The sequence below is a fragment of the Scandinavium tedordense genome (genome assembly GCF_024764965.1).
GTDB lineage: Bacteria > Pseudomonadota > Gammaproteobacteria > Enterobacterales > Enterobacteriaceae > Scandinavium > Scandinavium tedordense.
In genome coordinates this window covers 1-433482 of the sequence record NZ_JALIGG010000054.1, presented here as the reverse complement: position 1 = coordinate 433482, position 433482 = coordinate 1, and the positions used below count along the sequence as shown (strand labels likewise).

373 protein-coding genes, 7 tRNA genes, 2 rRNA genes, 1 other RNA gene and 1 pseudogene are annotated in these 433482 nt (G+C 54.0%); 231 read left to right on the top strand and 153 right to left on the bottom strand.

Features of this window, described 5'->3' with window-relative positions; all coding sequences use genetic code 11:
- The 3 genes from MUU46_RS10965 to MUU46_RS10955 form a co-directional block, all read left to right on the top strand.
- Positions 1 to 1171: ribosomal RNA gene (locus MUU46_RS10965) — 23S ribosomal RNA — on the top strand; the annotation flags it as partial.
- 95 nt (positions 1172 to 1266) lie between these two features.
- A 5S ribosomal RNA gene (gene rrf / locus MUU46_RS10960) occupies positions 1267 to 1382 on the top strand.
- Between the two features lie 443 nt (positions 1383 to 1825).
- The gene (locus MUU46_RS10955; protein ID WP_258965534.1) at positions 1826 to 3124 is read left to right on the top strand and encodes an MFS family transporter; all 1299 of its coding nucleotides are present in this window, start codon (positions 1826 to 1828) and stop codon (positions 3122 to 3124) included.
- A 4-nt stretch (positions 3125 to 3128) separates the two neighbouring features.
- Here the strand turns inward: MUU46_RS10955 and MUU46_RS10950 are convergent, their stop codons facing one another.
- The 5 genes from MUU46_RS10950 to trxC form a co-directional block, all read right to left on the bottom strand.
- Positions 3129 to 3449 carry a YfiM family lipoprotein gene (locus MUU46_RS10950; protein ID WP_159760839.1) on the bottom strand — a complete coding sequence of 107 codons (321 nt, stop codon included), beginning with the start codon at positions 3447 to 3449 and terminating at the stop codon, positions 3129 to 3131.
- Between the two features lie 45 nt (positions 3450 to 3494).
- Positions 3495 to 4850, bottom strand: a complete 1356-nt coding sequence (gene pssA, locus MUU46_RS10945) for a CDP-diacylglycerol--serine O-phosphatidyltransferase (RefSeq protein WP_258965533.1) — start codon at positions 4848 to 4850, stop codon at positions 3495 to 3497.
- Positions 4851 to 4964: 114 nt separating this feature from the next.
- On the bottom strand, positions 4965 to 7622 hold the full coding sequence (locus MUU46_RS10940) for a bifunctional acetate--CoA ligase family protein/GNAT family N-acetyltransferase (protein WP_258965532.1): 2658 nt from the start codon (positions 7620 to 7622) through the stop codon (positions 4965 to 4967).
- A 35-nt stretch (positions 7623 to 7657) separates the two neighbouring features.
- Positions 7658 to 8356 (bottom strand): tRNA-uridine aminocarboxypropyltransferase, encoded by a 699-nt coding sequence (gene tapT, locus MUU46_RS10935; protein ID WP_159760825.1) that lies wholly within the window; start codon positions 8354 to 8356, stop codon positions 7658 to 7660.
- Positions 8357 to 8425: 69 nt separating this feature from the next.
- A complete protein-coding gene (gene trxC / locus MUU46_RS10930) occupies positions 8426 to 8851 on the bottom strand; it encodes a thioredoxin TrxC (protein ID WP_159760823.1) in 426 nt (141 codons plus the stop codon).
- Positions 8852 to 9059: 208 nt separating this feature from the next.
- On the opposite strand from trxC, the gene MUU46_RS10925 reads away from it, so the two are divergent.
- On the top strand, positions 9060 to 10151 hold the full coding sequence (locus MUU46_RS10925) for a tRNA/rRNA methyltransferase (RefSeq protein WP_159760821.1): 1092 nt from the start codon (positions 9060 to 9062) through the stop codon (positions 10149 to 10151).
- Positions 10152 to 10200: 49 nt separating this feature from the next.
- On the opposite strand, the gene ung is transcribed toward MUU46_RS10925, so the two are convergent.
- Positions 10201 to 10890, bottom strand: coding sequence for a uracil-DNA glycosylase (ung, locus tag MUU46_RS10920; RefSeq protein WP_258965531.1), 690 nt, complete (start codon positions 10888 to 10890; stop codon positions 10201 to 10203).
- Positions 10891 to 11208: 318 nt separating this feature from the next.
- Here ung and grcA point away from each other — a divergent pair, with 318 nt between their 5' ends.
- Positions 11209 to 11592, top strand: coding sequence for an autonomous glycyl radical cofactor GrcA (gene grcA, locus MUU46_RS10915; RefSeq protein WP_110508829.1), 384 nt, complete (start codon positions 11209 to 11211; stop codon positions 11590 to 11592).
- 190 nt (positions 11593 to 11782) lie between these two features.
- Here the strand turns inward: grcA and srmB are convergent, their stop codons facing one another.
- Positions 11783 to 13123, bottom strand: coding sequence for an ATP-dependent RNA helicase SrmB (gene srmB, locus MUU46_RS10910; protein WP_258965530.1), 1341 nt, complete (start codon positions 13121 to 13123; stop codon positions 11783 to 11785).
- A gap of 134 nt (positions 13124 to 13257) precedes the next feature.
- Here srmB and trmN point away from each other — a divergent pair, with 134 nt between their 5' ends.
- Entirely contained in the window at positions 13258 to 13995 is a 738-nt protein-coding gene (trmN, locus tag MUU46_RS10905; protein ID WP_159760863.1) for a tRNA(1)(Val) (adenine(37)-N(6))-methyltransferase TrmN, read from the top strand.
- On the opposite strand, the gene nadB is transcribed toward trmN, so the two are convergent.
- Entirely contained in the window at positions 13980 to 15599 is a 1620-nt protein-coding gene (nadB, locus tag MUU46_RS10900; RefSeq protein WP_258965529.1) for an L-aspartate oxidase, read from the bottom strand. The genes trmN and nadB overlap by 16 nt on opposite strands.
- Positions 15600 to 16022: 423 nt before the next feature.
- On the opposite strand from nadB, the gene rpoE reads away from it, so the two are divergent.
- The 11 genes from rpoE to acpS all read left to right on the top strand — a co-directional run bounded on the left by rpoE (position 16023) and on the right by acpS (position 25366).
- A complete protein-coding gene (rpoE, locus tag MUU46_RS10895) occupies positions 16023 to 16598 on the top strand; it encodes an RNA polymerase sigma factor RpoE (RefSeq protein WP_159760813.1) in 576 nt (191 codons plus the stop codon).
- A gap of 31 nt (positions 16599 to 16629) precedes the next feature.
- Positions 16630 to 17289, top strand: a complete 660-nt coding sequence (rseA, locus tag MUU46_RS10890; RefSeq protein ID WP_159760811.1) for an anti-sigma-E factor RseA — start codon at positions 16630 to 16632, stop codon at positions 17287 to 17289.
- Entirely contained in the window at positions 17289 to 18242 is a 954-nt protein-coding gene (gene rseB / locus MUU46_RS10885; protein WP_159776346.1) for a sigma-E factor regulatory protein RseB, read from the top strand. Before rseA ends, rseB begins: the two co-directional genes overlap by 1 nt.
- Positions 18239 to 18718, top strand: coding sequence for a SoxR-reducing system protein RseC (gene rseC, locus MUU46_RS10880; RefSeq protein WP_159760807.1), 480 nt, complete (start codon positions 18239 to 18241; stop codon positions 18716 to 18718). Before rseB ends, rseC begins: the two co-directional genes overlap by 4 nt.
- A 185-nt stretch (positions 18719 to 18903) precedes the next feature.
- Positions 18904 to 20703, top strand: a complete 1800-nt coding sequence (lepA, locus tag MUU46_RS10875; RefSeq protein ID WP_159760805.1) for a translation elongation factor 4 — start codon at positions 18904 to 18906, stop codon at positions 20701 to 20703.
- Between the two features lie 17 nt (positions 20704 to 20720).
- Positions 20721 to 21695 (top strand): signal peptidase I, encoded by a 975-nt coding sequence (gene lepB, locus MUU46_RS10870; protein ID WP_159760803.1) that lies wholly within the window; start codon positions 20721 to 20723, stop codon positions 21693 to 21695.
- 223 nt (positions 21696 to 21918) lie between these two features.
- A complete protein-coding gene (rnc, locus tag MUU46_RS10865; protein ID WP_159760801.1) occupies positions 21919 to 22599 on the top strand; it encodes a ribonuclease III in 681 nt (226 codons plus the stop codon).
- Positions 22596 to 23501, top strand: coding sequence for a GTPase Era (gene era / locus MUU46_RS10860; RefSeq protein ID WP_159760799.1), 906 nt, complete (start codon positions 22596 to 22598; stop codon positions 23499 to 23501). The genes rnc and era overlap by 4 nt, the downstream gene beginning before the upstream one ends.
- A gap of 10 nt (positions 23502 to 23511) precedes the next feature.
- Entirely contained in the window at positions 23512 to 24228 is a 717-nt protein-coding gene (gene recO / locus MUU46_RS10855; protein ID WP_159760797.1) for a DNA repair protein RecO, read from the top strand.
- Between the two features lie 26 nt (positions 24229 to 24254).
- Positions 24255 to 24986, top strand: coding sequence for a pyridoxine 5'-phosphate synthase (gene pdxJ, locus MUU46_RS10850; protein ID WP_258965528.1), 732 nt, complete (start codon positions 24255 to 24257; stop codon positions 24984 to 24986).
- Positions 24986 to 25366, top strand: a complete 381-nt coding sequence (acpS, locus tag MUU46_RS10845; RefSeq protein ID WP_159760793.1) for a holo-ACP synthase — start codon at positions 24986 to 24988, stop codon at positions 25364 to 25366. The genes pdxJ and acpS overlap by 1 nt, the downstream gene beginning before the upstream one ends.
- Here the strand turns inward: acpS and MUU46_RS10840 are convergent.
- Both MUU46_RS10840 and MUU46_RS10835 read right to left on the bottom strand, forming a co-directional pair.
- Complete coding sequence (locus tag MUU46_RS10840; protein WP_159760791.1) at positions 25363 to 25623, bottom strand: YfhL family 4Fe-4S dicluster ferredoxin; 261 nt, start codon at positions 25621 to 25623, stop codon at positions 25363 to 25365. The two genes, acpS and MUU46_RS10840, sit on opposite strands and share 4 nt — an antisense overlap.
- A gap of 56 nt (positions 25624 to 25679) precedes the next feature.
- A complete protein-coding gene (locus MUU46_RS10835) occupies positions 25680 to 26528 on the bottom strand; it encodes a MurR/RpiR family transcriptional regulator (RefSeq protein ID WP_159760789.1) in 849 nt (282 codons plus the stop codon).
- Positions 26529 to 26786: 258 nt separating this feature from the next.
- Between MUU46_RS10835 and yfhb the strand changes: the two genes are divergently transcribed.
- Positions 26787 to 27422 carry a phosphatidylglycerophosphatase C gene (gene yfhb / locus MUU46_RS10830; RefSeq protein ID WP_258965527.1) on the top strand — a complete coding sequence of 212 codons (636 nt, stop codon included), beginning with the start codon at positions 26787 to 26789 and terminating at the stop codon, positions 27420 to 27422.
- Between the two features lie 54 nt (positions 27423 to 27476).
- Positions 27477 to 27983, top strand: coding sequence for a tRNA adenosine(34) deaminase TadA (gene tadA, locus MUU46_RS10825; protein ID WP_258965526.1), 507 nt, complete (start codon positions 27477 to 27479; stop codon positions 27981 to 27983).
- Here the strand turns inward: tadA and mltF are convergent.
- Positions 27970 to 29520: a membrane-bound lytic murein transglycosylase MltF gene (mltF, locus tag MUU46_RS10820; protein ID WP_258965525.1), complete on the bottom strand. Its 1551-nt coding sequence runs from the start codon at positions 29518 to 29520 to the stop codon at positions 27970 to 27972. The two genes, tadA and mltF, sit on opposite strands and share 14 nt — an antisense overlap.
- 256 nt (positions 29521 to 29776) lie before the next feature.
- Between mltF and purL the strand changes: the two genes are divergently transcribed.
- A complete protein-coding gene (purL, locus tag MUU46_RS10815) occupies positions 29777 to 33664 on the top strand; it encodes a phosphoribosylformylglycinamidine synthase (RefSeq protein ID WP_258965524.1) in 3888 nt (1295 codons plus the stop codon).
- Positions 33665 to 33779: 115 nt separating this feature from the next.
- Here the strand turns inward: purL and MUU46_RS10810 are convergent, their stop codons facing one another.
- Positions 33780 to 34427 carry a YopT-type cysteine protease domain-containing protein gene (locus MUU46_RS10810; protein WP_258965523.1) on the bottom strand — a complete coding sequence of 216 codons (648 nt, stop codon included), beginning with the start codon at positions 34425 to 34427 and terminating at the stop codon, positions 33780 to 33782.
- 727 nt (positions 34428 to 35154) lie between these two features.
- On the opposite strand from MUU46_RS10810, the gene qseE reads away from it, so the two are divergent.
- The 4 genes from qseE to glnB all read left to right on the top strand — a co-directional run bounded on the left by qseE (position 35155) and on the right by glnB (position 39041).
- Positions 35155 to 36591, top strand: a complete 1437-nt coding sequence (gene qseE / locus MUU46_RS10805; protein ID WP_258965522.1) for a two component system sensor histidine kinase QseE/GlrK — start codon at positions 35155 to 35157, stop codon at positions 36589 to 36591.
- Positions 36588 to 37304, top strand: coding sequence for a two-component system QseEF-associated lipoprotein QseG (gene qseG / locus MUU46_RS10800; protein ID WP_258965521.1), 717 nt, complete (start codon positions 36588 to 36590; stop codon positions 37302 to 37304). The genes qseE and qseG overlap by 4 nt, the downstream gene beginning before the upstream one ends.
- A complete protein-coding gene (gene glrR, locus MUU46_RS10795) occupies positions 37301 to 38638 on the top strand; it encodes a two-component system response regulator GlrR (RefSeq protein ID WP_159760773.1) in 1338 nt (445 codons plus the stop codon). The genes qseG and glrR overlap by 4 nt, the downstream gene beginning before the upstream one ends.
- Positions 38639 to 38702: 64 nt before the next feature.
- Positions 38703 to 39041 carry a nitrogen regulatory protein P-II gene (gene glnB, locus MUU46_RS10790; RefSeq protein WP_002914032.1) on the top strand — a complete coding sequence of 113 codons (339 nt, stop codon included), beginning with the start codon at positions 38703 to 38705 and terminating at the stop codon, positions 39039 to 39041.
- 68 nt (positions 39042 to 39109) lie between these two features.
- Here glnB and dtpD read toward each other — a convergent pair whose 3' ends face one another.
- The 5 genes from dtpD to hmpA all read right to left on the bottom strand — a co-directional run bounded on the left by dtpD (position 39110) and on the right by hmpA (position 47457).
- The gene (gene dtpD, locus MUU46_RS10785; protein WP_258965520.1) at positions 39110 to 40576 is read right to left on the bottom strand and encodes a dipeptide permease DtpD; all 1467 of its coding nucleotides are present in this window, start codon (positions 40574 to 40576) and stop codon (positions 39110 to 39112) included.
- A gap of 61 nt (positions 40577 to 40637) precedes the next feature.
- Positions 40638 to 42779, bottom strand: a complete 2142-nt coding sequence (gene cadA / locus MUU46_RS10780) for a lysine decarboxylase CadA (protein ID WP_258965519.1) — start codon at positions 42777 to 42779, stop codon at positions 40638 to 40640.
- A gap of 81 nt (positions 42780 to 42860) precedes the next feature.
- On the bottom strand, positions 42861 to 44186 hold the full coding sequence (gene cadB / locus MUU46_RS10775; RefSeq protein ID WP_159760767.1) for a cadaverine/lysine antiporter: 1326 nt from the start codon (positions 44184 to 44186) through the stop codon (positions 42861 to 42863).
- A 377-nt stretch (positions 44187 to 44563) separates the two neighbouring features.
- Complete coding sequence (gene cadC / locus MUU46_RS10770; RefSeq protein WP_258965518.1) at positions 44564 to 46099, bottom strand: lysine decarboxylation/transport transcriptional activator CadC; 1536 nt, start codon at positions 46097 to 46099, stop codon at positions 44564 to 44566.
- 179 nt (positions 46100 to 46278) lie between these two features.
- Positions 46279 to 47457, bottom strand: a complete 1179-nt coding sequence (gene hmpA / locus MUU46_RS10765) for an NO-inducible flavohemoprotein (RefSeq protein WP_258965517.1) — start codon at positions 47455 to 47457, stop codon at positions 46279 to 46281.
- A 313-nt stretch (positions 47458 to 47770) separates the two neighbouring features.
- Between hmpA and glyA the strand changes: the two genes are divergently transcribed.
- Together glyA and MUU46_RS10755 are read left to right on the top strand one after the other, a co-directional pair.
- A complete protein-coding gene (gene glyA / locus MUU46_RS10760; RefSeq protein WP_159760761.1) occupies positions 47771 to 49024 on the top strand; it encodes a serine hydroxymethyltransferase in 1254 nt (417 codons plus the stop codon).
- Positions 49025 to 49545: 521 nt separating this feature from the next.
- Positions 49546 to 50277, top strand: a complete 732-nt coding sequence (locus MUU46_RS10755) for a hypothetical protein (protein WP_258965516.1) — start codon at positions 49546 to 49548, stop codon at positions 50275 to 50277.
- A gap of 125 nt (positions 50278 to 50402) precedes the next feature.
- Here MUU46_RS10755 and MUU46_RS10750 read toward each other — a convergent pair whose 3' ends face one another.
- On the bottom strand, positions 50403 to 50825 hold the full coding sequence (locus MUU46_RS10750) for a DoxX family protein (protein ID WP_258965515.1): 423 nt from the start codon (positions 50823 to 50825) through the stop codon (positions 50403 to 50405).
- 81 nt (positions 50826 to 50906) lie between these two features.
- The gene (locus tag MUU46_RS10745; protein ID WP_258965514.1) at positions 50907 to 52112 is read right to left on the bottom strand and encodes an ROK family protein; all 1206 of its coding nucleotides are present in this window, start codon (positions 52110 to 52112) and stop codon (positions 50907 to 50909) included.
- A 116-nt stretch (positions 52113 to 52228) separates the two neighbouring features.
- Between MUU46_RS10745 and MUU46_RS10740 the strand changes: the two genes are divergently transcribed.
- The 8 genes from MUU46_RS10740 to MUU46_RS10705 all read left to right on the top strand — a co-directional run bounded on the left by MUU46_RS10740 (position 52229) and on the right by MUU46_RS10705 (position 64126).
- Entirely contained in the window at positions 52229 to 55510 is a 3282-nt protein-coding gene (locus tag MUU46_RS10740; RefSeq protein ID WP_258965513.1) for a DUF5107 domain-containing protein, read from the top strand.
- A gap of 27 nt (positions 55511 to 55537) precedes the next feature.
- Positions 55538 to 56521 carry a substrate-binding domain-containing protein gene (locus MUU46_RS10735; protein WP_258965512.1) on the top strand — a complete coding sequence of 328 codons (984 nt, stop codon included), beginning with the start codon at positions 55538 to 55540 and terminating at the stop codon, positions 56519 to 56521.
- Positions 56522 to 56548: 27 nt separating this feature from the next.
- Complete coding sequence (locus tag MUU46_RS10730; protein ID WP_258965511.1) at positions 56549 to 58066, top strand: sugar ABC transporter ATP-binding protein; 1518 nt, start codon at positions 56549 to 56551, stop codon at positions 58064 to 58066.
- A 26-nt stretch (positions 58067 to 58092) separates the two neighbouring features.
- A complete protein-coding gene (locus tag MUU46_RS10725; RefSeq protein ID WP_258965510.1) occupies positions 58093 to 59091 on the top strand; it encodes an ABC transporter permease in 999 nt (332 codons plus the stop codon).
- 65 nt (positions 59092 to 59156) lie between these two features.
- Positions 59157 to 60218: a zinc-dependent alcohol dehydrogenase family protein gene (locus tag MUU46_RS10720; protein WP_258965509.1), complete on the top strand. Its 1062-nt coding sequence runs from the start codon at positions 59157 to 59159 to the stop codon at positions 60216 to 60218.
- Positions 60219 to 60229: 11 nt separating this feature from the next.
- On the top strand, positions 60230 to 61105 hold the full coding sequence (locus MUU46_RS10715; RefSeq protein ID WP_258965508.1) for an aldose 1-epimerase: 876 nt from the start codon (positions 60230 to 60232) through the stop codon (positions 61103 to 61105).
- A gap of 160 nt (positions 61106 to 61265) precedes the next feature.
- Complete coding sequence (locus tag MUU46_RS10710; RefSeq protein ID WP_258965507.1) at positions 61266 to 62705, top strand: sugar porter family MFS transporter; 1440 nt, start codon at positions 61266 to 61268, stop codon at positions 62703 to 62705.
- A 263-nt stretch (positions 62706 to 62968) separates the two neighbouring features.
- The gene (locus MUU46_RS10705) at positions 62969 to 64126 is read left to right on the top strand and encodes a 3-phenylpropionate MFS transporter (protein WP_258965506.1); all 1158 of its coding nucleotides are present in this window, start codon (positions 62969 to 62971) and stop codon (positions 64124 to 64126) included.
- On the opposite strand, the gene csiE is transcribed toward MUU46_RS10705, so the two are convergent.
- Positions 64102 to 65385, bottom strand: coding sequence for a stationary phase inducible protein CsiE (gene csiE, locus MUU46_RS10700; protein ID WP_159760737.1), 1284 nt, complete (start codon positions 65383 to 65385; stop codon positions 64102 to 64104). The two genes, MUU46_RS10705 and csiE, sit on opposite strands and share 25 nt — an antisense overlap.
- 122 nt (positions 65386 to 65507) lie before the next feature.
- On the opposite strand from csiE, the gene MUU46_RS10695 reads away from it, so the two are divergent.
- Positions 65508 to 66146, top strand: a complete 639-nt coding sequence (locus MUU46_RS10695) for a DUF1007 family protein (RefSeq protein ID WP_374685003.1) — start codon at positions 65508 to 65510, stop codon at positions 66144 to 66146.
- A complete protein-coding gene (locus MUU46_RS10690; RefSeq protein ID WP_159760733.1) occupies positions 66137 to 67117 on the top strand; it encodes a nickel/cobalt transporter in 981 nt (326 codons plus the stop codon). Before MUU46_RS10695 ends, MUU46_RS10690 begins: the two co-directional genes overlap by 10 nt.
- A gap of 115 nt (positions 67118 to 67232) precedes the next feature.
- On the opposite strand, the gene suhB is transcribed toward MUU46_RS10690, so the two are convergent.
- On the bottom strand, positions 67233 to 68039 hold the full coding sequence (gene suhB / locus MUU46_RS10685; RefSeq protein WP_110508899.1) for an inositol-1-monophosphatase: 807 nt from the start codon (positions 68037 to 68039) through the stop codon (positions 67233 to 67235).
- Positions 68040 to 68158: 119 nt separating this feature from the next.
- Here suhB and trmJ point away from each other — a divergent pair, with 119 nt between their 5' ends.
- The 11 genes from trmJ (at position 68159) to sseB (ending at position 76849) form a co-directional block, all read left to right on the top strand.
- A complete protein-coding gene (gene trmJ, locus MUU46_RS10680) occupies positions 68159 to 68896 on the top strand; it encodes a tRNA (cytosine(32)/uridine(32)-2'-O)-methyltransferase TrmJ (RefSeq protein ID WP_159760731.1) in 738 nt (245 codons plus the stop codon).
- A gap of 177 nt (positions 68897 to 69073) precedes the next feature.
- A complete protein-coding gene (gene iscR / locus MUU46_RS10675) occupies positions 69074 to 69565 on the top strand; it encodes a Fe-S cluster assembly transcriptional regulator IscR (protein WP_159760729.1) in 492 nt (163 codons plus the stop codon).
- 110 nt (positions 69566 to 69675) lie between these two features.
- Entirely contained in the window at positions 69676 to 70890 is a 1215-nt protein-coding gene (locus tag MUU46_RS10670) for an IscS subfamily cysteine desulfurase (RefSeq protein WP_258965505.1), read from the top strand.
- Between the two features lie 26 nt (positions 70891 to 70916).
- On the top strand, positions 70917 to 71303 hold the full coding sequence (gene iscU / locus MUU46_RS10665) for a Fe-S cluster assembly scaffold IscU (protein WP_015703172.1): 387 nt from the start codon (positions 70917 to 70919) through the stop codon (positions 71301 to 71303).
- Positions 71304 to 71318: 15 nt separating this feature from the next.
- Positions 71319 to 71642, top strand: a complete 324-nt coding sequence (iscA, locus tag MUU46_RS10660; RefSeq protein ID WP_110508907.1) for an iron-sulfur cluster assembly protein IscA — start codon at positions 71319 to 71321, stop codon at positions 71640 to 71642.
- Between the two features lie 64 nt (positions 71643 to 71706).
- Positions 71707 to 72222: a co-chaperone HscB gene (hscB, locus tag MUU46_RS10655; RefSeq protein WP_159760725.1), complete on the top strand. Its 516-nt coding sequence runs from the start codon at positions 71707 to 71709 to the stop codon at positions 72220 to 72222.
- A gap of 18 nt (positions 72223 to 72240) precedes the next feature.
- Positions 72241 to 74091, top strand: a complete 1851-nt coding sequence (gene hscA, locus MUU46_RS10650) for a Fe-S protein assembly chaperone HscA (RefSeq protein WP_159760723.1) — start codon at positions 72241 to 72243, stop codon at positions 74089 to 74091.
- 1 nt (position 74092) lies between these two features.
- A complete protein-coding gene (gene fdx, locus MUU46_RS10645; RefSeq protein WP_258965504.1) occupies positions 74093 to 74428 on the top strand; it encodes an ISC system 2Fe-2S type ferredoxin in 336 nt (111 codons plus the stop codon).
- A 2-nt stretch (positions 74429 to 74430) separates the two neighbouring features.
- Positions 74431 to 74631 (top strand): Fe-S cluster assembly protein IscX, encoded by a 201-nt coding sequence (gene iscX, locus MUU46_RS10640; protein WP_110508915.1) that lies wholly within the window; start codon positions 74431 to 74433, stop codon positions 74629 to 74631.
- Between the two features lie 52 nt (positions 74632 to 74683).
- The gene (gene pepB, locus MUU46_RS10635) at positions 74684 to 75970 is read left to right on the top strand and encodes an aminopeptidase PepB (RefSeq protein ID WP_258965503.1); all 1287 of its coding nucleotides are present in this window, start codon (positions 74684 to 74686) and stop codon (positions 75968 to 75970) included.
- A 99-nt stretch (positions 75971 to 76069) separates the two neighbouring features.
- Positions 76070 to 76849 carry an enhanced serine sensitivity protein SseB gene (gene sseB / locus MUU46_RS10630; RefSeq protein WP_258965502.1) on the top strand — a complete coding sequence of 260 codons (780 nt, stop codon included), beginning with the start codon at positions 76070 to 76072 and terminating at the stop codon, positions 76847 to 76849.
- Positions 76850 to 76896: 47 nt separating this feature from the next.
- Here the strand turns inward: sseB and sseA are convergent, their stop codons facing one another.
- Positions 76897 to 77742 carry a 3-mercaptopyruvate sulfurtransferase gene (gene sseA / locus MUU46_RS10625; RefSeq protein ID WP_258965501.1) on the bottom strand — a complete coding sequence of 282 codons (846 nt, stop codon included), beginning with the start codon at positions 77740 to 77742 and terminating at the stop codon, positions 76897 to 76899.
- Between the two features lie 177 nt (positions 77743 to 77919).
- Here sseA and MUU46_RS10620 point away from each other — a divergent pair, with 177 nt between their 5' ends.
- From MUU46_RS10620 to MUU46_RS10565, 12 genes are all read left to right on the top strand, one after another.
- Complete coding sequence (locus MUU46_RS10620; RefSeq protein WP_258965500.1) at positions 77920 to 82875, top strand: alpha-2-macroglobulin family protein; 4956 nt, start codon at positions 77920 to 77922, stop codon at positions 82873 to 82875.
- 1 nt (position 82876) lies between these two features.
- The gene (gene pbpC, locus MUU46_RS10615; protein WP_258965499.1) at positions 82877 to 85201 is read left to right on the top strand and encodes a peptidoglycan glycosyltransferase PbpC; all 2325 of its coding nucleotides are present in this window, start codon (positions 82877 to 82879) and stop codon (positions 85199 to 85201) included.
- Between the two features lie 157 nt (positions 85202 to 85358).
- Positions 85359 to 85790, top strand: a complete 432-nt coding sequence (ndk, locus tag MUU46_RS10610) for a nucleoside-diphosphate kinase (protein ID WP_159760709.1) — start codon at positions 85359 to 85361, stop codon at positions 85788 to 85790.
- 149 nt (positions 85791 to 85939) lie between these two features.
- Positions 85940 to 87106, top strand: coding sequence for a dual-specificity RNA methyltransferase RlmN (gene rlmN / locus MUU46_RS10605; protein ID WP_159760707.1), 1167 nt, complete (start codon positions 85940 to 85942; stop codon positions 87104 to 87106).
- A gap of 264 nt (positions 87107 to 87370) precedes the next feature.
- Positions 87371 to 88384, top strand: coding sequence for a cytoskeleton protein RodZ (gene rodZ / locus MUU46_RS10600; RefSeq protein WP_258965498.1), 1014 nt, complete (start codon positions 87371 to 87373; stop codon positions 88382 to 88384).
- Positions 88385 to 88410: 26 nt separating this feature from the next.
- Positions 88411 to 89532 carry a flavodoxin-dependent (E)-4-hydroxy-3-methylbut-2-enyl-diphosphate synthase gene (ispG, locus tag MUU46_RS10595; RefSeq protein WP_159760703.1) on the top strand — a complete coding sequence of 374 codons (1122 nt, stop codon included), beginning with the start codon at positions 88411 to 88413 and terminating at the stop codon, positions 89530 to 89532.
- Between the two features lie 93 nt (positions 89533 to 89625).
- Complete coding sequence (hisS, locus tag MUU46_RS10590) at positions 89626 to 90900, top strand: histidine--tRNA ligase (protein ID WP_258965497.1); 1275 nt, start codon at positions 89626 to 89628, stop codon at positions 90898 to 90900.
- 33 nt (positions 90901 to 90933) lie between these two features.
- Positions 90934 to 91554: a YfgM family protein gene (locus MUU46_RS10585; protein ID WP_159760699.1), complete on the top strand. Its 621-nt coding sequence runs from the start codon at positions 90934 to 90936 to the stop codon at positions 91552 to 91554.
- 10 nt (positions 91555 to 91564) lie between these two features.
- Positions 91565 to 92743 carry an outer membrane protein assembly factor BamB gene (gene bamB, locus MUU46_RS10580; RefSeq protein WP_159760697.1) on the top strand — a complete coding sequence of 393 codons (1179 nt, stop codon included), beginning with the start codon at positions 91565 to 91567 and terminating at the stop codon, positions 92741 to 92743.
- Positions 92744 to 92826: 83 nt separating this feature from the next.
- A complete protein-coding gene (gene der, locus MUU46_RS10575) occupies positions 92827 to 94305 on the top strand; it encodes a ribosome biogenesis GTPase Der (RefSeq protein ID WP_159760695.1) in 1479 nt (492 codons plus the stop codon).
- A 74-nt stretch (positions 94306 to 94379) separates the two neighbouring features.
- Positions 94380 to 95471: a Gfo/Idh/MocA family oxidoreductase gene (locus MUU46_RS10570; protein WP_258965546.1), complete on the top strand. Its 1092-nt coding sequence runs from the start codon at positions 94380 to 94382 to the stop codon at positions 95469 to 95471.
- Between the two features lie 50 nt (positions 95472 to 95521).
- Entirely contained in the window at positions 95522 to 95743 is a 222-nt protein-coding gene (locus tag MUU46_RS10565; protein WP_258965496.1) for a zinc ribbon domain-containing protein, read from the top strand.
- 45 nt (positions 95744 to 95788) lie between these two features.
- Here MUU46_RS10565 and xseA read toward each other — a convergent pair whose 3' ends face one another.
- Positions 95789 to 97171: an exodeoxyribonuclease VII large subunit gene (gene xseA / locus MUU46_RS10560; protein WP_258965495.1), complete on the bottom strand. Its 1383-nt coding sequence runs from the start codon at positions 97169 to 97171 to the stop codon at positions 95789 to 95791.
- 159 nt (positions 97172 to 97330) lie between these two features.
- On the opposite strand from xseA, the gene guaB reads away from it, so the two are divergent.
- Both guaB and guaA read left to right on the top strand, forming a co-directional pair.
- Positions 97331 to 98797, top strand: a complete 1467-nt coding sequence (gene guaB / locus MUU46_RS10555) for an IMP dehydrogenase (protein ID WP_159464390.1) — start codon at positions 97331 to 97333, stop codon at positions 98795 to 98797.
- A gap of 67 nt (positions 98798 to 98864) precedes the next feature.
- Positions 98865 to 100442 (top strand): glutamine-hydrolyzing GMP synthase, encoded by a 1578-nt coding sequence (guaA, locus tag MUU46_RS10550; RefSeq protein ID WP_159760689.1) that lies wholly within the window; start codon positions 98865 to 98867, stop codon positions 100440 to 100442.
- Positions 100443 to 100498: 56 nt separating this feature from the next.
- Here the strand turns inward: guaA and MUU46_RS10545 are convergent, their stop codons facing one another.
- Positions 100499 to 101680 carry an MFS transporter gene (locus tag MUU46_RS10545; RefSeq protein WP_374685002.1) on the bottom strand — a complete coding sequence of 394 codons (1182 nt, stop codon included), beginning with the start codon at positions 101678 to 101680 and terminating at the stop codon, positions 100499 to 100501.
- A gap of 119 nt (positions 101681 to 101799) precedes the next feature.
- Between MUU46_RS10545 and MUU46_RS10540 the strand changes: the two genes are divergently transcribed.
- Positions 101800 to 102246, top strand: coding sequence for a winged helix-turn-helix transcriptional regulator (locus MUU46_RS10540; RefSeq protein WP_258965493.1), 447 nt, complete (start codon positions 101800 to 101802; stop codon positions 102244 to 102246).
- Positions 102247 to 102269: 23 nt separating this feature from the next.
- Here MUU46_RS10540 and MUU46_RS10535 read toward each other — a convergent pair whose 3' ends face one another.
- Positions 102270 to 103187 (bottom strand): LysR family transcriptional regulator, encoded by a 918-nt coding sequence (locus MUU46_RS10535; RefSeq protein ID WP_258965492.1) that lies wholly within the window; start codon positions 103185 to 103187, stop codon positions 102270 to 102272.
- A gap of 101 nt (positions 103188 to 103288) precedes the next feature.
- Here MUU46_RS10535 and MUU46_RS10530 point away from each other — a divergent pair, with 101 nt between their 5' ends.
- Positions 103289 to 104203, top strand: coding sequence for a DMT family transporter (locus MUU46_RS10530; protein WP_258965491.1), 915 nt, complete (start codon positions 103289 to 103291; stop codon positions 104201 to 104203).
- A 19-nt stretch (positions 104204 to 104222) separates the two neighbouring features.
- Here MUU46_RS10530 and MUU46_RS10525 read toward each other — a convergent pair whose 3' ends face one another.
- Together MUU46_RS10525 and MUU46_RS10520 are read right to left on the bottom strand one after the other, a co-directional pair.
- Positions 104223 to 105569, bottom strand: a complete 1347-nt coding sequence (locus MUU46_RS10525; RefSeq protein ID WP_258965490.1) for an MFS transporter — start codon at positions 105567 to 105569, stop codon at positions 104223 to 104225.
- A 110-nt stretch (positions 105570 to 105679) separates the two neighbouring features.
- Positions 105680 to 105880: a YfgG family protein gene (locus tag MUU46_RS10520; protein WP_159760677.1), complete on the bottom strand. Its 201-nt coding sequence runs from the start codon at positions 105878 to 105880 to the stop codon at positions 105680 to 105682.
- Positions 105881 to 106193: 313 nt separating this feature from the next.
- Between MUU46_RS10520 and MUU46_RS10515 the strand changes: the two genes are divergently transcribed.
- Positions 106194 to 108449, top strand: coding sequence for an EAL domain-containing protein (locus tag MUU46_RS10515; protein ID WP_258965489.1), 2256 nt, complete (start codon positions 106194 to 106196; stop codon positions 108447 to 108449).
- Here MUU46_RS10515 and ppx read toward each other — a convergent pair.
- From ppx to purM, 4 genes are all read right to left on the bottom strand, one after another.
- On the bottom strand, positions 108429 to 109970 hold the full coding sequence (ppx, locus tag MUU46_RS10510) for an exopolyphosphatase (protein ID WP_258965488.1): 1542 nt from the start codon (positions 109968 to 109970) through the stop codon (positions 108429 to 108431). The two genes, MUU46_RS10515 and ppx, sit on opposite strands and share 21 nt — an antisense overlap.
- Positions 109971 to 109973: 3 nt before the next feature.
- Entirely contained in the window at positions 109974 to 112034 is a 2061-nt protein-coding gene (ppk1, locus tag MUU46_RS10505) for a polyphosphate kinase 1 (RefSeq protein WP_159760671.1), read from the bottom strand.
- 192 nt (positions 112035 to 112226) lie between these two features.
- On the bottom strand, positions 112227 to 112868 hold the full coding sequence (gene purN, locus MUU46_RS10500) for a phosphoribosylglycinamide formyltransferase (RefSeq protein ID WP_159760669.1): 642 nt from the start codon (positions 112866 to 112868) through the stop codon (positions 112227 to 112229).
- On the bottom strand, positions 112868 to 113905 hold the full coding sequence (gene purM / locus MUU46_RS10495) for a phosphoribosylformylglycinamidine cyclo-ligase (RefSeq protein WP_159760667.1): 1038 nt from the start codon (positions 113903 to 113905) through the stop codon (positions 112868 to 112870). Before purM ends, purN begins: the two co-directional genes overlap by 1 nt.
- Positions 113906 to 114159: 254 nt before the next feature.
- On the opposite strand from purM, the gene bglK reads away from it, so the two are divergent.
- The 5 genes from bglK (at position 114160) to MUU46_RS10470 (ending at position 119480) form a co-directional block, all read left to right on the top strand.
- Positions 114160 to 115035: a beta-glucoside kinase BglK gene (bglK, locus tag MUU46_RS10490; RefSeq protein ID WP_258965545.1), complete on the top strand. Its 876-nt coding sequence runs from the start codon at positions 114160 to 114162 to the stop codon at positions 115033 to 115035.
- Positions 115036 to 115048: 13 nt separating this feature from the next.
- Positions 115049 to 116479: a 6-phospho-beta-glucosidase gene (locus MUU46_RS10485; RefSeq protein ID WP_258965487.1), complete on the top strand. Its 1431-nt coding sequence runs from the start codon at positions 115049 to 115051 to the stop codon at positions 116477 to 116479.
- 193 nt (positions 116480 to 116672) lie between these two features.
- Positions 116673 to 117299, top strand: coding sequence for a uracil phosphoribosyltransferase (gene upp, locus MUU46_RS10480; protein ID WP_159760663.1), 627 nt, complete (start codon positions 116673 to 116675; stop codon positions 117297 to 117299).
- Positions 117300 to 117393: 94 nt separating this feature from the next.
- Entirely contained in the window at positions 117394 to 118680 is a 1287-nt protein-coding gene (gene uraA, locus MUU46_RS10475) for a uracil permease (protein ID WP_258965486.1), read from the top strand.
- 98 nt (positions 118681 to 118778) lie between these two features.
- Complete coding sequence (locus tag MUU46_RS10470; RefSeq protein ID WP_159760857.1) at positions 118779 to 119480, top strand: DnaA inactivator Hda; 702 nt, start codon at positions 118779 to 118781, stop codon at positions 119478 to 119480.
- Between the two features lie 103 nt (positions 119481 to 119583).
- On the opposite strand, the gene MUU46_RS10465 is transcribed toward MUU46_RS10470, so the two are convergent.
- The 3 genes from MUU46_RS10465 to celB are packed head-to-tail and all read right to left on the bottom strand — an operon-like array spanning position 119584 to position 123302.
- Positions 119584 to 121026 (bottom strand): leucyl aminopeptidase family protein, encoded by a 1443-nt coding sequence (locus MUU46_RS10465; protein ID WP_258965544.1) that lies wholly within the window; start codon positions 121024 to 121026, stop codon positions 119584 to 119586.
- Positions 121027 to 121980, bottom strand: a complete 954-nt coding sequence (locus MUU46_RS10460; protein WP_258965485.1) for a glycosylasparaginase — start codon at positions 121978 to 121980, stop codon at positions 121027 to 121029.
- Between the two features lie 2 nt (positions 121981 to 121982).
- A complete protein-coding gene (celB, locus tag MUU46_RS10455) occupies positions 121983 to 123302 on the bottom strand; it encodes a PTS cellobiose transporter subunit IIC (protein WP_159760655.1) in 1320 nt (439 codons plus the stop codon).
- 156 nt (positions 123303 to 123458) lie between these two features.
- Here celB and MUU46_RS10450 point away from each other — a divergent pair, with 156 nt between their 5' ends.
- Entirely contained in the window at positions 123459 to 124289 is an 831-nt protein-coding gene (locus MUU46_RS10450) for a helix-turn-helix domain-containing protein (RefSeq protein ID WP_258965484.1), read from the top strand.
- Here MUU46_RS10450 and arsC read toward each other — a convergent pair.
- On the bottom strand, positions 124282 to 124638 hold the full coding sequence (gene arsC / locus MUU46_RS10445; RefSeq protein WP_159760651.1) for an arsenate reductase (glutaredoxin): 357 nt from the start codon (positions 124636 to 124638) through the stop codon (positions 124282 to 124284). The genes MUU46_RS10450 and arsC overlap by 8 nt on opposite strands.
- Before the next feature lie 9 nt (positions 124639 to 124647).
- A complete protein-coding gene (gene bepA, locus MUU46_RS10440; RefSeq protein ID WP_258965483.1) occupies positions 124648 to 126111 on the bottom strand; it encodes a beta-barrel assembly-enhancing protease in 1464 nt (487 codons plus the stop codon).
- 223 nt (positions 126112 to 126334) lie between these two features.
- On the opposite strand from bepA, the gene MUU46_RS10435 reads away from it, so the two are divergent.
- From MUU46_RS10435 to MUU46_RS10420, 4 genes are all read left to right on the top strand, one after another.
- Positions 126335 to 127405, top strand: coding sequence for an AI-2E family transporter (locus tag MUU46_RS10435; protein ID WP_159760647.1), 1071 nt, complete (start codon positions 126335 to 126337; stop codon positions 127403 to 127405).
- A gap of 261 nt (positions 127406 to 127666) precedes the next feature.
- Positions 127667 to 128848 carry a sugar diacid recognition domain-containing protein gene (locus tag MUU46_RS10430; RefSeq protein WP_159760645.1) on the top strand — a complete coding sequence of 394 codons (1182 nt, stop codon included), beginning with the start codon at positions 127667 to 127669 and terminating at the stop codon, positions 128846 to 128848.
- 65 nt (positions 128849 to 128913) lie between these two features.
- Positions 128914 to 130182 (top strand): GntP family permease, encoded by a 1269-nt coding sequence (locus MUU46_RS10425; protein ID WP_258965482.1) that lies wholly within the window; start codon positions 128914 to 128916, stop codon positions 130180 to 130182.
- Positions 130183 to 130187: 5 nt separating this feature from the next.
- Positions 130188 to 131330 carry a glycerate kinase gene (locus MUU46_RS10420; protein WP_258965481.1) on the top strand — a complete coding sequence of 381 codons (1143 nt, stop codon included), beginning with the start codon at positions 130188 to 130190 and terminating at the stop codon, positions 131328 to 131330.
- Positions 131331 to 131381: 51 nt separating this feature from the next.
- Here MUU46_RS10420 and bcp read toward each other — a convergent pair whose 3' ends face one another.
- Both bcp and MUU46_RS10410 read right to left on the bottom strand, forming a co-directional pair.
- Positions 131382 to 131852, bottom strand: coding sequence for a thioredoxin-dependent thiol peroxidase (gene bcp / locus MUU46_RS10415; RefSeq protein WP_159760639.1), 471 nt, complete (start codon positions 131850 to 131852; stop codon positions 131382 to 131384).
- A complete protein-coding gene (locus MUU46_RS10410; RefSeq protein WP_258965480.1) occupies positions 131852 to 132424 on the bottom strand; it encodes a glycine cleavage system transcriptional repressor in 573 nt (190 codons plus the stop codon). The genes bcp and MUU46_RS10410 overlap by 1 nt, the downstream gene beginning before the upstream one ends.
- A 154-nt stretch (positions 132425 to 132578) precedes the next feature.
- Between MUU46_RS10410 and dapA the strand changes: the two genes are divergently transcribed.
- The 7 genes from dapA to cspE all read left to right on the top strand — a co-directional run bounded on the left by dapA (position 132579) and on the right by cspE (position 139701).
- Positions 132579 to 133457, top strand: a complete 879-nt coding sequence (gene dapA / locus MUU46_RS10405) for a 4-hydroxy-tetrahydrodipicolinate synthase (RefSeq protein ID WP_159760635.1) — start codon at positions 132579 to 132581, stop codon at positions 133455 to 133457.
- 16 nt (positions 133458 to 133473) lie between these two features.
- Positions 133474 to 134505 carry an outer membrane protein assembly factor BamC gene (gene bamC, locus MUU46_RS10400; protein ID WP_258965479.1) on the top strand — a complete coding sequence of 344 codons (1032 nt, stop codon included), beginning with the start codon at positions 133474 to 133476 and terminating at the stop codon, positions 134503 to 134505.
- Positions 134506 to 134617: 112 nt separating this feature from the next.
- Positions 134618 to 135331 carry a phosphoribosylaminoimidazolesuccinocarboxamide synthase gene (gene purC / locus MUU46_RS10395; protein ID WP_159760631.1) on the top strand — a complete coding sequence of 238 codons (714 nt, stop codon included), beginning with the start codon at positions 134618 to 134620 and terminating at the stop codon, positions 135329 to 135331.
- A 162-nt stretch (positions 135332 to 135493) separates the two neighbouring features.
- On the top strand, positions 135494 to 136375 hold the full coding sequence (gene ypfJ, locus MUU46_RS10390; RefSeq protein WP_258965478.1) for a KPN_02809 family neutral zinc metallopeptidase: 882 nt from the start codon (positions 135494 to 135496) through the stop codon (positions 136373 to 136375).
- Positions 136376 to 136387: 12 nt separating this feature from the next.
- Complete coding sequence (locus MUU46_RS10385) at positions 136388 to 138382, top strand: tRNA(Met) cytidine acetyltransferase TmcA (protein WP_309582939.1); 1995 nt, start codon at positions 136388 to 136390, stop codon at positions 138380 to 138382.
- 78 nt (positions 138383 to 138460) lie between these two features.
- Positions 138461 to 139156 carry an esterase gene (gene ypfH, locus MUU46_RS10380; RefSeq protein WP_258965476.1) on the top strand — a complete coding sequence of 232 codons (696 nt, stop codon included), beginning with the start codon at positions 138461 to 138463 and terminating at the stop codon, positions 139154 to 139156.
- Positions 139157 to 139488: 332 nt separating this feature from the next.
- Positions 139489 to 139701, top strand: a complete 213-nt coding sequence (cspE, locus tag MUU46_RS10375) for a transcription antiterminator/RNA stability regulator CspE (RefSeq protein WP_022647355.1) — start codon at positions 139489 to 139491, stop codon at positions 139699 to 139701.
- Positions 139702 to 139935: 234 nt separating this feature from the next.
- Here cspE and MUU46_RS10370 read toward each other — a convergent pair whose 3' ends face one another.
- Genes MUU46_RS10370 through MUU46_RS10360 form a run of 3 tightly spaced genes read right to left on the bottom strand, consistent with a single transcriptional unit; the run spans position 139936 to position 141638 of the window.
- The gene (locus MUU46_RS10370; RefSeq protein ID WP_110509031.1) at positions 139936 to 140127 is read right to left on the bottom strand and encodes a YpfN family protein; all 192 of its coding nucleotides are present in this window, start codon (positions 140125 to 140127) and stop codon (positions 139936 to 139938) included.
- A gap of 26 nt (positions 140128 to 140153) precedes the next feature.
- Positions 140154 to 141281: a succinyl-diaminopimelate desuccinylase gene (gene dapE, locus MUU46_RS10365; RefSeq protein WP_258965475.1), complete on the bottom strand. Its 1128-nt coding sequence runs from the start codon at positions 141279 to 141281 to the stop codon at positions 140154 to 140156.
- A gap of 3 nt (positions 141282 to 141284) precedes the next feature.
- Positions 141285 to 141638: an ArsC family reductase gene (locus tag MUU46_RS10360; RefSeq protein WP_258965474.1), complete on the bottom strand. Its 354-nt coding sequence runs from the start codon at positions 141636 to 141638 to the stop codon at positions 141285 to 141287.
- Positions 141639 to 141992: 354 nt separating this feature from the next.
- Between MUU46_RS10360 and ypfM the strand changes: the two genes are divergently transcribed.
- Positions 141993 to 142052, top strand: a complete 60-nt coding sequence (gene ypfM / locus MUU46_RS10355) for a protein YpfM (RefSeq protein WP_087867655.1) — start codon at positions 141993 to 141995, stop codon at positions 142050 to 142052.
- Positions 142053 to 142155: 103 nt separating this feature from the next.
- Here ypfM and acrD read toward each other — a convergent pair whose 3' ends face one another.
- Positions 142156 to 145269, bottom strand: coding sequence for a multidrug efflux RND transporter permease AcrD (gene acrD / locus MUU46_RS10350; protein ID WP_258965473.1), 3114 nt, complete (start codon positions 145267 to 145269; stop codon positions 142156 to 142158).
- A 218-nt stretch (positions 145270 to 145487) separates the two neighbouring features.
- On the opposite strand from acrD, the gene nudK reads away from it, so the two are divergent.
- Together nudK and MUU46_RS10340 are read left to right on the top strand one after the other, a co-directional pair.
- Positions 145488 to 146063, top strand: a complete 576-nt coding sequence (gene nudK / locus MUU46_RS10345) for a GDP-mannose pyrophosphatase NudK (protein WP_159760617.1) — start codon at positions 145488 to 145490, stop codon at positions 146061 to 146063.
- A 75-nt stretch (positions 146064 to 146138) separates the two neighbouring features.
- Complete coding sequence (locus MUU46_RS10340) at positions 146139 to 147185, top strand: DUF1176 domain-containing protein (protein WP_258965472.1); 1047 nt, start codon at positions 146139 to 146141, stop codon at positions 147183 to 147185.
- A 128-nt stretch (positions 147186 to 147313) separates the two neighbouring features.
- Here the strand turns inward: MUU46_RS10340 and tkt are convergent, their stop codons facing one another.
- Together tkt and tal are read right to left on the bottom strand one after the other, a co-directional pair.
- Complete coding sequence (tkt, locus tag MUU46_RS10335) at positions 147314 to 149314, bottom strand: transketolase (protein ID WP_159760613.1); 2001 nt, start codon at positions 149312 to 149314, stop codon at positions 147314 to 147316.
- A 20-nt stretch (positions 149315 to 149334) separates the two neighbouring features.
- On the bottom strand, positions 149335 to 150285 hold the full coding sequence (gene tal, locus MUU46_RS10330; RefSeq protein ID WP_159760611.1) for a transaldolase: 951 nt from the start codon (positions 150283 to 150285) through the stop codon (positions 149335 to 149337).
- 275 nt (positions 150286 to 150560) lie between these two features.
- Here tal and maeB point away from each other — a divergent pair, with 275 nt between their 5' ends.
- Positions 150561 to 152840, top strand: a complete 2280-nt coding sequence (maeB, locus tag MUU46_RS10325; protein ID WP_258965471.1) for an NADP-dependent oxaloacetate-decarboxylating malate dehydrogenase — start codon at positions 150561 to 150563, stop codon at positions 152838 to 152840.
- A 300-nt stretch (positions 152841 to 153140) separates the two neighbouring features.
- Here the strand turns inward: maeB and hemF are convergent, their stop codons facing one another.
- On the bottom strand, positions 153141 to 154040 hold the full coding sequence (hemF, locus tag MUU46_RS10320) for an oxygen-dependent coproporphyrinogen oxidase (protein ID WP_258965470.1): 900 nt from the start codon (positions 154038 to 154040) through the stop codon (positions 153141 to 153143).
- Entirely contained in the window at positions 154040 to 154909 is an 870-nt protein-coding gene (gene amiA, locus MUU46_RS10315) for an N-acetylmuramoyl-L-alanine amidase AmiA (protein ID WP_258965469.1), read from the bottom strand. The genes hemF and amiA overlap by 1 nt, the downstream gene beginning before the upstream one ends.
- Positions 154910 to 155122: 213 nt before the next feature.
- Here amiA and MUU46_RS10310 point away from each other — a divergent pair, with 213 nt between their 5' ends.
- The 4 genes from MUU46_RS10310 to MUU46_RS10295 all read left to right on the top strand — a co-directional run bounded on the left by MUU46_RS10310 (position 155123) and on the right by MUU46_RS10295 (position 157641).
- Positions 155123 to 155548 (top strand): GNAT family acetyltransferase, encoded by a 426-nt coding sequence (locus MUU46_RS10310; protein ID WP_159760603.1) that lies wholly within the window; start codon positions 155123 to 155125, stop codon positions 155546 to 155548.
- Complete coding sequence (locus tag MUU46_RS10305; protein ID WP_258965468.1) at positions 155535 to 155984, top strand: DUF2919 domain-containing protein; 450 nt, start codon at positions 155535 to 155537, stop codon at positions 155982 to 155984. Before MUU46_RS10310 ends, MUU46_RS10305 begins: the two co-directional genes overlap by 14 nt.
- 62 nt (positions 155985 to 156046) lie before the next feature.
- Positions 156047 to 156634, top strand: coding sequence for an RpoE-regulated lipoprotein (locus MUU46_RS10300; protein WP_258965467.1), 588 nt, complete (start codon positions 156047 to 156049; stop codon positions 156632 to 156634).
- Positions 156635 to 156741: 107 nt separating this feature from the next.
- A complete protein-coding gene (locus MUU46_RS10295; protein ID WP_258965466.1) occupies positions 156742 to 157641 on the top strand; it encodes a Dyp-type peroxidase in 900 nt (299 codons plus the stop codon).
- An 86-nt stretch (positions 157642 to 157727) separates the two neighbouring features.
- Here MUU46_RS10295 and nudI read toward each other — a convergent pair whose 3' ends face one another.
- Positions 157728 to 158153, bottom strand: a complete 426-nt coding sequence (nudI, locus tag MUU46_RS10290) for a nucleoside triphosphatase NudI (RefSeq protein ID WP_159760591.1) — start codon at positions 158151 to 158153, stop codon at positions 157728 to 157730.
- A gap of 181 nt (positions 158154 to 158334) precedes the next feature.
- On the opposite strand from nudI, the gene cysP reads away from it, so the two are divergent.
- From cysP to pdxK, 9 genes are all read left to right on the top strand, one after another.
- Complete coding sequence (cysP, locus tag MUU46_RS10285; protein WP_258965465.1) at positions 158335 to 159351, top strand: thiosulfate ABC transporter substrate-binding protein CysP; 1017 nt, start codon at positions 158335 to 158337, stop codon at positions 159349 to 159351.
- Positions 159351 to 160184: a sulfate/thiosulfate ABC transporter permease CysT gene (cysT, locus tag MUU46_RS10280; protein WP_159760587.1), complete on the top strand. Its 834-nt coding sequence runs from the start codon at positions 159351 to 159353 to the stop codon at positions 160182 to 160184. Before cysP ends, cysT begins: the two co-directional genes overlap by 1 nt.
- Entirely contained in the window at positions 160184 to 161059 is an 876-nt protein-coding gene (gene cysW / locus MUU46_RS10275; protein ID WP_159760585.1) for a sulfate/thiosulfate ABC transporter permease CysW, read from the top strand. The genes cysT and cysW overlap by 1 nt, the downstream gene beginning before the upstream one ends.
- On the top strand, positions 161049 to 162149 hold the full coding sequence (cysA, locus tag MUU46_RS10270; protein WP_159760583.1) for a sulfate/thiosulfate ABC transporter ATP-binding protein CysA: 1101 nt from the start codon (positions 161049 to 161051) through the stop codon (positions 162147 to 162149). The genes cysW and cysA overlap by 11 nt, the downstream gene beginning before the upstream one ends.
- 300 nt (positions 162150 to 162449) lie before the next feature.
- The gene (locus MUU46_RS10265; RefSeq protein ID WP_258965543.1) at positions 162450 to 163250 is read left to right on the top strand and encodes a helix-turn-helix domain-containing protein; all 801 of its coding nucleotides are present in this window, start codon (positions 162450 to 162452) and stop codon (positions 163248 to 163250) included.
- Between the two features lie 151 nt (positions 163251 to 163401).
- A complete protein-coding gene (locus MUU46_RS10260) occupies positions 163402 to 164706 on the top strand; it encodes an MFS transporter (RefSeq protein WP_258965464.1) in 1305 nt (434 codons plus the stop codon).
- Positions 164707 to 164733: 27 nt separating this feature from the next.
- Positions 164734 to 167415 carry a glycoside hydrolase family 78 protein gene (locus MUU46_RS10255; protein WP_258965463.1) on the top strand — a complete coding sequence of 894 codons (2682 nt, stop codon included), beginning with the start codon at positions 164734 to 164736 and terminating at the stop codon, positions 167413 to 167415.
- A 71-nt stretch (positions 167416 to 167486) separates the two neighbouring features.
- On the top strand, positions 167487 to 168398 hold the full coding sequence (gene cysM / locus MUU46_RS10250; protein WP_159760575.1) for a cysteine synthase CysM: 912 nt from the start codon (positions 167487 to 167489) through the stop codon (positions 168396 to 168398).
- 5 nt (positions 168399 to 168403) lie between these two features.
- On the top strand, positions 168404 to 169240 hold the full coding sequence (gene pdxK / locus MUU46_RS10245) for a pyridoxine/pyridoxal/pyridoxamine kinase (RefSeq protein WP_159760573.1): 837 nt from the start codon (positions 168404 to 168406) through the stop codon (positions 169238 to 169240).
- Positions 169241 to 169303: 63 nt separating this feature from the next.
- On the opposite strand, the gene crr is transcribed toward pdxK, so the two are convergent.
- From crr to cysZ, 5 genes are all read right to left on the bottom strand, one after another.
- Positions 169304 to 169813: a PTS glucose transporter subunit IIA gene (crr, locus tag MUU46_RS10240; protein WP_110509079.1), complete on the bottom strand. Its 510-nt coding sequence runs from the start codon at positions 169811 to 169813 to the stop codon at positions 169304 to 169306.
- A gap of 40 nt (positions 169814 to 169853) precedes the next feature.
- Complete coding sequence (gene ptsI / locus MUU46_RS10235; protein ID WP_159760571.1) at positions 169854 to 171581, bottom strand: phosphoenolpyruvate-protein phosphotransferase PtsI; 1728 nt, start codon at positions 171579 to 171581, stop codon at positions 169854 to 169856.
- A 44-nt stretch (positions 171582 to 171625) separates the two neighbouring features.
- Positions 171626 to 171883 carry a phosphocarrier protein Hpr gene (gene ptsH / locus MUU46_RS10230; protein WP_110509083.1) on the bottom strand — a complete coding sequence of 86 codons (258 nt, stop codon included), beginning with the start codon at positions 171881 to 171883 and terminating at the stop codon, positions 171626 to 171628.
- Positions 171884 to 172262: 379 nt separating this feature from the next.
- Positions 172263 to 173234, bottom strand: a complete 972-nt coding sequence (gene cysK, locus MUU46_RS10225) for a cysteine synthase A (RefSeq protein WP_159760569.1) — start codon at positions 173232 to 173234, stop codon at positions 172263 to 172265.
- A gap of 172 nt (positions 173235 to 173406) precedes the next feature.
- A complete protein-coding gene (gene cysZ, locus MUU46_RS10220; protein ID WP_159760567.1) occupies positions 173407 to 174162 on the bottom strand; it encodes a sulfate transporter CysZ in 756 nt (251 codons plus the stop codon).
- A 230-nt stretch (positions 174163 to 174392) separates the two neighbouring features.
- Here cysZ and zipA point away from each other — a divergent pair, with 230 nt between their 5' ends.
- From zipA to MUU46_RS10205, 3 genes are all read left to right on the top strand, one after another.
- Complete coding sequence (zipA, locus tag MUU46_RS10215; protein ID WP_258965462.1) at positions 174393 to 175433, top strand: cell division protein ZipA; 1041 nt, start codon at positions 174393 to 174395, stop codon at positions 175431 to 175433.
- Between the two features lie 69 nt (positions 175434 to 175502).
- On the top strand, positions 175503 to 177518 hold the full coding sequence (ligA, locus tag MUU46_RS10210; RefSeq protein WP_258965461.1) for an NAD-dependent DNA ligase LigA: 2016 nt from the start codon (positions 175503 to 175505) through the stop codon (positions 177516 to 177518).
- Between the two features lies 1 nt (position 177519).
- Positions 177520 to 177738, top strand: coding sequence for a DUF3820 family protein (locus tag MUU46_RS10205; RefSeq protein ID WP_125353576.1), 219 nt, complete (start codon positions 177520 to 177522; stop codon positions 177736 to 177738).
- Here MUU46_RS10205 and MUU46_RS10200 read toward each other — a convergent pair.
- Positions 177735 to 178733 carry a bile acid:sodium symporter family protein gene (locus MUU46_RS10200; protein ID WP_258965460.1) on the bottom strand — a complete coding sequence of 333 codons (999 nt, stop codon included), beginning with the start codon at positions 178731 to 178733 and terminating at the stop codon, positions 177735 to 177737. The genes MUU46_RS10205 and MUU46_RS10200 overlap by 4 nt on opposite strands.
- Before the next feature lie 89 nt (positions 178734 to 178822).
- Between MUU46_RS10200 and MUU46_RS10195 the strand changes: the two genes are divergently transcribed.
- Positions 178823 to 179749: a LysR family transcriptional regulator gene (locus tag MUU46_RS10195; RefSeq protein WP_258965459.1), complete on the top strand. Its 927-nt coding sequence runs from the start codon at positions 178823 to 178825 to the stop codon at positions 179747 to 179749.
- Here MUU46_RS10195 and MUU46_RS10190 read toward each other — a convergent pair.
- The 6 genes from MUU46_RS10190 to MUU46_RS10165 all read right to left on the bottom strand — a co-directional run bounded on the left by MUU46_RS10190 (position 179740) and on the right by MUU46_RS10165 (position 180745).
- Positions 179740 to 180084 (bottom strand): FlxA-like family protein, encoded by a 345-nt coding sequence (locus tag MUU46_RS10190; RefSeq protein WP_258965542.1) that lies wholly within the window; start codon positions 180082 to 180084, stop codon positions 179740 to 179742. The two genes, MUU46_RS10195 and MUU46_RS10190, sit on opposite strands and share 10 nt — an antisense overlap.
- A gap of 82 nt (positions 180085 to 180166) precedes the next feature.
- Positions 180167 to 180303: non-coding RNA, RtT sRNA (locus tag MUU46_RS10185), on the bottom strand.
- Between the two features lie 42 nt (positions 180304 to 180345).
- A tRNA-Lys gene (locus MUU46_RS10180) sits at positions 180346 to 180421 on the bottom strand.
- 4 nt (positions 180422 to 180425) lie between these two features.
- A tRNA-Val gene (locus tag MUU46_RS10175) sits at positions 180426 to 180501 on the bottom strand.
- A 39-nt stretch (positions 180502 to 180540) separates the two neighbouring features.
- Positions 180541 to 180616, bottom strand: a tRNA-Val gene (locus MUU46_RS10170).
- Positions 180617 to 180669: 53 nt separating this feature from the next.
- Positions 180670 to 180745, bottom strand: a tRNA-Val gene (locus MUU46_RS10165).
- A gap of 257 nt (positions 180746 to 181002) precedes the next feature.
- Between MUU46_RS10165 and gltX the strand changes: the two genes are divergently transcribed.
- Positions 181003 to 182418: a glutamate--tRNA ligase gene (gene gltX / locus MUU46_RS10160; RefSeq protein WP_159760559.1), complete on the top strand. Its 1416-nt coding sequence runs from the start codon at positions 181003 to 181005 to the stop codon at positions 182416 to 182418.
- Between the two features lie 42 nt (positions 182419 to 182460).
- Here the strand turns inward: gltX and MUU46_RS10155 are convergent, their stop codons facing one another.
- Together MUU46_RS10155 and MUU46_RS10150 are read right to left on the bottom strand one after the other, a co-directional pair.
- The gene (locus tag MUU46_RS10155; RefSeq protein WP_258965458.1) at positions 182461 to 182856 is read right to left on the bottom strand and encodes a YfeC-like transcriptional regulator; all 396 of its coding nucleotides are present in this window, start codon (positions 182854 to 182856) and stop codon (positions 182461 to 182463) included.
- Positions 182856 to 183218, bottom strand: a complete 363-nt coding sequence (locus MUU46_RS10150; RefSeq protein WP_258965457.1) for a YfeC-like transcriptional regulator — start codon at positions 183216 to 183218, stop codon at positions 182856 to 182858. Before MUU46_RS10150 ends, MUU46_RS10155 begins: the two co-directional genes overlap by 1 nt.
- A 219-nt stretch (positions 183219 to 183437) precedes the next feature.
- Here MUU46_RS10150 and MUU46_RS10145 point away from each other — a divergent pair.
- The 3 genes from MUU46_RS10145 (at position 183438) to MUU46_RS10135 (ending at position 186023) form a co-directional block, all read left to right on the top strand.
- A tRNA-Ala gene (locus tag MUU46_RS10145) sits at positions 183438 to 183513 on the top strand.
- A gap of 42 nt (positions 183514 to 183555) precedes the next feature.
- A tRNA-Ala gene (locus tag MUU46_RS10140) sits at positions 183556 to 183631 on the top strand.
- A 211-nt stretch (positions 183632 to 183842) separates the two neighbouring features.
- Positions 183843 to 186023: a sensor domain-containing phosphodiesterase gene (locus MUU46_RS10135; protein ID WP_258965456.1), complete on the top strand. Its 2181-nt coding sequence runs from the start codon at positions 183843 to 183845 to the stop codon at positions 186021 to 186023.
- Positions 186024 to 186078: 55 nt separating this feature from the next.
- Here the strand turns inward: MUU46_RS10135 and MUU46_RS10130 are convergent, their stop codons facing one another.
- On the bottom strand, positions 186079 to 187281 hold the full coding sequence (locus MUU46_RS10130; RefSeq protein WP_159760551.1) for a NupC/NupG family nucleoside CNT transporter: 1203 nt from the start codon (positions 187279 to 187281) through the stop codon (positions 186079 to 186081).
- 353 nt (positions 187282 to 187634) lie between these two features.
- Here MUU46_RS10130 and MUU46_RS10125 point away from each other — a divergent pair, with 353 nt between their 5' ends.
- Complete coding sequence (locus tag MUU46_RS10125) at positions 187635 to 188873, top strand: Nramp family divalent metal transporter (protein ID WP_159760549.1); 1239 nt, start codon at positions 187635 to 187637, stop codon at positions 188871 to 188873.
- A 47-nt stretch (positions 188874 to 188920) separates the two neighbouring features.
- Here the strand turns inward: MUU46_RS10125 and MUU46_RS10120 are convergent, their stop codons facing one another.
- Positions 188921 to 189274, bottom strand: a complete 354-nt coding sequence (locus tag MUU46_RS10120; RefSeq protein ID WP_159760547.1) for a DUF2502 domain-containing protein — start codon at positions 189272 to 189274, stop codon at positions 188921 to 188923.
- Between the two features lie 124 nt (positions 189275 to 189398).
- A complete protein-coding gene (gene mgrA / locus MUU46_RS10115) occupies positions 189399 to 190397 on the bottom strand; it encodes an L-glyceraldehyde 3-phosphate reductase (RefSeq protein ID WP_258965455.1) in 999 nt (332 codons plus the stop codon).
- 174 nt (positions 190398 to 190571) lie between these two features.
- Here mgrA and MUU46_RS10110 point away from each other — a divergent pair, with 174 nt between their 5' ends.
- Positions 190572 to 192233, top strand: coding sequence for an alpha-keto acid decarboxylase family protein (locus MUU46_RS10110; protein WP_258965454.1), 1662 nt, complete (start codon positions 190572 to 190574; stop codon positions 192231 to 192233).
- A gap of 6 nt (positions 192234 to 192239) precedes the next feature.
- Here MUU46_RS10110 and MUU46_RS10105 read toward each other — a convergent pair whose 3' ends face one another.
- Positions 192240 to 193472 (bottom strand): ion channel protein, encoded by a 1233-nt coding sequence (locus MUU46_RS10105; RefSeq protein ID WP_258965453.1) that lies wholly within the window; start codon positions 193470 to 193472, stop codon positions 192240 to 192242.
- Positions 193473 to 193676: 204 nt separating this feature from the next.
- Here MUU46_RS10105 and glk point away from each other — a divergent pair, with 204 nt between their 5' ends.
- Positions 193677 to 194642 carry a glucokinase gene (gene glk, locus MUU46_RS10100; protein ID WP_258965452.1) on the top strand — a complete coding sequence of 322 codons (966 nt, stop codon included), beginning with the start codon at positions 193677 to 193679 and terminating at the stop codon, positions 194640 to 194642.
- 43 nt (positions 194643 to 194685) lie between these two features.
- Here the strand turns inward: glk and MUU46_RS10095 are convergent, their stop codons facing one another.
- Both MUU46_RS10095 and MUU46_RS10090 read right to left on the bottom strand, forming a co-directional pair.
- A complete protein-coding gene (locus MUU46_RS10095) occupies positions 194686 to 195420 on the bottom strand; it encodes a LytR/AlgR family response regulator transcription factor (protein ID WP_258965451.1) in 735 nt (244 codons plus the stop codon).
- A gap of 9 nt (positions 195421 to 195429) precedes the next feature.
- The gene (locus MUU46_RS10090) at positions 195430 to 197127 is read right to left on the bottom strand and encodes a sensor histidine kinase (RefSeq protein WP_258965450.1); all 1698 of its coding nucleotides are present in this window, start codon (positions 197125 to 197127) and stop codon (positions 195430 to 195432) included.
- A 385-nt stretch (positions 197128 to 197512) separates the two neighbouring features.
- Here MUU46_RS10090 and alaC point away from each other — a divergent pair, with 385 nt between their 5' ends.
- Positions 197513 to 198751: an alanine transaminase gene (gene alaC / locus MUU46_RS10085; RefSeq protein WP_159760533.1), complete on the top strand. Its 1239-nt coding sequence runs from the start codon at positions 197513 to 197515 to the stop codon at positions 198749 to 198751.
- Positions 198752 to 198821: 70 nt separating this feature from the next.
- Here alaC and ypdK read toward each other — a convergent pair whose 3' ends face one another.
- From ypdK to MUU46_RS10070, 3 genes are all read right to left on the bottom strand, one after another.
- Positions 198822 to 198893: a membrane protein YpdK gene (gene ypdK, locus MUU46_RS10080; protein ID WP_110509655.1), complete on the bottom strand. Its 72-nt coding sequence runs from the start codon at positions 198891 to 198893 to the stop codon at positions 198822 to 198824.
- Between the two features lie 429 nt (positions 198894 to 199322).
- A complete protein-coding gene (locus MUU46_RS10075) occupies positions 199323 to 200123 on the bottom strand; it encodes a hypothetical protein (RefSeq protein ID WP_258965449.1) in 801 nt (266 codons plus the stop codon).
- 298 nt (positions 200124 to 200421) lie between these two features.
- The gene (locus MUU46_RS10070) at positions 200422 to 201627 is read right to left on the bottom strand and encodes a CDP-glycerol glycerophosphotransferase family protein (protein ID WP_258965448.1); all 1206 of its coding nucleotides are present in this window, start codon (positions 201625 to 201627) and stop codon (positions 200422 to 200424) included.
- 206 nt (positions 201628 to 201833) lie between these two features.
- Here MUU46_RS10070 and MUU46_RS10065 point away from each other — a divergent pair, with 206 nt between their 5' ends.
- Positions 201834 to 202169: a DUF1294 domain-containing protein gene (locus MUU46_RS10065; protein ID WP_258965541.1), complete on the top strand. Its 336-nt coding sequence runs from the start codon at positions 201834 to 201836 to the stop codon at positions 202167 to 202169.
- Between the two features lie 16 nt (positions 202170 to 202185).
- Here the strand turns inward: MUU46_RS10065 and MUU46_RS10060 are convergent.
- Positions 202186 to 202260: transfer RNA gene (locus MUU46_RS10060), tRNA-Arg, on the bottom strand.
- Between the two features lie 81 nt (positions 202261 to 202341).
- Positions 202342 to 203268: a formate/nitrite transporter family protein gene (locus MUU46_RS10055; RefSeq protein WP_258965447.1), complete on the bottom strand. Its 927-nt coding sequence runs from the start codon at positions 203266 to 203268 to the stop codon at positions 202342 to 202344.
- Between the two features lie 170 nt (positions 203269 to 203438).
- Between MUU46_RS10055 and mlaA the strand changes: the two genes are divergently transcribed.
- Positions 203439 to 204194, top strand: a complete 756-nt coding sequence (mlaA, locus tag MUU46_RS10050; RefSeq protein WP_159760503.1) for a phospholipid-binding lipoprotein MlaA — start codon at positions 203439 to 203441, stop codon at positions 204192 to 204194.
- Between the two features lie 64 nt (positions 204195 to 204258).
- Here mlaA and fadL read toward each other — a convergent pair whose 3' ends face one another.
- Positions 204259 to 205590: a long-chain fatty acid transporter FadL gene (fadL, locus tag MUU46_RS10045; RefSeq protein ID WP_509908881.1), complete on the bottom strand. Its 1332-nt coding sequence runs from the start codon at positions 205588 to 205590 to the stop codon at positions 204259 to 204261.
- A 367-nt stretch (positions 205591 to 205957) separates the two neighbouring features.
- On the opposite strand from fadL, the gene MUU46_RS10040 reads away from it, so the two are divergent.
- The 4 genes from MUU46_RS10040 to sixA all read left to right on the top strand — a co-directional run bounded on the left by MUU46_RS10040 (position 205958) and on the right by sixA (position 210552).
- On the top strand, positions 205958 to 206242 hold the full coding sequence (locus MUU46_RS10040) for a YfcZ/YiiS family protein (RefSeq protein ID WP_258965445.1): 285 nt from the start codon (positions 205958 to 205960) through the stop codon (positions 206240 to 206242).
- Between the two features lie 160 nt (positions 206243 to 206402).
- Positions 206403 to 207713 (top strand): acetyl-CoA C-acyltransferase FadI, encoded by a 1311-nt coding sequence (fadI, locus tag MUU46_RS10035; RefSeq protein ID WP_258965444.1) that lies wholly within the window; start codon positions 206403 to 206405, stop codon positions 207711 to 207713.
- Positions 207713 to 209860, top strand: coding sequence for a fatty acid oxidation complex subunit alpha FadJ (gene fadJ / locus MUU46_RS10030; protein ID WP_258965443.1), 2148 nt, complete (start codon positions 207713 to 207715; stop codon positions 209858 to 209860). Before fadI ends, fadJ begins: the two co-directional genes overlap by 1 nt.
- A gap of 206 nt (positions 209861 to 210066) precedes the next feature.
- Positions 210067 to 210552, top strand: coding sequence for a phosphohistidine phosphatase SixA (sixA, locus tag MUU46_RS10025; protein ID WP_159760476.1), 486 nt, complete (start codon positions 210067 to 210069; stop codon positions 210550 to 210552).
- A 153-nt stretch (positions 210553 to 210705) separates the two neighbouring features.
- On the opposite strand, the gene smrB is transcribed toward sixA, so the two are convergent.
- Complete coding sequence (smrB, locus tag MUU46_RS10020) at positions 210706 to 211257, bottom strand: endonuclease SmrB (RefSeq protein ID WP_258965442.1); 552 nt, start codon at positions 211255 to 211257, stop codon at positions 210706 to 210708.
- A gap of 164 nt (positions 211258 to 211421) precedes the next feature.
- On the opposite strand from smrB, the gene prmB reads away from it, so the two are divergent.
- Genes prmB through MUU46_RS09990 form a run of 6 tightly spaced genes read left to right on the top strand, consistent with a single transcriptional unit; the run spans position 211422 to position 215952 of the window.
- Complete coding sequence (gene prmB, locus MUU46_RS10015) at positions 211422 to 212354, top strand: 50S ribosomal protein L3 N(5)-glutamine methyltransferase (protein ID WP_159760474.1); 933 nt, start codon at positions 211422 to 211424, stop codon at positions 212352 to 212354.
- A gap of 21 nt (positions 212355 to 212375) precedes the next feature.
- The gene (aroC, locus tag MUU46_RS10010) at positions 212376 to 213461 is read left to right on the top strand and encodes a chorismate synthase (protein WP_159760472.1); all 1086 of its coding nucleotides are present in this window, start codon (positions 212376 to 212378) and stop codon (positions 213459 to 213461) included.
- A gap of 24 nt (positions 213462 to 213485) precedes the next feature.
- The gene (gene mepA / locus MUU46_RS10005; protein WP_258965441.1) at positions 213486 to 214310 is read left to right on the top strand and encodes a penicillin-insensitive murein endopeptidase; all 825 of its coding nucleotides are present in this window, start codon (positions 213486 to 213488) and stop codon (positions 214308 to 214310) included.
- Positions 214310 to 215119, top strand: a complete 810-nt coding sequence (locus tag MUU46_RS10000; RefSeq protein ID WP_159760468.1) for a sulfite exporter TauE/SafE family protein — start codon at positions 214310 to 214312, stop codon at positions 215117 to 215119. Before mepA ends, MUU46_RS10000 begins: the two co-directional genes overlap by 1 nt.
- Positions 215119 to 215664, top strand: a complete 546-nt coding sequence (locus tag MUU46_RS09995; RefSeq protein WP_159760466.1) for an elongation factor P hydroxylase — start codon at positions 215119 to 215121, stop codon at positions 215662 to 215664. Before MUU46_RS10000 ends, MUU46_RS09995 begins: the two co-directional genes overlap by 1 nt.
- A 9-nt stretch (positions 215665 to 215673) precedes the next feature.
- On the top strand, positions 215674 to 215952 hold the full coding sequence (locus tag MUU46_RS09990; RefSeq protein WP_159760464.1) for a YfcL family protein: 279 nt from the start codon (positions 215674 to 215676) through the stop codon (positions 215950 to 215952).
- Between the two features lie 134 nt (positions 215953 to 216086).
- Here the strand turns inward: MUU46_RS09990 and MUU46_RS09985 are convergent, their stop codons facing one another.
- From MUU46_RS09985 to MUU46_RS09975, 3 genes are read right to left on the bottom strand one after another with little or no spacing between them, the layout of a single operon-like run.
- A complete protein-coding gene (locus MUU46_RS09985; protein WP_159760462.1) occupies positions 216087 to 217277 on the bottom strand; it encodes a glycoside hydrolase family 88 protein in 1191 nt (396 codons plus the stop codon).
- A gap of 9 nt (positions 217278 to 217286) precedes the next feature.
- Positions 217287 to 218567, bottom strand: coding sequence for an oligosaccharide MFS transporter (locus MUU46_RS09980; protein ID WP_258965440.1), 1281 nt, complete (start codon positions 218565 to 218567; stop codon positions 217287 to 217289).
- Between the two features lie 16 nt (positions 218568 to 218583).
- Positions 218584 to 220416, bottom strand: a complete 1833-nt coding sequence (locus MUU46_RS09975) for a DUF2264 domain-containing protein (protein ID WP_258965439.1) — start codon at positions 220414 to 220416, stop codon at positions 218584 to 218586.
- A gap of 227 nt (positions 220417 to 220643) precedes the next feature.
- Here MUU46_RS09975 and MUU46_RS09970 point away from each other — a divergent pair, with 227 nt between their 5' ends.
- Complete coding sequence (locus MUU46_RS09970; RefSeq protein ID WP_258965438.1) at positions 220644 to 221501, top strand: AraC family transcriptional regulator; 858 nt, start codon at positions 220644 to 220646, stop codon at positions 221499 to 221501.
- Here the strand turns inward: MUU46_RS09970 and mnmC are convergent.
- A complete protein-coding gene (mnmC, locus tag MUU46_RS09965) occupies positions 221488 to 223497 on the bottom strand; it encodes a bifunctional tRNA (5-methylaminomethyl-2-thiouridine)(34)-methyltransferase MnmC2/FAD-dependent 5-carboxymethylaminomethyl-2-thiouridine(34) oxidoreductase MnmC1 (protein ID WP_258965437.1) in 2010 nt (669 codons plus the stop codon). The genes MUU46_RS09970 and mnmC overlap by 14 nt on opposite strands.
- A 160-nt stretch (positions 223498 to 223657) precedes the next feature.
- Here mnmC and fabB point away from each other — a divergent pair, with 160 nt between their 5' ends.
- Positions 223658 to 224875, top strand: a complete 1218-nt coding sequence (gene fabB, locus MUU46_RS09960) for a beta-ketoacyl-ACP synthase I (protein WP_159760454.1) — start codon at positions 223658 to 223660, stop codon at positions 224873 to 224875.
- 217 nt (positions 224876 to 225092) lie between these two features.
- The gene (locus MUU46_RS09955) at positions 225093 to 226271 is read left to right on the top strand and encodes an MFS transporter (RefSeq protein ID WP_258965436.1); all 1179 of its coding nucleotides are present in this window, start codon (positions 225093 to 225095) and stop codon (positions 226269 to 226271) included.
- Here MUU46_RS09955 and flk read toward each other — a convergent pair.
- Positions 226268 to 227269 carry a flagella biosynthesis regulator Flk gene (flk, locus tag MUU46_RS09950; RefSeq protein ID WP_159760450.1) on the bottom strand — a complete coding sequence of 334 codons (1002 nt, stop codon included), beginning with the start codon at positions 227267 to 227269 and terminating at the stop codon, positions 226268 to 226270. The genes MUU46_RS09955 and flk overlap by 4 nt on opposite strands.
- Before the next feature lie 105 nt (positions 227270 to 227374).
- Here flk and pdxB point away from each other — a divergent pair, with 105 nt between their 5' ends.
- The 15 genes from pdxB (at position 227375) to hisP (ending at position 241601) form a co-directional block, all read left to right on the top strand.
- Positions 227375 to 228511 (top strand): 4-phosphoerythronate dehydrogenase PdxB, encoded by a 1137-nt coding sequence (gene pdxB / locus MUU46_RS09945; protein WP_258965435.1) that lies wholly within the window; start codon positions 227375 to 227377, stop codon positions 228509 to 228511.
- 68 nt (positions 228512 to 228579) lie between these two features.
- Positions 228580 to 229593, top strand: coding sequence for an aspartate-semialdehyde dehydrogenase (locus MUU46_RS09940; protein WP_159770137.1), 1014 nt, complete (start codon positions 228580 to 228582; stop codon positions 229591 to 229593).
- Complete coding sequence (gene truA / locus MUU46_RS09935; protein WP_159760444.1) at positions 229593 to 230405, top strand: tRNA pseudouridine(38-40) synthase TruA; 813 nt, start codon at positions 229593 to 229595, stop codon at positions 230403 to 230405. The genes MUU46_RS09940 and truA overlap by 1 nt, the downstream gene beginning before the upstream one ends.
- A gap of 26 nt (positions 230406 to 230431) precedes the next feature.
- Complete coding sequence (locus tag MUU46_RS09930) at positions 230432 to 231091, top strand: DedA family protein (RefSeq protein WP_159760442.1); 660 nt, start codon at positions 230432 to 230434, stop codon at positions 231089 to 231091.
- Between the two features lie 177 nt (positions 231092 to 231268).
- Positions 231269 to 232183, top strand: a complete 915-nt coding sequence (gene accD, locus MUU46_RS09925) for an acetyl-CoA carboxylase, carboxyltransferase subunit beta (protein ID WP_185153775.1) — start codon at positions 231269 to 231271, stop codon at positions 232181 to 232183.
- Positions 232184 to 232254: 71 nt separating this feature from the next.
- Positions 232255 to 233523 carry a bifunctional tetrahydrofolate synthase/dihydrofolate synthase gene (gene folC, locus MUU46_RS09920; protein ID WP_258965434.1) on the top strand — a complete coding sequence of 423 codons (1269 nt, stop codon included), beginning with the start codon at positions 232255 to 232257 and terminating at the stop codon, positions 233521 to 233523.
- Positions 233513 to 234214 (top strand): cell division protein DedD, encoded by a 702-nt coding sequence (gene dedD, locus MUU46_RS09915; RefSeq protein ID WP_159760438.1) that lies wholly within the window; start codon positions 233513 to 233515, stop codon positions 234212 to 234214. The genes folC and dedD overlap by 11 nt, the downstream gene beginning before the upstream one ends.
- A 317-nt stretch (positions 234215 to 234531) precedes the next feature.
- Positions 234532 to 235020 carry a colicin V production protein gene (cvpA, locus tag MUU46_RS09910; protein WP_097161729.1) on the top strand — a complete coding sequence of 163 codons (489 nt, stop codon included), beginning with the start codon at positions 234532 to 234534 and terminating at the stop codon, positions 235018 to 235020.
- A 33-nt stretch (positions 235021 to 235053) separates the two neighbouring features.
- Positions 235054 to 236571, top strand: a complete 1518-nt coding sequence (purF, locus tag MUU46_RS09905) for an amidophosphoribosyltransferase (RefSeq protein WP_258965433.1) — start codon at positions 235054 to 235056, stop codon at positions 236569 to 236571.
- A gap of 97 nt (positions 236572 to 236668) precedes the next feature.
- On the top strand, positions 236669 to 237241 hold the full coding sequence (locus MUU46_RS09900) for a UbiX family flavin prenyltransferase (RefSeq protein ID WP_258965432.1): 573 nt from the start codon (positions 236669 to 236671) through the stop codon (positions 237239 to 237241).
- 292 nt (positions 237242 to 237533) lie between these two features.
- Positions 237534 to 238316 carry a lysine/arginine/ornithine ABC transporter substrate-binding protein ArgT gene (gene argT / locus MUU46_RS09895; RefSeq protein WP_258965431.1) on the top strand — a complete coding sequence of 261 codons (783 nt, stop codon included), beginning with the start codon at positions 237534 to 237536 and terminating at the stop codon, positions 238314 to 238316.
- A gap of 255 nt (positions 238317 to 238571) precedes the next feature.
- Complete coding sequence (hisJ, locus tag MUU46_RS09890) at positions 238572 to 239354, top strand: histidine ABC transporter substrate-binding protein HisJ (protein ID WP_159760430.1); 783 nt, start codon at positions 238572 to 238574, stop codon at positions 239352 to 239354.
- A 66-nt stretch (positions 239355 to 239420) separates the two neighbouring features.
- Positions 239421 to 240107, top strand: coding sequence for a histidine ABC transporter permease HisQ (locus MUU46_RS09885; protein ID WP_159760428.1), 687 nt, complete (start codon positions 239421 to 239423; stop codon positions 240105 to 240107).
- Positions 240104 to 240820 carry an ABC transporter permease gene (locus MUU46_RS09880; RefSeq protein WP_159760426.1) on the top strand — a complete coding sequence of 239 codons (717 nt, stop codon included), beginning with the start codon at positions 240104 to 240106 and terminating at the stop codon, positions 240818 to 240820. Before MUU46_RS09885 ends, MUU46_RS09880 begins: the two co-directional genes overlap by 4 nt.
- Before the next feature lie 7 nt (positions 240821 to 240827).
- Positions 240828 to 241601, top strand: a complete 774-nt coding sequence (gene hisP / locus MUU46_RS09875; protein WP_110509208.1) for a histidine ABC transporter ATP-binding protein HisP — start codon at positions 240828 to 240830, stop codon at positions 241599 to 241601.
- 37 nt (positions 241602 to 241638) lie between these two features.
- Here hisP and MUU46_RS09870 read toward each other — a convergent pair whose 3' ends face one another.
- The 6 genes from MUU46_RS09870 to yfcG all read right to left on the bottom strand — a co-directional run bounded on the left by MUU46_RS09870 (position 241639) and on the right by yfcG (position 245159).
- The gene (locus tag MUU46_RS09870) at positions 241639 to 242133 is read right to left on the bottom strand and encodes a GNAT family N-acetyltransferase (RefSeq protein ID WP_258965430.1); all 495 of its coding nucleotides are present in this window, start codon (positions 242131 to 242133) and stop codon (positions 241639 to 241641) included.
- Between the two features lie 12 nt (positions 242134 to 242145).
- Positions 242146 to 242706 carry a DNA-binding protein gene (locus MUU46_RS09865; protein ID WP_258965429.1) on the bottom strand — a complete coding sequence of 187 codons (561 nt, stop codon included), beginning with the start codon at positions 242704 to 242706 and terminating at the stop codon, positions 242146 to 242148.
- Between the two features lie 20 nt (positions 242707 to 242726).
- A complete protein-coding gene (locus MUU46_RS09860; RefSeq protein WP_258965540.1) occupies positions 242727 to 242975 on the bottom strand; it encodes a hypothetical protein in 249 nt (82 codons plus the stop codon).
- 229 nt (positions 242976 to 243204) lie between these two features.
- Entirely contained in the window at positions 243205 to 244098 is an 894-nt protein-coding gene (locus tag MUU46_RS09855) for a TIGR01777 family oxidoreductase (protein WP_258965428.1), read from the bottom strand.
- Positions 244099 to 244116: 18 nt separating this feature from the next.
- Complete coding sequence (gene folX / locus MUU46_RS09850) at positions 244117 to 244479, bottom strand: dihydroneopterin triphosphate 2'-epimerase (protein WP_159760418.1); 363 nt, start codon at positions 244477 to 244479, stop codon at positions 244117 to 244119.
- Positions 244480 to 244529: 50 nt separating this feature from the next.
- Positions 244530 to 245159: a GSH-dependent disulfide bond oxidoreductase gene (gene yfcG / locus MUU46_RS09845; RefSeq protein ID WP_159760416.1), complete on the bottom strand. Its 630-nt coding sequence runs from the start codon at positions 245157 to 245159 to the stop codon at positions 244530 to 244532.
- Between the two features lie 138 nt (positions 245160 to 245297).
- On the opposite strand from yfcG, the gene yfcF reads away from it, so the two are divergent.
- The 3 genes from yfcF to yfcD are packed head-to-tail and all read left to right on the top strand — an operon-like array spanning position 245298 to position 247169.
- Positions 245298 to 245942 (top strand): glutathione transferase, encoded by a 645-nt coding sequence (gene yfcF / locus MUU46_RS09840; RefSeq protein WP_258965427.1) that lies wholly within the window; start codon positions 245298 to 245300, stop codon positions 245940 to 245942.
- Positions 245943 to 245995: 53 nt separating this feature from the next.
- Entirely contained in the window at positions 245996 to 246547 is a 552-nt protein-coding gene (gene yfcE, locus MUU46_RS09835; RefSeq protein ID WP_258965426.1) for a phosphodiesterase, read from the top strand.
- A 55-nt stretch (positions 246548 to 246602) separates the two neighbouring features.
- The gene (gene yfcD, locus MUU46_RS09830; RefSeq protein ID WP_258965425.1) at positions 246603 to 247169 is read left to right on the top strand and encodes an NUDIX hydrolase YfcD; all 567 of its coding nucleotides are present in this window, start codon (positions 246603 to 246605) and stop codon (positions 247167 to 247169) included.
- Between the two features lie 4 nt (positions 247170 to 247173).
- Here the strand turns inward: yfcD and MUU46_RS09825 are convergent, their stop codons facing one another.
- A complete protein-coding gene (locus MUU46_RS09825; RefSeq protein WP_159760410.1) occupies positions 247174 to 248193 on the bottom strand; it encodes a LacI family DNA-binding transcriptional regulator in 1020 nt (339 codons plus the stop codon).
- A 217-nt stretch (positions 248194 to 248410) separates the two neighbouring features.
- On the opposite strand from MUU46_RS09825, the gene MUU46_RS09820 reads away from it, so the two are divergent.
- The 5 genes from MUU46_RS09820 to MUU46_RS09800 all read left to right on the top strand — a co-directional run bounded on the left by MUU46_RS09820 (position 248411) and on the right by MUU46_RS09800 (position 252410).
- Entirely contained in the window at positions 248411 to 248854 is a 444-nt protein-coding gene (locus MUU46_RS09820; RefSeq protein ID WP_258965424.1) for a PTS sugar transporter subunit IIA, read from the top strand.
- An 84-nt stretch (positions 248855 to 248938) separates the two neighbouring features.
- A complete protein-coding gene (locus MUU46_RS09815; protein WP_258965423.1) occupies positions 248939 to 249211 on the top strand; it encodes a PTS sugar transporter subunit IIB in 273 nt (90 codons plus the stop codon).
- Positions 249212 to 249242: 31 nt separating this feature from the next.
- Entirely contained in the window at positions 249243 to 250631 is a 1389-nt protein-coding gene (locus tag MUU46_RS09810; protein WP_159760404.1) for a PTS ascorbate transporter subunit IIC, read from the top strand.
- Positions 250631 to 251464, top strand: coding sequence for a transketolase (locus tag MUU46_RS09805; RefSeq protein WP_258965539.1), 834 nt, complete (start codon positions 250631 to 250633; stop codon positions 251462 to 251464). Before MUU46_RS09810 ends, MUU46_RS09805 begins: the two co-directional genes overlap by 1 nt.
- Positions 251457 to 252410 (top strand): transketolase family protein, encoded by a 954-nt coding sequence (locus MUU46_RS09800; RefSeq protein ID WP_159760402.1) that lies wholly within the window; start codon positions 251457 to 251459, stop codon positions 252408 to 252410. The genes MUU46_RS09805 and MUU46_RS09800 overlap by 8 nt, the downstream gene beginning before the upstream one ends.
- A gap of 59 nt (positions 252411 to 252469) precedes the next feature.
- On the opposite strand, the gene pta is transcribed toward MUU46_RS09800, so the two are convergent.
- Positions 252470 to 254611, bottom strand: a complete 2142-nt coding sequence (gene pta / locus MUU46_RS09795) for a phosphate acetyltransferase (RefSeq protein WP_159760400.1) — start codon at positions 254609 to 254611, stop codon at positions 252470 to 252472.
- A gap of 76 nt (positions 254612 to 254687) precedes the next feature.
- On the bottom strand, positions 254688 to 255890 hold the full coding sequence (ackA, locus tag MUU46_RS09790; RefSeq protein WP_159760398.1) for an acetate kinase: 1203 nt from the start codon (positions 255888 to 255890) through the stop codon (positions 254688 to 254690).
- A gap of 60 nt (positions 255891 to 255950) precedes the next feature.
- Between ackA and MUU46_RS09785 the strand changes: the two genes are divergently transcribed.
- From MUU46_RS09785 to MUU46_RS09765, 5 genes are all read left to right on the top strand, one after another.
- Complete coding sequence (locus MUU46_RS09785) at positions 255951 to 256160, top strand: hypothetical protein (RefSeq protein ID WP_159760396.1); 210 nt, start codon at positions 255951 to 255953, stop codon at positions 256158 to 256160.
- A gap of 69 nt (positions 256161 to 256229) precedes the next feature.
- A complete protein-coding gene (gene yfbV, locus MUU46_RS09780; RefSeq protein ID WP_159760394.1) occupies positions 256230 to 256685 on the top strand; it encodes a terminus macrodomain insulation protein YfbV in 456 nt (151 codons plus the stop codon).
- A gap of 83 nt (positions 256686 to 256768) precedes the next feature.
- Positions 256769 to 257263: a YfbU family protein gene (locus MUU46_RS09775; RefSeq protein ID WP_159760392.1), complete on the top strand. Its 495-nt coding sequence runs from the start codon at positions 256769 to 256771 to the stop codon at positions 257261 to 257263.
- An 11-nt stretch (positions 257264 to 257274) separates the two neighbouring features.
- A complete protein-coding gene (locus MUU46_RS09770) occupies positions 257275 to 257934 on the top strand; it encodes a sugar phosphatase (RefSeq protein ID WP_258965422.1) in 660 nt (219 codons plus the stop codon).
- 92 nt (positions 257935 to 258026) lie between these two features.
- On the top strand, positions 258027 to 259853 hold the full coding sequence (locus MUU46_RS09765) for an SLC13 family permease (RefSeq protein WP_258965421.1): 1827 nt from the start codon (positions 258027 to 258029) through the stop codon (positions 259851 to 259853).
- A 109-nt stretch (positions 259854 to 259962) separates the two neighbouring features.
- Here the strand turns inward: MUU46_RS09765 and yfbR are convergent, their stop codons facing one another.
- The gene (yfbR, locus tag MUU46_RS09760; protein WP_110509238.1) at positions 259963 to 260562 is read right to left on the bottom strand and encodes a 5'-deoxynucleotidase; all 600 of its coding nucleotides are present in this window, start codon (positions 260560 to 260562) and stop codon (positions 259963 to 259965) included.
- An 81-nt stretch (positions 260563 to 260643) separates the two neighbouring features.
- Positions 260644 to 261861, bottom strand: a complete 1218-nt coding sequence (alaA, locus tag MUU46_RS09755) for an alanine transaminase AlaA (RefSeq protein ID WP_159761993.1) — start codon at positions 261859 to 261861, stop codon at positions 260644 to 260646.
- Between the two features lie 940 nt (positions 261862 to 262801).
- Here alaA and lrhA point away from each other — a divergent pair.
- From lrhA to nuoN, 14 genes are all read left to right on the top strand, one after another.
- Entirely contained in the window at positions 262802 to 263743 is a 942-nt protein-coding gene (gene lrhA, locus MUU46_RS09750; RefSeq protein WP_258965420.1) for a transcriptional regulator LrhA, read from the top strand.
- Between the two features lie 627 nt (positions 263744 to 264370).
- Positions 264371 to 264817, top strand: coding sequence for an NADH-quinone oxidoreductase subunit NuoA (nuoA, locus tag MUU46_RS09745; RefSeq protein WP_159761991.1), 447 nt, complete (start codon positions 264371 to 264373; stop codon positions 264815 to 264817).
- Between the two features lie 15 nt (positions 264818 to 264832).
- Complete coding sequence (gene nuoB, locus MUU46_RS09740) at positions 264833 to 265507, top strand: NADH-quinone oxidoreductase subunit NuoB (protein WP_097161758.1); 675 nt, start codon at positions 264833 to 264835, stop codon at positions 265505 to 265507.
- A gap of 89 nt (positions 265508 to 265596) precedes the next feature.
- Complete coding sequence (gene nuoC / locus MUU46_RS09735) at positions 265597 to 267402, top strand: NADH-quinone oxidoreductase subunit C/D (protein WP_159761990.1); 1806 nt, start codon at positions 265597 to 265599, stop codon at positions 267400 to 267402.
- A gap of 2 nt (positions 267403 to 267404) precedes the next feature.
- The gene (gene nuoE / locus MUU46_RS09730) at positions 267405 to 267905 is read left to right on the top strand and encodes an NADH-quinone oxidoreductase subunit NuoE (protein WP_110509249.1); all 501 of its coding nucleotides are present in this window, start codon (positions 267405 to 267407) and stop codon (positions 267903 to 267905) included.
- Positions 267902 to 269239: an NADH-quinone oxidoreductase subunit NuoF gene (gene nuoF / locus MUU46_RS09725; protein ID WP_159761989.1), complete on the top strand. Its 1338-nt coding sequence runs from the start codon at positions 267902 to 267904 to the stop codon at positions 269237 to 269239. Before nuoE ends, nuoF begins: the two co-directional genes overlap by 4 nt.
- A gap of 107 nt (positions 269240 to 269346) precedes the next feature.
- Positions 269347 to 272073, top strand: coding sequence for an NADH-quinone oxidoreductase subunit NuoG (gene nuoG, locus MUU46_RS09720; RefSeq protein WP_159761988.1), 2727 nt, complete (start codon positions 269347 to 269349; stop codon positions 272071 to 272073).
- Positions 272070 to 273047, top strand: a complete 978-nt coding sequence (gene nuoH / locus MUU46_RS09715) for an NADH-quinone oxidoreductase subunit NuoH (RefSeq protein WP_110509255.1) — start codon at positions 272070 to 272072, stop codon at positions 273045 to 273047. Before nuoG ends, nuoH begins: the two co-directional genes overlap by 4 nt.
- A 14-nt stretch (positions 273048 to 273061) precedes the next feature.
- Entirely contained in the window at positions 273062 to 273604 is a 543-nt protein-coding gene (gene nuoI, locus MUU46_RS09710) for an NADH-quinone oxidoreductase subunit NuoI (protein ID WP_110509257.1), read from the top strand.
- 11 nt (positions 273605 to 273615) lie between these two features.
- The gene (gene nuoJ / locus MUU46_RS09705) at positions 273616 to 274170 is read left to right on the top strand and encodes an NADH-quinone oxidoreductase subunit J (RefSeq protein ID WP_110509259.1); all 555 of its coding nucleotides are present in this window, start codon (positions 273616 to 273618) and stop codon (positions 274168 to 274170) included.
- Positions 274167 to 274469 (top strand): NADH-quinone oxidoreductase subunit NuoK, encoded by a 303-nt coding sequence (nuoK, locus tag MUU46_RS09700; RefSeq protein ID WP_097161765.1) that lies wholly within the window; start codon positions 274167 to 274169, stop codon positions 274467 to 274469. Before nuoJ ends, nuoK begins: the two co-directional genes overlap by 4 nt.
- Positions 274466 to 276307 carry an NADH-quinone oxidoreductase subunit L gene (gene nuoL / locus MUU46_RS09695; RefSeq protein WP_110509261.1) on the top strand — a complete coding sequence of 614 codons (1842 nt, stop codon included), beginning with the start codon at positions 274466 to 274468 and terminating at the stop codon, positions 276305 to 276307. The genes nuoK and nuoL overlap by 4 nt, the downstream gene beginning before the upstream one ends.
- Before the next feature lie 27 nt (positions 276308 to 276334).
- Positions 276335 to 277864, top strand: a complete 1530-nt coding sequence (gene nuoM / locus MUU46_RS09690; protein WP_159761986.1) for an NADH-quinone oxidoreductase subunit M — start codon at positions 276335 to 276337, stop codon at positions 277862 to 277864.
- Between the two features lie 6 nt (positions 277865 to 277870).
- The gene (nuoN, locus tag MUU46_RS09685) at positions 277871 to 279328 is read left to right on the top strand and encodes an NADH-quinone oxidoreductase subunit NuoN (RefSeq protein ID WP_159761985.1); all 1458 of its coding nucleotides are present in this window, start codon (positions 277871 to 277873) and stop codon (positions 279326 to 279328) included.
- 46 nt (positions 279329 to 279374) lie between these two features.
- On the opposite strand, the gene MUU46_RS09680 is transcribed toward nuoN, so the two are convergent.
- Positions 279375 to 280379, bottom strand: coding sequence for a chemotaxis protein (locus MUU46_RS09680; protein ID WP_258965419.1), 1005 nt, complete (start codon positions 280377 to 280379; stop codon positions 279375 to 279377).
- Between the two features lie 64 nt (positions 280380 to 280443).
- Positions 280444 to 281364, bottom strand: a complete 921-nt coding sequence (gene rnz, locus MUU46_RS09675; RefSeq protein ID WP_258965418.1) for a ribonuclease Z — start codon at positions 281362 to 281364, stop codon at positions 280444 to 280446.
- A 53-nt stretch (positions 281365 to 281417) separates the two neighbouring features.
- On the opposite strand from rnz, the gene MUU46_RS09670 reads away from it, so the two are divergent.
- The 8 genes from MUU46_RS09670 (at position 281418) to menE (ending at position 289458) form a co-directional block, all read left to right on the top strand.
- Entirely contained in the window at positions 281418 to 281876 is a 459-nt protein-coding gene (locus tag MUU46_RS09670; protein WP_159761982.1) for a GNAT family N-acetyltransferase, read from the top strand.
- A 46-nt stretch (positions 281877 to 281922) separates the two neighbouring features.
- Positions 281923 to 282228 carry a stress response protein ElaB gene (gene elaB, locus MUU46_RS09665; protein WP_258965417.1) on the top strand — a complete coding sequence of 102 codons (306 nt, stop codon included), beginning with the start codon at positions 281923 to 281925 and terminating at the stop codon, positions 282226 to 282228.
- A gap of 227 nt (positions 282229 to 282455) precedes the next feature.
- Positions 282456 to 283742, top strand: a complete 1287-nt coding sequence (gene menF, locus MUU46_RS09660) for an isochorismate synthase MenF (protein WP_258965416.1) — start codon at positions 282456 to 282458, stop codon at positions 283740 to 283742.
- A gap of 71 nt (positions 283743 to 283813) precedes the next feature.
- Entirely contained in the window at positions 283814 to 285484 is a 1671-nt protein-coding gene (gene menD / locus MUU46_RS09655) for a 2-succinyl-5-enolpyruvyl-6-hydroxy-3-cyclohexene-1-carboxylic-acid synthase (protein WP_258965415.1), read from the top strand.
- Positions 285481 to 286257 (top strand): 2-succinyl-6-hydroxy-2,4-cyclohexadiene-1-carboxylate synthase, encoded by a 777-nt coding sequence (gene menH, locus MUU46_RS09650; protein ID WP_258965414.1) that lies wholly within the window; start codon positions 285481 to 285483, stop codon positions 286255 to 286257. Before menD ends, menH begins: the two co-directional genes overlap by 4 nt.
- 14 nt (positions 286258 to 286271) lie before the next feature.
- A complete protein-coding gene (gene menB, locus MUU46_RS09645; protein WP_159761977.1) occupies positions 286272 to 287129 on the top strand; it encodes a 1,4-dihydroxy-2-naphthoyl-CoA synthase in 858 nt (285 codons plus the stop codon).
- Positions 287129 to 288094, top strand: coding sequence for an o-succinylbenzoate synthase (menC, locus tag MUU46_RS09640; protein WP_258965413.1), 966 nt, complete (start codon positions 287129 to 287131; stop codon positions 288092 to 288094). The genes menB and menC overlap by 1 nt, the downstream gene beginning before the upstream one ends.
- A complete protein-coding gene (gene menE, locus MUU46_RS09635; RefSeq protein ID WP_258965412.1) occupies positions 288091 to 289458 on the top strand; it encodes an o-succinylbenzoate--CoA ligase in 1368 nt (455 codons plus the stop codon). Before menC ends, menE begins: the two co-directional genes overlap by 4 nt.
- On the opposite strand, the gene MUU46_RS09630 is transcribed toward menE, so the two are convergent.
- From MUU46_RS09630 to MUU46_RS09620, 3 genes are read right to left on the bottom strand one after another with little or no spacing between them, the layout of a single operon-like run.
- Positions 289455 to 290969, bottom strand: a complete 1515-nt coding sequence (locus MUU46_RS09630; protein WP_159761974.1) for a tripartite tricarboxylate transporter permease — start codon at positions 290967 to 290969, stop codon at positions 289455 to 289457. The two genes, menE and MUU46_RS09630, sit on opposite strands and share 4 nt — an antisense overlap.
- 11 nt (positions 290970 to 290980) lie before the next feature.
- Positions 290981 to 291412, bottom strand: a complete 432-nt coding sequence (locus MUU46_RS09625) for a tripartite tricarboxylate transporter TctB family protein (RefSeq protein ID WP_159761973.1) — start codon at positions 291410 to 291412, stop codon at positions 290981 to 290983.
- 13 nt (positions 291413 to 291425) lie between these two features.
- Positions 291426 to 292406, bottom strand: coding sequence for a Bug family tripartite tricarboxylate transporter substrate binding protein (locus MUU46_RS09620; RefSeq protein ID WP_159761972.1), 981 nt, complete (start codon positions 292404 to 292406; stop codon positions 291426 to 291428).
- A 150-nt stretch (positions 292407 to 292556) separates the two neighbouring features.
- Between MUU46_RS09620 and tctD the strand changes: the two genes are divergently transcribed.
- The 4 genes from tctD (at position 292557) to MUU46_RS09600 (ending at position 296607) form a co-directional block, all read left to right on the top strand.
- A complete protein-coding gene (gene tctD / locus MUU46_RS09615) occupies positions 292557 to 293231 on the top strand; it encodes a transcriptional regulator TctD (protein ID WP_159752765.1) in 675 nt (224 codons plus the stop codon).
- Complete coding sequence (locus MUU46_RS09610; protein WP_258965411.1) at positions 293218 to 294627, top strand: sensor histidine kinase; 1410 nt, start codon at positions 293218 to 293220, stop codon at positions 294625 to 294627. The genes tctD and MUU46_RS09610 overlap by 14 nt, the downstream gene beginning before the upstream one ends.
- Before the next feature lie 146 nt (positions 294628 to 294773).
- On the top strand, positions 294774 to 295316 hold the full coding sequence (locus MUU46_RS09605; RefSeq protein ID WP_159752769.1) for a YfaZ family outer membrane protein: 543 nt from the start codon (positions 294774 to 294776) through the stop codon (positions 295314 to 295316).
- An 88-nt stretch (positions 295317 to 295404) separates the two neighbouring features.
- Positions 295405 to 296607 (top strand): nicotinamide mononucleotide deamidase-related protein YfaY, encoded by a 1203-nt coding sequence (locus MUU46_RS09600; RefSeq protein WP_258965410.1) that lies wholly within the window; start codon positions 295405 to 295407, stop codon positions 296605 to 296607.
- 36 nt (positions 296608 to 296643) lie between these two features.
- Here the strand turns inward: MUU46_RS09600 and glpC are convergent, their stop codons facing one another.
- The 3 genes from glpC to glpA are packed head-to-tail and all read right to left on the bottom strand — an operon-like array spanning position 296644 to position 300696.
- A complete protein-coding gene (gene glpC, locus MUU46_RS09595; RefSeq protein WP_258965409.1) occupies positions 296644 to 297834 on the bottom strand; it encodes an anaerobic glycerol-3-phosphate dehydrogenase subunit GlpC in 1191 nt (396 codons plus the stop codon).
- Positions 297831 to 299078, bottom strand: coding sequence for a glycerol-3-phosphate dehydrogenase subunit GlpB (gene glpB, locus MUU46_RS09590; RefSeq protein WP_258965408.1), 1248 nt, complete (start codon positions 299076 to 299078; stop codon positions 297831 to 297833). Before glpB ends, glpC begins: the two co-directional genes overlap by 4 nt.
- The gene (gene glpA, locus MUU46_RS09585; protein WP_258965407.1) at positions 299068 to 300696 is read right to left on the bottom strand and encodes an anaerobic glycerol-3-phosphate dehydrogenase subunit A; all 1629 of its coding nucleotides are present in this window, start codon (positions 300694 to 300696) and stop codon (positions 299068 to 299070) included. The genes glpB and glpA overlap by 11 nt, the downstream gene beginning before the upstream one ends.
- Positions 300697 to 300956: 260 nt before the next feature.
- On the opposite strand from glpA, the gene glpT reads away from it, so the two are divergent.
- Both glpT and glpQ read left to right on the top strand, forming a co-directional pair.
- Positions 300957 to 302306, top strand: a complete 1350-nt coding sequence (gene glpT, locus MUU46_RS09580) for a glycerol-3-phosphate transporter (protein ID WP_159752779.1) — start codon at positions 300957 to 300959, stop codon at positions 302304 to 302306.
- A gap of 14 nt (positions 302307 to 302320) precedes the next feature.
- Positions 302321 to 303388: pseudogene (gene glpQ, locus MUU46_RS09575) on the top strand (glycerophosphodiester phosphodiesterase).
- 34 nt (positions 303389 to 303422) lie between these two features.
- On the opposite strand, the gene yfaE reads toward glpQ, so the two are convergent.
- From yfaE to ubiG, 4 genes are all read right to left on the bottom strand, one after another.
- A complete protein-coding gene (gene yfaE / locus MUU46_RS09570; RefSeq protein ID WP_110509310.1) occupies positions 303423 to 303677 on the bottom strand; it encodes a class I ribonucleotide reductase maintenance protein YfaE in 255 nt (84 codons plus the stop codon).
- Entirely contained in the window at positions 303677 to 304807 is a 1131-nt protein-coding gene (nrdB, locus tag MUU46_RS09565) for a class Ia ribonucleoside-diphosphate reductase subunit beta (protein ID WP_159752781.1), read from the bottom strand. The genes yfaE and nrdB overlap by 1 nt, the downstream gene beginning before the upstream one ends.
- Positions 304808 to 304905: 98 nt before the next feature.
- On the bottom strand, positions 304906 to 307191 hold the full coding sequence (gene nrdA / locus MUU46_RS09560) for a class 1a ribonucleoside-diphosphate reductase subunit alpha (RefSeq protein WP_258965406.1): 2286 nt from the start codon (positions 307189 to 307191) through the stop codon (positions 304906 to 304908).
- 348 nt (positions 307192 to 307539) lie between these two features.
- Positions 307540 to 308265 carry a bifunctional 2-polyprenyl-6-hydroxyphenol methylase/3-demethylubiquinol 3-O-methyltransferase UbiG gene (gene ubiG, locus MUU46_RS09555; protein WP_258965405.1) on the bottom strand — a complete coding sequence of 242 codons (726 nt, stop codon included), beginning with the start codon at positions 308263 to 308265 and terminating at the stop codon, positions 307540 to 307542.
- A 156-nt stretch (positions 308266 to 308421) separates the two neighbouring features.
- Between ubiG and gyrA the strand changes: the two genes are divergently transcribed.
- On the top strand, positions 308422 to 311088 hold the full coding sequence (gene gyrA, locus MUU46_RS09550) for a DNA topoisomerase (ATP-hydrolyzing) subunit A (RefSeq protein WP_159752787.1): 2667 nt from the start codon (positions 308422 to 308424) through the stop codon (positions 311086 to 311088).
- A gap of 129 nt (positions 311089 to 311217) precedes the next feature.
- A complete protein-coding gene (gene rcsC, locus MUU46_RS09545; RefSeq protein WP_159752789.1) occupies positions 311218 to 314064 on the top strand; it encodes a two-component system sensor histidine kinase RcsC in 2847 nt (948 codons plus the stop codon).
- 36 nt (positions 314065 to 314100) lie between these two features.
- Here rcsC and rcsB read toward each other — a convergent pair whose 3' ends face one another.
- A complete protein-coding gene (gene rcsB / locus MUU46_RS09540; protein ID WP_159752791.1) occupies positions 314101 to 314751 on the bottom strand; it encodes a response regulator transcription factor RcsB in 651 nt (216 codons plus the stop codon).
- A gap of 16 nt (positions 314752 to 314767) precedes the next feature.
- Entirely contained in the window at positions 314768 to 317443 is a 2676-nt protein-coding gene (gene rcsD, locus MUU46_RS09535) for a phosphotransferase RcsD (RefSeq protein WP_258965404.1), read from the bottom strand.
- 804 nt (positions 317444 to 318247) lie between these two features.
- Here rcsD and MUU46_RS09530 point away from each other — a divergent pair.
- From MUU46_RS09530 to mgtE, 6 genes are all read left to right on the top strand, one after another.
- Positions 318248 to 319345 carry a porin OmpC gene (locus MUU46_RS09530; RefSeq protein WP_159752795.1) on the top strand — a complete coding sequence of 366 codons (1098 nt, stop codon included), beginning with the start codon at positions 318248 to 318250 and terminating at the stop codon, positions 319343 to 319345.
- A 102-nt stretch (positions 319346 to 319447) separates the two neighbouring features.
- Positions 319448 to 320503 (top strand): FAD:protein FMN transferase ApbE, encoded by a 1056-nt coding sequence (apbE, locus tag MUU46_RS09525; RefSeq protein ID WP_258965403.1) that lies wholly within the window; start codon positions 319448 to 319450, stop codon positions 320501 to 320503.
- A gap of 76 nt (positions 320504 to 320579) precedes the next feature.
- Positions 320580 to 321641, top strand: coding sequence for a bifunctional DNA-binding transcriptional regulator/O6-methylguanine-DNA methyltransferase Ada (gene ada / locus MUU46_RS09520; RefSeq protein ID WP_258965402.1), 1062 nt, complete (start codon positions 320580 to 320582; stop codon positions 321639 to 321641).
- Positions 321642 to 321643: 2 nt separating this feature from the next.
- Positions 321644 to 322282, top strand: a complete 639-nt coding sequence (alkB, locus tag MUU46_RS09515; protein ID WP_258965401.1) for a DNA oxidative demethylase AlkB — start codon at positions 321644 to 321646, stop codon at positions 322280 to 322282.
- Positions 322283 to 322368: 86 nt separating this feature from the next.
- Positions 322369 to 324012: a multidrug ABC transporter permease/ATP-binding protein gene (locus MUU46_RS09510; protein WP_258965400.1), complete on the top strand. Its 1644-nt coding sequence runs from the start codon at positions 322369 to 322371 to the stop codon at positions 324010 to 324012.
- 132 nt (positions 324013 to 324144) lie between these two features.
- Positions 324145 to 325581 (top strand): magnesium transporter, encoded by a 1437-nt coding sequence (gene mgtE / locus MUU46_RS09505; protein WP_159752805.1) that lies wholly within the window; start codon positions 324145 to 324147, stop codon positions 325579 to 325581.
- Here the strand turns inward: mgtE and MUU46_RS09500 are convergent.
- On the bottom strand, positions 325544 to 326791 hold the full coding sequence (locus tag MUU46_RS09500) for a SulP family inorganic anion transporter (protein WP_258965399.1): 1248 nt from the start codon (positions 326789 to 326791) through the stop codon (positions 325544 to 325546). The two genes, mgtE and MUU46_RS09500, sit on opposite strands and share 38 nt — an antisense overlap.
- A 275-nt stretch (positions 326792 to 327066) precedes the next feature.
- On the opposite strand from MUU46_RS09500, the gene mqo reads away from it, so the two are divergent.
- A complete protein-coding gene (mqo, locus tag MUU46_RS09495; RefSeq protein ID WP_159752809.1) occupies positions 327067 to 328719 on the top strand; it encodes a malate dehydrogenase (quinone) in 1653 nt (550 codons plus the stop codon).
- Positions 328720 to 328759: 40 nt separating this feature from the next.
- Here mqo and eco read toward each other — a convergent pair whose 3' ends face one another.
- Together eco and MUU46_RS09485 are read right to left on the bottom strand one after the other, a co-directional pair.
- Positions 328760 to 329251: a serine protease inhibitor ecotin gene (eco, locus tag MUU46_RS09490; protein ID WP_159752811.1), complete on the bottom strand. Its 492-nt coding sequence runs from the start codon at positions 329249 to 329251 to the stop codon at positions 328760 to 328762.
- A gap of 125 nt (positions 329252 to 329376) precedes the next feature.
- Positions 329377 to 329475, bottom strand: a complete 99-nt coding sequence (locus tag MUU46_RS09485; protein WP_146220051.1) for a YoaK family small membrane protein — start codon at positions 329473 to 329475, stop codon at positions 329377 to 329379.
- A 981-nt stretch (positions 329476 to 330456) separates the two neighbouring features.
- On the opposite strand from MUU46_RS09485, the gene MUU46_RS09480 reads away from it, so the two are divergent.
- The 3 genes from MUU46_RS09480 to MUU46_RS09470 all read left to right on the top strand — a co-directional run bounded on the left by MUU46_RS09480 (position 330457) and on the right by MUU46_RS09470 (position 337009).
- Positions 330457 to 332934 (top strand): bifunctional diguanylate cyclase/phosphodiesterase, encoded by a 2478-nt coding sequence (locus tag MUU46_RS09480; protein WP_258965398.1) that lies wholly within the window; start codon positions 330457 to 330459, stop codon positions 332932 to 332934.
- Positions 332934 to 335477 (top strand): EAL domain-containing protein, encoded by a 2544-nt coding sequence (locus tag MUU46_RS09475; RefSeq protein WP_258965397.1) that lies wholly within the window; start codon positions 332934 to 332936, stop codon positions 335475 to 335477. Before MUU46_RS09480 ends, MUU46_RS09475 begins: the two co-directional genes overlap by 1 nt.
- A gap of 71 nt (positions 335478 to 335548) precedes the next feature.
- Positions 335549 to 337009, top strand: a complete 1461-nt coding sequence (locus MUU46_RS09470; protein ID WP_258965396.1) for a GGDEF domain-containing protein — start codon at positions 335549 to 335551, stop codon at positions 337007 to 337009.
- Positions 337010 to 337257: 248 nt separating this feature from the next.
- Here the strand turns inward: MUU46_RS09470 and yejM are convergent, their stop codons facing one another.
- The gene (gene yejM / locus MUU46_RS09465; protein ID WP_258965395.1) at positions 337258 to 339018 is read right to left on the bottom strand and encodes an LPS biosynthesis-modulating metalloenzyme YejM; all 1761 of its coding nucleotides are present in this window, start codon (positions 339016 to 339018) and stop codon (positions 337258 to 337260) included.
- A 27-nt stretch (positions 339019 to 339045) separates the two neighbouring features.
- The gene (locus MUU46_RS09460; RefSeq protein WP_159752830.1) at positions 339046 to 339273 is read right to left on the bottom strand and encodes a YejL family protein; all 228 of its coding nucleotides are present in this window, start codon (positions 339271 to 339273) and stop codon (positions 339046 to 339048) included.
- 133 nt (positions 339274 to 339406) lie between these two features.
- Here MUU46_RS09460 and yejK point away from each other — a divergent pair, with 133 nt between their 5' ends.
- On the top strand, positions 339407 to 340411 hold the full coding sequence (gene yejK, locus MUU46_RS09455; RefSeq protein WP_258965394.1) for a nucleoid-associated protein YejK: 1005 nt from the start codon (positions 339407 to 339409) through the stop codon (positions 340409 to 340411).
- Positions 340412 to 340470: 59 nt separating this feature from the next.
- Here the strand turns inward: yejK and rplY are convergent, their stop codons facing one another.
- The 5 genes from rplY to radD all read right to left on the bottom strand — a co-directional run bounded on the left by rplY (position 340471) and on the right by radD (position 344646).
- Positions 340471 to 340758 carry a 50S ribosomal protein L25 gene (rplY, locus tag MUU46_RS09450; RefSeq protein ID WP_125353642.1) on the bottom strand — a complete coding sequence of 96 codons (288 nt, stop codon included), beginning with the start codon at positions 340756 to 340758 and terminating at the stop codon, positions 340471 to 340473.
- Positions 340759 to 340925: 167 nt separating this feature from the next.
- A complete protein-coding gene (locus MUU46_RS09445; RefSeq protein WP_159752834.1) occupies positions 340926 to 341603 on the bottom strand; it encodes an anti-sigma factor in 678 nt (225 codons plus the stop codon).
- Complete coding sequence (locus MUU46_RS09440) at positions 341600 to 342148, bottom strand: sigma-70 family RNA polymerase sigma factor (RefSeq protein WP_159752836.1); 549 nt, start codon at positions 342146 to 342148, stop codon at positions 341600 to 341602. Before MUU46_RS09440 ends, MUU46_RS09445 begins: the two co-directional genes overlap by 4 nt.
- A 60-nt stretch (positions 342149 to 342208) precedes the next feature.
- Positions 342209 to 342769, bottom strand: a complete 561-nt coding sequence (locus MUU46_RS09435; RefSeq protein WP_258965393.1) for a fasciclin domain-containing protein — start codon at positions 342767 to 342769, stop codon at positions 342209 to 342211.
- 119 nt (positions 342770 to 342888) lie between these two features.
- Positions 342889 to 344646: a DNA repair helicase RadD gene (gene radD / locus MUU46_RS09430; RefSeq protein ID WP_258965392.1), complete on the bottom strand. Its 1758-nt coding sequence runs from the start codon at positions 344644 to 344646 to the stop codon at positions 342889 to 342891.
- Positions 344647 to 344794: 148 nt separating this feature from the next.
- Between radD and rsuA the strand changes: the two genes are divergently transcribed.
- The 3 genes from rsuA to MUU46_RS09415 all read left to right on the top strand — a co-directional run bounded on the left by rsuA (position 344795) and on the right by MUU46_RS09415 (position 347371).
- Positions 344795 to 345502 (top strand): 16S rRNA pseudouridine(516) synthase RsuA, encoded by a 708-nt coding sequence (gene rsuA, locus MUU46_RS09425; protein WP_159752842.1) that lies wholly within the window; start codon positions 344795 to 344797, stop codon positions 345500 to 345502.
- Positions 345503 to 345518: 16 nt separating this feature from the next.
- Positions 345519 to 346715, top strand: coding sequence for a Bcr/CflA family multidrug efflux MFS transporter (locus MUU46_RS09420; RefSeq protein ID WP_258965391.1), 1197 nt, complete (start codon positions 345519 to 345521; stop codon positions 346713 to 346715).
- Positions 346716 to 347026: 311 nt separating this feature from the next.
- The gene (locus tag MUU46_RS09415) at positions 347027 to 347371 is read left to right on the top strand and encodes a YejG family protein (protein ID WP_159752846.1); all 345 of its coding nucleotides are present in this window, start codon (positions 347027 to 347029) and stop codon (positions 347369 to 347371) included.
- 3 nt (positions 347372 to 347374) lie between these two features.
- Here the strand turns inward: MUU46_RS09415 and yejF are convergent, their stop codons facing one another.
- The 9 genes from yejF to MUU46_RS09370 all read right to left on the bottom strand — a co-directional run bounded on the left by yejF (position 347375) and on the right by MUU46_RS09370 (position 359038).
- Entirely contained in the window at positions 347375 to 348964 is a 1590-nt protein-coding gene (gene yejF, locus MUU46_RS09410) for a microcin C ABC transporter ATP-binding protein YejF (protein ID WP_258965390.1), read from the bottom strand.
- 1 nt (position 348965) lies between these two features.
- Positions 348966 to 349991 (bottom strand): microcin C ABC transporter permease, encoded by a 1026-nt coding sequence (locus tag MUU46_RS09405; protein ID WP_159752850.1) that lies wholly within the window; start codon positions 349989 to 349991, stop codon positions 348966 to 348968.
- Entirely contained in the window at positions 349991 to 351085 is a 1095-nt protein-coding gene (locus tag MUU46_RS09400; protein ID WP_258965389.1) for a microcin C ABC transporter permease YejB, read from the bottom strand. The genes MUU46_RS09405 and MUU46_RS09400 overlap by 1 nt, the downstream gene beginning before the upstream one ends.
- Positions 351086 to 351094: 9 nt before the next feature.
- On the bottom strand, positions 351095 to 352906 hold the full coding sequence (locus MUU46_RS09395; RefSeq protein WP_258965538.1) for an extracellular solute-binding protein: 1812 nt from the start codon (positions 352904 to 352906) through the stop codon (positions 351095 to 351097).
- Positions 352907 to 352973: 67 nt separating this feature from the next.
- Positions 352974 to 354536 carry a cyclic di-3',5'-guanosine monophosphate phosphodiesterase PdeN gene (gene pdeN, locus MUU46_RS09390; protein WP_258965388.1) on the bottom strand — a complete coding sequence of 521 codons (1563 nt, stop codon included), beginning with the start codon at positions 354534 to 354536 and terminating at the stop codon, positions 352974 to 352976.
- A 189-nt stretch (positions 354537 to 354725) separates the two neighbouring features.
- Positions 354726 to 355295 carry a bifunctional murein DD-endopeptidase/murein LD-carboxypeptidase gene (mepS, locus tag MUU46_RS09385; RefSeq protein ID WP_159752856.1) on the bottom strand — a complete coding sequence of 190 codons (570 nt, stop codon included), beginning with the start codon at positions 355293 to 355295 and terminating at the stop codon, positions 354726 to 354728.
- Between the two features lie 413 nt (positions 355296 to 355708).
- Positions 355709 to 356425 (bottom strand): phosphatase PAP2 family protein, encoded by a 717-nt coding sequence (locus MUU46_RS09380; protein WP_258965387.1) that lies wholly within the window; start codon positions 356423 to 356425, stop codon positions 355709 to 355711.
- A gap of 44 nt (positions 356426 to 356469) precedes the next feature.
- Positions 356470 to 357447, bottom strand: coding sequence for a CobW family GTP-binding protein (locus MUU46_RS09375; protein WP_159752860.1), 978 nt, complete (start codon positions 357445 to 357447; stop codon positions 356470 to 356472).
- A gap of 124 nt (positions 357448 to 357571) precedes the next feature.
- Positions 357572 to 359038 carry a mannitol dehydrogenase family protein gene (locus MUU46_RS09370; protein ID WP_258965386.1) on the bottom strand — a complete coding sequence of 489 codons (1467 nt, stop codon included), beginning with the start codon at positions 359036 to 359038 and terminating at the stop codon, positions 357572 to 357574.
- A 206-nt stretch (positions 359039 to 359244) separates the two neighbouring features.
- Between MUU46_RS09370 and uxuA the strand changes: the two genes are divergently transcribed.
- The gene (gene uxuA / locus MUU46_RS09365) at positions 359245 to 360435 is read left to right on the top strand and encodes a mannonate dehydratase (RefSeq protein WP_159752864.1); all 1191 of its coding nucleotides are present in this window, start codon (positions 359245 to 359247) and stop codon (positions 360433 to 360435) included.
- Positions 360436 to 360519: 84 nt separating this feature from the next.
- On the opposite strand, the gene yeiP is transcribed toward uxuA, so the two are convergent.
- Positions 360520 to 361092 carry an elongation factor P-like protein YeiP gene (yeiP, locus tag MUU46_RS09360; protein WP_159752866.1) on the bottom strand — a complete coding sequence of 191 codons (573 nt, stop codon included), beginning with the start codon at positions 361090 to 361092 and terminating at the stop codon, positions 360520 to 360522.
- 134 nt (positions 361093 to 361226) lie between these two features.
- Here yeiP and MUU46_RS09355 point away from each other — a divergent pair, with 134 nt between their 5' ends.
- Positions 361227 to 361481 carry a YkgJ family cysteine cluster protein gene (locus MUU46_RS09355; protein ID WP_258965385.1) on the top strand — a complete coding sequence of 85 codons (255 nt, stop codon included), beginning with the start codon at positions 361227 to 361229 and terminating at the stop codon, positions 361479 to 361481.
- On the opposite strand, the gene setB is transcribed toward MUU46_RS09355, so the two are convergent.
- Positions 361478 to 362659 (bottom strand): sugar efflux transporter SetB, encoded by a 1182-nt coding sequence (gene setB / locus MUU46_RS09350; RefSeq protein WP_258965384.1) that lies wholly within the window; start codon positions 362657 to 362659, stop codon positions 361478 to 361480. The genes MUU46_RS09355 and setB overlap by 4 nt on opposite strands.
- A gap of 369 nt (positions 362660 to 363028) precedes the next feature.
- Between setB and fruB the strand changes: the two genes are divergently transcribed.
- Genes fruB through fruA form a run of 3 tightly spaced genes read left to right on the top strand, consistent with a single transcriptional unit; the run spans position 363029 to position 366799 of the window.
- Positions 363029 to 364159: a fused PTS fructose transporter subunit IIA/HPr protein gene (gene fruB, locus MUU46_RS09345; RefSeq protein WP_159752872.1), complete on the top strand. Its 1131-nt coding sequence runs from the start codon at positions 363029 to 363031 to the stop codon at positions 364157 to 364159.
- Positions 364159 to 365097 (top strand): 1-phosphofructokinase, encoded by a 939-nt coding sequence (gene fruK, locus MUU46_RS09340; RefSeq protein ID WP_110509390.1) that lies wholly within the window; start codon positions 364159 to 364161, stop codon positions 365095 to 365097. The genes fruB and fruK overlap by 1 nt, the downstream gene beginning before the upstream one ends.
- Before the next feature lie 16 nt (positions 365098 to 365113).
- A complete protein-coding gene (gene fruA / locus MUU46_RS09335; protein WP_258965383.1) occupies positions 365114 to 366799 on the top strand; it encodes a PTS fructose transporter subunit IIBC in 1686 nt (561 codons plus the stop codon).
- 50 nt (positions 366800 to 366849) lie between these two features.
- Here the strand turns inward: fruA and nfo are convergent, their stop codons facing one another.
- Both nfo and MUU46_RS09325 read right to left on the bottom strand, forming a co-directional pair.
- Positions 366850 to 367707, bottom strand: coding sequence for a deoxyribonuclease IV (gene nfo / locus MUU46_RS09330; protein WP_258965382.1), 858 nt, complete (start codon positions 367705 to 367707; stop codon positions 366850 to 366852).
- An 84-nt stretch (positions 367708 to 367791) separates the two neighbouring features.
- Positions 367792 to 368841, bottom strand: coding sequence for a YeiH family protein (locus MUU46_RS09325; RefSeq protein WP_258965381.1), 1050 nt, complete (start codon positions 368839 to 368841; stop codon positions 367792 to 367794).
- A gap of 286 nt (positions 368842 to 369127) precedes the next feature.
- On the opposite strand from MUU46_RS09325, the gene yieE reads away from it, so the two are divergent.
- The 3 genes from yieE (at position 369128) to cirA (ending at position 373911) form a co-directional block, all read left to right on the top strand.
- Entirely contained in the window at positions 369128 to 369994 is an 867-nt protein-coding gene (gene yieE, locus MUU46_RS09320; RefSeq protein WP_159752880.1) for a DNA-binding transcriptional regulator YeiE, read from the top strand.
- Positions 369995 to 370140: 146 nt separating this feature from the next.
- Positions 370141 to 371610 carry an amino acid permease gene (locus MUU46_RS09315; RefSeq protein WP_159752882.1) on the top strand — a complete coding sequence of 490 codons (1470 nt, stop codon included), beginning with the start codon at positions 370141 to 370143 and terminating at the stop codon, positions 371608 to 371610.
- Between the two features lie 336 nt (positions 371611 to 371946).
- Positions 371947 to 373911 carry a catecholate siderophore receptor CirA gene (cirA, locus tag MUU46_RS09310; protein ID WP_159752884.1) on the top strand — a complete coding sequence of 655 codons (1965 nt, stop codon included), beginning with the start codon at positions 371947 to 371949 and terminating at the stop codon, positions 373909 to 373911.
- A gap of 66 nt (positions 373912 to 373977) precedes the next feature.
- Here the strand turns inward: cirA and MUU46_RS09305 are convergent, their stop codons facing one another.
- Together MUU46_RS09305 and fghA are read right to left on the bottom strand one after the other, a co-directional pair.
- Entirely contained in the window at positions 373978 to 374541 is a 564-nt protein-coding gene (locus MUU46_RS09305; RefSeq protein ID WP_159752886.1) for a YagU family protein, read from the bottom strand.
- A 178-nt stretch (positions 374542 to 374719) separates the two neighbouring features.
- Positions 374720 to 375556 (bottom strand): S-formylglutathione hydrolase, encoded by an 837-nt coding sequence (gene fghA, locus MUU46_RS09300; protein ID WP_258965380.1) that lies wholly within the window; start codon positions 375554 to 375556, stop codon positions 374720 to 374722.
- A 138-nt stretch (positions 375557 to 375694) separates the two neighbouring features.
- Here fghA and MUU46_RS09295 point away from each other — a divergent pair, with 138 nt between their 5' ends.
- The 8 genes from MUU46_RS09295 (at position 375695) to MUU46_RS09260 (ending at position 385518) form a co-directional block, all read left to right on the top strand.
- Positions 375695 to 376843 (top strand): YbfB/YjiJ family MFS transporter, encoded by a 1149-nt coding sequence (locus MUU46_RS09295; RefSeq protein ID WP_258965379.1) that lies wholly within the window; start codon positions 375695 to 375697, stop codon positions 376841 to 376843.
- Between the two features lie 101 nt (positions 376844 to 376944).
- Complete coding sequence (gene folE, locus MUU46_RS09290) at positions 376945 to 377610, top strand: GTP cyclohydrolase I FolE (RefSeq protein ID WP_159752891.1); 666 nt, start codon at positions 376945 to 376947, stop codon at positions 377608 to 377610.
- 19 nt (positions 377611 to 377629) lie between these two features.
- On the top strand, positions 377630 to 378787 hold the full coding sequence (yeiB, locus tag MUU46_RS09285; RefSeq protein WP_258965378.1) for a DUF418 domain-containing protein YeiB: 1158 nt from the start codon (positions 377630 to 377632) through the stop codon (positions 378785 to 378787).
- A gap of 155 nt (positions 378788 to 378942) precedes the next feature.
- Entirely contained in the window at positions 378943 to 379968 is a 1026-nt protein-coding gene (galS, locus tag MUU46_RS09280) for an HTH-type transcriptional regulator GalS (RefSeq protein WP_159752895.1), read from the top strand.
- 283 nt (positions 379969 to 380251) lie between these two features.
- Positions 380252 to 381250, top strand: coding sequence for a galactose/glucose ABC transporter substrate-binding protein MglB (gene mglB / locus MUU46_RS09275; protein ID WP_159752897.1), 999 nt, complete (start codon positions 380252 to 380254; stop codon positions 381248 to 381250).
- 99 nt (positions 381251 to 381349) lie between these two features.
- The gene (gene mglA, locus MUU46_RS09270) at positions 381350 to 382870 is read left to right on the top strand and encodes a galactose/methyl galactoside ABC transporter ATP-binding protein MglA (RefSeq protein WP_159752899.1); all 1521 of its coding nucleotides are present in this window, start codon (positions 381350 to 381352) and stop codon (positions 382868 to 382870) included.
- Between the two features lie 15 nt (positions 382871 to 382885).
- Positions 382886 to 383896, top strand: coding sequence for a galactose/methyl galactoside ABC transporter permease MglC (gene mglC / locus MUU46_RS09265; RefSeq protein ID WP_110509419.1), 1011 nt, complete (start codon positions 382886 to 382888; stop codon positions 383894 to 383896).
- Positions 383897 to 384222: 326 nt separating this feature from the next.
- Positions 384223 to 385518, top strand: coding sequence for a GGDEF domain-containing protein (locus tag MUU46_RS09260; protein WP_258965537.1), 1296 nt, complete (start codon positions 384223 to 384225; stop codon positions 385516 to 385518).
- Between the two features lie 32 nt (positions 385519 to 385550).
- Here the strand turns inward: MUU46_RS09260 and sanA are convergent, their stop codons facing one another.
- The 4 genes from sanA to MUU46_RS09240 form a co-directional block, all read right to left on the bottom strand.
- Positions 385551 to 386270, bottom strand: a complete 720-nt coding sequence (sanA, locus tag MUU46_RS09255; RefSeq protein WP_159752903.1) for an outer membrane permeability protein SanA — start codon at positions 386268 to 386270, stop codon at positions 385551 to 385553.
- 123 nt (positions 386271 to 386393) lie between these two features.
- A complete protein-coding gene (gene cdd, locus MUU46_RS09250) occupies positions 386394 to 387278 on the bottom strand; it encodes a cytidine deaminase (protein ID WP_159752905.1) in 885 nt (294 codons plus the stop codon).
- A 125-nt stretch (positions 387279 to 387403) separates the two neighbouring features.
- Positions 387404 to 388099 carry a CidB/LrgB family autolysis modulator gene (locus tag MUU46_RS09245; RefSeq protein WP_159752907.1) on the bottom strand — a complete coding sequence of 232 codons (696 nt, stop codon included), beginning with the start codon at positions 388097 to 388099 and terminating at the stop codon, positions 387404 to 387406.
- Positions 388096 to 388497: a CidA/LrgA family protein gene (locus MUU46_RS09240; protein WP_159752908.1), complete on the bottom strand. Its 402-nt coding sequence runs from the start codon at positions 388495 to 388497 to the stop codon at positions 388096 to 388098. Before MUU46_RS09240 ends, MUU46_RS09245 begins: the two co-directional genes overlap by 4 nt.
- Positions 388498 to 388719: 222 nt before the next feature.
- On the opposite strand from MUU46_RS09240, the gene dusC reads away from it, so the two are divergent.
- On the top strand, positions 388720 to 389667 hold the full coding sequence (dusC, locus tag MUU46_RS09235) for a tRNA dihydrouridine(16) synthase DusC (protein WP_159752910.1): 948 nt from the start codon (positions 388720 to 388722) through the stop codon (positions 389665 to 389667).
- A gap of 1 nt (position 389668) precedes the next feature.
- Here dusC and MUU46_RS09230 read toward each other — a convergent pair whose 3' ends face one another.
- The gene (locus tag MUU46_RS09230) at positions 389669 to 390403 is read right to left on the bottom strand and encodes a class I SAM-dependent methyltransferase (RefSeq protein WP_258965377.1); all 735 of its coding nucleotides are present in this window, start codon (positions 390401 to 390403) and stop codon (positions 389669 to 389671) included.
- Between the two features lie 250 nt (positions 390404 to 390653).
- Between MUU46_RS09230 and mdtQ the strand changes: the two genes are divergently transcribed.
- Positions 390654 to 392087, top strand: a complete 1434-nt coding sequence (mdtQ, locus tag MUU46_RS09225; protein ID WP_159752914.1) for a multidrug resistance outer membrane protein MdtQ — start codon at positions 390654 to 390656, stop codon at positions 392085 to 392087.
- A gap of 57 nt (positions 392088 to 392144) precedes the next feature.
- On the top strand, positions 392145 to 392918 hold the full coding sequence (locus MUU46_RS09220) for an SDR family oxidoreductase (protein ID WP_258965376.1): 774 nt from the start codon (positions 392145 to 392147) through the stop codon (positions 392916 to 392918).
- Between the two features lie 25 nt (positions 392919 to 392943).
- Here MUU46_RS09220 and MUU46_RS09215 read toward each other — a convergent pair whose 3' ends face one another.
- Positions 392944 to 393528: a DedA family protein gene (locus MUU46_RS09215; protein WP_159752918.1), complete on the bottom strand. Its 585-nt coding sequence runs from the start codon at positions 393526 to 393528 to the stop codon at positions 392944 to 392946.
- Between the two features lie 173 nt (positions 393529 to 393701).
- Here MUU46_RS09215 and MUU46_RS09210 point away from each other — a divergent pair, with 173 nt between their 5' ends.
- Both MUU46_RS09210 and pbpG read left to right on the top strand, forming a co-directional pair.
- Entirely contained in the window at positions 393702 to 394289 is a 588-nt protein-coding gene (locus MUU46_RS09210) for a Yip1 family protein (protein ID WP_159770566.1), read from the top strand.
- A gap of 177 nt (positions 394290 to 394466) precedes the next feature.
- A complete protein-coding gene (gene pbpG / locus MUU46_RS09205) occupies positions 394467 to 395414 on the top strand; it encodes a D-alanyl-D-alanine endopeptidase (protein ID WP_258965375.1) in 948 nt (315 codons plus the stop codon).
- 32 nt (positions 395415 to 395446) lie between these two features.
- On the opposite strand, the gene MUU46_RS09200 is transcribed toward pbpG, so the two are convergent.
- Positions 395447 to 396001 (bottom strand): GNAT family N-acetyltransferase, encoded by a 555-nt coding sequence (locus MUU46_RS09200; RefSeq protein WP_258965374.1) that lies wholly within the window; start codon positions 395999 to 396001, stop codon positions 395447 to 395449.
- A gap of 234 nt (positions 396002 to 396235) precedes the next feature.
- A complete protein-coding gene (dld, locus tag MUU46_RS09195) occupies positions 396236 to 397999 on the bottom strand; it encodes a D-lactate dehydrogenase (RefSeq protein ID WP_258965373.1) in 1764 nt (587 codons plus the stop codon).
- Positions 398000 to 398210: 211 nt separating this feature from the next.
- Here dld and bglX point away from each other — a divergent pair, with 211 nt between their 5' ends.
- Positions 398211 to 400508, top strand: coding sequence for a beta-glucosidase BglX (gene bglX / locus MUU46_RS09190; RefSeq protein WP_258965372.1), 2298 nt, complete (start codon positions 398211 to 398213; stop codon positions 400506 to 400508).
- Positions 400509 to 400574: 66 nt separating this feature from the next.
- Here the strand turns inward: bglX and MUU46_RS09185 are convergent, their stop codons facing one another.
- The 6 genes from MUU46_RS09185 to MUU46_RS09160 all read right to left on the bottom strand — a co-directional run bounded on the left by MUU46_RS09185 (position 400575) and on the right by MUU46_RS09160 (position 407757).
- Positions 400575 to 401306: a fimbrial assembly chaperone gene (locus MUU46_RS09185; protein ID WP_258965371.1), complete on the bottom strand. Its 732-nt coding sequence runs from the start codon at positions 401304 to 401306 to the stop codon at positions 400575 to 400577.
- Positions 401272 to 402600, bottom strand: coding sequence for a fimbrial usher protein StbD (stbD, locus tag MUU46_RS09180; RefSeq protein WP_258965370.1), 1329 nt, complete (start codon positions 402598 to 402600; stop codon positions 401272 to 401274). Before stbD ends, MUU46_RS09185 begins: the two co-directional genes overlap by 35 nt.
- Before the next feature lie 4 nt (positions 402601 to 402604).
- Complete coding sequence (locus MUU46_RS09175) at positions 402605 to 405163, bottom strand: fimbrial outer membrane usher protein (RefSeq protein WP_258965369.1); 2559 nt, start codon at positions 405161 to 405163, stop codon at positions 402605 to 402607.
- On the bottom strand, positions 405144 to 405902 hold the full coding sequence (locus MUU46_RS09170) for a fimbria/pilus periplasmic chaperone (RefSeq protein WP_374685004.1): 759 nt from the start codon (positions 405900 to 405902) through the stop codon (positions 405144 to 405146). Before MUU46_RS09170 ends, MUU46_RS09175 begins: the two co-directional genes overlap by 20 nt.
- Before the next feature lie 67 nt (positions 405903 to 405969).
- Positions 405970 to 406506: a fimbrial protein gene (locus MUU46_RS09165; protein ID WP_159752938.1), complete on the bottom strand. Its 537-nt coding sequence runs from the start codon at positions 406504 to 406506 to the stop codon at positions 405970 to 405972.
- Positions 406507 to 406935: 429 nt separating this feature from the next.
- On the bottom strand, positions 406936 to 407757 hold the full coding sequence (locus tag MUU46_RS09160) for a winged helix-turn-helix domain-containing protein (protein ID WP_258965368.1): 822 nt from the start codon (positions 407755 to 407757) through the stop codon (positions 406936 to 406938).
- A 406-nt stretch (positions 407758 to 408163) separates the two neighbouring features.
- Between MUU46_RS09160 and osmF the strand changes: the two genes are divergently transcribed.
- Genes osmF through MUU46_RS09140 form a run of 4 tightly spaced genes read left to right on the top strand, consistent with a single transcriptional unit; the run spans position 408164 to position 411904 of the window.
- Complete coding sequence (osmF, locus tag MUU46_RS09155) at positions 408164 to 409081, top strand: glycine betaine ABC transporter substrate-binding protein OsmF (protein ID WP_159752942.1); 918 nt, start codon at positions 408164 to 408166, stop codon at positions 409079 to 409081.
- A 4-nt stretch (positions 409082 to 409085) separates the two neighbouring features.
- A complete protein-coding gene (locus tag MUU46_RS09150; RefSeq protein WP_258965367.1) occupies positions 409086 to 410243 on the top strand; it encodes an ABC transporter permease in 1158 nt (385 codons plus the stop codon).
- The gene (locus tag MUU46_RS09145) at positions 410236 to 411183 is read left to right on the top strand and encodes an ABC transporter ATP-binding protein (RefSeq protein ID WP_258965366.1); all 948 of its coding nucleotides are present in this window, start codon (positions 410236 to 410238) and stop codon (positions 411181 to 411183) included. Before MUU46_RS09150 ends, MUU46_RS09145 begins: the two co-directional genes overlap by 8 nt.
- On the top strand, positions 411167 to 411904 hold the full coding sequence (locus MUU46_RS09140; RefSeq protein WP_159752948.1) for an ABC transporter permease: 738 nt from the start codon (positions 411167 to 411169) through the stop codon (positions 411902 to 411904). Before MUU46_RS09145 ends, MUU46_RS09140 begins: the two co-directional genes overlap by 17 nt.
- Here MUU46_RS09140 and MUU46_RS09135 read toward each other — a convergent pair.
- Both MUU46_RS09135 and mlrA read right to left on the bottom strand, forming a co-directional pair.
- Complete coding sequence (locus MUU46_RS09135) at positions 411879 to 411992, bottom strand: protein YohO (RefSeq protein WP_159753519.1); 114 nt, start codon at positions 411990 to 411992, stop codon at positions 411879 to 411881. The two genes, MUU46_RS09140 and MUU46_RS09135, sit on opposite strands and share 26 nt — an antisense overlap.
- Before the next feature lie 59 nt (positions 411993 to 412051).
- A complete protein-coding gene (mlrA, locus tag MUU46_RS09130; protein WP_159752950.1) occupies positions 412052 to 412783 on the bottom strand; it encodes an HTH-type transcriptional regulator MlrA in 732 nt (243 codons plus the stop codon).
- 211 nt (positions 412784 to 412994) lie between these two features.
- Between mlrA and MUU46_RS09125 the strand changes: the two genes are divergently transcribed.
- From MUU46_RS09125 to MUU46_RS09115, 3 genes are read left to right on the top strand one after another with little or no spacing between them, the layout of a single operon-like run.
- Positions 412995 to 414683 carry a sensor histidine kinase gene (locus MUU46_RS09125; RefSeq protein WP_258965365.1) on the top strand — a complete coding sequence of 563 codons (1689 nt, stop codon included), beginning with the start codon at positions 412995 to 412997 and terminating at the stop codon, positions 414681 to 414683.
- Positions 414677 to 415396, top strand: a complete 720-nt coding sequence (gene btsR, locus MUU46_RS09120; RefSeq protein ID WP_159752954.1) for a two-component system response regulator BtsR — start codon at positions 414677 to 414679, stop codon at positions 415394 to 415396. The genes MUU46_RS09125 and btsR overlap by 7 nt, the downstream gene beginning before the upstream one ends.
- 44 nt (positions 415397 to 415440) lie before the next feature.
- On the top strand, positions 415441 to 415920 hold the full coding sequence (locus tag MUU46_RS09115) for a YehS family protein (protein ID WP_159752956.1): 480 nt from the start codon (positions 415441 to 415443) through the stop codon (positions 415918 to 415920).
- A gap of 43 nt (positions 415921 to 415963) precedes the next feature.
- Here the strand turns inward: MUU46_RS09115 and metG are convergent, their stop codons facing one another.
- Positions 415964 to 417997, bottom strand: coding sequence for a methionine--tRNA ligase (metG, locus tag MUU46_RS09110; protein WP_258965364.1), 2034 nt, complete (start codon positions 417995 to 417997; stop codon positions 415964 to 415966).
- A 164-nt stretch (positions 417998 to 418161) separates the two neighbouring features.
- Between metG and apbC the strand changes: the two genes are divergently transcribed.
- Positions 418162 to 419271, top strand: coding sequence for an iron-sulfur cluster carrier protein ApbC (gene apbC / locus MUU46_RS09105; RefSeq protein WP_258965363.1), 1110 nt, complete (start codon positions 418162 to 418164; stop codon positions 419269 to 419271).
- A gap of 56 nt (positions 419272 to 419327) precedes the next feature.
- Here the strand turns inward: apbC and MUU46_RS09100 are convergent, their stop codons facing one another.
- The 3 genes from MUU46_RS09100 to MUU46_RS09090 all read right to left on the bottom strand — a co-directional run bounded on the left by MUU46_RS09100 (position 419328) and on the right by MUU46_RS09090 (position 420733).
- Entirely contained in the window at positions 419328 to 419777 is a 450-nt protein-coding gene (locus MUU46_RS09100; protein WP_258965362.1) for a hypothetical protein, read from the bottom strand.
- Positions 419778 to 419912: 135 nt separating this feature from the next.
- Positions 419913 to 420338, bottom strand: a complete 426-nt coding sequence (locus MUU46_RS09095; RefSeq protein WP_258965535.1) for a GNAT family N-acetyltransferase — start codon at positions 420336 to 420338, stop codon at positions 419913 to 419915.
- A gap of 65 nt (positions 420339 to 420403) precedes the next feature.
- The gene (locus tag MUU46_RS09090) at positions 420404 to 420733 is read right to left on the bottom strand and encodes an RcnB family protein (protein WP_159752964.1); all 330 of its coding nucleotides are present in this window, start codon (positions 420731 to 420733) and stop codon (positions 420404 to 420406) included.
- Between the two features lie 223 nt (positions 420734 to 420956).
- Between MUU46_RS09090 and MUU46_RS09085 the strand changes: the two genes are divergently transcribed.
- The 4 genes from MUU46_RS09085 (at position 420957) to MUU46_RS09070 (ending at position 428690) form a co-directional block, all read left to right on the top strand.
- Positions 420957 to 421871 (top strand): LysR family transcriptional regulator, encoded by a 915-nt coding sequence (locus MUU46_RS09085; protein WP_258965361.1) that lies wholly within the window; start codon positions 420957 to 420959, stop codon positions 421869 to 421871.
- A 216-nt stretch (positions 421872 to 422087) separates the two neighbouring features.
- Complete coding sequence (locus MUU46_RS09080; protein ID WP_258965360.1) at positions 422088 to 423518, top strand: GGDEF domain-containing protein; 1431 nt, start codon at positions 422088 to 422090, stop codon at positions 423516 to 423518.
- A gap of 63 nt (positions 423519 to 423581) precedes the next feature.
- Complete coding sequence (locus MUU46_RS09075) at positions 423582 to 426065, top strand: bifunctional diguanylate cyclase/phosphodiesterase (RefSeq protein WP_258965359.1); 2484 nt, start codon at positions 423582 to 423584, stop codon at positions 426063 to 426065.
- A gap of 27 nt (positions 426066 to 426092) precedes the next feature.
- A complete protein-coding gene (locus tag MUU46_RS09070; RefSeq protein ID WP_258965358.1) occupies positions 426093 to 428690 on the top strand; it encodes a bifunctional diguanylate cyclase/phosphodiesterase in 2598 nt (865 codons plus the stop codon).
- Positions 428691 to 428792: 102 nt separating this feature from the next.
- On the opposite strand, the gene MUU46_RS09065 is transcribed toward MUU46_RS09070, so the two are convergent.
- The 4 genes from MUU46_RS09065 to MUU46_RS09050 form a co-directional block, all read right to left on the bottom strand.
- Positions 428793 to 429293 carry an Hcp family type VI secretion system effector gene (locus MUU46_RS09065; protein WP_258965357.1) on the bottom strand — a complete coding sequence of 167 codons (501 nt, stop codon included), beginning with the start codon at positions 429291 to 429293 and terminating at the stop codon, positions 428793 to 428795.
- On the bottom strand, positions 429293 to 429640 hold the full coding sequence (locus MUU46_RS09060; RefSeq protein WP_258965356.1) for a putative T6SS immunity periplasmic lipoprotein: 348 nt from the start codon (positions 429638 to 429640) through the stop codon (positions 429293 to 429295). Before MUU46_RS09060 ends, MUU46_RS09065 begins: the two co-directional genes overlap by 1 nt.
- Positions 429637 to 430197 carry a type IV secretion protein Rhs gene (locus MUU46_RS09055; protein ID WP_159752978.1) on the bottom strand — a complete coding sequence of 187 codons (561 nt, stop codon included), beginning with the start codon at positions 430195 to 430197 and terminating at the stop codon, positions 429637 to 429639. The genes MUU46_RS09060 and MUU46_RS09055 overlap by 4 nt, the downstream gene beginning before the upstream one ends.
- Before the next feature lie 241 nt (positions 430198 to 430438).
- Positions 430439 to 432856, bottom strand: coding sequence for a DUF3772 domain-containing protein (locus MUU46_RS09050; protein ID WP_258965355.1), 2418 nt, complete (start codon positions 432854 to 432856; stop codon positions 430439 to 430441).
- Between the last annotated feature and the right edge of the window lie 626 nt (positions 432857 to 433482).

Genomic DNA, 433482 nt, shown 5'->3' with positions numbered 1-433482 from the left:
TGGAGCTGAAATCAGTCGAAGATACCAGCTGGCTGCAACTGTTTATTAAAAACACAGCACTGTGCAAACACGAAAGTGGACGTATACGGTGTGACGCCTGCCCGGTGCCGGAAGGTTAATTGATGGGGTTATCCTTAGGGAGAAGCTCTTGATCGAAGCCCCGGTAAACGGCGGCCGTAACTATAACGGTCCTAAGGTAGCGAAATTCCTTGTCGGGTAAGTTCCGACCTGCACGAATGGCGTAATGATGGCCAGGCTGTCTCCACCCGAGACTCAGTGAAATTGAACTCGCTGTGAAGATGCAGTGTACCCGCGGCAAGACGGAAAGACCCCGTGAACCTTTACTATAGCTTGACACTGAACACTGGTCCTTGATGTGTAGGATAGGTGGGAGGCTTTGAAGCGAGGACGCCAGTTCTTGTGGAGCCAACCTTGAAATACCACCCTTTAATGGCTGGTGTTCTAACGTAGACCCGTAATCCGGGTTGCGGACAGTGTCTGGTGGGTAGTTTGACTGGGGCGGTCTCCTCCCAAAGAGTAACGGAGGAGCACGAAGGTTAGCTAATCCTGGTCGGACATCAGGAGGTTAGTGCAATGGCATAAGCTAGCTTGACTGCGAGAGTGACGGCTCGAGCAGGTGCGAAAGCAGGTCATAGTGATCCGGTGGTTCTGAATGGAAGGGCCATCGCTCAACGGATAAAAGGTACTCCGGGGATAACAGGCTGATACCGCCCAAGAGTTCATATCGACGGCGGTGTTTGGCACCTCGATGTCGGCTCATCACATCCTGGGGCTGAAGTAGGTCCCAAGGGTATGGCTGTTCGCCATTTAAAGTGGTACGCGAGCTGGGTTTAGAACGTCGTGAGACAGTTCGGTCCCTATCTGCCGTGGGCGCTGGAGAATTGAGGGGGGCTGCTCCTAGTACGAGAGGACCGGAGTGGACGCATCACTGGTGTTCGGGTTGTCATGCCAATGGCATTGCCCGGTAGCTAAATGCGGAAAAGATAAGTGCTGAAAGCATCTAAGCACGAAACTTGCCCCGAGATGAGTTCTCCCTGACTCCTTGAGAGTCCTGAAGGAACGTTGAAGACTACGACGTTGATAGGCTGGGTGTGTAAGCGTAGCGATACGTTGAGCTAACCAGTACTAATGAACCGTGAGGCTTAACCTTACAACGCCGAAGCTGTTTTGGCGTAAGAGACGACAATTTTTAGCTTGATAACAGATTAACTGGAGTGCTTTTAAGCGTTCCGGAAACAGAATTTGCCTGGCGGCAACAGCGCGGTGGTCCCACCTGACCCCATGCCGAACTCAGAAGTGAAACGCCGTAGCGCCGATGGTAGTGTGGGGTCTCCCCATGCGAGAGTAGGGAACTGCCAGGCATCAAATAAGCGGAAAAGCTCCACACGAAAGTGTGGGGCTTTTTTGTTTACATAATATCTGGTGGATATCACTTCACGCGCATGCATATGCGACAAAATTGTCGGGAACAATTTTGAACGCCGCTGGCGGCGGCCCTATAGGGGCGAGTATCAGGATGATACGAGTATTGTGGGAACGGCCAGGCATCAAATAAGCAACAAAGCCCTGTGTGAAAACACAGGGCTTTGTTGCGTTTATACGTCATAACATCCACCCAGCAATGCACCCACCTTAATCTCTTGCGACAATTCCTGATTACTGATCCTGCTAACTGAATTTGTGCTTTTGATCACAAAGCATGTTATAACAATTATGTAACATTTAAATTGCTAATTGTTCTGCCTGAGCGATGCTCAATATCAGCGTCAGGTGCAGACTGGTTTTTTGCTGGAGTATAATAACAATGACCGAGAATACGTATTCATCCCGAGAATCCCTGATGGGCAGTGATTCGCGGCGTCGGATCTGGGCTATCGTGGGTGCTTCATCTGGTAACCTTGTTGAGTGGTTTGATTTTTACGTCTATTCGTTTTGCTCACTCTATTTTGCACATATCTTCTTCCCCTCGGACAATACCACCACACAGCTACTGCAAACCGCCGGCATTTTTGCTGCTGGTTTTTTGATGCGACCGATTGGCGGCTGGCTGTTTGGACGAATTGCCGATCGCCACGGGCGGAAAAAGTCGATGTTGGTTTCTGTCTGCATGATGTGTTTTGGCTCGTTGGTGATTGCCTGTCTGCCGGGATACGCGGCGATTGGAACCTGGGCTCCGGCATTGCTGCTGCTGGCAAGATTGTTCCAGGGGCTTTCCGTCGGGGGAGAATATGGCACCAGCGCAACCTACATGAGTGAAGTCGCTATCGAAGGTCGGAAGGGGTTCTTTGCCTCATTCCAGTACGTAACACTGATCGGCGGCCAGCTTTTGGCTTTGCTTGTGGTCGTTGTTCTTCAGCAAGTGCTGAGCAGCGAGGATTTGCATACATGGGGCTGGCGTATTCCCTTTGCGCTGGGTGCTGTACTGGCATTAGTTGCGCTTTGGTTGCGCCGTCAGCTGGATGAAACGTCACAGCAGGAAACGCGCGCCTTGAAGGAAGCCGGATCGCTCAAAGGCCTGTGGCGCAATCGCAAAGCGTTTTTGATGGTACTCGGCTTCACCGCCGGTGGCTCTTTGGTGTTTTATACCTTTACAACCTATATGCAAAAGTATCTGGTGAATACGACGGGTATGAGCGCCAGCGTGGCCAGCATCGTGATGACGGCTGCGCTTTTTTGCTATATGGCGGTGCAGCCTTTGTTCGGTGCTCTGTCCGACATAATTGGTCGTCGTACGTCGATGCTGTGTTTTGGTGGACTGGCTACACTGTTTACCGTCCCGATTCTCAGCGCACTCCAGCATGTGCATTCACCGTATGCCGCGTTTGCATTAGTGATGTGCGCCTTGCTGATCGCCAGTTTTTACACGTCGATAAGCGGGATCCTGAAAGCTGAAATGTTCCCCGCTCAGGTGCGTGCGCTTGGCGTTGGGTTATCTTACGCCGTCGCCAACGCGCTGTTCGGTGGCTCGGCAGAGTATGTCGCCTTGTCGCTGAAATCTATAGGCTTTGAGAGTGCGTTTTTCTGGTATGTCACTCTGCTGAGTGCGGTGGCATTTGTCGTGTCGCTGATGTTGCACAGCAAAGGGAAGGGGTTACGTCTGTAGTTTATTAATGCGCCATATGCCACACCGCATAGCCGGTTGTGGCCCCGGCGACATCCCATGCAAAATCTTTCCAACTCCAGCCGCTGCCTGATGGGCGGCTGTCCCATCCTTCCTTCCCTGCACCAAGACTGAGAGAGAACATCAGGCCATAGGCTGCACTTCTGTCCTGACTGAATCCTTGATGCTGGGCGTATTCGTTGCCTGCGGCGGAGAGAATGGCGGACGCAATAAAGTGTTGTGCCTTGTCTTGTCCGGTCCAGGCATCATTGGCCATATGGCTGCAACCGCAAAGCCACAGTGAAGACAGCAGAACCAGAATACGCATAGCAGGCTCCCTGTAAAAAAGCCCCGACGATGCGGGGCTTGAGGATCACAGAATGCGGCTGATGAGTCTGTCGATTCGAATTCGACGTAGACGGCGAATCAGCTTACGGACTTTAACCGGATAGTCGGCGATACTTTGCAGATCGCGATAATGATTCACTACGGTGGTATGTTTGCGGATCAGTTCCAGCTCTTTATCCCGGGACTCGGCCAACTGCTGTTTTGGATCGTGAATGAGAATTGCGTTCTCTAGATCCAGTCGCCATGCGCGTGGGTTCAGGTTGTTGCCGGTCAGCAGCATCCATTCATCATCGACCCACATGCCTTTCAGATGGTAGCTGTTGTCTTCATCTTTCCACAGGCGAACCACCAACTGATCTGTATTCACATAATACTGCAGGCGGCTAAGGAAACGGCGCAGATTGATTTCATACAAATAAGGCAGCGCACCAATGATCTTAAACGGCTGATCTTCTGGAATATAAAAGTCATTGGCCGTTTTATCACCAACAATGATTTCAACCTTTTTCCCTTGGCGCAGCAGATGGATAATGTTTCGCACTAATACTGCAGGGAGGTTGAAATAAGGCGTGCAGATAGTCAATTTATCTTCGGCGCACGGCATCAAATGGAAAATCGTCTTATTGAGCACGCTCGATTTTCCGAGCCCAACCAATGGGGTGACGGAGAGCTGCTCGTTATCAGCATCGCCCTGGAAATGATAACCGGTGTCACGCAGTTCCTGGCGATAGAGACGAATATCGTTTTTGATCTCCGGGCTTTTCGGGCGCTCGTTGTCATCGAGACGATTTACGCCGCGGCCCTGCACCAGATTCTGAACCACCCAGTCAAACATGATATCGGCCATCTGCGCATTACCAATCGCCTGGTAGCGATCATAGCGATATTTATCATGCTGATGCAGGTAAACGTCGTTGATGCTCGCGCCGCTGTAGAGCACGCAGTCATCGATAATAAAGCCTTTATAGTGCAGAACACCTAACGCCTCGCGGGTATTAACCGGCACGCCGAAAACAGGCACATCCACGCCAGGGTTTTCCTGAGCCATGCGGGTGTACCAATCGGCGTTGGTGTTTGATGCAGCGGCACCAATGCGTCCGCGCTGGGCACGGTGCCAGTCTACCAGGATTCGGACATCGAGTTCAGGGCGCTGACGCTTGGCGTCATAAATAGCCTGCAAAACCGCTTTACCGCCATCATCTTGTTCCAGATAAAGGGCGATAATGCAGATGCGGCGAGTCGCGTTGGCGATTTTAGCCAACAGCGCTTGCCGAAAATCCGCAGGGGCGTAAAAGAACTCGACATCATCAACTGACTGAGAAAGCTTAGGTAGTTGAGCAAGGTGTTGTTGATGCTTGTTGCGCTTAAATTTTGACAACATCACAGTGCGATTCTTCTCTGATTAATCAAGGGGCCTCTGTACCATGCAGACGACAGAAGCGAGCAATAATACCATCAGTGCCAGCTAAAGTGGTCAACATTTCCAGCAGCTTAGTTACGATGACGATGAGGATAGTCTTAATGTCAACCCGACAATGCCATCTTCAAGCTGGATATCGACGTCAAAACCCAGCTTACGGGCCAGCGCAATCATTCCCTGATTATTGGGCATGGTAATACCATTTAAGCGCGATAGCCCATGTTCACGCGTATAGTTGATGAGTTTTTCCAGTAGACGACGCCCCAGGCCAAGGCCTTTTAAATCGGATCGCACCAGTACGGCAAACTCAGCATCAATATTGTCCGGGTCCGAAATCGCCCGCGTAACGCCCAGGATCTCAATCCCTGTCTCCGTGGAATGCACGGCGACAAAAGCCATTTCACGATCGTAGTCGATCTGCGTCATATTGGCTAAATCGTCATGGGTAAATTCATTGATTTCACTGAAGTAGCGGTAATAGAGATCTTCTTTTGTGACTTGGGCGATAAACTTCTGCAACAGCGGCTCATCCTCCGGCAGGATAGGGCGAAACAGGCAGCGTTCACCGTTCTTCAGCTCGACCCACTCTTCAAATTGCTGTGGATACGGACGCACCGTTAAACGGCTTTCGCTATCCCCTTCAAACGGTCCGATCTCAAGCGTCACATCCAGCGCGGTGAATTCGTTCCCGGAAGCCAGCAAAGGATGAATATCCAGGCGTTGGATCTCCGGACAGTCGACAATCAGATTCGAAACCTGGACTAGCACCTGGCTGAGCCCAACGACATCCAGTGGACGCAGCGCGCTTCTGCCACGGATCTTTTTACTTTTAATCGCCTGAATCACCAAATATCGGGCGAGATTCATGTTCAGCGGTGGCAACGCCACGGCGACCTGATCTTCTGCGCGCCACTCAATGCCGCCTTCACCCAGCATGATGAGCGGGCCAAACAGCGGATCGTGTTCGACGACGATCCGCAGCTCCTGAGCACCCGCGCGGTTCGCCATACTCTGAACTAACAACCCGTGGATCCGCGCCTGAGGCCAGGTCATTTTCACGCGATCGAGGATAGCATCAGCCGCCAGCTGCACTTCTGCGGGGGTGCGCAGATACAACATCACGCCCTGAACTTCTGACTTATGCGGGATATCAGGCGAACGCAGTTTCAACGCCACCGGATAGCCAATCTGTTCAGCGATATGCACCGCTTCGGCACTGTCTGCCGCTATCCACGTCGGCAACGTATGCATGCCGTAAGCCTGGAGGATTGGCTGCACTTCGTGAGTGTCGAGCGATGTGGCACCTTCCGCAATGGCGTGTTGGAGCAACGCGTGGGCGTCGGTGGTATTGGCGGTCAGGTTGTCCGGTAATACCGGGGTTTCACGCAGCTGCTTCTGGTTGCGGCGGTATTCCACCATATGCATAAATGCGGTGATGGTACCTTCCGGTGTGCGGTAAGTGGGAATACCGGCATCGCTAAATAAGCGGCGTGCTTCCTGTGAGGAATATTCCCCGCACCAGTTGGTTAACACGGTGACGTATTTGCCACGGGCGTGATGACTGAGGGTATCAATTAACGCCTGGGCGCTTTCTGTTCCCGGCGCGGCTGCGCTCGGGGAATGGATGACCAACAGGGCATCATAATCCTGGCTGTCGAGCAGAATACTCAGCGCTTTTTGATAGTGGTCACTGCAGGCGTCATCGCGCAGGTCGAGCGGGTTCGCCGCCTCTACGCTACCCGGCAGCGCACCTCGAAGACGGCTCAGCGTCTCGTCGCTGAGCGTTGCCAGTTTTCCATTGCGAAGCCAGAGTTCGTCCAGTGCCAGTGCCGCCGGGGCTGCGCCGTTGCTGACAATCATCAGGCGCTCACCGCGCAACGGCCGCATATGGCTCAGCGTTTCGACGGCGGAAAACAGTTCATGCGTATCCTGCACGCGCAATAAACCAGCTCGCTGAATGGCGGCATCCCAGGCCGGATCCATCCCTGAATTCACATGCAGCAGACGTTGGGCTGCCGGACTACGTCCACTCTTAATGACCAGAATCGGTTTATTGCGCGAGGCGCTACGGGCAGCCGAAACGAAACGCCGGGCGTCGCTGAGGTGCTCCAGATAGAGCAGAATGGCGCTGGTTTTGCTGTCGCGGGCGAGAAAGTCGAGTAGGTCATCAACGTCAATATCGAGACTGTCACCCAAGGCGATAAAATAGGAAAAGCCCATTTCGCGCTGTTGCGCCCAGTCAAGAATGGTATTAGACACCGCCGCAGATTGCGAAATGAAAGCCAGCTTTCCGCGACGGATCGGTACAGGCGAGAAACTGGCGTTTAGCCCTTGCCAAGGGGCTAATAATCCAAGGCTATTGGGGCCGAGAAGGCGCATCTGATAACGGGCGGCGCAGGTTTTCAGTTCGCTGAACTGTTCCGGCGGAGCGGAAAGAATGATGCAAGTTTTACAGCCTTTCTGACCGAGCGCTTCCAGCAGTTCCAGATTGCGTTTCGCATGGGTGCAGATAACGGCCAGGTCCGGCGTGAACGGCAGGCTGTCGATATCAGGCCAGGCCAGCACCCCCAGCACCGCTTTCCAGGCAGGCGTCACCGGCAAAACCGGCCCGCTAAAACCGCCTGCCAGTAGATTGCGCATCATCAGATAGCCCGCACGTTGCGGCTTCATTGATGCGCCAATGACGGCTATTGATTTGGGTCTCAGTAACGCTTCCAGTCCCCGTTGGCTCATCGCACTCTCTCCTGGACGATCGTTCCTGAATGATTTTAAACGCTTTCTGGCTCCGTCACTGTGATGTTTCCCTTATGCTGAGGTTTTCCTGCCAGATAACGGGTGCGAAAACACTGAAAATGGTTGCCCAGTGCGCCAGCGGCTTCGGTGTCATTCGCTAAATCTAGCAGTGCGATCGCCACTTCTGCTGTGCAGTACTGACCTTCAGCATGCGCTTCCCGCAGCTGATAGGCAGAAACGCGTGATAAATCGACAGAAATCACTGGCAGGCCATCGAGATAAGGGCTTTTGCGGAACATCTTCCGCGCTTCGGCCCAAGTGCCATCGAGCATAATAAACAGCGGCGGTTTACCTGACGGGGGCGCGGTAATGACTTCACGTTCAGCCCCGGCATAAGACGCCGGAAAGACAACCATCGGCAGATAATCCGGATTGCGGACTAAATCGAGTAGCGCCTGAGGCGGCTCGGTGCGCGACCATTGAAAGGCTTCGGTATCGGGAAGAATATCGGCAATCAGGCGGCCAGTATTGCTCGGCTTCATCGGCTCGGTATCAAACATCACCAGACAAAAACGACTCCGGGCAGCAGAGGGCATGAGGGTTTCGCACAGGCACTGTTTCAGCGGTAAAAGACAGCGCTGGCATCGGCGAATACGATTTCCACGGGCAAGAAATGGGCGAGTGGCGCGGGTGAGGCGTTCGGCGCGCAGGCGGAGGACGGCGTTTTCAGTCATTTGGCGTTGTGCTGGAAAAACGCCATTGTCGCAGAGGGGAAAGCGGGGCACAAGACGTGCCCCGGCAGATCAGGCTTCGATAGCTTCGTTCAGCCAGCTGTCGAACGGAGCTTTGGGCACTGCACCGTTGAGCATGTCCAGCACTTCGCCTTTATGGAAAATCATAATGGTTGGGATGCTGCGAATACGGAAACGTGCGCTAAGTTCACGCTCAACTTCGGTATTTACTTTCACGAAACGCATTTGACCGCTGCGCTCTTCCGCGACGTCTTCGAAAATTGGCGCAAAGTTACGACATGGGCCGCACCACGGGGCCCAGAAATCAACCACGACAGGCAAATCGTCTTTCAACAATTTATCCAGCATTTCACCGGTAGCATTGATGACATCGCCATCAAACAGCTCGTGACCGCAGCGACCACACTTAGCGGAGTCGTTAATACGATCGTCGGGGATACGGTTAAGCGCCTGGCAACTGGCACAAACGGTATTCATAGCTAACCTCTGGGTAATCAGGTTGAGTCAATGGCCTGAGTGGCCGAAATGTTTCTTTAATGTTACGTATTATCGATGAGACTGTTTTAAAGGACAATGTGATTTATTCGATGAATATAATAGTCGCAGTCTTTGGTACGAAATCATGGCGAAGCTCGGACACATCGGGTAATCTTCGCGCTTCGCGCAGCGCAGGTGGAGAAAAAAGATGAACGACGAACTGAAAAATAAAAGCGGCAAGGTCAAAGTGATGTACGTCCGCAGTGATGATGACTCGGATAAACGCACGGAAAACCCGCGCACCGGTAAAGGCGCAGGTCGCAGCGGCCCGTCCCGTACCGAAGGTGGTCGTCGTCCTGCGCGCGATAGTCGTGATGGAAAGTCTCGCGATAGCAAACCGCGTGGCGGTGACCGGTTCCGCGATCGTGATAACTCACGTGACAGCGGACCGCGCGACGATAACCCATGGCGCACCGTTTCTCGCGCACCGGGCGCAGTCGTTGCAGACAAACCCGATCACGGTGGGATCAGCGGCAAGAGCTTTGTTGACCCAGAAGTTATCCGTCGTCAGCGCGCAGAAGAAACCCGTGTTTACGGTGAAAATGCCTGTCAGGCGTTGTTCCTGAGCCGTCCGGACTGCATCGTTCGCGCCTGGTTCATTCAGAGCGTGACCCCACGTTTCAAAGAAGCCCTGCGCTGGATGGCGGCAAACCGTAAAGCCTATCACGTGGTAGACGAAGCGGAGCTGGAGAAAGCTTCTGGCACCGAACACCACGGTGGCGTTTGCTTCCTGATTAAAAAGCGTAATGGCACCAGCGTTAAGCAGTGGGTAAGTGAAGCTGCTGCTGAAGACTGCGTACTGGCACTGGAAGATGTGGGTAACCCACACAACCTCGGCGCAATTATGCGTAGCTGCGCGCACTTCGGTGTGAAAGGTGTCGTGGTTCAGGATGCGGCAGTACTTGAATCCGGTGCTGCAATCCGTACCGCAGAAGGTGGCGCAGAGCACGTGCAGCCGATCACCGCTGACAGCTTTATTGACGCGTTGGATCAGTTCCGCAAAGCGGGCTACGCGATTGTGACCACTTCCAGCCATACAGGCACTCCGCTGTTCAAAGCGACAATGCCGAAGAAAATGGTACTGGTACTGGGTCAGGAACGTGATGGTTTGTCCGATGCCGCTCTTGAGTCTTCCGACCTGAGCGTCGCTATCAACGGAACCGGCAATGTAGAAAGCCTGAACGTTTCCGTCGCAACCGGCGTTCTGCTGGCCGAATGGTGGCGCCAGAACAAAGGCTGATGCTTCGGCCTTGCTAAAATGAAAATGCCAGCGTGATGCTGGCATTTTTTTATTCGCTTTCAGCCGGCAGCACCGGCATCCAGTCAATTGGCGGCTCGCCGCGTTGCGCCAGCCATTCGTTGGCCTGCACAAAGTGATTTGAGCCAAAGAAGCCACGATGGGCTGACAGCGGCGAAGGATGCGGTGCTTTCAGCACGTAATGACGCTCGCGGTCGATAATCGCGCCTTTCTTCTGCGCATGCGCACCCCACAGTAAAAAGACCACGCCTTCGCAATGTTCATTGATAAGGGCAATCACTTTATCGGTAAAGGTTTCCCAACCAAGGCTGGCGTGCGAATGTGCCTGGCCTGCGCGAACTGTCAGTACCGTGTTGAGCAACAGCACGCCCTGGTGCGCCCAGCTTTCCAGATAACCATGCGTCGGGCGAGTAAAGCCCGGAATGGTACCTTCCAGCTCTTTGTACATGTTTAACAAAGAAGGTGGCGTTGCAACACCTGGGAGAACGGAAAATGCCAGTCCATGTGCCTGGCCCGGGCCGTGATACGGATCCTGTCCGAGGATCACAACCTTCACATCTCGCAGTTCGGTATAGCGAAACGCATTGAACACATCTTTTTGCGCTGGATAAATTGTGGTTCCTGCCTGACGTTCCTCGGCAACGGTTGCCAGGGTATTGATGAAGTAGGGCAGTTCTTTTTCACTGGCTAGCACGTCGTGCCAGGTTAAAGGCGTGGTCATCTCGCTCTCCTGCGAATATCGTTGGCGATAGCTTAACGGCTTCTTTGTATGGAACAAAATTTTGTCAGCGGGAAAGTTTGCGCGATCTCAAATAAAGTTGAATGTTTACAAGCATAATTGTGTTTTACAGGTCTTGAAAATTGACTTAAAACAACAAAATTCATGGATGTACTCAGTACACACACTAATTCTATTGATTTAAATCAATGATTGCCGGGTGTCAGACTGATATATATACACTCAAGCAACAATGGTTTTACCAATTGGCCAGTGTCTGGCTAATGCAAAAACGAATAAATGAGCCTAGGGAGGCATCAAATGATTACTGGTATCCAGATTACTAAAGCTGCAAACGACGACCTGCTCAACTCTTTCTGGCTGCTCGACAGCGAGAAAGGCGAAGCGCGCTGCCTGGTAGCTAAAGGCGGTTTCACTGAAGATCAGGTTGTTGCGGTTAACGCACTGGGCGAAATCGAATACCGTGAAATTCCGGTGGACGTTCAGCCAGAAGTCCGCGTTGAAGGTGGTCAGCATCTGAACGTGAACGTTCTGCGTCGCGAAACTCTGATGGACGCCGTTGAGCATCCAGAAAAATACCCACAGTTGACCATCCGTGTTTCTGGTTACGCGGTGCGTTTCAACTCACTGACTCCAGAACAGCAGCGCGACGTTATCGCACGTACTTTCACCGAAAGCCTGTAATTTCTCAGGGGTGGGAAGTGACGGCGATCGGCTAAGTTAACGAAAGCCAAAACGCTCAGCACAGAACGGAGAATGACTCAGTCATTCTCCGTTTTTTTATGCGTGTTTCGGGATGGTGTCAGGCAAGAAGAGTGAGAAAAGGTGATGTAGGAAGGACAGAAAAAAGCCGGGAAATTTCCCGGCTCGCTTTTTACTCTTTAGTTTTCTTTGGCTCGGTCGCCGCGGCAGCGTCTGCACTTGGCTTACGGCGCTTACCGATGTTTTTGGCATCGCGATGGCGATTCTTCACGCGCGGTTTTTCTTTTTCCGCTTTTTTCTTCTCTTCGCGTTTAGCCATCACTTTCTTCGACGGCTTGCCTTGCAGTTTCTCGCTTGGGACACGAGTTTGCGGGCGCATTTCATCAACCACGCGAGCTTTCAGTGGTTCTTCAATGTAGCGGCCGATTTTGCTCAGCAGCAGATGGTCATGCGCTTCGACTAACGAAATAGCGATACCTTTACGTCCGGCACGGCCCGTACGGCCGATACGGTGCAGATAGGTATCACCGCTGCGTGGCATGTCGAAGTTGAAGACGTGGCTCACATCCGGAATGTCGATCCCGCGCGCAGCAACGTCGGTGGCAACCAGGACATTCACTCGGCCGTCGGTCAGGCGTAAAATAGCTTCGTTACGTTTGGCCTGAACCATCTCACCTTCGAGATAGCAGTTGTTGATGCCTTTCTCACGCAGCCAGCCTGCCAGCTCATGCACACGCTCACGTTTACGCACAAATACGATTGAACGTGTCGCGTCTTCTTGCTGAAGCAGGTGGATCAGCAGCGCCGTTTTATGCTGAACGTCATCGGCACGGTAGTACCACTGGTGGATTTTCTTACGTTCGCGGGTAGACGGCGTCGCAGACACTTCTACCGGATCTTGCAGCAGACGCTCGGAGAAGTTCTTGATGGCATCGCCTTCCAGCGTGGCAGAGAACAGCATGGTCTGCTTACGCCAGCGCGTTTCCGCAGCGATGGTTTCGATATCCTGGGCAAAGCCCATGTCCAGCATGCGGTCCGCTTCATCGAGGATCAGCGTTTCAACCGCGCGGCAGTCAAAGTTTTCTTCTTTGATGTACTGCAGCAGACGTCCGGTGGTGGCCACCACGATGTCCTGGTTTTCACTGAACACTTCAGCGTGGTTCATATAGGCCACGCCGCCGGTGATGGTAGCGATGTCTAAATGGGTATTTTTAGCCAGTTCGCGAGCATGGTCGGCAACCTGCATCGCCAGTTCGCGAGTTGGGGTCACAATCAGGATACGCGGCGGGCCGGATTTTTTGCGCGGGAAGTCGAGCAGGTGCTGCAACGCTGGCAGCAGATACGCCGCCGTTTTACCGGTGCCTGTCGGCGCAGAACCGAGGACATCACGGCCATCGAGCGCAGGCGGGATCGCAGCGGCCTGAATGGCGGTCGGGCGTGTGAAGCCTTTTTCCTGGAGCGCATCCAGAAGGCTATCGTCGAGTTCTAGTTCGGAAAAAGTCGTTACAGTCATGTTCTACCTCAGTATGGGCCGCCGATTATAGACGTTATGGCCGTAATCTTCATCTGTTTGTATGGCTATCTGTTCTCGGGTATTGTGCAGTACCCGATGCTCAGGGGATTTTATCAGGAAAAAGGTTGTTGATGATGAGTCAGTCTTCATCCGTGCTTCGTCGCAATGGATTTACGTTTAAGCAATTTTTTGTCGCTCACGATCGCTGTGCCATGAAGGTCGGGACGGACGGTATCCTGCTCGGTGCCTGGGCTCCTATTGCCCGGGTCAAACGGATCCTCGACATGGGGACCGGCAGTGGACTGCTGGCGTTAATGTTAGCGCAGCGTACGGAAAACACGGTGATGATTGATGCCGTTGAACTCGACGCCGACGCCGCTCTGCAAGCTGCGGAAAACGTCGCCGAGTCGCCGTGGGGGGATCGTATTCATATTCATACCGCCGATGTACAGCGGTGGCTGGTGGAAGAAAACAGCCGCTATGACCTGATTATCAGCAATCCTCCGTATTACGAGCAGGGCGTGGAATGTGCCACGCCTCAGCGCGAGCAGGCACGATATACCACCACCCTCGATCACGCGGCATTGCTGAACTGTGCGGCCAATGCGATTACCGAAGACGGTTTTTTCTGTGTGGTGTTGCCAGAGAATATCGGTAATGCATTTACCGAACGCGCGCTGTCGATGGGCTGGCATTTGCGTCTGCGAACCGACGTAGCAGAAACCGAACTGCGTCTGCCGCATCGCGCGCTGCTGGCCTTCTCGCCTCAGGCGGGCGAGTGTTTCAGCGACAGGCTGGTTATCCGGGGGCCAGAGCAGCAATATTCCGAGGGCTATACTGCGCTGACCCAGGCGTTTTACTTATTTATGTGAGTCAACGGAGAGAGTACCGACGGCCCTGAGTTTTCCTGCAATTCCGGATAATCCAGAGTGTAATGCAGGCCGCGACTCTCTTTACGCATCAGAGCGCAGCGCACGATTAGCTCCGCCACTTGCACCAAGTTTCGCAATTCAAGCAGGTTATTCGACACGCGGAAACGGGAGTAGTACTCGTCCAGTTCCTGCTGCAATAAGGTAATGCGACGCAGCGCGCGCTCCAGACGTTTGGTGGTGCGCACAATGCCGACATAGTCCCACATAAACAGCCGCAGTTCGTGCCAGTTATGCTGAATAACCACCAGTTCATCCGGATTATCTACCCGACTTTCATCCCAGGCAGGCAGCGAACTGACTTCTCGGGCATAAGGCATCCGTTTCTTGATATCTTCTGCCGCCGACCAGCCATACACCAGACACTCAAGCAGTGAATTTGACGCCATGCGATTGGCGCCATGCAGTCCGGTGTAGCTGACTTCGCCGATGGCATAAAGCCCGTCAACGTCAGTCCGACCAAAATCATCTACCATCACGCCGCCGCAGGTGTAATGCGCGGCGGGAACGATCGGCACCGGCTCTTTCGTCAGATCGATACCAAGACTCAGCAGTTTTTCGTGGATCATCGGGAAATGCTGACGGACAAATGCTTCCGGTTTGTGGCTGATGTCAAGATACATACAGTCCGCTCCGAGGCGTTTCATCTCATGATCAATTGCACGGGCGACAATATCACGCGGCGCCAGCTCTTCACGCTCGTCGAAGTCCGGCATAAAGCGCGAACCGTCCGGGCGTTTGAGCAGAGCACCTTCACCGCGCAGGGCTTCGGTCAGCAAGAAATTGCGCGCCTGCGGATGGTAAAGTGCGGTCGGGTGGAACTGATTGAACTCAAGATTCGCCACCCGGCAGCCCGCACGCCAGGCCATCGCAATTCCATCGCCGGAGGAAATATCCGGATTGGTGGTGTACTGATACACCTTCGAGGCGCCGCCGGTTGCCAGCACCACGGATTTTGCCGCGCAGGTTTCCACCGCTTCTTTATTGCGATTCCAGATCCATGCGCCAACGACTCTTCGCGTGCCGGGCAGGCCAATTTTGTCAGAGACGATCAGGTCCACGGCATTGCTGCGCTCAATCACCTGAATATTTGGGTGATTTAACGCTTTTCCAACAAGCGTTGTTTCGACCTCTTTCCCTGTAGCATCAGCGGCATGAAGTATACGGCGATGGCTGTGCCCGCCTTCGCGTGTCAGATGATAACTGGCTTCGCCATTGGCCTGGACTTCCGTATCAAACAGCACGCCCTGGTCAATAAGCCACTGGACGCACGGGCGCGCATTGCTGGCGACAAACGACACCGCGTGACGGTCGCAAAGCCCGGCCCCGGCAATCAGCGTATCGTCGACATGAGATTCAATGCTGTCCGTTTCGTCGAACACGGCGGCAATCCCGCCTTGGGCGTAAAACGTCGAACCTTCGCTGATGGGCCCTTTACTGAGTACGATGACTGAACTGTGCTCGGCGAGGCGCAGCGCAAGGGATAAACCGGCAGCACCGCTACCGACAATGAGCACATCACAGGAGAGATCGGGAGTCGTTGTCATGGTTTGTGTTTAATTTACTAAACAAGGTTCAGGCAATGTAGCACCAGAATCCCGCTTTTAGCACGATTATTTTTCTGTGTCGTTGTAATGGCTAAACAGGTAGGTTGGGTGGGAAAGTTTGTAAATCAAAGAAAATTATTGCGAAGCAGGTCGTTACCTTCAGATTTTATGATGAAAAAAAGGTGGCGTTACGGTACTCTGCAGACAGATTTCAGACGTTTATTGTGCGCCTGACACTTCATTTAGCAGTGGTAGACTTATAATGAGTGATAATGAACTGTCTATCCGCAGTCACAAAAAGCAAAGGCGTAACTGAACTTTACGATAATAGCCCACTCTAAGCTGTTGCTTGCTCATAGTGCAGTATGTGGAGTGGCGTTTTGATTACGCATGGGAATAAGGTTTGAGGAGACATTACCTCGGATGAGCGAGCAGTTAACGGATCAGGTCCTTGTCGAGCGGGTCCAAAAGGGAGATCAGAAGGCCTTCAACATGCTGGTGATACGCTATCAGCATAAAATGGCAAACCTGGTTTCCCGATACGTACCGTCTGGCGATGTGCCTGACGTAGTACAAGAGTCTTTTATAAAGGCCTATCGTGCGCTGGATTCGTTCCGGGGGGATAGTGCTTTCTATACATGGCTGTACCGAATCGCCGTGAACACGGCAAAAAATTACCTGGTTGCTCAGGGGAGACGCCCGCCAGCAAGTGATGTTGACGCGATTGAAGCAGAAAATTACGAAAGTGGCGGTGCGCTGAAAGAAATTTCGAACCCTGAGAACTTAATGTTGTCAGAAGAACTGAGACAAATAGTGTTCCGTACCATTGAGTCTCTCCCGGAAGATTTACGCATGGCAATCACGTTACGGGAGTTGGATGGCCTGAGCTATGAAGAGATAGCCGCTATCATGGATTGTCCAGTGGGTACGGTTCGCTCGCGCATTTTCCGTGCACGAGAAGCTATTGATAATAAAGTTCAACCGCTAATCAGGCGTTGACGATAGCGGAATACTGGAAAAGGTATTAGGCATGCAGAAAGAAAAACTTTCCGCCTTAATGGATGGTGAAACGCTGGATAACGAGTTGCTCAATGAGTTGACCCGTTCATCTGAGATGCAAAAAGCATGGGAGAGCTACCATCTTATCCGCGATACAATGCGTGGTGAGACGGCGCAGACTCTCAATTTTGATATTTCAGCCCGCGTTATGGCCGCTATTGAGAATGAACCTGTACGTCTGGCGACGCCGCTCATTCCTGAAGCCCAACCCGCACCGCACCAGTGGCAGAAAATGCCTTTCTGGAAAAAAGTGCGTCCGTGGGCCAGCTCCCTTACCCAAATGGGCGTTGCAGCTTGCGTATCACTTGCGGTGATCGTGGGCGTTCAGCACTACAACGGGCAATCCAATTCGACTGACCAACCTGAAACGCCAGTGTTTAACACGCTGCCGATGATGGGCAAAGCAAGCCCGGTCAGTCTTGGTGTTCCTGCCGATGCCAGCGCGAGCAGTAATGCGGGTACCGGTCAGCAGCAAGTCCAGGAACAGCGCCGCCGTATTAACGCGATGCTTCAGGACTACGAATTGCAGCGTCGTCTGCACTCCGAACAGCTTCAGTTTGAACAAGCCCAGACTCAGCAAGCCGCTGTTCAGGTGCCTGGATATCAAACGTTAGGAACGCAATCGCAGTAATGAAGCAACTTTGGTGTGCCATGTCTTTAATGGCTGGTAGCCTGTTCTTCTCCGCCAACGCCTCGGCAGATGTCTCGTCCGGGGCGTTGTTGCAGCAGATGAATCTGGCCAGCCAGTCGCTCAACTATGAGCTGTCGTTTGTCAGCATCAATAAGCAGGGCGTAGAGTCACTACGCTATCGTCACGCGCGTCTGAATAATCAGGCCCTGGCGCAGCTGCTGCAGATGGACGGTCCGCGCCGTGAAGTCGTCCAGCGCGGAAATGAAATCAGCTATTTCGAACCCGGTCTCGATCCCTTTACACTGAACGGCGATTACATCGTCGATTCACTGCCATCACTGGTCTATACCGACTTCAAACGCCTCGCACCATACTACGACTTCATCTCCGTGGGCCGCACCCGCATTGCCGACAGGCTGTGTGAGGTCATCCGCGTGGTGGCGCGTGACGGGACGCGCTACAGCTATATCGTGTGGCTGGATTCGGAAACCAAACTGCCGATGCGCGTCGACTTGCTGGACAGAGACGGTGAAACGCTCGAACAGTTCCGCGTTGTGGCGTTTAACGTCAGTGAGCAGGTGAGCAGCAATATGCAGACCCTCTCCACCGCGAGCCTGCCGCCGCTGCTGTCCGTGCCGGTTGGCGATAAAGTGAAATTCAGCTGGCTGCCGAGCTGGCTGCCGCAAGGGTTTGTTGAGGTTGCCGGAAGCCGTAGAACGTTGCCGACAATTGATACGCCGGTCGAGTCACGTCTTTATTCCGACGGGCTGTTTAGCTTCTCGGTGAACGTGAATCACGCCAATGCTAACAGCAGCGAGCAGGTCTTGCGTACCGGACGCCGTACCGTCAGTACGTCCGTTCGCGACAACTCTGAAATCACCATTGTAGGTGAGTTGCCACCGCAGACGGCGAAACGCATCGCGGACAGCATCAAATTTAAGGCGGCGCCATGATTAAAGAGTGGGCCACGGTTATCTCCTGGGGCGACGGCGTCGCGAAGGTGAGCTGTGACGTCAAATCCTCCTGTAGCAGTTGCTCTTCGCGAGCCGGGTGTGGCAGTAGGGTGCTCAACAAACTCGGACCCCAAACGGAACACACCATTACCGTACCCAGCGCTGAGCCGCTGATGGTGGGACAGAAAGTAGAGCTTGGCATCAGCGAGGGTAGCCTTTTGAGCTCCGCGGTGCTGGTCTACATGACTCCGCTACTGGGTCTTTTCGTCATGGCTGCGGTGTTCCAGCTGTTATTTGGCAGTGATTTAGCCGCGTTTGCAGGTGGTGTTTTAGGTGGTGTGGGGGGCTTTTTGGTTGCCCGTGGCCTTTCCCCAAAACTGGCTTCTCGTGAATCGTGGCAGCCGGTCATTATCAGCGTAGGTCTGCCGCCAAATATACTGCGCGTCGACGCCTCATCCTCTGAACTGAGCCAGTAATTACGCTGGCTTTTATCTTTATTTACATCTCCAGCAGGATCTCCCCACAACTAACCGCTAAGCTTGCCGGAAGAGCATTTCCTGGCGACGGAGATGTAGTGTAGAATGCGGCGTTTTCGAACGATCAAACGTCAGGCGCAGACCCGCGGCCTCCAGGAATTCGTAAGGCATAACTAACTCTAACTATGAAGAATATACGTAACTTTTCGATCATTGCTCACATCGACCACGGTAAATCGACGTTGTCTGACCGTATTATCCAGATTTGCGGTGGTCTTTCCGATCGTGAAATGGCGGCGCAGGTTCTTGATTCCATGGATCTGGAACGTGAACGCGGCATCACCATCAAAGCGCAGAGCGTGACCCTGGATTACAAAGCGACGGATGGTGAAACCTACCAGCTTAACTTCATCGATACCCCGGGCCACGTTGACTTCTCCTATGAAGTATCCCGTTCTTTGGCTGCCTGTGAAGGTGCACTGCTGGTGGTTGACGCCGGGCAGGGCGTAGAAGCACAGACGCTGGCCAACTGCTACACCGCGATGGAAATGAACCTGGAAGTGGTTCCCGTTCTTAACAAAATTGACCTGCCAGCGGCCGATCCGGAGCGCGTGGCGGAAGAAATTGAAGATATCGTCGGCATCGACGCCGCAGACGCTGTGCGCTGCTCGGCGAAAACCGGTGTGGGCGTGCCAGAAGTCTTAGAACGTCTGGTGCGTGATATCCCTGCACCTCAGGGCGATCCGGAAGCACCGCTGCAAGCGCTGATCATCGACTCCTGGTTTGATAACTACCTTGGCGTTGTATCGCTTATCCGTGTGAAAAACGGCACCCTGCGCAAAGGCGACAAAGTCAAAGTCATTAGTACTGGGCAGGTCTACAACGCAGACCGTCTGGGTATCTTCACCCCGAAACAGGTTGACCGTACCCAACTGAACTGCGGCGAAGTAGGCTGGCTGGTTTGTGCGATCAAAGACATCTTGGGCGCGCCAGTTGGCGATACTCTGACGCTGTCCCGTAATCCGGCTGACAAAGCGCTGCCGGGCTTCAAGAAAGTCAAACCTCAGGTTTACGCGGGCCTGTTCCCGGTCAGTTCCGATGATTACGAGAACTTCCGTGACGCGCTGGGCAAATTGAGCCTCAACGATGCTTCTCTGTTCTACGAGCCAGAAAGCTCAACGGCGCTGGGCTTCGGCTTCCGCTGTGGCTTCCTCGGCCTGCTGCACATGGAAATCATCCAGGAGCGTCTGGAGCGTGAATACGACCTGGATCTGATCACCACCGCGCCGACGGTAGTGTATGAGGTGCAAAACACCAATAATGAAATTATCTACGTCGACAGCCCGTCTAAGCTGCCGCCGCTGAATAACATTGAAGAGCTGCGCGAGCCTATCGCTGAGTGTCACATGCTGCTGCCGCAGGAATATCTCGGCAACGTCATGACTCTGTGCGTGGAGAAACGTGGCGTGCAGACCAACATGGTTTACCACGGTAACCAGGTTGCTCTGACCTATGAGATCCCAATGGCTGAAGTGGTACTCGATTTCTTCGACCGTCTGAAGTCCACCTCCCGTGGCTATGCGTCACTGGATTACAACTTCAAACGCTTCCAGGCGTCCAACATGGTGCGTGTTGATGTGCTGATCAACGGCGAGCGTGTTGATGCCCTGGCGCTGATCACCCATAACGACAATGCACCGTATCGCGGTCGTGAACTGGTTGAAAAGATGAAAGAACTGATCCCACGTCAGCAGTTTGATATCGCGATCCAGGCGGCGATCGGCAACCACATCATTGCGCGTTCTACTGTGAAACAGCTGCGTAAAAACGTTCTGGCTAAATGCTACGGCGGCGACGTCAGCCGTAAGAAAAAGCTGCTGCAGAAACAGAAAGACGGTAAAAAACGTATGAAACAGGTTGGTAACGTTGAGCTGCCACAGGAAGCGTTCCTCGCCATTCTGCATGTCGGAAAAGACGGTAAATAACCAATAAAGGAGTTGGCATGGCGAACATGTTTGCCCTGATCCTGGTCATTGCGACCCTGGTGACAGGGATTTTATGGTGCCTGGATAAGTTTATTTTTGCACCAAAACGCCGTGAACGTCAGGCCGCTGCGCAGGTTGCAGCGGGTGATACGCTGGATAAAAAGACGTTGAAGAAAGTTGGCCCGAAACCGGGCTGGCTGGAAACGGGCGCATCGGTATTCCCGGTGCTGGCTATCGTGCTGATTGTGCGCTCATTTATTTATGAGCCATTCCAGATCCCGTCAGGATCCATGATGCCAACGCTGCTAATCGGTGACTTTATTCTGGTGGAGAAATTCGCCTACGGAATCAAAGACCCGATTTATCAGAATACGTTAATTGAAACCGGTCATCCGAAACGGGGTGATGTCGTGGTGTTCAAATATCCGGAAGATCCGCGTCTTGATTATATTAAGCGCGCTGTTGGTCTGCCGGGTGACAAAGTGACGTACGATCCTATCGCCAAAGAAGTCACCATTCAGCCAAACTGCAGTTCGGGTCAGGCGTGTGGTAACGCACTGCCGGTGACGTACTCCGATGTTGAGCCGAGCGATTTCGTACAGACCTTTGCTCGTCGTAACGGCGGCGAAGCGACTAGCGGTTTCTGGCAGTTGCCGAAAGGTGAGAACAAAGACAACGGCGTGCGTCTGAGCGAGCGCAAGGAAACGCTCGGTGATGTCACACACCGTATTCTGACTGTGCCAATCGCGCAGGACCAGCTGGGTATGTACTACCAACAGCAGGGCCAGCAGCTGGCGACCTGGGTTGTTCCACCGGGACACTACTTCATGATGGGTGACAACCGAGATAACAGCGCAGACAGCCGTTACTGGGGCTTTGTCCCGGAAGCGAATCTGGTCGGCAAAGCGGTTGGCATCTGGATGAGTTTCGAAAAACAGGAAGGTGAATGGCCGACGGGCGTACGCTTAAGTCGTATCGGCGGTATTCATTAATTTCTGACTTTTGTTCATGCTGCCATGATTATCGTGGCAGCATGAATTATTTCGAATATAAATACCTTCCAGCTAACGACATCCCTACGCGTTGCGTATAGAATGTCCCCCCGAAGTTTTAGGTTGGTACCCATCAGGGATCCACGGCACACGAAACCGCGTTGGCTTTTTCAGGTCGGTTTCGTGTGCTGCATTATTGACGCATTCATCTATTTGGTAACGCATGAACCCCATCGTAATTAATCGGCTTCAACGGAAGCTGGGCTACACTTTTCAACATCAGGATCTGTTGCAGCAGGCTTTAACCCATCGAAGCGCGAGCAGTAAGCATAATGAACGCCTCGAATTCCTGGGTGACTCTATTTTAAGTTACGTCATCGCCAACGCGTTGTATCACCGTTTTCCGCGCGTAGACGAAGGTGATATGAGCCGTATGCGTGCCACGCTTGTGCGTGGAAATACGCTGGCCGAAATCGCCCGTGAATTTGAACTGGGTGAGTGCCTGCGTCTTGGTCCGGGTGAGCTGAAAAGCGGAGGCTTCCGCCGTGAATCTATTCTGGCTGATACCGTTGAAGCGCTGATCGGCGGCGTGTTCCTCGACAGCGATATTCAAAATGTCGAAAGGCTGATCCTGAGCTGGTATCAAACCCGCCTGGATGAAATCAGCCCAGGTGATAAGCAAAAAGATCCGAAAACACGTTTGCAGGAATATTTACAGGGTCGTCACTTGCCACTGCCTTCCTATCTGGTTGTGCAGGTGCGTGGCGAAGCCCACGATCAGGAATTTACTATCCACTGCCAGGTCAGCGGCCTGAGTGAACCGGTAGTTGGCACAGGTTCCAGTCGCCGCAAGGCGGAGCAGGCTGCCGCCGAACAGGCGCTGAAAAAACTGGAGCTGGAATGAGCGACGAAAAGAGTTACTGCGGGTTTATTGCCATCGTTGGACGTCCCAACGTCGGCAAATCCACGCTGCTGAACAATCTGCTTGGGCAGAAGATATCCATTACCTCACGCAAAGCGCAAACCACGCGCCACCGCATCGTCGGTATCCATACCGAAGGGGCTTATCAGGCGATTTACGTCGATACCCCGGGTCTGCATATTGAAGAGAAGCGTGCCATCAACCGTCTGATGAACAAAGCTGCGAGCAGCTCTATCGGTGACGTTGAGCTGATTATCTTCGTGGTGGAAGGCACTCGCTGGACTGCCGACGATGAAATGGTGCTGAACAAGCTCCGTGGCGGTCGTGCGCCGGTTATTCTGGCTATCAACAAAGTGGATAACGTACAGGAAAAAGCTGACCTGCTGCCGCATCTGCAGTTCCTCGGTAAGCAGATGAACTTCCTGGATATCGTGCCTATCTCTGCGGAAACCGGCTTCAACGTCGATACCATGGCAGGCATCGTGCGTAAGCATCTGCCGGAAGCGATACATCACTTCCCTGAAGATTACATCACTGACCGTTCCCAGCGTTTCATGGCTTCTGAAATCATCCGTGAAAAACTGATGCGTTTCCTGGGTGCCGAACTGCCGTACTCCGTCACGGTAGAAATCGAGCGTTTCCAGACTAACGAACGCGGTGGGTATGACATTCACGGTTTGATCCTGGTGGAACGTGAAGGCCAGAAAAAGATGGTGATTGGCAACAAAGGTTCCAAAATCAAAACCATCGGAATCGAAGCCCGCAAAGATATGCAGGAGATGTTCGAATCCCCTGTACACCTTGAACTGTGGGTGAAAGTGAAATCTGGCTGGGCCGATGACGAGCGTGCACTGCGTAGTCTCGGTTATGTCGACGATCTTTAAGTAAACCCCGATGGAAGGCTGGCAGCGCGCATTCGTTCTGCATAGTCGTCCCTGGAGCGAAACCAGTCTTATTCTGGACGTCTTCACGGAAGAGTCGGGCCGCGTGCGCCTTGTTGCTAAAGGTGCACGTTCCAAACGTTCAAATCTTAAAGGTGCGCTTCAGCCCTTTACTCCCTTGCTGGTTCGTTTTGGTGGCCGCGGTGATGTCAAAACGCTGCGCAGTGCCGAAGCTGTCTCTCTCGCACTTCCTCTCAGCGGTATCGCGCTTTATAGCGGTTTATACGTCAACGAACTCATCTCTCGCGTGCTGGAAAACGAAACCCGTTTCTCCGAGCTCTTTTTCGATTATCTGCACTGTATTCAGGCGCTGGCCGGGGTGACCGGTACGCCGGAGCCTGTGCTGCGTCGCTTTGAGCTGGCGCTGCTGGCGCATCTTGGATATGGCGTGGATTTCCTGCATTGTGCGGGCAGCGGTGAGGCAGTGGAAGACACCATGACCTACCGTTATCGTGAAGAAAAAGGTTTTATCGCAAGCGTAGTGATTGATAACAACACGTTTACCGGGCACCATTTGAAGGCTCTCGCCAACCGCGAATTCCCCGATGTGGATGCATTGCGGGCGGCGAAGCGCTTCACCCGTATGGCACTCAAGCCGTATCTGGGAGGAAAGCCGCTCAAAAGCCGCGAACTGTTCCGACAGTTTGTGCCAAAGCGTCAGGAACCGTAGAACCAAAATCAAAAACGAGGATTGTCATGGCTGAATTACTGTTAGGCGTCAACATTGACCATATCGCTACGCTGCGTAACGCACGCGGCACCGCGTATCCGGACCCGGTTCAGGCTGCGTTTATCGCCGAGCAGGCGGGTGCCGATGGCATCACGGTACATCTGCGTGAAGACCGTCGCCACATCACCGACCGCGACGTGCGTATTCTGCGCCAGACCCTCGATACCCGCATGAACCTCGAAATGGCCGTTACCGAAGAAATGCTGACGATTGCCTGTGAAACCAAACCGCATTTCTGCTGCCTGGTGCCGGAAAAGCGTCAGGAAGTGACCACCGAAGGCGGGCTGGACGTTGCCGGGCAGCTCGACAAAATGCGCGACGCCTGCAAACGTCTGGCGGATGCCGGGATCCTGGTGTCACTGTTTATCGACGCCGACCGCGCACAAATTAAAGCCGCTGCCGACGTGGGTGCGCCGTACATTGAAATCCACACTGGTTGTTATGCCGACGCGGAAAGTGAAGCGCAGCAGGTAAAAGAGCTGGAACGTATCGCCAGTGCGGCGACCTACGCGGCGGGCCTCGGCTTGAAAGTCAACGCCGGGCATGGCCTGACCTATCACAACGTCAAAGCCATTGCCGCGCTGCCGGAAATGCACGAACTGAATATCGGTCACGCGATTATCGGCCGTGCGGTAATGAGCGGCCTGAAAGAAGCTGTTTCAGAAATGAAGCGTCTGATGCAGGAAGCGCGTCGCTAATGGCGATCGTCGGTATCGGCACCGATATCGTTGAAATTACCCGTATTGAAGCGGTGATCGCTCGCAGCGGCGATCGCCTTGCTCGGCGGGTGCTCAGCGAAGGTGAATGGAAAATCTGGGAAACGCATCAGCAGCCGGTGCGCTTTCTCGCCAAGCGGTTCGCGGTGAAAGAGGCTGCATCAAAAGCGCTCGGCACCGGTATCCGTAACGGACTGGCGTTTGAACAGTTTGAAGTTTACAACGATGAGCTGGGCAAACCGAAGCTGCGACTCTGGGGCGCAGCCAGCGAGCTGGCCGTTCAGCTGGGCGTGGCCCATATTCACGTCACGCTGGCGGACGAACGTCATTACGCCTGCGCAACGGTGATAATGGAGAGTTAGATTTTATCCGCGTGGTGCAGCTGGACGAACTTATCCCACAGCTGCTCTTCGTTTTCAACGTGCTCAGGATTGACGATGATGGTGTTGGGGATAGGGCACACTTTCTGACAGGTCGGCGTTTCGTAATGGCCGACACATTCCGTGCAGCGATCGCTGTTAATCTCATAAATGCTATTGCCCATCGAAATCGCCTCGTTAGGGCATTCCGGTTCGCACATATCGCAATTGATGCATTTTTTGGTAATTAACAGCGCCATACAGAAATTCTCAGAAACAACACAAACAGGGCGGGCATTATACGCTCATTCCTTGCTCAAACCAGCTTTTTCACCAGTGCCTCGCTGTGCCGAATTCTGTCCGGCGCGTGTTCCAGATCCTGCTGAACCAGCCCCATAAACAGCAAATCGGTGAGCATCATCTGCGCGCTGGTGGAGGAAATCGCCGCGCTGCGCGTCGCAAGTTCTTCCGCGATGGTATACAGACAATGGCTCGCCCGCTGCTGTAGCGCGTTCGGTGAGAAACCGGTGATTGCCAGAATTTTTCCGCCCACGCGCAGCGTTTCGTCCGCCGCGAGGTTTATCTCCCGCCGTTCACCAGAATAGGAAATCGCCAGCAGTAAATCATCAGAGGTCATCGCCTGTACTGTAGCCAGTAACGCGTGCATGTCCTGCTCGGCAACGGCGTTAAAACCAATCTTCATTAACTTCCAGCTGAAGTTTTGCGCCACCAGGCCTGAAGCACCGATCCCGGTCAGCACGATGCGCCGGGCATTACGCAGCAAATCAACGCTTTCCCGCAGCTTCTCTTCGGTATTCACATCCAGCGACGCATGCATCGCTGAGATATTGTCTTTGATGAGTTTCTCACCCACCAGACGCAGCGGATCGTCGCCGCGAATTTGATTATGAACCGGCACTGACTGCGGATGAGGATTGCTGGCCAACGCTTCGCTCAGCGCCAGTTTAAGTGCTGGAAACCCCTTAAACCCCAGTTTCTGGGCGAACTTCACCACGCTAGACTGGCTGACACCGGCTACGCCTGCCAGCTGCTGCGAGCTGAGATGGCGCGCCTCGTCCGGCTGCGTCAGGATGAAATCCGCCAGCTTTTTATCACTTTGCGCAAGCCCGGAATAACGCTGGCGAATACGAATCAAACAGTTCATTGGCTCTCCAGAGGGCCGGACAACGGCCGCCTGTCAGAATTTTGTCTTTGATTATAGGGGATTGTGATGCACACACGGCTCATTACGGAATAGTCGTGCTGCGTCCTTAACCGATTCATTATTTTAATCAAAAGGATACGCTGTCTCCCTCACAAGGGAAAGACGCATTGCGGATCGTTTTTGGAAATGTGAGGTTCTGGCTGTTAGGCTATTTGACAGGAATGACTCATACGCGCTGACCTTTTTAAGGAGAACAGTTTGGTAAGCAACTCGCGTCGGGTAGTGTTTTTTGATCTGGATGGTACGCTGCATCAGCAGGATATGTTTGGCAGCTTTTTACGGTATCTGTTGCGGCATAACCCGTTCAATGTGCTTTTGGTTCTGCCGGTATTACCGGTGATTGGCGTCGCGCTGCTGGTGAAAGGGCGTGCGGCGCGCTGGCCGATGAGCTTGCTGCTGTGGGCCGCAACGTTTGGGCACGGCGAAGCGCGGCTGAAGGCCATTGAAGCCAAATTTGTGCTGTGGTTCCGCGGACATGTGACGGCATTCCCGGTGGTGCATCAGCGCCTCACTGAATACCTGACCAGCTCCGATGCCGACGTCTGGCTGATAACCGGTTCGCCCAAATCGCTGGTAGAGCAGGTCTATGTTGATACGCCGTGGTTGCCACGGGTGAATCTCATCGCCAGCATGACCGAGCGACGTTACGGTGGCTGGGTGCTAACGCTGCGCTGTTTAGGCCATGAAAAAGTGGCGCAGCTTGAGCAGAAAATCGGCACGCCGCTACGCCTGTATAGCGGTTACAGCGACAGCAATCAGGACAACCCGCTGCTTTATTTCTGCCAGCACCGTTGGCGGGTGACGCCGCAGGGTAATCTACAACAGCTGGAGTAAAAAACTGCTCCGCTGTGTATAATGCGCCCCGTTTGTAAACCCGGAGTAGTCGCTTTGTCTGATATCGAACTGAACCACGAACACTGGATGCGTCATGCGCTAACTCTTGCCCAACGAGCCTGGGAAGAAGGGGAGGTGCCGGTCGGGGCGGTGCTGGTTTATCAGAATCAGGTGATTGGCGAAGGCTGGAACCGCCCGATTGGGCGTCATGACCCGACGGCGCACGCTGAAATCATGGCGCTGCGACAGGGCGGGATGGTGTTACAGAACTATCGTCTGATAGACACCACGCTGTACGTAACCCTTGAACCGTGCGTGATGTGCGCCGGGGCGATGGTACACAGCCGTATCGGACAGCTGGTATTTGGCGCGCGCGATGCTAAAACCGGGGCTGCGGGTTCATTGATTGATGTACTGCATCATCCGGGCATGAATCATCGGGTAGAGATAACGGAAGGGGTGCTGGCGGATGACTGTTCGTCAATGCTAAGCGATTTCTTCCGTCATCGTCGTGAGCAGAAAAAATCCCTCAAACGCGCTACACACGCTAACGACGCGTAAAATCGATCAGGCTGTTCGGGTGCTTTACTTCTATCTGACCGCTGCGTTCATCGGAATGCAGCGAGATAAATGGCAGCACGCCGAGGCTAGTGTGATTTAACTCGTTTGGCCTGACTGCCGGATAATCCTGCGCGTACTCCACTTCCTGCGCCGCTTTCTTCTCTTTTTCCAGCAAATAGCCGACCAGGCTTATCTGATACTTACGGATGTTTTCCACGTAAGCGTAGGCTTCATGCCCGCGCGCATAGCCGTATGTCAGACGCGTGTAGTAAGGCTTCTGGCTGAGAAGCGGCAGGCGCTGCTTCACATCGGCCCAGCTATCAGGATTGCCTTTTTGTTTCGCGGTTAGCGCCCGGGCATCGAGCATATGCGCATACCCCATGTTATATGCCGCCAGCGCAAACCAAATCCGTTCCTCTTTCGGCACCGTCTCCGGCACCTTCTCCATCATGTCCTGTAAATAACGCATCCCGCCGCTGATGCTCTGTTCGGCATCGGTTCGGTCGGTCAGGCCCAGACTTTGCGCGGTATTTTTGGTCAGCATCATCATGCCGCGCACGCCGGTTGGGGAGGTCGCCAGCGGGTCCCAATGGGATTCCTGCCAGGCAATGGCTGCCAGCAGACGCCAGTCAATTTCCTCGGCGTACTTCTGGAACAGTGGCTCAAAATCGGGCAGCAGATTATCTACCGCACGCAGGAAGGTGCGGGTATCGAAATAGTCGAAGTCGTCGCCGTGGCCGAGATACTTCTCTTCAAGGCGCGCCAGGGTCCCGTCTTCATTAATGTTGTTGAAGAAATCGAGCATCGCTGCAGGCAGCGTGTTATCGCTATCCTTCAGGCTAAACCAGGTGACAGGCTGTTCATCCGTGATATCCAGCGCCACCGCCAGCTCCGGGTGAACGCGCTGGAACAGGCTGATCGCCACCGAATCGGCAATAGTGTAATCGAGCTTACCGTCGATAATATCGTCCATCAGCTCAACGCTGCCGCGCTTATCGTCCACCGCCCATTCGAGGTTAGGGTACTTTTTCACCTTCAGAAACTGTAAATCGGTGATCGCCACGTGGCCCGGGGCAATGGTTAATTGCTGTGCGGTGATATTATCTAGTGTCCGCGGACGGAAACTGCCTTTGCGGTAAACCAACTGCTGAGATACTGAGTAGTACGCCGGGCCAGCCTGATAGTTTTTGGTGCGCTCGCTGTTGTACACCAGACCGGCGGCCAGCATATCGGCATCGTCGTTATCGAGGTCATCAAACAGCTGACTGATGTTCTGGCGAACGGTGATTTTGAGCTTAACGCCAAGATAATTGGCAAATTGCTGAGCCAGTTCGTAGTCGAGGCCGTAATCTTTTTCGTTAATGCTGGCGAACGTCAGAGGAGAAACCAGGGTACTGACGCGCAGCTCACCGCGCGCCTGGATAGCGGCGATGCGATTCTCTGGTTTGCTGAACCAGGGAATAGAGGGCCATAGCGCCGCTGCCAGTAGCAGGGTGACAATGCCGATAAACAGATAATTAATCTTTAATTTTTTCAATTAGTTAATTCTCTGTGAAGAGAGCGATCTCAGGCAATAGTTACCGTGTTAAAGTTTAGGGGCAATTCAGAATGAGCGGCATTTTGCTTAACAATGCCGCAGTTGGCAACCCATTCATGCATTTCACCGCATCGGGTGGTAAAACGCAGCGGCAATTTTATTTTGACGCAAACGGTTACGTCGCTGCTTCAGATCCACTATAATGGCGCCCGTTTTCCGCCATTGCGCACACTGAAACCCAGAAGACGAGAGACTTATGATGGAAATTCTGCGTGGTTCGCCTGCACTGTCTGCATTTCGTATTACTAAACTGCTGGCACGTTTTCAGGCAGCCAACCTTCCGGTCAGCAACATTTACGCCGAGTACGTGCATTTCGCCGAACTGAACGCACCGCTTTCAGAACAGGAGCATGACCGACTGGCACAGTTGCTGCAGTATGGCCCAAGCCTCAGCAGCCATACGCCCGCTGGAAAATTACTGCTCGTCACCCCCCGCCCTGGCACCATCTCCCCCTGGTCTTCAAAAGCAACCGACATCGCCCATAACTGCGGCCTGGACACCATCGTCCGCCTCGAGCGCGGCGTTGCGTACTACGTTGAAACCTCAACCTTGAGCGACGCTCAATGGCGCCAGGTAGCGGCAGAATTGCATGACCGCATGATGGAAACCGTATTTGGTGCACTGCAGGATGCGGAAAACCTGTTTGCCCATCATCAACCGGCCCCGGTTTCCAGCGTGGACATGCTGGGTCAGGGACGTCAGGCGTTAGTGGAAGCCAACCAGCGTCTCGGGCTGGCGTTGGCGGAAGATGAAATCGACTATCTGTTCGACGCGTTCACCACCCTGAACCGTAACCCGAACGATATCGAACTCTACATGTTTGCGCAGGCCAACTCTGAGCACTGCCGACACAAAATTTTCAACGCCGATTGGGTTATCGACGGTGAAGTACAGCCGAAGTCGCTGTTCAAGATGATCAAAAATACGTTCGAAAAAACCCCGGACCACGTGCTATCTGCTTATAAAGATAACGCCGCGGTAATGGAAGGTTCGGACGTCGGTCGCTTCTATGCCGACCGTGACGCCCTGCGTTATGACTTCCATCAGGAACCGACCCACATCCTGATGAAAGTAGAAACTCACAACCACCCGACGGCCATCTCTCCGTGGCCGGGTGCGGCGACAGGTTCCGGCGGTGAAATTCGCGATGAAGGCGCTACCGGGCGTGGCGCGAAGCCAAAAGCCGGGCTGGGCGGTTTCTCCGTTTCCAACCTTCGCATCCCCGGCTTTGAACAGCCGTGGGAAGAAGATTTCGGTAAACCAGACCGTATTGTGACGGCGTTGGAGATCATGACCGACGGCCCGCTGGGCGGTGCTGCGTTCAACAATGAATTTGGTCGCCCGGCGCTAAACGGCTACTTCCGTACCTACGAAGAGAAAGTAAACAGCCACAACGGCGAAGAGCTGCGCGGCTATCACAAGCCGATCATGCTGGCTGGTGGGATCGGCAACATCCGCGCCGATCACGTGCAAAAAGGCGAGATCAACGTCGGTGCGAAACTGATCGTTCTTGGCGGCCCGGCGATGAATATCGGCCTCGGCGGCGGGGCGGCCTCCTCCATGGCATCCGGTCAGTCTGATGCGGACCTGGATTTTGCCTCCGTCCAGCGCGATAACCCGGAAATGGAACGTCGCTGTCAGGAAGTCATCGACCGCTGCTGGCAGATGGGCGAAGCGAACCCGATTCTGTTTATTCACGACGTCGGCGCGGGCGGTTTGTCCAACGCTATGCCGGAGCTTGTGAGCGACGGTAACCGCGGCGGGCGGTTTAACCTGCGCGATATACTCAGCGATGAGCCTGGCATGAGCCCACTGGAAATCTGGTGTAACGAATCCCAGGAGCGCTACGTGCTCGCCGTTGCCGCAGAACAGCTGCCGCTGTTTGACGAACTGTGTCGTCGCGAGCGCGCGCCGTATGCGGTGATTGGTGAAGCGACCGAAGAGATGCACCTGAGCCTCAGCGACACTCACTTCGACAACCAGCCTATCGATCTGCCGCTGGATGTGCTGCTCGGCAAAACGCCGAAGATGACCCGAGATGTAACGACTCAGAACGCCAACGGCGAAGCGCTGGACCGTCAGGGCATCACCATCGAAGACGCGGTCAACCGCGTGATGCATCTGCCGACAGTGGCTGAGAAAACCTTCCTCGTCACCATCGGTGACCGTTCGGTTACTGGCATGGTCGCGCGTGACCAGATGGTGGGTCCATGGCAGGTTCCGGTAGCAAACTGTGCGGTAACCACCGCCAGTCTCGACAGCTACTACGGTGAAGCGATGGCGCTGGGTGAACGTGCGCCGGTTGCGCTGCTCGATTTCGCTGCGTCTGCCCGTCTGGCAGTCGGCGAGGCGCTGACCAACATCGTCGGTACGCAGGTCGGCGATCTGAAACGTATCAAGCTTTCCGCTAACTGGATGGCGGCGGCAGGACACCCGGGTGAAGACGCGGGCCTGTACGCGGCGGTGAAAGCCGTCGGCGAAGAACTGTGTCCGGCGCTGGGTCTGACGATTCCGGTCGGCAAGGACTCGATGTCGATGAAAACCCGTTGGCAGGAAGGCAGTGAAGAGCGTGAAATGACGTCGCCGCTGTCGCTGGTAATCACCGCCTTTGCCCGTGTGGAAGATGTACGTCGTACCGTTACTCCGCAGCTTTCTACCGAGGATAATGCTCTGCTGCTGATCGACCTCGGGAAAGGCCACAATGCGCTCGGTGCCACGTCGTTGGCGCAGGTTTACCGCCAGCTCGGAGACAAAACCGCTGACGTTCGCAGCACCGAACAGCTGAAAGGCTTCTGGGATGCGATGCAGGTGCTGGTGGCTGAACGCAAACTGCTGGCCTGGCACGACCGCTCTGACGGCGGCCTGTTGGTTACGCTCGCGGAAATGGCCTTCACCGGCCACTGCGGCGTTGATGTCGATATTGCCGCGTTGGGTGAAGATAATCTGGCGGCGCTGTTCAACGAAGAGCTGGGCGGTGTGATTCAGGTTCGTGCACAAGACCGCGCTCAGGTCGAAAGCATTTTTGCCGCACACGGCCTGGCCGATTGCGTCCATGTGATCGGTAAAGCGACCGAGGGTGATCGTTTCGTGATCACTGCGGGCGGTCATCCGGTTTACAGCGAAAGCCGTACCACGCTGCGTATGTGGTGGGCAGAAACTACCTGGCAGATGCAGCGTCTGCGCGACAACCCGGAGTGCGCCGATCAGGAGCACGAGGCGAAGCGCAATGACAGCGATCCGGGCCTGAACGTGAAGCTCAGTTTCGACATCAATGAAGACGTCGCGGCACCGTACATTGCCAAGGGTGCACGTCCGAAAGTGGCGGTCCTGCGTGAGCAGGGCGTGAACTCTCACGTTGAAATGGCAGCGGCGTTCCACCGTGCGGGCTTCGATGCCATCGACGTTCACATGAGCGATCTGCTGGCGGGTCGTACCGGTCTGGACGATTTCCAGGCGCTGGTGGCCTGCGGCGGCTTCTCTTACGGTGACGTACTGGGCGCCGGTGAAGGCTGGGCGAAATCGATTCTGTTCAATGACCGCGTGCGCGATGAGTTCGAAACGTTCTTCCATCGTCCACAAACCCTGGCGCTGGGCGTGTGTAACGGCTGTCAGATGATGTCGAACCTGCGTGACCTGATCCCGGGCAGCAGTCTGTGGCCGCGCTTTGTTCGTAACCATTCTGACCGTTTCGAAGCGCGTTTCAGCCTGGTCGAAGTGACTCAGAGCCCGTCGCTGCTGTTGCAGGGCATGGTCGGTTCGCAGATGCCGATCGCCGTTTCCCACGGCGAAGGTCGCGTTGAAGTTCGTGACGATGCACATCTGGCGCAGCTGGAAAGCAAAGGCCTGGTGGCGCTGCGCTTTGTCGACCATTACGGCAACGTGACGCAGAATTACCCGGCGAACCCGAACGGCTCACCGAACGGAATCACCGCCGTAACCAGCGAAAGCGGGCGCGTCACCCTGATGATGCCGCACCCGGAGCGCGTATTCCGTACGGTGGCCAACTCCTGGCACCCGGAAAACTGGGGTGAAGACAGCCCGTGGATGCGTATTTTCCGCAACGCCCGTAAACAGTTGGGTTAATTTTTCCGGTACGACAAAAAAGCCTTCCCGATAACGGAAGGCTTTTTTACGGATAATCCCCATCAGCCGGGGAATAATCTCTCCTGCCAGGATATCAAGGTTGAAACAATCGGGATTATGGTGTGAGCAGTGGTTGGGTTGTGTAGATTTTACTGAATTTCGCTGTAGTCCATGTGTAATTTAAGTCTTTGTAATATCTTTTGAGGTGTGAGCTGATGAATCCGGGGAGTTTCACTTCCGTTATCCCGGAATAAATGCCGAAGTTAGCATCAAAAAAACTATACACTTTATCCAGTTGGGTCCATGCCAGGCAATGTCCATTCCCGTCCTTAGGCATCAGCCTAATAATGCCATATACCATTCCGACATTCCGGCTGATCATACTCCATGTTAATTGCGCTAACATATTCTTCCTTTCCTTCCCGGGCCCGCCTGATCCACCCTCCATCCGGGTGAGTCGATATCCCACCATATCTCCCCATTGACGAAGGAGGTCTTCGTCGCCCGTTATCATAATAAATGCGTCAACATCCTGGCCGAGGGAAGAGTTTATGCAGATCTTGTTCCGCGAATACTGTTCCTGCCATTGAGCAACCTTGTGTTTGATCGGCGTCTGTTTGGCATATTGTTTGAACCCTTTATGTTCGATGTTTGCTTCAATCCATGCCAGAGAGAGGCCAGTACATACACCGCCACATTTTGCACCAAATATGCTTTTGTTTTTATATACGTAACTGTACTGAAAAAATTTATCTATTTTCATTATTTATACCTTGAGCTTCTGTTTAATATATCGGATATAAAACATATAAAAATATTATGATATCCGGACGGAGGATATCTCTCATTAACCCTGCAATATATAGATTGTTCGAATGAATTGCTTCTGCATATAACGCCAGTAAATAAAACACTCTTTTGTGGGTCTTATAATTACTGGGTGTGGATACTAACAAAGTTTTATTTCGTTACGAGACTTTATTTCAGATAAAATATAAGCCCCCTTTCTGTCGCTGCGTTGTCTGCGTAACACGACAGCCATGCATTTTCTTGTCTCCAAAAGGAGACACTTAACATGCTGATTTACATGTGGTTATTTCAATAATGTTTTAATGCGTCTCTATCTTGAGACAGTTAGCTTAAAAAACATACATCTGTGATGATGTCGATTTTATTGTGATTCGTTTAATATCAATGTGTTAATAATAGTGTTTGCATTGTGGCACGCTTACTGCATAATAAATAGCAGTGGCTCATTCACCTTCTTATGTCAGCCCCTCCGGGAAGCGCTACATAAACCTCGAATGACGCACAAAAAGGTGCCTGCCGTCCAACATCTGATATCAGCTTAGCTATATCAACCATCGGGCGAAACGTGGAGTTAGGCACCGCCTTATTCAATAACAACGCCGGGTTTATCCCGGCGTTGTTGTATCTATACCCTGACCTCAGTTACCCTGCCTTTAAGATAACGATTAAGGGCGAACCCATTGAAACGCTGGTCTCTTTTCCCCCGCTCGCTGCGCCAACTGGTCATGCTGTCGTTTCTGTTGATCCTGCTTCCGCTGCTGGTGCTGGCGTGGCAGGCATGGCAGAGCCTGAATGCGCTAAGTTCGCAGGCCGCACTGACCAATCGCACGACGCTGATTGATGCGCGTCGCAGCGAAGCGATGACCAACGCCGCCCTGGAAATGGAGCGCAGCTACCGCCAATACTGCGTGCTGGATGACGCCACGCTGGCGAAGGTTTATCAGAGCCAGCGCAAGCGCTACAGCGATATGCTGGATGCCCACGCGGGCGTTCTGCCTGACGACAAGCTTTATCAGACGCTGCGCCAGGGTTTGAGTGACCTTGCCGATCTGCGCTGCAAAAACAGCGGGCCGGAAGAAAAAGCCGCCGCACAGCTGGAAGCGTTCGCCTCCGCCAATACCGAGATGGTTCAGGCCACCCGCACGGTGGTGTTTTCGCGTGGTCAGCAGCTGCAAAAGGAAATCGCCGAGCGCGGGCAGTTCTTTGGCTGGCAGGCGCTGGTGCTGTTCATGGTCAGCCTGACCATGATGGTGCTTTTTACCCGCATGATTATCGGCCCGGTAAAGAACATCCAGCGAATGATTAACCGGCTGGGTGAGGGGAAATCGCTCGGCAGTTCGGCGATGCTGACCGGCCCGCGCGAGCTGCAGTCCGTCGGGCAACGTATTGTCTGGCTCAGCGAACGCCTGTCCTGGCTTGAGTCCCAGCGCCATCAATTTTTACGCCATCTCTCCCACGAGTTAAAAACCCCGCTCGCCAGTATGCGTGAGGGGACCGAACTGCTGGCGGATGAGATAGTCGGGCCGCTTACCTCAGAGCAAAAAGAAGTGGTATCGATTCTCGATGACAGTAGCCGCAACCTGCAAAAGCTGATTGAGCAACTGCTCGATTACAACCGTAAACTGGTCGATAGCCCGGTGGAAATGGAAAAAGTCGAGCTGGCACCGCTGGTGGAGAGGGTGGTCTCCGCCCACAGTTTGCCGGCACGAGCTAAAATGATGCATACCCGCCTTGAACTTGAGGCGCGTGAGTGCTGGGCCGAGCCGATGTTTCTGCTGAGCGCGCTGGATAATCTCTATTCCAATGCGGTGCACTACGGCAGTGAATCCGGTACCATTTATCTGCGCAGTCGCCAGCAGGGAAACTCGATTTTCCTCGAGGTGATGAACAGCGGGACGCCGATCCCGGATGCGGAACAGACCATGATTTTTGAGCCTTTTTATCAGGGCAGTCATCAACGCAAAGGGGCTGTGAAGGGAAGCGGCTTGGGACTGAGTATTGCCCAGGATTGTATTCGCCGGATGCGGGGTTCCCTGCAGCTGGTTGATGCGCCAGAAGGCAACGTTTGCTTCCGCATAGAGCTCTCTCTTTCAGACACGGATAAACCCATTAAATGAAGCAATGTCTGGTGAAAATGTCCCCCATTATTCTTTCGCTCCTGGCCGGAGCGTCATGTTTTCTGCTGGCCGGGTGTACCACTTCTACGCATGCAACGAATGCCAGCGACGAAGACAAGCTGCCTCAGCAACAGGTAGCGGATTTCCTCTCTACCGACTGTATGGACGTTTGGTCGCTGCACGGTGATGCCACCGAGAAAAACCCGCTTTACTGGCTGCGCGGGATGGATTGTGCCGAGCGGCTGTCGCCTGAAATGGCGCGCAGCGAAGCCCGCTTGCATACCGACGACAACTGGCAGGATGCATTCCGCCGCGGCATATTGCTCGCCAGCGCCAAAATAAGCCCGCTCGAGCGCCGGGATGCGGTCAGCCGCCTCGACAGTTTTAGCCCGCAGTTTCCATCACAGATACGCCCGCTGTATCAAATCTGGCGCGACGGCCAGGCCTCGCAGCTTCAGCTTTCCGACGAGCGTTCGCGCTACAGCAAACTGCAACAGTCGTCAGATGTTGAACTCGATATTCTGCGTCAACAGCAGCAGCATCTGCGCAGCCAGCTCGATTTAACCACGCGCAAACTGGAGAATCTGACCGATATCGAACGTCAGCTTTCGAGCCGCAAACCGGCGAACAGCAGCTTTGCCCCAGATCCTGGGCATGCGGCTGACCCGTCACCTGCGGCGAAAGACACCCCGGACGGAGAGGAAAAACCATGACAGGACGCAAGCCCGCACACCTTTTACTGGTCGATGACGATCCCGGTTTGCTCAAACTGCTCGGCATGCGTTTGACCAGTGAAGGCTTCTCGGTGGTGACCGCCGAAAGCGGACAGGAAGGGCTGCGCGTGCTGGCGCGTGAAAACGTCGATCTGGTGATAAGCGATCTGCGCATGGATGAAATGGACGGGCTGCAGCTGTTCGCTGAGATCCAGAAAGTGCAGCCGGGGAAACCGGTGATCATCCTGACCGCGCATGGATCGATTCCTGATGCCGTTGCCGCCACGCAGCAGGGCGTGTTCAGCTTCCTGACCAAGCCGGTGGACAAAGACGCGCTGTATAAAGCCATCGATGAAGCGTTGGTGCATACCGCCGCCGCGACTGACGATCAGTGGCGCGAATCGATTGTGACCCGAAGCCCGGTGATGCTACGTTTGCTGGAGCAGGCGCGAATGGTAGCGCAGTCCGACGTCAGCGTGCTGATTAACGGGCAGAGCGGCACCGGGAAAGAGATTTTCGCCCAGGCCATTCACAATGCCAGCCCGCGCGGAAAATATCCGTTCATCGCCATCAACTGTGGCGCGCTGCCGGAACAGCTGCTGGAGTCTGAACTGTTCGGTCACGCGCGCGGGGCGTTTACCGGAGCGGTCAGCAATCGCGAAGGCCTTTTCCAGGCGGCTGAAGGCGGTACGCTGTTCCTCGATGAGATTGGCGATATGCCGTCGCCGCTGCAGGTCAAACTGCTGCGCGTACTGCAGGAGCGCAAAATCCGCCCGCTGGGCAGCAACCGCGATATCGACATTAACGTGCGGATTGTTTCCGCCACCCACCGCGATTTGCCGAAGGCGATGGCGCGCGGCGAATTCCGCGAAGATTTGTACTACCGTCTCAACGTCGTCAGCCTGAAAATTCCGTCGCTGGCCGAGCGTACCGAAGATATCCCGCTGCTGGCCAATCATCTGCTGCGCCAGTCCGCTGACCGCCATAAGCCGTTCGTCAGGGCGTTCTCGACCGATGCGATGAAACGACTGATGACCGCCAACTGGCCGGGGAACGTACGTCAGCTGGTGAACGTTATTGAGCAGTGCGTGGCGCTGACGTCATCGCCGGTGATTGGCGATGCGCTGGTGGATCAAGCGCTGGAAGGGGAAAACACCGCGCTGCCGACGTTTGTCGAAGCGCGTAATCAGTTTGAACTTAACTACCTGCGCAAGCTGCTGCAAATCACCAAAGGGAATGTGACGCACGCCGCGAGAATGGCGGGACGCAACCGTACCGAATTTTACAAATTACTCTCACGTCACGAACTCGACGCCAACGATTTTAAAGAGTAGCCCGCTACCCGCTACGACGTTATGATAGGGTAAGCAACCGGTTACGCGGATAAGACAGGAAACCATGAAAAAGATTGATGCGATAATTAAACCCTTCAAACTCGATGATGTGCGTGAAGCGCTGGCGGAAGTCGGCATCACCGGGATGACGGTAACGGAAGTGAAAGGCTTTGGTCGTCAGAAAGGTCACACCGAGCTGTACCGTGGTGCGGAATACATGGTCGATTTTCTGCCGAAGGTGAAAATTGAAATTGTGGTGACCGACGATATCGTCGATACCTGCGTGGATACCATTATCCGCACAGCGCAGACCGGCAAAATCGGCGACGGCAAAATTTTTGTCTTCGACGTAGCACGCGTGATTCGTATCCGTACCGGCGAAGAAGACGACGCGGCAATCTGATTTTTTCGCGTCTCTCCCAGAGACGCGTTATCGCTGCCTGCCACATTCCGCAGGCAGCGGTTTACACGTTACTCCTCACCGGCTTCTGCCCGTTCTGGCGCACCGTTTCCGAAAAGTTTTCTGCCCGCCAGTACAATAATCATCACTGCCACGCAGCCGAGCGTCCATTCGCCCATCTGTGAGAAAAAGTGACCGTAGGCGGCGACGGCACTTTCGCTGATTTGCGATTCGGTGGTGCGCTGTGCCACCACGCCCGCCAGCCAGTTAGCGACGGCACCGGTCGCCAGCATGTAGATGCCGGTCAGCACGCCGGTGACACCCGGCATATTCAGACGCGTTATTTGTGCCATTGCGACTGGATCGATAAACAACTCGGCAAACCCCATTAGCGCCAGACCCGCCACCATCAGGTTCATAGAGGCATGACCGTGGATCTGACCCTGACGAGCATTGAGTGCCAGCAGCATAAAGCCTGCGCCCATCAGCGCCAGACCGAAGGCAAATTTCAGCCATACGCGCAGGGCAGAACTGCCTCCCACCGCCGGACGCACCAGCCATGCCAGCACTACGCCTGCGCTCATTACCGCCACCGCATTCACCGACTGGAACAGTGCGGTCGGCACGGTGAACTGCAGCCACTGGCGATTAACAAAGTGGTCTATAAACAGGCTTATTGAGCTGCCGCCTTGTTGGGCTAATACCCAAAACAGGGTGCCGGTCAGCATCAGCAGGACAATTTGCCACAGTGCGCGACGGTGCTCCGGAGAAGCAATCATAATCCGGGCTACCATTTGTGCGGCAAAGAGGCACACCGCCGCGAGCAGATAACCCGCCCAGTCGCGTTCCAGCAATATAGTGAAGAATACCGGCGCAATGCACAGCATCACCAGCAGCCAGCCCCAGACCGGCAGCACGAAGCGTTTGCTGCGCAGGGCAGGTCGATTAACGCCGCGGGTATGACGAAAGTGATGATGACCGCTGAGGAAAACCATCAGGCCGATAAACATGCCGATTCCGGCCAGCGCAAAGCCGACGTGCCAGCCATACCACTGGGCGGCCAGCCCACAGACAATTGGGGCGGCGATAGAGCCGACGTTTCCCGCAGCGTATAGCAGTGAAAATCCGCCGTCGCGGCGGCTGTCATTGATGTCGTACAGTTCGCCCAGCAGACAACTGATGTTAGATTTGAACAGGCCATAGCCGCAAATGATGATCGCCAGCGCCAGATACAGGCTCGTCGCGGAATCAGATTCGAGCCCCAGCACGATGTGGCCCAGCGTCATCAGAAGCGCGCCGGCAATTACTGCGACGCGGTTACCGAGCAGGCGGTCGGCAATCCAGCCGCCAAGAATAGGGGTGACATACACCAGTGAGGCGTAGGCGCTGAACAGGCCAATGGCGTGGCTGTCGTCGAAGTCGAGCTGGTGGGTGAGATAAAGGATGAGCAGGGCACGCATGCCGTAAAAGCTGAAGTATTCCCAGATTTGAATCGCCACGATGTAGTAAATCGCGCGCGGTTGTGAGGGTGTTTGCATGTCGTCTCCTTAGAACGTGAAAAAAGGGAAGTGGTGAACCACTTCCCTTGGGGACTAAATGTTATTTGGTGTTTTTCAGCACTTTAACGGTATAACGGCCATCCGCCTGACGATAGGCACCGTGGATATCTGTTTCGAAGCCCGGATAGTGAGCGCCGATTTCGCACAGCATCTGCAAGAATTCCAGCACCGGACGGCTTTCCTCGGTGATCATCTCACCCGGCATCACCAGCGGAACGCCGGGAGGATATGGCAGGATCATGTTGGCATTCACTCGACCAACGGTCTCCTCGAGGTAAACCTCTTCGGTTTCACCGTGCAGCTCTTTCTGGAACGCGTCGAACGGCGTCATTACCATCGCTGGCAGCACTTCAAACGCTCGGAACATCAGGTCCGGCAGGTTGTGATGCTCAACCAGTTTGTGGATGTTCTGCGCCAATTCCTGCACGCGCATGTTTTCGTAGAATTCTGGGTTATCACGATATAACGACGGCAGCAGGTTTTTCACTCGCAGGTTCAGGTCGAACGCACGTTTGAAATCGGTCAGCGCACGCAGCAGGCTCAGGGCTTTGGTTTTATCGATCCCGATGCTGAACAGGAACAGCAGGTTGTACGGGCCGGTCTTCTCGACCACGATCCCACGCTCATCGAGGTATTTCGCCACGATGCTCGCCGGGATACCAAATTCGTCCATCGAACCGTCTTTTTTCATGCCCGGAGTCAGAATGGTGACTTTGATCGGGTCAAGATACATGTGTTCGTTGTCGATGTTTTTGAAGCCGTGCCACGCACTGTCAGAACGCAGCGGCCAGCATTCCGCACCGTCGATGTGCTCTGGCTGCCAGACGTCGAAGAACCAGCCTTCGGATTCGCCTTTCAGACGTTTAATCTCTTTACGGAACTTGATGGCGCGTTCGATGGAGCCGTTGATCAGGCGCTTACCGGCATTGCCTTTCATCATCGCCGCTGCGGTTTCGGTGGACGCCACAATCCCGTAATGCGGAGAAGTGGTGGTGTGCATCATGTAGGCTTCGTTGAAGGTTTCTTCGTTAACGTCACCTTTCACGTGGATCATCGATGCCTGAGAGAACGCAGCCAGCAGTTTGTGCGTAGACTGGGTTTCGTAAATCACTTTCCCTTCCACACGACCGCCGCTCATTCCGCTTTTACCGGCATAAATCGGGGAGAAGTTGGTGTAAGGCACCCAGGCAGAATCGAAGTGAATCGATTTCACATCGAGGGTTTTCTTGATGAAGTCGGTGTTATACAGCAGACCATCATAAGTCGAGTTGGTGATAACCGCGTGTACCGGCCAGGTGGCATTCGGCGTTTCTTTCACGCGTTTCGCGATGGTCGCGCGCTGGAATTCGCTCTGCGGAATACCGCCGAGGATGCCGTATGCGTTACGGGTCGGACGGAAATAAATCGGCGTAATGTTACTCATCATCATCAGATGGGTAAGCGACTTATGGCAGTTACGGTCAATAAGCACGGTGCTGCCCGCCGGTGCGGAATACATGCCGACGATTTTGTTCGCGGTGGATGTGCCGTTAGTCACCATGTAGCTGCGTTCAGCGTTAAAGACGCGGGCGATGTACTCTTCCGCTTCTTTGTGCGGGCCGCTGTGGTCCAGCAGAGAACCCAGTTCAGACACGGAAATCGATACGTCAGATTTCATGGTGTTCGGGCCGAAGAAATCATAGAACAGGCTGCCGACCGGGCTTTTCTGGAAGGCGGTTCCGCCCATATGGCCTGGCGTACAGAAGGTGTATTTGCCTTCACGCACATATTTGAACAGCGATTTGGTCAGCGGCGGCAGGATTGTGTCGATGTACTCGTCGGTATTCTGCTGGATTTTCGCCGCGATATCTTCCGCCGCACCCAACGCATATTCGAAGAAGCGCACCTGCATCCGCAGGTCATTCAGACTCACGTCGAGAGTCGAGTAGGTGTTGGCAAAGGCGTACAGCGGCATGTATTCGTTCAGTTTGCTGATTTCTTCACACAGCTCGAGATTGTATTTATCCCAGTCGAAAATCACGCCGCACAGGCGGGCATTGTTCTCAATCAGCTTCAGTAAATCTTCGCGGTCGTTCGGGTAAACGATGCGGAAATCCAGGCGCTCAAGGGCGCGGTGCAGTTCACGGATAGGTTCTTCTTTGAAGTAGACACCCATGTGATTCATGATTGCGATAACGTTCATAGTCGTATCTCCAGGCGTAGAAGGCCCCTCCCGTCACGAGGTGACAGGTGAAGAGAGGAGCCGTGAGAAAAGGGTTAGGGCTTAGTGAGCGCTGGCGGTGTTGTCTTCGCTGTGTTCACGCTGGTTCATTTTGCGGCCGTAGAACATCAGGATGATGAGGCTCACGATGAAGGTGCCGGACAGCTCGAAGGAACTGGCGCCCATCAGTGCGATGAAGCAGAATGCACAGCCGAGCACGGCACAAATCAGGCTCACCAGGTTGCGAACGTTGACGCCTTCAAAGCGAATAAGGTCAACGCAGGAGTAGAAGTAAGGCAGCATGGTCAGCAGCACCGCGATACCGGTTAACTCGCCGAACAGGTCAGAAGCTTTACCGCCGCTGGAGTTCATCACCGTAATCAGGATCATCAGGGCGGTCATTTTCACCGCGGCCAGCAGCAGGCCTTTTTTCGGGATGCCGTTGGCATCAATTTCGCCATACACTTTCGGGAAGTTGCCATCATCAGCGGCACGTTTACCGGCCTGGCCGACCAGCATCATCCACGAGCCCAGCGAGGTGAGGCAGGCGAAAGCGGTGAAGGCGGAAACCATCGGTGCAGCCCAGCTGCCCATAATGGTAGAGGCGCTGACTGCGAACGGTGCGCCCGATGCTGCCATTTCAGCCGCAGGGTACATACCGGTAATGACCTGAGTCGCCAGAATATAAATCACACCCGCGATTGCGGTACCCAGCATGGTTGCCAGCGGTACGGTGCGTTTCGGGTTTTTGACCATACCGGTGCTGACAGCGGCAGATTCAACGCCGACGAACGCCCACAGACACAGCAGAATACTTTTGATTACGGCGTGATAATCCGTGGTGGTCGAAGTGTTCCAGTTAGCCTGATAGGTCGCCATATCAAACCAGTGCCAGCCGATAACCGCAGTCACTAATACCGGAATAAGCACCAGCACCAGACCAATGGTGGTCAGGCGGCTGACCCAGGTACCGCCGAGCATATTCACGAAGGTGAAAATCCAGACGATAGCGATACAGGCCAGACCGGCCGGTACGGGATTATTTAAGACCGGGAAGAAGGTCGAAAGATAAGAAACGGCGGTAATGCCGATGGCCAGATTACCAATCCAGTTTGCGTGGTAATAAAGGACGCCGGTCTGGAAGCCGAATGCCGGGGATAATTCACCCGCATAGGCAATGGGGCCACCTTCTTGTGGGTTTTTGGTTGCCAGTCGGGCGTAAACATAAGCCAGAGACATTGCACCAATAATAGAAATAACCCAGCCCCAGATGGCAATGCCACCGATGCTGGCGAGGTTCGCGGGTAATAAGGCAATGCCGCTCCCCATCATATTCCCGGCGACTACGCCAGTACAGGCGAAGAGCCCGATCTTTTTGGCAGAACTCATGGTTTGTATTCTCCTGGTATTTATTTTGGAGGCCCGGATCATATTGCAAATTGTGGTTATGACCCGACCGACTGAGCTCAAGGTTAAAGATCTCCAGCAGAGAAGTCCTAAAGATAAAGTGAAGTAATCGCAAATGTCAGACAAATGACATCCTGACCTTTTCGCGTTAACACATCAGGATGACAGGTTGATATCATAAAAAGATAAATATCGTTATTTTACATGGTGTTGTGATTATCGTGGCAGGTTGAATTAATGTTGCTTTGCGTGGGGTCTTGGCTCAGGAAAGATAACAATTCAGGTGTTCATGAGATACATATAATTAACCTCATCACGCGTGTTTTATTCCACGTGATGAGGTCATTCATGTATCTGACTTATTCTGCAGCGAGGAAGTTGTCGAGATAGGGGACGACGCGGGTAACGGAAGTCTGGAATACGCTGTTTTCAATCCAGTAAAGCGTGTTCTCGCCTGGGCGTAAATTGAATGCGGTAATATACGCATCTGCGGCGAGACGGTTTTCACCTTTCATTTCGTAGACTTTGCCAAGAAGTACGTAATTCATCCATGACATTTCAAGGTCAATACCTGAATTAATCGCCGCGAATGCGTCATCAATTTTTCCTTGTCCGAGCATATTGATGGTCTTTATTTGATAGAACGCAGCGGTATTGTTGATCTCAGGAATATTACTGACGAGGGTTATTTCTGCATTGAGTTCCGCCAGCTGTGTTTCATTCATTGGTTGCTGAGAATGACGTAAGACATCGACAATGGCTTTTTCCGCCAGCGCATAGGTAAAGCCTGGCGAATCGGAAATCACGTCCTCAAGAATCGCGCTGGCTTTGCTGAGCGAATCGATATCGCCTTTCATCAGCATCTGGTGAGCCTGATAAAAGTGAGTCAGCGATTTGCTCTGCGGCGGCTGATACATGCGCAGCATGGCCTGCATCCGCTCTGGCCACGGCTGGGTCAACGCCTCCGACAGGCTGCTCATCAGGTCATTCTGAATCGACAGCGGGTTATCGCTGGTGACGAAGTAACGCTTATCGAGCATCACGGATCCGTCGGCGTTATCGACCAGCTGCACCGACATAAAGCACTGCTGAGCGCGGTAATGGCGCTGATTCACAAACTCAATGGTCAGCGTTTTGCCCGAACTGCTCGGCTCGTTGACGTTGTAGTTGGTTTTGTCATGCACCATATAGGTCGAGAACGTATTCAGCGACATGGTAATCAGGCTGCCAAGCCCCACGGCGTACGTTCGCTGCGAGGCCGCATTGTTGCAGGAGTTACCGTCCGCTAAACGGATATCGATATCGCGCGGGTTGAGCAACAGGCGCGTTTTAGTCACTGGCGGATGCGAATGTATTGTCGACATTGCGACCAGCGCCACGCAGCTGAACAGCGCCAGCAGAAACAGGCCCCAGACCCACCAGGTCGTGATGCTGCGGCGTTTGTCCGCTTTCACCTGTGCGGGAAGCGCACCTGCCGCCGAAACCAGCGTGGCGGCCACGGTCGATGGCGAGGATTTTACCGTCGTCGACGGGATTGCCGGAGGAACGGGGACCAGTTCATCGCCTTCTTCGGCGCACCAGATAACGGTGGCCGCCAGCTTATAGCCGCGCTTCGGCACCGTCACAATGTATTCCGGGCTGCTCTCATCGCCGTCTTTCAGCGACTTACGCAATTCAGAAATGCTCTGGGTCACGACGTGGTTGGTTACGATATTACGCGTCCAGACGTGGTCGATAAGTTCATCCCTGCTCAGGACTTCATCGGGGTGATGAGCAAAGTAAACCAGAAGGTCAATGAGGCGAGGTTCGAGTGTAAGTTGACGTCCCTGACGGCTTATCTGATTTACGGCAGGCGTAACCAGCCATTCGCCAATGAGTACAACAGGTTGCTGCATAAAAAAGGGGCCCAAAAATGACAACGGGAAGACGGGCATTTTAACACAAGCAGATTACCCCTTTTTTGACCCACCCTGCTTCATGGAGGCGATATGAAGGATTTTTTGTATGGTTCTGGGTATAAAAGCAGCGCTTGCGGGCCAGAGAAACAGCGTGGCCCGCGAGAGGGGGAAATACGTTACAGCACCTTATGTGGTCCGAAGCATTCGTAATGGATATTACCCGGCTCCACGCCCAGCGCCACGAGTTGCTGCGCGGCAAACTGCATGAAACCGACCGGACCACAGAGATAGAACTGGGTCGCCGGATCACTGAACAGGCCTTCATGCTGGCGCAAATCTATCAGCCCGGCGCTGTCGAACACGTCATTATTTTCAGGCGCGTTATACCAGACGTGCGAGGCAAAGCGCGGTAGCGTTGCACCCAAGGATTCTACTTCTTTGGCGAACGCATGGACCGCGCCGTTTTCAGCCGCGTGGAACCAGTTCACCTGAGCCGGATGGGCGCGGTTTGCCAGGGTATCGAGCATCGCCAGCATTGGCGTCTGGCCGACACCGGCAGAAATCAGCGTCACCGGTGCGGTGGCGTCAACGGACATAAAGAAGTCACCGGCAGGTGCGGCAAGATAAACGGTATCGCCCACACGGGCTTCGTCATGCAGCCATTCTGACACCTGGCCGCCGTTTTCGCGCTTCACCGCAATACGGTAGTTTTTGGCGTTCGGGCTGCGGGTCAGTGAATACTGACGGATCTCCTGATGCGCGAAACCTTCCGGTTTCAGCCACACGCCGAGATATTGACCCGGCTGATAATCGGCCACGTCGCCGCCGTCTTGCGGGGCAAACTCAAACGCGGTGATCAGGGCGCTTTGCGGCGTTTTGCTGACTATCTGGAATGCGCGCGTGCCTTCCCAGCCGCCGATTTTCGCGGCGCTTTGCTGATAAATTTCACCTTCGCGGTTAATGAACACGTCGGCCAGCACACCATAGGCTTTGCCCCAGGCGTCCAGCACTTCCTGGCCCGGGCTGAACAGCTCGTCAAGCGTCGCCAGCAGATGGCCGCCAACGATGGCGTACTGCTCGGGTTGGATCTGGAAGCTGGTGTGTTTCTGGGCGATTTTTTCCACCGCGGGCAGCAGGGCGGCCAGGTTTTCAATATTGCTGGCGTAGGCGGCGATGGCGTTGAACAGCGCTTCACGCTGATCACCGTTACGCTGGTTGCTCATGTTGAAGATCTCTTTCAACTCCGGGTTATGAGCAAACATGCGATCGTAAAAATGTGCGGTGAGTTTAGGGCCAGTTTCGACCAGCAGGGGAATGGTGGCTTTCACCGTCGCGATGGTTTGTGCGTCAAGCATGTCTATGTCCTTCTCGGTTTCTTCATCATGTTTCTAATGATGCATTTTAAATGCATCTTATAATAATGACCCTATGATGTAAATGGTTCTTTGAAAGATGAAAAATGTGCATCACAAACCTGAAAAGAAATCCGCTTAAAACTCGAGTGCCTTTATCGCTCAAACCCTTGCGTAGCGGCAAGGTAATCGTTTGCGTAAAATCATTTGTCAAGACCTGTTATCGCAGAACTTATCAGTTATACTGTTGGCCGTTGCCCAAAAGGGCCCCCTTTTTTAGCGGTAAAACTACTGTTAGCTGAGTCAGGAGATGCGGATGTTAAAGCGTGAAATGAACATTGCCGATTATGATGCCGAACTGTGGCAGGCGATGGAGCAGGAAAAAGTACGTCAGGAAGAGCACATCGAACTGATCGCCTCCGAAAACTACACCAGCCCGCGCGTGATGCAGGCGCAGGGTTCTCAGTTAACCAACAAGTACGCTGAAGGTTATCCGGGCAAACGCTATTACGGCGGCTGTGAATATGTTGATATCGTTGAGCAGCTGGCTATCGATCGCGCCAAAGAGCTGTTTGGCGCAGACTACGCCAACGTGCAGCCGCACTCCGGTTCCCAGGCGAACTTCGCGGTTTACACCGCGCTGCTGCAACCGGGCGATACCGTTCTCGGTATGAACCTGGCGCAAGGTGGCCACCTGACTCACGGTTCCCCGGTCAACTTCTCCGGTAAGCTGTACAACATCATCCCTTACGGTATCGATGAGTCCGGTAAAATTGACTATGAAGACATGGCGAAGCAGGCGCAGACCCATAAACCGAAGATGATCATCGGCGGCTTCTCGGCTTACTCCGGTGTGGTTGACTGGGCAAAAATGCGTGAAATCGCTGACAGCATCGGCGCATACCTGTTCGTTGATATGGCACACGTGGCCGGTCTGATTGCCGCAGACGTATACCCGAACCCGGTTCCACATGCTCACGTCGTGACTACCACTACCCACAAAACCCTGGCGGGCCCGCGCGGCGGCCTGATCCTGGCGAAAGGTGGTGACGAAGACCTGTACAAAAAACTGAACTCTGCCGTGTTCCCAAGCGCGCAGGGCGGCCCGCTGATGCATGTCATCGCCGCGAAAGCCGTTGCGCTGAAAGAAGCGATGGAGCCAGAGTTCAAAGTCTACCAGCAGCAAGTGGCGAAAAACGCGAAAGCGATGGTGGAAGTGTTCCTGAACCGCGGCTACAAAGTGGTATCTGGCGGTACTGAGAACCACCTGTTCCTGCTGGATCTGGTAGATAAAAACCTGACCGGTAAAGAAGCCGATGCCGCGCTGGGTCGCGCTAACATCACCGTCAACAAAAACAGCGTACCAAACGACCCGAAGAGCCCGTTTGTGACCTCTGGTATCCGTATCGGTTCTCCGGCTGTGACTCGCCGCGGCTTCAAAGAAGCTGAAGTGAAAGAACTGGCTGGCTGGATGTGTGACGTGCTGGACAACATCAATGATGAAGCCGTTATCGAACGCATCAAAAGTAAAGTGCTGGATATCTGCGCCCGTTTCCCGGTTTACGCGTAATATACTGAATTTACTTTAAATGTTGGGCACCTAAGGTAGTAATGCTAGTCAGTTAAGGATGTGAGGCCTGTTAAATCAGGCCTCAATGAAGGAAAACGGGGCTACAACCCTGATTCCTTTGTTGTCCTTCCAAGCAGAAAATATGAATATTCATTCATGAAAATGCTTAGCTGATCGGCCTTATACCTAAGGTGTCTTTTTTTTTTATAAAATAGGATGGCTGTGCTTTTCATAATGAAAGGTAAGATACAGAGAACCTGACATTATAGCATGCTCTGAAATCTGAATTGCTCTTAATAATATATTCAATAAGATTGAATTGCAGATACTGAAAAGCACTTGTATGGTGTTAAACACAACTACTGAAATTAGTTAACTATTTCTTGGTTTACGTGAAAGTTGTTTATTAATTCCCTTATCATACCCAGGGATGGAGGGGTGATAATAGTGTACTAATGAATAATGCAAAATAAACACACGGATAATGAAGGTGTCAGCGTGCCAAAGGGAAGGGACATTTAATGGATAATAGAAGGTTTAAGGAACAAGCACAGCCAATCTTGCAAAGAGCGCTATTATATGCCAGAAGTAGATTACCATTAAAAGCAGCGAATAAATTTTACCTTAATAAAAATGTGACAAATGAATGGATGGTTACAGACCCTAACCGATATTTACTGCATACCGTGTCCATGGATAAACTCAGAAATCAGAAGCTTAGAGAGTTAAGAGAACATAATTCAAACCCTAAGCACTATTGCCAGAAACTTGACCAAGATTATCGTAATGGGATCAAAAATCCTGGTAACTGTGGCGAAAATGCGATGTTGGCCTTTTCTTATCTTGCGAATCATGTACATGGATTGCAAAAAAAAGTTAAAGATCCGGTACGTATATTAAGGATTTACCTGAAAATGCCCGTAGACCATGCCCTGGTTTTAGTGGGGACATGGAAAGGTCCTGGCTCTCACCAATTACTTGAAAATACATTGGTCTGTGATCCGTGGGCTAAAATAGTCTGTCCAATAGATACATACTCAATATATTGGCAGGCGAAGATGAAAAAATGGTCAGACCGTGGTTTGAAGGGATACCACGGGAGTCAAATTTATGATTTTTATCAAGACAGATGTACTCGTGAAAGTATTATTCACGGTAAGGTTGTATTAACGGAGCAGGCATTGCAAGGCGTTACCAAATTGCTTCATGATCCACGTTGCTATTCATTAATGGACCGTAACGTATTTTCCTGATGTTTTCTGTCCGCAGCGGGAGTATTCAGGGCAGAAATCTAAGCATAGCGTTACCGGTATCAAGCCTTTAAGCTGTGTACCACCGGGAAAAAGGTCGCGTTTGCGGCCTTTTGCTTTTTCATGAGCTAACGGCGGTCAATCGACAACCCCCCAGGTCCGACAATCGCCAGCAGTAAAAAACCACCGGCAATGCTGACGTTCTTGTAGAAGTTAATCATGTTCGGCACCACCGCCGCGGCGGTCATATCCCAGTAGTGATGTCCAATAACCGCCGTTCCCAGCGTGTAAAAGACAAACAGCACTGCCAGCGGACGGGTAAAAAACCCGAGCACAATGAGAATTGCCGCAGGCACTTCCATTATCACCGCGATAATCGCTGATAACATTGGAACCGGCGCGCCGCTCGAGGCCATGTACTGTACCGTTCCGCTAAAGCCCATCATTTTCGGATAACCAAAAATAATGAACAACGCCACCAGCGCGATGCGGGCAATCAATAGCAGCAGCGAGCGTGATGAGCCAAAATCGAAATAACGAATTGAGTTCATAGCAGTTCCGTTGTGCAAAAGGGAAGTCATTAAAACCTAATACACAATGACTGCTCGCGCCAGAAATCTGTCCACAAACAATCACTTCACCTGGCGCATCAAGGCAAGCTGAGCCTCAATATACAAATACCCGATTCCCAACACCTGCTCTACTTGCGTTAGGGCGCCAAAGCCGATCTGCGTTGAACGTGCCCGGGAAGTGTCGCCATGATCGAAAGGATTGAAACCAATTTGCCGCATAATGGTATTAAGCCAGGTTGTACCAAAGGCGCAGCTTCGGCCGTAGAATAATATCTGATTGATATTCAATATGTTGAGAAGGTTATACAGGCTAAGGCCGATGGCATTTGCGGAATTATCGACCCAATTTCTTACCCAGGGTTCCCCTCTTTCCCAGGCGTCAATCAGTTGTGCTGTGGTCACGGTTTCAGGGCTCAATCCCGTGATCGGAGGTTGCGTTTTTAACCATACACGGGCCTGTTTTTTCAGGGCGCTCAGTGAGGCAACGGTTTCCAGGCAACCATAACGCCCGCAGTCACAGACAACGCCGTCTGGTGCGATAATGGTATGACCGATTTGTCCACTGCCGTACAGGCTGCCGCGATAAACCTGATCGTTAATCACAAAGGACGATCCAATTCCATAATCAACGTTAATCACACAGAAATCACGGTCGCGCGCGGTATTTTGCCACTTTTCAGCCAGCGCCAGCATCACGCAGTCATTGTCCACCATCACGCGGATCCCCAACTTCTCTTCCAGAAGATACTTCACTTCTACAGGTGTTTTCCAAGGGGCTTGCGGCATAGTTTGCGATACGCCGGTCACCGGATCGACCTGACCATGGATAGCCAGTGCCAGATTAATGGTTCGATCGGGCCATAATTTGCGGTGACGGTGCCAGCATTTTTCGATCTCTGCCAGCAGTGCTTGCGGATCAGGAGCGCTGATAGCAAAGCGTTCAAATTCACCTTTTGGACTCAGACAGGTGTTAGCCAACTGAGACTCGATACTGGTGGGCGTAACATTCAGGCACAGCGTCCAGTCTCCTTCTGGCGAAATCAGCCAGGTGCCACTGCTGTGTCCACGCGTCTGTTTTTCATCTTCGACATTCAGTACCCGCCTCTCGCGTTCAAGCTCCTCCAGAATATTGCTTACCGCCGGGATAGAGATTTGGGCCAGGCGCGCCAGCGTGGATTTATTGGCACGTTTCACCCGATACAGAAGTTCAAGGAGCACGCATTTGTTGTAGTGACGGATCTGTTGGTTATTGATACATGCTCTCATTTAACTTAACTCTGTTTACTGTAATGCGTGATTATTGTGCAAAAACATTGCCAGATTGTTCATTAAACTGCCATCAATCTTTTAATTCAGTATGTCTTGTTAATATTGAGGGCGATATGAATCCAGTAAATGTTTGGCAGGAAAGCCTCCAGATACCGACTTATGAAACCGGACCACAGGATATTCATCCCATGTTTCTGGAAAATCGTGTCTATCAAGGGTCATCCGGAGCTGTGTATCCCTATGGCGTGACCGATACGCTCAGTGAGAACAAGACACTCAAAGAGTGGCAGGCAGTATGGCTGGAGAATGACTACATCAAAGTCATGATTTTGCCTGAGCTTGGCGGGCGGGTGCACAGGGCGTGGGATAAAGTCAGACAGCGCGATTTTGTTTATCACAATGAGGTTATTAAGCCTGCGTTAGTGGGGCTATTGGGGCCATGGATATCGGGGGGGATAGAATTTAACTGGCCGCAGCATCATCGACCAACAACATTTATGCCCGTCGATTTCACGATTGAGGCGCATGAAGACGGAGCACAAACCGTATGGGTAGGTGAAACCGAGCCGATGTATGGCCTTCAGGTGATGACCGGATTTACCCTTAGACCGGAACGTGCCGCTCTGGAAATTGGCAGTCGCGTCTACAACGGCAACGCGACACCGCGTCATTTCCTGTGGTGGGCGAATCCGGCTGTCAAAGGTGGTGAGGGCCATCAAAGCGTCTTTCCACCTGATGTAACGGCCGTATTTGACCACGGGAAACGCGCCGTCTCGGCGTTCCCTATCGCGACCGGAACCTATTACAAAGTGGATTATTCGGCGGGCGTCGATATCTCTCGCTACAAAAACGTGCCGGTGCCCACGTCCTATATGGCGGAAAAATCGGCCTACGATTTTGTTGGGGCGTGGAGCCATGATGAAAATGGCGGACTGTTGCATGTCGCTAACCACCATATTGCACCAGGGAAAAAACAGTGGAGTTGGGGCTACAGTGAATTTGGTCAGGCATGGGATAAGAGCCTGACGGATACCAATGGTCCTTATATTGAGCTTATGACCGGTATCTTTGCCGATAACCAGCCGGATTTTACCTGGCTCGATGCCTGGGAAGAGAAACGTTTTGAGCAATATTTCCTGCCTTACCACTCGCTGGGAATGGTGCAAAACGCTTCCCGTGATGCGGTTATCAAACTACAACGCACGGAGCAGGGGACTGAATGGGGGCTGTATGCTATCGCTCCTTTATCGGGCTATCGACTGGTCATCCGGGAAACTGAAAATCGTGAAACATTGCTGGATAGCGCCGTCGAGTTGACGCCTGCCACTGTAATGCAGGGCCTGTTGAGCGACATTGATCCGATAAGAATGACCATAGAATTGATTGATGCGAAGGGCAAGGTTGCGCTGCGCTATCAGGAGCATCAGCCCACAGCTATACCCCTTCCGGAAGTGGCGAAAGTGCCATTGACGGCAGCTGAGATAACCAGCGTTGATGAAGCGTGGTTTATTGGTCAGCATCTTGAGCAATATCACCACGCTAGCCGTTCCCCATTTGACTACTACCTGCGCGGCGTCGAGCTGGATACGCACGACTATCGTTGTAACCTGGCGCTGGCGCTGCTTGAGTACAATCGTGCTGATTATGCTTGTGCTATCAGCTATGCCACTCTGGCGTTGAAACGTGCGCATGGTCTGAATAAAAATCCTCAATGTGGCCAGGCAAGCCTGATCCGTGCCAGTGCTTCTGAGCGTCTGGAAAAATGGCAGGATGCCGAGGAGGACTTCTGGCGCGCAGTCTGGAGCGGTAACAGCAAAGCCGGTGGCTATTATGGCCTGGCACGACTGGCAGCTCGCCAGGGCGATAGCGACGTAGGGCTGGATTTTTGTCATCAAAGTTTGCTTGCGTGTCCGACTAACCAGGCCGTGTTGTGTCTGCAAAACCTGTTGCTACTCCGCAGCGGGTGCCGGGACGATGCCCGTCTTCAGCGTGAGATGCTGTTGCGTGACTATCCTCTGAATCCGACGCTGTGGTGGCTCTGTTGGCATGATGAGGGGAGCGAATCTCGCCTTGAGCAATGGCGGGGAATGTGTCGCGGTCGTGATGTGAATGCCCTGATCACTGCGGGGCAACTCATTAGCTGGGGATTACCACAACTGGCAAGCGAAATGCTGGTAGCGCTCGACTGTCAGCGCACACTTCCGCTCTATCTGCAGGCTAGCCTCAAGCCTGCAGCGGAGCGCGCCGGGTTGGTCGAACAGGCTCGTGAAGCATTTCCGGCGTTTGTCCGTTTCCCCAATACCCTCGACGAAGTGGCCGCGCTGGCCAGTATTGAAGAGTGCTGGTTTGCCCGCCATTTATTGGCCTGCTTCTTTTACAGCAAACGTAATTACGACAAGGCTATCGCACTGTGGCAGCGCAGCGTAGAGATGGCGCCAGAGTTTGCTGATGGCTGGCGCGGACTGGCAATCCACGCCTGGAATAAAAAGCAGGACGGGGTAAAGGCTGCCCGTTATCTGGACACTGCCTGCCAATTGTCTCCGCAAGATGCCCGGTTGCTTTTTGAACGAGACCTGCTGGATAAGCTGACCGGGGTGTCAGCGCAAACACGTCTTGCACGCCTTGAGACACATTTGCCCTGCGCTCTTAAGCGTGACGATTTGACCGCTGAGTTATTGAATTTGTGGCACCTGACAGGCGCGACCACGAAAGCGTCAGAGATTCTGGCGACGCGTAAATTCCACCCATGGGAGGGAGGCGAGGGAAAAGTCACCAGCCAGTTTATCCTTAACCAGTTGCTGCGGGCGTGGCAACAGATTGAACGCCAACAGCCCCAGTCTGCAGTGGCTTTACTGCAGGACGCCCTGAATTACCCTGAGAATCTGAGTGAAGGTCGCCTGCCCGGTCAGACCGATAACGATATCTGGTTTGCGTTAGCCGTTTGCGCACAGATGCAAGGGGATGAAGCGGAAACACAGCGCTGCCTGCACCTCGCGGTAACGGGCGATCGCACTATCAACATCCACAGTTACTACAACGATCAGCCTATCGATTATCTCTTCTGGCAAGGCATGGCATTGAAAATGTTAGGTGAACAGTCGGCATCGGCCCACCTGTTCACTGAGATGAAGCTGTGGGCACAGCAGATGGCGAAAAATCCGATTGAAGCAGACTTCTTTGCCGTCTCCCAGCCGGATCTCTTGTCGCTGTATGCCGACCTGCAACAACAACACCGGGAGAAATGCCTGCTGGTGGAAGCGCTGTCAGCCGCAGGACTTGGTGATGTTGAGGGATATGAAAACGTCTGCAATGCACTGGAGAAATTGAACCCAGCCTGGCCGAAAGCGGCGCTGTTTGCTCAGGTGATGCCCTTTGTGATGCCACTCGTTCACTAACATTCGAAAACCCGGAAGGAGTCCCTCATGCTCAGACACATCAGAACACCGATTATCTCGTTATTGGTCTTTACGCTGTGCAGTTGGTTTGTTACTGGCTTCGCAGCCGAGAAAAAAATGACCATCGGCGCTATCTATCTGGATACCCAAGGGTATTACGCAGGTGTGCGTCAGGGGGTTCAGGATGCGGCGAAAGCCTCGACGGTGCAGGTTCAGTTAATCGAAACCAATGCCCAGGGAGATATATCTAAAGAAAGTACCTTTGTCGATACCCTGGTAGCGCGCAACGTGGACGCCATTATCTTGTCTGCCGTCTCCGAAAATGGCAGTAGCCGTACCGTTCGCCGTGCCAGTGAGGCCGGTATTCCGGTGATTTGCTACAACACCTGCATTAATGCAAAAGGCGTTGATAAATATGTTGCCGCGTATCTGGTAGGCGATCCGCAGGAGTTCGGTAAAAAACTCGGTAATGCAGCAGCAGATTATTTTATCGCCAGCCATATCAGCGAACCCAAAATAGCGGTGATCAATTGCGAAGCCTTTGAAGTGTGCGTCCAGCGGCGAAAAGGGTTTGAAGCGGCGCTGAAAGCACGCGTGCCGGGGGCGAAAATTGTGGCGAACCAGGAAGGCACGGTGCTGGATAAAGCCATCTCCACGGGGGAAAAACTGATTATTTCGACGTCGGGTCTGAATGCCATTATGGGCGAGTCGGGTGGCGCAACGCTGGGGGCGGTTAAAGCCGTGCGTAATCAGAATCAGGCCGGAAAAATTGTCGTTTTCGGCTCTGATATGACCACCGAAATCGCTCAGGAACTTGAGAGCAATCAGGTGCTGAAAGCCGTGGTGGATATTTCCGGTAAGAAAATGGGGGATGCCGTTTTTGCCCAGACTCTGAATGTTGTGAATAAAAAACCGCCGACAGAGAAGGTGATTCAGGTGCCTATCGATCTCTACACCAAAGTGGAAGATGGCAAACAATGGCTGACAACGCATGTGGATGGTCTGCCTTAAACGCATTGTTCAATGGCTGAGGTGCTTATGTTTACGACAACGCAAACAGAAGCTGTACCGGTAGCAAAAGTGGTGGACGGAAATAAGCGTTACCCTGGTGTGGTTGCGCTGGATAACGTCAACTTCACACTGAATAAAGGCGAAGTGCGTGCTTTGCTCGGCAAAAATGGTGCGGGTAAATCAACCCTGATTCGTTTGCTGACAGGCAGCGAGAGCCCGGACAGCGGGGAGATCTGGATTGGTGAAGCCCGGCTGGAAGGCGATGAAGCAACGCTAACCCGTCGCGCTGTCGAGCTGGGGGTGCGAGCAGTCTACCAGGAGCTCAGTTTGGTTGAAGGGCTAACGGTGGCGGAGAATCTCTGCCTGGGGCACTGGCCACGACGCAACGGCATGGTCGATCACATTCGGATGAAAAATGAGGCGCTGCAAAGCCTTCATTCGCTGGGCGTTGAGGTGAGTCCTGACCAACTGGTTTCTTCACTCAGTCCGGCTCAAAAACAGCTGGTGGAGATAGCGCGGGTGATGAAGGGCGAGCCGCGAGTAGTCATCCTCGATGAACCGACCAGCTCGCTTGCCAGTGCTGAAGTGGAGCTGGTTATCACCGCAGTGAAGAAAATGTCGGCATTGGGTGTGGCGGTCATCTACGTCAGTCATCGCATGGAGGAGATTCGCCGCATCGCCTCCTGTGCCACCATCATGCGTGATGGTCAGGTCGCTGGTGATGTCGTGCTGGACAGTACTCCAACCGGTCATATTGTTTCGATGATGTTGGGCCGCGCGCATGCTGACAGCAGTCCTGTCGAGACCTCAGTAATACATGGCGAACCGGTTTTGGACGTTCTGGGCCTGAGTCAGTTACCGAAACTCGCCGGGATCAACTTTACACTTCGTCGCGGCGAAGTGCTTGGTATTGCCGGTCTGCTTGGCGCAGGACGCAGCGAATTGCTTAAAGCCATTGTTGGACTGGATGCCTTTGATTGCGGGGAAATCCGGGTTAACGGCGAAGCCATCAAACGTCCTGATTACGGTGAAATGTTGCGGCGAGGGATCGGGTACACCCCTGAAAACCGCAAAGAAGCAGGAGTCATTCCTTGGCTGGGCGTCGATGAGAATACGGTGATAACCAATCGGCATAAGGTCAGCATACGCGGTGTGTTGCAGTGGGAGGCTATCCGCCGAGTGACTCATGAGGTGATGGCGCGAATGACGGTCAAGGCTGCCAGCAGTGAAACGCCCATTGGCACACTTTCAGGGGGCAATCAGCAAAAAGTGGTGATCGGACGTTGGGTGTATGCCGGTAGCCAAATCCTGTTGCTCGATGAGCCAACTCGCGGAGTCGATATTGAAGCCAAACAGCAAATCTATCGCATCGTTCGTGAGCTGGCCGCAGAAGGAAAAAGCGTGGTGTTTATCTCCAGTGAAGTGGAGGAATTACCACTGGTGTGCGACCGCATTTTGCTGTTGCAGCACGGTACTTTCACCCGTGAATTTCACTCACCGGTCAGTGTCGATGCCCTGATGTCCGCCATTCTGACCGTACATTGATGGCACCCATCCCAAGGAAACTGAATATGTCAGCGTCATCTTTAACGTTGCCGGAAGGCAAAAGCGTATCGTTTAAACAGTTCATGAGCCGCCACATTAACGAAGTGGGGCTGTTAGTAGTGATTGCCATTCTCTATCTGGTGTTTTCCATCAATGCACCCGGCTTTATCTCACTGAATAACCAAATGAATATTCTGCGCGATGCGGCCACCATTGGGATCGCGGCCTGGGCGATGACGCTGATTATCATCGCGGGTGAAATCGATGTCAGTGTTGGCCCCATGGTGGCGTTTGTCTCGGTCTGTCTGGCATTTTTGCTGCAATATCACGTCCCGTTGGGCATTGCCTGCTTGCTGGTGCTGCTCCTCGGCGCGCTAATGGGCACGCTTGCTGGCGTTTTACGCGGCGTGTTTAGCGTTCCGAGTTTTGTGGCCACTCTGGGGTTATGGAGTGCCTTGCGCGGGATGGGGTTATTTATGACCAATGCGCTACCGGTGCCTATTGATGAAAGCGACGTGCTGGACTGGTTAGGTGGGCAGTTTCTCGGTCTGCCGGTGTCAGCACTGATCATGATGATTCTGTTTGTGGTCTTCGTTTTTGTCAGTCGTAAAACCGCATTCGGTCGCTCGGTTTTTGCGGTAGGCGGGAATGCGACGGCGGCGCAGCTCTGTGGCATTAACGTCAGACGCATCCGCATCATGATTTTTACTCTCTCCGGGCTGCTTGCTGCTGTCACCGGTATTCTGCTGGCCGCGCGGCTAGGGTCCGGTAATGCCGGTGCAGCTAACGGTTTGGAGTTTGATGTGATTGCTGCCGTCGTGGTGGGGGGAACGGCACTCTCCGGTGGGCGTGGCTCGTTGTTCGGCACGCTGCTCGGAGTACTGGTTATCACACTTATCGGCAATGGTCTGGTGCTTATCGGGATTAACTCCTTTTTCCAGCAGGTCGTGCGAGGCGTCATCATTGTGGTGGCGGTACTGGCGAATATTCTGCTGACGCAGCGCAATAGCAAAGTCAAACGCTGAAAGGATCCAACGCCCTGACGCGGAAGCTGCAGGGATGAAAATTGATCATATTAAGAGAGGGATTTATGAAAACTATGCTGGCGGCTTATTTACCAGGCAATTCTACCGTGGACCTGCGGGAGGTGCCCGTCCCTGTGCCGGGTATGAATCAGGTACTGCTCAAAATGAAATCGTCGGGGATCTGTGGCAGCGATGTGCATTATATCTATCATCAGCACCGTGCCACAGCGGCAGCACCGGACAAACCGTTGTATCAGGGTTTCATTAATGGACATGAACCTTGTGGTCAGGTTGTGGCGTTAGGCCCAGGTTGCCGCCACTTCAAAGAAGGCGAACGCGTGCTGGTTTACCATATTTCCGGTTGTGGTTTTTGTCCAAACTGTCGACGTGGATTTCCTATCTCTTGTACCGGTGAGGGAAAGGCCGCTTACGGCTGGCAGCGCGATGGTGGCCATGCGGAGTATCTGCTGGCGGAAGAGAAAGACTTGATCCGTCTGCCGGAGATGCTCAGTTATGAAGATGGTGCTTTTATCAGCTGCGGTGTGGGTACCGCTTATGAGGGCATTTTGCGTGGCGAAGTTTCTGGCAGTGACAATGTGCTGGTCGTCGGGCTGGGGCCGGTAGGTATGATGGCGATGATGCTGGCGCGTGGACGTGGTGCGAAGCGGGTGATTGGCGTTGATATGCTCCCGGAGCGTCTGGCAATGGCGAAACAATTGGGCGTTATGGATAACGGCTACCTCGCCACAACGGAACGCCTGCCGGAGCTGATCGCAGAAATGACGCGCGGCGGGGCAGACGTGGCACTGGACTGCTCAGGTAATGCTGCGGGACGTTTGCTTGCGCTGCAATCTACAGCCGATTGGGGACGGGTGGTGTATATCGGTGAAACCGGCAAGGTAGAGTTTGAGGTTAGCGCCGATCTTATGCATCACCAGCGGAGAATTATTGGTTCCTGGGTGACCAGTCTGTTCCATATGGAAAAATGTGCCCATGATCTGACTGACTGGAAGCTCTGGCCGCGTAATGCGATTACGCACCGTTTTTCTCTGGAGCAGGCGGGTGATGCTTACGCGCTGATGGCAAGCGGTAAATGTGGGAAGGTGGTCATCAATTTTCCGGATTGAGGAGACAACGGATGACGCTATTCAGCTTGAAAAATGGCCCGTTGAGCCTGGAGGTTTCCTCCACCGGTGGGACGATTGAAGGGTTCAGGTCGCGGGATATTCCGCTGCTGCGGCCGGGTAAAAATAATGGTGTAGCAACCGATTCATCCTGTTTCCCTCTGGTGCCTTTTGGCAATCGTGTCAGCGGTAACCACTTTGTCTGGCAGGGTAAAGAATACACCTTCGAGCCGAATGTTGATTGGGATGAACACTATTTGCACGGTGATGGTTGGCTGGGTGAGTGGTATTGCGAGGCGCAGTCTGATGATCGTCTGTGTCTTGTATACCATCACCGTCACGGCGTGTATCGCTATCAGGCGACACAGTCGTTTCACCTGACGAATAATTCGCTAAAAGTCACACTTTCAGTAACAAACCACGGAGATGAAACGCTACCTTTCGGACTCGGCTGGCATCCTTTCTTTCCGATGGCAACACAAACTCGGGTACAGGCAAAGGCAAATGGGTACTGGCTGGAACGGGAGCAGTGGCTGGTTGGGGCGTATCAGACTGAGCAGCAGCAGGATCTCGATTTCACTCTTCCATCACCGCTGCCGCGTCACTGGGTTAACAATGGTTATGCAGGCTGGAATGGCGTGGCGCATATTTCACAGCCCCACGATGGCTATGCAATAACGATGGAGACGGATCCGCCTGCTCCTTGTTATTTCATTTTTGTATCTGATCCAGACTTTGACGATGGCTACACTTTCGATTTTTTCTGCTTTGAACCCATGAGTCATTGCCCGGATGACCATCATCGCCCTGGCGGCGGAAATCTCACTCCGCTGGCGCCAGGCGAGAGCACTGAGCTCAATATGACACTACGGATTATATCTGCCGAATGACGCTACGATACCTTGCTGCGCAAGGTATCGTTTTTTACTGAACTTCCTTAACTTTATAGCGTGCGGACAGTGTCTGTTTGCGCATTTCGCTTTGTTTAGACTCAGCTCTTTAGTGCGTACCGGGCGAATTTTTCGTCTGGCTAACGAAGGAGCTGAGGGAATGAGTAATTCGCAGACAGCAGTAAAAATGGGCTACGTCTGGACTATTTGTCTGGTGGCGGCCTGCGGTGGTCTGCTATTTGGCTACGACTGGGTCGTGATTGGCGGCGCAAAGCCCTTCTATGAAGCGTATTTCAATATCACCGATCCGGCGCAGTCTGGCTGGGCAATGAGCTCGGCGCTGACTGGGTGTATTTTCGGGGCGCTGATTTCGGGCTGGAGTGCGGACAAGTTTGGCCGTCGTCTGCCGCTGATTGCCTCCGCCATTCTGTTCAGCGTCTCGGCCTGGGGCACGGCGATGGCGAGCAACTTCGAACTGTTCGTGGTGTATCGCATCGTCGGTGGGGTCGGGATTGGGCTGGCGTCGGCACTGAGTCCTTTATATATCGCGGAAGTGAGCCCGGCGGAAAAACGCGGACGGTTTGTAGCCATCAATCAGCTGACTATCGTAATTGGCGTACTGGCGGCACAGCTGATTAACCTGCTGATTGCTGAACCCGTGGCGGCAAGTGCGACCCAGCAGACCATCGTGGAAAGCTGGAACGGACAAACGGGATGGCGCTGGATGTTTGGCGCGGAACTGGTTCCAGCGCTGGCATTTCTGCTGCTGTTGTTTGTGGTACCAGAGTCGCCGCGCTGGCTGATGAAGGCCGGCAAAGAAGCCCGTGCACGTCAAACCCTCGAACGTATTGGCTCGCCAGCCTATGCCACACAAACCCTGAATGACATCGCGCATACGCTGGCGAAAGACACGCAGCGAGTGTCGTTTGCCATGCTGTTACAGCCAAACATCCGTCCGGTGGTGATCATGGGGATGGTACTGGCGGTATTCCAGCAGTGGTGCGGGATCAATGTCATCTTTAACTATGCGCAGGAGATTTTTGCCTCAGCCGGGTTTGATATCAACGGAACCCTGAAATCAATTGTAGCGACAGGGATAATCAACCTGATTTTCACGCTTGCCGCGCTGCCGCTGGTCGACAAAATCGGCCGTCGCAAGTTGATGCAATTGGGGGCCTGTGGACTGACGGTTATCTACATGCTGATCGCCGGAGCCTACGCACTGGGTATCATGGGCTGGCCAGTGCTGCTACTGGTGCTGGCGGCGATTGCCATTTATGCCCTGACGCTGGCCCCGGTGACCTGGGTACTGTTATCAGAGATTTTCCCCAACCGCGTGCGCGGGCTGGCGATGTCGCTCGGCACGCTGGCGCTGTGGATTGCTTGTTTCCTGCTGACCTACACTTTCCCGCTGCTCAATGCCAGCCTGGGAGCATCAGGCAGTTTCTTGCTGTATGGCATTATCTGCGCCCTGGGTTGGATCTACATTCAACGCACTGTGCCGGAAACCAAAGGCGTCACGCTTGAAGCGTTGGAAGAACAGCTTACCGGGCGACCTGACCCGACGTCAGCAGCAAAAGTGGGGAGGGCAAACGGATGACGGACAAATTGTGGCTGGAAAACGCGCATCTGCGGATGAGTGTCTCTCCTCAGGGCGGGTGTGTCTGGAGCCACAGTCGCATCCGGTCAATGCGCATCGAATGCCGGGGCAGCCCGGTGTCGTGCTGTTAATGCCCAAAGAAACGTGGCGATTTTCTTCGAGCATCCTCGTAAATTAGCCTGATAGATGTTGGGAAATTGTTAACCTTACTTGCCAGCCGTTGCGTTTGCCGCCAGACTAGCGCCACCATTTGGGAGGGAATCATGGTCTTGCATTCCACGCGCTGGCTGGCGCTCAGTTATTTTACCTACTTCTTTAGCTACGGCATTTTCTTACCATTCTGGAGCGTGTGGCTGGCAGGAACGGGCCTGACGCCGGAAACCATCGGCGTGCTGCTCGGTGCGGGTCTGGTGGCGCGCTTCCTCGGCAGCCTGCTGATTGCGCCTCGCGTCAGCGATCCATCGCGATTAATCCGCGCATTACGCATTCTGGCGTTGCTGGCGCTGCTGTTTGTGCTTGCATTCTGGGCTGGCACCAAAGTGGCGTGGCTGATGGCGATGATGGTGGGCTTCAACCTGTTCTTCTCACCGTTGGTTCCGCTGACGGATGCGCTGGCAAACACCTGGCAAAAACAGATAACCATGGACTACGGTCGCGTGCGTCTGTGGGGCTCGATTGCCTTCGTGATTGGTTCGGCACTGACCGGTAAACTGGTGAGCCTTTTCGACTATCACGCGATCCTGGCGCTGCTCAGTATCGGCATTGCCTCCATGCTGATAGGGATGATGATTACCCCATCGATTCAGCCGCAGGGTGAAGCCCGGCAGCATGAGGAAAGCGCAGGCTGGCCTGCATGGCGATCTCTGGTGATGCAAAGCTGGCGTTTTCTGGCCTGCGTGTGTCTGTTACAGGGCGCGCATGCGGCGTACTACGGTTTCAGCGCAATTTACTGGCAGGGCGCCGGATATTCCGCATCGGCAGTGGGCTATTTGTGGTCATTGGGTGTCGTGGCGGAAGTGGTTATTTTCGCGGTCAGCAAGAAGGTGTTCCGCCGTTTCGGTGCGCGGGATTTACTGCTGCTTTCGGCATTCTGCGGCCTTATCCGCTGGGGCATCATGGGCTGGACAACGGAATTGCCGTGGCTTATCGTCGCGCAAATCCTGCACTGCGGCACCTTCACCGTCTGTCATCTGGCGGCGATGCGCTACATTTCCGCCCGTCAGGGTAGCGAAGTCATTCGTCTACAGGCGGTCTATTCCGCCGTCGCGATGGGCGGCAGTATTGCCATCATGACCGTCTTCGCCGGATTCCTCTATCAGCACCTGCAGCAGGGCGTGTTCTGGGTGATGGCGCTGCTGGCTATTCCCGCGATGTTTATCCGACCGAAAGTCACGGTTCAGCCAGGCGCTTCTAGCATCTGACAAATATGTTGGCGCTGTCGCTCGCTGAGCGGCTCCCCGGCGTGGATAAGCGGCGGGGAGAACAGCGGCAGTGCAAGCGTATAGGGCGTGACGATCAGTGCCACGCCTTTCGCTGCACCTTCTTTTTCGAAAGCGTGCAGCGTCTGGTATTTGATGTTCAGCGGCAGCAGCGTTAGCTCGCGCAGTTGCTGTTCAATTTCTTGTTCAAGCTGCGGGTTGTCTCCCGTCAGCAGCACGACCTGCTTCTCCTGCAGGTCACTTTCCTGCATCAGCCACGCGCCAAAAATCACCGCAATCAGGCCCATCTCTTCATCAGAAATCCGCAGCGCATAGTGCGATTCAAACTCGGTCAGCGCTTGTTGAGTGGTGCGCATCAAGCGCGGATACAGGCGCTGCACTTCTTCCGGCAGGCTGTTATCAATCCCGACGCCGTACAGGCAGCGGTTAATCGCCTGCGCCAGATGGACATACAGCTGGTCGCGCAGCCCCCGACGGTCGCTGAACTGCCGCCCGGAAAGCTGCTGGAAACGGTCAATCAGCTGGTTAATACTGCGATAGAGCCGTACTTCCTGGGTGTGATGGTCACGTTTCGGATCCGGCACTTTCAGCATCATAAATAACATCGCGAGGAACAGATGCTCGTCAGGATGGGCGTTTTTCAGGGTCCGGCGCTGCCAGTGACGGGCAATTTCTGCCGCCACCTGATATTCAGCGCTGGCCTGCGCCCATTTGCGCTGCCCATCATTAAATACCGGTGATTGCTGCGGCTGCTGTTGCAGCAGGCAATATTGCAGATACAGACTGAGAAAGGCGGCATCGCGGCTGTCGAACTGGCGCTGAAGATTTTGCCCGCAGCGATTGACCAGCGCGCGAAGGTTGGTATCGTCATACAGAATCCGCGAGATACCCGATTGTTTAAGCTGCGTTTTGAGCGATGGGGTAAACTGCCCTTGGATAAACCCAGGGCACAGCCGCAGGGCGCGGCGCAGCCAGTGAATCAGGCATAAGCGCTGGTCAAGTGTGGTGCCTTCAATCCGGTAGCTGCCGTCTGCAAGCGTCACGATGTTGAGTCGGTGATAGCGCTGGATGACGTGACGTATTTCGGCGATATCCTGGCGGGCGACAGCGTCATCAACGTTGTTCACCCGGATTATCGCCTCTGGCGTCACGGACTGCCCTGGCAGATACAGCATTAGCAGGATCTGGCAGCGGCGCTGTGGACTGGAAAGCACAGATGGCGGTTCAAGCACGGTCATCATCTGTCAGGTTCCAGAAAGGTTTTTGATAAGAATAGCTAAAGGTTGACGGCGTGAAAGCCAGACGGGACGCCTTTGCGCAAGGATTGCTGGGGTCGGTCACAGAATTTTTCACTGAGGATGCAATGACGAGAGTGAAACCGGGCATGGTTCTGGCTTTTGGCGCGCTATTATCGTGGCAGGCGTCAGCGCACCCGCACAGTTTTATCAGCATGCAAAGCCAGCTGGTGGCAAGCGGCGGGCAGTTGACCGCCATTAATATGCGCTGGACGATGGATGAAATCACTTCCGCCGATTTGCTCTATGACGCGGGTAATGCCAAACCGGGGGATGAGGTCTGGAAACGTCTGGCGGCAGAAGTGATGGCCAACGTCCTTGGGCAGCACTATTTCACCGAGTTCTGGCACGGTAAGCAGAAGGTAAAATTTGAAAATCGTCCAACGTCCTACGGGCTTTCCCGCGAAGGGCATAAAGCGGTGCTGACGTTTACTCTGCCACTGGCCACACCGCAGCCACTCGCCGGGCAGACGTATCAGTTTTCCACCTTCGACCCGACCTATTTTGTCGATATGCATTACGACAAAGATGCTTATGTCACACTGCCCGCCGATGCGCCAAAAGGCTGCAAGCTCAGCATGCACACGCCGAAACCCAATGAAGATTTGGCGGCCTACGCGCTGTCGCTCGACAAGGCCGATGCGCCGCCCGAGGATATGGATTTAGGTAAACAATTTGCTCAACAGGTGACGCTGACATGTCCTTAATCTTTCCGGTAGCGAAGCGCTCACGCCGCTGGCTGCAACTTTGGCCGCTGGTGCTGTTTCTGATTGCGGCGCTGGCGGGTGGGTCATGGCTGTGGCACGCCTGGCCGCAGGTGTTGCTGAAAAGCATTATTTGGCAGCGGGAGCTTAATCTGCAGATGAGTGGTTTGTTGCAGGCGGTGGCGGAAAACCCGATGAAAGCGGGCGGCTCGTTGCTGACGTTCAGTTTCATCTATGGCGTACTGCACGCGCTCGGGCCGGGGCATGGGAAAGTTGTCATCACCACCTGGCTTGCAACGCATCCGTCGCAACTAAAATCGAGCATCGGCCTGACGCTGATGGCGTCTTTATTACAAGGCTTGGTGGCGATTGGTTTGGTCATTGTGGTGCTGACGCTATTGGCATTACCTGCGCGCCAGCTGCATCTCAGCAGTTTCTGGCTTGAAAAGGGCAGTTATGTGCTGGTCGGTGTGCTGGGATTATTGTTGTGCTGGCGGGCGCTGAAAAAGCTGCGTCAGATTTTACGCAAGCCGACTTTTACCGCGTTTACTCCGCATCATGACCACCACGCCAACTGTGGCTGTGGGCATCAGCACATGCCAGACCCGCAACAAATGGAAAGCGGCAACGACTGGCGCGCGCGGTTGGTGATTGTGCTGTCGATGGGGATGCGGCCCTGTTCCGGGGCGATTATGGTGCTGTTATTCAGTAAGGTGATTGGGGTGTTTAGCTGGGGAGTAGCGTCTGCGCTGGCGATGGCGGCGGGCACATCGATAACCATTTCATCGTTGGCATTGCTGGTACACAGTTTCCGTCAGCTGGCGGTACGTTTGAGTGGCAATCATGCGCCGGTAATGTGGCGGCAAATTGGCTGGACGACACTGGCATTTGCGGGTGGAGCGGTGCTGGTGGTTGCGGCGGTGGTGATGTGGCTCAGCGCGGTGCCGGAGGGCAGGGGGTTGAGACCGTTTTGACAGTGTAGATGTATTCCCCTCCCCCAGGCCCTCTCCCCATAGGAGAGAGGGGACCGCTCGGTGCGGATTTCTCCCTCGCCCTTGTGGGGTGAGGGCGGGGTGAGGGGAAACGCGATTAGCGCTTCAGCGCTTCGCTCAGTTCATCGCGCATGCTGGCCAGCATCGCTTTCACGACGCGTGGGTTGCCTGCCACGATGTTACCGGTAGACATGAAGTTATGACCGCCAGTGAAATCACAAACCAGAGCGCCAGCTTCACGCGCAATCAGTTCGCCCGCAGCAAAATCCCACGGCTTCAGGCCCAGTTCGAAGTAACCGTCAACGCGGCCTGCAGCCACATAGGCCAGATCCAGTGCAGCGGAACCCGAGCGGCGGAAGTCAGCGCATTCGGTGAACAGTTTACCCAGAATATTCATATAAGCTGGAGCGTGCTGCTTAGCTTTGAACGGGAAGCCGGTCGCCAGAATGGTGCCGTCCAGATCGCGGGCATTGGTGCCGCGCAGACGGTAACCGTTCAGCTGTGCGCCCTGACCGCGGGTCGCAGTGAACAGTTCGTTACGCATTGGATCGTAAACCACAGCCACTTCAGTACGGCCTTTAATGCGTACGGCGATGGATACAGAGAAATGAGGAAGACGTTTTACGAAGTTGGTGGTGCCATCCAGTGGATCGATAACCCATTGAACATCCTGATCTTCGCCTGCTACTTCGCCAGACTCTTCGGCGATAATAGTGTGCTGCGGGTAAGATTTACGGATAGTTTCGATAATAATCGCTTCTGCGGCTTTATCGACATTCGTCACGAAGTCATTGCTGCCTTTCTGGCTGGTTTCTACGGAATCTGGGGTCTCGTAGTGCTTGGCAATAACATTACCCGCCTTGCGCGCTGCGCGCACGGCGATGGTCAACATAGGATGTTGCATCGGTCACTCTCACTGGATGTTAAAGAACGGGAAAAACGGCGCACATCATAGCAGCGAATTCGGTTTCTGTCTTCGCTTTATGATAATATGGATGAATAATCTTTAGCCGAAGAATGACAATGCTGCAAAATATTCGAATCGTACTGGTAGAAACTTCCCACACTGGCAACATGGGCTCCGTGGCTCGCGCGATGAAAACCATGGGGTTAACTAACCTCTGGCTGGTTAATCCGCTGGTGAAACCCGACTCTCAGGCCATCGCGCTAGCTGCCGGTGCCAGCGATGTGATTGGTAACGCACAAATCGTCGATACCCTTGATGACGCGCTGGCTGGCTGTAGTCTGGTCGTCGGCACCAGCGCCCGTTCTCGTACGCTGCCATGGCCGATGCTTGACCCGCGTGAATGTGGGCTGAAAAGCGTGGGCGAAGCCGCACAGGCCCCGGTCGCACTGGTATTTGGCCGCGAACGCGTGGGCCTGACCAACGACGAACTGCAAAAGTGCCACTACCACGTCGCGATTGCCGCGAACCCAGAGTACAGCTCGCTGAACCTGGCGATGGCAGTACAGGTGATTGCCTACGAAGTGCGTATGGCGTGGCTGGCTTCTCAGGAAAAAGAAGAAAGCAGCGTAGCGGAAGCCGAAGAAGTGGCGTACCCGCTGGTGGACGATCTGGAGCGTTTCTACGGTCATCTCGAGCAGACGCTGCTGTCTACTGGCTTCATTCGCGCCACCCATCCGGGGCAGGTGATGAACAAATTGCGTCGTCTGTTTACCCGTGCGCGCCCGGAAAGCCAGGAGCTTAATATCCTGCGCGGAATGCTGGCCTCTATTGAGCAAAAGAATAAAGAGCAGTGATACCGGCAGGCAAAATGCGTGTTAATTAATGAGCGCACGGATGGTTAAATACCTGACTAAAACAGTCAGGTAAATAGTTGACTGTTTTAGTCAGGAATGTCAGACTTGGCCCTGCTATGCAATATATACATTTTAATAACAACCCCGGGCAGGGGCGAGTTTGAGGTTAAGTAAGACATGAGACTGACATCTAAAGGGCGTTATGCCGTGACCGCGATGCTGGACGTTGCGCTCAACTCCGAATCGGGCCCGGTTCCGTTGGCCGATATTTCTGAACGTCAGGGAATTTCACTTTCCTACCTGGAACAGCTGTTCTCCCGCCTGCGTAAAAATGGACTGGTGTCCAGCGTACGTGGCCCGGGCGGCGGTTATCTGCTGGGTAAAGAAGCCGGTAGCATCGCCGTTGGCGAAGTGATCAGCGCAGTCGATGAATCCGTAGACGCTACCCGTTGTCAGGGTAAAGGCGGCTGCCAGGGCGGCGATAAATGCCTGACCCACGCGCTGTGGCGCGATCTGAGCGATCGTCTGACCGGTTTCCTGAATAACATCACCCTCGGTGAGTTGGTGAATAACCAGGAAGTGCTGGACGTAGCTGACCGTCAGCACGCGCAAGAGTCCCATCGCAGTACCCGCGGACAAGACGCTATCGACGTCAAGCTGCGCGCATAATAATAGAATTTCAGAATCAGGCCGGGGTGCCCCGCACCCCGTAAACACGGTCGTACATCCAGCCGGTTGCCTGGTTCATTGCATTGAGTGATGTACGGAGTTTAAGAGCAATGAAATTACCGATTTATCTCGACTACTCCGCAACCACGCCGGTGGACCCGCGTGTTGCCGAGAAGATGATGCAGTGCCTTACCCTGGACGGAAACTTCGGTAACCCGGCTTCCCGTTCACACCGTTTTGGCTGGCATGCTGAAGAGGCGGTAGATATCGCCCGTAATCAGATTGCTGAGCTGGTGGGCGCTGACCCACGCGAAATCGTCTTTACCTCTGGTGCGACCGAATCTGACAACCTGGCAATTAAAGGTGCGGCCAACTTCTACCAGAAAAAAGGCAAGCACGTCATCACCAGCAAAACCGAACACAAAGCGGTTCTCGACACCTGTCGTCAGCTGGAGCGTGAAGGGTTTGAAGTGACTTACCTCGCCCCGCAGCGCAACGGTATTATTGACCTGAAAGAACTCGAAGCGGCGATGCGTGAAGACACCGTCCTCGTTTCCATCATGCACGTGAATAACGAAATCGGTGTGGTGCAGGATATCGCGACTATCGGCGAACTGTGCCGTTCACGCGGTATTATCTACCACGTTGATGCGACCCAGAGCGTGGGCAAACTGCCTATCGATCTGAGCCAGCTGAAAGTTGACCTGATGTCCTTCTCTGGTCACAAAATCTACGGCCCGAAAGGCATCGGCGCGCTGTACGTGCGTCGTAAACCACGTATCCGTATCGAAGCGCAGATCCACGGCGGCGGTCATGAGCGCGGTATGCGTTCCGGTACTCTGCCTGTGCACCAGATTGTGGGCATGGGTGAAGCTTATCGCATTGCCAAAGAAGAGATGGAAACCGAGATGGCGCGTCTGCGCACTCTGCGTAACCGTCTGTGGGAAGGCGTAAAAGACATGGAAGAGGTTTACCTGAACGGTGACCTCGAGCAGGGCGTGCCAAACATCCTCAACGTCAGCTTTAACTACGTTGAAGGCGAGTCACTGATCATGGCCCTGAAAGATCTGGCTGTGTCTTCCGGTTCCGCCTGTACGTCTGCGAGCCTTGAGCCGTCTTACGTACTGCGTGCGCTGGGCATGACTGACGAGCTGGCACACAGCTCCATCCGTTTCTCTTTAGGTCGTTTCACTACCGAAGAAGAGATCGACTACACCATCGCGCTGGTACAGAAATCCATCGGTCGTCTGCGTGAACTCTCTCCACTGTGGGATATGTTCAAGCAGGGCGTGGATATCAACAGCATCGAATGGTCGCATCACTAATCGGAACCCTATAAGGAGAATTCATCATGGCTTACAGCGAAAAAGTTATCGATCATTACGAGAATCCACGCAACGTCGGCTCGTTTGACAACAGCGACGACAGCGTCGGCAGCGGCATGGTCGGCGCACCGGCCTGCGGCGACGTGATGAAGTTGCAGATTAAAGTCAACAATGAAGGTATCATTGAAGACGCGCGCTTCAAGACCTACGGCTGCGGTTCTGCTATCGCGTCCAGCTCCCTCGTGACCGAGTGGGTGAAGGGTAAATCCCTGGACGAAGCACAGGCTATCAAGAACACCGATATTGCCGAAGAACTCGAACTGCCACCGGTGAAAATTCACTGTTCGATTCTGGCAGAAGACGCGATCAAAGCCGCTATTGCGGACTATAAAAGCAAACGTGAAGCTAAATAAGATCTGAGGTTTTTTATGTCGATAACCCTAAGCGACAGCGCTGCTGCACGAGTCAGTTCCTTCCTGTCCAACCGTGGCAAAGGCTTCGGTCTGCGTCTGGGCGTGCGGACTTCCGGTTGCTCTGGTATGGCCTACGTGCTGGAATTTGTCGATCAACCTGACGCCGAAGACACGGTGTTTGAAGACAAAGGCGTGAAGGTTGTGGTCGATGGCAAAAGCCTGCAGTTCCTCAACGGCACTGAACTGGACTTCGTAAAAGAAGGCCTCAACGAAGGGTTTAAATTTACCAACCCGAACGTTAAAGACGAGTGCGGTTGCGGCGAAAGCTTCCACGTTTAATCACGCGTACGATAACCCCACGGTGGCCAGGCTGCCTGTGGGGTTTGCTTTTTAAGAGATAGCTATGGACTACTTCACTCTCTTTGGCCTGCCTGCCTCTTATCACCTCGATAGCCAGCAGCTCGCCACGCGCTTTCAGGATTTACAGCGCCAGTTCCATCCGGACAAATTCGCCAGCCACTCTTCCGCCGACCAGCTTGCTTCGGTGCAGCAATCCGCGACCATTAATCAGGCGTGGCAAACCCTTCGCCACCCGCTGATGCGCGCGGAATACCTGCTGTCACTGCACGGTTTTGATTTGGCGAGCGAGCAGCACACGGTGCGCGACACGGCGTTTCTGATGGAACAACTGGAGCTGCGTGAAGAGCTCGATGAGATTGACCGCGCCAAAGACAATTCCCGTCTGGATGCATTTATGCGTCGTGTAAAAGGCATGTTTGACACGCGTCATCAGCAGATGGTCGCGGAACTCGATAATGAAACGTGGGAGAGCGCGGCGGATACCGTGCGTAAACTGCGTTTTCTCGATAAACTGCGCAGCTCAGCAGAACAACTCGAAGAAAAGCTGCTCGATTTTTGATTCTGGAAGATCATCATTATGGCCTTATTACAAATCAGTGAGCCTGGTCTGAGTGCCGCGCCGCACCAGCGTCGTCTGGCGGCGGGCATCGACTTAGGCACCACCAATTCACTGGTCGCTACCGTACGTAGCGGTCAGGCTGAAACATTGGCCGATAGCCAGGGGCGCCATCTGCTGCCCTCGGTCGTGCATTACCAGGCGCAGGGACATGACGTGGGCTACGACGCTCGCACCAATGCCGCGCTGGATCCGGTCAATACCATCAGCTCTGTAAAACGCCTGATGGGCCGCTCGCTTGCCGATGTGCAGGCGCGCTATCCGCATCTGCCTTATCAGCTCCAGGCAAGCGTTAATGGCTTACCGATGCTGGCGACCAATGCCGGTTTGCTGAACCCGATTCGTATCTCTGCGGATATTCTCAAAGCCCTGTCTGCCCGTGCGACCGAAACGCTGGAAGGCGAACTCGATGGCGTGGTGATAACCGTTCCGGCTTATTTCGACGATGCACAGCGTCAGGGCACCAAAGACGCCGCGCGTCTGGCAGGCTTGCACGTGCTACGTTTGCTGAATGAGCCGACGGCTGCGGCCATCGCCTACGGTCTGGATTCCGGCCAGGAAGGCGTCATTGCCGTCTACGATCTCGGCGGCGGTACGTTTGATATTTCTATTCTGCGGCTCAGCCGTGGCGTGTTCGAAGTGCTGGCGACCGGCGGTGATTCAGCCCTCGGCGGCGACGACTTCGACCATCTGCTGGCGGATTTCATTCGTGAACAGGCGGGGATTGCCGACCGTTCCGATAATCGTGTACAGCGCGAACTGTTAGACGCCGCCATTGCCGCCAAAATTGCCCTCAGCGATGCCGACAGCGTTCACGTTGACGTGGCGGGCTGGCAGGGCAACATCACCCGCGAGCAGTTCAACGAGCTGATTTCTGCGCTGGTGAAACGCACGCTGCTGGCCTGTCGTCGCGCGCTGAAAGATGCGGGCGTCGAAAACGAAGACGTTAAAGATGTGGTAATGGTTGGCGGTTCTACTCGCGTGCCGTTAGTGCGCGAACGCGTGGGCGAATTCTTTGGCCGCACGCCGCTGACTTCTATCGACCCCGATAAGGTGGTTGCCATTGGCGCGGCGATCCAGGCCGATATTCTGGTCGGCAACAAGCCGGACAGTGAAATGCTGTTGCTGGACGTCATCCCGCTGTCGCTGGGTCTTGAGACCATGGGCGGCCTGGTGGAGAAAGTCATCCCGCGTAACACCACCATTCCGGTGGCGCGTGCGCAGGAGTTCACCACCTTTAAAGACGGCCAGACTGCAATGTCCATCCACGTAATGCAGGGTGAGCGCGAGCTGGTGCAGGATTGCCGCTCTCTGGCGCGTTTTGCGCTGCGCGGTATTCCGGCGATGCCAGCGGGCGGGGCACATATTCGCGTCACCTTCCAGGTGGATGCCGATGGCCTGCTGAGCGTAACGGCGATGGAAAAATCGACCGGCGTAGAATCCTCTATTCAGGTGAAACCGTCTTACGGTCTGAGCGACGATGAAATCGCGACCATGATCAAAGACTCGATGAGTTTCGCCGAACATGACGTCCAGGCGCGCATGCTTGCTGAGCAAAAAGTGGAAGCGGCTCGCGTGCTGGAAAGTCTGAACAGCGCACTGGCAGCCGATGCCGGGCTGCTCAGCGTTGAAGAACGCCAGGCAATTGACCACGGTGTTTCTGTTCTGCAGAAAGCCGCCGTTGGCGATGATGCCGATGCCATAAAAGAAGCCATTAAAAATATCGACACACAAACCCAGGAATTTGCCGCACGCCGTATGGACCAGTCGGTCCGTAAAGCGCTGAAAGGCCAGTCCGTGGACGAGGTTTAATATGCCAAAGATTGTTTTTCTGCCACATCAGGATCTCTGTCCGGATGGCGCAGTTCTGGAAGCGAAAAGCGGTGAAACCATTCTGGACGTTGCTCTGCGCAACGGGATTGAGATTGAACACGCCTGTGAAAAATCCTGTGCCTGCACGACCTGCCACTGCGTCGTTCGTGAAGGTTTCGATTCGCTGCCGGAAAGTACCGAAGACGAAGATGACATGCTCGACAAAGCCTGGGGTCTGGAACCTGAAAGCCGCTTAAGCTGTCAGGCGCGCGTCACCGATGAAGATCTGGTGGTCGAGATGCCACGTTACACCATCAACCACGCACGCGAGTACTGATTATGGCGCTGAAATGGACCGACAGCCGTGAAATCGGCGAAGCATTGTACGATGCATATCCGGATACCGATCCGAAAACCGTTCGCTTCACAGATATGCATCAGTGGATTTGCGCTCTGGAAGATTTTGAGGATGATCCCAACGCATCCAATGAAAAAATTCTCGAGGCGATTCTGTTAGTCTGGTTAGACGAAGCAGAATGATTCATCTAACGGGCTGCCTCTGGCGGCCCGTTTGCTCAATAAGGATAAGACAATGACCGAAGCGATGAAGATTACGCTGTCGACCCAGCCTGCCGATGCGCGCTGGGGCGAAAAAGCCACTTATAGCATTAATAACGACGGCATCACCCTGCATCTGAATGGCAAAGACGATGCCGGTTTGATTCAACGTGCAGCGCGTAAAATTGACGGCATGGGCATTAAGCATGTTGCGCTGGCGGGTGAAGGCTGGGATACCGAGCGCAGCTGGGCTTTCTGGGCGGGTTACAAAGGGCCGAAAGGCAGCCGTAACGTAGACTGGGCGGCTCTGGATGACGCACAGAAAAGCGAACTCGATAACCGTCTGGCGATCGTTGATTGGGTTCGTGACACCATTAACGCTTCTGCTGAAGAGCTCGGTCCGGAACAACTGGCCGCGCGTGCAGTCGATCTGCTATGCCGTTTTGGCGAAAACAACGTGCGCTACCGCATCACTAAAGGTGAAGATCTGCGCGAGCAGGGCTACATGGGGATCCATACGGTAGGCCGTGGTTCAGAACGTCCACCGGTTCTGCTGGCGTTGGATTACAACCCAACCAGCGACGCTAACGCGCCGGTTTACGCCTGCCTCGTGGGCAAAGGTATCACCTTCGATACCGGCGGTTACAGCCTCAAGCAAAGCGCGTTCATGGACTCCATGAAATCCGACATGGGCGGCGCGGCGCTGGTGACTGGCGCTCTGGCATTCGCCATTACCCGTGGTCTGAACAAACGCGTGAAGCTGTACCTGTGCTGTGCAGACAACATGGTCAGCGGCAATGCTTTCAAATTGGGCGACATCATTAGCTATCGCAACGGCAAAAAAGTCGAAGTGATGAATACCGACGCCGAAGGCCGTCTGGTGCTGGCCGATGGCCTGATTGACGCCTGTGCGCAGAAGCCAGAGCTGATCATCGACGCGGCGACCCTGACCGGTGCGGCGAAAACGGCGTTAGGTAATGATTACCACGCGCTTTTCAGCTTCGATGACAAACTGGCTGGCCGCCTGATGGCAAGTGCTGCTGCGGAAAACGAACCATTCTGGCGTCTGCCACTGGCGGAATTCCACCGCAACCAGCTGCCGTCAAACTTTGCGGAGCTGAACAACACCGCCAGCGCTGCATTCCCGGCAGGCGCAAGTACCGCGGCAGGCTTCCTGTCTCATTTTGTGGAAAACTATCACCAAGGCTGGCTGCACATTGACTGCTCCGCGACCTACCGTAAATCTGCCGTTGAGCAGTGGGCGGCAGGCGCAACCGGTCTGGGTGTGCGCACCCTCGCGAATCTGTTGACCGCTGAGTAATTGATTAACCCCTCACCCTAACCCCAAAGAGGAGAGGTGCCCCCTCGCCCCTCAGGGGAGAGGCCGGGGTGAGGGGAAAATGTTTTATCTGGAAACACTATGTCCGAACAAAAAAACGAATTAGAAACTTTACTGGAACAGGCGGCGACCGAGCCTGCGCACCGTCCGGCTTTCTTCCGCGCATTGCTTGAGGCCACGGTCTGGGTCCCAGGCACGGCGGCGGAAGGCGAGCAGGTGGTGGAAGACAGCGCGCTGGACATTCAGCACTGGGAAAAAGACGACGGTACATCGGTGGTCCCGTTCTTCAGCTCGCTTGAAGCACTGCAGCAGGCGGTGACTGACGAACAGGCCTTTGTGGTTATGCCGGTACGCACGCTGTTCGAAATGGCCCTCGGCGAGACGCTGTTCCTCAATGCCAAACTGCCAACCGGTAAAGAGTTCACTCCGCGTGAAATCAGCCATTTGATGGGTGAAGAAGGCAATCCGCTGAGCACCCAAACGGTGCTGGAAGGTGGTGCATCGCTGCTGCTGTCCGAAGTAACCGAGCCGCCAGCCCAAATGGTGGATTCCCTGACCACGCTCTTTAAGTCGCTCAAAACCGTGAAGCGCGCGTTTCTGTGTTCTATTAAAGAACATGCTGACGAGCAGCCAAACCTGCTGATTGGGATTGAAGTCGAAGGCGATGATATCGACGCGGTGATTCAGGCGACGGGCAGCGTGGCAACCGACACCTTGCCGGGCGACGAGCCGATTGATATTTGTCAGGTGGTCGAAGGCGAGAAGGGCATCAGCCACTTCATGCTGGCACACATCACGCCGTTCTACGAAAAACGCTGGGGCAGCTTCCTGCGTGATTTCAAACAGAACCGGATTATCTGATCCTGAATTGTCCCCTTTCCCTGCGCGAGAGGGGACAACCTGGCGGCTTACTTCGCCGGCTCTACCGGTAAATCGTCGCGCGCACCCCATTCACTCCACGAACCGTCGTACAGCGTCACGTCTGGCGCACCCAGCGTCGCTAATGCCAGCACCACAACCGCAGCCGTTACCCCAGACCCACAGCTGGCAATAATAGGGGCATTAATGTCCACGCCCTGACGCTTAAAAATAGTCTCCAGCTCATCCGTCGTTTTCAGTTCACCGCTAAAGACCAAATCACCCCACGGAACGTTATGCGCGCCAGGAATATGCCCGCGCTTCAGGCCTGGGCGAGGTTCGTCTGCTTGTGCGTTAAAACGTGGTGCCGGGCGTGCATCCACCAACTGGACGGAGCCTTCGTGGCTGGCGACCAGCACGTCGGTCAAGCGCTTGATATTCTCGGCTACAAACGTCACCTCAAAATCACCTTCCGGTAAAATGACATCGCCCGTTTCCAGCAGCAGTTCATCGCGCTGCCAGCCGGCAAGGCCACCTGCCAGAATTGAAACGTTGTCCACACCGAAGGTGCGCAGCATCCACCAGGCACGCGGCGCGGAGAACAGATTGCCCTCGTCGTACACCACCAGATGTTTATCGCTGCTAATACCAAGCTCACGCATGGCGACAGCGAACGCCTCGGGGCGCGGCATCATATGCGGCAGCGGACTGGTGTGATCCGACAGCGCTTCGATATCAAAAAACACCGCGCCGGGCAGGTGTCCAGACCGGTACTCGGCAGCGACATCACGATGCTCCTGACCAGGCGGCGCCATGCGGGCGTCAATGATTTGAATCTGTGGGTCGTTGATGTGTTCTGCCAGCCAGTCAGCGGCAACGAAATAGGAAGTGGTCATGGCGCTCTCCTTATACCAGGGTTATTTCGATTGTCGGTTGTTTTGCCAGAGGCGACAAGTCAGGGAATGTCAGAAATGCAGCAACTATCAGAATTTATATGCTGTTGGTAAAACCCCGGATTAAGCATAATACTGTGTTGACGAAAATTTGAGGCTTTCTGGGCCAGGGGTTAAAGGATGAAACCGTATCGTTTGGCAGCGCTATCGCTCGCGCTGATTACCGCCTTTTCGCTAAGCGGCTGTGATAATAACGACAAAACGCAGACCGTGAAGCCAGCGGCTTCAGATGCTGAGACGCCGTCGAAAACGACGCCTGTTACACCGAGTGCGGCAACGCTGGATAAGCTTGCTGCGCAGAACAAAGGAAAAGTGCTGACCCTGATTGATGCATCCGAAGTTCAGCTCGATGGTGCTGCGACGCTGGTCCTCACGTTTTCTATTCCGCTTAACCCTGCTCAGGATTTTTCCAGCCGCGTCCACCTCGTTGATAAGAAAAACGGCAAAGTGGACGGTGCCTGGGAGCTGGCTCCTAATCTGAAAGAATTGCGCATGCGCCATCTGGAGCCCAAGCGCAATCTGGTATTAACCGTCGATCCGGACGTGGAGGCGGTGAATAAAACCACCTTCGATAAAACCTACGAACAGAACATCGCCACCCGTGATATCGCCCCAAGCGTCGGTTTTGCCAGCCGTGGTTCTCTGCTGCCGGGGAAAGTGGTAGCAGGGCTGCCGGTGATGGCGTTGAACGTGAATAACGTCGACGTGAATTTCTTCCGCATAAAACCGGAATCACTGGCGTCCTTTATCAGCCAGTGGGAATACCGTAGCTCGGTGAGTAACTGGGAGTCTGATGAGCTGCTGAAAATGGCCGATCTGGTCTACACCGGGCGCTTTGATCTCAATCCTGAGCGTAATACCCGAGAAAAACTGCTGTTGCCGTTAAGTGAAATCAAACCGCTACAGCAGGCAGGCGTATATATCGCGGTGATGAATCAGGCCGGTCATTACACCTACAGCAATGCTGCAACGCTATTTACCTTGAGCGATATTGGGGTGTCGGCGCACCGTTATCATAATCGTCTGGATGTGTTTACCCAGAGCCTGGAAAATGGCGCGGCGCAAAGTGGCATTGACGTTCAGTTGCTCAATGATAAAGGCCAGACTCTGGCCCAGGCCAACAGCGACTCGAAAGGCCATGTCTCTTTGCAAACGGACAAAGAGGCCGCCCTGTTGCTGGCGCGTAAAGACGGCCAGACCACGCTGCTTGATCTCAAGCTTCCGGCGCTGGACCTGTCAGAATTCGACATTGCAGGTACACCGGGTTACAGCAAACAGTTATTTATGTTCGGCCCGCGCGACCTTTATCGCCCGGGTGAAACGGTGATTGTGAATGGCCTGCTACGCGATAGCGACGGCAAGCCGTTGCCCGCTCAGCCGGTAAAACTTGAAGTCGTTCAGCCTGACGGTCAGGTAGTGCGCACTGTCATGAGCAAGGCCGTTAACGGTCTGTACCAGCTTAGTTGGGCGCTGGATGCCGGGGCGGCCACCGGAATGTGGCACGTTCGCGCCAGCGCGGGCGATAACCAGAATCGCGAATGGGATTTCCACGTCGAAGACTTCATGCCAGAACGCATGGCCCTCAACCTGACGTCAGAAAAAGCACCGCTCGCGCCTACAGAAGATGTCAGTTTTGCGGTGACCGGCTATTACCTGTACGGCGCGCCGGCGAACGGCAACGCGCTACAGGGCAAGATGTTCCTGCGCCCATTGCGAGACGCCGTGGCCGCGCTGCCGGGCTTTGAGTTCGGTGACATCGCCGAAGAGAATCTCGCACGCACGCTCGACGAAGTGCAGCTCAAACTCGACGCCAAAGGGCACGGTGTGGTGAAAGTTGATAGCCAGTGGCAGGAAACACATTCTCCGTTGCAGGTTATCCTACAGGCGAGTCTGCTGGAGTCCGGCGGTCGTCCGGTCACGCGTCGCGCCGAACAGGCAGTCTGGCCGGCGGAAACGTTGCCGGGGATCCGTCCTCAATTCGCCAGCAAAGCGGTCTACGACTATCGCACCGATACCACCGCCAATCAGCCGATGGTGGATGAAAACAGTAATGCCGGGTTTGATATCGTTTATGCCAATGCGCAGGGCGAGAAAAAAGCGGTTTCGGGTTTGCAGGTCCGCCTGATCCGCGAGCGTCGTGACTACTCCTGGAACTGGTCTGACAGCGATGGCTGGCAGTCACAGTTCGATCAAAAGGATCTGGTCGAAGGCGAACAAACGCTGGATCTTAAAGCCAATGAAACCGGCAAAGTAAGCTTCCCGGTGGAGTGGGGTTCATACCGTCTGGACGTCAAAGCGCCGGATGACACCGTGAGCAGCGTGCGTTTCTGGGCCGGATACAGCTGGCAGGATAACAGCGATGGAACCGGGGCCGCGCGCCCGGATCGCGTCACCATGAAGCTCGACAAACCGGCCTATAAACCGGGCGACACCATCAAGTTGCACATCTCCGCTCCGGCGGCGGGTAAAGGCTACGCGATGGTGGAATCCAGCGAAGGCCCGCTGTGGTGGCAGGAAATTGATGTGCCTGCGCAAGGGATGGACCTGTCGATTCCGGTCGATAAAACCTGGAACCGCCACGATTTGTATCTCAGCACTCTGGTGATTCGTCCTGGCGATAAATCAAAATCGGCAACGCCAAAACGGGCTGTCGGCCTGCTGCATTTACCGCTCGGGGATGAAAACCGCCGTCTGAATATTGCGCTGGATACTCCGCAGAAAATGCGTCCGAACCAGCCGCTGACGGTGAAAATCAAAGCCAGTGCGAAAGCGGGTGAGTTACCGAAGCAGGTCAATGTGCTGGTGTCCGCCGTCGATAGCGGCGTGCTGAATATTACCGATTACACCACGCCGGACCCGTGGAATGCTTTCTTTGGACAGAAACGCTACGGCGCCGATATCTACGACATCTATGGCCAGGTCATTGAAGGCCAGGGGCGTCTTGCCAGCCTGCGTTTTGGTGGTGACGGCGACGAACTCAAACGCGGTGGTAAGCCGCCGGTGAATCACGTCACTATTGTCGCCCAACAGGCGCAACCGGTGACGCTGGACGATAAAGGCGAAGGCACCGTGACGCTGCCAATTGGCGACTTCAACGGTGAATTACGCGTTATGGCCCAGGCCTGGACAGCAGATGATTTCGGCAGCAGCGAGAGCAAAGTCGTAGTGGCCGCGCCAATCATTGCCGAGCTGAATACGCCACGCTTCCTGGCGGGCGGTGACAGCAGCCGTCTTACGCTCGATCTCACCAACCTGACCGACCAGCCGCAAACGCTGAATGTAAAACTTACTGCAACGGGTTTGCTGCAACTCGAAGGTACACAGCCAGAACCCATCAAACTTCCACCGGGCACGCGGGTAACGCTGTTCATTCCGGTTAGCGCGCACGATGGCTTTGGTGAGGGGTCTGTGCAGGCGACAGTCAGTGGCTTGACGCTGCCGGGTGAAATCTTCACTCCGCTGCAAAAAGAGTGGAAAATTGGCGTGCGTCCGGCCTTCCCGGCGCAAACCGTCAACGCGGGCGTGGCCCTACAGCCAGGTGAAAGCTGGACGGTTCCGGCTTCACAGCTTGAGGGGTTTGTCCCGGAAACGCTGCAAAGCCAGCTGTTGTTCAGTGGAAAACCACCGCTTAACCTGGCGCGTTACATTCGTGAACTGAAAGCGTACCCCTACGGTTGTCTGGAACAAACCGCCAGCGGCCTGTTCCCGCAGCTCTACACCAATGCGGCACAGCTAAAATCATTGGGCATCACAGGTGATACCGATGAGAAGCGTCGCGCGGCGGTGGATTTGGGGATCGCGCGTCTGCTGCAAATGCAGCGCGATGACGGCGGTTTCTCCTTGTGGGACAAAGAAGGCTCGGAAGAATACTGGCTTACGGCCTATGTGATGGACTTCCTGACTCGCGCCAGCGCACAGGGCTACAGCGTGCCGGCGGAAGCGATTACACGCGGGAATAACCGCCTGCTGCGTTATTTGCAGGAGCCTGGGGTGATGACTATTCGCTACACCAATGACAGCCAGGCGAGCCGTTTTGCAGTGCAGTCATACGCCGCGCTGGTGTTGGCTCGCCAGCAGAAAGCCCCTCTGGGTGCGCTGCGTGAAATCTGGGAGCGTCATCTTCAGGCCAAAGCGGGCCTGCCGCTGATGCAACTGGGTCTGGCGCTGAAAGCGATGGGCGATGCGCCGCGCGGTGACGCGGCCATTCAGCTGGCTCAGAACACGCCGCGTCAGGAGAACAACGGCTGGATGGCAGACTACGGCAGCCAGCTGCGCGATAATGCGCTGATGCTGAGCCTGCTTGAAGAGAACAAGCTGCTACCGGATGTGCAAAATACATTGCTGAACACCCTGTCACAGCAGGCATTTGGCGAGCGCTGGTTGTCGACGCAGGAGATGAACGCGTTGTTCCTGGCCGCAAAAGGATTGCAGGATCTGCCTGGCACCTGGCAGGCGCAGACCTCGCTTCAGGCGGAACCGCTGAGCGCGGATAAATCCCAGTCGCGCAATCTGACGGTTGATCAGCTGGCTTCACTGAATGTGAAAAACACCGGAACGCAGCCTCTATGGCTACGTCTCGACAGCAGTGGTTATCCGGAATACGCCCCTAAGCCTGACAGTAATGTGTTGCACATTGAGCGCCAGTTCCTGGGTGCAGATGGGCAGCTGAAATCGCTCTCTTCGCTGCGCAGCGGTGATTTAGTACTGGTGCATTTAGAAGTAGAAGCGAGCCAGAATGTGCCGGATGCGCTGGTGGTGGACCTGCTCCCGGCTGGGCTTGAGCTGGAAAACCAGAATCTGGCCAACAGTAGCGCCAGCCTTCAGGACAACGGAGCCGAGGTGCAAAATCTGCTTAATCAAATGCAGCAGGCCGATATTCAGCACATCGAGTTCCGCGACGATCGCTTTGTTGCAGCGGTAGCGGTGAGCCAGGGGCAGCCCGTCACGCTGGTGTATCTGGCACGCGCCGTGACGCCGGGCACCTACGATGTTCCAGTGCCACAGGTGGAATCGATGTACGTTCCGCAATGGCGCGCCACCGGGGAGACCGACGGACCGCTGATCGTCACGCCATAAGATGACATTCACTCGTCTCAAAAAATCCCGCTGGCTTTGGCTGGCGGGGTTTTTCCTTTTTAGCGGACTGGCGGCCTTTTTGGCCGATCGACTCTGGCCACTTCCACTCAATGAGGTCACCCCTGCACGCGTCGTCGTGGCGGAGGATGGCACGCCGCTGTGGCGTTTTGCCGATGCCGAAGGGATCTGGCGCTATCCGGTCACCATTGAAGAGGTTTCGCCGCGTTATTTACAGGCGCTGATCCAATATGAAGATCGCTGGTTCTGGGATCACCCGGGTGTGAATCCGCTGTCGGTGCTGCGTGCGGCGTGGCAGGATCTGCGCGCCGGACGGGTGATTTCCGGCGGCAGCACGCTCACGATGCAGGTGGCACGTCTGCTCGATCCTCATCCCCGAACCTTCGGGGGCAAAATTCGTCAGCTGTGGCGCGCTTTCCAGCTGGAGTGGCATCTCGATAAACGTCAGATCCTGACCCTGTATCTCAACCGCGCGCCGTTTGGCGGCACGTTGCAGGGGATTGGCGCGGCAAGCTGGGCCTATCTGGGTAAACCACCGCAACAGCTTAGCTACTCCGAAGCCGCGCTGCTGGCGGTACTTCCGCAGGCGCCCAGCCGTTTACGGCCCGATCGCTGGCCGGAACGGGCTCAGGCCGCGCGCGATAAGGTGCTCGAACGCATGCTGACGCAGGGCGTGTGGTCGCCACAGGTGGTCAAAGAAGCCCGACAAGAACCCGTCTGGTTGTTCCCACGGCAGATGCCCCAACTGGCTCCGCTTTTTTCTCGTCGGGTGCTGGCAAAAAGCCGCAGTGAAAAAGTCGTCACGACGCTGGATGTTTCTCTCCAGCGTCAGTTGGAAGAGCTGGCGCTGAACTGGAAGTCGCGTCTGCCGCCACGCAGTTCGCTGGCGATGATCGTGGTCGATCACACCAACATGAAAGTGCGCGGCTGGGTCGGCTCGGCGGACATCAGCGATGACAGCCGTTTTGGGCATGTGGATATGGTCAGCGCGATTCGATCGCCGGGATCGGTGCTGAAGCCGTTTATCTATGGTCTGGCAATGGACAGCGGGCTTATTCATCCAGCTTCTTTGTTACAGGACGTTCCACGACGTTTCAGTGATTATCGACCGGGCAATTTTGACAGCGGTTTCCACGGCCCGGTCAGCATGAGCGATGCGCTGGTACGTTCACTGAATCTCCCGGCGGTGCAGGTGCTGGAAGCCTATGGGCCGAAACAGTTCGCTGCCCGTCTGCGCAATGCCGGATTACCGCTTATTTTGCCCGCTGGCGCTGAGCCGAATTTATCACTGATCCTCGGCGGGGCCGGGGCGCGGCTGGCCGATATTACCGCCGCATACAGCGCGTTTGCGCGGCACGGGCAAGCCGGACGATTACGCTTGCTGCCCGGCGATCCGTTGATTGAGCGTCCGCTGTTGTCTCCGGGATCGGCATGGATTATTCGTCGCATTTTGGCGGGTGAAGATCAGCCGTTGCCGGACGGCTCACTGCCTGTGGTCGTCCCGCTGGCGTGGAAAACGGGCACCAGCTACGGCTACCGCGATGCCTGGGCTATCGGGATTAACGCGCGGTATGTGATTGGCATCTGGACCGGTCGTCCGGACGGTACGCCGGTGGTCGGCCAGTTTGGATTTATCAGTGCTATTCCGCTGTTGAATCAGGTCAGTAATATGCTTTTGGCCCGCGCGACGTCCGCGAAAAATGGTCTGCCTGGCGACCCGCGCCCTGATTCAGTCAGCACTGGCACCATCTGCTGGCCAGGCGGACAGGCGCTGGTGGCGGGTGACAGCAACTGTCGCCGTCGACTGTCGACCTGGCTGCTGGATAACAGCCAGCCGCCGACGCTGCTCCTGCCAGGCCAGGACGGCCTGCGTGGCATCCGCTTCCCGGTGTGGCTGAATGCACAGGGGCAACGCGTTGCGTCAGATTGCCCTGATGCAAAAGAGACGACGCTTGACGTCTGGCCGGTACCGCTGGAGCCATGGTTGCCGCCCGGCGAGCGGCGCGCTGCGCGTTTGCCCGCCGCATCGAAAAGCTGTCCGCCGTTGCCTCAGCAGGAATTGATTCCGTTGACGTTATCGGGTGTGCGCGACGGGGCTATCATCAAACGTCTGCCGGGCGAAATGCAGGCGGCAGTCGCGTTGCAGACCAACGGCGGGGAAGGGCGACGCTGGTGGTTTATCAACGGTGAGCCGACAGAGAATACGGGACCCAATGTAACGCTGACTCTGGATAAAGCAGGTGAATACCAGTTGGTGGTCATGGATGAGGCTGGACAGGTTGCCGCTGCCACCTTTACGCTGCAATAAATGCACTTTCAGTGAGTTACGGACACGTGTTGCTAACATTCGTCTTATTTTAACAAAATGTTACCTTCATCCATATGCAGGGGCATTTTTGCTCATTATAATGCGCGCCAGGTATTCGCCCGAATGCACAACAACAGAACAGAAAACAGAGGTTATCATGGCTATTGAACGTACTTTTTCCATCATCAAGCCTAACGCGGTGGCAAAAAACGTTATTGGCAACATCTTTGCGCGCTTTGAAGCTGCAGGGTTTAAAATTGTTGGTACCAAAATGCTGCACCTGACCGTTGAGCAGGCTCGTGGCTTCTACGCAGAACACGACGGTAAACCTTTCTTTGACGGCCTGGTTGAGTTCATGACTTCCGGTCCAATCGTGGTTTCCGTACTGGAAAGCGAAAACGCAGTACAGCGTCACCGTGACCTGATGGGCGCAACCAATCCGGCGAATGCACTGGCTGGTACTCTGCGTGCAGATTACGCTGACAGCTTCACCGAGAACGGCACCCACGGTTCTGACTCCGTTGAGTCCGCACAGCGTGAAATCGCGTACTTCTTCGCAGAAGGCGAAGTCTGTACTCGTACGCGTTAATTATTTCGTAAATGCCGCGTGCAAACGTGGCATCCGTGCGCCAAAATTTGTACAATGCAACGCCCCCGGAAGAGCAGATTGCTCGCCGGGGCGTTTCTTTTTCAACCCTCCAGGGGCCATAACGTGTAATAACGAGGCCGGAATACACTATGTCTGAACAAATTGTCACACCTGAAAACGTCGATCTGACGGTTCCCAATAAAGATGCCAAAATCAACCTGCTGGATTTAAACCGTCAGCAGATGCGTGAGTTTTTCAATAACTTAGGTGAAAAACCTTTCCGCGCCGATCAGGTGATGAAGTGGTTGTATCACTATTGCTGCGATGACTTTGATGAGATGACCGACATCAATAAAGTCCTGCGCAATAAACTGAAAGAAGTCGCTGAAATTCGCGCCCCGGAAGTGGTGGAAGAGCAGCGTTCCTCAGACGGTACGATCAAATGGGCTATCGCCGTGGGCGATCAGCGCGTTGAAACGGTGTATATCCCGGAAGAAGACCGCGCTACGCTGTGCGTTTCTTCTCAGGTTGGGTGTGCGCTGGAATGTAAATTCTGTTCGACCGCGCAGCAGGGCTTTAACCGTAACCTGCGCGTATCCGAAATTATTGGCCAGGTCTGGCGTGCTGCGAAAATTATCGGCGCGCAGAAAAAGACCGGCGTGCGTCCAATTACCAACGTGGTGATGATGGGCATGGGTGAGCCACTGCTCAACCTGAATAACGTTGTTCCGGCAATGGAAATCATGCTCGATGACTTCGGTTTTGGCCTGTCCAAACGCCGCGTTACGCTGTCCACGTCAGGCGTGGTGCCTGCGCTTGAGAAGCTCGGAGACATGATTGACGTTGCGTTGGCTATCTCCCTGCACGCGCCAAACGATGAAATTCGTGACGAAATTGTCCCGATTAACAAGAAGTACAATATCGAAACGTTCCTCGGTGCCGTGCGCCGCTATCTGGAAAAATCCAACGCGAACCAGGGCCGTGTGACTATCGAGTATGTGATGCTCGACCACGTCAACGACGAAACGGATCACGCGCATCAGCTGGCGGAGCTGCTGAAAGATACCCCATGTAAGATTAACCTGATTCCGTGGAACCCATTCCCGGGTGCGCCATATGGCCGTAGTTCTAATAGCCGAATCGACCGTTTCTCAAAAGTTCTGATGGGCTACGGTTTCACTACTATCGTGCGTAAAACTCGCGGAGATGATATTGACGCCGCCTGCGGACAGCTGGCCGGTGATGTTATCGACCGTACCAAACGTACAATGCGCAAACGCATGCAGGGTGAACCGATTGCGGTGAAAGCAGTCTGATAGACTGTACTCCGCGCGCATTTTTCTGCGCGGAGTCTAAAATGTTTAAGGAATAAACGAAACGCACTGATCCGGTTAATAATTACGGTGCGTTTCTGCCTGGATTGAGGCAGTATGTAGCGGGGCAACAACAGGTTAGCCTTACGTTTAAAAGGTTAGCCTAACGTATTAATACTGTCTGTCAGATGACGGGCATGAGATGTTTCGCGGTGCGGTGTTTTCCGCCACCAGAACCTTAAATTTACGTAGCAGCAGCTGTAGCGAATGAATACTGAAGCCACTCAAGATCCACAAGCAGCACAAAGCACGGGGACGCGTCTGCGTAACGCCCGTGAACAACTCGGACTCAGCCAGCAAGCCGTCGCTGAACGCTTATGCCTGAAGGTTTCCACGGTTCGCGATATTGAAGACGACAAGGCGCCAGCCTCACTCGCTTCAACATTTCTGCGTGGCTACATCCGTTCCTATGCCCGTCTTGTTCACATTCCTGAAGAAGAGCTTTTGCCTATTCTTGCAAAAGAGGTGCCTGTTCGCGTCGCGAAAATGGCACCAATGCAGAACATGTCTTTAGGTAAACGTCGTAAGAAACGCGACGGTTGGCTGATGAGCTTCACCTGGCTGGTCCTGTTTGTCGTTATCGGCCTGACCGGTGCGTGGTGGTGGCAAAACCACAAAGCGCAGCAGGAAGAGATTTCGACGATGGCGGATCAGTCCAGCGCTGAACTGAATGCTAACGACAGCAGCAACACTCAGAATGTCCCGCTGGATACCAGCGGTGCACAGAGCCAGGCACCTGACGTAACGGCAGACAATTCGCAACCGGCAGCTGACGCCAATGCGCCAGGCGCAACGGCACAGACTGCACCTGCGCAAACTGCGCCTGACGCGCAGAACAACACCGTTGTTTCACCGTCTCAGGCAAACGTGGATAACACCGCTACCGCCGCCAACCCTGCAACGCCGGCTGCACCACTGCCGACCGATCAGGCTGCGGTTACGCCAACGGCGAGCCCGAATGCGCTGGTGATGAACTTCAACGCTGACTGCTGGCTGGAAGTGACCGACTCTACCGGTAAAAAACTGTTCAGTGGTTTACAGCGCAAAGACGGTACGCTCAATTTAGAAGGCCAGGCGCCGTATAAGCTTAAAATTGGCGCTCCGGCGGCAGTACAAATTCAGTTCCAGGGTAAACCTGTCGATCTGAGCCGCTTTATCAGAACAAACCAGGTTGCACGTCTGACCCTGAATGCCGAACAATCACCGGTTCAGGCTCAGTAACAGACGCGCCACGCGGGAGATTTTACATGCATAACCAGGCTCCAATTCAACGTAGAAAATCAACACGTATTTACGTTGGGAACGTGCCTGTTGGCGATGGTGCTCCCATCGCCGTACAGTCCATGACCAACACGCGCACCACCGATGTGGACGCTACGGTCAACCAGATTAAAGCCCTTGAACGCGTCGGCGCGGACATCGTCCGCGTGTCGGTGCCGACCATGGATGCGGCCGAAGCATTCAAGCTTATCAAGCAGCAGGTCAACGTACCGCTGGTGGCCGATATCCACTTTGATTACCGAATCGCGCTGAAAGTGGCCGAATACGGTGTCGACTGTCTGCGTATCAATCCCGGCAACATCGGCAGCGAAGAGCGTATTCGCATGGTTGTCGACTGCGCTCGCGATAAAAACATTCCTATCCGCATCGGTGTTAACGCCGGATCGCTGGAAAAAGATCTGCAGGAAAAATACGGCGAGCCAACGCCGCAGGCACTGCTTGAGTCCGCCATGCGTCACGTCGATCATCTCGATCGTCTGAACTTTGATCAGTTTAAAGTCAGCGTAAAAGCCTCCGATGTGTTCCTCGCCGTAGAGTCTTATCGTCTGCTGGCGAAGCAAATCGATCAGCCTCTGCATCTCGGGATCACCGAAGCTGGCGGCGCACGTGCCGGTGCGGTTAAATCGGCCGTTGGTCTTGGATTGCTGCTCTCCGAAGGGATTGGTGACACGCTGCGTATTTCGCTGGCGGCAGATCCGCTTGAAGAGATCAAAGTTGGTTTCGATATTCTTAAATCGCTGCGCATCCGCGCTCGCGGGATCAACTTCATTGCCTGCCCGACCTGTTCGCGTCAGGAGTTTGATGTGATAGGTACCGTGAACGCGCTGGAACAGCGCCTGGAAGACATCATTACGCCGATGGATGTTTCGATCATCGGTTGCGTGGTGAATGGTCCGGGTGAAGCGCTGGTGTCTACCCTCGGTGTGACCGGCGGGAATAAGAAAAGTGGCCTGTACGAAGACGGCGTGCGTAAAGACCGTCTCGACAACGACGATATGATTAGCCAGCTCGAAGCGCGGATTCGCGCCAAGGCCAGCATTCTCGACGAAGCGCGTCGTATCGACGTGCAGCAAGTCGAAGCAAAATAACGTATTGGGAAGCAGCACGCTTCCCGTGTATGATTGAACCCGCAGGCGCTCCGGGCGTCAGGGTTCATTTTTGTATTTATAAAGAGAAAAAACGTGGCAAAAAACATTCAAGCCATTCGCGGCATGAACGATTACCTGCCGGGCGAAACCGCTCTCTGGCAGCGCATTGAAGGCACTCTGAAACAGGTGCTCGGCAGCTACGGTTACAGCGAAATCCGTTTGCCGATTGTAGAGCAGACCCCGTTATTCAAACGCGCGATCGGTGAAGTGACCGACGTCGTTGAAAAAGAAATGTATACCTTTGAGGACCGCAACGGCGATAGCCTGACGCTGCGTCCGGAAGGGACTGCGGGCTGCGTACGCGCCGGCATCGAGCATGGTCTTCTGTACAATCAGGAACAGCGTCTGTGGTATATCGGCCCGATGTTCCGCCACGAGCGTCCGCAGAAAGGGCGCTATCGTCAGTTCCATCAGTTGGGTTGCGAAGTCTTTGGCCTGCAGGGCCCGGACATTGACGCCGAGCTGATTTTGCTTACCGCGCGCTGGTGGCGTGCGTTGGGTATTTCTGAACACGTTCGTCTTGAGCTGAACTCTATCGGTTCGGCTTCCGCACGCGCGAATTATCGCGAAGCGCTGGTTGCCTATCTGGAGCAGTTCAAAGATAAGCTCGACGAAGACTGCAAACGTCGCATGTACACCAACCCACTGCGCGTACTGGATTCCAAGAATCCTGACGTTCAGGCGCTGCTCGATAACGCGCCTGCGCTGGGTGACTATCTCGATGAAGAGTCTCGTGAACACTTTGCTGGTCTTTGTGCGCTTCTGGACGAAGTGGGCATTGCCTACACCGTAAACCAGCGTCTGGTTCGCGGTCTCGACTACTACAACCGCACCGTTTTCGAATGGGTTACCAGCAGCCTGGGCTCTCAGGGCACCGTCTGCGCGGGTGGCCGTTACGATGGTTTAGTCGAGCAGCTCGGTGGTCGCGCTACGCCGTCCGTTGGCTTCGCGATGGGTCTCGAGCGTTTAGTTTTACTGGTTCAGGCGGTTAATCCGGAATTTAAAGCCGATCCCGTTGTCGATATATACCTGGTTGCCTCTGGTGCCGGTACTCAGTCCGCCGCATTGCGTCTGGCTGAAGCGCTGCGTGATGAGCTGCCGGCCATTAAACTGATGACCAACCACGGTGGCGGTAACTTCAAGAAGCAGTTTGCTCGAGCCGATAAGTGGGGCGCTCGCGTCGCACTGGTGCTGGGTGAATCTGAAGTCACTGAACGCAATGTTGTGGTAAAAGATTTGCGCTCTGGTGAGCAGACGACTGTAACGCAGGACAGCGTTGCCGCGCATTTGCGCACACTGCTGGGCTAATCGCCCGGGACTATTATTCAGGAGAAGAACTGCGTGGAAGTCTACAGTAACGATAACGAACAGGTCGACGCACTTAAAACTTTCTTTGCTGAGAACGGCAAAGCGCTGGCGGTGGGTGTTGTACTGGGGATTGGTGCGCTGATTGGCTGGCGTTACTGGTCTTCGCATCAGGAAAATAATTCCCGCGAGACCTCACAGGCCTATGCAAGTGCCGTGAGCACCCTGAAAGCGGGCAAACCTGACACCTACGCCGCTGCGGAAAACATCGCAGCGAATCAAAAAAATGCTTACGGTGCTTTTGCCGCACTGGAACTGGCTCAGCAATTCGTTGATGCGAACCAGCTGGATAAAGCAGAAAAACAACTGCAACTGGGACTGGCAGCTGCGCCTGATGATAACCTGAAATCGGTTGTCAACATGCGTCTGGCCCGCGTCCAGTTGCAAATGAAACAGCCTGATGCAGCACTGAAAACCCTTGATGGTATTAAAGGGGAAGGCTGGACAGCAATCGTCGCGGATTTACGCGGTGAAATCCTGTTAAGCAAAGGCGATAAGCAGGGGGCTCGAGCCGCCTGGGAAGCTGGCGTAAAAAGTGATGCTTCACCGGCGCTCAGCGAAATGATGCGCATGAAAATGAATAATTTGTCCATCTGAGAGGGACCCGATGCAATTGCGTAAATTACTTTTGCCAGGACTGCTGTCTGTTACGTTATTGAGCGGTTGTTCACTGTTTAACAGCGAAGAAGACGTTGTGAAAATGTCCCCGCTGCCAACGGTTGAAAATCAGTTTACCCCGACTACCTCCTGGAGTGAGTCCGTAGGTAGCGGTATTGACGATTTCTACTCTAACCTGCACCCGGCATATGCCGACAGCGTGGTGTACGCGGCGGACCGTAAAGGCACCGTGAAAGCACTGCACGCGGAAAGCGGGAAAGAAGTGTGGTCTGTGAACCTGGCTGAGAAAGACGGCTGGTTCTCCCACTTACCGGCGCTGCTATCTGGTGGTCTGACGGTGAATGGCGGCCACGTCTATGTCGGCTCCGAGAAAGCACAAGTTTATGCGCTGAACACCAGCGATGGTACCGTTGCATGGCAAACCCGTGTTGCCGGTGAAGCGCTGTCCCGTCCTGTTGTAAGCGACGGCGTCGTACTTATCCACACCAGCAATGGTCAGTTGCAGGCATTGAATGAATCAGACGGTGCCATTAAATGGACCGTTAACCTCGACATGCCAGCGCTTTCTCTGCGCGGTGAATCTGCTCCGGCGACTGCCTTTGGCGCAGCGATTGTGGGTGGCGATAACGGCCGCGTCAACGCCGTGCTGATGCAGCAGGGCCAGTTGATTTGGCAGCAGCGTATTTCCCAGGCTACTGGTCCGACCGAAATCGACCGTCTGAGTGACGTGGATACGACGCCTGTCATCGTGAATGGCGTTGTTTACGCCCTCGCGTACAATGGCAACCTGACCGCGCTGGATCTGCGCAGTGGCCAGATCATGTGGAAACGTGAAATGGGCTCGGTGAATGATTTCGTTGTCGACGGCAACCGTATTTATCTGGTCGATCAGGACGACCGTCTGCTGGCGCTCAGCACTGATGGTGGTGTGACGCTGTGGACGCAGAGCGATCTGCTGCACCGTCTACTGACGTCACCAGTGCTGTATAATGGCAGCCTGGTCGTCGGTGACAGCGAAGGTTACATGCACTGGATTAACCCGCAGGATGGCCGCTTCGTTGCGCAGCAAGAAGTGGACAGCTCAGGATTCCTGACCGATCCTGTGGTAGCCGATGGGCAACTGCTGATCCAGGCGAAAGACGGAACGCTGTACTCCATTACACGTTAAGTCTGTTCGCTGTATGCATTGCAAACGGCCCCTGTTTTAGCAGGGGCCGTTTTACTGTTTTTAGAATTTAAGAGGCATTTATCATGGTACCTGTGGTCGCGCTTGTCGGGCGCCCTAACGTTGGAAAATCCACGTTGTTTAACCGTCTGACGCGCACGCGAGATGCGCTGGTCGCGGATTTCCCGGGTCTGACTCGTGACCGTAAGTACGGTCGTGCTGAAGTGGAAGGCCGCGAGTTTATCTGTATCGATACCGGTGGTATCGATGGCACGGAAGAAGGCGTGGAAACACGCATGGCGGAACAGTCGTTGCTGGCGATTGAAGAGGCTGATGTCGTGTTGTTTATGGTTGATGCGCGTGCCGGGCTGATGCCTGCGGACGAAGGTATCGCCAAACACCTGCGTTCACGCGAAAAGGCGACGTTCCTCGTTGCCAACAAAACTGACGGTATCGACCCGGATCAGGCCGTCGCGGATTTCTGGTCTCTGGGCCTCGGTGAAATTCACGCGATTGCCGCATCTCATGGCCGTGGCGTTACTAGCCTGATTGAGCACGCGCTGCTGCCATTTATGGACGAAGTCGCGCCGGTTGAAGAAGTCGACGAAGACGCGTTGTATTGGGCACAGTTCGAAGCTGAGCAGAATGGCACGCCGATTGAAGAGCCGGAAGATGATTTCGACCCGCGCTCCCTGCCAATCAAACTCGCTATCGTCGGTCGTCCGAACGTGGGTAAGTCAACGCTAACTAACCGTATTCTCGGTGAAGACCGCGTTGTGGTTTACGACATGCCGGGCACCACGCGTGACAGCATTTATATCCCGATGGAACGCGATGAGCGTGAATATATCCTCATCGATACTGCCGGGGTACGTAAGCGCGGAAAAATTACGGATACCGTAGAAAAGTTCTCGGTTATCAAAACCCTGCAGGCGATTGAAGACGCCAACGTGGTCATGCTGGTTATTGATGCCCGCGAAGGCATTTCTGACCAGGACCTCTCGCTGCTCGGCTTCATCCTCAATAGTGGGCGCTCACTGGTTATCGTGGTCAACAAATGGGATGGCCTGAGCAATGAAGTGAGAGAAGAGGTCAAAGAGACTCTCGACTTCCGTCTGGGCTTCATAGACTTCGCGCGCGTGCACTTTATTTCTGCCCTACACGGCAGCGGCGTTGGCAATCTGTTCGAGTCTGTTCGCGAAGCATACGACAGCTCCACGCACCGTCAGAGCACCGCGATGCTGACCCGCATCATGAACATGGCTGCCGAAGATCACCAGCCACCGCTGGTTCGCGGTCGCCGTGTGAAACTGAAATATGCGCATGCCGGAGGCTATAACCCACCGATTGTGGTTATCCACGGTAATCAGGTGAAAGACCTGCCGGATTCCTACAAGCGCTACCTGATGAACTACTTCCGTAAATCACTGGAAGTAATGGGTACGCCAATCCGCATTCAGTTCAAGGAAGGGGAAAACCCGTTCGCGAACAAGCGTAATACCCTGACGCCGAATCAGATGCGTAAGCGTAAGCGTCTGATTAAACACATTAAAAAAGGTAAGTAAGCGCCAACGTTTTTCTGGCGCGGTACTGATACTAACCCGCCTGATGGCGGGTTTTTTTGTTTCTGAGGTTTATGATGAAAATGGGTTTCATTGGTCTTGGCGCAGTTATCGACACTGCGTATCTACCCGCGCTTAAGCGCCTCAACGTACCGCTGACGGACTGCTACGGTTTCGATATCGATGAGTCCAGAGCGCCATCGGGCATCACTCGTTGCGGTTCGCTCGATGCGCTACTGGCGGAGCAGCCCGAGATGGTGTTCATCACCACCGGGTCGTTGTGGCATTTACCGGTGCTGGAACAGGTGCTGAAATCTGCGGTGCCGCGCATCGTGGTGGAAAAGCCGGTTGCCGCCACGCTGGAACAGCTCGCTCGGCTTCAGACTCTGTTAGCAATGCCGGAAAACGTGAACCGCGTACTCGCACTCGACCACTGGATGGCACGCGACGGCGTGAGGCAGCTACTTTGCGGTAAGCCGGAAAGCGACTGGCTGCCGGAAGCGGATTATCCGACGATGCACGCACCCATTTCATCCCTCGCGGATATCGTGAAAATCGAAGGATATCTGCTCGAGCCGAGCGGGTTTAATGATAAAGGTGAGCCGGTTGCGCTGAATTTCGCCACTGGCGAACCTGACACTCGTACGCTTCGTCATCCCGACGGCGTGATTGTTGATATCGGCACGCATGTGTTGGCGATGATGCACGAAACGCTGGCAGCCATTGGAACCAACGACCGCCTGAGCCTGACGCTATGCGAAGCCAAAGATCGTTTGGGCAACGCCATTGCGATGGGCGATACCACTACCGCAGAAGGTAGTGCACATTTGCAGGGTGAGCTGTGTGGCATTCCGCTGGAGATGTGGTTGAACAAATATGCGGGGCCAGCCGGTGGGCAAAAAGGCGTTCGCCTGCATTTGCGGAACGGAACCATTCTGAGCCAGGACCGACGCGGTTCCGGTGAAGTGCTTGAAGTGTGGCAGGGAGAAAATGTGCAGCGCTGGAAAATGGAAGGCCCGGTATACGATCGCTGCCTGGCGCGACATATTCTCGGGGCTAAAAGCGTATTCGCGCGCGCGCCTGAGCAGGTCAGCCAACTGACCCAACGTCGCATTGCAGAAGTGACGGCGCTGCTACAGTTACAGCAGCAACTGCGCGGCTCACATTGAAGCCTGTGGTAAAATAGCCTGAAGATTTTCGTATGACCAAGGAGTCAACGATGGAACTGAAGTGTCCGGTTTGTGAGGATCCGCTGGAGCAGCAGGGCGGCAGCGCGCATTGTTCGCAGTGCGAGCAGGATTTCGTCTTACAGGCGCTGTGCCCGGAATGCCATAAGCCGCTGGACGTGCTGAAAGCCTGCGGTGCGGTGGATTATTTTTGCCAGAACGGCCATGGTTTGATTTCGAAAAAGCGCGTGGAGTTTGTGGTGGCGGTGCCGTAAATATTGCGGGATTGAGAATAACCGGCGGCACCGGGCTTGCCGGGCCTACGGGGTCGGTTTGGCTTTCCGTGCCCGCGCTTTCTTCACCGGCGTGATTTTGGTGACTTCACTTTCCACCACTCCATCCTCCAGACGCGTTGTCAGTGTGTCTCCGGCGTTCAGCTGCTTAGTCTTTTTGACCAGCTTGCCGTCGGCGGCGGTTGTCACGCTATAGCCGCGTGCTAACGTCGACAGCGGGCTAACGGCTTCAAGATGCGTCACCGCATTGCCAAACCGTTCCCGCGTCGTGCTGAGCTGCGCACGAAGCGTCTGCGCCAGACGATATTCCAGTTGCTGAATACGTGTTTGCGCGCGATAAATTCGCGGTTGTGGATTTTGTTGATTCAGACGTTGAATCACCCGCTGCTGACGCTGAGTGGTTTTTTTCAGCTGATTATCTAATGCAAAGCTCATGCGCTGGCGCAGTCTGTCGAGCACCGTTTGCTGACGCGCGAGGCGCAGCTGCGGATGCTGCTGTTGCAAACGATGCTGAAGCTGGCTGAATCGACGGTTGCGGTTGGCGATGAAATAATCCATCGCCATTTCCAGCCGCTGCTGGGCCGACTGCACCTGGCGCAGGAGTTCCTGCTGATTGCGGCTGACCATTTCGGCAGCGGCAGATGGCGTCGGGGCGCGTAAATCCGCGACGAAGTCGGCGATGGTGACATCGGTTTCATGCCCGACGGCGCTGACCACCGGAATGCGGCTGGCAAAAATCGCCCGCGCTACGCGTTCGTCGTTGAAACTCCACAAATCTTCCAGCGAACCGCCGCCGCGCCCGACAATCAGCAAGTCACACTCTTCGCGCTGGTTTGCCCGTTCAATGGCGCGGACAATCTGACCCGGCGCATCGTCACCCTGAACCGACGTGGGATAAATCACCACCGGCAGCGATGGATCGCGACGTTTCAAAACGTGAAGGATGTCGTGCAATGCAGCCCCGCTTTTCGAGGTTACCACCCCGACGCAGTGCGCAGGCGTTGGCAAAGGCTGCTTGAATTGCTGATCGAACAGGCCTTCTGCAGACAACAGCGCTTTGAGCTGCTCGTACTTTTGCTGCAATAGCCCTTCGCCCGCAGGCTGCATGCTTTCAACGATAATCTGGTAGTCACCGCGCGGCTCGTACAGCGTGATGTTCGCGCGAACTAACACTTGCTGGCCATGCTGCGGACGAAACGTGACGCGGCGATTGCTGTTACGGAACATCGCACAGCGCACCTGGGCGTTGTCGTCCTTGAGGGTAAAGTACCAGTGCCCTGAAGAGGGCTGAGAAAAGTTGGAGATTTCACCGCTGATCCATACTTGCCCCATTTCTCGTTCCAGCAGCAAACGAACCGACTGATTCAGGCGGCTAACGGTAAAAATTGTGGGGGATTGAGAAGGCAACATGTGAGCGAGATCAAATTCTAAATCAGCAGGTTATTCAGTCGATAGTAACTTGCTCAGATGCGATCGCAAGCATTTTTTGCAAAAAAGTGTGGATGCAACCGATTACGCTCTGTATAATGCCACGGCAATATTTATTAACCTCCAGGTAGAGATATTGCCATGCTACGTATCGCCAAAGAAGCACTGACGTTTGACGACGTCCTCCTCGTTCCCGCTCATTCCACTGTTCTGCCGAATACTGCTGATCTCAGCACGCATTTAACTAAATCCATTCGCCTGAACATTCCTATGCTCTCCGCAGCAATGGACACCGTGACGGAAGCGCGCCTGGCAATTGCCCTGGCTCAGGAAGGTGGCATCGGCTTTATTCACAAAAACATGTCTATCGAGCGTCAGGCGGAAGAAGTTCGCCTCGTGAAGAAATACGAGTCCGGCGTGGTTTCTGACCCACAATCCGTCTTGCCAACCACGACCCTGGCAGAAGTGAAAGAGCTGACCGCGCGTAACGGTTTTGCCGGTTACCCGGTAGTGACTGAAACCAACGAACTGGTCGGTATCATCACCGGCCGTGACGTGCGTTTCGTGACCGACCTCAGCCAGCCTGTCAGTGTGTACATGACGCCGAAAGAGCGTTTGGTCACCGTGCGTGAAGGCGAAGCTCGTGACGTCGTGTTCGGTAAAATGCACGAAAAACGTGTGGAGAAAGCGCTGGTTGTTGATGCGAATTTCCACCTGATTGGCATGATCACCGTAAAAGATTTCCAGAAAGCCGAGCGTAAACCGAATGCGTGTAAAGACGAGCATGGTCGTCTGCGCGTGGGTGCGGCAGTTGGCGCCGGTGCCGGTAACGAAGAGCGCGTTGATGCGCTGGTTGCCGCGGGCGTTGACGTTCTGCTGATTGACTCCTCACACGGCCATTCCGAAGGCGTTCTGCAACGCATTCGTGAAACCCGCGCGAAATACCCAGACCTGCAAATCATTGGTGGTAACGTGGCTACAGGCGCAGGTGCTCGTGCCCTGGCTGACGCTGGTGTGAGCGCGGTGAAAGTGGGTATCGGTCCTGGTTCTATCTGTACTACCCGTATCGTAACCGGCGTGGGCGTCCCGCAAATTACGGCTGTTTCCGACGCGGTTGAAGCGCTGGAAGGCTTGGGTATTCCGGTTATCGCCGATGGCGGCATCCGTTTCTCCGGTGATATCGCCAAAGCCATTGCCGCGGGCGCAAGCGCAGTCATGGTCGGTTCTATGCTGGCGGGTACCGAAGAATCTCCAGGTGAAATCGAACTTTACCAGGGCCGTTCTTACAAATCTTACCGCGGCATGGGCTCTCTGGGCGCGATGTCCAAAGGCTCCTCAGACCGTTACTTCCAGAGCGATAACGCTGCCGACAAACTGGTACCGGAAGGTATCGAAGGCCGCGTGGCGTACAAAGGTCGCCTGAAAGAGATCATTCACCAGCAGATGGGCGGCCTGCGCTCCTGTATGGGCCTGACTGGCTGTGGTACCATCGACGCGCTGCGTACCAAGGCTGAATTTGTACGCATCAGCGGGGCGGGCATTCAGGAAAGTCACGTACATGACGTGACCATCACCAAGGAATCCCCGAACTACCGCATGGGTTCTTGATTATTTCCCGCGCCCGGCTTATGCCGGGCGTTTTGATTTTGTTTCACTTGCCCTGGAATTATCGTCAATGACCGACAATATTCATAAACATCGCATTCTTATCCTCGATTTCGGTTCTCAGTACACTCAACTGGTTGCACGTCGCGTGCGCGAGCTGGGCGTTTATTGTGAACTGTGGGCCTGGGACGTTACCGAAGCACAAATTCGTGAGTTCAATCCGAGCGGTATCATCTTGTCCGGCGGCCCGGAAAGCACCACCGAAGACAACAGCCCGCGCGCGCCAGAGTATGTCTTCGAAGCAGGCGTCCCGGTTCTCGGCGTGTGCTACGGCATGCAGACCATGGCAATGCAGCTTGGCGGCCACGTTGAAGGTTCTAACGAACGTGAGTTTGGCTACGCGCAGGTAGAAGTCAGAACCGACAGCGCATTGGTTCGTGGCATCGAAGACGCCCTGACCGCAGAAGGTAAGCCACTGCTCGACGTATGGATGAGCCACGGCGACAAAGTGACTGCCATCCCGTCTGATTTCGTGACTGTTGCCAGCACTGAAACCTGCCCGTTTGCCATTATGGCAAACGAAGAAAAACGCTTCTACGGCGTGCAGTTCCACCCGGAAGTGACGCACACCCGTCAGGGCCTGCGTATGCTGGAGCGTTTCGTGCTCGATATTTGCCAGTGCGAAGCTCTGTGGACATCAGCAAAAATCATCGAAGATGCTGTTGAGCGTATTCGTCAGCAGGTTGGCAACGACAACGTGATCCTCGGCTTGTCCGGCGGCGTTGATTCTTCCGTAACTGCGATGCTGCTGCACCGTGCTATCGGTAAAAATCTGACCTGTGTGTTCGTCGATAACGGTTTGCTGCGCCTGAATGAATCTCAGCAGGTGCTGGATATGTTTGGCGATCATTTCGGTCTGAACATCGTGCACGTGGAAGGTGAAGAGCGCTTCCTGAGCGCGCTGGCGGGTGAAAACGATCCGGAAGCTAAACGTAAAATTATCGGCCGCGTATTTGTCGAAGTGTTCGATGAAGAAGCGCTGAAGCTCGAAGATGTGAAATGGCTGGCTCAGGGCACTATCTATCCTGACGTGATTGAATCCGCGGCCTCCGCGACCGGTAAAGCACACGTCATCAAATCTCACCACAACGTGGGCGGCCTGCCGAAAGAGATGAAGATGGGTCTGGTTGAACCGCTGCGTGAACTGTTCAAAGACGAAGTGCGCAAAATCGGTCTGGAGCTGGGTCTGCCGTATGACATGCTGTACCGTCACCCGTTCCCAGGGCCAGGCCTCGGCGTACGCGTGCTGGGCGAAGTGAAGAAAGAGTACTGCGATCTGCTGCGTCGTGCGGACGCTATCTTCATCGAAGAGCTGCACAAAGCTGACCTGTACAACAAAGTGAGCCAGGCATTCACCGTATTCCTGCCGGTCCGTTCCGTCGGCGTGATGGGCGATGGCCGCAAGTACGACTGGGTTGTTTCTCTGCGTGCCGTCGAAACTATCGACTTCATGACTGCGCATTGGGCGCACCTGCCGTACGATTTCCTCGGCCGCGTGTCTAATCGCATCATCAACGAAGTGAACGGGATTTCCCGCGTGGTGTATGACATCAGCGGCAAACCGCCAGCGACGATTGAGTGGGAATAACCCCCGGTCAGCTCTAGCCTTTCAGCCCGCGTAACTGCGGGCTTTTTTGTTTTTGTTCAGGTGATTCTTCGCGTCACCCACCAGAATCCAAGTGCTAAAAAACTGATCGCAGCCCCCAGCAGGCACACGGCATCCCAGCCCGCACGGGCATAGGTTGCCGTGGTGGCGATGGCACCCAGTCCGCTGCCGATAGCGTAGAAAAGCATATAGAGTCCGACCAGCCGACTATGCGCGTCGGGTCGGGTACGGAAAATCATGCTCTGATTGGTGACGTGAAGTGCCTGGCCACCTAAATCGAGCAGCACGATGCCAATCACTAGCACACCGAGCGACAACTCCATCTGCGACAGGGGCCACCAGGCTAACAGTAATGCGATAAGCGCTAGCGCACTGGTGCGTTGGGCGTAGCCCCGATCGGCCCATTGCCCGGCTCGAGTGGCGGCCAGTGCCCCGATCACTCCCACCAACCCGAAGGCCCCGATGATGGTGTGCGAGAAGCCATAGGGCGGTGCACTTAATGGCAGCACTAACGCACTCCAGAAAATGTTGAATGCGGCAAACATCAGCAGCGCCAGAACACCGCGTACTTGCAGTACTTTTTCGTCTCTAAGCAGCGTCAGCATGGATGCGATCAGGCGAGGGTAGCTCATCGGGTTAGGTACAACCACCAGCGTCGGTAGCCGCTGCCAAAGAGGAAGGGCAATCATTAGCATGAGTAAGGCGGAGCAGAGGTAAACGCCGCGCCAGCCTGCCAGATCGCTTATTGCCCCGGAAAATACCCGGGCCATCAGTAACCCAATAAACACGCCGCTTTGTGCCGAACCTATGACGCGTCCCTGCTCATGGGCTGCTGCCGCACTGGCTGCATAGGCTATCAGCCCTTGAGTCATCGCCGTTCCCAGCAAGCCTACCGCGAGCATACCCACCAGCAGGGCCGACGCAGAACTCGCCATGGCGACCGCAGTGAGTGCGGCCACCAGCGCCAGTAGTTGGAAAGCCATCAGACGACGGCGATCCACGCGGTCACCCAACGGCACCAGCAGCAGCAGGGCCAGCGCGCAACCAATTTGTGTGGCGGTGACCACGCCGCCAACAGCGGCATGGCTGATACCGAAGTCCTGCGCCAGCACGTCGAGCAGAGGTTGCGCGTAATAGACATTCGCCACGCTCAGGCCACTGGCAATGGCGAATAGCCATACCAGGCTGCGGGGCAGGTCAGTCGTTAACGGTAATGCCATCGAACTCTTCATGATCCCAGCTCTCACTATTCCAGTTTTAAAATAAAACTAGTTGAAGGTTAGGTTATGCAGTTTTAAAATGCAACCAGAATGCCCTGGCCAGTCAACGAGAGGATCCGATGCCGTCCCCTGAATCCATGAACGATGAACCTTGTCCCGTTGCCCGTAGTGTGGATGTGATCGGAGATCGCTGGTCACTTCTCATCGTACGCAACGTCTTCGATGGCATGCGCCGCTTCGGCGATTTCCAGCGTAGCCTGGGAGTGGCACGAAACATCCTCTCCGATCGGCTGAAAAAGCTGGTTAATGCGGAGATCCTTGAGATGCGGAACGCCTCGGATGGAACGACGTATCAGGAGTATGTGTTGACGGCAAAGGGAGAGAGCCTTTTTCCGGTAGTGGTGGCACTGCGGCAATGGGGCGAGCAGCACCTGTTCGAAGCCGGTGAACGCCATTCGATTCTGATCGACAAGCATACCGGCAAGCCGGTTCCGTTCATGGGGCCCATTTCGGAAGATGGAACTGCGCTAGTCCCTGCCGAAACTGAAGTGCAGAAAGTTAAGTAACATGACCTGCGCGGCAGCGCTCATCACCTCGAATGCGCATGCAAGCGAAGAATTTGCTGTCGCATAAAATCCATCAGTCGCTGACTGGCGGAGGAAGGAGGATGGTTGACGGTTTTCACCACGCCGACGTCCATGTAGGTGATGCAGTCATTGATCGTCCGGCGTGCTACTCTCAGGCCGCTCAGTGCCCATGGGCGATACACCAGATCCGACAAAATCGTGACGCCTTTGCCCTGCGCCACCAGGCTGCGCACGGCTTCGAACGAGTTAGAGCGGAAGCAAACGTCTGGCGAGAATCCGCTGTTTTTAAAATGATCGCCGATCACACTGGGGTATTCGTCGGTGCTCAACATCAAATAGGGCATTTGTGCCACATCGCTGAGCGTTATTTCAGGTTTGCTGAGCAGAGGATGGTCGATTGACGTCCAGAGCTGGCGCAGTGAACGGATAAACGTTTCCACTTCCAGATCATCATCGTGTGGAATATTTGAGGTCAGCAATAAACAGAAATCGATCTGTTGATCCCGCAGCGCGCTGAGCAGTTCCGGTGCCTGGGCTTCCTGAAAAATGATGTCTATCAGCGGGAAACGGCTTTCAATTTCATGCAATATTTCGGGTAGCAGATAGGCAGAAAGCGTCTCAGCGATGCCGATGCGCACCACTCCGGCCGTAGTTTCAGGTTGGTTCAGCAAATCTTCCAGCGCAAATCGGCTGTCGTTCATGATTTTTCGGGCATGGGCGAGAAAGCGTTCACCCGCCGCGGTCAACTGAATGCCTTTGGGCTGGCGCAGGAATAATTGCGCATTCACTGTTTCCTCAAGGTTGCGCAGTGCAACGGTCATCGAGGATTGCGAAACGTGGCAACGGCTGGCGGCTTTAGAAACTTGTAATGTTTCTGCTAAAGCTATGTAGAACTCAAGTTGTCTCAGAGTGAACTTCATAGTTTTAAACGATACCCGATGAGGAAAACATTATATTAGCATCCAATTTAGCCCCGCGATAATCTTCTGTTAATCCAGAACGTATTTTTACGGGAGCATTTATGCCTTATTTATTACTTAGCCTTGCAGCCTGCTTTTGGGGTGGGAATTATGTGGTGGGCCATATTTTGGTGGCGCACACAGATCCTATTTTACTTTCGGCTGCACGCTGGGTTTTGACGGTGCTGCTGTTGGTTAGCCTCTATTCCCGACAGATTCGCGCTCAGTGGTCGGTGATGAAACGCTCTTTTTCGGTGCTGGCATTCCTCGCATTATTTGGACAGGTACTATTTCCACTGACACTTTATATTGGCCTGCAATATACCTCTTCGCTGAATGCGGCAATTTATTTATCTACCACGCCAGTGCTGGTGTTATTAATTAATCGTTATATTTTTAAAGAGAAAATATCGGCACATAATATTGCCGGTGTTGTTCTGAGTTCATTTGGTGTGGTGTGGCTGGTAATGCAGGGGGATTTACTGCATCTGGATACGCTGAAAAACCTCAACCGCGGTGACCTCTGGACCATGGGCTCGGCGGCCAGTTGGGCGGTGTACTGTGCGTTCCTGCGCACTAAACCACGTGAAGTTGGAGGCAATGCTTTCGTGGCGGTCAGCGCGGCGTTTGGTGCCGTGGTACTGCTGCCGGTACTGCTGTTCTCCCTGTACGAGCATGGCCTGCCGTCCCCCCATGAGTACCTGCAACCGGAGTTTCTGTCAGGGCTGGCGTATCTGATTATTTTCCCGTCATGGCTGTCGTATCTGCTGTGGAACAAAGGCATTCAGGCTATTGGGGCTACTCGTGGCGAAGTGTTCTCCCATCTGATCCCCCTGACCGGAGGATTATTCAGCGTGATGTTCCTGAACGTGACGCTGCATCCGTTCCATCTGGCCAGCACGGTACTGATTATTTGCGGGATTGCGCTGTGCTCCAGAAATGCACAAAAAAGGGCGACAAAAGTCGCCCTGTCATGACGCCAGGAGGCCGCCCCGATTATGGAGCTGTCTTCGCCTCTGGTGTTTCTTCCGCCGTTTCCGCGTCAGGTGTGATTTCGTCTTCTGGCGCGGCCTCTTCTGCCGGTGTATCCACCATCGCTTCCTGAATAACGTCTTCATCCATTGACGGGTTCAGCGCCACCGCCAGCGGCGAAGACATCAGGCTATCGGGCATTACCACGTGTGGTAATGGCGCATCGACGATGATCTCCGGCTGACGTTTTCTGATCCAGCTGATGGCCCCGATAGTCGCACCGCACAGCGTGAAGCAGAAATAAAGCACGTTACCGCCGAAGGGTTGCATGATTGCACCGGTTATCAGTGGCCCGATACAGGCCCCGACGCCGAATGCCATCAGCAGACAGGCCGTCAGCGATACGCGGCGGTCTGGATCCACGCGATCGTTGGCAATCGCCACGCCGAGCGGATAAAGCGAGAACATCGCCATGCTGGAAATAAAGGCCATACCCAACAGCCAGTAAAAGCCAAGGTGAGGCAGAACCGACAGCGGCAGAGAGGCCAGCGCAAACAGCACCGCGGTATAAAACAGCAGATGCTGACGGTCATAGCGGTCGGAGAGCCAGCTCAGCGGGAACTGCGAAACCATCCCGGCGAAAATGGTCACACCCATGAACAGGCCAGTTTGCCGAGTGCTTAAGCCTTGCGAGATGGCATAGACTGGTGCCAGACCGTAAAACGCGCCGGCAGCCATGCCCATCACCAGCGTTGCCGCCAGCAGTTTGGGGATAGCTTTAAAGAAGTAGCCGAGCTCCATCGGCGCAGGAGTCATTGGCTGCGCGGTGGTGCGGGTGGTGAGCGCGATCGGCACCAGGCACAAGGCGAAGCAGAGAGCGACAATCAGCAGCATCGACGGCCCGGTTCCGGCTGCCGCCATCAGGATAATCTGCCCACCGCACAGGCCGAGATAGGTCGCGACCATATACAGCCCAAAGATGGCGCCGCGCTGCGAGGATTCCGCCCGGTCATTAAGCCAGCTTTCCAGCACCATGTACTGGCACATCATGCACAGGCCAATAACCATGCGCAGGAAAATCCACAAGGGGATAAAATCACTGAGTCCGTGGCCGACGACCGAGGCGGTGATAATCCCCGCACAGGAGACGTAAGCGCGAATGTGCCCCACGCGGGCAATCAGGTTGTGGCCGACTTTGCCGCCAATCACCAGACCCAGATAGTTCGCTGCGGTTATCGCCCCGATAACCGTACCGTTGACTTCTTCGTGCGCAAGGCGCAATGAAATATAGGTAGTCAACAGCCCGGAACCGAGCAACATCAGCAGGGTGGTGGTGTACAGCGGCAGAAAGGTATTCAGGATGTTTTTCATACGTTCCCTGTATTGGCTGTTCGTTACGGATTCACCATCATCGTGCTTGGTTTTACCGTAGGATGCAAATGCAGGGACTTTTGCCGGGAATTGTCCTGGCCTGAGAGGAACTAATTTTGCTCGGTGCGCACCTGAGGTTCAGTGACCTGACTTGACTGCTGCGCGGCTTTCTTGTCCTGATGATGCTGCCAGGCGCCGATTGAGGAATAGACGAAGCGGCCAAAGAAGAAGAGGAAGCTGATAAGTAAAATGATCCGGGTCATGCGACTGTTAAACTGGTGTCGTTTTCGCATAGGAGTTGCCTGGCTCACTGCGGGGTCCTTTAATAATACCCATTATGGGCGATGCGCCTATTAAGGCACAGCAACGCAGCAGGGTCAATTCACAACTGCATAAAAAATGCGCAAAACAGTGCCGAAGAACAAAACAAGCGAACGCATGAACGGAATGACGTATTAATCATAACCGCGTTGTTATTTATTGATTTAAGTCAAATCGTCCACCCTGGTGCTACTTATAATCTCTTGCCCCATTCCGCTTCGTAACAATTCGCGGAAGTCACTAATCAGGTTGGATGCCTGTCTGAAACTACCCATCAGGAATTGGGTCCTCTTTTGAGTATCTATGCATCTTACTGAATTATATAAAAAGAATCGTGATAAATGGTGGGGGTTACCGCTCATCCTGCCAACTCTGCTATTACCCGTTGCCCGCGCTGCTAATACCTTCACCCATATCGATGGCGGTATCGTTTCACTCTATTATTTGCCGCTGGCTCTGCTGCTGTCCCTGATGCTCTTTTTTGGCTGGAAAGCGCTGCCCGGCATCGTCGCAGGGATTTGGCTGGTCATTGCTCAGGGCATGACCATCCCTGAAACTATTGGTATCACCTTCCATTTTTTAATCCCGATTATCCTTAGTTGGGGCGGGTATCGGGTTTTCGTGCCGAGGCGGCATTCCGTTTCCTATGGCTGCACGCGTTTGATGCCGCAACGTCTGTTCTGGCAAATGTTTTTCCCTGCGACCCTTTTTCAGCTGTTGCTGCTGGCCTGCGTCTTTTTTAACATTCTTCCCGCGCGTATTTCGCTGGCCGGAACCGGACCACTGACGCTGCACAGCCTGATTAACTACCAGTCGGTGCTGGTGGGGTGCTTAACTGGGGTGCCGCTGTGTTATTTGGTCATTCGGATCATTCGAAATCCGATGTATTTGCGTGCGTTCATCTCCCAGATGCGCCAACAAATTGATTCCAAAGTGAGCGCGGGTGAGATGATTACCTGGTTGGTTATCTTATTGATTATCATGGGAATGCTTTTTATTCCTGCCGCGAATGCAGCCTCTATTTTTACCACCAATTATACCCTCTCACTGCTGCTGCCGGTGATGCTGTGGGGGTCGATGCGTTTCGGCTATCGGATGATGTCTATCATCTGGACGGTAGTGCTGATAGTTAGTATTCACTTCTACTACCGTTACATGCCGTTTTATCCGAGCTACAGCAACCAGCTGGCGATTACCTCATCCAGCTATCTGGTGTTCTCGTTTATCGTGGTGTACATGGCGATGCTGTCGACCCAACAGCGCTACATCCACGCCCGCGTGAAACGGATGGCGTTTATCGACCCCGTGGTTCAGATGCCGAATTTGTGGGCATTGAGCCGCAAGCTCTCGAGCATACCGTGGTCAGTGCTGTGTTTCTTACGCATTCCGGAACTCGAAGTTCTAGGGCGTCATTACGGGATGATGGTGCGTATCCAGTACAAACAAACGCTGGGGAAATGGCTTGAGCCGGAGCTCCACGACGGTGAGTGTACTTACGAGCTTTCCGGCCACGACCTGGTTATTCGACTGAATACGGAATGCCACGAAGCGAGGATTGCCGCCATTGATGCGCGGATTAAAAAATTCCGTTTTGTTTGGGATGGTATGCCGCTGCAGCCGAACGTGGGGGTGAGTTACTGCCATGTACGTTCCCCGGTGATGCAGCTGCCGATGCTGTTAGGTGAGCTGAGTACGATTGCTAACTCTTCGTTGGTGTCCGGTTCACCTGAAAACCTTCAGCACCGCAGCGCCTCGCATTTGCAGCAGGGCCTGAAAGATAAAATCACCATGATGAACCGGCTGCAGCTGGCGCTGGAACACGATAATTTCAGTCTGATGGCGCAGCCGATTGTCGGCATGCGCGGCGATAGCTATCACGAAGTCTTGCTGCGTCTGAATGGCGATAACGACCAGCTGATTACCCCGGAAGTGTTTCTGCCGGTGGCCCACGAGTTTGGGCTTTCGTCACGGATCGATCTGTGGGTGCTGGAAAATACGCTGAAATTTATGGATAGCCGTCGTGAAACGTTGCCTGGCATGCGATTGTCGGTGAATATCTCGCCCTCATCGGCTTGCGGATCACAGTTTCCGAAGACGGTATCCGACCTGCTAAAGCGCTATAACATTCAGGGCTGGCAGCTCATTTTTGAAATCACTGAAAATCATTCGCTGAGTCACCCGGACCAGGCCATGCTCAACATGGCGCAGCTTCAAGCGCTGGGTTGCCGCATTGCCATTGATGATTTTGGCACTGGCTATGCCAGCTACGCGCGACTGAAAAATGTCAGCGCCGATATCCTTAAAATCGACGGTAGTTTTATCCAGAACCTACTGTTGAGCACGCTGGATTACCAAATCGTTTCGTCGATTTGCCAGCTGGCGCGAATGAAGAACATGCAGGTGGTGGCTGAGTATGTTGAAACGGATGAAATCCGTGAGGCGGCGCTGAGCCTGGGAATTGATTATTTGCAGGGCTTTTATCTCGGCAAACCAGAACCTTTAGAAGGTCTGGCTGCCGAGAATATCAAGCCTGTTACATCAGGCGGCGATGTCTGGTGAGTCTTCTTCAGTAATTTTCAACATCCAACCGGTCACGCCTTGCCAGTACTGCTGCTCTTTTTCCAGATCGAGCAGCACCAGCGCATTTTGACTAAACCAGTTGTGAGGGAAGCACAGTGTCCAGTGATTCGCCTCGGTGGTCAGTTTTAACGTCGGTGGTGTGGTGGTGGCCTGACGCTGGTTATTCAGCAATACGCCGAGGCGTAGCAGCTGGATCATCGGCAGGAATTGCTTCTTCTTAAACAGCGTAAAGCGCGGCAAATCGTCCAACTTCACCCCTTTGCGATGATAGCGAACCAGGGTTGCCATCAGCATCTGCTGCTCTTGGTTGAAGCCGGGCAAATCACTGTTTTGCAAAATGTACGCCGAATGGCGATGCATCCCGCTGTGATTGATATTCAGTCCCACCTCATGCAGCATCGCGGCCCATTTCAGCAGGGCAGCCAACTGGGGATGCGCCTGCTTCACATTCTGCTCCACCCACTGCTCATACATTTGATGCGTGGTTTCCAGCACGCGACGCGCCTGCTCGCGGTCGATATGGTACTGACTGGCCAGGCTTTCCGCGGTTCGGCTGCGGATATCGTCATGACGGAAGCGGCCTTCCATCTCATACAGCACGCCTTCGCGCAGCGCGCCGTCAGACAGGCGCAGCTCTTTAATAGCGAGTGAATCAAACACGCCGCACAGAATCGCCAGGCCCGGCATAAAGACCGCCTGGCGGTCTTCTGAAAGCCCAGGCAGACTGAGTGCGCTGAAGTTTTTAAATTTCAGCGCTTCTTCAACCAGCATTTCCAGGCGTTCCGGGGTGATGATACCGTCTTTTTCGCCCATTTCGACCAGCACTTCATGCACGGCTTTAATGGTGCCGGACGCGCCCATGGCCACGTTCCAGCCCTGAATACGGTATTGCCAGGAGAGCGTTTCCAGTTTCTGCACCGCCGCAAGGCGCGCACGCTGGAAGTTCTCTTTGCTGATAAGACCGCGAGGGAAGAACATTTGGGCAAAACTCACGCAGCCCATGCGACGGCTTTCAACCAACTGCGGCGTAAAATCTTCGCCGATGACCAGTTCCGTCGAACCACCGCCGATGTCGATAACCAGCTTGCGGCCTTTTTCCGGCTGCGTATGCTCCACGCCCATAAAAATCAGACGTGCCTCTTCATTCCCGGAAATGATTTCAATCGGATAAGGAATCACATTTTCCGCACGCTTCAAAAACTCCGGCGCGTTCAGCGCCTGGCGAAGCGTATGTGTACCGACAATACAGACGCTGGACGGAGGAAATCCTTGCAGGCGTTCCGCAAACAGTGACAGACAGGTCAGGCCGCGTTCCATCGCTTCTTCACTGAGCATATTGTCTTCATTCAGGCCATCGGCCAGATGGACGCGCTGTTTCAGGCGGCCAATGATTTGCAGCGCACCGTCAACGACGCGTGCGATAACCATATGAAAACTGTTCGATCCCAGGTCAACCGCAGCAATCTCCTGCGGTCGTGACGTTTTGGTTTTTATGGGCATAAATTAATCGGGCTGCTCAAGTGATTTAATGTAGTCGTAGATCGCCAGCTGTGACCGGACTTTGCGGCGGTTGCCGCGGGGCACGTAACGATTACTCAGTTCTTTGTCGATAAAACGGGCTTTCACGGTATCGCTAAATTGCAGATCGACGATATCCAGTACCTGCTGTTTCAGGCGTGGATCGAGGATCGGCGTAGCGACTTCAATTCGGTAATCGATATTGCGCGTCATCCAGTCAGCGGAAGAGAGCCACACTTTTTTCGTGCCGCCATCTTCAAAAATATACAGCCGGTCGTGCTCAAGATAACGGTCAACGATGCTGATGACGTTAATATTTTCGCTAATACCTTCAAGCTGCGGAATAAGCGAACACATGCCGCGGATCAGCAGGTTCACCGGCACGCCAGAGCTGGACGCTGCGTACAGACGATCAACCAGGCCTTTGTCGACCAGGTTGTTCAACTTCAGGGTGATCCCCGATGGGCGACCATTCTGAGCGTGGGCAATTTCGTTGTCGATCATGTCATACAACAAACGTCGTGAGTTCTGCGGCGAGACCATCAGATAATCGAAATTCACCGGACGGTACGGGTTCTCAATGAAGTTAAACACCCGGCGGACTTCGTTGGTGATCCGCGCATCGGCGGTCAGCAGCGAATAGTCGGTGTAAATTCGGGCGGTTTTTTCGTTGAAGTTACCGGTGCCTATATGCGCATAGCGCACCACGTTGTCACCTTCCTTACGTGAGATAAGGAACAGTTTGGCGTGAATTTTCAGGCCTGGCGCGGAGAAGATAACGTGTACACCGGCTTCCGTCAGGCGCTTCGCCCAATGGATGTTGGCTTCTTCGTCAAAGCGCGCTTGAAGCTCAACGACGACCGTCACTTTTTTGCCGTTGTGCGCAGCGTGGATCATCGAATCAATAATGCGCGAGTCTTTCGCCACGCGGTAAATATTGATTTTGATAGCCAGCACGCTCGGGTCAAACGAGGCCTGACGCAGCAGTTCCAGCACGTGCTCAAAGGTGTGATACGGGTAATAGAGCAGGACATCGCGCTCACGAATGGCGTCGAAACCGTTACGGAATTTATCGAACCAGATATGACGCAGGCGCGGCAGCGGTTTGTTAACCAGATTGGCTTTACCGACGTTCGGGAAGCCAATGAAATCTTTAAAGTTATGGTAGCGGCCACCCGGTACGATGGAGTCATAGCGGGTGATTGCGAATTTTTTACGCAGCATCTCGACCATCGCATCAGGCATATCGCGCTGATACACAAAGCGTACCGGCTCAGCCGTCAGACGCTGTTTCAGGCTCGAGGACATCAACTCCATCAGGCTCGATTCCATCTCGTGCACCAGATCGTACTCGGCATCACGGGTCATTTTCATCGAGTAGGCATTCAGGGCGTCGTAATCGAAGAAGCCCAGGAAGATGTCGTCCAGGCAGTAGCGCAGAATGTTGTCGAGCAGGATCATCGGTTTGCGGCGACGCGGCGTTTCCGGTGGTAAATTGACGAAGCGCGGCACTTTATCAGACGGGATTTCCAGCAGGGCGTAGCTAATTTCTTCGCCGCGAATAATCTCCACCGCCAGATAGGTGTAATCGTCTTTCAGGAACTGGACTAAGTCCGTTTCGCGATTAATCAGAATCGGCGTGATGTGCTGGCGCAGGTAATGTTTGAAGTAGTGACGTAACCAGCTTTGTTGATTGACCGATAACTGACGCTCGTTAATCAGGAAAATTTGATTGCGCGCCATTTCGAGCAGCAGTTCGTTATAAAGGCTGTCAAATTCTTGGTCGGCTTTCAGCACGCGGGCCTGAATTTTCCCCAGCAGGTGGCGGGAATGGGCGGTGAGGCCTTGTTCTTCACTGATGATAATGCGGCGTTTGAGTTCGGCAAAACGTACTTTATAGAACTCATCAAGGTTATTGGAGTAGATCCCCAAAAAACGCATGCGTTCTATCAACGGGTTGCTTTTATCCGCTGCTTCCTGGAGAACGCGCTCGTTAAAGGATAACCAGCTCAGTTCTTTTTCGATATAAAGCTTATCCTGACCCATTACTACTCACACTCCGGTTGATTGACGCGGACAGCCCTCACATTATGGCGAGCTTTGACCTGTGATGTCCAACTGTGCCAGGTAAGTATGACAATAATCTGTTTGTCGTGAACCTGCGATAACGTTTTTTTATTATTCAGCGGTATGGGGGAGGGGGAAAAGCGCCTGTCGCGTTGGACAGGCGACCTGGAATTACGCTTCGGAGGCGTAGCCTTGCGCGGGAAGCTGAACACCGTCCAGCCATGCACTGTTGTCTTTCATTGCCAGACGTCCGTCGACAAACCAGCTCACCACAAGCGGATAAATAGCGTGCTCCTGGTGCTGAACGCGAGCGGTAATGTCATCTTCTGTGTCACCGATGAATACGGGCACGTTGGCCTGTAAAATCACCGGGCCACCATCGAGTTTGTCCGTCACGAAGTGCACTGAGGTGCCGTGTTCTTCGTCGCCGTTGTCCAGCACCTGACGATGGGTGTTCAGGCCGGGATATTTCGGCAGCAAGGAAGGGTGGATATTCAGCAGACGCCCCTGATAATGCGCCACGAATGCCGGACTCAGAATGCGCATGTAGCCTGCGAGCACTACCACATCAGGCGCGTAGGCATCAATTTCCTGCATCAGCTCGCGGTCAAATGCTTCGCGGTTGGGAAACTGGCTGGCGCTCAGCGCATGCGCAGGGATCGTTGCTTCACGGGCGCGCTCAAGGCCGAACGCGTCGGCCTTATTGCTGAAAACAGCCCGAAGGGTGCCATTGATTTTCTTCTGCTTGCAGGCATCGATAATCGCCTGCAAATTGCTTCCGTTGCCAGAAATCAGCACCACAATATTTTTCATTACTCGATGACCACACGCTGTTCAGAATCGGAAGCTTTGATATAGCCGATTTTCCACGCGTTTTCACCTTTCTCATTCATCAGTGCAATAGCTTTATCGGCTTCTGCGGCTGGCAGCGCAATCAACATGCCCACGCCACAGTTGAAGGTGCGATACATCTCATGTTGGCTAACGTTACCGGCGGTTTGCAGCCAGTTAAATACGGACGGCCACTGCCACGAGGATTCGTCGATCACGGCCTGAGTGTTGTCCGGCAGCACGCGTGGAATGTTCTCCCAGAAACCGCCGCCGGTCAGGTGCGCGATGGCATGCACGTCGACGCTGGCAATCAGTTCCAGAATGTTTTTCACGTAGATACGGGTTGGCGCCAGCAGGTGATCGGCCAGGGGTTTACCGTCAAGTTCCGTGGTTTCTGGATTGGTGTCGCTGACTTCAAGGATTTTACGCACCAGCGAATAACCGTTGGAGTGCGGACCGCTGGAACCGAGAGCCACCAGTACGTCGCCGTCGGCTACTTTGCTGCCGTCGATGATTTCAGATTTCTCGACCACACCTACGCAGAAACCGGCCACGTCGTAATCTTCGCCGTGATACATGCCCGGCATTTCAGCGGTTTCACCGCCCACCAGTGCACAGCCGGACTGCAGGCAGCCTTCGGCGATGCCAGTGATAACGCTTGAGGCGACGTCCACGTCCAGCTTGCCGGTCGCGTAGTAATCAAGGAAGAACAGCGGCTCAGCGCCCTGTACCACCAGGTCGTTCACGCACATTGCCACCAGGTCGATGCCGATGGTGTCGTGACGCTTAAGATCCATTGCCAGGCGCAGCTTGGTGCCGACGCCATCCGTGCCGGAAACCAGCACTGGCTCACGATATTTTTGCGGCAGTGCGCACAGTGCGCCGAATCCACCCAGGCCACCCATCACTTCCGGGCGGCGGGTTTTCTTCACCACACCTTTGATTCGGTCAACCAGAGCATTACCCGCGTCAATATCAACACCGGCATCTTTATAGCTGAGAGAGGTTTTGTCGGTCACTGCAAGTCTCCACGAATGGCGTTAGCAAATAAAATCGGCGCCATTCTAACAGTCTAAGCAAACGTTTGCGAGCCTGGGTGTGGGATATCTTTTGCTGACGTTTTTTTACATGCTTTCAGCATTCGTTCAGGCAAATTTGAACCCGTTCACGAAAATGAAACCGGGTACATTTTAATGCTTGCAGGTTATTGCCACAGCACACAATATTCCACTGAAACCGGTTTCTGAAATTGCCCTCAGGAGGAGTGACGCAGATGCATATTGCCGCGTTTGATATTGGTGGCACGGCGCTCAAAATGGGCGTGGTGACCGACGAAGGGGCCATCATTGCGAAAGGAAAAGTGGCCATCAAAGACAGCGACGGCGAGGCCATTCTGCACGGCATTCTGAGTTGGCTGGATGCACATTCGGAGTGTGAAGGCATCGCCATCAGCGCGCCTGGCTACGTCAATCCTCACACCGGTTTCATCGAAATGGGCGGGGCTATCCGCAAATTCGACCAGTTCGGCATTAAAGCCTGGCTCGAAGAACGCACCCGTCTGCCGGTCGCGATTGAAAATGACGCCAACTGCGTTCTGCTCGCCGAACGCTGGCAGGGCAAAGCGGCAGATATGAGCGACTTTCTGGTGCTGACGATTGGCACCGGCATCGGCGGTGCGATTTTCTGCAATAACCAGCTGGTACGCGGCGCGCGTTTTCGCGGCGGTGAATTTGGCTACATGTTTACCGACCGCCCCGGCAGCCGCCATCCGACGCACTACACCATGAATGCCACCTGCACGCTGCGCGTCCTGCGCAAACGCTATGCGAACCATATCGGGAAACCGCTCGATGACGTCAGTGGCGAAGAGATTTTCGATGCCTGCGATGCGGGAGACGCGGTTTGCCAGCGGCTGGTCAACGATTTTTTCAACGGCATCGCCAGCGGCCTGTACAACCTGGTCAATCTGTTCGACCCGCAAACAATTCTGCTCGGCGGCGGCATTACCGAACGCCCGGGCTTCCTGCAACAACTGAAACAGCATCTCGCCTGGTTCGGTATTGATGAATACGTCGATACCGTTAGCCACGGCAACGACGCCGGTTTACTCGGCGCGGTTTACCATTTTAATCAGCAGTCTGAATGTTAAAGAGGGAGTTGTTATGTCCGGATTTAAAAGCGATTTTCTGTGGGGCGGTGCCGTTGCGGCGCATCAGCTGGAAGGCGGCTGGAAAGAGGGCGGAAAGGGCCCGAGCGTTGCCGATGTGATGACCGCCGGGGCCCACGGCGTAGCGCGTGAAATTACTGACGGCGTGCTGCCTGGAAAAAACTACCCGAACCATGACGCGATTGATTTCTATCACCGCTATAAAGACGACATCAAACTGTTTGCCGAAATGGGCTTCAAATGTTTCCGCACCTCGATTGCCTGGACGCGTCTGTTCCCGAAAGGTGACGAGCTGGAGCCAAACGAAGCAGGTCTGAAATTCTACGACGACCTGTTCGACGAATGCCTGAAATACGGCATCGAGCCGGTGATTACGCTGTCACACTTCGAAATGCCGTATCACCTGGTGAAAGAGTACGGCGGCTGGCGTAACCGTAAAGTCATCGACTTCTTTGTGCGCTTTGCGAAAGTAGCATTCGAGCGCTATCAGCACAAAGTGAAGTACTGGATGACCTTCAACGAAATCAACAACCAGGCAAACTTCCACGAAGATTTCGCGCCGTTTACTAACTCCGGCATCAAGTACGAGGCAGGTGAGGATCGCGAGCCGATTATGTATCAGGCGGCGCACTACGAGTTGGTCGCCAGTGCACTGGCGGTGAAAGTGGCGCGTGAAATTAACCCATCGCTGCAGGTCGGTTGCATGATTGCAATGTGCCCGATTTACCCACTGACCTGCGCGCCGGACGACATGATGATGGCGATGAACGCTATGCATCGCCGTTACTGGTTCACCGATGTACACGTGCGCGGCAAATATCCGCAGCATCTGCTGAACTACTTCGAGCGTCGCGGCGTTGAGCTTGATATCACCGCAGAAGACAACGCCGCGCTGAAACAGGGCTGCGTCGATTACATCGGTTTTAGCTACTACATGTCTTTCGCCACCAAAGCGACGGCAGACAACCCACAACTCGACTACGACGAAACAACCAGTCTGGTTTCCAACCCGTACGTGAAAAAATCCGACTGGGGTTGGCAGATTGACCCGGTTGGCCTGCGTTATTCACTGAACTGGTTCTGGGATCACTATCAGCTTCCGCTGTTCATTGTGGAAAACGGCTTCGGCGCCATCGACGTGCGTGAAAACGACGGCAGCGTAAACGATCAGTACCGCATTGATTATCTCTCCGCCCACATCGCCGAAATGAAAAAGGCGGTGGTGGAAGATGGCGTGGACCTGATGGGCTACACCCCATGGGGCTGTATTGACCTCGTGTCTGCCGGAACCGGCGAGATGAAAAAACGCTACGGTTTTATCTATGTCGATAAAGATAATGAAGGCAAAGGCACCCTGGAACGTAGCCGCAAAAAATCTTTTGCGTGGTATCAAAAGGTTATCAGCAGCAACGGCGAATCGCTCTAATATTGCGCGATCGATTCACTGAAAGATAAAACCTCGCTTCGGCGGGGTTTATTTTTATCCTTACTTTATAATGAGTAACAATGTGTTAATCACTTTGCTTGATCCCCGTCAAAGAGAACAGGTATGGCGCAGCCAGGAAAAAGCGGTATAATCCGGCGATTTTTTTGTGGTTGCCCCTCAGAGGAGAAAGAGAATGAAGATTGTGGAAGTGAAACACCCGCTCGTAAAACACAAGCTGGGCCTGATGCGTGAGCATGACATCAGCACCAAACGCTTCCGTGAACTCGCCTCAGAAGTGGGCAGCTTGCTGACTTATGAAGCAACGTCTGACCTGGAAACTGAAACTGTCACCATCGAAGGCTGGAATGGCCCGGTGCAGGTCGAGCAGATTAAAGGCAAGAAAATTACCGTTGTGCCAATCCTGCGTGCAGGCCTGGGCATGATGGAAGGCGTGCTGGAGCACGTTCCGAGCGCGCGTATCAGCGTGGTCGGCATCTACCGTAATGAAGAAACCCTCGAGCCAGTACCGTACTTCCAGAAGCTGGTGTCAAACATCGACGAGCGTATGGCGCTGGTAGTTGACCCAATGCTGGCAACCGGCGGTTCAATGATTGCCACTATTGACCTGCTGAAAAACGCAGGCTGTACCAGCATTAAGGTGCTGGTTCTGGTTGCCGCTCCGGAAGGTATCGCAGCGCTGGAGAAAGCGCACCCGGATGTAGAACTCTACACCGCATCCATTGACCAGGGCCTGAACGAACACGGATACATTATTCCGGGCCTCGGCGATGCCGGTGATAAGATTTTTGGTACCAAATAAGAGATTCATTAAAAATAGCCGACTTTGAGAGTCGGCTTTTTTTTGACTAAAACACACCAATACAAACAACAACACTCAGACAGAGGATAAGACTATGACGCGCCGCGCTATCGGGGTAAGTGAAAGACCGCCACTTTTGCAGACCATCCCGCTTAGTTTGCAGCATCTGTTCGCCATGTTTGGCGCAACGGTGCTGGTACCTTTCCTGTTCCACATCAACCCGGCAACGGTTCTGCTGTTCAACGGTATCGGCACGCTGATGTATCTGTTCATCTGCAAGGGCAAAATCCCAGCCTATCTCGGTTCAAGCTTTGCATTTATTTCCCCGGTGCTGCTGCTGTTACCGCTGGGTTATGAAGTGGCGCTCGGCGGCTTCATTATGTGCGGCGTGCTGTTCTGCCTGGTGTCGTTCATTGTCAAAAAAGCGGGCACCGGCTGGCTGGATGTGATGTTCCCTCCGGCGGCAATGGGCGCGATTGTCGCGGTAATCGGCCTGGAGCTGGCGCATGTGGCAGCTGACATGGCTGGCCTGCTGCCAGCAGCGGGTACGGCGCCAAATACCACCAGCATCATGATTTCGCTGATAACGCTGGGCGTAACGGTGTTCAGCTCCGTGCTGTTCCGTGGTTTCCTGGCAATCATCCCAATCCTGATTGGCGTGCTGACCGGCTACGCGCTGTCGTTTGCGGTCGGTATCGTAGACACTTCCGCTATTGCACAAGCTCCGTGGTTTGCGTTGCCAACCTTCTACACTCCGCGCTTTGAATGGTTTGCTATCTTCACCATTCTGCCTGCCGCTCTGGTGGTTATCGCCGAGCATATTGGACACTTGGTGGTGACGGCGAACATCGTCAAAAAAGATCTGATCCGCGATCCGGGTCTGCATCGTTCGATGTTTGCCAACGGCCTGTCGACCATCATTTCCGGTTTCTTTGGTTCGACGCCAAATACCACTTACGGTGAAAACATTGGCGTTATGGCCATCACCCGCGTGTACAGCACCTGGGTTATTGGCGGCGCGGCGATCATCGCCATCCTGCTTTCCTGCGTCGGTAAGCTGGCGGCAGCGATTCAAATCATTCCGGTCCCGGTTATCGGTGGTGTGTCATTGCTGCTGTACGGGGTGATTGGCGCGTCCGGTATTCGCGTTCTGATTGAATCAAAAGTCGATTACAACAAAACGCAAAACCTGATCCTGACCGCCGTTATTCTGATCATCGGCGTCAGCGGCGCTACCGTACACATTGGTGCGGCTGAGCTGAAAGGCATGGCGCTGGCAACCATCGTTGGCGTGGCTCTGAGCCTCATCTTCAAGCTGATCAGCGTCCTGCGCCCGGAAGAAGTGGTGCTTGATCCGGCCGACAGTGATAAAACAGCGTAATGATCGACCAACCGGGCGAGGCTTCCCGCCCGGTTCTCTCCTGCGCGCCTTTTGTGTTACACTCACTGCGATTTTAGAAGTTCCATGTTGAGGTCACTCTGAACGCTCCGGCTCAGCTCTCTTTGCCACTCTATCTCCCCGACGACGAAACCTTTGCGAGTTTCTGGGCGGGCGATAACTCTTCTTTACTTGCCGCAGTGCAAACCATGCTGCGTCAGGATCACAGCGGATACATTTACGTCTGGTCGCGCGAAGGTGCTGGCCGCAGCCATTTGCTGCATGCAGCATGCGCTGAACTGTCGCAGCGTGGTGATGCTGTTGGCTATGTCCCGTTGGATAAACGTACCTGGTTCGTTCCTGAAGTGCTGGAAGGTATGGAGCATCTGGCGCTGGTATGCATCGATAATATCGAATGCGTGGCGGGTGATGAGCTGTGGGAAATGGCGATTTTTAACCTCTATAATCGGATTCAGGAGTCGGGTAAAACGCGCCTGTTGATCACCGGCGATCGTCCACCCCGCCAGCTGAATGTAGCGTTGCCCGATCTCGCCTCGCGTCTCGACTGGGGACAAATTTACAAGCTGCAACCGCTGTCCGATGAAGACAAACTTCAGGCGTTACAGCTGCGTGCGAAAATGCGTGGGTTTGAGATGCCAGAAGATGTCTGTCGCTTCCTGATGAAGCGCCTCGATCGCGAAACCCGCACCCTGTTTATGACGCTCGATCAGCTCGATCGTGCGTCGATTACCGCTCAACGCAAACTGACCATCCCGTTTGTGAAAGAGATCCTGAAACTGTAGGCCGGATACGCATCGCGCCATCCGGCATTACTGCCGGGGGCAACCCAAAATACAGACGATCATTTCCGCAGGCCCGGTCAGCGCAGCACCACCGGGCACGGCATCATTGCAAATCATCCAATAGATGCTGTATCAACAACGCAATCGGCCGCCCCGACGCCACGCTTTTACCACTCTCACGCCACAAGGCCGTACCGCTGACATCCAGATGCGCCCACGGAATTTCCGGCGGGCAGAAATGATGTAGCAACCATGCGGCCGACGCGCTGATCGCCGCATTATTCGTCGGCGTATTACACAGATCGGCAATCGCGCTTTCAGTCTGTTTTTTCATTCGTCCGTCGAGGGGAAGCGACCACACCTCGTCGCCACTTTTCTTCCCGGCCTGAACCAGTTGCTCGCGCAACATCTCGTTTTGCGTCATTAATCCGTTCAGCTCATAGCCCAGCGCTTTCACCACTGCACCGGTCAGCGTCGCCATATCAATAATAAAATGCGTCTGCGGATGGCGCTGGCTGGCCCAGGCAATAGCGTCAGCCAGCACCAGACGGCCTTCGGCGTCGGTGTTATTGATTTCCACTGTCATCCCGTTACAGGCGCGCGCTACGCTGCCGGGCTGCATCGCGTCCGGGCCGATGGCATTTTCGGCCAGCGCCAGTACGCCCATCACTCGCACCGGTAGCGCCAGTTCCGCGATACTCAGCATCAGGCCGAGCACGTTTGCCGCGCCGCACATGTCGTATTTCATGGTGTACATGCCCGCGCCTTCTTTCAGCCACAAGCCACCGGTATCAAACGTAATACCTTTCCCGACGTAGCTGCGCACCGGACCGTCTTTCGCCCCATCATAATGAATCGCCAGCAGGCGGGGAGGGCGAGTTGAACCTTTCCCGACGGCATGCAGCAAACCCAGGCCTTGCGCCTGAATGGCGTGTTCGTCCAGCACTTCACAATACAGCGCAGGAAAATGAGCGCACAGGCGCTGAGCTTCCTGCACCACAAACTGCGGGGTACAGGTTTCCGAAGGGAGATCCGCCAGGCGACGCGCCGCCAGCATCCCGTTGGCGACCGCGTGCTGCTGACAAAATGCCGCATGCAGCGATTCTTGCTGCGATGACAGACAGAACCCGGTCAGGCATTTAATCCGCACGCGCACCGTTGTGCCGCTTTTCAGGCCGAGATCGTTCAAGCTGTGATCGAGATTGAAAACCCAACGCAGAACAGGATCACGCACGCAGCTTTCAGTGAGCAAGGTGCAATCCAGCACTACGTTTTCGCTGATGGGCTTTTTGAATAACGGACGCAGAGAGGTAAGCAGTTCTTCGGTCAGTGTGTCCTGCCAGGCGGCGTCAGGAATTATCGTGATGCGGGCAAATGGCGCACAGCCAAATTGACTGTCTGCCAGCTGACCCTTGCGGGCCTGCGCAACCATTTCCGCCAGCAGCGGAATGTTGAACGCTTCCAGCAGCGGGCTGTCAGGCGAGGTAATCAAATGGCAGCCGTGCGGTACGGCTGAAGGTTCGGTGACTAAATGAAATTCCATGATTTACTCCTCAATCGGGGCGCGAATACGCGTGGCGTAAGCCTGCATCCATTCGTCATCCACCGGCTGGTAATGGGTTTTCTCCTGACGGCGTTCGGCGCGATAAACGGTCAGCGGCTGATTTTCCGTGGCGACCACAAACGAAAATGTTTTGATATTGGTGGCAGCGCCAAACTCGCCGCGGCGGTTCATACATACCACCGACAGGTCACCCGCGCGGCCAAACCGCGACATCAGCTTGTCTTCCAGCTCAAACACCACCGAATCCGCAGCGTCCTGCGGTGACATACCGCCCGCCATCCGACGCACGATTTCATAACTGGTGCAGCCTTTCATCAGATCTTCGCCAACGCCGGTAGCCGTTGCCGCGCCTGTTTCACTGTCGCAGTAAAACCCGGAGCCCATGATCGGCGAATCGCCAATGCGCCCGCGTTTTTTCATAAACAGGCCGCTGGTGGAAGTGGCGACGCTCATCGACCCTTGCTGATCGAGCCCGATAATGCCGACTGTGTCGTGCCCATCATATGGGCTGAGGCCTTTATCGAGCGTTTCGCGACAGCGCTTGCGATAGTGTTGCATTGCGCGATCGGTCAGCATGGTTTTCTCGGCAAAGCCCTGTTCCAGAGCCCATTCGCGTGCGCCCTGACCGACCAGCAGCGAGTTATAGCGCTGACGGCTGAGCGCCTGCGCCACGCGAACCGGATTGGCGATATCAATCAGATTGCCGACTGCACCAAACGCCAGGGTGTCGCCGTCCATAAAGGCAGCGTCCAGTTCAACCTCGCCGTTTTCGGTCGGAAGCCCGCCGTAGCCGACGGATTTGTAGAGCGGAAAGTCTTCGACGGCAACAACGGCATCCACTACGGCGGTGGAAGCGGCTCTGCCTGCGGCCAGCGCCGACACTGATTCAGTCACACCTTCCAGCGCCATTCGCCAGGTTGCAATAATTCCCCACATCGTTACGACTCCTGTTTTGCCATCTGGCGAGTTTCATTTTCAGTCAAAATTTCTGCGGCCCGATACTGCTTATCGAGAATGCGCATAAACGGCAGGTAAAGCATCGCGCCAATCAGCAGATTCAATATTTGCATCACGCTGCCGGAAAGGTGTCCGGTGACGATAAATCCGCTCAGCACTGGTGGCAGCGTCCACGGAATGAACACCCCGGTGGTGACCGCCACTGCGCCGATTTTCATCGCCACGTACTGGATGGTGACCAGCACCAGCGGCACGAGGTTGAATGGGATGAGCATGATCGGGTTCATGATGACCGGCAGACCGAACAGCACCGGTTCATTGATGTTGAATATCGACGCACCTGCGCCGAGGCGGGCCACTTCGCGCATGTTTTTACTGCGTGCGAAAATCAGCATTGCAATCACCAGTGACAGCGTGGCACCCGCCCCGCCCATCCAGATCATGTCGAAGAACTGCTCGGTAATAATGTGCGGTGGCGTCACGCCTGCCTGAATGGCGGCGATGTTGTCAGTCTGATTTTCCATCCACAGCGGACGAATAATGCCATTGATCATCGAACCGGAGTTAATGCCCACGGACCACAAAATGGTGATGCTAAATACGGTCATCAGCGCACCGAAATACGAGGTGCCGTAGTGGCGGACCGGGGTGGCGACCACTTCATAAATGAACTGATGAATGGTGTTGTAGTGGGTGTTTTCAAAGCCGATGCGAATGATCAGCACCAGGATCATCACCAGCAGTGCCGGGATCAACGCCGCGAACGATTCCTGCACCGCAGGCGGCACGCCATCGGGCATTTTGATCACCAGCTTTTTACGCTTCAGCCAGCAGAACAGCTCAGTCCACAGCAGTGAACCGATCATTGCCACGAACAGACCTTTGCTGCCGATCCACTCCACTGGCATGACGGTGATACCGCCGTTTTCCGCGACTTTAATAAACGGGGTCAGGATAAGGAAACTCACCAGCGCCAGAATGCCGCACGACACGCGGTCTTCGTTGTAATGTTCCGCAAGGCGATAGGCCACCAGGAAACTGATAAATAGCGACATGGTGGAGAACACTGCATTAAACGGGATCTCGACAATGCTGCTCCAGCTCTCACTAAAGGTGTGAGACATAAACTGTTGGTAGCTCTGATTGGGGAACGACGAAATCACCAGCAGGATCGACCCGACAATGATAAACGGCATGAATGAAACATAGGCGCCGCGAATGGCGCACAGATGGCGTTGCTGTGCGGCTTTCGCCGCCAACGGCATCAGTTTGGCTTCTAAAAATCCCAGAACATTGTTCATTGTGAGCTCCGCACGAGACTGACTGTTTGTTTGTGTGTTATGTATGCGGATTATCAGTGAAAGGCGGGCGGTGAAAGGTGAATTCGGTCACAATGCCAGCGCGTGACTGATATAAATCTCATGTGATTGGTTATAACAGGTCATCAGGAATTGACGATGGAAATAAAGCTGCATGCTAATGCCACTACCACGCCACGCGTGCGCCGTTACCTTCAGCAATCTGATAAAAGCGACCGTGAGCTGGCGAAAGAGCTAGGGATTTCAGTTACCACCGTCCGGCGCTGGCGCAATCGCGAGCAAACGAGCGACCGGCACACCACGCCGCATGTGGTACACAAAGTAATGAGATCTGAACAGATAAATCTGGTGAACGCACTGCGAGATACCCTGCATGCGCCGCTTGATGAGCTGTTGTTTATGGTTAATGCAGGCTTGGGTATTACGATTTCTCGCGCCACGTTGAACCGCTATTTGCGGCCAGCACATCAGCGGGAGAAGGCCACACCACAGGGGAAAAAAGCGCTGAGGGCGGGTGCGGTGCCAAATATGCTAACGCTTCATTATCGGCGGCTGTCGATGACCATGGACGATGGTGGCGATCACCATTTGCTGTGGGCGAGTGAACCGCTGAGCGGCTGGTGCCATGCCCGGGTATATTCCGGCATCTCGTTACCGCTGGTTGAAAACTGGCTACAGGAAACGCTGGCGTGCTGTCCGGCTGATATTCAATGTCTTAAGACTGAGTTGGTTAAATGGCTTGAGGTTGAGGCGCCTGGAATGAAGGTTTCCCGTCTGCCACAGGCCGTAGCGAGCACGATTACCTTTACGGAAGCCCTGCGAACGCTGGTTCCAGCTGCGACGGAACCGGATGCTCTGGTGCAGCAGTTGAGTGTTTTATGGAATACCGGGAAAACGCAGAAGAAATTGGGAGAGAGTACGCCGCAGGGTTTTTTAGAAGCTTACGCTGCGGCATCAAAACCTAGATGATTTCCAGCACCTGTTCTGGTGGACGACCAATTCGCGCCTGACCGTTTTTCACTACGATTGGGCGTTCAATCAGCTTCGGATGGGCAATCATCGCTTCAATCAGTGCGTTTTCACTGAGTGCGCTGTCTGCCAGGTTCAGTTCTTTATATAAGTCTTCTTTCTGACGCATCAGCTCACGGGCGCTGGTCATGCTGAGCATTTTTAGCAGGTTTTTCAGCGTCGCTGCATCTGGCGGCGTGTCGAGATACAGCACCACCTCCGGATCCACGCCGTTATCTTTCAACAGCGCTAAGGTTTCGCGGCTCTTGGAACAGCGTGGGTTGTGGTAAATCTGGACCGCTTGAGTCATCGGGTGTCCTTACATTTTTGAATAGGGTTTAAACGTTTCCTGCATCTGACGGAATTGGTCGATGCGAGCGTCATAACGTGCCTGCTGCAGGCTACCGAGTTTGACCTGGGCGCTGGCGCTGCTGAGCAGGGAAATCGACTGATCAAGTCGACCGACCAGCGCCATGCCTTCTGCCCGCGCCGCCAGTTCCTGATCGCGATTGCCGAGTTTGCCTTCTGCCTGCGCCAGTAAATCCCAGCCGTTAACATCGTCTTTATAGGCAAAGGTGTAGCGATTGAGCAGCGTGGCCGCTTCCTCCGGGTTTCCGGACTGGAGCAAGGCGTTAGCCAGGTTCAACTGAAGCACCGGGCTGTTGCGTAAATCTTTCGCCGCTTTCAGGCGGTTAACCGCTTCTGCATTTTTGTTCTGGCCCAGCGAAATGTCCGTTGCGAGATCGAGATACCAGACATTCTGTGGGTTGCTGGTCAACAGCGATTGCAATTGCTTGCTGGCCTCAGCATAGTTATTGGCCTCCATCGCCTGAAGGGCGCGGCCATACTGCGCGGCGTGCTGCTCACGAATATTGCCTTTGGACCAGCTGTCGAGCAGGTCGCTGCTGAGTTGGTTTTGACCGTTGTTATACATGCCAAGTGTACGCGCTTTCGCCATGTAGAAATCTTCTGAAGACTGCACCACCACCGGACGCATCTGGTTGGCGCGGTTACGAGCATCCGCCAGACGGCTTTCCGGCAGGGGGTGCGTCAGCAGCATTTCGGGTGGTCTGGAAGAGTAGCGAGACTGATCCATCAGCTTGTCCATAAACTGCGGCATGGCCTGAGGATCGAAGCCGGACCGCTGCAACACCTGGATACCGATGCGATCGGCTTCTTCTTCGTTCTGGCGGGTGAAGCTTATTAGCCCCTGCTGCGTGCCCGCCAGCGTACCGGTGAGCGCCGCCATACCGGCCTGCGGGCTGGCCATCGCCAGCAGAATCGACCCCAGTGCGCCTACCCAGGTCAGCGGCGCGTTACGCTTCTGGTCTTCCATAGCGCGGGCCAGGTGACGTTGAGTCACGTGCGAAATTTCGTGCGCCATAACAGATGCCAGCTGGCTTTCGGTGTCGGCATAGCGGAACAGCGCCGAGTGCAGGACCACGTTTCCGCCGAAGAAGGCGAAGGCGTTCAGCTCGTCGTTGTTAATTAAGAAGAAGTGGAACGGTGTCCGCACCGAGTTGGCATGAGAAACCAGGCGCATCCCGAGGCCGTTAATATACTGAACCAGCAGCGGATCGTTAATCAGCGGCGCACTGCCGCGCAGCTGGCGTACGTAAAAGTCGCCCATCTGCATCTCTTGTCCGATGGAGAGCGTGCTTCCTGCGGTGGTGCCCATATCCGGCAGTGAATCTGCGGAGTCCGCAAAGGCAGGCAAGGCCTGGCTCAGGGTCAACGACGCGATGAGAGTCGCAACCAGCGTTTTTTTTAACTGCCTGAACATAACTCGGTCCTGTATGTAGGGTGTGCCAGTTTGACCGACAACGCGGCGTAACGTTCCACTGTCGGCTGCCATCGCAGTTTAGCTGGCTGTGCGACGCCTGAATATACCCTTGCGTGACTTTTGCTACTGGGTGCGGTGCCGCGCAAAAAGCACAGGCAATTTTGTGACATTTCGATACAATTCACGCGGGCCTTTTGCCCGCCATTCAGGGAACAGTGTCGTTATGCTCGAAATGTTAATGCAGTGGTATCGTCGTCGTTTCAGCGACCCGGAAGCGATAGCGCTGCTGGTCATTCTGCTTGCCGGATTCGGCATTCTCTTTTTCTTCAGTGGGCTGCTGGCACCTTTATTGGTCGCCATTGTGCTCGCGTATTTGCTCGAATGGCCGACCGTTCGCCTGGAGCGCATTGGCTGTTCGCGACGTTGGGCAACCTCGATTGTGCTGGTGATGTTTGTCGGCGTTGTGCTGCTGATGGCCTTTGTGGTGATGCCGGTCGCCTGGCAGCAGGGCATTAATTTAATCCGCGATATGCCGGGGATGCTCAATAAGCTTTCTGATTACGCCGCCACGCTGCCGCGGCGTTATCCGGCACTGATGGATGCCGGAATTATTGATGCGATGGCAGAAAACATCCGCAGCCGGATGCTGACGATGGGCGATTCGGTCGTGAAATACTCCCTCGCTTCGCTGGTGGGCTTGCTGACGCTGGCCGTTTATCTGGTGCTGGTGCCGCTGATGGTGTTCTTCCTCGTGAAGGATAAAGAGCAAATGCTCAACGCCGTTCGCCGTGTGCTGCCACGCAATCGCGGGCTGGCAGGCCAGGTGTGGAAGGAGATGAATCAGCAAATCACCAACTACATTCGTGGCAAAGTGCTGGAGATGATTGTTGTCGGCGTCGCCACCTGGATTGGCTTCCTGCTTTTCGGGCTGAACTATTCACTGCTGCTGGCGGTGCTGGTTGGCGTATCGGTGCTGATCCCGTATATCGGCGCGTTTGTGGTAACCATTCCGGTGGTCGGCGTGGCGCTATTCCAGTTTGGGCTGGGTACCGAATTCTGGAGCCTGTTTGCGGTGTACCTGATTATTCAGGGCCTCGACGGCAACCTGCTGGTGCCGGTACTGTTCTCCGAAGCGGTGAATCTGCATCCGTTGGTGATCATCCTGTCCGTCGTCATTTTCGGCGGTTTATGGGGATTCTGGGGCGTGTTCTTCGCCATTCCGCTGGCGACGCTTATCAAAGCGGTGGTACATGCCTGGCCGGACAGTCCGGCTGTCGCTGAGAACATGGATTAAACATTTAAGTGCAAAGCGTGAACGCCGTCATAGCGTCGCGCTTTGCCTTCTTCTCTGCATTTTTCCCCGTAAGACTCCCCTAAGCTGCCAGAATCTCTCTCTTTTTTACGCCGCGACTTTCTGTTCCTGAATTTTCTTTGTCAAATTCACCAAAAATGGCGGCATCTCTAGCTCTTTTTTTGTGTTTTCATCCTGGGCGTCAGGTAGACGAATTCGCTTATAAGAGGCAGCATTAACGCCATCAGGGAGCAGATCAGGACAATGATGAGACGCAATTATTTAAAGGACTATACCGCGCAACAGATAGTGCAGCGTGCGATGAGTATCATTCCTTACTCGGTTAATGTGATGGATGAGCACGGGGTAATTATCGCTTCGGGCGAGCCTGCGCGGATCCAGCAGCGCCACGAAGGTGCGATTCTGGCGCTGAAAGAGAATCGAGTTGTGGAGATTGATTCCGCTACCGCCAATCAGCTCAAGGGCGTGAGGCCAGGAATTAATCTCCCCATTTCGTTCAACGGGCAGCTGATTGGCGTGCTCGGTATCACTGGCGAGCCGAATAAGGTCCGGGCCTACGCGGAACTGGTGAAGATGGCCTCGGAGTTGATCATCGAACACATGGCGCTTATCGAGCAGAAACAGTGGGATAAACGCTACCGTGAAGAACTGATTAACAAGCTGATTCAATATGAAAACACACCCGATTCACTGCATTCGATGGCGTCGTATCTCGGTATCGATCTGGCGTTGCCCCGAGTGGTGATGGTGATTGAGCTACGTCAGCCCGATCGCGAAGCGCTACGTAATCTGATGGATTATTTCGACAACCGCGCCCGCGATCATCTGGTGACGTTCAGCGATTTCAACGAGTTGATTATCATCAAACCAATTGTGCTGAAGGGCGGGGAATGGGACGTGCGCCAGGAGATGAGCGCATTGCAGAGCTTTAAATCCTGGGCGACGTCATCTGGTTTTACCCGCATTATCATCGGCGGTTATTTTCCCGGGGAAACGGGGTTACATCGTTCGCTGCAATCGGCCCGGGCGACTCAGGCGCTGGTGAAGCGACAGAAGCTAAAAAGCCAGTATGTTTTCTATCACGATTACGCACTGCCTGCGCTGCTGGGCGGCGTATCGGAGATCTGGCAGGTGCAGGAACTGTCGCGCCTGTGGCTGCATCTGGTTGAAAACGATGCCAAAGGCGTTTTGCAGCACACCCTGCGCACATGGTTTGAACAGAATTGTGACCTTACTCAAACCGCCAATACCCTGCATATTCACGTCAATACGCTGCGCTATCGCCTTCAACGTTGTGAGGATATTACTCAGATAAAAATCAATGAGTTGAAAAATATGCTCTGGTTGTATATCGGCATGGAGCTACAGCGTGAATCTGTCGGTTCCCACAATTTAACCCCCTCGGTAGTGGCGAAAGTTCGTTAGAACCTCCAGGCCAAACGGCGACGTAATTTTCCATACTGCGTCGTCACTTAATGGAGGCGCAACGAATGACGTCGATATCCGCATTAGGGGCCATAGCCGCACTGGTCGTGGCCATCATTTTGATTCTTAAAAAAGTTTCCCCCGCCTACGGCATGATGGTCGGGGCGTTAGTCGGTGGTCTGGTGGGCGGTGCAGACTTGCTGCAAACCGTGACGCTGATGGTCACTGGCGCGCAGGGCATCACCAATGCCGTCCTGCGTATTCTGGCCGCCGGGGTGCTGGCTGGTGTGCTGATTGAATCCGGTGCGGCGAACACCATCGCCGAAACGGTGGTGAAAAAAGTTGGTGAAACCCGGGCGCTGCTGGCGTTGGCGATTGCCACGATGTGCCTAACGGCGGTCGGCGTGTTTGTTGATGTGGCGGTGATCACCGTGGCACCGATTGCCTTGTCGATTGCCCGTCGCGCAAAGCTTTCGAAAACCGCGATTTTGCTGGCGATGATCGGCGGTGGTAAGGCCGGTAACGTCATGTCGCCGAACCCGAATGCGATTGCCGCTGCTGATAACTTTCACGTCCCGCTGACGTCGGTGATGCTCGCCGGCGTGATCCCCGGTCTGTTTGGTCTGGCCTTGGCGTATTTCCTGGCAAAACGTTTGAGCAAGAAGGGCAGTCCGGTCACGGAAGAGGAAGTGATTTCCCATGGCGATACCATCGGGCAGCCAGGATTCATGGTGTCAATCAGCGCCCCGCTGGTGGCAATTGTGCTGCTGTCGCTGCGACCGATTGCCGGGATTGCTATCGATCCGCTGATTGCCTTACCGCTCGGTGGGCTGGTGGGCGCGCTGTTGATGGGCCGCATTAAAGAGAGCAATCACTTTATGACCGCCGGGCTGGCACGGATGGCCCCCGTCGCCATCATGCTGCTGGGTACCGGGACGCTAGCGGGAATCATCGCCAATTCTGAACTGAAAGATGTACTGATTCACGGTTTGACGGCATCGGGTCTGCCGGCCTATCTGCTGGCACCGATTTCCGGGGCCATTATGTCGATGGCGACTGCATCGACGACGGCGGGCACCGCAGTGGCTTCAGGTGTATTTGCACCGACGCTGCTGGAGCTGGGCGTTTCCGCTCTGGCAGGTGCCGCGATGATTCACGCGGGTGCTACTGTGCTCGATCACCTTCCGCATGGCAGCTTCTTCCACGCCACCGGCGGCAGCGTCAGCATGATTATTCGCGAACGTTTGAAGCTGATGCCGTATGAAACGCTGGTCGGTCTGGCCATCACTATTGTCTCGACCCTGATGTTTGGCGTATTTGGACTCGCAGGATAACCCGTATGAAAATCGTAATTGCACCTGATTCATTCAAGGAAAGTTTGTCAGCAATGGCGGTAGCGACCGCTATTGAACAGGGGTTTCGCCAGATTTATCCGGATGCACAGTACGTCAAAGTGCCGATGGCCGATGGCGGAGAAGGCACGGTGGAATCGATGGTGGAAGCGAGCGGCGGCAGCTACCAGACTCAGCAGGTTATCGGGCCATTGGGCCAGCCGGTGCAGGCGCGCTGGGGCCTGATGGGTGATAGCAAAACGGCGATCGTTGAAATGGCGTCAGCGTCGGGTCTGCATCATGTACCTGCGGCGCAGCGTAATCCGTTGCAGACTACCAGCTATGGTACCGGAGAGCTGATTCTTGCGGCACTGGAGTGTGGCGTAGCGCGCATTATTCTGGGGATTGGCGGCAGTGCCACCAACGACGGCGGCGCAGGGATGATGCAGGCGTTAGGCGCCCGCTTGCGTGATGTACAAGGCCATGAGTTGGCGCACCGCGGCGGCGCGCTTAGCGAGCTTGCCAGCATTGACCTGAGTGGCTGTCATCCAAAACTAAAAGAGGTGACCATTACCGTTGCCTGTGATGTGAATAATCCACTCTGTGGTCCGCAGGGCGCGTCGGCAATTTTTGGTCCGCAGAAAGGGGCTACGCCGCAAATGATTGAAACGCTGGACGCTGCGCTGGCACGTTGGGGCGCACTCATTCAACAGCAGACCGGGCGCGAGGTGCTCAACGCACCGGGTGCTGGCGCGGCGGGCGGCATGGGCAGCGCGCTGCTGGGGTTGTTAAATGCCCAACTGCGTGCGGGGGTGGACATTGTGGTGGAAACGCTAAAACTCGAGCAGGCGGTGAAAGACGCGGATCTGGTGATTACCGGGGAAGGGCGGCTCGACAGCCAGAGTATCTTTGGTAAAACGCCGATTGGCGTGGCGCGGGTGGCAAAACTGCACCATAAACCGGTTATTGCGCTGGCGGGCGGTCTGAAAAGCTGTCACGAGGTGGTGTACGAATACGGAGTTGATGCGGCATTTTCGATTCTGACCCAAGTGGTAACGCTGCCGGAAGCACTGGATGCGGCGGAAGAAAACTTGCGGTTAACGGCGCGCAATGTGGCGTCAGTGTGGAAAATGGCGCTGAAGGAAATTTAAGAAAGAGTGCCCGGTGATGCGAGTCCGCCGGGCACTTTATCACGCAATGTCTTACGCGTTCTCTTTCAGCCAGTTCAGCACCACGTCGTGGTGATTGCTGGTTTTGAAGTCGTCGAACACGTGCTGGACTTTGCCGTCGCCGTCGATCAGGAAGCTGATGCGATGAATGCCGTCGTAGGTTTTGCCCATGAAGGATTTCTCGCCCCAGATACCAAACTGTTCGCAGACCTGATGGTCTTCGTCAGAGAGCAGGGTAAAATTCAGCAGTTCTTTTTCAACGAAACGGGAGAGCTTTTCCGGTTTATCCGTGCTGATACCCAGCACTTCAACACCCGCTTTTTTTAACTCATCCATATTGTCGCGTAAGCCGCAAGCCTGCACGGTGCAGCCAGGCGTCATGGCTTTCGGGTAGAAATAAACCAGAACACGCTGTCCCTGGAAGTCGGTTAAATTTACTTGCTCACCGTCTTGATCGGGCAAGCTAAATTTCGGTGCGATGTCACCGGCTTTCAGTGGGGTCATTACGAAACTCCATCTTGTTCATCATGCTGTGAATAATTGACGATGTTTATACTGCCTTGCGCTTTCAGTTCTGTACACAGGTCTTTAAACGCTTGTTCGATCTTCGCCGCATTTTGCGATGCCGGACTGTGGGCGGTTACCTGAATAAATAGCTGCGGAGAAGCGGCATTGTCACCAGGTTGAATACGGGAAACCAGCTCAGCGATATTCATGCCGTTCGAGTCTAATAGCCCGGTAAAACGCTCGATAATATGTGGTGAATCAGACACCTCAACCTGTACCACTACGGTTAAAGGCTGCGCCGGTCGCGGCTGCGCTGAGGTGCGCTTCATCACAATCAGTAAATCTAGCTCTGCCCCTTTTAATGGCAACGTCGATTCAATCAGGGTAATAGCATTCCAGGTGCCGGAGAGCAGCATAATAAACGTAAATTCATCGCCGAGCATCGCCAGGCGGCTGTCCTCAATATTACAGCCACAGCTACTGACGTGACGCGTGATGGTGTTTACGATGCCAGGGCGATCGGCACCCAGTGCAGTAATCACCAAATAGTGATGTAGGGAGGCTGTCAAACCTGTTCTTCCTGTGAAAAGGGGAGGTTGTAACTAGGAAAGCATAAAAAAAACCGGCATACAACATCCTGAGTGCCTCCGGTCTCTTGCTTTTATAACAGGACCAAACGTACCATTGAGACTCTTGTCCGCACATCTGCACTGAGGATGGCCCATGTTCACGGGAAGTATTGTAGCGATTGTCACGCCGATGGATGAAAAAGGTCAGGTCGACCGCTCCAGCCTGAAAAAACTGATTGATTACCATGTCGCCAGCGGGACCTCGGCGATTGTTTCGGTAGGAACTACCGGTGAGTCTGCCACCCTGAGCCACGATGAGCACGGTGATGTGGTGATGATGACTGTCGAACTCGCCGACGGCCGCATCCCGGTGATTGCAGGCACGGGGGCAAACGCCACCGCAGAGGCCATCAGCCTGACCCAGCGCTTCAATAACAGCGGCATCGTCGGTTGCCTGACGGTCACGCCGTACTACAACCGTCCGACTCAGGAAGGTCTGTTCCAGCATTTCAAAGCGATTGCCGAACATACTGATTTGCCACAAATTCTGTATAATGTGCCGTCCCGTACCGGTTGCGATATGCTGCCGGAAACCGTGGGACGCCTGGCAGAGATCAAAAATATTATCGCTATTAAGGAAGCCACAGGGAACTTAAGTCGCGTTCACCAGATCAAAGAGCTGGTTTCTGATGACTTTATTCTGTTGAGTGGTGATGACGCCACTGCGCTCGACTTCATGCAGCTCGGTGGTCACGGTGTGATTTCCGTGACGACTAACGTAGCCGCGCGCGAAATGGCAGAAATGTGTAAACTGGCCGCCGACGGGTGCTTTGCTGAAGCCCGTGCGATTAACCAGCGTCTGATGCCGTTGCATAATAAATTATTTGTCGAACCCAATCCCATCCCGGTTAAATGGGCTTGTAAGGAATTGGGTCTTGTGGCGACCGATACGCTGCGCCTGCCAATGACCCCGATCACCGCCCATGGCCGTGACGAGGTGGCATCCGCGCTGAAGCATGCCGGTCTGCTGTAAAGTTTAGGGAGATTTGATGGCTTACTCAGTACAGAAGTCGCAGCTGGCGAAAGTTGCGGGTGTTTCGCTTGTTCTGCTCCTCGCAGCCTGTAGCTCAGATTCGCGCTACAAGCGCCAGGTCAGCGGTGATGAAGCCTATCTGGAAGCTCCGCCGCTTTCTGAACTTCATGCACCGGCCGGTATGATCCTGCCGGTCGAAAATGGCGAATACAACATCCCTGTGGCCCGCGGTGACGGCGCAACGGGTAAAGCACTGGACATTCGTCCGCCTGCACAGCCTTTAGCCCTGGTTTCAGGCGCGCGCACCCAATTTACGGGTGACACCGCCACGCTGATGGTCGAAAGTGGCCGTAGCGGAAATCTGTGGCCGCAGGTTGTGAGCATCGTTCAGGATAAAAATTACACCATCGACAAGCGCGATGATGCGACGCAGACGCTGACCACTGATTGGGTCCAATGGAACCGTCTGGACGAAGATCAGCAGTACCGTGGCCGCTATCAGGTTTCTGTTAAACCGCAGGGCTATCAACAAGCCGTAGTGGTGAAGCTGCTGAACCTGGAACAGGCAGGCAAACCGGTTGCTGATGCTGCATCCATGCAGCGATACAGCGCCGAAATGCTGAACGTGATTTCGGCGGGTCTGGATAAGAACGCGACCAGCGCACAGAACGCCGCGCAGAGCCGCGACGGTGCAACCTTCGACGTACAGAGCGCGGCAGACGATACTGGCCTGCCAATGTTGGTCGTACGTGGTCCGTTCAACCAAGTATGGCAGAAACTTCCGGCCGCGCTGGAAAAAGCTGGCATGAAAGTGACTGACAGCACCCGTTCGCAGGGTAGCATCAACGTCACCTACAAACCGCTTTCTGACAGCAGCTGGCGTGACCTTGGCGCAAGTGACCCGGGCCTGAGCTCTGGTGACTACAAGCTCCAGGTTGGCGATCTCGATAACCGCAGTAGCATGCAGTTCATCGATCCGAAAGGACATACGCTGACCCAGTCGCAGAATGACGCGCTGGTAGCGGTATTCCAGGCAGCATTTAAGTAAGAAATAAAAGGGCTGGAGCAATCCGGCCCTTTTTTCTGTATTATACGCAAACGTGTGCGTCGGCAGAAAAGCCCGATTTTAATGTCTAATTTCCTACCCGGAGTATTGAAAGATGCAAAAGCAAGCTGAGTTGTATCGCGGCAAAGCGAAAACCGTTTACAGCACGGAAAACCCGGACCTGTTGGTGCTCGAATTCCGCAACGATACGTCAGCAGGTGATGGAGCGCGTATCGAACAGTTCGATCGTAAAGGCATGGTGAACAACAAGTTTAACCATTTCATTATGAGTAAACTTGAAGAAGCGGGCATTCCGACCCAAATGGAGCAGCTGCTGTCCGATACCGAGTGTCTGGTCAAAAAACTCGATATGGTTCCGGTAGAATGCGTTATCCGCAACCGCGCTGCGGGTTCGCTGGTGAAACGTTTGGGCATTGAAGAAGGCATCGAACTGAATCCACCGTTGTTCGATCTGTTCCTGAAAAACGACGAAATGCACGACCCGATGATTAACGAATCCTACTGCGAAACCTTCGGGTGGGTGAGCCGCGAAAATCTGGCCACCATGCGTGAGCTGACCTACAAAGCGAACGATGTGCTGACCAAGTTGTTTGATGACGCGGGTCTTATCCTGGTCGATTTTAAACTCGAGTTCGGCGTGTTCAACGGCAAAGTGGTGCTGGGCGATGAGTTCTCTCCAGACGGCAGCCGTCTGTGGGATAAGAACACCATGGATAAAATGGACAAAGATCGTTTCCGCCAGAGCCTCGGCGGCCTGATTGAAGCCTACGAAGAAGTTGCGCGTCGTTTAGGCGTTCAGCTCGACTAACCCGAGATGCGAATCGATTGCCCGGTGTTGCTTATGCTTTCCGGGCCTGAAACTAAGAGGATGCTTGTCATCCTCTTTTGATATCTGCCTTGTTAACTATGGTAATCCTGCCTTTAACCGCCTACGATCACTGTATCAGGAACATGAAATACAGAGGTTGCTATGCGTTGGCAAGGTCGTCGCGAGAGCGATAATGTGGAAGACAGGCGAAACGATTCTGGCGGAATGTCCCCAATAGGCGGCGGCCGTGGTGGTTTTCGTCTCCCTCGCGGCAAAGGCGGCATCATTCTGCTGATTGTCGTTGTAGTCGCGGGCTATTACGGGGTCGATCTCACCGGAATGCTCACCGGTCAGCCGATGCCGCAACAGCAAACGGCGCAGCGCTCCATCAGCCCGAACGATGACGAGTCCGCTAAATTCACCTCTGTTATTCTCGCCACTACAGAAGATACCTGGGGGCAGATTTTCCAGAAAATGGGTCGCCAGTACCAACAGCCGAAGTTGGTAATGTATCGTGGTGCCACGCGCACAGGATGTGGCACCGGTCAGTCGGTGATGGGCCCGTTCTACTGCCCGGCTGACAGCACCGTCTATATCGACCTCTCTTTCTACGATGACATGAAAAGCAAGCTTGGCGCTGATGGTGATTTTGCCCAAGGCTACGTGATTGCGCATGAAGTCGGACACCATGTGCAGAAGCTGCTCGGCATCGAGCCGAAAGTTCGGCAGATGCAGCAGAATGCTTCAAGGACTGAAGTGAACCATCTGTCGGTGAAAATGGAGCTTCAGGCGGACTGCTTCGCAGGTGTCTGGGGTCACAGTATGCAGCAGCAGGGCGTATTGGAAGCGGGTGACGTACAGGAAGCGCTGAACGCTGCTGAAGCCATCGGCGATGACCGTTTGCAAAAGCAGAGCCAGGGCCGCGTTGTACCCGACAGCTTCACTCACGGAACGTCAGAGCAGCGATACACATGGTTCAAACGCGGCTTTGACAGTGGCGACCCGTCCCAGTGCAACACCTTCGGTAAAACAGCGCTTAACTAACTCATGCCTGACATGGACGCCATTCTCGCGCAGAGCGCAAACATGAAAGCGCAAGGCATTCGCCGTCTGCTGGTCCTGAGCGGAGAGGCCGACTGGAGCTACCAGCAGGCTTTGCGCCTGCGTGAGCAACTGGGCGGTGACGGGATGTTTATCTCGCCTCAGGTTCAGCCAGAACCGTACTGCGCGCCCTCGGCGATGAAAACTCTGCTCGGGCGTGAGTTCGAACACGCCTTTTTTGATGCCCGCCGTGGTTTTGACGTTGCCGCTTTCGCGGCCCTGGCAGGTACGCTAAAAGCCGGAAGCTGGCTGGTGCTTCTTGTCCCGACCCTCCAGCGCTGGCCGATACTGACTGACGGCGACTCTGTGCGCTGGAGCGATAGCCCCGATCCCATCTTTACGCCGCATTTTGTCGACCAGTTTTGCCGCGTGTTGCAACACGACACCGAAGCGCTTCTTTGGAAACAAAATCAACGGGTTACACTTCCATGTTATCGCCTTCGTCCGCAATGGCATGCCGCGAACGGCGAGCCGCAGGCTGAGCAGGCGGAGATCCTTGCCGCGCTGAAAACCTTGCCGCCGGGCGTGGCGGTAGTGACCGCCGAGCGCGGCCGCGGGAAATCAGCGTTGGCGGGAATGCTGCTGAAAAGCCTGCCAGCGCGCGCCGCCATCGTAACGGCTCCTGCCAAATCGGCCACCGACGTGTTGGCGCATTTTGCCGGAGAGCATTTCCGGTTTATGGCGCCTGACGCGCTGCTGGCCTCAGATGAACAGGCGCAATGGCTGATTGTCGATGAGGCTGCCGCCATTCCTGGCCCGCTACTTGAGCAGTTGGTGAGCCGCTTTCCGCATACGTTGTTGACCACGACCGTGCAGGGCTACGAAGGCACTGGGCGTGGTTTTATGCTTAAGTTTTGTGCCCGGTTCCCACATCTGTCGGCGTTCACGCTGAATCAACCTGTACGTTGGGCAAGTGGCTGTCCGCTGGAAGCCTTCATTACCGACGCACTGCTGTTCGATGATTCGCTTCCCGCGTTGCCTGCGCCAGACACCGTCCACCTTCAACGCGTTGAACAAACGGCGTGGGAAAGCGAGCCGGAACAGCTTTCCACCATGTACCGGTTGCTTTCTGCCGCGCATTACCGGACATCACCCCTCGATTTACGCCGCATGATGGATGCCCCCGGGCAACATTTTATTGCCGCACGTGAAGGCGAAACGCTGACCGGTGCGCTGTGGCTGGTGGAGGAAGGTGGGCTGAGCCAGGAGCTGAGTCAGGCGGTGTGGGCCGGGTTTCGTCGCCCGCGCGGCAATCTGGTGGCGCAATCACTGGCGGCACACGGCGGAAGCCCGCAGGCCGCAGTGCTCAGGAGCCAGCGTATCAGCCGCATCGCCATTCATCCACAGCGGCAACGGCAGGGGACGGGCCAGCGGATGATTGCGGGCGTCATCGCGCAGATTAACGACTGCGATTATCTCTCAGTAAGTTTCGGTTTTACCGATGAACTTTGGCGCTTCTGGCAGCGCTGTGGCTTTCTTCTGGTGCGACTGGGTACGCATCGGGAAGCCAGCAGCGGTTGTTACACAGCGATGGCCATTTACCCGCTGAGTGCGGCAGGACATCAGCTTACAGAGCGTGAGCAGGCCCGCTTCGCCCGCGATGCATATTGGCTGGCGCAGTGGTGTGATGATGGCGTTCAGGCCGCAAATCAGCCGCCAGAGACTATTCTTACAGAGGATGACTGGCAGGAACTGGCCGGTTTTGCCTGGGCACATCGTCCGCTGATGGCGGCGGTAGGGAGCCTCCAGCGCCTGCTCTCGGTGGTCCCGCTGCCCTTGCCCGCATTACGAAGCTCGCTGACGCAACAAACCGATACCGTACCGCTTCAGGGCGGGCGCAAAGCACTCCTGGCAAAGCAGCGTCAGGAGGCGGCAGATGCGCTGAAATGTCTCGACGTGCATCGCAGTGAGACGTTGGCGAAACAGGTAAAAAACCTGCAGTTTTTTTAACAAACTCATTCAGTTAAATGTCATGGTCATTAACGCCCAACGGCGTAGACTCCCCAGCAACAGACCAAGGAGAAAGCCATGAAACATGACCATTTTGTTGTGCAAAGTCCATCAGCCCCGGCCAAACAGCTGCTGCTGTTGTTTCATGGCGTGGGCGATAATCCTGTGTCGATGGGGCAGATTGGCAGCTGGTTTGCGCCGCTGTTTCCAGACGCACTGATTGTCAGCGTTGGGGGCGTTGAGCCTTGTGGCCCGAACGGTCGACAGTGGTTTTCCGTACAGGGCGTGACGGAAGAAAACCGTCAGCAGCGCATTGATGCCATTATGCCGACCTTTATCGACATCGTGCGCCATTGGCAGAAAGAGAGCGGCGTTAGCCCACTGGCCACAGCGCTGATCGGTTTCTCTCAGGGCACGATAATGTCGCTCGAAAGCACCAAAGCGGCACCGGGTTTGGCATCACGCATCATCGCCTTCAACGGACGATTTGCCACGCTGCCGATCAGTGCCAGCACCGCGACCACCGTGCATTTGATTCACGGCGGTGACGACCGGGTAATTGACTTGGCCCACGCGGTGGCGGCTCAGGAAGCGCTGATTGAAGCGGGTGGGGACGTCACACTGGATATTGTGGATGACCTGGGGCACGCCATTGACGATCGCAGCATTCAGTTTGCGCTTGATCATCTACGCTACACCGTGCCAAAACACTATTTCGACGAAGCGCTGAGCGGCGGTAAACCGCAGGATGACGATATCATCGAATTGCTGTAGTCATGCATTTAAATGCATGATTAAAAAGCATATTAATGGGGTGCACTACTCTGGATTGAGTCTGAAAAGAGTAGCCGTACAGCCATCTGGCTATTTAAGCGGTTAAAATAAAAATACATAAAAGTTGCTATATTAATTTTCCTGTGTCTTAATGGCGTCCTTGGTTTGGAACACAGACCTTATGAAAGCAGTTTTAGTAAAGCAGTCCTCAGTTCAGGTGTTATCAATAGATATTGCCCTTCATGAGCCGCCTCCTAAGTGCTAAGTAAGTAGCTCTCTCATTACAGGCCATCATCGCCGCATTTAGTGGCTTAATAATTAAGGAAATATCTATGTCTAATAAAATGACTGGTTTAGTAAAATGGTTCAACGCTGATAAAGGTTTCGGCTTCATCACTCCTGACGACGGCAGCAAAGATGTATTCGTACATTTCTCTGCAATCCAGAGCGATAACTTCAAAACTCTTGATGAAGGCCAGAAAGTATCCTTCACCATCGAGAACGGCGCTAAAGGCCCAGCAGCTGGTAACGTTTCCCCGCTGTAAGTCTTGCTGATTATCAGTAGCCATTACGACAGCGATGAAGACAATCGTCTGAGCAGTTAACTAAGAGCTACTGATAAAGAATAAACCCGCCAAGTGCGGGTTTTTTATTGCCTGAATTTCGGGTGATGATTTGCATGTCTGGCGGGTCTGCAGGTATTTGTAGGCCTGCTAAGCGCAGCGCCAGCAGGCAATTCCCTCACTCAAAAAAAAGCGCCTATCGGGCGCTTTTTTTGTTTAAGGCTTTTTCTTCGGCCACTCATCGTCGTCATCCCACTTATCGTTGAAGTCACGATGCGGGGGAAGGTCCGGCTTGTTCGCCATATACTTCTTCGGGTCGACGCGCTTGAGATCTTTGATGACGTTGAGGATCACGCCTAACAAAAACACCAGCACCAGGATCCACCAATATTTAGCCAGCCAGTCCATGCCTGATACCTCTTTGAGTAATGCCGCTACGCGACAAGTTGTTCCATGATCCGCTGATACATTCGGGCGAGAAGCTGCAGGTCGGCGGCATTAACGCATTCATTAATTTTATGAATGGTGGCATTTACCGGTCCCAGTTCCACGACCTGAGCGCCCATTCGGGCGATAAAGCGTCCGTCTGAGGTGCCGCCTGTGGTCAGCAGCTGCGGTTTAATCTCATTATAGTGCTCAATGGCGTTCACTACCGCATCGACCAGCTTGCCGCGTCCGGTGAGGAACGGCTGCCCGGAGAGCCACCAGTCCACGCTGTAGCGCAGTTGGTGTTTTTCCAACAGAGCGATTACGCGCTCTTTGAGCATTGAGTCGGTCAGTTCGGTGCTGAAGCGGAAGTTGAACTGCACCACCAGATCGCCAGGGATGACGTTATTGCTGCCAGTTCCGGCATTAATATTCGCAATCTGCATGCTGGTCTGTGGGAAGTATTCGTTGCCCTGATCCCACTCGATCTGCACCAGCTCATTGAGCATCGGTGCTGCGCGATGGACCGGGTTATCGGCCAGATGCGGATACGCCACATGACCCTGCACGCCATGAATGGTCAGATTGCAGGTGAGCGAGCCGCGACGGCCATTTTTCACCACGTCACCTACAACTTCGGTACTGGACGGTTCACCGACCAGACAGTAATCGAGGCGCTCGTTACGTGCCATCAACGCTTCAACCACCTTGACGGTGCCGTGCGTTGCGCTGGCTTCTTCGTCGGACGTTATCAGGAACGCCAGACGGCCTTTATGGTTCGGATGCTGGGCGACAAAACGCTCGGCGGCGACAACCATCGCCGCGAGCGAGCCTTTCATATCCGCCGCACCGCGACCGAACAACATTCCGTCACGAATAGTCGGTTCGAATGGCGGATTAATCCAGCGGTTGGCATCGCCCGCAGGCACCACGTCGGTGTGACCGGCAAAGGCAAGCGTTTCACCTTTCCCACGCCACGCCCAGAAATTCTGCGTGTCACCGAAGTCCATCGCTTCAACGGTAAAACCAATCGCGCGCAGGCGCTCAATCATCAGCGCCTGGCAACCCGCATCATCGGGGCTAAGGGAAGGGCGGCGAATAAGCTGCTGAGCCAGCTCAATGACCGGGCATGACATACACTACACCTCGTTATACGTCTGGTAACTGGAATCACTAAAGCCCAGCAGCATAGGCTGACCGGGCGCACAGAGCAATGGGCGTTTGATGATTGCTGGCATTTCCAGCATCAACGTGGCGGCGGCATCAGCATTTTTGATGCTGGTGCGAACGGACTCATCCAGCTTGCGCCAGGTGGTGCCACGGGTATTCAGCAGCGCTTCCCAGCCCAGTTCGTCGATAAATGTGTCGAGTAACGCGCGGTCAAGACCGTCCGCCCGGTAGTCGTGAAAACGGTATTCAATCTGGTGGTCATCCAGCCAGCGGCGTGCCTTCTTGATGGTGTCGCAGTTTTTTATCCCGTACATCGTTATCATGTTTAATCCTTTTGCGGTGAAACAGGTAAATCGCTCAGATTTTTCGAATAATGAAAATCGGTTGTGGATCATACGCGAAATATTTATACGACCCTACTTATCCCTAAGCGAAATATCAACCCGTAAGAACTGAATAGATGTTCATCTGAAACGCATAATATGGTGAAATCATGCGGAAGTCGTGTTGTTTCAAAATATTGCAGTAAGTCACATTAAATAAATGGGCATCAGTCATAGTAACGTTAAGCCCCCGTAATACGGAGGCTCAGGGCAGTTATCGCAGCGATGGGTTATCCTATCTTCACAACTCCAGGCTATTTTCGTACACTAATGATAATAATAAGAGAGGTTGTTATGATCGAACATGAACTGGGAAACTGGAAAGATTTTATCGAAGACATGCTTCGTAAATAATTCCGTTGTGGGTAATGCGCTAACTGTTTGTCCGTTGTGCCACACCGTAGAAATGATAAAAAAGGCGACCCGATAAGGTCGCCTTTATAGTGTGTTGTTCAGTTTATTGCGGCTTCTCTTTCAGCGGGAAGCGGCGACGTACTAGCACGAAGAACAGCGGTACAAAGAAGATGGCCAGTATGGTCGCTGAGATCATCCCGCCCATCACCCCAGTACCGACCGCGTGCTGGCTACCAGAACCTGCACCGGTGCTGGTTGCCATCGGCAGTACGCCGAAGATAAACGCCAGCGAAGTCATCAGAATTGGGCGCAGACGTTGACGACAGGCATGCAGCGTGGCTTCCAGCAAATCCTGTCCTTTCTCATTCATCTCGTTGGCAAACTCGACGATAAGAATGGCGTTCTTCGCCGAAAGCCCGATAACCGTCAACAGGCCGACCTGGAAGTACACGTCGTTCTCAAGCCCGCGCATCCAGGTCGCGAGCAGCGCGCCGATCACCCCGAGCGGCACTACCAGCATTACCGAGAACGGCACTGACCAGCTCTCATACAGCGCCGCCAGACACAGGAATACCACCAGCAGTGAAATCGCGTACAGAGCAGGGGCTTGCGCACCGGAGAGACGTTCCTGATAGGACATTGCCGTCCACTCCAGGCCAAAACCGGTCGGAAGCTGGCTGACCAGTTTTTCCATCACGTCCATCGCGGTACCGGTACTGACGCCCGGTGCGGCTTCACCGACGATTTCCAGCGCGGAATAACCGTTGTAACGCTCCAGGCGTGGAGAACCTGTTTCCCAGCGCGAGGTGGCGAAGGCCGAGAACGGCACCATGCCGCCCTCGCTGTTTCGCACATACCAGTAATTAATGTCGTCCGGCAACATACGATACGGCGCGGCTGACTGGACGTACACTTTCTTAGTACGGCCACGATCCATAAAGTCGTTGACGTAATCTGACCCCCACGCGGTTTGCATGGTGTCGTTAATGTCATCTATCGAGACCCCAAGCGCCTGCGCTTTACGCTGATCGATATCGATTTGCAGCTGCGGGCTGTCGTCGAGACCGTTGTGGCGCACGCGAGTTAAATCCGGTTCGTTACTGGCTAATTCCAGTAGCTTATCGCGTGCCGCCATCAAGGCATCATGACCGAGGCCTGCGTGGTCCTGAAGCTCCATATCGAAGCCCGCCGAGCTGCCGAGACCGCTGATTGCCGCTGGGCTGTTAGCAAACACCCGTGCTTCGTTAATTTTATTAAACGCTTTGGTGGCTCGTTCGATAATGGCAAACGAGGTGCCGGTTTTGGTGTCACGATCGTCCCAGTCTTTCAGACGGATAAACATACGCGCGACATTCTGCCCGTTACCGCCCGGGCCGGAACCGATGGTGGCAAAAATCGACGAGACGTTGGTCTGCTCATTTTTGAAGAAGTAGTCCTCAACCTTTTCCACCACTTTCAGCGTCTGCTGCTGCGTGGAGCCGCTTGGCAACTGGATGGACGTCAGGAACATGCCGCGGTCTTCCTGCGGCAGGAAGGAGGTCGGTAGTTTGAGGAACAGGAACACCATGCCGCCGAGCAGCAGCACGTAAATCAGGATCCAGCGCAGGCTGCGATGAAGAATTTTACCGACGCGAGTTTCATAGCGCTGCGCGCTCTTATCGAACATCCGGTTAAACCAGCCGAAGAATCCTCTTTGACCGTGATGTTCGCCTTTATGCAGCGGCTTGAGCAGCGTGGCGCACAGAGCCGGGGTGAGGATCATCGCTACCAGCACCGACAGTACCATCGCCGACACAATCGTTATCGAGAACTGACGGTAAATCGCGCCGGTGGTCCCGCCGAAGAAGGCCATCGGGATAAACACCGCCGACAGCACCATCGCGATACCGACCAGTGCACCCTGAATTTGTCCCATCGATTTTCGCGTCGCTTCCCGAGGCGAAAGCCCTTCGGAGCTCATGATTCGTTCGACGTTTTCCACCACCACGATGGCGTCATCCACCAGCAGGCCGATGGCCAACACCATTGCGAACATCGTTAGCGTGTTTATCGAATAGCCAAACGAGTACAGGATAGCGAAGGTTCCCATCAGGACGACGGGCACGGCAATGGTCGGAATAAGCGTGGCGCGAAAGTTTTGCAGGAACAGGTACATCACCAGGAACACCAGGGCGATCGCTTCCAGCAGCGTTTTCACGACATCATGAATCGAGGCTTTAACGAACGACGTGGTCTCATAGGCAATCTTATATTCCAGCCCGTGCGGGAAGTAGTGCGATAGCTCATCGAGGCGAGCTAGCGTGGCTTCGGCGGTCTGCATTTCGTTGGCGCCGGATGCCAGCTGAATACCTAAACCGGACGCCGCTTTGCGGTTGTAGCGGCTCAGATAATCGTAGTTTTCCGCGCCCAGTTCGACTTTCGCCACGTCGCCAAGCGTGACCAGCGAGCCATCTTTATTGACGCGTAACGTGATATCGCGGAACTGCTGCGGTGTTTGCAACAGCGATTGGGCATTAACCGTCGCGTTCAGGGCCTGTTTATTGACCGACGGTGTACCGCCTAACTGGCCAACGGCCACTTGGGCATTCTGCGAACTGACCGCTTCGGTCACATCCTGAGTCGTCAACTGGTAGCTGTTGAGCTTCGCCGGATCGAGCCAGATGCGCATGGAATATTGTGAGCCATAGGCAGAAATATTCCCCACGCCATTCACACGGCTCAACGGTTCCTGCACGTTACTGGCGACATAGTCGGCGATATCCTGTTTATCCATGCTGCCGTCCGTCGAGACGAAGGCGATGGTCAGAATGTTAGTATCCCCGGTTTTACGCACAGTAACGCCTTGATCCTGCACCGCTTGGGGCAGTTTTTTCAGCGCGGATTGCAGCTGGTTTTGCACCTGCTGCATCGCTTCGTTCGGGTCCGTACCGGCGGTAAAGGTAATGGTCACGGTCGCCTGCCCGGCAGCGCTGCTCTGGGAGGACATATACATCATGTTATCGAGCCCGGTCATATTCTGCTCGATAACCTGAGTCACCGTATTTTCCAGGGTTTGTGCAGATGCCCCCGGATAGTTGGCGGTGATACGCACGTTAGGCGGGGCTAAATCGGGATATTGCTCAACAGGCAGTGATAAAATCGCCAGCGTCCCTGTCAGACACAACAGGATGGCCAGCACCCAGGCAAAAATGGGGCGATCAATAAAGAAATTCGCCATCGGAATCAGGACCTCATTACACGTATTTTTTTGTTATTACAGGCTTTGAACACTGTAGCGGCAAGGCCTGAGCGAAACGTGGAGAAATTAAGGAGATAGTGTAAATTATCATGCCGCTTTCATGCATAAGCATACATAACGCCATGTAAATATGCGTAACGACAAAGTAAGCGATGACGGGTAGACTTGATGGCGAATTCTGACGCTGTGGAGCCGTAATGTCATTTAATATCGAAATCATCAAAGACAAAGTCCTGTCGGAAAATTACTTCGTTTTGCGCAACATCACCTACGATTTGACGCGCAAGGATGGAGAAATTGTGCGCCACAAACGCGAAGTCTACGATCGCGGTAACGGAGCCACCATTCTGCTGTACAACCCGCAAAAGAAAACCGTGGTGCTGGTGCGCCAGTTCCGCGTCGCGACGTGGGTCAACGGCAACGCCGACGGCAGATTAATCGAAACCTGTGCCGGGCTGCTCGATGACGATGAGCCAGAAGCCTGTATTCGCAAAGAAGCGGTGGAAGAAACCGGCTATCAGGTTGACGACGTGCGCAAAGTCTTCGAGCTGTACATGTCGCCGGGTGGCGTGACCGAACTGGTGCATTTCTTTGTCGCCGAATACCACGACAACCTGCGTGCTAACGCGGGCGGCGGTGTGGAAGATGAAGACATCGACGTACTGGAAATGCCTTTCGAACGTGCGCTGGCGATGGTTAAAAGCGGTGAAATTCGTGACGGCAAAGCGGTTATCCTGCTTCAATATCTGCAAAACGCCGGTTTAATGGACTAATCCGATTGAGTAAAAGGTGGCCGCCAGGTGAGGATACGCCGCACTAATCGGCGTTTTTTCTTCTGGGGTCAACTCGTGTCTTTTCGTTTGCTTTTTCTTTTGCTGCTGGTCGGGTTACCGTCGACGCTGACGTGGGCTGCGCCTGTGCAACAGGAATTCAGCGACTGGCAGGTGACCTGCAATAATCAGAATTTCTGTATAACGCGCAATATTGGCTTACACCACGGGCTGGTAATGTCGCTGACACGCAGCGCAGGTGCGCACAATGACTCAACCCTGCGCATCGAACTGGGCGGCCCGGAAAACCCGCTGCCGAAAATTCCCCCCATCGCCCCACGTTTGCTGCTGGATGGCTCGCCGTTAAAGCTGGCCGGTGAACACTGGCAGATTACGCCGTGGCATCTCAGCACTGGCGACAGTCCAACCATCAACACTTTCCTCCAGCATATTCAGAATGGACAGGCGCTGACGCTTGAAAAAGGCACGCAGAGCATCTCTTTGCAGGGGCTGAAAGCGGCGCTGCTGTTTATTGACGATCAGCAAAAGCGCGTCGGCAGCGAAACTGCGTGGATTGGCAAAGGTGACGAGCCACCGCTGAGCGTGCCGCCGGCTCCGGCACTGAAAACGGTGAAAAAAGTGAATCCAACGCCGACGCCGTTCAGCCGCGAAGAGTTTAACGATCTGCTCGATTACGGGACCTGGCGCATGAATAACAGCCAGTGCTCGCTGGATCCTCTGCGCCGCGAAGTGTGGGTTACGCCGCTTACCGACGATAAAGCGCTGCTGATGCTGACCTGCGAATCGGGGGCCTACAACACCATTTATCGGGCGTGGCTCGTCTCGCGACAGAAACCTTTTGTCGCACAGCCCATAAGGCTGCGCCTGCCGTTTCTGCCGCAGGAAAGTGACGAGCGCGACATCGAACTGGTCAATTTGACCTTCAATGACAAAACGCGTGAGCTGGAGACGCTGGATAAGGGCCGCGGTCAGGGCGACTGCGGCGTACAAACGCGCTGGCGTTATGACGGCCAGCGCTTTCGTCTGGTGCGCTACGCCGGGCAACCGGCCTGCGATAACTGGCAGGGGCCAGATGCATGGCCCACGTTGTGGATCACGCGTTAAAATCCGTCATAGTTTGGGCCGCAGAGACGTTGACTGCACTCTCGCACCCCAGTCACTTACGGTGTAAGCATCCTGGGGATGCGCTCCCTTGTCGCCTTCCTGCAACCCAAATTATTTAGGATTCGGACTTAGGATTTACGGGCTAATACCTTCTTCGCTTTCTCGACAACATTCTCCACCGTAAAGCCAAAGAACGGGAACAGCTTCTCGGCGGGCGCTGATTCGCCATAGGTGGTCATGCCGACAATCGCCCCTTTCAGGCCCACGTATTTATACCAGTAATCCGCAATCCCGGCTTCAACTGCCACGCGAGCGGAGACGTCCGACGGTAATACGGATTCACGATACGCCTCATCCTGCTTATCAAACACATCGGTAGAGGGCAGGGAAACCACCCGCACGCTATGCCCATCCGCCACCAGTTTTTCCGCTGCCAGCACGGTGATTTCCAGTTCTGACCCCGTCGCAATCAGGATAAGGTCCGGCTTGCCGCCCGAGTCTTTCAGCACATAGCCGCCGCGGGCAATGGCTTTCACCTGATCCGGCGAGCGTTCGATTTGCGCCAGATTCTGGCGGGACAAGATTAACGCCGTTGGGCCGTCGTGGCGTTCAATGGCTGCTTTCCACGCCACCGCGGTTTCCACTTGATCGCAAGGACGCCAGGTGCTGAAGTTTGGCGTCAGGCGCAGGCTGGCAAGCTGTTCAACCGCCTGGTGCGTCGGACCGTCTTCCCCAAGACCGATCGAGTCATGGGTGTATACCATAATTTGTCGCGCCTTCATCAGCGCCGCCATGCGCGCGGCGTTGCGGGCGTATTCCACGAACATCAGGAAGGTCGCGGTGTACGGCAAAAAGCCGCCGTGATGGGCGATACCGTTGGCGATGGCAGTCATACCGAATTCGCGCACGCCGTAATGAATGTAGTTCCCGGCCGGATCCTCTTTTAGTGAAACCGATTCTTTCCAGATAGTCAGGTTACTCGGCGCAAGATCAGCCGAACCGCCTAACAACTCTTTCAGATACGGGCCATAAACGTTAAGCGTGTTTTGTGATGCCTTACGGGTGGCGATTTTCGCCGGTTCCGACTGCAATGTCTCAATATACTTCTGGGTCAAGTTCTGCCAGTTATCCGGCAGTTTGCCACTCATGCGGCGCTCGAATTCAGCCGCCAGATCTGGGTGCGCTTTTTTATACGCCGAAAGTTTGTCATTCCAGCTATGCTGGGCTTTATCGCCTTTCTCGCGTGCGTCCCAGCCCTGATAAATCTCTTTCGGAATGTCAAACGCCGGGTATTTCCAGCCTAACTGTTTACGCGCCAGCGCCACTTCTTCTTCGCCGAGCGCAGAGCCGTGCGACTCCTCTTTCCCGGCTTTATTTGGTGAGCCGAAACCAATCACCGTCCTGCAGATAATCAGCGATGGTTTGTCCTTCACGCTTTGCGCTTCGATGATCGCTTTTTTCACCGCTTCCGGGTCGTGCCCATCGATTTCATGCACCACGTGCCAGTGATAGGCCTCGAACCGTTTGGCGGTGTCATCGGTAAACCAGCCTTCAGTATGGCCGTCAATCGAGATGCCATTGTGATCGTAAAAGCCGATAAGTTTGCCGAGGCCCAACGTTCCGGCCAGCGAACAGACTTCGTGCGAAATGCCTTCCATCAGACAGCCGTCACCCATAAACACATAGGTATAGTGATCGACGATGTCGTGGTCCGGCTGGTTAAACTGCGCCGCCAGCGTGCGCTCGGAAATCGCCATCCCGACGGCATTCGCCAGCCCCTGACCGAGCGGGCCAGTGGTGGTTTCGATGCCCGGCGTATAGCCCAGTTCCGGGTGTCCCGGCGTTTTGGAATGCAGCTGGCGGAAGTTTTTTAGCTCTTCCATTGGCAGGTCGTAACCGGTCAGATGCAGCAGGCTGTATTGCAGCATCGAGGCGTGACCGTTGGACAAAATAAAGCGGTCACGATCGTACCAGTGCGGGTCGGTCGGGTTGTGCTTGAGGAAATCATTCCACAGAACTTCGGCAATATCCGCCATCCCCATCGGGGCACCCGGGTGGCCGGAATTGGCTTTCTGCACAGCGTCCATACTCAGGGCGCGGATCGCGTTGGCTAGCTCTCTTCGGGACATAGCATTCTCCGTGGCAAAAGTTACAGTTTGGCGGCGAGTAAATCTTCCAGCTTGCGCTGGTCAACGGCGAACAGGCGAATACCTTCCGCCAGTTTGTCCACCGCCATTGGGTCCTGATTATGCTCCCAGCGAAATTGCGCTTCGGTGAGCGGGGCTGGGCGGTTAAAGAATTGCGCGGCCGGAATGAGTTTGCGGGTAACCGCTTCGTCTTTTTCCTGCAGCTCTTTCAGCAGCGGCGGGGCGATGGTCAAGCGGTCGCAGCCAGCCAGCGCCAGAATTTGCTCCGTGCGGCGGAAACTCGCGCCCATCACCACCGTGTTATAGCGGTGCTGCTTGAAGTAATCATAGATATTACGCACCGACTTCACGCCTGGATCTTCTTCCACAATGTACGGGTCCATCGGCTCGCGTTGCTGATACCAGTCGTAAATGCGCCCGACGAACGGGGAAATCAGGAACACGCCCGCTTCGGCGCAGGCGCGGGCCTGAGCGAAGGAAAACAGCAGCGTCAGATTGCAGTGAATGCCTTCTTTCTCCAGCACCTCGGCGGCGCGGATGCCTTCCCAGGTCGAAGCCAATTTGATCAGAATTCGGGATTTATCAACATCCTGGTCGGCATACAGCTGAACCAAATGTCGCGCTTTGGCGATGCTTTTGTCTTTATCAAACGATAGCCGGGCGTCCACTTCGGTGGAAACGCGTCCGGGGATGCTTTTCAGAATTTCGGCACCGAAATTAACCGCCAGCTTGTCGCAGGCGTCGATAACCTGCTGTTCGCGGCTGCTGCCCTGTTTTTTGGCAAACGCCACCGCGTCGTCAATCAGATGTGTGTAGTGTTCGAGGCCTGCGGCTTTCAGTAGCAGGGAAGGGTTGGTGGTGGCATCTTCCGGCTGATAATGGCGGATGGATTCGATATCGCCGCTGTCGGCGACCACCGTGGTGAACTTCTTGATACCGTCTAGCTGGTTCATGAAAAGAGACTCCTTAAAAAGCAAAGTGTTACACGAAGGCTCTCGCTAGCACTTTGGGGGAATTCAGGTCATGCCTAACTCAAAAGCATAGCAGACGGGCTCGTCTTGGTTTACGACACTGCGTAACAGGAGTGTTAAAAATTAATAACAAAATCGCGTTTTTGATGACGAGAGTATGGCAGCCTTCAAAGTTTACGAGACCGCGAAAGGGGATACTCAGGGGTTAGCACCGGGAACATATATCTCCTAATTCTGTGACGTAAAAGGAATCTAAAATGGATGACCAGTTAAAACAAAGCGCCCTCGATTTCCACCAATTCCCCACTCCAGGCAAAATTCAGGTCTCTCCGACCAAGCCACTCGCTACGCAGCGCGATCTGGCCCTGGCCTATTCACCGGGCGTGGCCGCCCCGTGCCTCGAAATCGAAAAAGACCCGCTGGCGGCATTTAAATATACCGCCCGTGGCAACCTGGTGGCGGTAGTCTCGAACGGCACCGCGGTGCTGGGCCTGGGCAATATCGGCGCACTGGCTGGTAAGCCCGTCATGGAAGGGAAAGGGGTGCTGTTCAAAAAATTTGCCGGGATTGACGTCTTCGATATCGAAATCGACGAACTCGATCCGGACAAGCTGATTGACGTTATCGCCGCGCTGGAGCCAACGTTTGGTGGCATCAACCTTGAAGACATCAAAGCGCCGGAGTGCTTCTACATCGAACAGAAGCTGCGCGAGCGGATGAAAATCCCGGTCTTCCACGATGACCAACACGGCACGGCGATTATCAGTACTGCAGCCATTCTCAATGGTTTGCGCGTGGTTGAGAAAAATCTCTCTGACGTGCGGATGGTGGTGTCCGGTGCGGGTGCGGCGGCAATCGCCTGTATGAACCTGCTGGTGGTGCTGGGGATGCAGAAGCACAATATCGTGGTTTGCGATTCCAAAGGCGTTATCTACAAAGACCGCGAACCCAATATGGCGGAAACCAAAGCCGCGTATGCGGTGGATGACGACGGCAAGCGCACGCTGGATGACGTAATTGATGGCGCGGATATCTTCCTTGGCTGTTCAGGCCCGAAAGTGCTGACCCAGGAAATGGTCAAGAAAATGGCGCGGGCGCCGATGATCCTTGCCCTGGCGAACCCGGAGCCAGAGATTCTGCCACCGCTGGCAAAAGAAGTGCGCCCGGACGCGATCATCTGCACCGGCCGCTCCGATTACCCGAACCAGGTGAACAACGTGCTGTGCTTCCCGTTCATCTTCCGTGGCGCGCTGGACGTTGGTGCCACCGCGATTAACGAAGAGATGAAGCTGGCAGCGGTTCACGCCATTGCCGAACTGGCGCATGCCGAGCAGAGTGAAGTGGTGGCGTCGGCGTATGGCGATCAGGATCTGAGCTTCGGCCCGGAATACATCATTCCAAAACCGTTCGATCCACGCCTGATCGTTAAGATCGCACCGGCAGTGGCCAAGGCGGCGATGGATTCCGGCGTGGCGACGCGTCCGATTGCCGATTTTGCCGCCTATGAAGAGAAGCTGAGCGAGTTCGTCTACAAAACCAACCTGTTCATGAAGCCAATTTTCTCTCAGGCGCGAAAAGAGCCGAAACGCGTTGTGCTGGCGGAAGGTGAAGACACCCGCGTACTGCATGCGACTCAGGAGTTAATCACACTGGGTCTCGCGAAGCCGATTCTGATTGGTCGTCCGAATGTGATTGAAATGCGCCTGCAGAAATTGGGGCTGCAAATGAAGCCGGGCATCGATTTCGATATTGTGAATAACGAATCCGATCCGCGCTTTAAAGAGTACTGGATGGAGTACTACAACATCATGAAGCGCCGTGGGATCACCCAGGAGCAGGCGCAGCGCCATGTCATCAGCAACACCACGGTGATTGGTGCGATCATGGTTCAGCGCGGCGAAGCGGATGCGCTGATTTGTGGGACCATCGGTGATTATCACGAGCACTTTAGCGTGATTCAGCAACTGTTCGGCTATCGCGACGGCGTGCATACCGCTGGGGCGATGAACGCGCTGCTGCTGCCGAGCGGCAACACCTTTATCGCTGATACCTACGTAAACGACGATCCGACGCCGGAACAGCTGGCCGAAATCACGTTGATGGCGGCTGAAACCGTGCGTCGTTTCGGCATTGAACCACGCGTGGCGCTGCTGTCACATTCGAACTTTGGTTCGTCCAACTGTGCGGCAGCGACCAAAATGCGTCAGACCCTCGACCTGGTGCGAGCCAGTGCGCCAGAGCTGATGATTGATGGTGAAATGCACGGTGACGCCGCGCTGGTGGAAAGCATCCGCCACGATCGTATGCCGGACAGCCCGTTGAAAGGCGCAGCGAATATTCTGGTGATGCCGAATATGGAAGCGGCGCGTATCAGCTACAACCTGCTGCGCGTGTCGTGCTCGGAAGGTGTAACCGTCGGGCCGGTACTGATGGGCGTGGCGAAACCGGTGCATATTCTGACGCCAATCGCGTCGGTGCGTCGTATCGTCAATATGGTCGCGCTGGCGGTGGTTGAAGCACAGACCGAGCCGCTGTAATAGCCATTACCCTCACCCTCTCCCTGGATGGGAGGGGGATCGACTTTCTCCCTCGCTTTAAGAGATCAAGGGAACGTCTTTTCTCTCTCGCTTTAAGAGACCAAGGGAACGTCTTTTCTCTCTCGCTTTAAGAGATCAAGGGAACGTCTTTTCTCTCTCGCTTTAAGAGATGAAGGGAACGTCTTTTCTCCCTCGTTTTAAGAGATCAAGGGAACGTCTTTTCTCCCTCGTTATAAGAGATCAAGGGAACGTCTTTTCTCCCTCGCCCCTATGGGGAGAGGGCCGGGGTGAGGGGATAAATTACACCCAGTCCCGAACGTGAATAAACTCACTCAAGGCAGCCTCAGGGCTGCCTTCTTCTGGCTGGTAGTTGTATTCCCAGCGCACCAGCGGCGGCATCGACATCAGAATCGACTCCGTACGCCCTCCGGTCTGTAAACCAAATAGCGTGCCGCGATCCCATACCAGATTGAATTCCACGTACCGGCCCCGGCGGTAAAGCTGGAAGTCGCGCTCGCGATCGCTGTAAGCCAGCGCTTTGCGACGTTCGACAATCGGCAGATAGGCTTCGGTATAGCCGTCGCCCACGGCTTGCATAAACGCAAAGCATTGGTCGAAATCTGGCGTATTCAGGTCGTCAAAGAACAGGCCGCCGATACCGCGCTGTTCGTTGCGGTGCTTGAGGTAGAAGTAATCGTCGCACCATTTTTTGTAGCGCGGATACACTTCGTCTCCGAACGGCTGACACAGGTCCCGGGCGACGGTGTGCCAGTGCACGGCGTCTTCCTCAAAACCGTAGTACGGCGTTAAATCAAAACCGCCGCCAAACCACCACACCGGATCGGCGCCTGGTTTTTCAGCAATGAAGAACCGCACGTTGGCGTGGCTGGTGGGCAAAAATGGATTGCGGGGATGGACGACCAGCGAAACGCCCATCGCTTCAAAACGACGACCCGCCAGCTCCGGGCGGTGCGCCGTCGCTGACGCAGGCATTGCATCGCCGTAAACGTGAGAGAAATTCACGCCCGCTTGTTCGAATACGCCGCCGTCGCGCATCACGCGGCTACGCCCGCCGCCGCCCGCATCGCGCTGCCAGTTATCTTCAACAAACGCACAGCCATCGACTGCCGCAAGTTGCTGGCAAATACGGTCCTGGAGTGTCAGTAAAAAAGCTTTTACCTGTGCGGCATCCGGTTTCATTAACGTCTCTTCACGTGTGCTTTCTGGTTATCGAACCAGCTGAAATAACTGATGATGCCCGAAGCAATCGCGTTGGCGATTTTCTGACGAAACGCGGTGGTGCCAAGCAACCTCTCTTCACCCGGGTTGGTGATAAACGAGGTTTCGACCAGCACGGATGGAATTGACGGTGATTTCAGCACCACAAATGCAGCCTGTTCAGTGCTGCGGCTGTGCAGGCGATGCACCGGTTTAATTTGCTTTAAAATGTGCGAGCCGAGCGTCAAACTGTTCTTAATAGTGTCAGTTTGCACCAGATCGAACAGCACCTGCTGTAACAGGTGATCTTTATCCATCGCTTTTTTACCTGCCAGCTCATCGGCGGCGTTTTCCTTATCGGAAAGGTATTTTGCCATGGCGCTACTGGCCCCGCGATTTGACAGGGCAAACACCGAAGCTCCCGCAGCGCTCGGGTTAGTGAAGCCGTCGGCATGGATCGACATAAACAGATCTGCCCCGTGCTTGTGGGCGATTTCCACGCGGTCATACAGGGGAATAAAGGTGTCGCCGGTGCGAGTCAGGTGGGCATCAATGCCGTGACTGCGCAGAATGGAACGCACGTTTTTGGCTATCGCCAGCACCACGTGTTTTTCTTTCGAACCGCTGTGGCCGATGGCGCCCGTGTCAATGCCACCGTGACCCGGATCGAGCATCACGACGCGACGAGCACCGGATTTTTTAGCCGCGGGTTTACTGTGACCATTACTGGTTTTCAGCGTTCCATCTTTGGCGATAGCGTTTGACATGCCGGATAGCGTCAGCGCGGCCAGTCCGGCTTTTAGCACCTGGCGGCGAGATGCGAGTGTCTTTAGGGGTTTAAAAGTGCTCATGCGGCCCGATTTGTAAAAATAAATATTCCATGTGTTATATCGTATCGTGTTTTCCGTTACGACAATCTGGGGTGAGAATTGTTTTACTTTTCATTTCAATACGTGACAATGCAACATTATGCCATTTTTTTGACCGTTATTCGTCAGATATTGGATAATTAGGACGTTCGCGCCATAATCACTGTTTTTAAACCTGAAAAGATGGGCAATACCATGGAGATACGCGTTTTTCGCCAGTCCGATTTCGAAGAGGTTATTACGCTCTGGGAGCGCTGTGACCTGCTACGCCCATGGAATGACCCGGAAATGGATATCGAACGTAAGCTAAACCATGACGTTAGCCTTTTTTTGGTGGCGGAAGTGAATGGCGAAGTGGTCGGCACCGTGATGGGGGGTTACGACGGCCACCGCGGTTCGGCGTATTATCTCGGCGTGCATCCGGAATATCGCGGACGCGGCATTGCCAATGCGTTGCTGAATCGTCTCGAGAAAAAACTGATTGCCCGTGGCTGTCCGAAATTACAGATAATGGTCCGTGAAGATAACGATATGGTGCAGGGCATGTACGAGCGCCTGGGCTATGAGCATGCGGATGTGGTCGTGCTCGGGAAGCGTTTGATAGAAGATGAAGAATACTGATTTTTTGCCGTCGGCATACGATGGTCATGGGCGGCTACGGCTGCCTTTTGTGTTTTGGTGTGTCCTGTTATTACAGGCGCGTGCTTGGGTGGTGTTTGTGATGGCCGGGGCGTCGCGTCAGCAGGGCGGGACGCTACTGGATCTGTTTTACCCCGATCATGACAATTTCTGGATTGGCCTGCTGCCCGGCGTCCCTGCGGTACTCGCCTTTCTCCTGAGCGGGCGGCGACACCAGCTTCCACGTCTGTGGCCGCTAATGCGCTGGATACTTATTCTCGCGCAGCTGGTGCTGTTATTCTGGCAACCGCTGCTGTGGTGGCAGGGCGAACCGCTGAGCGGTATGGGTCTGGCGCTGGTCATTGTGGACGGCTTTGCTCTCTGGTGGCTGCTTAGCAACCCCCGTTTACGCGCCTGCTTTTCCTTACAAGAGGATTAATGGCACTTTTTTGCCATTCTGGACTCCAACAGGCGTTGTGTTGACATACAAAGGATCCTCGAATGAAATCAATGCGTTTATTGCTCTGCGCGCTGCCTCTGGCCTTAACCGGCTGTGCCACCGTCAGTAATGGCTTTAATTCTGTGCCCTGGTCGGCGGCGAATCCGTGGAACTGGTTTGGTTCCTCAACGGAAGTGACGGAGCAGGGCGTCGGTGATTTGACTGCCTCCACACCGCTGAATGAAGAGGCCATCAACGATGCACTCGACGGTGATTACCGCGTGCGTAGCGGCATGAAAACTGACAAAGGCACCATCGTAAAATATTTCGAAGCGCTGAAAGACGATAAGGTTGAACTGGTGGTAAATGGCGAGGGCGGAAGTATCAGCCGGATTGACGTCATGGACAGTGACATCCCGGTAGCCGATGGTGCAAAAATTGGTACGCCGTTCAGCGAGGTGTACAGCAAAGCGTTTGGCAACTGTGAAAAAGCCAGCGGTGAAGATAGCGCCAGCGTCGAGTGTAAAGTCAAAGATAGCCAGCATATCAGCTATATCTTTAGCGGCAGTTGGGGTGGCCCGCAGGAACTGATGCCACCGGATGACTCTCTGAAATTCTGGAAAGTCAGCAAGATTATCTGGCGCCGTTAATTTGCGTCTGAACAAGCCGCCGCCTGAAAAATGCGGGTATAATGCCCGCCATCAATAATGCCACGAGACCGTGGCATCTTTTTTTCAGTCTTTCAGGAGAAGCAGCGATGTCTCAGGTTCAGAGCGGCATTTTGCCGGAACATTGCCGGGCGGCGATTTGGATTGAAGCCAATGTCAAAGGGGACGTCAACGCCCTGCGTGAATGCAGCCGGGTATTTGCCGATAAGCTGGCAACCTTTGAAGCGAAATTCCCCGACGCCCATCTCGGCGCAGTGGTGGCGTTTGGTCACGACACCTGGCGTAGCCTGAGCGGCGGCGTGGGTGCTGAAGAGCTGAAAAATTTCACTCCCTACGGCAAGGGCCTCGCACCCGCAACGCAATACGATGTGCTGTTCCACATTCTCTCCCTGCGTCATGACGTGAACTTCTCCGTCGCGCAGGCGGCGCTGGAAGCCTTTGGCGACGCTATCGAAGTCAAAGATGAAATACACGGTTTCCGTTGGGTCGAAGAGCGTGACCTCAGTGGTTTCGTTGACGGGACCGAAAACCCGGCGGGCGAAGAAACGCGTCGCGACGTGGCGGTGATAGCCGATGGTGCGGATGCGGGCGGCAGCTACGTGTTTGTCCAGCGCTGGGAGCACAATCTCAAGCAGCTGAACCGGATGAGTATTGCGGATCAGGAAATGATGATTGGGCGAACTAAAGAAGCCAATGAAGAGATCGACGGAGACGATCGTCCGGAAACCTCACACCTGACGCGCGTTGACCTGAAAGAGAACGGTAAAGGCCTGAAAATCGTTCGTCAGAGCCTGCCGTACGGCGCCGCCAGCGGCACGCACGGTTTATACTTCTGCGCCTACTGCGCGCGTCTTTACAACATTGAGCAGCAGCTGCTGAGCATGTTCGGCGATACCGACGGGAAGCGCGATGCGATGCTGCGGTTCACCAAACCGGTGACCGGTGGCTACTACTTCGCGCCGTCGCTGGATAAATTGCTGGCACTTTAATCGTGATGCCCGATGGCGTTTCGCTTATCGGGCCTGGGAACCCTGTAGGTCTGGCAGGCTAGCGCCTACAGGCGTTCCAAATTCCGCTATAACAACCCTTTATCGATAAACGTCTGGCGCGTGGCGACGTTTAAATCATACTCGCCGAGCCTGTCCGGGCTGACCCACGCAATTTCCTGAAACTCCTCGTTAAACGTCACCTCACGATTGGCACTGATGCAGTCGAACATCAGGTAAATCATGTAAATCTGTTCTTTGCTGCCGTCGGCGTAAGTTTTGATGCGGGTGTCGTCGCGGAAATGCCACGGGATGATTTTCTCGATGCGCAACTTTTCGCCCAGCTCTTCGCCTATTTCGCGCAGCAGCGCCTGCTCCATCGTTTCACCGGGCTCCATACCCCCACCCGAAAGCGCCCACTGGCCGGGAAATACACCGCGGTCATCGGCCATTTTACACAGCAGGTACTCACCGTTATTCTGAATAATCGGGCAGACAATCGTCCTTTGGCGCATCAGTTCGTCCTCATTGCGGGTTTCGTCCAGTGTACCAAATCGGTTGGTCAATGAACGCCAAAAAACCCTTATTCTGTTTTCAACTTCCAAATCACCAAACGGTATATAAAACCGTTACAGCTTTCATCCTCGATATAAATATTATGGCAGTCGATAGTCATCACATTTATAAGGGTGCGCAATGGCCGTTAAATCACTGAAAAAAGGAACGCTGGCGCTGGGAGCCTTGCTGCTGCTGGCGACTCAGGCGCAGGCAACCGAGTTGCTGAACAGTTCCTATGATGTTTCCCGCGAGCTGTTTGCTGCCCTGAATCCACCGTTTGAACAACAGTGGGCGAAGGATAATGGCGGCGATAAGCTCAACATAAAGCAATCCCACGCCGGTTCTTCCAAACAGGCGCTGGCGATTTTGCAGGGATTGAAGGCCGATGTGGTGACCTACAACCAGGTGACGGACGTGCAGATCCTGCATGACAAAGGCAACCTGATCCCGGCGAACTGGCAGAGCCGTTTGCCGAATAACAGTTCTCCGTTCTATTCGACCATGGCGTTCCTGGTGCGCAAGGGCAACCCGAAGAATATTCACAGCTGGAACGACCTGGTGCGCCCGGACGTACAGTTGGTATTCCCGAACCCGAAAACCTCCGGCAACGGGCGTTATACCTATCTGGCGGCCTGGGGTGCAGCGGCTAAAGCCGACGGAAATGATAACGCCAAAACCGAAAAGTTCATGACTCAGTTCCTGAAAAACGTTCAGGTGTTTGATACCGGCGGGCGTGGCGCGACGACTACCTTCGTTGAACGTGGGTTGGGCGATGTGCTGATCACCTTCGAATCCGAAGTGAACAACATCCGCAAACAGTACGCAGACCAGGGCTTCGAAGTCGTGGTGCCGAAAACCAATATTCTGGCCGAATTCCCGGTGACGTGGGTCGACAAAAACGTGAAAGCCAACGGCACGGAAAAAGCGGCGAAGGCGTATCTGACCTGGCTGTACAGCCCGCAGGCGCAAACCATCATCACTGATTACTACTACCGCGTGAACAATCCGGCGGTGATGGATAAGCTGAAAGACAAATTCCCGCAGACTGACCTGTTCCGCGTGGAAGACCAGTTCGGCTCGTGGCCGAACGCGATGAAAACCCATTTCGCCAGCGGTGGTGAGCTGGATAAGCTGTTAGCAGCGGGGCATAAGTAATGTTTGCTGTTTCTTCCAGACGCGTGCTGCCGGGCTTTACCTTAAGCCTCGGCACCAGTCTGCTTTTTGTATGCCTGATTTTGCTGTTGCCACTCAGTGCGCTGGTGATGCAGCTGGCGCAAATGAGCTGGGCGCAATACTGGGAAGTCATCACCAATCCTCAGGTGGTTGCGGCCTATAAAGTGACACTGCTGTCGGCATTTGTAGCCTCAATTTTTAACGGCGTGTTCGGCTTGCTGATGGCCTGGATCCTCACGCGCTACCGTTTCCCGGGCCGCACGTTGCTTGATGCGCTGATGGATCTACCGTTTGCGTTGCCGACGGCAGTGGCGGGTTTAACTCTCGCATCGCTGTTTTCCGTCAACGGTTTCTACGGTGAGTGGTTGGCGAAGTTTGATATCAAAGTGACCTATACCTGGCTCGGCATTGCCGTGGCGATGGCGTTCACCAGCATTCCGTTTGTGGTGCGCACCGTTCAGCCGGTACTGGAAGAACTGGGGCCGGAATACGAAGAAGCGGCAGAAACGCTGGGCGCAACACGGATTCAGAGCTTCTGCAAAGTCGTACTCCCGGAGCTTTCTCCGGCGCTGCTGGCGGGCGTGGCGCTGTCATTTACCCGCAGTTTGGGGGAGTTCGGCGCGGTGATTTTCATCGCCGGGAACATCGCCTGGAAAACGGAAGTGACGTCACTGATGATTTTTGTGCGCTTACAGGAATTTGATTATCCGGCGGCGAGCGCGATTGCGTCTGTTATCCTCGGCGCGTCGTTGCTGCTGCTGTTCTCCATCAACACCTTGCAGAGTCGCTTTGGTCGACGTGTGGTAGGTCACTAATGGCGGAAGTTACGCAATTGAAACGCTATGACGCTCCCCGTATCAATTGGGGAAAATGGTTTCTGATCGGTACCGGCATACTGGTGTCAGCCTTCATTCTGCTGGTGCCGATGATTTATATCTTCGTTGAGGCGTTCAGCAAAGGATTGATGCCCGTGCTGCACAACCTGGCGGACCCGGACATGCTGCACGCCATCTGGCTGACGGTGATGATTGCGCTGATAACGGTGCCGGTTAACCTGGTGTTCGGCACGCTGCTGGCCTGGCTGGTAACGCGCTTTAATTTTCCTGGCCGTCAGTTGCTGCTGACGCTGCTGGACATTCCGTTCGCGGTTTCACCGGTAGTCGCGGGCCTGGTCTATTTGCTGTTTTACGGATCGAATGGCCCGCTCGGTGGCTGGCTTGATGAACATAATTTGCAGGTGATGTTTGCCTGGCCGGGCATGGTGCTGGCGACGATTTTCGTGACCTGTCCGTTTGTGGTGCGCGAGCTGGTGCCGGTGATGTTGAGCCAGGGCAGTCATGAAGATGAGGCCGCTATTTTGCTGGGAGCGTCCGGTTGGCAGATGTTCCGCCGAGTGACGCTGCCGAACATCCGTTGGGCGCTGTTGTACGGTGTGGTATTGACCAATGCCCGCGCAATCGGTGAGTTTGGCGCGGTGTCTGTCGTGTCCGGCTCAATCCGCGGTGAAACGCTGTCGCTGCCGCTACAAATTGAATTACTCCAGCAGGATTACAATACCGTCGGTTCGTTCACCGCTGCGGCCCTGCTGACGTTAATGGCTATCGTGACCCTGTTTTTGAAGAGTGTGGTGCAGTGGCGCCTGGAGAATCAGGAAAAACGCGCGCATCAGGAGACGCATCATGAGCATTGAAATTGCCAGCATTAAGAAATCGTTTGGGCGCACTCAGGTGCTGAATGATATCTCCCTGGATATTCCGTCCGGGCAGATGGTGGCGCTACTGGGGCCGTCCGGTTCGGGTAAAACGACGCTGCTGCGTATTATTGCCGGGCTCGAACATCAGACCAGCGGGCAGATTCGCTTCCAGGGCACGGACGTGAGTCGTCTTCATGCCCGTGACCGTAAGGTCGGTTTCGTGTTCCAGCACTACGCGTTGTTCCGTCACATGACAGTGTTCGACAACATCGCGTTTGGCCTGACGGTGCTTCCGCGTCGTGAACGTCCGAATTCGGCGCAAATCAAAGCCAAAGTGACCAAGCTGCTGGAAATGGTACAGCTGGCGCATCTGGCCGATCGTTTCCCGGCACAGCTCTCCGGCGGGCAAAAGCAGCGCGTGGCGTTGGCCCGTGCGCTGGCGGTTGAACCACAAATTCTGCTGCTCGACGAACCGTTTGGTGCGCTGGACGCCCAGGTGCGTAAAGAGCTGCGTCGTTGGCTGCGTCAGCTTCACGAAGAGCTGAAATTCACCAGCGTTTTCGTGACCCACGATCAGGAAGAGGCGATGGAAGTCGCGGATCGCGTGGTGGTGATGAGCCAGGGTAACATCGAGCAGGTTGATGCACCGGAACAGGTGTGGCGTGAGCCTGCGACCCGTTTCGTGCTTGAATTTATGGGCGAGGTGAATCGTCTGAAAGGCACCCTCCGCGGCGGGCAGTTCCACGTCGGTGCGCACCGTTGGCCGCTCGGCTATACGCCTGCGTATCAAGGTCCGGTTGATTTGTTCCTGCGTCCGTGGGAAGTCGACGTCAGCCGTCGTACCAGCCTCGATTCTCCGCTGCCTGTACAGGTGCTGGAAGCGAGCCCGAAAGGGCATTATACCCAACTGGTGGTGCAGCCTCTCGGCTGGTATGACGAACCGCTGACCGTGGTGATGCGCGACGAAGTACCGCAGCGCGGAGACCGCCTGTTTGTCGGACTTCAGCATGCGCGCCTTTATAACGGCACCGAACGCATCGAAGGGATCGATGAGGTCTCGTCGCTGGTGCTGGCCGAAACGGCCTGATCCCTTTCAAACCATTCGAAAAAGGTCCATGGATAACATGGGCCTTTTTTATTTCTACTGATTTAATCACCTGTGGCAGTAATGAATAAAAGTGAAAGGAAGGTCACAGGGAATTACGTGTGGCTGCCATTCCAGCGTAATGACTTGTCACCCTTATTGCTGTTTAATGGAAATGTGGCACAGGAAACTTAAGTCATATTAAACGTAAGGATATAACCACATTCTCGTGAGGTTAGCATGGTCGATATTAAGCAGTGTGAAGATTTCTTCCCCTCCGATGCCCATGCGTTTTGTGTGTTTATGCTGAACAATCAGGCGATGGCCGATCTTCATGGACATGAATTTGATGAGCTAGTGATTGTGCGTAGCGGTAGCGGTTTTCATATCGTTAACGACCACGCAGAAATGATCCGCCGAGGTGATTTCTTTTACGTCACCGCGAATGACATTCACTATTACGAAGCCACCAGTGAACTATCCTTGATTAATGTGTTAATTCATCGGGAGCGCCCGTTTAATTATATTAAGAATATTGAGGGGATGATTCAGACAATCAGCGATGATACCCGTCCGTTCACTATTCGCTATCAGTCACTGTCAGAATCATCGTTAAATAAGATTATTACACTCGCTGAAAGTATCAGCAGTCGGCGGGATGATGTTTTTGATAGCTGCTATTTTTCCAGTACCGAATCATCACTTTTGCAGATCCTGACGGTTCTGTGTGAGGGAAATCAGGCCGGTAAAATGCCCGTCGCGGAAGCGAAAGGTAAAGTGTATCTGTTGGATCATATTCGACAGAATTATGCCCAAGAGATTAACTGGAAAGGGGTTTGCGAAGAGGCAGGCATTGCGCTGCGCACGCTGTACCGATTCTTCCATGAGATGACGGGAAAAACGCCGGAGAAATTTCAGCAATTATATCGTCTGCTCAAAGCGCAGGAATTGTTGCGAACAACGGATATTCCCGTGAGTCGAATTGCCACGACCTGTGGGTTTATGAGTCCCCCGAGATTAACTGAAGCCTACCGTCGTCATTTTTCACGCACGCCTTCGCAGGAGCGCCAGCGAAGCACCTCTATTCAACAGGAGAGTGAGTAAAGGTTTATTTGTCATAATTATATTATATGGATTTAATTCGGCCATTTTTACGTTATCTGGCTGGAGGGTTTTTATTTTTAGAAATTGATATCCAATATTTTTAATTCAGGAATCTGTGCATTATTCCAATAACATAAATGGAGTGTCTGTTATGCCTGATATTAAACAACCGAACCCCTGGTATGTCGGGGTGGTTTCCGGTATGGCTTCTTATATTGATTCTGCCGCGATTGTTTCTAATGGTACTGCTCTGGTTATTTATCAAAAAACGCTCGGAACAACGGCCGCAGAAATTGGCGTGCTTTCCGGGGTGCTGACTCTGTGTATTGCGCTGGGTGCATTTTTTGGCGGTCGCCTTGGCGATTATTACGGCAGGCGCAAGGTGTTTATTATTACGATGGCAATGGTGGTGATTGGCACATTGCTTTTGGCATTTAGTTCGTCTTTTTCCGCATTACTTATCGGCACGATTTTTGTCGGGTTAGCAACAGGGGCCGACCTTCCTGTTTCTCTGGCGACGATCTCAGAGGCCGCGACGGATAAAAATCGAGGCAAAATTATCGGCTTGTCGAATTTGCTGTGGTTTGCGGGCATTTGCACCACCATGGCGATTTCAGCCGTCGCGGGTGGCTGGGGCAAAACTGGGGCACAAATTCTCTATTTGCATGTCGGCCTCGTGGCTGGAGTGCTGCTGATATTACGTTGGTCGCTCCCGGAATCACCAATGTGGCTCGTGGCCCATAAAGAACGCCTGGGCGGAAAAGCCACCGTGCGTGCACAAAAAAATTCTTACGCCGACCTGTTTCGCGGCAAATATCTGTGGCCCTTTATCGCGCTATGCCTGTTTTACATGTTCACTAATCTGGCGGCCAATACTGGCGGGCAGTTCGGGGCATATGTCGCGGTGAACGTGGTGGGGATCAGCGTTGAAAAAAATGCGCTGTGGAACCTGCTTGTTATGCCGGTGGGTGTGCTTTCAGGCCTGCTGTTTATGAAGATGGTGGACACCAAAAATCGCATGCCAGTGTTTATCATCGGAGCCTGCTTTTTCGCCGGTGGATTCCTTATGCCGGTACTGCTCAATTTCTCTCCGACGTCCTGGTTCTGTTGCTTGCTGTTTACCGCCATCGGCAGCGGGATGGCCTTTGAAGGGATAATGAAGGTTTGGTCCCAGGAGTCGTTTCCTACCATGCTGCGCGCCACTGGGCAGGGTGCGATTGTCGGACTGTCGCGCCTGACCTGCGGCGTATTGGCGTTTGTCACGCCGGTTCTGCTCGATGCCGGGCCGGTCATTCTCTACAGCCTGCTTACCACCATTGTGGCGTCGGGCATGTTTATCGGTTGGCTGTGTTTCCACGGCAAACCGCGCAATGAATTTTCCAGTGAAGCCGAAATTATCTCCCCGGCGACACATCGCCCGCTGCCCGTTGCGGCCCAGACCACCACCCCGAATTAATCTCAATTACGCAAGGAGTCTTTGATTATGCTTTCAGTCAGTCAAATCACGCTCGACGGTGAAGTTTCGTTAAGCGGTGTCGATCAGTTGCCCATTATCGGCTGGAAAATTGACAGCGACAGGCACAATGTTGTGCAGCACTCCTGGTATTTACAGTGCAGTCTGACCGCCGATTTTTCATCGCTGATGTTTGACAGCGGAGAGGTGGTCAGCGGCCAGTCCAGTAACATCGATCTCGGCGACGCAGTGCTGCTGTCGTCAACCCGCTATCATCTGCGGGTCCGCATTACTGACAATCACGGGGAACGCAGCGAATGGAGCCCATCCGCGACGTTCGTCACTGGGCTGCTCGGCTCGCCGTGGCAGGGGGCGTTTATTTCGGCGGAAACGCCAGCAGATAACGCGAAGTCTAACGCGACGCTGCTGCGTAAAGCGTTTTCGTTAACGCAGCCTAAAACGATTGCCGCTGCCTGGGTGCACGCCACGGCGCTGGGAATGTATCAGCTGTTCCTGAACGGCGAACGCGTTGGCAACGATGAACTGACACCGGGCTGGACTAGCTATCGCCATCATTTGCTGTATCAAACCTATGACGTCACCGGTCTGTTGAATCAAGGTGAGAACGTCATTGGCGCGGAGCTGGGCGCGGGTTGGTTCAAAGGTGATATGGGCTTTAGCCGCCATCGTAATTATTACGGCGAGCAAACCGCGCTGCTGTGCCAACTGGTGATTCAGTATGACGATGGTTCACGGCAGGTCGTCGGGTCCGACCGTTCATGGCGAGGCAGCGATTCCGCGCGTGAGTTTGCCGAGATATACGACGGTGAGCGGTTCGATGCGCGTCGGATTCAGGTGGGCTGGAATCAGGCTGGTTTTAGCGATGGATCATGGCGAGCGGTCAGCGTCGTCGATTGGGACAACAATACGCTGAAGGCTCAGGGTGCGGGGACGGTTCGCCAGATGGAACGTCTGGCGGCGAAGGCGCTAATTATTACGCCGCAGGGCGATAAGGTTCTCGATTTCGGTCAGAACATGAGTGGTTGGGTGGAGTTTTGCGTGCGTGGCAATGCGGGCGATAAAGTGGTGCTGCGCCACTTTGAAACGCTGGACGCCAACGGCAACGTCTATCTTGATAACCTGCGCACCGCCAGGCAGACCACGGAATATGTTCTGAAAGGTGAAGGCGATGAAACCTGGCACCCGCGGTTTAGCTGGCAGGGCTTCCGCTATGTGAAGGTGGAGGAATTTCCGGGTGGGCTGGACCTGAACCAGTTCACCGCCATTGTTATCCATTCCGATATGGCCGCCACCGGGCATTTTACCTGTTCAAATCCGGAGTTAAATCAGCTACACCACAACATCCTCTGGGGACTGAAAAGTAACTTTGTTGATGTGCCGACCGACTGTCCTCAGCGTGATGAACGCCTGGGCTGGACCGGCGATGCGCAGATATTTTGCCGGACGGCGAGCTATCTGATGCAAACTCAGACCTTCTTTGCCAAGTGGCTGGTTGATCTGAAAGCCGATCAAACCCCGGAAGGTGGTGTGCCGCATGTCATTCCCGACATTCTCACCGGACACTGTGACCAGGATAAGTTTCTCGCGGAAGGGGGCACGCATTCCGCGACGGGCTGGGCTGACGCTGCAGTGATCAACCCGTGGACGCTGTATCTGATGTACGGCGACAAACGGGTGCTGGAAAGTCAGTATGCCAGCATGAAAGGCTGGGTCGATTTTATGCAGGCCCATGCGGACAACGATATCTGGCGCTACAAATTGCAGTTCGGCGACTGGGTGGCGCTGGATGCGCAAGAGGGCAGTTATTTCGGCGCCACGCCGGAAGACCTGATTTGCACGGCCTGGTACGCCAATTCCACCCAGCTATTGGCGAAAACGGCAAAGGTACTCGAACGTACAGACGATCATCGTTATTACGATGCTTTGCATGCACGGATTGTGGAACGCTTCCGCCAGCGATTTTTCACCGCCGATGGGGACATGACCACCCAAACCCAGACCGCGTATATTCTCGCACTCTGTTTCAACCTGGTGCCGGACGCGTTGCGTGAGCGCACAGCGAATCGGCTGGTGGAACTGCTGCACGAGCATGGTGGGCATCTGGTCACCGGTTTCCTCGGTACGCCGTATTTCTGCCACGCGTTGAGCCAGAATCAACATCCAAAAGAAGCCTGGTCGCTGTTGTTGAAGGATGATTTTCCATCGTGGCTGTATCAGGTTAAAGCTGGGGCCACTACCATTTGGGAGCACTGGGATGGCATCAAACCCGATGGTTCGATGTGGAGTCCGGACATGAATTCGTTCAACCACTATGCCTACGGTGCGGTGGGCGAATGGTTGTATCGCACCGTGGCGGGCATTGAGGCGGACGAAACGGCTCCAGGGTTTAAGCATGTGGTGATTTCGCCACTGCCCGGTGGTGGTCTGAGCTGGATGGACGCGCGCTATCAGTCGATTTATGGTGATATTGCGGTGAACTGGCAGGCGCAAAAGGGACGGGTGGTGCTGACGTTCCGCGTTCCGGCGAACACCACGGCGACCGTTAAGCTGCCTGCTGTCAGGGAAATTATCACCAGCGGCTCGTTGAATTTTTCTCATGAAAACGGTGAATGGTCGGCGCACTGCGGATCGGGAGAATATCGGGTGGAGTATTTGCCTGATGAATCGGTAGACCTGACTTACACAGACTGATAGCTTAACGGCATCACACGGAGCAAGCGGCCCATGTGGCCGCTTTTTCTTTGCAAGTCTGGACAGTGAACGTGAATACATTAGAACAAACCATCGGCAATACACCATTAATTAAACTCCAGCGCCTCACGCCGGATAACGGCAGTGAAATCTGGGTCAAACTGGAAGGCAACAATCCCGCGGGGTCGGTGAAAGACCGTGCCGCGCTATCAATGATTGTGCAGGCGGAAAAACGCGGTGAAATCAACCCGGGCGACGTACTGATTGAAGCCACCAGTGGCAACACCGGCATTGCGCTGGCGATGATCGCCGCGCTGAAGGGCTATCGCATGAAGCTGCTGATGCCCGACAACATGAGTCAGGAGCGTCGGGCCGCGATGCGTGCCTATGGGGCTGAACTGATTCTGGTCAGCAAAGAGCAGGGCATGGAAGGCGCGCGCGATTTAGCACTGGAAATGGCCACCCGTGGCGAAGGCAAATTGCTTGACCAGTTTAATAATCCGGATAATCCGTTTGCGCATTACACCACCACTGGGCCGGAAATTTGGCAGCAAACTGAGCAACGGATGACGCATTTCGTGTCCAGCATGGGCACCACTGGCACCATTACCGGGGTGTCGCGATTTCTGCGCGAGCAGGATAAAAGCGTGACTATTGTGGGACTACAGCCGGAAGAGGGCAGCAGCATTCCGGGCATTCGCCGCTGGCCTGCGGAATACATGCCGGGTATTTTTAATGCTTCTCTGGTGGATGAGGTCATGGATATTCATCAGCGTGATGCGGAAAATACCATGCGTGAACTGGCGGTGCGGGAAGGTATTTTCTGTGGTGTGAGTTCCGGTGGCGCGGTTGCTGGTGCGCTGCGGGTGGCGAAGGCCAATCCGGGCGCGGTGGTGGTGGCGATTATCTGCGATCGCGGCGATAGGTATTTATCGACCGGTGTGTTCGGTGAAGAGAGTTACAATCAGGGGGCGGGGATTTAACGGTCATGGAAATGATTCTATTCCGGGATAAAACCCGGGCGCAGCAGGCCGATATTGTGGCCGTGCAGTCTCAGGTCGTGTACGGCAGTGTTGGTAACAGCGTAGCGGTACCGAATATCAAACAGCACCATCTGAACGTACTGGCGGTGCCAACGGTGCTGTTCAGCAATACGCCGCATTACGATACGTTTTATGGTGGCGTGATCCCTGATGAGTGGTTCAGCGGTTATTTGCGCGCGCTCGAAGAGCGTGATGCGCTGCGTGAACTGAAAGCGGTGACCACAGGCTACATGGGCAGCGCCAGTCAAATTGCGATTCTGGCCCAGTGGTTGAAAGCGATGCGCGAAAAGCATCCACAAATGATGATTCTGGTGGACCCGGTGATCGGCGATACCGACAGCGGCGTGTACGTGAAGCCAGAAATTCCGGCAGCGTACTGTGAACATTTGCTGCCGCTGGCGCAGGGCATTACGCCAAACGTGTTTGAGCTTGGCGTGCTGAGCGGCAAACCGTGCGAGACGCTGGACGAGGCGATTGCCGCAGCAAAAAGCCTGCTGTCAGAGACGCTGAAATGGGTGGCCATTACCAGCGCGCCGGTTGCGGACGATAATGACATTCACGTGGTGCTGGTGACGGCAGATAGCGTGGACATCAGCGGCTGGCCCCGTGTGGCAACTGATTTGAAAGGAACGGGTGATTTATTCTGCTCGGAGTTAATCAGCGCGGTAGTGCAGGGGAAAACGTTGCAGGAGGCGGTGAATTTAGCGGGCAGTCGTGTCGTTGAGGTGATGGCTTACACCCTTGAGAAAGGGTATGACGAACTGATTCTTCCACCGCGATAATTCTCCACGACAGAAACAAAAATGGCGCCCGAAGGCGCCATTTTTCTATCCATGCGGCATCAATTATTTTTTGATGCGGATAACCGGAGTTTCACCCACGGTCACGCTACCGGACAGTTTGATAAGCTCTTTGATCTCGTCCATGTTGGAGATAACAACCGGAGTCAGGGTAGACTTGGCTTTCTCTTCCAGCAGTGCCAGATCGAACTCGATAACCGGATCGCCAACTTTGACACGCTGGCCTTCTTCCGCGATACGTTTGAAACCTTCGCCTTTCAGTTCAACGGTATCGATACCGAAGTGAACGAACAGCTCAATGCCACTGTCGGACTCGATTGAGAACGCGTGGTTGGTTTCAAAGATTTTACCGATAGTACCATCAACCGGCGCAACCATTTTGTTGCCGGTCGGTTTGATAGCAATGCCATCGCCCACGATTTTCTCAGCAAAAACTACATCCGGCACGTCTTCGATGTTGACGATCTCGCCAGAGAGCGGGGCAACAATCTCAATAGTTCCGGTGTCTTTTTTATCATCAGAAACCAGAGATTTCAGTTTATCGAACAAACCCATGATCTTCTCCTAAGCAGTAATTTGGGCCGCATCTCGTGGATTAGCAGATTGTTTTTTCTTCAATGAACTTGTTAACCAGCGTCATTAACTCGTCCGTTGTCGGTTGAGCAAGAGCCTGCTCTGCTAAAACCTTCGCATCTTCGAAGTTCGTGTTACGGATAATCTTCTTAATGCGCGGGATGGAAATGGCGCTCATAGAGAACTCGTCCAGACCCATACCCAGCAACAGAAGTGTAGCACGTTCATCGCCTGCAAGCTCACCACACATGCCAGTCCACTTGCCTTCAGCATGAGAAGCATCAATAACTTGCTTGATAAGCGTCAGGACAGAAGGAGACATTGGCTGGTAGAGATGCGAAATCATATCATTACCACGGTCAACCGCGAGGGTGTACTGCGTTAAATCATTGGTTCCGATACTAAAGAAGTCAACTTCTTTGGCCAGATGACGGGCAATGGTCGCGGCCGCAGGTGTTTCCACCATTACGCCAACTTCGATTGTTTCGTCAAATGCCTTACCTTCGTCACGCAGTTCCTGTTTGTAGATTTCGATCTCTTTTTTCAGTGCACGCACTTCTTCAACAGAGATGATCATCGGGAACATGATGCGCAGTTTACCGAAAGCGGAAGCACGCAGGATTGCACGAACCTGGTCACGCAGGATCTCTTTACGATCCATAGCGATACGGATTGCACGCCAGCCCAGGAACGGGTTCTCTTCTTTCGGGAAGTTCATGTACGGCAGCTCTTTGTCGCCACCGATGTCCATGGTACGGACGATGACCGCCTGAGAGCCACAGGCTTCAGCAACGGCTTTATACGCAGCGAACTGTTCTTCTTCAGTTGGCAGCGAGTCACGGTCCATGAACAGGAATTCTGTGCGGTACAGGCCGACACCTTCAGCGCCATTGCGCTCTGCACCGTCGACATCACGAACGGTACCGATGTTGGCACAGACTTCAACCTGGTGGCCATCGAGAGTGATTGCTGGCAGGTCTTTCAGTTTCGCCAGTTCAGCTTTCTCTTCTGCAACCTGAGTCTGAATATTACGCAGCGATTCGATCTCGTCGTTAGTCGGGTTAACGTAGACTTTGTTATTAACCGCATCGAGGATCAGATAGTCGCCGGTTTTCACGTCAGTGGTGACGCTGCCGGTGCCCACGATCGCTGGCAGTTCAAGGGAACGCGCCATGATTGAGGTGTGGGAAGTACGGCCACCGATATCGGTGATGAAACCCAGCACCTTGTTCAGGTTCAGCTGTGCGGTTTCAGAAGGCGTCAGATCTTTCGCGACCAGGATAACTTCATCCTGAATAGCGCTCAAATCGATAATTGCCAGACCGAGGATGTTGCGCATCAGGCGCTTACCGATGTCACGTACGTCTGCCGCACGTTCTTTCAGGTATTCATCATCGAGCTCTTCCAGAGCAGTCGCCTGACCTTCGATAATCTCATGCGCTGCTGCATCAGCAGTCATGTGCTTATCTTTAATCAGGGCTATGATTTCCTGCTCCAGCTCCTCATCTTCCAGCAACATAATGTGGCCTTCGAAGATGGCTTCTTTTTCTTCGCCGAACGTTTCGCCAGCCTTCGTTTTAATCGCTTCCAGCTGCGCGGACGCCTTAGCACGACCACTCAGAAAGCGTTCAACTTCCTGGTCGACGCTATCAGCAGAAATTTTCTTCCGGTCGATGACAATTTCATCTTCTTTCAACAACAGTGCTTTGCCGAAAGCGATACCCGGGGATGCTAAAATGCCTGAAATCATAACCCTACCTTACTTGTGACTGATTTTAAAAAGAACTCTTGAACTTACTCGAGTTCAGCCATCAGCTTAACTAAATGCTCAACTGCTTTCTGCTCGTCTTCGCCTTCTGCAGAGAGGGTCACTACGGTGCCCTGGGTCAGACCCAAAGTCTGCAGTTTGAACAGGCTCTTAGCGCTAGCGCTTTTGCCGTTGGAGGTCACGGTGATCTCAGAAGCGAAGCCTTTAGCTTCTTTAACAAACTGAGCGGCAGGGCGAGTGTGCAGACCGTTCGGAGCGGTAATGGTAACTTCTTGCTGGAACATTATATTTCCCCAACTTATAGGTTTAGTGTTGTGGAACTAAAGTCTAGCCTGGCGGCTACACTTTAGCCTGTATAGATTAGCGCCGGCGGATACGAAAGCGACACAGAAGGTCTGACGCGATCCTGGCAGGCACTTCTGGCCGGTGACGTTTAGCTCGTCATTAAACATTATGCCGCGAAAGCAAGATTTGAACCAAATCATAAAATCGATTCAGCAAGCGGAAATCCTGAATTGAATAATTTCGCGCATCAAAATAATTGTGATGGTTAAATACCAGACCCGACGGGGGGAAGCAATGCCGGGCGGACCAAAAGTATGACCTGTGCCACAAAAAAGCACCCTATCGGGTGCTTTTTTCGTCATATTTTTACATTTGGCATTACTGTTGCAATTCTTTTTCCGTGAAGAGATCTGCAAACAATGCGGTACTTAAATAACGCTCACCTGAGGACGGTAGAATAACCACTATGTTCTTATTGGTAAAGGTTTCGTCTTCTTGCAGTTTCAGCGCTGCAGCGACTGCTGCACCTGAAGAGATACCTGCCAGAATGCCTTCTTCTTCCATCAGACGACGTGCGGTAGAGATGGCTTCTTCGTTGGTAATGGTGACGACACGGTCAATAATTTTCAGGTCAAGGTTGCCCGGAATGAAGCCCGCGCCGATACCCTGAATTTTGTGCGGGCCCGGTTTGATCTCTTCGCCCGCCAGCGCCTGGGTGATAACCGGTGAATCAGTCGGTTCAACCGCGACGCTAATCAAGTCGGTTTTGCCTTTGGTGCCTTTGATGTAGCGCGTGACGCCCGTCAGAGTGCCGCCAGTGCCCACTCCCGAGATAAAGACATCGACCTGGCCGTCAGTGTCTTCCCAAATTTCTGGGCCGGTCGTTTTCTCGTGGATTTCCGGGTTGGCCGGGTTGCTGAATTGCTGCAGCAACAGGAATTTTTCAGGATTGTCCGCCACAATTTCTTCGGCTTTCTGGATGGCACCTTTCATGCCTTTCGCGCCTTCGGTCAAAACCAGATTCGCGCCCAGCGCTTTCAGCAGCTTGCGGCGTTCAACGCTCATGGTTTCAGGCATGGTCAGTGTCAGTTTGTAGCCACGCGCAGCCGCTACGTAAGCGAGCGCAATCCCGGTGTTACCGCTGGTCGGTTCAACCAGTTCGATGCCCGGCTTCAGTACACCGCGTTTTTCGGCATCCCAAATCATGTTGGCCCCGATTCGGCATTTGACGCTGAAGCTCGGGTTGCGTGACTCCACCTTCGCGAGGATGCGTCCATTACCGATTCGGTTCAGTCGAACCAGCGGCGTATGACCGATTGTCAGCGAGTTATCTTCAAAAATCTTACTCATAGCCCGTCCTTAACTGTATGAAATTTGGGAACGACACCAGCATACGCGGATGGTCATGATGCGGAAGGAAAGTTTTCGTATATCGATATGCTGATGTGAAATAAAGGTTATCAGTATGGAATAAGGGATGGCATTCGCCACCCCTTTATTTACTTTTATATACAGATGACAATCACTTCCAGACCGCGTGCTTGTCGCGATAGCAATCCACCCACATGGCGGTGGCCCCGCAAATAGCGACGGGCAAAATGACCAGGTTCAGCACCGGGATCATCGTGAACAGGCTGGTCAACGCACCAAACTGCATGTTGGTGACTTTGCGTGCGCGCAGTGCTTCACGCATCGTTTTGAACGGCACTTTGTGGTTATCGAATGGATAATCGCAGTACTGGATGGCCATCATCCAGGCGCTGAACAAGAACCACAGCACCGGTGCGAGGGTCTGGCCGATGCCCGGAATGAAGTACAGCACCAGCAGAATCAACGCTCGCGGTAAGTACCATGCCAGTTTTTGCCATTCGCGCTTCATGATGCGCGGCACGTCTTTCATCACGCCCAGTATACCGGCATCGGGCGGAGTGGCTCCCGTCAGACGCGCTTCGAGCTGTTCAGCCAACAGGCCGCTGAACGGGGCGGCAATCCAGTTTGTGATGGTTGAGAAGAAGTAGCCAAAAACAAGCAGAACGGAAAGCACCACAATCGGCCACAGCAAATAGCTCAGCCACTGCAGCCAGTCAGGAATGTGGCCCATCAACGCTGGGATCCAGTTACCGAGTTCACTAAACAGCCACCAGAACGCGCCGCCCATCAGCACGATGTTCACCAGCAAAGGCAGGATCACGAAACGGCGAATGCCTGGCAGGGTGATCAGTTTCCAGCCCTGTGAAAAGTAGTAAACCCCACTACGGGGTGCAGAGGTTGAAACCATGGTCAGGTGATACTCCTTTTAGAAAATTCCTGGTCATTGCGCGCCTATATTATCGGCTTGCCAGACGATATCCAGTTAGGAAATGTTCGAAAAAACAGCAAAAAGCACGATTTGGTTCATCTTTATGCTCCGAATTCCTGGTACGCACTTGCACTTGACGTAATGGGCAAATACTCTTAGTGAGTAAATGTTTGCCGTGGTGGCAAGGTGTTAGAACAACAGAGAATATAATGATGCAGGATTTGCGTCTGATATTAATCATTGTTGGCGCGATCGCCATAATCGCATTGCTGGTTCACGGTTTCTGGACCAGTCGCAAAGAACGTTCTTCGATGTTCCGCGATCGCCCAATGAAACGCATGAAATCGCGTAACGACGATGAGTCGGATGACGACGGCTTCGATGATGAGGTTGAAGGCGTAGGTGAAGTTCGTGTTCACCGGGTGAACCCTGCCCAAAACGTACACGCCGGTGAGCAAGATGCTAACCGCCAGGCGCCGCAGCATCAGTACCAGCCGCCTTACGAGCGTCAGGTACCGCAGCAGCCCGTTCGGCAGGAAGAGCCGGTACGTCAGCCACCTCAGCCGCAGCAACAGTCGCCGGTTCATCAGGCCCCGGAACAGCATCAGCATGTTCAGCAGCCTGTTGCCCCGCAGCAACCTGTTCCACAGCAGCCGGTTGTGCCTCAGTATCAGCAGCCGGTGCAGCCTCAGGCGCCACAGCAGCCTGTACCGCAGCCGCATGCCCATCAGCCTGCGCCGGTAGAGCAGCCTGTCGCTCAGCAGCCAATTGCTCAGCCTGAGCCTGTTGCAGAGCCGCAGCCAGAGCCGCAGCCGGTGAAACAGGAGCGCAAAGAGACGGTTATCGTCTTGAGCGTTGCCGCGCATCAAGGGTCGCTTATCAATGGCGAACTGCTGCGTAACAGCGTTGAGCAGACAGGTTTCGTCTTCGGCGACATGAATATTTATCATCGCCACTTGAATCCTGGCGGCGGTGGCCCGGCGCTGTTCAGCCTCGCAAACATGGTGAAACCGGGGACATTCGATCCGGAAAACATGGCCGACATGCAAACGCCTGGCGTGACCATTTTCATGCAGGTGCCGTCTTACGGTGACGAGCTGCAAAACTTCAAGTTGATGCTGCAATCTGCGCAGTACATCGCGGATGAAGTCGGTGGTGTGGTGCTGGACGATCAGCGCCGAATGATTACCCCGCAGAAGGTGCGTGAGTATCAGGATCGTATCCGCGAAGTGAAAAACGCCAACGCATAAACGCCCGGCGTATCACACCCCTTCCTGAACCCCCGCCTGTCGGGGGTTTTTTATCATTGATGGTGGGATATGGAACCAATCGAACAACAACTGACTGAACTGCGAACCACGCTTCGCCATCACGAATACCTCTATCACGTCATGGATGCGCCGGAAGTGCCGGACGCCGAATACGACCGCCTGATGCGCGAACTGCGCGAGCTGGAACAGCAACACCCTGAGCTGATTACCCCTGATTCGCCAACGCAGCGTGTAGGAGCCGCACCGCTAACTTCGTTCAGCCAGATTCGTCATGAAGTGCCGATGCTGTCGCTGGATAACGTCTTCGACGAAGAGAGTTTTGCCGCCTTTAACAAGCGCGTGCAGGACCGACTGAAAAGCACAGATGCACTGACCTACTGCTGTGAACTGAAGCTTGATGGCCTGGCCGTCAGTATCCTGTATGAAAACGGCATACTGATTCAGGCGGCAACGCGCGGCGACGGTACCACTGGCGAAGATATTACTGCCAACGTGCGCACCATCCGGGCGATTCCGCTGAAGCTGCGTGGTGACAATATACCTGCGCGTCTGGAAGTGCGTGGCGAAGTATTCCTGCCGCAGGCGGGCTTCGAGAAAATCAACGAAGACGCGCGTCGTACGGGCGGAAAACTGTTTGCTAACCCACGTAATGCAGCGGCAGGCTCACTGCGTCAGCTTGATCCGCGCGTCACCGCGAAGCGACCGCTTACTTTCTTCTGCTACGGTGTAGGAGTACTGGAAGGCGGAGAACTGCCGGGCAGCCATCTTGGCCGTTTGCAGCAGTTTAAAGCCTGGGGCTTGCCGGTCAGCAACCGTGTGAAGTTGTGCAGTTCTCCGGAGGAAGTGCTCGCTTACTACCACAAGGTAGAAGAAGACCGCCCAACGCTCGGGTTTGATATCGACGGCGTGGTTATTAAGGTTGATTCGCTGGAACTTCAGGAACAGCTGGGCTTTGTGGCGCGTGCGCCGCGCTGGGCAGTGGCGTTTAAATTCCCTGCGCAGGAACAAATGACCTTTGTGCGCGATGTGGAATTCCAGGTCGGGCGCACCGGGGCCATCACCCCCGTGGCACGTCTGGAGCCGGTGCAGGTTGCCGGTGTATTGGTGAGTAACGCTACGCTGCATAACGCCGATGAAATTGAACGTCTGGGCCTGCGTATTGGCGATAAGGTGGTTATCCGCCGCGCCGGGGATGTTATCCCGCAGGTGGTAAACGTGGTTCTGTCAGAGCGCCCGGATGATACGCGTGCCGTGGAGTTTCCCGCACATTGTCCGGTTTGTGGGTCTGACGTTGAGCGCGTGGAAGGCGAAGTCGTTACCCGCTGCACCGGTGGTTTGATATGCGGGGCGCAGCGCAAAGAAGCATTGAAGCACTTTGTTTCGCGTCGGGCGCTGGATGTTGATGGCATGGGTGACAAAATTATCGATCAACTGGTCGAGAAAGAGTACGTCCTCACGCCGGCTGACCTGTTCCGTTTGACCGCGGGCAAGCTAACCGGACTCGATCGCATGGGACCGAAATCGGCGCAGAACGTGGTCAGCGCGCTGGAAAAATCGAAAGAAACGACTTTCGCGCGTTTCCTGTATGCGCTCGGTATCCGTGAGGTGGGTGAAGCGACAGCCGCAGGTCTGGCGGCGCATTTCGGCACTCTGGAGGCACTGATTTCGGCTTCCATCGAGGATCTGCAAAAGGTGCAGGACGTCGGGATTGTCGTCGCAACCCATGTGTTCAACTTCTTTGCCGAAGAGAGCAACCGCGAGGTTATCCAACAGCTTCAGGCTGAAGGCGTTCACTGGCCTGCGCCAGTGGTCATCAATGCCGAAGAGATTGATAGCCCGTTTGCCGGGAAAACCGTGGTGCTGACCGGCAGTCTGAGTCAGATGTCACGTGACGATGCAAAAGCGCGCCTGGTTGAACTCGGGGCGAAAGTGGCGGGCAGCGTATCAAAGAAAACGGATTTGGTGATTGCCGGTGAGGCCGCAGGCTCGAAGCTTTTGAAAGCACAAGAGCTTGGCATTGACGTCATTGATGAAGCGGAAATGCTGCGCCTGTTAGGAGTGTAACGTGGAAAAAGAGCAGCTGATTGAAATCGCCAACACCGAGATGCCATTTGGTAAATACAAAGGCCGAATGCTGATTGATGTGCCGGAGGAATATTTGCTGTGGTTTGCCCGTAAGGATGAGTTTCCAGCCGGGCGGCTCGGGGAACTGATGGCCATCACGCTGCTGATTAAAACTGAGGGGCTGACTCATCTGGTTCAGCCCCTGAAGCGCAGCCGTTAAGCTTTCGCCTCGTCAACGGCATTTTTGGCCAGAAGTGCGTCAGTCTGGCGTTTGTAGCGACGCGCCAGCCCCGCACAGACCATCAGCTGAATCTGATGGAAAATCATCAGTGGCAGCACCATCATTCCGATCATTGCGGTCGGGAAGAGAATATTGGCCATCGGGATACCGTTGGCCAGACTCTTTTTCGAACCACAGAACACAATCGTTATTTCATCGGCTTTGTTAAAACCACATTTACGCGCCACAAACGTGTTCACGGCAATCACAATCGCCAGCAGCACGATGCTCACCACCACGATAAATAGCAGCGACCCTACGCCAACCTTGTGCCAAATTCCGTTGACCACCGCTTCACTAAAGGCCGAGTAAACGACCAGCAGAATCGACGTCTGGTCCGTTTTGGAAATCCACTTCTTATTTCGCGACACCCAAGCGGCGGTCCACGGACGGGATAAATGGCCAAGCACGAACGGGAGCAGAAGCTGCAGCATGATTTTGCCGACCTGTTCAAAACTGCCTTCCGCCCCGTGTAGATTCATCAGTAAACCCACCAACAGCGGCGAAACGAAAATCCCGAGCAGGCTGGATGCCGACGCAGAACACACTGCTGCCGCGACGTTGCCGCCCGCCATAGACGTAAACGCAATAGCAGACTGCACGGTAGCGGGCAGAATGCACAGATAGATGAAGCCGTTATACAGTGTCTGATCGACATTGATGGGTGCCCAGAGGGCGAAAAGCACACCGAGCACGGGGAATACCACGAAGGTGCTGCACATTACCCAGATGTGCAGTCGCCAATGGCTGCCCCCAGCGATAATCGCTTCGCGAGAGAGTTTGGCGCCGTGCATAAAGAACAGCAGTGCAATGGCGGCGGTGGTTAAGCCTTCAAAGAAAGGCACGTATCCACCGCGCGCAGGAAACAGGGAAGCCAACAGAACGACGCTAATCAGCGTCAGTGTAAAAGGGTCGAGAATGCGAAAAAGTTTCATAAACGCTCCTGAAAGTCGATGTCGCTATTGTGCTTTCTCTGCTTTGAGAAATAAAATTGATTTATTGCATCCATTGATGAATTAAACAGATGAATTATTCCCTGCGTCAGTTGAAAGTGTTTATTACCGTTGCCCGGGCCAAAAGCTTTAGCCGGGCAGGGGAGATGATTGGTCTGAGCCAGTCGGCAGTGAGTCACAGTGTAAAAGAGCTGGAACATCAGACCGGTGTGAAGCTACTCGACCGCACCACGCGAGAAGTGGTGCTGACCGAAGCCGGACAGCAGCTGGCAATTCGGCTTGAGCGTTTGCTCGACGAACTGAACAGTACTCTTCGTGAAGCCGGGCGCGTCGGCCAGCAACTCGCGGGAACCGTGCGGGTGGCGGCGAGCCAGACCATTTCGGCGCATCTGATCCCGCAGTGCATCGCGGCCAGTAATCAGCGTTATCCAGAAATTGATTTTGTGCTTCACGACCGACCGCAGCGGTGGGTACTGGAGAGTATTCGTCAGGGTGAAGTGGATTTTGGGATTGTGATAGACCCGGGTGCGGTGGGGGATTTGCAGTGTGAGCCGATTCTGTCAGAGCCATTTTTTGTGTTGTGCCGGGGCGATCATCCTTTTTCCGGGCTTCAAAGCGTTGAGTGGCAGGCGTTACAGGGGACCAGGATGGTGTTGCAGGATTATGCGTCAGGCAGCCGACCTCTGATTGACGCTGCACTCGCTCATTATGCCATTGAGGCCAATATTGTGCAGGAGATTGGGCATCCGGCGACGCTTTTCCCGATGGTCGAAGCCGGAATCGGGATCAGCATTTTACCCGCGCTGGCCTTGCCGTTGCCGCAGGGCAGTCAGCTGATGGTTAAACGCCTGACGCCAGTGGTTGATCGGCAATTGATGCTGGCAAGACGTAAAAACCGTTCGCTTTCTACCGCAGCGCAGGCTTTGTGGGATGTCGTCGGGCAACAGGCTCAGGCGCTTACCGCCGCCCGTGCTCACGACCCGCTGTATCAGACATAAATATCAATCTGATGGGCGTCCGACGGATTGTTTACCCCGGTGGCCGGAGTTGAAGGTGTTGCTTGTGCCTGTTCTTTTTCAGCCTGCTGGCGTTGGATCTGCGCCAGCTGTGCTTCAAGCATAGTGATTTGTTCCTGAATCATCTCCGCCTGCTTCTGTTTTTCATCCGCATCACCGCTGCCGTCAGCAATGGTTTTCAGCTGCTGGGTTAGTTTAGTTATCTGCTGAGTGATGCGAGTGATTTGCGAAGACGCGTCAGTGCCCTGCGGATGGGTAGTAACGGTTGTCGTTTGCAGACCGGGTGATGAAGAAGAAGGTAACGAAATTGCCGCCATCATGTGTTCCTTTCAATACGGATAACAGAGTTATCGGCAGAAGGGAGTAGGGCTTGAGGGAAAAGAACTGAGAGGGAAAGTCTGGAGAGACGTGCAGGATATCACTCGTCTCATCCTGAGACTCGCCCTGCGGGTCACCGCTAGCGGTGATGCAAAATCGTTCCCGACGATTTTGTCGAACCTGCAGCAGGTTCTCATTCTGCACGTTGGGAACTGAGCCCAGAAACAACAAAAGCGCCAGAAGGCGCTTTTGTTTAAATTTGGTGGGTCGTGCAGGATTCGAACCTGCGACCAATTGATTAAAAGTCAACTGCTCTACCAACTGAGCTAACGACCCGAAGTGGTGGGTGATGACGGGATCGAACCGCCGACCCCCTCCTTGTAAGGGAGGTGCTCTCCCAGCTGAGCTAATCACCCACTTCGGTACTTCATGTAAGAAACGCGCTGGCGAGAAATTGGTGGGTGATGACGGGATCGAACCGCCGACCCCCTCCTTGTAAGGGAGGTGCTCTCCCAGCTGAGCTAATCACCCACTTCTCAATTTCTTACATTTACTGCTTCACACGGCGGAGACTACAAAAGTAGTGGTGGGTGATGACGGGTTCGAACCGCCGACCCCCTCCTTGTAAGGGAGGTGCTCTCCCAGCTGAGCTAATCACCCCCGCTGTGTGGAGTCGCATTATAGGGAGAGTTGAAAATGAGTCAACGCCTTTTCCAAAGATTTTGTTTGTTCGTCGTAAAATTAAACAAAACGATCGCAAATCGTTCCGCAGCGCATGATTTATAAACAAAATCAGCTAAGCGCAGCGATTCAAAGGGATGAACGTTGAGGATTCAGGTGGGAGTGATAGAATATTGCGAATATTTTTATTAAGGATCCGCCGGCTGTCGGCAACGTCCTAAACGTAAGGCCATTTCATGAAAATCAAAACTCGCTTCGCGCCAAGCCCGACAGGCTATCTGCACGTCGGCGGTGCGCGTACTGCTCTTTACTCCTGGCTTTTTGCTCGCAACCACGGCGGTGAGTTCGTGCTGCGCATTGAAGACACCGATCTCGAGCGTTCTACGCCGGAAGCCATCGAAGCAATTATGGATGGCATGAACTGGCTGAGCCTGGAGTGGGACGAAGGCCCGTATTTCCAGACCAAACGTTTCGATCGCTATAATGCGGCCATTGATGAGATGCTGGTCGCGGGCTCTGCATATAAATGCTATTGCTCGAAAGAGCGCCTGGAAGCCCTGCGCGAAGAACAAATGGCCAATGGCGAGAAACCACGTTACGACGGTCGCTGCCGCCACGGTCATGAGCATCATGCTGATGATGAGCCATGCGTGGTGCGTTTTGCTAACCCGCAGGACGGTTCCGTTATTTTTGACGACCAAATTCGTGGCCCAATTGAATTCAGCAACCAGGAGCTGGATGACCTGATCATCCGACGCACCGACGGTTCCCCGACTTACAACTTCTGCGTTGTGGTTGATGACTGGGATATGGAGATCACCCACGTTATCCGTGGCGAAGATCATATCAACAATACCCCGCGTCAGATTAACATTCTGAAAGCGCTGAACGCGCCGGTACCCGTATACGCACACGTGTCGATGATTAACGGCGACGACGGCAAAAAGCTTTCCAAGCGTCACGGTGCGGTGAGCGTAATGCAGTATCGCGATGACGGTTATTTGCCGGAAGCACTGCTGAACTACTTGGTGCGCCTGGGCTGGTCCAGTGGCGATCAGGAAATATTCACCCGTGAAGAGATGATCAAACTGTTCTCTCTGGGTGCAGTAAGCAAATCTGCCAGTGCATTCAATACCGAAAAACTGCAGTGGTTGAACCACCATTACATTAATTCGATGGCACCGGAATATGTTGCGACTCATCTGCAGTGGCACATCGAACAGGAAAATATCGATACCCGCAATGGCCCGCAGCTGTCTGAGCTGGTGACCCTGCTGGGCGAACGTTGTAAAACGCTGAAAGAGATGGCGGCGAGCTGCCATTACTTCTATGAAGAGTTTGATGCGTTCGATGCTGATGCGGCGAAGAAACACCTGCGACCGGTGGCACGTCAGCCGCTGGAAGTGGTGCGTGATAAACTGGAAGCCATCACTGAGTGGACCGCAGAAAACGTACATCACGCGATTCAGGCAACCGCTGATGAGCTGGAAGTGGGCATGGGTAAAGTTGGGATGCCACTGCGTGTGGCCGTCACCGGCGCCGGTCAGTCTCCGGGCCTGGATGTCACCGTTCATGCGATTGGTAAGAGCCGTAGCGTAGCGCGTATCAACAAAGCGCTGGCGTTTATTACTGAGCGTGAAAGCCAGCAGTAACAGGCTCGAATAAGAAACGGCAGGCTCAGGCCTGCCGTTTCTTTATGCGCTTTCGTCCGCGATGCTCAGTCGTCGTAGAAAACCGCTTAACCCTTCCCGAACCAGCAGCGTCTGTAAACGCTGTTTCTCATCAGGCTCCATCATTACTAATACATCCTGAATTTTCCGCCAGACTGGATCGTTGTCCTGCGTGTGGTAGATATAATTGGGTTCGGCTGCCTGCAAGGAAAGCTTGAGGTGACGCAGTTTTGGCGTAGTGGCGAGAAAATCTCTGACCTCTGGCGTGATATGAATCAGACGCGCTCTGCCACCCTTCACGCCAGGTAACGACTCCGTTACCCAGTTTTGTTCCCGGATCCAACGATTGATTGTCTGTTTGGCCACACCCACACAGTTCGTCAGCTCCTGCGTGGTCATTTTGCTGTGAAGTATATTCATCACTGTCCTTGCGTACGGATACCCAGGCGGAGAAGCAGACCGGTGATGCCTTCGCGCAGCAGCAGGCTGGTAAGCTCTTTTTGCTCGTGGTCTGACATTTCTTTTGCGAGCGAGAGCAGAAGGGAATCAAATCCGTCTTCTGCGGAAAAATGTGCTCCGGCTGAGAAATCAGCGGCGTGCTGGGCGCTGCGTATGAATTCACGGACTTCATCACTGACGTGCACGAGACGTGCTTTGCCGCCCTGAACACCCGGACGAGGCGATGTTTGCCATCCTTCTTTACGTACCCATTTATTGATTGTTTGTCGGCTATAACCGGTTAGATGGGCAAGTTCCTCCGGCGTCATTCGTTCCTTGAGCATGCTATTTCCTGAGTGCCTGTGTGGGAATTAAAGGTTCATGTTATAGCATCCTTTTACGTGAAAACGTGACGCGTTTAACTCCTGATTGCGAGAACGTACGCAATGTCATTTAGTTGCATGCTTTTTCATCGATTGAGTTAGAGGTGAACATTTTGCCGTTGACACCTGACAAGGGAATTCATATTATGCCGCCCGTCAACACGACACGCTTTACGTTACGGGGCTATAGCTCAGCTGGGAGAGCGCTTGCATGGCATGCAAGAGGTCAGCGGTTCGATCCCGCTTAGCTCCACCAAATCCTGCACCCAACAGATTTGGAACGTGAAGTAAAAATTGTGGGGCTATAGCTCAGCTGGGAGAGCGCTTGCATGGCATGCAAGAGGTCAGCGGTTCGATCCCGCTTAGCTCCACCAAAATTCAAACCCTCGCCTCGGCGGGGGTTTTTGCTTTCTGCGTCCGTGAGATAGTAAAAAAGCGACCCGCTGATGTTAAAAGGTATCCGGATGTGAAATTCCATACAAATAATGGGACTTTTCTTGCGTCGGGAACTTGCTTCGCTCAATTAATAAACATAATATTTCCCTGTTGCAGTTATGCGCCCAGCCGGAATCCTCCCCAACCAATATGATGTTGAAAAATAACACTTCTGCCAAAAAATTTTTGCTGGCGCTGATCTTAAGTATTTTCACCATTCCCGTGGCCCGTTTTCTGGCGCCGCAAACCGTAATTGATGGCAACGCTATTTACCTTGCCTGGCTACCGCTGTGCGTCATTCTGTCAATTCTGCTGCTGTTTGGTCGCCACGCGGTGCTGCCGTTGGTTCTGGCGTTTACCGTAACAAATACTTGGTTTATGCCGTTGCCCTTTGGGCAGAACCTTGTGCTGGTGTTCTGTCAGCTGTTTGCCCCGATACTTTCCTGTGGCATTTTGCGCATTCTGATAGGTAAGCGCTGGCGCTTCGGGCTACCTAACCGTTACTTGGGGCAACGTATTTTCTGGGGCTGTTTTTTTGCGCCGCTGATACTAAAAGGATCGATGTATCTGGCGGGACTGTGGCTGGACTTCCCGATATCGGTTTCCGGTTATTTTGTTTCCTCTTCGGTTATCTACAGCCTCGTCGATATTCAGAGCCTGGTTTGCGCCGGGCTCATTTTCACCATGCTGTTTTATTACCCGCTGCGGATGCTCATCAACCCGCAGTACGCGCGAAAGTTCTGGCTGCGCAACATCCGGCCTGCCTTGGGCCGCCAGCAGTGGCTGTTTACGGTGAACTGGCTGGTGGCGCTGACTGCATTTCTGCTGATTCTCTGCGCACCATTTGAGTCGGAATATATCGCTGGCTATCTGGTGCCGGTTATTTTCATCCTGTTCTTCCTCGTCATTAACCGCTTTAACTATCCGCTGATCTGCTTACTGTGGGGCATCAGTGCTTTTTTCCTGGTGGGCTATAACGACAACTTCTTGCAGGGCGTGAACACTGAATATGCGCTGTCATTTGTGATGTCAGTGCTTATCTCATTCACCATATGCATGCTCCACATGTCGCAATTACAGACCCGCAGCAATGCCCTCCGCCGCAAATGGCACAACCAGGCGTGGCAGGATCCGCTGACCGGACTGCCAAATCTACGCGCGTTTGAAAGCTATCTGGAGAATCATCCTCAGGCCAGCGTATGCTGCCTGCGGATGGATAATCTGGAGTTCTTAAGCCGCCACTACGGGATGATGATGCGTGTGCATTGTAAGCGGATGCTCACCCGGAGTTTGCAGCCGCTGCTGGGTCGGGAAGAACGGCTTTTCCAGCTGCCGGGGAGTGAACTGCTGCTGGTACTGCACGGATCAGAAACCGCCGCGAGGCTCGCGTATATCGTCGATTTCCTCAACAGCCAGGCGTTTAAATGGCAGGGGGATGCGTTGGATCTGGAGTTTGGCGCAGCCTGGGGTGTGATTGAAGGGGAGGGGGAAGCCTTGCACCACACGCTCGGCCAATTGAGCTGGTTATCAGAGCAGGCCTGCGCCGCGCGGCGGGTGTTGGCACTCGATAATAGCCTTGCGACGGTCTCTGACAACACCACGGAACGCGTGATGCAGCTGAATCGCGTGAAGACAGCGCTGGCTGAAGGCGGTTTAACGCTCTATGCGCAGCCGATTGTTAGCCAGTCCGGCGACTGCTATCACGAAATTCTGGCGCGAATGACCTGCAATGGGCAAATCATTACCCCCGATCAGTTCATCCCAGTTATTGCGCAGTTCAACCTCAGCAAGCGTTTTGATTTGCTGGTGGTAGAGACGCTGTTCAAAGCGATGAAGGAGCTGCCGGGCGAGCGTTTCTCCGTCAACCTGATGCCGTTCACGCTGATGCAAAAGGAGATAGCCAATAAAATTCTCGCGCTGTTTAAGCAGTACGACGTTGCCCCTGAATTGGTCACTATTGAAATCACCGAACAGCAACTGCTGTCCAGTTCGGGAGCCAGTATGCTGAACATCCAGCGTCTGCGGGAGTATGGCTGCCTGATAGCGATAGATGATTTCGGTACTGGCTATGCGAACTACGAACGTTTAAAGCAGCTGGAAGCCGATATCGTTAAGATTGATGGTTGTTTCGTGCGTGACATTCTTACCGACCCGATGGATGAGATGATCGTCAAATCTATCTGTGACCTGGCGCGAGTGAAAAAACTGACTCTGGTGGCGGAATATGTTGAAACCGCTGAGCAACAAACGCTGCTGTACTCAATGGGTGTCGATTATCTGCAGGGGTATTTCATTGGGAAACCCCGTCCACTTGCGGAACTGCGGGCATAAAAAAAGCCGGGATAAACCCGGCTTGTTGACGACATCTGACAACGTATTGACTGACTTACAGAACCAGTGCGGCGATGGATGCGGACAGCACGCTCACCAGCGTAGAACCGTAAACCAGTTTCAGGCCGAAGCGTGAAACTACGTTCCCTTGTTCTTCGTTCAGGCCTTTAATCGCACCGGCGATGATGCCGATGGAAGAGAAGTTGGCGAAGGAAACCAGGAAGATGGACAGGATGCCTTCCGCGCGCGGAGAGAGCGTGCTGGCAATTTTCTGCAGATCCATCATTGCAACGAATTCGTTAGACACCATTTTGGTCGCCATGATGCTGCCGACTTGCAGAGCTTCATGAGCAGGAACACCCATCACCCACGCAACAGGCCAGAAGATATAGCCCAGAATGCCCTGGAAGGAGATACCGTGGCCGAACCAGCTGGTCACGGTGAAGAACAGCGCATTAAGTGCAGCAATCAGTGCGATAAAGCCAATCAGCATAGCGGAAACGATGATCGCTACTTTGAAGCCAGCCAGAATGTACTCGCCCAGCATTTCGAAGAAGCTTTGACCTTCGTGCAGATTAGACATCTGCAGGTTCTCTTCACTCTTATCAACCTGATATGGGTTGATGAGCGACAGAACGATGAAAGTACTGAACATGTTCAGCACCAGTGCTGCAACCACAAATTTCGGATCGAGCATGGTCATGTACGCGCCGACGATGGACATCGAAACGGTAGACATTGCGGTCGCCGCCATGGTGTACATACGGTTGCGTGACATCTTGCCGAGAATGTCTTTATAAGCGATGAAGTTTTCGGACTGACCGAGGATCAGGGAGCTAACCGCGTTGAATGACTCCAGTTTACCCATACCGTTGACTTTAGACAGCACGGTACCGATAGCGCGAATAACAATCGGTAGAATACGGATGTGCTGCAAAATACCAATCAGTGCGGAAATGAATACAATCGGGCAAAGCACTTTCAGGAAGAAGAATGCGAGGCCTTCATCGTTCATTTTACCGAAGACGAAATTTGTCCCTTCATTAGCGAATCCGAGAAGTTTTTCGAACATCTCGGAGAATCCTTTCACAAATCCCAGGCCGACATTAGAGTTCAGGAAGAACCAGGCTAACAGAACTTCAATGACAAGCAATTGAATAACATAGCGAATGCGAATCTTTTTACGATCGTGGCTGACCAGCAAAGCCAAAATCGCAACCACAGCAAGCGCGAGGACAAAGTGTAGAACGCGGTCCATATTTGCTCCAAATATGAGGCAGGTTAAATTTCCGTGCACATTCTATGCAACAAGCTAAAAGAAAACGAGATCTAGACCGCACTATCGGTTAATCCTGTGAGCAAACTCAAAAAAGGTGATCAACCATACAAAATTGTTATGTTATGTAAAGGTGTTAAAAGTTGAGTTAATGTACTAATCTGACGATTGAATCATCCTGACGTTACTCTACTCGATAACATGGCTGATATTTGTTCCCCGGCTATCGTTCCTGTCTATCAAAGAAATTATTATCACCTTTTCAAATGAACTTGATAATCATTCTCATTTTGATAGCATGAAACATAGCAAAGGCTATATTTCTGAGGCAGAAAATGACAAACAGTCGCGTTGAGAGTAGCAGCAGTCGCGCAGCACGCAAGATGCGGTTTGCATTAATGGGGCCTGCGTTCATTGCTGCCATCGGCTATATCGATCCGGGTAACTTCGCCACCAACATTCAGGCTGGGGCCAGCTACGGCTATCAGCTGCTGTGGGTGGTGGTGTGGGCAAACCTGATGGCGATGTTGATTCAGGTGCTGTCAGCCAAACTCGGGATTGCCACCGGTAAAAACCTGGCCGAACAAATTCGTGACCACTATCCGCGTCCGTTGGTGTGGTTCTACTGGGTGCAGGCGGAAATTATCGCCATGGCAACCGATCTGGCGGAATTCATTGGTGCGGCGATTGGTTTCAAGCTGATCCTCGGTATCTCGTTATTCCAAGGGGCGGTCCTGACCGGGATTGCGACCTTCCTGATTTTGATGCTGCAACGGCGTGGCCAAAAACCGCTGGAAAAAGTCATCGGCGGGCTGCTGCTGTTTGTGGCGGCCGCGTATATTGTCGAGCTGATTTTCTCGCAGCCCGCGCTGGCACCACTGGCGAAAGGGATGATTATCCCATCGTTACCAACGTCTGAAGCGGTGTTTCTCGCGGCAGGCGTGCTGGGTGCAACTATCATGCCGCACGTAATTTACCTGCATTCTTCGCTAACGCAGCACCTGCACGGCGGTTCGCGGCAGGAGCGCTACAGCGCGACGCGATGGGATGTGGCGATTGCCATGACTATTGCCGGGTTTGTGAATCTGGCGATGATGGCCACGGCCGCGGCGGCGTTTCACTTCCGCGGTCACACCGGCATTACCGATTTGGATCAGGCGTACCTGACGCTCGAACCACTGCTCAGCCACGCGGCAGCGACTATCTTCGGTCTGAGTTTGATTGCCGCAGGGCTGTCATCTACCGTGGTCGGTACCCTGGCCGGACAGGTCGTCATGCAGGGCTTTATTCGCTTCCACATTCCTCTGTGGGTCCGCCGTGCAGTCACTATGCTGCCGTCGTTTGTGGTCATCTTTCTGGGGCTGGACCCAACGCGTATTCTGGTGATGAGCCAGGTGCTGCTGAGCTTCGGTATCGCCCTGGCTCTGGTGCCGCTACTGCGATTTACCAGTGATGCGAAACTGATGGGCGATCTGGTCAACACGCTCTGGGTAAAACGGATTGGCTGGGTGATTGTGGCGCTGGTGGTAGCGTTGAATGGCTGGCTGCTGATAGGCACGCTGCTCGACCTGTAATTCCGCGTTGAAGACAATAAAAAAGCAGCCTTCTCAGGCTGCTTTTTTTAATGGTGATGCCCACCGTGTCCATGACCGCCACGGCCCGGGCCGCGACCCCAACCGCCACGATGGTCATTCCTGTCGTGCCAGCCTTCACGGTAGCCGCGCTCGTAGGCGTTACGTTTGTCCCAACCACGATGCCGGCCGTTATCATGATGGCGCCAGCGCGCGTCACGCCACTCGTAATTACGGTGCCAGTAGTCGCGGTCGCGCCAGTGGCCGCCGTCCCAGTAATTACCATAATGATCCTGATCGCCAATTTGTAATTTTACCGATGGGATCAGGGTGAGTTCGCCTGCATTCGCCACTATCGGGGCGCTCGCCAGTAAAACTGCAGCCAGAATCAGTGACCTGAACATGAATCTCTCCTTACGTCCGGGGCCTTAGTGGGCCTGTTAACGCAATCTTACGAGGTGTTACAACCCCGCAGCATTGGAGCAACTCCTAAATCCCAGGTCACAGCACTAATTGCTAAAGGTGGCGTTATTTTGTTCCTTTCAAAATGGCATCGATTGCTGCAATTTCCTGCGCAGAAAACTGGCGGTTATTGAGCATACCCACTGCATCATCAAGCTGCGCCGTCTTGCTGGCACCAATCAGCACCGACGTGATTTTGTCATCACGCAGCACCCAGGCCAGCGCCATCTGCGACAATTTCTGCCCACGCTGCTGCGCGATTTCATTCAGCTTGCGCGCCTTAGCGACGTTCTCTTCGGTAATGCTATCCGCGCTCAGGAACTTGCTCCCGCTGGCGGCGCGTGAATCCGCCGGAATGCCGTTCAGGTAGCGGTCCGTCAGCAGCCCGCCCGCCAGCGGGGAAAAGGCAATCGAGCCGACGCCCTGTTCTTCAAGCAGATCCGTCAGGCCGTCTTCCACCCAACGTTCTAACATTGAGTATTTCGGCTGGTGAATAAGACACGGCGTACCGAGATCCTGCAAAATTGCAAACGCTTCACGGGCGCGGTCTGCCGGGTAATTGGAAAGACCTACGTACAGTGCTTTACCCTGGCGCACCACATGGTCCAGTGCGCGCATGGTTTCTTCCAGCGGCGTTTCCGGGTCAGGACGGTGATGATAGAAAATATCGACATATTCCAGACCCATGCGTTTCAGGCTCTGGTCGAGGCTTGAAATCAGGTATTTGCGCGAACCCCAGTCGCCATACGGGCCATCCCACATGGTGTAACCGGCTTTACTGGAAATAATCAGCTCATCACGCCAGGGAAGGAAATCTTCCCGCAGAATGCGGCCGAAATTGCTTTCGGCAGATCCCGGTGGTGGGCCGTAGTTATTGGCGAGGTCAAAATGGGTAATCCCGAGATCGAACGCATGACGCAGCAACTGACGGCTGGTTTCCAGCAATGTTTCATCGCCAAAGTTATGCCATAAGCCCAGCGAAATCGCCGGTAACTTCAGTCCGCTTCGGCCACAGCGGTGATATTCCATTGCCTGATAGCGTGCCGGGTTTGCCTGATAAACCATAAAAACCTCCAATGAGGAAAGGGTGTGTATACGTTTACACTAATCAATGTTGCCACGCAGGTACACCCTTAAAATCTGTAAATTTAACTTTCCACTAACAAATCCTTATCCTTCTGGACAGACTTCGCGCATCTCTAATACTCAGAATATCTATGCGGCGAAAGGAAGATGGCTATGCAAACGAATTACACAATCGCGGATTATCTGGTGGATCGTCTTGCCGGATGCGGTATTGACCATATGTTCGGCGTGCCGGGCGATTATAATTTGCAGTTTCTCGACCATGTCATCGATCACCCAACGCTGTGCTGGGTGGGCTGTGCGAATGAGCTGAATGCAGCCTATGCCGCCGATGGATATTCCCGGATACACGGCGCGGGCGCGCTGCTCACAACCTACGGCGTTGGGGAGCTTAGCGCCCTGAACGGTATTGCCGGGAGTTTTGCCGAATACGTACCTGTTTTGCATATCGTTGGCGCACCGGGCACGGGCAGCCAACAGAAGGGCGAACTGCTACATCACACCCTCGGCGATGGTAATTTCGGCCACTTTTTCGAAATGAGCATTCCACTGAGCGTCGCCAGAGCGAAACTGACCACCAGCAACGCCTGCCAGGAAATCGACCGCGTGCTGCGGGAAATGCTCACCGAACGCCGTCCAGCGTACCTCATGTTACCGGCAGACGTTGCCAAAGCCCCGGCTACAGCGCCTGTAAGCGCTCTCACGCTTAAGCCTGCGAAAGCGGATGACAACGCGCTCGAGGCGTTTACGACGGCGGCACGGCAGATGCTCACGCCTGCTAAGCGGGTTGCGATGCTGGCGGATTTTTTGGCCCAACGTTATGGCCTGCAATCAATGCTCAGAAACTGGGTGGCATCGCAACCGCTGGCATACGCCACGATGCTGATGGGGAAAGGACTATTTGACGAGCATCAAGCGGGCTACGCCGGCACCTACAGCGGAGCCGCCAGCGACGATGACACTCGGGCAGCAATTGAAGATGCCGATGCGATTTTGTGCATTGGCACTCGCTTCACCGACACCATCACAGCCGGGTTTACCCAACATCTTCCGGCAGAGAAAACTATCGAGCTTCAGCCGTTTTCTGCCCGCGTAGGCTCGCGTTGGTTCAGCAGTTTGCCGATGGAGCAGGCGGCCCAAGCGCTGCAATCGCTGTGTGAGGAACTCGCATCTGGCTGGACGGCACCTGTTCCGCAGAAGAAGCCTTCTGTGGGTAAATTCAGCGGAACGCTGAGTCAAAACAGTTTCTGGCAAGCGTTACAGGATGCGCTGCAGCCAGGGGACATCGTTCTGGCAGATCAGGGCACGGCGGCCTTTGGCGCGGCCTCACTCACGCTGCCTGCTGATGCCACGCTGATTGTTCAACCGCTTTGGGGCTCAATCGGATTCACGCTGCCCGCCGCATTTGGCGCGCAAACTGCGGCCCCGGAACGGCGCGTGGTGCTGGTGGTGGGCGATGGCGCAGCGCAGCTGACGGTGCAGGAAATCGGATCGATGCTGCGTGATGGGCAGAAGCCACTGATTTTGCTGTTGAACAATGAGGGCTACACGGTAGAGCGGGCTATTCACGGGCCGAAACAGCGCTACAACGATATCGCGCTGTGGAACTGGACCCAAATTCCGCAGGCGCTAAGCCTGAATTGCCAGGCGCAAAGCTGGCGAGTGACGGAGACGGTGCAGCTGCGTGAAGTGCTGGAGCTGGCTTCTCGTCGCCAGCGGCTGACGTTTGTCGAAGTGGTGCTGCCGAAACTCGAAATTCCTGAACTGCTGCGGGCCGTGACCCAGGCGCTGGAGGCCCGCAACAATACGCAGTGACGGAGATTAACGCGGCGGTTTAGCGATCATCATGGGTTTGCCTGCCAGCAGCAGCCAGGCAGGCAGCATCACAATGCACAGCAGCGGCAGCAGGGTCGTGTCCGGGACAACCACGGCGGCCATAAACAGGCTCAGCCATCCATCGCGAGTGACCACAAGAACCAGGCCAAGGATGGCACAGGAGATGGTAATCGCCGCCGGAACCGCTTCAACGTGCGCGTGCAGCATCAGGCCGAGCGCCACGGCGACAAACACTGCCGGGAAAATACGCCCACCACGGAAACCACTGGCGGCAGCGACGACAAGTGCTGCCAGTTTCATCACCGCTATCAACATGAAATCGGTCGGTGTGAGTGTCTGACTAAAGGCCAGCTGTTGCATTTCATCCAGCCCTTTAAACAGGGTAATCGGCCCGCCAAAGGCACCAATCACCCCCAGCAGAAAGCCGCCCATTCCGAGGATCAGCATCGGATGTTTGAGTTTGTGCAAAAGGGTATGCAGGCGTGGCAGGCACCAGACCGCTACCATGCCGACGGCAATGGCGATTGCCGCGACGACTGCGCCACTGAAAATATCGACCAGGCGCATCTGGCTGTAGTGCGCCACCGGTAGGGAAAATTGCGGATGGAAGAACAGGCTTGTGGTCAGCGCGCCGGATGCGGCGGCAATCAGCGGGGCGAACAGTCGGTCCCACAGCGGGATTTCATCGTTGCCGCTCAACATCTGCGAGAAAATGAGTGCGGCAGCGATAGGCGTGCCGAACAGGGCGCCGACAGTGCCGGAAGCGGCCAGAATGGTCCAATCCATGGCCCCGACGCGTGGGAAAAAACGGGCGCCGAGTGCGACGGCGAGCGCGACGTTCACCGACATTACCGGGTGCTCCGGTCCGAGGCTCACGCCGCCTGCGAGGCCCAGAATCAGCGCGAGAATCAGGCCAGGGAGTGCTGACGGTGGCACCGGGGCGCCAATTAACGGCTCGGTCGCAGGGTCAGGCCCTGCGTGTCCAGGGCTATAGCGAATCACTAATCCAACGGCGAAACCGGTAGCGGTCAGCATGAAAATTATCCAGGTCGTGGAATCGAGGTCAACGCCGAAACTCGCGGGAAGCGTGGACCACAGCAGCCGTTGTAATACGGCTGCAATTTTCATGATAACCACCAGAATCAGACTGGAGGCAATACCAATTATTAAGGCGGGAACCGATAACAGCAGCATGGTTCTGGCTCGCGGGTGGAGCATAGTGATTTCCTTTTAACTTTGAGCGCGCAACACTTTGCCGCCAAATGATGAAACCTTCATTGCAATTGGTGCTGAAACGGTAAAGTTATTCTGTGACCGGGATCGATAAATCGTGGGCACTACAATGTTGATCGTTGTTGTTATGTCGCCATGAATTTACAGTGTGCCAAAGACTTATTCTGACTTTAGCGGAGCAGTAACAGAATGACAAAGTTTGCGTTAACGGGTGATGTCGGCGGGACGAATGCCCGACTGGCACTGTGCAATCTGGCCAACGGCGAGATTACTGAAGCGAAAACCTATTCCGGGCTGGATTATCCAAGCCTTGAGGCGGTAGTGCGGGTTTACCTTGATGAACAAAAGGTTGACGTAAAAGAGGGCTGCATCGCGATTGCCTGTCCGATTACCGGTGACTGGGTGGCGATGACCAACCACACTTGGGCGTTCTCTATCGAAGAGATGAAGAACAATCTGGGCTTTACACATCTGGAGATTATCAACGACTTCACCGCTGTTTCTATGGCGATTCCGATGCTGAAAAAAGAGCTTCTGATTCAGTTCGGCGGTAAAGAGCCGATGGAAGGTAAGCCGATTGCCGTGTACGGTGCGGGAACTGGTTTGGGCGTTGCGCACCTGGTTCATGTGGACAAACGCTGGGTGAGTCTGCCAGGTGAAGGCGGACACGTTGACTACGCGCCGAACAGTGAAGAAGAGGGCATCATTCTGGAAGAGCTGCGTGCCGAACTTGGGCATGTCTCCGCTGAGCGCGTGTTGTCTGGCCCGGGACTGGTGTATCTCTACCGCGCGATTGTTAAATCAGATGGTCGTTTACCGGAAAATTTACAGCCGAAAGACGTCACCGAACGCGCGCTGGATGATTCCTGCATTGACTGCCGTCGTGCGCTGTCGCTGTTCTGTGTGATCCTCGGTCGCTTTGGCGGCAACCTGGCATTGACTCTCGGCACCTTTGGCGGCGTGTACATCGCCGGGGGCATCGTGCCGCGCTTCCTTGAATTCTTTAAATCTTCCGGTTTCCGCGGTGGGTTTGAGGATAAAGGGCGTTTCAAATCCTACGTGCAGGACATTCCTGTATTCCTGATAGTGCACGACAATCCGGGCCTGATTGGTTCCGGGGCGCACCTGCGCCAGTCGCTGGGGCAAATTCTCTGAGTGAATTCCCCTGATATGAAAAAGGCGCCATCGGCGCCTATTTTTACAAATGCATCAGTTGGCGAAACTCTTTCACTTTGCTGCGACTGACCGGCACCTGAAAATCGAGGTCGCGTAATCTGAGAATGTAGGTGTTGTTGAACCATGGCTCTATTTCTCTGATTTTATTCAGATTAACGCAGTACGAGCGGTGGCAGCGGAAGAAGTGCGCCGCCGGAAGCTTGCTGCAAAACTCGGTAATGTTCATCGGCATGACCCACGACTCATGCCTGGTATACACGAAGGTCATTTTCTCGTGCGCTTCGGCGTAATAGATATCGTGGATTGAGGTCACGAAAATCTTCTCATCGCGGACCAGGTTGATGGTATCGTTTTCTCTCTGAGGATTCGCCGCGTTGCTATTGCTACCCGACTGATGCTGCCAGCTGTTTTCCAGTTTTTGCAGCATCGTGACGATGCGCGATTCCTGATAAGGCTTGAGAATGTAATCGAAAGCTTCCAGTTCAAATGCTTCCACCGCATGCTCTTTCCACGCGGTGATAAACACAATGAAGGGTTTATGTGCGAACTGGCTGATGTTCTGCGCCAGAAGCACGCCGTCAAGCGAGGGAATATTGATGTCGAGAAAAATGGCGTCGACCTTGTTGTGCTGCAAAAACTTCAACACGTCCAGTCCGTCATCAAACGTGCCGACAATCTCCATCTGGCTGTGTTCTTTAATCAGCCAGGTGAGCTCCTGCTGGGCAAGCACTTCATCTTCAACAATGATGACTTTCATAGTACGTCCTTATGACAGTAGGCTTGCAGCTGAGGGGGATGGCATTCGCTGGTTTGGCACATAAAACGCAATCTCAGTGCCAGGCTCAAGGCGACGAATATGCAACCCTTCGCCGTACAGCAGCGTCACTCGATGATGCACGTTGAGCAGGCCAATTTTATTGCCTGGCATTTCGTTCGACTCAACTCGGGCAATAACCAACGGGTCGATGCCATTACCCGTATCCCGCACTCCAATTCGCACGCGGTTCCCGCTTTCACTGATGCTGATGGTTACTACGCCTTTCCCCTTGCAGGGCTGAATACCGTGAACAATCGCATTTTCGACTAGCGGCTGAATCAGCAGGCTTGGGATCATGCAATTCACTTCATCGTCGATGTCGTAAATCACCGTTAGCTTGTCACCAAAGCGCGCCTGTTCGATGGCGATGTAATCCTTAATTTGGTACAGCTCTTTGCGAATATCGATCTGTTCGTCATCCTTCAACTCAATGTTATAGCGCAGATAACGTGACAGATTGAAAATCAGCTGCCGGGCGGTGTCTGGATTGAGGCGAATTGACGACGAAATGGCGTTCAGCGCATTAAACAGGAAATGAGGATTAATTTTACTTTGCAGCGCCCGCAGCTCTGCCTTATTTGCCATTTCACGCAATTGCTCGGCGCGGGACACTTCGAGCTGAGTCGAGATTATCTGCGACAGTCCCACCGCCATTTCCTGTAGCGAGGACGTTATCTGGTGCGCGGGGCGGTAATAAATTTTTAGCGTGCCGGTCACGATGCCTTTTTCCCGCAGTGGGATGATCATCAGCGAGTGGATCTCCGGTGTGCGATAGGCCACGTCGTCATTACGAATGATGATTTTTCCGTCGCTGAGCGCCTGGCGAGTTCGGGGGCTTATCCCCAAGTCATTCTGTTTATAATTTGTCTCGCCAAGGCCGACGTAGGCCAACACTTTCTCGTTATCGGTAATTGCCACGGCATCGGCGTCAATATCCCGGCGAATAATGTCGCAGACCTGGCGCAGGGATTCGCTGTTCACGTTACGAAACAGCGGAAGCGTTTTGTTGGCTATTTCCAGGGCGAGCTTGGCCTGTCTGGCGGCGATGGCCTCTTTTTCCCCTTCAACGCTTTGCACCAGAAGCACGATAAAGCCGATGCAGACGGTGCCGAGGATCATCGGCACGCCAATTTTGGAGACGATATCGAACCCAAGTTCCATCGTCGGTGCCCAGATGATAACGAGGATCATGGTCAGCGTTTCACACAGCATCCCTGCGAGGATCCCGACGCGCCAGCGTTGTGCTTTGGGAACTTTGCAGTGGATCCAGCCGGAGAGCAGCCCGGCGAGAATACTGGTGATAAAGCAGGGCACGGCGGTGACGCCGCCGATATCTATCAGATAGCGGTGCGTACCGGCGATAAGGCCGGTGATGGCGCCAACCCACGGGCCAAACAGAATGCCGCCGGACATCACCGCAATTACGCGCACATTCACCAGCGAGCCGTCCACATGCACGCCAGACCAGGTGCTGAACAGCGCGAACAGCGAGAAGATGGCAGTGACGGCGAGCAGCTCTTTCGGCGTATGCGCAGATTTATGCAACAGCTTGCGGAACAGGCGGATGCGGATAAGGAAAAACAGGCAAATCAGCATCAGGGCGGCTCTGTCAAAGACCGCCAGCAGCATATTAAAGATTTCGTGCATGAGTGCGCCGTATGTATCACTGAAAGCAATATGATAAAAAACCTGGCGGGGGATAGCCAGCAATCACGCGGATTAGGGAACGGGGAAAAGTCTTACTTTTAAAAGGGGATTGTTATTTCGGTCTTGGAACAAGAGGAAAAGTGGGTAAATGCGCGTTCTGAAGTAAACCAATTGATATCACTGTGTAAAGGGTATTTTGCCGTAAAGCAGATATCAGGCACCGAGCATTGCCCCTTATCGTATATCGCTTCCTCATTTTAGCTGCATGAATTATTTTTCCCAAACCCTCTCGACAGCAGGAAAAACTTCGGGTTATTTTCATTCATGTCACACAGGTGGCAGCGTCGCTCGGACGGTCCGGGCGCTTACGTTATCCGAGGAAATTATGGCTGACTCCAGTCCTGAACGTCGTTTTACCCGTATCGACAGGCTTCCCCCTTACGTATTCAATATTACAGCTGAGCTGAAGATGGCTGCGCGTCGGCGCGGCGAAGACATTATCGATTTCAGCATGGGTAACCCCGACGGCGCTACGCCCGCGCATATCGTCGAAAAGCTCTGTACCGTAGCCCAGCGTCCGGACACTCATGGCTACTCCACGTCTCGCGGGATCCCACGCCTGCGCCGGGCAATTTCGCGCTGGTATAAAGACCGTTATGACGTAGAAATTGACCCCGAAAGTGAGGCTATCGTCACCATCGGTTCGAAAGAGGGGCTGGCGCATCTGATGCTGGCGACGCTGGATCACGGTGACACCGTGCTGGTGCCGAACCCGAGTTATCCAATTCATATTTATGGTGCGGTGATTGCCGGGGCGCAGGTTCGTTCCGTGCCGCTGGTGGAAGGTGTCGACTTCTTTAATGAACTCGAACGCGCAATTCGCGAAAGCTATCCGAAGCCGAAGATGATGGTCCTCGGCTTCCCATCAAACCCGACCGCGCAATGCGTTGAGCTGGATTTCTTTGAGAAAGTCGTCGCGCTGGCGAAACGCTACAACGTGCTGGTAGTGCATGATTTAGCCTACGCCGATATCGTTTACGACGGCTGGAAAGCACCGTCGATCATGGAAGTCCCTGGCGCACGTGATGTCGCCGTGGAGTTCTTCACGCTGTCGAAAAGCTACAATATGGCAGGCTGGCGAATCGGTTTTATGGTCGGCAACAAAGAACTGGTTAACGCGCTGGCCCGTATCAAAAGCTATCACGATTACGGTACCTTCACGCCGCTGCAGGTGGCGGCGATTGCTGCGCTGGAAGGCGATCAGCAGTGCGTACTGGATATCGCCGAGCAGTATCGTCGCCGTCGTGACGTGCTGGTTAAAGGCTTGCATGAGGCCGGATGGATGGTCGACTTGCCGAAGGCGTCGATGTATGTCTGGGCAAAAATTCCGGAACAGTACGCCGCAATGGGCTCGCTGGAGTTTGCGAAAAAGATGCTGCAGGACGCGAAAGTGTGCGTTTCACCGGGGATTGGTTTTGGCGACTATGGCGACACTCACGTGCGCTTTGCGCTGATTGAAAACCGGGACCGAATCCGCCAGGCCGTTCGTGGGATTAAAGCGATGTTTCGCGCCGACGGTCTGCTGCCGGTTTCCGGCAAGTCCGCGACGGACAGTACCGAATAACTCTCCGGTCGTCACTCTTCAGAAATGCAAACAGGAGCCAATGGGCTCCTGTTTTTGTGCCAGCTCAGGCTTAAACCATCAGGGCGAAAGTGCCGGCCCAGACGATGACCATAAAGGAGATGCCCATAATAAAATATTTCATGTCACATCACTCCGCGTATAGCTCGATACGCCCAAATGAAAACAATCCTGACTGAGTATAGAGAGCTGACACCGCCTCGAATAAAAAATGGGATTTGTCCCTTTTTACCCTTCGGCACCACCTCAAAATTCTGTGCTTCATGTGCTCCAGACGGCGCTAATGTACGCTTAAAAAAGAGGGGTGACAAGCCTGATTTTTTTATTAATTTTTAGTTACTTACGAGTGTCGTGAAACGACGACACAATGATTTCAGTACGCAATAAATGTCCGTACAGCGACGGCAAAAAAACCCTAGAATGAGCAGGTAGTACCACATTGAAATTATAGGGGTTTTACAGAGTGAAAACTCAGGGGGCAGTGAGTCACCGGGGCCCACCTGAGAAATTACAGCGTAGAGTGATGTCTTAAAAACGGTGTCAGGCGAGGCAATTAGAATTGATACTTATACGAGACTTTGATTTTTTTCTCGGCGTCATCAATATAGGTATTGTTGTCCTGGATGTAGGTAAAGGCGCTGACAGAATTGTGCTTGTCGAAGGAGTAGCCCAATCCCACGCCAGCAAAGTAGCCTTTGTAGTTATCACCATCATCGTTTTTCGAACCGTACGAGCCGCCAGCAACGCTCAGTAAGCGCAGATTGGCGATCAGAGGCTTGATCATAAAGACACCCAGATACCCGCTGCTACCTGAACTATCTACCAGACCGAAGCCGTTTTCTTCGGAAAGATCGCCGCTAAAACCTGCTTGAGAGCAAGCTTTGTGCTTGCCTTTATCGCAGCCAAAGGTATCACCTGTGTTGTAGGAGTAGCCTGCCATTGGGAAAAACTGGAAACCGGCGGGTTCAAAACCAAAATAGCTCAGGGGAAGAAATGTCCCGATTGAATAGTTGGTCTGAGAAGCGCCATTGGGAAATTCATTTTTTCCAAAGTTAAAGTTGAAAATACCGATCGGGAAGAGCCATGAACCCCCGATACGCCACTCAGAGGCATCGGTATTGATCTTAACGTTGATTTTTCGCGCTTCGTCCAGTGCAAGCGAGCCTGAGAATTGCACATCACTGTCATCCATATCGTAGTTATCTGACCATGCAACGCCCACTTTTGTGGTGACTCGGGTCGGGTCATCATCCGATTTTTCTTTGTTGGTTTTGACGATACCGGATTGCGCAAACGCGAGAGCCGGGAGGAGTCCCAGAGAGAAGAGAAACAATGAACGTGTTCTGCTATGCATGTTGGGTCCGAAATAAATAAAGGGCTGAAAATAAGCGAAAGCCCGCGATCCTACATTGGATGGACTGGGAATTTGCCTATTTATAATTAAAAATTGGTTTAATTTTGAACTTTGTCTCTTGGTTCGGTATATCAATTTAAATGTTCTGCAGTTTTATATTTCCGAGACTAGTCCAGACATGAATCGCGATAAAGAAGATGATTGAATCATCCATCTGCGCTTCGTTTAGATTCCGGAGCTCATTAATTCTAAATGTATAAATGTCCTACAGGGAAATACCTATCCCATTTAGATTTAATCAATAATGCTCTACATAAAAATCATGACTGCTCGCAACACATGCGTTGACCTCATTTTGCAGAAACTTAACCAAGGCAGAGGCCGATTGTAACGGGTCGGTTTCAAAAAGCGCATCGGCCATTTTCTGCCTCTCATCTTGCTTACAATCGTGAATCAATGCCTGAGACAGGACTGCTGGAAGGGTTTTATCCGTAAATAAATAGGCAAATGCTATATCCGGCACCAGACCAAAGTCGGGTTCAAAAGACTTATGTGTTCCCTCTTGTATGTCCAAACGTAAAATAGGTTTTTGAGTCAACAGGAAATCAAACATTATTGATGAATAATCGGTGATGAGGGCATCAAATTTATTGAGGTAGGGATATATATCAATTGTTGGATTAATGTAGTAAACATTTCCGCTAAGTTTGCCACTGCTTTTATCCTGAAGAAGAGTGGGATGGGCCTTAAGATAAAGATCGGCATTGTTTTTCTGACATACCAGCGCTAACTTACCCAAAAATTCAGGCGAACCGGTTAATAGCTGCGTCGCACCCCGCTGCCAGGTTGGTGTGAAGAGGATCTTTTTCCGTTTGTTATTCTGTAATGCCTGAAACATCTCTTTGGGAAGTTCGCTACCGATAGATTCGAGCTTGGTTGCGCCGCGTAATATCACTTCATTCCTGGGATACCCGGCACGAATAATTCGTTTACATCCAAATGATTCGTTGAAAAAACTATCGAGGCATGAAGAGGGACTTAATACGGTGTCAGCCCGTGAGGCAAAGGCTACCGGGCGGCGAAAATTGTAATCAGCAAGCGACAAATGCTTCATCAACAGCAGGTGCTTGACTGAGACACCATGCCACAACTGTATGTGTCGGGCTCCATGCAGACAGGCGAACAGTTCTTCGCTCTCATTGAGGCTTTGTGCGGGGTTAACTGAAAAAACAGCCACCGCAGCAGACAGAAAAAGCCGCATGGTTTCTTCAAACGAATCAGCATCAATCAGATGGCATGGGAGATTTTTCTCTTTAAGGGAGTTAATGAGTGTTTTTTCACAGCTACACCAGATACAGGTATAATCTCTCTGTTCTTCTAATGCCTTGAGATATAAGTATTTTGTATTGTCACTGAAAGTCTCTCGACCAAAAAACAGGACGACTTTATCTTTTTTATTTTTTCGGGAAATATGTTCTAACCGCAAAGACAATTCATTTTTCATGCTGCTATACCCGTGCCTGATTGAAAAATTTACCAGGAAAGTAATAGCGACATTCCGGTTACTGAACTGAAGCCAATTATTAAATTTAAACAATTCAGTCAAAGCATATGAGGTTTGACATGCAAATCCTCTTTGAGGAATGCACATTTTCGATTTTTTCGGACGAAGCCATAGCGGGAAAGTATTCGATAAGGTTATGATAAGTGATGATATTTAATCGACTTTGTTATCTGCTTTTAGCCGTAGTGGCCACCATCAGTGCATTCTTTCCTGACTCGCTGCCGGTGTGGATTATTTCCGTTAATGTGCTCACGCTTCTGCTTTATGGGGCGGACAAATTAGCCGCGCGAAAGAATGGGTACCGTGTACCTGAGTTCACTTTGCTGATTTTTGGTGTGCTGGGTGGCTGGTTTGGCGCCATTCTGGGGCAGCAAATCTTTCGGCATAAAACACAAAAGCAGCCGTTCAAAACCTACTTTGCCATTAGCGTGATAGTGAATCTGGTGGTCGTGATAGCTGGGATGTATTGGGCGATGAGATGAAACAGGGGGGAGTAAATGGTGCCCCCTGCAGGAATCGAACCTGCAACTAGCCCTTAGGAGGGGCTCGTTATATCCATTTAACTAAGGGGACGAAGCGGCACGAGTATAGCGTTTTTTAGCAGGCGCGTTAAGCACATAGCCATCTGACTGCTCAAAGTGTCGCCATCGCCCTTCATTTCTGTTGTGATTTTTCGCGTTGCTGGGCTTTCGCTTTCTCCTCAGCTTTCCGTTTATTGCTCATGTCGTTGCGAATTTGCGCGTGACTCATCAAGGCGAAAATAAAGGTACCGCCGCAAATATTCCCGGCGAGAGTCGGCAGCGCGAAAGGCCAGAAGAAATCATGCCAGTGCAGGGTACCACTGAAAACCAGATACAGAATCTCTACGGTACCGACCACGATATGCGTGGTGTCGCCCAGCGCAATTAGCCAGGTCATGAGAATAATGACGACAATTTTCGCGGCGCCTGCGGAGGGGAACATCCACACCATGGTCGCGATAAGCCACCCTGAAATAATGGCGTTGGCGAACATTTCACCCGGTGTGTTTTTCATGACGTCCATGCCGATTTTGGTAAAGGCATCACGCGTAGGCTCATCAAAAATCGGCATGTATTCGAACGCCCAAGCGGCGACGCCAGTACCGATGAGATTCCCCAGTAACACCACGCCCCAGAGGCGCATAAGCAGGCCAAAATTGCCCATCGTTGGGCTTTGCATGACGGGCAAAACGGCGGTAACGGTGTTCTCTGTAAACAACTGTTGACGGGCCATGATCACGATGACGAAGCCGAAGGTATAGCCCAGATTTTCCAGCAGGAACCCCCCGGGAACACCTTCGAGCTGTACGTGAAAAATCCCTTTCGCCAGTAGCGACGCCCCCATAGACAGCCCGGCGGCGATTGCCGACCACAGCAGCGCCATGGCATCGCGCTCGAGTTCTTTTTCCCCGTCCTGACGAATGTGCTCGTGGATGGCCATTGCCCGCGAAGGAAGCCGCTGTTCATCGACTTCGATCTCTTCGCCTCGGTTTTTTTCATCGCTTTCGACTTCCAGCTCTTCCGTATGGCGGTCAATTTTCTCTTTTTCGATACTGTCCATAGGGTGTGTTACCTTCGTCAACGGAATCTTGGTAAAGCGTAGCGGGTTTTGCTGACTGTCTCCTCGGGCCAGACTCTTAATTTTGGCGTTATGACATGAATAGCGATACGTCTGTTTCAAAATATGTATAAAATCAGTAAGAGCAGTGATTTCTTTACAGGGAGATATTTATGAATTTTCGCCTGTCTGCGCTTGCGCTGAGCGCGACGCTGTTGGTGGGCTGTGCCAGTACCGGTGACCAGCAGCAGGGGCGTTCAGATCCGTTCGAAGGATTCAACCGCACCATGTACGACTTCAACTTTAACGTGCTGGACCCTTATCTGGTCCGCCCGGTTGCTGTCGCATGGCGAGACTATGTCCCGCAGCCTGCGCGTAACGGTATCGGCAACTTCACCAGCAACATCGAAGAGCCTGCGATCATGGTGAACATGTTCCTGCAGGGCGACCCGTATCAGGGTATGGTTCACTTCACACGTTTCTTCCTGAATACCCTTTTAGGAATGGGCGGTTTCATTGATGTCGCGGGAATGGCGAATCAGAAACTGCAGCGCGTTCAGCCACACCGTTTCGGTAGCACCATGGGGCATTATGGTGTGGGCTATGGTCCGTATCTGCAGTTACCGTTCTACGGTAGCTTTACCGTGCGTGATGAAGTCGGCGATATGGCGGACGACTTGTATCCGGCGCTTTCATGGCTGACCTGGCCGATGTCTATCGGCAAGTGGGTGATTGAAGGGGTTGAAACCCGTGCGCAACTGCTGGATTCCGACGGCCTGCTGCGTCAATCGACCGACCCGTATGTTACGGTGCGTGAAGCCTACTTCCAGCAGCATGATTTCATTGCTAACGGCGGTAAACTGAGTACGGAAGACAATCCGAACGCCAAAGCAATTGAAGGCGATCTGAAAGATATCGATTCGCAGTAAGCGAAGTCGAAAATAAAAAAGGTGAGCGTCGCGCTCACCTTTTTTTATGTCTGAACCCGAACTATCAGAAGCGGTAGTTGAAGTTAGAACCGAACAGCCACGCTTTACCTGTAGAGCGGAAGGTGTACGGACCTTCTTCGATAGTCACGTGCTGACCGTGCATATAAGATGCGCCGACGTCGATGGAAGCATCCGGACTAAATGCGTAGGTCGTCCCTGCGCTCAGCCACAGACGGTCCTGATCCGGGATGGAGATAGAGCGGTTACCGGCCGGAACTGGGCTATCATCAAATGCGATACCGGTACGGAATGTCCAGTTGTCGTCGTAGTAATAGGTGGTACCCAGCGCCAGGCGCCATGCATCTTTAAAGCTTTCGTCTTTATAGAACAGGGTATCGCCATTGCTACCATTCGCTTTCAGCTCCTGGAACTGGCTCCAACTGGTATAGGTGGCGCTATAGTGGACTGCCCATTGCGGCGCAACACGGTTATAACCAGACAGTTCCCACATTTCTGGCAAGTTGAGGGTCAGAGAACCATCAACAGTGTGCCCGTCGGTGCCCTGCGGCAGGCCGAAGTTACCGAGGATCTGGTTGTAAGCTGATGGCAGGTTGCTTTTGTACTCACCTTTATCGAAGTCGACTTTGACTTCAGAACGGTAGGTAAAGCCGTAACGGTTGTTTTTATCCAGTTCGTAGAGAATACCGGCGTTCCAGCCGAAGCCCCAGTCATCACCCTTCAGGCGAGCAATCTGAGTATCTCCAGGAATTTGTGCAACCTGACCCGCCAGTGCAGGCGGCAATGCGCCAGAACCGGCCACAATCTGACCTAAGTCACCGGCATAGCGCTCAATTTTCGCTTTCGCGTAGACCGCATCAAAACCGACGCCGAAGCTCCAGTTGCTGTTCAGGCGATAAGCGCCGCTCAGGTTCATGTTCACAGTGGTAAGGTCAGTTTTGCCGCCGACGCTACCCGCCGCATAGTTATCGCTGTACTCGGTTGCCAGACCATAATTGGAGGTAACGGAGGCACCCCAACCGAATTGATCGTTAATAGGCATGACAAAATGTAAGTTCGGAACCCATGCGGTTGGCGCGATATTATCGGCGTCCGTGCTTTTACCGGATGGCGATTTACCGGAAATATTCACGTCAGGATCGATAAATACACCACCCGCAGAAAATTGCGCGCGGTCATACATCATAATCAAAGCGGGGTTACGGCTGGCGTTACCCGGATCGTCGGCAATAGCGCCTTCACCGGAATAAGCACGCCCTAAGCCTGAGGCAGAAAATTCATTTAATTGAAAGCCTGCTGACCAGGCTTGAGAAGAAACGAGTGCCACTGCAACTGCGAGAGCAGATTTTGTAAAACGGGTTTTTTGGCTCATGACCATAACCTCAATCGAGTTATTTTTATGCAAAAATTGTTACATGCCGTAACAGAAGCGCGAAGTGTAGGGTCTGTGTTACGTCAGAGAAATCAGACCAGTGCCGAGAGTATAGGTCTGACCAGATGGAATGTTGCAAGTATGTTTATAAGTTTTTTCAATTGTGATCTAAGAAACGCGATCCAGCTGGCAAAATTAGGGTTATGAAAGTTCCCTTGAGAGGGTGGTTTTTGTTTTAGATCATTTTTAATTGTGATTTAGCTCACTTATGGCGACTGAAGGAAATATCAACTGGAGACGGTCCGGGCAGGGGCGTAAAATAAAGGCATTGTTTATCTTGGCACCCTGGGTGCGAATACAGAGGAAATCTACAATGAGTAAATGCAGTGCTGATGAAACCCCGGTTTGCTGCTGTATGGATGTTGGTACCATTATGGACAACACCGATTGCACCGCATCCTACAGCCGCGTTTTTGCGAACCGCGCTGAAGCTGACGAAACGCTGGCTGCATTGAGTGAAAGAGCCCGTGGTGTTGAGTCCGACCCGTGCAAAATCATCCCGACCTATAAAGACGTCGACGGTGGTGTGCAGCTGGATATCGGTTTTGTGTTCTGCTGCGAAGCTGAAACCCTGATTTTCCAGCTCGGACTGCGTTAATCCCTTCTCTAAAACGCCTCTGCTCAGCAGGGGCGTTTTCTTTTTTATCTCAGTGTGTTTTGGCTCTCACTTTTATGCTTCCCTGATTGGCTGGATGTAAAAAATTAGTTAAGACTGTTATCAGGTCAGACCACTTTTTTACGTTTACCAGGGGACAGTTATGAGTCAGGCATTACCGCTTATCACCCGCCAGGGCGATCGCATTGCCATTGTCAGCGGGTTACGCACGCCTTTTGCCCGCCAGGCGACGGCTTTTCACGGCATTCCCGCGATTGATCTTGGGAAAATGGTTGTCGGTGAACTGCTGGCTCGCAGCGAAATTCCACCTGAAGTCATCGAGCAGTTAGTTTTCGGTCAGGTCGTGCAAATGCCGGAAGCACCAAACATCGCCCGTGAAATTGTGCTCGGCACCGGCATGAGTGTTCATACCGACGCATACAGCGTCAGCCGCGCCTGCGCAACCAGCTTCCAGGCCGTCGCCAACGTCGCAGAAAGCCTGATGGCGGGCACTATTCGCGCCGGGATCGCCGGTGGCGCAGATTCTTCCTCTGTCTTGCCGATTGGCGTGAGTAAAGCGCTGGCCCGCACGCTGGTAGATGCCAACAAAGCCCGCACGTTGGGGCAGAAACTCAAACTCTTCTCTCGTCTGCGCCTCAAAGATTTGGCCCCCGTGCCGCCTGCCGTGGCCGAGTACTCCACGGATTTACGCATGGGCGACACCGCCGAACAAATGGCGAAAACCTGGGGCATCACCCGTGAACAGCAGGATGCGCTGGCGCATCGCTCGCATCTTCATGCAGCCAAAGCCTGGGCCGACGGCAAGCTGACGGACGAAGTGATGACCGCCTATGCACCGCCGTTTCGCGAGCCGTTCGCGCAGGACAATAACGTGAGGACCCATTCCTCCCTGGCAGACTACGCAAAGCTGCGTCCGGCCTTTGACCGCAAACATGGCACGGTAACCGCTGCCAATAGCACCCCGCTGACCGATGGCGCGGCGGCAGTTATTCTGATGACGGAATCTCGCGCAAAAGAGCTGGGCCTGAAGCCGCTCGGCTACCTGCGAAGCTACGCGTTTACCGCGATTGATGTCATGCAGGACATGCTGCTGGGGCCTGCGTGGTCTACACCGCTGGCACTGGAGCGTGCCGGGCTGACGATGGCCGATTTAACCCTGTTTGATATGCATGAAGCTTTCGCCGCCCAGACGCTGGCGAACCTGCAACTGATGGCGAGCGAGCGCTTTGCGCGTAACGTGCTGGGCCGCAGTCATGCGACCGGCGAAGTGGACGACAGTAAATTCAACGTGCTGGGCGGCTCCATTGCCTACGGACACCCTTTTGCAGCGACAGGTGCGCGCATGATCACTCAAACTCTCAATGAACTGCGCCGTCGCGGCGGTGGTTTTGGTCTGGTGACTGCCTGTGCGGCCGGTGGCTTAGGCGCAGCCATGGTTCTGGAGGCTGAATAATGGAAACGACATCCGCATTTACTCTGACTGAACGCCTCGATAACGTGGCGGTCATTACCCTCGACGTTCCAGGCGAAAAAATGAATACCCTGAAGGCCGAGTTTGGTGTTCAGGTGCGGGCTATCCTCAAGCAAATCCGCGACAACAAAGCCCTGCGCGGCGTGGTGTTCATCTCCGCCAAACCGGATAACTTTATCGCCGGAGCCGACATCAACATGATTGGCAACTGTACGTCGGCGCAGGAAGCCGAAGCGCTGGCGCGTCAGGGACAGCAGATCATGGCGGAGATCCATGCTCTGCCAATCCCGGTCATTGCCGCGATTCACGGCGCCTGTCTCGGGGGCGGTCTCGAGCTAGTGTTAGCCTGTCACAGCCGCATTTGCACCGATGATGCAAAAACGGTACTGGGTTTGCCGGAAGTACAATTAGGCCTGTTACCGGGTTCAGGCGGTACGCAACGCCTGCCGCGCCTGGTTGGCATCAGCACCGCGCTGGACATGATCCTCACCGGGAAACAGCTTCGCGCCCGGCAGGCATTAAAAGTCGGTCTGGTGGATGACGTCGTACCGCACGCTATCCTTCTCGACGCGGCGATTGAGCTGGCTAAACAGGAGCGCCCGACCAGCCGACGTCTGCCGGTGCGGGAACGCATTCTGGCAGGCCCGCTGGGACGCAGTCTGGTGTTCAGCCTGGCGGCGAAAAAAACAGAGCAGAAAACGCAGGGGAATTATCCCGCCACCGGGCGTATTTTGAAGGTGCTCGAAACGGGTCTGGCGCAGGGCAGTAGTAGCGGGTATGCCGAGGAAGCCCTGGCGTTTGGCGAGCTGGCGATGACGCCGCAGTCAAAAGCGCTGCGCTCTGTCTTCTTTGCCAGCACTGACGTGAAAAAAGATCCGGCTGCTAACGCCGATCCGCAGCCGCTGCATTCGGTGGCGGTTCTGGGCGGGGGCCTGATGGGCGGTGGTATTGCGTTTGTCACCGCCAGCAAAGCGAAATTGCCGGTCCGTATAAAGGATATCAATGCCAACGGCATCAACCATGCGCTGAAGTACAGCTGGGAGCTGCTTGATAAGAAGGTGCGTCGCCGCCATATCAGAGCCAGTGAACGCGACAGCCAGCTGGCGCTGATTTCCGGCACCACTGATTACCGCGGTTTTGCCCATCGCGACATAGTGATTGAAGCGGTGTTCGAGGATTTATCCTTGAAACAACAAATGGTGGCGGAAGTGGAAGCTAACTTTGCGCCGTACACTATTTTTGCCTCTAACACATCGTCGCTGCCGATTGGCGATATTGCTGCGCAGGCGCAGCGTCCAGAACAGGTGATTGGTCTGCATTTTTTCAGTCCGGTAGATAAAATGCCGCTGGTTGAAGTCATTCCCCATGCAGGCACATCGGAAACCACGATTGCCACCACTGTTAAGCTGGCGAAACAGCTCGGTAAAACACCGGTGGTGGTAGCGGATAAAGCCGGTTTTTACGTCAACCGCATTCTGGCACCCTATATCAATGAGGCGATGCGGCTGCTGACGGAGGGCGAATCCATTAAAAAAATTGATGGGGCGCTGACGAAATATGGCTTCCCGGTAGGCCCAATCCAACTTTTGGATGAGGTCGGAATCGATACTGGAACTAAAATTATTCCAGTACTGGAAAGCGCTTACGGAGAACGTTTCAGCGCACCTGCAAATATCATTAGCGCAATTTTGAACGACGATCGCAAAGGCAGAAAAAATGGTCGCGGTTTCTATCTTTACGCTGCAAAAGGGCGTAAAAGCAAAAAACAGCCTGACCCTGCAATTTATACGCTTATTGGCGGCGGGCAGAAAGGAACGCTGTCTGGGCAACAGATTGCCGAGCGCTGCGTGATGATGATGCTCAACGAAGCCGCACGTTGCTTTGATGAGCAGGTGGTGCGTAGCGCACGCGATGGTGACATCGGTGCGGTGTTTGGTATTGGTTTTCCACCCTTTTTGGGTGGCCCGTTCCGCTATATGGACAGCATTGGTGCGGGGGAAGTCGTGGCGATTCTGCAACGCCTGACGACGCAGTATGGATCACGGTTCACGCCGTGTGACGCATTAATCAGGATGGCAGAACAGGGCCTGGCCTTTTGGCCCGCAAATGAAACTGAGACGTTAAGTTGAGGTCAAATAAAGGTAAATCCAAGAGAGTCATAACGCTGCTGTATGGTTATTTTGTAAACAGAGATTGACTATACTTACGCCATTAAGGTAAAAAACAGCGTTTCATTCAACGAATGGATCAGGCACAATGCCCGACCACCGAATAGACAGCATATTTAATGCGTGTGTCTTTCCCCGGTGCTTCTGGTTAACAAAAGCGGTGCAATATGCAAGTTTTTATTATGCGTCACGGCGACGCTGCCCTCGATGCAGCCAGCGACTCGGTTCGTCCCCTTACCACTTGTGGTTGCGATGAATCCCGTCAGATGGCGAACTGGCTGAAAGGTCAAAAAGTGGATATTGAGCGCGTTCTGGTCAGCCCGTTCTTACGAGCAGAGCAAACGCTGGATGTGGTGGGGGAGTGCATGAACCTGCCAAAAGAGATCGATGTCCTGCCCGAACTCACGCCTTGCGGCGATGTGGGGCTGGTAAGCGCCTATTTGCAGGCGTTGGCGAACGAAGGTGTTGCCTCTGCGTTGGTGGTCTCTCACCTGCCGCTGGTCGGCTACCTGGTGTCTGAGCTCTGTCCGAGTGAAGCTCCGCCGATGTTCTCGACATCCGCCATTGCGAACGTCACGCTGGATGCCAGCGGGCAAGGTCTGTTCAACTGGCAGATGAGTCCCTGCAATCTGAAGATGGCCAAAGCCATCTGAGTAAAAGGCGGGTGAGCCGTGCGCTTCCCGCCACTTTTCCCCGTTTTGTTCTCCACCACGTTGTAACTCTACATAATTTGAGTGACAGGACAACATGTCTCTGACGTGTTGAACAGGCGCAGCCAACGCACCTGTAGCTTGGAGTATGACGAGTTAAGGTATTTCTGGTGGCTGCCACTCTTCTACTTCAATCAACACTACCAATGCGGCGTCTCCGCCATACTCTTTTGGTGCCTGATGAAACGCCATCACGTGTGGGTGCTGTGCCAGCCACAGCGGCGTCTGCTGCTTCAGAATATGTTTCCCGTGTCCGTGCATCACGCAGGCGCAAAACACATGTTCACGACGGCAGGCTGCAATCAACGCACCTAATTCCTGCTTGGCCTGCATCTGGGTCAGTCCGTGCAAATCAAGATACAGCTCCGGTGAATAATCTCCACGACGCAGTTTCTTAGCCTCAAAATGGCTTACGTCCGCACGCACGTATTTCATCGCGCCTTCGGTATTCAGCAGCGGCTGAAATTCATCGGAAAAATAGTGACTGTTATCGGCCTGCTCCTGAAGCAAACGCTTTACCGGCACTTCAGTGATTTTCTTACGCGCCGGGCGATGGACAATGGTGTCCTGTTTAATCTTGCGGGTTCCGGTCATCAGCTGACGGAACAGCGCCTGATCCTCTTCGCTCAGTGAGGTTTTCTTCTTCATTCTTTCATCTCATTTTCGCTTTGCGACAGTTTACCCGACTCTCTTGGCTTACAGGCAGAGAAAACGCATTTTTTCCCCGCTCTCATGACGCAAGAATGCTGATTTATCGGCGTCTTCATGGCAAACTAGCCGCCGAATTTCAGCGATGGGCCCTGGAGGGGAAAGTGGATAAAATATTTGTCGATGAAGCAGTCAATGAGCTGCATACCATTCAGGATATGTTGCGTTGGTCGGTGAGCCGCTTTAGCGCCGCGGGCATCTGGTACGGTCATGGCACAGACAACCCGTGGGATGAGGCGGTTCAGCTGGTGCTGCCGTCGCTCTATTTACCGCTGGATATTCCGGAAGACATGCATACGGCGCGTCTGACCTCCAGTGAAAAACACCGTATCGTTGAGCGCGTGATTCGCCGCGTTAACGAGCGTATTCCCGTCTCCTATCTGACCAATAAAGCCTGGTTCTGCGGCCACGAATTCTATGTGGATGAACGCGTACTGGTTCCGCGTTCGCCGATTGGTGAACTCATCAACAACCGCTTTTCTGGCCTGATTGCTCATCAGCCTGAACATATTCTGGACATGTGTACCGGCAGTGGCTGCATTGCTATCGCCTGTGCATACGCCTTCCCGGAAGCGGAAGTCGACGGCGTCGATATCTCCCCGGATGCGCTGGCGGTGGCTGAGCAAAATATCGAAGATCACGGTCTCATCAATCACGTTACGCCAATCCGTTCCGACCTGTTCCGCGACCTGTCGAAAGTACAGTACGACCTGATCGTGACCAACCCGCCGTACGTTGATGCAGAAGACATGGCAGACCTGCCGAACGAATATCGCCATGAGCCGGAACTGGGTCTGGCGTCAGGCTCTGACGGCCTGAAACTGACGCGCCGCATTCTGGGCAATGCGCCGGATTACCTGACTGACGACGGCATTCTGATTTGTGAAGTCGGTAACAGCATGGTACATCTGATAGAGCAGTATCCTGACGTTCCGTTCACCTGGCTTGAGTTTGATAACGGTGGCGACGGCGTCTTCATGCTCACCAAAGCGCAGCTTCTGGCTGCCCGCGAACACTTCAGCATCTATAAAGACTAATTAAAATTCGATGGAGCCGTGATGGCAGGAAACACAATTGGACAACTCTTTCGCGTAACCACCTTCGGCGAATCCCACGGTGTGGCCCTCGGCTGCATCGTGGACGGCGTACCGCCGGGCATTCCTTTGACGGAAGCTGATCTGCAGCATGATCTCGACAGACGTCGCCCGGGAACCTCGCGTTACACCACGCAGCGTCGCGAACCAGACCAGGTGAAAATCCTGTCTGGCGTGTTTGAAGGCGTAACCACCGGCACCAGTATTGGCCTGCTGATTGAGAATACTGATCAGCGCTCCCAGGATTACAGCGCCATAAAAGATGTATTCCGCCCGGGCCACGCTGATTACACCTACGAACAAAAGTACGGCCTGCGCGACTATCGCGGCGGCGGGCGTTCTTCCGCTCGCGAAACCGCGATGCGCGTAGCGGCAGGGGCGATCGCTAAAAAATACCTCGCAGAGAAATTCGGCGTGGTTATCCGCGGTTGTATGACCCAAATGGGTGATATTCCTCTGGAAATCAAAGACTGGAGCCAGGTGGAACAGAATCCGTTCTTCTGCCCGGATCCGGATAAAATCGACGCGCTCGATGAACTGATGCGTGGCCTGAAAAAAGAAGGCGACTCGATTGGGGCGAAAATCACTGTGGTCGCTGACGGCGTGCCGCCAGGTCTCGGTGAGCCGGTCTTTGACCGCCTGGATGCCGATATCGCGCACGCGCTGATGAGTATCAATGCGGTGAAAGGCGTGGAAATTGGCGATGGCTTTGACGTTGTCAGCCTGCGCGGCAGCCAAAACCGTGATGAAATCACCAAAGAGGGATTCCAGAGCAACCATGCCGGTGGCGTACTGGGCGGGATCAGCAGCGGACAGCAAATCATCGCTCACATGGCGCTGAAACCGACCTCGAGCATTACCGTACCGGGTCGCACGATCAACCGTTTCGGTGAAGAAGTGGAAATGGTAACCAAAGGTCGACACGATCCGTGCGTGGGGATCCGTGCGGTGCCAATAGCAGAAGCGATGCTGGCTATCGTGCTGATGGATCATCTGCTGCGCCAGCGCGCGCAAAATGCGGATGTGTCCACAACGCTGCCTCGCTGGTAAGCCTTTCCGGGGATACGCGGGAAAATGAAAAAAATCGTCATTGCGCTGCTGGCTTTGCTGGCAAGTCACGCGGGTGTCGCCGCCACGCCGTGGCAAAAAATCACTCAGCCAATTCCGGGCACTGCTCAGTCGATTGGTGCTTTTGCCAATGGCTGTATCGTCGGGGCGGAAGGCTTGCCGCTGCGTTCCGATAACTATCAGGTGATGCGTACCGATCAGCGTCGCTATTTCGGCCATCCGGATTTGATTCTGTTCATTCAGCGGCTCAGTAACCAGGTGCACAACCTGGGACTGGGAACGATGCTGATTGGCGATATGGGGATGCCCGCGGGCGGACGCTTTAATGGCGGTCACGCCAGCCATCAGTCCGGGCTGGACGTCGATGTTTTCCTGCAACTTCCGCAGACTCGATGGACTTCGGCGCAGCTGTTAAAACCGCAGGCGCTGGATTTAGTGGCCGCTAATGGCAAGCGTGTGGTGCCGTCGCTGTGGTCGCCAAAAATCAGCGCGCTGGTTAAACTCGCCGCCAAAGATAACGACGTGACGCGCATCTTCGTCAACCCGGCTATCAAACAGCAGCTGTGTCTGGATGCAGGTACCGACCGCGACTGGCTGCGTAAAGTGCGTCCGTGGTTCCAGCATCGTGCCCACATGCACGTGCGTTTACGCTGTCCGGCGGGGAGCCTTGAGTGCGAAGATCAGGCGCCACCTCCTCCGGGTGATGGCTGTGGCGCAGAGCTGCAAAGCTGGTTCGAGCCACCGAGGCCGGGAACAACCAAACCTGTGAAGAAAACGCCGCCACCGTTGCCGCGTTCCTGCCAGGCGCTACTGGATGAGCATGTCCTTTAATGGAACATTTCACTGAGATATTTATGGTGTCACCGTTATGGCTGGTGGCACTTTTCTTTATCGCATTACTGGCAGGATTTATTGACTCTCTGGCGGGCGGCGGTGGCCTGCTGACCATTCCGGCGTTGCTGGCGGTGGGTATGTCTCCGGCCAACGCGCTGGCGACTAACAAACTGCAGGCCTGCGGCGGTTCAGTGTCATCTTCGCTCTATTTTGTTCGCCGTAAAGTCGTAAGCCTCGCGGACCAAAAACTCAATATTCTGATGACGTTTATCGGCTCAATGAGCGGGGCGCTGCTGGTTCAGCATGTGCAATCCGACGTTCTGCGTCAGATCCTGCCGCTGCTGGTGATTGGCATCGGCCTGTATTTCCTGTTGATGCCGAGGCTCGGAGAAGAAGATCGCCAGCGTCGCTTACATGGGCTGCCGTTTGCACTGGTCGCCGGTGGCTGTGTCGGTTTCTATGATGGCTTTTTCGGCCCCGGAGCGGGCTCATTTTATGCGCTGGCGTTTGTGACGCTGGCCGGTTTTAATCTCGCCAAATCTACCGCGCACGCCAAAGTGCTTAATGCCACCTCAAACGTTGGCGGTTTGCTGCTGTTTATCATTGGCGGCAAGGTGATTTGGGGAACCGGTTTTGTGATGATGGCAGGACAATTTTTAGGGGCGCGAATGGGATCGCGACTGGTGCTCAGCAAAGGACAAACGCTGATCCGGCCGATGATCGTCATCGTTTCGGCGGTGATGAGCGCTAAACTTCTCTATGACAGTCACGGGGCGGAGATCCTCCAGTGGTTGGGAATTCATTAATGCAACAACACCATTTTCAGCAGCTGATCGACATATTCGATAGCTGTTTTGCTGATGATTTTAATACCCGTCTGATTTCAGGCGAAGACGAACCGATTTATCTTCCTGCTGATGACGATGCACCGTACAACCGCATCGTCTTTGCGCACGGCTTTTATGCCAGCGCCTTGCACGAGATTTCGCACTGGTGTATTGCCGGTGCCGAGCGCCGCAAGCTGGTGGATTTCGGTTACTGGTACTGCCCGGATGGACGCGATGCGAAAACGCAGGGTCAGTTCGAAGATGTGGAAGTCAAGCCACAGGCGTTCGACTGGCTGTTTTGCGCCGCCGCAGGTTTTCCGTTCAACGTGAGCTGCGACAATCTCGAAGGGGATGTTGAGCCTGACCGCATCGTATTCCAGCGTCGGGTTCATGCGCAGGTGATGACGTATCTCGCAGAAGGGATCCCGGCGCGTCCGGCGCGCCTCATCGCGGCATTACAAAAATATTATCAAACGCCGACGTTAACGGCGGAACACTTCCCCTGGCCGGAAGATCTAAATTGAGGAAAGAAGATGATCGCAGAATTTGAATCGCGCATTCTGGCGTTAATTGATGACATGGTAGAGCACGCCAGCGACGATGAACTGTTTGCCAGCGGCTACCTCCGCGGCCACCTGACGCTTGCGGTCGCAGACCTGGAAGCGGGTGACGATCACTCTCCGGAAGCGGTGTATGAAAAAGTGACCCAGAGCCTGGAAAAAGCCATTCACGCCGGTGAACTGAATCCGCGCGATCAGGCGCTGGTGCTCGGCATGTGGGACACTCTGTTCCAGAAGGCAAAATTTAAGTAAGTTTAAGATGAAAATGCCCGGCGGCGCTGCGTTTGCACAGGACTACAGGACATTGTAGGCCGGGCAAGCATTGCGCCACCCGGCGAAAAAAAGCCCCCGATTGCAAAATCGAGGGCTTTTTTATGCCTGACGGTTTACCAATAAAGCGGCCAAACCTGACGTAAACGCGCCATGGCTTCGAGATAGAAATAATCACCCCAGCTACAGCACTGATCCACGCCTTTGCCGCTCGCCATGTGATAGACCGAATGCTTGAGCAGGCCTTCGCACGGCTCGTCGTCGCGAGCGAGATAGTTTTCGGTAAGCGACTTCATGATGCGCAGCGCCATTTCTTCATAATGTGCGCGATGCGGATCCAGCGTCGGTAATGCCTTTACCAGCTCCAGCAGACCACAAACGGCAATAGCCGCAGCGGAGCTGTCGCGCACGGCATCCGTTCCCAGCAGTGCTAAATCCCAATGGCAAACTTCATCTTCCGGTAGGCGGTTGAGGAAGTAGTGCGCAAGGCTGCGCGTGAGTTCGACCATGCTGCTGTCACCGGTATGCAGGTAGCTCAGCATAAAGCCGTAAATTCCCCACGCTTGGCCGCGAGACCAGCATGACGTGTCACTGTAACCCTGATGCGTGTTACCGAAGCGCGGTTCACCGGTCACCACGTCCATGTAGTAAGTGTGATACGTCGAGGCATCCGGGCGCACGATATACTGCGCGGCCTGCTCGACGTGAGCTGTCGCAGCTTCGGCATAGCTCGGGTCGCCGGTTTGCTCGCTGGCCCAGTACAGCAGCGGCAGGTTCATGTTGCAGTCGATAATCATCCGGCCTTGTTGCTCGGGATCGTTCAGATCACCCCAGGCCTGAATAATTTTCGCGGTCGGGTTGAAGCGTTCCATCAGTGTATCGGCGGCCTGTAATGCCGTGCGGCGCGCGTCTTCGTCGCCGGTCAGTCGCCACGCGCTGACACAGGAAAGTGAGTACAGAAAGCCCAGGTCGTGTGTCGCGGTTTCAATGCGTTTCTCAATGCGTTCAGCAAACGAGGGCAGGGTGCGCTCTGCTGCTTCACGGAAACGCTCTTCGCCGGTCATTTCCCACGCCAGCCACAGTTGTCCGGTCCAGAAGCTGGTGGTCCACTCCACGTTTTTGGTCCGTGGCCAGATGCCGTTTTCACAGGCTTCGCCAGGAAAACTGTCGCCAAACGCGGCAATATTGGTATCCAGTTTTCGCGTGATACGCGTCAGGGCGGCGTCCAGACTTTGACGCAGTGCAGGCCGGTCGATGGCATACAGCTCAACGGGGCGCAGCGGCTCGGTAACAACAGAACGAGTCATGACTTCTCCTTAATGACTTTTTGCAGGGGCAATGGATACCGCGTCCAATGTCTGCGCGTCCTCGGGATGAGGATCGCGCTCTGAGCGGCAGCGTGAAAGGGTAAGAGTGGAAATTAGCGTAAAGAGCAAGGCGCAGCAGCCCATCATCAGGTAGGTCTGCTCGAAACCAATTTTGGCGTACAGATAGCCCGCAGGCGGCGCGACAACGACGGAACCGACGTAGATCATCGCCTGATAGCCGAGCAGGTACATGGTGGCGTTGACCTTCTTGTGGAAATGCTCGGCGATATATTTGAACACCGAAATCAGCAGCAGGGCGATCTCCACGCCGTACAACGGTTTGATTATCGAGATAGCCAGCGGATCGGTCGTCAGGACAGAGGCAATAAGACGTGAACCGACCACCAGACCACAGAGTAATAATCCTTTTTTGGCGCCGTACCGGTTCACCAGCATCGGGACAAACATCATCATCACAAACTCAGTGCCGGACTGGATCATGCTCAGGTAGCCGTACCACACATTTCCCTGTTCTTTGGTGCTAAAAAACGAGACGAAGTAGCGCGGGAACTGCTGTTCGGCGACAAACATCATCCAGGCCACACCGGCGACATACAGGCTGAACATCCAGAATTTGCGGTTTTTCAGCAGTAAGATGACATCGCCGAAGACGATTTTGTTGTCAGAGATAACGTTATTACTGCGCAGTTGCTCATCGCCGATTTTCAGGCTGATCAACATCAGCAGCATCAACACCGAGGTACCGCTACTGACGAGGAAGTTCGCCAGTGGCGTGAGGTTAAACAGAACGCCAGAAAGCGATGCCGCCAGCGCCCAGCCAAGTGATCCCCACATACGAATGCGGCCAAATTCGAGATTATACAAACGGCTGAAGCGGTCTGCGTAAGATTCCGATGCCGCCACGCCAGCGTACCAGCCGAGGCTTAGATACAGGGCGCCGATAATAATCCCGACAAGGGTATGGCTCAGCAGTAACGGCTGATAGACGAAGATAAAAAATGGTGCCATCAGCGTAGACACGGCACAGACAAAATAGAGCAGCCATTTGCTCATGCCGATTTTGTCCATGATGTAGCCGTATACCGGCTTCATGATTACCGCAAATACGCCGTTGATGGCGAAAACGCTGCCGATGGTGATGCTGTCCAGACCGACTTTCTGGCTTAACCACAGGGCATAAAGCCCAAAGCTGGAAGACCAGGTAAAGAAGTAAAGAAAGATAAAGCTGCTCATCTTAATTTGCGCAGTGCGCGAAGTTGTCGCGGTCATGATTGTCTCCTCAGTCTCACGGCAGTACGGTCAGGGGAAAGTGCGTTTTCTGTGTGGCCGACGTCAGGTGAATAACGCCTTGATTAACACTGACTTCGGGGGGACGGGTGACGTTGAAATCCTGCGGAATTCCGGCCCATACGGCGCTTATCAGCAAATGTGTACCGCGTAATAATTCACCGCGAAGTACCGGCACGGCGGCGCGGTCGGCAAACAGCAGGTTACTGTTCGGTGGGGTTAATACCACCTCGCCCTGACGGCGTTTTTCACTCAGACACACAATGACGCTGGTGTCGTGCTCGCCGGTCAGACGGCTGGTGCCGGCTTCCAACAGTTGTTGCGGCTGCGGGCGGGAATTGATGCTGAAGCCGCCTTCGGCGCAGTCCAGTTCACGGGCGGTTTGCAGCAGATGCACGCGGACCTGCCAGTTGCCGTGCGCGACCAGCCAGCTGTCGACGGTGACGTCATTCCACGGCAGCCAGCGGCTGTAGATGTAATTTTCATGTACGCTGACCTGCTGGCATTCGCGGCGTCCGCGCCAGTAGTTGTCCTTTTCACTGAGCAGCAGCATCGAGTCCGGTGAGGCGTGCGCCAGGCCAAAGCGCCCGCGTTCGACGTTAAAGGCATAGCGCGTCGAGTAGGCAAATTTGCAGTACTTCGCTTCGGTGTTGACGAAGTTGTTCCGCTCCAGCTGGCCAGACGTCAGCATCCATAGATGATTAGGCTGGTGGACCAGGATCTGTGCAGCTTTCGGGATAGCGTGCGGCGTTTCGCGTGGCGGCAGCGGTTCTTCTTTGGCCTGCCAGAAGTCGCTGTTTTCGCCCAACGCCAGCACCAGCACGGTTTTTAGCGCCCAGTACGGCGAGCCTGGCGCGTTATAGTCTTCGGCCATGATCAGGTTTGGATAGCTGTAGCCGACGCTCAGCACGCCGTCGCGGTCGAACGGCTGTTGCTGTTGCCACCAACGCAGATGGCGCAACACCAAGCCTTTAAGAATGCCCGGTGAATACACCTCCAGCCCAGTAAATGCGGCGGCGCTCCAGAATGCGGCCTGCGCAAAGCGGTAGGTTAGGCTGCGACCAAACGGAATCGCGGCGCCGTCTTCGTCAAAGAAATGGATAAAATCTTCGGCAAAGACGGTGGCGCGTTCACGTAATAAGGCACAGCGCTGCGGATCGGCCTCTTTCATCAGCCTGGAATAAATCAGACCGTAGAAGTGGAAACCCATCGAAATGTAGTAATCGCGTGGGCGCTCCGGGCCGTCGCTGTACCAGCCGTCGCCGAGCCAGTAATGTTCCATCGCCGCAAAATGGCGCTCAATGGCTTCGTGGTTGACGGGCATTCCGGCGTGATGAAAACCGACCTGCACCAGAATGGGAAAGAAATGCCAGTTGTTGTCTGGAATAGTGGCGGTTTCGCTTTGTTTCAGCCATTGCCACAGATGCTGTTTTTCCTGCTCGTTGAAGTGCGCCAGCAGCGGCTGATGTGCCAGCGCCAGCAGCAGACCGTAGGCGGCCATTTCGACTACCCGCTGATCGCTATGACCAATTTCGCCCCAGTATTCCGGGTGCGCCGGATGGGTGCCGTTTTTAATGGTCTGAATATACAGAGACAGCTGCTCAGGTTCCTGTCCGCCCGCCAGTAATGGCGTGACGCCCCATAATAAACGGGAGAATGCTTCCATATTGGCGATGCGCTGGCCGTAATGAGTGGTGAAATTCGCCAGATCCACGCCGCTGGCGTTATTTTTAAAAAAGGGGGTGACCGAATTCAGTATTTCATTCACCCATTGGGTGAGGTCACTGCGCTGTTGTAAAGGATTTTCAAAGGTAATGTGTTCAGGTTGCACGAGGCCCTCCCGTCAGACACGAGAAAATTAAACGTTATTGTTATTGGACTTTTACCGCGACTGAATCAGGCGGCGAAACCAAGCCTAGCCGCTTTTCTTTCAATGGCTGAGTGAGCAGGTTCACAAAAATGAACCGCTATTTTAAATTCGCTGGATTTTCCCTGCTGAGAGGGCAATAAATTGCAAACCGTAGGCTAAAAATTTAATTTTGTTGTCATGGTGGCGGAATGAGCGATGTACAGTTACTGGAAAGAATAACCTTAGAAAAGCAGGCGATTTCTTTTAACCGGATGTGGGGGTCCAGCGCGGTCTATTATCACTGGCATCAGTGCGTGGAGTTTCTCTATATTTCACAAGGCTACGGCATTGTGGTGGTGGACAATCAGCACTACACCGCACGCCCCGGCAGACTGTTTATCTTCCCGCCGTTTCGCCTGCACAAAGTCCATGTCGATGACAGCGAGCGTAACCATTATCACCGCTCCACTATGCATATCGAGCAGTCGGCGGTGGAAAGCAATCTACAGCAGTTTCCGCGTTTTCAGGCTCAGTTTGCCCGGCTAGCCGTCAGCAGTGCCCCCGCTCAGGCGTATGATCTGAGCGAGCACGCGGGGTATATGGAAACCGTTCTGGCACAGTTTGCGGCACTGGAGTCCAGAGAACACTATCCGGCCGACGACGTGGCTTTTTTGGTTATGCAGATTATGTCGCTACTGCCCGCGTTACCGCAGACCAGTGCGCCGCAGCAGCAAACAGCGTCGGCGCAAATCATGCAGTGGCTGGAAGCGCATTACAGCGAGAAGTTTTCGCTGGAGGATTTGGCGCGGGATATTGGGCTTTCGCGCAGCTATACGTCACGTATTTTCCGCCAACAGACAGGGGGGAGTATTCACGAGTATTTGCTCACCCGGCGGTTGAAGCGCAGCTGTGATTTGCTGCGCACCCGTGAAATGAGCGTCGATGCTATTGCGGCGAAAGTCGGTTTTCAGGAGGTAACCTACTTCATCACATGCTTCAAACGGATGATGCACCAGACGCCGTTGCAGTATCGCAAACAGGCGCAGCAGCGCATTAATCTGCTTTGATAACCGCTTTGCCTTTCAGCAGTTTACGCACCCACAGCCGGTTCGGATTCAGCGCTGCCAGGGTTCTGGCGTCGAGTGGCAGCGGTTCATGGCTCATCTGTGAAGCCAGAATTTCTGCTGCCAGCGGGGCAGAGCACAGGCCGCGTGAACCAAGGCCACCGAGCATGAACAGGTTGTTGTGAACAGGCGCGGATTTGGCATTGTCGCGGTTGTCAGCCAGCGTGGCGTAGGTGTCCAGCGTTTGCGGATAATCCGGCACGTTGCCCAGCATGGGTAAATGATCGCGTGTGGCGCAGCGCACGCCGCAGCGAGCTTCACCGTCACTGACATCGACTTCCTGTGCCCACGTGGCACTCGGGAAACAATCGAGCAAACGCTGCCGATTATGCTGCTGATCGTCTTCGCTGTAGGCCATGTCCGTTTGCCCGCGATGGTAGCTGGCACCAATGCAGTGCTGCTGATTGTGGGGATTTTGCGGCGTGAGATAGCCGTCGTAACACAGCACCTGATGTAACTTTGCCAGCTCCGGCGTGGTCGGAATATGGCTGACCTGACCGCCCACCGCAGATACCGGCAGCTCCGCCGTTTGCGAGAACTGATTAATCTGATAACCGTTGGCGAGCACCACGCTGGCGTGATGTTTTGTTTCGCCGTTCGCAAAATGCAGCGCCCAGCCGTTGGTCTGCGCATCGAGCGTTTCATTTCGATGATTCCAGTTAACGTTCAGCCCATTCTGACAGGCCAGCTCGATAACCGCCGCTGTGAGCTGTGCCGGACATAGCCAACCGCCGAGTGGGTACTGAATGCCTGCGCAGCCCGTTTCGATACCAAGTGTGCGCTGCACTTCGGCCTCATTCACTTCAACAGCAATTTCTGGTGGCAGCGCGAGCTTCAGCATCTGAGCAATTTTGTGTCTGCTTTTTTCATCCCAGCCAAGCTGCGTCACGCCACACCAGTCATGATCAAAAGCAACGGGCAGGGAATCGTACAGACGGCGCGCAAAGGTAAACGCCGCCGGGAAGAAGGTTTCCATCGCCGGATCGTGAGCGCTTAGTAGCGGGTAGAGCGCGCCCTGGCGGTTGCCGGATGCGCCTTGTGCAGGAACGTCGTCTTCGCAATACAGCGTGACCTGCCAGCCGCGGCGCAGCAGTGCCAGAGACAGCAGTGCACTGGCAATACCACCGCCGATAATCGCTGTTTCTCGGGTTTCACTTCCGGAGCGGGCAAACCACGGCGCCGTGGCTGTGGCTGGTTGAGTATCATCCCGATACCCGGTCAGCATTTCTCGTTTGCGGCCAAAGCCTTTGCTCTTTTTCATGCAAAAACCGGCGTCGTTTAAGCCGCGACGCACAAAGCCCGCCGAGGTAAACGTCGCCACCGTGGCGCCGGGACGCGCCAGTTTTGCCATCGCGTTAAACAGCGTTGGCGTCCACATATCCGGGTTTTTAGCGGGCGCAAAACCGTCGAGGAACCACGCATCGACCTGCTGATTCAGGGAGTCATCCAGAGTGCCGATCCGTTCATTAATATCGCCAAACCACAGATCCAGCGTGACCCGACCTTCATCCAGTATTAAGCGGTGACAACCGGAAAAAGGCAGTGGCCATTGCGCCTGTAATTGCGCGGCAAAATCAGCCAGTTCAGGCCAGTGCTGATGAGCAAGTTTCAGGTCGTTCAGACGCAGCGGGAATTTTTCGAAACTGATGAAATGCAATCTTTGTAGCGTAGCGTCAGGCTGCGAGTCGAGAAAAGTCTTAAATGCCTGCCAGAGAGTGAGGAAATTCAATCCGGTACCAAATCCACTCTCGGCAACCACCAGGTGGGGACGATCGTGAGATGTAAAGCGCTCCGTTAGCCGGTTTCCCTCAAGAAAAACGTATCGAGTCTCTTCCAGTCCGTTATCATTAGAAAAGTAGACGTCATCAAAATCTCGGGAAACAGGTGTACCCTCACTATTAAATTCGAGGTTGGCAGGTTGTATGGCGTTTTGTTTCACGTAAGTTACTCGCAGTGCAAGGCGTCCAGCGATCTTAGCGATGTGTGCCGGGTGGCGCAAATTTATACTTAATTTGTCTGATCGGACTTGTTCAGCGTACAAGTGTACGCTATTGTGCGACTCGAAACTTAAAATAGTATATGACTTACAGAGGTATTGAATGAAACGTGCAGTGATTACTGGCCTGGGCATCGTTTCCAGCATCGGTAACAACCAGCAGGAAGTCCTGGAATCTCTGCGTGAAGGACGCTCGGGGATCACTTTCTCTCAAGAATTCAAAGATTCTGGAATGCGTAGCCACGTGTGGGGTAACGTCAAACTGGACACCACGGGTCTAATCGACCGCAAAGTGGTCCGTTTCATGAACGATGCCTCTATCTATGCTTACCTCTCTATGCAGCAGGCTGTTGAAGATGCTGGATTGAAAGAAGACGTTTATCAGAACAACCCACGCGTGGGCCTGATTGCAGGTTCCGGTGGCTCTTCTAAATCTCAGGTATTCGGCGCAGACGCAATGCGTAGCCCGCGTGGCCTGAAAGCGGTCGGTCCTTACGTTGTGACCAAAGCGATGGCTTCTGCGGTTTCCGCGTGCCTCGCCACCCCGTTCAAAATTCACGGTGTGAACTATTCCATCAGCTCTGCTTGTGCGACTTCCGCACACTGTATCGGTAGCGCGGTTGAGCAAATTCAGCTGGGCAAACAGGACATCGTATTTGCGGGCGGCGGCGAAGAGCTGTGCTGGGAAATGGCCTGTGAGTTCGATGCGATGGGCGCACTGTCTACCAAGTACAATGAAACCCCGGACAAAGCGTCCCGTACCTATGATGCGAGCCGTGACGGTTTCGTTATCGCAGGCGGCGGCGGTATGGTTGTGGTTGAAGAACTGGAACACGCTCTGGCGCGTGGGGCACATATCTACGCAGAAGTGGTTGGCTACGGCGCAACCTCTGATGGCGCAGACATGGTTGCTCCGTCTGGCGAAGGTGCAGTACGCTGCATGAAGCTGGCGATGGACGGTGTTGATTCTCCAATCGACTACCTGAACTCCCACGGTACTTCTACGCCAGTTGGCGACGTGAAAGAACTGGGCGCAATCCGTGAAGTCTTCGGTGACAACACTCCAGCAATTTCTGCAACTAAAGCCATGACCGGTCACTCTCTGGGTGCCGCAGGCGTTCAGGAAGCAATCTACTCTCTGCTGATGCTGGAACACGGCTTCGTTGCCCCAAGCATCAACATCGACGAGATGGATGAGAAGGCTGAAGGCCTGAACATCGTGACTCAGCCGACCGAGCGTCAGCTGAACACCGTGATGTCTAACAGCTTCGGCTTCGGTGGTACTAACGCCACTCTGGTTATGCGTAAGCTGAAAGCGTAATTAATACGCCTGATATATGAAAGGAGCCAAAAGGCTCCTTTTTTATGCCTGTGATTCAGCATTGACAGCCACTGCGATCCGCAGGCAAACTTCAGCCCTAACATTGTCATCGCGATAATGCGTAAGCGTTTAACGTCATCCAACGCACCTTAATCCTGATGTTCAGGTAGAGGGGGCGTGGCATTTACCCGCCTTACTCTGCGTTATGGAGTAATGCATGTCTGCAGTAACAGAATCTGTAAAATCCTCTTCAGCGAATACTTCGCTGTTTCGCATCGCCTTTGCGGTGTTCCTCACCTATATGACCGTGGGCCTGCCTTTGCCGGTTATTCCGCTGTTTGTGCATAACGAACTCGGTTACGGCAACATGATGGTCGGTTTTGCCGTCGGTATTCAATTCCTCGCGACAGTTTTAACGCGCGGCTATGCCGGGCGACTGGCGGATCAGCGCGGGGCTAAACGCTCAGCGTTGCAGGGAATGTTCGCCTGCGGTCTGGCGGGCGGAGCGTGGCTGCTGGCGGCCCTGCTACCGATTGGCGTCGAAGGTAAGTTTGCACTGCTGGTCGTTGGACGTCTGATCCTCGGTTTTGGCGAAAGCCAGCTGCTGACCGGGACGTTGACCTGGGGCATGGGGCTGGTGGGGCCAACGCGTTCCGGCAAAGTGATGTCATGGAACGGGATGGCGATTTACGGCGCGCTGGCGGCCGGCGCACCGCTGGGTTTACTCATTCACAGCCATTTCGGTTATGCCGCACTGGCGGGAGCCACCATGGTGCTGCCGCTGCTGGCCTGGGCGTTTAACGGCCCGGTGCGGAAAGTCCCTGCTCATGCTGGTGAACGTCCGTCGCTCTGGAGCGTCGTCGGCCTTATCTGGAAACCGGGTATGGGTCTGGCCTTACAGGGAGTGGGCTTTGCGGTGATCGGCACCTTTATTTCGCTCTATTTTATGAGTCACGGCTGGGCAATGGCGGGCTTTACGCTGACCGCTTTTGGCGGTGCGTTCGTGCTGATGCGCATTCTGTTTGGCTGGATGCCGGACCGTTTCGGCGGGGTAAAAGTGGCGACGGTCTCACTGCTGGTGGAAACCGTGGGTCTGCTCCTGCTGTGGCAGGCGCCAAATGCTTGGGTTGCGCTGGCGGGCGCGGCATTAACCGGGGCCGGTTGTTCGCTTATCTTCCCGGCGCTGGGCGTTGAGGTGGTGAAACGTGTACCGCAGCAGGTGCGCGGCACGGCGCTTGGTGGTTATGCTGCTTTTCAGGATATCTCATACGGCGTTACCGGGCCGCTTGCAGGGCTGCTTGCGACCTCGTTTGGTTACTCATCGGTGTTCCTGGCTGGCGCGATTTCCGCAGTAGTCGGGATTGTGGTCACCCTGGTGTCGTTTCGTCGGGCTTAGAACAGGATCCACAGCAGGAAGATTATCACCAGTAGCCCAACCAGCATCAGACCTGGGCGGGCTGACATCGCCTTCATGTTATCGATCAACGGCGTGAACGGATTAAAGATCGGTTGAATATAACGGGTGTCGACGGTGTCCTGTGCGCGTTCGACGCGTTTGAGGAATACCTGATTCAGCAGATCCTGCACCTGCGCCTGAGTTAACACCGTTTGCGGCGTCGCCTGCCAGGTTTGCTGGGCATAGTCACGCAGAACGTTAAATTCCTGCGTTTCCATCGGTTGTTTCAGCGCCGCCTGCAGCGTGTTAAGCGTCGGGGCTTTCTGGTCGCTCAACGTTTGACGCGCCTGCAGCCAGGTCATCAGCTGGTTGAAGTGTTTCGCCGGGATAAGATCGCCGGTTTTCACCCCTGAAAGCTCAAGCATCGACTGCCAAATCATCTTGCTGGATTCCCCGGTCGCCGCGGCCACCTTAGTCACCATCTGATTCAGCGTGTTGTGCTCGGCAGGCAGTAACGACCTGTCCGTTGCCGGGCGCTGTTGAGGCTGCGGAATGGCCAGCTCGTTGTTTTGCAGCAGCTGCAGGACATTTTTAAGCTGATCGGGCGTCAGCTGGCTTAACGTCGTGTGGCCATACTGCTGGCGAATAAAATCGCTCACCGCCTGACGGTTATTGCCCTGGCTCAACAGCTCGGTCAACTGCGCAACAATCTGGCGCACTTCGTGAGTCTGCTGAGCGCTGACCAGACGCTGATTGAGATTCTGTTCCGCGGCGGGGAAGTGCCTTGAGAGCAGCTGCGCATCATTCTTCAGACCCAAATCGTGTTTCATCCCGGCCCATACCCCGGCGCTTTGCTGCGACGTCAGCGCAACAAGACGCGTGATCAGCCGTTCGAGCACGGTGCGCTGCTGGGTGGAGAGTGGTTGCTCGCCGATGTGACTCGTCGTTGTTGCTTCCCCCGGGGGGCGGGCGGGCACGCCTGAAATAGGTTGCGTCATGATAAATCCTGAATGTCCGTCGGTGTTCTCAAGGCTCAGTGTTCCTGGCCGCGAGATTATGGCACACTTCCCCGGTTAACTCTCGTTCCAGACAGGTACTGTACCGTGAAAATCCTTGTTGATGAAAATATGCCCTATGCCCGCGAGCTGTTCAGCCGTTTGGGTGATGTAAAGGCGGTTCCTGGCCGTCCAATTCCACAGCATGAGCTGGATGATGCCGATGCGTTAATGGTGCGCTCAGTCACCAAAGTGAATGAGGCGCTGCTGGCAGGGAAGGGGATCAAATTTGTGGGTACCGCAACCGCGGGTACCGACCATGTCGATGAGAAATGGCTGACGCAGGCCGGAATCGGTTTTTCTGCAGCCCCTGGATGCAACGCCATCGCGGTGGTGGAGTATGTCTTTTCATCGCTGCTGATGCTGGCCGAACGTGATGGTTTCACGCTGGCTGATCGCACCGTCGGGATCGTCGGGGTGGGTAACGTCGGCGGACGTTTGCAAAAACGCCTTGAGGCTCTGGGTATTCGCACGTTGTTATGCGATCCACCGCGTGCTGATAACGGCGATGAAGGTGATTTCCGCAGCCTCGACGACCTGGCGCAGAATGCCGACATTCTGACTTTCCACACGCCGCTGTTTAAAGACGGGCCGTATAAGTCGTTGCATCTGGCCGATGAAGCGCTAATTTCGCGCCTGAAGCCTGGCACTATTCTGATAAACGCCTGCCGTGGACCGGTGGTAGATAACGCCGCACTGCTCAAATGCTTACAGGCAGGACAGGATTTAAGCGTAGTGCTGGACGTCTGGGAGCCGGAGCCTGAACTCAATACCGAACTGCTGTCTCTCGTTGATATTGGCACCGCACACATTGCGGGCTATACGCTGGAAGGCAAAGCACGCGGCACCACTCAGGTGTTTGAGGCCTACAGCGAGTTTATTGGCAATCGCCACCAGGTATCGCTGGATACGCTGCTCCCTGCGCCGGAATTCGGCCGGATTACGCTGCACGGTCCGCTCGATCAGGCGACGCTAAAAAGGCTGGTGCATTTGGTGTATGATGTGCGCCGCGATGATGCGCCGCTGCGGAAAGTGGCGGGTATTCCGGGTGAGTTCGATAAGCTGCGTAAAAACTATTCTGAACGCCGCGAGTGGTCTTCGCTGAACGTACTGTGTGACGACGAGCAGGCTGCCGTTTTACTCAAAAATCTGGGATTCAACGCCGTTCATCACGCAGCGCATTAATGTCTTCTTAATACGCCCGGCCAGATACTCTGGCCGGGCGGCTATTTTTATTTCTGGAGTAAACCACCATGTCTGAAGGCTGGAATATTGCCGTACTGGGCGCAACGGGTGCCGTAGGTGTTGCCCTGCTTGAAACTCTTGCAGAGCGTCAGTTCCCGGTGGGAGAAATTTACGGTCTGGCCCGTAGCGAAAGCGCCGGAGAATCCCTGCGCTACGAAGGTAAAACCGTGCGCGTGCAGGACGTCGCCGAGTTTGACTGGACTCAAGTTCAGCTGGCCTTTTTTGCTGCGGGGGTGGAAGCCTCTGCGGCCTGGGCTGACGAAGCCGCTAACGCAGGCTGTCTGGTGATTGATTTAAGCGGTCTGTTCGCGCTTGAGCCTGACGTCCCGCTGGTTGTGCCGGATGTGAACCCGTTTGTGCTGGCGGATTACCGCAATCGCAATATCGTGGCGGTGCCGGACAGCCTGACCAGCCAACTTCTGACTGCGTTGAAGCCGCTGATCGACGACGGTGGTCTGTCGCGTATCGCGGTTACCAGCCTGATGTCGGCATCCTCACAGGGCAAGAAGGCCGTCGACGCGCTGGCAGGGCAGAGCGCCAAACTGCTGAACGGCATTCCGATTGATGAAGATGATTTCTTTGGCCGTCAGTTAGCCTTCAATATGCTGCCACTGCTGGTTGATCGTGAAGGCGGTATTGCGGAAGAACGTCGTATTGTCGATCAGGCCCGCAAAATCATGCAGGACGATGGCCTGATGATTTCTGCTCAGTGCGTACGTGCGCCAGTGTTTTACGGTCTGGCGCAAATGGTTAGCTTCGAAGCGCTGCGCCCGCTGGCAGCAGAAGAGGCGCGTGACGCGTTCGAGCGCACTGAGGATATCGCCCTGTCTGCGGATACTGATTTTCCGACTCAGGTAGCTGATGCCTCCGGCAGCGCGCATCTTTCCGTGGGCTGTGTGCGTAACGATTACGGTATGCCTGAGCAGATTCAGTTCTGGTCGGTAGCCGATAACGTCCGTTTTGGCGGCGCGTTGATGGCGGTAAAAATCGCTGAGAAATTGGTTCAGGAGTATATGTACTGATGTCTGAAGTGGAAGCGCTGCCGGTCAGTAAAGTCGCGCTCGGCATTGAGTACGACGGCAGCAAATACTACGGTTGGCAACGACAGAACGACGTGCGCAGCGTGCAGGAAAAACTGGAAAAGGCGCTGTCGCAGGTCGCGAACGAACCGATTAGCGTGTATTGCGCAGGCCGAACTGACGCAGGCGTGCACGGCACCGGTCAGGTTGTGCATTTTGAAACGCAGGCGCAGCGCAAAGACGCGGCCTGGACGCTTGGGGTAAATGCGAATTTACCTAAAGACATCGCGGTGCGTTGGGTGAAAGCTGTGCCTGACGATTTCCATGCGCGTTTCAGTGCCACCGCACGTCGGTATCGTTACATTATCTACAATCAACGTCTTCGTCCGGCAGTGTTAAGCGAGGGCGTAACGCATTATTACCATGCACTTGATGCCGAACGCATGCAGCGTGCGGCGCAAAGTCTGCTCGGTGAGAATGACTTTACCTCGTTTCGTGCGGTCCAGTGTCAGTCGCGCACGCCGTGGCGAAACGTGATGCACATTAACGTCGAACGTTACGGTGCATACGTGGTGGTGGATATCAAAGCAAATGCCTTTGTACATCATATGGTGCGGAATATTGTGGGCAGCCTGATGGAAGTGGGTGCCGGAAACCAGCCTGAGAGCTGGATTGCAGAGCTGCTGGAGGCGAAGGACAGAACGCTTGCGGCAGCGACGGCGAAAGCTGAAGGGCTATATCTTGTTTCGGTAGATTATCCGGAACGGTTCGACCTTCCTACGCCGCCTATGGGCCCGCTATTTTTAGCGGACTGAATGCAGTCACTTAAGGTTAAGTTACTATGGATCTGATTCGCTTTCTGATTGATTTTATTTTGCATATTGATGTGCATCTGGCTGAACTGGTCGCGCAATACGGCGTCTGGGTCTACGCTATTTTGTTCCTGATTTTGTTCTGTGAAACAGGATTGGTGGTGACACCTTTCCTGCCAGGCGATTCGCTGCTGTTTGTTGCCGGTGCTCTTTCTGCGTTACCGACAAACGATCTGAACGTGCATTTGATGGTGGTATTGATGGTGATTGCGGCGATTGTCGGCGATGCACTGAATTACACCATTGGTCGCGTGTTTGGCGAACGGTTGTTCAGTAATCCGAATTCGAAAATCTTCCGTCGTAGCTATCTCGATAAAACGCACCAGTTTTATGAAAAGCACGGTGGGAAAACCATCATCCTCGCCCGTTTTGTGCCGATCGTCAGAACCTTCGCACCGTTTGTGGCGGGAATGGGGCACATGTCCTATCGTCATTTTGCGGCGTATAACGTGATTGGCGCGCTGCTGTGGGTACTGCTGTTTACCTACGCGGGTTATCTGTTCGGTGACCTTCCGATCATTCAGGAAAACCTGAAACTGCTGATCGTGGCCATTATCGTGCTGTCGGTCCTGCCGGGCATTATCGAGATAATTCGTCACAAGCGCGCCGCCGCTAAGCAGGTTAAATAATTACAGAGCCCGGAAAGTGGCGCAAAGTGGCACCGGTTAGACCACTTTTTTGTCCCATGTTCTGGGCTCTTATGTTTTAATGTGCAACATTTCATGGTCTGTAAGCCCTAAAAATGGCATTATTCGCCGCTTACAGCAAAAACTGGCATCGACCAGGTTCAGGCAGAAAGGTTATCAATGAGCTGGATTGAACGAATTAAAAGCAACATAACCCCCACGCGCAAGGCGAGTATTCCGGAAGGGGTATGGACCAAATGTGACAGCTGCGGACAGGTACTGTACCGCGCAGAGCTGGAGCGTAACCTGGAGGTTTGTCCGAAGTGCGATCACCACATGCGTATGTCAGCGCGTAACCGCCTGCATAGCCTGATGGATGAAGGTACTCTGGTAGAGCTGGGTAGCGAGCTTGAGCCGAAAGATCTGCTGAAGTTCCGCGACTCTAAGAAATACAAAGATCGTCTGGCTTCTGCTCAAAAAGAAACCGGTGAGAAAGACGCGCTGGTGGTAATGAAGGGGACCCTGTTTGGTGCACCTGTCGTTGCTGTGGCCTTTGAGTTTTCCTTTATGGGCGGCTCGATGGGTTCTGTGGTTGGTGCCCGTTTCGTCCGTGCCGTTGAGTATGCGCTGGAAAACAATTGCCCGATGGTGTGCTTCTCCGCCTCCGGTGGTGCGCGTATGCAGGAAGCGCTGATGTCACTGATGCAGATGGCGAAAACCTCTGCAGCGCTGGCAAAAATGCAGGAACGTGGTCTGCCGTATATTTCAGTGCTGACCGACCCAACCATGGGTGGCGTTTCCGCAAGCTTCGCAATGCTGGGTGACCTTAACATCGCTGAGCCGAAAGCGTTGATCGGCTTTGCCGGCCCGCGCGTTATCGAGCAGACGGTACGTGAAAAACTGCCGCCGGGCTTCCAGCGCAGTGAATTCCTTATCCAGAAGGGCGCGATCGACATGATCGTCCGTCGTCCGGAGATGCGCTTCAAGATTGCCAGCTTGCTGGCGAAGATGATGAATCTCCCGGCACCGAATCCGGATGCGCCACTTGAAGAAGTGGTGGTACCGCCGGTACCGGATCAGGAACCAGAGGCCTGATAAATGCAAAGGGCAGGGCCAGACGGCGCTGCCCTTTTTGCTTGTGCTAACCGTTAACTATCGCGGGTATCATGGAAAAAGACATCACTCCACTCGCCACGTCGCCCCTCGCCGCGTGGCTTTCTTATCTGGAACACCTGCACAGCAAAACCATCGATCTGGGACTGGCGCGCGTCAGCGAGGTCGCGGGTCGAATGGGCGTGCTGAAACCTGCTCCATTCGTCTTCACCGTCGCGGGTACTAACGGCAAAGGGACTACCTGCCGTACGCTTGAATCGGTGCTGTTGGCCGCAGGCTTTAAGGTCGGCGTATACAGTTCTCCGCATCTGGTCCGGTACACCGAACGCGTGCGCGTACAGGGTGGCGAGCTGGCTGAATCTGCACATACCGCGTCGTTTGCTGAAATCGAAAAGGCACGCGGCGAAATCTCCCTGACCTACTTTGAATTTGGTACGCTGTCAGCGCTGTGGTTGTTTAAACAGGCTCAGCTGGACGTAGTCATTCTGGAAGTGGGACTCGGCGGACGTCTGGACGCGACCAATATCGTCGATGCCGACGTGGCGGTTGTCACCAGCATTGCGCTCGACCATACCGATTGGCTAGGGCCGGATCGCGAAAGCATTGGCCGTGAAAAAGCCGGTGTGTTCCGCAGCGGTAAACCGGCAGTTGTCGGTGAACCCGATATGCCGCAGACCATTGCCGAGGTCGCTGCTGAAAAAGGCGCTACGCTGCTGCGTCGCGGCGTTAACTGGCGTTATGAGATCACGGGCGACAGCTGGCGGTTCAGCGATGCTCAGGGCGAGCTGAGCGCGCTCCCGTTACCGCAGGTGCCACAGCCTAATGCTGCGACGGCGCTGGCGGCGTTGCGGGCGAGTGGGCTGGCGATTGGCGAGCAGGCAATGCGGGACGGCATTCAGAACGCGATGCTGCCGGGGCGTTTCCAGATTGTGAGCGATTCACCGCGTCTGATCCTCGACGTGGCGCATAATCCTCATGCGGCGGCATATCTGGCGGAACGTCTGAAAATGCCGTCTACAGCCGGGCGTACGCTGGCGGTGATTGGTATGCTTCATGACAAAGATATTGCCGGGACGCTGGCCTGTCTGTCGGACGTTGTTGACAGCTGGTATTGCGCCCCGCTGGAAGGCCCTCGTGGGGCTACGGCGGAACAGCTGGTGGAACATTTGCGCGATGGCGCAGTCTATGCCACTGTAGCGCAGGCGTGGCATGCCGCGATGGCGGATGCTGGCCCACAAGATACGGTGCTGGTGTGTGGTTCGTTCCACACGGTGGCTCATGTAATGGAAGAGATGGACGCGGGGAGAACCGGTGGCGAGTAAGTTTCAGAATCGTTTAGTCGGAACCATTGCGCTGGTGGCACTGGGGGTTATTGTGCTTCCAGGGCTGCTGGATGGTCAGAAAAAGCATTATCAGGATGAGTTCGCGGCAATTCCCCTGGTTCCTAAACCGGGTGATAAAGAAGAACCGGATATGCTGCCAGCGGTTACGCAGGCGCTGCCTTCTCAGCCTCCGGAAGGGGCGGCAGAAGAGGTCAGGGCAGGGGATGCAGCAGCCCCATCGCTTGATACGTCGCGCTATGCGGCGAACAGCGGTGCGAATGAGATAGATGATGCCGCACAGCCTGCACCAAAACCGGTAGCACCTAAGCCTCAGGTTCAGACGCAAACCAGACCACAACGTGATACCACAAACGCACAGTCAGCAGCAACGACGCAAGCGCCTCCTGCTCAGTCGAAGCCTGTTGCCGAAGACAAACCGACGCCGACGGGCAAAGCCTACGTCGTGCAGCTCGGTGCGTTGAAGAATGCCGACAAGGTCAATGAGATTGTCAGCAAACTGCGTGGCGCCGGATATCGCGTCTTTACCGCGCCGTCTACGCCAGTGCAGGGCAAAATCACCCGCATTCTGGTGGGGCCGGACGCGTCGAAAGACAAGATGAAAGGTTCGCTTGGCGAGTTGAAACAGCTGTCAGGTCTGAACGGTGTGGTAATGGGCTACAGTCCGAACTAACGATACACTTCATCTTTCGAACAGCCTTTGCGTTGGCTTTACGTGTTCACCCCGGTCACATCGTTTTCTCTGTGACCGGGGATTCCCGCGTTTGCCGTCCTGGCGCATCTCGAAAGATTTTGGGTATATGCAACGAAATCGATGAAAATCGATTGGGCTGAAAGTGCCCTCAGAGGCGAAAAGCTCATGCGGCGTTGAACGTTTTTTCAGCGCCATTTTTATTTGGGCGGGGAAAGGAATTCCCTACGCAAACGTTTTCTTTTTCTGTTAGAATTCGCCCCGAACTGGACGACAGGGCGTAAAATCGTGGGACAACTATGGTCTGGATTGATTACGCCATTATTGCGGTGATTGGTTTTTCCTGTTTGGTAAGCCTCATCCGCGGCTTTGTTCGTGAAGCATTGTCACTGGTAACGTGGGGTTGTGCTTTCTTTGTTGCCAGTCATTACTACACTTATCTGTCTGTCTGGTTTACGGGCTTTGAAGACGAACTGGTTCGAAACGGGATTGCTATCGCGCTGCTCTTTGTCGCGACGCTTATCGTCGGTGCTATCGTTAACTACGTTATCGGTACGCTGGTAGAGAAGACGGGCCTGTCGGGAACCGACAGGGTGCTTGGGATCTGTTTTGGTGCGCTGCGTGGAGTATTGATCGTCGCCGCCATACTGTTTTTCCTCGATACCTTCACCGGCTTTTCGAAAAGCGACGACTGGCAAAAGTCTCAGCTGATCCCTCAGTTCAGCGTCGTCATCAGAATGTTCTTTGACTATCTGCAAAGCTCGTCAAGTTTCTTGCCCAAAGCATAAGCTTTGGGGAGTTCTGAACGAGGAAAATGACGTATGTGCGGTATTGTCGGTATCGCCGGTGTTATGCCGGTAAACCAGTCGATTTATGACGCGTTAACGGTGCTTCAGCACCGTGGGCAGGATGCCGCGGGCATCATCACCATTGATGCAAACAACTGCTTCCGTTTGCGTAAAGCCAACGGCCTGGTGAGCGATGTGTTTGGCGCCGTGCATATGCAGCGCCTGCAGGGCAATATGGGTATCGGCCATGTCCGTTACCCAACCGCCGGCAGCTCCAGCGCGTCTGAGGCTCAACCTTTCTACGTTAACTCACCTTATGGCATCACCCTTGCGCACAACGGCAACTTGACCAACGCTCACGAGCTGCGCAAAAAGCTGTTCGAAGAAAAGCGCCGCCATATCAACACTACTTCCGATTCTGAAATTCTGCTGAACATCTTCGCCAGTGAGCTGGACAACTTCCGCCATTATCCGCTGGAAGCTGACAACATTTTCGCTGCGATTGGCGCGACTAATCGTCAGATTCGCGGGGCGTATGCGTGTGTGGCGATGATTATCGGACACGGCATGGTGGCTTTCCGTGACCCTAACGGCATCCGCCCGCTGGTACTCGGTAAGCGTGATATCGGCGATGGTCGCACCGAATACATGGTGGCGTCGGAAAGCGTCGCGCTCGATACGCTGGGCTTTGAATTCCTGCGTGACGTGGCGCCAGGCGAAGCGATTTACATCACCGAAAAAGGCCAGTTATTCACCCGTCAGTGTGCTGACAACCCGGTGAGCAATCCCTGCTTGTTCGAATATGTTTACTTCGCTCGTCCGGACTCGTTCATTGACAAGATTTCCGTCTACAGTGCGCGCGTGAATATGGGCACCAGGCTCGGTGAAAAAATCGCCCGCGAGTGGGAAGATCTGGATATCGACGTGGTTATCCCGATTCCGGAAACCTCTTGCGATATCGCCCTGGAAATTGCACGCATTCTGAACAAACCGTACCGTCAGGGTTTTGTGAAAAACCGCTACGTGGGCCGTACGTTCATCATGCCAGGCCAGCAGCTTCGCCGTAAATCGGTGCGCCGTAAACTGAATGCCAACCGCGCAGAGTTCCGTGACAAGAACGTGCTGCTGGTAGATGACTCCATCGTGCGTGGTACGACGTCAGAGCAGATCATCGAAATGGCGCGCGAAGCCGGTGCGAAGAAAGTATACCTGGCATCTGCCGCACCGGAAATTCGCTTCCCGAATGTCTACGGAATCGATATGCCGAGTGCCACGGAGCTGATTGCTCATGGTCGTGAAGTGGATGAGATCCGCCAGATTATCGGCGCCGACGGTTTAATTTTCCAGGATCTGAACGATCTGATTGAAGCGGTTCGCGCTGAGAATCCGGATATTCAGCAGTTTGAATGCTCGGTATTCAACGGCGTATACGTCACCAAAGACGTGGACCAGCAATATCTCGATTATCTCGACACCCTGCGCAACGACGACAGCAAAGCGCTAGCGCGTCAGAATGAAGTCGAAAGCCTTGAGATGCATAACGAAGGTTAATCGTCTCCACGCCCTCTCGTGCAGAGAGGGCGTCTTTCCTTGCAACTCCCTCTGAATTCCGGCAAAGTCAGGCCCAGTACGAAGACAGGGCGGAATCATGAAACGACTCATTATTGGAATTTCCGGTGCCAGCGGCGCTATCTATGGCGTTCGGCTGTTGCAGGTGCTGCGTGACGTCGCAGAGGTGGAAACCCATTTGGTGATGAGTCAGGCTGCGCGACAGACGCTGGCCCTCGAAACCGAGTTTTCTTTACGTGAAGTGCAGGCGCTCGCCAATGTTGTTCACGATGCACGTGATATTGCTGCCAGCATCTCTTCGGGTTCGTTTAAAACCGACGGAATGGTTATCCTGCCGTGCTCGATAAAAACGCTCTCAGGCATCGTCCATAGCTACACCGATGGTTTACTGACCCGCGCCGCTGATGTGGTGCTAAAAGAGCGCCGTCGCCTGGTGCTTTGCGTGCGTGAAACGCCGCTGCATCTGGGGCATTTACGACTGATGACTCAGGCGGCGGAAATCGGCGCTATCATTATGCCGCCGGTTCCAGCATTTTATCACCGTCCGCAAACGCTGGACGACGTGATTGATCAAACGGTTAATCGCGTACTGGACCAGTTTGATATCACCTTGCCAAAAGAGCTTTTCACCCGTTGGCAGGGTACGGAATAGGCGCACTAAGATAGTGCATCTTTTTGGTGCATGTGTGGCCGCCCGACGATTTTGCAATCCCGATCAAATCCTCAACATTTAATCCCTCATTTCGCTGTTTAGCGCTGCGGTTTATCCGTTAGAGCTGTTATCTTTCAATCTTAAGACAACTCCGCAGCTATTCATTAACACATTTAACGCTGTTTTTTTGAGCAGATGTTTAGGTGGCATAAAACGTGCAGGGCTGTCTGGCAACACACAACACGATAGATTACATAACACGCAACTGCATCACGACACTTAAGGGTAATGTATGAAGAAGACGGTTTTGGCTCTCTCTTTAATGCTTGGGATCAGCAGTGCTTCCAGCGTATTTGCCGCGCTGCCGCAGACTGTTCGCATCGGTACTGACGCCACTTACGCGCCATTCTCATCCAAGGATGAGAAAGGGGATTTCGTCGGTTTTGATATCGATTTGGGTAATGAAATGTGCAAGCGCATGCACGTGAAATGTACCTGGGTTGGCATCGATTTTGACTCCCTGATCCCGTCCCTGAAGGCGAAGAAAATCGACGCCATTATCTCCTCACTGTCGATCACCGAAAAGCGCCAGCAGGAAATCGGCTTCTCTGACAAGCTGTACGCCGCTGACTCTCGCCTGATCGCTGCCAAAGGTTCTCCGATTGTCCCAACGCTTGATTCGCTGAAAGGCAAACATGTGGGCGTGCTGCAAGGCTCAACTCAGGAAACCTATGCCAATGAAAACTGGCGTAGCAAAGGCATCGATGTGGTGGCCTATCAGAACCAGGATCTTATCTATTCTGACCTCGCAGCTGGACGTCTCGACGCCGCTTTCCAGGACGAAGTTGCCGCCAGCGAAGGCTTCCTGAAACAGCCAGCCGGTAAAGAGTACGCCTTTGCGGGCCCGTCCGTTAAAGACAAGAAATACTTTGGCGACGGCACCGGCGTAGGTCTGCGTAAGGACGATACCGAGCTGAAAGCTGCCTTCGACAAAGCACTCGACGGACTGCGTAAAGATGGCACCTACGACAAGATGGCGAAGAAGTATTTCGACTTCAACGTCTACGGTGACTAAGACTGCACAGGCCCGGGAAACCGGGCCTTTCGGGCTGAGCAGTTATCTATACATGTGTGGCATAACGGCATAATGCTTTTTGCTGGTGCAACGAGCGCACTAAAATGGTGCGCGATTGCATAGTTAAGCAACAATAATGCAAAAAGTTGCGTATATGTCCCCATAACCTTTTGCCTTATCCGCATAAAAGGTGGCACGATAACTGTTCTTGATACTTCTGATTACCCGCTAAATGACAGTCTGTTGAGGATAGTTATGAAAAAACTGGCGTTGTCTCTTTCTCTTGCGTTGGCACTTTCCAGCGTTTCTACGGTTTTCGCAGCCATTCCTTCGAAAGTTCGTATTGGCACAGATCCGACTTATGCCCCCTTCGAATCCAAGAATGCGCAGGGGGAATTAGTTGGTTTTGACATCGATCTGGCAAAAGAGCTGTGTAAGCGAATTAAAGCGCAATGTACCTTCGTTGAAAACCCACTGGATGCGCTGATCCCGTCTCTGCAGGCGAAGAAAATCGACGCCATTATGTCCTCACTCTCCATTACGGAAAAACGCCAGCAGCAGATTGCCTTCACGGACAAACTCTATGCCGCAGACTCTCGCCTGGTGGTTAAAAAAGGCAGTCCGGTTACGCCGGATCTGAATGCCCTGAAAGGCAAGCGTGTGGGTGTTCTGCAAGGCACCACGCAGGAAACATACGGCAATGAGCACTGGGCACCAAAAGGCATCGAAATCGTCTCCTACCAGGGCCAGGATAATATCTATTCTGACCTGACGGCCGGACGTATTGATGCCGCATTCCAGGATGAAGTGGCGGCAAGCGAAGGCTTCCTCAAGCAGCCTGTCGGTAAAGATTATCAGTTTGGCGGCCCGTCCATTAAGGATGAAAAACTGTTCGGCGTAGGTACCGGTATGGGCCTGCGTAAAGAGGATAACGAACTCCGTGTTGCCCTGAATAAAGCCTTTGCTGAGATGCGCGCTGACGGCACCTACGACAAGCTGGCGAAGAAGTATTTCGATTTTAACGTATACGGCGAGTAATCGCTGTTTGCGCTGCTGACTCCGACGTTCCCGGGGCAGCAGCGCAGGACTGACAGGACAGGCTCAATGCTGTACGGGTTTTCACAAGTGATATTTCAGGGGGCCTTGGTCACCCTTGAGCTGGCCCTCAGCTCCGTAGTGCTGGCCCTGCTTATCGGTCTGGCAGGCGCTGCGGGCAAACTTTCCGGCAATCGTGCAGTGGCGCTTATTTTTGAAAGCTATACCACATTAATTCGTGGCGTTCCGGATCTGGTGTTGATGCTGCTGATTTTCTACGGTCTGCAAATTGCGCTCAACAGCATTACCGATGCGCTGGGCGTGGCACAGTTTGATATCGACCCGATGATTGCGGGCATCATTACCCTTGGTTTTATCTACGGAGCCTACTTCACCGAAACTTTCCGCGGTGCGTTTCTGGCAGTACCCAGAGGCCATATTGAAGCGGCGACTGCCTTCGGCTTTACCAGCCGTCAGACGTTTGTGCGTATTCTGTTTCCGGCAATGATGCGGTTTGCGCTGCCTGGGATTGGCAACAATTGGCAGGTTATCCTCAAAGCAACAGCCCTGGTGTCATTGCTGGGTCTGGAAGATGTGGTGAAAGCGACGCAGCTTGCAGGAAAAAGTACCTGGGAGCCGTTCTACTTCGCCATTGTCTGCGGACTGATTTATCTGGTATTTACGACGGTATCCAATGGAGTGCTGCTTCTGCTCGAACGTCGTTATTCCGTGGGTGTGAAGAGGGCTGACCTGTGATTGATATTATTCACGAATACTGGAAGTCCCTGCTGTGGACCGACGGTTATCGCCTTACTGGCGTGGCGATAACCCTCTGGCTGCTGATTTCTTCAGTGCTGATGGGCGGCATTCTGGCAGTGTTTTTAGCTATCGGCCGCGTATCCAGCAATAAATTCGTTCAGTTTCCGATTTGGCTCTTCACTTACATTTTCCGCGGTACACCGCTGTATGTGCAGCTTTTGGTGTTTTATTCTGGGATGTACACGCTCGAGATTGTTAAAGGCACCGAACTGTTGAATGCCTTTTTCCGCAGCGGCCTGAACTGTACGGTACTGGCGCTGACGCTCAACACCTGTGCGTACACCACGGAAATTTTTGCCGGGGCTATTCGCTCTGTGCCAGCGGGAGAAGTGGAAGCCGCGCGCGCCTACGGTTTTTCCGGCGTGAAGCTTTATCGCTGCATCATTTTGCCGTCGGCGCTACGTATCGCGCTCCCAGCCTACAGCAACGAAGTGATTTTGATGCTGCATTCCACAGCGCTGGCATTTACGGCCACGGTGCCGGATTTGCTGAAAATCGCCCGTGATATTAACTCTGCCACTTACCAGCCGTTTACCGCGTTTGGGATTGCGGCGGTGCTGTATCTGATTATCTCTTATGTGCTGATTAGCCTGTTCCGCAAGGCGGAAAAACGCTGGCTGCAACATGTGAAACCCTCTTCGACACACTGAGAACATCATGCCTGACAATAAATTAAACGTTATCGACCTGCACAAGCGCTACGGCGAACATGAAGTGCTGAAAGGGGTGTCACTGAAGGCCAACGCCGGTGATGTTATCAGTATTATCGGCTCGTCCGGCTCCGGGAAAAGTACCTTCCTGCGCTGCATTAACTTCCTCGAAAAGCCAAGCGAAGGGAATATTGTGGTCAGCGGGCAGAATATCGGCCTGGTGCGTGATAAAGACGGTCAGCTGAAAGTGGCGGATAAAAACCAGCTGCGCCTGTTGCGTACGCGTTTGACTATGGTGTTCCAGCACTTCAACCTGTGGAGCCACATGACGGTGCTGGAAAACGTGATGGAAGCACCGATTCAGGTTCTCGGTCTCAGCAAGCAGGAAGCGCGCGAACGTGCGGTGAAATATCTCGCGAAAGTGGGTATCGACGAGCGCCAGCAGATTAAATATCCGGTTCACCTTTCCGGTGGCCAGCAGCAGCGTGTGTCTATTGCCCGTGCGCTGGCGATGGAACCCGAAGTGCTGTTGTTTGACGAACCGACTTCAGCCCTTGACCCGGAACTTGTCGGCGAAGTGCTGCGCATCATGCAGAAACTGGCGGAAGAGGGGAAAACCATGGTGGTGGTGACGCATGAAATGGGCTTTGCCCGCGATGTGTCTTCCCACGTGATTTTCCTGCATCAGGGCCTGATTGAAGAAGAAGGCCATCCGGATGATGTCTTCGGAAGCCCGAAAAGCCCACGCTTGCAGCAGTTCCTGAAAGGTTCGTTAAAATAAGCTATTTTCCCTCGTCCAGCGCGGGCGAGGGGAATATTCACCGCTCCAGTCGATACACCCAATCGTCGTAAAGCTCGCCGTTAATCTCGAAGGCCTTTTCCAGCACCTGCGTGCGTACAAACCCAAGTTTTTCCAGCAAACGCACCGACCCGTCGTTATCGGCCAGCACCCAGGCGTTAATCGCTTGCAGGCCGAGTGTGGAAAAACCATATTCGCAAATGGCCGCCAGGGCTTCCTGCGCGTACCCTTTGCCCTGTGCCTGAGGCAGCAAGGCGTAGCCGATATCGGCTTCCTGAGCGTTATGCGTGCTAACCTGCAGCCCCATATCACCCACGCATTCTCCTTCGCGGTCATGTATCGCGAACACATGACCTGAAAGCCGTGAACTGAACTTCAGACGCAGTTCTGCTTCTGAGAGCGGCACTCCCATAAAGCGCATTACCTGCGGGTCGCTGCGCAGAGCCAGAAAACAGGGCCAGTCATTTTCAGACATCGGGGAAAGCCTCAGGCGTGAAGTAAGCAATACTGGCATGGCGTCTCCTGATTATTGAGGCGTTGGTGCAGCACCTTTGTGTTCCAGCTGGTGCAGGTAATGCATCACCGTTCCTTTTTCAAGCGAAGAACGAAGTTGCAATGCGAGGTTCATACTGTCGAGAATGTGTGCATTGGCAATAAGCAGTGAGTCAGGCGGAATACGCCCTTCACTCGCCAGCCAGTCAACAACCGTGCGCCAGTGCCAGAGCGGGGAGTTTCCCTTTACGCGCTGTACCGGGCCAGGAAACTGACGTGAACCTCTGGCGCCATCTTTCAGCAATGCGATGGCCTGGCGCGTGAGGCCGGTCAGTTCTGCAATATCGCTTAATCCGACCAGGGTGGAATCGACGGATTCGACTCGTGCGCCAATTCCTGCTGATTCGATATCATTGACCGCGGAAAGCACGGCCTGTGCCAGGCTTTGTGCCTCACGATCGAATTCAAGATACACGGCGGTGCCGTAAAAGCAGACCAGGGCGTCATCGCAGCCCGAGGTAAAAAGGCGGTCTTCCAGCGCGGAGGTATCTGACGTTACGCCTGAAAGCGTCAGAGTGAAATTAAATAGTGGCATGACGACTCCTTGTTTCTCTGTTATTCCAGAATTCCCGTTGGCACAGGCAGTGGGAGACAACTATCCACTTTCCTGATGATTTGTCGGGCATGGTTCTGTGGGCTACCGGGCGTCGACCAGACGCTCATCATATGTTGCCGGTGCGCGGGAATGCTGCATTTCAACCTGCCGAAACAGTGTGAACTGTGACCACCAGGGGCAAAAAACCAGCCTTGTGATTCGGCATAACGGATAGCCGCGCGGATATGTTTGTCAGGATGTTCCTTCATCATTTTGTCCAGTGCAGTATGAATAATGTGTTGACCGGTGTCAACAGTCTGCTCGAGTGAAATTTAACCCGTTGTGCTCGCACAGAGAATACGCCAGCTGCAGATCATTCATGCTGAAAGGGGAGGGGGAATGGATAAGAATTTTTCAAGGATACGAGCATGCTTCCAGCGAGACTGAAACCGTCACGCCGGAACGTACAAATGAAGATGATAAATGCGAGGAAGAGAATTAAGGCAGGACGTCGCCTAACGCTTCCTCAAGATCGTACCATCGAAAGCCGAAACCAGACTCTTCAAGGCGCTTAGGCAGCGCCCGTTGTCCACCTAAGACCAGCACAGAAGACTCCCCCATTAGCAATCTGACGGCAGTTGCCGGGGCTCGCAGCACAGCGGGTCGATGCAGCGCATGGCCGAGGGCATGGGCAAATTGTTCGTTCCGAACCGGATATGGCGAAACCATGTTGAATGGGCCGCGCAGGTCATTATCCAGCAGCCAAATAATGCCGTTAACCATATCGTCGATATGGATCCACGAGAGGTATTGACGACCCGTGCCGACAGGACCGCCAAGACCGAGTTTGAAGGGCGGTACCATTTTACCGAGAATCCCCCCTTTAGGCGCCAGAACGACGCCGGTACGCAGCAAACAAACGCGGGTGTTCTCGCTTTGCGCATCGCAGGCAATTTGCTCCCAGCGGGCGCAGAGTTTATGGGTGAATTCGTTATGTGGAGGTTCTTCTTCTGTCACCACCACTTCACCGAGGTCGCCGTAGTATCCCGCGGCAGAACCGGAAATCAGCACTCTCGGTGGCTGAGTGCTTGCAGAAAACAAGGCAACCAGCTTTTGGGTGATGTGCCAGCGGCTGTTGCACAACCGCTGTTTTTGCTCTTCGGTCCAGCGTTTGTCGGCGATGGGTTCGCCTGCAAGATTGATTACTGCGTCGATACCGTCAAGCGTGCTGTGTTCGTTGAGTCCTTTCCAGAGTTCAACGCGGGCATCCAACTGCTGGCGTGCTTTCTCTGGGCTACGTGTCACCACAATGACGCCGTGACCGAGCTCCAGCAAGCGTGGGATCAAATGACGGCCAATCAGGCCAGTACCGCCGGTAATCAGGATCTTCATGCCACCTCCGGATTGCGTTTAGCCTCGCCAGCTCATGGTCATAGAGACAGAATCGGCATAGCGCAGCGCGTGAAGTTTGTCGATTTCCACTTCAGCATAAGTGACCCAGTGATGTTCGCATGCGATATTGAGCACATCCTGAGTTAATTTTTCCAGCAAAGAGAAGCGGCTATTCTCAACATGCTGAATAATGCGCTTAGTGATGGTGCGGTAGTTCAGCGCATCATTGATATCTTCGCTATTGCGTGCGTTTTCCGCAGGATAATGGATAGACACGTTGATGACGATATCCTGACGGTTCGCTATCTCTTCTTCTTTGATACCGATGTAGGTACGCAGGCGCAGGTTCTTGATTCGAATAATGGCGTCTGGTTGGGACATTGCAGGTTTCCTCTTGGTTATTATCCCAACCATAATACAACAAAGCGCTGTTAATTCGCCTGGGCCTTCTGCATAGCGCGCTCTGTAGCCGGACGCAGGCGTATCCGCTCAAACCAGTTGTTCACCGCCGGGAAATTTTGCAGGTCGATGCGCTGTCGCAGATGCGCGTTAACCCACGGCCAGCAGGCGATATCGGCAATGCTGTAATGCTCGCCGCCGAGCCAGGGTGAGATGCTCAGCCGCTTGTTTAACACGTTATAGAGTCGCAGGGTTTCAACCTGATAACGTTCAATGGCGTAAGGCACCGGCTGAGGCGCGAAGTGGTTGAAATGATGATTCTGCCCAAGCATTGGCCCCAGACCGCCGACCTGCCAGAACAGCCACTGAAGCGTGACATGACGCTCCCGCAGTTCACCGCTCAGCAGCTTTCCTGATTTTTCGGCTAGATACAGCAAAATTTCACCGGACTCAAACAGGCTAAAAGGGGCTCCCCCATCAGCAGGAACGTGGTCAACAATGGCCGGGATCTTATTATTGGGCGACACTGTCAGAAATTCAGGGCGAAACTGATCGCCCCTGCTGATATCCACGCGGATCTGCCGGTAAGCGAGCTGTGCTTCTTCCAGAAACAGCGTGATTTTATGGCCGTTAGGGGTAGGGGCGTAATAGAGATCAATCATTTTAACTCCTGGACCTGGGGTATTGTCATGATTTTTCGAGTATAGGTGGTTAAGGAAATTGTGTGAGTTTTCATCGAGTGACAGCCTGTCAAAGACACGATATGTTGACGTTTTCACCCGAAAACCGTTGAGGAAGCTATGACTCGTCCCGTAATAACGCTGTGGTCCGATAACCGTTTTTACTCGCCGTTTGTGATGTCCGTTTATGTCGCTTTGCAGGAGAAAGGGCTGGCGTTCAGTCTGAAAACCGTCGATTTGGCAAAGGGTGAACATCTACAATCTGGCTGGAAGGGGTACGGCTTAACCCGCCGGGTGCCGCTGCTGGAGGTGGATGCCTTCGAACTGACCGAATCCTCGGCCATCACCGAATATCTTGATGAGCGTTTCGCCCCGCCGCAGTGGGAGCGCCTTTATCCGCATGATATCGAAAAGCGTGCCCGCGCCCGGCAGGTTCAGGCCTGGATACGCAGTGATTTCATGTCCATCCGAGAAGAACGTTCCACAGACGTTGTCTTTGGGGGGGTGAAAAAACCGGCACTTACTCGCGCTGGAGAAAAAGCCGCAGCGAAACTGTACGCCACCACAAGCGCGCTGCTATCCCACGGGAAGCCAAACCTGTTTGGAGAATGGTCTATCGCGGATACCGACCTGGCGCTGATGATTAATCGCCTGGTGTTGAACGGGGATGATGTCCCGGAACCGCTGGCCGATTATGCCTCCTTCCAGTGGCAGCGAGCATCAGTCCAGCGCTTCCTTGCGCTCTCGGCAAAACACGTAGGCTGAACAGGCCGCAATAATCCGTTATGATAGTGCGGTTTTTTGTGGAGGAATGATTGATGAAGCTGATGTTTGCATCTGATATTCACGGGTCTTTACCCGCCGCTGAACGCGTGCTGTCTCTGTTTGCACAGAGTGACGCCAGATATCTGGTCATTTTGGGCGATGTGTTAAATCATGGCCCGCGTAACGCCTTACCTGAAGGTTATGCGCCAGCTGAAGTTGCTGAATGCTTAAATACGCAGGCAGAGCGGATTATTGCCGTGTGCGGGAACTGTGACAGTGAAGTGGACCAGATGCTGCTGCATTTTCCCATCACTGCGCCATGGCAGCAGGTGTTGACCACCGAACAGCGTCTGTTTTTGACTCATGGACATTTGTTTGGTCCGGACAATCTGCCGTCCCTCGTGGCTGGCGATGTGCTGGTTTATGGTCATACTCATATTCCGGTTGCTGAACGTAGAGGCGACATCTTCCACTTCAACCCGGGTTCCATCAGCATACCGAAAGGCGACTTTAGTGCCAGTTACGGTATGATGGAGGGCAATAAATTGCGGGTTTTAGCACTCAATGATCAACGGGTTATTGCAGAGGTGGCAATTAATCCGTAATTTACCCGACAACCGTAAACGCGCCGCGAGAGCGTAATAAAGAGAAGGTTTTCCGATGGTGGAGCAGAATTTGGCAAGCACAGAATGGGTGGATATCGTCAACGAAGACAATGAGGTCATCGCACAGTCCAGCCGTGAACAAATGCGTGCGCAGTGTCTGCGTCATCGCGCGACCTATATTGTGGTTCATGACGGCATGGGAAAAATTCTCGTACAGCGCCGGACTGAAACCAAAGATTTTATGCCGGGTATGTTGGATGCCACCGCTGGCGGCGTGGTGCAGTCTGACGAGCAACTGCTCGACTCAGCGCGTCGCGAAGCAGAAGAAGAGCTTGGTATTGCAGGCGTGCCGTTTGCCGACCACGGACAATTCTACTTCGAAGACAAGCACTGCCGTGTGTGGGGCAGCCTTTTCAGCTGTGTATCTCACGGTCCGTTTGCGTTGCAGGAAGAAGAAGTAACTGAAGTCTGCTGGCTAACGCCGGAAGAGATAACCGCCCGTTGCGATGAATTTACCCCTGACTCACTGAAGGCGCTGGCGCTGTGGATGACCCGCAATGCCAAGAACGAAGCCGCGAAAGACGCGTCAAAAGACGCGCCGAAAGAAGAAGAGACCGAGTAACGTTTTAGCAGCTGTCCCGTAAACACAGTTTTGCGGCGATGGCGGGGTTATCATTCCACTCCTCATCATTGAGACGCGCCAGCAGGGCGCGTCCAGCCTCAATTCCTATCTGCTTGTGTGGCACTGAAATCGTCGTCAGTGGCGGTTGACAGACGCGGCTCACGTCGCTGTCCCCGAAGCCCACAATCGCCAGATCGTCTGGCACTTTTATTCGCCGACGCTGGCACTCATACAGTGCACCACAGGCCATTTCATCCGACACACACACCAACGCATCCAGCTCAGGCCACGCCAGTAAAAATTCAGGCAACTGCGCCGCTCCCGTTGTAAACGTAGCCGGTTCGGCGGCATTTATGACGCGATTGGGCGACATATGATGGCGCAGCATCGCTTTATACCAACCCTGTAAATGCTGCTGAAAAATCCACTGTTCCTGATTGGCGCACAGCAGGCCGATATTCTGATAGCCGCGCTGAATCAGTGTTTGCGTTAGTTCAAACATGGCCGCGACGTTATCGATACCGATATTCATGTCCAGCGGGTCGGTACGTTTGGCACCAATTTCCATCACCGGAATACCGCTGTTTTCCAGCCACTGGTGCGTGGTATCGCTGTGCTCAACGCTAAGCAGAATAGCGGCGGCGATGTTAGATGCCAGCAGCGTTTCGAGCAGTTTTTCTTCCTGGTCGAGGTGATGACGCGATTCCGCGAGCATGATTTGGTAGCCCGCAGGCTGCAAAATTTGCTGCAGTCCGGCGAACATTTCTGAGCAGCCGACCTGTGCCAGGCTCGGAACGACCATGCCAATCGTCCAGGATGATGCGGATGCCAGCGCGCTTGCCGCCATGTTGGGCATATATCCCAGTGCCTGAACCGCCGCTTCAATCTTTTCCCGGAGTTTATCGGAGACCTGTTCCGGCGTGCGCAGCGCACGGGAAACGGTCATCGTTCCCACGCCCGCCAGCTGTGCCACATCTGCCAGCGTGACTTTGCCAGTACTGCGACGTTTTCGGGTCAGAGACATGCTTCTTCCTGATTGAAATCTCGTTTTGACAGTGCATGCAGTATACGCCGGAAATCCCTCTTTTTGCTGAGTTATTACACCATGTTCACATTTTGATAGCGCTATCACAATTTCCGCACCTGATAATTTGGTAGCGCTATCTTTGTGATCGTTGTCACGGTCAGCATTCAGGACCTTGCATAAAGTTTGTCCACTTACCGAATGCTGGAGAACACGAATGCTGAGTCAATGGCTCCACGAAGGAACGATCCGGTTGCAGGAACGAGTCGAAAACTGGCCGCAGGCTCTGGAGGTTTGCGCCGAGCCGCTGCTGGAAGCGCGCGTGATAATGCCGGAGTACGTCACCGCCATTATCGAGCAGCACCAAAAACTTGGGCCGTATTATGTGTTGGCTCCCGGCCTTGCGATGCCGCATGCTCGCCCGGAAGAGGGGGCAAAAGGTTTAGGTCTTTCGTTACTGAAACTGCAACATGGCGTCAATTTTGGTTCGAGCGAGCATGATCCGGTGGATCTGATTATTATGCTGGCGGCCCCGGATAAACACAGCCACATTGAAATGATCTCTGCGCTGGCAGAATTATTTTCCAACGAAGAGGAATTACTGTCGCTACACCAGGCGAAATCCTTTGGGGAGATAAAAAATATAATATCACGTTTCTGATTGTTTTAATTTCTAACCCTGACATCCAACATTTTACTCACGGGTAACGTGCGGGCTGACTCTACGAAAAAAAAGGTGACAATAATGAAAATTATGGCGATTTGCGGATCCGGCCTTGGCAGTAGTTTTATGGTCGAGATGAATATTAAAAAAATCCTCAAGAAACTGAATATCGAAGCAGAGGTGGAGCACTCAGACCTTTCATCAGCCACGCCGGGCGCGGCAGATCTCTTTGTGATGGCAAAAGACATCGCCGAAAGCGCCAGCGTACCGGATAACCAACTGGTGGTTATTAATAATATTATCGACATCAATGAACTGGAAAATAAGCTCAGTGCTTATTTCGCCGGTCGTTAATCAATTATCTCTCAGAGAGTGAGGCGCAGATATGTTTATCCTCGAATCGCTTAATTTTGTGGTAGATATTCTTAAAGTCCCTTCAGTGCTGGTGGGTTTAATTGCACTGATTGGTTTGGTAGCGCAGAAAAAATCATTTTCAGACGTTGTTAAAGGCACGGTAAAAACCATTCTGGGCTTTATTGTGCTGGGCGGTGGCGCGGGTGTTTTAGTGGGCTCGCTGAACCCACTGGGTGGGATGTTTGAACACGCGTTCAATATTCAAGGGATAATTCCGAATAACGAAGCGATTGTGTCCATCGCGCTGGAAAAATATGGTGCAGCGACGGCGCTGATCATGGCCTTCGGCATGGTAGCGAACATTGTGGTAGCTCGCTTCACCCGTCTGAAATACATTTTCCTGACCGGGCATCACACCTTCTACATGGCCTGCATGATTGGGGTCATCCTCACCGTCGCAGGTTTTGAAGGCATCGGTCTGGTGTTTACCGGCTCGCTGATCCTGGGCCTGATCATGGCGTTTTTCCCGGCCATTGCGCAGCGTTATATGAAGCGCATAACCGGTAATGACGACATCGCGTTTGGTCACTTCGGGACGCTCGGCTACGTGCTTTCTGGCTGGATTGGCAGCAAAGTGGGCAAAGGTTCTCGCTCAACCGAGGAGATGAACCTGCCGAAAAACCTCAGTTTCCTGCGCGACAGTTCCATTTCCATTTCACTGACCATGATGATCATTTATCTGATTATGGCGGTTTGCGCCGGGCGTGAGTACGTTGAGGCGCAGTTCAGCGGCGGCCAGAACTATCTCGTCTACGCCATCATCATGGCGATCACCTTCGCGGCAGGCGTGTTCATCATCCTGCAGGGCGTGCGACTGATTCTGGCGGAAATCGTTCCGGCATTTACCGGCTTCTCGGAAAAACTGGTCCCGAATGCGCGTCCGGCACTCGATTGCCCGGTAGTGTATCCGTACGCCCCAAATGCGGTGCTGATTGGCTTCCTGTTCAGCTTCCTTGGCGGCCTGGTGGGGCTGTTCCTCTGCGGACAGTTCAAATGGGTGCTTATCCTGCCGGGCGTCGTGCCTCACTTCTTCACAGGCGCAACCGCGGGCGTGTTCGGTAACGCCACCGGCGGACGTCGCGGAGCAATGATCGGCGCGTTCGCAAATGGCCTGCTGATCACCTTCCTGCCGGTATTACTGCTGCCAGTTCTCGGCGCGCTGGGCTTTGCCAACACCACATTCTCTGATGCCGATTTCGGTGCGGTGGGCATCGTGCTGGGCAACCTCGCGCGTTATCTGTCACCAATGGCGATAACCGGCCTGGTGGTGGTTATCTTCGCGCTGTTGGTGCTGTTCAACTATCTGGCCAAAGGCAAAGTCGCTGGCAATGATTCCCCGCAAAATACAGGAGCCAAATGATGAGTACGGTTGCAGAAGTCACTCAATTGGCGCGCGATATCCGCGTTGCCACCCTGAAATCGCTGACGGACCTTGGGTTTGGTCATTATGGCGGCAGCATGTCGGTGGTGGAAACCCTGGCGGTGCTCTATGGCGACGTAATGCGCATCGACCCGGGCGACCCGGACTGGAAAGAGCGCGACTATTTCGTGTTGTCGAAAGGTCACGCGGGCCCGGCGCTGTACAGCACGCTCGCCATCAAAGGCTATTTTCCGCAGGAAGAACTAAGCACCCTGAACCATAACGGCACCAAACTGCCGAGCCATCCGGACAGGCTGAAAACGCGCGGCGTGGATGCCACAACCGGTTCGCTGGGCCAGGGGATTTCCATTGCCGGAGGCATGGCGCTCTCGCACAAACTGGCGGGGCGCAGTAACCGCGTGTTCTGTATCGTCGGCGACGGCGAACTGAACGAAGGCCAGTGCTGGGAAGCGTTCCAGTTCATCGCACATCACAAACTCAATAACCTGACGGTGTTTGTCGACTGGAACAAGCAGCAGCTCGACGGCGAACTGGATGAAATCATCTGCGCGTTCGACCTGCACGAAAAATTCACCGCCTTCGGTTATGACGTGGTCACGGTGAAGGGGGACGACATTCCTGGCCTGATAGACGCGGTGAAACCGGTGCCCGAAGCGAATGCCCGACCACGGCTGATTATCCTCGACAGCATCAAAGGGCAGGGCGTGCCGTATCTGGAAAATCTGGGTAACTCGCACCACCTGCGCCTGACCGACGACATGAGAAAAACCCTGAACGACACCATTGCCCAACTGGAGGCCACACATGATTAAGGTTGCACCTGCGGGAGAAAAAGACGCGATCGAGATGCGTAAAGTCTATGCCGGATTTGTGACGGATCAGATTGAAGCGGGCAGCGAAATCATCGCGCTCGAAGCCGACCTGATGAGTTCGATGGCGATGGATAGCGTCCATAAAAAATACCCGCAGCAGGTGATTAACTGCGGGATTATGGAAGCGAACGTGATTGGCACCGCGGCAGGATTATCGCTGACCGGTCGTAAGCCGTTCGTGCATACGTTCACTGCGTTCGCCAGCCGCCGCTGTTTCGACCAGTTGTTTATGTCGCTCGACTACCAGCGTAATAACGTCAAAGTCATCGCCTCCGATGCGGGCGTCACTGCCTGTCATAACGGCGGGACGCACATGTCATTTGAAGATATGGGCATTGTGCGCGGGCTGGCGAACTCAGTGGTGATGGAAGTGACCGATGCCACCATGTTTAAGGACATCCTAAATCAGCTGATTGACCTGGAAGGTTTTTACTGGGTGCGCACCATCCGCAAGCAGGCCCCGTCTGTGTATCAGGAAGGCTCAACTTTCACCATCGGCAAAGGCAACGTGCTGCGTGAAGGCGACGACATCACGCTCATCGCGAACGGCATTATGGTGGCAGAAGCGCTAGAAGCCGCTCGTCGTCTGGAGCGTGAGGGCATCAGTGCGGCGGTCATCGATATGTTTACGTTAAAGCCTATCGACCGGATGCTGGTGAAAAACTACGCCGAAAAAACCGGGCGTATCGTGACCTGTGAAAATCACAGTATTCATAACGGCCTGGGGTCGGCGGTGGCAGAAGTGCTGGTCGAAACCTGTCCGGTGCCGATGCGTCGTGTGGGCGTGAAAGAACGGTATGGTCAGGTCGGAACGCAGGATTTCCTGCAACAGGAATATGGCCTGACGGCGGATGAGATCGTGAAAGCGGCGAAGGAACTGCTGTAGACAAATTGAAGTAATAAAAAAGGCAGCCATTTGGCTGCCTTTTGCATTTCAGCGGAGGATTATTCCTGCTGAGACGACTGGATCGCGGTCAGTGCGATGGTGTAGACGATGTCGTCTACCAGCGCGCCACGAGACAGGTCGTTGACGGGTTTGCGCATACCCTGCAGCATCGGCCCGATGGAGATCAGGTCGGCTGAACGCTGTACCGCTTTGTAGGTGGTGTTACCGGTGTTCAGGTCTGGGAAGATGAACACGGTAGCGCGACCTGCAACCGGAGAGTTCGGCGCTTTGGATTTCGCAACGTCTGCCATTACGGCGGCGTCATACTGCAGCGGGCCGTCGATAACCAGGTCCGGACGTTTTTCCTGCGCGATGCGAGTGGCTTCACGCACTTTCTCAACGTCGCTACCCTGGCCGGAAGTCCCGGTGGAGTAGGAGAGCATGGCTACGCGCGGGTCGATACCGAATGCAGCAGCGGAATCCGCAGACTGGATAGCGATTTCGGCCAGCTGCTCAGCGGTTGGATCCGGGTTAATCGCGCAGTCACCGTAAACATAAACCTGTTCAGGCAGCAACATGAAGAACACAGAAGAAACCAGTGAGCTGTTCGGCGCAGTTTTGATCAGCTGCAGCGGTGGACGGATGGTGTTGGCGGTGGTGTGAACCGCGCCAGAAACCAGACCGTCAACTTCGTCCTGCTCCAGCATCATGGTGCCGAGCACAACGTTGTCTTCCAGCTGCTCGCGAGCCACGGCTTCAGTCATGCCTTTGCTCTTACGCAGTTCGACCAGGCGCGCGACGTAGCTTTCACGTACCACTTCCGGATCGACAATTTCGATGCCTGCGCTCAGTTCAACACCCTGGTCAGCCGCAACGCGGGTGATTTCTTCCGGGTTGCCGAGCAGTACACAGGTCGCGATACCGCGCTCTGCACAGATAGCAGCCGCTTTCACAGTACGTGGTTCGTCGCCTTCTGGCAGAACAACGCGTTTGCCTGCTTTACGCGCCAGCTCGGTCAGCTGGTAGCGGAACGCTGGCGGAGACAGACGACGGCTACGCTCAGACGTTGCAGTCAGTGACTCGATCCAGTTGGCATCGATGTGGCTAGCCACATATTCCTGCACTTTTTCGATACGCGCATGGTCATCAACCGGCACTTCGAGGTTGAAGCTCTGCAGGCTCAAGGACGTCTGCCAGGTGTTAGTGTTTACCATGAATACTGGCAGGCCAGTGGCGAACGCACGTTCACACAGCTTGCTCACACGCGCATCCATTTCGTATGCACCGGTCAACAGGATGGCACCGATTTCAACGCCATTCATTGCTGCCAGACATGCTGCAACCAGCACGTCTGGACGGTCTGCGGAGGTCACCAGCAGAGAGCCTGCGCGGAAGTGTTCCAGCATGTGCGGAATGCTGCGCGCACAGAAGGTCACGGACTTCACGCGGCGGGTGTTGATGTCGCCTTCGTTCACGATGGTCGCGTTCAGATGACGAGCCATATCGATTGCACGGGTAGCAATCAGATCAAAGCTCCATGGCACCGCGCCCAGCATTGGAAGCGGGCTGGATGCTACCAGGTCTGTCGGATTGATTTTCACAACTTTCGCAGTGGAAGAATCGTCGAAAATTTCAGACAGGTCAGGACGAGTACGGCCCTGATCATCAACCGGTGCGTTCAGCTTGTTAACGATAACGCCGGTGATGTTGGTGTTTTTCGCGCCGCCGAAGCTGCTACGGGTCAGTTCGATACGCTCTTTCAGGCCTTCCTGAGTATCGGTGCCCTGAGACATTACGAACACGATTTCCGCATTCAGCGTCTTAGCAATCTCGTAGTTCAGGGACTGTGCGAACTGGTGTTTACGGGTCGGGACCAGGCCTTCAACCAGCACCACTTCAGCATCCTGAGTGTTCGCGTGGTAGTTAGCGATGATCTCTTCCATCAGCACGTCATTCTGGTTGCTGGAGAGCAGAGATTCAACGTGGCTCATCTTCAGCGGTTCAGCTGCTGGCAGATTGGAGTTAGCACGCACGATAGCCGTGGTCTGGTCTGGCGCATCGCCACCGGCACGCGGCTGAGCGATTGGCTTAAAGACGCTCAGACGAACGCCTTTGCGTTCCATAGCGCGGATAACGCCAAGGCTGACGCTGGTCAGACCGACGCTGGTTCCGGTAGGGATCAGCATAATTGTACGGGACACGATTTATCCTCTTTCGTTACCGCCAAGGGTTGGCGGGATCCAAAACAGCACCGCCAGCTAGGCTGGCGGTGTGGAATCAGGCAGTCAGACGAGCTGCGTCTTGTGCGATGACCAATTCTTCGTTGGTCGGGATGACCACGGCAGGACGGGTGCCTTCTTTGTTGATGAAGCCAGACTTGCCGAAGCGGGCAGCCAGGTTGCGCTCGTGATCAACGTCGAAGCCCAGAACGCCCAGTTTACCCAAGGACAGTTCGCGAACCATCGCGGCGTTTTCGCCGATACCACCGGTGAAGACAACAGCGTCCAGACGACCGTCCATCAGCGCGGTGTAAGAACCGATGTATTTCGCCAGGCGGTGGCAGTAAACGTCCATTGCACGTTTAGCGTCTGCTTTGGTTTCGTAGTTGTCTTCAACATAACGGCAGTCGCTGGTGACTTCGGTCAGACCCAGCAGGCCAGACTCTTTGGTCAGCATTTTGTTGATTGCATCAACGCTCATGCCCAGGGTGTCGTGCAGATGGAAGATGATTGCCGGGTCGATGTCACCAGAACGGGTGCCCATGACCAGACCTTCCAGTGGGGTCAGACCCATGGAAGTATCAACACATTCGCCGTTACGGATAGCAGAAACAGAACCACCGTTGCCCAAGTGGCAAGTGATAATGTTCAGTTCTTCAACCGGCTTGTTCAGAACTTTAGCGGCTTCCTGAGTCACGAAGAAGTGGCTGGTGCCGTGTGCGCCATAGCGACGAACGCCGTGTTCTTTGTACAGGCTGTACGGCAGAGCATATAAGTAAGACTCTTCCGGCATGGTCTGATGGAACGCGGTGTCGAAGACAGCAACGTTTTTGTCTTTCAGGTTCGGGAAGGATTTCAGCGCTTCCGCGATGCCGATCAGGTGTGCTGGGTTGTGCAGCGGTGCAAAAGAGGCTGCATCTTTGATACCCTGAATAACGGAATCGTCGATAATCACAGAACCGGTGTATTTTTCGCCGCCGTGAACAACACGGTGACCGATAGCCGCCAGCTGAGCAGACAGTTCTGGTTTTTGTGCCAGAATAGTGTTAACGATAAAGTTAAGCGCTTCACTGTGAGCGGCGCCTGCACCTAAAGCCGCTTCTTGTTTGGCGCCGTCCATTTTCCATTTCAGACGTGCTTCAGGGAGATGGAAACATTCGGCCAAACCAGAGAGGTATTCTTCACCATTGATCGCGTCGATGACAGCGAATTTCAGTGAAGAGCTACCGCAGTTCAGAACCAGTACTAACTTACTCGACATGGAAGTACCTATTAATCTTATGTGGCTAAAAAAACGTCAGTGAGTCAAAGAGCGTAGCGCATGATGACGCTGACATTTATGATTAACATCATGCTCAATACTTTTAGCAGGCATGATGAAAGAAATTCGGGTGATTCATCCTTCAGTTTTGCACAATTTTCAACCGATGGCAGAATGTGCAATAATTTGACGAATCGCGAGAGTGGGTCTACGCCCATCTCAGGCCGCACAGGATACCTGAATGCCGCCTTTATTGCCAAAATGTTTTGAACGTTGTCATGCATAGTTGTTGTTTTGCACGAAATTTTGATTTTTTATCTGTGAAGTTGAGGTAACGCCATGTCGACACCCGAGAACCGCCCGGTAAACTTTTTCAGTTCGTTCCGCCGTGGGCAGCACTACGCGAAGACGTGGCCGATGGAAAAACGCCTGGCACCGGTGTTTGTTGAAAACCGCGTCATCCGTGCCACCCGCCACGCTATTCGCTTCATGCCGCCGGTTGCGGTGTTTACGCTGTGCTGGCAAATCGCCCTCGGCGGCCAACTAGGCCCGGCCATTGCGACCGCACTGTTTGCGCTGAGCCTGCCGATGCAAGGATTATGGTGGCTGGGCAAGCGTTCCGCCACTCCGCTGCCGCCAACGATTTTGAGCTGGTTCTATGAAGTGCGCGGAAAATTGCAGGAGTCAGGCCAGGTTCTGGCACCTTTTGAAGGAAAGCCAGATTACCAGGCGTTAGCTGACACGCTTAAGCGCGCATTCAATCAATTGGATAAAACTTTCCTTGATGATTTGTAATTAACTATCAAAAACGCATATAAAAGAGGGCATACACTTTGTAAGCCCTCTTTTTTCATGCGTAAGCGCAACAGGAGTCGAAAATGGAAATGACCAACGCTCAACGTCTGATTTTGTCAAATCAGTACAAAATGATGACCATGATGGATCCCGACAACGCCGAGCGTTACCGCCGCCTGCAGACGATCATCGAGCGCGGCTACGGTCTGCAAATGCGCGAACTGGATCGTGAATTTGGCCAGCTGACCGAGGAAACCTGCCGGGTGATCATCGACATTATGGAGATGTACCATGCGCTGCACGTTTCCTGGACCAACCTTAAAGACGCAGACGGCGTGGACGAACGTCGGGTGACTTTCCTCGGCTTCGATGCCGCAACCGAAGCCCGCTATCTCGGCTACGTGCGCTTTATGGTCAATACCGAAGGCCGTTACACCCATTTCGATGCCGGTACTCACGGTTTCAACGCCCAGACTCCAATGTGGGAAAAATACCAACGTATGCTCAGCGCATGGCATGCGTGTCCACGTCAGTATCACCTGAGCAGCAACGAAATTAATCAGATTATTAATGCCTGATGGAGGCCACCGTGCAGTGCAAAGGCTTTTTGTTTGATCTCGACGGTACACTGGTGGATTCACTGCCGGTTGTAGAACGTTCTTGGTGTCATTGGGCTGACCGTCATGGTCTGAGCCACAGTGAAGTCCTGAGTTTTATTCACGGTAAGCAGGCAATTACGTCGCTGCGCCACTTCCTGCCTGGCCGTACCGAAGAGGAAATTCAGGTGGAGTTCAGCTGGCTCGAACGAATGGAGTCCGAGGACACCGCCGGGATCACCGCTCTGCCGGGGGCGCTGGCGTTGCTGAATCATCTGGATGATGCCGGTATTCCGTGGGCGATCGTGACCTCTGGTTCCGTTCCGGTGGCACATGCGCGTCATCGCGCGGCGGGCCTGCCGGACGCAAAAGTGTTTGTCACTGCTGAGCAGGTAAAACGCGGTAAGCCGGAGCCTGATGCGTATCTGCTCGGCGCTGAACTGTTGGGCTTTGCCCCGGCAGAATGCGCAGTAGTGGAAGACGCGGCGGCGGGGATGCTTTCTGGTCTCGCGGCAGGCTGTCACGTAATTGCCGTGAACGTGCCCGGCGATGCACCGCGGTTAAACGAAGCGGACTTCGTACTGACCACGCTCGAAGCGCTAAGCATTAACCGGCAGCTCGATGGCACAGTTGATGTGCGTCTGAAAGACTAAACGCATGATCTGGCCTCGCTTCGGCGGGGCTTTTTTATGCCACAATGATCGCTCTCTTCTCTGACAAGACTCTCTTCTGACAAGGACACGTTGTGAACGGTGAACTGATTTGGGTGTTGTGCCTGTTGGCGGTGGCGGTGCTGCTTTTCGCCACTGGCAAAGTGCGCATGGATGCCGTCGCCCTGCTGGTTATTGTTGCCTTTGTTCTGAGCGGAACGCTCACCCTCAGCGAAGCCTTTTCCGGCTTCAGTGATCCTAACGTTATCCTTATCGCCGCGCTGTTTATCATCGGCGACGGACTCGTACGCACCGGCGTTGCCACCAGTATGGGCTCATGGCTAGTGAAAGTGGCGGGCAACAGCGAAATCAAGATGCTGGTGTTCCTGATGCTGACGGTGGCGGGGCTTGGCGCGTTTATGAGCTCCACTGGCGTGGTAGCCATCTTCATTCCTGTGGTGCTTAGCGTCTGCATGCGCATGAATACCTCGCCATCGCGCTTAATGATGCCGTTGAGTTTTGCCGGGCTTATCAGCGGCATGATGACGCTGGTCGCTACACCGCCAAATTTGGTGATTAACAGCGAGCTGCTCCGCGAAGGTTTGCAAGGTTTCAGTTTCTTTAGCGTGACGCCGATAGGCCTGGTGGTTCTGTTGCTCGGCATTGTGTATATGCTGCTGGTGCGTTTTATGCTTCCCGGCGACGACGAAAACCAAAAGAATGATAAACGCCGCACGTTTCGCGATTTAATCAAAGAGTATCGCCTGAACGGCCGTGCGCGCCGATTGGCTATTCGTCCGGGCTCGCCACTGGTTGGCCTGCGTCTGGATGACCTCAAACTACGTGAGCGATACGGCGCAAACGTGATCGGCGTGGAGCGCTGGCGGCGTTTCCGTCGGGTAATTGTCAACGTTAACGGTGTGTCGGAGTTTCATGCGCGTGACGTCCTGCTGATTGATATGTCAGCGGCAGACGTCGACCTGAGACAGTTTTGCACGGAGCAGTTGCTGGAGCCGATGGTGCTGCGCGGCGAGTATTTTTCCGATCAGGCGCTGGACGTCGGCATGGCCGAAGTATCGCTGATCCCGGATTCAGAACAGGTAGGAAAAACGGTGCGGGAAATGGAATTTCGTACCCGCTTTGGGCTGAATGTGGTGGGCATGAAACGCGAAGGTAAAGCCGTCGACGGTGCGGTGGTGGATGAAACGATCGCGCTGGGAGACATTCTGCTGGTGGTTGGCAACTGGAAACAGATAGCGCAACTCTCGCAACGGGGGCGTGATTTTGTGGTGCATAACATGCCAATCGAAGTTAACGACGCTTCCCCGGCACACAGTCAGGCTCCACATGCCATTTTCTGCCTGGTGTTGATGGTCGCTCTGATGTTGACGGACGAAATTCCTAACCCTATCGCCGCGATCGTATCCTGTTTGCTGATGGGTAAATTCCGCTGCATCAACGCCGAAAGCGCCTACAAAGCCATTCACTGGCCGAGCATTATTTTGATTGTCGGGATGATGCCGTTTGCGCTCGCCCTGCAAAAAACAGGCGGCGTTGATTTAGTGGTTAAAGGGTTGATGGAAGTCGGCGGTGGGCAGGGACCGTATCTGATGCTGATCTGTTTGTTCGTGATGTGCGCCACGATTGGTCTGTTTATATCCAACACTGCCACCGCTGTGCTGATGGCGCCAATTGCGCTGGCTGCGGCAAAATCGATGGGCGTGTCGCCTTATCCGTTTGCGATGATGGTGGCGATGGCTGCCTCGGCGGCATTTATGACGCCAGTCTCCTCACCGGTTAACACGCTTGTTCTGGGGCCGGGGAAATACCGCTTCAGTGATTTTGTGAAGATAGGCGTGCCGTTCACGGTGTTAGTGATGGTGGTGTGCGTGGTGCTGATTCCGGTGTTGTTCCCATTCTGATACGATCCTCCGGCTGCGCGAGCGCTCGCGGTTTATAGGCCCGGCAAGCTAAGTGGACTGACCCCTTAACGTTGGACAGTTTACATTAAGCGCCGCCGGGCAGAGCGAGTTACAGAGGCGAATCCTGACTGATTTCATCCAATGAAAGCTGGAAGCTCGGCACAAAGACCTGCATGAAATAGTCCATTTCCGGGCTACGACGCGATTCCAGCGTTTTTTCCAGACGGCTTTTCGCCAGCAAAAACTCGTTATTTCCTGCGGATAGTTCTTCCAGACATTTCAGGTACGCACACAGCGCATCTGCCTGTTTAACCAGCAGTCTTTCTTCTTCGCTGCACTGATGCTCATCAATCAGCGGCGCGAAGATATCTCGCAGTTCTTCCGGTACCATATCGACCAATTTTTGCTGGGCAATCTTTTCAATCGCTTTATATTCCTGCGCAATTTGCGAGTTGAAGTATTTTACCGGCGTCGGCAGGTCACCTGTCAGTACTTCGGACGCGTCGTGGTACATCGCCAACAGCGCTATGCGCTCGGCGTTCACCGAACCGTTAAATTTGCGGTTTTTAATCGCCGCCAGCGCATGGGCTACCATCGCCACCTGCAAACTGTGCTCGGAGACGTTTTCGGTGCGCACGTTGCGCATCAGTGGCCAGCGGTTGATCAACTTCAGACGGGAAAGATGGGCAAAGAAATGACTCTGGCTCATGGGGATCCTTGATGCGTTACAGCAGGTTACCCATTGTGCGCTGAGTTGACCGCCGGATGCAAACCCCGGCGGTCGACGGTGTTATGCCTGACGGTAGCCGGACAGGAAGCGGCTGAAGCGCGAGATAGACATTTCCAGGTCATCCATGCGCGGCAGCGTTACGATACGCACGTGATCTGGCCACGGCCAGTTGAAGGCGGAGCCCTGAACCAGCAGGACTTTTTCCTGCAGCAGGAAATCGAGCACCATTTTTTGATCGTCGTGAATATTAAAACGCTTACTGTCGATTTTCGGGAACATATACAGCGCGCCGTTTGGCTTCACGCAACTGACGCCCGGGATTTCGTTGATCAATTCCCACGCACGGTTACGCTGCTCATAAAGACGGCCGCCCGGGACGATAAATTCGCTGATGCTCTGATAACCGCCCAGCGCCGTCTGAATGGCGTGCTGAGCCGGAACGTTGGCGCACAAACGCATCGAGGCCAGCATTTCAAGCCCTTCGATATAGCCTTTCGCGTGTTTCTTCGGCCCATTCAGAACCATCCAGCCTTGGCGGAAACCCGCGACACGGTAGGTTTTTGACAGGCCGTTAAAAGTGACGGTCAGCAGATCCGGCGCCAGGGCGGCGATCGAATGGTGCTGTGCTTCGTCATAGAGGATCTTGTCGTAGATTTCGTCAGCGAAAATAATCAGGTTGTTCTGACGCGCGATTTCCACGATTTCCAGCAGTAGCTCTTTGGAGTACACCGCGCCGGTTGGGTTGTTCGGGTTAATAATCACGATCCCACGCGTGCGCGGGGTAATTTTACTGCGAATGTCGTCCAGGTCCGGGAACCAGCCTGCAGATTCATCACACAGATAATGCACCGCTTTACCGCTGGAGAGCGACACTGCCGCCGTCCATAATGGGTAATCCGGGGCCGGCACCAGCATTTCATCGCCGCTGTTGAGCAGCGCCTGCATCGCCTGAACAATTAGCTCAGACACACCGTTACCGATGTAGATATCTTCTACCGTGACGTCACGCATATCGCGTGCCTGGTAGTGCTGCATGATGGCCTTACGGGCCGAATAGAGGCCCTTGGAATCGCAATAGCCCTGTGCCGTTGGAAGATTACGGATCACATCGACGAGGATTTCGTCAGGGGCATCGAAGCCGAACGGGGCCGGGTTGCCGATATTCAGTTTAAGAACCTTGTTGCCTTCTTCTTCAAGGCGTTTAGCTTCTTTAAGTACCGGACCGCGGATGTCATAACAGACATTATCTAATTTGCTGGATTTTTCGATGGGGGACATGAATCTTGACCTTTTCGCTAGTTTTGCCACTCCCTGCCGTGGAAGTCTGCACGGAATAAGGTACTCCCCATCCCGGGTGTTTTGAAGAGTTGGCAGGACAATATTTTGCACATTGCGTGATGTCTGTGTGATTTGTTTGTCTGCAATTTGGCCGCTTCGTCTGCCTATATCACCACGTTTAGTATTCATCGTGGTGATTAATGTTGTCATTTTCCTTTTCGTTTGGATTTTTGACTAAATTATCCTGGGCCGCCGCCGACTATCCTGCCGGATTATTTTGATATCGGGCGAAATTTCAACCACTAAAAGCTGGTGGTTTGCTACCCTATGGATGAGGGATAATATCACTTTCTGTGAATGCATTGTTAAGCTTTGTTAATGAAACAATATTTAAATAATTACTATTTCTTCATTAATTGCAAAGTTGTCTCTGTGGTTTGTTAATTTATTTAGAGATCATGATTAACATTTAAAAATTTATGTAAGATAATACCTAATAACACTTATAAATATAAAGGTTTTGCGGTAGGATGCCGTGGTAAGCAGGCTCTGATTATCAGCATTCAAGTGATATTCGTGCTTGCTGGGATAATATAACTTAATGTTATTGCTGGTGTTTTTGTTGTGTTTGATGTGCCTGTAATTTTTTATTTTATTGTTGAGTGTTCTTTAAGAATTTAAAGTTAAAGTAACAGTTTTATTGGAAATACTCACATAAAAGTGTCAGAAATAATTAAATCATCATTCAGATGTAAACGAAAATATAGCTAAGGGGTCTGCTTAACGAGAAGCAGGCAGGCAATTATAATGCAATAACGCTCTTTCAGGTATTCGTCCGGCTTGCCGGACCGGGGGATGTGATTCAAAAGGAATTGCCTGATTTTCTTAGAGCACAGCATCAACCAGGCAGGTCAGCACAAGCAACCTGTAAGTGAAGAATATGATTAACGCAAATCGTCCGATATTGAATCTCGATCTCGATCTGCTGAGAACGTTTGTTGCGGTCGCTGATCTGAACACCTTTGCTGCAGCTGCAGCTGCTGTGTGTCGTACCCAGTCTGCTGTCAGCCAGCAGATGCAGCGCCTTGAACAGCTGGTTGGTAAAGAGCTGTTCGCCCGTCATGGTCGAAATAAGCTGCTGACGGAACATGGCATACAGCTGCTGGGCTATGCGCGAAAAATTCTGCGCTTTAACGATGAAGCATGTACATCGCTGATGTTTAGTTCCCTGCAGGGGATGTTAACCATCGGTTCTTCTGATGAGTCAGCAGACACCATTCTGCCTTTCTTGCTCAACCGTATCAGTTCGGTCTACCCGAAGCTGGCGCTGGATGTGCGCGTTAAGCGTCATGGCGAAATGGGCAACATGTTACAGGCCAGCGAAGTCGATCTGGTGTTAACCACCCATCGGCTGGCGCAGTATGAAGCGATTTCATTGCGCACCTCGCCAACGCTTTGGTACTGCGCCGCGGATTACATGCTCCCGCCAGGCGAACCTGTACCGCTGGTGTTGCTCGAGGATCCAAGCCCATTCCGCGATATGATTATTGATACCCTGAATGCCGCACGCATTCCGTGGCGTCTGGCGTACGTCGCCTCAACGCTGTCTGCCGTACGGGCAGCCGTGAAGGCTGGATTAGGTGTCACTGCGCGCCCGGTGGAGATGATGAGCCCGGAACTGCGCGTACTGGGTAAAAGTGATGGATTGCCGCAATTACCCGACACCGAGTATCTGCTGAGCTGCAACACTCACAATCCGAACGAGCTGGTACAGGCCATTTTCCAGTCGCTGGATAGCTACAATAATCCCTGTTATCAGTTCGGGACATCTACCTCCGAAGGGGGAGACGATAACCTTGTTGCTGAGAAGGATTTAGAGTAACAAGTCCGGTTCTATCTGGTAACAATTTGTAAGTGTAAAAAAAGGCCGCTGAAGCGTAAATTGTGTTCAGCGGCCTTTTTTGTGGGTAAAGAGTGAACGTATGTGTACCGTTCCGTTTATTTATACTTATTTTTCATTTGGTTGTTAACTACCTGGCTCCATTTTCCACTTTTTACAAACCCAACTTCCAACTTCCTGCTAATGTTAAAAAAACGGCTAGATTGTTGCCAGTTTACAGTGTGAATTAACAAAAGCGTGTCTCAGATCAAGAAAATACTCCCCAATAGGGGGAGGAATCACCGGCGATTCCTGTCAAAATAGAAGAGTAATTCGTGTTTAAGCCTCAGACGGACACGATTCACCAACCGTAAATTCCCTCGGTTATTTCACCGTGAAAAGGCTAAAGGGCATTTAATGTTAATGAAAGGTGTTCGGTGTAAATTAATGTGAGGAAACTTTTGTTAAAGTTGACAAAAGGTTATAGAAAGGAGTAAAAAACCACATCATTTAGATGTTTAAGCCATTTGTGGCACACATTTTGTGGTTTTTTCATTCCTCCCCATGAATCATGTGGCGTTCATCTGCCAGCCAGAGCAGAGTTTCAGCGCTACTTATTTTGGTTAAGCAATGCGTATGTCAACATCCACTGAAGTCATCGCTCATCACTGGGCATTCGCTATATTTCTCATCATTGCCATAGGCCTCTGCTGTTTGATGCTGATTGGCGGTTGGTATCTCGGCGGTCGCGCGCGCGCGCGTAGCAAGAACACCCCGTTCGAGTCGGGTATCGACTCTGTGGGCTCAGCCCGCTTACGTCTCTCGGCGAAGTTCTACCTGGTCGCCATGTTCTTCGTCATCTTTGACGTGGAAGCCCTTTACCTTTACGCATGGTCTACGTCTATCCGCGAAAGTGGTTGGGTGGGCTTTGTTGAAGCCGCAATTTTCATTTTAGTGCTACTGGCAGGCCTGGTTTACCTCGTCCGCATCGGTGCGCTGGACTGGACGCCTTCGCGCTCCCGTCGCACGCTGGTTAACCCGGAAACCGACAGTACTACTAATCGTCATACGCAGTAAAAGCGAGGCAATAAGATGGATTATACGCTCACCCGCATAGATCCTAACGGTGAGAACGACCGTTACCCCCTGCAAAAACAGGAGATCGTAACCGACCCTCTTGAGCAGGAAGTAAACAAAAGCGTGTACATGGGCAAGCTCGAAAACGCCCTGCACGATATGGTCAACTGGGGTCGCAAGAATTCAATCTGGCCATACAACTTTGGCCTTTCCTGCTGCTACGTTGAAATGGTGACGTCATTCACTGCGGTGCATGACGTTGCGCGTTTTGGGGCAGAAGTACTGCGAGCTTCCCCGCGTCAGGCTGACCTGATGGTGGTTGCCGGTACCTGTTTCACCAAAATGGCCCCGGTCATTCAGCGTCTGTACGATCAGATGCTTGAGCCAAAGTGGGTTATTTCCATGGGTGCCTGTGCAAACTCTGGCGGCATGTACGACATTTACTCTGTCGTGCAGGGCGTCGATAAGTTTATCCCGGTCGATGTTTACATCCCTGGCTGCCCGCCGCGTCCGGAAGCCTACATGCAGGCTCTGATGCTGCTGCAGGAATCCATCGGCAAAGAACGTCGTCCGCTCTCGTGGGTGGTTGGCGATCAGGGCGTGTATCGCGCCAACATGCAATCTGAGCGCGAGCGTAAACGCGGCGAACGTATTGCTGTGACGAATCTGCGGACACCCGACGAGATTTAACTTTGCGCCTGTGGGCAGTGGACAAAGCCTTCGCATATCAAAATTAATAGCGCGGAGCCACGCCCAACAGTCACCACGGAACTTTTGCAATGGTGAACAATATGACCGATTTAACCGCGCACGAAGCTGCCGCATGGCAGACCCGGGATCATCTCGATGACCCGGTGATTGCCGAACTGCGCAACCGTTTTGGGCCGGATGCCTTTACCGTTCAGCCGACCCGCACCGGGGTACCCGTTGTTTGGGTTAAGCGCGAACAGTTACTGGAAGTGGTCGATTTCCTCAAGAAATTACCGAAGCCTTACATCATGCTGTTTGATTTACACGGCATGGACGAGCGTCTGCGCACACACCGTGACGGGTTACCCGCCGCGGATTTTTCCGTTTTCTACCATCTCATGTCTATCGATCGCAACCGCGACATCATGCTCAAGGTTGCGCTGTCTGAGAATGACCTGAATGTGCCGACGGTGACCAAACTTTTCCCTAACGCTAACTGGTATGAGCGCGAAACCTGGGAAATGTTCGGCATCAACATCGAGGGCCACCCGAATCTGCGTCGCATCATGATGCCGGATACCTGGGAAGGGCACCCGCTGCGTAAAGACTACCCGGCGCGCGCCACCGAATTCGACCCGTTTGAGCTGACTAAAGCCAAGCAGGATCTGGAGATGGAAGCGCTAACCTTCAAACCTGAAGACTGGGGCATGAAACGTAGCACCGAAAACGAGGACTTCATGTTCCTCAACCTCGGCCCTAACCACCCCTCTGCGCACGGTGCGTTCCGTATCATCCTGCAGTTGGATGGCGAAGAGATTGTCGACTGTGTTCCGGATATCGGTTACCACCACCGTGGTGCTGAGAAAATGGGTGAGCGTCAGTCCTGGCACAGCTACATTCCGTACACCGACCGTATCGAGTACCTCGGCGGCTGTGTGAACGAAATGCCATACGTGCTGGCCGTTGAAAAACTGGCCGGGATCAAAGTGCCTGAGCGCGTTGATGTTATCCGCGTAATGCTCTCTGAACTGTTCCGTATCAACAGCCACCTGCTGTATATCTCCACCTTCATTCAGGACGTCGGTGCCATGACGCCGGTGTTCTTCGCGTTCACCGACAGGCAGAAAATCTACGATCTGGTCGAAGCGATCACTGGTTTCCGTATGCACCCAGCCTGGTTCCGTATCGGCGGTGTCGCACATGACTTGCCGCGTGGCTGGGATCGTTTGCTGCGTGAGTTCCTTGACTGGATGCCAAAGCGTCTGGCTTCTTACGAGAAGGCCGCGCTGCGTAACTCTATTCTGAAAGGCCGTTCTCAGGGCGTTGCTGCGTACACCGCGAAAGAAGCGCTGGAGTGGGGCACCACCGGTGCTGGCCTGCGTGCTACCGGGATAGACTTCGACGTGCGTAAGGCGCGTCCGTACTCTGGATATGAAAACTTCGACTTCGAAATCCCGGTTGGCGGTGGTGTATCCGACTGCTACACCCGCGTGATGCTGAAAGTGGAAGAGCTGCGCCAGAGCCTGCGCATTCTTGAACAGTGTTACAAGAACATGCCGGAAGGCCCGTTCAAAGCGGATCACCCGCTGACGACGCCGCCACCGAAAGAGCGCACGCTGCAGCATATCGAAACCCTGATCACTCACTTCCTGCAGGTTTCCTGGGGTCCGGTCATGCCGGCCAACGAATCCTTCCAGATGGTTGAGGCGACCAAGGGCATCAACAGTTACTACCTGACAAGCGACGGCAGCACCATGAGCTACCGTACCCGTATTCGTACGCCGAGCTATGCGCACTTGCAGCAGATCCCGGCCGCGATCCGCGGAAGCCTGGTCTCGGACCTGATCGTTTATCTGGGTAGTATCGATTTTGTTATGTCAGATGTGGACCGCTAATTATGCACGAGAATCAACAACCACAAACCGAGGCTTTTGAGCTGAGTGCGGCTGAGCGTGACGCTATTGAGCACGAAAAGCATCACTACGAAGATCCGCGTGCGGCGTCCATTGAAGCGCTGAAGATCGTTCAGAAGCAGCGTGGCTGGGTGCCGGATGGGGCCATTTACGCCATCGCCGACGTGCTGGGTATCCCGGCAAGTGACGTCGAAGGTGTGGCTACGTTTTACAGCCAAATCTTCCGCCAGCCGGTTGGCCGCCACGTGATTCGCTACTGCGACAGCGTGGTTTGTCATATCACGGGCTATCAGGGTATTCAGGCGGCACTTGAGCAAAAGCTCAACATTAAGCCGGGCCAGACCACCTTTGATGGACGTTTCACCCTCCTGCCAACCTGTTGTTTAGGCAACTGCGACAAAGGGCCGAACATGATGATTGATGAGGATACTCACAGTCATCTGACGCCGGAGGCGATCCCTGATCTGCTGGAGCGGTATAAATGAAAAACATTACCATGACTCCTGAAACGCACCCGCTGACATGGCGCCTGCGTGAAGACAAACAGCCGGTTTGGCTCGAAGAATATGAGAGCAAAAACGGCTATGCCGGAGCGCGTAAAGCCTTGGGCAGCCTGGCTCCTGATGAAATCGTCAATCAGGTTAAAGACGCTGGCCTGAAAGGGCGCGGCGGCGCGGGCTTTTCCACCGGTCTGAAGTGGAGCCTGATGCCGAAAGACGAATCCATGAACATCCGTTACCTGCTGTGTAACGCCGATGAAATGGAGCCGGGGACCTACAAAGACCGCCTGTTGATGGAGCAGCTGCCGCATCTGTTGGTGGAAGGTATGCTGATTTCCGCGTTCGCGCTGAAAGCGTACCGTGGCTACATCTTCCTGCGTGGCGAATACATCGAAGCCGCGGTTCACCTGCGTCGTGCGATTGCTGAAGCGACCGAAGCCGGTCTGCTCGGGAAAAACATCCTCGGTTCCGGTTTCGACTTCGAACTGATCGTTCACACCGGGGCAGGGCGTTACATCTGTGGTGAAGAAACCGCGCTGATTAACTCCCTCGAAGGTCGTCGTGCCAACCCACGTTCCAAGCCGCCATTCCCGGCAAGCTCCGGTGTGTGGGGTAAACCGACCTGCGTGAACAACGTAGAAACCCTCTGCAATGTCCCGGCCATTCTCGCGAACGGCGTGGAGTGGTACCAGAACATCTCGAAAAGCAAAGATGCGGGTACCAAGCTGATGGGCTTCTCCGGTCGCGTGAAGAATCCAGGCGTATGGGAGCTGCCGTTTGGCACCACCGCGCGTGAAATTCTTGAAGACTACGCGGGCGGTATGCGTGATGGCCTGAAATTCAAAGCCTGGCAGCCAGGCGGCGCGGGAACAGACTTCCTGACCGAATCGCACCTCGATTTACCGATGGAGTTTGAAAGCATCGGTAAAGCGGGAAGCCGTTTAGGTACGGCGCTGGCGATGGCTGTTGACCATGAAATTGGCATGGTCGGGCTGGTGCGTAACCTGGAAGAGTTCTTTGCTCGCGAATCCTGCGGCTGGTGTACGCCATGCCGTGATGGTCTGCCGTGGAGCGTGAAAATTCTGCGTGCTATCGAGCGGGGCGAAGGCCAGCCGGGCGACATCGAGACACTTGAGCAACTGTGTCGATCCCTCGGCCCGGGCAAAACCTTCTGCGCGCATGCGCCTGGCGCGGTTGAACCGCTGCAGAGCGCGATTAAATATTTCCGCGACGAATTCGAAGCAGGCATCAAGCAGCAGTTCAGCAATACCCATGCAATTGGTGGGATCCAGCCGAACCTGCTGAAAGCACGCTGGTAGTTATCTACGCGAAATCATTCCAGACGCGTTTAGGCGGCTTGAAGGATGAAGTGTAAAAGAATTTTGATTAACGCCTGGTTTCGACCGGGCCAACTGGAAGCACGCTAATGGCTACGATTCATGTAGACGGCAAAGAATACGAGGTCAACGGAGCGGACAACCTGTTACAGGCTTGCCTCTCTCACGGCCTTGATATTCCCTATTTTTGCTGGCATCCGGCGCTGGGAAGCGTTGGCGCCTGCCGCCAGTGTGCGGTGAAGCAATATCAAAACGCGGAAGACACGCGTGGCCGCCTGGTGATGTCCTGTATGACACCGGCATCCGACGGCGCCTTTATTTCTATTGATGACGAAGAAGCGAAGCAGTTCCGCGAAAGCGTGGTCGAGTGGTTGATGACCAACCACCCGCATGACTGCCCGGTCTGTGAAGAGGGCGGCAACTGCCACCTGCAAGATATGACCGTCATGACCGGTCACAGCTTCCGTCGCTATCGTTTCACCAAACGTACCCACCGTAACCAGGATCTGGGGCCGTTCATCTCTCACGAAATGAACCGCTGCATCGCCTGTTACCGCTGCGTGCGTTATTACAAAGATTACGCCGACGGCCCGGATCTGGGTGTTTACGGTGCGCACGACAATGTCTATTTTGGACGTCCGGAAGATGGCACGCTGGAGAGCGAGTTCTCCGGTAACCTCGTTGAAATCTGCCCGACCGGCGTTTTCACCGACAAAACCCACTCCGAACGCTACAACCGTAAATGGGACATGCAGTTTGCGCCAAGCATCTGCCAGCAGTGTTCTCTGGGCTGTAACACCAGTCCGGGCGAGCGCTACGGCGAACTGCGTCGTATCGAAAACCGTTATAACGGTACCGTAAACCATTATTTCCTGTGCGACCGCGGTCGTTTCGGCTATGGCTACGTGAACCTGAAAGATCGTCCGCGTCAGCCGGTACAGCGTCGCGGTGACGACTTCATCACCCTTAACGCCGAGCAGGCGATGCAGGGCGCCGCAGATATTCTGCGTCAGTCGAAGAAAGTCATTGGCATCGGCTCTCCACGCGCAAGCGTTGAGAGCAACTTCGCGCTGCGTGAACTGGTCGGAGCGGATAACTTCTACACCGGTATCGCCAAAGGCGAGCAGGAACGTCTGCAGCTGGCACTGAAAGTGCTGCGTGAAGGCGGCATTCATACGCCTGCGCTGCGTGACATCGAATCTTACGATGCCGTTCTGGTTCTCGGGGAAGATATCACCCAGACCGGCGCTCGCGTTGCCCTGGCGGTTCGTCAGGCGGTGAAAGGTAAAGCACGTGAAATGGCAGCGGCCCAGAAAGTGGCTGACTGGCAGATTGCGGCGATCCTTAACATCGGTCAGCGTGCGAAACATCCGCTGTTCGTGACCAACGTCGACAACACTCGTCTGGATGACATCGCGGCGTGGACCTACTGCGCACCGGTCGAAGACCAGGCGCGTTTAGGTTTCGCTATCGCTCACGCATTGGATAACAGTGCGCCAGCGGTTGAAGGCCTGAGCAACGACCTGAAAGGCAAAGTGGACGTTATCGTGCAGGCGCTGGCCGGTGCGAAAAAACCACTGATTGTCTCCGGGACCAACTCCGGCAGCGCCGAAATGATTCAGGCGGCAGCTAACGTCGCTAAAGCCCTGAAAGGCCGCGGTTCAGACGTCGGTGTGACCATGATTGCCCGGGCTGTGAATAGCGTCGGTCTCGGCCTGATTGGCGGGGGGTCACTGGAAGAGGCATTAGACGAGCTGGAATCCGGTTCTGCTGATGCGGTGGTGGTGCTGGAAAATGACCTGCATCGTCATGCTTCTGCAGCCCGCGTAGATGCTGCGCTGTCTAAAGCGCCGTTGGTGATGGTTATCGACCATCAGCGTACCGCGATTATGGACAAAGCGCATCTGGTTCTGTCCGCTGCGAGCTTCGCAGAAAGCGACGGAACGGTCATCAACAACGAAGGCCGCGCTCAGCGTTTCTTCCAGGTATACGATCCGGCTTATTACGACAGCAACATCATCATGCTGGAAAGCTGGCGCTGGCTGCATTCGCTGCACAGCACCTTAGAAAGCCGTGAAGTTGACTGGACGCAGCTGGATCACGTCATTGACGCTGCCGTGGCTGCACTTCCGCAGCTGGCAGGTATCAAAGACGCTGCGCCGGATGCGTCGTTCCGTATTCGTGGTCAGAAACTGTCTCGTTCACCGATTCGCTCCAGCGGTCGTACCGCCATGCGCGCGGATATCAGCGTTCACGAGCCGCGTCAGCCGCAGGATAAAGACACCATGTTCGCCTTCTCCATGGAAGGGAACAACCAGCCAACGGCTGCACGTTCGCAAATTCCATTTGCGTGGGCACCAGGTTGGAACTCCCCGCAGGCATGGAACAAGTTCCAGGCTGAAGTGGGTGGTCATCTGCGTAACGGCGATCCGGGCGTGCGTTTGATTGAAGCGTCTGAAAACGGTCTGGCTTACTTCGAGCAGGTTCCGGCCAGCTTCGAAGCGCAGGACGGTCAATGGCGTATTGCGCCTTACTATCATCTGTTCGGCAGTGACGAAATGTCACAGCGTTCGCCGGTCTTCCAGCAACGTATGCCGCAGCCGTACATCAAGCTCAATCCGGTCGATGCCGCGAAGCTTGGCGTCAACGCCGGGGCAAACATTGCACTGAGCTACGACGGTCAGACCATCAACCTGCCGCTGGTGCTTTCCGATGCACTGACAGCAGGGCAGGTCGGTCTGCCGATGGGTATGCCGGGTATTGCGCCAGTGTTGGCAGGTGCGCATATTGAGAATCTGCAGGAGGCGAAAGCATGAGTTGGTTAACACCGGATGTTATCGACATTCTGTTAAGCATCCTGAAAGCGGTCGTCATTCTGCTGGTGGTCGTCACCTGCGGTGCGTTCATGAGCTTTGGTGAACGTCGTCTGCTCGGTCTGTTCCAGAACCGTTACGGACCGAACCGCGTAGGTTGGGGTGGTTCACTCCAGCTGGTGGCGGACATGATCAAGATGTTCTTCAAAGAGGACTGGATCCCGAAATTTACCGACAAGGTTATCTTTACCCTTGCGCCGGTTATCGCGTTCACCTCTTTGCTGGTGTCGTTCGCTATCGTCCCGGTCAGTCCGACCTGGGTCGTTGCCGACCTCAACATCGGTATCCTGTTCTTCCTGATGATGGCAGGCCTGGCGGTTTACGCCGTTCTGTTCGCGGGCTGGTCGAGTAACAACAAATACTCGCTGCTCGGTGCGATGCGTGCTTCTGCGCAGACCCTGAGCTACGAAGTGTTCCTCGGCTTATCGCTGATGGGCGTTGTGGCGCAGGCTGGCTCCTTCAACATGACCGATATCGTTAACAACCAGGCGCACCTGTGGAACGTGATTCCGCAGTTCTTCGGCTTCATCACTTTCGCCATCGCGGGCGTAGCGGTATGTCACCGTCACCCGTTTGACCAGCCGGAAGCGGAGCAGGAACTGGCCGACGGTTATCACATTGAATATTCCGGCATGAAGTTCGGTCTGTTCTTCGTGGGCGAATACATCGGTATCGTCACTGTTTCAGCGCTTATCGTAACGCTGTTCTTCGGTGGCTGGCAGGGTCCATTCTTACCACCATTCATCTGGTTCGCGCTGAAAACCGCGTTCTTCATGATGATGTTCATTTTGATCCGTGCAGCATTGCCGCGTCCGCGTTATGACCAGGTAATGTCCTTCGGCTGGAAAATCTGCCTGCCGCTGACGCTGATCAACTTGTTGGTAACGGCGGCTGTCATTCTCTGGCAGGCGCAATAAGGGGCGAATAGACCATGACCTTAAAAGAATTATTAGTGGGCTTTGGCACCCAGGTTCGCAGTATCTGCATGATCGGGATGCATGCGTTCGCCAAACGCGAAACGCAGATGTATCCGGAAGAGCCGGTTTATCTGCCACCGCGCTACCGTGGCCGTATCGTGCTGACGCGCGATCCGGACGGGGAAGAGCGTTGTGTAGCCTGTAACCTGTGTGCGGTAGCCTGTCCGGTTGGCTGTATCTCTCTGCAAAAAGCAGAGACTAAAGACGGCCGCTGGTACCCAGAGTTTTTCCGTATTAACTTCTCACGCTGCATTTTCTGCGGTCTGTGTGAAGAAGCGTGCCCAACCACGGCGATTCAGTTGACCCCGGATTTCGAACTGGGTGAATACAAGCGTCAGGATCTGGTGTACGAGAAAGAGGATCTGCTGATTTCCGGTCCGGGCAAATACCCGGAATATAACTTCTACCGGATGGCGGGTATGGCAATCGACGGCAAAGATAAGGGCGAAGCAGAGAACGAAGCCAAGCCTATCGACGTCAAGGGCCTGTTACCGTAAGGAGAGGGGCAATGGAATTCGCATTTTATATTTGTGGTCTGGTCGCCATCCTGGCCACGCTACGGGTCATCACGCACACCAATCCGGTGCATGCGTTGTTGTACCTGATCATCTCACTGCTGGCGATTGCCGGGGTGTTCTTCTCGCTCGGTGCGTACTTCGCCGGTGCGCTGGAGATTATCGTCTATGCCGGGGCCATCATGGTTCTGTTCGTATTCGTGGTGATGATGCTGAACCTGGGCGGAGCTGAAATCGAGCAGGAACGCCAGTGGCTGAAGCCGCAGGTCTGGATTGGGCCTGGTGTGCTGTCCGTTATCCTGTTGGCGGTGATTGTTTACGGTATCCTGGGCGTGAGCGACCAGGGCATCGAAGGCAACGCTATCAGCGCTAAAGAAGTCGGTATCGCCTTGTTTGGTCCGTACGTACTGGCGGTGGAGCTGGCCTCCATGCTGCTGCTGGCGGGCCTGGTTGTTGCCTTCCACCTGGGACGCGAAGAGCGTGCCGGTGAAGTACTGAGCAACCGTTCGAACGATAGCGCGAAAAGAAAACCGGAGGAGCGCGCATGATCCCCTTAACACATGGACTGATCCTCGCCGCGATCCTCTTCGTTCTCGGTCTGACAGGTCTGGTTATCCGCCGCAATCTGCTGTTTATGCTGATCGGTCTGGAAATCATGATTAACGCCGCTGCGCTGGCCTTTGTGGTCGCCGGCAGCTACTGGGGCCAGACCGACGGTCAGGTAATGTATATCCTCGCTATCAGCCTTGCGGCTGCGGAGGCGAGTATTGGCCTGGCGCTGCTGCTGCAGCTCCACCGTCGCCGCCAGAACCTGAACATCGATTCAGTAAGTGAGTTGCGTGGATGAACATGCTTGCCTTAACCATCATTTTGCCATTGATTGGCTTCCTACTGCTGTCCTTCTCCCGTGGCCGCTGGTCGGAAAACGTTTCCGCTACCATCGGCATGGGGTCTGTCGGCCTGGCGGCGCTGGTCACCGCGTTTGTTGGCGTTGATTTCTTCGCTAACGGCAAACAGGCAATCAGCGTCCCACTGTGGACCTGGATGTCAGTCGGTGATTTCAACATCGGATTCAACCTGGTGCTGGACGGCCTGTCGCTGACCATGCTCTCCGTGGTGACCGGCGTTGGCTTCCTTATCCACATGTTCGCTTCCTGGTACATGCGCGGTGAAGAGGGTTACTCTCGCTTCTTCGCCTACACCAACCTGTTCATTGCGAGCATGGTGGTGTTGGTGTTGGGTGACAACCTGCTGCTGATGTATCTGGGCTGGGAAGGCGTGGGCCTGTGCTCCTATCTGCTGATCGGTTTCTACTACACCGATCCGAAGAATGGCGCCGCGGCAATGAAAGCGTTCGTCGTGACCCGTGTGGGTGACGTCTTCCTCGCGTTCGCGCTGTTCATTCTCTACAACGAGCTGGGCACGCTGAACTTCCGCGAAATGGTTGAACTGGCTCCTGCGCACTTCGAAGCGGGCAACAACATGTTGACCTGGGCGACGCTGATGCTGCTGGGTGGTGCGGTCGGTAAATCTGCACAGCTGCCGTTGCAGACCTGGCTTGCGGATGCAATGGCCGGTCCAACGCCGGTTTCTGCGCTGATCCACGCCGCGACCATGGTTACCGCGGGCGTCTACCTGATTGCCCGTACCCACGGTCTGTTCTTGATGACCCCGGAAATTCTGCATCTGGTCGGGATCGTCGGTGCGGTTACGCTGGTGCTGGCAGGTTTCGCCGCGCTGGTACAAACCGACATCAAACGCGTACTCGCTTACTCCACCATGAGCCAGATTGGCTACATGTTCCTGGCGCTGGGCGTACAGGCGTGGGATGCGGCGATTTTCCACCTGATGACGCACGCGTTCTTTAAAGCGCTGCTGTTCCTCTCTTCTGGTTCAGTCATCCTGGCGTGTCATCACGAGCAGAACATCTTCAAGATGGGTGGCCTGCGGAAGTCGATTCCGCTGGTTTACGTCTGCTTCCTGGTCGGGGGCGCAGCGCTGTCTGCACTGCCACTGATTACCGCAGGCTTCTTCAGTAAGGACGAAATCCTTGCCGGTGCGATGGCTAACGGTCACGTCAATCTGATGGTGGCGGGTCTGGTGGGTGCGTTCATGACGTCGCTCTATACCTTCCGCATGATCTTCATCGTGTTCCACGGCAAAGAGCAGATCCACGCTCACGCAGGGAAGGGCATTACCCATCACCTGCCGCTGATCGTGCTGCTTGTTCTGTCCACCTTCGTTGGCGCGATGATTGTGCCACCGCTGCAAGGTGTACTGCCGCAGACGACTGAACTTGCGCATAGCCACGTACTGACGCTGGAAATCACTTCCGGGGTTGTTGCGATTGCCGGCATCCTGATTGCCGCATGGCTGTGGCTGGGTAAACGTACGCTGGTTACCGCGATTGCCAACAGCGCACCGGGCCGTCTGCTCGGAACCTGGTGGTACAACGCGTGGGGCTTCGACTGGCTGTATGACATGATTTTCGTCAAACCGTATCTGGGCATTGCGTGGCTGCTGAAACGCGATCCGCTGAACAGTCTGATGAATATCCCGGCCATTCTTTCCCGCTTTGCAGGTAAAGGCCTGCTGGTCAGCGAGAACGGTTATCTGCGCTGGTATGTGGCATCCATGAGCATTGGCGCGGTGGTTGTTCTCGCGCTGCTGATGGTTTTGCGTTGAGTTGACAGAAAAGGAATATAGATCGCCATGTTATTACCCTGGCTAATACTAATCCCGTTCATCGGCGGATTCTTATGCTGGCAGACCGAACGCTTCGGCGTGAAGATGCCGCGCTGGATCGCGTTGATTACAATGGGACTGACGCTGGCCCTGTCCCTGCAACTGTGGTTGCAGGGCGGCTACTCTCTGACGCAAGCCACTGGCCTTCCGCAATGGCAGTCTGAATTTATTCTGCCGTGGATCCCACGCTTTGGCATTAATGTCCATCTCGCACTCGACGGTCTGTCGCTGCTGATGGTGGTCCTGACCGGTCTGCTCGGCGTGCTGGCAGTGCTGTGTTCCTGGCGTGAAATCGAAAAATACCAGGGCTTCTTCCACCTCAATCTGATGTGGATCCTGGGCGGCGTAATCGGCGTGTTCCTCGCCATCGACATGTTCCTGTTCTTCTTCTTCTGGGAGATGATGCTGGTTCCGATGTACTTCCTGATCGCGCTGTGGGGCCACAAAGCCTCTGACGGTAAAACGCGTATCACGGCGGCGACCAAGTTCTTCATCTACACCCAGGCGAGTGGTCTGGTGATGTTGATTTCGATCCTGGCGCTGGTATTCGTACATTACAGCGCCTCGGGCGTCTGGACTTTCAGCTACGAAGAGCTGCTGAAAACGCCGATGACCCACAACGTAGAATATCTGCTGATGCTCGGCTTCTTCATCGCGTTCGCGGTGAAAATGCCGGTGGTTCCGCTGCACGGTTGGCTGCCAGACGCGCACTCACAGGCACCAACTGCGGGTTCTGTTGACCTCGCGGGCATCCTGTTGAAAACCGCGGCCTACGGTATGCTGCGTTTCGCTCTGCCGCTGTTCCCGAACGCGTCTGCCGAATTTGCCCCAATCGCTATGTGGCTGGGTGTCATCGGTATCTTCTACGGCGCGTGGATGGCCTTCACGCAATACGATATCAAACGCCTGATTGCTTACACCTCCGTATCGCACATGGGCTTTGTGCTGATTGCGATTTACACCGGTAGTCAGCTGGCATACCAGGGTGCAGTGATTCAGATGATTGCGCACGGTCTGTCCGCGGCGGGTCTGTTCATTCTGTGTGGTCAGCTGTACGAACGTCTGCACACGCGTGATATGCGTATGATGGGCGGTCTGTGGAGCAAAATTAAATGGCTGCCTGCGCTGTCCATGTTCTTCGCAGTAGCGACGCTGGGTATGCCGGGTACCGGTAACTTCGTCGGTGAATTCATGATCCTGTTCGGCAGCTTCCACGTTGTGCCGGGTATCACCGTGATTTCAACCTTCGGTCTGGTCTTTGCGTCTGTTTACTCGCTGGCGATGCTGCATCGCGCTTACTTCGGTAAAGCGAAAAGCGAAATTGCTGCCAAAGAATTGCCAGGGATGTCGCTGCGCGAGCTGTTTATCGTCCTGCTGTTAGTGGTGCTGCTGGTTCTGCTCGGGTTCTACCCACAGCCGATCCTCGACACTTCTCATGCTGCGATGGGCAATATTCAGCAGTGGTTTGTTAATTCTGTTTCTACTACAAGGCCGTAAATCGCCATGACAATAACTCCACAACAACTGATCGCACTGCTACCGCTGCTGATCGTCGGCTTGACGGTGGTGGTTGTGATGCTCTCCATTGCGTGGCGACGCAATCATTTCTTCAATGCCACGCTGTCGGTCATCGGCCTGAACGTCGCGCTGCTGTCGCTCTGGTTTGTTGGCCACGTTGGCGCAATGGACGTGACGCCGCTGATGCGCGTCGATGGTTATGCCATGCTCTACACCGGGCTGGTGCTGCTGGCGAGTCTCGCCACCTGTACTTTTGCCTATCCGTGGCTTGAGGGCTATTACGACAACAAAGAAGAGTTCTACCTGCTGGTGCTGATTGCCGCACTGGGTGGGATTCTGCTGGCTAACGCTAATCACATGGCTGCGCTGTTCCTCGGTATCGAGCTTATCTCGCTGCCGCTGTTCGGTCTGATTGGCTACGCGTACCGTCAAAAGCGCTCGCTCGAAGCGAGTATCAAATACACCATTCTGTCTGCCGCAGCGTCTTCATTCCTGCTGTTCGGTATGGCGCTGGTGTACGCGAACTCTGGCAGTCTGTCGTTCCTGGCACTGGGTAAGCTGCTTGCGGACAACATGCTGCACGAGCCGCTGCTGCTGGCAGGCCTCGGTCTGATGATTGTTGGTCTTGGCTTCAAACTGTCTCTGGTTCCGTTCCACCTGTGGACGCCAGATGTGTATCAGGGTGCGCCTGCGCCGGTTTCCACCTTCCTGGCAACCGCGAGCAAAATCGCCATCTTCGGCGTGGTTATGCGTCTGTTCCTGTACGCACCCGTCGGTGACAGCGAAGCAGTACGCGTGGTGCTGGGCATTATTGCCTGCGCCTCAATCATCTTCGGTAACCTGATGGCGCTGAGCCAGACTAACATCAAGCGTCTGCTCGGCTACTCCTCCATCTCACATCTGGGTTATCTGCTGGTGGCGCTGATTGCGCTGCACAGCGGTCAGATGTCCATGGAAGCCGTTGGCGTGTACCTGGCCGGTTACCTGTTCAGCAGCCTCGGCGCGTTCGGCGTGGTTAGCCTGATGTCCAGTCCATACCGTGGCCCGGATGCAGATTCTCTGTACTCCTACCGTGGTCTGTTCTGGCACCGTCCAATCCTGTCAGCGGTGATGACAGTGATGATGCTCTCCCTGGCCGGTATCCCGATGACCCTCGGCTTTATTGGTAAGTTCTACGTGCTTGCCGTCGGTGTTCAGGCGCACTTGTGGTGGCTGACGGCGGCGGTGGTACTGGGCTCTGCGATTGGTCTCTACTACTACCTGCGTGTAGCGGTGAGCCTGTATCTGGAAGCGCCACAGCAGCTGAACCGCGATGCACCGTCGAACTGGCAATACAGCGCTGGTGGGATTGTGGTACTGATTTCCGCGCTGCTGGTGCTGATCCTCGGTATCTACCCGCAGCCGCTGATCAGTATCGTTCAGATGGCGATGCCGATGATGTAAAAATAAAAAACCCGCTTCGGCGGGTTTTTTTATGGCAGTGTTGTTATCAAACCGAATGCAGCCGACTAATCAGTGGCCCTTCTTCGCGGCGCTCGGCACGCTCGAGCACTTCCTTAATCACCGATGACAGCTCATTAATTTCGAACTTCGCCACATAACCGTCGGCTTTCACTTTGCGGATATGGTCTTCGTTAGCATTGCCCGACAGCGACGAGTGGATAACGACCGGAATGGCTTTCAGGCGCGGGTCAGATTTGATTTTACGCGTCAGGGTAAAGCCATCCATCTCCGGCATTTCGAGGTCGGTCAGCACCAGCGCGATTTTATCGGTCACCGGCACGCCTTCGTCCTGCGCTTCTTTCGCCAGCTTTTCGATAGTCTCCCAAGCCTGTAGCCCGGTAACGTGCATCCTGGTCGGGATTTCCATCGCCTGCAGGCCTTTCTCCAGCATCGCCCGCGCCACCTTCGAATCCTCAGCGACGATCGCCGTAGCGCCCGGTTTGATACGCTGTTTGGGCGCGGTCAGGCGTGTGGCATGCAGGTCGTGGTCGGCAGGCGCAATGTCATACAGAATTTGTTCCACGTCGATAACCATCGCCAGGTTATTACTGTCTTTTTCATTGTCGAGGCAAGCAATGCTGGTGATGTACTGGCCGTTCACCGCTTTTTCCGCAGTGTGCACCTGGGTCCAGTCGAGGCGCGTAATGTTTTCCACCGACTCCACGGCAAACGCCTGCACGCTGCGGGCGTACTCGGTGATAAGCAGAATGTTCAGCCCGCTTTCCGCTTTGCAGCCCAGCACTGACGGCAGGTCAATCACCGGGATAATCTGGTCACGAATATTCACCATACCCATCACCGGTGCCTTAATGCCCGCGGGTTTAGTAAAGGAGGGCATTGGCACGATTTCGCGCAGTTTGAAAACATTAATGCCAAACAGTTCTGACTTGCCGCCGTCCTCTGATGCGCCAAGGCGGAACAGCAGCAGTTCGAAGCGGTTCGACAGGGTCAAATTAGCCCTGTCGTCGATATCTTTCTGGAAATTATCCATATTGCCCTCAGAGTAAAGAGTCGGGTCGAGCCTTTACTCTGTTATCGGCAAAATTAAATAAAAGTTAAGCCAAAGGGAACACGCTGAAATCTTCCGCCAGCTCGCACGGCTCAAACACGCTTCGACACTCTGCCAGCAGGCGCTGACAGCCTTCCCAGTCATAACGGGAACTCACATGCGTAATAATCAATTTGCTAACGTTGGCATCGCGCGCCAGTTCGGCGGTCTGAATCGAGGAGGAGTGCCCACGGCTGTTGGCTTTTTCTGCCATCTCGTGTTCGAGTGTGGTTTCATGCACCATCACATCCACTTCTTTCGCCATCGCCAGCGCGGCCGGGCAGGGAGCGGTATCACCGAAAATTGCCAGTTTTACGCCTGGCGTACTGGGCCCTAAATAATCCTGACCGTTCACCCTACGCCCGTCCGGCATCTCAACCGTCTGTCCTTTTTTCAGCTGCTGGAACAGCGGCCCGGCTTTAATGCCGTCGGCCAGCAGGCGCTGAGCGTCGAGCGGGCCAGGCTTATCGTGCTGCTCAATGCGGTAACCAAAACATTCCACCGGGTGATTAAGCGGATACGCGGTGACCTTAAACAGGCCATCGTCAAACACTTCACCGGCGCTGATTTCTTCAACGGTGAGTGGATAATCGGTCCATGAACCGCTCAGGCGCAGCGCCATTTCGACAAATTCTTTAATGCCCTTTGGCCCAAAAATCGTCAGTGGCGACGGATTGCCCTGCATCGAACGGCTACACAACAGGCCCGGCAGCCCGAACAAATGGTCGCCGTGCAGGTGAGTAATGAAAATTTTATCGAGCTTTCCCGGATGATGGCTGGTTTTGAGAAACTGGTGCTGCGTGCCTTCGCCACAGTCAAACAGCCACATTTGCGACAGCGTAGGTTGTTGCAAATTCAGCAGTATCGACGTCATATTACGGTGACGGGTCGGTACGCCTGCGGATGTCCCGAGAAAAATCAATTCCATAACGCAGTGTCCTCGAAGCGTTAAATTAAAACGACAGTATAACGGAGCACAATATGATTCAGTGGAACGATCTTCACCACAGTCAGTTAACCGTCCCGCAGTTGTATGCTTTGCTCAAGCTACGCTGTGAGGTATTCGTGGTGGAGCAGACCTGTCCTTATCAGGATATCGACGGTGACGATCTCTTGGGTGAGAACCGGCATATCCTCGGCTGGCGTGATGGAGAGCTGGTGGCGTATGCGAGGATTCTGAAAAGCGAAGAGGAATTTGAGCCGGTAGTGATTGGTCGGGTGATTATCAGCCACGCGGTACGAGGCGAAAAACTGGGCTATAAGCTGATGGAACAGACCCTTGCCAGCTGCCAGCAAAACTGGCCGCTGAAGGCGCTGTATCTGGGTGCACAGGCGCATCTGCAACCGTTCTATGCCCACTTTGGATTCTCCCCGGTAACCGATGTCTATGATGAAGACGGCATCCCGCATATCGGCATGGCGCGGGAAGCGAACTCCTGAACCATTGTCTATAGTTAGCGGACAGGTTTAACCATGGAGAAAACTGATGGCTTATCATTCTTATGAATCACGTATTGATGACGATCTGGCTTTGCTGAGTGACACTCTGGAAGAGGTCTTAAGCTCCTCGGGCGATCCCGCGGACCAGAAGTATATTGAGCTTAAGCTCCGGGCCGAACAGGCCTTACAGGATGTACAGTCCCGCGTCAGCCAGGCGTCAGACACCTATTATTACCGTGCTAAACAGGCTGTAACCCGTGCTGATGACTACGTACACGACAAACCTTGGCAGGGCATTGGCGTCGGTGCCGCCGTCGGGCTGGTGTTGGGGCTGCTGTTAGCGCGTCGATAGTCGTCTAAGCACGTCGGTAAAAATCCACTCCCTCGTCATGGGTACTGCATTTTTCAGGCAGTACCCCTTATACTCGTCATCCTTCACGCTGCATGTGCGTTGGCTACACCTGTTCACCCCTGTCACTTACTTAGGTAAGCTCCTGGGGACTCGCAGGTTTGCCGCCTGCCTGCAACTTGAATTATTTAGAGTATATAATGTGTGGTTTTTATCAGAGAGAGGTTCGCGTGCATTCCATTACCGCTGCGCTGGAAAACCTGTTGGGTTTTCTGTCTGACGACATGCCTGATGCACCTGGCTCGCGAATTTTCGACACACCTTTTCCTCTCAATGATGCTTTTGATCCCCTGAGCTGGCTTTGCAGTCAGCCGATATTCCCGCAGTTTTACTGGCAGCATCGCAGCGGCCAGGAAGAGGTTGCCGCTCTCGGCGCCGTGCGTCGCTTTACCTCGTTACCTCACGCCAATGCCTTTCTTCAGCAGCAGCAAACCGCGCTTCGCATCTGGGGCCTCAACGCCTTTGAGCCGGAAACGGGTGAACTGTTTTTGCCGCGTCTGGAATGGCGGCGCGATGCGGGAAAAGCCTTATTACGCCTGACGCTCAGTAGCGATTCGTCGTTGCGAGAAGATGCCCGTGCGGCGTGGGAATTTTTAACCGCCTTGCTGCCTGCTCATCCGTTGCCCCTGTTAAGCGGCGAGTTGAAAGGCGAACGCCATTTTCCTGATCACGCGGGTTGGCTGCGCTTGATTGAAACCGCGACGGACACTATCGCTACAGGTGAACTGGAGAAAGTCGTGCTTGCCCGCGCCACAGATCTGCAATTCGCCGCGCCGCTGCACGCCGGTGCAATGATGGCCGCGAGCCGCCGCGTCAATCTCAACTGCACCCATTTTCTGATGGCCTTCGATGCAAAAAGCGCGTTTCTGGGCTCGACGCCGGAACGGCTCTGGCGTCGTCACGGACAACAGCTCGATACTGAAGCGCTGGCGGGCACAGTGGCGAGCCATCCGGACGATAAGCAGGCGCAGAATTTTGCTAACTGGCTAATGCGCGATGATAAAAATCAGCGTGAAAATCTGCTGGTGGTGGAAGACATATGCCAGCGTTTGCAGCAGGACGTCAGCGCGCTGGAAGTGCTGCCGCCGCAGGTGATTCGCCTGCGAAAAGTGCAGCATCTCAGACGCTGTATTCAGGCCGAACTAAAAAAACCTGACGACGAACGCTGCCTGTTTCAGCTTCAGCCGACGGCTGCGGTGGCTGGGCTCCCGCGCGAGCAGGCCCGGCAGTTTATCGAGCATCATGAGCCGTTCACCCGCGAATGGTACGCCGGCTCCGCGGGCTATCTCAGCCTGCAACAAAGCGAATTCTGCGTAGCGCTGCGTTCGGCGAAAGTCACCGGCGACGTGGCGCGATTATATGCCGGAGCCGGGATTGTTCGCGGCTCCGATCCTGAACAGGAATGGCAGGAAATCACCCAAAAAGCAGCAGGATTACGCTCCTTGCTTATCCGATAACCGACGAATATCAATAACCTGTCGGAATCACTCATCTATAATTATACGCAAAATTGATACCGGACAATCTCATGTCAGTAAGCGCATTTAACCGACGCTGGGCGGCGGTGATTCTGGAAGCATTAATTCGCCACGGCGTGCAGCACGTATGCATCGCGCCGGGCTCTCGCTCGACGCCATTAACGCTGGCGGCGGCGGAAAACCGCGCTCTGATAGCCCACACCCATTTTGATGAGCGTGGCCTCGGCCATCTGGCGCTGGGGCTGGCAAAGGCAAGCCAACAGCCGGTGGCGGTGATTGTCACATCCGGAACGGCAGTCGCCAATTTGTATCCCGCGCTGATTGAAGCGGGACTGACGGGCGAAAAAATCATTCTGCTGACCGCCGACCGACCGCCAGAACTCATCGACTGTGGCGCCAATCAGGCGATTCGCCAGCCTGGCATGTTCGGTTCGCATCCGTCACAAACGCTGTCTCTGCCGCGCCCGAGCCACGACATTCCGGCCCGCTGGCTGGTGTCGTCGATTGATAACGCGTTGGGCCAACTGCACAGCGGCGGGGTACATATCAACTGCCCGTTCGCAGAACCGCTGTACGGCGAAATGGACGATACCGGACTCGATTGGCAGCAAGCGCTCGGCAACTGGTGGCAAAGCGACAAGCCGTGGCTGCGCGAAGGGCTGCAGCTGGAAAGTGAAAAGCAGCGCGACTGGTTTTTCTGGCGACAGAAGCGGGGCGTGGTGGTGGCCGGGCGCATGAGCGCGGCGGAAGGAAAGAAAGTGGCTGAATGGGCGAAAATGCTCGGCTGGCCGCTAATAAGCGACGTGCTGTCGCAAACCGGACAACCGCTACCGTGTGCCGATCTCTGGCTCGGAAATGCCAACGCTGTCACCGAACTGGCGCAGGCGCAAATAGTAGTGCAGTTCGGCAGCAGCCTGACGGGCAAGCGCCTCCTGCAATGGCAAGCTACCTGCGAACCGGATGAATACTGGTTGGTGGACAACCTTCCTGGCCGGCTCGACCCGGCGCATCACCGCGGCCGTCGCCTGGTGTGCAAAGTAGGCGCCTGGCTGGAACAGCATCCGGCAGAGCAGCGCCAGCCCTGGACGGTGGATATCCCGTACCTGTCAGAGCTGGCGTGGCAGGCCGTTGTTGCCCAGCGTGAAACGTTCGGCGAAGCGCAACTGGCGCATCGTATCAGTGAATATCTGCCCGATCAGGGCCAGCTTTTTGTCGGCAACAGCCTCGTGGTTCGTCTGATCGACGCCCTGGGCAAGCTTCCGGCGGGGTACCCGGTGTACAGCAATCGTGGCGCGAGCGGCATCGACGGGCTGATTTCCACTGCCGCAGGCGTCCAGCGCGGCAGTGCCAAATCGACGCTGGCCATCATGGGCGATCTCTCGGCGCTGTATGATCTCAACGGTCTGGCCTTATTGCGCCAGGTTTCCGCCCCGCTCGTGCTGATCGTGGTGAACAACAATGGCGGGCAGATTTTCTCGCTGCTGCCGACGCCGACTGAAGAACGTGAACGATTCTATCTGATGCCGCAAAACGTCCATTTTGAGCACGCGGCAAACATGTTCGGCCTGCGCTATCACCGCCCGGAAAACTGGACTGCGCTGGAAGAAGCGCTGCATGGCGCGTGGCGTCAGCCGGTGACCACGGTGATTGAGCTGGTGGTCAACGACACCGACGGCGCGCAGACGCTGCAAAAATTACTGGCGCAGGTCAGCCAGCTATGACGCTCCACGCCGTTGCCCGAGAAGGTGCCCCGAACCAGCCGTGGCTGGTGTTTCTGCACGGCTTTTCGGGCGATCATCGTGAATGGCAGGCGGTAGGAGAAAAACTCGTTGAGTTTTCTCGGCTGTATATCGACCTGCCTGGTCACGGTGGGTCAGCGGCAATTTCAGTGACGAATTTCGACGATGTGTGCCGGGCGTTGCAGGAAACGTTGATTAGTTACAACATCCTAAATTATTGGCTGATTGGTTACTCGCTGGGTGGGCGTGTGGCGATGGTTGCGGCAAATCAGGAGAAACTCCCCGGTTTGAAAGGGCTGGTTGTCGAAGGTGGTCATCCTGGCTTACAGGATAGAGCCGCCCGTGAAGCGCGCCTGCAGTCCGATACGCAATGGGCCCAGCGCTTTCGCCACGAACCGCTGGCCGACGTTTTCGATGCCTGGTACCGTCAGCCGGTATTTGCCTCACTCACCGACGCACAGCGCCAGACACTGGTGGCATTACGCGCCGACAACAATGGCCCGCGGCTGTCCGACATGCTGCTCGCCACCTCGCTTGCAGTGCAGCCTGATTTACGCGCGGCGCTCGCCGCCCGTGGCTATGCTTCAGGTGACTATGCATTTTTATATCTATGCGGTGAACGCGACGCTAAATTCCGTGCACTGGCGGAAGAACTGGCTGCGCCATGCCACCTTATTCCTCACGCCGGACACAATGCCCATCGGGAAAATCCCGCAGCGGTGGCGAACTGTCTGGCACAGATTCTGAATGACTGACGACAGGACATATTATGATTTCCCCAGATGAAAAAATGCTCTACGCCCCGGTTGAATGGCAAGACTGCTCCGAAGGTTTCAGCGATATCCGTTATCAGAAATCCGCTGACGGCATCGCCAAAATCACCATCAACCGTCCGCAGGTGCGTAACGCGTTCCGCCCACTGACTGTCAAAGAGATGATCCAGGCGCTGGCCGATGCGCGCTATGACGACAACGTCGGCACCATCATTCTGACCGGCGAAGGCGATAAAGCGTTCTGCGCGGGCGGCGATCAGAAAGTTCGCGGCGACTACGGCGGATACCAGGATGACTCTGGCACCCATCACCTGAACGTGCTCGACTTCCAGCGTCAGATCCGCACCTGCCCGAAACCCGTTGTGGCAATGGTTGCAGGCTACTCTATCGGTGGCGGCCACGTGCTGCACATGATGTGTGACCTGACTATCGCGGCGGAAAATGCCATCTTCGGCCAGACCGGCCCGAAAGTCGGCTCCTTCGACGGAGGCTGGGGCGCATCTTACATGGCCCGCATCGTCGGTCAGAAGAAAGCCCGCGAAATCTGGTTCCTGTGCCGTCAGTACGACGCGAAAGAAGCGCTGGACATGGGGCTGGTCAACACCGTGGTCCCGCTGGCGGATCTGGAAAAAGAGACCGTGCGCTGGTGTCGTGAAATGCTGCAAAACAGCCCAATGGCGCTGCGCTGCCTGAAGGCGGCACTCAACGCCGATTGCGACGGTCAGGCCGGTCTGCAGGAACTGGCGGGCAACGCCACCATGCTGTTCTACATGACTGAAGAAGGTCAGGAAGGCCGCAATGCCTTCAACCAGAAACGTCAGCCTGACTTCAGCAAATTCAAACGGAACCCGTAATGCGCCAAGCCCAGGTGTACCGCTGGCAGATCCCGATGGACGCGGGAGTGGTTCTGCGAGAGCGACGGCTGAAAACCCGCGATGGACTGTTGGTCAGGCTTTGCCTGGGCGAGGCTGAAGGCTGGGGCGAGATTTCGCCCTTGCCGGGGTTCAGTCTGGAAACGCTCGACGAGGTGCAGGCGGCCGTGATTGCCTGGGTGAGTGCGTGGCTGGAAGGGGACGACCCTGAATTTCCGTCACAGCCCTCTGCCGCGTTTGGTTTGAGCTGTGCGCTGGCCGAGCTGAATAACGATCTGCCCGACGCCGCCGATTACCGCGCTGTGCCGCTGTGTACCGGCGATCCAGATGAGCTGTTCACGGTGTTGCAGGCGATGCCCGGCGAGAAAGTCGCGAAGGTGAAAGTCGGTCTGTGGGAAGCGGTACGCGACGGCATGGTGGTCAATCTGCTGCTGGAAGCCGTGCCAGATTTACAGCTTCGTCTGGATGCCAACCGTGCCTGGACGCCGCTAAAAGCGCAGCAGTTCGCCAAATACGTTAATCCGGACTATCGCTCACGCATCGCCTTTATCGAAGAGCCGTGTCGCACCCGCGACGATTCCCGTGCCTTTGCGCAGGAAACCGGGATCGCCATCGCCTGGGATGAAAGCCTGCGCGAAGCCGATTTCGCCTTTATCGCCGAGCCGGGCGTGAAGGCTGTGGTTATCAAACCGACGCTCACTGGCAGTCTGCAAAAGGTCCGCGAACAGGTCGCGGCGGCCCATCAACAGGGGTTGACCGCAGTGATCAGCTCGTCGATTGAATCGAGTCTCGGCCTGACGCAACTGGCGCGTATTGCCGCCTGGCTGACGCCGGGCACCATGCCGGGGCTGGACACGCTGAACCTGATGCAGGCGCAGCTGATTCGTCGCTGGCCGAATAATGAATTACCGTGCATGACCCACGACAGTCTGGACCCGCTGTTATGATTTTCCACGATTACCCATGGCGACACTGGCGTACCCTGCGCCCACGCGCGCAGGCGCTGCGTCTGGGTGACGAAATCCTCGACTGGCAGCAGTTGTGTCAGCGGATTGACGCGCTGGCCGCCGGGTTTGCTGCGCAAAATGTTCAACCGGACGACGGGGTGCTGCTGCGGGCGTATAACAACCCGCAAACGCTGCTGGCGTGGCTGGCGCTGCTACAATGCGGCGCGCGTGTTTTGCCGGTTAACCCTCAGTTACCGCGCGAGCTGGTGGCCGCACTCTTGCCGCAGTTTTCGCTGCGCCATGCGTTATTGCTCACCGACGAAAAGCCGTTCGACGCGCTGACTGAGCTAGCTCTCCAACAGGCTGAAGATGTGCCGGACGTTGCCTGGCAGGCAGAGCGTCTGGCGACCATGACGCTGACGTCAGGCTCCAGCGGCCTGCCAAAAGCCGCGGTGCATACGCTGGGCGCTCATCTCGCCAGCGCCGAAGGCGTGTTAGCGCTGATGCCATACCGCGAAACCGACGACTGGCTGCTGTCGCTGCCGCTGTTTCACGTTTCCGGACAGGGCATTCTCTGGCGCTGGTTACTGAAAGGCGCGCGCTTAACGGTGCGCGAACGCGTGCCGCTGGCGCAAATGCTCGAGGGCTGCACCCATGCTTCTCTGGTGCCCACGCAGCTGTGGCGGTTGCTGAAGGAGGACGAAACGCTAACGCTCAATACCGTGCTGCTTGGCGGCGCGGCGATCCCCGTTGAGCTGGCGGAACATTCCCGTTCATGCGGCATCCGCACTTTTTGTGGCTATGGGTTGACGGAGTTTGCCTCAACGGTCTGCGCCAAAGAAACCGACGGTGAAGCTGACGTCGGTTCGGCGTTACCGGGGCGAGAAGTGAAAGTCGTTGACGGCGAAATCTGGCTGCGGGCGAAAAGCATGGCTGCGGGCTACTGGCGAAACGGTGTGCTCATGCCGTTGACTAACGCCGAAGGCTGGTTCCCGACGCGGGATCGCGGTGAATTACATGGCGATCGCCTGACCGTTCTCGGGCGCATGGATAATCTCTTTTTCTGCGGCGGGGAAGGTATTCAGCCAGAAGAAGTCGAACGGGTGATCGCGCGTCATCCGCAGGTTGAACAAATCTTTATTGTGCCGCTGGATGACGCCGAATTTGGTCAGCGTCCGGTGGCGGTAGTGGAAGGGGGCGATGACTTTGACGTCACGCAAATGCCGGACTGGGCGACGGATAAACTGGCGCGATTTCAACAGCCGGTGTGTTGGCTGATGCTGCCTGCCAGCCTGAAAACCGGCGGGATAAAAATCTCCCGCCGGGCATTACAGGAGTGGGTCAACGCCACGCTGCGCGGTTAGTTCGCTTCCGCGGCGGTTTTACGCTGGCGTTTACGCACCAGACGCAGCACCGGTGGAATGACAATCACCGCGAAGGCCAGCACCAGCAGCGTTTTCGCCACACCGCTTTCCCACAGAATATTCATGCTGCCGTTGCTGATCGACAGTGCGCGGCGCAGGTTCTGCTCCAGCATTTCCCCCAGCACGAACCCGAGGATCAGCGGCGACATCGGGAAATTCATTTTCCGCAGAATGTAGCCAAATACCCCAAGTCCTACCATCAGCACCAAATCAAAAGTGGTGCTGTGTACCGCGTAGACGCCTACCGCAGAGACGGCGGCAATCGCCGGAACCAGGAACCATAGCGGAATGGTCAACATGCGGGTGAACAGGCCAATCAGCGGAATGTTCATGATAAGCAACATCACATTGGCAATCAGCAGCGCGGCAATCAGCCCCCAAACGATATCCGGTTGTTCGGTAAACATCGCCGGGCCAGGGGTGATGTTATACAGCGTCAGCGCGCCCATCATCACAGCCGTGGTGCCGGAACCCGGCACGCCTAACGTCAGCATGGGAATGAACGAGCCACAGGCCGAAGCGTTATTCGCAGCTTCTGGCGCAGCGACGCCGCGTATATCGCCCTTGCCGAAACTGTCGCTGTTGCCGCTGATTTTCTTCTCGGTCATGTAGGTGATGGCGCTGGCGATGGTCGCTCCGGCCCCTGGCAGCACGCCAACGAAGAATCCGACCACCGATGAGCGCAGCGTGGCGCCCACGCACTGCGAGGCTTCCTTCATGTTAAACATCATGCGTCCGGTTTTGCGGACCAGCGTCTGACCGCCACTGGTGCTTTCCAGCATCAGCAGAATTTCCGACACCGAGAACAGACCGATAACCACCACGATGAACTGCACGCCATCGGACAAATGGACGCTGTCGAAGGTGAAGCGATATACACCGGTGTTGGCATCCACACCCACCGTCGCCAGACCCAGGCCAATCAACGCCGCCAGGAAAGATTTCAGCGGGTTTTCCGCCATCATGCTGCCGAGACAGGCGATAGCAAACACCATCAGGGCGAAATACTCCGCCGGACCAAACGCCAGCGACCACTGCGCCAGCGCCGGAGCGAACAGAATAATGCCGAAAATGGCGATCATCGACCCCATAAACGAGCTGACGGCGGAAATCGATAGCGCGACACCGCCGCGGCCTTGCTGCGCCATCGGGTAGCCGTCCAGGGCGGTCATAATGGCCGCCGCGTCGCCGGGGACGTTCAGCAGAATTGATGAAATACGCCCGCCATATTCACAGCCGATATACACCGTGGCGAGCAGGATCAGCGCTGATTCGGCGGGCAGATGCAGAGCGAACGCCAGCGGCAGCAGAATGGCCACGCCGTTGATTGGCCCAAGGCCGGGCAGCAGCCCAACGATGGTGCCGACGAAGCAGCCAATCAGCGCAATCACCAGGTTTTCCGGGGTCATCGCCACGGCGAACCCCTGCGAGAGATAAATCCAGGTATCCATAGGAGACTCCGTCAGTTTAACCAGGCGCCGAGCGGCAGGGTGACATCCAGCAGCCGGTCAAAGGCGAACCACAGCGTAACGCCGAGCACCACGCCAGAGATGGCCGCCGCGGGCAGCGTCGCGCCAAAGAGCATGCCGATAATCGCCGTCAGAATGGCGGTTGCCAGCGGGAAGCCCAGCGATTCAAAGCCCCAGGCGTACATCAGCAGCACAATCACCATCACCAGCAGGCGCTGAAGGACCTGGCGGTGCGGCCACTCCACCACATCAGAACGGCGTAGCAGCATCGACACCGAACACAGCAGCATCAGCCCGATAATGCCCAGCGGGAACGGACGCGGGCCAACCGGTTCATAGCTGTATTCGCTGTGAAGCTGCCAGGCGACCATCAGCCCGCCAAGGCAGAGCAGAAGCCAGATCCCGGCAAAAATACGATCGCTCATATGTGCCCCCGGTTTATTTCGCCAGACCAAAAGATTTGGCCTGCTCGCGGTATTCCGTGACCTGCTGCTTCACGTAGCTGTCGAGCGCTTTGCCGTTCAGGTTGAATTCAAAAAGCCCGCGTAATTCGCGCTGCTTTTTGAATTCTTCGGTCTGCTGCATTTTTGCAAAGGTATCGACCCACCAGTTGTACTCGGCGTCGCTGACTTTCGGCCCGACGTAGAAACCACGAATAATCGGCCAGACCAGGTCATAACCCTGTTCTTTGGCCGTCGGCACGCCAGCTAACTGGCCCGGCAGACGGTTTTCTGAGAACACTGCCAGCACGCGGATTTTATCGCCCTGCAGATACGGCACCATTTCACTCAGGTCACCGGACACCGCCTGCACGTGGTTGCCCATCAGCGCGGTGACCGGTTCACCGCCGCCCTCAAAGGCCACATAACGCATCTTGTGCGGATCGACGTTGGCTTTCTGCGCCAGCTTCGCGGCCTTCATCCAGTCCTGGCTACCAATCGACGCGCCAGCGCCAATCACCACCTGATTCGGATCTTTTTCCATTGCCGTCAGCAGGTCTTTCAGCGTTTTCCACGGCGCATCTTTACGCACTGCGATCATTCCGTAATCGGTACCAACGCTCGCCAGCCAGCGCACGTCATCGACGTTATAGCGGCCGAACTTCCCTTGTGAAAGGTTAAGCAGCGAGCCGCCGGAGAAGGCCACCACGGTACCCGGTTCGCCAGGGCGCTGTGCGACGATGGCGTTATAAGCCACCGCGCCCACACCGCCAGGCATATAGGTCACGCGCATCGGTTTTTCGATGGCGTTGGTTTCCTGCAAACTGACCTGAATCAGTTTGCAGGTGAGATCAAAACCGCCGCCGGGCTTGGCCGGAGCGATACATTCAGTACGTCCTGGGGCTTCCACGGCCAGAGCATGTGCGCTGCCGAGAAGCAGGGCAGTAGTAACAAAGGTACGAAGGATCTGCGTTTTCATTTTTTATCCTCACGCCGGGTAAACCGGATTAGTGGGTACAGGTTTTTTTCTGATTATGTGAACCGTCGTGTAGCGGTCCCGTTGCGTGATTGTTAAAACAGTAACCTTTCATTTCCCTTTCAATGCGCCACTTACTTTACAGGATGTGATATGCGTCTCTTATTGGCGGAAGATAACCGTGAGCTGGCTCACTGGCTGGAGAAGGCTCTGGTGCAGGGCGGTTTTGCCGTAGACACCGTTTGCGATGGCAAAGCTGCCGATCATCTCCTGCAAAGTGAAAAATACGCGCTGGCGGTGCTGGATATCGGTATGCCCGGTTTAGATGGGCTGGAAGTGGTGCAACGCCTACGCAAACGCGGGCAAACCTTGCCGGTGCTGCTGCTGACCGCACGTAGCGCTGTAGCGGAGCGGGTGATTGGCCTCAATGCCGGGGCCGATGACTATCTGCCCAAGCCATTTGAGCTGGAAGAGCTCGACGCCCGACTGCGCGCTCTGCTGCGCCGCAGCGAAGGGCAGGTGCAGGAGACGCAGCAGCTGGGTGACCTGACGTTTCATGACGACGGTTATTTCCTGCTGCACGGACAAACGCTGGCGCTCACGCCCCGGGAGCATGCTCTGCTGACGGTGCTGATGTATCGCCGCCAGCGTCCTGTTTCGCGCCAGCAGCTGTTCGAACAGGTGTTCAGCCTGAGCGACGACGTCAGCCCGGAAAGCATCGAACTCTATATTCATCGATTGCGTAAAAAACTTCAGGACAGCAATGTGCGCATCGTGACGCTACGCGGGCTCGGCTACCTGCTGGAGCGCAGCGATGACGTGGCGTAAACCGCAGTCGCTTTTTGCTCAACTGCTCTTGTTTCTCGGTTTGCCGCTGCTGTTGCTGTGGGGGCTGTCGGCGTTTAACAGTTACGTCAGCGCGCTACAGGCGGCGACGCAGGCCTATGACCGCACGCTGCTTTCCTCGGCGCGAACTATCTCCGAACGTCTCGCAGTAAACGCGGGCAAACTGGTGGTCAACGTACCGTGGGTGGTGCTCGACAGCTTCGAGCTGAACATGAATGACCGCCTGTATTACAAAGTGGTGGACCCGGTTGGAAAGGTGATTTCTGGCTATGACGATTTGCCCGTCATGCCGCCGTCGACCTCCCGTACTACGCTGTATCCGGCACTGGCGTGGTTTTATCATACCCAGTATCGCGGGCAGCCGATCCGCGTGGCGCGCTTGCTTCAGCCGGTGAACGAAGGCGGCGTGATGGGCATGGCGGAAATCTATGTTGCAGAAACGCTGCAATCCCGGCGCTATCTGGCACGCCAGCTGCTTCTTTCCTCGCTCGCCACGCAAGGGATGTTGGTTCTGCTGACGCTGGTGCTGGCGGGCTGGTTGTTGCGCCGGGTGCTGCGCCCGATGCGTCAGCTTTCGTCGATCATGGTGCGTCGCGACCCGGGTTTGCTCACGCCGCTGCCAGAGCTGCTGCCATGGTCTGAAACGCGGCTGCTGATTATCGCCTTCAACCGCTACATCGACCGCCTCCGTGGCCTGATTTCCCGGCAGCAGCGCTTCAGCGCCGACGCATCTCATCAGCTTAAAACGCCGCTGGCTATCCTCAAAACGCAGATCTCTGTGGCACTGGCCAGCCCGCAGCCGAAGGCGTGGCGTGAAAGTTTACAGGCGATGAGTGTCACGCTGGACAACACCATTTCGCTCACCGAACGCCTGTTACAGCTTTCTGCCGTGAAGGGCAAAGAGCAGGGCACCCGACAGTTTGACATCGTCGATTTGCACGACATTGTGCAGCAAAGCTGTTTTTCCCGACTGGCACAGGCCCGCAGCAGGCAAATCGACCTCGGCTACGAGGGCGAGCAAACGGCGATGCCGGTGCAGGGCGATGCCATTCTGCTCGGTGAGCTGTGCGCTAACCTGCTGGACAACGCGCTGAAATATACGCCAGTTTCTGGCACGGTGACCGTCAGTCTGACCCGCGACGGCGATAGCATTATTCTGGAAATTGAGGACAGCGGTCCAGGCATTGACGATGCGCTGCAAAGTCTGGCGCTGCAACCTTTCCAGAGGCTGGATAACGTCGGCGACGCAGCCGGGGCAGGGCTCGGACTGGCGCTGGTCAATGATATCGCCCGTCTGCACCGCGCGGTGCCCGTCCTCTCCCGGAGTCCGCGTTTAGGCGGACTTTGTGTCAAAGTACGTCTGCTCCAGGCTAAATAATCAGTCGTCGTGACGGTTTCAGGTAGTAACTGGTTACAATCGGCTGGTCATTCCTCTTTTTAGGACATTGATTCCTGAGCATTCAGCAGTACAATTCTGCCGTTTTGGGTATTTTTATTAATTTGTGTTTGCTGGAACGTTAAAAAATGAAAAAAAGTATTTTGTTAGGTCTGTCCGGACTGCTGTTTGTTTCCGCTGCTGCCAACGCGATTAGCGTGAGTGGCCAGGCGGGTGAACACTACACCAATCTGGGCGTCGGCTTTGGAACGGAGTCTACGGGTCTTGCGCTGAGCGGTAACTGGACCCACAGCGATAACGACGGCGATGCCGCCAATATCGGCGTGGGTCTGAATATTCCGCTGGGTCCGTTCATTGCGACCGTCGGTGGTAAAGGTATTTACACTAACCCGAACGACGGCGACGAAGGTTATGCCGCAGCGGTCGGCGGCGGCCTGCAGTGGAAAATCGGCGACAGCTTCCGTCTGTTTGGCGAGTACTACTATTCTCCGGACTCGCTTTCCAGCGGTATCGAGAGCTACCAGGAAGCGAACGCAGGTGGTCGCTGGACTATCATGCGTCCAATCAGCATCGAAGCGGGTTACCGTTACCTGAACCTGGCGGGCAAAGATGGCAATCGTGATAACACTATCGCAGATGGCCCGTACGTCGGCGTAAGCGCAGCGTTTTAATCCTCCGGCGCGGCATTCTGTCGCGCCTGTTTTCCCTTTCCCTCTCGCCTCCGCTATAGTGAATCGTCCTCTTGTTAAGGAGAAAACGATGATAAACGTGGAGATGCTGTCCACTGGCGATGAAGTGCTGCATGGTCAAATTATTGATACTAATGCGGCGTGGCTTGCCGACTACTTATTTACCCAGGGAATGCCGTTAACCCGGCGCAACACCGTGGGCGATAGCCTCGAAGCGCTGGTGTCCGTGCTGCGTGAACGCAGTCAGCATGCAGATATTCTGATCGTTAACGGCGGCCTCGGCCCAACCAGTGACGATCTCAGCGCGCTGGCCGCCGCCACGGCAAAAGGTGAAGGGCTGGTGCTGCACGAAGAATGGCTCGCAGAGATGGAGAAATTTTTCAGCGACCGCGGGCGCATCATGGCCCCGAGCAATCGTAAACAGGCGGAAATTCCTGCCAGCGCCGAGCTTATCGATAATCCGGTCGGCACCGCCTGCGGATTCGCGGTACAGCTCAATCGCTGCCTGATGTTCTTCACGCCGGGCGTGCCGTCCGAATTTAAAGTGATGGTTGCCGACCAGATTGTGCCGCGGCTGCGCGAGCGCTTTACGCTGCCGGAACCGCCGCTCTGCTTGCGTCTGACGACGTTCGGGCGTTCCGAAAGCGATCTGGCCCAGAGTCTGGACCACTTGACGCTGCCGCCGGGCGTGACTATGGGCTATCGCTCATCGATGCCAATCATTGAGCTGAAGCTGACGGGGCCGGCCTCGGAGCGAGACGCAATGCTGAAGCTGTGGCCGGAAGTGCAAAAGGTGGCGGGCGAAAGTCTGATTTTTGAAGGCACCGAAGGGCTGGCGGCACAAATCGCGCACACTCTGCAAGACAGCAAGCTGAGTATTACGCTCAGCGAGCAGTTCACTTCCGGACTTATCGCGTTACAGCTTGGGCGAGAATCCGCGCCGTTGCTGGCAAGTGAAGTGGTGCCGTGCCAAGAAGAAACCCTGGCTCAGACCGCGCACTGGACCGCAGAACGCCGCGTGAACCATTTTGCCGGACTGGCGCTGGCCGTTAGCGGCCTGGAACAGCATCACGTTAATTTTGCGCTTTCCACGCCAGAGGGCACGCACGCCCTGCAAGTAAAATTCAGTACTTCGCGTCACAGCGTGGCGGTGCGCCAGGAAGTGTGCGCGATGATGGCGTTGAACATTGTTCGTCGCTGGCTGAACGGCAAAGATATCGCCAGCGATCACGGCTGGGTCAACGTGGTGGATTCTTTATTCCTGCCAGCATAACATTTCAACGCGCGCCGGATTTTCCCGGCGCGGGAATCACAGTAGCGCCTGCGCCAGCAACGTAATCGGATGTTCACAACGTTTGCTTGTGGACATTTCGATTTGCCATTTACAGGTTTCACAATCGGTTATTACCAGGTCGGCACCGCTTTCTTCTATCTGGCGAAACAGTGGTGCGCCAATTGCCTGCGATGTGGTGTAGTTCTCCGATTTAAAGCCGTAGGTTCCGGCGATGCCGCAGCACTGTGAGTCCAGCACAATCACTTCCAGTTCCGGGATTTTCCGCAGTAATTCGAGGGTATAAATCGCCCAGCCCATTTTTTCCATATGGCACGGCGTGTGATACACCACTTTGAGTGGTAACGATTTAAGCGGCAGCGTTTTCCCGGCCTCCAGTTGTTTCCACAGCCAGCGGGTAGCGAGTTCGATGTTATCGCGCACGTCGTGATTATCGATATCCAGCAGATGTGGATATTCATCGCGCAGTGTGAAGGTGCATGTCGAAGAGGTGGCGATCGCCGGAAGCTGTTTGTCCACCACTGCTTTACGCAGCGAGGCGGTGTTCACCCGTGCCTGTTTACGCGCCTTGTCGATAAAACCGTTGGCAATCAGTGGCACGCCACAGCATTTCTCTTTTTCCAGCAGTTGCACGCCGACGCCTATTGCATTCAGCACACGGATTAAATCTTTGCCGAGCTGCGGATGGTTGTAATTGACATAGCAGCCGTGGAAAAAGGCCACCTGCTCGTGGTACTGCGCCTGTTGTTTTGCTACCTGTCGATATCCGCGACGGAAGGTACCCATGCCGTATTTCGGCAGCGTGCGGCGATGGTCTATTTTCAGGGCGACGTCCAGCAGCTGACGCACTGGTTTCAGGCTGGTAGTGGCATTGACCAGCGGTGCAAACGGCGTGGAAAGCGTGCCCATCAAATCAGTGTGGCTGAGGATAGTATCCCGCAGCGTTGGTTTTTGCTGGCTGAATTGCGCCCGCGCGCGCTGGATAATATCGCCAATTCGCACGTCTGACGGGCAGGCCACTTCACAGCGTTTGCAGTTAATGCAGTATTTCAGCGCCTCGTCATACAGCGCGCCGTCTTTCAGACGCAGGCGCTCGCCGTCCGGTCCGGCCTGTTTCGGGCCTGGGTAACGCGGGTTAACACGACTCACCGGGCACGCCGTGGTGCAGACGGTGCATTTGATACAGCTTTCAAAACGGCTATCGCTCATGGGCGGCCTCCGGCGAGTTCGCCAATCTGACGCGCGGCGTGCAAGGCGGTGATGGCGCTCACGCCGCCCGCGCAACCTTGCGAAATACCATCAAAACCGCCAAGCACGCCACCAATGGCAAACAGATTGTTGAAGCGTTGTCCGTTGCGCTGCGGGCGCAGCGTGGCATCGACCTGCACGCCAAAGCGCTGCCACGGCTGTGGTTCAAAGAAATCGCCGTGGGTCCAGCTTTCGCGCGGTGAAGATTGCATCACATCCAGTCCGAGCACCGGTTCGATAACGCCGTCGCGGCTGGCAATCAAGCCGTTGCTGAAAAAACTGCCGCTGGCGAGAACGGCAAAGCGGGTCCGGAACGGCACGTCGCCGTGGTTACGGGTGGTGATGGCAGAGATATTTTGGCCGTCTTGAATCACATCGGTGACGACATCACCCGCCAGCCACATGCCGCCGTTTTTGATGAACTGGCGCTGCAATGCGGTATGCAGCCGGATGCCCGGCACCGATGGCGGCAGCGTTGGTAGCAGTGAAAGTGGACAAGGAAGCGTTTCATTTAGCCAGCGCCAGAGGCCATCGTCATTCAAACCAAAACAGGCAGGCAGTAAAAGTCTGTCGCTCACCTGCGCGTGGGGCAGCAGCGCATCGTGCAGGCTGCGCCACTGGGCGTCATCGTCCAGCAGTCGTGCCAGATTCACCGAGCGAAATTCAGAGGCGTTATCACGTAATACGTCGAGCTGCGGGAGATCAATTTCACACACGCGGTTCTCAACGCCCATTTTCTCAAGCGAGGCCGCCACCAGATGCGGCTGAAAATCGAGGAAACCACTGATCCCCACGACGGTGATGCGTTCATCATGGCGTGGGGCCAGTGTGATATCCGGTGGTGTAAGCCACGCCTGTCTTAGCGTGCCAATCGGAGTGACGCGCTGATGCGGTTGGTCGACGCAGCCTTGCATGGCAATGCTGCAATCGCGCAGCAGCGCTTCGGTCTGTTGCGCATAGTCGAGCACCTGCGTGGTGCCAATCAGGCTGTAAGGATGATCCGGTGCACTCAGGCCCAGCACATCCAGCGCTTCTTGTGGCGTACTGGTTGCACAATGCTCCAGTAAATCCATCGAGCCGGACGAGAAATGTAGCCCGCTCTGGCCGCGGCTAATAATGGCGCAGCGTAGCCCTTGTCGGGTGAGCGACAATCCGCAGAGCAAACCCGCCAGCCCGCCGCCGATTATGACGGTATCAACGTTCATCTTGATGCTCCTTTTCCAGACCGCACAGCCCTTGCCAGACCCAACGGGTAAATTCGCTTTCACGTAATGCATCGCCCCAGGCGATGGGCTGCACGCCGCGCCAGCGCTCGTTTAAAAATTCAGAAAGTTGAGTCAGCGACTGCGCAGGCGTGGTGACCTGATAGCGGTGCAATAGCGCGGCGGCGCGGCAGGCGCACAGTTCGCCCTGACAGGTGCCCATGCCCACGCGGGTGCGGCGGCGTAAATCGAGCAAGTTTTTCACGCCAAGATTTTCCACCGCGTACTGCACCTCCCCGGCGGTGACCGATTCGCACTCACACACCAGGCTGCGTTTCAGGCGGGAATCTCCAATCCATGCGGGGGTGCGGTCGCCATGGCGATATACCGCTGAACCGCGTAGGGGGGCGGGCAGCGAGACAATTTTATGCAGCGTTTTCTCGGGTGGCTCCTGCGAGCCGGGCAGCGGTGTTTCAGCCGTGGTGCAGGGGGCGTTGTGATTCAGCTTGCGGCAGATAGCATCGGTGGCCATTTCGGCCATCAGACGGTAGGTCATCAGTTTGCCACCGGTGATGGTGATAAACCCTTCCAGCCCGTCACGCACGGCGTGATCGAGCAACACAATACCGCGACTGACGTTCCGCCCACTCGGATCATTGTCACTGGCGACCAGCGGACGCACGCCGCAGTAAGCGCGCAGAATGCGGGTGGTGGCTATGGACGGGGCCAGCTTTACGCCCTCGCGCAGCAGTATATCCACTTCCGCTGCCGTGACCCGGTTGTAGTCGATGTCGCGATAATCAATGTGCGTGGAGGTGGTGCCAATCAGGGAAATGGTGTCGCCGGGCACCAGAATGTCGGCGTCTGCGGGTTTGCGGCAGCGATTAATGACGTGTTGGTTGATACGGTTTTCGAAGATGAGCAATGAGCCTTTGGCCGGAAACATGCGCACGCTTAAATCGGCATATTCGGCAATACGCTGGCCCCAGATGCCGCCCGCGTTGACCACGACCTGGGCATGTAAGTTTTCACTGGCGTGACGCGTGCGGTCCCATATTGTCACGCCGCTTACGCGCTCGCCCTGACGAATCAGGCGGGTGACCTTGCATCCGGTACGAATGATTGCCCCGTGTTCGCGTGCATCGAGCATATTTGCCGCGGTCAGCCGGAAAGGATCGACGGTGCCATCGGGAACGTTGACCGCGCCAATAAGGTTCGGATTCACCGCAGGCTCCAGCGCGATAGCCTGAGCTGGTGTTAACGGTCGGGTGGGAATATTTGCCGCGAGGCAGGCTTCAATAAACTGATGCTGATAATCGAGGGAGTCTTCCGGCAGGGTGATGAACAGTCCCTCCGTGGCCTCGATACAGTGGCGTGCAATCCGTTTCAGAATCGCGTTTTCCGCGATGCATTCCTGCGCGGATTCCGCATCCGTCACCGCGTATCGCGCGCCGCTGTGCAGCAGGCCGTGATTGCGCCCGGTGGCGCCGGTGGCGATATCATCCCGTTCGACCAGGATAACCTTAAGTCCGCGCAGGCTGCAGTCCCGGGCGATCCCGGCCCCGGTGGCCCCGCCGCCGATGATAATGACGTCGGCTTCGCTGGAGGTAGAGACACTCATGCTGATCCCTCAATGTTCGCTTTCTTCCATTTAGCCACATTAAAAATGCGGTTTGTTTGATATCGAGCATGTTCGAGCACAAAACGAAAATGAAACGTGATTTCGCGCTCAATATGGAATTTTTGTCATAATTCTGTAACATTCTGTGCAGCATTTCACAGTACCTGGATAACACTTTACCTACCATCCAGCGCACATACTCACGGCGTACAGGTCACATCGGTAACGTCCGTCTGATAACGATGGCCACGGAGGCTACTATGCTCAGTATTTTCAAACCTGCCGCGCACACTGCAAGAGTGCCGGATGCGCAGATTGATTCGGACTATCGCCGTCTTCGCTGGCAAATTTTCCTCGGGATCTTCTTCGGTTACGCCGCTTACTATCTGGTGCGTAAGAACTTTGCTTTAGCCATGCCGTATCTGATCGAACAGGGATTCTCTCGGGGGGATTTGGGGTTAGCGCTGTCGGGGATTTCGATTGCCTACGGCTTCTCAAAATTCATTATGGGATCGGTCTCTGACCGCTCGAATCCGCGCATTTTCTTACCGGCTGGTCTGATCCTTGCGGCAATGGTGATGCTGTTCATGGGCTTTGTCCCGTGGGCGACATCGAGTATTGCAGTCATGTTCGTGCTGTTGTTCATTTGCGGCTGGTTCCAGGGGATGGGCTGGCCGCCGTGCGGGCGTACCATGGTTCACTGGTGGTCAAAGAAGGAGCGCGGCAGCATTGTATCGGTGTGGAACTGTGCGCATAACGTTGGGGGTGGACTGCCGCCGCTGCTGTTCCTGCTGGGGATGGCGTGGTTTAACGACTGGCGTGCGGCGCTCTATATGCCTGCGTTTGGTGCCATTCTGGTGGCGTTGATTGCGTTCGCTCTGATGCGTGATACCCCGCAGTCCTGTGGTCTGCCGCCTGTCGAAGAGTACAAAAACGATTACCCGGATGATTACAGCGAGAAGTATGAAGAAGAGCTGACGGCGAAGCAGATTTTTATGCAGTACGTGTTACCGAACAAACTGCTGTGGTACATCGCTATCGCCAACGTGTTCGTTTATTTGCTGCGTTACGGGATTCTCGACTGGTCGCCGACCTACCTGAAAGAAGTGAAGCATTTCGCCCTGGATAAATCCTCCTGGGCGTACTTCCTGTATGAGTATGCGGGGATCCCGGGCACGCTGCTGTGCGGCTGGATGTCGGACAAAGTGTTCCGTGGTAATCGCGGGGCGACCGGCGTGTTCTTTATGATTCTGGTCACCATTGCAACCGTCGTTTACTGGCTCAACCCGCCGGGTAATCCGGGAGTCGATATGACCTGTATGATTGTCATCGGCTTCCTGATTTACGGTCCGGTGATGTTAATTGGTCTGCATGCGCTTGAGCTGGCGCCGAAGAAAGCGGCGGGTACGGCGGCGGGCTTTACCGGGCTGTTTGGCTATCTCGGTGGTTCCGTCGCGGCCAGCGCCATTGTGGGTTATACCGTCGATTTCTTCGGCTGGGATGGCGGCTTTATGGTGATGATTGGCGGCAGCGTGCTGGCGGTGATTTTACTGCTGGTGGTGATGGTCGGTGAGAAGCGTCACCACGCCGAACTGCTGGCTCGTCGTTAATGAGGATCATGATGATGAAAATAACCTTTACTCGTATCGCAACAGGATTGCTGTTGGCAGGTTTATTTGCCGGACAGGCGCTGGCGACTGACAAAATTGTCATTGCCCACCGGGGAGCAAGCGGCTATTTACCAGAGCATACTCTGCCAGCAAAAGCGATGGCCTACGCACAAGGGGCTGATTATCTTGAGCAAGATTTGGTGATGACGAAGGATGACCGCCTGGTGGTTCTGCACGATCATTATCTTGACCGGGTGACGGATGTAGCTTAGCGCTTCCCGGATCGTGTCCGCAAAGATGGACGTTATTACGCCATTGATTTCACGCTGGACGAAATTCGATCGCTTAAATTTACCGAAGGTTTCGAGCTGGAAAACGGTAAAAAAGTGCAGGTCTATCCGGGCCGATTCCCGATGGGAAAATCAGATTTCCGCATTCATACTTTTGAAGAGGAGATTGAATTTGTCCAGGGGCTCAACCATTCTACCGGGAAAAATATCGGTATTTACCCGGAAATCAAAGCGCCGTGGTTCCATCATCAGGAAGGGAAGGATATTGCAGCGAAGACACTGGAAGTCCTGAAAAAATACGGTTACACCAGCAAAAGCGACAAGGTATACCTGCAATGTTTTGATGCCGCAGAGCTGAAGCGCATCAGAAATGAGCTGGAACCGAAAATGGGAATGGACGTGAATCTGGTGCAGTTGATTGCGTATACCGACTGGAATGAAACCCAGGTGAAGCAGCCGAACGGTAAATGGATCAACTATAGCTATGACTGGATGTTCAAACCCGGCGCCATGAAGCAGATAGCGCAATATGCCGATGGGATAGGGCCTGATTACCATATGCTGGTGGCGGAAGGGTCTGGCAAGGGAAACATCAGGTTGACGGCGATGGTACAAGAGGCGCATGCCAGCAAATTGCAGGTGCATCCGTATACGGTGCGTGCCGATCAGTTGCCGGATTACGCCAGCAATGTGAATCAGCTGTACGACATGCTGTATAACCAGGCGGGGGTAGACGGATTGTTTACCGATTTCCCGGATAAGGCCGTCCAGTTTCTGAAAGAAAAATCGTAAAACGAAAAGGGGTCGCATTGCGACCCCTTTACAATTACATCTCGATTTCGATATCGCCTTTGGCTTTACAACAACACGGCAAAATCTCTCCGTGCTGGATAAACGCCAGCGGCTCGGTCAGCCAGTCAACCTGGCCGGAAACCAGACGGCAGCGACAGGAGCCGCAATAGCCTTCTCGACATTGAAACTCGACCGCCACGTTGTGCGACTCTAGCGCCACCAGTAACGAAGGGTGTTCTTCCTGGCACAACAGCTGTGTGCCAGTCAGACGAAGGGTCACGCGGCTCATCAGAGCTGGAAGTTGCTCAGGTCATCGGCATCCACGTTGGAGTCGATTTGACCAACCAGATAAGAACTGACTTCCACTTCCTGCGGCGCAACCTGGACGTTATCGGACACCAACCAGGTGTTGATCCACGGGATCGGATTGGAGCGGGTCTTGAACGGCATATCGAGCCCAACGGCTTGCATACGAATGTTGGTGATGTATTCGATGTACTGCCACAGGATATCTTTATTCAGACCAATCATAGAGCCGTCACGGAACAGGTATTCCGCCCACTCTTTTTCCTGCTGTGCGGCCAGCACGAACAGGTCATAACACTCTTGTTTGCACTCTTCGGCAATCACCGCCATTTCCGGGTCGTCCTGGCCTGAACGCAGCAGGTTCAGCATGTGCTGGGTACCGGTCAGGTGCAGAGCTTCATCACGGGCAATCAGACGGATGATTTTGGCGTTGCCTTCCATCAGCTTACGTTCTGCGAAGGCGAAAGAGCAGGCGAAGCTGACGTAGAAGCGGATCGCTTCCAGCGCGTTAACGCTCATCAGACACAGGTACAGTTTTTTCTTCAGCTCATGCAGGCTAACGGTTACGGTTTTGCCGTTCACGTTGTGGGTGCCTTCGCCCAGCAGATGCCAGTAACTGGTCAGCTCAATCAGGGAGTCGTAGTAGTGGGAAATCCCTTCGGCGCGTTTCTGAATCTGCTCGTTGGTGACGATATCATCGAACACGGTCGCCGGATCGTTGACGATGTTACGGATGATATGGGTGTATGAACGCGAGTGGATGGTTTCAGAGAACGCCCACGTTTCGACCCAGGTTTCCAGCTCAGGAATAGAGATCAGCGGCAGCAGTGCCACGTTCGGGCTACGGCCCTGAATGGAATCCAGCAGCGTCTGGTACTTCAGGTTGCTGATGAAAATGTGCTTTTCATGGTCTGGCAGCGCCTGGTAGTCAATGCGATCGCGCGATACGTCCACTTCTTCCGGACGCCAGAAGAAGGAGAGTTGCTTTTCAATCAGCTTTTCGAAGATGTCATATTTTTGCTGATCGTAGCGTGCCACGTTGACCGGCTGGCCGAAGAACATGGGCTCCAGCAGCTGGTTATTTTTCGTCTGTGAAAAGGTGGTATAAGCCATGAATGAGTCCTGTTAAGATTTTATTGCCCGGCAGTGCGTTGCTAGCCGGGCCGTCAAAATCGTAGGCCGGGTAAACGAAGCGCTACCCGGCAAATAGCTTAGATTTTACATGCGCCGCTTTCGCAGCCATCGTCCTGGATGGACGGTGCCATATCGTCCTGGGCATCTTCTGCGCCATCACGGGTGTTGTGATAGTACAGGGTTTTCACGCCAAATTTATAGGCATTGAGCAGGTCTTTGAGCAGTTGCTGCATCGGCACTTTACCAGACGGGAAACGCGTCGGGTCATAGTTGGTGTTTGCCGAAATCGACTGGTCGATAAACTTCTGCATGATACCAACCAGTTGCAGATAACCGTCGTTGTTTGGCATTTCCCACAGCAGCTCGTAGCCGTTCTGCAGCTTTTCGTAATCCGGAACAACCTGGCGCAGGATCCCGTCTTTCGACGCTTTGATGCTGACGTGGCCGCGCGGCGGCTCGATGCCGTTGGTCGCGTTCGAGATTTGCGAAGAGGTCTCAGACGGCATCAGGGCAGACAGCGTGGAGTTACGCAGACCGTGGGTTTTGATCGACTCGCGCAGACCATCCCAGTCGTAGTGCAGCGGCTCGTTAACGATAGCATCCAGGTCTTTCTTGTAGGTATCGATCGGCAGAACGCCTTTCGCGTAGGTGGTTTCGTTGAACCATGGGCACGCGCCTTGCTCTTTCGCCAGTTCGTTGGATGCTTTCAGCAGGTAATACTGGATGGCTTCAAACGTTCTGTGGGTCAGGTTGTTGCCGCTGCCGTCGGAGTAGCGTTTACCGTGTTTCGCCAGGTAGTAAGCGAAGTTGATAACGCCAATGCCGAGAGTACGACGGCCCATTGCGCCACGTTTTGCCGCCAGAATTGGGTAGTCCTGATAATCGAGCAGGGCATCCAGCGCACGAACTGCCAGGATTGCCAGCTCTTCCAGATCGTCCAGGCTGTCAATCGCGCCAAGGTTGAATGCAGACAGCGTACACAGGGCAATTTCACCGTTTTCGTCGTTTACATCGTCCAGCGGTTTGGTTGGCAGGGCGATTTCCAGGCACAGGTTAGACTGACGCACCGGGGCGATGACCGGATCGAACGGGCTGTGGGTGTTGCAGTGGTCAACGTTCTGGATGTAGATACGGCCAGTAGAGGCACGTTCCTGCATAACAAGAGAGAACAGTTCAACCGCTTTGATGCGCTGCTTACGGATGCTGGTGTCTTTTTCGTATTTCACATACAGGCGCTCAAACTCGTCCTGATTGGCGAAGAACGCGTCGTACAGGCCTGGGACGTCTGACGGGCTGAACAGGGTGATGTCTTCACCTCTCAGCAGACGGGTATACATCAGTTTGTTGATCTGTACGCCGTAGTCCATGTGACGCACGCGGTTGGCTTCAGTACCACGGTTGTTTTTCAGCACCAGCAGGCTTTCAACTTCGAGATGCCACATTGGGTAGAACAGTGTCGCTGCACCACCACGTACGCCGCCCTGAGAGCAGGACTTCACTGCGGTCTGGAAGTGCTTGTAGAACGGGATACAACCGGTGTGGAACGCTTCACCGCCACGAATTGGGCTGCCCAGCGCACGGATGCGACCGGCATTGATACCAATCCCTGCGCGCTGAGAAACATATTTCACGATCGCGCTGGAGGTGGCGTTGATGGAGTCGAGGCTGTCGCCGCACTCGATCAGCACGCAAGAGCTGAACTGACGCGTTGGGGTACGCACGCCGGACATGATTGGCGTCGGCAGTGAAATCTTGAAGGTGGAGACGGCGTCATAAAAACGCTTCACGTAGTCCAGACGCGTTTCACGCGGATAGTTAGAAAACAGACACGCGGCGACCAGAATGTAGAGGAACTGGGCGCTTTCATAGATTTCACCCGTTACGCGGTTCTGAACCAGGTATTTCCCTTCCAGCTGTTTCACTGCGGCATAAGAGAAGTTCATGTCGCGCCAGTGGTCGATAAAACCGTCCATCTGCTTGAACTCTTCTTCCGTGTAGTCTTCCAGCAGATGACTGTCGTATTTACCCAGCTCAACCATGTTGACGACGTGGGTGTACAGCGCAGGCGGTTCAAACTGACCGTACGCTTTCTTACGCAGATGGAAGATCGCCAGGCGCGCGGCCAGGTATTGGTAATCAGGGGCATCACGGGAAATCAGATCCGCTGCGGCCTTGATGATGGTCTCATGGATGTCGGCGGTTTTGATGCCGTCATAGAACTGGATGTGAGAGCGCAGTTCAACCTGAGAAATGGAAACGTTGTTCAGCCCTTCGGCCGCCCAGTCCAGCACGCGATGAATTTTATCGAGATTGATCTGCTCAGTCTCGCCATCACGCTTTGTCACCATCAGACGCTGATTCATGTGCTTTTTTACCTGTCCGTGAAATGGAAAAATATCCCCCGCTTATCCACAAAATGCCGTTGTGGCTAACTCTGTGGATAAATACTATATGTAGGGGTTTTGCGATAAGATAAACGCTATATGGTGAGTATTCTAGTAAGGATTCATTTGAGTACAAGGGTTGATTTTGAGGTTAATTTAAGGTTGCAGAAGGGTAGCGGAGGCTAAGTCCACGGATTGTAAGGCCTGGCGAGATTGTCAATATTCGAAGAAAAAAAATAGAAATTTGATCGAGTGCTGATTTCTTCAACGAGAAGGCGAATTGCGCAACAGAACGCTGCGCAAACTTTATAAGAATAAGCTATGACGTTAGTCGTTTTTTGCCGTTGTGTGCAACATGTAATTAACATCAACACCCGGCGCGAGCTTAAAGTGATTGGTGACCGGATTGTAGTGCAGGCCGATAATGTGACGTTCCTGCAGACAAGTTTTGTCGACCCAGCCCAGCAGCTCGGCTGGCTTGATGAACTTCTTCACGTCATGCGTGCCTTTTGGCACCATGTTTAAGACATATTCCGCACCCACGACGGCCATCAGCCACGCTTTGCCGTTGCGGTTGATGGTGGAGAAAAAGACCTGACCGCCGGGCTTCACTAGTTTCGCACAGGCATTTACTACGGACTGCGGGTCCGGTACGTGTTCGAGCATTTCCATGCAGGTCACGACGTCGTACTGCTGCGCGTATTTCGCCGCGTGGTCTTCCACGGTTTCCTGAACATAATCCACCTGAATGCCAGTTTCCAACGCATGCAAACGCGCGACCTGTAATGGTTCAAAACCCATATCCAGCCCGGTAACGGTGGCACCTTCACGCGCCATGCTTTCGGCAAGGATCCCGCCGCCGCAGCCGACATCCAGCACTTTCTTGCCAAACAACCCACCTGAACGGTTGCTGATGTAGCCCAGACGCAGCGGATTAATCCGGTGCAGTGGTTTAAATTCCCCTTCCAGGTCCCACCAGCGTGAGGCGACGGCTTCGAATTTCGCAATTTCGTCGTGATCGACGTTAACCACCGGCTGTTTTTCGGCATTCATGGGTACATTGACTCCTTTTCTTATCAGGTCTGTGAGTATATCAGCACCCCGGCGCGAATAAAGCGCTGTGCTGGTACATAGGTTTACCTCAATCACGACGGCTGTGTTATAATTTGCGACCTTTGAATCCGGGAACAGTAGAGGGATAGCGGTTAGATGAGCGACCTTGCGAGAGAAATTACACCGGTCAACATTGAGGAAGAGCTTAAGCGCTCATATCTGGATTACGCGATGTCCGTTATTGTCGGCCGCGCACTGCCAGATGTCCGAGATGGACTCAAGCCGGTACACCGTCGCGTACTTTACGCCATGAATGTATTGGGCAACGACTGGAATAAAGCCTACAAAAAATCTGCCCGCGTCGTGGGTGACGTCATCGGTAAATACCACCCTCATGGTGATACCGCCGTTTACGACACCATCGTCCGTATGGCGCAACCATTCTCCCTGCGTTACATGCTGGTCGACGGCCAAGGTAACTTCGGTTCAGTAGACGGCGACTCCGCCGCAGCGATGCGTTATACGGAAATCCGTATGTCGAAAATCGCCCATGAACTGATGGCCGACCTGGAAAAAGACACCGTTGATTTCGTCGATAACTACGACGGTACCGAACGTATTCCAGACGTTATGCCAACCAAGATCCCGAACCTGTTAGTTAACGGTTCGTCCGGTATCGCGGTGGGTATGGCAACGAACATTCCGCCACATAACATTACCGAAGTCATTAACGGCTGCCTGGCTTACATTGACGATGAAGACATCACCGTCGAAGGGCTGATGGAACACATCCCAGGGCCTGACTTCCCGACTGCAGCTATCATCAATGGCCGTCGTGGCATTGAAGAAGCCTATCGTACCGGTCGCGGTAAAATCTATATTCGCGCCCGTGCGGAAGTCGAAGCTGACGCCAAAACTGGCCGTGAAACCATCATCGTGCACGAAATTCCTTATCAGGTGAACAAAGCTCGCCTGATCGAGAAAATCGCCGAGCTGGTGAAAGACAAACGCGTTGAAGGTATCAGTGCGCTGCGTGACGAGTCTGATAAAGACGGTATGCGCATCGTGATTGAAATCAAACGTGACGCGGTGGGTGAAGTGGTTCTGAACAACCTCTACTCCCAGACTCAGCTGCAGACCTCTTTCGGTATCAACATGGTTGCTCTGCACCATGGCCAGCCGAAGATCATGAACCTGAAAGACATCCTTTCCGCGTTCGTGCGTCACCGCCGTGAAGTCGTTACCCGTCGTACCATCTTCGAATTGCGTAAAGCACGCGATCGTGCGCACATCCTTGAAGCACTGGCTATCGCGCTGGCAAACATCGACCCGATCATCGAAATGATCCGTCGTGCGCCAACGCCTGCTGAAGCGAAAGCTGCGCTGATTGCACAGTCATGGGAACTGGGCAACGTTTCAGCGATGCTGGAGCGTGCGGGTGATGATGCTGCGCGTCCGGAGTGGCTGGAGCCACAGTTCGGGATCCACGATGGTAAGTATTTCCTGACCGAACAGCAGGCTCAGGCGATTCTTGATCTGCGACTGCAGAAACTGACCGGCCTTGAGCATGAAAAACTGCTCGACGAATACAAAGAGTTGCTGGAACAGATTGCGGAGCTGTTGCGCATTCTGGGTAGCGCTGACCGTCTGATGGAAGTGATTCGTGAAGAGCTTGAACTCGCTCGCGAGCAGTTCGGCGACCAGCGTCGTACCGAAATCACGGCCAACACCGCAGACATCAACATCGAAGACCTGATCAACCAGGAAGACGTTGTTGTGACGCTGTCTCATCAGGGTTACGTGAAGTACCAGCCGCTGACCGATTACGAAGCTCAGCGTCGCGGTGGCAAAGGTAAATCAGCCGCGCGTATTAAAGAAGAAGACTTTATCGACCGCCTGCTGGTCGCCAACACCCATGACACCATTCTGCTGTTCTCCAGCCGTGGTCGTCTGTACTGGATGAAGGTTTATCAGCTGCCAGAAGCGAGCCGTGGCGCGCGTGGACGTCCAATCGTCAACCTGCTGCCGCTGGAAGCGAACGAACGTATCACCGCCATTCTGCCGGTGCGTGAATACGAAGAAGGCATTAACGTCTTCATGGCTACCGCTAGCGGTACCGTCAAGAAAACGGCGCTGACTGAGTTCAGCCGTCCGCGTTCTGCCGGTATCATTGCGGTGAACCTGAAAGAAGACGATGAGCTGATTGGCGTTGACCTGACCAACGGTAACGATGAAGCGATGCTGTTCTCTGCCGCCGGTAAAGTCGTGCGCTTTAAAGAGGGTGCAGTGCGTGCCATGGGCCGAACGGCGACAGGTGTTCGCGGTATCAAACTGGCCGGTGAAGACAAAGTCGTGTCGCTGATTATCCCACGCGGTGAAGGGGCGGTTCTGACCGTGACCCAGAACGGCTACGGCAAGCGTACTTCTGAAACCGAATATCCAACTAAGTCTCGCGGCACGCAGGGCGTTATCTCGATCAAAGTGACCGAGCGTAATGGTTCTGTAGTTGGCGCAGTGCAGGTTGTGGATAGCGACCAGATAATGATGATAACCGATGCCGGTACGCTGGTGCGTACACGCGTTTCGGAAGTCAGCGTGGTTGGCCGTAACACCCAGGGCGTTATCCTCATCCGCACCGCGGAAGATGAAAACGTAGTGGGCCTGCAGCGCGTAGCTGAACCGGTTGACGAAGAAGAACTCGACGCTATCGACGGCAGCGTTGCTGAAGGTGATGATGAAATCGCACCGGAAGCAGAATCAGATGATGAAGTGTCTGACGACGACGTGTCTGATGACGACGTAGCCGATGACGCAGATGAGTAATTGTCTAAAATAATCGCCTGAAGTCAGTGAAAAGGGCCAGTGAAAACTGGCCCTTTTTCTTTGAACGTTGCGAGGGTAGAGATTTACCGCTACCTTAATCCCATCTTTTTGCATGTACACGGCCAAACGTTGAAATACCTCGTCTCTTTTCGCACGACTCTGAAAGTCTCCCGCTATCTTTTCCGGGCACTGGCGCTGTTGCTCTGGCTGCTGATTGCCTTTGTCTCGGCGTTTTACATTGTGAATGCGCTGCACTCCAAAGAGGCGGAAATACGTCAGGAATTTAACCTCAGCTACGATCAGGCCCAGCGCTACATTCAGCGCACGTCAGATGTGATGAAAGAGCTGAAGTACATTGCGGAAAATCGACTGAGTGTGGAAAACGGCGTGATGTCCTCACGCACAACGAAAGACGATACCGAAGTCCCCGAATTTGAGCCACTGTTCCAGGATTCCGACTGTGGTGCACTGAGCAACAGTTGGCGCGGCTCGCTTGAGTCGTTGGCGTGGTTTATGCGCTACTGGCGCGACAATTTCTCTGCGGCTTACGATCTCAACCGCGTGTTCCTGATTGGCAGCGACAATCTCTGTATGGCGAACTTTGGCCTGCGCGATATGCCGATGGAACATGAGCAGGCGCTGAAAATCCTGCATGAGCGGATCATGAAATATCGCAATGCACCGCAGGATGAGCGCGGCAATAATCTGTTCTGGATTAGCCAGGGCCCGCGTCCAGGCGTGGGCTACTTCTATGCGCTGACGCCGGTGTATCTCGCCAACCGCCTACAGGCGCTGCTCGGCATTGAACAAACCATCCGCATGGAAAACTTCTTCACGCCGGGCAGTATGCCAATGGGCGTGACCATTCTGGATGAAAGCGGCCAGCCGTTGATTTCCCTTACCGGCGGCGAAAGCAAACTGAAAATCGACCCGCACTGGATGCAGGAGCGTGCCTGGTTTGGCTATACATCGGGCTTCCGCGAGCTGGTGCTGAAGAAAAGCCTGCCGCCGTCCTCGCTGAGCATTGTCTACTCGGTACCGGTGGATTTGGTTCTCGAGCGGATAAGAATGCTTATCCTCAATGCCGTGCTGCTGAATATTCTGACTGGCGCGGCGCTGTTTACCCTGGCGCGAATGTACGAACGCCGGATTTTCCTGCCTGCCGAAGCCGATGCGCAGCGCCTGGAGGAGCACGAACAGTTCAATCGTAAAATTGTGGCGTCTGCCCCGGTTGGGATCTGTATTTTACGCACCCAGGACGGGACTAACATTCTGAGTAACGAGCTGGCGCATAATTATCTGAATATGTTGACCCACGAAGACCGACAGCGGTTGACGCAGATTATCTGCGGCCAACAGGTTAACTTTGTTGATGTGCTCACCAGCAACAATACCAATCTGCAAATCAGCTTTGTCCATTCGCGCTATCGCAATGAAAACGTGGCGATTTGCGTCCTGGTGGACGTGTCGTCGCGTGTGAAGATGGAAGAGTCATTGCAGGAAATGGCGCAGGCTGCCGAGCAGGCGAGCCAGTCGAAATCGATGTTCCTTGCCACCGTCAGCCACGAGTTGCGCACCCCGCTGTATGGCATAATCGGTAACCTCGACCTGCTGCAAACTAAAGAGCTGCCAAAGGGCGTCGACCGACTGGTCACGGCGATGAATAACTCCTCCAGTCTGCTGCTGAAAATCATCAGCGACATTCTCGATTTCTCGAAGATTGAGTCCGAGCAGCTGAAAATCGAACCGCGCGAGTTTTCGCCGCGTGAGGTGATGAGTCACATCACCGCCAACTATCTGCCGCTGGTGGTGCGTAAACAACTTGGGCTGTACTGCTTCGTTGAACCGGATGTGCCACAGCAGCTGGCGGGTGACCCAATGCGTTTGCAGCAGGTGATTTCCAACCTGCTGAGCAATGCGATTAAGTTCACTGACGTCGGCTGCATTATTCTGCATCTGCGCCGCGATGAGGACTATCTCAGCATTAGCGTGCGTGATACCGGCGTGGGTATTCCGGCGAAAGAAGTCGTCCGGCTGTTTGACCCGTTCTTCCAGGTCGGCACCGGTGTGCAGCGTAATTTCCAGGGAACCGGGCTGGGGCTGGCGATTTGTGAGAAGCTCATCAACATGATGGACGGCGACATTTCGGTGGATACCGAGCCGGGCATGGGCAGCCAGTTCACCATTCGTATTCCGCTGTATGGTGCGCAAAATCTGAAGCCTGCCGCCATTGATGGCCTGTCTGGCAAGCGCTGCTGGCTGGCGGTGCGTAATGCGTCGCTGTCGCAGTTTGTCGAATCCCTGCTGTCGCGCCACGGCGTGGAAGTGATGCGCTATGAGGGCCAGACGCCGCAGGCTGACGATATGCTGATTTCCGACGACGAGATGGCTCAGTCGTGGGCCGGGCGCGGGGCGATTATATTCTGCCGTCGCCATATCGGTATTCCGCTGGAACGTGCGCCGGGCGAGTGGATCCACAGCGTGGCATCGCCACATGAACTGTTGGCGCTGCTGGGCCGAATTTACAGTATTGAAGTCGAAACCGCTGAAAATGGCGGAGCGCTGGCTTCGGCGGAAAACACCGCTGATGCCAACGATGACATGATGATTCTGGTTGTCGACGATCATCCGATCAACCGTCGCCTGCTGGCCGATCAGCTCGGATCGCTTGGCTATCAGTGTAAAACCGCCAATGACGGTGTAGATGCGCTGAACGTGCTCAGCAAAAACCATATTGATATCGTGCTCAGCGATGTCAACATGCCAAATATGGACGGTTATCGTCTCACGCAGCGAATCCGTCAGTTGGGGCTTACGCTACCCGTTGTTGGAGTTACTGCGAATGCACTCGCAGAAGAGAAGCAGCGTTGCCTGGAGTCGGGAATGGATAGCTGTTTGTCGAAACCGGTGACACTGGATGTGCTGAAGCAGACGGTTGGGGTGTATGCGATGCGGGTCAGAAAAACAAGGGAGTAGGGAGTAGATTCCCCCGGCGGGCCGGGGGAAAGTCGTTTAGTCTTTGTCAGCCGAGCTCAGCGTGACGGACGACAGATAGTTCAGCAGGGCGATATCGTTTTCCACGCCCAGTTTCATCATCGCCGACTTCTTCTGGCTACTGATGGTTTTGATGCTGCGGTTCAATTTCTTAGCAATTTCGGTAACCAGGAAACCTTCTGCGAACAGACGCAGCACTTCACTTTCTTTCGGTGACAGACGTTTGTCGCCGTAACCGCCCGCGCTGATTTTTTCCAGCAGACGAGCAACGCTTTCCGGGGTAAATTTCTTCCCTTTCTGCAGCGCCGCGAGGGCTTTCGGCAGATCGGTTGGTGCACCCTGTTTCAGGACAATCCCTTCAATATCCAGATCCAGAACGGCACTCAGAATGGCCGGGTTATTGTTCATGGTCAGAACAATGATCGAAATAGCCGGAAAATGACGTTTGATGTATTTAATAAGCGTAATGCCATCACCGTATTTGTCTCCAGGCATGGAGAGATCGGTAATCAGCACATGGGCGTCAAGTTTTGGCAGATTATTGATAAGTGCAGTGGAGTCTTCAAATTCGCCGACGACATTCACCCACTCGATTTGCTCAAGTGATTTGCGAATACCGAACAGTACAATCGGGTGATCATCGGCAATAATAACGTTCATATTGTTCATGTATTAGGCTACCTTGCTACATCAAGCTTTTGACGTAGGCGTCAATGTCGCTGATATATTTTTCTGTGCCGGGTGCATCCTTCTCACGAATGAGATGCTCCAGCGTTTCACATAACTGCTTGCCGGGTACCAGATTGAGCATGGCAAACACCCCTTTCAGGCGGTGAGCTGTCTGTGCCAGCGCAGCAAAGTCAGTTGTCGCTGACTCAGTATACAACCTCTTAACATCTTCCGGTACCGTATCAACAAACAGCGCATAATAACCGCTGGCATGGAGCTCGGCGTTTTCATTTACACCCGCAGGTGTTCCCAGCAACTCTCCCTGCGCCAGTTGTTCTTCTATAAGTTGTAGCACTGCTTCCTGCATGGCATTACTGATATTGAAGTTGACCCGTAGCTGACCTGGACCAATCTTACGAATACCGGCCTCATCATCGCTCAAAAGCAAGCCAGGCGCAGTAAGATTAGACGGATTATCAGTTAAAAACAGATCATATTCTTGACTTGTCAGGCGCTCATCCGGGGAAATGCAGCTCGCACCCCAGTTTTCCATCAGCCGAACGACCACGCTTCGCACTTCGTTGGACGTAATATCAATCATTGCAATTACGTCATCGAGTAGCTTCTCTTGCGATTCGGTTTCTTCTTCACGCGGCGCCATTTTGACGTGCAGAGAGTAACGCGTGCCCAGCGATTCCCTGGCTTTAATATTCAGATGGCCGCCAAGTTTACGCGCCAGCTGATCGCACAGCCAGAAGGTGAGGGCGTTGGCTTTACCGAATCGATCTTCCTGAGTGTCGTTCAGGAACGGGAAGTGAAGATTGTCGATTTCACTGTTCGAGACGCCGTTGCCGGTATCAAGAATACGGAAGGTGAGTCTGTCTTCGGCTGACTCATCTTTTCCGACTTCGAGTGTTACCTTGCCGATTTGTGTGGTGGTGACCGCGTACTGAATAAGCAGCAGCAGGATCCGTTTGAGCGCTTCGCGATCGCCATGACGCTGCTCACTGGCTGCCAGATGGTTGTTGATCAGCAGCTGCAAGCCTTTACGCTTAATCACCGGTAAAACTTCCGGCACCACTTCGTCGATCAAATCCTGAATTGAGAACAGCGCAGATTGTCCTTTCCAGCCTTCACCTTCCAGCATATTCGCCAGTTGGATCTCATCGACCAGACGCACCACCGTATCGGCGTGCTGAGCGAGTTTCTGATTTTCATCACCCTTCAGTGCTGCGGCGTCTTCTGCCAGTGATTTTACCGGCTGCTTCAACGCTTCGCCAATGTTCTGCATAAAGGCGATACGGCCCTGCTGGTTTTTCTCATACAGACGCTGGGCTTGTTTAAGTTTTTTGTTCACCAGCACTTCTTTATCCTGGTCGCGAATAATGAAGATTTGCGTGCGCGGAGCCACCTGGCTGCGGAATTGGCGAATTTCGTACAGTTCGTTATTGATAGTCGCCTGAATGACGCCCTGATGCTGGTCGGCCATGCTGGTGATATTTTGCAGATTCAGGTGCGGCAGCAAGTGATCGGCAATTTTGTTGCTGATAACCGTGCGATTGGACTCCTGGTCATGCACCAGCAGCCCCAGCGGCAGTACCGAGACAATCTCTTCATTAATCGCTTTCAATACCCGCAGTTCATTGTTGGCAGCGCCTGGAGTGGCGCTTTCCGTCTGACGGCGGCCGGAATAATGACGGAAGGTGTTATAGCCAAATAGCGCCAGCGCCAGCAGGGCGATGTTCAACAGCAGCGGCAGCAAAATATTTTGTAAGGTATCGAGCAACAGCGTACCGAACGGCACTTGCCACACCAGACGCATGCCGGTGGCATTGACCGACGAGGCAATCTCAATGCGCGAACTGTTGAAATTGATGCTTACGCTATCAGCGGCATCTTTATCCTGACTGCGCAGGTTTTTCTGCTTAGGATCCGGCTCAAGACGGAAACTGTCCAGCGCCATGCCCGGTGGGATCAGATCGTTAATCGGTAAATCGAAAGCAACGACGGTGGCCAGATGGCCCGGCTGGTTGAATGTCGTACGCAGCGTAAAGTAGTGACCGTTCTGCCAGGCGAGGCGGCGTAGAGCCGAGAAGGTTTCGCGTTCATCCAGCGTATTGGCCTGCTGAAGCATTTCTGCACGGCGTGAATCGACAATGCTGCCAACCGTAGACTCTTTAAAACCGGCGGACAGATCTTTCAGCGGCAGGGTAGATATGAGGATCAGGCTGTTATCCTGGCCGTTGAGGTAGTACATCGACCATGGAACGGTTTCAGCACCCCACAGTGTATCGAGGTAGTTCGACATTTTTTGCGTCATGTCGAGGGTGGCACCGTCGTGGGAGCCGAAAATCAGTGCTTCTGTTTTACGACGCGGTTTCTCGAGGTAATACACGTCCTGCTTCAGGCGGGTTTCCTGAAGGCCATCGGCCCCAGAGGTTGCCGTCGCGGACGCAGCGATGTTGTCATAAATCTGCCAGGTGGCGTAGCGCCATGTATCGATGCGTTTATGGATGGAATGTGTCATATCGACAATCTGGTAGCTTTTATCCTTCAGCCAGGCATTCACCGCACTCTGGGTAATCACGCCCATTGTCACCAAAAGCACGACAATCAGCAGCAGAAAGAAACGGTTAATGCTCCCTGGAATAAGGGAAAACTTGTTGGAGATAGTCGGGTCGGAATGACTCATTCGTGTGTGTAATCCATGATGACTGCACCAAATAAAATGCGTTGCAAGCGGGTCTGCTGCCTTTGGCGAAAACCTGTTGCCGGTTTTCTGCTGGGTTTAGTCACGGCAACTCCAGCAGGCAGTATAAAGGGTAATGCGCCAATTTCCACATTCTCAGGCCGGTTGTTGACTTTGTGAGCAATCTGCACAGTTGTCTCACAGGGATGTACATGGTTACATTTTCTGTACAAATATTTACGCTGAGATCCATGAGAATAGCACTAAATAACAAGAGATTATTTAATCCTTAGTGCCTAAGGGGAATTTTTCCAGTGAGAGTGATTACTTAATAGTCATTATGATTTCGAGGGGGTAGCACACGGCTATTAATTTGCGTAAAGAAAGGTAAAAAAAAACCGGATGCGAAGCACCCGGTAAAAATATGAGTAAACAGACATTCAGAACTGAATGACGGTAATAAATAAAGTTAATGATGATAGCGTTGATTATTTTAGAGATCGTTGAAGAATTTGTTTTGTCATTCAGTGCTATACGTAAAATGATAATTATGAATATGATTTAATTGGTTTTTTTATTAATTTTGATTTTTGGTGCTATATTTTTTGGCTTTTCGTGGCATAAAAAAGTTCCGTGATATTTACATTATGAAACATCTAGTGGGTAATTTGAAACACCTTAAAAGTTCTCGTATCATTTTCTTGTTGGATATTTCTGGATTTTGCAGCACAATGGGTTTGCCGACTGATTAGAGGGTCAATCAGTAAGCAGTGGCATAAAAAAGGCATATAACAGAGGGTTAATAAAATGAAAGTTAAAGTACTGTCCCTCCTGGTACCAGCACTGCTGGTAGCGGGCGCAGCGAATGCGGCTGAAATTTATAACAAAGACGGCAACAAATTAGATCTGTACGGTAAAGTAGACGGCCTGCACTATTTTTCTGACGACAAGGGCGCTGACGGCGACCAGTCTTACATTCGTCTGGGCTTCAAAGGCGAAACTCAGGTTAACGACCAGATCACCGGTTACGGCCAGTGGGAATACAACGTTCAGGCGAACAACACCGAAGGTTCTGCTGACCAGGCATGGACTCGTGTAGGTTTCGCAGGTATTCGTGTTAAAGATGCCGGTTCTTTCGACTACGGTCGTAACTATGGCGTTGTTTACGACGTAACTTCCTGGACTGACGTCCTGCCAGAATTCGGCGGCGACACCTACGGTTCTGACAACTTCATGCAGCAGCGTGGTAACGGCTACGCGACTTACCGTAACACCGATTTCTTCGGCCTGGTTGACGGTCTGAACTTCGCAATTCAGTACCAGGGTAAAAACGGTAGCCCAAGCGGTGAAGGTTCTACTGCCAACGGCCGTACTGCTCTGAAACAGAACGGCGACGGCGTCGGCGGTTCCGTAACTTATGATCTGGGCGAAGGCTTCGGTCTGGGTGCTGCAATGTCCAGCTCCAAACGTACAACTGACCAGAACGATGGTGTTTACCTGGGTGAAGGCGACCGCGCTGAAACTTACACCGGCGGCCTGAAATACGACGCGAACAACGTCTACCTGGCAGCTCAGTATACTCAGACTTACAACGCAACCCGCGCTGGCAGCCTGGGCTGGGCGAACAAAGCTCAGAACTTTGAAATGGTTGCTCAGTACCAGTTCGACTTCGGTCTGCGTCCATCCGTGGCTTACCTGCAGTCCAAAGGTAAAGACATGGAAAATGGTTACGGCGACCAGGATCTGCTGAAATATGTTGATGTTGGCGCGACTTACTACTTCAACAAAAACATGTCCACCTACGTTGATTACAAAATCAACCTGCTGGACGAAAACAACTTCACCCGTAACGCTGGCGTCTCTACCGATGACATCGTAGCTCTGGGTCTGGTTTACCAGTTCTAATCGACTGCTAATCAGTAAAAAGGGTCCTTTTGGACCCTTTTTTTTATCCCTTGTTTAAGTTGATTGGTGTACCCTTGCGCGCAAACATGAGGGGCATTACGTATGGATTTCACTTATTTCCGCGCGGCACTGATGGCCGTCGCTCTCGTTATTTCTGGCTGCGATAACAGCCCACCGACACCTACTGCGCAAAAAGCGCCAGCCACCGTCCTTGAAGGCAAGACGATGGGGACATTCTGGCGGGTCAGCGTCATCAATCTCGACAGTAGCAAAGCAGAAGCCCTACGCCAGAAGGTGCAAAGCCAGCTGGACGCCGACGATCAGCTGCTCTCCACGTGGAAAAACGACTCCGCGCTGATGCGATTCAACCATTCCACCAGTACCGCACCGTGGCCGGTCAACGAAGCGATGGCAGATATCGTCACCGAATCACTGCGTATAGGCGCGAATACCCAGGGCGCCATGGACATTACTGTCGGGCCGCTGGTGAATCTGTGGGGCTTTGGCCCTGATAAACAGCCGGTGAAAACGCCGGATCGGGCGCAAATTGACGCCGCAAAAGTGCGTACCGGTCTGAAACATCTAACGGTCATTAACCACTCCGGCAGCCAGTATTTACAAAAAGATATTCCCGACTTGTATGTTGATCTCTCGACCGTAGGCGAAGGCTACGCCGCCGATCATTTGGCGCGCTTAATGGAACAAGAAGGCATTGCTCGCTACCTGGTATCTGTGGGCGGCGCGCTGTCGAGCCGTGGCATGAATACCGAAGGGCTGCCGTGGCGCGTGGCGATTCAGAAACCGACGGATAAAGAAAATGCGGTGCAGGCAATTGTTGATATCAACGGCCACGGCATCAGCACCTCGGGCAGCTATCGCAACTACTACGAGCTTGACGGCAAACGCATTTCCCATGTAATCGATCCGCAAACGGGTGCACCTATACAGCATAAGCTGGTGTCGGTCACGGTGATTTCACCGACTGCGCTGGAAGCCGACGGCTGGGATACTGGGCTGATGGTGCTCGGTCCGGATAAAGCTAAAGAAGTGGTGCGCGAGCAAGGGCTGGCGGTTTACATGATCATCAAAGACGGCGACGGCTTCAAAACCTGGATGTCTCCTCAGTTCGAAACCTTCCTGGTCAGCGGTAAAAATTAAAAAGCAAGAATGGCGGTTTTTTTAGCTGCCTTCTGCGCCAGACTCAGGCTACCCTGAATAGAGAGCCGGAGACTGTATGAAACGTAATGCTGCTATTAATGATGAGGCCCGCTGGCAGGCGGTCCTCGACAGAGATTTGGCCGCCGATGGTCAGTTTGTTTTTGCGGTACTGACCACTGGGATCTACTGCCGCCCGTCTTGCCGCGCGCGCCACGCCCTACGCCAAAACGTCCATTTCTACCCGAATGTCAGCGCCGCCGAGGCCGCTGGTTTTCGGGCCTGCAAACGCTGCCAGCCTGATAAAGCTGACCCTCAACAACAGCGAATAGATAAAGTCGCCCAGGCGTGTCGATTGCTGGAGCAAGAGCGCACTCTGACGCTCGACGAACTGGCGCGGGAAGTCGCCGTCAGTCCGTATCATTTCCATCGGCTGTTCAAATCCGTGACTGGTATGACGCCCCGCGCCTGGCAGCAGGCCTGGCGGGCGAAGATGTTGCGTGATGCGCTGAAAGAAAGCCCAACCGTCACCGAGGCGGTACTGGCCGCCGGTTTTCCTGGCAGCAGCAGTTTCTATCGTCATGCCGATAACACGCTCGGCATGACGGCGAGCCAGTTTCGTCGCGGCGGCGATGACCTGCGAGTGCGTTACACGCTGCAGCCGTGCCTGCTCGGGCGTTGTCTGGTGGCGGCCAGTACTCGCGGTATTTGCGCCGTTTTGCCCGGAGATAATGATGAAACGCTGATTGCCGAACTTGAGCTGATGTTTCCCCATGCCCAGCGGGAAGAAGCCGACGACGGATTCCGTCAACAGGTCGCGCAGGTCATTGCTTTGTTAGATGGGCAGCGGGCGACGGTTTCGCTGCCGCTGGATATTCGCGGGACGGCGTTTCAGCAGTCGGTCTGGCAAGCGCTGCGTGATATTCCGGCAGGTGAAACCCGCAGCTATCAGCAGGTGGCAGACAGCATCGGCAAGCCGAAGGCGGTGCGCGCCGTGGCGAATGCCTGCGCGGCAAATAAACTGGCGCTGATCGTGCCTTGTCATCGTGTGGTGCGACAGAGCGGGGCGCTGTCTGGTTATCGTTGGGGCGAGGCGCGAAAAGTGGCATTACTGCGGCGCGAAGCCGGACAGGAGAGATAACGATGCTGGACTTGTTCGCCGATACTCCGCCGTGGCAGGAGCCACTCGCGCCAGGGGCGGTCATCTTACGTCGCCGCGCGCTGGCCAATGCTGAACTACTGCTCGACCAGGTCAATCAGGTGGCGACACGGTCTCCCTTCCGGCAAATGGTCACGCCCGGCGGCTACACCATGTCTGTGGCGATGACCAACTGCGGGCACGTCGGCTGGACGACAAATCAGCACGGTTATCTGTATGCCAGCGTCGATCCGCTAACTGGGCAACGTTGGCCCGCCATGCCCGCGGCTTTTTTAGCGCTGGCCCAGGCATGTGCGCAGGAAGCGGGCTATGCCGATTTTCAGCCGGATGCCTGCCTTATCAACCGATATTCCCCGGGGGCTAAGCTCTCGCTGCATCAGGATAAAGATGAAAAGGACCAGCGTGCACCGATTGTTTCTGTCTCGCTGGGCTTGCCGGCGGTATTTCAATTTGGCGGTCTGAAGCGCAACGATCCCTTGCAGCGCGTACTGCTGGAACACGGTGATGTAGTGGTGTGGGGCGGAGAATCGAGGCTGTTTTATCATGGCATTCAGCCGCTTAAAGAGGATGACCATCCGGCAACCGGCGCGTTCCGTTTCAATCTCACTTTCCGTCATACCTGAAACAGCAATAAAAATAAGAATTATTCTTGATGTAGGGCGCGAGCCGTTTAAACTGCTGGCTGTTTTGGTCGTCCGGAATTGTTTTTATGCAGCTTCTTCTTCTGGTCTGGCGGCAGTACCGCTGGCCTTTCATCGCCGTCATGGCGTTGAGCCTGCTGAGCGCCGCGCTCGGTATTGGCCTGATTGCGTTTATTAACCTGCGCCTGATCGAAAGCGTCGATGCGTCGCTGGCGGTGCTTCCGGAATTTCTCGGCCTGCTCGCGCTGTTAATGGTCGTCACGCTCGGTTCGCAGCTGGCGTTGACTGTGCTCGGACACCACTTCGTCTATCGCCTGCGCAGTGAATTCATCAAACGTATTCTCGACACCCAAATTGAGCGGGTCGAAAAGCTGGGAAGCGCAGCGCTGCTCGCCGGGCTGACCAGCGATGTTCGTGCCATTACCATTGCCTTCGTGCGTTTACCGGAACTGGTGCAGGGTATCATTCTAACCTTTGGTTCGGCGGCGTATCTCTTCTTCCTGTCCGGTAAAATGCTGGTGATCACCGCGTTGTGGGTGGCGTTGACCATCTGGGGCGGATTTGTACTGGTGGCGCGAGTGTACAAGCATATGGCGACCCTACGCGAAACGGAAGACAAGCTGTACCACGATTATCAGACCGTGCTGGAAGGGCGCAAAGAGCTGACCCTCAACCGTGAGCGTGCGGAGCACATCTTTAATACCCTGTATATTCCAGACGCCAAAGAGTATCGCCACCACATCATTCGGGCCGATACCTTCCACTTAAGCGCGGTGAACTGGTCGAATATCATGATGCTTGGGGCGATTGGCCTGGTGTTCTGGATGGCGAACAGCCTCGGTTGGGCGGACACCAACGTGGCGGCGACCTATTCACTGACGCTGCTATTCCTGCGCACGCCGCTGCTTTCCGCCGTCGGCGCGCTGCCGACGCTGCTCAGCGCCCAAGTGGCTTTTAAAAAGCTGAATACTTTTTCTCTGGCACCGTATCGCATCGAGTTTCCAAAACCGGAAGCCCATCCGAACTGGCAGACGCTGGAACTGCGTGACGTGGAATTCCATTATCAGGACAACAGCTTTGCTGTCGGGCCGATTAATCTGACGCTGAATCGCGGGGAACTGGTGTTTCTGATTGGCGGCAATGGTAGCGGGAAATCGACGCTGGCGATGCTGCTCACCGGGCTTTATCAACCGATTTCCGGAAAGATCCTGCTCGACGGTCAGCCGCTGGCGGTGGATAAACCGGAAGATTATCGCAAGCTATTCTCGGCGGTGTTTACCGACGTGTGGCTGTTCGATCAGCTGCTCGGCCCGGAGGGGCATCAGGCGAATCAGGCGCTGATCGACAAGTGGCTCGAACAGCTGAAAATGGACCACAAGCTGAAGCTTGAGAACGGTAAAATTCTCGACCTGAAACTATCTAAAGGGCAGAAAAAACGCGTCGCGCTGTTGCTGGCACTGGCCGAAGAACGTGACATCATTTTGCTGGATGAATGGGCCGCCGATCAGGACCCGCATTTCCGCCGCGAGTTTTATCAGGTTTTGCTGCCGCTAATGCAAGAGATGGGTAAAACCGTGTTTGCTATCAGTCATGACGATCACTACTTCATTCACGCCGATCGCCTGCTGGAAATGCGCAATGGCAAACTCAGCGAGCTGATCGGGGAAGAGCGCGATGCCGCTTCCCGGGACGCTGTCGCACGTACTGCCTAATCTTTCACGCCCCTTTTCACGGGGCGTTTGCCTACTTTTCCCGCATCTCAGTCACGAGTTTATTATTTTTTACTTTCACTCGCGCTATGCTTAGAGGCTGGAAAACTGCCCCCGCTCAAGGATTGCCAACCGATGTCCGTGTTTCATAAAAACAGCGCCCGACTGCGTGACCAGGAACGTGCTCGCCTTATCTGGCTGCTGACCACCGATAAAGCCATTACATCCGCGCTGACCAACAAACTGACGCTGGCTGAACAATATGATGAAGGGCAACTGGCAGATGATATTGCCGAAGTGGGCGCGCTGGTGGCGCACCTGCCTGCGCCTGATCTGGCGGATACGCTGGAGGCACTGCCTTCCGATGAACGTCATGCGCTTTGGGGCCTGGTGGAAGACAGCAAACGCGGTAACGTGCTGCTCGAAGCGTCCGAAGGCGTGTATGAAGATCTGATTGAAGGGATGAGCGACAAGGCGTTGCTTGATGCGCTGGAAACCCTCGATATCGATGAAAAAATCTATCTGGTTCAGCACCTTCCGCGCAATCTGACCGGTCGTCTGTTGGCGACGCTTGCACCTGCCGAGCGTGACCGCGTGCGTCAGGTGATGAATTACGCCCACGACAGCGTGGGTGCAATCATGGAGTTCGAGGTGATCACCATTCGCCCGGACGTCACGCTGGGCGCGGTGCAGCGTTACTTGCGCCGGTTGGGAAAAATGCCGGAGAACACCGACAAACTGTTTGTTACCTCGCGTGATAAAACGCTGCTTGGCGAACTGGAGCTGCAAACCATTTTGCTCAATCCGGCGCAGCGCCGGGTTAACGACGTGATGGAAGCGGAGCCCGTCACCTTCCATCCAGAAGAAGATGCCGAAAAAGTCGCGCGTACCTTTGAACGTGATGACTTGCTGAGTGCCGCCGTGATAGATGCCGAAGGCAAACTGCTCGGGCGCCTGACCATCGATGAAATTGTTGACGTGGTATATGAAGAAACCGACAACGATATTCGCCAGATGAGCGGTCTGAGTAACGACCAGGACGTATTCGCCCCGGTCAGCAAAGCGGTGAAAACGCGCTGGGCGTGGCTGGCAGTCAATCTCTGTACCGCGTTTATCGCCTCAAGGGTGATTGATAGCTTCGAACACACCATTTCCCAGCTGGTGGCGCTGGCCTCGCTGATGCCCATCGTGGCGGGGATCGGCGGCAACACCGGCAACCAGACCATTACCATGATCGTTCGTGCGTTGGCGCTCCAGCATATTCAGCCGGGTAACTTTTCGTTCCTGATCCTGCGTGAAATGGGCGTGGCACTGATTAACGGCCTGGTGTGGGGCGGCATAATGGGCGGAGTGACGTGGTGGCTGTATGATGATCCGCAGCTTGGCGGCGTGATGATGTTGGCGATGGTGCTCAACCTGCTGGTGGCGTCGTTGATGGGGGTACTGATCCCGATGATTATGACCAAGTTTGGCCGCGATCCGGCAGTTGGCTCCAGTGTCATGATCACCGCGATCACCGACACTGGCGGCTTTTTTATTTTTCTGGGGCTGGCGACGGTGTTTCTGCTTTAGCCGCGTGATGTCGGCGGATACGCTTCGGAATCAACGCCAGTGCCACAATCCCGGCCAGTACACCAATAGCCAGATTGCCGGTGCTGACGGTCGCCGCGACGGTGACCAGCATCACCAGTGTTACCGACCACGGCGTTTGCTTCAGGGTGGCTGGCTGAATGCTGTGCCAGCTAAAGGTTTTGAACGCCACTATCGCCATGATCCCGGCGAGCACCGCCATGGGGATTTTCGCCATCACGTTGCTCAGCCCGGTTACCAGTAACAGCAATACCAGGCCTGCGACAACGGTAGACAAGCGGCTGCGGCCTTTGCCCATTTCCACGTTTACGATGGTCTGACCGATCATCGCGCACCCGGCAATCCCGCCGAAAAAGCCTGCCATGATATTGGCGATACCCAGCCCGGCGCTTTCACGCGCTTTATTCGACGGCGTGGCGGTTAAGTCATCGACCAGTTTTGCGGTCAGCAGCGATTCCATCAGCCCGACAAAGGCGATGCTCAACGCGCAGGGCCAGATTATCTGTAATGTGTGCAGATTAAACGGCACCAGCAGCTGGGTCAGCCCAGGCAAACCACCTGACATCGAGCCTTCATCGCCGACGGTCGGCAGAATCTGGCCGCTATAGACGGTGTACAGCGTCAGAATAACGATAGCGATCAGCGGCGAAGGTACGCTTTTAATCACTCGTGGCGCCCACAGCACAATCAACAGCGTAGCGGCAAACAGCGTCAGAATCAGCGGTTCTTTGCTCCAAAAATGCGGCACCTGGGCAAAGAAAATAAGAATACCGAGCGCATTTACAAAGCCAGTCATCACCGCCTGCGGGATGAATCGCATCAGCCTCGCCATACCGAACACGCCAAAAGCAATCTGAATCACGCCAGCCATCACCACTGCAGGCAGGATGTACGCCACACCGTGCTGGTGCACCATCGGGCCGATGACCAGCGCCACTGAACCCGCCGCCGCCGTGACCATCGCAGGACGCCCGCCGAGGAACGACATGGCCAGACACAGGACGACCGATGCAATTAGGCTTACTTTCGGATCAACGCCTGCAATCACCGAAAATGAAATCACTTCCGGAATAAGCGCCAGGGCAGTGATCACCCCGGCCAGCGACTCGCGCAGCAGCAGGGGAGGAGAGCGCAAGATTGTAAAGAGCGCATTTTGTTCAGTAGTCGTTGACGATGAAGAGGTATCAGGCATAGAGAAATTAAGGTTATGGATGACCGGTTAACCATAAAGCACGATACGTGCTGTATGTCACAAAACGGGCGATATTACCGCGTTGCATCACATTTCGCCAGTACAAATACTCATCCGTGTGACACATTTATTAAACATTTTTATAACAGTTATCAAAACAGAACTTAAAGATTAAACAATATTTAAATATTTAACCGTCAGTGCTAACGTGGATTTCCCCGAATCGTTTCACCTGCGCTAAAACAAAAAACGCGAGTACAGTAAGGCTCATTACGATGACTAAAAAGATGGCCGTACGCAGCTCACAGGCGGTTGGTTTAGATGCCGAACCTCTGGCAGACCAGACCCACGCCCGTACCGAGCATGAGACGGATGTGTTATTGATTGGCGGTGGCATCATGAGCGCCACGCTGGGAACCTGGCTTCAGGAACTGGAGCCGGATTGGTCCATTACCATGGTTGAACGTATGGAAAGCGTCGCCGAGGAGAGCTCTAACGGCTGGAATAACGCTGGTACCGGCCATGCCGCTCTGATGGAACTGAACTACACGCCGCAAAAAGCGGATGGTACTGTCAGCATCGACAAAGCCATCGAGATTAACGAAGCCTTTCAGATCTCGCGCCAGTTCTGGGCGCACCAAGTGACACGCGGCGTTTTGCAACAGCCGAAGACCTTCATTAATACCGTACCGCACATGAGCTTTGTGTGGGGCGAAGATAACGTTAACTTCCTCCGTGCTCGTTATGCAGCACTTCAGCAGAACTCCCTGTTCCAGGGAATGCGTTATTCCGAAGATACCGATCAGATTAAGAAGTGGGCTCCGCTGGTGATGGAAGGGCGCGACCCGCAGCAGAAGGTTGCCGCGACGCGGACTGAAGTCGGCACCGATGTGAACTACGGTGAAATCACCCGCCAGTTGATTGCCGGCCTGCGCCGTCATGACAATTTCTCGTTGCAGCTCAACACCGTGGTGCGCCGTTTTAAACGCAACGCGGATAATAGCTGGATGGTCACCGTTTCTGATGCCAACAACGCTAAAGTTCGTCGTACCATACGGGCGAAATTTATCTTTATCGGCGCTGGCGGGGCGGCACTCAAACTGCTGCAACAGACCGGCATTCCACAGGCGAAAGAGTACGCGGGCTTCCCGGTCGGTGGCCAGTTCCTGGTGTGCGAAAACCCGGAGGTGGTGAATCATCATCTGGCGAAAGTGTATGGCCAGGCCTCCGTGGGCGCGCCGCCAATGTCGGTTCCGCACATTGACACCCGCATCATCGATGGTAAGCGCGCGGTGCTGTTTGGGCCGTTCGCGACGTTTTCGACCAGGTTCCTGAAAAACGGTTCGCTGTGGGATTTGCTCGGCTCGACCAACAAATCAAACATTATGCCGATGATTAACGTCGGGCTGGATAACTTCAGTCTGGTGAAGTATCTGGTCGGACAGGTGATGCAGAATGATAAAGACCGTCTGGCTGCGCTGCAGGAATACTATCCGTTAGCGAAGAAAAGCGACTGGCGGTTGTGGCAGGCGGGTCAGCGCGTGCAAATCATCAAACGCGACGAGGACAAAGGCGGCGTGTTGCGCCTGGGTACCGAAGTGGTGAGCGACGAGCACGGCACCGTGGCGGCGCTGCTGGGGGCGTCACCTGGCGCATCGACGGCAGCTCCGATCATGCTGCATTTGATGGCGCAGGTATTCAAAGAGAAAGTGAATTCGCCTGCATGGCAGGAAAAACTGCGCTCGGTAGTGCCAACTTACGGCAGCAGCCTGAGCGGGGATCCGCAGGCCATTCAGCAGACGCTAGCGCACACCAGCGAAGTGCTTGGCCTGCGTTATGATGCCGACACGCCGGTTGATCCGGTGCCTCAGGCGCAGTTCACGCCTTCGTTAGTAGAGCTTCAACCGGTGGCGGATATCGCCCTGTAGTAAAAAAGCCCCGAATTACCGGGGCTTTTTTAACGCTGAATTAGCGCTTTTCGGCGTTCTGCACGCTGTCTTCGGCTTTCCAGATGCGGTATTTCACGTCGATGTTTTCAGGCGTGTAAACCACAATCGGCAGCTTACTGTTGTAGCGCACCATCGCGCCGTCACCCAGATACGCGGTCACGAATTTCTGCGTTTTCTTTCCGTCTGGGCAGGCCATCATGGTGGACGCCGGGGAAGTCACTTTATCGAAGACGTAGTAGTTGTAACCCCAGCCTTCCAGCGTTTTGCTTTCCAGTTCACCGCCCAGGCGATGCTGGTTGCAGTCCACTTCCAGCGTTTGACCAATCAGCAGCTCCACTTTGTAGCCGGACTCGTCTTTTTGCTGCGGAAGCGTAATCACCTGGCGCTTCATCCCTTTTTCCGCTTGCGGATAAGGGGCGACTTTTTCAAGCGGCGTATTGGCCGCAAAAGCGCTGGCAGAAACACAAGCCAGAGAGAGCACGGCGGCAGCAAATTTGGATGCGTTTTTCACTGTTAATCCTTTTGATCAGTTAGCAACAAGCAGATCGTACCATCACTATTATTAATGGTAAGTATAATTTACCAAAATTTTAATAATATGTGGTGATATCTACTGAGAGGGATTGCCACTGAAAATCAGGAACCCGGCGTGGCGTAACCACCAATGATAAACCAGGCCAGGAAAGCGACAGCGACGATAAAACACAGGATAGGGAAGGCGATACCGATGCGCATAAAACCTCTTAATGTCCTTAATCAGGATCGAGTTTGCGTTATTCACTAAACGCGGAGGATAACACATTGTTTACAACGGGTGTGTGCCGTGTTTTTTCTGCACCCACTGGGCTAACCGACAAAATGCACGATTCTGGCCCTAATAACACATCGTTATTGCCGTGAAGAGTGCTTACGATTTACTGATGCAAAGTAAATAGGTATCGAAACCAATGAGTAAAGAGTTGTTGCGATATACCATTTTTCATGTAAAAAATAACCGAGCAAACCAAGGGGTAAATATCTATCTGAGATACGTTTTATGGATGAAAATTATCTTCCTATCTGGCCGCGCCAATTAATAGTAAACTTAGTAAGTTTTTGTTCATGAGTATGTTTATTTTACTTGCGTAATTCCAATGTCTATACAGAATATTATAACTCAATTAATCCTACGTCAGTGTTACGGTTGATATGATTGACCCAGTACCCTCTGACCACAACCATTGCTCATTTCCCTAAAAATTGCCGTCAGAAGAGCAGAAATGACAAGTCTCGATGCTCAAAGGGGGTTTAAACAGAAGGCATTAGAAACTCACGCGAGAATAAAAGAAATACAGAGTATTTTGTTTATTATTAAATTATTAGTGATAATCAAGGCACCCTCAAGACCACGCTGCGGGTATAATAAAGAGTAGTAGCGATTTTAGCATGTGATGGTTTAAAAATAAACGACAAAGCACTTCAGGTTAGCACCAGTTACATTGTATCATTGTTTCTTAAAACACCTTTCACTTCGCGATTGGTATCCCAATCCTCTCATTACTGACTTCTGGAATAATCAACTGGAATTTGGTTGGTTTGATACTATTATCTATGATGACAATATCTTCTAAATTTAAACATTTCTCTCTAGCCAGAGTCGTGACGGTATTGTTCATTTCGTCATTGTGTTGTGTTTTTATCATTTTTTCTATGATCGCTTATCAAGATAAAATGAATATGCTAGACACAATCATTCATAATCAGATCGAATCTCATTCGGATGAGCTTAAGAAATCGGTTGAAGAATATATTAATTTACCCCGACAAGCCAATGAATCGATTCTGACTGCAATGCGGCAAAACAGTAATGATAATATTCCAGTGGATGATGTGCGTCATATCCTCGGTCATGTCCTGAACGATGTTTATCAGAGTGACTCCGGTCTTAAAAATGTTCAGTATGGCAGCAGATATGGCGACTTTGTGGGAATCGATCATAATCCAAAAAATAGCAAATTAGAATTTCTCACCCTCAATAATGCGAGCACTCGCCATATGTTAACGTCGTACAGTGGCATGACGGATAAATCTACCGTCACCATGCGCGCTCCTCATTATAATATGAAAGAGCGTCCTTGGTTCAAAAGCGTTAACGAAAGTATCTCGGCATCGTGGACAGCTGTTTTCCTCGATATGGATCTTGTGAGGCAACTGGGTATTGCCTACAGTTCTCCGGCCTTTAACAAAAAAGGTAACTTCGTAGGGGTGGTATCCAGCGAATTATATCTTCCTGATTTGAATCGCAAGCTAATCCAATTAAAACCTTATAAAAAAAGCACGCTTTTGGTTATTGACACTACGGACAAGATTATCGCCTCTTCTGATGAGAAAATGACGCTTATCCAGAAAAGTGATTCATCCTATCTTATGCCTATTGCTAACGCACCGTTAATGGTTAAATCCGTTAACAGTCAACTCAGGAAGGTTGATGATTCTGAAGTGATTAAGGTTAAGGTTGAGGGCGAAGATTATTATGCCAGTTCTTTTCCGGTAACAGATAATACCCATCAATTAAACTGGAAGGTTATGGTTATCATTCCTGCGAGCGAAGCGCTGGGTTCGATGCATTTAAATGAAAAACCGCTTATTATCGCACTGCTTCTGGTCCTTCTCATCAGCATAGCGTTAATCACTTGGGTACTGTCGCATATTACATCACCGTTACGAGATATCGCCAAAAAAACCCGAGAACTTGAGAGCGGGCAATGGCAAGAGAATAATAGCAGATTTCAGTTTGAAGAAATAAAAGAGCTTGAGTCGGGATTCAGGAATCTTTCGCATAAGCTTTCAAACAGTTTCGACCAGTTGCGAAACCAAATTGAAGTGGATCCGGATACCGGGTTGTATACACAACATGGTTTACTCAAAGATCAGCGCATTTATAACAAGCGAAATTTGGTTGCTCTGGTGCAGGTTACCAACACCAAGACCATAATGAATACGCTGGGCTATAAATATGCGGAAGAACAGCTTAATACCTTCATCAAGCGTTTACATGATGTTTTGCCGACCGATATAATTATTTCTCGGGACAATATTGATAAATTTGTCATTGTGTTTCCTGGTATCAACCAGGATAAAGATATTTTTAAATATCAAAAACTTATAAATTCAATTTTTTCATCAACCAAGAAACAGCATGACAATAAAGGTACGCATCTCCTTTTTTCAGGCAATGCCGGAATGGTATTACAGGACGTCACACCCGATAGCATCATTGATATTCTGATGCATGCCTGGCTCGCGCTCCAGTCTTCGCTGAGAAAAGGGAATGCGACAACAGAGCTGTATTGTGAAAACTTACGTGCAAGAGAGTTGATCAATATCCAGCTGCATGAATCCCTGGGTGAAGCGATTGCTCAGGATGAATTCTATCTGGTGCTCCAGCCGATTGTTGGTAAAGATGACGAAGGCACTTGCGTCGCGGGTGAATGCCTTATCCGTTGGAATTCAAAGAAACTGGGTGTTATTCCACCTGATGATTTCATTCCAATCGCGGAAGAGAGTGGATTAATTATTACGTTAGGCCGTTGGATTATTGAAAATGCTTGTCGTGAGCTGGCGGCGCTAATTGAACGAGGTGCACCTCGTCATTTCAGATTACATATTAACATTTCGCCTGTTCAGATTTTACATCAAGGATTTGCCTGGCATTTGCTCGACACTATTAAATTAAATGGATTGAGTAACGAAAATATCAGTATTGAGATAACTGAAAATGTTCTGATGCGTGATATGCGACAGGCCTATCAGGTGCTCAACTATCTTCGTCGGCACGGCATCTCAATTACGCTCGATGATTTCGGGGCGGGATTTTCAAATCTTTCGTATTTGCATAAATTGCCTTTTGACAATATCAAAATCGATAAGAAATTCATGACCGGGCAGACAAAAAGCGACATTAATCTGTCAATTATACATTCTTTGCTAAGCCTGGCGAAAGGATTTAATGTGCCTCTCATTGCCGAGGGTGTAGAAAAAGCTGAAGTTAGTGAACAACTTATTGCGATGGGATGTGACCTGGCTCAAGGGTTCCATTTTGCTTACCCGAATGTATTTTCTTCGTGGCATTGTGAGAACAATCAATTTTATTATCAACATGCAGATGAAAACGCAATGCTTCATGACGTGTTAGCTGAAGTGGAAACAAAATAATGAATAATGTCCAAAAAAAATATCCTGTTTCCTTTGTCAGCACGTTGGTCACTGCCTTAATCGTGTTCTGCATCTTACTGGTGTTGATGATCTGTTATTTGCAAAAAATAACAACGCACTCGCTATTAGCTGAAACCTCGGAGAAGATGCTGCACGAAGAGAGTCTGCATATCAGTCAGCATGTTGAAGAATATCTTAATAGACCCGGGATTGCCGGAGCATTCGTCTCCCATATGGCGATGAGTGAGACAGCGGGAACCTCTCAAGCAATTAACAAAGAATTAAAACATTTGCTTAAGGAAGACTTCCCTGGGGGAGAGTCGATTTTGTGCGTGGGCTACGTCACAGCTGATGGACAATATATTGCCTATCAACGGAAAGAATCCACTAACGATCTTTATATGATTAAAACGGCGGTCGGCCGTGAGAACCAACTGAACTTTTTCGAGAGTGATTCGGACTCCGCGATACCTGTTCATAAAATTGAGAACTATAATCTCTTTTCCCGCCCTTGGTTTAACCAGGCTATGTCGCAGAAAACCCCTTTCTGGACCCCTAAGCATTACACTCGTTTTGGGGCAGACCGTTTAGTCATGAGCTGGCGAGTCCCTGTTTACCAAAATAATCATCATTTCCTCGGGGTCTTCTTTGCTGACATCGATCCTGCGGGACTGAGTCTTTTTTTGAAAAAGCAGTTTCCAGCCGAGCATGGTTTCGCTGTATTGCTCGATGAACGCGGTAATATTATTGCCTCATCGGATAATCAATATCTGATTGCAAAGCAACATACACAGCAGACGGGTTCAGCAGAATTTACTGAGCATTTGCCTTTTCTGAATGTGGCGAGTACGCAACATGATGGCGTAAAGACTGTGCAGGAGGAGGGTGTACAGTATTATGTTGCCACGCATCCTTTTACCGACCCGTCACGGATGCTGAAGTGGTCATTGGTTATTGTGACGCCAGATATCTCAGCTCCTGCTTCGCTGTTCCGCTCTCATATCAGCTGGTTCATTGCCTTTGCGGTGTTTGTATTGGCAGCGTTAGCGATAATGATTGTGCTCATTCGTCGGTTCTTCAATCCCTTTAATCAACTCATGCAGAAAGCCAGGGCGCTGGGTCTGCAACCTTGGCAGCCTTCCAGACAACAACGTATGTATCCGGAAATTGCTGCATTAGAAGCAGAACTCTCCAATGCTTCCATGTTCATTTCTGGTGCCCTTGATGAGCACACCAGCAGATTGGAACAGGACTCGGAGACCGGGTTGTTGACGCGCTCAGGGTTAGTGAATCAGCCCTCGCTGTATCAGGAACGTAACCTGTTATTGATGCTTCGACTGACCAACCTCAACGATATACGCAGCACTTTGGGCCATGCCTATTCGAAGACATACATTCGCAGTTTCGCCCAGCAGCTATTAGCCCTGACGCCTGCGGATACATTGCATTGCCGCTATGCTGAAGATCTCTTTATCTTGATTTTTCCTGGGGTTAACGAAGCTAAGGATCTGGATATCTACTGGGGATTGCTCTCGTCTCTGTTTAATGTGGCGAACAGAAATGACAGCGGTGATGCTGACGAGTGGCACCAGTATGTGTTTGCCGGTCAAGCGGGTGGAAGTCTTGAAACATTAACGGCCGAGAATATTAGCGAGTGTTCGATGAATGCGGCAATGGCCTTGCAGCATAGTCGCCCAGGTGCAAATCGTGAATGCGTCATCTTCACGCCCGATATGCGTGAAAAAGAACTCAATAATGTCACCCTGCATCAGGCTTTACTTAAAGATTTGCAACGCGAGGGGTTTCATCTTGTATTGCAGCCGATTATTAATCTGGACTCCCCGGATACCTTCTCTGAAGGCGAATGCCTGATCCGCTGGCAATCTCCAGTATTGGGTTTTGTACCGCCAGATAAGTTCATTGGCTTGGCGGAACGTACCGGCCTTATCATTCCCCTCGGGCGCTGGATTGTGGAAGAAGCATGCCAACAGCTGGCTGCTTTCATTAAGCGTGGCGCACCCGTTGATTTCAAATTACACATTAATATTTCTGCAGTTCAGTTACAGCAAGCTGATTTTTCCGAACACTTACTGTTATGCATTACCAATAATGGATTGATAAATAAAAATATCTGCCTGGAAATAACAGAAAGCGTGCTGCTGCAGGACACCGATCAGGTAATCGAACACTTGAATTATCTCCGCCGACTTGGACTCTCTTTTGCCATTGATGATTTTGGCAGCGGCTATTCGAGCCTCTCTTATCTGCACTTGCTTCCTTTTGATTGTCTGAAAATCGATCGCGGTTTTGTGAATGGCATTATCAACGATAAAAAGAGTGAGGCGGTTATCTCTTCGGTGATCATGCTTTCGCAACAGTTCAAGGTTCCGTTAGTAGCCGAAGGCGTAGAGACCGCAGAGATGGGACAGAAATTGCAGCAGATGGGATGTGCTAAGGCGCAGGGTTACTACTATGCCCGCCCTCAGGTCTTTTCATTCTGGCAGCCCGATAATGGGCTCATCCGTTTAGTCACTCAGCCTTGATAATTCAAACCTGAAGCAGAGTAATAGATGCGGCGCAAGGTATGTAATTTGACAACAAAATCTTGATGACAATGAAAAATTCCGATCAACTAAAATCTGAAAAAAAGCTAGTTTTGTGCGTGTTGATGATCATTTTTATTATGATTAACGTCTTCATGCTCTATTTTTCGTTCTCCAAGGCCAGGACAAACATTGAGCTTGTTTCATCGGATATTGTCAACGTGATCAATAAAGATGCGCGGAATAACAGCAGTATGGCGTCTTCATTAGGGTCGATGCTTCAATTATCGAACAGCGTCATTGATAAAATTCTTGATATCAGTATAGAGGATGCGATCAACTATCCTCATTATGGCACTGATAATCAGACGCAGGCACGATGGAATAATATGCTGGATGTCGAGCACCGCAAAAAATTTCTGATTCTTCACGCTTTCTGGCGCAGTTTTGGTCGTGAGTATAAGTCGAAATTTTCAACGTATTATACGGATGGTGACAGTGGATATTATTATGCGTTGGATGATGACAAGGTTATTAAGATATCTGAAAATAATCCACATTTCAGATTAACGAACTATCTGCTTAATACAGCTAAAGAGTTAAACGACAGTCATGGCTTTACGGTGCCGGAGTTGTTCTACAGCAACGTTTATGAAGATTCACATACACACTTACCCAGTATTACCATTGGTGTTCCCGTGGTGTTGAATAATTTCACCTCTCGCGCCAGTAAGGTCTCAGGGATCATTGCAACTGATTATACACGCAAGGATCTCACCACGTTGTTTGAGGATGGTTTCAAAAAGCTAAATACCAAAATTAACGGTTATGAGATAAGCATTCATAGTGTAAAGCAGAACGATATTGCGATGAGCATCTCAACGCATAAAAATGCGCTGCCGGATTTAACTGTGAATCATATTAAATTAACCCCTGGTTATTATATTAATACCAAAATTCATCTGAATATGTTGATTAACTCCAGACCGGAAATGTTTATTCTTTCTAACCTGGTGATGCTATTTGTGTTCATGCTATTCCTAAAGGCGCACAACAACAGTGCCATGATGATGAACAAACTGACTACAGATTCGTTGACCCAGGCACTTTCACGCGAAGGTGGCAAATTTGTTATTGAGAACCTGTCTGCGGGAGATAGCGCGGTGCTGGTGGTGATTGATCTGAATGATTTCAAAATAATCAATGACACCTATGGCCATCACACCGGCGATGATGCGCTGGTCTTTTTTAGCCGCTATGTGATGAAAGATCTGTGTGACGGAGATTCATTGATCCGCATGGGGGGAGATGAATTTGTGCTGTTGTTACGCAATGTTGCGGTTGGGCATGTGGAAGATAAGATGGCGCGACTGGCTAAAGGTCTGAGCTCCTTTCCTCATGAAGGGTACGATATCCCACTCACATTTTCCTATGGGATCAGTCTCTTCATCGATGATTTTACCGATTGTTATAAAAAGGCAGATGAAAATCTTTATCAGATGAAGAGGGTTCATCATGCCACTAAAGCGTAATGGTTAAGTAAAAATACCCTCGTCGACGCATCACTGTTCTCACTCGTTGGGCGGTTAGCCAATCATGAAAGAGTAGAGTGCTGAGCAATATCATCTGTAACGGCAGGGGGAAGATTTGAACTCTCGACCCTCGCACCCCATGACGATGCGCTCCCAGGTTGCGCTACGTACCGACGCCGAAAAATAATACTCCCGTTTTCAACGTCGGATGTAAAACGGCTTCCGCAAAATCATTCAAAAAAAATCAATCAGTTAGCGATGAAGCGTTTCTCTTCGGTCAACACCTGGAGTAGCAGACTCAGCTGTGGTTTCTGGTTCTCCACTTTCTCATCGTCGCGATTCCACGTGTGGTAGTTGCCGTTGTGATTTAGCACGACGGTCACCTTCGGCGTGGTTATCGCCAGGTCAGTATTGCTCGCGGCGGTGACCCAGTTATGGCGGCGTGTGGCGCTGAACAAGTCCTGCCCCTGAGAATATTCATTGGCAGGCGTGCTGACGTGCAGCAGACGCTGCATCAGCGTAGTCATCACATCTTTATGGTTGGTCAGGGTAGTGATTTCCTGTGCTGGCGTACCCGGCCAGTGAACCACCAATGGAACCTGAAGCTGTTTGCGAGACCAGTCGAAATTCGCGCCTTTTTTATCCAGCGATACGCCGTGCGCTGCCGTGATAATCACCACGGTTTTGTCGAGCTTGCCGGACGCTTTGAGCGCGGCCAGCACACGGTCAATCTGCTTGTCGACATCCCCGGCAGCGCGGGCATAACGGCGATTAAAGCTTTGTTTCTGGGTATCGGCAAGAGTGGTTCCGTTGAGCGAAATCCAGGAGAACCAGCGGTTCTCTTCCTGCGCGTAGCTCCCCAGCCAGTTAATCCACTGGGAGGCGGTGTCCGCATCGCTCTGAGATTTGGATGGCGGCAGCGAGAAGTCTGACAGGAGCGCCTGGCGATACATTGGGCTGCTGAATCCGTCAGAGGAAAACAGGCCAAGCTGATAACCCTGCTGATTCAGCGCGGAAATCAACGCCGCCGGAACGCGAGCTGACAGCACGCCATCCATATAGCTTGGTGAAATTCCGTAGAACAGACCAAAGATCCCACTGTCGGCGGCATTACCAGCGCTCATGTGCTGAGTAAAGTTAAGGTTTTGCTGTGCAAAACTGCCCAAGGAAGGCATCTGCTTCTCAAAACGAGAATAGTTCAGGCTATCGACCGTAATCAGCAGGACGTTTTGTCCGGTGCCCATATCACGGTAGCGCAAATCGCTCAGTGGATATTGCACGGAAACGGCTTCCGGATCGCCTTGCTCCACCAGACGGCGTTGGTAATCCTGCGCGTCGAGCAGGCCATGTTTCTCAAGGAAACGACGGGCGGTCATCGGATACGAAAGTGGCAAATTCGCGCGCTGCATGGTTATCGGACGATAGAAATTCGCATCAGCCCAAATGTACATCACATGCGTGGCGATAAATGCAGTAAACAGAAACCAGGCGACTGGGCGAGCAAAGTGGCGGCGGCGCGTAAGGCTGCGCAGCTTTTGCCAGCTCCAGGTGGCGAACAGCATTTCAATCAGCAGAATGACCGGCACGCTGATAAACATAAGCTGCCAGTCGCGGGCCATTTCGTTTTGATCGGGGTTAATCACCAGCTCCCACACCACCGGATTAAGGTGCAAGTGGAAGCGGGTAAAGACTTCGCTGTCGATAAGTAACAGCGTCATGCCCACAGTGGCCAGAATGGCGGATAAGAACCGCATCAGGCGCTGGGACATGACAACGAACGTGAGCGGGAAGAGGATCAGCAGGTAGGTGGCGAACACCAGAAAGCTGAAATGCCCGACGAGGCTGATGTACGAGTACACGCGACCCGACAGCGTCGTCGGCCAGTCGGCGACAAACAGATAGCGGCTACCGAGAACTGCGGCCAGCAGAATGTTGAACAGGGCAAACCAGTGCCCCCAACTGACCATCTGGGACACTTTTTCTCGATAGGGCTGACGATGAGTCACCATAAACTGTTTGTCGTCTTCCTTTTGCGCTTAGTGCGCTGGGTCGTCGCTAACAGAAGATTGCAGCGCCTGAGCAAAGGAGCGGACAATCGCCTGACGCTGTGCTGGCGCGACGCTTGTGTTAATCAGGTTAGTCACCATATTGCCCAACACCATCAGTGAAAGGTCAGTCGGTGACTTGTGTTTTTCCAGCACGTTGGCAAGCTCAGTCAGCAGTTGTTCAACGTGTTCATCACTGTAGCGGGAGATTTGCGGCATAAATCCAGAATCTGTTTGTTCATGAAAGGGCAACATATTACCGTAGCAGCAGCTTTTTTTCCGCTTTTTTTCGCCTTTACACAGTTGCGTCCGCGATGGTTGAATACCGTCCGGTCTAAAAGGAGAGTTTAACATGAGTCTGGATATCAACCAGATTGCCCTGCACCAGATGATCAAGCGTGATGAAGAGAACCTTGAAGTGGTGCTGCGCGATACTTTGCTGGAGCCGACGGCAACGGTCGAAGAGATGATGGCTGAGCTGCATCGGGTCTACAGCGCAAAGAACAAAGCCTACGGCATGTTCAATGAAGAGAGTGAGCTGGCCCAGTCTCTGCGCCTGCATCGCCAGGGTGAGGAAGATTTCCTGGCCTTTAGCCGCGCAGCGACCGGTCGCCTGCGTGACGAACTGGCGAAATACCCGTTCGCTGATGGCGGCATCGTGCTGTTTTGCCACTATCGCTATCTGGCGGTGGAATATCTGCTGGTGGCGGTGCTCAACAATCTGAGTAGCATGCGTGTGAACGAGCAGCTGGATATCAGATCCACGCACTATCTCGATATCAATCACGCCGATATCGTGGCGCGTATTGATTTGACCGAATGGGAAACCAATCCGGACTCTAGCCGCTACCTGACATTCCTGAAAGGGCGAGTAGGGCGCAAAGTGGCCGATTTCTTTATGGATTTCCTCGGGGCAAGCGAAGGGCTGAACGCCAAAGCGCAGAACCGCGGTTTGTTGCAGGCAGTTGACGATTTTACTGCCGAAGCGGAGCTCGATAAATCCGAGCGTCAGAACGTGCGCCAGCAGGTCTACACCTACTGCAACGAACAGCTGCAGGCCGGGGAAGAGATTGAGCTGGAGTCGCTGTCCAAAGAGTTGTCCGGCGTCAGCGAAGTGAGTTTCCACGAATTCACCGCCGACAAAGGCTACGAGCTGGAAGAGAGTTTCCCGGCGGACAGAAGCACGCTGCGCCAGCTGACCAAATACGCCGGAAGCGGCGGTGGGCTGACCATCAACTTTGATGCGCTGCTGCTTGGCGAACGTATTTTCTGGGATCCGGCCACTGATACGCTGACCATCAAAGGCACACCACCCAACCTGCGTGACCAGTTACAGCGCCGTACCAGCGGTAAGTAACCCAAAATCAGCGATAAAAAAACCCCGCCGAGGCGGGGTTCTTCACAACTTGTCAGCGATTACGCGCGAACGAAGTCGATGTGAGTCAGTTTTGGCTTGAACGGGTGACGCTGAACAGCCTGAACCTTCACTTTCTCTTCTTTACCACCAGCAACCACGATGGTCAGAACTTCGGTGTAGAAACCTTCTTTAGTCTGCAGGTTCCACACTTTGTCGTGGTCCAGTTCCAGAGCTACTGGAGCAGCTTCGCCACCGTAGACGATTGCTGGGAACTGGTTAGCGATACGCAGGCGGCGGCTCGCACCCTTACCCTGCTCTTTACGTACTTCTGCGTTTAAAGTAAACATTGATGTCTCTCTATATGTAATCCTGTTACAGGCGACCCAGCAACAGGCAAGTGATCTGCTTTGCACATGCAAAAGCGGGCGGGATTATAGCCTTCAATCCCTTTCGGGGCAAACTAAACTCTCCCCATTATACTTCGGGCTGTCTCTTTGTTGGCCGCGTCCGCGCACTAAAGCGTGCTGATTTTGCCCTGGAATATTACCGGCCCTGAAGGACCCGCCAGTTTTGAACCGCCAACAGGCTCAAGGCTAATTGCCAGTACCGATTGATTGTCCAAAGAGTCGGCGCCCAGTTTGAATTCGTTACCCGCATTGTGGGTTATCAGGCCCAGTGAGCGCGGCGGATTGCTGCCTTTAATCAGCCACAGTTGCAGGTTTTTGCTTTGTGGCAGCGTTACGTTAAGCGCCGAAACCTGAATTATCGACGCAGATTTATTCATGCTGACCACGAACTGTTCACCCGACTGCGCGCCATTTAACACCGCAACGGGCTGCATCGGTGACATCTGTTCCGGTTTCGTCACGTAAGTGAACACCAGCACGCTCGCCAGCGCGGCGGCAAGCGCCCAGCCGACCCAGGCCGTTGGTCGTGAATAAACAGGAGCGGCCGCCGCTACTGGGGTACTCTGATTAATATCGCGCTGAATGGCCCACCATACATCTGGTGCAGGTGTGACATCTTGCGTTGTCACGTCTATTCCGCTAAAGGCTTTTTGCCAGCGCGTGACCTGCTGCGCAAACTCAACATCGGTGGCCAATCTTCGTTCGAGCTGCGCTCGGATTGGTTCATCCAGCACACCGAGAACGAACTCAGCGGCGAGGAAGTCATCATTTTCCTGAATGTTCATAGGCCCACACACTCCCTGAGATGTGCCAGCGCGCGGCGGATCCAGCTTTTAACGGTACCTTCTGGCTGGCTCAACGACAGTGCTATTTCGGTTTGTGACAGCCCGCGATAGTAAGCCAGAGCAATACTTTGCCGCTGTTCAGGCGGTAGATTCTCCAGGCAGTGCTGCAAACGACGGGCTTCCAGATGACTGTCTTCCTCCGGCAGCGGGGCCTGAAAGCCTTCTTCCGCTTCGGTAATGTCATCCACCGAACAGCAGCGATTCTCATGTTTTCTCAGGTAATCAATGGCGCGGTTTCTGGCGATATGACTCAGCCAAATCTGCGGCTCGCTGCGTTGCTCATCGTAATATGTCGCAGACTGCCAGATTTGAATAAAGGTATCGTGCAGGATTTCCTCCGCCCAGTCGCGGCGTCGGACCATGCGCAAAATAATCCCAAATAGGCGAGGCGAAAGGGTGTGGTAGAGCTGTGCCAGGGCATCTTTATCGCCTGAGGCTATTTTGGACATGATACCGGCATGAATATGAGGCGCGTTGGTTGTCATCAGGGTCCCTGTTAAAGGTGCAGCCACACAAAAGTGGCTGCACACAGTATAGGCAACGCTTTATGGCATCAGCACAGTATCGATCACATCAATCACACCGTTGCTCTGATTTACGTCGTAGGTGATGATGTTGGCAATATTGCCCCGCGCATCTTTCAACTGGATATTATGCGGGCCGTTCGCCATGACCCACAGAGAGCCACCGTTAACGGTTTTCAGCTCGGCTTTACCGCCCCCGGCTTTGATTTTTTTCTCAAGCGCTTTCATATCGTATTTGCCCGCCACTACGTGATAGGTCAAAACGGCGGTGAGCTTTTGTTTGTTTTCGGGTTTGAGCAGGGAGTCCACGGTTCCCGGAGGGAGTTTTTCGAAGGCGGTGTTAGTGGGGGCAAAGACGGTAAAGGGGCCTGTTCCTTCGAGTGTCGGGACCAGCCCGGCAGCTTTTACCGCCGCCACCAGCGTGGTGTGATCTTTCGAATTGATGGCGTTTTGCACGATGTTTTTCGATGGGTACATGGCTGCACCGCCGACCATCACAGTGTTGTTATCCATCATGGCTGCCTGAGACATGCCGCTGAAAACCAGTGCAGAAAAAATCAGAGATGGCAGAAATTGTTTCATTTTCATTCCCTCATTTGTGTTTTCGATTCGGGCTAATTTGTGCCCTCAACTGTTAATACGAATGAGCGAAGAAAACGGATGCAAAAAAAGTGAAAAAAATGGCATCACGAGAAAATTCCCTAGCGCAGCTCATTGGCGCGACGGAAACGGCCTTCATAATCAAAGACTTTTTCACGCACCTGCCAGAAATGTCCTTTTTTACGCGCGACGACAAAATCCGGATGCCGCAGTAAAACCTGCTGAGCGAGGATATCGGCAGGCGTTATCCAGCGCAGTGGTACGCCGGGTGTGCGAGTATGAGGGCGCATAAAAAGCTGCTCGAAGGCGGTTTTCTGCGCGGGCGTTTGCAGACGGAAGCGCTCACTCACATCGGCCCCGTCCTCGTCGTGGTAGGTGACTTTCAGCCACGGGCCTTTTTCGTCAGCGCCGTCCTGTAAGGTCATGCCGCTACAGCGTAGCACCAGTGCATCTTTGAGTTTCAGCGCCGCCTTCAGCATATCGTCGGGATCAACCAGCACCGTGTCACATTCGCGGCAACGGCGCGCCGCGATATCGTTTTCTGCATTGCACTGCGGGCAGTTTTTAAAGCGGAAGCGGAAATCACACTGCTCGCGATGGCCATCGTCATCTTCAAACCAGCCCTGGCAGCGGCGGCCAAAGTGTTCGATAAGCGTGCCGTCCTGGGTGGTTTTGCCCCAGAACGTATTGGCGAAACCGCAGGCAGGGCAGAAAATCTGCACCGGCACGTTGTCACTTTTGCCTTTCGGCGCGCCGACTTCCGGGGCAAACAGGTCATGCGGGTTTCCGGCGTAGTCGAGTATCAGACAATCAGTCTTACCCGGCGACAGACGCAGACCACGGCCGACAATTTGCTGATAAAGGCTGACGGATTCCGTCGGGCGCAGAATGGCAATCAGATCGACGTGTGGCGCGTCAAACCCGGTGGTCAGCACTGCGACGTTTACCAGATAGCGAAACTGCTGCGCTTTAAACGCTTCAATCAGCCGGTCTCGTTCCGGCGCGGGCGTGTCGCCGGTGATAAGCGCTGCTTCTGAGGCAGGCAACAGGCCGGTGACTTCTTTGGCGTGCTCTACCGTTGAAGCGAAAATCATCACCCCTTTGCGATTCTGCGCGAATTCAACAATCTGGCTGATGATGTGCGGTGTTATGCGCTGCTGTTTTTTCAGCTCAACGTTAAGATCTGCATCACTGAACAGGCCGTTGCTTTGTACCTGCAGGCGGCTGAAATCGTATTGAACCACCGGCATATCCAGCCGTTCCGGCGGTGTCAAAAAGCCGTGCTTAATCATATAGCGCAGCGGCAGTTCATAAATGCAGTCGCGGAACAGTGCTTTTTCATCGCCGCGCACCATACCGTGATAATGGAAGCGATAAATCCAGCCTTTACCCAGCCGGAACGGTGTGGCGGTCAGCCCCAGAAGGCGTAAGTGAGAGTTCACTTTCTTAAGGTGATTGAGGATTTGCTGGTACTGGCTGTCATCGTCATCGCTGATGCGGTGGCATTCATCGACAATCAGCAGGGAAAACTCGGCTTGAAACAGCTCAAGGTTGCGTGCCACCGACTGTACGCTGCCAAATACCACTTTACCGTGGCTCTCTTTGCGTTTTAGTCCGGCAGCAAAAATATCAGCCTCAAGCCCCAGCGCCAGGTACTTCGCGTGGTTCTGCGCCACCAGTTCTTTGACGTGAGCAAGCACCAACACACGTCCACGCGCCAGGCGTGCAAGCTCGGCTATCACCAGGCTTTTTCCGGCACCAGTGGGCAACACAATCACCGCGGGCTGTTGGTGTTGACGAAAATGGGAGAGGGTAGCGTCCACCGCTTCCTGCTGATAAGGGCGAAGAGTAAAAGTCATGGTTCCAGCATCATTATTTACACCTGAATAGTATGCCATGAATCTTTTCGCTTGAGTGGCTTAGCAGGGCCGTTATACTTAACCCTTAGTACAGCTTCATTTTCGGGCCACGCCCGATACCCGCACAATTACAGGCTAAAAATACTTCATGCGACTCGAAAAGTTTATCGCCCAGCAACTCGGCGTCAGCCGTGCCATTGCCGGGCGTGAAATTCGCGCCAGCCGCGTTACCGTGGACGGCGAGATTATCAAACTCAGCGCGTTTAAGGTCCTGCCGGAACACACTGTGGAATATGACGGAAACCCGTTAACCCAACCGACTGGCCCGCGTTACTTCATGCTCAACAAGCCTCAGGGTTATGTGTGCTCAACGGATGACCCGGATCATCCGACGGTGCTTTATTTCCTCGATGAGCCACTGGCGCACAAGCTGCACGCCGCAGGGCGTCTGGATATCGACACCACCGGCCTGGTACTGATGACCGACGACGGCCAATGGTCGCACCGTGTCACTTCCCCGCGTCACCACTGCGAGAAAACCTATCTGGTGACGCTGGAATCGCCGGTGGCCGATGACACAGCTGAACAATTCATTAAAGGTGTTCAGCTGCATAATGAAAAAGATCTGACCAAACCCGCGCAGCTGGACGTACTGACCCCAACTGAAGTCCGTTTGACCATCAGTGAGGGGCGCTATCATCAGGTAAAACGCATGTTTGCCGCGGTAGGTAACCACGTTGTAGGCCTGCATCGCGAACGAATTGGTGAGATTAAACTTGGTGACGATTTGGCCCCTGGTGAATACCGGGCGCTGACGGAAGACGAAATCGCCAGCGTTGGCTTATCGCCGCGCTAACTTCAGGAGTAGATTAGTGACCACCAGGCAGCACTCCTCGCTGGGTATAGTATTCATCCTTGGCCTCCTGGCCATGCTGATGCCGCTTTCAATTGATATGTATCTCCCGGCGCTGCCGGTCATTTCTGCTCAGTTCGGCGTCCCGGCGGGCAGTGCGCAGATGACGCTCAGCACCTACATTCTGGGCTTTGCCCTCGGTCAGTTGCTGTATGGCCCAATGGCCGACAGCATTGGCCGTAAGCCGGTTATTCTCGGTGGCACGCTGGTGTTCGCGGCGGCTGCGGTGGCCTGTGCGCTGTCGCAGACCATCGATCAACTGATCATTATGCGCTTCTTCCACGGTCTTGCCGCGGCGGCCGCGAGCGTGGTGATCAACGCCCTGATGCGCGATATTTACCCGAAAGAAGAGTTCTCCCGCATGATGTCGTTCGTCATGCTGGTGACGACCATTGCGCCGCTGGTGGCGCCTATGGTCGGCGGGGCGGTGCTGGTATGGTTCAGTTGGCATGCGATTTTCTGGATCCTCGCCATTGCCGCACTTCTGGCCTCCACGATGATCTTCTTCTTTATCGATGAGACCTTGCCCCCGGAGCGCCGTCAGAAGTTTCACATCCGCACCACGATGGGGAATTTCGCCTCGCTGTTCCGTCATAAGCGCGTACTGAGCTACATGCTGGCCAGTGGCTTCAGCTTCGCAGGAATGTTCTCGTTCCTCAGCGCCGGGCCGTTTGTTTACATCGAGCTAAACCACGTTTCACCGCAGCATTTCGGTTATTACTTCGCGCTGAATATCGTATTCCTGTTCATCATGACCATCATCAACAGCCGCTTTGTGCGCAAGGTGGGGGCGCTGAACATGTTCCGCGTCGGCCTGTGGATCCAGTTCGCGATGGCCGTTTGGATGGTGGTATGCGCGCTGCTTGGCGTGGGCTTCTGGTCACTGGTGCTTGGCGTAGCGGCATTTGTGGGCTGCGTATCGATGGTTTCTTCCAACGCGATGGCGGTTATTCTCGACGAATTCCCACACATGGCGGGTACGGCGTCGTCGCTGGCGGGAACTTTCCGCTTCGGGATTGGCGCGATTGTAGGGGCGTTGCTGTCTATGGCGACCTTTACCACTGCGTGGCCAATGCTGTTTTCCATCGCATTTTGCGCCACGTGTTCGATTTTATTCTCTCTCTACGCCAGCCGTCCTCGCAAAAACCCGCGCTAAAACACATTTGTTTAACAAAAAGGGGCTGAAATCAGCCCCTTTTTGATGCATATCAACTGCTAAGCGTTTTGTATTGCTCGATTATGTTTATTTTATGTAAAATCAATTAGTGTAAAAAGTCACATCACTGTAGATAAAAAGGTTGTTTTAGATCACAGAAACGGGTACATATAGCGCCGTTATGCCGGTTTGGCATACGAGTGACGATAAAAACGTACGTACCCTTGGCTGGATGCAGGACGATTTGTCAACGATGTGTTAATATGGATGTGAAATATTTGTGAGGCATTTTGCTTCCGGGGAATAAAGACGTGAATACACTACAGCTTTCTATCGTACACCGACTGCCCCAGAGCTATCGCTGGTCTGCCGGTTTTGCAGGTTCAAGAGTTGAACCGATTCCGCAAAACGGTAACGAAGATGATAATTGCCTGGTGGCACTGAAATTACTGAGTCCTGACGGCGATACCGCATGGCCCGTGATGCAGAAGCTGAGCCAGGCGTTAACCGATATCGAATTGCCAAGTTCTGTACTGGAATGCGAAGGCGAGCCGTGCCTGTTCGTGAATATGCAAGATGAGTTCGCGGCGACCTGCCGACTGAAAAACTTTGGCGTGGCTATCGCTGAGCCTTTCTCCGGTAACAACCCTTTCTGAGCGTCAGCTTAGCGTAATCAGCTGGCGAGTATATTCCTGCGCCGGTGCGGCAAACACGCGCTGACAGTCGCCTTGCTCAACCACTTCTCCCTGACGCAGTACAATCACCTGATGACACAGCGAACGTACCACATGCAGGTCATGGCTGATAAAGATATAGGCCAGCTGATGCTTTTGCTGAAGTGATTTCAGCAGGGCGAGGATTTGCGCCTGTACGGTCCGATCGAGCGATGATGTCGGTTCGTCCAGCACGATAAGCTGCGGTTTGAGGATCAGCGCCCGGGCGATAGCGATGCGTTGGCGCTGGCCGCCGGAAAATTCAGCCGGATAACGCCAGCGGGTTTCCGGGTCGAGCCCCACTTCTTTCATCACACGAACCACTTCGTGTTCACGCGCGTTACTGCTCAACGCGGGCTGATGCACGCGCAAACCTTCTTCGATAATTTGCAGCACGTTCAAGCGCGGATTCAGCGATGAATTCGGATCCTGAAAAACCACCTGGATCCGGTGACGCAGCGGCAGCATCTGCTTACGCGAACGGTCCTGAATTTTATGCCCATCAAACATAATATTTCCCGCCGAGGCGATAAGCCGCAGTAGCGCCAGGCCGGTGGTGCTTTTCCCCGATCCGGATTCGCCCACCAGACCCAGCGTTTCACCGGTATTCAGGGTAAAACTAATATTGTTGACCACTTTATTTTCGTCAATTACCCGGCGAAACACGCCTTTGCGAACGGGAAATGCGACCTGCAGGTTTTCTACTTGCAACAGCGGGGCGGTTTCCGGCGGCAGTGGTACGGGTTCGCCCGCGGGTTCGCTGTCGAGCAGTTTGATGGTGTAAGGATGCTCAGGTTGGCGGAACAGAGATCGGGCATCGCGTTGTTCCACGCAGCGGCCGTTCTGCATCACCGCCACGTTGTCCGCCAGCTTGCGTACGATGCTCAGATTATGGGTGATAAACAGTAACCCCATGTTCAGTTCCTGACGCAACTCGCGTAGCAGTTGCAGGATTTGCGCCTGTACGGACACGTCCAGTGCGGTGGTGGGCTCGTCGGCAATCAACAGTTCCGGGCGCGTCAGCAGCGCCATGGCAATCATCACGCGCTGACGTTCGCCGCCGGAAAGCTGATGTGGGTAATGGTCCAGCCGCTGGCGAGCATTGCGGATCCCAACACGATCCAGACAGGTGAGGATCTCGCCACGCGCCGCCTCTTTGCGCATTCCCCGGTGCAGGGACAGTACTTCATACAGCTGTTTTTCAATAGAATGCAGCGGGTTGAGCGATACCATAGGTTCCTGGAAAATCATCGCAATGCGATTCCCGCGGATCCCACGCAGCACGCGCTCATTGGCATGAAGCAGAGACTCACCGTGAAAACGGATATCGCCCGTCGGATAACTCACTGGCGGTGTGGGAAGCAGGCGCAGGACGGACAGTGCCGATACGCTTTTGCCGGAACCGGATTCCCCGACCAGCGCCAGCGTTTCTCCGGCTTCCACCTTCAGCGACAGCTCACTCACCACCGTGCGGGTTTCTTCCCTGGCGCTGAATGCGATGGAGAGATTGTCGATCTCTAATAATGGTTTCGTCATCTCATACCACCTTGCTGGGGTCGAAGGCGTCGCGCACGGCTTCACCTATGAAAATCAGCAGCGACAGCAACACCGCCACCGATAAAAACGCGGTTATCCCAAGCCACGGTGCCTGTAAGTTATTTTTACCCTGGAGCAGCAGTTCGCCCAGAGAAGGCGAACCCAACGGCAAGCCAAAGCCGAGGAAATCGAGCGAGGTGAGTGTGGTAATCGAACTGCACAAAATAAACGGCAGGAAAGTCAGGGTCGCTACCATCGCGTTGGGCAACATATGGCGGAAGATAATCCCGCGGTCGCTGACGCCCAGCGCGTGTGCGGCGCGGATGTAGTCAAAATTACGTGCGCGCAGAAACTCAGCGCGAACCACACCGACCAGCGTCATCCAGCCGAACAGCACAGTTATCGCCAGCAGCCACCAGAAATTAGGCTGAATGACGCTGGAAAGCAGGATGATTAAAAACAACGTCGGCATCCCGGACCACACTTCGATAAAGCGCTGACCCCACAAATCGATTTTCCCGCCATAATAACCCTGCAACGCGCCCGCCAGTACGCCCATTACGCTTGAGCACAGCGTCAGCATCAGGCCGAACAGCAATGAAATTCGGGTGCCATAAAGAATGCGAGCCAGCACATCGCCGCCGTTGGCGTCAGTGCCGAGCCAGTTTTGTGCCGATGGCGGAGCAGGGAAGGGGCGGTCGGTGGAAAAGTTAATCGAGTTGGCCCCAAAGCGAATCGGCGCCCACAGCACGCGGCCGTGATCGCTCAATTGTTTTTGCAGCCACGGATCCTGAAAATCAGCGGCGGTGGCAAACTGCCCGCCGAAGTCTTTCTCACTGTAGGTTTTCAGCGCCGGAAAATAGATGTCACCGTGATACTGAACCACGAGCGGTCTGTCGTTGGCGATAAGTTCTGAACACAGGCTGCAGGCAAAAATAATCAGGAATAGCACCAGCGACCAGTAGCCGCGGCGGTTATGGCGAAAGCGTGCCCAGCGGGCCTGATTGACGGAGCTTAAACGTGGCATCAGCGGCCCTCAAAATCAATGCGCGGATCGACCAGCGTATAGCTGATATCGCTGATGATATTCAGCAGCAGGCCAATCAGGGTAAAAATATACAGCGTGCCAAACATCACCGGATAGTCGCGGGAAACGGTCGCTTCATAGCCGAGCAGGCCCAGCCCGTTGAGCGAGAACATCACTTCAATCAGCAGCGATCCGGTGAAAAACATGCTGATAAACGTCGCCGGGAACCCGGCGATGACCAGCAACATGGCGTTACGGAAGATGTGTTTCCAGAGGATATTTTTCTCACTGACTCCTTTGGCGCGCGCGGTGATCACATACTGCTTACGAATCTCATCCATAAACGCGTTTTTGGTCAGCATCGTCAGCGCAGCAAAGCCGCCAATCACCGTCGCCAGCACCGGCAGGGTAATGTGCCACAGATAATCGGTGATTTTTTGATACCACGGCAGAGTATCGAAATTGGCGGAAACCAGCCCGCGTAGCGGGAAGAGGTCGTAATAGCTGCCGCCCGCAAACAGCACAATCAGCACGATGGCGAACAGGAAGGCAGGAATAGCGTAACCGATGATGATGAAAGCACTGCTCCAGGTGTCGAACCGCGTGCCGTTATGGACCGCTTTACGGATGCCCAGCGGAATCGACACGAGGTAGATTATCAGCGTGCTCCATAACCCCAGCGTTATCGAAACCGGCAGGCTTGATTTGATCAACTGTAAGACCGAAGCGCTGCGGAACAGGCTGTCGCCGAAGTCAAAACGCACGTAGTTCCACAGCATGGTGAAATAGCGCTCGTGCATCGGTTTGTCGAAACCATAACGGTGGGTGATTTCGGCGATCACTTCAGGGTCGAGACCCCGCCCGCCGCGATACTGGCTTTCATTGATATTGCCCACGCAGGTACGGGCATGTGTTGCGCCCATACCTTCTGCGCCGCCGCCCGGCATACCGCCTTTGGTGCCAAATTCAATGGCTGCAATCGCCTGATCGACAGGGCCGCCGGGGGCAATCTGTACGATGAAAAAGTTGATGGTAATGATGGCCCACAGCGTGGGGATAACCAACAACAGTCGGCGAATCAGGTAAGCGCCCATCTTTGCTCCTTAACGCCGTGCTTCGGGCAGTTTCGCCGCTTTATTGACGTCGTACCACCAGTTATCGAAGCCCAGAGAATAGATGGGACGAACCGCCGGATGCGAGAATTTATCCCAGTAGGCCATACGGTCTGAGGCCATGAACCACATCGGCAACTGGTAGTAATTCCAGGTTAACACGCGGTCCAGTGCGCGCCCAAGTGGCAAAAGTTTCTGTTTGTTACCTTCCCAGTGAATCATCTGTTTAATCAGATTATCAATTGCCGGGCTGCTGACGCCGGGACCGTTATAGCTGGAGTTGATGTATTCCGATGACCAGGAAATTTGCAGGTCGCTGCCGCTCGGCCACGGCATTGCTCGCCACAGGCGCGGCATCATGTCGTAATCGCGAGTGCGCATCCGGTTGGTGAGTTGTGACAAATCGACCTGACGAACGTCCATAGTCACGCCAAGACGCTTCAAATTGTGCTGGAACGGCATCACCCACTGGTTGTTGCCCGCTGACGGCAGCAGCAGTTCGAATTGCAGTGGCTTGCCGGTTTTGGGATTCACGCGCTGCTGGCCTTTTAGCACCCAGCCGGCGTCGGTCAGTAGTTTGTCGGCTTTCAGCAAGTTTTGTCTGTCGAAACCGTTCCCGTTGGACTTCGGTGGCGAATAGATTGAGGTGAAGACTTCCGGCGGCAATTCTTTCTTCATCGGGGCCAGCAATACCAGCTCGTCGGCGTCGGGGTAGCCACGCGCTGCATATTCGGTGTTCTGGAAATAGCTGTTTGTCCGGCTGTAGGCTCCATAAAACAGCGCTTTATTCATCCATTCAAAATCAAATGCCAGGCCAATGGCTTCGCGCACGCTGCGATCGGCAAACACCGGACGCTGAGTATTAAACGTCAGCCAGCGGGTATCCTGCGCGGAGTCGTTTTTCTCCTCTTCCTTGACGATGAAATGATTGCTGAAGTTTTTGCCGATGTAACGCGTGGCCCAGTTTTTCGGGCTGGTTTCGGGGCGGAAATCAAAAGCACCGGCCTTGAAGGCTTCGAAAGCCACGTTATCGTCGAGATAATAGTCGTAGCGAATGGTGTCGAAATTCCAGCGTCCGCGATTCACCGGTAAATCGGCCGCCCAATAGTCTTTCACCCGGGAATAGACAACGTACTGGCCCATCTTCCATGCCGTAATTTTATACGGCCCGTTGGCCAGCGGCGGAGTGGAGAGCGGATCGCTGAGTTTATGGTTACGCCAGAATTTTTCCGGCATCACCGGCAGCGTAAACAGGCTCAGCATGTCCTCTTTGCTCGGTTTCGCAAGCTCAATGCGTACGGTCAGCGGCGCGATGGCTTTCACCGTGGTGCCTTTGTAAATTAGCCGAAACTGTGGCACGCCCTCGGTCATAAACTTGTGAAAAGTGAAGGCGACATCTTCTGCGGTGACTTTGCTACCGTCATGAAAGCGGGCGCGGGGATTGATGGTCACTTCGGCCCAGGAAAAGTCGCCAGCATAGCGGGCCATATCCGCAATCAGCGGGTAATAGCTCCCGGGTTCGTCATCGGAGGTGGTAAACAGGGCGTCGTACAGCGCATCGGTACGTTCGGCGGCATTACCGCGCAGCGCAAAACGGTTGAAGTTGTCGAAGGTGCCCAAGGCTGACAGCGTGACCGTGCCGCCTTTCGGCGCCGCCGGATTCACGTAGTCGTAATGGCTAAAGTTAAAGGCGTACTTCGGTTCGCCAATCACGGCGAACGCGTAGCTTTCCTTTATAGTTTGCGCCTGCGCTGCCGTAAGGGTCAGCAGCGTAAGCATCAATAAACCCATGCGCACAACAATCACCGGTATTTATTCCTTCTGCGGTCATTCGGGCAATTCACTCATCTTGTTGAATCATAAGTGACGCTCAGACCGTTGTGAAATAATTCTCTGGTTTTGTATGGGCTTCAAGCAGCTTTTCTAGCGTCAGCGGGCGGCTTACCCAGTATCCTTGCAGGAAGTTGACGCCGTGTTCGCGCAGCCATTTCGCCTGTTCCTGCGTTTCCACGCCTTCTGCCACGGTGACCAGATTCATTTTTTTGGCCAGCGATAACACGGCGTCCAGAACCGGGGAGGTTACCGTTTCGGTGCCGATGGCGTTGATAAAGCCGCGATCGATTTTCAAGTAATCGAAGGAGTAACGTTCCAAATAGATAAGCGCGCTGTGCCCGGTGCCGAAATCATCGATCGCAATTTCATAACCTTCATGATGCAGCCATTCAAACAGCTTCATTGCCTGGCGCTGATTGAGCATGTCGCGCTCAGTGATTTCCAGCACCAGCTGGAAGTAGTTCGGCGGCAGCATGGCGCTGAGATCCCGCAGATCCTGCTGGAAACTGTCTGCCAGCAAATGGGCCGGGGCGATGTTGATCCCAAGCTTCGCGCCCGGCGGGAGTATGCGTTGCAACATCGGCGCATCTTTGGCTATCAGCTGAAAAAGATGACGGGTCAGCGGCACAATAAGCTGCTGGGCTTCGGCGAAGCTGATGAACGCATCGGGAGGAATTTCACCCGCAGCAGGGTGATTCCAGCGCATTAATACTTCCACTCCGCGAATCTGCATATCCTCGGCATCAACCACGGGCTGATAGACCACCGAGAACTGGTTACGCTTAATGGCGGTAGTAATTTCCCTGCCTGGGCGCAAACGGATGGTGAGTACGTAATAGCAAAGCAGACCGGAAAGTAGGCCACACATCACGCCCATTAGCAGCGAATACTGCAGATTCTCGGCGGCCCACACTTCGCCATAGACGTTGACCGTCAGCGGCAGATTGTTGATTTGTGCGCTGCGAATCGGCGTGCCTTTCAGCTCACTGACCAACAACGGATGCGGGCTGAAGGTAGAAATAGCGGTGTTATTGGTGATTATCGAAATGCCACTGAACTGATTCTGGCGTGAGGAGTAGAGGATCCACGGCATCAGGCTGGCGTTAATCGAGGTGAAAACGCCGCGATTTTCCAGTAGCGGACTGCGCACCCACAGGGCAAACGCGGGGCGCTGCGGTAGCATCGGTGTGCCGGGAAGGATTTCGATATCCAAAGATTTAGTGAAATCCACCTGCGGTACTAGCTGCTTCATTGGCACGTTCATTTCGCCGGTTGCTGAAGAGCAGGTGGCGTTATTATTGTTCACCAACAGAAAGGCGCGGACGTTGAGGCTAAAGGCGGCTCGGGATGTCAGCTCGGGCGCAACGTCCGTGCAGCGGCTCAGGGCCAGCGGCTGAAGCTTATCAACCGTATTCAGCAATTCGCCAAAATAGCCGTTCAGGTATTTCTGCAAATCGTGAATGATGATATCGAATTGTTCAGCACGTTTATGATGGAAAATCATTAACTGCGCACTGCCAGCCAGTAAAGCAATCACCACACCCAGTAACAGACTGGATAAGAGGATCTTGCGGCCGAGCGAGAAGTAACGCGTGAACATAGCTTTCTTTATCCGTAATATTTGAAACGGTAATTCAATGCGTTGTGACGCAGGGCAGCGTCTTTCCAGCATAGTCTATTTAGCCATCCTGGCAGGCCGAGACGGAAGAAGAAAAAAAAAGCACTGCTTAGCAGTGCTTTTTTCTGATTCTCGCTGTCAGCCAAGGGAAAACCGACAGCAAGAAGAACATCAGGAACGGCTCAGGACACGTCGCGCTTCGTTATAGCGCTTGTTCCAGTACGGCTCACTCATGTTTGAGATCGTCACACCACTGCTGGTGGATGCATGAACGAACTGGTTGTTGCCAATGTAAATGCCAACATGGCGACCCGTCGAGCCGGCGCGGAACAGCACTAAATCACCGGTACGCAGTTGAGTGCGTTTAATCGACTTGCCCATTTCCTGCTGCTCGTAAGTAGAGCGGGGCAGATCCATACCAAATTGTTCACGGAAGGTACGCTGGACGAAGGCGGAACAATCGATACCGCGTTTCGTTTCGCCACCCAGACGGTAGCGTACACCTTTCCAGCTGGCGTACTGATCCATCAGGCGAGTCTTAACATCAAGATTACGCACCATGGATTCAAATTCATCCTGAGAGGCTTGCAGTGACGAAGGATCTTCGTTACCCACAGCATGCGTCTCAGAATGCATATTCTTTGCGGTGTTTGTCGTACTACATGCAGAAAGCAGGACCGCAACTGCTACCGCGGGTATTGCCCGCAGGATGTATCTCAAAATTGGTTGAGATTTGACCATGTGATTTATTTTCCCTTGAAGTCCTTAACGATAAAAACCGTTATAAAAATGCCAACCGTGACGAGACTAAATACCTGTCATCAATGAGACAATTCCCGAAGTGTGAAAGTGTGCAGTACTGCACAAATTTATTCACTTCCTGAATTATTTATCTCTGGAAAGACAAAACGAGATTGAGATTACCCTATCAAAACCAGGCTGGCTAGCGCTTTTACGGGTTTTTTAATAAGAAATTATGATAGGCAAAGAGAGGATTTTGTTAAGGCGAAAAATAGTGGGGAAGATGCACGTTAAATAGGCAATTAACTCATTTTTAAGCAAAATCTGACGACAGGAAAATGATGAGGTTGACTGTTTTTTATTCAGGCCATCATCAGGGATTGAAAACGATCCCTGATGATGACTCATTTTAGTTAGGAACTTGTTTTATTTTTGTTATTCGCCCCTGGCAAATGGCGATCAAATAGGGCAATTGTTTTATCGCTGAGCGATGTGAGCAGGATCCACGGCATGCCAATCAGGACCGCTGTCAGTGAACCGACGGCAATATCGGTGAACCAGTGAGCACCAATCATTACGCGTGGGAAAGCGAAAACCACAAAAATAATCAGGGCTATGGCACCTGTTTTACGGCCAAAATATCGCCACATGAAGGTGGAGAATATCAGCAGCATCATCCCGTGATCGCCAGGGAAACTGTCCTTTGATGCATCTTTAGTCGAAATATGCAGCAGGGAACTGACCCGATAACTGTCAGGGAAAAATAACGACGGGCTGGCGCGTTTTACCGGCATTAAATGTTGGGCGAGTTGGTTAACCACGACTGCCGCCAGGAGCATCACCAGGCCAATAATAATAATTTTACGGCGACCCTGTGGCGCTTCTTTCCGCCAGAAGCTGAGCATCAGGCAACCCATGGCCAGTAGCGAACAGGCATCAAAGGCCCGATTATTGGTGATGGCGAGGAACCACACATAAATGTGACTGTCGGCGAGACCCTGATTAAAGAAGTGGAAAATACCGGAGTCCAGTGGGAACCAGAATCCGTGATTAGCGGGTAAAAACCAGCTCATAAAGAGAGCCAGACCGGCGATGTTCAGCAGTAATATAAGGGGAATTCGAGTTTTCATAACATAGTCTTCAAGGCAGGTAAAACATGCGCAACATACCGACGTTAACTTAAACGAAGCTTCAACAAGGTAGACTGTAGTGCATTCCAGTCAGTCTCGCTGTCATTGATAAGCTCGATGCGGCTGTCGGGCGGAGCAACGGACTGGGTTTCAATTTGCAGGTCAGCACCCTGACGATTAATACGGACTAATCCTTCCGCAATACGCATCACGCCTTTCACCCGAGAAACCGGCGCCAGACGTGCCCATTCCAGCAGGCCGATGGTATCAAACTGAGTTTCAGCATCAAAAATCCAGCCACAGGCCTGATGGCCCTGACCGCTGTTAATGCTGCGACGCCAGCGCTGATGCTCAGGCAGATTTAATGCCGCCAGACCTTTATTTGAGGCATGACTGTGCGAATGCGCAGCGCTCTGTGGCAGTGCGACCAGATTTCTGCGCGGTAAATCTAACAATGCGCCGTCGATTACGCCCTGGCTGGTCTGTACATATTTGCGCTCGCCGCCGTAGGTCTGCCACCAGGTATTGAACGCTTGTTGGCTTTCCGGCGTTGTGCGATCGCTTTTGTTCGCCACAATGATATCTGCCGCCGCGAGCTGATCGCGGAAGTTCTCATTGGCTACCGCTTTTTCATCGAGCAGCTGACGCGGATCAAGCACGCACAGCGTAGCGCGCAAATCGATCCACGGCTCATAAACGGGCGCGGTGAGAATATCAAGAATTTGCTTCGGATGGCCGAGACCGGTCGGTTCAATCAACAGGCGATCCGGTTTGCCCTGACGCAGCAGCGTGTTGAGCCCTACCTGCATCGGCAGCCCGTTGACGCAGCACATGCAGCCGCCGGGGATCTCTTTAAGTAGTGCCCCGCTGTCAGCCAGCAGCGCACCGTCGATACCGACTTCGCCGAATTCATTGACCAGCACCGCCCACTTTTCATCAGCCGGTTTATGCGCCAATAAATGGAGAATGGAGGTCGTTTTACCGCTGCCGAGAAAGCCGGTAATCAGGTTCGTAAGCGTCACGTTGGCTCCAGAATAAACATCTGTAATAAAGTAACAGGTGTGCAATATCCTGGCGAAAAATGAGGTAAAAGAGAAGACTTAAGGCGGACAGACAAAGCATCTGTCCACTAAATAGCAGGATCTGTTAAAGATTCAGGGTAGATATGATTGCCTGACGTGCGCCTTCGGTTGTTAGTCGGTGCCATGCCTGCTGAATTTGACTTACGAACGCCGTATTTTGCGGCAGGTCGGTGCCGAAAATTTCGCTCAGTGTGAGCAGGGCGGTCACGCGATCATTTTCATTGCTACTGGCGACGATAGACTGAATTTTTTCGACCAGCGGGTCACGAACATCAATGGCATTCCCGCGCTCATCTGTTCCACTGACGTAGCGCATCCAGCCTGCCACGCCGAGCGCCAGCAGTGGCCAGTCACTTTCACGTTGCAGGTGTAGGCGAATGCCTTCCAGCATGCGCTGCGGCAATTTCTGGCTGCCATCCATCGCGATTTGCCAGGTGCGGTGTTTTAACGCCGGATTGGTGAAGCGGTCGATCAGGCTATTGGCGTAATCCTGCAAGTCCACGCCGACAATGCGCAGCGTAGGTGCCTGTTCATGCATCATCAAACGCAGTGCCGCACGGCGAAAATCAGCGTCCTGTATACAATCGCTGATGTGCTCGTAGCCTGCCAGATAGCCGAGGTAGGCGAGGAAAGAGTGGCTGCCGTTCAGCATCCGCAGTTTCATCTGTTCCCACGGCAGCACGTCATTCACAAGCTGCACGCCCGCAATTTCCCAATCAGGACGTCCCGCGACAAAATGGTCTTCTACCACCCACTGGATGAAGGGTTCAGAACTGATGGCACACGGATCGTTAACCCCAATCGCCGCTTCAATTTCTGCCAACGACTCTTCCGTCGCCGCCGGAACGATGCGATCGACCATGGTACCCGGGAAGCTAACGTGTTCAGTTATCCACTGCGCCAGCTCTGGTGAGCGCTTGTTGGCCATGCCCAGCACCGCGTTTTTTACCACGTGACCGTTGTCCGGAATATTATCGCAGGAGAGCACGGTGAACGGCGCCAGCCCGCGCTCGCGGCGACGGTGCAGGGCTTCGACCAGAATGCCCGGAGCGGAATGTGGTTCAGACGGATTCTCCAGATCGTGAATGATCCGCGGTTGCGCCACGTCCAGACGACCGGTGGCCGGGTCGATGCAGTAGCCTTTTTCGGTAATAGTCAGGGAAACAATCGCCACCTGCGGTTCACAGAATTTCTCAATGATCGCTGCCAGAGAATCGAGTTTTGCGTTCAGGCATTCATTCACCGCGCCGATAACGATCGGCTGATTACCGTTCTCACCTTTCTCCAGCACGGTATAAAGATGGTCCTGGGCGCGCAACTGGCTCATAAGCACATCGCCGCTGAACAAGCTTATCTCACACAATCCCCAGTCACCGCCTTGGGCGTTCAGCACCCGGTCTGTTAGTAGCGCCTGGTGAGCGCGATGAAATGCGCCAAAGCCGAAGTGGACAATCCGCGAGCGGAGTTGTTGCCGGTCATACTGAGGCAACTGCACGTTATCGGGCAGCGTGGCGGTGGCGATCGTCTTCATTGTATAAACACCTGCTTAACCATTAATTAACAACAGCCAGTGTAAAGTTATATGACAGCAAATTGAATTGGTGTGCCGTATTTATCCGGGGAATGTGAGCTGGATCAATCAATGTCGGGGCGGAAATTGACCCTTTCAAAGAAACATGTATGGTAGTCGTCATCTGCGTCACTAATATTGGTATAACAACTTAAGAGGGTGAAACAATGGAACAAACCTGGCGTTGGTATGGACCGAATGATCCGGTTTCTCTTGATGATGTGCGCCAGGCTGGCGCCACCGGCGTTGTAACCGCACTGCACCATATTCCAAACGGTCAGGTCTGGCCGGTTGATGAAATTAAAGCGCGTCAGGCGCTGCTAGCCGAAAAAGGGCTGACCTGGTCCGTTGTGGAAAGTATTCCGGTTCACGAAGACATTAAAACCCAGTCCGGTGAATGCAAAACCTGGATTGCGAACTACCAGCAGAGCATCCGTAACCTCGCGGCCTGCGGCATTGATACTGTTTGCTACAACTTCATGCCGATTCTCGACTGGACCCGTACCGATCTCGAATACACCCTGCCGGACGGTTCGAAGGCGCTTCGTTTCGACCAGATCGCCTTTGCGGCATTCGAGCTGCACATCCTCAAGCGCCCTGGCGCAGAAGCGGATTACAGCGCGGAAGAGCAGCTGCAGGCGAAAGACTATTTCCATGCGATGAGCGCGGCAGAAGTCGAAAAATTGACGCGTAATATCATTGCTGGCCTGCCGGGCGCGGAAGAGGGTTACACCCTGGACCAGTTCCGCAACCGTCTGTCTGAGTACGATCACATCAGCAAAGACAACCTGCGTGAAAACATGGCGGTGTTCCTGCGCGCTATCGTTCCCGTGGCAGAAGAAGCAGGCGTGCGCCTGGCAGTACATCCGGACGATCCACCACGTCCAATTCTCGGCCTGCCGCGTATCGTTTCGACCATCGAAGATATGCAGTGGTTGAAAGAGACCGTCGACAGTATTTATAACGGTTTCACCATGTGTACCGGTTCGTATGGCGTGCGCGCCGACAACGACCTGGTCAAAATGATTGAAATCTTCGGTGACCGCATTCACTTCACCCATCTGCGTGCGACATGTCGTGAAAGCAATCCGAAAACCTTCCATGAGGGTTCGCATCTGAACGGTGATGTGAATATGGTGGCGGTGGTTGACGCTATTCTGTCTGAAGAGTTACGCCGAAAGAAAGCGGGCGACGTGCGTCCGATCCCGTTCCGTCCGGACCACGGGCATCAGATGCTGGACGATCTGAAGAAGAAAACCAATCCGGGTTATTCGGCAATTGGCCGCCTGAAAGGGATGGCTGAAGTGCGTGGCGTAGAGCTGACGCTGAAAATGACCAAATATCCAGAACTGCTGTAATCGCGACTGACGCGCGAAGAAGCATAATAAAGGCCGCTCAGTTGAGCGGCCTTTTTCGTTCCGGCTGACATGTCTTATAAAGAATTAATCAGCGCGGCCCATATAGCGGCATTCTTCGATATGAATGCGGATTTTCTCGCCGGTAGTCAGGTATTCAGGCACCTGAATAACCAGGCCGGTGATCAGCGTCGCGGGTTTTGTACGGGAGCTGGCGGATGCACCTTTGATGCCCGGTGCGGTTTCCACAATTTCCAGATCAACGGTCTGCGGCAGCTCAAGGCCCAGCAGCTGGCTGTCCCACAGCAGGACTTGCATGTCCGGCATTCCAGCTTCTGGAATAAACTGAACCTCTTCTTCAATCTGATCTTTGTTGAAGGTGTACGGCGTGTAGTCTTCTTTATCCATGAACACGTATTCGTTGCCGTCGATGTAAGAGAAGTCAACGAAACGGCGAGTCAGGGTCACGGTATCGACAATATCGTCGCCTTTAAAACGCTCTTCAACCTTGGTGCCGGTACGCACATCGGCAAAGCGCATTTTGTATAGCGTTGCTGCGCCACGGGCGCTCGGTGACTGAATATCAATATTTTTTACAATCAGCAGTTTGCCGTTGTAATTCAGCACCATACCTTTTTTGATTTCATTCGCTCTTGGCATTGCAATAATCCTGTTTCAGGGAAGTCTAAAATATCGCGTAAAAGTACTCGTGCCGCGGCTTTCAGGCAAGTGGAATTCGCTGGTTTTGTGAAAAGGTGATAAGGTGCGTTTCCAGATAAATGAGAGAGTGAAAGATGGATTGCCGACCGGACTGTGGCGCGTGTTGTACCGCGCCTTCGATTTCCAGCCCAATCCCGGGAATGCCACACGGCAAGCCTGCTAACACGCCCTGTATTCAGTTAGATGAGCGGCAGCGCTGCAAAATCTTTGGCTCGCCGCTGCGTCCGAAAGTGTGCGCCGGGCTAAAGCCTTCCGCAGAAATGTGTGGTGCAACGTCACAGCAGGCGATGACGTTTCTTATTCATCTGGAAGCGTTAACCGCGCCCTAAACGTCTTTGATGCGCCATAAGCCGAAGGTGGTGATGATGCACATCCCTAGCGCAATCCAGAACACCGCATGATAGCTCCAGATTTCAGCCACTATGCCCGCCATTGAGCCGGCAATAATCCAGCCGACGCGCGTGGTATTGCTGTACAGCGTTGTCGCCGCACCAGCCTGACCGGGCATCAAATCCTGAAAATAGAGCATGCCAATCCCTGCGAGAATACCGATATAAATGGCGTTCAGCAGTTGCATCGCCAGCAGCAGTCCAGGGGAGTGAACGGTCAGCATCCCGATGTAGAAAAATATCCCCGCCACTACCGCTACGCGCATCAGAAAACGCTTACCGAATCGTTTGGCGTAATAGCCCGCAATCAACATCGTCGGGATTTCCAGCCCAGCGGCAGTGCCCATCATCAGCCCGGCGAGTTTCTCCGGCAGATGCAGTTCATCAATAATGAACAGCGGCATATTAATGATGTACAGGCTGTTAGTGCCCCACATCATTGTACAGATGACGAACAGCAGCAGGGCGTCTCGGCGGTTGGTGCGCGGCGCTTCAATGCGCGTGCCCGCGGCCGGGCGCACTTTGCGCATGCTGGGCAACAGCATCCAGACAACCGCACCACAAATCACATAAGCCACTGCAGCGGACAAGTACATGGTGGTAAAACCAAAACCCATCGCCAGTGCATAGGCCACGGGAGGGCCAATCACCCACGCCAGTGAAACCTGCGCCCGGAGAATAGAGCTGAACATCACCGCCTCTCGGCCGGTTTTATCGGCGTGTTCACGCGCAAGGGCAAACATCTGCGGGTTGGACGTCGAGCCGAAGCTGCTAAGGAATACGCCAACAAACAGCAGAATGAAGTAGTTGCGATTCCATGCGAACAGCACACAGGCCATCATCCCGAGCAAACAGCAAAAGACAATCAGTGACTTACGATCGCCCTGACGGTCCGAACGACCGGCGAGAAATTGACTCACCAGGATGCCAATCACCGCACTGCCGGTAAAGAAAAAGCCGACCATCGCCGGGCGGACGTGGACTTCATTGGTCAGAAACAGGCTCAGGGTTGGCGTCTGCAGTGCGCCAGCAATGCCCGTCAGAAACGCGACCAGAAGGAAGGCGGATGAGGTCAGATCAAATCCCCGGCGCGGGGTAGCAACGGTCGTATTAGACATTTTGGGTTATCAAAAAACAGGAAGAGGCCGAAGTTTACGCTGGCTGTCAGAAAATAAACAGTGGGTGCGTCAACGAATGCACAAAAAATCAAAATGGCATTTCATAATAAGAATCGCTCTTGGCTGACGCTGCTGAACGCAATAGCTGACGAAGCGGGATAGCTTCAGCAAATGTGGCGAGAATGATAACAAAATGTGCAGTAGCTCTAAATTCCGACATCCAGAAATAAACTTTCCTTGCGCATTGTACAAGTCTGACACAGACTCATTGAAACGTTTCAGCGTCATCTTTTCATCTTACCAGAAGCAAGATGATGTATTTTTTCTCAAGTTAGCTGAAACGATTCAATTCAGCGAGAGAGGAGAACCATGTTCCAGTTATCAGCTCAGGATATTCATCCCGGTCAGCAGGCCGGTAATAAAGAAGAGGCGATTCGCCAGATAGCGTCAGCTCTGGTCAGCGCCGGTAACGTTGCGAACGGTTACGTCGATGGAATGCTGGCTCGCGAGCAGCAGACCTCAACGTTTCTTGGCAACGGTATCGCCATCCCTCATGGCACCACCGACACCCGCGATCAGGTACTGAAAACCGGCGTTCAGGTTTATCAGTTCCCACAGGGCATTACCTGGGGCGAAGGGCAGACCGCGTATGTTGCAATCGGCATTGCCGCCAGCTCCGACGAACACCTCGGCCTACTGCGTCAACTGACGCACGTGTTGAGCGATGATGACGTGGCTGAACAGCTGAAAACCGCGACCACTGCGGAAGAGCTGCGTGCGCTACTGATGGGCGAAAAACAGAGTGATGTGCTGAAACTCGATAATGACACCCTCACGCTGGACGTCGATGCGAGCAGCCTGGTGACGTTGCAGGCGCTGAATGCTGCGCGTCTGAAAGAAGCGGGTGCCGCTGATGCCGGGTTTATCGCACATGTCATTAATGACCAGCCGCTGAATCTGGGGCAGGGCATCTGGCTGAACGACAGTGCTGAAGGCAACCTGAAAAGCGCCGTTGCGGTGAGCCGGGCTAAAGCGCCGTTTACCGTTGATGGGCACTCTGCCGCGCTGCTGGTGACCGTTGCCATGGCCGATGAACAGCCAACTGCGGTGTTGAGTCGTCTGAGCGCATTGCTGCTCGACAACAAAGCTGAACGCCTGCTGAACGCCGATGCCGCAACGCTGTTAGCGCTGCTGACCAGCGACGATTCTCCGGCAGAAGATGTACTGAGTGCGGAATTTGTTGTCCGCAATGAACACGGACTCCACGCGCGTCCAGGAACCATGTTGGTGAACACTATCAAACAATTTAGCAGTGACATTACCGTCACCAATCTCGACGGCAGCGGAAAACCGGCTAACGGTCGCAGCCTGATGAAAGTCGTGGCGCTTGGCGTGAAAAAAGGCCATCGCCTGCGCTTTACCGCCCAGGGTGATGATGCGCAGGTGGCACTGAATGCCATTGGCGAAGCCATCGCTTCCGGTCTTGGGGAGGGCGCGTAATGAGCAGACGTGTTGCCACAATCACCCTCAATCCGGCCTACGATCTCGTAGGGTTTACCCCGGAAGTTGAACGCGGCGAAGTGAACCTGGTGCGCACCACCGGTCTGCATGCGGCGGGTAAGGGCATTAACGTTGCGAAGGTCCTGAAAGATCTCGGCATTGATGTGACCGTCGGCGGTTTCCTGGGTAAAGACAACCAGGATGGCTTCCAGCAGCTGTTCAGCGAACTCGGTATCGCCAACCGCTTCCAGGTGGTTCAGGGCCGTACCCGTATTAACGTTAAACTGACAGAAAAAGACGGGGAAGTGACCGACTTTAACTTCTCCGGTTTCGACGTCACGGCAGGCGACTGGGAACGTTTCGTGAATGATTCCCTGAGCTGGCTGGGTCAGTTCGACATGGTGTGCGTCAGCGGCAGTCTGCCTGCGGGTGTTAGCCCGGAAGCCTTCACTGACTGGATGACGCGCCTGCGCAGCCAGTGTCCGTGTATCATTTTCGACAGCAGTCGTGAAGCGCTGGTGGCCGGTCTGAAAGCCGCACCGTGGCTGGTTAAACCAAACCGTCGCGAGCTGGAAATCTGGGCCGGTCGCAAACTGCCAGAAATGAAAGACGTGATTGAAGCTGCGCACGCACTGCGCGAGCAGGGCATTGCTCATGTGGTGATTTCATTGGGTGCTGAAGGCGCGCTGTGGGTCAACGCATCCGGTGAGTGGATTGCAAAACCGCCGTCCGTAGAGGTGGTGAGCACCGTTGGTGCCGGGGATTCGATGGTGGGTGGCCTGATTTACGGCCTTCTGATGCGCGAATCCAGTGAACATACGTTACGCCTGGCGACAGCCGTTGCTGCACTGGCCGTCAGCCAGAGTAACGTAGGGATTACCGATCGTACCCAGTTGGCCGCGATGATGGCGCGCGTTGACTTACAACCCTTCAATTGACAGCAGGAGAGGCATAATGAAAACGCTGCTGATTATCGATTCCGGACTCGGACAGGCGCGCGCCTATATGGCGAAAACCCTTCTGAGTGCGGCGGCCCAAAAAGCCCATTTAGACATTATCGACAACCCGAACGACGCTGAGCTGGCGATTGTGCTGGGTTCTGTATTACCAGCGGACAGCGCGCTGAACGGCAAACAGGTTTACCTCGGCGATGTGAATCGCGCGGTGGCACACCCAGAGCTATTCCTGAGCGAAGCTAAATCTCATGCAGCGCCATACGTGACGCCTGCGGCGATTGCGCCAGTGGCGAAAAATGGCGCCAAACGCATTGTGGCCGTCACGGCTTGCCCGACCGGTGTGGCACACACCTTTATGGCGGCAGAAGCCATTGAAACGGAAGCCAAAAAACGCGGCTGGTGGGTGAAAGTTGAAACCCGCGGATCCGTTGGGGCGGGCAATGCAATTACTCCGGAAGAAGTGGCGGAAGCCGACTTGGTTATCGTCGCGGCAGATATCGAAGTGGACCTGGCGAAATTTGCCGGCAAACCGATGTATCGGACTTCAACCGGCCTGGCGCTGAAAAAAACGGCTCAGGAACTGGATAAAGCGGTGGTTGAAGCCGAACCGTATCTGCTGAATGGCAACGTGCAGTCGGCACAGGAAGGTAAGAAGAAAGGCGGCGGGGCGTACAGCCATCTGCTGACCGGCGTATCTTACATGCTGCCAATGGTGGTCGCGGGCGGTCTGTGTATCGCGCTTTCCTTCGCGTTCGGCATTACCGCGTTCAAAGAAGAGGGCACGCTGGCGGCGGCGTTGATGCAAATCGGCGGCGGTTCAGCCTTCGCGCTGATGGTTCCGGTGTTAGCCGGTTATATTGCCTTCTCCATCGCGGACCGTCCGGGCCTGACCCCAGGTCTTATCGGCGGTATGTTGGCAGTCAGCACCGGGGCAGGCTTTATCGGCGGTATCATCGCTGGTTTCCTTGCCGGTTACGTCGCGAAAATGATCAGCACCAAAGTGAAGCTTCCACCTAGCATGGAAGCGCTGAAACCGATTCTGATAATCCCGCTGTTTTCCAGCCTGATTGTCGGTCTGGCGATGATTTATCTGATTGGTAAACCGGTTTCTGGCATCCTCGCGGGTCTGACGCACTGGCTGCAAACCATGGGTACGGCGAACGCGGTTCTGCTCGGCGCAATCCTGGGTGCGATGATGTGTACCGATATGGGTGGCCCGGTGAACAAAGCGGCATACGCGTTTGGCGTCGGGCTGCTGAGTACGCAAACTTATGCGCCGATGGCGGCGATTATGGCGGCAGGTATGGTGCCACCGCTGGCGCTTGGTCTGGCAACGATTGTGGCACGTCGTAAGTTCGATAAAGCGCAGCAGGAAGGGGGCAAAGCCGCTCTGGTGCTCGGTCTGTGCTTCATTACCGAAGGTGCGATTCCGTTTGCTGCCCGTGACCCGATGCGCGTTCTGCCTTGCTGTATCGTCGGAGGCGCGGTAACCGGCGCAATGTCGATGGCGGTCGGTGCGAAGCTGATGGCCCCGCACGGCGGTCTGTTTGTCCTGCTCATCCCAGGCGCAATCACCCCGGTTCTGGGTTACCTGATGGCGATTGTTGTCGGTACGCTGGTTGCGGGTCTCTCTTACGCGGTGCTGAAACGCCCGGAAGCAGAGACGGTGGCGAAAGCAGCATAATCGCTGTTCGTTAAAGGAGAAGGGCCGACATTGTCGGCCCTTCTTGCGTTTTAGGCCGCAGCAACTTCATTCTGCTGCGCTTTCAGCCATGCGATTTCCTCGGCCCAGATATCCGGATTAACGGTTTCCAGCACCATCGGGATGCCATCGAAACGGTTGTCCTGCATGATCCAGCGAAACGCATCGTGGCCGATATTGCCTTCACCGAGGCTGTGATGGCGGTCAACGCGGCTGCCGAAAGCGCTCTTGGCATCGTTCAGGTGCATTCCGCGAAGGTATTTAAAACCAACGATACGTTCGAATTCTGCGAAGGTTCTTTCACACTCTTCAGCGCTGCGTAAGTCGTAGCCTGCGGCGAATGCGTGGCAGGTATCGATGCACACGCCGACGCGAGATTTATCTTCCACGCCGTCGATGATGGCCGCCAGGTGTTCGAACTCAAAGCCCAGATTGCTGCCCTGACCAGCGGTATTTTCGATAACCGCAGTGACGCCTTCGGTTTGCGCGAGTGCCATATTAATGGACTCGGCAATGCGCGCCAGACAGTCATCGACGGGGATTTGCATCAGGTGACTTCCCGGGTGGAAGTTCAGCAACGTCAGCCCTAACTGCTGGCAGCGGGTGAGCTCATCGACAAAGGCTTCACGGGATTTTTCCAGCGCATCGGTAACGGGATGGCCAAGGTTAATCAGGTAGCTATCGTGCGGCAGGATTTGCGCAGGAGAGAAATGGTATTTTTCGCAGGCGGCTTTGAAATCGTCGATGACGTCGCTGGTCAGCGGGGCCGCGCGCCACTGGCGCTGGTTCTTGGTGAACAGGGCGAATGCAGTGGCTTCAAGTTCCGCAGCGCGGATCGCGGCATTGGCGACACCGCCGGAGGCGCTGACATGTGCTCCGATGTATTTCATAAAAAACTCCTGTTAAACCCGCCGAAAAGGAAATGCATAGCAAAGGCTAATCATAGCGGGTTAACAGGAGAGTGATACAGTGCTTTATGCCATCAGGGCATGAACTGCAACGTTAATCATGCCGCCGCCGACGATTAACCAGACGAACAGCACCAGTGCCATCAGCAGCGGTTTCGCCCCGGCTTTTTTCAGCGCGCTGACGTGGGTGGTTAAGCCCAGAGCCGCCATCGCCATCGCCAACAGCACGGTGTCGAGGGTCACCAGCACCTCTACAACCGCTTTCGGTAATAGATGGAACGAATTGAAAATCGCCACCACGATGAACAGGATCGCAAACCACGGAATGGTGATTTTGCTTTTCTCACCGTTGCCCGCAGGTGCCAGTTGTTTAACGCGAGCCGCCAGGATAATCAGGAACGGCGCGAGCATCATCACGCGCAGCATTTTGGCAATCACTGCGGCGTTTTCAGCATCCGGGCTGACGGCGTGTCCTGCCGCCACAACCTGTGCAACTTCATGCATGGTTGAACCCATGTAAATCCCGTAGGTTTCCGGAGTAAACCAGTGGGCCAGTACCGGGTACATCGCCGGATAGAGGAAGATGGCAATGGTCCCGAAAATCACTACCGTTGCGACCGCCACGGTCACTTTGCTTGATTCAGCTTTCAATACGGGTTCTGTCGCCAGTACGGCCGCCGCACCGCAGATACTGCTGCCCGCGCCAATTAACCAACTGGTCTGTTTATCAAGGCCAAACACTTTCTGCCCGAGAAATGACGCCAGTAAAAAAGTGCTGGAGAGCGTCAGCACGTCGATGGCGATCCCGCTGAAACCCACGTCAGCAATTTGCGAAAACGTCAGGCGGAAGCCATAAAGAATGATGCCCAGACGCAGCAAATGCTGCTTGGCGAACAATACACCGCCGTCGCAGCGCTGCCAGATTTTTGGATAAACCGTGTTGCCGACGACCATTCCCAGCAGAATAGCCATCGTCAGTGCGCTAAAGCCCGCGCCAGCAATCGCCGGAATGCTTCCGGTCCACAATGCAACGCCAGTAATCAAGGCGGTAAGCGCCAGACCCGGGACAAAATGCCCGAGCGAATGTCGGTGTCTGTTAAGCGTGAGTGTTGTCATAACCTTCTCCTTTATCAGGATTAAAGGTTACGTGCCGCTGGCTTAAAAATAAAATTGATTATATCTTTATAATCAATCTGAATAACTGGTATACCCATTCAGAATGCTGCAGGTGTGTTGACTGCAGCTTGAAGTATTACGGGTATATAGACCCAAAATAATTCGAGTTGCAGGAAGGCGGCAAGGCTGAGAATCCCCAGGAGTTTACTCAGGTAAGTGACTGGGGTGAGCAGGCGCAGCCAACGCACATGCAGCTTGAAGTATGACGGGTATAGATGAGGTTTCTATGCATATCACCTTACGTCAGCTAGAAGTTTTTGCTGAAGTGCTCAAAAGCGGTTCGACAACCCAGGCCTCGCAAATGCTGTCGTTATCGCAGTCGGCGGTCAGCGCGGCGCTTACCGATCTGGAAGGCCAGCTCGGCGTGCAGCTGTTCGACCGGGTCGGAAAACGACTGGTGGTGAACGAACATGGCCGTCTGCTGTATCCGCGTGCTCTGGCGACGCTGGAACAGGCAACCGAAATCGAGCAGCTGTTTCGCGAAGATAACGGCGCTATCCGCGTTTTCGCCAGCAGCACCATCGGTAACTACATTCTGCCGGAAATCATCGCCCGCTATCGTCGTGATTTTCCGTCGCTGCCGCTGGAGCTCAGCGTCGGTAACAGTCAGGACGTGATCAACGCCGTCAGCGATTTCCGCGTAGATATCGGGCTCATCGAAGGGCCATGCCACGCCGCAGAAATTATTGCTGAACCCTGGCTGGAAGATGAGCTGGTGGTGTTCGCCGCACCAGGCTCGGCGTTACTGACAGGGGAGGTGACGCTGGCGAGGCTGGCCGAAGCGCCGTGGATCTTGCGCGAGCGCGGTTCCGGTACGCGTGAAATCGTCGATTACCTGCTGCTGTCCCATTTGCCGGAATTTCATCTCGGGATGGAGCTTGGGAACTCTGAGGCTATCAAGCACGCGGTGCGCCACGGCCTGGGCATCAGCTGTTTGTCACGGCGCGTGATTGCCGAACAGCTCGACAGCGGCACGCTGGTCGAGCTTCCCATCCCGCTGCCACGCCTGACGCGCAAGCTCTGGCGCATCCATCATCGGCAAAAACACCTTTCAAATGCGCTGCAACGTTTCCTGCGATATTGCGATATTTGATGGCATGGCGAAACGGTGGAATAAGGGCTTTACTTATAATTTGCGCTTCATCATGAAGCTCTCTTATAAGTGCGCATTTGTGCCGGAAGGAACGGCGATCGTCTGCTACAATCGCGCCTCATTTTTTGGAAGGACAGCATTTTCCTATGGTTTCCGAAACTAAAACCACAGAAGCGCCCGCGCTCCGTCGCGAACTTAAGGCGCGTCACCTGACGATGATCGCTATTGGCGGTTCAATCGGTACAGGGTTGTTTGTTGCCTCCGGGGCAACCATTTCGCAGGCGGGCCCAGGCGGCGCACTGCTTTCTTACATTCTTATTGGTCTGATGGTGTACTTCCTGATGACAAGCCTTGGCGAACTGGCCGCATTTATGCCAGTGTCAGGCTCGTTTGCGACCTATGGTCAGAACTATGTAGAAGAAGGTTTCGGCTTCGCGCTGGGCTGGAACTACTGGTACAACTGGGCGGTAACTATCGCCGTCGACCTTGTCGCCTCACAGCTGGTCATGAATTATTGGTTCCCGGACACGCCGGGCTGGATCTGGAGCGCACTGTTCCTCGGCATTATGTTCCTGCTGAACTGGATCTCGGTCAAAGGTTTCGGTGAAGCGGAATACTGGTTCTCGCTGATAAAAGTGACCACCGTCATCATCTTTATCGGTGTTGGCGTGCTGATGATTTTCGGCATCTTTAAAGGCGCGCAGCCGGTAGGCTGGAGTAACTGGACAACCGGCGATGCGCCGTTTGCGGGCGGTTTTGCGGCGATGATTGGCGTGGCGATGATTGTCGGCTTCTCCTTCCAGGGTACCGAACTTATCGGTATCGCGGCGGGTGAATCCGAAGATCCAGAGAAGAACATTCCGCGCGCGGTCCGTCAGGTGTTCTGGCGTATCCTGTTGTTCTATGTGTTCGCAATCCTGATTATCAGTCTGATCATTCCTTATACCGATCCAAGCCTGCTGCGTAACGACGTGAAAGACATTTCCGTCAGCCCGTTCACGCTGGTGTTCCAGCATGCAGGCCTGCTGTCTGCGGCGGCGGTAATGAATGCGGTTATCCTGACGGCGGTGCTGTCTGCTGGTAACTCCGGGATGTATGCCTCGACCCGTATGCTTTACACCCTGGCCTGTGACGGTAAAGCACCGCGTATTTTTTCTAAGCTTTCCAAAGGCGGCGTGCCGCGTAACGCACTGTATGCGACCACCGTGGTTGCGGGGCTGTGCTTCCTGACCTCAATGTTCGGCAACCAGACCGTTTACCTGTGGCTGCTGAATACTTCAGGAATGACCGGGTTTATCGCCTGGCTCGGGATTGCTATCAGCCATTACCGTTTCCGTCGCGGTTACGTGATGCAGGGGCATGACCTGAACAATCTGCCGTACCGTTCGGGCTTCTTCCCGATTGGGCCAATCTTTGCATTCGCCCTGTGTCTGATTATCACGCTCGGCCAGAACTACGAAGCCTTCCTGAAAGATACCATCGACTGGGGCGGCGTAGCGGCAACCTACATCGGTATCCCGCTGTTCCTGGTTATCTGGTTCGGCTACAAGCTCTCGAAAGGCAGTCGCTTCGTACGCTACAGCGAAATGACCTTCCCGGAACGCTTCAAACAGTAAGTGATTCCCCTATGAAAACCCTCCGCCTGGAGGGTTTTTTTTTGCCCGGTGGGGACATCTAGCCGCGGCGACAGGGGCAAGGGTTACATCCGATATATGACGTACAGACATATTTCCTCACAATTTAATTGATAATTGTTATCATTCTCTTTATCATCTTCGCACTTTAAGGATGAAGCCACTCCCCGCATCTTGTCCCGAGGACGTAACCGGACCCAGGGTGACCAGCCACATCTCTCAAAAAACAAAATACCTTCACGCACGTCGCAACAGGCGGGCGGAACTCAGCGTGTGAGCTTTTTTTGGTTGTTGTTGTTTACCTCATGGAGAAATGGAATGTTCAGGTTAAATCCTCTTGTACGGGGCGGGTTGTGCGCATCTGCATTCGCGCTGGCGATGCCCGTAATGGCTGAAAACGACGGTGAAACCCTGGTGGTCACGGCCTCCGCGACGGAACAGAGCGTGAAAGATGCGCCAGCCAGCATCAGCGTGATTACCCAGCAGGATCTTCAGCGCCGTCCAGTGCAGAATCTGAAAGACGTATTACAGGACGTACCGGGCGTGCAGCTCACCAACGAAGGGGATAACCGCAAGGGCGTCAGTTTGCGTGGACTCGACAGCAGCTACACCCTGATTCTGGTCGACGGCAAACGCGTTAACTCGCGCAACGCCGTGTTTCGCCATAACGACTTTGACCTCAACTGGATCCCGGTGGACGCTATCGAACGTATCGAAGTGGTGCGTGGGCCGATGTCGTCGCTGTACGGGTCCGATGCGTTAGGTGGTGTTGTAAACATCATCACCAAAAAAATCGGCCAGAAATGGCATGGTACGCTGACCGCTGATACCACTATTCAGGAGCACCGCGACCGCGGCGATGCCTACAACGGCCAGTTCTTTACAAGTGGTCCACTGATTGACGGCGTGCTGGGGTTGAAAGCTTACGGCAACCTGTCCAAACGCGAAAAAGACGAACAACAGAAATCATCGACGACGGCCAGTGGCGAATCCCCGCGCATTGAGGGCTACACCAGCCGCGACGGCAACGTTGAGTTTGCCTGGACGCCAAACGACAACCACGATTTCACCGCCGGATATGGCTTCGACCGCCAGGACCGTGATTCTGATTCTCTTGATAAAAACCGCCTGGAACGCCAGAACTATTCCTTGAGCCACAACGGCCGTTGGGATGTGGGCAACAGTGAACTGAAGTTCTACGGCGAAAAAGTGGATAACAAAAATCCGGAAGCGGCTGGCGTTATCACCTCTGAAAGTAACTCGATTGACGGCAAATACGTGCTGCCGTTGGACGCCATCAATCAGCTGCTGACGGTGGGGGGTGAATGGCGTCACGATAAGCTCAAAGATCCGGTCAATTTGCAGGGCAGCGGTAATACGTCCGCCAGTCAGTACGCGCTGTTTATCGAAGACGAATGGCGTATTTTTGAGCCTCTGGCGCTGACCACTGGCGTGCGTATGGATGACCACGAAACTTACGGCGACCACTGGAGCCCGCGTGCGTATCTGGTATACACCGCCACCGACACGGTGACGGTGAAAGGCGGCTGGGCAAATGCGTTCAAAGCGCCTTCATTGCTGCAACTTAGCCCGGACTGGACCACCGGTTCCTGCCGTGGTGCCTGTGAAATTGTCGGTAGCCCGGACCTGAAACCGGAAACCAGTGAAAGCTACGAGCTCGGCATTTATTACGCCGGGGAAGAAGGCTGGCTGGAAGGCGTACAGGGCAGCATCACTACTTTCCAGAACGACGTTGATGACCGCATCAGCATCAGCCGTACAGCTAACGTCGATCAGGCGAAAGACTACCCGAACTACGTGGGCCTGAATGCCGACGGCGAACCGATTTTCCGCTACTACAACGTCAACAAAGCGCGTATTCGCGGCGTAGAAACCGAGCTGAAATTCCCGCTGGCGGAAGAGTGGAAAGTCACGTTGAACTACACCTACAACGACGGTCGAGACCTGAGCAACGGTGGCAACAAACCGCTGTCCGAGCTGCCGTACCACACGGCGAACGGTGTGGTGGACTGGCAGGCGACGCAGGACTGGTCATTCTATATGCAGGCGAATTACAGCGGCGAGAAACGCGCGATGACCACTAACGGTGCAACGCCGGGCGGATACGTTATCTGGAACACCGGCGGCGCATGGCAGGCGACGAAGAACGTCAAGCTGCGTGCGGGCGTGCTGAACCTGACTGATAAAGATCTCAGCCGCGATGATTACAGTTACAACGAAGACGGACGTCGCTACTTTATGGCGGTGGATTACCGCTTCTGATTTTTGGTTTGAGAAACGATAAAAAAGGCATCGCCGTGCAAACGGTGATGCCTTTTTTATAAGGAACTACAACTGACGTGTATACGGGGTGTACTCAGCATCGGGTTGACGGGTGATACGGTTACGCAAATCACGACGCACCAGTTCGATGGTCCAGAACCAGAAAATGTGCCCCAAAATTTCGGAAACATATTCATCGAAGGGCAGGTCGGATAGCGGTGGTGTCAGGTGCAATAAAGGAAAACTGATGCCGTGTACGCAGATTGTCGAGACGATACCCGCCATAACGCCTTGCCACATTTTCACCTTAGGAAATACTTCGGCGACCAGGCAGTAGCCGATGGCAAAGACCAGCGAGAAGATAATATGCGTCACCATTACCGGGTTAATAATATGCTCGGAAAAGGTATAGACAGTGGCGGTGGGGTCGATACCCAGATAATCCCGCAGGAAAATATAAGGCGGGTTGAACTCATTGCGGCCCAGCGAAAAAGTGCGTGGCGGCAGAGGAACTTCCGCTCCCCATTTCACAAATGCGGAAAGAATTCCCCCCACGGTCCCGACCAACAAGGCAACGCCATAACGCCGGTTTTTCGGCGCGGTTTTCATCAACAGAGTGGTTGTCATCATAAATAATCATCCCTAATTTATAAGAGTAAAAGCGAGGAGAGAATACGCTGACTGGAAGAGGGATGCTGTGATAGAGATTGTAATTGACGTTATTTGATTACTTTTGATTTTTAAGCTTTTGCTTCTGATAAAGGGTGATCGGCCCGGCAAGCGTAACGCTGCCGGGCAACAGACGGGGTTACTTCAATAAATGCTGCGCGTGAAAGCGCAGATGATCTTCGATAAAGGACGCGATAAACCAGTAGCTGTGATCGAAGCCAGACTGAATGCGCAGCGTTAGCGGCCACTGGGTCTGGCGCGCGGCTTCAGCCAGCACGGCGGGTTGCAGTTGATCCGCCAGGAACTGATCGGTATCGCCCTGATCGATTAATGTCGGGATCGCACTGGCCGCGTCACTCGCTAACATCAGCGCACAGCTGTCCCACGCTTGCCAACTGGATTTGTCTTCCCCGAGATAAGCGCTAAACGCCTTCTGGCCCCACGGCACGCGGGTCGGGTTAACGATTGGCGCAAAGGCGGATACGCTTGTGTATTTGCCTGGATTTTTCAGTGCCAGAATCAACGCGCCGTGACCGCCCATCGAATGGCCGGAAATCGCGCTGCGGTCGGCGACGTTAAACTGTGTCTGAACCAGCACGGGGAGTTCGTCGCGCAGATAATCGTACATACGGTAATGCGCAGCCCACGGGGCTTGCGTCGCGTTAAGGTAGAACCCGGCACCTTTGCCGAGATCGTAGCCTTCGTCGTCCGCTACGTTGTCGCCGCGTGGGCTGGTGTCTGGCATCACCAGAACGATACCGAGTTCGGCTGCGACGCGTTGGGCGCCTGCTTTTGTCGCGAAATTCTCGTCGTTGCAGGTCAGGCCTGACAGCCAGTACAGCACCGGCGGCGGCGTGTTATCTCGCGGCGGTGGCAGAAAAATACTGAACGTCATGGCGCAGTTCAGCGTACTGGAGTCGTGCCGCCAGCGTTGCTGCCAGCCCTCAAAACAACGGTGCTCTTCGAGCAATTCCATGCAAGGCTCCCGGGTGAGTGATTGAAAATGTTCTGTTTCATCATACAGATCAAGTACCGCGATGAGTAACTTTCGCTTCCGCATTGCAATTACATGCTGCATCATAAACATAACTTTACATTAACATGTGAGACTAACATGGCGCTACGTACCGCGCTGAGTGGGTTTGTTATGCTGGTGGTCGCCATGGGGATTGGGCGTTTTGCCTTCACGCCTCAGGTGCCACTGATGATTGCTGACGGACAGCTTACGCTGACCAGCGCCGGACTGGTCGCCGCAATGAATTATCTGGGATATTTGCTGGGGGCATGGGATGCGATGCGTGCCCATCGCGGCGTGGAAGGGCGTCTGTATGCCGGGATCCTGGGGGCGGTGGCGTTAACGTTTCTCTCTGCCTGGGCCGACAACGCCTGGCTGCATGCCGTGCTGAGACTGGTGATTGGCGCAATGAGTGGCTGGGCGATGGTGTTGACCGCAGCCTGGACCAACGAGCGCCTGGCACACGCCGGACATCCCGGCCTGAGCGCCGCGGTTTTTGCCGGGCCGGGGGCGGGCATTGCGCTCAGTGGTCTGCTGGCGGTGTATATCCATGCGCAGCAACTCAGCGCCGCTGCGGGCTGGCTGCTGTACGGCCTATTGGCGCTGGTGTTGATTGCCTTTATTTCTCGCTGGCTACCGCGTCCTGGCGATTTTCATCGTCCGGGCGGCCAGCCTGAACCTTTGCATTTGACGGCAAGCCTGAAACGTCTGGTCTGGAGCTACAGTCTGGCAGGATTTGGTTATATTTTGCCCGCCACCTTTTTATCGCAAATGGCCGCCGCGCGTTTTCCCGGCAGCCTGTTTGCCCAGTTTCTGTGGCCGGTGTTCGGTGCGGCTGCGGTGGTCGGCATTGGATTAAGTATTTTGCTGCGCGGCGTCGGTCACAGCTATCAGCGACTGGCGATTGTGTTGTGGTTACAGGGCGTCGGCGTGCTGGCCGCCTGGCTGGTACCGGGCATGAGCGGCCTGGTGATCGGCGCGTTGCTGGTGGGTGGCGGCTTCCTGTGCGCAGTGCAGCTTTCATTACTGTACGGGCGGGAACTTGCACCGCTGCACACGCGTTACATGGCCGGATTATTAACTACCGGTTATGCCGTCGGTCAGCTGGTTGGGCCGATGACCTCCGCGCTGTCGACCTGGCTCACACAGCGCCTTGAGCCCGCACTTGGCGTGGCCGCTATCGCACTTTTGATAGGCGGAATGTTGGTCTGGCGTTCACCGCAAGAAAGGTTAAGCCAATTTCAATAATTATCGCCGTGAATACTGGATTCTGTGCCCGGCCTCACGCACAATGAGTGCTCACTTTGCCCTCAGAGTGCAAAGGTCGCCACACCTGCAGGAGAACAAGAATGCCATCATTGAGTAAAGAAGCCGCGCTGGTTCATGAGGCGCTGTTAGCGCGTGGCCTGGAAACGCCGCTACGTCCCCCGGTTGAACTGGATAATGAATCACGCAAGCGTCTGATTGCCGGACATATGACCGAAATTATGCAGCTGCTCAATCTCGATCTCAGTGATGACAGCCTGACGGAGACGCCACACCGCATCGCTAAGATGTACGTCGACGAAATTTTCTCTGGCCTCGATTACGCCAATTTCCCGAAAATCACCGTCATTGAGAATAAAATGAAGGTCGATGAAATGGTGACCGTGCGCGATATCACCCTGACCAGCACCTGCGAACATCACTTTGTCACCATCGACGGCAAAGCGACCGTGGCCTACATCCCGAAAGAGACGGTGATTGGTCTGTCGAAGATTAACCGCATTGTGCAGTTCTTTGCCCAACGTCCGCAGGTACAGGAGCGTCTGACGCAGCAAATCCTGACCGCGTTGCAGACTTTGCTCGGCACCAATAATGTGGCGGTTTCCATTGATGCCGTGCATTACTGTGTGAAAGCGCGTGGCATTCGTGATGCGACCAGCGCCACGACCACGACCTCGCTCGGCGGACTGTTTAAGTCGAGCCAGAACACCCGCCAGGAGTTTCTGCGCGCCGTTCGCCACCATAACTAATTCTTAAAGCAGGTACTTAATGGAGCGAAACGTCACGCTGGATTTTGTTCGCGGCGTCGCTATTCTCGGGATCCTGCTGCTTAATATCGTTGCCTTTGGTTTACCAAAGGCGGCGTATCTCAATCCTGCCTGGTACGGCGATGTCACTCAACGCGATGCGTGGACGTGGGCCGCTCTCGACCTGTTTGCGCAGGTTAAATTCCTGACGCTATTTGCCCTCCTGTTTGGCGCTGGCCTGCAGTTACTGCTTCCCCGCGGTAAACGCTGGATCCAGGCGCGCCTGTCGCTGCTGGCTCTTCTCGGTTTTGCGCACGGGCTTCTGCTCTGGGACGGCGATATTCTGCTGGCCTATGCGCTGGTGGGTCTGGTCTGCTGGCGGATGGTGCGTGAAGCGCAAAGCGCTAAATCGATGTTTAACACCGGCGTGGTGCTGTATCTGATTGGCATCGCGGTACTGGTGTTTTTAGGGCTTATTTCCGGCGATACGCCGAACCGTTCCTGGGTGCCGGACCCGGCCAACCTGCAATATGAGCAGTACTGGAAGCTAAAAGGTGGAATGGAGGCTATCAGTAATCGCACGGATATGCTGTCCGACAACCTACTGGCGCTCGGCGCACAGTATGGCTGGCAGCTGGCGGGTATGATGCTGATGGGCGCGTCGCTAATGCGCTGTGGCTGGCTGAAAGGCCAGTTCAGTCTGTCACATTACCGCCGCGTGGGCGCGCTGTTGGTAACCTTTGGCGTGCTGATAAACCTACCCGCGATGATCGCGCAATGGCATTTTGACTGGTCCTATCGCTGGTGTGCGTTCTTGTTACAGGCTCCACGCGAGCTGAGTGCGCCGTTTCAGACCATTGGTTATGCCGCATTAGCCTACGGCTTCTGGCCACAAATTTGTTCTTCACGCCTGGTGGGAGCAATCGCCTGCGTCGGACGTATGGCGCTTTCCAACTATCTGCTGCAAACCGTTATCTGCACCACGTTGTTCTATCGGTTTGATTTGTTTATGAAATTCGACCGATTGACGCTGCTCGTATTTGTACCTGCCATTTGGCTGGTGAATATCCTGTTCTCCGTTATCTGGCTGCGCTACCGCCGTCAGGGGCCAGTGGAATGGCTGTGGCGGCAGTTGACCGCACGGGCCGCAGGGGTATCCATTTCCAAAACATCCAGATAACGATCTGGATCACAATCATTAACAAAACGGATGTAACCGTTTCCATCAGTGTGACCTTCTTCACGTAGTCCTTGCCTACTCGCTGCCAGAATAGCCACCTTGCTCAACACAGGGGGTGACTGTGAGTTGCTGCCAATTTCAACAGGACGATGGTTATGATCACCATTCGTGATGTGGCCCGCCATGCGGGTGTTTCCGTCGCGACCATTTCCCGCGTGCTGAATAACAGCCCGCTTGTCAGTCCTGAAACCCGGGAAATCGTAATGAAAGCCGTCTCGGCGCTGGGGTATCGACCCAACGCCAACGCGCAGGCATTAGCGACCCAAGTCAGCGACACCATCGGCGTGGTGGTGATGGACGTGTCGGATGCGTTTTTCGGGGCGCTGGTAAAGGCCGTCGATACCGTTGCTCAGCAGTTTCAGAAAAACGTGCTGATCGGCAACAGCTATCACGAAGCGGAAAAGGAACGTAACGCCATTGAGGTACTCATTCGCCAGCGCTGCAATGCGTTAATTGTGCATTCCAAAGCATTGAGCGACGCAGAAATCAGCGAGTTCCTCGAGCATACCCCCGGTATGGTGATGATTAACCGCATTGTGCCTGGCTATGAACATCGCTGCGTTGGGCTGGATAACGTCAGTGGCGCAATGATGGCGACGCGAATGCTGCTTAATCAAGGGCATACCCGCGTGGGTTATCTGGCCTCCAGTCATGGCATTGAAGATAACCAGATGCGTCAGGAAGGCTGGCTGCGCGCGATGAGCGAGCAGGGCATTGTTGCGCCGGAATCCTGGATTGGCACCGGCTCACCGGATTTGCAGGGTGGCGAAGCGGCGATGGTCGAGCTGTTGGGGCGCAATCAGGGCCTGACGGCGGTGTTTGCCTACAACGACAACATGGCGGCCGGGGCGCTGACGACGCTGAAGGATAACGGTATTGCGGTGCCGCAGCATTTGTCGCTCATTGGTTTTGACGATATTCCGATTGCCCGCTACACCGACCCGCAGCTGACGACGGTGCGATACCCGATTGTGTCGATGGCAAAACTGGCGACGGAACTGGCATTAATGGGCGCGGCGGGGAAGCTTGATCCTCTGGCAACTCACTGTTTTATGCCGACCTTAGTGCGTCGCCATTCGGTGGGATTGAAGCAATCTGTGGGGTCGATCACTAACTTATAAAGTGCCGTGATGTAACCGCTTTCAATTTGTGAGTAAATTCACAGTATCTTAACATTCGCCTGTCTATGATGTCAGCGCTTGTAAGGCTGAAACACTATGTAACGGTGATTAATCACTTTTAGTAGTGCAATAAAGTGCTAAGCAATTAATTAAACGCACGTTGGAGCGTTACCGAACACGGAAGATGGTTTTTGGATTAATTTTACTTCGGCGGTCAGTAACAATTCATTAACGTTGTGCCTGCCGACATAAGCTACCCTGCATAAAAATAACCGGAGATACCATGAATAAGAAGGTGTTAACCCTGTCCGCTGTGATGTCTTGCATGTTGTTCGGTGCCGCTGCTCATGCAGCTGATACCCGTATCGGCGTAACCATCTATAAATATGACGATAACTTTATGTCTATGGTGCGCAAAGCGATTGAGAAAGACGGCAAAGCAGCGCCAGACGTTCAGCTGCTGATGAACGACTCGCAGAATGATCAGTCAAAACAGAACGACCAGATCGACGTACTGCTGGCGAAAGGCGTGAAAGCGCTGGCCATCAACCTCGTTGACCCGGCTGCGGCAGGCACCGTAATCGAAAAAGCACGTGGTCAGAACGTGCCGGTGGTGTTCTTCAACAAAGAGCCGTCCCGCAAAGCGCTGGATAGCTATGACAAAGCCTTCTACGTCGGTACTGACTCTAAAGAGTCTGGCGTGATTCAGGGCGATCTGATCGCTAAACACTGGGCGGCTAACCCAACTTGGGACCTGAATAAAGATGGTCAGGTTCAGTTCGTGCTGCTGAAAGGCGAGCCGGGTCACCCGGATGCTGAAGCGCGTACTACCTACGTTATCAAAGAGCTGAACGCGAAGGGCCTGAAAACCCAGCAGCTGCAGCTGGATACCGCAATGTGGGATACCGCTCAGGCGAAAGACAAAATGGACGCATGGCTGTCCGGTCCTAACGCTAACAAAATCGAAGTGGTTATCGCCAACAACGATGCGATGGCAATGGGCGCAGTCGAAGCTCTGAAAGCACACAACAAATCCAGCATTCCTGTGTTTGGTGTGGATGCGCTGCCAGAAGCGCTGGCGCTGGTGAAATCCGGTGCAATGGTCGGTACCGTGCTGAACGATGCAAACAACCAGGCGAAAGCGACCTTCGATCTGGCGAAAAACCTGGCTGACGGCAAAGAAGCCGCTGCGGGTACCAACTGGAAAATCGAGAACAAAGTGGTTCGCGTTCCTTACGTTGGCGTCGATAAAGACAACCTGGCTCAGTTTATCGGTAAGTAATATCTCGGACGCGCTTGCCGCGCCAGTTATAGAAACAATGAAACATCTCCCGTGCTGGATGGTCAGCACGGGAAAACATCCGCGCAGCCAGGGTTAACTATGGTCAGCAATAAAACAGAATCGTCAGGTGAAATCTTGTTGGAAATGAGCAATATCAACAAGTCATTTCCTGGCGTCAAAGCGCTCGATAATGTTAATTTAAAAGTCCGTCCTCATTCCATTCACGCATTAATGGGAGAGAACGGCGCTGGCAAATCGACATTATTAAAATGTTTATTTGGGATCTACCAAAAAGATTCCGGTAGTATTATTTTTCAGGGAAAAGAGATTGACTTCCACTCGGCTAAAGAAGCACTTGAAAATGGTGTTTCGATGGTGCACCAGGAATTGAACCTGGTTCTCCAGCGCTCGGTGACGGACAATATGTGGTTGGGACGCTACCCGACCAAAGGTGTATTTGTCGACCAGGACAAAATGTATCGCGATACCAAAGCGATATTCGATGAACTGGATATTGATATTGACCCTAACGCTCGCGTGGGAACATTATCTGTATCGCAAATGCAGATGATCGAAATTGCGAAAGCGTTTTCGTATGACGCCAAAATTGTCATTATGGATGAGCCGACATCTTCCTTAACGGAAAAAGAAGTCAATCATCTGTTTACAATTATCCGTAAACTGAAAGATCGTGGCTGCGGTATTGTTTATATCTCGCATAAAATGGAAGAAATTTTCCAGCTGTGCGATGAGATCACCATCCTGCGTGACGGACAGTGGATTGCCACTCAGCCGCTGGAAGGGCTGGATATGGACAAAATCATCTCCATGATGGTGGGCCGTTCACTGAACCAGCGCTTCCCGGATAAATACAACACACCGGGTGAAACGATCCTTGAGGTGCGTAACCTCACCTCGCTGCGCCAGCCGTCAATTCGTGACATTTCCTTTGATCTGCGTAAAGGGGAAATCCTTGGTATCGCAGGTCTGGTCGGGGCGAAGCGTACCGATATCGTGGAAACGCTGTTTGGTATCCGCGAAAAATCAGGCGGCACGATTACCCTGCACGGTAAGAAAATTAATAACCATAGCGCGAATGAAGCCATTAACCACGGTTTCGCGCTGGTGACTGAAGAGCGTCGTTCGACAGGGATTTACGCGTACCTGGATATCGGTTTTAACTCACTGATTTCCAACATTAAAAATTACCGCGGCAAAGTGGGCCTGCTGGATAACTCCCGCATGAAGAGCGACACCCAATGGGTAATCGACTCCATGCGTGTCAAAACCCCTGGGCACCGGACGCAAATCGGTTCGCTTTCCGGTGGTAACCAGCAAAAGGTCATTATTGGACGCTGGTTATTAACGCAGCCGGAAATTTTAATGCTGGATGAACCAACGCGCGGAATTGACGTTGGCGCTAAGTTTGAAATTTATCAGTTGATTGCGGAGCTTGCGAAAAAAGAGAAAGGGATAATTATCATCTCTTCTGAAATGCCTGAGCTGCTGGGTATTACTGACCGTATTCTGGTAATGAGTAACGGGATGGTTGCCGGCATTGTTGACACTAAAACGACTACGCAGAACGAAATATTACGTCTTGCGTCTTTGCACCTTTAAGATCAGGGGCTCCTCATGAGTGCGTTAAATAAAAAAAGCTTTCTCACTTATCTGAAAGAAGGCGGTATTTACGTTGTTCTTTTGGTATTACTGGCCATCATTATTTTCCAGGACCCCACGTTCTTAAGTCTGCTGAACTTAAGTAACATCCTGACTCAGTCATCTGTTCGTATTATTATTGCCCTCGGTGTCGCGGGGCTGATTGTAACTCAGGGTACTGACCTTTCTGCTGGTCGTCAGGTGGGTCTGGCGGCGGTAATCGCGGCAACGCTGTTGCAGTCTGTTGATAACGCCAACAAGGTGTTCCCGGATTTGGCTACGTTGCCGATTCCAGTGGTGCTGCTGATTGTCTGTGCCATCGGTGCGGTGATTGGCCTGGTGAACGGGATTATCATCGCTTACCTGAACGTAACGCCGTTTATCACGACGTTGGGTACGATGATCATCGTGTACGGTATCAACTCCCTGTACTACGATTTCGTCGGCGCGTCGCCGGTGTCGGGCTTTGACTCGCACTTCTCGACGTTTACTCAAGGGTTTATCGCGCTGGGGACATTCAGACTCTCGTACATCACTTTCTACGCGTTAATTGCGACGTTGTTTGTTTGGGTGCTGTGGAACAAAACCCGCTTTGGTAAAAACATTTTCGCCATCGGCGGTAACCCTGACGCAGCACGCGTATCCGGCGTTAACGTGGCCCTTAACCTGCTGATGATTTACGCGCTGTCCGGTGTGTTCTACGCCTTCGGCGGGATGCTGGAAGCGGGCCGTATCGGCTCGGCAACCAACAACCTCGGCTTCATGTATGAGCTGGATGCGATTGCCGCCTGCGTGGTCGGCGGGGTGTCATTCAGCGGCGGCGTCGGGACGGTTATTGGGGTGGTGACCGGTGTTATCATCTTTACCGTCATCAACTATGGTTTGACCTATATCGGTGTTAACCCGTACTGGCAGTATATTATCAAGGGCGGCATCATTATCTTTGCTGTGGCGCTTGATTCACTGAAGTATGCCCGTAAGAAGTAATCTTTCGTGTAGCAGCGATAAAAACCCGCCGTGAGAACGGCGGGTTTTTTCGTTTATCACCTTGGTGATAAACGTCCGTGTAAATTTAAACAAATTATTCCTCCGATTGTTATTTCACCTTTGGCAGAATTTGTCCTCAAATGCCTTTTCTGATCGTGGCTTTCCACTCGGGAATATCCCGCCTTAAGCAATCGTATTTCCTGCCGGTGACAAGAAAACTGCCACGTCTGTGTGATATCAACATTGAGTAATTCATGAGCTATAGTGAAAAAATTGTAAAAGAATGGATGGAGTTTTCATGTGTTCTTCCGGAACCGGTTTTGGTGATGTTAACCACGATCGCGGAAGAAAAAGCAGGTGTATTGGCCGATGAGTTTTACCGCATTATGCTCACCGATACCCATGCTAGCGTGTATATCAGTTCTGACGTCGTGCACTCTCGCCTTCGCAACTCAATGAAAAAGTGGATTATTAACACGCTGACCCTGAAAGGGGATGCGCTCCTGGGGTTCGCCGCGCATCAGTATGAGATTGGCAATATCCACTCACGCGTGGGTATTCCAGCAAGCCTGGTGCTGAAAGGCATGCGGATTATTACTCAGGAAATGCTGACCTATATTCAGTCGCTGTCGTTTGAGCCGCAAATCAGCGTGCTGATGCAGAAATATGTTTCGGTATCGATTCAGATTGCCAGCGAACTGATGACTTATGCTTATGAAAACTATCAGCTCAACGAAGCGAAGAACGAAGAGTCTTACCGCATATCCAACCTGATTGATAATCCTGAACTCGAAAAAGGCAAACAGCAGGCGGCGTTGTTTAACTGGGAAAACGGGCTGATGTACGCCCTGGTATCGCGCACCAGCAATATCCAGTCTTACCTGTTAAACGACTCGGAGTTTGGCCTGTGGTTTCGTCACAAATGTGGCCAGCATTTTGGCAATCAGCCGGAAATTTCCAAAATTGGAATGCTGATTGAAGAGATCGACGGCATGCTGCAAAAAACCGCCAATACCGAAGGCAGTGCGCTGGAGTATATTCAGTCGTTATTAAGCGATATCCGCGCGAAAACAATGATTATCAATAACTTATTTACGTCGCTATTTGAAGATGCAACGCGTCTGGAAAACGGCAAAGATACGCTAACTAAGCTGCTCAACCGCCGCTTTATGTCCACCATTCTCAAGCACGAAGTGAAGCTGGTGATGGAGAACGGGCGTAATTTGTCGGTGGTGATGCTGGATATCGATCACTTCAAAAAGATCAACGACACCTGGGGCCACTCTGCGGGCGACGACGTATTACGTCATCTCGCCACGATCCTCACCGATAACACCCGCGCCAGTGACTACGTGTTCCGCTACGGTGGGGAAGAGTTCATGATTGTGTATCTGGAATACAGCAAACAGCAGACTCTTAATTTTGTTGAGTCTATCCGTGAGAAGATTTTCAGCACGCCGTGTGAGATGCCTGACGGCTATAAGCTGCAGCTGAGCGCCTCGTTTGGTGTTAGCCACTTTCGCGGACACCCGGACTATCAAAAACTGGTGGATGAAGCGGACAAAGCATTATACGAAGCAAAAAACACTGGCCGTAACAAGGTCGTGGAGTTTACAGCGTAACCTGCCTTTACCTGCCGCCGGTTCCCCGGCGGTCAGCGTTTATTCCCTGTCTGTAATTCCAGGAGCTGATCCGGCGTCACCGCCGGGTAGCCCTGCGCATCTTCCGGCACTTCATGCTGCGCCGGAATTGGCACCAGCGGCCCAAGGAAACGCGGCTCGCGCTTGAACAAATAGAGATCGGCTAACGCGCCAAAACGGGCGCCAAATTCGCGCCCGCGCACGCTCCACATATTTTTCGGCGACGGCACGGCATAGCACTGCGCCTGAATCCCCATATGCAGGGCGATAAACAGCGCGCGCTCGCAGTGGAAACGCTGCGTGATGATGATGAAGTCGTTGGTGTCGAACACTTTGCGGGTGCGGACAATGGAGTCCAGCGTGCGGAAGCCTGCGTAATCCAGCACGATATCCGCCGGATCGACACCTGCAGCAATTAAATCTTTGCGCATCGTTCGCGGTTCGTTGTAGCTCTGCAACGCATTGTCACCGCTCAGCAGCAGGTAATTCACCTTGCCGCTATTGTAGGCGTTCAGCGCGCCCTGAATGCGATAGCGGTAATACTGATTGATAACCCCGGTACGGTAATACTTGGCGGTTCCCAGCACCACACCGACCTGGCGATAGGGCAGGTCCTGAAGTTCATCGTAGATGTAAGGGGCAGTTTTCCAGCTCATCCAGCGGTCGAGCCCCAATGCGGTCAACAGCAGCAGGCCTGACAGGACTAACAGGCTGTATAACGCGCGCTTTAACATGGACTTGACTCAGTGGTGGAAGAAGATTTACTCAGGCTACTGTACCCGCGTGTCAATCGCAAGAAACAGTAGTTTAATTGGGGGGATTTTCAACAGAGCGGGCGTTTTGCCCGCTCTGTGATATCAGGCCAGCAGCGTGCGGTCGATATTCTGACAGCCCAGCGCTTTCAGGGTGGCGACGGTGGCATCCCACTGAATCAACGGCGCATCGGCGCGTTCGGCCAGTATTGCCCGCTGAATGTCTGGATAATCGTAACCGTTCAGGCTCAGCAGATTCAATGCACCCTGTAATGGCGGCAGTGTCGGGTTGAATGCGGCGTTCTCGGCATAGCTGCCGGAGAAAATCGTGCCGTCGTGCAGTTCCAGCGCCACGCCGGACGGGGACTTGCTGTATGGCGCATGACAACGGTTGGCAGCCTGGATCGCGGCCTGGGTCAGCGCATCGCCATCCAGCGGATAACCGTGGTCCTGAGCATCCATCAGCAGGGTTTTGATATCCAAATCTTTCGGGCCAAACGCGTCCGGGAGATAGTCTTTCAGGGTGTGCGGTTCGCGTCCTGGTAGATTGATTTGCAGTTCAAGTCCGCTGTTCAGTTCGTTCATAAACTGACGGCAGTGGCCGCACGGTGTGTAGTTCACGGTAATGGCTTTCAGCGCTTTTTCACCGCGAAGCCAGGCGTGGCTGATGGCGCTTTGTTCCGCGTGAACGGTTTGCTGCATGGTGGCGCCGATAAATTCCATATTGCCGCCGAAATACCAGGTACCGCTCACGCCGCGGGCGATAGCGCCAACGTTGAAGTGGGAAAGGTCAGCCCGGGCGCAGGCAGCCGCCAGTGGCAGCAGCGCGAAAGCCAGCGCGTCTTCGTCCAGTCTCGTGGCTGATTTCAGCCCAGAGACCTGCTCAGCGCTCAGCATGGCAGGGAAATGCACATCAGCGAGCACCGGAGCGAGGGCTGACTGCAGTTCCGCACTGAGTTGCGGGAAAGCAGATTGAAAACGTGGATGCATGGCAATTGCCTCATTACAGGTTAAGGGATGACAGTGTACGGACCTGTTAACGGCTAATGTGTGATTTAGATCTTATTTTTTATGCAACCAATGAAAATCGAATGAAAATTGTGTGATGTGTCGCGTTAACCGACCACCGCTAAAATCACCGGAAACAAGAATGGGGCGATAAGTGATGTCATTATCCCGCAAATCACTAACGCCAGCGAACTGAATGCACCTTCCTGATAATCAAGCTCAGCACAACGTGAGGTCCCTAAGGCGTGTGAAGCGGTGCCCATTGCCAGGCCCCGGGCAGCTTTGGTGTTGATACGCATAATATTTAACAACGTATGCCCAAATACTGCCCCGAGAATACCGACAAAAATGACACACACAGCGCTGATCGCGGGGATCCCGCCGATACTGCTACTGACCGCCATTGCAATCGGCGTGGTGACAGATTTGGGTAATACTGACGCGGCGATTTGCGGTGTGGCCCCCATCAACAACGCGACCGAGGTCCCGGTTATCATCGCCACGACACTGCCAATAAAGCAGATGGTAATAATGGATTTCCAGCGCGCACGTATCTGATGCAGCTGTTCATACAGCGGGAACGCCAACGCGACAACAGCAGGTTGCAGCAGGTCGTTGAGCACTTTACTGCCCTGGAAATAGTGGTCATACGGTGTACCAGTGAGCAGCAGAACCGGGATAATCACCACCATTGCGACCAGCAATGGATTGAGCAGCGGGATTTTAAAACGCGCGGCGAGTCTGCGAGCGGTAAAATACACAATGAGCGTTAACGGTAAAGACCACCAGATATAATGCATCATTTGTTTTCCGCTCCTTTCTGACCGACAACTTTACGCTCGCCGTGTACGATATGGGAACTCCAGCTGACCACGACTAATATCACCAGCGTACTGACCGCACAGGACACGACGACCGGGCCAAACTGTGCGCGCAGCAAATCAAAATATTGCATCACGCCCACGCCAATCGGCACAAACAGCAGCGCCATATAGCGGATGAGAACGTAGCAGCCGGGATTCACCCATTTTGCCGGGAGAATTTGTAGCGTCAGCAGCACGAACAGAATAAGCATCCCGATAATGCTGCCAGGAATAGTAATGGGTAGCAGCGACGCGATAAAAATACCCGCATACAGGCAGGCGTAAATCAGTACGAAAGCGCGCAGATATTGCCAGATGATGTTCAGTGTTTTGCTCATGGTCATCGCCCTTGAAGAAACGCATTCATCATACAATTAAACCCTAAAATGTGCCACCGGTCACATCATGATTTATGAGCATACAAAATATTCCCTTTTGGCACCCTGGGCAAAGCGCTAAAAAGCGCAAGAAATCTATGGCATACAGTGTAGTTGAAATGGCGCTTCAAACCGCGAGGTAACAACGCTACCATAGCGCTCCATTTTTCTCTGGATACTGATATGCGTGTTCTGCTGGCGCCGATGGAAGGCGTACTTGATTCGCTGGTTCGTGGGTTGCTGACTGAGGTCAACGACTACGATCTGTGCATCACCGAATTTCTGCGGGTGGTGGATCAGCTGCTGCCTGCAAAATCCTTCCACCGTCTGTGCCCGGAGCTGCTGAATAACAGCCGGACCGATTCCGGCACGCTGGTGCGCGTCCAGCTGCTGGGCCAGCATCCACAATGGCTGGCGGAGAACGCTGCCCGCGCCGTGGAACTCGGTTCATGGGGCGTGGATCTTAACTGTGGCTGTCCATCGAAAGTGGTGAATGGCAGCGGCGGCGGGGCGACGCTGTTAAAAGACCCTGATCTCATTTTTCGCGGCGCAAAAGCGATGCGTGAAGCCGTGCCCGCCCACTTACCGGTAACGGTGAAAGTACGCCTCGGATGGGACAGCAGCGACCGTCAGTTTGAGATTGCCGATGCCGTTCAACAGGCGGGCGCGACGGAACTGGTTGTACACGGTCGCACCAAAGACGACGGTTACAAAGCTGACCGCATTAACTGGCAGGCGATTGCCGACATCCGCAGCCGGTTGTCGATTCCGGTTATCGCCAACGGCGAAATCTGGGACTGGCAAAGCGCGCAGGAGTGCATGGCGACCACTGGCTGTGATTCGGTCATGATAGGCCGCGGAGCGCTAAACATTCCTAATCTGAGCCGAGTGGTGAAATTCAACGCACCGCGCATGCCGTGGCTGGAAGTGACGGAACTGCTGCGCAAATACAGCCGTCTGGAAAAGCAGGGCGATACCGGGCTGTACCATGTGGCGCGCATTAAACAGTGGCTCGGCTACCTGCGAAAAGAGTATGACGAGGCCACCACGCTGTTCACCACCATCCGCACCTTGCAGGATTCGAATTCCATCGCTGACGCCATTGAGAAATACGCCCAGCATCAACGCTGAATCAGCCCGGTTTCCGCGCACTCAACAGAAATAGCATCGGACGCTCTTTCTCTTCTGCAAACCCCGGGTTCGCCTTAACCTGCTCCGCGCTCGGGCCCCATTCATCGAGGTGTTCAATCGCAAAGCCCGAGGCAATCAGCGCGTTTATCCACGTGGCCAGTTTGCGGTGCTGCTTCTTCACGCCATCGGCAAACCAGTTACTGATGCGTTCGCCTTCCTGCTGATAATGATTCACCGGCCAGGATTTCTGTCCGTCGTTATCGACGAACCAACCCTGCTGTAGCGCCGCCGTGTAAATCGGGTGCTCGGCGGAAAACACCAGCCGTCCGCCCGGTTTCAGCGCCTGAAACAGCGTGGCGAACAGTCCGTCGATATCACGCAAATAGTGCAGGGCCAGCGAGCTGTAGGCTAAATCGAGGCTCTCAGCAGGCAGCGACAGCGTTTCGAGGTCAGCGCGCTGATAGTGGATCTGCGGCGCAGCGGTCATTTCTCTGGCGCGATTGAGCATCATTTCTGATACGTCAACGCCCAGTACGTAGGCCGCGCCGTGCTCCTGCGCCCAACGGCAAAACCAACCGTAGCCGCAGCCTAAATCGATAATCTGTTTGCCCTGCATGGTTGGCAGCAAGGCCTGCAGCGTCGGCCATTCGGGTGCGCCATCCAGTCCTTTAACCGAGCGGTCGAGGGTGGCGTAACCGGCAAAAAACTGCGGGTTGTCGTAAATATTCTGAGTCATAGACCCTCCCTGAGGTGATTGTTATACGGCCCACCGAAACCCTTCAGTGCGACCGGGTGAGTATAAACCTTCTCTCGTCAGGCGTTGTCAATTCAGACCGCTTTTTATGGGCTAAGATTCTGGAGTCAGTGTGGAGATCAATGTCCGGATATGTCTGGCTATTGCTTTTTAGAGGTTGACACGCTTTCCTAAACATCAATCTGCATTTTTATAATAAAATGCGCGTCCTTTCCGAAAACAGAATAACGATATGAAACGTACTGCTCTTGTTGCAGCAATGCTCAGTTTGCCGCTGTCTGCTGTATTGTCCGGTTGCGCGCCGTCTCACGACACGGGTGCTCCTGTTAAACAGCAATTACCTGCTTCTCATGTTGATAACACCCTTCCGGTGGCCCTGCAAAATGGCTGGCCGCAGAGTTCGTGGTGGGAGGATTATCGCGATCCTCAGCTCAACAACCTGATCAACAGCGCATTAAGCAATGCGCCTGATATGCAGGTGGCGCAGCAGCGCATCAAACTGGCAGAAGCACAGGCGCAGATGGCGCAATCCCAGCTCGGCCCGGAAGTGGATTTCGGCGCTGACGTTGAGCGTCAACAAATGTCTGCTGAAGGTCTGATGGGGCCGTTTGCGACTCACGAAGGCGGTGGCCCGTGGTACACCAACGGCACGCTGGGCCTGACCGCAGGCTGGGATCTCGACCTGTGGGGCAAAAACCGCGCCCTGGTACAGTCACGTATCGGGATGGTCAAAGCCCGCTCCGCAGAGCTGGCGCAAACCCGCCAGGTGCTGGCGAGCAGCGTAGCGCGTCTTTACTGGCAATGGCAGACCGAAGCGGGCATCAAGCAGGTACTCGAGCAGGTTAAGCAGGAACAGAGCAGCATTATCTCCGTTGATAAAGCGCTCTATTCCCGCGGCATCACCTCCTCCGTGGAAGGGGCGGAGAACGACATCAGCGTCAGCAAAACCGATCAGCAGCTGACTGAAGTCGCCGGTAACATGAAGGAAATCGAAGCCCGTCTGATGGCGCTGACCAACAGCCAGAGCAGTGCACTGTCGCTGCATCAGGTTGCACTTCCGACGGTGAAAACTCAGATGCCTGCATCGCTCGGCTACGACCTGCTGGCGCGTCGTCCTGACCTCCAGGAAGCGAACTGGTATATACAGTCTTCGATGAGCGAAGTGGATGCGGCGAAAGCGGCGTTCTATCCGGACATCAACCTGATGGGCTTCCTGCAGCAGGATGCGTTGCACCTGAGCGACCTGTTCAAGCATTCGGCGAACCAGATGGGCATCACCGCCGGTCTGACGCTGCCGATTTTCGACAGTGGTCGCCTGAATGCGAACCTTGATATCGCCGATGCGCAGCGTGATTTGTCAGTTGCCAACTACAACAAAGCGGTGGTGGATGCGGTCAATCAGGTCGCGAAAACCGCCAGCCAGCTGGAAACGCTGATGGAGAAAAACCAACAGCAACAGCAGGTGCTAAAAGACTCTGACCGCGTAGTGCAGCAGGCGCAGGCGCGACTGTCGGCCGGGATCCTGTCTGGCTCTCAGGTTAGCATGGCGAAACTGCCTTCCTTGCAGGAGCAAATCGGTTCGCTGCGCCTTCAGGGCCAGTGGGTTGATGCCAGCATTCAACTGACCTCCGCGCTGGGTGGCGGCTACCACTACACCGGAAAATAATCCCCCGCAGTGTGACTTTCCTATACTTACCTCCTGGGCTAACGCCAGGAGGTTCTCATGACAACAAAAGTAGCGGTCGTCACCGCATCGGATTCCGGGATTGGTAAACAGTGTGCGCTGCAACTGGCACGCAAAGGTTTCACGCTCGGTGTGACGTGGCACTCTGATGAACAGGGCGCCCGTCAAACCGTGCAGGAACTCAACGCTCTGGGCTGCCAGGCTCAGGCCATTCAACTCGATTTAAGCCATCTTCCTCAGGGCGCGCAGGCGCTGGAGACCCTCATTCAACGGCTGGGCCGCATTGATGTGCTGGTGAACAACGCAGGGCGAATGACCAAATCTTCGGTACTGGAAGTGACGCTGGACGACTGGCGGGAAACCTTCTGCGTAGACGTCGAAGGCGCATTGCTGTGTTCGCAGATTGCGGCCCGTCACATGATTAAGCAGGGTGAAGGTGGGCGGATCATTAACATCACTTCCGTACACGAGCACACACCGTTGCCGCAGGCCAGCGCCTACACCGCCGCCAAACATGCCCTCGGCGGGCTGACCAAATCGCTGGCGCTCGAGCTGGTGGATCACAATATTCTGGTCAACGCCGTTGCGCCAGGGGCCATCGCTACGGCGATGAATAATTTGAAGGATGATGACGTGCAGCCCGGTTCACTGCCCAATGTACCAATGGCAAGGCCGGGGAAAACGGAGGAGATCGCCGGGCTGGTGGCGTGGCTGTGCTCAGACGATGCGTCGTACGTGACCGGGCAATCGATGATTGTCGACGGTGGATTTATGCTGGTGAATCCGCAGTACCTGACGCAAAAACAGGGCTAAGGAGAACGGCGCAGCGAACTGCGCCTTACTCTTTGTCGCCTGATTGCGCATCTTTGTGGTCGCGGTAAGAAAACCACAGGCGCACCGCAATGACCGCGATCACGATGATAATCAGCCATGCCCAGTGCTTAATATGCTGATCCAAATGATGTAACCATGGGCCGATCACTTCCCCGCCGAGATAGCCTAACGTGGTGAACAGCACCGCCCACACTACTGCGCCAAAGATATTGAGCGGCAGGAAGATTTTCGGCGGCAGACGGCTGGCACCAATTAACACCGGGCCAATCACCCGAAAGCCGTACATAAAACGGCTGCCAATAACGAACAGCCACGGACGATTCTGAATCAGCCTCTGTGCCTTCTGGATTTTCTTTTGATGGCGGGAAAAGCGTTTAAGCAGGCGGCCACCGAAATGGCGTCCGAGAAGGTACAGCACCTGATCGCCAATCATCCCGCCGAGCGCCACCGATGCCACCACCAACCAGAAGCGCAACAGACCCTGGTGTGCGGCGACGCCGCCGATCAGCGTGACGGTTTCCCCTTCGGCTAACGCCCCAACAACCAGCGCGGCGTAGCCATATTGGCTAATCAGATTATTGATATCCATACGGGTTTTATTGTCTCCCTCAGCGCCGAATTCCTTTAAGCATACACCCCTGAATGACAATCGCCAGGCACGGGCGCTCTGCCGTGGCGCTCTTTTTGGGTTGTGCAAAATATAATCGCCAGTCTGCATTATACTTAGCTCATGCTGTGTGAAGCCGAGAATAGGAGGGCTTTATGAATCATGTCTGGGGACTTTTCTCCCATCCTGACCGTGAAATGCATGTCATTCAGAGCGAGAACGAAACCGTCTCGCATCATTACACTCACCATGTGCTGGCGATGGCGGCGGTACCGGTCATCTGCGCGTTTATCGGCACCACCCAAATCGGCTGGAACTTCGGCGATGGCACCACCGTGAAACTGTCGTTGTTCACAGGTTTCGCGCTGGCGGTGCTGTTTTATGGCCTGATGCTGGCTGGGGTTGCGGTAATGGGACGGGTCATCTGGTGGATGGCGCGTAACTATCCGCAACGGCCATCGCTCAAGCGCTGTATGGTGTTTGCCGGATATGTGGCGACGCCGATATTCCTCAGCGGCATCGTGGCGCTTTATCCGCTGGTCTGGCTGTGTGCGTTGGTGGGAACCGTTGCTCTGTGTTACACCGGCTATCTGCTGTACATCGGCATTCCGACGTTCCTTGGCATTAACCGCGAAGAGGGGATGAGCTTTGCCAGTTCGACCCTGGCGATTGGGGTTCTGGTCCTCGAAGTGCTACTGGCCGCGACGGTCATCCTGTGGGGTTATGGCTATCGTTTATTCTGACCTTAACGCATAGCGGGTGTGGATGGTTTCTTCACCCGCTATGCAGCATTTATTCACGATTAACTTGTGGCACGAGAAAGCTCTGGCGCGGTATGATGCCCCGGCTTGCGTTTGTGAAGTGCATACAAATGCCTCCCGATATCATAACTTGCGTAAATAATTACCAGACACCTCACGATGCCTAAATTTCGAGTTTCTCTGCTCAGCCTCGCGCTGATGCTGGCAGTACCTTTCGCGCCTCAGGCGAGTGCTAAAACTGCCGTGGCAGCCGTTGCGTCGCAGCCGGACATTGCTTCCGGTAGCGCGATGATTGTCGATTTAAACACCAATAAAGTGATTTACGCCAGCGAGCCAGACCTGGTGCGACCTATTGCGTCGATTACCAAGCTGATGACGGTGATGGTGGTGCTGGATGCCCATTTACCGCTCGATGAAATGCTCAGCGTGGACATCAGTCATACGCCGGAGATGAAAGGGATTTACTCACGCGTACGCCTGAACAGCCATATCAGCCGCAAAAATATGATGTTGCTGGCGCTGATGTCCTCCGAGAACCGCGCGGCGGCAAGTCTCGCGCATCATTACCCTGGCGGTTACGACGCATTTATTCGCGCCATGAACAGCAAGGCGAAATCCCTGGGCATGAGCCACACGCACTATGTGGAGCCAACGGGCCTGTCGATTCACAACGTATCGACCGCGCGCGACCTGTCCAAATTGCTGATTGCGACCAAACGGTATCCGCTGATGGGCCAGTTGAGCACCACCAAAGAAGACATGGCAACCTTCAGCAACCCGAATTACACGCTGCCATTCCGCAATACCAACCATCTGGTTTATCGCGAAAACTGGAATATCCAGCTGACCAAAACCGGGTTTACCAACGCGGCGGGCCATTGTCTGGTGATGCGTACGGTGATGAACAATCGTCCGGTGGCGATGGTGGTGATGGATGCATTCGGCAAATATACGCACTTTGCGGATGCCAGCCGTCTGCGTACCTGGGTTGAAACCGGGAAAGTGATGCCGGTACCGCCTGCGGCATTGGCCTACAAAAAGCAGAAAGAAGCGCAGATGGCGAGTGCCATTCAGAATTCGTCGCAGCAGATAGCACAGGCGGATTGATAGGAGTTGCCCGGCGCCGCCGGGCAATAAACCTACTCTGGCAGCGTCCAGTCACCGTCATTAAGCGGGCGCTGGACAATCAACGTATCCCGCCAGTCACCCATCTTATAGCCAACGCTGCGCAGCTGTCCGGCCACTTCAAATCCGTGTTTTTTATGCAACCTCAGCGAGCCGATATTATTGTTGCCATCGCCGATAACCGCCACCATCTGTCGCCACGGGCCTTTTTCGCACACTTCAATCAATCGGCTAAGCAACGCACTGCCGACGCCGTGCCCGGTCATGCTGGCATCAACGTAGATGGATTCTTCGAGGGTGTAACGATAGGCCGGGCGAGGGCGGTACTGACTGGCGTAGCAGTAGCCGACGATAATGCCGCGATAGAGCGCCACCAGCCAGGGTAAATCCTGTCCGGCGACGACGTTCATTCGCTCGCGCATCTCATCGACAGATGGGGGAACTTCCTCAAAAGAGGCGCGACCGTTTAACACATGCCAGGCGTACAGTGCAGCAATCGCATGCGCATCGTCAGGTCTGGCTTCGCGAATTTCAACTTCTGCACTGTATAAGACATCTACCGCTGACATGATAATGACTCCTTGAGCCTCAGTATCAGGCTACTTTATTCGCCATTTTGGGCTTGGGCAGTGCTCAAAATCCTCACGTACATCGTGTACGCTCCGGTTTTTCCGCGCTTTCCGCAGCCAAACTGGTGGCAACAGTAACGCCTTGCGTTTAGCGAATTGCCAGGCCAGAGAAACGTTTCTCCAGCCCTAAGCCGTTACTGTAATCGCAGTTAAGCAGCAATACACTACTCCCCCTTAATTCTGGGGGGGATTTGCGTCAGTTACGCTTTCAGCATCTTCGGGCGTACGGCCTTCACCCCAATATTTCTGCTTACTGGTCTTACCAATGCCCGGATTCATGCTGTTGGTCGGGTCATTTTCGCGATAAAACTGTTTTAACGTATCCGCCGCTTCGTAAAGATGGCCCACGTTATGCTCAGCAGGATATTGCGCGCCGCGCTCGCGCAGCAGGGTCAGCATCTGTTCTTTTAACTCGTGCGCGTCCACGCCTTTCTTAACGATGTAATCCTGATGGAAAACGTGACACATAAAGTGACCATAATAGAGCTTATGGGTCAGTTGGTTGTCGATTTCCGGCGGCAGGTGCTCGAACCAGTCGGTGTCATTGCGGCGAAGCGCAATATCCAGCGCCAGAATATCCTCCACCTCATCCGCATGGACCGCCTGATAGCGGATCGCCGCGCCCGCCGCCGCAAAACGGTGCAGAAACGCCTTGCTGCCTTCTTCCGGCGTGCAGGCGAAGAACGCGCCGTCGGCGGTCTTAAAGAACTCCGTCAGCCAGGTTTGCGCCTCGTCGATGCCGTCTCCGTCCATCTTCAGCATTAAATGATGCTCGTACTGGTTACGGTAATTTTTCATGCGATCCGGCAGATGCGCCGGGAACGCGTGACCGAGCTTCTGCATAAATCGGTCGGTGAAATGCGGTTTAAACAGCGGTACTTTTTCCAGCATCGCGTCGGTGCGGCCCTTCAACGTGAAAAACAGCGGCATCTTATCGGTGCCGAGTTTGTCGATCATCAGGAAGGTATCTTTGCCGTACTGTTCCGCGATGTCGTAAATGTCGCGGTGCATATACTCCCCGGCCACTGGCAAGTTAGCAAAATTGGCCAGCATATGGCGGCGAATTTCGGTCAGCACTTCCGGCTGATTGGTGCCGATGTAAAACACCTGCTGACGTTTTTCGGCTTCGAAAGTATCCAGACGCGCGGCGAAAACGGCGAGCTTCCCGGCGCAGCCGGAAGATTCAAACAGGCGATCCGGATCGGCGTTATAGCGCGCCGGGGCCTCGGCATCGACATCACGCACGCGGGTCACGTAGTCGTGATCGTGGGCGTGACGGCCATCGTGTCTCACGTCGCTGTCTTTCAGGCGCTCGTCGTCGAGCGTGCTGAGGATCTGCTCCGGCGTTTCACCCAGATCGATGCCCAGATGGTTCACAAGCTGCAGTTTTCCGTCGTCGGTAATGCGCGCAAACAGCGACATTTCGGTATACGCCGGGCCGCGCTGCACCAGCGAACCGCCGGAGTTATTGCAGATCCCGCCGATCACCGATGCGCCAATGCAAGACGATCCGATCACCGAGTGCGGCTCACGGCCAAGCGGTTTCAGTGCTTTTTCCAGTGAATATAGCGTGGTGCCAGGATACGCCAGCACCTGCTTGCCCTTGTCGATCAGGTGCAGCTTATCGAGGCGCAGCGTGCTGATTATCACAATCTGGCGGTCGTAATCGTTGCCGTTTGGGGTAGAGCCTTCGGTCAGACCGGTATTGGCGGCCTGCATCAGAATAATTTTGTCCGCCTGGACGCAGGCGCTCAGTACGCGCCACAGCTCCAGCAGCGTGCCGGGGAATACCACGGCGAGCGCATCGCCATTGCCAGAACGGAAGCCCTTGCGATAGCGGGCGGTTTTGGCGGGGTCGGTCAGCAGGTGTGAATGGCCCACCAGGCGGGTCAGTTCAGACAGAAAAGCGTTATTATCATTTGTTGTCGTGGAAGACATCTTCTCACTCCTTGTGATGAGGAAAGTGTGGTGAGGCGCTTTTTTCGTGACTCAAGAATAGCGCTTTGTATGACAATTTTGTGCAGGAATTCAGTGAAAATTCAGAGCATAGCCTCCGCTTTCTGTTCGCACCCTTATCAGGCTTATGGCAAACTGCTGTTTTTTGGCAGGCTTTTGCCGTGATACCCGGTCTGAAGAGAGAGAATAGAAGATGAAATGGCTTTGTTCTGTTGGCGTTGCCGTTAGCCTTGCGCTACAACCCGCGATGGCCGACGAGATGTTCGGCAACCACCCGCTGACGCCAGAGGCACGCGATGCGTTTGTCACCGCTCTGCTCAAGAAAATGACCGTCGATGAAAAAATCGGCCAGCTGCGTCTGATAAGCGTCGGTCCGGACAACCCGAAAGAAGCCATCCGCGAGATGATCAAAGACGGCCAGGTGGGCGCGATTTTTAACACCGTGACGCGCAAAGACATTCGCGCCATGCAGGATCAGGTGATGCAGCTCAGTCGCCTGAAAATTCCTCTCTTCTTCGCCTACGACGTGGTTCACGGTCAGCGTACCGTCTTCCCGATAAGCCTCGGCCTTGCCTCTTCCTTTAACCTCGACGCGGTACGTACCGTAGGCCGTATTTCCGCCTACGAAGCCGCCGACGATGGCCTGAACATGACCTGGGCGCCAATGGTCGACGTTTCACGCGATCCGCGCTGGGGCCGTGCCTCCGAAGGTTTCGGCGAAGACACCTATTTAACCTCGATGATGGGTAAAACCATGGTCGAAGCGATGCAGGGCAAAAGCCCGGCGGAGCGCTATTCGGTGATGACCAGCGTCAAACACTACGCGGCGTACGGCGCAGTGGAAGGCGGTAAAGAGTACAACACCGTGGACATGAGTCCGCAGCGTCTGTTCAACGATTACATGCCGCCGTACAAAGCGGGGCTGGATGCGGGCAGCGGTGGCGTGATGGTGGCGCTGAACTCCCTGAACGGCACCCCGGCGACCTCGGATTCCTGGCTGCTAAAAGACGTTCTGCGTAAAGAGTGGGGCTTCAAAGGCATCACCATTTCCGATCACGGCGCGATTAAAGAGCTCATCAAGCACGGTGTGGCTTCCGATCCGTCAGATGCGGTCCGCGTGGCGCTGAAAGCCGGGATCGACATGAGCATGAGCGACGAATATTACAGCAAATATCTGCCGGAGCTTATCAAGAGCGGCAAAGTAACGATGGCAGAAGTTGATGACGCCACGCGCCACGTGCTGAACGTCAAATATGACATGGGCTTGTTTAACGATCCGTACAGCCACCTGGGCCCGAAAGATACTGACCCACAGGACACCAATGCTGAAAGCCGTCTGCACCGCAGCGATGCGCGTAAAGTGGCGCGTGAAAGCCTGGTACTGCTGAAAAACCGTCTGAACACCTTGCCGCTGAAAAAGTCCGGCACCATTGCCGTGGTGGGTCCGCTGGCTGACAGCAAGCGTGATGTGATGGGCAGCTGGTCCGCTGCGGGCGTTGCCGATCAGTCTGTACCGGTTCTCGACGGGATCAAAACCTCCGTCGGCGATAACGCCAAAGTGATTTACGCCAAAGGCGCGAACATCACCGACGACAAAGACATCGTCAACTTCCTCAACCTGTACGAAGAAGCGGTAAAAGTGGATACCCGTTCACCGCAGGCGATGATTGACGAAGCGGTTGCCGCCGCCAAACAGTCTGACGTGGTGGTTGCAGTTGTCGGTGAAGCACAGGGCATGGCCCATGAAGCGTCCAGCCGAACCGAAATCAGCATTCCGCAGAGCCAGAAAGATTTGATTGCTGCGTTGAAAGCGACCGGTAAACCGCTGGTGCTGGTGCTGATGAACGGCCGTCCGTTAACGCTGGTGCAGGAAGATCAGCAGGCTGACGCGATGCTGGAAACCTGGTTCGCCGGTACTGAAGGCGGCAATGCCATCGCTGACGTGCTGTTTGGCGACTACAATCCGTCAGGCAAACTGCCGATGTCCTTCCCGCGCTCGGTTGGCCAAATCCCGACGTACTACAGCCATCTGAACACCGGTCGCCCGTACAATGCCGACAAGCCGAACAAATACACCTCCCGTTACTTCGATGAATCCAACGGCCCGCTGTATCCGTTCGGTTATGGTCTGAGCTATACCACCTTCAACGTTTCTGACGTGAAAATGTCTTCCGCGACCATGAAGGCCGACGGCAGCGTGACCGCCAGCGTTGATGTGACCAACACCGGCAAACGCGAAGGCGCGACGGTTATCCAGATGTACGTGCAGGATGTAACCGCATCAATGAGCCGTCCGGTGAAACAGTTGCGCGGCTTTGAAAAGGTTACGCTGAAGCCGGGTGAAACCCAGACTGTCAGCTTCCCGATCGACGTCAAAGCGCTGAAGTTCTGGAACCAGCAGATGAAATACGCCGCAGAGCCTGGCAAATTCAATGTCTTTATCGGCGTCGATTCCGCCCGTGTGAAGCAGGGCGAGTTCGAATTGCAGTAACAAAAAAAGCCCCTTTCCGCACGGGTCGGGAAGGGGCAAAGTCTCAGCGAACACTCTTCGTTATTGTTATATTCCTTCTACTTTTCCTCCTGGCATCACGCGATAACTGCGCGCATTACCGGAGTCAGTAATGACGTCGAAACGCATTATTTCACCCGTAGTCAGCGGGGTGCTCAGCGGCACTTCCAGCCACGCTTTGGGCGCAACCATCAGGCCACCGATATCTTTCTGCTTGCCGGGATGAACGGTCAGGCTCATAAACCACGGTGTCGGGTTTTCTATGTTCAACGTTTGGCCCTTAACGGTAAAACGCAGCTGTTGTTCATCACTTTCCTTTGGCGCGGCCAACCCGTCCGGACGGATAAATACTTTCAGGCGCAGTCGTAGCGGTAAAACCATCTTCCGCGCAGTGTTTTGCGTCGCCTTGGTATTCGGCGGAATTTGATACACGTTGAGCCAGAACTGGCTTTCGTGGTCCATCGCCAGTGTGCTGCGGGAGCTTAGCATCAGGCGCAACGAGCGCAGCTCGCCCGGCAGCATCCGGAATACCGGCGGCACGACCACAATTGGTGTTTGACTGGTATCCGGCGACGAATTCACGTTGCCGTTATCGGTCCACGCCTGAATAAGCATCGGCGAATCGCCATCATTCGACAGATTCAGCGACTGCACCTTATCGGACGCCGCAAAGATAAGCCGCGTCCGGTCGATATTCACCGCCGCATTGGTGGTACTGGCCCACAATAGCAGGGTGGCGAGGGCGCTACTGGAAACTGACCACCACTTGCAACTGCGCATTCACGGTACCTGCTGTGATTGTTTGTCCATTGAGAGCCTCAAGCGAGGCGGTAAAATCGCCGCTGTAGGTATTCACCGTATCGGAGGAGACCAGTGAGGTCAGATCCTGATAGGCATACCAGCCACGCGCGTTGCCGGTGCCGGTACTGGAACGGTCCGGCAGCAGATTCAACGCAGCTCCCGTGCGGTTATAAATACGAATGCCGACGCCAGAGGCCACGCCGCTGGCACCGTATTGGTTGTCCAGCAGCCAGGTTAATCCGCCCCCAGAAGTGGTCAGCCCAAGCGTTTTCGCGGCAGACACCGCGGTCGGCTGATTGACAAGGAAGCCCATCGAGACGTTTGCGGCGCTGGATGTTGACGTGCTGGTACTTGATTTGGCGCCCGCCTCACACTGCAGGCTGACGCTGAACGGTGCCTGACTGCTGCCGCCGGACTGTAGCACCGCGCTGCTGATGGTCGGCAGCAGTACCATCACCGGATAATCTTTCACCTGGCACAGGGCGCCGCGCACGTAGGTCACATTGCCCCAAGTGCTCCAGGCGGCGGGCCAGTTGCCGTACCAGCCGTAGAAATAGGAGAGGCTGTCCATCCCGTCTTTCAGGGAGTTGGTATCTAGCCCTGGCCCTTTGAAGGCGATATAGCCGCGCGGCTGGGTATAAGCGTCTTTGTACATATTCGCGGCGCTGACGTAATAGCGGGTGTCGTTGATTTTATACATTTCGTACAGCACGTTGCTGAACGCGCTGGCGGGAATGTAGATATAGGTTCCATCCTCAAACCAGCTGTCTGCGGTCAGCTGGCGCTGCTTCCAGTAGCGGCTGTAATACTCGCCGCTGCTGAGGTTAGTGATGCGCACCGCTACGTTTTTGGCAACGTCATAGTACGCGCCATCCACTTCTGAGGTGGTGTACATCCCGGTATAGGCGTTGTCGCCGTTGGTGGCGTACATTTCGAACAAACTTCCGGCGTCCGCCAGCTGGCAGCGATAGAGGATTTGATTGCTGGAGTAGGCTTTATTGCTCGCGCTGGTGAGAAAACTCCCTACCGAGCTTGCCAGCAGCGTGCCGGAAGGCTGGAAGTTGCTGCCGCTATTAATGCTGATGGTCGCGGGCAGGCCGATGTTTCCGGAACAGGTATCGCATGCCCCGGTCCAGCTGGCGGCGGTGTAACCCGCGGCAATAGCGGCTGCCGACAGCGACGAGTTACTGGTGACCTTAATGCAGTTGGCCAGCAGTGAGGCGCTGAAAAACAGACTCGCAACAAACAGAAGCGATTGGGCGCGAACACGCATACCGCTACTCCTTTTCACAGATTTTATTCAAATGGATTATCTCGTCCTGGCTTTCCAGGTTGAGCTGATAACGCACGTGGCACGCCTGATTAGATGCCGTTCCCCAGCGCACCAGCAGTGAGCCGGAGGTGCTTGGGATACGGGCATAAATTTGCCCGCCCTGGCCGACCATCCCAATAACCGTGCCGTCGCCGTCGAGCACATCGGCCCCCATCGGCGGTACGCTACCATCGGCGGATTTGAGGTTTATCAGTACTGCTTTACCTTTCAGGGTAGCGAAATTTACGCGGGCTATGGCCCCGGCGTAGGGCACCACGCGCTGGCTGCCGCCGGTGAGTTCCGCATCGCGGGTCATCGTCCGGCTGTCGAGGCTGACGTTGTTGCTGCGATAAGGGGAGAGCGACGGCATGATGGCGTAACCAAAGCTGTCGACCACCGCGCCCTGACCGTTCTGCACTACCGCCCCCTGCGCGCCTTCGGCGTGGATCAGTGCAAAGGTTTCGCTGGTATAGGGTCCGACCGTCAGGCCGCCGGGGTGCAACACGAAGGTGCCGGATGCGCCGAGTGCACTCAGACGGTAGTTTTCGCCCTGGTCATAGCTGGCACGCACCGCGCCCATGCGGGTGTTCTCCTGCATACTGCCGCCGAAGGTGCTTGCGCTGTCATTGGATCCGTTACGCTCGCGTTCATAGCCGCCATATATCGACCAGGAGAAATCGTTGTGTTCTCCGGCAGAGCCGCTCATCGACAGCGTTGAAGACCGGCTTTCACGTGACTGGTTGTAGTTCATCGCAATCGACGAGCGGCTGTTGCCCCAGTCGAACGGGATCGAAACGTTAAAGGAGAATGTCGTCTCGGTGTATTTTTGATGGCTACTGCTGTCCTGCGGATCGTCCACGCTGCTGTAAAAGCGGCTGTTGTCCCAGCTGGTACGCTGTCGGGCCACGTTCACCCCATAACTGATGGTGTTCCACTGGTTGCTATAGCCCATTTGCAGTTGGGTTATCCGCGACTGATTCCCGTAGTAATCTGCGCTGCTGGCGCTCAGGTTTAGCGTACCGAAACTTACCAGCGGCTGGCTGATGGTGGCCGACAGGCGGTTTCGCTGCTGTAAGGTATCGGAATAGTAATCGGTGCCGGTGGTCTGCTCGCGGCGCACGCCGAGCACGTCCTGTAATTCGCGAAAGCCGCTGGTGGAGTAGCGGTATGCCGCCAGCACCAGGTTGGTGCCAGAGGTAAATGTTTTGCTGTAGCTCAGCTCCGCGCGCCAGCCCTGCTGGCGTTCGTCGTTCTGCACTCGGGCGTTGGACCAGGTGGCGTTCATGCCAAATGCGCCAAATCCGGTGGCCCACACGCCACCCATAAGCCACGCCTGATAATCTTCCGCGATCCGCGAGCCCAGATTGAGTGTGACGGTGTTGTTCACGCCGCGCTGCAAAGTGCCTTCGAAGAAATCGTTATTCACGCTGTAGTACTGGCGCACGCGCCCGAGTGCCAGCGAGTAATGCCAGTTACCTGATCGAACGGAATCCGGCACCGCCGAGTAGGGTACCGTAAAGGTGGACGTTTTGCCGTTGGCATCGACCACGTCGACGGTCAGATCGCCCTGATTGCGGGTGTTGTACAGGTCGTCAATAACGAACGGGCCAGGTGGCACATTGGTTTCATAAATGATTTTGCCGAGCTGGCGGATAATCACATGCGCGCTGCTTGACGCCACGCCGCGCACCTCGGGTGCATAGCCGCGTTTGCCCTGCGGCCACATGCGTTCGTCGGTGGTCATCTTCACACCGTTAAACGACAGGCTGCCAAACAGGCTGGAATCGGTATAGCTATCGCCGACGGTCATTATGCTGTTGAGCGATTCTATTGGGCGTTGAGCCCAGGTGCGCACGCTGTTATAACGGTAGGCGCTGCCGCTTTGGCTGCTGTCGACGTAGCGCAGGTTGCCCTGATGGCGCATCTGCCACAGACCGAGGTTGGTGCCCGCGTTGATGCCGCTCCAGAGATACTGATAGCGATAGCGACTGTCGCTATTTTCGGTCACCGTGTAGCTGGTGTTATGACGAACAAACAGCGCCAGCGTGCCGCTGTCCCATTCGGACGGCGGAATATAACCGCGCGGCGTACGAGCTAGCGCATCCATCGGAATAGACAGCTGCAAGCGCAGCGTGGAAGACTCGAATTCCCAACTCGCGCCGGGCGCCCAGGCCACCAGCGAACGACACTGGTCGTCGTTTTTCCCGGCATCAACGGCTTTAAGCTGCACGGCTTTCATCACCGACGGCGTCAGGCACGGCTCGGGTTCACTGCCGCTCGCCTGCGCGCGGAATGTGACTTTCACTCCGGTTTTCACCTGCGTGCCATTGAGCCAAATGTCCACCAGATAGCTTCCTGCGGCGGTGTGCTGCTGGTTGAACTGACCGATGTTCTGCCCGTAGGCGGAACCCTGAAACAGCGACGGGTCGAAGTAATATTCATCCCCCCACGCAGCATGCGCCGTTATCAGGCCGATAAGCACCATCAGGCCTTTGAGCTGAAAATTAGCGCCAGGTAACGTCATACTGTTCACTCATCCTTGCGCCCTGATCGTTGACCAGAGTGACGTTAACGCTGCCCTTTCCGTGGGGTGCGTTGGTATTGCCGGAGAACCAGAAGGTGCGGCTGGCGAATGGGGCCACCATATCGGCGGTCATGGCGTAGTTGATGCCTTTCACACGGGCGCTCAGGTTGCTGACTGACGCAAACCACGGGTTCGGGTTGGTTATTTCCACTCCCGCGCCATTTTTCGCATCGTACATCGCTTTTAGCTGGAGCTTTTTGACCAGTTCGCCGGGTTGGCCCAGGGGACTTGGGCGGTAAAACAGCTTGATGCGAGTGCGCATCACCACCAGCATCTTGTTTTGCTTTTGTTCACCGCTGACGTTAGCGGGCGGGAGTTGCAAGGCATTAAACCAGTACACCGATTCTCGGTCCTGGGGCATCGATTTGGCTTTGCTGTACACAATGCGCACGATCTGGCCCGCGTTCGGCTGAATGCGGAAGATGGGTGGCGTGGCGACAAACGGCACGGCGCTGCTGTCTTGCGGCCTGGCGTTGACGTCGCCGTCATCGAACCAGGTCTGAACGACGTACGGGAAGCTGTCGCTGTTTTTAAGCTGAACGTCCACCGATGTGGCCGCAGAGCCGTAGATAATGCGGCTACCCATAATGGTCACGCTGGCATGACTTAGCGCTGCGCTGGCGCAAAACAGCGCGGCAGCAAGCAGGACGAGCATTCCGTGGCGAAGCGGTTCCTTTATCATCTCAACAACTCCGTGAGGAAAATTGTCTCCGGGCGCTGTGCCGCCCCCGGAGACAAAAACAAACTTACTGGTAGGAAACGGCGTACTGCAGAGTGGCTTCCACAGTACCGGCGGTGGCTTTACCCGCGGCGTAGTACTGCGCGGTGTAAGAGGCGCTGGCATCGCTGGCGCCCGCGGCCAGTTTCAGGTCGCCGTCGCCGGTGAAGCCGTCGGTCAGGTTGATTTCGGTGCCGGTAGTATCGAGGATCTGCACTTCCACATTGCTTGCGGTCCCGGTGTTGCCGAGATTGCCGTTAGTGGTGACCTGGTTGCCAACGAATACGGTAGAGATTTTGGTCTCGGTGGCCACGTCGCCGGTGCAGCCAGTCAGGCCGATATCAAACGTGACAGGGCCGGCGGTGTCGCCACTGGCAGCCAGTTCAGTGCTGCTGACGGTTGGCAGCAGCACCACTGGCGTGGTCTGGTTGCCGTTGATGGCAACGGAGCAGGTTTCGTCGGTCACTTCGCCTTGGAAGCTGATGGTGTTATCTGAAACGGCCATAGCGTTGGCAGAAACCAGCAGGGCGCCGGTCAGAATAGTGAGGTAACTTTTTTTCAACATGATGCGTTTTCCTTTATGGCCTGTTGAGGCAATTGATTGATGACTCATGGCTACCTTGCCCGGCCCTGATGCGGTCATCCGCGCTTAAAGCCGTTCGGTATCATGTAAGAAAAATCCTAAGGTATTCACATCTTCATGTAATCATTAACTATTAACAGGTTGTTATTAAGTTTTTAATTCCAGAAAAAAATGGTTTTTCGTGTGTTAACAGATGATCATCCCGTCATTTCATTCGAGAATGTGAACAGGATGTAACAGTGACTAAGCGTGTCCCTGTAAATTAAAGGGGGTATACGGGAGAGGAAGTTGGGTTAAGTCAAAATGTGATGCCCGGAACGCAAGGGCAAATTTGATGCACTTTACTATCTGCACATTCCAGACGTAAAAAAGCCCGATACGCGGATCGGGCTATGAGGAATTATTGGACATTCACGTGCCGGAATGAGGGGGGTCGGTCAGGCTCCAGCAGATTTCCGCTCTGCTTTCTCGTAAATTAGCGCAACGCATAAAGTAGAGGCGGGACAGTTCCTGGCTCCAGGTTTTATACGACCGGCTTTTGATCACCAGCAGATACTGATCACTGTTGCACTGGGGGTTCAACTCCTGGGCATAGCGCATCAGCCCCTTTTTAAAGGTGACGGCGTCGGTGGTATGCAGTAATTGTTCTGAAACCATCACGCTACAGGTACCCGCTTTGCCAATAAATACTTCCTTTCGGTCCAGTGGCCGGTTGTTGTACCAAAACCAGGCAGAGGCAATCAGCGTGGAGATGGCGATAACCATCGACAGCCAGTTCATGCTATTTGCAGACCGCAAAAATATCGTCGGCGGCTTCGTTGTTTTCAGCGAACTGGATGATTCTGGTGCGGAAATATCGGTCATTTTCGGCTCATCCTGCATAACATCAGGCGGCTCGGGTAAGGCTTCTATTTGTATTTTTTCCTGAAACATAAAGCCCATTTTCGGGACGGTGGTGATAACCTCATCTTCCAGACCTAAAATACGTAGAATTCGGCGTAATTTACTAATGCAATGATTGAGGTTGTTATTGCTGGACACCATCCCAAAGTCGTCCCAGACTTTTTTAAATATAACTTCACGATTGACGACCTCGCCCTGATGATTCAGGAGGAGGAGTAATAATCGTTTTGTGGGATTTGAGATTTGAACCGGATCGTCCTGTTCATCATGAACAGCCAGCGATCCGGTATCAGAATCGAATATAACATGTTTATTAAAAAGGAATTTCATATCACGGATCCGTCTGTTCAATACAATATGCATGCCTGGGTCAAATTATTCCCCGAAGTGCGTATCACTCCTTTCTGGTTAGAATCAACTTTGAGAAAATGTAATGGTAATTTTATGCTCTTGGGACGATTCTTAACATCTTAATTCGCAAGAGGTCGAGTGGTTAGTGTTTTATATCATTTCTTGGCTGTTTTGTAGATTATTTTACGTAACCATTCGAATACTTAATGTTTTTCTATGAATGAAAAGAAAACAATTAATAAATTGCAAAAAAAACAGGTGCATTATGCGTTTTTGAGACGACTTAGCATCATTTCAGGAAATGACTTATTTTCATGATAAATCGTTGATTCAGGTCTACGCTTTCTCTAACCTCCTGTAAACGCAGGCTTATGAGGAAACGAGAATGCACAATAAAACGAAGTGGATGACGGGCGTTTCGCTGTTGGCTGCGCTGAGCTTGCCGCTGCAGGCCGCTGAGCCAGTGAAGGTGGGTTCGAAGATTGATACCGAAGGAGCGTTGCTCGGCAACATTATTTTGCAGGTACTGGACAACCACGGCGTGAAAACCGTGAACAAAGTACAGTTGGGTGCGACGCCGGTGGTGCGCGGGGCGATAACCTCCGGGGAACTGGATATCTACCCGGAATACACCGGCAATGGGGCGTTCTTCTTTAAGGATGATAACGATCCGGCGTGGAAGAATGCGCAGCAGGGCTACGAGAAAGTGAAAAAACTCGACGCCGAGCAGAACAAGCTTATCTGGTTGACGCCCTCTCCGGCGAACAATACCTGGACCATCGCGGTACGTCAGGATCTGGCAGAGAAGAACAAACTCACTTCGTTAGAGGATTTGGGCACGTACCTGAAAAAGGGTGGTACCTTCAAACTGGCGGCGTCGGCAGAGTTTATTGAGCGTCCGGACGCGCTGCCCGCTTTCGAAAAAGCTTACGATTTCAAACTCGACCAGAGTCAGCTGCTGTCGCTGGCGGGCGGTGATACAGCGGTGACGATCAAAGCGGCAGCACAGCAAACTTCCGGCGTGAACGCGGCGATGGCCTATGGCACCGATGGTCCGGTGGCAGCGCTGGGTCTGCAAACGCTGACCGACCCGAAAGGCGTACAGCCAATTTATGCTCCGACACCGGTGATTCGTGAGGCGGTGCTGAAAGAATATCCGCAAATCCCGGAATGGCTGAAGCCGGTGTTTGAAAAACTGGACGCGAAGACGCTGCAAAAACTGAATGCCAGCATCGCGGTGGAAGGGCTGGATGCGAAGAAAGTGGCCGCTGACTGGCTGAAACAACAAGGACTGGTGAAGTAAGTACGTGCGAATATCCTGTCATAACCGGGTTCTGCTGCTGTTGGTGCTGATTGCACTGGCAGCCGCAGCGTTACCCTTCGTGAATTATGCTGCCAATCGGCTGCTCTCAGGCGAAAGCCGTCAGCTGTGGCAAATCTGGACTTTTCCGCCTGCGCTGTTGCTTATCGTGCCGCTGGTTCTGGCGGGCTTAAGCCTGCTGCGAGGCCGGGGCGCGTTGGTGTTGACGCTGATTCTGGCCCAGATCCTCTTTATACTGTTGCTCTGGAGCAGCGGCAAAGCGGCGATGACTCTGGCGCAAAGCGGTAGCCCGCTGGCGCGCACCTCGCCTGGCAGTGGACTGTGGCTTTGGCTGGCGGTGGCGCTGCTGATTTGCAGCGATGCTATCCGACGGCTGACTCAGAAATCGCTTTGGCGCTGGCTGCTGAATGCCCAAATCTGGATTTTTCCGGTGGCGCTGCTGTGGTCCGGTGAGCTCGATTCACTGTCGCTGATGAAAGAGTATTTTAACCGTCAGGACGTGTTCGACAGCGCGTTGCAGCAGCATTTGATCTTGCTGTTCGGCACGCTACTGCCGGGTCTGCTGATTGGCGTGCCGCTCGGGCTGTGGTGCTGGCGTCATCAGGGGCGGCAAACCCGCGTCTTCACCTTCCTCAATATTATTCAGACTATCCCTTCCGTGGCCCTGTTCGGCCTGCTGATTGCGCCGCTCGCCGGGCTGGTGAAACATTTTCCCTGGCTGTCGTCCTGGGGCATCGGCGGCACCGGCCTGACGCCTGCGCTGATTGCGCTGGTGCTTTACGCGCTGCTACCGCTGGTGCGCGGTGTGGTCGCCGGAATGCAGCAGGTTGCCGCCGACGTGCTCGAAAGCGCGGCGGCAATGGGCATGAGCCAGGCGCAGCGCTTCTGGAAAGTCCAGCTGCCGCTGGCGCTGCCAGTGCTGCTGCGCAGTCTGCGGGTGGTCACCGTGCAAACGGTCGGCATGGCGGTAGTCGCGGCGCTGATCGGCGCGGGCGGTTTTGGTGCATTAGTGTTTCAGGGGTTGTTGAGCAGTGCGCTCGACCTGGTGTTGCTTGGTGTTATTCCGGTGATTGCGATGGCGGTGGTAGTGGATGCGCTGTTCAGCCTGTGGATAGCTTTACTGGGAGGAGAAGCCCATGATTGAATTTCAGCAGGTAAGCAAAATCTTCGATGGCAAAGCGGCAGTGAAAAACCTCGATCTGAACCTAAAAGAGGGCGCATTTTCAGTGCTTATCGGGACCTCTGGTTCCGGAAAATCCACCACCCTGAAGATGATTAATCGCCTGGAGGAGCACGACAGCGGCACCATTCGCTTCGCCGGGGAAGATATTCGCCAGCAGCCGGTGCTGGCACTGCGCCGTAGGATGGGATACGCCATCCAGTCGATTGGCCTGTTCCCTCACTGGACGGTGGCACAAAACATTGCCACTGTGCTGCAGTTACAAAAATGGACGCGGGCTCGCATCAATGAGCGCATTGACGAACTGATGTCGCTGCTGGGGCTGGATGCCTCTTTGCGCGATCGCCTGCCGCATCAGCTGTCTGGTGGGCAGCAGCAGCGTGTCGGCGTGGCTCGCGCGCTGGCGGCCAATCCCGAAGTACTGCTGATGGATGAACCCTTCGGCGCTCTTGACCCGGTGACGCGCGGGGCGTTACAGCAGGAAATGCGTCGTATCCATCAGCTGCTCGGGCGCACTATCGTGCTGGTGACGCACGATATCGACGAAGCGCTGCGCCTGGCCGATCATCTGGTGTTGATGGATAACGGTGAAGTGGTCCAACAGGGCAAGCCGCTGGCGATGCTGACCGCGCCGGAAAACGATTTTGTGCGTGAATTTTTTGGTCGCAGCGAGCTGGGCGTGCGGCTGCTTTCGCTGCGCGGCGTCGGGGACTATGTGCGCGCCGGGGAACACATTCCCGGAGAACCGCTGCGCGCGTCGATGTCGCTACGTGAGGCGCTGTCATTGTTTGTGGCGCGCCGCAGCGAAGTGTTGCCGGTGGTGAACGACGACGGTACGCCGTGCGGATCGCTTCATTTTGCCGATCTGCTGCGTGGGGAGGACAACCGTGAAGGTGGTGCGTGATCCGCTTGTCTGGCTTTTATTGCTGTTTATCGCGTTGCTGGCGCTGATGCCCTACAGCGGGCCGCTGTTCAGCGCAATGTTTCCTGAACTGCCGCGCCCGCTTTATCAGCAGCAAAGTTTCTGGTCGCTGACGCTGGCGCATTTCTCGCTGGTGGGCGTGTCGAGCCTGGTGGCCACGGTCGTTGGCGTGGGGGCGGGAATTGCGGTGACGCGCCCGGCGGGCCGTGAATTTCGCTCGCTGGTGGAAACCATTGCCGCAATGGGGCAGACGTTTCCGCCGGTGGCGGTGCTGGCTATTGCGGTGCCGGTGATGGGCTTTGGCCGCGAACCGGCTATTATCGCGCTGATTTTGTACGGCGTTTTGCCTGTTTTGCAGGGTACGCTGGCCGGGCTGGCGTCAGTGCCATCGAGCGTGTTGAGCGTGGCGCAGGGGATGGGGATGAATGGTTGGCAACGCCTGCTGAAGGTAGAACTGCCGCTGGCCGCTCCGGTGATGATCGCCGGGATCCGCATTTCGGTCATTGTGAATATCGGCACCGCGACCATTGCTTCAACGGTGGGGGCGAACACCCTCGGGACGCCGATTATCATTGGTCTGAGCGGATTTAATACGGCGTATGTGATTCAGGGAGCGGTGCTGGTGGCGCTGGCGGCAATCCTGGTTGACCGGGCATTTGAGCGTCTGGCAAGGTTACTCAGCCGACACCACCGCGGACGATAAAGGAGTAGCCCGCAAGCATTACGCCGCCAATGCCGCCCACGGCCATTAGAACGAAGAGGGTGATCATAGCCAGTTTGGCAGGTTTCATCATGTGCTCCTTATGTTAACCCGCCGATTATATGATGAAGCACGCTTGTTAATGAACCCTTAATTTCCCAGGCGCAGCACGTTTAGCCCCTGATCGTGCCACTGTTGCAACTGTTCCTGTTGCCCAACGGTGGAGGTGTCACCGCACCACACAAGCAGGGTTTGGCCGTCAAAAAGCTCCGGTCGCAGTTGATGTAGTGAGTGCGCCAGCACGTCCACGCGCCAGCCCTGTTCACAGGCTACCCAGCCCTCGAGCCACAGTCGGGTGGTGTCGGTAATGTTCCAGCCGACCACCAGCGCATCGCGTCCCTGACGTTTCCGCGCCGAGGCCATGCACACCGAAATGTAATTGATAAGCACCCCGTCCAGCACGCTTAACAGCGTTTGCAGCGTCGGCTGAGAGCTTTGCAGGCGAAGCCTGAGTGGAATGAAAAGATGGGAAACCAGGGTTTGAGCGGGATAATCGCGCCCACGCTCTTTGATCCACAGCCGCAAGCGGTTGAGATTGCCACCCTGCAAAAAGCGCAGCAGCGTTTCCTGATGCTCTCGCCAGCCGCTTTGCTGTTCGGCGGTGACCTCAATAAGCAGCGTTTTGACTTTACTGACCTGCACGCCGGTTTCTATCCAGCGTTTGATTTCGCGAATTCTGTCGATGTCACCATCGTTGAACAGCCGATGCCCACCATCGGTTCGCTGGGGCTTTAACAGTCCGTAACGCCGCTGCCAGGCACGCAGCGTCACCGGATTAATATCACAAAGCAGAGCCACTTCACCTATCGTGTAAAGCGCCATGTATCACCTCAGCTCGCGCATCCCCATTATAACTGTAGACGGTGTTCGTCGAACCAGGAAGATCTGATCGTTTTTCGTTCAGCAAGGCCGCGTCATGTCAGCGAAAAGTGTGATCGACAGCAGGAATTTTGCGTTTTGCCTTGGCGGTCAAGGAAACAGCTGGTTACAACGTGTATGTTACGCGCTTTCAAAGTTTATGTGGTCGACAGGTATGTACGAATTTAATCTGGTGTTGCTGCTGCTTCAGCAGATGTGCGTGTTTCTGGTTATCGCCTGGCTGATGAGCAAAACGCGTCTGTTCATTCCGTTAATGCAGGTCACCGTCCGTCTGCCTCACAAGCTACTGTGCTACGTCACCTTCTCCATTTTTTGTATTCTGGGGACCTATTTCGGTCTGCATATCGAAGATTCGATAGCCAACACCCGTGCCATTGGCGCGGTCATGGGCGGTCTGCTCGGCGGCCCTGTGGTAGGTGGTCTGGTCGGGCTGACTGGCGGGCTGCACCGCTATTCGATGGGCGGAATGACCGCGCTGAGCTGCATGGTATCGACCATTGTGGAAGGCCTGCTGGGCGGGCTGGTTCACAGCGTGCTGGTGCGGCGTGGGCGTAGCGATAAGGTTTTTAATCCGTTCACCGCAGGCGTGGTGACGTTTGTCGCCGAAATGGTGCAGATGCTGATCATCCTGTTGATCGCCCGTCCGTTCAGCGATGCGCTGCATCTGGTGCAAAGCATTGCCGCGCCGATGATGGTCACCAATACCGTTGGTGCCGCACTGTTCATGCGTATTCTGCTCGACAAACGGGCGATGTTTGAGAAATACACCTCGGCGTTTTCCACCACCGCGTTGAAAGTGGCGGCCTCGACCGAAGGGATCTTGCGGCAAGGCTTTAACGAAGAAAACAGCATGCGGGTGGCGCAGGTATTGATTCAGGAGTTGGATATCGGCGCGGTGGCGATAACCGATCGTGAAAAATTGCTGGCGTTCACCGGGATCGGCGACGATCATCATCTGCCTGGCAAACCGATTTCCTCGCGCTATACCCAGAAAGCCATCGACAGCGGGGAAGTGGTGTACGCCGACGGTAACGAAGTGCCGTACCGCTGCTCAATTCACCCCAACTGCAAGCTTGGTTCGACGCTGGTTATCCCGCTGCGCGGCGAAAATCAACGGGTGATTGGCACCATTAAACTATATGAAGCCAAAAACCGTCTGTTCAGTTCTATAAACCGAACGCTGGGAGAGGGCATCGCCCAACTGTTGTCGGCGCAGATCCTCGCCGGGCAATACGAGCGGCAGAAGGCGCTGCTGACCCAGTCAGAAATTAAGCTGCTGCATGCCCAGGTGAATCCGCATTTTCTGTTTAACGCTCTGAATACCCTGAAAGCGGTGATACGCCGCGACAGTGAGCAGGCCGGGCAGCTGGTGCAGTATCTGTCGACCTTCTTCCGTAAAAATCTCAAGCGCCCGTCGGAAATCGTCACTCTGGCCGATGAAATTGAGCACGTGAATGCTTATCTGCAAATTGAGAAAGCACGCTTCCAGGCGCGGTTGCAGGTTCATCTCAACGTGCCGCCCGCGCTGGCCCATCACCAGCTACCGGCGTTTACTCTGCAACCGATTGTAGAAAATGCGATTAAACACGGCACCTCGCAGCATCTGGGGATCGGCGAAATCACGGTGCAGGCGAGCCTGCATCAGCGCTGGCTGCAGCTGGATATTGAAGATAATGCCGGGCTGTATCAGCCTGACGCCCAGGCGAGCGGCCTGGGGATGACGCTGGTGGATAAACGACTGCGCGCGCGATTCGGCGACGAATGCGGGATAACCGTCACCTGCGAGCCGGACATTTTTACCCGTATTACCCTGCGACTGCCTGTGGAGGAAAATGCATGCTGAAGGTGTTAATTGTCGATGATGAGCCGCTGGCGCGGGAAAACCTGCGCATTTTGCTGGAGAAGCAGGCAGATATTGAAATCGTGGGCGAATGCGACAACGCGGTGGAAGGCATTGGCGCGGTGCATCATTTGCGTCCCGATGTGGTGTTCCTCGATATTCAGATGCCGCGCATCAGCGGGCTGGAAATGATCGGTATGCTCGACCCGGAGCACCGTCCGTGGGTGGTATTTCTCACCGCGTTTGACGAATACGCGGTAAAAGCGTTTGAAGAACACGCTTTTGATTATCTGCTCAAGCCCATCGAAGATAAGCGGCTGGATAAAACCCTCGGTCGTCTGCGTCAGGAGCGATGTCAGCAGGATATCTCGGTATTCGGCGAAAGCCAGCAGGCGCTGAAATTTATTCCCTGTACCGGACATAGCCGGATTTGGCTGTTGCAGATGGAAGATGTGGCGTTTGTCAGCAGCCGTATGAGCGGCGTGTATGTCACCGACGGCGCAGGTAAAGAAGGTTACACTGAATTGACGCTGCGCACTCTGGAAAGCCGTACGCCACTGTTACGCTGCCATCGTCAGCATCTGGTGAATATGTCGCACCTGAAAGAGATTCGTCTGGAAGAGAATGGGCAGGCAGAGTTATTGTTGCGTGCAGGACAAACCGTGCCAGTGAGCCGTCGCTATCTTAAGAGTCTGAAAGAGGCGTTAGGGCTGTAAAACTGGTACACTTCGCCTTTGTCCAAATACAAGTTTAAGACGCTATGATCAGTAACGATATCATCCGTAGCCTGCGCTACATCCTGAAAACCAATAATGCCGGGCTGGTTCGCCTGTGGGCGCTGGCGGAAGCCGTTGCCACACCTGAGAACATCGATGCCTGGGTGCGTAAAGAAGACGACGCCGGTTTTCAGCGCTGCCCGGATATTATGCTGTCGCTTTTACTCAATGGACTTATCTACGACAAGCGCGGGAAAGATGAAGCTGCCCCGGCGCTGGTGACTGAACGCCGCATGACCAACAACCTGGTGCTGAAAAAGCTGCGTATCGCGTTCTCACTCAAAACCGATGATATCCTGGCCATTCTGACCGAGCAGCAGTTCCGTGTTTCGATGCCGGAAATTACTGCCATGATGCGCGCGCCGGATCATAAAAATTACCGCGAATGCGGCGATCAATTCTTGCGTTATTTCCTGCGAGGATTGACGGCTCGTTTTAATCCGAAGCCTGAAAAGAAAGCATAAAAGACGCATAAAAAAGGCCGGGAAGATTTCCCGGCCTTTTTTGTTATTTAACCTGCTGACCAGGCTGCGCACCGCTGTCCGGGCTTAACAGGAAGATATCTTTCCCGCCAGGGCCTGCGGCCATCACCATCCCTTCGGAAATACCGAAGCGCATTTTACGCGGCGCAAGATTTGCCACCATCATCGTCAGTCGACCAATCAGCGCCTGTGGATCAGGATACGCAGAACGGATCCCCGAGAAGACGTTGCGTTTCTCACCGCCGATATCCAGCGTCAGGCGCAGTAGCTTGTCCGAACCGTCGACAAACTCCGCGTTTTCAATCAGCGCGATGCGCATGTCGACTTTCGCGAAATCGTCAAAGGTGATGGTTTCCTGAATCGGATCATCCGCCAGTGGGCCGGTAACCGGTGCGCTCAGGGCTTTCACTTCTTCTTTAGATGCGTCAACCAGGGCTTCAACCTGTTTCATGTCGATGCGGTTATACAGTGCCTTGAAGGTGTTTACCTTGTGGCTAAGCAGCGGCTGCTGAATGCTGTTCCAGCTCAGTTCGGTGTTCAGGAATGCTTCGGTACGTTCTGAAAGCATCGGCAGAACCGGCTTCAGGTAAGTCATCAGTACGCGGAACAGGTTGATACCCATGGAGCAGATGGACTGCAGGTCAGCATCTCGGCCTTCTTGCTTCGCTACCACCCACGGAGCCTGCTCGTCAACATAGCGGTTGGCAAGGTCAGCCAGCGCCATAATCTCACGAACGGCTTTACCAAATTCACGGCTTTCCCATGCGTCGCCAATAGTCTGTGCGGCGTCGATGAAGGTTTTGTACAGCTCAGGGTCAGCCAGTTCCGCCGCCAGTACGCCGTCAAAGCGTTTGGCAATGAAGCCCGCGTTACGGGACGCCAGGTTCACGACTTTATTCACGATGTCGGCGTTCACGCGCTGCACGAAATCTTCCAGGTTCAGGTCGATATCGTCGATGCGAGAAGAGAGCTTCGCGGTGTAGTAATAGCGCAGGCTGTCAGCATCGAAATGGTTCAGCCAGGTGCTGGCCTTGATGAAGGTGCCGCGAGATTTGGACATCTTCGCACCGTTCACCGTCACGTAACCGTGAACGAACAGGTTGGTCGGCTTACGGAAACCGCTGCCTTCTAACATCGCAGGCCAGAACAGGCTGTGGAAATACACGATGTCTTTACCGATGAAGTGATATAGCTCGGCGTCGGAGTCTTTTTTCCAGTATTCGTCGAAGCTGACGGTATCGCCGCGTTTGTCGCACAGATTCTTGAAGGAACCCATGTAGCCAATTGGCGCGTCCAGCCAAACGTAGAAGTATTTGCCCGGTGCACCAGGGATTTCAAAGCCAAAGTACGGTGCATCACGGGAGATATCCCACTGTTGCAGACCGTGCTCGAACCACTCCTGCATTTTGTTCGCGACCTGCTCCTGCAGCGCGCCGCTGCGAGTCCATGCTTGCAGCATTTCGCTGAAGGATGGCAGGTCGAAGAAGAAGTGCTCAGACTCGCGCATCACTGGCGTAGCGCCGGATACCACGGATTTCGGCTCGATAAGCTCGGTTGGGCTGTAGGTCGCGCCGCATACTTCGCAGTTATCGCCGTACTGATCCGGGGATTTACATTTTGGGCAGGTGCCTTTCACGAAACGGTCCGGCAGGAACATGCCTTTTTCCGGATCGTAAAGCTGAGAGATGGTACGGTTTTTGATGAAACCATTCTCTTTCAGGCGACCGTAGATAAGCTCGGACAACTCACGGTTCTCATCGCTGTGCGTTGAGTGGTAGTTGTCATAACTGATGTTAAAGCCCGCGAAGTCGGTCTGATGTTCCTGACTCATATCGGTAATCATCTGCTCCGGGGAGATGCCAAGCTGCTGAGCTTTCAGCATGATAGGCGTGCCGTGGGCGTCATCGGCGCAGATGAAATTGACCTGGTGGCCGCGCATTCGCTGGTAACGGACCCAGACATCAGCCTGGATATGCTCCAGCATATGACCGAGGTGGATGGAGCCGTTGGCGTACGGCAATGCGCACGTTACCAGAATTTTTTTCGCGACTTGAGTCATAGTGAACATTACTTCCTGCTTTTGTAAGGGGTTCCGATATTACCAAAACCCTAATTAATCCGCTATGCGAGCGGGACATTAATCCCCTGACAGAATAATTGTTACCTCCGCGTCGCACTCGCAGTTACAATTAGTTCTTCCAGAATAACGAAAAAGGAGTCGGGATGAGTTCACAATCCCAGGCCAAATCCCCGGAGCGTCTGCGTGCGATGGTCGCGGGTACGCTGGCCAATTTTCAGCACCCAACCCTGAAGCACAACCTAACTGCCCTGAAAGCGTTGCACCATGTGGCGTGGCTCGATGACATCATCCACGTTGAAATCCAGATGCCGTTCGTCTGGCAGAGTGCGTTTGAAGAGCTAAAAGAGCAATGCAGCGCCGACCTGCTGCGCATTACCGGCGCGAAAGCCGTCGACTGGAAGCTGTCTCACACGATTGCCACGCTGAAACGCGTTAAAAATCAGCCGGGCATTAACGGCGTGAAGAACATCGTTGCAGTGAGTTCTGGCAAAGGCGGCGTCGGTAAATCGTCTACTGCGGTAAACCTGGCGCTGGCGTTGGCCGCCGAAGGCGCAAAAGTCGGCATTCTTGACGCCGACATTTACGGCCCGTCCGTGCCGATGATGCTTGGCGCAGAAGGTGAACGTCCGACATCCCCTGATGGCACCCATATGGCGCCAATCATGAAGTTCAATCTGGCCACCAACTCGATCGGTTACCTGGTGACCGACGACAACGCAATGGTCTGGCGTGGCCCGATGGCCAGCAAAGCGCTGTTGCAGATGCTACAAGAAACGATGTGGCCGGATCTTGATTATCTGGTGCTGGATATGCCGCCAGGGACCGGTGACATTCAGCTGACGCTGGCGCAGAACATTCCGGTCACCGGCGCGCTGGTGGTCACTACCCCGCAGGACATTGCGCTGATCGACGCCAAAAAAGGCATCGTGATGTTCGAGAAAGTCGAAGTGCCGGTGCTCGGTATCGTCGAGAACATGAGCATGCATGTGTGCAGTAACTGCGGTCACCACGAGCCTATTTTTGGCACCGGAGGCGCAGAGCGTCTGGCACAGCAGTATCACACCCAGTTGCTGGGGCAGATGCCGTTACATATCAGCCTGCGTGAAGATCTCGATCGCGGTACCCCGACGGTTGTCGCGCGTCCGGACAGCGAATTCACCACTCTATATCGCCAGCTGGCAGGCCGTGTGGCCGCACAGCTTTACTGGCAGGGTGAAGTCATCCCTGGTGAGATTGCCTTCCGCGCCGTGTAAGCACGTGTTCGAACTGAAGAGAAAAGCCACCGTCGGTGGCTTTTTTTATGCCTTCCTCAGACGATAGGCTGCAACCCCAGCGGCGTTGATAACCAGCGCGGGGCCAGCATGGTATCGGTCATAAACGCGGTCAGCTCATACAGCAGGCCCTGCAACGTTTCTTCGACGCGGACGCTAAGCGGGTTGCCGGACAACAGATGACTCAGCGCCAGGCAATATTCGCACAGCAGTTCGCTTTCGGTATCCATGCTGGGAAGAGAGCGGGGCAGGGTGCTCACGGTAAATTGCGCCATCTGGTTTTCAGCAATCGGCTCAAGTAGCGTCGGTTGTAACTGGGTCAGGCATTCGTGCAGACGCTGGTAAAGCTCATGCTGCGTTTGCAAATGTTCTGTATCCAGCGCACCGGCAGCCAGTTTCTCGCAGTGGGCTGCAGCTTCGGCAAAGTCAGTTTGCGCTTCTATGTCAACATAGAGTAGAGGGTGGGTCCAGACGGCGGGCGCTTCCATGATGGTCTTCTCCAGAGTGTGGCAATGACTGGTTGTATATACAGTGCATTGTAAACTCTGAAGTGACGCTGACAAGGACTAATCTCTGAAGGAAGCTCTCAAAATTGAATGATAAAAATGTATGCGGGTGGGGCGTTAACGGAGACGATAATGCAGTAACCAGTAATCGCCGTCGGGTGACGCACCGCGGGCCTCGGTATGCCAGCCGTGATGATGATAAAACGTCAGCGCCTTTTCATTCTGTACCAGGCATTTCAGCGCGCCGGTGCTGGTGAAGGTCGTTTGCACATGCTCAAGTAGCGCTACCCCCACGCCCTGAGCCTGCCAGTCGGGGTCAACAAACAGGTTATGCAGAAAGTTATCGCGTTCCCAGACGGAAGCAAACCCGACGCGGTGTCCGTCAATTTCGGCGACCCATACGGTTTCATCAAGCGTGGCGGCATCAAAATCTTCCAGCTGCCAGTCGCTGTTGTCGGCCCACGGCCAGCTGATTTTACGTGCGTGAAGGTATAAGGTACGCAGGAAAGGACGGTCAGAAGGATGTCCTGGGCGAATGATCATCATGTTCTCCAGGTTAATTCAGAAGACACTGTGAGCGTCATGACTAACGCTCACAGCTTGCAGCATTAACGATGATAGAAGATTTCACCATCGTAGACTTTCATAATCTTGCCGTCGGTGTCGCCAATCAGGACGTAGTTGCCGCCCATGTAAGTCCAGTGGCTACCCGCATCTGGGGCTGGCAGGTTACGCAACTGCCACTGTTTGATATTGTACTCTTGCGAACGGTACATTGCTGGCACGTTATCACCGATGTTGAAATGGGTGAAATCAGCAATAAAATCTTTTAACTCGTATTTCTGAATCCCAGAAGTCGGCACAGTTGCCGGTGCAGCTGATACCGCACCTGCTGTCGCCAGCAGTACGCCCAGAAGCATCATTTTTGTTTTACGCATACCTTCTCCACACATACATTCACTAGACAGCCTGGACTTAAATTTACCGCCCCGTATCATTCCCGATGAAACCGCCTGCTGGCAAGCCCTTTACAGGCAAAAAAGTGTAAGCAAACCTCGAAAGAATACTGCGTATGGCAGGCGCTGGCGCGGCTGTCAGGCATTTTGAGACGATTCCGGTTTTTGTGCTTACAATGCACAAAGTTATCAGCAGGAGAGAGAAATGCTCAGACTGGAAGACTTAACGTTGTTTGTTCGTGCGGCGGCGTTGGGCAGTTTTAGCGAAGCGGCGCGCGAGGCGGGGCTTCCACCTGCCCAAGTGAGCGCGGCCATTAAACGCCTGGAAACGCACCTCAATATCCGCTTATTTGCGCGTTCTACCCGCAGTCTGCGCCTGACGCCGGAAGGGGAAACGTGGCTGCCGTTCGCCACCCAAATGCTCGACACTCTCCATGCAGGGCTGCAGCAAATACAGGCCCCAGAGGATGAAATTCGCGGTACGTTGCAGATTGCTGTGCCGTCCGATCTTGGCCGCAACCTGCTGTTGTCGGTGTTCCAGGCTTTTCGACAACGCCATCCGGCGCTGCGCCTGCGCATTCTCTTTTCCGATAGTCTGACCGACGTGTTCAAGGATCCTGTGGATGTCGCGTTTCGCTACGGCAATAACGATGATGCGTCCTTTATTTCATTACCGGTAGCGTCTGAAAACCGTCGCGTACTGGTGGCGTCACCGGAATGGATTGCGCGAAACGATGTGCCGAAAACGCCGGAAGAATTACGCCAGCACGACGTGCTGACCTATATTCTGCGTGGGCGCGTTTACGATCGCTGGACCTTTTTATGCGACGGGCAGATACAGGAAATTCAAGTCAACAGCAGCGTGATGAGCGACGACGCCGAGGTCATTCGACGGCTGGCCATCTCGGGCGAGGGGATTGCTAATAAATCCTGGCTCGACGTCAGCGACGATATTGCCCAAGGGCGATTGAACATTATTCTTCCAGATTATCGGGGTGATAACGTTCCGCTGAATATGATTTGCCCACATCGAAAACAGCTCTCGACGGCGGTGCGTTTATTGTATGGCGCCGTGTCGGAAAAGTGCGCCACAATAATGCAACAGATGCCGATTCGTTAACTGATTATTATCGCGATAATAAGCAATGATTTCATTTTGTTTGTTATCGCGCGCTGTCGTAAATATCGGATTTAACATTATAATCACACTCTCTATTAAAATTGTTAATATTTATTTTTGAACCGGTTTGTGTTTGTCGCCTTGCGCATGGATACGTATTCTCTGTAAGCCAAACCTGTCTGTACCAGGCAGATATCCCAGAGTAACTAGTGACCCATGCATAAATTGACGATTCATCCTTCGACGATGCTGAAGGAAGAAAATACGCTATTTAACACCATCGTCCTGACGGTGACGACGCTAGTCCTTTTTTTTGCCAGCAGCATTCTGCAGCAAACTGGGCATTTGGCTCTTTTCTGGCCGTTCAATGCGCTATTGGTCGGTCTTTTTTTACGGTTCCCTTTTTTTAATCGGCCGCATAACTATTTAATCTGTTTATTAGTGTTACTGCTGGGTAACGCGGCGTGTGGAAATAATGACGCAGGTTCGGTCCTGATTGCGATCTCTAATATGTTGTTCGTCATTATTTTGACGAAAGCCATTTTATATGAGAAGAAAACACCGGAAGAGCCGCTGAAGCTAAACGTCCTGCGTCTTTACAGTTATTGCCTGCTGAGCGCATTAATTTCCTCGCTACTCGGAAGCTACGGTTTTGAGCTGACATCCCACCAGACTTTCCTCAATATTTATTCCGTCTGGTTTAGCGAGCAATTTTCTACCAGCGTACTGGTCCTGCCTTTCCTGTTGACCTGGAATGGCAATCTGCTGCCGCAAAAATATGAACTCAGCCGGGTGATGCCGCTTGGTCTGCTGATTTTGTCTATTACTGCTTCCGCACACAGCGGTGGCATTGGCAGCCTGGCTGTTACGTTGCCTGCACTGATTTGGTGTGCGATCAGTTATTCGCTGCCGGTGACCTGCTTGCTGACACAGCTAACCGGTATTGCCGAAGTCTTGATGGTCTATTCCAACTGGATGTATTCCGGCATTAACGGGCATATCACGCAGATTGTTTCTGCGCGCATGGGGATTGCCTCTGTCGCTATCAGCCCGGTGATGGTGGCGGTGAGCGTACAGGCCATCAACGTGCTGGTTAAACAGCTGTCGGCCCGCGCCAATTACGACTATCTGACCCGCGTGCATTCGCGTTTTGGCCTGTATGAAAAATTACGTTTGCAGGATGAGAAAACGGTCAATACCGCATTGAACGTTTTGCTGCTGGATATCGACCATTTCAAAAGCATCAACGATACGCACGGCCACGACTGCGGCGACAGCGTATTGACCGAATTCGCTCGCCGGGTCAAAGACGTGGTGGGTGAGAAGGGCATTGTGGCGCGTATGGGCGGCGAAGAGTTTGCCGTCGTAATGCCGGATGCCTGCGGTGATAACGGTTATCTTCTGGCAGAAGAAATTCGCGCCGAGATTGAACAGATGGAAGTGAATTGGGAAGGGGACACGCTTTCCCTGACCGTCAGTATCGGGCTGAGCCATGGCCAAGCCGCACGGCGACAGCTGGTCGATGCCTTCGACAAACTGCTCTCCGAAGCAGACCGATACCTGTATCAATCGAAAAAAGCAGGGCGTAACCGCACCTCTGCCGCACCTGCGGTCATGGACAAACTTCTGGAGCCTTCTGCCTCCTAAGGCAAACGGCACACTGTAATTTTTACCTCTTTTAACGCTAGAGCTAACGCAATAACCCACGCTATGGAAAAGTCTTCCCTGAAAGCCTACCCATTCACTTTGCTGAAAAGTGTGATGATAATTTTGCTGGTCGCGCTACTGGTCATGATCCTGTGCGCTACCGGTCTGCTCGACTATCAGTCCCGTAAAACGGGAAATCTGATGAATGAGCAATTGTTAAACACGCAGAGTGAGATGGTTCAGCTCAAGCTGGGAGATTTTCTCGACAGCCCGCATCAGCTCAGCCTGTTGATGCAGAAATTCCTCCAGGGAGGCCAGGCCGCCGTCAACGATGGCATGGTGCGACCTGAATTAGTCTATTTAGGTTCTCGGACTTTTGCGGATATTCAGGCGATGCAAAGCTTCTCCTGGACCGATGCCAACGGGAATTACTTCTCCGTAAAGCGCGATAGCACCACCGGGCGTATTTACCTCGAGCGTAGCAGTCCGCAGGATCCGACGCAGCTAATCACCTACAGCGGGATCAGTGAGCAAAGTAACATCGTTAAAGCCGTCAACAATTTCAACATAAACAGTTTCTCGTGGTTCCACATCGCGCAGCACCAGCGTAATCCGTGGTGGATAAACGAACCTGGCGTAAAAGGGTATATCGCGACTTATCATCTGCCGGTGTACACCAAAGAAGGGCTGTTCGCAGGCGTGATTTCCAGCGGGCTGATGCCAGCCAAAATGAGCGGCTATCTGGCGCAGTTACTGCCAAGTAAAGATTACGCCCTGCTTATTTTCGACGAAAAAAAACGCGTTGTAGCCAGCACCGATAACGCGATGATGCCTGACAAACTGCCGTCTTCTCTGACTCATGAAACCGAAGACTGCAACTGCGAGAAATTGACCTCATTCCACGTCAACGGGAAACGCTTCCTGGCGACGTCCTTTGATGTGCGCGACAGCGAATACCTGCTCAAATGGCACGCCGTGCTGGTTGCGCCGCATCAGGCTGCACTGGCGACCACTCGGCAGCAGCACTTGATGATTACGCTCGCCAGCGCGATGGTTATTCTGCTGCTGATGGCGGCACTTAGCCTGGTTATCCTGCGCTTTACCGGCTCGCTGAAAGAGACCGTTGAGAAGGTTAAAGAGATTGGCCTCAAGCCGTGGAAAAAAGAGACTAAAAAACGGACCTTCCCGGAACTGGCGACGCTAAACGAAGAGCTTGAACGCGTGTCTGAGCTGACGCCATCGGCGGGTGCGCACCGTACCAGCCTTGAAGAAGACGCGGACACCGGCTTCCTGACGCTCGGCGGCCTGATGCATACCCCCGCGCTGTATGACAACCGCAATCTGCTGGCGATGATTAAGGTCAGCAACTTCAATTCCGTCAAAAATGCGCTCGGCAGCGCGTTGGCGAAAGAGTTTATTCAGTCCTTTGCCGAACGCCTGCGCAGCATTCTTCCGGAAGGCGCGTTGTGCTGTCGCGACCGCGAGGACACTTTCATTATCGCCTTCACCGGGACGTACGAAAGCAAAGATGTGGCGTGGTATCGCGGCGTGATCACCTCCGTTTTCCGTGAACAGTCGGCGGAAATTGCCGGTGAATCGCACATCTTTACTGGCCACGCGGGGATGATTATCGAACCGCTGACCGAAGAAAGCTTCAGCGAATGTCTGCGTAACGTCAGCCTTGCCGTGCAGCACACCCAGAATCAGCGTAACGGTGCGTGCGATCTTTATACGCCAGAAATGCGTGAAGAAGAGGTCAACAACCTGCGTCTGCACCAGGCGCTACGTGACGATCTGCAAACCGAAGGTTTCCATCTTGTGCTGCAGCCAATCGTGCCGTTTGCGGAACAGGTGCAGTGTAAGGAAGGGGAGTGCCTGATTCGCTGGCAGTCCAACGTGCTTGGCTTCGTGCCGCCGGATAAATTTATCGCGCTGGCCGAACACACCGGCATGATAGTGCCGCTGGGCAAATGGATAATCGACACCGCCTGCCGTGAGCTGGCAACGTTTATCGCCCGTGGCGCACCAACTGACTTCAAACTGCACATCAATATTTCTGCGGTACAGCTGCAGCAGGCTGATTTCTCACGCCATCTGCTGGAGTGTATTCATCGTTATGAACTGCACAACAACAATATCTGCATAGAGATTACTGAAAGTGTGCTGCTTCATGACACGCACCGGATCGTTGAGATCCTCGCGTATCTGCGCCGGCTGGGCATTTCCGTGGCTATTGATGATTTCGGTTCCGGTTATTCGAGCCTGTCTTATCTGCACTCTTTGCCGTTCGACTGTCTGAAAATCGACCGTGGCTTTGTGAGAAACGTACTGGAAGACAAGAAAAGTGAAGCCGTCATTGCCTCGGTGCTGATGCTGTCGCGCAGTTTTGAAGTGCCGCTGGTTGCCGAAGGGGTGGAGACCGCCGAAATGGCTGCCAAGCTGCACGAAATGGGGTGCGATCTGGCACAGGGCTACTATTACTCACGACCAAAACCGTTTGCCGATTTTGTCACGGCAAATGGCCTGTTTGTTGTGCAGCCTGAATAATGAGTTGAGCGGAAACCGAGACGCGCTATGCAAATCCTGAAGGAAAAGTTCTCTGTCGACACCTACCCGTTGTCGTTGACCAAGACCATTCTGTTAACGCTGCTGCTGACGTTTTGCGTGGTGCTCGCCACCATGTACACGTTCCTGAACTACGCCGGGTACGCGTTCCTTGACACCATCAGTGAGGAAATCCTCAATTCGAAAAAGCAGACCATCGAAAGGGCGATTAACAACTACATCAACGTTCCACAGCAGTCGAACGCAATTGTGGTTCACGCGCTGAGCCAGATGGATGCGAACACCTTTACGGTGCGCGATCTCAGCGGTCTGCTTATCAACAACGTCACCAATGTTTTTTCAGAACGTGACTATCTCGATATGGTCGAGTTCGGCCACGTTAATGGCGACTTCATTGGTATTTCGCACGACAGGCTGCAGAAAAATTATCTTGGTGTGAAGGATGATGCAACCGGCAATCAGCTTACTTTGCTCAGTGATTACAGCCTCGATTCGACAGTTGAAAACGTCATCCCCACTTATGACACCACTACACGCATCTGGTACAAAGCGGCGGAAGTTGATCGCCGTTCACACTGGACGCAGCCTTTCCGTGATTATGATGAAGCAAAAACGGCGGGTATCGCCTGGAGTTCACCGGCCTTTGACCGAAATGGCGTCTTCACCGGCGTCGTGTCCAGTGAGCTGCATTTTGCTGAACTGAATAATAATCTTGAGCATTTCAGACCGTTCCCGGAAAGTATTCTGCTTATCGTGAACGATAAAAATGAGCTGGTGGCGTCATCCATGCCCTCTCTTGCTAATTCGATACTCAAGGGCGGCCATCTTGACGTGAAATTGCAAACGCTGGAGCAAACCGGAGTGCCTGCAATCGTAAGCGCCGGGAAAGCACTTGCGCAACGCGCTACGCCGGGCATGTTGTCGGTGAAAGTCAACGGCAAGCCGTTCTATGTTGATACTTTTAACGTCGAAGATCAGGAAGGTCGGCTGCACTGGAAAGGGGTGATTGTGAGCCCGGCGACGGCGATAACCCAAAGCATTCTGAGCTATGGCCAAGTGGTCATGCTGGTGCTGTTTATCGCCTGCGGACTCGGTTTTCTGGCGGTCGGTTTTGTTCTGTCGCGCGCCACGCGACCACTGAATGATATTGCCCGTAAAGCGGATGAGTTAGTGACGCACCGCTGGACACCCTCTAAAGAAAAACGCCATTTCCCTGAAATCGCCTCGCTGGAAACGACCTTTATGGCGTTGTCGCACAAGCTGGCGGAAAGCTTTGAATTGCAGCGTAAAAAGATTGAAGAGGACGATGGTACAGCATTGTGGACCCGCGCCGGATTACGCCAGCAGCCTTCGCTTTATAAGCGCCGCAACATGGTCGGACTCATCCACATCAACAACATGTACAGCATCGTGAATGCACTGGGGACAGAGTTCGCTGATATCTTTATCAATGAGTTTATCTCCCGCCTGCGCGACCTGCTGCCGACTGATATCCTGATTGCTCGCGATACCACTGACAAACTGCTGGTCGTGTTCCCAGGAATGAATCAGCACAAGGATTATCTACGCTACCGCACCGTGATGGAATCGATGTTCATGGGTGAAGATAGCGAGCAGCGGGCGAACGACAATAAATACGTCTATACCGGCAACGTGGGCATGGTTCTCGACACGATTACCGAAGAGAGTTTTTCGGCGATCCGCCGTGGCGCAGGCATGGCATTGCTACAGGCAGAGGCGATTGGTAACGGCGTGGTCATGCTGTTCTCGCAGGAAATGTACGAAAATGAGCTGTACAACATCAAGTTGCATGAGCATCTCAACGATGCGATTCATCAGCATGAATTCCATCTGGTTCTGCAGCCAATTATCGATCAGAACGACGAAACCCACTGCCGCGAAGGTGAGTGCCTGCTTCGCTGGAAATCTGAAGCGCTGGGCGAGATCCCGCCGACGCGCTTTATTCCGCTGGCGGAAGAGAGCGGGTTGATTGTGCCGCTTGGCAAATGGGTGATAGAAGAAGCCTGTCGCGAACTGGCGGAAATGATCGCCCGCGGAGCGCCGCAGAACTTTCTGCTGCACATTAACGTGTCGGCTATTCAGCTGCTACAGCAGGATTTTGCTTGGCATCTGATGGACGCGATCCGTCAGAATGGCCTCGCGAACAGCAATATCTGCATTGAAATCACTGAAAGTGTCCTGATGCAGGACATGCAGCGCATCGGCAAAATGTTGAGCTATTTGCGCCGTCACGGTATTTCTATTTCCCTGGATGATTTTGGCTCCGGCTTTAGCAGTCTCTCGTACCTGCACGCGCTGCCGTTTGACAGCATCAAAATTGATCGTAACTTTGTACATGGCGTAATGGGCGATGAAAAAGCGCAGTCGGTTATCAGCTCGCTTATCATGCTGGCCAGCGGTTTTAACGTGCCGCTGATCGCCGAAGGTATCGAAGACGAAGACGTGATGCTGAAGCTCAAAGCGCTGGGCTGCGAGAAAGCGCAGGGCTACTACTTCCGCCGTCCGGCGGAGTTTTCTACCTTCCACTGCGAAGCGGGTGAGTTTTACTACCAGCCTTGCGATGAGCGGGAAGAAGAGCCGGTTTGATGTCTTGGGGAAAAGTGGGGTAAGAAAGGCGTCGTTTTAAGAGTCAGCACCATCAAGAGCTGGCTCTTAAATGCGATTGATCCTGGAGCAAATATTATCGCCTTACCGATCATTTTTGGGCTGCGGGGCTGGCTTCATCCATGCATCATCATATTTAATATTCCCTCTGACATAATTCCATTCAATACGCCGAAATCTTAGTCCCACAACCTCATGCATGTTAGGTGAAGAACTCCCCGGATAATAAACATGTGTGAAGTCAACAGAGGAAATCACTACGCTTTCGAGTGTGATGGTATAGGTTTCGACTTCCAGGCCCGCTTCTGCAATCTCAAAATATTTAATTACCGCTTTTTGTAAGCGTTTTGATTCGCATACCGCAACTGCCAGATAAGGGCTGACGTTATCCAATTGTTTATGCAGTATCACCGGGTTGTGCTGCCGGGTCCCGGTCATGTTTCCAGTGTGGCTATCAACGCTTTGCCTGACACCGTAGCTGCTGTTCATTATTTCTATCGCACCTTCGCGGCCTGGAGTAATACAATTACCAGGAACCAATATTCCATTTTCGTCATAAAGAAATAAATAAGCGGGTAATGACATTATAGACCTCCTAAATGTGTCAGTTGACCATTATTATCAATAAAGAACTCATGAATATAATCATTTCCATTAAGACCATAGGAAAGGGTATAAGAATAGCCATAATGCCATTTGAAATTTATACAGCCATCAGGATAGGATTGATGTAAGTTTTTATTATACTCAATTACGGTTTCATCAAGATTTTCACTTGATTCGATGCGGTAGTAACTCAAAATATCTTTTTTATCCACGCTAAAGCAAAGGTGATTACCCTCAATAAACGTAGATCTCGTTTGGGGACCAGGTCGTCCACCGGGGCAACCAGTTAATAGTAATATAAAAGGGATAGCAATGAATGTTTTCATCCTGGAAATCCATTTAGCACTGATTTATATTTGCCTATGAGTGAGTAAACTGATTGATTTGGGTTGAAATCACGATATTCATATAAGTCGCTGTTCTCTGCGAAACCGTGATGTAACAATAACCAATAATCACTCACGATTGATGCTTGTTGCTCAAGTCCGTAGTGAAGCAAATCAGCTTTATCTAAGCTATAGCTGTAATCGGCAATACGAGAGAATAGCCCTCGGGTTCTGACAAACATACCTTTTTGGTTTTGCCACACATGCATCATTTCATGCATGAATCTGTGTTTCGTTATTAGTTTCGGTTCTAATGAAAAATCGGGTGAATACGTTTCCTCTCTAAACCACATCTCACCGTTAGGGCTCATCGCCACATTTATGGGTTGTAGATTAAAGGGAAGATAGCTCTCCCTGTGTACCCACACACGAAAGTATTCAATGCTGTTGCCATACAAGGTCTTCGCCAACGCTATTTCACCAAGGGTGAGTAGCCTCAAGCCTCCGGGAATGATAATTGTACCTGACGTAGGTTTGATAAACTCATTGACTGGCATAAAAACCCCTAACTCCATGGTGGTTTATTTTTGAAGCGTACTCCTGATTTATTAAAAGAGAAATTATTTTTTCTGTGAATGAGTTTAATAGAAAAGAGTGACGTTAGCGGGTTAACTAATAAAGTAGCGAATGCAGGAGGTTATTTTTAATGGGTGAGTGTAATGGCAGGTTTATTGTTTTATCTTTTTTATGATTGGCTCCCTTAATGACTCAGGGCCACCGATGAGGTGGCCCTTTTTATTATTCCTCTGTCACGGCTTTGTGCGGCTGCTCGAGGATCATGGTTTGCGTCTGGCTCAGGCTCACACCCGCCTCGCGAAGCATTTTGAGGATTTCGTATAGCAGGTCACTGCGCGTTGAGCTGACCATACGCGGGCTGTTCACATAACCCGTGACGCTTAGCACAATGCCGTTCGGTCCGAGTTCCTTAAAGCTCACCGACGGTGCCGGGGCGTCCAGAATGGATTCGTGCAGGGTATAAGCCATCAGCAACAGGTTACGCACCTGTTCAGGATCGATATCCAGCGGGAAGGTCAAGGTGATGGTCGCCACACCCTGTGCGTTCCCCATGGTGGCGTTGCGCACGTTCTGCGAGATGAGCTGCGAGTTCGGAACGATCACCGTCGATTTGTCGCTCAACTGGATTTCCGTCGCGCGAACGTTGATCCGACGAATATCCCCCTCCACGCCGCTAATACTCACCAAATCGCCCACTTTGACCGGGCGTTCAGTCAACAGGATCAGGCCGGAGATAAAGTTCTTCACAATCTCCTGCAGACCAAAACCAATACCCACCGACAGGGCGCTGACAATCCACGCCAGCTTGTTCCATTCGATGCCGAGCATCGAAAGCGTCAGCATGATGATCAGCACATAGCCAACGTTAGTGAACAGCGTGACAAGGGATGCACGCAGACCGCGGTCCATCATGGTTTTTGGCAGAAAATCGTTATCAAGCCAGCGACGGGTTGAGCGCAATACATACCAGCCGATCACCAGGCACAGGAAGGCATTCATGGCATGCGCCGGGATAATATTTATCCCACCGATACCTTCCCCGCCCCAGATATCTACGATTTTTTTCAGCAACTCCACGGGTGTAGTGGAGCCGAAAGTCCCGTTGAGCAGCGCAATGGCTGCCATTAGCAACAGCGAGGTCTTACCGACGGCCGAGAACAGCGTTGCGGCGAGTGACAGGTGGCGATCGTTAAGACTCAGTGTGCTTTTGAGAATTTTTCCACTTTGGGTGGAAGGTGAGAATACGCACTCGCAGAGATCGACCACGAAGTGAATCAGCAGATACAAGCAGCTGACGACCAGACCTATCCACAGCAGCTCGAAGGTGACAAAGCGAGCCAGCGGGATATAACCAATCAGCAGCGCACCCAGAATGACCACCGCCGTCAGGCTTATCACCAGATGAATCAGGCCTGCAATCGTAGAGCGAGCTTCAGTTTGTTCGCCATCGGCCCGCATTTTACGGCGTATACGGTTAACACGTACCGGCGCTATCAGGCAGTTCAGCGCGACCAGCAAAGCCGACAGTCCGTTGCCAAACAGGGTGGCGGCAATGCTGGTCCCGACAAGGGCGTTGAGCTGCTCGATTGTGCCAAAGATAAAGATAAAGGTGGCCAGCAGGACAGGAAACAAGCCCAGCGTTTTTGCCAGGGAATCGGCAATCCCCGGCAAACGCCAGGAAGGATGATTGTTAGAGAGTAATGCAATCCCAAGCCCCGCGATGATCGCCGAGAAGTAGGTTAGCTCAACCAGCTGCTCGGCAAAATCCAGTACCGGCTGCGCGGTATCCGGTAGCCGCGTGAAGATATAACACAGCAGCTGCATGCTGATACCCAGCGTGAACATCGTGCTGAGTGTGGTGAAACAGGCGAGAAAACTGCGACGGAAGCGCCCCTGAGGCAACCAGCGGGGGAGGATCCAGCCGACGGGTTTATCCAGCGCTTTGCGTCCGAACAGACCAATAATCAGCGTCAGCAATAAGTAGAAGCCGGAGCCGATACGCCATTCATCGCTCCATGCCTGATCCCAGACCTCGCTAATCTGCGAACCAAAATCATCAAAGCGCGCGGCATCTTTCTCACCTGGATTGATAAGCGGGGCCCAGAACTTTTCGCCCAGAATGCTGCCCGTATTCAGGGCAATTTGCGTTTTCAGCGCATCGCGGCGTAAACCAAAGATTTGCGCAGACAGGTTTTGCGCCCCCACGCCGATGGCTTTGGTTTGCTCAATCTGAGTGGTGAGAAGGGTCTTGCTATTATTGAGCTGTTTACGCTGGCTAACGACCTGCGGGGTTTCCGTCAGGGTACCAGGTGCAGGCGGCGGGCCGAGGACATCAAGCTGCGCCTGAACCTGTGCCAGCTGCGGAGCCAGCGCCACGGCGAGCTTATCGGCATCGCTGACCAGCCGCTGAGCTTCATCGTTCAGGGCGGTAAATTGCTTATCCACCTTTGCGGCTGAAACCTGCTGCTTCAGGGCATCCAGACGTTTTTGCAGTGCAGGTAACGCGATGTTGGCATTAACCTTAACAGGCTGTTCGACGTCGGTTTGCGCGGGGCTGCCATCCGCCAGCGCCAGAAAAGGCGCCATCATCAAACATGACAACAATGCCAGTAGTAGCGGCATTTTTAACATTTTTTGCATAGAAGGATGTACCTGAAATTTCACTTAACAAGGGGCCTGGGCCTGATCGGTTAAGGATATCTATAATTTGTCAAAATCCTATCAGGCAAATCTGTGTTAAATGGAGAAGTGTTAGAGATTTGGGTGGGCATGATTGGACTGTCGGTAAAAAACGATTATTTCAGAGTACTTCTCTGGTTCAGATTACGAGAAAATTCTACTTATAAACACACCGGTTTTTCGGGGGGATTACCCATTGAAACATTCCGCGACATCCGGAAGCTCGGTAAATGCGGGTGGGATGTTAGGCGAAATTATATAAGAAGGTGTGTGTCGATGCCGTAATACGGCTATTTCAGTCCAATCAAAAAACGGAGATAACCTGTATAAGCGTCACGCTATACAACAACGTCCGCATAACTTTCGTGATGCGGACGTTCCATTCCAACACACTTTTGCCTGACCACTGTTTTATTGACATCATTAATCGTATTGCTGGTCACGCTCTTCGGCGGCGCGCGGCTTTGTTGAATAAATCAGATTTGAGGCGAGTTTCCCCTGTAACAGCTCCGGCTCTCAGCCGATACGTACACTTTCTGGCATACCTGCCTTCGTCATTTTGTTCAGCGCACGCACCATGGCCAAAG

Excerpts from the sequence above, each read along its gene's own strand:
- MUU46_RS09080 (WP_258965360.1), top strand. The coding sequence starts at position 422,088 with ATGCATAAATTGACGATTCATCCTTCGACGATGCTGAAGGAAGAAAAT.
- MUU46_RS10370 (WP_110509031.1), bottom strand. The coding sequence starts at position 140,127 with ATGGACTGGCTGGCTAAATATTGGTGGATCCTGGTGCTGGTGTTTTTG.
- pssA (WP_258965533.1), bottom strand. The coding sequence starts at position 4,850 with ATGTTGTCAAAATTTAAGCGCAACAAGCATCAACAACACCTTGCTCAA.
- MUU46_RS10075 (WP_258965449.1), bottom strand. The coding sequence starts at position 200,123 with ATGCATAGCAGAACACGTTCATTGTTTCTCTTCTCTCTGGGACTCCTC.
- MUU46_RS09480 (WP_258965398.1), top strand. The coding sequence starts at position 330,457 with ATGCTAGACACAATCATTCATAATCAGATCGAATCTCATTCGGATGAG.
- maeB (WP_258965471.1), top strand. The coding sequence starts at position 150,561 with ATGGATGACCAGTTAAAACAAAGCGCCCTCGATTTCCACCAATTCCCC.
- nrdA (WP_258965406.1), bottom strand. The coding sequence starts at position 307,191 with ATGAATCAGCGTCTGATGGTGACAAAGCGTGATGGCGAGACTGAGCAG.
- menH (WP_258965414.1), top strand. The coding sequence starts at position 285,481 with ATGACGCTCCACGCCGTTGCCCGAGAAGGTGCCCCGAACCAGCCGTGG.
- glpA (WP_258965407.1), bottom strand. The coding sequence starts at position 300,696 with ATGAGTGTCTCTACCTCCAGCGAAGCCGACGTCATTATCATCGGCGGC.
- MUU46_RS10190 (WP_258965542.1), bottom strand. The coding sequence starts at position 180,084 with ATGGCGGCAATTTCGTTACCTTCTTCTTCATCACCCGGTCTGCAAACG.
- aroC (WP_159760472.1), top strand. The coding sequence starts at position 212,376 with ATGGCAGGAAACACAATTGGACAACTCTTTCGCGTAACCACCTTCGGC.
- MUU46_RS10565 (WP_258965496.1), top strand. The coding sequence starts at position 95,522 with ATGGAACTGAAGTGTCCGGTTTGTGAGGATCCGCTGGAGCAGCAGGGC.
- MUU46_RS10810 (WP_258965523.1), bottom strand. The coding sequence starts at position 34,427 with ATGAAAATAGATAAATTTTTTCAGTACAGTTACGTATATAAAAACAAA.
- rsuA (WP_159752842.1), top strand. The coding sequence starts at position 344,795 with ATGCGACTCGAAAAGTTTATCGCCCAGCAACTCGGCGTCAGCCGTGCC.
- yejK (WP_258965394.1), top strand. The coding sequence starts at position 339,407 with ATGAGTCTGGATATCAACCAGATTGCCCTGCACCAGATGATCAAGCGT.
- tal (WP_159760611.1), bottom strand. The coding sequence starts at position 150,285 with ATGAACCAGCTAGACGGTATCAAGAAGTTCACCACGGTGGTCGCCGAC.
- MUU46_RS09100 (WP_258965362.1), bottom strand. The coding sequence starts at position 419,777 with ATGGAAGCGCCCGCCGTCTGGACCCACCCTCTACTCTATGTTGACATA.
- dapA (WP_159760635.1), top strand. The coding sequence starts at position 132,579 with ATGTTCACGGGAAGTATTGTAGCGATTGTCACGCCGATGGATGAAAAA.
- rnz (WP_258965418.1), bottom strand. The coding sequence starts at position 281,364 with ATGGAATTGATTTTTCTCGGGACATCCGCAGGCGTACCGACCCGTCAC.
- ubiG (WP_258965405.1), bottom strand. The coding sequence starts at position 308,265 with ATGAATGCCGAAAAACAGCCGGTGGTTAACGTCGATCACGACGAAATT.
- rnc (WP_159760801.1), top strand. The coding sequence starts at position 21,919 with ATGAACCCCATCGTAATTAATCGGCTTCAACGGAAGCTGGGCTACACT.
- MUU46_RS10705 (WP_258965506.1), top strand. The coding sequence starts at position 62,969 with ATGGTCTTGCATTCCACGCGCTGGCTGGCGCTCAGTTATTTTACCTAC.
- MUU46_RS09800 (WP_159760402.1), top strand. The coding sequence starts at position 251,457 with ATGATTAAGGTTGCACCTGCGGGAGAAAAAGACGCGATCGAGATGCGT.
- MUU46_RS10300 (WP_258965467.1), top strand. The coding sequence starts at position 156,047 with ATGAAATCAATGCGTTTATTGCTCTGCGCGCTGCCTCTGGCCTTAACC.
- truA (WP_159760444.1), top strand. The coding sequence starts at position 229,593 with ATGTCTGAAGTGGAAGCGCTGCCGGTCAGTAAAGTCGCGCTCGGCATT.
- apbC (WP_258965363.1), top strand. The coding sequence starts at position 418,162 with ATGAGTTCACAATCCCAGGCCAAATCCCCGGAGCGTCTGCGTGCGATG.
- cirA (WP_159752884.1), top strand. The coding sequence starts at position 371,947 with ATGTTCAGGTTAAATCCTCTTGTACGGGGCGGGTTGTGCGCATCTGCA.
- ypfJ (WP_258965478.1), top strand. The coding sequence starts at position 135,494 with ATGCGTTGGCAAGGTCGTCGCGAGAGCGATAATGTGGAAGACAGGCGA.
- MUU46_RS09510 (WP_258965400.1), top strand. The coding sequence starts at position 322,369 with ATGCAGCTTCTTCTTCTGGTCTGGCGGCAGTACCGCTGGCCTTTCATC.
- mgtE (WP_159752805.1), top strand. The coding sequence starts at position 324,145 with ATGTCCGTGTTTCATAAAAACAGCGCCCGACTGCGTGACCAGGAACGT.
- cspE (WP_022647355.1), top strand. The coding sequence starts at position 139,489 with ATGTCTAATAAAATGACTGGTTTAGTAAAATGGTTCAACGCTGATAAA.
- MUU46_RS09605 (WP_159752769.1), top strand. The coding sequence starts at position 294,774 with ATGAAAAAAAGTATTTTGTTAGGTCTGTCCGGACTGCTGTTTGTTTCC.
- iscA (WP_110508907.1), top strand. The coding sequence starts at position 71,319 with ATGTCGATAACCCTAAGCGACAGCGCTGCTGCACGAGTCAGTTCCTTC.
- nuoM (WP_159761986.1), top strand. The coding sequence starts at position 276,335 with ATGTTATTACCCTGGCTAATACTAATCCCGTTCATCGGCGGATTCTTA.
- MUU46_RS10715 (WP_258965508.1), top strand. The coding sequence starts at position 60,230 with ATGACGCTATTCAGCTTGAAAAATGGCCCGTTGAGCCTGGAGGTTTCC.
- MUU46_RS10435 (WP_159760647.1), top strand. The coding sequence starts at position 126,335 with ATGCTCGAAATGTTAATGCAGTGGTATCGTCGTCGTTTCAGCGACCCG.
- MUU46_RS10310 (WP_159760603.1), top strand. The coding sequence starts at position 155,123 with ATGGAGATACGCGTTTTTCGCCAGTCCGATTTCGAAGAGGTTATTACG.
- glnB (WP_002914032.1), top strand. The coding sequence starts at position 38,703 with ATGAAAAAGATTGATGCGATAATTAAACCCTTCAAACTCGATGATGTG.
- MUU46_RS09445 (WP_159752834.1), bottom strand. The coding sequence starts at position 341,603 with ATGAACATTCAGGAAAATGATGACTTCCTCGCCGCTGAGTTCGTTCTC.
- gltX (WP_159760559.1), top strand. The coding sequence starts at position 181,003 with ATGAAAATCAAAACTCGCTTCGCGCCAAGCCCGACAGGCTATCTGCAC.
- MUU46_RS10155 (WP_258965458.1), bottom strand. The coding sequence starts at position 182,856 with ATGAATATACTTCACAGCAAAATGACCACGCAGGAGCTGACGAACTGT.
- cvpA (WP_097161729.1), top strand. The coding sequence starts at position 234,532 with ATGGTCTGGATTGATTACGCCATTATTGCGGTGATTGGTTTTTCCTGT.
- nuoA (WP_159761991.1), top strand. The coding sequence starts at position 264,371 with ATGCGTATGTCAACATCCACTGAAGTCATCGCTCATCACTGGGCATTC.
- MUU46_RS10515 (WP_258965489.1), top strand. The coding sequence starts at position 106,194 with ATGCATCTTACTGAATTATATAAAAAGAATCGTGATAAATGGTGGGGG.
- MUU46_RS10740 (WP_258965513.1), top strand. The coding sequence starts at position 52,229 with ATGAATCCAGTAAATGTTTGGCAGGAAAGCCTCCAGATACCGACTTAT.
- MUU46_RS10670 (WP_258965505.1), top strand. The coding sequence starts at position 69,676 with ATGAAATTACCGATTTATCTCGACTACTCCGCAACCACGCCGGTGGAC.
- csiE (WP_159760737.1), bottom strand. The coding sequence starts at position 65,385 with ATGATGACCGTGCTTGAACCGCCATCTGTGCTTTCCAGTCCACAGCGC.
- MUU46_RS09135 (WP_159753519.1), bottom strand. The coding sequence starts at position 411,992 with ATGAAACCTGCCAAACTGGCTATGATCACCCTCTTCGTTCTAATGGCC.
- cadB (WP_159760767.1), bottom strand. The coding sequence starts at position 44,186 with ATGAGTTCTGCCAAAAAGATCGGGCTCTTCGCCTGTACTGGCGTAGTC.
- qseG (WP_258965521.1), top strand. The coding sequence starts at position 36,588 with ATGAAGCAATGTCTGGTGAAAATGTCCCCCATTATTCTTTCGCTCCTG.
- purL (WP_258965524.1), top strand. The coding sequence starts at position 29,777 with ATGATGGAAATTCTGCGTGGTTCGCCTGCACTGTCTGCATTTCGTATT.
- fdx (WP_258965504.1), top strand. The coding sequence starts at position 74,093 with ATGCCAAAGATTGTTTTTCTGCCACATCAGGATCTCTGTCCGGATGGC.
- gyrA (WP_159752787.1), top strand. The coding sequence starts at position 308,422 with ATGAGCGACCTTGCGAGAGAAATTACACCGGTCAACATTGAGGAAGAG.
- menD (WP_258965415.1), top strand. The coding sequence starts at position 283,814 with ATGTCAGTAAGCGCATTTAACCGACGCTGGGCGGCGGTGATTCTGGAA.
- mlaA (WP_159760503.1), top strand. The coding sequence starts at position 203,439 with ATGAATTTTCGCCTGTCTGCGCTTGCGCTGAGCGCGACGCTGTTGGTG.
- tapT (WP_159760825.1), bottom strand. The coding sequence starts at position 8,356 with ATGACTGAAAACGCCGTCCTCCGCCTGCGCGCCGAACGCCTCACCCGC.
- MUU46_RS09145 (WP_258965366.1), top strand. The coding sequence starts at position 410,236 with ATGATTGAATTTCAGCAGGTAAGCAAAATCTTCGATGGCAAAGCGGCA.
- rseC (WP_159760807.1), top strand. The coding sequence starts at position 18,239 with ATGATTAAAGAGTGGGCCACGGTTATCTCCTGGGGCGACGGCGTCGCG.
- ptsI (WP_159760571.1), bottom strand. The coding sequence starts at position 171,581 with ATGATTTCAGGCATTTTAGCATCCCCGGGTATCGCTTTCGGCAAAGCA.
- folX (WP_159760418.1), bottom strand. The coding sequence starts at position 244,479 with ATGTCCCAACCAGACGCCATTATTCGAATCAAGAACCTGCGCCTGCGT.
- MUU46_RS09500 (WP_258965399.1), bottom strand. The coding sequence starts at position 326,791 with ATGCCTGATACCTCTTCATCGTCAACGACTACTGAACAAAATGCGCTC.
- nudK (WP_159760617.1), top strand. The coding sequence starts at position 145,488 with ATGTCATTTAATATCGAAATCATCAAAGACAAAGTCCTGTCGGAAAAT.
- ndk (WP_159760709.1), top strand. The coding sequence starts at position 85,359 with ATGGCTATTGAACGTACTTTTTCCATCATCAAGCCTAACGCGGTGGCA.
- purN (WP_159760669.1), bottom strand. The coding sequence starts at position 112,868 with ATGAAAAATATTGTGGTGCTGATTTCTGGCAACGGAAGCAATTTGCAG.
- yfcF (WP_258965427.1), top strand. The coding sequence starts at position 245,298 with ATGACTCGTCCCGTAATAACGCTGTGGTCCGATAACCGTTTTTACTCG.
- rseB (WP_159776346.1), top strand. The coding sequence starts at position 17,289 with ATGAAGCAACTTTGGTGTGCCATGTCTTTAATGGCTGGTAGCCTGTTC.
- MUU46_RS09405 (WP_159752850.1), bottom strand. The coding sequence starts at position 349,991 with ATGCCACGTTTAAGCTCCGTCAATCAGGCCCGCTGGGCACGCTTTCGC.
- celB (WP_159760655.1), bottom strand. The coding sequence starts at position 123,302 with ATGAACAATGTTCTGGGATTTTTAGAAGCCAAACTGATGCCGTTGGCG.
- MUU46_RS10105 (WP_258965453.1), bottom strand. The coding sequence starts at position 193,472 with ATGCTCCACCCGCGAGCCAGAACCATGCTGCTGTTATCGGTTCCCGCC.
- MUU46_RS10125 (WP_159760549.1), top strand. The coding sequence starts at position 187,635 with ATGACAAACAGTCGCGTTGAGAGTAGCAGCAGTCGCGCAGCACGCAAG.
- MUU46_RS10530 (WP_258965491.1), top strand. The coding sequence starts at position 103,289 with ATGCCTTATTTATTACTTAGCCTTGCAGCCTGCTTTTGGGGTGGGAAT.
- tkt (WP_159760613.1), bottom strand. The coding sequence starts at position 149,314 with ATGTCCCGAAGAGAGCTAGCCAACGCGATCCGCGCCCTGAGTATGGAC.
- MUU46_RS09810 (WP_159760404.1), top strand. The coding sequence starts at position 249,243 with ATGTTTATCCTCGAATCGCTTAATTTTGTGGTAGATATTCTTAAAGTC.
- MUU46_RS09680 (WP_258965419.1), bottom strand. The coding sequence starts at position 280,379 with ATGGATAATTTCCAGAAAGATATCGACGACAGGGCTAATTTGACCCTG.
- hemF (WP_258965470.1), bottom strand. The coding sequence starts at position 154,040 with ATGAAACCGGATGCCGCACAGGTAAAAGCTTTTTTACTGACACTCCAG.
- MUU46_RS09900 (WP_258965432.1), top strand. The coding sequence starts at position 236,669 with ATGAAACGACTCATTATTGGAATTTCCGGTGCCAGCGGCGCTATCTAT.
- nrdB (WP_159752781.1), bottom strand. The coding sequence starts at position 304,807 with ATGGCTTATACCACCTTTTCACAGACGAAAAATAACCAGCTGCTGGAG.
- radD (WP_258965392.1), bottom strand. The coding sequence starts at position 344,646 with ATGACTTTTACTCTTCGCCCTTATCAGCAGGAAGCGGTGGACGCTACC.
- trxC (WP_159760823.1), bottom strand. The coding sequence starts at position 8,851 with ATGAATACCGTTTGTGCCAGTTGCCAGGCGCTTAACCGTATCCCCGAC.
- srmB (WP_258965530.1), bottom strand. The coding sequence starts at position 13,123 with ATGACTGTAACGACTTTTTCCGAACTAGAACTCGACGATAGCCTTCTG.
- MUU46_RS09980 (WP_258965440.1), bottom strand. The coding sequence starts at position 218,567 with ATGACCGCGACAACTTCGCGCACTGCGCAAATTAAGATGAGCAGCTTT.
- zipA (WP_258965462.1), top strand. The coding sequence starts at position 174,393 with ATGATGCAGGATTTGCGTCTGATATTAATCATTGTTGGCGCGATCGCC.
- nuoI (WP_110509257.1), top strand. The coding sequence starts at position 273,062 with ATGACCTTAAAAGAATTATTAGTGGGCTTTGGCACCCAGGTTCGCAGT.
- sseB (WP_258965502.1), top strand. The coding sequence starts at position 76,070 with ATGTCCGAACAAAAAAACGAATTAGAAACTTTACTGGAACAGGCGGCG.
- bepA (WP_258965483.1), bottom strand. The coding sequence starts at position 126,111 with ATGTTCAGGCAGTTAAAAAAAACGCTGGTTGCGACTCTCATCGCGTCG.
- MUU46_RS09440 (WP_159752836.1), bottom strand. The coding sequence starts at position 342,148 with ATGACAACCAACGCGCCTCATATTCATGCCGGTATCATGTCCAAAATA.
- nuoG (WP_159761988.1), top strand. The coding sequence starts at position 269,347 with ATGGCTACGATTCATGTAGACGGCAAAGAATACGAGGTCAACGGAGCG.
- MUU46_RS10755 (WP_258965516.1), top strand. The coding sequence starts at position 49,546 with ATGGATAATAGAAGGTTTAAGGAACAAGCACAGCCAATCTTGCAAAGA.
- upp (WP_159760663.1), top strand. The coding sequence starts at position 116,673 with ATGAAGATTGTGGAAGTGAAACACCCGCTCGTAAAACACAAGCTGGGC.
- nuoH (WP_110509255.1), top strand. The coding sequence starts at position 272,070 with ATGAGTTGGTTAACACCGGATGTTATCGACATTCTGTTAAGCATCCTG.
- nadB (WP_258965529.1), bottom strand. The coding sequence starts at position 15,599 with ATGACAACGACTCCCGATCTCTCCTGTGATGTGCTCATTGTCGGTAGC.
- MUU46_RS09470 (WP_258965396.1), top strand. The coding sequence starts at position 335,549 with ATGAAAAATTCCGATCAACTAAAATCTGAAAAAAAGCTAGTTTTGTGC.
- dapE (WP_258965475.1), bottom strand. The coding sequence starts at position 141,281 with ATGTCATGCCCGGTCATTGAGCTGGCTCAGCAGCTTATTCGCCGCCCT.
- MUU46_RS09240 (WP_159752908.1), bottom strand. The coding sequence starts at position 388,497 with ATGAGCAAAACACTGAACATCATCTGGCAATATCTGCGCGCTTTCGTA.
- rcsB (WP_159752791.1), bottom strand. The coding sequence starts at position 314,751 with ATGAACAATATGAACGTTATTATTGCCGATGATCACCCGATTGTACTG.
- MUU46_RS10690 (WP_159760733.1), top strand. The coding sequence starts at position 66,137 with ATGTCCTTAATCTTTCCGGTAGCGAAGCGCTCACGCCGCTGGCTGCAA.
- nfo (WP_258965382.1), bottom strand. The coding sequence starts at position 367,707 with ATGAAATACATCGGAGCACATGTCAGCGCCTCCGGCGGTGTCGCCAAT.
- MUU46_RS09355 (WP_258965385.1), top strand. The coding sequence starts at position 361,227 with ATGGATTGCCGACCGGACTGTGGCGCGTGTTGTACCGCGCCTTCGATT.
- MUU46_RS09995 (WP_159760466.1), top strand. The coding sequence starts at position 215,119 with ATGCAACAACACCATTTTCAGCAGCTGATCGACATATTCGATAGCTGT.
- MUU46_RS10120 (WP_159760547.1), bottom strand. The coding sequence starts at position 189,274 with ATGTTCAGGTCACTGATTCTGGCTGCAGTTTTACTGGCGAGCGCCCCG.
- MUU46_RS10260 (WP_258965464.1), top strand. The coding sequence starts at position 163,402 with ATGCCTGATATTAAACAACCGAACCCCTGGTATGTCGGGGTGGTTTCC.
- nuoL (WP_110509261.1), top strand. The coding sequence starts at position 274,466 with ATGAACATGCTTGCCTTAACCATCATTTTGCCATTGATTGGCTTCCTA.
- nuoC (WP_159761990.1), top strand. The coding sequence starts at position 265,597 with ATGGTGAACAATATGACCGATTTAACCGCGCACGAAGCTGCCGCATGG.
- cysW (WP_159760585.1), top strand. The coding sequence starts at position 160,184 with ATGGCGGAAGTTACGCAATTGAAACGCTATGACGCTCCCCGTATCAAT.
- pbpG (WP_258965375.1), top strand. The coding sequence starts at position 394,467 with ATGCCTAAATTTCGAGTTTCTCTGCTCAGCCTCGCGCTGATGCTGGCA.
- menB (WP_159761977.1), top strand. The coding sequence starts at position 286,272 with ATGATTTCCCCAGATGAAAAAATGCTCTACGCCCCGGTTGAATGGCAA.
- MUU46_RS09620 (WP_159761972.1), bottom strand. The coding sequence starts at position 292,406 with ATGAAAACGCAGATCCTTCGTACCTTTGTTACTACTGCCCTGCTTCTC.
- MUU46_RS09085 (WP_258965361.1), top strand. The coding sequence starts at position 420,957 with ATGCTCAGACTGGAAGACTTAACGTTGTTTGTTCGTGCGGCGGCGTTG.
- MUU46_RS09065 (WP_258965357.1), bottom strand. The coding sequence starts at position 429,293 with ATGTCATTACCCGCTTATTTATTTCTTTATGACGAAAATGGAATATTG.
- MUU46_RS09940 (WP_159770137.1), top strand. The coding sequence starts at position 228,580 with ATGTCTGAAGGCTGGAATATTGCCGTACTGGGCGCAACGGGTGCCGTA.
- rcsD (WP_258965404.1), bottom strand. The coding sequence starts at position 317,443 with ATGAGTCATTCCGACCCGACTATCTCCAACAAGTTTTCCCTTATTCCA.
- guaB (WP_159464390.1), top strand. The coding sequence starts at position 97,331 with ATGCTACGTATCGCCAAAGAAGCACTGACGTTTGACGACGTCCTCCTC.
- trmN (WP_159760863.1), top strand. The coding sequence starts at position 13,258 with ATGAGTCAGTCTTCATCCGTGCTTCGTCGCAATGGATTTACGTTTAAG.
- MUU46_RS09970 (WP_258965438.1), top strand. The coding sequence starts at position 220,644 with ATGAGCGATGTACAGTTACTGGAAAGAATAACCTTAGAAAAGCAGGCG.
- guaA (WP_159760689.1), top strand. The coding sequence starts at position 98,865 with ATGACCGACAATATTCATAAACATCGCATTCTTATCCTCGATTTCGGT.
- MUU46_RS09530 (WP_159752795.1), top strand. The coding sequence starts at position 318,248 with ATGAAAGTTAAAGTACTGTCCCTCCTGGTACCAGCACTGCTGGTAGCG.
- sixA (WP_159760476.1), top strand. The coding sequence starts at position 210,067 with ATGCAAGTTTTTATTATGCGTCACGGCGACGCTGCCCTCGATGCAGCC.
- lrhA (WP_258965420.1), top strand. The coding sequence starts at position 262,802 with ATGATTAACGCAAATCGTCCGATATTGAATCTCGATCTCGATCTGCTG.
- MUU46_RS10135 (WP_258965456.1), top strand. The coding sequence starts at position 183,843 with ATGATGTTGAAAAATAACACTTCTGCCAAAAAATTTTTGCTGGCGCTG.
- MUU46_RS09630 (WP_159761974.1), bottom strand. The coding sequence starts at position 290,969 with ATGGATACCTGGATTTATCTCTCGCAGGGGTTCGCCGTGGCGATGACC.
- amiA (WP_258965469.1), bottom strand. The coding sequence starts at position 154,909 with ATGAGCACTTTTAAACCCCTAAAGACACTCGCATCTCGCCGCCAGGTG.
- MUU46_RS10130 (WP_159760551.1), bottom strand. The coding sequence starts at position 187,281 with ATGGACCGCGTTCTACACTTTGTCCTCGCGCTTGCTGTGGTTGCGATT.
- MUU46_RS09380 (WP_258965387.1), bottom strand. The coding sequence starts at position 356,425 with ATGAAAACTCGAATTCCCCTTATATTACTGCTGAACATCGCCGGTCTG.
- MUU46_RS10840 (WP_159760791.1), bottom strand. The coding sequence starts at position 25,623 with ATGGCGCTGTTAATTACCAAAAAATGCATCAATTGCGATATGTGCGAA.
- MUU46_RS10695 (WP_374685003.1), top strand. The coding sequence starts at position 65,508 with ATGACGAGAGTGAAACCGGGCATGGTTCTGGCTTTTGGCGCGCTATTA.
- MUU46_RS09985 (WP_159760462.1), bottom strand. The coding sequence starts at position 217,277 with ATGACTCGTTCTGTTGTTACCGAGCCGCTGCGCCCCGTTGAGCTGTAT.
- metG (WP_258965364.1), bottom strand. The coding sequence starts at position 417,997 with ATGACTCAAGTCGCGAAAAAAATTCTGGTAACGTGCGCATTGCCGTAC.
- cysZ (WP_159760567.1), bottom strand. The coding sequence starts at position 174,162 with ATGGTTTCAACCTCTGCACCCCGTAGTGGGGTTTACTACTTTTCACAG.
- lepB (WP_159760803.1), top strand. The coding sequence starts at position 20,721 with ATGGCGAACATGTTTGCCCTGATCCTGGTCATTGCGACCCTGGTGACA.
- MUU46_RS09825 (WP_159760410.1), bottom strand. The coding sequence starts at position 248,193 with ATGTCTCTGACCCGAAAACGTCGCAGTACTGGCAAAGTCACGCTGGCA.
- stbD (WP_258965370.1), bottom strand. The coding sequence starts at position 402,600 with ATGCGTGTTCGCGCCCAATCGCTTCTGTTTGTTGCGAGTCTGTTTTTC.
- MUU46_RS09930 (WP_159760442.1), top strand. The coding sequence starts at position 230,432 with ATGGATCTGATTCGCTTTCTGATTGATTTTATTTTGCATATTGATGTG.
- btsR (WP_159752954.1), top strand. The coding sequence starts at position 414,677 with ATGCTGAAGGTGTTAATTGTCGATGATGAGCCGCTGGCGCGGGAAAAC.
- fruB (WP_159752872.1), top strand. The coding sequence starts at position 363,029 with ATGTTCCAGTTATCAGCTCAGGATATTCATCCCGGTCAGCAGGCCGGT.
- fadI (WP_258965444.1), top strand. The coding sequence starts at position 206,403 with ATGAGTCAGGCATTACCGCTTATCACCCGCCAGGGCGATCGCATTGCC.
- MUU46_RS09315 (WP_159752882.1), top strand. The coding sequence starts at position 370,141 with ATGGTTTCCGAAACTAAAACCACAGAAGCGCCCGCGCTCCGTCGCGAA.
- rodZ (WP_258965498.1), top strand. The coding sequence starts at position 87,371 with ATGAATACTGAAGCCACTCAAGATCCACAAGCAGCACAAAGCACGGGG.
- pbpC (WP_258965499.1), top strand. The coding sequence starts at position 82,877 with ATGACATTCACTCGTCTCAAAAAATCCCGCTGGCTTTGGCTGGCGGGG.
- MUU46_RS10040 (WP_258965445.1), top strand. The coding sequence starts at position 205,958 with ATGAGTAAATGCAGTGCTGATGAAACCCCGGTTTGCTGCTGTATGGAT.
- MUU46_RS09860 (WP_258965540.1), bottom strand. The coding sequence starts at position 242,975 with ATGAAGGAACATCCTGACAAACATATCCGCGCGGCTATCCGTTATGCC.
- MUU46_RS10305 (WP_258965468.1), top strand. The coding sequence starts at position 155,535 with ATGAAGAATACTGATTTTTTGCCGTCGGCATACGATGGTCATGGGCGG.
- fadL (WP_509908881.1), bottom strand. The coding sequence starts at position 205,590 with ATGGTCATGAGCCAAAAAACCCGTTTTACAAAATCTGCTCTCGCAGTT.
- nudI (WP_159760591.1), bottom strand. The coding sequence starts at position 158,153 with ATGCGCCAAAGGACGATTGTCTGCCCGATTATTCAGAATAACGGTGAG.
- MUU46_RS10420 (WP_258965481.1), top strand. The coding sequence starts at position 130,188 with ATGAAAATCGTAATTGCACCTGATTCATTCAAGGAAAGTTTGTCAGCA.
- dld (WP_258965373.1), bottom strand. The coding sequence starts at position 397,999 with ATGTCTTCCACGACAACAAATGATAATAACGCTTTTCTGTCTGAACTG.
- MUU46_RS10360 (WP_258965474.1), bottom strand. The coding sequence starts at position 141,638 with ATGATAACGATGTACGGGATAAAAAACTGCGACACCATCAAGAAGGCA.
- purF (WP_258965433.1), top strand. The coding sequence starts at position 235,054 with ATGTGCGGTATTGTCGGTATCGCCGGTGTTATGCCGGTAAACCAGTCG.
- hscB (WP_159760725.1), top strand. The coding sequence starts at position 71,707 with ATGGACTACTTCACTCTCTTTGGCCTGCCTGCCTCTTATCACCTCGAT.
- fruA (WP_258965383.1), top strand. The coding sequence starts at position 365,114 with ATGAAAACGCTGCTGATTATCGATTCCGGACTCGGACAGGCGCGCGCC.
- MUU46_RS09955 (WP_258965436.1), top strand. The coding sequence starts at position 225,093 with ATGTCTGCAGTAACAGAATCTGTAAAATCCTCTTCAGCGAATACTTCG.
- ackA (WP_159760398.1), bottom strand. The coding sequence starts at position 255,890 with ATGTCGAGTAAGTTAGTACTGGTTCTGAACTGCGGTAGCTCTTCACTG.
- mglC (WP_110509419.1), top strand. The coding sequence starts at position 382,886 with ATGAGTGCGTTAAATAAAAAAAGCTTTCTCACTTATCTGAAAGAAGGC.
- hmpA (WP_258965517.1), bottom strand. The coding sequence starts at position 47,457 with ATGCTTGACGCACAAACCATCGCGACGGTGAAAGCCACCATTCCCCTG.
- nuoJ (WP_110509259.1), top strand. The coding sequence starts at position 273,616 with ATGGAATTCGCATTTTATATTTGTGGTCTGGTCGCCATCCTGGCCACG.
- nuoN (WP_159761985.1), top strand. The coding sequence starts at position 277,871 with ATGACAATAACTCCACAACAACTGATCGCACTGCTACCGCTGCTGATC.
- ung (WP_258965531.1), bottom strand. The coding sequence starts at position 10,890 with ATGACCACGCCTTTAACCTGGCACGACGTGCTAGCCAGTGAAAAAGAA.
- cdd (WP_159752905.1), bottom strand. The coding sequence starts at position 387,278 with ATGCATCCACGTTTTCAATCTGCTTTCCCGCAACTCAGTGCGGAACTG.
- MUU46_RS10745 (WP_258965514.1), bottom strand. The coding sequence starts at position 52,112 with ATGAGAGCATGTATCAATAACCAACAGATCCGTCACTACAACAAATGC.
- yejF (WP_258965390.1), bottom strand. The coding sequence starts at position 348,964 with ATGACGAAACCATTATTAGAGATCGACAATCTCTCCATCGCATTCAGC.
- MUU46_RS09855 (WP_258965428.1), bottom strand. The coding sequence starts at position 244,098 with ATGAAGATCCTGATTACCGGCGGTACTGGCCTGATTGGCCGTCATTTG.
- yfcD (WP_258965425.1), top strand. The coding sequence starts at position 246,603 with ATGGTGGAGCAGAATTTGGCAAGCACAGAATGGGTGGATATCGTCAAC.
- tctD (WP_159752765.1), top strand. The coding sequence starts at position 292,557 with ATGCGTCTCTTATTGGCGGAAGATAACCGTGAGCTGGCTCACTGGCTG.
- pdxJ (WP_258965528.1), top strand. The coding sequence starts at position 24,255 with ATGGCTGAATTACTGTTAGGCGTCAACATTGACCATATCGCTACGCTG.
- dusC (WP_159752910.1), top strand. The coding sequence starts at position 388,720 with ATGCGTGTTCTGCTGGCGCCGATGGAAGGCGTACTTGATTCGCTGGTT.
- alaA (WP_159761993.1), bottom strand. The coding sequence starts at position 261,861 with ATGTCCCCCATCGAAAAATCCAGCAAATTAGATAATGTCTGTTATGAC.
- menC (WP_258965413.1), top strand. The coding sequence starts at position 287,129 with ATGCGCCAAGCCCAGGTGTACCGCTGGCAGATCCCGATGGACGCGGGA.
- MUU46_RS10425 (WP_258965482.1), top strand. The coding sequence starts at position 128,914 with ATGACGTCGATATCCGCATTAGGGGCCATAGCCGCACTGGTCGTGGCC.
- MUU46_RS10735 (WP_258965512.1), top strand. The coding sequence starts at position 55,538 with ATGCTCAGACACATCAGAACACCGATTATCTCGTTATTGGTCTTTACG.
- MUU46_RS09215 (WP_159752918.1), bottom strand. The coding sequence starts at position 393,528 with ATGGATATCAATAATCTGATTAGCCAATATGGCTACGCCGCGCTGGTT.
- MUU46_RS09990 (WP_159760464.1), top strand. The coding sequence starts at position 215,674 with ATGATCGCAGAATTTGAATCGCGCATTCTGGCGTTAATTGATGACATG.
- iscR (WP_159760729.1), top strand. The coding sequence starts at position 69,074 with ATGAGACTGACATCTAAAGGGCGTTATGCCGTGACCGCGATGCTGGAC.
- MUU46_RS10940 (WP_258965532.1), bottom strand. The coding sequence starts at position 7,622 with ATGAGCCAACGGGGACTGGAAGCGTTACTGAGACCCAAATCAATAGCC.
- fadJ (WP_258965443.1), top strand. The coding sequence starts at position 207,713 with ATGGAAACGACATCCGCATTTACTCTGACTGAACGCCTCGATAACGTG.
- menE (WP_258965412.1), top strand. The coding sequence starts at position 288,091 with ATGATTTTCCACGATTACCCATGGCGACACTGGCGTACCCTGCGCCCA.
- nuoK (WP_097161765.1), top strand. The coding sequence starts at position 274,167 with ATGATCCCCTTAACACATGGACTGATCCTCGCCGCGATCCTCTTCGTT.
- argT (WP_258965431.1), top strand. The coding sequence starts at position 237,534 with ATGAAGAAGACGGTTTTGGCTCTCTCTTTAATGCTTGGGATCAGCAGT.
- MUU46_RS09625 (WP_159761973.1), bottom strand. The coding sequence starts at position 291,412 with ATGAGCGATCGTATTTTTGCCGGGATCTGGCTTCTGCTCTGCCTTGGC.
- hscA (WP_159760723.1), top strand. The coding sequence starts at position 72,241 with ATGGCCTTATTACAAATCAGTGAGCCTGGTCTGAGTGCCGCGCCGCAC.
- mglB (WP_159752897.1), top strand. The coding sequence starts at position 380,252 with ATGAATAAGAAGGTGTTAACCCTGTCCGCTGTGATGTCTTGCATGTTG.
- MUU46_RS09865 (WP_258965429.1), bottom strand. The coding sequence starts at position 242,706 with ATGCCACTATTTAATTTCACTCTGACGCTTTCAGGCGTAACGTCAGAT.
- mdtQ (WP_159752914.1), top strand. The coding sequence starts at position 390,654 with ATGAAACGTACTGCTCTTGTTGCAGCAATGCTCAGTTTGCCGCTGTCT.
- bglK (WP_258965545.1), top strand. The coding sequence starts at position 114,160 with ATGCATATTGCCGCGTTTGATATTGGTGGCACGGCGCTCAAAATGGGC.
- apbE (WP_258965403.1), top strand. The coding sequence starts at position 319,448 with ATGGATTTCACTTATTTCCGCGCGGCACTGATGGCCGTCGCTCTCGTT.
- MUU46_RS09400 (WP_258965389.1), bottom strand. The coding sequence starts at position 351,085 with ATGGGCGCTTACCTGATTCGCCGACTGTTGTTGGTTATCCCCACGCTG.
- MUU46_RS10750 (WP_258965515.1), bottom strand. The coding sequence starts at position 50,825 with ATGAACTCAATTCGTTATTTCGATTTTGGCTCATCACGCTCGCTGCTG.
- MUU46_RS09115 (WP_159752956.1), top strand. The coding sequence starts at position 415,441 with ATGATCAGTAACGATATCATCCGTAGCCTGCGCTACATCCTGAAAACC.
- rseA (WP_159760811.1), top strand. The coding sequence starts at position 16,630 with ATGCAGAAAGAAAAACTTTCCGCCTTAATGGATGGTGAAACGCTGGAT.
- MUU46_RS10065 (WP_258965541.1), top strand. The coding sequence starts at position 201,834 with ATGATATTTAATCGACTTTGTTATCTGCTTTTAGCCGTAGTGGCCACC.
- MUU46_RS09815 (WP_258965423.1), top strand. The coding sequence starts at position 248,939 with ATGAAAATTATGGCGATTTGCGGATCCGGCCTTGGCAGTAGTTTTATG.
- ada (WP_258965402.1), top strand. The coding sequence starts at position 320,580 with ATGAAACGTAATGCTGCTATTAATGATGAGGCCCGCTGGCAGGCGGTC.
- der (WP_159760695.1), top strand. The coding sequence starts at position 92,827 with ATGGTACCTGTGGTCGCGCTTGTCGGGCGCCCTAACGTTGGAAAATCC.
- MUU46_RS10430 (WP_159760645.1), top strand. The coding sequence starts at position 127,667 with ATGATGAGACGCAATTATTTAAAGGACTATACCGCGCAACAGATAGTG.
- purC (WP_159760631.1), top strand. The coding sequence starts at position 134,618 with ATGCAAAAGCAAGCTGAGTTGTATCGCGGCAAAGCGAAAACCGTTTAC.
- yfbR (WP_110509238.1), bottom strand. The coding sequence starts at position 260,562 with ATGAGCCAGAGTCATTTCTTTGCCCATCTTTCCCGTCTGAAGTTGATC.
- MUU46_RS09820 (WP_258965424.1), top strand. The coding sequence starts at position 248,411 with ATGCTGAGTCAATGGCTCCACGAAGGAACGATCCGGTTGCAGGAACGA.
- MUU46_RS09370 (WP_258965386.1), bottom strand. The coding sequence starts at position 359,038 with ATGAAGACGATCGCCACCGCCACGCTGCCCGATAACGTGCAGTTGCCT.
- cadC (WP_258965518.1), bottom strand. The coding sequence starts at position 46,099 with ATGCAGCAACCTGTTGTACTCATTGGCGAATGGCTGGTTACGCCTGCC.
- MUU46_RS10485 (WP_258965487.1), top strand. The coding sequence starts at position 115,049 with ATGTCCGGATTTAAAAGCGATTTTCTGTGGGGCGGTGCCGTTGCGGCG.
- fruK (WP_110509390.1), top strand. The coding sequence starts at position 364,159 with ATGAGCAGACGTGTTGCCACAATCACCCTCAATCCGGCCTACGATCTC.
- yejM (WP_258965395.1), bottom strand. The coding sequence starts at position 339,018 with ATGGTGACTCATCGTCAGCCCTATCGAGAAAAAGTGTCCCAGATGGTC.
- MUU46_RS10545 (WP_374685002.1), bottom strand. The coding sequence starts at position 101,680 with ATGGCATTACCGTTAACGACTGACCTGCCCCGCAGCCTGGTATGGCTA.
- acrD (WP_258965473.1), bottom strand. The coding sequence starts at position 145,269 with ATGGCGAATTTCTTTATTGATCGCCCCATTTTTGCCTGGGTGCTGGCC.
- glpB (WP_258965408.1), bottom strand. The coding sequence starts at position 299,078 with ATGAACGTTGATACCGTCATAATCGGCGGCGGGCTGGCGGGTTTGCTC.
- MUU46_RS09325 (WP_258965381.1), bottom strand. The coding sequence starts at position 368,841 with ATGACAACACTCACGCTTAACAGACACCGACATTCGCTCGGGCATTTT.
- yeiP (WP_159752866.1), bottom strand. The coding sequence starts at position 361,092 with ATGCCAAGAGCGAATGAAATCAAAAAAGGTATGGTGCTGAATTACAAC.
- MUU46_RS10385 (WP_309582939.1), top strand. The coding sequence starts at position 136,388 with ATGGACGCCATTCTCGCGCAGAGCGCAAACATGAAAGCGCAAGGCATT.
- MUU46_RS09050 (WP_258965355.1), bottom strand. The coding sequence starts at position 432,856 with ATGCAAAAAATGTTAAAAATGCCGCTACTACTGGCATTGTTGTCATGT.
- cysA (WP_159760583.1), top strand. The coding sequence starts at position 161,049 with ATGAGCATTGAAATTGCCAGCATTAAGAAATCGTTTGGGCGCACTCAG.
- MUU46_RS09245 (WP_159752907.1), bottom strand. The coding sequence starts at position 388,099 with ATGATGCATTATATCTGGTGGTCTTTACCGTTAACGCTCATTGTGTAT.
- MUU46_RS09075 (WP_258965359.1), top strand. The coding sequence starts at position 423,582 with ATGGAAAAGTCTTCCCTGAAAGCCTACCCATTCACTTTGCTGAAAAGT.
- osmF (WP_159752942.1), top strand. The coding sequence starts at position 408,164 with ATGCACAATAAAACGAAGTGGATGACGGGCGTTTCGCTGTTGGCTGCG.
- MUU46_RS10110 (WP_258965454.1), top strand. The coding sequence starts at position 190,572 with ATGCAAACGAATTACACAATCGCGGATTATCTGGTGGATCGTCTTGCC.
- nuoE (WP_110509249.1), top strand. The coding sequence starts at position 267,405 with ATGCACGAGAATCAACAACCACAAACCGAGGCTTTTGAGCTGAGTGCG.
- pdeN (WP_258965388.1), bottom strand. The coding sequence starts at position 354,536 with ATGTTCACGCGTTACTTCTCGCTCGGCCGCAAGATCCTCTTATCCAGT.
- MUU46_RS10835 (WP_159760789.1), bottom strand. The coding sequence starts at position 26,528 with ATGAACTGTTTGATTCGTATTCGCCAGCGTTATTCCGGGCTTGCGCAA.
- glpT (WP_159752779.1), top strand. The coding sequence starts at position 300,957 with ATGCTCAGTATTTTCAAACCTGCCGCGCACACTGCAAGAGTGCCGGAT.
- cysK (WP_159760569.1), bottom strand. The coding sequence starts at position 173,234 with ATGAGTAAGATTTTTGAAGATAACTCGCTGACAATCGGTCATACGCCG.
- MUU46_RS09460 (WP_159752830.1), bottom strand. The coding sequence starts at position 339,273 with ATGCCGCAAATCTCCCGCTACAGTGATGAACACGTTGAACAACTGCTG.
- iscX (WP_110508915.1), top strand. The coding sequence starts at position 74,431 with ATGGCGCTGAAATGGACCGACAGCCGTGAAATCGGCGAAGCATTGTAC.
- era (WP_159760799.1), top strand. The coding sequence starts at position 22,596 with ATGAGCGACGAAAAGAGTTACTGCGGGTTTATTGCCATCGTTGGACGT.
- galS (WP_159752895.1), top strand. The coding sequence starts at position 378,943 with ATGATCACCATTCGTGATGTGGCCCGCCATGCGGGTGTTTCCGTCGCG.
- MUU46_RS10200 (WP_258965460.1), bottom strand. The coding sequence starts at position 178,733 with ATGAAACTTTTTCGCATTCTCGACCCTTTTACACTGACGCTGATTAGC.
- uxuA (WP_159752864.1), top strand. The coding sequence starts at position 359,245 with ATGGAACAAACCTGGCGTTGGTATGGACCGAATGATCCGGTTTCTCTT.
- MUU46_RS09185 (WP_258965371.1), bottom strand. The coding sequence starts at position 401,306 with ATGCGCAGTTGCAAGTGGTGGTCAGTTTCCAGTAGCGCCCTCGCCACC.
- MUU46_RS09165 (WP_159752938.1), bottom strand. The coding sequence starts at position 406,506 with ATGTTGAAAAAAAGTTACCTCACTATTCTGACCGGCGCCCTGCTGGTT.
- MUU46_RS10535 (WP_258965492.1), bottom strand. The coding sequence starts at position 103,187 with ATGAAGTTCACTCTGAGACAACTTGAGTTCTACATAGCTTTAGCAGAA.
- MUU46_RS09210 (WP_159770566.1), top strand. The coding sequence starts at position 393,702 with ATGAATCATGTCTGGGGACTTTTCTCCCATCCTGACCGTGAAATGCAT.
- MUU46_RS10070 (WP_258965448.1), bottom strand. The coding sequence starts at position 201,627 with ATGAAAAATGAATTGTCTTTGCGGTTAGAACATATTTCCCGAAAAAAT.
- MUU46_RS10265 (WP_258965543.1), top strand. The coding sequence starts at position 162,450 with ATGCTGAACAATCAGGCGATGGCCGATCTTCATGGACATGAATTTGAT.
- mglA (WP_159752899.1), top strand. The coding sequence starts at position 381,350 with ATGGTCAGCAATAAAACAGAATCGTCAGGTGAAATCTTGTTGGAAATG.
- MUU46_RS09805 (WP_258965539.1), top strand. The coding sequence starts at position 250,631 with ATGAGTACGGTTGCAGAAGTCACTCAATTGGCGCGCGATATCCGCGTT.
- glyA (WP_159760761.1), top strand. The coding sequence starts at position 47,771 with ATGTTAAAGCGTGAAATGAACATTGCCGATTATGATGCCGAACTGTGG.
- ispG (WP_159760703.1), top strand. The coding sequence starts at position 88,411 with ATGCATAACCAGGCTCCAATTCAACGTAGAAAATCAACACGTATTTAC.
- MUU46_RS09600 (WP_258965410.1), top strand. The coding sequence starts at position 295,405 with ATGATAAACGTGGAGATGCTGTCCACTGGCGATGAAGTGCTGCATGGT.
- ppx (WP_258965488.1), bottom strand. The coding sequence starts at position 109,970 with ATGCCCATAAAAACCAAAACGTCACGACCGCAGGAGATTGCTGCGGTT.
- setB (WP_258965384.1), bottom strand. The coding sequence starts at position 362,659 with ATGTCTAATACGACCGTTGCTACCCCGCGCCGGGGATTTGATCTGACC.
- fghA (WP_258965380.1), bottom strand. The coding sequence starts at position 375,556 with ATGGAATTGCTCGAAGAGCACCGTTGTTTTGAGGGCTGGCAGCAACGC.
- iscU (WP_015703172.1), top strand. The coding sequence starts at position 70,917 with ATGGCTTACAGCGAAAAAGTTATCGATCATTACGAGAATCCACGCAAC.
- glk (WP_258965452.1), top strand. The coding sequence starts at position 193,677 with ATGACAAAGTTTGCGTTAACGGGTGATGTCGGCGGGACGAATGCCCGA.
- MUU46_RS10955 (WP_258965534.1), top strand. The coding sequence starts at position 1,826 with ATGACCGAGAATACGTATTCATCCCGAGAATCCCTGATGGGCAGTGAT.
- MUU46_RS09435 (WP_258965393.1), bottom strand. The coding sequence starts at position 342,769 with ATGAAACAATTTCTGCCATCTCTGATTTTTTCTGCACTGGTTTTCAGC.
- glrR (WP_159760773.1), top strand. The coding sequence starts at position 37,301 with ATGACAGGACGCAAGCCCGCACACCTTTTACTGGTCGATGACGATCCC.
- trmJ (WP_159760731.1), top strand. The coding sequence starts at position 68,159 with ATGCTGCAAAATATTCGAATCGTACTGGTAGAAACTTCCCACACTGGC.
- MUU46_RS10450 (WP_258965484.1), top strand. The coding sequence starts at position 123,459 with ATGGAAATAAAGCTGCATGCTAATGCCACTACCACGCCACGCGTGCGC.
- hisJ (WP_159760430.1), top strand. The coding sequence starts at position 238,572 with ATGAAAAAACTGGCGTTGTCTCTTTCTCTTGCGTTGGCACTTTCCAGC.
- accD (WP_185153775.1), top strand. The coding sequence starts at position 231,269 with ATGAGCTGGATTGAACGAATTAAAAGCAACATAACCCCCACGCGCAAG.
- alkB (WP_258965401.1), top strand. The coding sequence starts at position 321,644 with ATGCTGGACTTGTTCGCCGATACTCCGCCGTGGCAGGAGCCACTCGCG.
- MUU46_RS10055 (WP_258965447.1), bottom strand. The coding sequence starts at position 203,268 with ATGGACAGTATCGAAAAAGAGAAAATTGACCGCCATACGGAAGAGCTG.
- mepA (WP_258965441.1), top strand. The coding sequence starts at position 213,486 with ATGAAAAAAATCGTCATTGCGCTGCTGGCTTTGCTGGCAAGTCACGCG.
- ppk1 (WP_159760671.1), bottom strand. The coding sequence starts at position 112,034 with ATGGGTCAGGATAAGCTTTATATCGAAAAAGAACTGAGCTGGTTATCC.
- MUU46_RS09070 (WP_258965358.1), top strand. The coding sequence starts at position 426,093 with ATGCAAATCCTGAAGGAAAAGTTCTCTGTCGACACCTACCCGTTGTCG.
- MUU46_RS09160 (WP_258965368.1), bottom strand. The coding sequence starts at position 407,757 with ATGAAATTCCTTTTTAATAAACATGTTATATTCGATTCTGATACCGGA.
- MUU46_RS10730 (WP_258965511.1), top strand. The coding sequence starts at position 56,549 with ATGTTTACGACAACGCAAACAGAAGCTGTACCGGTAGCAAAAGTGGTG.
- sseA (WP_258965501.1), bottom strand. The coding sequence starts at position 77,742 with ATGACCACTTCCTATTTCGTTGCCGCTGACTGGCTGGCAGAACACATC.
- recO (WP_159760797.1), top strand. The coding sequence starts at position 23,512 with ATGGAAGGCTGGCAGCGCGCATTCGTTCTGCATAGTCGTCCCTGGAGC.
- MUU46_RS10000 (WP_159760468.1), top strand. The coding sequence starts at position 214,310 with ATGGAACATTTCACTGAGATATTTATGGTGTCACCGTTATGGCTGGTG.
- nuoB (WP_097161758.1), top strand. The coding sequence starts at position 264,833 with ATGGATTATACGCTCACCCGCATAGATCCTAACGGTGAGAACGACCGT.
- bglX (WP_258965372.1), top strand. The coding sequence starts at position 398,211 with ATGAAATGGCTTTGTTCTGTTGGCGTTGCCGTTAGCCTTGCGCTACAA.
- MUU46_RS10710 (WP_258965507.1), top strand. The coding sequence starts at position 61,266 with ATGAGTAATTCGCAGACAGCAGTAAAAATGGGCTACGTCTGGACTATT.
- arsC (WP_159760651.1), bottom strand. The coding sequence starts at position 124,638 with ATGACTCAAGCGGTCCAGATTTACCACAACCCACGCTGTTCCAAGAGC.
- MUU46_RS10570 (WP_258965546.1), top strand. The coding sequence starts at position 94,380 with ATGAAAATGGGTTTCATTGGTCTTGGCGCAGTTATCGACACTGCGTAT.
- yieE (WP_159752880.1), top strand. The coding sequence starts at position 369,128 with ATGCATATCACCTTACGTCAGCTAGAAGTTTTTGCTGAAGTGCTCAAA.
- pepB (WP_258965503.1), top strand. The coding sequence starts at position 74,684 with ATGACCGAAGCGATGAAGATTACGCTGTCGACCCAGCCTGCCGATGCG.
- yfcG (WP_159760416.1), bottom strand. The coding sequence starts at position 245,159 with ATGATTGATCTCTATTACGCCCCTACCCCTAACGGCCATAAAATCACG.
- MUU46_RS10620 (WP_258965500.1), top strand. The coding sequence starts at position 77,920 with ATGAAACCGTATCGTTTGGCAGCGCTATCGCTCGCGCTGATTACCGCC.
- MUU46_RS09885 (WP_159760428.1), top strand. The coding sequence starts at position 239,421 with ATGCTGTACGGGTTTTCACAAGTGATATTTCAGGGGGCCTTGGTCACC.
- acpS (WP_159760793.1), top strand. The coding sequence starts at position 24,986 with ATGGCGATCGTCGGTATCGGCACCGATATCGTTGAAATTACCCGTATT.
- MUU46_RS09175 (WP_258965369.1), bottom strand. The coding sequence starts at position 405,163 with ATGACGTTACCTGGCGCTAATTTTCAGCTCAAAGGCCTGATGGTGCTT.
- MUU46_RS09260 (WP_258965537.1), top strand. The coding sequence starts at position 384,223 with ATGTTAACCACGATCGCGGAAGAAAAAGCAGGTGTATTGGCCGATGAG.
- yeiB (WP_258965378.1), top strand. The coding sequence starts at position 377,630 with ATGGAGCGAAACGTCACGCTGGATTTTGTTCGCGGCGTCGCTATTCTC.
- MUU46_RS09475 (WP_258965397.1), top strand. The coding sequence starts at position 332,934 with ATGAATAATGTCCAAAAAAAATATCCTGTTTCCTTTGTCAGCACGTTG.
- MUU46_RS10540 (WP_258965493.1), top strand. The coding sequence starts at position 101,800 with ATGCCGTCCCCTGAATCCATGAACGATGAACCTTGTCCCGTTGCCCGT.
- smrB (WP_258965442.1), bottom strand. The coding sequence starts at position 211,257 with ATGAAGAAGAAAACCTCACTGAGCGAAGAGGATCAGGCGCTGTTCCGT.
- rplY (WP_125353642.1), bottom strand. The coding sequence starts at position 340,758 with ATGTTTACTTTAAACGCAGAAGTACGTAAAGAGCAGGGTAAGGGTGCG.
- ptsH (WP_110509083.1), bottom strand. The coding sequence starts at position 171,883 with ATGTTCCAGCAAGAAGTTACCATTACCGCTCCGAACGGTCTGCACACT.
- rlmN (WP_159760707.1), top strand. The coding sequence starts at position 85,940 with ATGTCTGAACAAATTGTCACACCTGAAAACGTCGATCTGACGGTTCCC.
- elaB (WP_258965417.1), top strand. The coding sequence starts at position 281,923 with ATGGCTTATCATTCTTATGAATCACGTATTGATGACGATCTGGCTTTG.
- sanA (WP_159752903.1), bottom strand. The coding sequence starts at position 386,270 with ATGTTAAAGCGCGCGTTATACAGCCTGTTAGTCCTGTCAGGCCTGCTG.
- lepA (WP_159760805.1), top strand. The coding sequence starts at position 18,904 with ATGAAGAATATACGTAACTTTTCGATCATTGCTCACATCGACCACGGT.
- MUU46_RS09125 (WP_258965365.1), top strand. The coding sequence starts at position 412,995 with ATGTACGAATTTAATCTGGTGTTGCTGCTGCTTCAGCAGATGTGCGTG.
- glpC (WP_258965409.1), bottom strand. The coding sequence starts at position 297,834 with ATGAGCGATAGCCGTTTTGAAAGCTGTATCAAATGCACCGTCTGCACC.
- MUU46_RS10950 (WP_159760839.1), bottom strand. The coding sequence starts at position 3,449 with ATGCGTATTCTGGTTCTGCTGTCTTCACTGTGGCTTTGCGGTTGCAGC.
- yfaE (WP_110509310.1), bottom strand. The coding sequence starts at position 303,677 with ATGAGCCGCGTGACCCTTCGTCTGACTGGCACACAGCTGTTGTGCCAG.
- MUU46_RS10460 (WP_258965485.1), bottom strand. The coding sequence starts at position 121,980 with ATGTGGGGAATTATTGCAACCTGGCGAATGGCGCTGGAAGGTGTGACT.
- MUU46_RS10095 (WP_258965451.1), bottom strand. The coding sequence starts at position 195,420 with ATGAAAGTCATCATTGTTGAAGATGAAGTGCTTGCCCAGCAGGAGCTC.
- ypfH (WP_258965476.1), top strand. The coding sequence starts at position 138,461 with ATGAAACATGACCATTTTGTTGTGCAAAGTCCATCAGCCCCGGCCAAA.
- xseA (WP_258965495.1), bottom strand. The coding sequence starts at position 97,171 with ATGTTGCCTTCTCAATCCCCCACAATTTTTACCGTTAGCCGCCTGAAT.
- MUU46_RS10090 (WP_258965450.1), bottom strand. The coding sequence starts at position 197,127 with ATGCACGAAATCTTTAATATGCTGCTGGCGGTCTTTGACAGAGCCGCC.
- uraA (WP_258965486.1), top strand. The coding sequence starts at position 117,394 with ATGACGCGCCGCGCTATCGGGGTAAGTGAAAGACCGCCACTTTTGCAG.
- cysP (WP_258965465.1), top strand. The coding sequence starts at position 158,335 with ATGGCCGTTAAATCACTGAAAAAAGGAACGCTGGCGCTGGGAGCCTTG.
- MUU46_RS09670 (WP_159761982.1), top strand. The coding sequence starts at position 281,418 with ATGATTCAGTGGAACGATCTTCACCACAGTCAGTTAACCGTCCCGCAG.
- MUU46_RS09305 (WP_159752886.1), bottom strand. The coding sequence starts at position 374,541 with ATGATGACAACCACTCTGTTGATGAAAACCGCGCCGAAAAACCGGCGT.
- MUU46_RS10525 (WP_258965490.1), bottom strand. The coding sequence starts at position 105,569 with ATGAAAAACATCCTGAATACCTTTCTGCCGCTGTACACCACCACCCTG.
- MUU46_RS09060 (WP_258965356.1), bottom strand. The coding sequence starts at position 429,640 with ATGAAAACATTCATTGCTATCCCTTTTATATTACTATTAACTGGTTGC.
- MUU46_RS10150 (WP_258965457.1), bottom strand. The coding sequence starts at position 183,218 with ATGCTCAAGGAACGAATGACGCCGGAGGAACTTGCCCATCTAACCGGT.
- MUU46_RS09220 (WP_258965376.1), top strand. The coding sequence starts at position 392,145 with ATGACAACAAAAGTAGCGGTCGTCACCGCATCGGATTCCGGGATTGGT.
- MUU46_RS09295 (WP_258965379.1), top strand. The coding sequence starts at position 375,695 with ATGGCGCTACGTACCGCGCTGAGTGGGTTTGTTATGCTGGTGGTCGCC.
- flk (WP_159760450.1), bottom strand. The coding sequence starts at position 227,269 with ATGACGCAACCTATTTCAGGCGTGCCCGCCCGCCCCCCGGGGGAAGCA.
- MUU46_RS09775 (WP_159760392.1), top strand. The coding sequence starts at position 256,769 with ATGGAAATGACCAACGCTCAACGTCTGATTTTGTCAAATCAGTACAAA.
- ligA (WP_258965461.1), top strand. The coding sequence starts at position 175,503 with ATGGAACCAATCGAACAACAACTGACTGAACTGCGAACCACGCTTCGC.
- MUU46_RS09870 (WP_258965430.1), bottom strand. The coding sequence starts at position 242,133 with ATGCCAGTATTGCTTACTTCACGCCTGAGGCTTTCCCCGATGTCTGAA.
- cadA (WP_258965519.1), bottom strand. The coding sequence starts at position 42,779 with ATGAACGTTATCGCAATCATGAATCACATGGGTGTCTACTTCAAAGAA.
- mlrA (WP_159752950.1), bottom strand. The coding sequence starts at position 412,783 with ATGGCGCTTTACACGATAGGTGAAGTGGCTCTGCTTTGTGATATTAAT.
- MUU46_RS10925 (WP_159760821.1), top strand. The coding sequence starts at position 9,060 with ATGAACGACGAACTGAAAAATAAAAGCGGCAAGGTCAAAGTGATGTAC.
- mepS (WP_159752856.1), bottom strand. The coding sequence starts at position 355,295 with ATGGTCAAATCTCAACCAATTTTGAGATACATCCTGCGGGCAATACCC.
- alaC (WP_159760533.1), top strand. The coding sequence starts at position 197,513 with ATGGCTGACTCCAGTCCTGAACGTCGTTTTACCCGTATCGACAGGCTT.
- folE (WP_159752891.1), top strand. The coding sequence starts at position 376,945 with ATGCCATCATTGAGTAAAGAAGCCGCGCTGGTTCATGAGGCGCTGTTA.
- cysT (WP_159760587.1), top strand. The coding sequence starts at position 159,351 with ATGTTTGCTGTTTCTTCCAGACGCGTGCTGCCGGGCTTTACCTTAAGC.
- folC (WP_258965434.1), top strand. The coding sequence starts at position 232,255 with ATGGAAAAAGACATCACTCCACTCGCCACGTCGCCCCTCGCCGCGTGG.
- mgrA (WP_258965455.1), bottom strand. The coding sequence starts at position 190,397 with ATGGTTTATCAGGCAAACCCGGCACGCTATCAGGCAATGGAATATCAC.
- pdxK (WP_159760573.1), top strand. The coding sequence starts at position 168,404 with ATGGAAATGATTCTATTCCGGGATAAAACCCGGGCGCAGCAGGCCGAT.
- hisP (WP_110509208.1), top strand. The coding sequence starts at position 240,828 with ATGCCTGACAATAAATTAAACGTTATCGACCTGCACAAGCGCTACGGC.
- MUU46_RS10195 (WP_258965459.1), top strand. The coding sequence starts at position 178,823 with ATGAATTATTCCCTGCGTCAGTTGAAAGTGTTTATTACCGTTGCCCGG.
- MUU46_RS10720 (WP_258965509.1), top strand. The coding sequence starts at position 59,157 with ATGAAAACTATGCTGGCGGCTTATTTACCAGGCAATTCTACCGTGGAC.
- MUU46_RS09090 (WP_159752964.1), bottom strand. The coding sequence starts at position 420,733 with ATGCGTAAAACAAAAATGATGCTTCTGGGCGTACTGCTGGCGACAGCA.
- bamC (WP_258965479.1), top strand. The coding sequence starts at position 133,474 with ATGGCTTACTCAGTACAGAAGTCGCAGCTGGCGAAAGTTGCGGGTGTT.
- nuoF (WP_159761989.1), top strand. The coding sequence starts at position 267,902 with ATGAAAAACATTACCATGACTCCTGAAACGCACCCGCTGACATGGCGC.
- MUU46_RS10255 (WP_258965463.1), top strand. The coding sequence starts at position 164,734 with ATGCTTTCAGTCAGTCAAATCACGCTCGACGGTGAAGTTTCGTTAAGC.
- fabB (WP_159760454.1), top strand. The coding sequence starts at position 223,658 with ATGAAACGTGCAGTGATTACTGGCCTGGGCATCGTTTCCAGCATCGGT.
- MUU46_RS09485 (WP_146220051.1), bottom strand. The coding sequence starts at position 329,475 with ATGCGCATCGGTATCGCCTTCCCTATCCTGTGTTTTATCGTCGCTGTC.
- MUU46_RS10295 (WP_258965466.1), top strand. The coding sequence starts at position 156,742 with ATGTCTCAGGTTCAGAGCGGCATTTTGCCGGAACATTGCCGGGCGGCG.
- MUU46_RS10725 (WP_258965510.1), top strand. The coding sequence starts at position 58,093 with ATGTCAGCGTCATCTTTAACGTTGCCGGAAGGCAAAAGCGTATCGTTT.
- MUU46_RS09055 (WP_159752978.1), bottom strand. The coding sequence starts at position 430,197 with ATGCCAGTCAATGAGTTTATCAAACCTACGTCAGGTACAATTATCATT.
- bcp (WP_159760639.1), bottom strand. The coding sequence starts at position 131,852 with ATGACCCCACTGAAAGCCGGTGACATCGCACCGAAATTTAGCTTGCCC.
- suhB (WP_110508899.1), bottom strand. The coding sequence starts at position 68,039 with ATGCAACATCCTATGTTGACCATCGCCGTGCGCGCAGCGCGCAAGGCG.
- MUU46_RS09200 (WP_258965374.1), bottom strand. The coding sequence starts at position 396,001 with ATGTCAGCGGTAGATGTCTTATACAGTGCAGAAGTTGAAATTCGCGAA.
- yfbV (WP_159760394.1), top strand. The coding sequence starts at position 256,230 with ATGTCGACACCCGAGAACCGCCCGGTAAACTTTTTCAGTTCGTTCCGC.
- MUU46_RS09785 (WP_159760396.1), top strand. The coding sequence starts at position 255,951 with ATGATGACGCTGACATTTATGATTAACATCATGCTCAATACTTTTAGC.
- dtpD (WP_258965520.1), bottom strand. The coding sequence starts at position 40,576 with ATGCAAACACCCTCACAACCGCGCGCGATTTACTACATCGTGGCGATT.
- crr (WP_110509079.1), bottom strand. The coding sequence starts at position 169,813 with ATGGGTTTGTTCGATAAACTGAAATCTCTGGTTTCTGATGATAAAAAA.
- rpoE (WP_159760813.1), top strand. The coding sequence starts at position 16,023 with ATGAGCGAGCAGTTAACGGATCAGGTCCTTGTCGAGCGGGTCCAAAAG.
- yfcE (WP_258965426.1), top strand. The coding sequence starts at position 245,996 with ATGAAGCTGATGTTTGCATCTGATATTCACGGGTCTTTACCCGCCGCT.
- MUU46_RS09095 (WP_258965535.1), bottom strand. The coding sequence starts at position 420,338 with ATGATCATTCGCCCAGGACATCCTTCTGACCGTCCTTTCCTGCGTACC.
- MUU46_RS09230 (WP_258965377.1), bottom strand. The coding sequence starts at position 390,403 with ATGACTCAGAATATTTACGACAACCCGCAGTTTTTTGCCGGTTACGCC.
- grcA (WP_110508829.1), top strand. The coding sequence starts at position 11,209 with ATGATTACTGGTATCCAGATTACTAAAGCTGCAAACGACGACCTGCTC.
- MUU46_RS09610 (WP_258965411.1), top strand. The coding sequence starts at position 293,218 with ATGACGTGGCGTAAACCGCAGTCGCTTTTTGCTCAACTGCTCTTGTTT.
- mqo (WP_159752809.1), top strand. The coding sequence starts at position 327,067 with ATGACTAAAAAGATGGCCGTACGCAGCTCACAGGCGGTTGGTTTAGAT.
- bamB (WP_159760697.1), top strand. The coding sequence starts at position 91,565 with ATGCAATTGCGTAAATTACTTTTGCCAGGACTGCTGTCTGTTACGTTA.